Origin of the sequence: Cellvibrio japonicus Ueda107 (assembly GCF_000019225.1) — a bacterium.
GTDB lineage: Bacteria > Pseudomonadota > Gammaproteobacteria > Pseudomonadales > Cellvibrionaceae > Cellvibrio > Cellvibrio japonicus.
In genome coordinates, this window is record NC_010995.1 from 1466201 (window position 1) to 1927573 (window position 461373).

Here is a 461373-nt window from a genome sequence, read left to right on the forward strand (position 1 = left end):
GCCAATGGGCTGGAGCCTTATGGGTATTTAAAAACAATCTTCACTGAATTACCCAATGCGACAAGCCTCGAACAGATCGAGGCATTATTACCGTGGAATTACAAGGATGGGGTTAGTTAGGCGTTTACAGTTATTCGCCTGTGTGCGAACTTTTGATGTTTATGGAATAAAGGATAAGCTGAAGTCAAAAATATCAAAAGGGAAACCCCAAATAGCAGGGAATTCCCTATTGACTGATCCATCAATCAGCATATACATCAAAAACAATATTTAACTGACGTTTAGATAGTTCGTCCGCTAATTGATGGGAAAGAATGAAACCGCCTTGGCCATTATTTGAGCTTAACATGCAAAATATGTCGATTTCACATTGATTATAAAGAATGGAAAAAATAGCTTCTTTTTCTTTAAAGAAATTTATTATATCTATAATATGGATTTCAAATTTTTCACTTGGTGAAATTTTAGACTCAAATGACCAAAAAGATTTCTCTCTAGTCTTGTCACGAGAATATGAATCTCCCTTAGAAAATCCTTTGGTAGATTCACCAAGAAAACCGTTCAATTGAGATAAGTCGTAATATTCTGAAAAAACTCTCAATGTTGCTTTAACTTCTAACATTATTAGTAATCCTCATTAATATTACCAATGCTATCACCTAAACTACCCTCTGTGGTTTGAGGGAATACTTCACCACAATTATTGCAAACTTCTACATCCGGATTGTTAGGTAATTTTGCACCACCTTTCAATTCGTGAATTTTATCTTTTACTTCTCTAGGTTTTAGACCATGTTCACTGGCAATTTTTCCGGGCCTATTACTGGTGCTGCTTCCGCAAGATGGGCAATCACCTACCTCTGGTTTTGTTTGTCCTTTGTTTTCTTTACTGCCCTCAGTAGATTCATTGTTCACTGCAATTGCAGTTGCTGCTATTGCTGTTCCTACAACACCTGCCACCACTAACTCTGTTGCTGTGAATGTTGTTGTAGTTGCAGTTACAGTCGTGGTAACAGCAGCGCCAGTAGTAGTTGCAGCAGCGGCGGTTCCTCCTCCTGTAAATAAACCGATTAACCATGGAATAAAGGCAAACTTTCCCGTTGGGTCAATTTTGTTTATCGGATCATTTCCCACATAAGCATACAAATTCATCTGGTCTTCGTAAAAGACCGGATCAGTCTGCAAAAACCTTCCCAGCTTTGGAGAGTACATCCTTGCTTTGTAGTGATAGAGTCCCAGCTCTTTTAGCCATGTCTGGCCAGTATAACCAAAGCGGTCACTATTGGTAGACTTGGGAATGCCGTAGGCATCATAGCTCAGTGCAGTAAGGTGGGTGCCGTTTACGGTACTGTGCGCGATGATGCTGCCTTGATGATCTGCATGCAAGTAGCGCCAGTTGGCAGATCCAGTAGCGGCACTATTGTATTGAACCCAAGGTTCATCTACTTGGTCACCGTGAACATATCGGCGAATCATTGTGCCAGTACTGTTGTACTCTGCTGCCAAGGCATCGCCGTCGTAAAGGAATCGGGTGACAATTCCTGCAACGGTTGTTTCGTACAGGCGACCCAAGGGGTCATATTTTAATGTTGAAGCGGCAATTCCGGTACCACTGGTGCTGCGCAAACGATTTTCGTCATCATATTGATAGAGTATGCCGTTATCATTAGTGAGGTTTCCATTGCTGTCATAGCTCACCGCAAAACCATTCACGCTAGTATATTGATTTAGACCGTTAATGGTGTAGGCACCTGTGCGGTTTTCATTGCCGATGTATTGATAGAGCGTATTACTTTGGGTGAGTTGTGTGATCTGATTAGCCGGATTGTAGGTGAAGGTGTTGGTAAGGTCTTGACTAGTATTGGGGAAGTCCTGGGTTAGGCTTGATAAGCGTTGAATATTATCGAATTGATAGTCTGTTCGTGTTGCAACTGTACCTGCGCCAGGGTTGTGATTACGTAAGATTGCACTGCGATGTCCTGCCTTATTGTAGATAATATCCAACATAGGGGTTGTTGTTTCACGCAGGCGGCTTACACGGTTATGATTATCAAAATCGTATTGGAACCATACATTGTCAGGATGAGTAATACGTGTTCGATTGTTGTTGACGTCATAGGCATACCTTAGTGTACGAGTAATACCTCCCAGGATTGTATCGGTTTGAATAATGTTGCCAAAGCCATCTGTTTTATTGATGACACCTTCTCCTGCATCACTGCCAAAGCGTGAATGCAAGGTAATGCCACGCAAGTCATAGTTGTAATAAATATCTGCTGTTTGAGTATTATTGGCGTAATCCTTCACTATTAACCGATTGTTGTTGTCATACTGAAAGTTAATAATCGCGCCATTGCGTTTGCGCTCCATATTGATATTGTTGTTGGCATCGTAACCGTATTGGTTATAGTCGGTAGTACTGACGGTGCCGGAGCTGGTCTTTGATGGATAATAACGATGTGTCAGACGATCATAGGCGTCGTACCGTAATTCGGTTTTATTGCCATTGGCATCAGTTTGGGTTTTTAATAAGCGACTGTTGTAGGTATTGGTGACATAGACTGTAAGCGCCTAATCAACACCACTTTTGACATTCCATGGCAACAATGCCTCGATTTGCTCAAGGCTCGTAGCCTGCGGAAGTTCAGAAAAGACTTTTCGCAAATAGGTATAGGGCTCAAGTCCATTCGCTTTGGCCGTTTCAATCACGCTGTATAAATTCGCACTCGCTGCGGCCCCTTTGGGACTGGCAGAGAAGAGCCAGTTTTTACGCCCAATCACAAACGGACGAATGGCATTCTCCGCCGCATTGTTATCTATCGGGTAATCCCCCGACTCCACATAGCAAATCAATTTTGGCCATTGCTCATGCAGATAATGCAACGCTTTTCCAATTAACGATTGTGGTAGCGCATGGGCTATACTTTTATCTAACCAGGCTTTTATTTTTTGTAACATCGGCAGCGATTGTGTTTGCCTCAGCTGATATTTTTCTTCCGGCGTTTTGTCTTTTATCGATTTTTCTATTCCATAAAGCTGCTGGATAAACGCAATCGCCTGATCTGCTTTGCCGGTTTTTCCCGCCTTCTGGATTTTTTGTGCCTCGATAAATTTTCGCCGCGCATGCGCCCAACAGGCTAAATGGGTAATACTATTTTTTTCACAGGGTGCGTTATAAGCCGCGTAACCGTCGGTCATGAGAGCGCCATCAAAATCATGCAGCAATTCCGTGATCACCTTACCACTGCGTGTGGGGTCATAGTGGTAGAGCACCGCTGCACAAGCCGGTTGTGTACTGCGCAATACCCACATAAAGCTTTGCGTTTCAGCCGCACGCCCCGTTTCATTCAATACTTGCACTCGCGTTTCATCTGCATGAAGAATCGCTTGCTCCAACATTCTTTCATGGATCAGATTAATCAATGGTTGTACGATGGCGCCGCAGCGAACCATCCAGTTGGCAAGTGTCGTACGATCCATCTCCACGCCAATACGTTTGAAGATCTCCGTTTGGCGATACAGCGGTAAGGCATCCACATATTTTTGCGTGGCGATATGGGCCAGAAGGCCGGGTGAGGCGATGCTTTTTTCAATGGGTTGCGAAGGTTTCCTTGCAGTCACAAGATAGTTTTCGCAACACGGGCAAGCGTATTTCAAACGCTTGTGATGTAACACCCGAACACTGGCGGGAATAATGTCCAATTGTTCATGGGATTCAAAACCGATAGGTTTTAATTCAGCACCATCGTGCGGACAACATTTTTGACCCTCGGGCAGATCATGGATAATCTCGATGCGGGGTAACTCTTTGGGAATAGATGCACGTTTTTTCTTGCGCTTGTGTTCTGCCACCACCGTGGCATCGGCAAATGCATCGGCTTGCTCAGGGACTTCAGCTTCCGCTGTATCTTCCGCCTCGGTAAACACCAGCTCCGACTGGATCACGTCCTGCTTTTCACTGGAGCTGCCAAATTGTTTTTGCTGGAGCGAGAGGATATATTCTTCAAGAATACGAATACGTTTTTCTTTGTTTTGAAGGGATTTTTCCTGCGCTGAAATAATATCGTCTTTATCGGCAACTATTTTTTGCAGATCAATATTTTCTTGCAGAAGATCGGGTTTGTTTTCCATCCACACATCTTATAAAAAACCTGCGCAGGTTGATAGCACTAATTCGCCGAGAAGAAATATTTTTCTGTGTGTGGTTGAAGCTTTTCAATATCTAACCCGCGCAACAGCCAATCAAACTGTTCGTGAGTCAGTGATAACACAGCATCACCCCGGCGTGGCCATTTGAATTTATCTTTTTCCAGCCGCTTGTACCACAGGCAGAACCCGGTTTTATCCCAATACAGGATTTTGATTTTGTTGCGGCTGCGACTACCAAACACAAACACGGCGGGTGAAAATGCATCCAGACCCATGGATTCCTGCACCAGTACACTCAACCCGTTAATCGATTTACGAAAATCCACCGGCAGACGATGGACATAGACCGGTACATCTTCCCACTGGATCATGCCAGCTCCCTGAGCCAGTGGGCCAGCCATTGGGGGGGTGGCAATACACCGAATTCCAGCTTGCCAGCGTTACTGTGAATGACCAGGGCACTTGTCATCACCCCGGAAACACCAGGCTTCGTTTCCGGTTTCACGTTAACACGAACAAAGCCGGTTTCCATGTTACCAACCGCCCTCACCAATTGCTTGCGGCGCAGACTGAAGTATTTGGGGCACAGATTATGCTGTTTACAGAACTCTGCTGCTGATACACCGCTGGTATTGTGCTGTGTAAATAGTTCCTGCCATTGGTCACGCGTGCGTTTTTTCATAAAGCCTCCTATTGGTTGGGAGGCTGTACGCTAGTTGAAAAATGGAATTGTAGGTAGAGTGCTGTTGGTTAGGTGCTTACCATAGACTTGCGTTAAGGTAGTGCCTATTCCCCGCTCTTCTTGCGTAATTTGATCAAGGGTGTCGTAGGTATAACGGGTGATTCGATCCGGGCCTTCGCTTCCTAAGGCACTTTGGGTGCAGGCACTGGCAGGCAGTGATGAGTAAGCATTTTTATTCATCCTGACGGCTTTACAGAATACGAGCCCCTGAGAGTTGTAACTGATTTGTATAAGGGACTCTATAATGCCGTTGGCACCACGGATATATTCTTTGGTTTTTCGACCAAAATTATCGTATTCATAACCTTTAGTGACGGTAATAGTAAAAAAACTCCCCCAATCTGCTGGCCGGTAGTACTCATTTAACCAGACAGAGAGCTCGCCTGTTTCAACAGAGGCCAGTAAGCCATTAGTATGGTACGTGTTACGTATGGCCGCGAGCCTTAATGGTCCACTACCATCGGGATCTGATTTGATGATACCCGTGACACGCCCTTTCAGGTCATAGCGATATGCCGTGGTAAAGGATTGCTCAGCTTGTTGTGCAGCACTCCCTATACTGAATAGCATCAGGAGAAAAAATAGCGATTGTATCAATAGGTTGTTAATAGCAAATGTAGATTTCATGGCAACATCCTTTTGTTTATTGAGCGCACTGGGTGAGATTAGCTTTTGGCTCTATCTCACCAATCTTGTTGCCATATTGATCATATTGGTAGCAGGTACGCTTGGTGATTATTATATTATTTCCGTCTGCAGCAGTGACGGTTATACCTGTCAAAAATAAGTTGTCGCTGTTGTATTCGTATCGAGTTATGACCTCATCATTGGTACCTTCACAAACATTATTGATTGTGTTGGTTTTCGCGCAGGTACGCTCAGCTGTTTTGAGCCAAATAGGGGAACCATAAATTCGATTGCCATTTGAAGCATAATAGTAAGCTTGCTTTTGTGCATACTCATAACGAATTTTACGCACTATCCCATTTTTGTTGGCGGGGTAGGTAATGGTTTCTAGCTCACCAGATTGAGGATGGTAGGTAAACCAGGTTTTGTTACCTTTGGCATCGCTAGTCCAGGTAGGTTTGTTACAGTATTTACGGGTTGATTCTGGGCAGGTAGATGGGTATTCACCTGAGATCCAGGTTCCATTTTTGGTGACTTTAATTAAATTACCGCGCGTGTCGTACTCATAGATTTCCTTGTCCCCTGAATTTTTAGTATAGGTCTTCAGGAGGTTTCTCCAGGTCGGCTCATAATCCAATGTGCCATCAATCAATTCAGCAAAACTCACTGTTCCAGGCCTGTCGGTGCTGGGGATGACACGACGAACGTTGCCATTTCCTGTGTTTTGGGTTGTTGAATAATATCCTGTACCTATCCCATAGGCATTAACTTCATTGCCTAACATTGAATTGACAACTTTTCCTGTTATATGCACCCAGGACGTTTCTGAACCATTATTGCTGCCGGTAGATTCTGTTGCATTTTTATAAGTGTATTGATAGTAGGCACTAGTGCTTTGTGCTGGTTTAATTCCTATCAATCTAGGCGAAAACTCAGTGTTGGGTGTTTTCCACGAGACCAATCCTCCATGTTCATCATAAGCCAAGTCATAGCTGCGAAAATAAAATTTGGTTTCTCCTCCCATTGCATCAATTACCCTCAGTTCACTGTAACCCAGGAATATAGATCTGGGCATACCTCCTGGCCAATCAAACTCAGCCTTTGGCCAATGACTGGTACAGGTTTGTATCAAACAATTTTCTTTTGCAGTGTTGATGGCTTGAATGTATTTTGGGTTGTATTGTGCCCAGGCTTCTGGATTTACTGGTGGGATTTGTGTAGTGGGTAAATTGGGTTTGCTAGAGTCCATATACCTATCCGCTTCATCAAATTGATATATATATTTGAGTGCAAAGCCGGTATTACTCGTCACTTTTCCACTTACCCAGTCGATATCTATGGTATAGCCATTGGGATAGGTAACTTGTACTAATAGTCCTATTGATGAAGGATAGGTATGGGTACCACTGAGGAACTTGGATACTGTACCATCTGGTTTTGTCCAATAGATATAGCCATCTTGTTTGCGCTCCAGCGAATGGCGCGTGTCGCCCAATGCATGATATGTATAACCGGAAGAAATCTGCGAATCTGCCCGGACTTGCTGGCCATTTACCATAACCGTGAAGTTAGCAGTGTTTTGAAAATCATTTACTTGAATGACATCTAAAAATTCAGTGCCACTATTTTTAAGAATGGAAACCCTGCCTTTGCCATAATATTTATCTTGATAACCGTAATACCCTTTCATCGAAAAATTATTTGTATAGGATGAAATAGAGTGAGACAACCCGGTAGCATTACCAATAGACACTGTTTCCAGTTGATGTGTTACCTGGCCATTCATTAGGTTAACTCCAAATTCGTCAACCAACAGTACTACCGGCGGAGCCAAATCGGGTAAAGTCACAGCGGATGTATTGAAAGAGATTATTAATCCCATCAGAATAAAAGCACGGATGTTTCTTGGAATCCTGCACATAACGTTCATTCCTTAACTAAAAGTTCGCCTTGGGGCCACAAGAAGCACTAGAACTACATGCTTGTACACTCTTGGGCTGATTGCCCGTGGGATTATTGGAGGGGCAATTTACATAAGCGAGGGTAGTTGTGACAGATTGAGATCCTCCTGAAGTGTCGATAACCAAGTAGCTGGTAGCTCCGGAAACCGGACTCCAGGTGGCTTTCCAGGCACAATTGGCGATATGGGATTTTGCAAGGCCCGTGGGGGCAGGTAATGTTCCCGAGCCGGGTTCTGCTATCTCATCGGCAGCAATATTAGTAGAAACTAACAAGCGATTGCCTGCCTTGTCATAATCGTAGTCACGGTTGCCATTGACGGAGTCATGCACAAATGTGAGACGACCCAGGGCATCGTAGGTATAAGTGGTCGTTTTGGTTTGAGCTATCAGTGAAAGAGGGAAAAACAGCACAAGTGCAGAAATGCACAAAAAATTTATTTTCATAATCGTCCTTTGATATTGTTGGTGGGAGCTGCAAGCAAGGGAAGAGGTGAGCAAGAAAAGCCAGACCATCCCTGCTTGTTGTCATGATGAATCAAAGTCTAGCATTGACTCATCACAAAGAAAATACCGTGACCCTCAACAGGTTAACTGCTGCAAAAAGACTGTTTTCATATTTAAAAATAGCTTCGTCCTGTTTTTATCATTAATGAAGTCTTTAATGTACTTGGTGCTTACAGAAGTCGATTAGAAGGCAACTTGTATAGTTAACCCCTTTTTATAGGTGCGGTCTTTTTAGGTTATTTGTGTTAGATGCGAGGGCGAACGAACAAACGACTCCCTTGCGGGGGAGCAACATAGTGATGCTGATTGGGGAACTAAGCCCCCACCTTTAACCTGGATTCTAGACTGATCACTGTGCCATCAAAACAAAACCGTCCATTGTGAAAATGGCTTTCCAATTGTTTGGCAGTCATGGGTTTGGCATAGAGGAAGCCCTGCACCTGGTCGCAGCCTTTTGCGCGTAGCCATTCGGCCTGGCTTTCGGTTTCCACGCCTTCGGCAACGACGCGCAGTTGCATGTTATGGGCCAGGCCGATAATGGTTTTGGCGATGGCGGCATCATTGGCATCGTCGTGTATGTCGTGGATAAAACTGCGGTCAATTTTGAGTTTTTGGATGGGGAAGCGTTGCAGGTAGGCGAGCGATGAATAGCCTGTGCCAAAATCGTCAATAGCGAGAAAGGTGCCCATCTGGTTGAGCTGGTTTAATTGGTTGATGGTTTCACCCGCGTGTTCCATCGCGCAGCTTTCGGTAATTTCCAATTCCAGGTATTTGGCTTCCAGTCCTGTTTCCTGCAGGATGGCTTCGACTTTGCCGGGGAAGTTTTTCTGGCGGAATTGGCGCGGTGACAGGTTGACCGCAACTTTACCGACATTTTTTCCGGTATCCAGCCAGATTTTTTTTTGTTTACAGGCTTCGCGTAATACCCACTCACCGATAGGTACGATCAGGCCGGTTTCTTCGGCCAGTGGAATAAAATGGGCTGGAGAAACCAGTCCTCGCTCCGGGTGTTGCCAGCGTACCAGCGCCTCCACACCGGTCATATCGCCGGTTTTCAAATCGATTTGCGGTTGGTAGTAGAGTGCGAGTTGGTTTTGCTCAATCGCGCGGCGCAGGTCATTTTCCAGCAGCAAATAATTGACCGCCGTTGCATTCATACCTTTGGTGTAAAACTGGCAATTGTTTTTGCCGGCTTCTTTCGCCTTGTACATGGCGATATCGGCATTCTTGAGCAGCTCGTCGGTATCTGCGCCATCTTCGGGGAAAATGCTCACCCCAATGCTGACGGTGGCACTGATAGAGTGACCGCTGATGTCCAAAGGGCGTGAAAGTGTGGCGAGTAATTTATTGGCTACAAAAATAACATCATCAACGTCATGAATGCCTTCCAGTACCACCACAAATTCATCGCCCCCCAAACGGGCGACTGTGTCCATATCGCGTACACCTTCAGTGAGGCGCATGGCGATGGCTTTTAGCAAAATATCTCCCGCATCGTGGCCCAGGCTGTCATTAACGATTTTGAAGCGGTCTATGTCCAGCAGCATCAGGGCAACGCGCGAGTTGCTGCGGCGTGCGCGTGCCAGGCCGTGGTAGATGCGATCATAAAAGAGCGAGCGATTGGGCAGGGAGGTTAGCGCGTCGTGGAAGGCCATGTAGTTGAGGCGCGACTGCTGTTCACGCAGGGCGTTTTCGGCCAGTTTGCGCTCGGAAATATCTGTACCTATGGTACAAACCCCGAACACTTTTCCCTCTTTGCCGCGCAGTGGAAACTTCACCATCAGGTAGGTGTGCAGGCTTCCGTCTTTGTGCATTAAATCCAGCTCGACCTCATAGGTCTGCTGGTTGGTTTTGGTGGCGATATCAATATCCCACATGGATTGGGCAATATCGCGCGGGAATACATCAAACACGTTTTTGCCAACGAAGCCGGACTCATCAATGTCTGCCATGTGTTTGAAATGGTCGCTGGCAAGTACCACGTTGCCGTCCAGGTCTTTGACGGAAATCAGCGCTGGCGAGTAGTGCAGGATAGCATTCAGGTAGGTTTCGCTGGCCCAGAGTGCCTGCTCTGCCAGACGGTGGCGCTCGGACTGCTCCTCGTGGTGCCACATATCAATGATCTGGCGCACCAGGAGCGAACTGAAAATCCAGACAGTGTCCAGCTCCTGCACTGCCTGCTCAAGTTGGTACAGCTCCTGTTCGGACTCCATATAAAAGAGGGCGATGGTATGGTCTTTTTCCAGGATGGGGTGTAAATAGCACGCGCGAGCCCCTTTTTGGGTAAACAGGCTACCCAGATTGTCGATATCGGTTGCACTGAGCTTGCAAGCTTCGCCTGAATCAAATACCTCATGGATGCATTGATGGGGCAGGTAGTTGAGGCGGGACAGGGAGGTCGCCAGGCCATTGACCAGGGGTTCGTGGCGGCCGGAAGAGGCAATGGCTTCTACATAGAGATGGCTATCGCGTTCGACAATCAGGACGGCGCGGCTGACCGCCGGTTTGGCAATCACCAGTTTTACCAGTCGTTCAGCAATCTGTTTGTGGTTGAGATCGCTGAAAAGTTGTTGGAACTTCCGGATCAGTTCAACAGTGGATGGCTTGGTCTGTAGACTCTTGTTATTTGGCATAGTCGCTCAATTGGGATAATTGCCGGGCCATCAAGGCCGGGCAGTGATCACTGGATACGTCAATTAGTGATAACTGTCGCTGCTTTGCAGGTGCTGTTCACTGTGGTGGTGAGAGCGATCTGCTCGACACTCGGGCAACGAAACCCCGGGTCACTCTGCTACACCTGATATCCATGGTGAGGATTGTCCGGCTATCGGAATACCCGTATTGGTTAGGCATTGCCGATAGCATCGGAGCATCCGGGCTCAGCGCAAATATTGGCGCCATTAGAGCTTTTTCGCATGATAAACAAATACCATGATTCTGTCCGTAATAAAAATTTTATACGCCACAGCAGATGTCAGTTGGAAAATCTGTTTCCAAAATTCACACCCATCCTGCTATTTTGTTGAAATGATGAAAATAGCGCCAATACCGTATTTTTATAAGTTGTCCTAAAAATACGTTTTTTTATTCAGAGTTTTTTCAAGAGGATGCATTTGGCGCAAGCTGATCTAGAGTTATGGGTACATAAAAAGAGCAATGTTGGGAGCTATTCATGCGTCGCTTTGTCCCCTTTGTTGGAGAAAAGCAAATATCCCGTGCCGACGGCGACCAGGAGCGCGCCAAGCGAGCGGCTGGACGCGTGATTGATGAAGTTGTCAGCACCCAGGCTGGAGAAAGCACCTGGGATGATGTGGTGCCTGCGGATTGGCCGGCCCAGGCAAAACCTCGGGCTGCTACGGTATCGACCCCTTCAGCGGCATCTACATTGGCTTCAGGCCCCAAGGTACCTTTTGTCCGGGGGGGGATTCCTTCTGCCAGAGCTGCTTATCTGGCTGCGCACAAAAGTTCAGCGTCCCATGGCGGTAAAAAATCCTCACTTGAATGGGTATTGATCAATAATGGTCACGGCCTGCGCATTAATATCCATGGCAATATTGATCACGAACTGCGCCTGGAATGGCAGCGCCTACTGGCAGAGACCCTGTCTACCCGGGTTGATGAATATGAGTTCAACCTTAGCCATACCCCGGCGCTCAGCCTGATTGGTTTGGGAATGCTATTGTTGTTCAAGGAGCATAGGGGGGCGCAGCATGAGGTGATCCGTTTGTACAATTGCAGTCGGGATGTTGCTCAATTATTGAACTGGACAGGAATGGATAAATATTTTGTGATTCAAAGCCTGGCGCCGATGGACGTATAAGTCCTGCCTGCCTCCTTGTGTCAAAAGGGCAATTTAGCGATTATGGGCACTCTTCCATTGGCAGTTTCCCACCGCGTTTTTACAGATGAGTGCTCTTATGACACCCCGCAACTATCTTTATCTGCTGCAGAAATACGACGAATACCAACCCCAGATTGAACGCCTGCTGGAATCCATTATTACTTCCCTGCCGCCGCTAAAGTTGCACAATGCCAACGAGCTGATGCAAAAAAAAGTTGAGCAATTACACCAATCCTATCCTTTTGTGGAATTGCTCTATTGCATTGATGAGCACGGCAACCAGGTAACAGAATCGGCGGCGGCTCCCAATATCGCAGACTCCAAGCGCCGTGAGCCCGGGTTGGGATCGGATCGCAGTAACCGGGTTTATTACACCAGCGCACGTGACAACAATCGGGCACTGACAGTAACCCAGCCCTATCTTTCCAGCGCTACCCAACAATTGGCGATTTCTGCGGTGCAGCGTTTTAACAGTGATAAGGGGGATGTGCGTTACCTGGTGATTAATTTTAACCTGGAAAAATTAATCACCTTCCTCAATGGTGACGCGTTGCGTTTACGTGTACACCCGCTGTTTCAGGTGGTGTACGGCATCATTGGCTTAATGTTGGTATTGGTATCCGGGTTGCTGATTTTTTCGGCAGGGAAATCGCTGTTTGATGTGGTCTATGAACATACCAACACGGCTACCCAGGCATTCCATCTGGTGATTCTGGTGACCCTGGGGTTGGCTATTTTTGACCTGGGTAAAACCATCCTGGAGGAAGAAGTATTGCTGCACAAGGACATTCACCACACAGATTCCACCCGGCGCACTATCAGCCGTTTTATGTCGGCCATTGTTATTGCGGTTTCCATTGAATCATTGCTATTGATGTTTAAATCCCTGTTGGGCGATCCGACACACCTCAATTCCGCTGTATTGATGCTGTTTGCTGCTGTTGCCTTACTGGTGGGGCTGGGCATTTACTTGCGTCTCACGACCGACAGGGTTAAAGATAAACGCCAGGGTAGGGACATTGTGTGAGCAGTAAACAAAAATCCGCTTTTGTCTGTAATGAATGTGGTGCCGATTTTAAAAAATGGCAGGGACAGTGTACCGAGTGCGGTGCCTGGAATAGCCTGAGCGAGGTGCGCCTCGGCCCGACGCCGGGCAATCGCGCCGCCAAGTTTGAAGGCTATGCCGGTGGTGCCTCCGGTAATCCGGTGCAAACCCTTGCCCAGATTTCCCTACAGGATTTACCGCGTTTCAGCAGCGGTACCGGTGAGTTCGATCGTGTCCTGGGGGGAGGTTTTGTGCCTGGTTCTGTGGTGCTGATTGGCGGCAATCCCGGCGCGGGTAAATCGACATTACTGCTGCAAACCCTGTGTAATTTAGCGCGCACCATGTCCGCGCTCTATGTGACCGGTGAGGAATCCTTACAGCAGGTGGCCATGCGCGCGCAGCGCCTTGGCTTGCCGACGGATAAATTGCAAATGCTGAGTGAAACCAGTGTCGAAGCCATCTGTGCAACGGCACAACAGGTTCAGCCCAAGGTGATGGTGATTGATTCCATCCAGGTTATGCACATGGAGGATATTACTTCCGCACCCGGCTCCGTATCCCAGGTGCGGGAAAGTGCCGCTTATCTCACCCGTTTTGCCAAGCAAACAGGTACGGTATTGATCCTGGTCGGACATGTCACCAAAGACGGCTCCCTGGCCGGGCCCAAGGTACTGGAGCATATGATTGATTGCTCAATCCTGCTGGAGGGGGATAACGACTCGCGTTTTCGCACTTTGCGTGGCCATAAAAACCGTTTTGGGGCGGTAAATGAGCTGGGCGTATTTGCCATGACTGAGCAGGGCATGCGCGAAGTGAACAATCCCTCAGCGATTTTTTTACAGCGTGCAGAAGATGTGGCTCCCGGTTCTGTGGTGATGGTCATGTGGGAGGGGACCCGCCCACTGTTGATTGAAATCCAGGCCCTGGTCGATGATAGCCATATCGGCAACCCCCGAAGGGTAGCGGTGGGGATGGATCAAAATCGCTTGTCGATGTTGCTCGCTGTATTGCATCGCCACGGTGGCATTATGGTGGGAGACCAGGATGTCTTTGTGAATGTGGTCGGCGGTGTGCGTGTTATGGAAACCAGTGCGGATCTGGCGGTGTTGCTGGCGATTGTCTCCAGTTTTCGCGATCAATTATTGCCGCAGGATCTGATTGTATTTGGTGAGGTGGGGTTATCCGGGGAAATCCGTCCGGTTCCCAGCGGCCAGGAGCGTTTGCGCGAGGCAGCCAAGCACGGGTTTAAAAAAGCCATAGTGCCTTTTGCCAATGCGTCACGGGTGAAAGAGTTGGGAATTGAGGTTGTCGCCGTTAAAAATTTGCAACAGGCCCTGGAGTCGCTCTAATCCTGATCCCTGTCGAACGTAGGGAGATGGATGATTGTGCGATCCATGTGCTGCAACGCATTCCAGGCATCTTTGAATTCCTCGATACTGAAAAACAATTCGCCCAGGCTGCCATCGGCCTGGGCCAGTTGCAGACCGCGCTCCAGGCGGCGAGCTAATTCCTGATTATTTTTATGCACAAAAAAATAAATCGGTTGCTCATAACGCAAAAGTAAATGGTTTTCTACAACCAGGTTAAGTTCCGGGCGCTCGCGGATTTCGCGCTGGATCTCATTGTAGGTCCGCGCCATAAAATCGAAGCGTTTGGCTGCCAGCATGCGAAAGAGCGATTCGTGGTTCCAGGCGGTGACGACACGAAAGCCATGGCGGCGAAATATGTCTGTATCACTCCAGTGTGTGCCACTGCCCAGTGTGAATTTGCGGAGACCTTCCAGGTCATGGATTGGCTTGAAGCGCGCCTGATCCTGTTTTCGTATTAACAGGAAGCGATACTCATTGATTCCGCGCAATAAATTGAATTTAACGGCTTCCAGGTGTTCTTCGCGCTCGCGCGTACTGCTGCTCCACATCACGTCCAGTTCATCGTGCATGATCATTGCGCGAACGCGTTCACGTCCAACCGATTGGTCGATAAAGTGAAATTGGAGCTTTTCATTGGCTGTAGCGGTTTTACTCAAGGCCAATTCAAGTGCCCGGATGTAATAATGCCTGGTGGATTCGGGTTCAACCTGTTGCGGATCTATCAAACGCAGATGGAGTGGTTTTTCACCGTAGCTGCCATGGCTGGCGCAGGTTAACAGGCCAAGTAACAGCCAATGGCCAAGAGCATGGAAATGTGGGCGCAGGGACAACATGGGATTGATGATTTTATCGGCTCTCTTGCGCGGATAGCTGGGTCAGCAATTCATCCAGCAGGTTTTTATCCGCCGGTGTATCCGGCTGGAATTCCAGGCCAAGGATATGGTCGCGTACATGGGCCAGGCGGCCGTGCAGGTGCAGGCTTTTTTTACCTGAGTGAGTAAACGCAGGAAAATCGTCCAGCATAACGTGTACACGCAGGGCGTCCCCCTTGCGCAACAAGTGTTCACTTAATAACCCAAGCTTGATGCCCGACGCCGATATATCTAACAGATGGGCTTCCCAGCCTTTGCTGGAATACTGCATTTGTGCATAGGCGCGCAATGGCAGGCGCGGATACTGCCGGCGATCTTCGGGACTTGGCTGATTGTCCTCATGTTCCAGGGTATTCATGAGCTGTGCCTCGTCTTAGTAGTCGCTCATTAATTCCGAAAGTTCTCTCTCGGCAGCGGTGGCGTCTCCCAGGTTGAGTTCAATCAGGCGGCGCAGGTGGCAGACACTGTCGATATCAATTGCGCTGCACACCAGCCCGGTCTGTTGGTTATGCTGGTGGGCCAGGGTCACCGACATGGCAATAGAGGTGTTATCGGCAAGGATAATTTTTACCAGTATGGGCTCTTGCTGGTTTACTGCTTCCGGTAGTTGCTGTTGCAGCAGCATGCCGTTGAGGGAAATATCCAGCAGGGTTGCCCGCCAGTGAAAATCACCTTGGGCCAATTCTACATGGGCATCGAAAAGCACACGACTGAAGCGTCGCCGCTCGTTGGTTGATGAGGTTGTCGCCATATTGTATTCGTTGTGAAAAGCAAAACATGCAATTGCGGGTTGATGTGATGAGTGTAGCTGCAGATAGGCGATTCGCCATTACTTGGGGGGTTCACTCTGCAAATACTTCGGTACTTACTCTACAAGTTTGCCCGGCCGGATGGCGCAAACCTATAATGCCGGTCGTATCAGTAGCCCTGTGGCAGGGCTGTTTTCGATCAAGTACGGCGCGCTAATGGGATAGCAGATATGACAGAGTTTCGAATTGGTATAGATCTCGGCGGCACTAAAACCGAGGTCATCCTGCTTAATGGCGATAGCCAGGAGTTGTTTCGCACCCGCATTCCCACAGTGCGCAATGATTATGCGGCTACCCTGCGCGATATTGCCGGATTGGTGCAACAGGCTGAAGCTGCTGCTGGCCAGGCACATTTGCCCGTGGGTATCGGTATTCCCGGTACTATTTCGCGTAAAACCGGTTGCGTCAAAAATGCCAACGCTACCTGGCTGAATGGCAAACCTTTCCAGCAGGATCTTTCCGGGCATTTGCAGCGCCCTGTCCAAATGACCAACGATGCCAATTGCCTGGCGGTTTCGGAAGCCGTTGATGGTGCCGGGCGTGGTTATGATCTGGTATTTGCCGGTATCCTCGGAACGGGTTGTGGTGCTGGCCTGGTTTATCGGGGGATACCGCTGGTTGGGCCGAACGGGGTTGCCGGTGAATGGGGGCATAATCCCTTACCCTGGACGGCGGCCCCGGAATTGGAGGTGCGCACCTGCTATTGCGGTAAACGCGGTTGCCAGGAGACATTCCTGTCGGGAACCGGGCTGTGCCTGTCGTACCGCCTGGCGAGTAATCGCGAGCTACAGGGCCATGAGATTGTAGCGCTGGCCCGCGCCCGGGATGCACTGGCGGCCCAGGTGCTGGATAGCTATATCGATCAACTGGCCCGAGGTTTGGCCGCGATCGTTAACGTGATTGATCCCGATGTGATCGTGTTGGGGGGCGGCGCGTCCAATATTGATGAAATTTATAACCGGATACCCGAGCGCCTGTCCCGCTATGTGTTTGGTGGTGAGTGTGATACACCGGTTAAACGGGCGCTGCATGGCGACTCTTCCGGTGTGCGGGGGGCCGCCTGGTTGAATCCCCTGCACAATCCCGGGTGACCGGCACAGGTGTCGCAGTGCCTAAATCCTGATTCGGTTTTTTGTTGCCTTATAGTGAGGAGCGCACATGAGAGCAGGTGTATTTCGTGTATTAGCCAACCTCTGGCCACCGCTGTTTTTTGCCGGTATCAAGATTAACGCTCTGCGCAGGGATTATCGCGAAGCGCGTGTGACGCTCTATCTGCGCTGGTACACGCGCAATTATGTGGGGGTGCAATATGGCGGTAGCCTCATGTCCATGACAGATCCCTGGTACATGTTAATGTTGATGAATAATCTCGGTAATGATTATTACGTGTGGGATAAGCATGCGGAGATTGATTACATCAGCCCCGGTAAAAGCCATGTCCAGGCACACTTTGTGTTGACCCAGGCCATGATCGATGATGTGAAAGCGAATACCGCCTCGGGGGAAAAATACCTGCCCACTTACACTGTCGAGATTCTCGATAGGGACAATACCCTGGTCGCGCGCGTTAAGCGCACCATCTATATCAAACTAAAACCGCGTGCACGGCGCGGATCTGATGAGTCACCTCCATGTTGAATGTTGCCCTTTGTTCTTATGGCATGTCGAGTAAGGTTTTCCATGCCCCATTAATCACTGCCGAACCGCGCCTGAAGTTACACAGTATTTTGCAACGGCAGCAACCAACGGCCCTGGCAGATTATCCGCAGGTAACTGTTGCGCAAAGCTTTGCGGAGATTATCGAAAATCCGGATATCCATCTGGTGGTGGTAAATACACCCAACGAGTTTCATTTTCCGATGGCAAAGGCGGCGCTGTTGGCAGGCAAGCATGTAGTGGTGGAAAAGCCGTTTACGCTCAGTCTGGCAGAAGGTGAAGCGCTGATTGCCCTGGCGGAGCAACAGCAGCGGATTCTCTCGGTATTCCAAAACAAGCGCCTTGAAAGCGACCATCTGGATGTACAGCAGGTCATTCAATCGGGCCAGCTGGGGCGTATCGTTGAAGTGGAATGGCATTACGATCGCTATCGCACCAGTATCACCCATAAAAAATGGAAGGAAGACAATTTACCCGGCTCGGGTACCTGGTTTGATTTGGGAATCCATATGGTCGATTCCATGCTGTGCCTGTTTGGCAAGCCCGAGGCTGTGTATGCCGAGATGCGCAGTTTGCGTCGGGCAGAAGGTTCTACCGATTATTTCACCAGTATTTTTCACTACCAGGATATGCGTGTCATGTTGCGCTCCAATACCTACGTTAGTGAAAAGGGAGCGACAGTGAGTGTCCATGGTGATAGGGGATCGTTCCTGAAGTTCGGGCAGGACGTTCAGGAGGCGCAGATGATGCGTGGTATTACCCCCGGTATGCCCGGTTGGGCCCAACCGGGTGAAGATAACTACGGCATCCTGCATTGCCATCACCAGGGGGAAAGCCAGCGCCACCGGTTGCCTGGGCAGCCCGGATGCTATGAGCATTATTATCAAAACATTGTCGATGCCATTGTTGGCACAGCGCCTTTGGCCTTTTTGCCACAGCAGTCTTTGCTGGGGGTTGAATTGTTACTTGCCGGAGAGGAAAGTGCGCGACAACATCGGTTGGTCTCACTCTAACAAATACGTGTGGAAGGATGGTTTTATGGTTGACGAGAACAGGAGCTATCTGGAGTCTGTGGTAGGGTTTGTGGGGGTGGTTGGCGGCTTGATCGCGATTTTTACCGGTGTGTATCAGTTATGGGAAAGTAATCAACAGGGGGTGCGCAATTTGCGCTGGGAGCAAGCCAAAATGGCCCGGGAAATGGTTAACAACATGCTTGCTGATGAAGGCTGGAAGGCCATGGAAATGATGGATTGGGATGATGACGGGCGCGAATATGAGATCAATGGTGAAAAGGTTCGAATCAATGCCGGAACTATCTATGCCGTACTGGAAAATCCGGTAAGTGATGCCAGGGCGAAATATATCGTGGACCGATTCGACCGCTCCTTGTTTTTAATCAGCCAATTGGAAATTGCTGTTCGCTCCAGCCTTGTCCAGATAGATGATGTGCGCTATCCGCTGAGCTGGTATGTAGGGCATCGTATGTGCGCTAAAAAGGCATTGTTTGAGGATTACATCAAAGAGAATGCCGCCCGGGAAACCTTGCAGTTTTTTGAGCGACTGGATGAGTGGAACCAGTGCCAGCGCTAAAAAATCCGCTGGCTTATCAGGCGTTGTAACAAAGACCAATCAATAAAAATACATCCTATAAAACAGGAAAAACGGCCAGCGGCCGTTTTTCCCATCCATTATTAGCGCTTGTAAGAGCACTTGTTAGGATTGCCACCTGGGTCAGAGCCAAAGGCTGCAACGGTACAGGCAATTGTGCCTGGTACAGAAACGCGCTTGGTTACCCACTTGCCTTTACGGCCGAACGCAACCCAGCCATCACCAGACTCAACAGAGCAGGTACCATTCAAGTCAGCACACTTGGAGAATCCGCTTGGATAATCACCGGTACCACTCAATACTGGGGCAGAACCTGCGGAGCTGCTGACAGCGGCAGAACTGCTTGATGAGCTGCTGGAAGAGGAAACAGCCACCGAGCTGGATGAACGGCTGGAAGATGACGAAGAGACCGGTGTAGAGGAGGTCGATCCACCACAGGCGGAAGACGTCAACTGGGCATTGTTTTTACCAACACCGGCGAATTGCTCCAGCTTATCCTTAACACATTGTGCGCTTACCGGTGAGTAGCTGTAAGGCAGGGAGATTGGGAAAGGCTGTGTTGTGGTCCAGTTGGTGGCATCAATGGTACCGCCGCTGCTCCAGGTGATGTTGTAGGTAGCAAAATCACCGGGATTGCGCACGTTGTTGTTACGCAGGTCCCAGAAACCACAATTGCTGCTGTCATAGCGGCAGGTGATCGGGTTCTTGGCATTTTGGAACCAGTTGCTTTCAATCAGTGCATAACCCGCCTGGCGCACGTTAATACCGGAATCGGTAATACCGTCGTACAGGTTGTTGTACACGTGAATCCAACCACCGCGTTGCAAGGGCAGGCGCGCATTCACATTGCGATAAACGTTGTGGTGGAAAGTGATCTTGCGGCCGCCAGCGATGTCACTGCTGCTGGAACCATCGAGGCCCACTTTCTTCACATCGTGGATGTAGTTGTAAGAGACAGTGATGTCCTGGGAGCTTTTCTTGATGTCGATTGCACTTTCAAATGTCAGGTCGCCATCGGGAGAACCTTTACATTCGTTGTTCACTGCAAACAGCTCGTTGTGGTCAATCCATACGTTCACACCGCTGTCGATACGGATCATATCAGCATCGTTATTAGCACCTGCCAGGGCACCAATCTTCATGTTACGCACAATCACATTGCTGGATTTATTGATAACGATACCGAAGTTGGCGGAAGAGCCGTTGGCGCCCTGGATGGTGACACCCTTGGTGAATTCCTTGATTTCTACATAGCGGTAAGCATCATTCCAGCGCGCCTTGGGACAGTTGCCTGACGAGTCAACGGTATGGTCGCGGATCACCTGGCTGATGAGGGCATCTTCGTTACCGGTGTAGGTAATGATAACGGGGTAAGCACCACCAGTGACTTTCTTGCCGTTATCATCCAGCTTGGCGTTGGCAATAATGGTGTTGATTTGCTCGTAGGTCGATGCGCTGAACGATCGAGCCCCTGTTACGTTACCGCCATCCGTCGTGGAGAAACCTGCGGTTGCGGCTGCAGATGCAGAGTTGCCAACAAGCAGGGCTGTGGCAAGGACTGCGGATTTGATAGCAAAAGGCAAACCTCTGAATACGTGAGTTTGAAACATAATTACAATCTCGTCTTAATTATTAAATTTAGGGACGGATTGACCGAGACCACGTTTGCACAATTTTATTGATGGAAAAGTGGGTAGGTAACGCCTTTTCCAATAGAAAGAATATTTTATTTTTATTCTCTGCCCGGTAGGCAGCTGTCTAAACCGAAGCGTAAAAACTCTTGAGTGAGGCACGACACAGATTACTTAACAGGTCGTGAAATCTATTCTGGCATTTATATGATTAAAAATCCAGATGACACACCTGTGTGAGTAATAGTTGTTTCCAATAGTTACAAACCTATATCCTTAAAATAAACAGCGACTCAAAAAGTGGGTGTTTCATCAAAATGTTACAGGTGTTACCAGGGGGTAAACGGATGGCAGGCAAAAAAGTTGTATTGATCACCGGTGGTGGACGGGGAATAGGAGCGGCGACAGCCAGGTTGTTTGCTCAGGAGGGGTATGCCGTTTGTATTAATTACAAAAGCCGATCTGAACCTGCGCACCAATTGAGGGATGAAATATGTGCCGGTGGTGGAGAGTGCCTGGCAGTGCAGGCAGATGTGTCCATAGAGGATGAGGTGGTGAATTTATTTGCGCGCATTGATGAGCATTTCGGGACTTTATCAGTATTGGTGAACAACGCCGCTATTCTCAAACAACAGTGCAGGCTGGAGTCTATGACAGCGGAGCGGATAAACAGCATTCTGGTCAATAACATCACCAGTTATTTTCTCTGCGCACGCGAAGCGGTCAAACGTATGTCAACCAAATATGGTGGTTCTGGTGGGGCTATTGTCAATGTGTCATCGGGTGCCGCACGGTCGGGATCGCCTAATGAGTATGTGGATTACGCCGCATCCAAAGGGGCAATAGATACCATGACCCGGGGGCTCGCCCTGGAAGTGGCCGGAGAGGGCATCCGGGTTAATGGTGTTCGCCCCGGTTTCATATACACCGATATGCATGCCGATGGTGGTGAGCCCGGGCGGGTCGATCGTTTGAAAAGCCGTATCCCCCTCGGGCGCGGTGGTTATCCCGAGGAAGTAGCGGAGGCCATTTTATGGCTGGCCTCGGATAAATCGGCATTTTCGACGGGCACTATCGTTGACCTGACGGGGGGACTCTAGGGTGGGTCAGGCGTGGCCAGGTATTAATCTGTTTAATACCCTCACCCTCAAAAATGCAATATTATTTCTTTTGTTGTTGATAATCATTATCATTTAAATTAGGATAACGCCTCAATCCATTGCTGATGGCTAATGCGGCTCTGTTTTTGAGGTGTTACTCCCTCCATGTGTCTTACCTCTTCTAAGTCCCCCATCGGGTTGCAACTCGAATGATGGCGAGTCGCCCGCTTCCCACAGCTTGGTTAATGATTAACGACTGCCCGTACAAATAGATCCGGTGAGGAATAGTAAATGGCAACCATAGGTTTGGTATTTGGAACAGATACAGGTAATACAGAAGAAGTGGGTGGAAAAATTGCAGAGGCCCTGCGCAATTACGGCTATATCGTAGAAATGGTCAATATTAGCGAAGCCTCACCAGAGGTGCTGTTGTCCTATCCGTTCCTGATTTTGGGCATTCCCACCTGGGACTTTGGTGGCATCCAGGAGGATTGGGAGGATTTTGAAAGTACGCTCCTGGCGCTGGATCTGAGTAATCGTGTAGTTGCACTTTATGGCTTGGGCGACCAGCGTGGTTACGGTGATTATTTTGTCGATGCGATGGGTTGGTTACATGAGCGTGTGGCGCAAGTCGGTGCCCAAATCATTGGGCGTTGGTCGACAGAGGGCTATAAATTTTCTGCCTCTCTGGCAGCGAATGATGACCTGAGTGAATTTTGTGGTTTGGCAATTGACGAAGACCAGCAATTTGAGTTGACCGATAGCCGGGTAAATACCTGGGTAGCGCAGATTGTGGATGAGTTTGAACAATTGGCGGTGGCTCTGTAAGCCGAAGTGCTGCCGATTCAATCTGCGGGATTTGGCGCAGGCCTAGGTAATCCAACCGGGATCATGTTTATGATTGATGCAGTAAGGGGACATTTATGAAGGGACGCACAGCGGGAAGAAATCACGTTGCTAAGGCGGATGCAATGCCAAGTGGCGTCAAGGCCGTCGAGGAGTGGTATCGGCAACAAAGCCTTGCCTGGCAGCAGATAATATCTCTGAATTGGCCCCGGGCGCTGGCTGAATATGAGCGCAGTTACACCTGCGCTGAATTCATGTTGCAGCAGGCGCCTTGCAAATGCTGTGCAGTAAAAGCCTATGTGCGCACCGTGGTGGAATATGCCCTGGTACTCCACAAGACTAACCAACAGCCTTTGCTCGCCCAGTTGCGGGTGATGTCCTTGCACAGCTTGCAGCCGATGTTGGGTATGGCGCATGCGGTGCAGTTGTTGAAGCCTTTGCGTGATATTCAGCGCGCTGCAACTGCACAGGTTGATCATTGGATAGGGCTGTTGCTGATGGCAGATGCGAAATCCGGATTAACGCATTAGCCAGACTATTACCCGGTGTCTCCGCATAGTTATTTTTTAGCAAAATTCCATCGTAAAGCGCTTGATAAATTGCATCTCTTGATAATAATAAACATCAAATGAAATTAATTCTCATTTAAAGGGGTGGGGTATGCGGTCACAGGAAATTACATCCATTGATGATATGGAACCTGAGTTAATGGTGTATTTGGCGCAACGTTTTGCGTCAGTGGAGTTTGCATCGAGAATCATCCAGGAAACGCGTCGACGCCTGCAGGAGGCAGACGTGATGGCGTTGGTAGGTGATCCCCAGGTGTATGTGTGTACCTTTGCCATGTCGGTAGGTCGGCAGTTACTGCACGATGAATATCGCAAAGCCTGCCATTAAGCAATGGAGGTCATGATGAACCGGGACTTTTGTGCGTTAAATGCGCGTGCTGTTGCGCCACTTTTTTGGCCCGATGTCGGTTTTTACGATCGTGCGGCCAGTCGCCTGGCCGCCTTGTTAAATGTTGACGGCGCCATACGCTTTAATCCGCTGATGGAGCGCTCCTATTTACGGGCCAATCGCTGGATAGATTTCCATTGCCTGGCATTCTTTGCGCATTATCCCAAGGCCATGGCGGTGGAATTGGGCGCAGGGCTGAGCACGCGTTTTCATCGGCTCAGTGAGCAGCATGAGTGGCCCCAGTTTTCCTGGGTAGATGTGGATGCTCCTGACATAGTGCAGTTGAAGATGGACGCCATGCCGTTAATTGATAATTACCAGTTAATCAGTAATACGGCATCGCCACAGGCTGTCGTCAATACCTGTGGCTGGCAGGGCACAACCCCCCTGTTGGTGAGTATTGATGGTATATCGCGCGAGCAAGACCATAAGGCCTGCCTGGCCCTGTTGCAGGAGTTACTCCGGTTGCGCCAACCCGGTGTGGAGATTGCGCTGTTATTGGCGGGCCAGATACACGAGCGCCGCAGCGGGTATAAGTCGTGGTGGCGTTTCTGGAAAAGGCAATCCGGAATGATTAACTGGCCACAGGTCATTGCCGGCCTGGGGGGCGAGATTAAACAGCTGGAAACTTTTCGTCCCGGTAAATACAGCTGCCAATCTGTGACCTGCATTTCTGCCAGCTTTAGTGAATGATGGTGTCGGGTTGGGCACTGGAAACCCAATCCCGGTGCCTGGCCTGAACTGTCTATCAACACCTGGCTCAAGCTTTTTATCCCACTGCCGACACAACTTTATTAAATAAGCCTTTCTGCTCTATCGCCAGTAGCCCTGTTTGCTGGTGATCCCCTATGGAGATGCGTTTATGCAAGTGACGGCCAATCCCCTATTGCCTGTATCTTCCCCCTTATCAACAGCGCCTGCCGCTGCCAATACCGGTCAGATCAGCGTATTGTCGGTTAACCCAATATGGGTAGAGGATCAGGTAAGCCTGGGGCAAAGGCAGGAGGCACCATCAACCTATGACAAGCCAGCGGTGGTTTATACCGGTTTGCGCGATACCAGTCCGCGTGGTTCCGCAGCAGCATCGGTTGGCAACAACCTGATCAGTTCGCTCAATAGTGTACGCAGCAAGAAAGCGCCCTTTATGGCGAGCAGTATTTTTAGCCAGATTGGTGCTTTGAGTGGCGAAACGCGCGAGTATCGCAACGAAGCGCGGCAATTCAGTGCTGCAGCCGATGCCGCTGTGGACAAACTCAGGCCCAATTTTTCGCTCTCTACTACGGCGTTGAAAGAATCCATCATGCTGGAGATCAGAACCCGCGATGGCGATTCAATCCTGATCGAGCTTAAACACAGCTCTGTCGGCAGCGATAGTGCACTGGCGTTTTCCATGTTGGTGGATGGCGAGCTGTCGCCGGAAGAGCAAAAAGCCCTGGGCCGTCTGGCGGACAAGCTGGGGCAGGTAGCCGATGAGTTTTTTCGTTCGGATACCGCAGAACTGCGTGGCCTGAAAGATATAGACACCAGCATTATCAGCTCTTTCAGCTTGAATTTGTCTCGCCCGCAGGGGGATACCCGTGTGACGCACACTTATGAATACACTGTGGATGAAAGCGCACAAACCCAAACCCTGACAGCGAAAGACATTAATGATTACTCGGTAGAGGTCACTGCCCATTTGCAGGGCTTGGCGACAGGCAAGCCAGCACACGCAGAAATCTTGCAGGCCTATGTCGACTTGATTAACCAATCCGCAGAGAATGCCGATACCAATAATAAATCCAAACGTTTTATGCGCGATGCGTTTAGCGCGGTGTTTTCATCGTTTATCGGATTGCCTGAGCCAACCGCAGAAACGCGTAAAAGGGATGCGATCCTGGCCGCATTTGATAGCGGTTTGCCGGATTTCAAAGCCAGTATTCGCTCTCCTGTTATCCATAATCCCAATTTTTATACCCAGGCTTCCTCATTGGTGTTAACACTGGAGCAGGAGACTCGCATTGAGCGCAGTAACCACCAATTATGGGTGGCGCAGGAGTCGCGCTACGAATTAATCAATAACCGTTTTGATGGTATGCCCGGGGTAACAGAAGGGCCGGATTTGGAGGGTGGTAATTACAGTTATATCACCCAACATGTCGTTGGCAGTATCAAGCGCTCCCTTGCCTTAACGGGTGACCGGGTGGATAGCCTGGTCCTGGAGCGCGAGCGCAAGGAAACCACAGAGACCCATGTGTTTAGCAATCATCGCCAGGTAAGTGTTGAACCCTACGAGCAGGAAACTCGTGCACTGCAGGATTATAATGTGCTTTTGCGCGCCCTGGATAATCCCCAGCCAATATGGGCATTGAATAAATTGGTGTCGCCAGAAAAAGAAATTTATTTTTTACAGTAGTTTCGCGTCTTCATTAGATAATTTTTTTCGTTCAATTCATCGTAATGGCTGATGTTATAAGCATGGGATGAAAAAGAAAGTTGGCACATTTTTAATAATGTCTATTCAGAAAGATCTTAAAACAGATATTTAAATATCTGTTTCTTGGGCAATAGAGCGTTTCGTTAATAACGCATTATTTTTATGGATTCTCTGTATAAACGAGAGTGTGCTGTTATTGTCGTGTAATAGGCATTTTTCCAAGTTAAATGCTATCGTTTTAAGGAGTGTTTTTTGGGAGTGTTGAGCGTTTCCTGCGTTTAAGGAGCTATAGGATGAAATACATGTCATACTTTCCCCGCATTATTTTTTCTCTTTTGGTATTTTCTGTCTCCATATCTATTCAGGCTGCAACTGTTAATGGTCACCTGGGGGTCACCGCGGTTGTCGGTGCGGGTTGCCAGGTTAACAACAGTAATGTGCAATCCGGCGTTGTGGATTTCGGCGCGTTGAATTTTGGCAGTATCAATACGCTTAACGCACAGCATATTGATGCAACAACCACAGGCTCGGGCAATGGCTCCATTGAGATGGAATGCTCTGATGGCACCAGTTTCACAATTAGCCTGGGTAATGGCTTGCACTACAACAATGGCAATCGCGCTATGGTGAATACCGGTTCACCGGGTGTCTTCCTGGCGTATGCGCTGTACCAGGATGCTGCGCGTACAATTCCCTGGAGCGACAGTGCTCCACTCACCGGGACTGCATCCGGTGCGCCGCAGGCATTTCATGTCTATGGGCGTATTCCGGGTGGGCAGTCGGGAATTTCTGCAGGTACTTATACGGATACTGTGCAGGTCGTTGTGAGCTGGTAGCTTTTCTGTGATCGGCTACAGCGATGAACATTGGCAAAGTTCTTTGCTGCTGGATGATCCCCGTGTGGGCGCAGACGGTATCGGCACAAAATGACTTGCAGGTAACTGCACCGGTAACCTTGGTGAGAGTCCAGATAGTCAATGGTTGTCAACTGAACAATCTCGGTTCGGGGGTTGTTGCGTTGGGCACGTTACACTTTGGCGATGTTTACGATCTGGATTCCCTGGTTGATGCTACTACCAGCCTTGGTTCCGGGAGTTTGCAAGTGCGCTGCACTCCCGGAACCAGTGCCAAGGTGACATTGGGCAGTGGCCTGTATGGCTCCAGTGTCAATGATCGCAAAATGCGCCTTGTCGATGGCACCGCAACACTTTCCTACCAGCTTTATACGTCTTCAACGCGGCAAACCATATGGGATGATGTCATGGGAGTCTCCCTGTTGTTTACCGACGACAATGTAAAATCCTTATCAATTTATGGGCGAATTCCTGCGCAGGTGACGCCGGCTGCCGGCCATTACTATGACCAGGTAGTGGTGACACTGACTTATTAACTGATAGTGCTGGTGTTGGATCAGGGACATTTATGGAAAATTTCAAGTGGTTGGTTTTGTGTTGTGTTTTGTTTGCTATGCCGGTACAGGCAACAAGCTTGGGGGTATGGCCTATTAATCCACGGATTGATCCACCGGAATCATCAACCAGTATATGGGTAAGAAATAATAGCCAGGATATGTCCGTGGTTTTACAGGTTCGTGTCCTGGCGTGGTCACAGGATGAAGATACCGATATTTACGCTATACAAAACCAGCTGGTTGTAAGTCCTGCCATGGCAAGGGTAGCTCCCGGTGCACAGCAGTTATTCCGTATCGTCAATCGCCGTGGTGCGGTAAAAGTAGAACAGCATGAATTGAGTTATCGCGTATTGATTGACGAGATTCCCCAGCCGGATAGCATCAATCAATCTACCTTGAATTTCCAGATGCGCTACTCACTGCCGTTATTTATCGGCTTTGCTGATATGGACCATAACAATATGACGGCTGATAAACAGCAGGTATTGGAAGCCGGTTTGCGCTATGAGTTGATTGATGGGAAAGCTCCGCGTCTGAGGATCCATAACCACAGCCGGCTTCATGCACGTATCAGCCATCTCAAGGTGGTGCGTCCAGGACAAAAAGATGCTGTGTTATTCAGCGGGTTGGTGGGGTATGTACTGCCGGATGCAAGCCAATCCTGGGACATTGATAAGGAGCGATGGCAGTTGTTGCAGGCAGCAGGTGCCTATCTGGTTTTTCAGCAGGAGCGACGGGAGTTGAAAATTGCCGTTAAGTAGCTGGTGTAAGCTATGCTGGCTTTCACCGCTGTTACTTGTGGTCTGCCAGGTAGTGGATGCAGCGGAAACCCTTTACTTGGAAGTTGTGGTTAATGGAAAAAATACGCACCGGATTATAGAGGTAATTCGCGATGATATGAGTTGGAATATTGCATCCAATGATTTGGCCGATTTGGGGATAAAACTACCCAAGAATACCGGCGTGCTATTTCGCCTGAGTGATTTTGCGCAGATAGGGATCGATTATGATGCGCAATTCCAGCGCCTTTTCCTGACATTTCCCAGTGAATTCCTGCCTTTGCAACAACTTCGTAATGAGCGACCGATAAAGCGATCAACCCAATTACAACGCGATGCGGGAGCCTTTGTTAACTACAACCTGTTAGCCTCTTCCGGTAGTGGCCGTAATCGCTATCTGAATGTGTGGCATGAAGGTTATTTATTTAACGAGGATGTACATTTGGTTTCTATGGGAATGTATCAACAAGCATTAGGCCAGGCACAGGACTCTGGTTATACCCGCTTTGAAACCTATGCCCAATGGGATAATGAGGATGCTCTTTGGCGTTTGGCAATCGGCGATGTCATTAATGCCGCGCCGGCGTGGGGCAGGAGTATACGTATGGGGGGGATTCGATTCGCGCGCGATTTTGCCCTTGATCCAAGCCTGATTACTTTTCCCTTACCGGAGTTTTATGGTGAGTCAGCGGTGCCATCCCAAGTGGATTTATTGCTTAATGGTAAAAGCTACCGGCGTGAACAGGTAGACCCCGGTCCTTTTTTGGTAAGTGCGATTCCCTATTTTTCCGGCGCAGGAACGGCGGACATTATTACGACGGATGCCCAGGGGCGCCAATTGAGCCAACGTGTCGATTTTTATGTGACTAACCAACTATTGGCCAAGCGACAATTGGATTACGACCTTACTTTCGGGTTTCGCCGTAACAATTTTGGACTTGATTCCTACGATTATGACAATCGCCCTGTATTTAGCGGCAGCCTGCGTTATGGTTTACATGATTACGTCACTCCGCAATTGCATCTGCAATCGGGTGAGGGATTATTGCTGGTCGGTGTGGGTGCTAATTTGCTTATGGGAAATATAGGGGTATTGGAATTGGCTCACAGTGTGAGTGACCATCATGATATTCGCGGTAAGCAAACGCTAGTGGGGTACAGTTACGCGCAGCGCTGGTTAGGTGTTTCCATGCGCTATACCCATCGTCACCAGGGGTATCGGGATTTGGGGGTACTGGATCAGGGTGTCCTGAACGATCAACAGTGGCAGGTGGGGTTATCTTTTTATGAGCCATCGCTGGGAGCGTTGGGGATTAATTATTTTCATATCCGGGACCCGCATATGGATGCACGCAGTTTTATGAGCCTGACCTGGAATCGCTATTTTGATCGCGGGTTTACAGCCTATTTCAGTTATACCAACCAGCTATATGGCCAGCGTGAGAAGGTGTTCAGCTTTTCATTGAGTTTTCCCTTCGGGAATTACAGTCAGGCAAGTGTTTCCGGTTACCGCAATCCCACGCGCGAATGGAGTAACCAGGTACAGGCGATGCGCAATGTGCCTTATGAAGGCGGTATGGGATGGCGTGTGGGAATAGATGATGGAAACCGGAATAATGCGTATGGTTCATGGGATTATCGTGCTGCCTATTACGATACATCTATGGGTTTTTATCGATTAATGGGCGAGGTCCAGTACCAGGCAGAGTTGGCTGGTGCCATAGTATTGATGAATCGCGACATCTATTGGGGGCGTGCAATAACAGATGCTTTTGCGTTGGTAGAAGCCGGACAACCTGGCGTACCGGTATTGGTTGGCAATAAAAAAGTGGGTGTTACTAATGAAGATGGAAAATTATTGGTGGCCGATTTGTACAGCTATCATGAAAACCGTCTCTCAATAGATCCTATGGACTTGCCGGTTAATGCCGCTTTGTCATCCGTTGAGCAAATAGTGATGCCGCGTCGCAAGAGCGGTGTGAATTTACAATTTTCGGTGCGTTACACCCGTCCGGTGTTGTTAGTCGTACAGGATGAACGCCTTCAACTATTGCCTGTAGGAACTGTATTAAGGGTGAAGGACACCCAGGATACTTATCAGGTTGGATGGAATGGCGAGGTCTATATTGAAAACCTGGTGGCCCCGGTTGAATTGGTATTTACGGAAAATAATTGCAGCCTGCAGGTGGTACCTCCTGTCGAGGATATTCCATTTCCAAGGCTAGGCCCTTTAACCTGTTTATCATCGGCAGAAGGGCATTCATTACCTTAACCGGGGGCATTTGATGAACTTCCTGCACGGGAAATGCTTGTGTGTACTCTCGATGGGAACAGGATTCCTGTGGGGATTTCCCGCTATGGCGAATTGCAGTGTGACCGCGGCGACCAGCCCCAGCCCAATTGCGTATGGCATTTATGCATCCAAAGCGGTAGTGCCAGGCGATTTGTCACCCAACGCTGCCGGTGTTGATGCCACGTTTAATGTAAGTTGCTCGGTTGTACTCAATTTATCCCTGTTGGGAACCAGCAGTTGGTTGCGCTATACCGCCATGCAACCCATGGTATTAACCAAGGGGAGCGAAACCATTCCTTACGTGATCGCCAGCAATGCGACATTTAACCCCGTTATTTCGTCGGTGGGCCAAGCCATTGGCGGCCCTACCGGTTTTCAATTGTTGAGTTTAATTGTCCTGGCCAGTGGGCAGATTCAGGTTCCTCTGCATATTAAAACCCTTCCTATGCTGTATTGGCCTGGTGCGGGAACCTATACCAGTAATCAGGTGCTATCAGTGGATGGCACCATTTGTACCGGGTTGGGAATTGGCGGTATTTGCCTGGGTACTTCGCCGGTTAACGGTTCGGTAACCGCTTCTATGAATTTGGTGGTGAGTAAAATGTGTGAATTTGCTACGACCAGTTCACTGGTTGATTTTGGCAGTGTCAGCTTTTTGGAACAGGCATCAACCATGCAGTTGCAAGTGTCGTTGCGCTGTAATGCGCAGGAAGATTATTTGCTGTATGCAGACAATGGCAACCATTATCTCAATGGCGATCGCTATATGGTTTCAGCGGGTGGTGAGCGTATCCGCTACCAGGTAGTAAACCCCGGTAATAACAGTCAGGTGCTGGAACAAGCATCCCCCCTGTCCAGAATTGCTACCGGCTATACCGAAAACTTACAGATTCCAGTGGTTATCCCCTCGGGCCAGGCTACTCCCCATGCAGGAATCTATACGGATAATGTGCGGATGGTGATTGAGTATTGAACGGGTGGCACCTGGCCACCCGGAGGTAATAATTACCGTTGTGCCTTCACATATTTCATGATGTTGACAAACGTGTCCGTCCAATAAATATCTTTGTTCTCTGCCAGGTATTTGAGAAGTTGCTCATGGGCTTCACGGGACACACTCAGATGGTCACCACCAACCCCATGGAAGGTGAAGTTAGCCATGGTGCCTTTAGCGGCCGCCTCTTTGACAACGGCAATGAGTTGTTCTCCTGTTACATTTGTAGGGAAATCGACGCTGACAGCATAGGGGTCGAGTGTTTCCATGTCCGGTGTGACGCCGCCACTTTTCGCCTTGATAGCGACAAACTCACTTTTTAATCCGTCGATATAGTTACTGCCGCCTGCGTTGAGATCAATACAGGGGGGAGTATAGGTGCGCTCGGTTTTACCATCGATGGCATGTAGAAAGCTATTGGCCACTTTTACCTGGTCTTGCATCTGGACCACACTCACTTTATCCAGGTCTCTGTCGACGGAAACCCACTCACGGCCGGGGCTGCTTTTGGCGCATTGGTGAAAAATACTGTGATTGCCCAGCTCATGCCCTTGCTTGGCCGCTGTGCGCCAATCTTCCAATCGCGTCTGCAACGATGGACTGGCCACACTTAAATAAAAGGTTCCCTTAAGGCCGTATTTATTAAGGTCGGGAATTGCATGGTCGAGTTGGCTATCCAGGGCATCATCATAGGCCAGGTTAACCGCTGCCTTGGCGCCCTTGGGCCAGGTGAAAGGTGTATCGGCGGCAAGTGCATGGGTACCCAGTGACATAAGACCGAAGCCGAATAGCAGATTGCAAAGGGGTTTTATCATCGTCGTTATCTCTTCATTTCTTGGGGTGATTAGCGGTTATTAACAGTGTGTTGCGTTTGCCTGGCAATATCTTGTCGTCTGGATAGCTGGCAGCGAAAGATAATTTATGTGACCGGAAACAGGATAGCGCCACTGTGCCTTTTTACAAATCTTGAGGCATAGCTGCCGGTGGGCGTGCAGTGGACTACACTAGCAATTGTCTATGGTTCGATGAGCAAGGCGGTAGTTATGTCCTTAAAAGAACTCCTTTCCCAATGGGAATCCTTCGCCCAGGGGCGATTGACCCGCGATACCTACGAAATCCACCTTTCCCTGGATGATGCCGCCAAGCTGAATGCCCTGGCGGAAATGTACCCCAAACGTACCCCCGAGCAGTTGTTAAATGAGCTGGTATCTGCGGCCCTTGGCCAATTGGAAGCCAGTTTTCCCTATGTACAGGGCAACCGGATCATTGCGACCGATGAGCTGGGTGACCCTATTTATGAAGATGTGGGCCCGACCCCCAGGTTCCTGGCACTGACTAACAAGTACCTGGAATGGCACCGTCGCCAGGGATAGTGCAGCCGGGCTTGTCCTCCTTCCTCCAGTGATATACTCCCTCGCCGATCCGGGCGCTGGTGCCCGGATCCTTGGTTTAGCCTGTCTATTTTTTCTATCGATCTAGTCGATCAAAGGACATTATGGAAATCTTTATCCTGTTGGGCCTTATTTTGCTCAATGGCTTGTTTGCCATGTCAGAAATCGCAATTGTGACTGCCAAAAAGTCCCGTCTTATGGCCATGGCTGCCAAAGGGCGCCATTCAGCCCAGGCGGCGCTCACATTGGCGGAAGACCCCACCCAGTTCCTCTCGACAGTGCAAATAGGCATTACTTCAATTGGCATCATGAGCGGTATTTTCGGGGAGTCTATCCTCGCCGAACCCTTTGCCATCTGGTTGCAGGGGTTGGGAATGCCGGCGCATTTCAGCGATAACTTTGCGACGGCCCTGGTGGTTGTGGTGGTAACGTATCTGTCGATTGTGATTGGTGAGTTGGTTCCCAAGCGCATCGGCCAGATTATCGCTGAGCCTATTGCCTGCTTTATGGCAAAACCCATGCAATTCCTGGCATTGGCAACCAAGCCTTTTGTCAGTTTGCTCTCGGGGTCCACGCGCACGTTGATGCGCTTGCTCGGGTTTAACCAATACCAAAACCAACAGGTAACTGAGGAAGATATTCACGCGATTTTGCAGGAGGGCTCCAACACCGGCATTATCGAGGCCCAGGAACATACCATGGTTAAAAATGTACTGCGCCTGGAAGATCGCAGTATTGCATCGCTGATGGTGCCCCGCGCCGACATTGTGTATTTGGATACGGAATTATCCCTGGAAGACAATTACCAGCGTGTTATCGGTTCTCCCCATTCCCGCTTTCCCGTTTGCCAAAAGAATACTGACAATTTACTGGGCGTGATTAATGCCAAGGAATTACTGTCAGCGGCTATTCGCGGTCAGGCGATTGATCTTGCCGCGATTGCCAAGCCTTGCCATGTGGTGCCCGAATCGTTAACCGGTATGGAGTTGCTGGAATTTTTTCGCAGCTCGCAAACCCAAATGGTATTTGTGGTTGACGAATATGGCGTTATACAAGGATTGGCGACGTTGCAGGATTTGCTTGAGTCACTCACGGGTGAGTTTATAACGGGGGATGGCGAAGATGCTTATGTTATTCGCCGCGATGATGGCTCCCTGCTACTGGACGGAATGCTGTCAATTGTCGATTTGAAAGACTGCCTCGGCTTGGATGAATTGCCAGAAGAGGGGAGTTATCAAACACTGAATGGCTTGATGATGTTATTGATTGGCCGTATGCCGGTCACCGGTGATAAGGTGGAATTGCAACGGTGGCAATTGGAAATTGTGGATATGGATGGCCGCCGTATTGATAAGGTATTGGCGTATTTGCTGGATTAAAAAACATCATGATGCAAACAACAAAGGCAGCCGGGGCTGCCTTTGTTGTTTCTTCACTCAGGGTACGTGGTTACAAGGGTGGCGGTGCTATACACAGGGAGTGAACCCTGAGGTTCGATAGCGCACCCAATACCGCGGCTTTTTCAATCTCAACCTCATCGAACTCGGTGGTGGTGTTCATAATCACTAACTGTTTGGTGGCATCACCGGTGAGGTTCAACAACTGCAGGCTTAGCAAACCAAGGCTGGCACTGCTTTGTTGTTGCACACCATTCAGGTAGGTTGTGATCTCCAGAGAGTTCAGCAGGCTCAGGTCAAGCAAGCCGACGGGCAGTGACACCAGGAAACCGACACGCTTGTTACCGGTATAGCTGGTCGCTGTATTTTCTACACTGGTCCAGACCGATGCAGCCACGGCTACCGGTGTAGAGATGGTGGCGTAATCGGTCAGTGATGTGGTGATCAGGTTATTTCGATTTGTGACACCGCATCCGATACAGAGTACGCCGCGCAAGCCTGAGTCGGTAGTCAGGTCGTTGCCAACAATCGGCTCGAACAGTTTGCCGGATTCGCAGGCTACGTTCTCGACAGTGTCGCACGCATCGCCAATACCATCACCGTCAATATCCGATTGCGACGGGTTGCTCGTGGTGGGGCAATTGTCGAGTGCATTCAGGATACCGTCGCCATCCATGTCATTATCACAGGCATCACCGATACCGTCCCCGTCAATATCCGCTTGCGATGGGTTAGCGATTGTCGGGCAATTATCCAGTGCGTTGGCAATACCATCCCCATCGCTGTCGTTATCGCAGGCATCGCCCACACCGTCGCCATCTGTGTCCAGTTGATTGGCGTTGGCAATGAGTGGGCAATTGTCCACGGCGTTGAGTACGCCATCATTGTCGATATCCGGGTCGCACGCATCGCCAATACCATCCCCATCCGTGTCTGTTTGCAACGGGTTAGCAATCAGCGGGCAGTTGTCCAGGGTATTGGCAATGCCATCGCCGTCGGAGTCGGTTAGCGGATCGCAAACATCACCCAAGCCATCACCGTCGGTGTCCAGCTGATCCGGGTTGGGATTGAGTGGACAGTTGTCAACGCCGTTTGCAATGCCATCACCATCGATGTCGTTGTCACAGGCATTGCCGATGCCATCGCCATCGCTGTCCAGTTGATCCGGGTTTGCAACGAGTGGGCAATTGTCAAAGGCGTCATCAATACCGTCACCATCCGTGTCGGTATTGGCATCGCAGGCGTCACCAATACCATCCGCATCTGCATCCGCTTGTGTCGGGTTGGCAACCAGCGGGCAGTTGTCCAGGCTATCGATAATGCCGTCGCCATCGCGATCATTGTCACAGACGTCGCCTATGCCATCACCATCCAGATCAGCCTGGTCGGCATTGGGCGTCATTGGGCAGTTATCGATAGCATTGGCGATACCATCACCATCCATGTCGGTATCACAGGCGTCACCGAAGGCATCACCATCCAGGTTGGATTGGCTGGCGTTGGCAACCAGTGGGCAATTATCGACCCCGTTGAGTACGCCGTCGCCATCGCTATCGGCATCGCAGGCATCACCAATACCATCGCCATCCAGGTCGGCCTGATCCGGGTTGGCAACAAACGGGCAGTTATCCGTGGCGTTGTCGATACCGTCACCATCGCTGTCGGTATTGGTGTCGCAAGCGTCGCCAATGCCATCGCCGTCAGTATCTGTTTGCAGCGGATTGGGTACGCTCGGGCAGTTGTCGATGGCGTTGATGATGCCATCGCCGTCGCGATCGTTATCACAGGCATCGCCGATACCGTCATTGTCCTGGTCGTGCTGATCCAGGTTGGCAACCAATGGGCAATTATCCAGGGCGTTGGCAATGCTATCGCCATCGATGTCATTGTCGCAGTCATCGCCAATACCATCGCCGTCCAGATCTGCCTGGCCGGGATTGCTCACCGACGGGCAGTTGTCCAATGGGTTAAGGATGCCATCGCCATCGCGGTCATTATCACAGGCGTCACCAATACCATCGCCATCCAGATCGGCCTGGTCACTGTTGGCAATCAGGGGACAGTTGTCGAGGTTATCCGGAACGCCATCATTGTCATTGTCGTTGTCACAGGCATTGCCAATACCGTCACCATCACTGTCGGCCTGGTCCGGGTTGGCTACTAATGGGCAGTTGTCGAAGCCATCGTCAATGCCATCACCATCGGAGTCGGTATTGGTGTCGCACGCATCGCCAATGCCATCCGCATCCGCATCGGCCTGATCGATGTTGGATACCAATGGGCAGTTATCCAGGGCATTCAGGATGGTGTCGCCGTCAATATCCGGATCGCAGGCATCGCCAATGCCATTGCCGTCCAAATCGGCCTGGTTGCTGTTGGATACCAGCGGACAGTTATCCAGGCTATTAATGACGTTATCGCCATCGATGTCGTTATCGCAGGCATCGCCGATACCGTCGCCATCCTGGTCAGCCTGGCTGGGGTTGCCAATCGCCGGGCAGTTGTCGAGTGCGTTCAGGATACCGTCACCATCCAGATCGTTATCGCACACATCACCCATGCCATCACTGTCCGTATCCAGTTGGTCTGCGTTGGCAATCAACGGACAGTTATCGTTGAGGTTGAGTACACCATCGCCGTCGCGGTCGGTGTCGCAGGCATCGCCGATACCGTCACCATCCTGGTCGGCCTGGCTGGGGTTGGATATGGTGGGGCAATTATCAAGTGCATCGTCAATACCGTCACCATCGGTGTCCGTATTGGCATCACAGGCATCGCCAATACCATCGCCATCCGTATCCAGTTGCGTTGGGTTGGCAACCAATGGGCAGTTATCCACATTGTTATTAATACCATCGCCGTCGCGGTCGGTATCGCACACATCGCCGATGCCGTCACCATCCTGGTCGGCCTGGTCACTATTGGCGACTAATGGGCAATTATCCAGGGCATTGAGCACACCATCGCCATCGCGGTCATCATCGCAAGCATCACCAATTCCATCGTTGTCCTGGTCCGCTTGATCGACATTGGCAACCAGTGGACAGTTATCTGCACTGTTGTTAACACCATCGTCGTCAGTGTCGTTATCACAGGCATCACCAATACCGTCATTATCCAGATCCAGTTGGTCAGGGTTACTCACAGCAGGACAGTTGTCGCTGGTGTTATTTACACCATCTCCATCCAGATCATTATCACAGGCGTCACCGATACCGTCGCCATCCTGGTCGGCCTGGTCTGCATTAGCGATGGTTGGGCAATTATCGGCAGCGTCATCAATACCATCGCCATCCTGATCAGCGGCTACTGAAGAGGAAGACGATGAACTGGTGTCTGCACTGCTTGATGACGACAGGTCTGTAGAACTGCTACTTGCAGAAGAGTCCGATGTTGATGATGCACTGGAGTCTGTACTGCTCGAAGACGAGATATCCGGTACGCTGCTGACGGAAGAGTCCGATGATGAGCTGGAGTCCGCACTACTTGAGGATGACAACTCTACAGAACTGCTGCTGGCAGAGGAGTCAGATATTGATGAGGATGAGTCAGCATCTGAACTGCTTGAGCTTCCAGTAGCGTCAGAAGTTGAAGAGGATGAATCTTCACTGCTTGAAGACGTTACTACTCCTGTACTGCTTGAACTTCCAGTAGCATCAGAGGTTGAAGAAGATGAGTCTGTACCTGCACTGCTTGAGCTTCCTGTAGTGTCAGAGGTTGAAGAGGACGACCCTGTATCTGCACTGCTTGATGAGGTCACTCCCCCCGCGCTGCTTGAGCTTCCAATGGCGTCCGATGTTGATGACGAAGAACTTCCATCCGCACTGCTGGATGAAGTAGGAATCACAACAACGATAGATGACGTTGAGCTACTGGAACTATCAACAACACTGCTGGTGGATGACATCGAGGATGACGATGAGGATGAGCTGTTATTGGAATCGCAAGCGTCGCCAATACCATCGCCATCGGTATCCAACTGATCCGGATTGGAAATCAGTGGGCAATTATCGGTGCTGTTGTCAACACCATCACCATCCGTATCCGTGTCACACAGGTCTCCGATACCATCATTATCCATATCGGCCTGGTTGGCATTGGGTGTTGATGGGCAATTATCGAGGGCATTGATCACACCATCGCCGTCGCGATCATCATCACAGGCATCACCGATGCCGTCGCCATCGCTATCGGCTTGGTCAGAATTGGCGATGGCCGGGCAATTGTCGATACCGTCGTCAACACCATCGCCATCTGTGTCTGTGTCGTTATCACAGGCATCGCCGATACCATCATTATCAGAATCCAATTGATCGGCGTTGGCAATTAACGGGCAGTTGTCGTTGGCATTATTAACACCATCACTGTCTTTATCCGAGTCGCAGGCGTCACCGATGCCATCGCCATCCGTATCAAGCTGATCAGTATTGGCAATCAATGGACAGTTATCGCTGGTGTTATTGACGCCGTCGCCATCAATGTCAGCGTCACAGGCATCGCCTATGCCGTCGCCATCGGTATCCAATTGGTTGCTGTTGGATAGCAGCGGACAGTTATCTGCTGCATTGGTAATGCTGTCGCCATCCCTGTCGTTATCGCAGACATCACCAATACCGTCATTATCCTGGTCAGCCTGGTCCGGGTTGCTGATTTGCGGACAATTATCAACGGCGTCATCAATGCCGTCGTTATCCGTGTCTGTACTTGTATCGCAGGCATCGCCGATACCGTCATTATCGGTATCCGCTTGATCCGGGTTAGCAATCAGTGGGCAATTATCCGTGGTGTTATCGACATCATCACCATCGCGATCTGTGTCGCAGGCATCACCTATGCCATCACCGTCCTGGTCAGCCTGGTTGGCATTGGCGACGCTGGGGCAATTATCAGTAAAGTCCGGTATACCGTCACCATCCTGGTCCGGTAATTCACCGGGATCTATCGGTGGTGTTGATGAAGAGGATGCAGATATAACGGAGGACGAGGAAGACGTGGTTGCGGATGAGCTACTGGAGCTATCTGCCGCACTGGTTGCTGTACTGGAGTTGGTTGCACTCACTACCGATGAAGAGCTTATGCCGTCGTTAGGGTTTTTGGGAAAACCCTTATTATCACCACCACCGCAGGCGGTTAAACCTGCAAGGGATACGATTAATAATAGTGCCAAATTTTTCATGGTGTCACCTTAATGGGCAGGGTTATATCAATGTCCGTGTATCTGCTGGCTATTGCTGATAATGAATTCCACTCGCCGGTTTTGGGCTCTGCCTTCTTCGGTGGAATTGTCGGCAACAGGTTGATCTTCCCCCATGCCAAAGACTTTGATTCGGCTCAGCGATACACCTTTGCTGTTAAGGTATTTGGCAACTACATTGGCCCGTGTTTGCGAGAGGCGTTGGTTGTATTCTTCAGAGCCTTTTGAATCTGTGTGCCCAATAACATTGACGTAAAGAGAAGGGTCTTCAAGCAACACATCAATGACAGGTTGAATGGCTGCCGTATTGCGAATTTCGCTTTTATTAAATTCAAACAGGGCGCCACCCAGGTTTTCATCGATCACAATACGCTGTTCTGTCACCGGCTTTTCAACAGGGGGCGGCGGTGCTTCGACAGGTTGATAAACAATGACCGGCTCGGGTTTGGCGGGCTTGTGTTTGCGCAGTGGGAAATTCCAGATGAGCGCCAGCCCCAACTTATTGGGGCTGGCCTTGCCCATGAGGTTATTGCCAATTCTGTCGATATATTGATATTCGATACGTCCCTTCCAGTGCTCGGAGATAATTAATTCGAGGCCTGCTCCCAATAGGGGACTGACACCGGTATCGCTAAAGGAAACATTCTGGCCTTTGGCCTTCGCATCCCAATAAGCGGCGCCAACTTTTCCGTACAGCGATAAATTTTGGTAAATGGGATAGGCGTATTTTACGGATATGTCTATCTGGCTGAGATCGCCATCCAGGTGAGCATTCGAATAGGTTGCTGTTGTGTCACCTATGTCATTAAAAGAGGTTTCAATTGCCCAGCGCGGGTTAATGTCGTAGCCGATAAACAGTCCGTATCCTGTATCGGATTTGTCGCATTTCAGGTGGTTACTGCTACAAGAGCCCTCATTGTAAGAATAACCGGCCCTGATCCCTACATAGATACTGGTTTCCACTTCCTCCCTGGAGTTTGCGGCAGCGTAATAACTGGTGATTGTGCTGATAGCGCACAATAAAACGGTAAATAAGCGCTTCATAATAAGCCTCTTGGGGGTGAGCAGTGCCCTGGCAATTGAATGCCATTTATAATTCGGGAAATAAAATACCTACCGGGCTATTGCCGGTTTTTCCACGGTTGGGTTGGCCGTGTTTTTTACGGGTTAACTGGTCGAATTAAGAAGGGAAAGGGTGAGTTTTTTGGACGATAAAAAAGACGGGTAAATGAGAGGTGTTTTATTCATGGCTTGCTCCATTACAATCCAGATTGCATTAACGCTACATCAGTTACTCTGATGTCCTTCCAACTTTCTATAACGGTACTGCCTGAGTAAAAGGCTAGTTAATAATCAATTTGCCGCAAGCGCTTTTATATAATGAGTTTGGATAAGAAAAATAATAAAGACAAGGGAATGATTGGTTGAGTGGTTTTTTTGATGAGTTGTGTGTCAATGGTGTCATTTCTTTTTTTTTATAAAGAAACATCCCTGTTTTATCGTGGTAAAAAAATTATTTTTACGGATTTTTTTAGTGGTATTAGGCGTCCTTATGGCGCATGGGTTTATATAAAACAATAAACAAGCCCGATAATAATAAAAGCATAAGGTGAATGCTGCCCCCACCACCTCCGCCTCCATTGCTGGTACCTGTTGTGTTATCCGGTTTGGTATTAACGATAATGCTACTGCTACTGCTACTGCTACTGCTACTGCTACTGCTACTGCTATGGGTCGGTGTAGGCATATCTACCGGAGTGGTGTTTGATGTGCTGCTGGAAACCGAAAGGCTGGATGACACACTGGACTCGGAACTGCTGGACAGCGAGCTGGATGAGTCTGTGTCATGGATATAATAATTAGCGATCTGTGGCGCTGTGATATTGAGTGTGTAGGCAGAGTCGGCACCATTAACGAGGTCGTCGCGCGAAACGCCGCAGGGTAGGCCCTTGCAGAGCAAGTCGGGGTTGGAGAATTTGTACACTTTTCCGGTCCAGTAATCGACGTTGAAAGTGCTTTGATACGCCATGATGGTAGCAAAAACATTTTGTTCGCCATGCCCCAGGGCATAACTGAATGTGCCGCCTTCTCCATCCTGCTTACGTGAGTGGCGCAACCCCATGTTATGGCCCAGCTCGTGTGCGGTAGAAAAATCACCGCAGGTATTAATAGGAATATGCGAGTACATATAATCCTTATTGTTAACCGGGGAGAAATCACCCTCTGAACCCATGCCTCCGACCCAGGCCTGGCCACAGCTGCCATGGCTGTTTTTGAAGGGACGATAGAAGATCACCATATCGGCTTTGAGCGATTGGCGCACAGCTTCTATGTTTTTAAATGCGTCGACACGGGCGAAGGTAATATCCTGCAATGCAGTTTGGCCATCATTGTCATCGGTGTAATCCACCATCAATGTTCCGGCCAGCCGGATTTCAAGGTCGACCTCGCTGTCGCTATAGATTTGGTTGGTGAATTGGAACAGCTGGTTGATTTTGGATTCGGTCGCATCTCCATAAATATCTCCGACACCCTGGGTATACACCACCAGCACATCAATGATGTTTGATGCCGCTGATGAAACCGGGCTGAAGAAAAATAACAGCGTGCTGAGCAACAGATTGAGTGTGTTCAACAAAGTACGCATAGATGGTTTCTCTCATAAATTTTCCATCCCTGTCGTGTTAATGCAGCAGTGCTGCGGTTCAGGTCGATGCCGGGTACTGCTGGCGATTTTTTCGGGCAACAAAAATCCCCCGCCGGGATCTGTGTCTCGGAAAAAAATGGGCGGGAGTGATTACCGGAGAATCAAGCGATGGCAGTGCGTCCGGCATTTGCAGGGCACAGCGATACACTCAGGAGTCCTTAGGATTCCCGGGGCTTTCAAAGGGATGAAATCAGCAGCAAGAGCCTTTTGTGTGAGTGCCTTGTTTCAGGCATCCTTTTCTGGAGAGCAATTCAGTAACGCCAGGTATGTCGTCGGATGTATCACTGCAACATAACAGGATAAATCTGGCTTCATCTCTCATGGTGTTCCCTAAAGCTAAAATCATTCTAGATGATTAATGTGCCATCGGCAATGAGTAAAAATACTCTTAAGTTATTGTAAAGGTTGGTTTTTCTCTTATTCCATTTTTTATTTTTTGGCGTGCGTTTCGTTTGCGAAGTGTTATTTTTTATAGCGTATTGTTCATTACATAAAAGTATTAATAATTATTTTGTAATAAAAATGGTTATATTGTCTTTCGGTAATAGCGTCCAAACAGCGATTGCGCTTATTCCCGAAGATAATTGCGTAGCGCTAAGCCATGTCATTTATATGTGTATGGATACTGCGCAGGCGATGATGGAGATTGCCCGGATATGCTTCAGCGGGTCCTTACCAATAGTGGCCCAAGCAGTGTCAGTGCAAGCGCCAGGCGCGGTGCATATACCAATAACAAAGCCAGGATAAACACGCTGGCACTGAGCAACCCACAAAACCATACCAGGCCGTTACCAGGCCCCTTTAAATAAATACACAGGATTGCGCTGGTGCAAAGCAGTAGCCAACCAACAAGGCGCAACCATTGTTGCTGGCGTTTGCTGGAGGGCTGCTGTGGCCAGAGTTGCTGCCAATGGCGCGGCATAGCGACACAGAGCAGGGTAAACGCGCAATAGGTGAGAAACAGGGTGATCAGCATCAATGGGCAGCCTCGGTAATATTGGCTTTTATAGAGGGAGCGGCCGGTAGTGGCTGTGGTGTTTTTTCTTTAAAACGCAACGCCGCGGCGGCAAAGGCCAGGGCCGTTAGCAGGAAAGCGCCATCAAACGCAGCAAACAACCAGTCTCCCTGGGCCAGACTGTATGCCAGGTGTTTATCGGTAGTGAGTGCATTGACGAGTGGCAACAGCGCCCAGGCAGCCGCCGTAAACCACAGCAGCTCGCGCCAGCAGCGCTTAATTCGCACGAAAAAATCACTGCGCTGTAACTTGCCCCGCACCAGTGGGTAGAGCAGGGCACATCCCAGGGTGATAAACATGGTGTGTACTTCCCAGGTACTGCGCGTTGCCATCTCCACAGGCAGCAGGCGATTGGCCCAGAAGTAGGCGGCGATTGCCAGTGGCAAACCCACAATCATGCCGGGATTCAAGCATTCCACCAGGCGGTGGCCCAGTTCTGGTGTCGCAAGGCGCAACTGTTGCGGGCGACGCTTGCTGGTCCAGAGTACCAGCCCTGTGGCAATCATGGCTGTTCCCAGCAAGCCGGAGAAAAAATACAGCCAGCGCAGGCCAATGGAGGCAAACAGCCCTTCATGCAGGCCGAGCAGGGCATCGCGTACAACCAGGGGAGCTGACGCCGGGTCGCTTGCGTCGCTGCTCAGCAATTCACCGGTCACACCGGAGAACACCAAGTCTTCGCCCGAGCGGGAAATCGACGTGTTTTGCCGCGCGATAATGACGCGTGCATTGGCATCGCCGGGGTTGCGTATATCGATATAGCGGACTTCCTGTTCCCCTCCCCAGCGCTCAGCGGCTATGGCCAGCATATCGGTGAGGGGTTTCAGCGGGGCCGCCTGGCTGGCGGGCTCTGCAACCAGGGCGCGGTTGGGAAAGGCCTCACTGAAAAAAGTATTGCGGGCGTTATTGTCGGTGCCATAGCTGCTGGCAATGATCAACGGCATATAGGTCACGACAAAAAATACCAGGCCACTGTAGGTAATCATCAGGTGGAAAGGCAGGGCGACCACACTGAGCAGGTTGTGCATATCCAGCCAGGAGCGCGGGCCTTTTTGCGGGCGGAAAGTGAAAAAATCCTTAAAGATTTTCTTGTGGATAATCACACCGGTCACTATGGCGACCAGCATAAACATACTGCAAATCCCCACAATCCAGTAGGCCACACCGGTTGGCAGATAATGCAATGCATAGTGCATGCGATATAGCGTTTGGCCACCGCCGGTCGAGCGGGTTTGCAGCTCTTCACCGGTACTGGAGTCCAGCAATTGGTTGCCAGTGACACCGCGTTTGCCTTCCTCCCCTGGCAGTTCCCAGAAGATGCGCAGGTTAGGCGCATCGCGGTTGGTGGCAGGGTTGATAAACCAGCGTTTGGCGCCGGGTGCCTGTTCTTCCAGGTGCGCTTGGGCAAGGTTCAGGCTTTGGCTGACAGAAGCGGTATCGCGGGGAAGTTCGGGTTTCATCCAGCGGTCAATTTCGGTATCGAAGTAACCCAGGGTTCCGGTGAGGAAAACAAAGAAGAGAATCCAGCCGACAACCAGGCCGCCCCAGGTATGAACCCATGCCATGGATTGGCGAAATCCGCTTTTCATGGTTTTACTCCGCTGATTGACAGTATCCAGACCACTAAGCCCAATGCCAGGGTGGGGATTATCAGCCCCAGACAGGCTTTGCGTGTGGAGCGCACCGAAAATACCCAGAGGATGGCACCCAGGTAGATTGCAAAACTGAGCAGCAGGCTGGTAACCACGACTTCAGCCCTGGGTATAGGCAGGATCTGCGTCAATAGAATGCCGGCCAGGTTGGCAAAGGCATAGCCAACCAGAATGGCGACCAGGAGGCGCAGGGTAACTTGCCAGCGGTAGCGGGCATCGGGAGACAGGGTTTTTATCGCTTGCAGGGCTTTCATGGCTTGATAGTGCAGAAAGTGTTATGGATAAGTGGGGAGCCATTTTATATGAAATTCAATATCAAATGATATTGAATTTTATTTGTATTTTGGGGCGTAATGGCGCTGTCCATATCGCCGCGACATACCAGGATGATTGCACAAGGCCCACTGTATCGTGGGCCGGTGCCTGAGGATTAAAAACGTGTGCGCAAGGTGAGTTTTATATTGCGTGGCTCACCCCAGAAAATACCGTTATAAAAACCGACATTGGTGTAATACTTTTCATCAAACAGGTTATCAACGTTCAAGTTGGCACTGAGGTAATCGTTAAATTGGTAAGTGGCAAAAATATCGGCAAGGTAGTAGGCGTCTTGTGTAATAACACCATCGCCTATCGAATTGACAGGGGCGCCACCCCATTTGTTGGATATATCGCTTTGCCAACGGACCTTGCCCCCCAGTGTTACTTTTTCTGCACCTTGCCAGAGGCTGGCAGGGAGTGTGTAACTGCTGTGCAGCTTGAGCTGGTGTTGGGGGATATTGGTTAATTCGCTGGAAATCGCGGAGCTAATGCTGTTGACATAGGTGTAGCCAAGCGAGATGTTCCAGGTGTCGTTTACCAGGCCGATAGCCTCTATTTCAAAGCCTTCGATCTTGAGTCCCTGGCCGCTGGCCACATAGGCGGTAAGCACTTTGAAATCCTGTGGGTCGGCGCCGTTATTGATCGCGTCTTTCACCGCATTGTTGTATTCCACATCGAGCACGGCCAGATCATCTTTTTCCGACCAGAAAGCAGCGGCTGTTGTTAATAGCTTGCCGTTATTCCAATCGCTCTTGATTCCCAGCTCATAACTGATGCCGCTTTCCGGATCCAGGTAGTTATCCTGTCTGTCCTTGCGACTCGATGGCTGGAACATATCCGTGTAACTGGCGTAGGCAGTAAAGCGCTCGTTGATGTCGTAGAGTAACCCAACGTAGGGTGTCACTTCATCCAGGCTGCGCGGATCAGCGGTTTGGGTTTTGGGCGTTGTTGCTGTCCAGCTTTGCGAGTCGTAATCATAGGCGCTCAAGCGTGCACCGATAATAAGTTGCAAGGGGTCTGCCAGGCTAAAACGTGCGGTGGTGTATGCACCATAGATATCAGTGGTGTTGTCGCTGCCACTGCCGTTTTTGGCGTAGGTTGGTTTTGGCAGATTGCCTTTCCAATGGCGGTAATCAGCAATTTGTGCAGAGTATTGCAGGTTGGTATCAACATTGTCGCTGGTATTTTCCGAGGTAAAGCCGCTGTAGCCGACAATCAATTCGTGTGTGCGTCCGAACAGCTCAAAAGGGCCAGTGGCATAGAGGTCGAGGTTAAATTTCTCATTGGTACTGTAGGGCCAAATGCCAGTCCAGATGGACATACCGGTACCGGTTTCCGGATCGGGAAAGCCGCTGCCGCCGTAGGCTGCCATCCAGTCGGATTTGGACGTGGATTGTGAGACCACGGCTTTGGCCAGCCATTCGTTCGCAAAGGTGTGCTGTACCTCGGCGAACAGGCTCAGGTCATTATTTTTAATACTGCTCCAGTCGGTCGTTAAACTGAAACTGCGCGGTAAATTGGCCAGGCTGCCATCTTTGTTCCAATAGGGCACTGCACCCCAGGTGGAGCCTGTAGGTGCATTTTTCTGGTATTGAACCCCGACACTGACCAAGGTGTTTGGTGTGAAGTCTGCCTCCATCATTGCCATGGCGGCGGTGGAGTCCTCGTGATAAAAATCCATGTAGGAATCTTCTTCGGTTCGCGCTGCCATGACACGGCCACGAACGTGGCCACTCTCACTCATGGGGGCAGAAATATCAGCTTCCAGGCGTCGGTGATCCCAACTGCCCGCCGTTATGGCAAACGTTGAACGGAATTCCTGGGTGGGACGTTTACGCACCATATTGATGGTGGCTGACGGGTTGCCAGTGGAACCCATTAAGCCGGTGGCGCCTTTAATCGTTTCAATGCGGTCAAAAAAGAAGTTGTCGAAGCGAGGGCTGTTATCGCCGACCGGCAGGCCGTCAATCTGGCGGCTGGTAATGGCAAAGCCGCGCGCATAGTAACTGGAGCGCTCGCTGTCGAGTTTGGTGGTGTACACGCCGGGTGTAGCGGCGAGGATGTCATCAAGGCTGATTAATCCCTGTTGTTCCATTTGCTGGCGGGTAACCACGCTAACGGATTGGGGTGTTTCTTTCAGGCTCAGGTTCAACTTGGAGGCACTGCGTGATTTCTTGGCGGCGTAGGAGTTGGTGTTTTCGGTAGCATCATCTTCGGTATCGGCGGTTACTTTTACCGTTTTGAGGGTTACCGCTTTTGTGGCGGCGGTGGTGGAATCGGCGGCAAGTGCCGGATTGACAGTGAATGATCCACCGCTGATAGCGAGTAGAACAGCTAGGTATAGATTGTTGCGTGCGCCCATTTGAAAACCCCAATTAGGTGATAATGATTCGTATTTGTGTTTTGGCGCGCACTCTAACAAGAATCATCGGCTCGGGAAAGGGGGTGGTGGTATTTTGGGTGACAACTCGCGGTTGGGTTGGATAAGCCCAGGTGCCTGCGGTTCCTGGGGGAATGGATCAGGTAAGGCGGAAAGAAAAAAGGGAGCACTAAGCTCCCCTGTTATTATCGCGAACGATTTATTTAACTACCCGGCTCGGTGACGAAGCCCAGCTTCAATATCCCCGCACGTTGTACAGCGGCCATGGTTGTAACAACGTGTTCATAGCTTACCGCTTTATCGCCGCGAATATGGACTTCCGGTTGTGGCTGCAGGGCAGCGGCGGCACCCAGGCGAGCTTCCAATTCTTCCAGGCTTACCGGCGTATCGTTCCAGAAAACCGTGCCGTCGGCACTCACCGCAATATTGATGGTTTCCGGTTTGATTTCATTAGGGGTGTTATCCGCCCGGGGCAAATCCACTTTTACCGAATGGGTTAACACCGGCACGGTAATGATGAAAATAATCAGTAGCACCAACATGACATCCACCAGGGGAGTCATGTTGATTTCACTCATGACTTCACTGTCGTCGTCGAGTCCTCCACCAAAGGCCATGGCTTAACCCTCTTTGCGTGATGACAGCTTGGAGATGCTGCCTTTGGCGGCCTGCATGGGGCTGCCGGTAATGAAGTAGGCATGCAACTGATGGGCAAAACGGTGCAGTTTGTTCAGGACACCTTTGTTGGCACGGGTCAGGGCGTTGTAACCCAATACCGCAGGAATAGCGACTGCCAAACCGAAGGCGGTCATGATCAGGGCTTCACCGACAGGGCCTGCTACCTTATCGATACTCGCCTGGCCGCTTACGCCGATACCCACCAGGGCGTGGTAAATCCCCCACACAGTACCAAACAGGCCAATAAAGGGTGAGGTTGAACCTACAGAGGCGAGGATGGCCAGGCCGCGCTGCAGGCGTTCGGCGCTCTCATCAATGGAGCCGCGCAGGCAGGCAGTGAGCCAGTCTGCCAGGGGCAGGTGTCCATGCAGGTCGGTTTTGTGGTTGGTGTGGTGATCCAGGGCGGCCTGTCCTTCTTCAGCTAGATGGCGAAAGGGAGAATGGCGGTCTTCACCCAGGGTGCGCAGGCCTTCGGCAAAACTCTGGGCATGCCAGAAATCGTTAAGGCCCTGGGATGATTTGCGCAAACGCCACAGGCCCCAGGCGCGCACTACAATCACCCACCAGCTGGCGATGGACATGATCAGTAGCATAATAGCGACGCCCTTGATTAACAGGTCACCCTGAGCCCAGAGAGACGCTAAACCGTAAGGTGATTCCATAAAAACCTCTAAGTATCAATAACAATAAAAAATGAACTAGTGCAGGCTGAATTCGACAGGCTGCTCATACCAGAAATCGATCGATTTACCCCCCTGGGTTGCGGGGTGGTAGCGCCATTTGGCAACTGCCTTCATGGCTGTTTCATCCAGGCGCTTGTAGCCGCTGGAATTTTTCAGCCTTACTTCTCCCACACTGCCATCGGCCTTGATCAATATTTCCAGTACCACAATTCCCTCTTCGCGCAGGCGGCGGGAAAGGCTGGGATACACCGGTGCCGGATTGCTCAGCTGCCCTGCATCCGCGCGCGGTGGTAAAACAGGTGCCGGTGCTGGCGGGGCCGGTTTGGCCTCTGCCGGTGCTGTTGGCGGCGGCGGTGGTTCTGGCTCAGGTGCTTTCACTGCCCGCTCCGAGGGAGGAGCCTTGGGTAATGGCTTGGGTTTCGGCACCGGCTTGGGTTCTGGCTTTGGCTCCGGTGGTGGGGGTGGTGGCGGTTCCGGCGGAGGGGGAACCTCTTCAGGTTCTGCCATCACCAAAACCCCCTGAATCGTTGGCTGGACAATTTCCACCTTGGGAGGCGTCGTCGTTGTCAGCAATACGCCTGCCAGGGCGAGGACGTGTGCACTGAGAACCAGCAAAAAAGAGATTAGGGACGCATACTTGGATGGCATTGATAACCGCTACAGACAAAAGCTAAATGACAGAAGGGCGCTAATGATAATATTTCTCATTGCTAAAAGCAATTAGCATCATTAATACTTTTTAACATTCTGTATAAGCAGTATTGGAAGGGCGCAGTCCTTATTGCATAGTTTTGCAAAGCCGCTGGTTCATGCTGGCGGCAAAAGTGCCGATAGTCTTTAATGATTACATTCAGCCTCCGGCCATAATTTTATAATCACCGCGTCCGGGTTGAGCAACGAGCGACGATAACAACAAAAACTCACCATACAACCAGGGTTAATTACCATGAGATATTGCTTATCCCTCTTGTTGGCGGCGTCGTTGCTCGTTGCCTGTTCGTCCGCTACACCTCCCGCAACACTGCCGGCGGGCCAGGAACCGGAGTCCTACCGTTCGCTGGTTATTGACGATGAACTAAACCAATGGTGGCACAAGGCCATTTTTTACGAGATCTGGCCGCGCTCTTTTTACGATGCCGATGGTGATGGTAGTGGCGATTTCAAAGGCATGACGGCCAAGCTGGATTACCTGAAAGACCTGGGCGTAAATGGCATCTGGTTGACGCCTATTTTTGAAGCACCTTCCTATCACGGTTACGACTTCCAGGATTTCTACGCGGTGGAATCCGATTACGGCACTATGGCGGATTTTGAAGAGTTTGTGCGGGAATCCCACGCGCGCGGTATCAAGGTTATCCTCGACCTGGTGCTAAACCATATTTCCGATAAACACGAATGGTTTATTAAATCGGCCAATAAAGTGCCCGGTTATGAAGATTATTTTATCTGGCGCGATGACCTGCCCGAGGGGTGGGGGCCTCCCTGGTCGTCAGAGTCGCGTCCCGAAGCCGTCTGGCACTGGAGTGAAGCGCGCAAAGCCTATTATTACGGTGCATTTGGCAGTACCCAGCCCGATGTCAATCTCACCAAACAGGCGGTCGTTGATGAATTAAATAACCTGGCTGGCTTTTGGCTCGAAAAAGGGGTTGACGGTTTCCGGCTTGATGCTGTGCGTTATGCCGTCGAGGAGGGCGCTTATCCCGGCCAGGCGGATACCCAAAGTACGATGGATTACTGGACGTTGTTTACGCAGCATGTGAAATCCATCAAGCCCGATGCCATGCTGGTCGCAGAGGCCTGGACCGACCTGAAAACCGTCGGTCGTTACCGCAATGATGGAAAAGGCTTGGACTCTGCGTTTGATTTTGATTTTGGCAATGTGGTTATCGATATCCTCAATCCGAAAATAAAACGCACCGCCGATTTTGGTACGGTCAGTAATACCCGTATGTTGCAAAGCCGTGAAAATCTCTGGACTAATTTGCAGCAGCGCAAAGCGGCCGGACCTATGACCTATTTCTCTCCGTTCCTGACCAACCATGACCAGAATCGCATTATGCACAGTTTGGAAAATAATAGGGTAAAGGCAAAAATCGCCGCCAGTTTATTAATGACCAGTCCGGGAACCTTGTATTTGTATTACGGTGAGGAAATCGGCTTGTCGCAATACAAGACCGGTGATGACCAATATCGCCGCGCTATCATGCAGTGGAGTGAAGATGCCAGTGCGGGGTTTAACACCACCGGCCAATTCTGGCTCGACCAGAGCCAGTGGTTTCCCTGGGTAAGCGATCACAAAGGCTGGTGGGCGGGTTATTGGAAAACCTTACAGGGCAAGGGGCTGTCTGTTGAGGCCCAGGCCGCGGATACAGAATCGCTGTACAGCCATTACAAGCGTTTGATTCATTTACGTAAGCAGATACCTGCCTTGCAGTTGCCCGAGGAAATCCGCTATTACCCGGTGGATAATAAAGATATCTGGCTGGTGGAAAATCTGCACAATGGCAAGAGTACCTGGGTATTGGTTAACCTCAATGCATCGCGCACAGCCAAGTTCCAGGTGCCGGTTCAGCTCCAGGGGCAGCACCAGGATCAATTGACTGGTGATACGATTGTGCTGGAAAAGAAATCCGTGTTGAAGCCGGGACAAACCCTCATCTTTTAAGTTGCTATCCATAAAACAGGGGGATTATATATTCCCCCTGTTTTATGCCCGCCATAACCTGGCCTGGTTGGTTTAATCCCCCAAACGTTGCCAGCCTTTTTCGGTATGGCATAACAGATATTGTCCTTCCAGCGATACGCCACCGGTATCGAACAAACTCAGGGCGATCTTATAGCAAGGTAGTCTGTTGTGCTGGAGTGATTCGATCAGTACCAGAGTGCCATTGATATTGGTTTTGGGATTAAACCAGGTGATAGGAACTCCGATATTTTTTTCTCCCAATGCCTGTTGGACATGGTCTTCGATCAATTTAATGTCACTATAGTGCAGGTTTTGCAAACGGGATTGGGTGACTTGCCATTTTCCCTCTGCATTTTTACAGATATTGAAGCCATAGGTCTCAGCAGATCGCTGTGGTTTGCTGAAATTAAACAGGGTTCGGCGGCATTCGTTACCCGCTTCGCGGTAACGTAGCTTGGGCAAAATCTTAACGGTCACACCTGAGTCCGGAGCTTGCCAGCGCGTTACTTTTTTATCAGGTGTCTGCTCCAGGATAGTTACCGCGCGCTGGTTTAATTGCTGGAAATCGGCACTGGACAACTCACTGACCAGACTGTTCTTCATAAAGCCAAAGTTGCTGGCATGGACTGGCAGGCCGATCAGGCTGGAGCAGCCCAGTAGCAGGATGGGTAGGGAGCGGTGAAACAGGTACATCATAACCTCCATGATCAGTAGCTATTGTCAGAGTATAGCCTGCTTTACCTGGAGAATTTATGCCACTAAAAAGGCCGCTGTTGGTAGCAGCGGCCTGGCTTTGAGCAATAGGGGGCTGCCGATTAATGGCCGTGGTTCCCGCCGGTCGGTTCCGGGATTCCTATCCAGGTGATTTTGTTAAGAGTCTCAGACAGTTGAATCGTGTCGCTGATTTCACCCTGGTCGAGATCGATTTGCTTGATCTGGTTGGCGATTGGATCACTGACGTAAACGATATGACCCGGGGTTAGCGCCAACTCAAACGTGCTGCCCGCCGGCAGTGCAGCGAGGTTACTGGTAATTGCCTGGATACGTTTCGCGATGGACCAGTCTTCGGTATTTAACAGCGTTATCCAGCCCTGGCTGTCGAGGATTACGAAAAACTCACCGCTATCGGCATAGCCATAACCCAGGGCGCTGGGAGCTGTTTCAAGGCTGGTGTCCTGCCAGGCGATGGCGGTGATTCCCTCGGCAGTGACACGGAAAAATTCGCCGCTGGCAATGCCGACAAATTCACTGGCACTGTGATAACCGAGCAGGGTGCCAATGCGTTTACTGCCAGTAAAAGCGGCAGGGTTGGCAATTTTGCTGGCGGTAAAGGTGTCATCATCCTGGGTAATCAGCAATACACCGTCGGTACAACCAAAAGCGACCTGGTTTTCCCGTTGTGCGCTGCCGTGTAATCCGGGGCAGGTTTCGCTGAATACTTCTTCTTCATCAAAATGACCATGGTGTGCGTGATAGAGTCCCACGCGATCTGGCAGTGTGGTTGCCGATAGCGGATCGCGTATTGTTGAGAGTAAATAATCGCCGCGCGCTTGTGCTGCACCATGCATATGGGTGGTGTATTCGAGCCAGGTGCCACTGCCATTGCCGGCAATATCCGCTTCGCTAAATACTACGACGGCAGCAGGTGTGCCGGTGCTGGCGTTGCCATCAAAAAAGATAGCGGTCTGGTCTTCGCTATGGGTGACATGTGTGGGGCGACTGGCATCGGTATGGAAACTCATCCACTGCGGTGCCTGGATAATATCGTGCATATGATCGCCGTGGTTCTCCTGGTAGGCCCCGCCATCAATCACGTTGACTTTGTCGGCCGTGCGTTGAACCACAAAACCATAGCGATAGCCTGGGCTGGCATAAAGTGCGCTGGCGGGTTCGCTCAGTGTAAATGCTTCCAGCAGGGCTTTTTCATTGATGTCGATGATATGGACCTTGGCATCGTTTTTTAGCGATACCAGCAGTCTTCCCCTGTGCGGGGTTTCATCGTCATGGTCGTGGTCGTGATCGTCATCAATCGGAATGGGATCGCGCTCTACGATGGTGGTATCACTGCCACCGCAACCACTTAACAGTGCCGCAAGCAGCAGGAAACTTAAACTGGCGAGGGATGATCGCTTTATCATAAATATTACCTTTGTCGTAAACCCTGGTGTTGATAATCAAGTCAGCTGTTAAAAATTACCGGTGATACCTACCGCAAATGCGCGGGCGGGCAGCGGTGCCTTATCCTTGAGGAAGGAGGCGTGGACGCGTGCGTATTCATCGGTGAGGTTGTTGCCCTTCAGGTAAATTTTCAGCCCATCGCTAAAGGCATAACTCACCTGTGCATCGAGCAGCGTGTAGCCATCGGTACGGGTTTCGAGCGGGCCAATCCGGTCTTGCTCGAAATAATACTGGCTGCTGATTTCAGCGTGCCAGTTACCCAGGCTGTATTCCGCACGTGCGCCTATACGAAAGGGGGGAATGCGCGGCAAATCACCGCCCTCGTCGAGGCGCGCACGTATGTAATCGCTGGTGAGGGAGAGTTTGAGTGGCGCTGTTGCCTGCCAGATAAATTCGGTTTCAAAACCATAGAGGTCCGCATCCTGGGCCTGGTACACAAACACCGGTAATTCTTCACTGTGTTCGTGGCCATGGTCGGTTTCATCGCCGTGGTTATGGCTGCTCGCGTAGGTTGCACCTGTCTCTGCCAGGTAGTAATAGTTGTCAATGCTGTTGTAAAACGCATTGATGATAAAACCGAAATCCCCTTCGAATTTGCGCAGGGAAATATCCAGGTTGTTGGAGGTTTCCAACTCCAGGTCCGCGCGTGCCAGGTCAAAATAATAATCTCCCGACTCATCTTCGAGCACACGCAGGAGTGCGCCGACTTCGTACATGCCTGAGCCCAGGTGTGGGCCAAACGACAGCAGCTCGGCTGCCGAAGGTGTGCGCTCGGCATGGCTGTAGGAAATGCCCAAGTTGTAACCGGGTGTGAAATCCCAGACGACACCGGCGGAGGCACTAAAAGGCGTGGACTTGTGATCAACGGAAAAGACCGAAAGATATTCTTCGCCGTGTTCTCCCTCGGCATGATCGTGCCGGTTCAAGTCGGCAGTAAAATTATCCGCTTCAATTTTTACCTGCTCGATGCGTGCGCCCAATTGCACCAACAGACTGCCGAAGTGACGTTCTTCCATCAATGCCAGTGCCAGGGTGTTGGTGCTGCTGGGAGGGGTAAAGGCTTCTTCACCCAATGCCGAAAAATCGCTGTGCTTTGCATGGAAACTGATAGCGCCGCGCCATTCGGCAAGGGGGTGGTGGAATAATTCCCAGCGCGCCTCGCGGGTCTCATTGGTAAAGGTCGTGACCGGTGTCCCCGCTTCAATTTCGCTGTGTTCGTAATTGGTAAAACCGAGGCGCAGGTTCATTGCACTAAAGAGGGGATCATCAAGGTTTAGCTCGCTGATCAATTGCACGCGATCCTGTTTAAGGTCTGCATAAACGGCAATTTCTTCTGCATCCGCTTCATCGCTGTGGTGGCTATGGCCGGGAATTCCGTATTGGCGTTCCAGGCGGCCGTAGGCGAGGCCGACATAGCCATCGTCGAACATCAGGCTGGCTCCCAGGTTTAGCCCCTTGGCTTCGGTGAAGGAGTTTTCCAGGCGCTTTCCATGGATTTCCTCCTCACCATCCGCATGGGTTTCGGCCGGGCCGGGAATCTTGTAGTCATCGGCATCGCGCCAGAAACCATCCAGGTGCAAACCCAGGTTGCCGATACCGGTATTGCCGCTGGCAGAGACCAGCTTGTCATCGGCAACCGAGTTGTGTTCAACCCTCCACTCACCATAGGTATCGGTTCCCTGGGGAACGCGGTCGTCGACGATATTCACCACGCCACCAATGGCGCCGCTGCCGTAAAACAGGGTGGCCGGGCCGCGCAGGATTTCAATCTGGCGCGCCGTGGAAGCCTCTGTAGCAACAGCGTGGTCGGGACCAACGCGCGAGGCATCGCCGGCATCCAGGCCATTCTGGGCAACCAGTACGCGCGGGCCTTCCAGGCCGCGAATAATCGGGCTGCTGGCCACCGGGCCGTAATAGCTGGAGTGAACACCCACCTCGTGTTTGAGGGTCTCCCCCAGTGTCGATGCCTGGCGGTCGCGCAACTTGTCGCCGGTGAGGACATTCACAGGTTGTGCCGATTCCATATTAGAAGCGTGCCAGGGCAGGCCAATCACATTCACCACTTCCAGGGCGGTGCTGGCCAGCACCAGCTCTACCGGGCCATCACCGCGGTGAACATGGAGGGTGCGGTGGGTGAATTGTGGCGCTTTTACATGCAGCTCCACATGTTCGTCCGTTAGTTGCGGCAGGTTGAATTCGCCGCGTTCATTGGTTGTTGTGCGCAGTTTGCTGCCAACAACATCGACCTGGGCACCGGCAATCGGGAGCCCTTGTTCATCGCGTACAACGCCTTGCACCTGTGCCAGGGCTGCGTGGCTGGCGGCCAGAATGGCCAAACACAAGAGTGAAGGTTTCACGTTTTTACCTCCGGGGGAGCTTGCTATAAGGAATGGATGAGGAAGCCTTGGCACCTGAGTCAAGTACATTTTTGCAATGTTATACTATAACAATTTAATGCTACAACCTTTTTATACCGGTATCGCAATGAGGCGACTGGATAGTGCTGTGGGAACAGTGAAGAGGGATGGGGCCTTTGGGGGCGACCGGGTTAAACCTGGCGGGGAATAAGCATAGTCGCCAAACCTGTCAAACCGCAGTAAAGGATGACTTCAATGACTCCGCGCCTGAAGTAAAAAAGCAGCAGGGCCGCAAACAGGGTAATCAGGCCGGATACCCGATCGATATTGCCTTCAAACCCTTGCGGCCAGAGCAGGTGGTAACCAAAAAATAACGCCAGGTTGAGGATAACCCCGACCACCGCCGCGGTAATGGCTGTGAGTGGTGCAACCAGATTCAGTTGGCCATGGGTGGATTCCACCAGGGGGCCACCCGCGAGGATAAATAAAAACGAGGGTAAAAACGTAAACCAGGTGACCAGGCAAGCGGCGATTGCACCGGCGATAAACAGCTGGTCGGGTCCAAAAATCGCCTGGGTATAGGCACCGATAAAGCCTACAAACGCCACTACCATAATCAACGGGCCGGGTGTGGTTTCTCCCAGTGCCAGGCCATCCATCATTTGGGTTGGCGTCACCCAGTGGTAGTGGCCTATAGCGCCCTGGTACACATAGGGCAGGACGGCGTAAGCCCCGCCAAAGGTGAATAAGGCCGCCTTGGTAAAAAACCAGCCCATCTGGGTCAGGGTATGGCCCCAGCCTAGCAGTGCGCTTAGTAACCCCATGGGAATAAGCCATAGCAATACCCCAACCAGCAGGATGACTCCCAGGTTTTGCCAGCGGAATCGGGCATGGAGGGGCGTGGGGGTATGGTCATCAATAAAAGCCGCTGTAGCGGCTGTGCTGTGGCGGGTTCTATGGGGAGAGCCGGGATAAAAGCTGGCCGGTGAAAGCCGCCCCCCAATATAGCCCGCCAGTGCTGCACCCAACACAATTGCCGGAAATGGAACCTGTATGGCAAAGATCGCGATAAATGCCCCGGCAGCGATGGACCAGAGCCAGGCATTGTTCAGGGTGCGGGAGCCTATGCGATAAGCGGCATGAACCACTATGGCAGTGACAGCGGGTTTGATGCCATAGAAAACCCCGGCAACGATGGGCAAATCGCCGTAAGCCATATAAACCCAGGACAGCACAATCAGGATAAGCAGTGACGGTAATACAAAGAGTGCACCCGCAACAATGCCGCCCCAGGTGCGGTGCATCAGCCAGCCAATATAGGTTGCCAATTGCTGGGCTTCAGGACCGGGTAACAGCATGCAGTAATTGAGGGCATGTAAAAAACGTCGCTCTGAAATCCAGCGCCTTTTATCAACCAACTCCTGGTGCAGGATTGCAATCTGCCCGGCTGGGCCACCGAAACTGATAAAACCGAGTTTTAACCAAAAGCCCAGGGCATCGCGCAGTGTGGGAGCAGTAGGGAGAGGCTTTTCATCATGGGACATGGTTGTTATCCGGCAGCGTAATGCAGTGTTGCAGGCTAGCAGAATTTGCCGCGAGATTTAATGACCGGGCTGGGATAAAAAAAGCCCGCACGATAGTATCGGGCGGGCAAGGGGTTTGACTTGCGAGAAACAGGTGGATCAATAACGCCAGCGCAGTGTCGCACTGATATTCCGTGGCTCAGCGTAGTAGGCTTGGCCGTATTCAAAGCTGGTCAGGTAGGTTTCGTCGGTGATATTGCCAAGATTCAAGGCTACGGACAGGTTCTTGTTAATGTCATAACTGGCAAACGCATCCAGCAGCGTCAATGCATCCTGTTTGACAGCGGAGTTGTTGCGCAGGTAAGTATCCGAGCGATACTCCACGAAACTGCCGAGTGTTAAACCAGGTAACCACAGGGGGTTGTAATTGACTGTCAGCTTGACCGATTGTTTGGGTGTGAAAGTACGTGCAACTTCTCCGTCATTATCATCAATGGTGAGATTGGTATAACCCAGCACCACATTCAGTTGTTCATTGACTTGGCCAGCAATTTCAAATTCAAATCCGCGTGACACATAATCATCACCGATGTAGTAGTCACCTATTGGGCCGAGGCTGGCGTTATTATTAAAGCCGGCATGGGTAGCGAGATTTTCCTGTGCTGTTTCAAATACTGCAAAAGTAGTATTGAGCTTGCCTTCAAGAAATTCGCCTTTAATTCCCAACTCCTTATTAACACCTGTTGCCGGGTCGAGGCGTTCGCCGGAGAGTTTGGCCTCGCTTTGCGGGGTAAAGGTTTCGGTGTAGCTGGTGTAGAGCGTCAGCTGTTGACTCAAGTCGTAGGTGAGTCCGGCATAGGGCACGACCACATCATCGTCTTTGCTCAGGTTGGTACCATAGCTTGTGCTGTTACTTTCGTAGCTGGCGGCACGGGCACCAGTTAGCAACTTGAGCCTGGAGGTGAGACTAAATTGTCCTGCCAGGTAGATACCGGTTTGTGTATCGTTGGTAATTTCACCTGGATCTTCATTGGTAAAGCTGGGGTGGGGAGTATCTCCTGTCCACTCGGCCATATTGTTAATAACCGGGAAGCCATTACCCGTTGTGTAGTCATAGAAGGCTCGCTCGTGTAAATCACTATCAGCCCGATTAAAGCCCGCGACGAATTTATGCGTTAAATCGCCCGTGCTGAATTCACCACTTGTCGTTATATCGAAGAGCTTGAGGTCAGTTTCGCGATTAAATTTGCCGGCCCAGCCTCCCAGCCCTGACATATCTTCCAGCAGTGTGCCATAGACATACAGCAGCTCCTGGGCGCCGCGGGTTTTAGTGCGGTTGTAGGTCGCTTTGGTTTCCCAGCTGTTGCTCCAGGTGTGGTTCAGCTCGACAAAGCTGCGGGTATCTTTAACATCCCAATACGCCCAATCGGCCGAAGAACTCATGGAGCGTCGGAAATGGGTGGGACGGGTCTCGCCATTATTGGCTTCATAACTGAGTGTCAAACCACCCCACATAGGACTATCGGCTTCACTTTTCTGGCGGCTAATACCGGCCGTCAGCAGCGTGTCGGTGCCCAGGTCTGCCTCGATAACACCGTAGGTACTGGATAAGTCCTTGTGGTAATCCTGCAGGTAAGAATCCCGGCTTTGCTCGCTGGCGACAACCCGGGCGCGCACGGCGGAACCCAGGGCACCGGACACATCCGCAACCCCACGGGTATCATCCCAGCGGGCGTGGGTGATACTGGCGCTGGCCTGGGTATCAGCAGTGGGGCGCTTGCGCACCAGGTTGACGGTTGCGGCCGGACTACCCAGGCCACTCATCAGGCCGCTGGCGCCGCGCACAATTTCCACGCGGTCATACACGGCCATATCAATGTCTCCCTCCAGCAGATCCCAATGTAATGGAATACCCACACCATCGACCTGGAAGTTGTTGATATCAAAACCACGAGCTTCGAAGTAGGTACGATCGGTTTCCGAGCGCTTCACATTGACGCCCGTGGCCGTATCCAGTGCGTCGTTAATAGTGAACAGGTTGAGGTCTTCCATTTGGGCACTGGTAATCACCGATACAGATTGTGGTGTTTCGCGGATGCTTAAATCCATTTTGGTGGCAGTACTCATATTGCCAGTAGTATAGGCACCGGTTTGTTCAGTGGTACTGCCCAGGGCAGAGGCTTCTACCTTAACAGCCTTGAGCTTGCCCGATTCTGTTTCGGTGGTTTGGGCGCAGCTGATACCGGCGGTAAGGCTGGCGATCAGGCCAGCGAGGAGATGGGATTGAAAACGCATGGGGAAGGCACCTGTGGCTCATAAAGTCACAAATGTTAATTATTATCATTTTTGTATGCAATCTTAATTCATATGATTTTATGTGATATTTGCGTTTATATTTCATCCATAATAATGCTATGGGCCACCTGCCAAATCACCGGAGGCGTTGTGGGTTTTGCCCGGGATGGATTGGATCTGTTGATTGGCAATTTACCGAACGGGTACTTTGCTATTTGCCAGTATCCACTTAATCAATTGTTGATAATTGCCATTAAAGTGATGATCCCCTGACAGGTAAAACAGTTGTTGGTTGTCGGGTTTCTGCGGCAGGTTTGCCTTGATGGTTTCGCACAGGCTGTCCTGGGTTTCGCTGTAGAAACAGTTAACGGGCCATTGTGTCCAGTCTTTCATTTCCGGGTAGAGCTTATAGGGCAGTTCCCCCGCCGTACTGAACCAGCCACTGACGTGAAAGACAAAATCCACCGTGTTCGCCGGATTTAACAGGTTAACACTGCGGATCTTATGTTTTGTGTTGGCATCCAGTCGATTGACCATAAAGGGCATCACATCGGCACCCATGGAAAAACCAATCAGCAACAATTCGCTTTTGGCCCAGGCTTGGGTGTAATAATCAATCGCTGCCTGCAAATCCTTCAGGGGATGGGTGTTGAACAACCGCCAGGGGGTAGATGGCAATGGGTAGGTGTGGAGGATAAGTTCACTGCATCGCTCTTTCCATTCAAGGGCGCTATTGTTGTGGCAGGGCGGTATCGGTAAGGTGATGTCATCCTGCCATCCCAGGCTATAGGCGCCGCGAAAAATACCCTTGGGAATTTGGGTTAGCATGGCGAATAAATAACTTCCGGCAGTACCAAAGCCGGTAATAAATGCCTGGGTGAAATGGGTAAACTGGTGATGCTGTTGAATATCCTGGGCATATACTGACAGCGGTGTTGCTGCATCAAAACATGTGGCACCGCGCGCCTTGATGTTAGAGAGATAATTGTCGATATTTAAAACAGCACTTAAATTGCCGTGCTGACTCAATTCAGCGGCTAGGCGTTCGGCCTGGCCATCTGCACATACATTGTCCTCACAGAGTGTAGAGCATGCGTTGCCCTGGAGATGTCGTGTCGGCTATGCCTGGCATTTGGGGTTATACTTTTTCGTGACTATGGTGCAGGCCTGTTTGTGGCCGTAAATCAAGGAGTGTTGTTATGCGTTTGATTTTAATAATAATTTTATTATTGGTGAGCGGTGCAGTATGGAGCAGTGCGGGCAAGAATGCCGACCTGGATAAACCGGCTCCGACGGCGGTTAACCTGGCTACCAATATTTCATCGGCATTTAGTTCCGACCAGCCTACGGGAGATACCCAGCAGCTGCTTCCCCACCTCCGCTGTATTTTTCACAAGATAAACCGCGATTTTACCGTGCAGGTCATGCCCTGGCGCCGTGCCTACCAGGATGTAAAAAGCAATCGTATCGATGGTTTCTTTACCGCTATCCCTATGCGCCAGATCGACCCTTATGCAGTGCTGTCAGCTCCTTTGGTTTTGGAAAACTGGTATTGGTTTTGGCGCAGCGACATGATTGCCCCTGAATCCTGGCGCGAGGGCTATAGGTTAGGCTCCATCCTGGGGAGCCAGCAGGAAACCTGGCTGGAGGAATCGGGCTACACCGTGGATAGCACAGCCAATAATCTGCCGCAGCTGGTCAAGCAACTGCGCAGCAAGCGCATTGATGTGTTGCTGGCGGATCGCGATCACTTCTATCAGGCGATAAAAGAATTAAATGCTGATGCGGGGCAGTTCTCCTCACGCTTTTTTCGCTACGTGCCCTTGGGCGTTTATTTCAATGAGCAATTCCTCAACAGTAATCCCCAATTCCTGGTAGCGTTTAACCGTACCATTAATGATTGTGCCAGCCAGGGGTTCTCGGTATCCGATTATGAAAAACAGCAAATCCGCGAACTCTTGCAACGCAAGATCGAGCGCTGGAAACGCTTGCCTGCATTGGAGGCACTGCTCATAGCGCGCAATTCACTGTCGCGTCGTTTAAGCAGGGAAGAGATTGAAGCGCTCGATAAACACTGGATCACCGCATTCAAGAACAGTGATTTTTCCTATGCCATACGCATGACTGACCAGGAGCTGTCTGCGCAGTTGCGTGAAATCAAAAAGCAATCCATGGATGTGATTACTGAAATCATTGTGACGGATGCACGCGGCTTAAATGTGGCGATCAGTGATATGACATCGGATTATTGGTAAGCGCCTAACTAACCCCATCTATCGAGTTAATTGTTTTTTTACTAAGGTACTTTTCCTAAATTCACCAGGAGGCCTTATGAAAAAACGTAACGAAGAACAATGGCGAGCACTGTTTGCGCAGCACGACGCCAGCGGTGTATCAGCAGCCGTTTTTTGTAAGCAGAACGAGCTGTGCCCCAAATACTTCAGCTTGCGCCGCAAACAATTGGCAAAGATGGCCAGTAAAGAGGAAGCCGGTTTTGTTCGTGTAAAAGTAAAGCCCAAAATACCGCACGAAGCTTCTGGTGTGAAGGCTGCATCACTGACCATTCGCCATCATGTAGGCCAGCTTGAATTTGGCACACTACCGCCACCTCAGTGGCTGGCCCAATTGCTCAGGGCGTTGGCATGATCCAGTGGGATGATGTGCCGGTATACGTACACCGGCAACCGGTGGATTTTCGCAAATCCATTAATGGGTTGAGTGTCTTGGTGCAGGAGTCCATGGCACTGGAGGTATTTTCCCGATCCGTGTTTGTGTTTGGCAATCGCACCCGCAATAAAATAAAAATCCTCTACTGGGATAAAACCGGGTTTTGTCTGTGGTACAAGCGGCTGGAAAAAGACAAATTCAAATGGCCACGCCGGGGCGATGACGTGTTATCCCTCACCAATGAACAGTTCGATTGGTTATTACGTGGATTGGATATCGAAAAGCTACAACCGCATACTGAAAAATATTTCTTTTCTGTCAGTTAATGCTATCAACCTGTGCATGGGTTTTATAAAATATACCCATGAAAAATATTTCTGACCTTGTGCAAGAAAATATCGAACTGCAAAAAATAGTTGCGAATAAAGACGACATTATTTCATTGCATGAGAGATCCCTTCAAGAAAAAGAACAATCCCTTCACGCCAAAGAAAAGCGCATTCGCCTCCTTGAGGAATACATCCTCTCGCTTCAGCAAAAACAATTTGGCAGTTCCAGTGAAAAGCAGGAAGTGCTTCAAGCGGAGCTGGTCTTTACCGAAGCGGAGGATACCGCGGAAGCCGAAGCCCCTGAACAAGTGGATGCCTTTGCCGATGACACGGTTGTTGTAGCGGAGCATAAACGCAAGAAGAAACGTGCATCCATTCCCAAAGAGCTACATCGTATCGAGATTACCCACGATCTGCCTGAGGATCAAAAATGCTGTCCGCACGATGGATCGTTATTAAAACCCATCGGTTTTGAATCCCACGAACAATTAGACATTATCCCCGCCAGTGTTCGGGTGTTACATCACAAACGATTGAAATACGCCTGCCCCTGTTGCGAAAACTATCTTGTGACCGCAAAGAAACCCGCACAACCGATTGAAAAAAGTATCGCCTCACCCGGGCTGTTGGCCCATATTGCCACGCAAAAATATGTAGATGCCATGCCGCTGTATCGCCAGACGGACATTTTCAAACGTATTGGTGTGGAGATGGATCGCACTACACTCGCCAACTGGATGATCCGTTGTGGAAACCTGGTGCAGCCATTAATTAACTTGCTGCACGAAAGAATGTTGGAACAAACGATTCTTCATGCGGATGAAACGCGTGTGCAGGTGTTGAATGAAACCGGTCGTGCGGCTGAAACACAGAGTTTTATGTGGGTATTGCGCAGTACGCAACCCACGTGTGCAGCAGTGCTTTATCGCTACGAACCGACACGCAGTGGAAAAGTAATCACGGAATTGCTACGTGATTTTAATGGCGCACTCATGACCGATGGCTATGCAGCTTACAACGCACCTTGTGAAAAAAAGGGTATTACCCATTTAGCCTGTTGGGCACATGCGCGTCGCAAGTTTATCGAGGCACAAAAAATCCAGGCGAAGGGAAAAACCGGTAAAGCAGATCAAGCGATTGCGTTTATCCAGCAGCTCTATGGAATAGAAAAGGCGATTAAGGACAAAACGCCGGAAGAAAAATATCAACTGAGACAAACACAATCGCTGCCGGTGTTACAAAAAATAAAAGTCTGGTTGGATAAAGGCTTGGCACATTCACCGCCACAATCGTTGATTGGAAAGGCATTGCATTATTTGCATGAACAATGGCCGAAGCTGGTTCGCTATGTGGAATCGGGGGATTATCCGATTGATAACAATGCAGCGGAGAATGCAATCCGCCCGTTTGTGATTGGGCGAAAAAACTGGCTATTCTCCACAAGTCCCAAAGGGGCCACGGCGAGTGCAAATTTATACAGTGTGATTGAAACCGCCAAGGCCAATGGGCTGGAGCCTTATGGGTATTTAAAAACAATCTTCACTGAATTACCCAATGCGACAAGCCTCGAACAGATCGAGGCATTATTACCGTGGAATTACAAGGATGGGGTTAGTTAGGCGTTTACGATTATTGGCAGGGTGATGAGGAAAAATTTACCGAAGCATTTAACAAGCCTGCGGATACCCTTTATTTTGGCGATATTAATTACGATGAATCTACCAAACGCTTCCAGTTACACCTGAGTGTGCCATTGTATGCCGAAGCAAAACCGGAGCCATTGGGGGTGATGATTTTTGGTGTCGATGTGGAAAAGGTGCTGTCACAGACGCACTGAATGATACGCCTGTGACAGCCCTGGGGGGTATTACCCTTTCAGCGGCTTGTACTTCATCCGCTGGGGTTGCGCGTTTTGGCCTTTGCGCTTGATCAGGTCATCGTGGTACTCGGTGTAATTACCCTCGAAGAAGACGATATCGGAATCGCCTTCGTAAGCGAGTATGTGGGTAGCAATACGGTCGAGGAACCAGCGGTCGTGCGAGATCACCAGGGCACAGCCGGGGAAGGCGAGGATGGCATCTTCCAGGGCGCGCAGGGTTTCGATATCGAGGTCGTTTGAGGGTTCGTCGAGCAATAACACGTTAGCGCCTTGCTTTAAGGTATTGGCCAGGTGCAAGCGGCCGCGCTCACCACCTGACAGTTCACCCACGCGTTTTTGCTGGTCGGAGCCTTTGAAGTTAAAGCGGCCGATGTAAGAGCGCGACGACACTTCGTAATTGCCGATTTTCAAAATGTCGGCACCGTCGGACACGGCTTCCCACACGGTTTTGTTGTTGTCCAGGTTATCGCGGCTTTGATCCACAAAGGCCACATTGACCGTTTCACCCACCACCACTTCACCGGAATCGGGTTTTTCGCGACCGGCGATCATACGGAAGAGGGTGGATTTACCGGCGCCGTTACCACCGATAATCCCTACCACAGCCCCCTTGGGCACGGTAAAACTCAGGTTGTCGATCAGCAGGCGATCGCCGTAGCCCTTGGACACATTGTGGAATTCGATCACCTTATCACCCAGGCGCTCGCCGGGCGGAATGTAGATCTCGTTGGTCTCGTTGCGCGCCTGGAATTCTTGCGATTGCAGTTCATCGAAGCGGGCCAAACGCGCCTTGCTCTTGGCCTGGCGACCTTTGGGATTTTGCCTCACCCACTCAAGCTCCTGCTTCAGGGCTTTTTGGTGCGCGGCTTCTGCGCGCTGCTCCTGGGCCAGGCGGGCTTCTTTTTGCTCCAGCCAACTGGAGTAGTTGCCCTCGTAGGGAATGCCGTGGCCGCGGTCCAGTTCCAAAATCCAGCCGGCGGCATTATCGAGGAAGTAGCGGTCGTGGGTGATGGCAACCACGGTGCCAGTGAATTTTTGCAGGAACTGCTCCAGCCAGAACACAGACTCGGCATCCAGGTGGTTGGTCGGCTCGTCGAGCAACAGCATATCGGGGCGCGACAGCAGCAGGCGGCAGAGCGCAACACGGCGCTTTTCACCGCCGGACAGCTTGGTCACATCGGCATCCCAGGGCGGCAGGCGCAGTGCATCGGCGGCCACCTCCAGGGTATGGTCCAGGTTGTGGGCATCCCAGGCCTGGATGATGTCTTCACATTTGGCTTGTTTTTTGGCCAGCTCGTCAAAGTCCGCATCGGGTTCGGCGTAGGCCGCGTAAATGCGATCCAGTTCGGCCAGGGCATCCACGGCTTCACGAACACCATCTTCCACATTACCGCGTACATCCTTGCCAGGGTCCAGTTGCGGCTCCTGGGGCAGGTAACCGACCTTAATACCGGGCATGGGGCGGGCTTCGCCATTAAAGTCGGTATCGACGCCGGCCATGATCTTGAGCAGGGTGGATTTACCGGAGCCGTTCAGGCCCAGGACACCGATCTTGGCGCCGGGGAAAAAGGACAGGGAAATATCTTTCAGGATTTCACGCTTGGGCGGGACTATCTTGCCCAACCGGTGCATGGTGTAAACGTATTGAGCCATGGGCTGACCTCGTAATGCAGATGGATGGTCCGGAGCTGGCCATCCTGGAAAACCGGGGATAGGTTCTGGGCGCGTACTATAAAGAAAGCGTTTCACAAGGGAAAGCGACAAGCGTCGGTATTGAGTGCGATATGCAGTTTTATCTTTTTGAAATAAAAGGGATTTTTGACACTTCGGGCCCCGTGGCCGACAGCTGCCTGAGACCACCTGGAGTGGCGCCTTATTCTTTACGCTGTTTTACTGTAAAAAGTCATAATGACAATAAGTTTCTGGTATCCTAGTATATGTGATGCTGTGGCTGGTGGAGTTTCGGGAGGCCTGGATTGCCCGGACCAGCAGCTACACTGGTGTTTCTATCAATGATAAGAATCTGATAACTATGAGCATAACAACCGAAAAACTAAGTGTGACGGAAAAGGTGGGCTACAGCCTTGGCGACCTGGCTGCTAACCTGATCTTCCAAACCCTGGTCACCTTCATCGCTTTCTTCTACACCGATGTGTACGGTATTCCCGCGGCGCAGGCGGCGGCTATTACCTTTGTCGGCGGTATCGTTGGCGCACTGTTTACCCCGGTGATGGGCATTATTGCCGACCGCACTTCAACCCGTTGGGGCAAGTTCCGGCCCTGGGTGTTATGGACGGCTATCCCCTTTGGCGGCTTGGCCCTGCTGGCCTTCAGCACACCCAACTTCGGTGAGGGGGGCAAGGTCATTTATGCCTATGCCACCTACATTTGCCTGCTGCTCATCTATTCCGCCAACAACCTGCCTTACTCCGCATTGAGCGGTGTATTAACCGGCAGCATGGCAGAGCGCAACAGTTTGTCCTCCTACCGTTTTGTGGCGGTGATGGTGGCACAGTTCATTATCCAGGTATTGCTCTTGCCGCTGGTGTTAATCCTGGGCGATGGCGACAAGGCGGTAGGTTTTGAAAAAGCCATGCTGTTTTTCTCGATTACCGGCGCCATCTTTTTCATTATTACCTTCCTGACTACCCGTGAGCGGGTGAAGCCGGTGATCGAAGCGACCAACTCGATTGCACAGGACCTGGGCGACCTTTTCCGCAATATGCCCTGGATTGTCATGCTGGTTGTCACTGTGCTGATTTTTATCACCCTGCCCTTAAAGGGCGGCATGTACATTTATTACTTCCAGAACTATTTGAGTGAAAGCCATCTTGCCAGTTTCTTGCAGGACATTGGCTTTAACGGCTTTATTGCCGGCTTGAACGCTGTATTGACCGGTATAGGTTTAACCGAATTCACCTGGCCCAAAGATGCGCCCACCTCAGCTTTCAGCCTGTTTAACGGGTGCGGCATTATTATGATGATCGTGGGGATTGGGTTCTCCAAACGCCTGGCCGATAAGTTTGGCAAGCGCAACGTGTTTGCCATTGCACTGTTTATCTCCACCGTATTTATTGCGATCTTCTATTTCTTCTCTCCGGAAAGCATCGGCATTATTTTCCTGTCGCAATTGCTGCACGGTTTTTTCTATGGCATCACCATCCCCCTGCTGTGGGCGATGATTGCGGATGTGGCTGATTATTCCGAGTGGAAAAACAATCGCCGCGCAACGGCAATCGTGTTCTCTGCCATGATCCTGGGACTAAAAGGTGGCCTGACAATCGGCAGCTCCCTGGTGGCCGGCATTCTGGCGATGTATTCCTACCAGGCAGGCTTGCCGCAGCAGGCACCGGACACCATTGCCGGTATCCAGTTGGCGGTGAGTCTCTATGCTTCCTTGCCTTTCTTCCTGGCAGTTGCCTGCATGGCGTTCTACGCCATCAACAAAAAAATGGAATTAACCATTGAGGCGGATCTTACCGCTCGTCGCCAATCGGCAGCGACGAATACCGCTTCACCTGAAAATACGTAACACAGAAAAATATTGTTTGATTGAGAGAAACGGTCATGTCTACAGAAAATGAAGTTGTTGATTACAAAGCGCTGGCGGCCAGGGCGATTTCCCAACCCCTGGTAACCCATATCTATACGGCTGACCCCTCAGCACATGTATTCAATGGCAAGGTTTACATTTATCCATCACACGATATCGATGCCGGTATCCCGTTCAATGACAACGGTGACCACTTCGGGATGGAGGACTACCATGTGTTGCGTATGGATTCCCCTGAAGGCAAGGCAGAAGACTGTGGTGTGGCACTGCATGTGAAGGATGTGCCCTGGGCAGAGCGTCAAATGTGGGCGCCGGACGCAATCACCAAAGATGGCAAGTACTACCTCTATTTCCCCGCTCGCGCCCGTGATGGACTGTTTAAAATCGGGGTTGCGATAGGTGATCAACCTGAAGGGCCTTTTGTTGCAGAGCCTGAGCCTATCGCAGGAAGCTATTCCATTGATCCTGCGGTCTTTGGCGATGATGACGGTGAGTTTTACCTGTACTTCGGCGGTATTTGGGGCGGGCAATTACAAAAATACCGCGATAACACTTACAGCGAAATCCATGAGGAGCCCACGGCCGACCAACCCGCACTGGGCGCCCGTGTAGCGCGCCTGAGTGCTGATATGAAATCCTTTGTGGAAGCTTCGCGCGAAGTGGTAATTCTGGATGAGCAGGGCCAGCCGCTATTGGCGGGCGATAACAGTCGCCGTTATTTTGAAGGTCCCTGGATGCACAAATACCAGGGCAAGTACTACCTGTCCTACTCAACCGGTGATACTCACTTCTTGTGTTATGCCACCAGTGATAATCCCTATGGGCCTTTCACCTATCAAGGGCAGATTTTGACACCGGTTGTGGGCTGGACAACACACCATTCGATCTGTGAATTCGAAGGCAAGTGGTATTTGTTTTACCACGACTCTGTCTTGTCGGAAGGGGTGACACATTTGCGTTCGGTGAAGGTGACAGAATTGCACTATGAGGCGGATGGGAAAATTAAAACGATTCATCCCTATCGTGATTAGTGTGGGGGTCGTGTTAAAAAAACAGCCGTCAGTATGCACTGACGGCTGTTTTTTTATGGGAGATTACAGCTCGCGTCCACCGCGAATTGGCCTGTCTTCACGCATGGGGCGATTATTGCTGCCGCCACTGCGATCAAATTGACGCGGAGTTGGGCTCTCGCGTTGATACGTGCGCTCAACGCGCTGTTGCTGGCTGCGATCAATACGCTCCGGTGTGCGTTCGATTCGAGGCTGCTCACGTTCAACGCGCTCTTGTGTGCGTTCTATGCGCTGTGGTTGTTGTATGTCGCGCCTGTAGCCGGATGAATTATCGCGCGGCGTAGGAGTGATATTCCCTGTGCGGTAGGTTGTTGTCTCCCGGTTGGATTCGCGTTGCAAGCGCTGTTCCGCGGGTGCTCGCTCGCTCGCGCTGTTGTTGCGATTGACCTGGCGCTGGGGGTTGTTATCCCGCCATTGTTGCGCGCTGTTATTCATGCGTTCGCGCAATTGTTCAACGCGGTTCACATTCGGCGCATGCCGCTGGGTTTCTGTGGCCTGGCCATTCTGTACCCGGCCACCGCCGCTTACACGGTCGCCTCCGGGTTGGGTGGGGGAGCTACCTGCGCGCAAGCTATCCGTTGGGCGTGTCAACGGGCGATTCAGGTTGTCATGCGGGCGCTGTCCGGTAGTGGGTTGTGCATACTGGGTGCGATACACCCGGCTGGCCTGGTAGGGCTCACGCGCGCTGTGGAAGCGTTCACGCGTATGGTTATCGTAGTAGGCTACGCCGCGTCTGTGTACCGGATTGTGGTGCCAATGGCGCGAGTTGCGGTAATGGACAATTGAACGGTTGTTGTAAAACCGGTGTGAGTGATAGTGCCGGTCAATCACAACCACACGACGATCACGCCAGTGGCAGCCGCTGAAAAAGAAGCTGGAGCCGATATAAACGCGCGGTCCCCAATAGAAACCGGACACATACACATAATTGCTGGGATAGTGCCAATAAACCGGGGGATAATCCGGCCACCACCAACTGCCATAGACCACACGTGTGTCGTACACCGGCACATAGACCACGCGCTCAACTGTCGGCTCCAGGGTGATAACACGCTCTTCACGTACCACTTTCACGTGCTCCATCTTGTCCAGGTTGCCGGACGCATAGGCTTTGTTGCGCAGCCCCTGGATGCTGTCCATGATTCGCGCTTCATCGGCCAGGAAGGCATCGCCCAGCTGCTGGGTCCAGTCGAGGTCCTCGCTCATGCGTTTCAACACATCGGGAAAGGCCACCAGGGCTTTGACACTTGGGTCCCAGTCCTGCTGTTCCACCGCATTAACGACGGCATCGCCACTGAGCTGTTTGTTGTTGCGCACCCAGCGGTCTGCCTGAATCACTTCCAGTGGATAGGTGGATGCAATAAGGATGTGTGAAAGGAGTGTATCCGGATAGAGGGCGATAGGTGCCAATAACGAATCCAACTGCGCCTGGCTGAAGGAGGCCTGCTCCTGGCTATAGGCAGGGCTTGTGTTTGATTGCGCCTGGACACAACCGCTAAACAGCGGCAGTAGCAGCGAAAACACCAGGGTGAGTTTGAGGCTGGGGTTCATAGGTCACGCTCACGGAAGAAAAAGGCACTAAGCCGTATGACAACACTTATAGGCGTATTGCTCTTAACTTGGGCTGAATAGTTATTGATCGGTTGCTGGTAACGCCAGGGCTGGCTTGACTAATCATCCAACCCCTTGATAATGGCGCCTCATTAACGCGATGCAGGATTCGAGACAGGCGCATGATCGAGGTGAATTTCCAACTAAAAGGCAGTGCCGTTACCGTAGTGGTACTGGCCATCACCCGCTACCAACCCGAGAGCCTGGGTGTCCAGTTGCAGGAGAAAATCGACCAGGCTCCACAATTCTTCGAAAACTCCCCGGTATTGATCAATCTGGATCGCCTTGAAAATCCTGAAGACCTTCCCTCCATCCAGGAACTTCTCCACATTTGCCGCCAACTTGAACTCCAGCCACTGGGCTTTAGCGGTGTTCCTGAGGTATTGTTGCCCTCTGTCCAGGCCACGGGCCTGGCTATCCTGCCAACACCCAATGAGCGTGCGCTCAAGCTCCCTCAAAAAGCGCCTGATGTGCAGGTTGAAACAGTGGTAGAGCGGGTGGTGGAAACCGTGGTGGAAGAGCGCCTGGTCCAGCGCCAGAGCCGTGTCATTACTCGCCCGGTGCGCTCAGGCCAGCAAATTTATGCCGAAGGTGCGGACTTGATTGTGCTGGCGCAAGTCAGCGAAGGGGCAGAGGTTTTGGCCGATGGCCATATACATGTTTATGGCACTTTGCGCGGCCGCGCCCTGGCCGGTGTGAAAGGTGATGAAAGTGCGCGAATTTTTTGCCAGCAACTGGAGGCCGAACTGGTCTCTATTGCCGGTAACTTTGTGTTGCAGGATTCCCTGCCCAAAGCCTTATTAAAAAAACCAGCCCAGGTTTCCCTCAGTGGTGACAAGGTCACTGTTGAGGCGCTGGTCAACCACTAATACTGACTTATATTTTTTTAAGGAGCCTCCCTTGGCCAGAATCATCGTTGTTACTTCCGGAAAAGGTGGTGTAGGCAAAACTACCACCAGTGCAGCTATCAGTACCGGTTTGGCCCTGCGCGGCCACAAAACGGTGGTGATTGATTTTGATGTTGGCTTGCGTAACCTCGACCTGATTATGGGATGCGAGCGCCGTGTGGTGTACGACTTTGTGAATGTGATCAAAGGCGAGTCCACCCTGAACCAGGCATTGATTAAAGATAAGCGGGTAGAGGGACTCTATATCCTCCCGGCATCACAAACGCGCGATAAGGATGCGCTGAGTAGGGAGGGTGTTGAAAAAGTCATTAATGAATTGGCAAAAGACTTTGAATACATCGTCTGTGATTCACCGGCGGGTATTGAGCAGGGCGCATTGATGGCACTGTACTTTGCCGATGAAGCTATTGTGGTTACCAACCCGGAAGTGTCTTCGGTGCGCGACTCGGATCGTATCCTGGGAATATTGCAAAGCAAATCCCGCCGTGCAGAACAGAGCCAGGAGCCAATCAGGGAGCACTTACTGCTGACTCGCTATAACCCTTCGCGTGTGGAAGCGGGCGAGATGTTAAGTGTCAATGATGTGGAGGAAATCCTCGCTATCAAACTGCTGGGTGTTATTCCTGAGTCCGAAGCGGTGCTAAAGGCATCCAATGCGGGAGTGCCGGTTATCCTTGATGAGGCAACCCCGGCCGGCCAAGCCTATAATGATGCAGTAGATCGCCTGCTTGGTAAGGATGTCGCCCATCGTTTCCTGGAAGCTGAAAAGAAAAGTTTCCTCAAGCGTCTGCTGGGAGGTAAATAGTGAGCATCTTTGATTATTTTCGCGCAAAGCGTGCGCCGACATCGGCCTCGCTGGCGAAAGAGCGCCTGCAAATCATTGTTGCACATGAGCGCAACAAACGCAGTTTGCAGCAACCGGATTACCTGCCGCAAATGCGCGAGGAAATTATCGCGGTGATTCGCAAATATATTCCGATTGATTCCAGCCAGGTCAGTGTGAATGTCGACAACAGTGAAAACTGTTCCGTACTGGAATTGAATATTACCCTGCCGGACTAAGTGCTATGGCTGCATACCGATTTGCAGCACTCAGGTTAAAAAGGATGCTCTGCCTAGGCGGGGCATCCTTTTTTTGTTGGCTGTTGTTAAGTTCACTCTTGTCAGGTTGTGGTTACCTGATCCAACCCAGGGTAACGACAGGCATGGTTAACCTGGAGAAAGGGAGTTACCAGTTAGATGTCAGCCATACCAGCGTACTGTTTAAAGTGGGCCACATGAACTTATCGACTTTTGTGGGGCGCTTTAACCAGAGCGATGCACAGCTTGAGTTCGACCCGGAACATATAGCAGCCGCCAAATTGAAAGCCTGGGTTGATATCAACAGCATCGATGTTAATAACGCGGAATTGGAAGCGCAGTTGCGTGATTCCAGTTGGTTTGATGCCACTCGTTATCCCCAGGCCTTGTTTACCACTACCCGTGTGCAAGTGATCGATGCTAACTCAGCCGATTTCACCGGCGAGCTTACCTTGCGTGGTATTACCCAACCGGTAGTGCTGCATGTCACCTTTAATGGTGGAGGTTACAGTCTGTTAAGTGGTGGTTATGTATTGGGATTTAATGCCAGGGCACGCATTCAGCGCTCCCGTTTTGGGATGAACTATCTGGTGCCTGCTGTAGGCGATTGGGTAGATATAGAAATTTATGCCGAGTTTAAACAGCAATAACTGCATGGAGTCTTCATGATGGTGAACAGCTTTTTGGTGGGTGGTAATGGTTCGCAGCAGGTTGCCCTTAACCTGCGTATGGGCAATCGCCACGGTTTGATTGCCGGCGCTACAGGTACCGGTAAAACGGTTAGCTTACAGGTGTTGGCCGAGGGGTTTGCCAAGGCGGGTGTACCGGTGTTTATGGCGGATATTAAAGGTGATCTTTCCGGCCTTGCCAAAGCGGGTAAGCCGCACCCCAAGGTGGATGAGCGCATTGCCACTATTGGCATCAGCGATTACCAGCAGCGGCCCTTGCCCTGTGTTTTTTGGGATTTGTTTGGTCAACAGGGACACCCGGTGCGCACGACGATTTCTGATTTTGGCCCGCTGTTGCTCGCCAATTATTTCGAGTTGAATGAAACCCAGATGGCTGTGCTTTATGCGGCTTTTAAAATTGCCGATGACCAGGGCTTGTTAATGCTGGACCTGAAGGATTTGCAAGCCATGCTCAACTGGATGAAGGGTGAGCGCAAGCAATTGGAAAATGACTATGGCGGTATCAGTGAGGCGAGTATTGCCGCAATCCAACGCCGCCTGATGTTATTGGAACAGCAAGGGGCTGATCAGTTTTTTGGTGAGCCTGCACTGGACTTGCAGCATTTGATGCAGGTGTCGCTGGATGGCACCGGCGTTATCAATATCCTCGATGCCACAACACTGGTTAACCAACCGCGGCTCTACGCCATTTTCCTGTTGTGGCTGATCGCCGAATTATTTGAAAACCTGCCTGAGCAGGGTGATGCTGATAAACCCAGGATGGTGTTCTTTTTTGACGAGGCCCATTTGCTGTTTAACGATGCACCCAAATTGCTGCTCGATAAAATCGAACAGGTGGTGCGCCTGATTCGCTCCAAGGGAGTGGGTATTTATTTTATATCGCAAAGCCCGGCAGATATTCCCGATGCGGTATTGGGGCAGTTGGGCAATCGTGTGCAACACGCGCTGCGCGCCTTTACCCCCAAAGACCAAAAAGCGGTGAAAGTTGCCGCGCAAACCTTTCGTGCAAATCCGGCATTTTCTACCGAGGCGGCAATTACCGAATTGGGTATTGGCGAAGCACTGGTGTCGGTGCTGGATGATAAAGGTACACCCACCCCGGTGGAGCGGGTGTTGATTGCGCCACCCGGCTCGCGCATAGGCCCGCTAACCGCCGAGGAGCGCAGCGACGTGATTGCCCGCTCGCCTTACAAGAGTATTTACGCCCAGGGTATTGACCGCGAATCAGCTTACGAGGTGCTTAAGCAGCGCTTGACCTTGCAGGAGCAACAGGCCGTTGCCCAGGCACAGCAGGTCGAACAGGAAAAACGCCAGGCGCAATGGGGCAAGGAGCAGGAGCGTATTTTGCGCGAGCAACAGAAACAGCAGGAGCGCATTGCCCGCGAACAGGAGCGCGCCGCGGCCAAGCGCGCATCTACCGTGGATGCTTTTGCCAAAAGTGCTGCGCGTGCGGTGGGTTCCAGTTTGGGGCGACAAATCGTGCGTGGGCTTTTGGGATCGCTATTGGGTGGCAAGCGTTAGCCTTGGAAGAAAATAAAACCCCCGCATTATCGCCGGGGGTTTTTATGGGAGCTAACAGGCCTGGGTGCCTAGCGCTTGGGTTTTCCCGCCGGTTTATGTGGGTTGGATTTGCCTGGTGCCTTTTCCGGCGTTTTCCCTCGGGTTTTATGGCCCGCTAATTCCGCATTGTATTTTTTTGCACTTTCAAATTTATCGCCAAAGGCTTTGTTAACGACTTTTGCACCAGCCGCTTTTTGTGGCGCTGTGCGTGCCGCGGGTTTATTGCCCCAGCTGTTGCCACCGCGAGAATTACCGCGGGCCGGTGTTGGATCCGTCGCCGGAATCAGGGCTGAGGCGCTGTCGCCAATCAAATGGCTTTTGCGCATGTCTTTTAATGCCTGGCGAATCATCGGCCAGCCGGCCGGATCGTGGTAGCGCAGCAGGGCTTTTTGCAGGCGGCGTTGGTCCAGGCCGCGGGGAATAGGCAGTTTGGTACTTTTATAACTGAGTTTTTTCAGCGGGTTGCGCTCGGAAAAATACATGGCGGTGGCGAGTGACATGGGCGACGGGTAGAAGGTTTGCACCTGGTCTACCTGGAAATTATTTTTCTTTAGCCAGAGCGCCATGTTCACCATGTCTTCATCGCGGGTGCCCGGGTGGGCGGCAATAAAATAGGGAATGAGATACTGCTTTTTACCCGCCTCTTTGGAAAATTTATCGAACATTTTTTTGAAGTCGTAGTAGCTGGTCATCTTCGGCTTCATCATCTGTGCCAGTACATTGTCTTCGGTGTGCTCGGGGGCAATTTTTAAATAACCGCCCACGTGGTGGGTAACCAGCTCCTTCACATATTCCGGGTCTTGCACCGCCAGGTCGTACCTGAGGCCCGAGGCGATGGAAATAGTGTGCACGCCTTTCAGGGCGCGCGCCTTGCGGTAGAGTTCGGTGGTGTGCTTGTGACTGGTGGTCAGGTTTTTACAAATCGTCGGGTGCACACAGGACAGGCGGCGGCATTTGCTGAGTGTGGGCATGTCCTTGCAGGTCAGGCGATACATGTTAGCGGTGGGGCCACCCAGGTCAGAAATATGGCCGGTAAAGCCGGGCACCTTATCGCGGATATGTTCAATTTCGCGCAGGATGGAATCCTGTGAGCGGCTCTGGATAATGCGCCCTTCGTGTTCGGTGATGGAGCAGAAAGTACAGCCGCCAAAACAGCCGCGCATGATATTCACCGAGGTTTTAATCATGTCGTAAGCGGGAATCTTGGCATCGCCATAACTGGGGTGGGGCACCCGCTGGTAGGGCAGGTCGAACACACTGTCCAGCTCGTCGGTTTCCAGCGGAATGGGTGGTGGGTTGATCCACACTTCGCGGTTGCCGTGGCGCTGGACCAGCGGACGCGCGTTATAGGGATTGGCCTCCTGGTGCAATACGCGCGAGGCGTGGGCGTAGAGGATGGCGTCGTTGCGCACTTTTTCAAAGGCGGGCAGGCGAATATACACCTGGTCGTCGTCGGCCAGGTCGCTGCGGTTTTGCAGCGGCATGGGAATAATGCGAATGCCCTGTTCTGCATAAGGGTCTGATGCCTTGGCAGATTCTGCGCCCTGTGCGGGGCAGCCTTGGGTTTGCAACTCATTGTTGGGGTCGATCGCGGCCATCTGCGCCGCCATTTTTTCCGGCTCCAGCTGGCGCAGACCCACTTGTGAGTTGCTGGGGTCATCGGCGATATCGACAGTGGCCTTGGTGTTGTGTTGGTAGTCGTAGGGGTTGGGCAGCTTGTCGATATTGCCTGGCCAGTCGATACGGGTGGAGTCGATTTCAGTCCAGCCGCTGGGCGGTGCCTTGCGAATAATCGCCGTGCCGCGAATATCGGTTAATTCTGCCATCTCTTTTCCGGCTGCCAGGGCGTGGGCCACTTCGGCCAGGGCGCGCTCGGCGTTGCCATACAGCAGTATGTCGGCGGTGGAATCGATCAATACCGAGCGGCGCACCTCGCTGCTCCAGTAGTCGTATTGGGCGATGCGGCGCAGGCTGGCTTCTATGCCGCCGATCACAATCGGCACGTCTTTGTAGGCTTCCTTACAGCGCTGGCTATACACGGTTACGGCGCGGTCGGGGCGTTTGCCGCCCAGGCCTCCGGGAGTATAGGCGTCGTCGGAGCGCATGCGCAGGTCGGCGGTGTAACGGTTGATCATGGAATCCATATTGCCCGCACTTACCCCGAAAAACAGGTTGGGTTTGCCGAGGGCTTTAAAGGGTTCGGCGCTGCGCCAGTCGGGCTGGGCGATAATCCCTACGCGAAACCCCTGGGATTCCAGGTAGCGGCCAATCACGGCCATGCCAAAACTGGGATGGTCTACATAGGCGTCGCCACACACGATGATAATGTCGCAACTGTCCCAGCCAAGTTTGTCCATCTCCGCCCGGCTCATGGGCAGGAAGGGCGCTGGCCCGAAGCATTCAGCCCAGTAGCGTGGGTACTCGAACAGGTGTGGAGCGGTATTTTTGCTGGCGAACTGAGGATGGCTATTCATAAACAGGTTTGGCTGAAAAAAGGTGGGCTATTGTCCCAGAAAAACACCAGGGCGCACAGTGCAAAAAATAAACAGGCAGCTTTTGCTCTGGCGAGGGGTTTAGGCGGGTATTTGTGTGATCTGTGGGTGGGTCTGTTCCAGGCTTGTGCGAATTCTGGCCACGTACTGGCGGTATTTCACCGGAAAAAACGCCTGGATGCTGAAATTGTCGCCATCAAAAATAAGCAGGTGGCGGTGGTAGCGCAGCTGTTGTACCCGGCTTAGTTCAATAACTTGCAGGCGCTGGCTGGCGCGGAAGGAAAAGCGAACATGGCTGGGGGTGAGTTCCAGCACCAGGGCCTCTTCCGACCAGCGTTTGGCAAAGGCCCAACCGGCCCAGATGCCCAATAGCAGCAGTGCCGTTATCAGGGCGCGGGTCAATTCGGAGTTCTGGGTAGAGAAAAATACCAGCCAGATGGCATAGCTGCCGAGCCAAAATACACGAAACCAGTGAAAGCCCTTGTGCTTAACGGTATCCAGGCGTGGCTCTGTAACGCGGAAGATCTCGTCACCACTCATTGGTGGCCCGCTCGCAGCAAGTCTTCGTAACCCCCTTCGTTAGTCGCCTGGGTAAAGCCCAGGGCCTGCAGGGTTTCCTGGGCAATACCGGAGCGGCGGCCAGTGCGGCAATAAAGGCGGATACGGGCGTTTTTATCGCTGGTCACTTCGGAAATGCGCGCTGCGATTTCCTCGTAAGGGATCAGGATAGCCCCGTGCAGGTGGCCTGCGTTGTATTCGTCCGGAGTGCGGACATCGATCCAGATTTCATTTGCCATAACCAGGGTACTCACCATCAGTAACAACATGCCGATAAGGCGGGAAAAGGCGCGCAGCATAACAACCTCACACAGTGATTGGCCAGTGATCAGCTTAAATGAAAACGCCCGCAGCAGTGCGGGCGTTTGAGGGAGGAACAGCGAACGATTTACGCATTGGCCAGGAGGCGATCGTACTTGCGGCTGAGCATATCGTAGAACTGTTCACGCACCTGGATGATGGCAGATTTAAGCGCAGTGATTTGCTCCGGCGTAATATCCTGGCGGCCGACGTACACCTGTTTGCGATAGACCGCAATCTTGGCGCCGTACAAGCGCAGGCTGCGCTCCAGGTTTTTCTCGCCCAGCATCAGTAGCTTTGCCTCGGCTTCCGCCAATTTTTTGAACTCGGCAACCAGCTCGTTATTGACCAGATCCAATTCCTGGCGCCGGGCCTGGGGCCAGCGCTCGCCAAACTGGATGGACTCCACGACCAGTGACGAATATTTGGCGAAAATATGGGTCACTGTCCCTACCTGTGACGATACTTCCTCCAGGATTTGCAAACGGCGGTTATCACGTTGGCTGCTTTGCTGTATCTGGGCGCTGCGACGCAGGATCAGCCAGGCGCTTAAACCCGCAATTATTGCACCCAAACCCATTTTGAGGGGGGTATCGGTCAGTTGGATCAGGGTATCTAAGTCCATGGGAACCTCGCTGTCAGAAAAACGTCATGGGTTGCTTATGACAGGGATTGAGCAAGAAGCAGGCCAGTATCTACGACTTTTCTCCCGGTTCCAGGTTGGGCAAGAGTGCTGTAAAAATCCCCAGCAGTGGCAAATAGCGGAGGCACTGCGCCGCTTGGGTCGGGGTGAGAGCATTGCATGTATCTTCGATGCCCTTGGCTATGCCAATCCCAGTGCTTTTTCAGCCATGTTCAAACGTAGTGCCCAACCAATACCTGAATCACCGCCACATCGACCAATAGGGACTAATGTGGGTATTGGCGATATTGCTTGAGTGGGGCCAACAGGCCTTCCAAGCCATTCAGGCGGATTTCGTACATAAGCGCGAGCAATTGCCCCAGCTTGCCCTTGGGGAAACCCTCGCGCGCCATCCACACCAAATAGTGTTCAGGGATATCGGCAACCACGTGGCCGGCATACTTGCCATAGGGCATGACGGTAGTGACCAGCTCTTTTAGCAGGGAGGGATCAAAGGGAAAATCTTCCACACTCAACCACCTGCCAGCTTGACGGTAAAACCGCGCTTTTCCAGCTCGGCCTTGACCTTGTCACGCTGGTCGCCCTGGATTTCGATGACGCCATCCTTTACCGCCCCACCCACGCCGCAGGTAACCTTCAAGGCCTTGGCCAGTTCTTTCAGCTTGGCGTCTTCCAGCAGCACACCGCTGATCGTGGTAACGCCCTTGCCATTGCGCCCGGCCGTTTCACGGCGAATACGCACTACACCATCCCCCTGGGGGATGGCCGGCGTCGGCTTATCTTCTTTGATACGGCCGGTCTCGGTGGAATAGACCAATCGGGAGTTTTTGTTATCGCCCATAGATACCTCACTCAATTAAGCGCCTAATTCTAACCCTGCAGGCTGCTAGAATGCGCGCCAGCTTTTCAGATAGAGAGAATCCTATGCAGATCAATGGCCAATGGTCCCCCAGGTGGCAGCCTTTAGTAGATGCCTTTGCTGCTAACTTCAGCCAGGGTGAAGAAGGGGCCGGGGTGGCGCTTTACCATCGCGGTGAGTTGGTAGTGAATCTCTGGGCGGGGGTGCGTAGCAATAAACTTGCGGGAATTGAGCGGGAACCCTGGTGCGAGGACACCCTGGTCAATGTGTTTTCCAGCGGCAAAGGTCTGGTAGCGCTGTGTGTGTTGCAGTTAGTGGCGGAGGGAAAACTGGTGCTGGAGCAACCGGTTGTTGAACTCTGGCCGGAATTTGCCCAAGCGGGCAAAGGCGATATCACCCTGCGCCAGCTGTTGTGCCATCGCAGTGGCTTGTCGGCGTTCCACGCCCATATCGCCAACGGGCAGATTTTTGATTGGGATGCTATTAGCAGCGCGGTTGCAGCCGAGTCGCCCTGGTGGCAGCCGGATGAAGGCCAGGGATATTCTCCCTTTATGTATGGCTGGATGCTGGGGGAGTTGGTTAAACGTGCCAGTGGTTATGCCAGCTTTAACCACTACCTCCAGGCCAGGGTAGCCCAGCCCCTGGGCGTGAATTGCCATGTGGGGGTGCCTGATGAACTGCTGGCGACGATTGCCGATACCGGGCCGCTCAAACGTCCGACGGGCTTGCCGGTACAGTCCAACGGCGCCGACAGTATTGCCCTGGGCAAGATTATGAAGGCCGATCCGCGTGGGGTGACCAATCGCGCTTTTTCCAATCCTATTACCCTGATGACAGCGACCAATACCCGGGAGTGGCGCCAGGCGCAAATTCCCGCTGCGAATGCCCATACGACAGCGGCGGCCCTGGCGCGTATCTACGGGGCTTTGGCCAATGCTGGAGAAGGGTTGCTGGACAGTGCACACTTGCCGTTATGCTGGCAGCAACAGACGTTTGAGCAGGATCGGGTACTGGGGCTGCCGCTGCGTTTCGGCTGTGGTTTTATGTTGTCCCAGGCAGCGCGTGCCGATTGCCGTTACGGGCGCGGTGCCCGCGGTTTTGGCCATCCCGGGGCAGGGGGTAGCCTGGGTTTTGCCGACCCGGATTACCAACTGGGATTTGGCTATGTCACGGCGCGTATGGGGCAGGGTTTATTAATTGATGAACGGGCAGTGCGCATGGTGGATGCTGCCTACCAGGTATTGGAGGCACAATAATGTCTGATCTCGAAGCGATGGTGATTGACCTGCAAACCCGGGTTACCTTTCAGGAAGATGCACTCAACCAGCTGAATGATGTGGTAACGCGCCAGGATGCGGAAATGTTGCTGTTGCGTGAACAACTGCGGATGTTGGCCGAGCGTTTGGCTGATTTTATGCGGCAGCCTTCTGCCGGGGCTGGGAGTCCGATGGATGAGCGGCCACCACACTATTGATGCCGGTAATTTGATCGTCCAATCGTAAGGTCGGCTAACTCGTATACAGGAAAATGACACAAAAATGCTCAAAATGGCGTATTGGTTCACGTTTTTCCAAATAAGATGAATTATCTGACACTGCCGGTTTGCGCGGAGGGATTCTTGGCTACACTTTGAGTTCGACTAGCTTTTGTGAGTAATTCGACCCTATGCGTCCATCGAATTCACCAGGGAGTCCGGCCGAACCGTCTGGCGTATTCGCAATTTTAGGCACCTCTGAAATCGCGGCCTGGAACATGGATGTCACAGCGGAAGAGATCCACTTTTCATCCGATTTTTGCCGGTTGTTTCCGGATTGGGTGGATAGCACTGTCTCATTAGCCCAGTTGCTGCAGCACTTGCCTGCAGCGGATCGCTATTTTTTTCTCACCGCGTTCAATAGCGATTCCCAGGATCAGGACTGCATGCAATTGCGTTCCTGCGAGTTGCGTTTGCACTCGGCGCAGGGCGATAAGCGCCTGCGTTTTGTCGGCCGTTTGCAACCGGGCAATATTCGCCGTTATCAGGGTGTTGTGTTTAGTGCGACACATTGGTTGGCAGAGCCGGGCGTTGATTATTCCACCCAATTACTGTCCGCACTGATGGCAGACAGCCCCATACCCTCGCTGATTACCGATGCCCATGGCGTTATCGTTTACCTCAACAGCGCCTGCGAACAAATACTGATGTTATCTCCCCGGCAGATTAAAGCAGCGCTGGGGCGTTATTCACTGCTGCGCGACAAGCAGTTGCAGCAAACCCCGGAATTCCAGCAGCAATTGGCGGAGGTTTATGGCCAGGGCAATGCCACTGCCTTTGAACTGCATTATCCCCTCTCCGGAATTCACCGCTACCGCTTGGATAACGAGCATACATTGTATCTGGATGCCAGTTTCCTACCCATTAAAAACAAACAGGGCAAATTGGAGCGTGTGCTGGTCCAACTGCAGGATTTATCCCGTGAGCTCTATGCGCGCGCCGCCCTGCAGGAAAGCGAAACAAGTTACAAAGCTTTTATCACCAATAGCTCAGAGGCTATTTGGTGTTATGACATGCAACCCAGGGTAGATACCGGCCTGCCCATCGCCGAACAGGTGGAGCAAATTGCCGCCAGTGCACATCTGGTAGAAGCCAATCGGGTATTGCTGAATATGCTGGGTGTAGAAACCCTGGATGATGTATTGGGCCAGCCGCTGAGCGAAAGTGGCTCCACCAATTATTTATTTGATCTGGATACCTTTATTGCCAATGGTTACCAGATGGTGGATCACGACATTACGCGCCAGGATGAGCGCGGTAAAAAATTTTATTTCCAGATTTCCTGTACCGGCATTATTGAAGACGGTTACCTGCGGCGCATATGGGGCACCACCAAGGATGTAACAACCCGCAAGCGCTATGAGGATAAGTTACGCCACCAATCCCTGCACGACTCCCTGACCGGATTGCCCAACCGCGAAAAGCTGTACCAGGATATGGCAAGCTGTTTTGAGCAGCGTACAGCGGAGCAAATCAGTGCATTGATGTTGATAGACCTGGATCGCTTTAAAGAGATCAACGATACTCTGGGGCATAATGTTGGCGATCGCCTGTTACAAATGATCGGGCCTCGCCTGGCCGCCGAAATGGCCGAGGTGCCAGGCACGGTGGCGCGCCTTGGGGGCGATGAGTTTGCGGTATTTTTACCGCGTATTCGCAGCACGCACCAGGCGGTTGTCTTTGGGCATCGCATCCTGGATGCCCTGGCGCAGGAATATGATCTGGAAGTCTTTTGTACGCAGATGTCGGCCAGTATCGGTATTGCGATAGCACCCTACCAGGCACAGGATCACCATGCCTTGATGCGCTATGCCGATATTGCGATGTACTACGCGAAAAGCCAGATGTTGGGACTATCCATTTACAGTCCGGATTACGATCCCCATTCTCCCAAGCGCCTGGCGATGATGAGTGAATTGGGACGCGCGATTCGCGAGAACCAGCTGTGTCTTTATTATCAACCCAAGGTGGTTCTCGATGAGTGCCGCTGCTATGGATTTGAAGCGCTGATTCGCTGGATTCATCCGGAGTTGGGATTCGTTCCGCCAGATGATTTTATTCCCATTGCCGAATTTACCAGCCTGATTCACCCGCTCACCGCCTGGGTGCTGGAAAACAGTATTGAACAATGTCGCCATTGGCAGCTTCAAGGGTTGAACCTGAGTGTGGCGGTCAATCTCTCCGCGCGCAACCTGATGGATGAAAATATTCCCAAGTTGGTAGAGCGTTTATTAAATAAATACCAGTTGCCTGCTGCGCGCCTGGAATTGGAAATTACGGAAAGCTCCATTATGTCTGACCCCAATCGCGCGCTGCGGATATTGCAGCATTTGCATGAATTGGGTGTGCATCTATCCATTGATGACTTCGGGACGGGTTACTCTTCGTTGGCTTACCTCAAACGGCTGCCTGTACAAACGCTTAAGATCGATAATTCCTTTGTGCGCAACATGCTTGGTGATCTGCAGGATGAATTAATTGTCAATTCCACGATTCATCTGGCCCATAACCTGGGCTTAACGGTTGTCGCGGAGGGTGTGGAAAACGAAGAGTTAATGAAGCGTCTGCACGACATGGGCTGCGATGAGGTACAGGGGTATTTTATCGGCCGGCCGATGACAGTGAACAATGCAGATCAATGGCTGGTAGAGTCTGGCTGGATCAAGCAACTGGAAGGGCCTTGACCCTTCCAGGTTTTTATTTTAGCGCTTGGGCTAGAACCCGCGATTTAACATTTGTTGTTGTGTGTATTTGAGGCGCTCTTCCAGCATGGCTGTCTGGTAGCTGTTGCCCTGGGTAAGTTTCAGGGCATTGCGTAACTGGATCATGGCCCGGTCGTAAACACCATTCAAAATAAAATATTCTGCGCGAGCCTGGTGTACACCGAGGATATTCCCCGCCAGGCCATTTACCTCTGCCAGCAGATACCACACATAGTCATCATTGCTGCGCTTGCGTGATAAGCGATCCAGGATTTCAGCCGACTCCTTATAACTGCCGGCTTTCATCAGGGCTTCGGCGTAGCGCACGTTTAATGGGTAACTGCCGGGGTGTTTTTTCAATTGATCTTCGAGAATACTCAATCCCGCCTTGTAGCGCTCAGCGGTAATCTCAATATCGGCACGCATGATCTGGTAGGTGACTCGTGTCGGGTCTTTCTCCAGTAATGGCGCCAGGGCCTCGCGGGCTGCATCAAATTGGCTGGACCTGCTAAGAGCCAGTGCCCAGCCATAGCGGCTGGCATCGGGAGAGTCACTCTCGCGATCCAATTCGCTTTTAAACATCCGGGCGGCTATTTGGGGTGTTTCCTCCTGGTTTGCGCGGATGCGCGCACGGACCAATTGGTATTCGAGGTTATCAGGGTAGGCTTTGCGCGGGTATTTCATCGCGCGATTGCGCGCATCGGCAACCCGGCGTTCGGATACCGGGTGGGTTAACAGGTATTCTGGCGGGCGGCGGTTAAGCCGGTTGGCGCGCATCATCTCTTCAAACATTTCCGATGCCGCATAGGGGTCCAGGCCAGCCTCGATCATGGTTTGCATACCAATGCGATCGGCTTCCTGCTCGTTTTGACGGCTAAAGCTCAAGCGCGCCTGCTGGGCTGCGGCCTGGGTGCCCATAATGGCGGCAATACCGGCATCACCCTCGCTGTTGGCGGCCAGCACCAGGCCCGCCAGCATACCGGCGAGCATAGGCACCATCAGGTTTTTTTCACTTTCCAGGCGGCGAGCATAATGGCGCTGGCTCAGGTGGCCCAATTCGTGCGCAAGTACCGCCGCGAGTTGGTTTTCTGTCTTGGCGTAGGTCAGCAGGCCGGTATGCACACCAATAATGCCACCGGGTACCGCAAACGCATTAAGCGTTCGGTTTTCGGCGACAACCAGTTCAATCTGCTTGCGCTGCAATTGGCTATAAGGCAGCAAACGGTCAAAAAGCTGCTCCAGGTAATCGATCACCAGGGGGTCGGAAGAGGTGGGAACCTGGCTGCGATAGGCGCGTAGCCATTGCTTGCCCAGCTCGCGCTCCTGTTGCGGTGAGATAGTGACGGAGCTGGTATCTCCCAGGGTAGGTAAATCCACATCGGCGCTGGCGCTGGTACCAATTGCAAACAGGCCAATGGCCAGGCTGATGGCCGGGGTATAGGCCCGCAAGACAGGTTTCAGGTGTGGGAAAACAAAGCTCAACACAATGGCAACAGGCTCCTGGTGGTCAGCGCCGATCTACTCTGGCTACTCGCGGGGCTCAACCCTGGTGGCTGTGGTCACAGCGCATGACGCGGAAAAAAATAGGCGCTCACTCTAGCCTTTTTGGCGTTTAAAGACTAGGTTAGCAACCTGCTGAGACCGGCAATGCCGGTAGTGGTTCGCCTTTCGGGGCAAAAATGCGAGAGATGTCAGTTGTGTCCGATGATTCCTTTGCCACATGCATGGCTCACCCTGTCCAGCAGCAACTGGATGCACAAGGGCTCAATTGCCCATTGCCATTGCTGAAAGCCAAACAGGCGCTGCGTGTGCTTGCCGAGGGCGATGTACTGCGGGTACTGGCGACGGATGCAGGCTCCTGGCGCGATTTTCGCGCCTATGCGGACTTGAGTGGCCAAGTGCTGCTCGGAGCTGCTGAGCAGGGGGGCATCTATTGCTATTTGATACAAAAGAAACTGCGTTAGCCCAAACCCCATAGCGGTGGGTACCAGGCTGTTGTACAAAGTGCTGCGCCAGGCACTGTGGCAATAACGGCGCGGCGAGTGTAAAGCGAGTAAGTTATGGTTAACCTGTGTTCAATACACGGCACATTATCCACGCGCACCAAGTCGCTGTTGCTGCCCGGTGTCAGCAGATACCTTGGCCTGCTGATGCGTTGCTGGATATACCTTACCGGTATTTTCGGGTCCTGTATGGGGCTTTATTCTGTGGCAGTTGCTGAAACACAGATACAGGAGGAGGCTGCTGAACTCCCTACCTATATTCGCCATAGCATCGTCAAAAGCGCGCAGGATAAGCGCCAATATTCCTACCTGGTCCTGCCCAACCAACTGAATGTACTGTTGATCTCCGATCCGGAAGCTGAAAAGGCCGCGGCGGCCCTCAGTGTTGCAACAGGTGCCTACCAAAATCCTCCCGAGCGCGAAGGTTTGGCCCATTTCCTTGAGCACATGCTGTTCCTGGGCACTGAAAAATATCCCGAAGCCGGTGCCTACCAGGCATTCATCACCCAGCAAGGGGGAACCTTCAATGCCTATACCGCGCTGGAAAATACCACCTACTTTTTTGATATAGACCCGGCCCAACTGGAGCCGGCACTGGATCGTTTTGCGCAGTTTTTTATTGCGCCACTCTTTACCCGGGAATATGTCGAGCGCGAGCGCCAGGCTGTACATGCCGAATTTATGGCGCGCATCAAGGATGACGGACGACGTGAGTGGGAAGTTCTGCGCGAGCTATTTAACCCGGCCCATCCCGGTGCAAAATTTACTGTGGGCAACCTGACTACCCTGGAGGATCGTGAAGGTAAATCCCTTCGTGACGAATTGATTGAATTTTACCAGCGCCATTATTCCGCTGACCTGATGAACCTGGTGGTAGTTGGGCGAGAGGGATTGCCTCAATTGGAAGCCTGGGTCATTAGCCTTTTTAATCAGGTTCCCCTGCATGAACATGCGTTAGCCAGGGACTATCCACCGCTGATTGAACCTGAGCGCCTGCCCATGTCGGTTGATATCAAGCCGGAACGCGATCAGCGCCGTTTGAGTTTTAATTTTCCCATCGGGCTCTCTCCGGAGTTCGCCACGAAAAAGCCCTATGACTATATTGCCCAGCAACTGGCCCATGAAGGGAAGGGCAGCTTGCTGTCATTCCTGAAACGGCTGGGTTGGGCTGAGGCAGTGAGTGCGGGTTTGATGCTCAAAAGCCGCGAGGACGCACTGTTCCAGATTGATATTGAATTGACTCCGCAGGGCGTCAGGGCGCGCGACCAACTGGTGTCCCTGGTGTTCTATGCCATCGAACAATTGCGCAGCCGCGGGATTAATAGTTGGCGCTATCAGGAAATGCAGGAGATTGCCCAGGCAAAATTTATTTACCAGGAAAAATTATCACCGCTGGAAACAGCGCGTCGCTTGTCGGAAGCCATGTTTGATTACACACCGACGCAGTTGCTCTACAACGATCTTCTGTACAGTGCCTTTGATGAGCGCTTAATCAAGGAGTCCCTGCAGCCACTGAATCCTGCTAATCTCATGCTGGTCCTGGTTGCACCGGATATAGAGGCCTATCGCGTCAGTAAACGCTACAGCGCCCCCTATACCCTGCGCTATACCTTGCCGCAGATCCTCGACCTCAAAATCGCGGTAAAACAGGAATTGTCACTGCCCGAGCGCAATCTCTTTATTCCTCGCAGCCTGGCCGTTAAATCCAACTCCATGCTGGAGCAGACCAATGCAGAGCGCGATAGTATCCCCCAACTGATTTTCCGCGATCGCGATGCGCGTCTCTGGTACGCCCAGGATCACCAGTTCGAACAGCCCAAGGCGGTCATTCAATTAGCCCTCAAATCTCCATTGGTAGCCGGTAGCATTGAGGGCGCAGTGCAAGCGGAACTCTATGCTGCTTTACTGCGCGATCAATTGAATGAATATACCTATCCGGCAAAACTCGCGGGTATCGATTACCGTTTTGAGGCCAATCCACGCGGTTTTGAATTGCAAATTTCCGGTTTCTCGTCGCGTCAAAACCTGTTGCTGAACAAAATTATTGAGTCCTGTGCCTCCGCTAGTTTCAAACCTGAACGCTTTGAAAACATAAAGCAGAAATTGCTGCGCGATTGGCGCAACCGCGATAAGAATCTGCCCTATCAGGTCATGATGCAGGAGATTCCCGCACTCCAGTTGGAACCCTATTGGACCAATCGCGCCATGACCGCAGCGCTGGAAACCATCGACTTTCCACGATTTAGCCGTTTTGCAGAGCACATGCTGCTGGATGCCAAAATGGATATGCTGATTTTCGGCAATTATTTCCGGCAGGAAGCACTTAAATTGGCAGTATTGGTTGATCACAACCTGCTGAACCGCCAGACAGGACGCGAAATGCCGCCTGCAAAAGTATTCAGCCTTGCGGCACAAAATGATAAGCCCTGGCTGTACCGTTATTCGATTGACCATTCCGATGCTGTGGTGCAATTGCTCATGACAGCGGATTCACCGGATATCACAACCAATGCGCATATGCGTCTGTTACAGCAAATCATCAAGCCGGCTTTTTATACCCGGCTGCGCACCGAAAAACAGTTGGGTTATGTCGTTGCTGCGATCTCCATGCCGTTGCGCCAACTGGATACCAGCTTGTTAATCGTACAGTCCCCCGTCGCTTCCGAGACACAGTTGGTTAGTGAAATAGAAGGCTTCTTGCAGCAGCAGGAAGCATCAATTGCAGATGATCTACGGGTAAACCAGCAATCACTCGCGACAAAATTACGCGAGCCGGCGCGCTCATTGACTGACCAGGCCCAGCGTTATTGGCAGTCAATTGTGGTAGGGGACCTGGATTTCTCCCGCACCAAGCGTCTGGCCGATGCGGTTGAGGCAATTACCCCGGAGTCGCTGCTGGAGTACTACAACACCCATTTCCTGGATGCCCGCCAGCGACTCTGGCTGGTGGCCCATCCCCTGGCGGATGAGGCTGGCTATCACCTGTTGGAGGATATAGCCGCCTATAAGGTTCGGCAGGATGCACATCTGCTGCCTTGAGTGAGTTTGCACCTGTCTTGCCTTGTTTTGGTGCAAAGTCGTTGAAAATTATCGTGTTTTTTACTGTCAAGCCTTGGTGAAACACAAAAGTTCAGGTAATAATGCGACCCCCATTGTCATTCCGGTTTTTTGTGAGCTGTAACACGTCTCTACAAACTGCCGGGGCGTTGTTTTGCACTCTTTGAGTGCTCCCTCCGGAGTGTTACCGAAACGGTCAGGGCTGGTAAAAAATTCCCACCTATGCAAGAATTCGTGGATTTTTTTGCCTGCCCAAAACGGAACTTTTGGCCATAACCCCATGAATTTATTGCGATTTTTAGCGCAACACTGAACTGGGGAACTGGCGGATCGCCGGTTACAAATTCCAGTTAATGACTACTGCTAGGTTGATATGTGCTCCGTGCACATGGTTGAGGAGATTTGAATGCAACACGATATCGATGCCATTGAAACAAAAGAGTGGCTGGATGCCCTTCGGTCAGTTGTACGTCACGCGGGTAAAGACCGCGCTGCAGAATTATTGAAAGCCCTGTCCGAGTCCGCCGTTAATAATGGCATTGAACAGCCTTCCTCAATCCAGACTCCCTATCGCAATACCATTCCTGTCGAAAAAGAAATCCAATTCCCCGGCGATGCCAAACTGGAGCGTAAAATCCGCTCAATTATTCGTTGGAATGCCATGGCAATGGTGATGAAAGCCAACGATAACGATGACGGCCTCGGTGGTCATATAGCCTCCTTCGCTTCATCCGCCACCCTCTATGACGTAGGTTTTAACCACTTTTTCCGCGGTAATGACGGCGATGTTCCCGGTGACCTGATTTACTTCCAGGGCCATGTATCACCTGGTATGTATGCCCGCTCTTATATCGAAGGTCGTTTCGACGACGAAACCCTCGACAATTTCCGCCGTGAAGTAGACGGCAAAGGCTTGTCCTCCTACCCACATCCCTGGTTGATGCCGGACTACTGGCAGTTCCCGACCGTATCCATGGGGCTGGGGCCGATCAAATCCATTTACCAGGCGCGCTTCAACCGCTACCTGGAAGCCCGCGGTTTGGTACCGGTTTCCGATCGTAAAGTCTGGGCGTTCCTGGGCGATGGCGAATGTGATGAACCAGAGAGCCTGGGTGCTATTTCCCTGGCATCGCGCGAGAAGCTGGACAACCTGATCTTCGTTATCAACTGTAACCTGCAGCGCCTGGACGGTCCGGTGCGCGGCAATGGCAAGATCGTGCAAGAGCTGGAAGGCGTATTCCGTGGCGCTGGCTGGAACGTGATCAAAGTGCTCTGGGGACGCGGTTGGGATGCATTACTTGCCAAAGATAAAACCGGTCTGTTGCAAAAGCGTATGGACGAAGTGGTCGATGGCGAAATGCAAAATTACAAAGCCAACGGCGGTGCCTATACCCGTGAGCATTTCTTCGGCAAATACCCGGAGCTGCTGGAGCTGGTGAAAGACCTGAGCGATGACGACATTATGGCGCTGGCACGTGGCGGTCACGATTCGCACAAGGTATACAACGCCTATCACCAGGCAGTGAATACCAAAGGCAGACCTACAGTGATTCTCGCCCAAACCGTAAAAGGTTACGGTATGGGCTCTTCGGGCGAAGCGATCAATAAAACTCACTCGGTCAAAAGCCTGGTGATTGAAGATCTCAAAAGGTTCCGCGACCGTTTTGAATTGCCAATCAGCGATGAAGACCTGCCCAACCTGCCTTACTATCGCCCGGCAGAAGACAGCCCGGAAATGCAATACATGAAGGGACGCCGCAAAGAACTGCGCGGCTTCCTGCCTTCGCGCAGCTCGGCGTTCGATCCTTTGCTGGTACCTGCACTGGATGCCTTTGCAGCCCAGCTGAAAAGTACTGGCGAGCGCGAAATCTCCACCACCATGAGTTTTGTGCGCATACTTTCCTCGCTGGTAAAAGATAAAAATATCGGCAAGCAAATCGTGCCGATTGTTCCCGATGAAGCGCGTACCTTCGGTATGGAAGGTATGTTCAAAACCGTGGGCATTTACTCCTCTGAAGGCCAAAAATACGTTCCGCACGATGCCGGCCAAATGATGTCCTACCACGAGTCTGCCACCGGCCAGATCCTGGAAGAGGGGATCAACGAGGCAGGCTCCATGGCTTCCTGGATTGCAGCGGCGACAGCCTATAGCAATTACCGAAAGCCGATGATTCCGTTCTACATCTATTACTCCATGTTTGGTTTCCAGCGCATTGGCGACCTGGCCTGGGCAGCAGGTGATTCGCAAGCGCGCGGTTTCCTGTTGGGCGCGACGGCCGGCCGCACCACCCTGAATGGCGAAGGTTTACAGCACCAGGATGGCCATAGCCACGTGTTTGCCAACACCATCCCCAATTGCCGCTCCTATGATCCGACCTATGCTTACGAGCTGGCGGTTATTATCCAGGACGGTATCAAGCGCATGTATCACGACAATGAAAACGTGTTTTATTACGTTTCATTGATGAACGAAAACTACCAGCATCCGGATCTGCCCGAAGGTGCTGAAGAAGGTATTATCAAAGGCATCTACCAGCTGGAAAAAGGTACGGGTAAAGCGAAGAACCGCGTACAACTGATGGGAGCTGGCACCATCCTGCGCGAAGTGCGTTTTGCCGCAGAGATCCTGCGCAATGAATTCGATGTAGAGGCAGATGTGTGGAGCGTCACCAGTGTGAATGAACTGACGCGCGATGGTCAGCGCGCTACCCGCTGGAACCTGCTCAACCCCACCGCAACCCCGCGCAAGCCCTATGTCACCCAGGCGCTGGAAGGCAGCGATGGTCCATTCGTGATTGCTACCGACAACCTGAAAACTTATTCAGAGCAACTGCGCGCTTATATTCCCGGTCATTACACCGTCCTGGGAACCGAGGGCTTTGGTCGCAGTGATACCCGCAGCAAACTGCGTCACTTCTTTGAGGTTAACCGCTACTTCGTTGTGATTGCAGCGCTCAAATCCCTGGCAGACCAAGGCAAGATCAAAGCCGACGTGGTTGCCAAGGCCATCAAGAAATTTGGTATAGATCCGGAAAAAGCGGATCCCCTGAGTGTGTAAAAACCATCGCCCTCCCACAAAGAGGGCGATGCTGTTTCTATTCGTATTCAATAACCCTTGATCGAACCGTTTAGTGAGGAATGACAGTGGCAATTCAATCAATCAAAGTGCCCGATATTGGCGGTGCAGAAGGCGTTGAAGTAATCGAAATCTCCGTCAAGGTGGGCGATGTAGTCGCCGAGGGTGATTCGATTGTCGTGCTTGAGACCGACAAAGCTTCAATGGAAATTCCTGCCGATGTCGCGGGCAAGGTTGTCGCTATTAAAATAAATGTGGGGGATAAAGTATCCCAGGGTGATCTGCTGATTGATGTAGAAGCTGAAGGGGCTGGCGCTGCTGCCGAACCGGCACCTGTCGCTGCACCTGCTCCGGCGGCACCCGCCCCCGCTGCTGCCAGCGCTGAAGTGGCGGTAGTTGTACCCGACATCGGTGGCGCGGAAGGTGTTGATGTTATTGAGGTTAACGTCAATGTCGGCGATGAAGTTTCCGCAGGTGATACCCTGATCGTGTTGGAAACCGACAAAGCCTCTATGGAAGTTCCTGCCGAAGTCGCCGGTAAAGTTGTCAGCCTGGCAATCAAGGTAGGCGATAAAGTATCCCAGGGCAGTGCTATCGGCGTGATTGCTACGACCGGCGCGGCACCCAAGGCAGACGCTGCCAAAGCGGAAGCGCCGAAAGCAGAGGCGCCCAAGCCAGCTGCTGCTCCAGCACCCGTTGCCGCCAAGGTAGAAGAAATTGTACAAACCGGTGATGTATATGCAGGCCCCGCCGTGCGCAAACTGGCTCGCCAACTGGGCGTGGATCTGGGCAAGGTCAGCGGTACGGGCCCCCGCGGTCGCTTGCTGAAAGATGATGTACGCACTTACGTTAAGCCTATCGTACAGGCTGCACAATCGGGTGCTGCAGTTGGTGGTGCAGGTATTCCTCGTGTGCCGGCGGTGGACTTCGCCAAGTTTGGTGAAATTGAAACGGTGAAAATGTCCAAGGTGAAGAAAATCACTGCCGACAATATGACCCGTAACTGGCTCAATATCCCCCATGTTACCCAATGGGATGATGCGGATATCACCGACCTTGAAGCCTTCCGCAATAGCCTCAAGGCCGAAGCCGAAAAACGCGGTAGCAAACTGACCCCCCTGCCATTCCTGTTGAAAGCCGCTGCCGCTGCGCTGGTTGCCGAGCCAAGTTTTAATGTGTCTTTACATCACGATGGCGAAAGTATTGTGCATAAGAAGTATGTGCACATTGGTATTGCCGTAGACACGCCCAATGGTTTGATGGTGCCTGTCATTCGCAACGTTGATAAGAAAGGCCTGTGGGAACTGACTGACGACATCAACGCTATCGTGAAAAAAGCGCGCGATGGCAAACTGCTGCCGGCCGATATGCAAGGTGGCTGCTTCACTATTTCCAGCCTGGGGGCTGCCGGTGGTAATGGTTTCACGCCTATCGTGAACGCACCGGAAGTGGCTATCCTCGGTGTGTCGCGCGCGCAAATGAAACCCGTCTGGAATGGCAAGGAGTTTGTGCCGCGCAATATGTTGCCGCTGTCACTCTCCTACGATCACCGCGCCATTAATGGCGCTGATGCGGGCCGTTTCTTCACTTACCTGACCGCGGTAGTCGCTGATGTAAGACGCTTGCTGTTGTAATAGCCTGCGGTTATGAAATGACAAAAAGGCCAGCCTTGCGCTGGCCTTTTTGTTTTTTACCAGCCATAGCGGTAGTGGCCGGTGATGGTATAGCTGAACAGTATGTCTTCCAGCTGCGGGCCGGCACCTATGTTGTGAACGATGAGGGGACGCTCGCCGTCAGCGGAGCGCTTATGCGTGATGACACCTATGTGGGGCTGGTTACCTGGCAACATCCAGGTAACCAGATCGCCTGCCTGGTAGGTACTTGCATTGCGTGAAATGGGCAGGGATTTGCCCTGGCGAGTAAAAAACACCTGCAGGTTAGGCACTCGACGGTGATCGATATTGGTGTCCGGTCGTGATTGCCCCCACAGGCGCTTGGCTGGATAAGCGCTGAAGTGTGCTTTTATATCCTCGTGCACCAATTGCTGCAAATCGATTTCCTGCGCGCGATACGCGCGGATCACCACATCGGTACACACGCCGATGTGCGCAGGCACATCGCCCATCGGATAGGGGATTTTGATATAGGCACCGTTATAGCTGACCCTGGTGGCTGTTTGCGACAAGGCCGCATCCACCAGTTTTTCTGCCGCTGTTTGGGCGAACAACTTGCCTGCAAACAACATACTAAACACTAATAGTGTGAACGGTATTTTTTGCATCTACTCGTCAGCTCCTGTTGATGTGTCAGGACGCATGGGTGTTGGGTCGCGTCTGCCAATACAGTAATCGGTTAAAGGGCTTGCAAGTGATTTGCAACAGGATCACGAGGGCCAGCCCTAACAGGATTCCACCCGCATTAGCCAGGATATCCATCAGGCTGAAGGTGCGCGGTGGATGAAAGTGCTGGGCAATTTCAATGGCAATGGAGTAGACCAATAAAAACAGGATACGTTGCCAGATAGGCCAGTAGGGGCGTGCAAAACTGATCGAGACGGCTGCCACGCTATAACCGGCAAAGTGCATTAACAAATCGTTAAAGACAGGGACAGACTGTTCCGGGTGGGGTGTTAGCCCTAAATAGGTATAAACAAACAGCAAAGCATAAAACTGGCTGACGCAGAGCAACCGCCACATGGGATTTCCTCGGGTTATCAAGTTTCAACGCCTGCCAGCATAACAGGCTGGAAATGATTCGATGGGGCTTAATCGACCAGGTGGATTTTGCTTTCAGCGGTATACAGATCCTGTGGTGTGTTGATATTAAAAAAGGGATCGTATTCTCCGATGGCAAACTCCACCGTACTATGGCGCTGTTGTGCAACCCAATCCTGCAGGCGGGGTATTTCGCCGGAGGCCAGTTGCTGCTCGATCGGACTCAGCAGGGAGGCATGCCATAGTGCAAAGGTTGGATGAAGCCGGTTTTGGCTGCTGGCCAGGCTGAGCTGTACTTTGTGGCTTATAGCGCTTTCCAGCAAACGGGCAACCAGGTCTTCCGGAAAGAAAGGGGTATCCGACGCAAAACTGATCAGCCATTCGGCATCCGGGTTATCGCGTTTCAGCCAGTGGAGTCCCGCGTGTATACCGCCCAGGGGGCCGGGATTATTGGGAAATTCATCGGCAATGACCGGTAAACGGGTGCGGGCGAAACGCAAGCTGCTGCCATTGGCATTGAGCAGGAGTTCATCAACCTGGGGCCGCGCACGCTCAATTGTGCGCTGTAACAGGGTTTTACCCGCGAGGGGCAGTAAACATTTATCGCCACCGCCCATGCGGCGCGCCAGACCCCCGGCCAGAATCAGGCCAGCGACGGGTAGGGAGTGAATCATGATAAGCGTAATCCCGCATTTAAAAAGGACAAGGCCGGCCTGTGCTGGCGTGTGAATCATTTTTGATGGTTTATTTTAGTGTAGTTCCCATCAAATACGCAGGCGAATTCTTTATACATCCAGCGTTTTAAATTTTCAGAGAATAAAAGCTATTGTTCAATTTTTTATAATTGATTTTATATATTAAGTGAGAGGGCGGTGATGAAGCTCCATACCTGGCTGGCGCTTTTTTATGCAGGTAAAGTCCATCCTTGTGCGAGAAAATTGCTTTTCACTCCATCGTCAGTAGTATGCGTTGCTCACCCGTATTTACCGGAGTTGCCCCATGGAATTACAACTTGAAGATTTTCGTCGCGAATATACCCAGGGCGGCCTGGAGCGCGATGATCTGGATGCTGATCCGCTGGTGCAGTTTGGCCGCTGGATGGAGCAGACAATCAAATCCGGTATTCCCGATCCCAATGCCATGACCGTGGCGACCGTGGATGAAACCGGCCAGCCATCCCAGCGGATTGTGCTGCTCAAGCATGTGGATGAAAAAGGGTTTGTGTTTTACACCAACCTTAACAGCCGCAAGGCCAAAGAGCTGAAGCACAACCCCAGGATCAGCCTGCATTTTCCCTGGTATTTGCTTGAGCGCCAGGTCAAGGTCTGCGGTGTGGCCGAGCAGCTCTCTACGGCAGAGGTTGTGAAATATTTTGTCTCGCGTCCGCGTGAAAGCCAATTAGGGGCCTGGGCCTCACAGCAGAGTCGGCCAATTCCGTCGCGCGCCTTGTTGATGCAGCAATTTGAGGCGATGAAAAACAAATTTGCCAAAGGTGAGATTCCGCTACCGGATTTCTGGGGTGGGTTTCGGGTAAAGCCCCATCAAATGGAATTCTGGCAGGGCGGCGCCCACCGGCTGCACGACCGTTTTCAGTACAACCGACAAACCGATGGCCGTTGGACGATTGACCGGCTGGAGCCCTAGAGATTCCTTATGAAATATATCGATTACGCGCCTGGCGGCCCGGAGTTCCTGCGTATTGCTGAGGGGCAGGTGCCCGATGTGGGGGCAGGTGAGGTATTGGTTCACGTTGCTGCTGCCGGGGTCAACCGCCCGGATATCCTGCAGCGCCAGGGACTTTATCCCGCTCCTGCCGCTGCGTCCCCTGTCCTGGGACTCGAAGTAGCGGGAGACGTTATTGCCCTGGGGCAGGGGGTAAAACGCTGGCGCCTGGGCGATAGGGTATGCGCGCTGGTTAATGGTGGAGGCTATGCCACCCATGTGGCAGTACCGGAGGCACAATGCCTGCCTGTGCCACAGGGATTGGATTGGGTTCAAGCCGCTGCGTTGCCGGAAACCCTGTTCACGGTTTGGCATAACCTTATTCAGCGCGCGCACCTGCAAGCTGGCGAGCGCTTGTTGGTTCATGGCGGTGCCAGTGGTATAGGTACTATGGCCATACAACTGGCCAAAGCCTTGGGCGCAGACGTTTTCGCAACAGCTGGCTCCGTAGAGAAATGTGCAGCCTGCGCACAATTAGGCGCGCAGGCGATTAACTACCGGATTCAGGATTTTGTGGGCGAAGTAAAAGCCCTGACGGCGGGGCAGGGGGTGGATGTCATTCTCGATATGGTGGGTGGAGACTATGTCCAGCGTAATTTCTCTGCTGCAGCCAAAGATGGACGCATCGTCAATATCGCCTTTTTGCAAGGCAGTCGCGTCACGCTGGATTTAATGCCATTCATGCTTAAGCGTTTGACATTCACCGGTTCAACCCTGCGCGCCCAATCGGCGGCGGCCAAGGCGCAAATAGCGCGTGAATTGGAAGCACAGGTATGGCCATTACTGGCTGCCGGAAAAATACGTCCGATGATTGATTCGGTTTATCCGTTGGCGCGGGTTGCTGACGCCCATCGGCGTATGGAAGCAAACCAACACATTGGCAAACTAGTTTTGGATATGAATCTATGAGCGAACCACAACAGCGTCCACTTGAGGGCATTCGCGTTATTGAGGTAGGACAACTGCTCGCTGGCCCCTTTGCCGGATGTATGCTCGCGTATTTCGGGGCCGAAGTGATCAAGATTGAACCACCGGAAGGTGATCCTATCCGCGGTTGGCGAGTGCTGGACAATGGCACCTCGCTCTGGTGGCGCAGCCTCGGGCGCAACAAAAAAAGTGTGGTGCTGGATTTGAAAAAACCGGCAGGCCAGCAGTTGGCGCGGCGGCTTATCGATAGTGCCGACGTGGTTATCGAAAATTTTCGCCCGGGGGTGATGGAGTCCTGGGGCTTGGGGCCTGATGAAGTCAAACAATCCAATCCCAAACTGGTTTATGCCCGAATTTCCGGTTATGGCCAGACAGGCCCCTATGCCAGCAAGCCAGGCTTTGCCTCTGTCTGTGAGGGGATGAGCGGTTTTCGCTATGTGAACGGTTTTCCGGATCAGGCACCGGTGCGTCCCAACCTGAGTATTGGCGATACCATTGCCGGTATCCATACGGCCCTGGGTATTGCCCTGGCATTATTGCAGCGCGAGCGGGGTGGTAAGGGCCAGGTGGTCGATGTTGCCCTCTATGAGGCCATGTTCAATCTGATGGAGGCGGTTGTACCGGAGTTTGATGGTGCGGGCGTTATTCGCCAGCCGTCGGGGACAACGGTGACCGGCATAGTGCCGACAAATACCTATCGCTGCAAAAACGGCAAGTATGTGGTGATTGGTGGCAATGGCGATTCCATCTTCCAGCGCTTGATGGAGGTTGCCGGTTATCCTGAATTAGCGCGTGATGCACGTTTGGCCAACAATGCCGGGCGGGTCCAGCACGAAGCGGAGATTGATAATGCGCTGGCCGCCTGGTGTATGAGCAAGGACTCTGATGAAATCCTGCAATTGCTGGAGCAGGCACGTGTGCCGGGAGGGCCTATCTACAATGTGGCCGATATGTTTGCCGACCCGCATTTCCAGGCGCGCGGCATGTTTGAGCAGGTGGAAATTGACGGTAAACCACTCAGAATTCCTGCCCTGGTGCCGCGCTTGGCGGATACGCCCGGACGAACCGATTGGCCTGGTGAAGCGATTGGCGGTCATACGCAACAGGTATTGAGCGAGCTGTTGTCACTTTCGCCAGAGGATATCCAGCGTTTAACTGCGGAAGGGGTCATTGCATGAGTATGAAAACCGGGCTTTATCGCCACTACAAAGGCAAGGATTATTTCGTGTTCCAGATTGCCCATCACAGCGAGACCCATGAGCCACTGGTCGTTTATCGCTGCCTCTATGGCGATTATTCCTGGTGGGTGAGGCCTATGGATATGTTTACCGAATCCGTGGAACTGGCTGGCGAAAGTATTGCCCGCTTCCGTTTTGTGCGTGAGCTGGATGAACAGGAGATCCGCCAGTATGCGGCACCGGCAGTGGGAGATGGTGCCCTTGAGTGATAGGCAGGATGACAGTTATTGGATGCGGCGCGCTATCGCCCTCGCCAGCCAGGGTGAGGCCCTGGGGGAGGTACCTGTGGGCGCTGTTATTGTCCGGGAGGGCATTGCGATCGGTGAGGGGTTTAATCAACCCATTACCAGTCGGGATCCAAGTGCCCATGCAGAAATTGTAGCCTTGCGTCAGGCGGCGGCTCACCTGCAAAACTATCGCCTGCCGGGGGCGACCCTCTATGTCACCCTGGAGCCCTGTACCATGTGTGTAGGAGCCCTGGTTCACGCCCGGATTACGAGGTTGGTCTATGGAACTGCCGAGCCCAAGGCCGGGGCGGTCACCAGCCGGGCTCGATTGCTGGATGCAGATTATGTAAATCACCGGGTGAGTTATGAGGGCGGGCTAATGGCTGCCGAGTGCCAGCATCAGCTCAGTCATTTTTTCCAGCAGCGTCGACTGCAGCACAAACAAGCCAGGGGAGCAGGTACAACCAACCAAGGGATTATTGCTGTTGAGCAATCATTTGATGAAAAACAGTTGGAGGATGACGGGTTGCCGGGGATAGGGGAATTTGGAAAAAACACTCCCCTGAAATGAGCAGGGGCCGCAATGCGGCCCCTTATCGGATTCTGTCCTTAGGTCGAAGTAGTCAATTAGTGACGAGCTCCTTTCGATGGTCCTTGACCGCCATTCCTCCTGCGCTAGAGCAATCCCTTGATGTCTCCTGACACCGCCTCCTCCAGGTGGGGCGCCTCCCTTGACCTTGCCTGGCCAACACACATCATTGTCTACCTCCCTGATGTAGCCATTATGCGTCTGTGCCCCGGTGGCGGATAGTCGCTAAAGGCGGTAATGCTTGTAGGAAATTGACTACAACCTAGACCATTTACATCTATGAGGCTGGTTATTTAATAACCTTGTAACAGGGAATATAGGTCCGCCCCGGTAATTTCATGCGATTTTGCTGGGCAAAGGATTCAAGCAGTTCATCCACCGGGTGCATGATTTCAGGGTCTCCGTGCAACTCAAAGTGACCATGTTTTTCGATAGCACATATGCCATCTTCTTTCACATTGCCCGCCACTATGCCGGAAAAGGCGCGGCGCAGGTTTGCCGCCAATTGGTTAACGGGCTGGTTCTTGTGTAATTCCAGGTTGCGCATGTTGTCATGGGTTGGAATAAAGGGTTGTTGCAGGTCGTGGCTGATCCTGAGTTGCCAGTTGAAGTAATAGGCATCATCACTGTATTTGCGGAACTCACGGACTTTTTGAATGCCGGCTTTCATTTCCCGGGCAACTGCAGCGGGATCGTTGATGATGATCTTGTAATGCGATTGGGCTTCAGGTCCCAGGGTATCGGCAATAAATTTGTCCACGCGGGTAAAGTATTCCGCAGAATTTTCTGGACCGGTGAATACCAGTGGGAAGGGAATTTGTTGATTGTCGGGGTGTAACAGGATGCCCAGGATATACAGAATCTCTTCGGTCGTGCCTGCACCGCCAGGAAAAACAATAATCCCATGCCCCAGGCGAACAAAAGCCTCAAGGCGCTTTTCAATATCCGGCATGATAGCCAACTGGTTAACAATCGGGTTGGGGGCTTCAGCTGCAATAATGCCCGGCTCGGTGATACCAATGTAACGGCCATTGTTAATGCGCTGTTTGGCGTGGCCGATGGTGGCGCCTTTCATCGGGCCTTTCATGGCACCGGGACCGCAGCCGGTACAGATGTCTAATCCGCGCAGCCCCAATGCATAACCCACTTCTTTGGTGTAGTCATACTCGTTGCGGCTAATGGAGTGTCCGCCCCAGCATACGACCAGGTTGGGGTCCAGTCCCGGTTGCAACATGCCGGCATTGCGCAGCATATGAAACACGGCATCGGTAATGCCTTCGGATGCTTCCAGGTTGAATTTTGGATTGCCGTTAATTTCGTCGTGGGTGTAAATAACATCGCGCAATACGGTGAATAAATGTTCACTGATACCGCGAATCATTTTGTTATCGACAAACGCTTCTGCGGGAGCGCCTTTTACCGACAATTTTATACCGCGCTCTTCCTGCACAATGCTGATATCAAAATCCTTATAACGCTCCAGCAATTCCTTTCCATCATCCAGGTCGTTGCCGGTGTTGAGCACTGCCAGCGAGCAGTTGCGAAAGAGTTTGTATAAGCCGCTTTGGCTGGAGTCGAGTAACTTGGCGACCTCAACTTTGGAGAGGATATTTAATTGTCCGATGGGAGAGATTACTGCATCGATGGTTTGGTAACCATCGCTTGATTCGTTGATAACACGATAGGGTAGATCACTCATTGGGGGTCCTTAGCATATGAAATGCACATGGGTCGTTCTTATTGCAAGTGTAGAGCGAATTCAGCGCTTTGTATGTGTATTTGAATCACTCTTTTTTGATAGGAAATGGTTAAAAAACAAGCAGGAAATTGTGGTGTCTCATTCAGTAAGGCACGCAGGGTCAAAGACATATTCTCCGGAAAGCCATTGGATAATTTCCTGCGCATAGGGTGCGCTCTGCGATTGTTCGGTGAAGGGGCGATATATCTCAATCAATGCCAGTTTTTGGGCGTCGCTCATGTGTGAAAGCCCCTGATCCTGAAACAGTCCGAGATGTTGGTGAAGTTGTACTGCCATGGTGTTGCCTGGCAGCTCTTGCGCCAGCCTGTCAAATGTTTGCTGTGGCTGGTATTGGGCACCCTGTTCATAGGCAGCTATCAAACTTGCTATCGCCAGTTGTGATAACCAGGGTTGGTTCATGGGATTAATGGCATGTCCGTTGAGCTGGTTATGCAATTGGTGGTGGCTATAGGGAAATGCACGTAAATGCAGGTGGCTGGATTTAATAGCACCATCATTAACGGGATAGTTATCCCATAAAAACGGTTTGCGTTGGAATAGCTCACGCACCCTGTGCAAATGCGTTAACGCATATTCTGGTGAACACACTTTTTCTCCGGTCCAGAAAATATCAATTGCCTTATCCAATCCCTTGCCCAGGGCTTGCCAGTAGCCCTCAGGCATGGTGCCAAACACTTTTTCCAGCACCGGGTCAACACTGTAATAACTGGGGCAAAAAATAAGGCGATGTGCCAGTGATTCACTGGCGGCAAGGTGAACCAGATCCAGCTGTAATTGTGCGAGTTGCGGCAGGTCGCCGCGCATATCATCGAATAAGATGCAAAGGATGTCGGGTTGCAGAGATCTTATTTGTCGCACACGCTGGCGTAAACTACGGTGTTGGTTTTCCCGGGATTCGCGGTAAATATCCAGGGGGGACAAACCTATACCAAAGTGCAAGCCCAGTGTGTGGCACTGATGGCGTAACTTTTGTAGTTCACTTTGGGTTTCTGCAGGCCAGTCCAGTTGCCAATGGCGGCGTAGGTGTGCATCACTTTTGGGGGCGTAGATGTAAAAATCGTAGCCGTACCTGGCCAGAAATTGCAGGTGATCGCTGCGCTCCTGCCAGCTCCAGCTCTTACCGAAAAAACCTTCAATGGTGCCCAGTGGCTGGGCGGGATTTTTATACATGGGGAATGGATATCAGGTTGCAAAAATGTGCGCACATCATAATCGAAAAAAACATTTTGCACTTTGCCGGGGCACGGGGTTTTCCCCTGTGTTTGCGCTGCTTGTCGTTAATTGACACTCCATACCCATCTGCCTATCATAGCGGCCTTTTTGCAACCCTGTACTTGCGTAATTTATCGGTTGTTTGTGTCAAATTGCCGTGAAAAATACCTCCTTTGTACAGGTTTTACTCCTGCTTTCCTATCCGCAAGTTTGCGTTAAATCGAGAGTCTCTAGGATGGCTTGGTTGCACGCTGTTTTTGTTTAGGATGGTTGTATTGCTAGTAATTGCGTTACTAGATGAAAAGCCGGAGAAACCCATGATTGCAATCTAACCCCTATACAGGCAGCACCCAGGCATTATGTTCACGTTTTATGGCCCTGATACCCTCGTAATGGAGTAGTAAATGACCAATCCTATAACCCGCCCAATCGATTTACCCTCCTGGAAAGCCTTGCAAACCCATGCGGCACACATGAAAGGCCAGCATCTCAAGGATTTGTTTAGCAGCGATCAGGATCGTTTCAGCAAGTTTTCCATCCAGCACCCCAATCTTCTCCTCGACTACTCCAAAAACCTGATTACCGAAGAAACCAGGGCCGCACTCCTGGCGTTGGCGCGTGAGTCAGAGGTTGAATCCTGGCGCAGCAAGATGTTTGCCGGTGAGCATATCAATGCCACTGAGGATCGTGCAGTCATGCATGTTGCCCTGCGCGATAACTCCGGCAAACCTATCCTGATTGATGGTGTCGATGCTCGCCCCGCGATCCAGGCTGAGCTGGAGCGCATGCGCAAGCTCTCTGAGCAGGTGCGCTCCGGTCATTGGAAAGGTTATACCGGCAAAGCGATTACCGACGTGGTGAGTATCGGTATCGGCGGCTCCAACCTTGGTCCGCTGATGGTGACTGAGGCGCTCAATGCCTATAGCGATAAGCGTCTCACTATGCACTATGTCTCTAATATTGATGGTGTACAGATTGCGGAAGTCCTTGCCGGGTTGAGTCCGGAAACTACCCTGTTTGTGATCTCATCCAAGACCTTCACCACCCTGGAAACCATGACCAATGCCAAAACCGCAGAGGCCTGGTTTATGGCAGCTGCAGGGGATAGAGCCGCAATTGCCAAGCACTTTGTGGCCGTTTCAACAAACCGCAAGCTGGTTACCGCCTTTGGCATCGCCGAAGAGAACATCTTTGATATGTGGGATTGGGTTGGCGGTCGTTTTTCACTCTGGTCCGCTATAGGCCTGCCCATTGTGTTGTCGTTGGGATACGAAGCCTTTGTTGAACTGCTGCAAGGGGCTTACGAAATGGATCAGCACTTCCAGAGCGCTCCCCTGGAAGAGAATGCACCGGTACTGCTGGCGTTGGTCGGTATCTGGAATCGCAATTTTCTGGGTTATCCCGCCCATGCCCTTTTGCCCTATGACCAGTGCCTGCACCGTTTCCCTGCCTATATGCAGCAGGCGGAAATGGAGAGTAACGGCAAGTCGGTTAACTGGGCTGGCGAAGCAATCAGTTATGGCAGTGTGCCGTTAGTGTGGGGGGAAGTGGGTATTAATGGCCAGCATGCCTTCTATCAAATGTTGCACCAGGGCACTGACATTATCCCCGCCGATTTTATCGGTTCTGTTGAGCCCAATATTGTGGTTGAAGGCCACCATGATGCCCTGATGGCCAACTTTTTTGCCCAAACCCAGGCATTGATGCTGGGCTGTGATGCAGACCAGGTGCGCCGCGATTTGACGGCCAAGGGCGTTCCCGCCGCACGTATTGAGGAAATCGTTGAACACAAGGTTCATCGCGGTAACCGTCCCACCAATACGCTGCTATTGCCGAAAGTCACCGCGAAAGCCCTCGGGTCATTAATTGCGCTCTATGAGCACAAAATCTTTGTTCAAGGTATTATTTGGCGCATTCACTCCTTCGATCAGTGGGGGGTAGAGTTGGGTAAGGTGCTGGCGGCTGGTATTCAGCCGGAATTGAACCTGACCAAGGCTACCAACCCTGGCCATGATGCTTCGACGCGTAATCTCATCGACTATTACAAGCGCGCTAAAGCGAATCAGTAATGCCGCTACGGCGAGCCTGGCAGATGGTGCTGCTTTTGCATGCTGGATTGCCAGGGGCCGTGTGGGCAGGGATGCCGTGACACCTGACCGGGTGTTGCAAGGAGGCATAAAAGAACTCACACAACAGCAAAGTGCCCGGCAACGTATCGGGTGCCATGTGTGCGCCTGCAGGGTGTTATCTCCAGGGCGCAAAACCCCTTGGGCCGGAACCTTCGCGCCTGAGTTTACCTACGAGCAATGGTGTTCCGATGACTGATGTGCTAGCTACAGATCCAAGATTGGTCGAAATTACCGAGCGAATCATCGCTCGCAGCAAAGATACCCGCGCTGCCTACCTGGCGCGTATCAACCGATTCCGCAGCAAGGGTCCGGCACGCCACCACTTGGGCTGCGCTAATTTGGCTCACGGTTTTGCCGCTTGTAATACCGCTGATAAAGAGGCCCTGGCTGAAGGCCAGGCGCCTAACCTGGGGGTTGTATCGGCCTATAACGAGATGCTCTCTGCACACGTCCCCTATGGCGAATACCTGGAGCCGATTAAGGCGGCCGCCAAAGAAATGGGTATGACTGCACAAATGGCGGGCGGTGTGCCGGCTATGTGCGATGGCGTTACCCAGGGCTATCCGGGTATGGAAATGTCGCTGTTCAGTCGCGATGTGATCGCCATGAGCACGGCGATTGCGCTGTCCCACGATATGTTTGATGGCGCCATGTGCCTGGGGGTGTGCGACAAGATTGTGCCGGGCCTGATGATCGGTGCCTTGTCCTTTGGCCAATTGCCCATCGTATTTATTCCTGCCGGCCCTATGACTCCGGGCTTGTCCAATGCTGAAAAAGCCAAGGCGCGCCAGCTGTTTGCGGAGGGTAAGGTCGGTCGCAAAGAGCTGCTGGCAGCGGAGAGTGCCTCTTACCATAGCGCCGGAACCTGTACTTTCTACGGTACTGCCAATACCAACCAGATGCTCATGGAAATCATGGGGATGCATTTGCCTGGCAGTACGTTTATCAATCCCTATACCCCGTTGCGCGATGCCCTGACCCGTGCCCATGTTCACCAGTTGGCGCGGATTACACGCGATCAATCCGTGACCCTGGCGGAGATAGTCACAGAAAAGTCTGTTATTAACGGTATTGTGGGTTTGATGGCGACCGGTGGCTCTACCAACCATGCCATGCACGTGGTGGCTATAGCCCGCGCCGCGGGTGTGCAAATTAATTGGCAAGACTTGTCTGACATTTCCGATATAATCCCCCTCATGTGCCGTATTTACCCAAATGGCCTTGCGGACGTAAACCGCTTCCAGGCTGTGGGTGGTATGGGATTCCTGATTCGTGAGCTGCGCCATGCGGGACTGCTGCACGATGATGTGAAAACCATCATGGGGGAGGGCGGTTTGTCGCACTACACCCAGGAGCCCTTCCTGGAGGATGGCGAGCTGGTATGGCGCGAAGCGCCTATTGAGAGCCTGGATGATTCCGTATTGCGTCCAATGGGTAGGCCGTTTGCCCCTGAAGGTGGCCTGCGCCTGCTCAAGGGGAATATAGGGCGCTCAGTGATCAAGATTTCAGCTGTTAAGCCTGAGCATCGCAAAGTTGTGGCACCGGCAGTGGTGTTCCACAACCAGGCTGAACTCCAGGACGCTTTCAAGCGCGGTGAATTGGAAAAAGATTTTATTGCCGTGGTGCGTTTCCAGGGACCCAAGGCCTGCGGTATGCCGGAGCTGCACAAATTGACTCCACCCTTGGGTGTGTTGCAAGACCGCGGCTTCAAGGTGGCCCTGGTAACCGATGGTCGTATGTCCGGCGCCTCTGGTAAAATCCCTGCCGCCATACATATGACACCGGAAGCGCTGGATAATGGTGTGATTGGCCTGATTCGCGACGGTGACCTGATTGAGCTGGATGCAGAGAGCGGCAGTTTGCAACTGCTGGTCAGCGATGAAGTGCTGGCGAGCCGCACACCGGCCCAGTGCGACCTGAACGAGGTTCACTATGGCATGGGGCGCGAATTGTTTGCCCCCCTGCGCGCCACTGTGGGCCTGGCCGAAGAAGGAGCTACTGTTTTTAACTGGTGACCAGTTAACTGACCCCGAACCCTGTTCGGGGTCTTCGTTTTTATTACCTGGCCTGCTGTTGCGGCGGCAGGCTACACGATCTAGAACCACTGACAGGATTAGCTCACATGCTTGAGGCATTTGATTTTGTTATTTTTGGCGGGGCCGGTGATTTGGCACTGCGCAAACTCATCCCGGGCCTGTACCGTGCGCACCGTGAAGGCGCGCTACCGAACGGGGCACGTATTATCCCCACCTGCCGCAATACGCAAATGGTGACGGAATATAAAAACAAAGTACGTGATGCTGCCAAAGAGCATTTGAATGCCGATGAATTTGTGGATGCGGATTGGGACAGTTTCGCCAATCGACTCCACCCTGTTTTTGTAGATATTGCCACTCGCGATGAACATTGGGACGCGCTTGCCCAATTGATGAACACAGGTGGTAACAGCCAGCGTGTGTTTTACCTATCGACGCCACCGTCTGTATTCAGCGTATGTTGTAAGCATTTGCACGAATCCGGTCTCATTACCGAGAGCGCTCGTGTTGTGGTAGAAAAACCGCTGGGCTATGACGGTAAAACGGCAGAGGAAATTAACAGCCAGATCGCCGAGTATTTCCGTGAGGAAGCCATCTACCGCATCGACCATTACCTGGGCAAAGAAACTGTGCAAAACCTGTTGGCCCTGCGTTTTGCCAACGGTATGTTCGAACACCTGTGGGACGCCAGGTCTATTGACCATGTGCAGATTACGATTTCAGAAACCGTAGGCCTTGAAGGCCGTGCCGGTTTCTATGATGGCGCTGGTGCATTGCGTGACATGGTGCAAAACCACATTTTGCAACTGCTCTGCCTGGTGGCGATGGAGTCACCCAATCGCATGACTGCCGAGCGTATCCGCGCAGAAAAACTCAAGGTGCTGGAAAGCCTGCGTCCGCTGACGGGCAACACTGTCAAATACAACACCGTGCGCGGCCAGTACGTCGCCGGTGATATGAACGATAAGCAGGTTCCCGGTTACCTGGATGAATTGGGTAAGCCAAGCGATACCGAGACCTTTGTGGCAATTCGCGCGTACATTGACAATTCACGCTGGGCTAACGTGCCTTTCTACTTGCGTACCGGCAAGCGTATGAAGCAGCGTTTTGCCGAGATCGTGATCCAGTACAAAGATGTCGCCCACCGCGTTTATCCGGAGTCTGCCGGTGCTGCTACCCCCAACCGCCTGGTGATTCGCCTACAACCGGAAGAAAGTATCAAGATCATCATGATTTCCAAGGATCTTGAAAAGCACGAGACACGCCTGCGCCCGGTGGCACTCAATTTGAACTTTGCGGATACCTATAAAGATTTCTACTCGGACGCCTACAAGCGCCTGATGCTGGATGCCGCTGCTGGTGATGCCAGCCTGTTTATCCACCGCGCTGAGGTGGATGCCGCCTGGGCCTGGATTGATCCGATTATCGAAGCCTGGCAGCGCCCGGAAAACAAACCCCACGGCTATATGGCGGGAAGCTGGGGGCCGCAGGCCTCGGCGCAAATGCTGGCCAGTGATCGCCGCCGCTGGTTCTCGATTGATGAAGTGTTATCGGGAGCCGATCAGGAATGGTAATCGAGCGTTTGTTTGACAGTCGTGCCGAGATGATTGCCGCACTCCAGGTGGAGTGTGAGGCAGCGTTGCGCAATGCTATCGAAGAGCGCGGCGAAGCCACTTTTATGGTGTCCGGTGGCAGTACACCCGAGCCGCTCTACAAGGCGCTGAGCGAGGTGGGGTTGGATTGGGAATTGGTGTATGTCGCCCTGGTGGACGAGCGCTGGGTAGCCTTTGATCACCCGCGCAGCAACGAGGCTTTTGTTGTTCGCTCCCTGGTGCAAAACAAGGCGGCCAGTACCAACCTGATCGGTATGAAAAATACGGCAGCGACACCGGAGGAGGGCCTGGCTGATTGCGAGGTTGCTTATCAGCAGCTGTCACAGCCTTACGCTATTACTATCCTGGGCATGGGGTCCGACGGTCATACCGCTTCCTGGTTCCCCAATGCACAGGGATTGGACAAGGCGCTGACCACCGACCAGCTCTGTGCCGCTGTCACAGCACAGCAAAGTGCAGTCACTGGCGAGGAAGTCGAGCGCATGACGCTCTCCCTCAACGGGGTATTGCAATCAAAGACGCTGGTTTTATTGCTGACCGGCGAAGAAAAACTCCAGGTCTTCCGCGCTGCCCAGGCGGGAACCCAGGTACATGACATGCCCATTCGCGCGCTGTTGCAACAGCAGCAGGTTCCATTGACGCTCTATTGGGCTCCCTGATTTTTGTGTGACGCAACGAGGAAAACCACAGTGGCTTTAACCATCGATCAAATTCTCAAAGTAGCGCCGGTTGTACCTGTTATGGTCGTCGAGCGCATCGAAGATGCCGTACCCCTGGCGACCGCACTTTACAACGGTGGCCTGAAAGTGTTGGAGATCACGCTGCGTACGCCCTGCGCACTGGATGCTATCAGCGCCATGGTAGAGGCCCTGCCGGATGATGCGGTGATTGGTGCGGGAACTATTATCACCCCGAAAGATCTTGATGCTGCCGTGAAGGCCGGATCTACCTTTATGGTAAGCCCGGGTACCACGCCAGCGCTGATCGAAGCCGCCAAGGCCTGCCCGGTGCCATTGCTGGCTGGTGTGGCGACTCCCACTGAAGCCATGCACCTGTTGGTAGAAGGTTTCACCCACCAGAAATTCTTCCCGGCAGAAGCCGCCGGTGGTGTTCCCATGTTGAAGTCCATCGCGGGTCCACTGCCGCAGATTACCTTTTGCCCCACCGGTGGTATTGACCTGGCCAAGGCTCCCAGTTACCTGGCGCTGCCTAACGTGGCTTGTGTGGGGGGAACCTGGATGGCACCTAAAGAATTGATGAAAGCCGGACGCTGGGAAGAGATTGAACGCCTGGCCCGTGAAGCAGCCAGCCTGCCTCGCTAAGGCAGGATAGAGATCCGGCAAGAGAACCCGTTTTGAATTATCGGCCCGCGCGAGCGGGCAAACTTTTTTAACCTAGGAGAAAGCAATGACTATTCGTGTGGCAATTAATGGTTATGGTCGTATCGGTCGCAATGTGTTGCGCGCGCTTTATGAGTCCGGCAAGCGCAGCCAAATCCAGATCGTGGGTATTAACGATTTGGGCGATGCCAAACTCAATGCCCACCTGACCAAGTACGATTCTGTACACGGCACTTTCAACGGCACTGTTGCGGTGGAAGGTGATCACCTGATCGTTAACGGTGATGCTATTCGCATTACCTCCGAGCGCGACCCGGCTAAATTGCCCTGGGGTGAGCTGAATGTAGATGTTGTCTACGAATGTACCGGTATTTTCACCAGCAAAGAGAAAGCCTCTGCCCACCTGGCGGCCGGTGCAAAAAAAGTGATTATTTCTGCTCCGGGTACCGAGGTTGATGCCACGGTGGTATTCGGTGTAAACCACAATGTGCTGAAAGCCACGGATAGCGTGATCTCCAACGCTTCCTGTACCACCAACTGCCTGGCGCCTGTCGCCAAGGTGCTGAATGACAAGTTCGGCATTGTGCAGGGCTCCATGACCACCATTCACGCGTATACCAACGACCAGGTACTGTCTGATGTGTTCCACAAGGATATCTACCGCGCTCGCTCTGCCACCCAATCCATGATTCCGACAACGACCGGTGCGGCCAAAGCGGTTGGCCTGGTTCTGCCTGAGCTGAAAGGCAAGTTGGACGGTATCTCTGTCCGCGTACCTACCATCAACGTTTCTTTGGTTGACTTGAACGTACTGGTAGAAAAAGACGTAAGTGTCGAAGCCATCAATGCGGCTATGAAAGAAGCTGCCGAAAAGGAAATGCCAGGTGTTTTGGCGTATGTCACCGAGCCGTTGGTCTCTGTGGACTTTAACCACAATCCGCACTCATCCAACTATGACTCCTTGCAAACCAAGGTCTACGGCAAATGGGTCAAGGTGTTGAGCTGGTACGACAACGAGTGGGGTTTCTCCAACCGTATGTTGGATAACACCCTTGCACTGATGTCAGCCAAATAATAAGAAGAGAATTGATTATGTTAAGACGCACCAAGATCGTCAGTACCTTGGGCCCGGCCTCGGAATCTCCCGAGGTTCTGGAAAAGTTGATTCTGGCGGGCGTTAACGTCGTCCGCTTGAACTTCTCCCATGGTTCACCGGAAGACCACAAATACCGTGCCGAGACCGTCCGTGCCCTGGCCGCCAAACACAACCGCTATGTGGCGGTATTGGGTGACCTGCAAGGTCCAAAAATCCGTGTCGCTCGTTTTAAAGATGGCAAGATCCATCTGAAAGTGGGTGACAAGTTTGTGTTGGATGCCTCGCTGGAACGCGATGCCGGTACCCAGGAGCAAGTGGGTATCGACTACAAAGAGCTGCCTAACGATTGCAAACCCGGCGATATTTTGTTGCTGGATGACGGCCGTGTGGTGCTTAAGGTTGATCGTGTTGAGGGTACGCGCATTTACACCACCACCAAGGTGGGTGGCCCCTTGTCCAATAACAAGGGTATCAACCGCCAGGGCGGTGGTTTAACGGCACCCGCCTTGACGGAAAAAGACCTGGCAGATATCAAAACTGCTGCGGAAATTGATGTGGATTACCTCGCGGTTTCCTTCCCGCGCAGTGCAGAGGACATGAACTATGCCCGTCGCCTGATGGAAGAGGCGGGTGGTCGCGCCGGCCTGGTTTCCAAGGTGGAACGTGCCGAAGCCGTTGCCGATGACGAAACCCTGGACGACATTATCCGCGCCAGCGATGCCGTGATGGTGGCGCGTGGTGACCTGGGGGTTGAAATTGGGGATGCAGCCCTGATCGGTGTACAAAAACGCATCATTGCGCGCTCACGTGCACTGAACAAGGTGGTAATCACCGCAACCCAGATGATGGAATCCATGATCAACAGCCCGCTGCCAACCCGTGCAGAGGTGTTTGACGTGGCTAACGCGGTACTGGACGGTACCGATGCGGTGATGTTGTCTGCCGAGACGGCTGCCGGTAGTTATCCGGTAGAAACGGTTGAAGCCATGGTGCGTATTATTCTCGGTGCCGAAAAGCACCCCACCGCCAGTGCTGATACCTACCGCATGGATCAGGCGTTCAACGGTATCGATGAGTCCATTGCGCTGGCGGCTATGTTCACTGCCAACCACCTGTCGGGTGTGAAAGCCATCATTGCCTTCACCGAGTCGGGCAGTACCCCGCGCCTGATGTCCCGTGTTGGATCGCAACTCCCGATCTTTGCTTTCTCACGCCATGTGAACACCCAGCGTAAGGTTGCCCTGTATCGCGGTGTGCACCCGGTAGCCTTTGATACGGAAGCTGTGCCCAGTGCGCAGGATTTCGTCCGCGCTATCGACCTGTTGAAGAGCAAAAACATTCTTACCGATGGTGATATGGTGATTGTGTCCTGCGGTGATACCAATCTGTTAGGTGGCACCAATAGCCTGAAAATCCTGCGGGTGGGTGACAAACTCGCCTGATAGGTGTCGCAGTCTTATCGGTCTAAAAAACGGCAGCATGACTGCCGTTTTTTTTGCCTGGGATTTGATTCTGGGTTGCCTGTGGAAAATGCTGGCAATGCAGGTAATGTTCCCGGGGTTGCCTGGGTATGATGCGGGTTTGGTCAAATAAGTGGAGTCGAGCGTGAATAAGCGATTACTGGTAGCTGGATTATGTAGCCTGGGGTTGTGTGTCAGTTCCCTTGTCCAGGCATTGGAACTGTTGCGGGCCGACTGGCAGCAGGGCGGCGTAATTATCGGGCAGGTTCCCGAGGGTACACAGGTGGAATATGCCGGCAAACGATTGCAATTATCGGAGGATAGGCAGTTCGTGATCGGTTTGGGACGCGATGCACCTGCCGAGGCCAGGATCATCACCGTTGATGCCCGGGGACAGCGCCAGCAGCATCTATTTAAGGTGCAACAGCGCCAATACAACATCCAGAAAGTGACCGGTGTCCCGCAGAAAACCGTAACGCCTGACCCGGAGCAGGTTGAACGTGCCAGGCGCGAAGCGCAAATGGCAACGGAGGCACGCAAGGTCGATTTACCCCTGACATTTTTTGCCCAACCATTTGTCTGGCCATTGCAGGGGCGTATCACGGGTGTCTATGGCAGTCAGCGTTTTTATAACGGTGTCCCCAACAACCCCCACTATGGTGTGGATATCGCCCGCCCGGTAGGCACTTTGGTGACAGCGCCTGCGGGGGGACTGGTCACCCTGGCACATCCGGACATGTTTTTTTCGGGGGGAACCCTGATTATCGACCACGGCCATGGATTGTCCTCAACCTTTATCCACCTGAGTGAAATCCTGGTTAAAAAGGGGGACTCCATTACCCAGGGACAGGTAATTGCCAAGGTGGGTATGACCGGGCGTGCGACAGGGCCCCACCTGGATTGGCGGATGAACTGGTTTGAGGAGCGAGTGGATCCACAATTGCTGGTTGGCCCTATGCCAAAAGATTCAGTAACGGAGTCGTCCCGGTAAGGCGACATCAAGGGAGAGGATTTTACCCATGGTGCGAGTCATTCAATTCCTGCTGGCCTTTGCCCTTGGTGCGGCCAGCTTGCTGTACCTCCAATCCCAAGGGTGGCAGACCCTGCGTTATCGCTTTTCTCCCGTGACAGAGTTCGCCGATGGTGCCAGCTATCAGGGACAGCATAATAAGCAAGGTCAATTGGACGGCTGGGGGCGAATGACCTGGCGCAACGGCGACAGTTATGAAGGTGAGTTCCGCCAGGGGTTGTTCCATGGCCAGGGAACGCTGATTTCCGCACAAATCGCGATTTACCAGGGGCAGTTTGTCGATGGTTATGAGGAGGGCAGGGGGCGGCTGGACTATAGCGATGGCAGTCATTATGAAGGCGAGTTCAAGGCGGGGCTTTTTGACGGGCAGGGGCGTTTTACCCTGGTCGATGGCGGTGTTTATGACGGCACTTTTGTCGCTGGCAAAATGCAGGGACAAGGACGCTGGCGCTATAGCGATCAGTCCATGTACACCGGCGAGGTCAAGGATGGTATCCGGCATGGGCAAGGTGAACTGCTGCAACCTGATGGCGCCAAATATACCGGGGAGTTCAGCGATGGGAGAATGCAGGGAAATGGCATCTTTACCGATGCTAAAGGTGCGAGCTACAGTGGTGAATTTCAGCAGGACATGTTTACCGGTAAGGGGATTTATACCGACCCTGATGGCTACACCTATATCGGCGAATTTGAAAATTGGCAATTGCATGGAGCAGGGATGCAGACGGACAAAGAGGGTAATCAATGGCAGGGACAATTCAAGCGTGGCCTGCTGGATGGAAAAGGCAGTTTTATCGCCAAAAATGGCGAGGAATATAACGGGGATTTCAAACTGGGGCACTACCACGGCAAAGGTAAGCTGGTTCAACCTGACGGTGATATTTACGAAGGGGCGTTTGAATATGGGCGCAAGCATGGCACAGGCGAACTCACCTACAAGCAACCGCTGGATGGACTCACCCGGATAAAAGGGCGCTGGCACTACAACAAACTGGTGAATGGCGGCAAATCCGTCAAAATCTACAGCGGTGAGGAAATCACACATTTTGCCATGGAGCAACAATCAACGGTCCTGAAGCAAGCACTTGAGTCCATACGTGTATCTGATCCGCACAAGATTGAGTTTTACAGCCTGGTGATCGCCGGCGATGGGACTGAAGAAGTATTTCGCCGTGAAACCCGCTTTATTGAAAATTTATTCACCCGGCAGTATGGGGTAGCGGACACCGGTATTTACTTGGTCAACAGCCAGCGCTCACTGGATAAACCCCTGGCGAGCCTGTCGAGCATCAGCGCCGCCATCCAGCGCATTGCTGAGCGCATGGATAAGGAAAAAGACATTTTCTTCCTCTATATCACCAGTCACGGTTCCAAAAAGCGCACCATTTCCCTCAAACATAATGGCATCACCCTGGCTGATATTCCCGCTGCCTGGCTGGGCAAACAACTGAAAAACTCAGGGATACAACACCGGGTTGTACTCTTGTCGGCCTGTTATTCAGGCGGTTTTATTGATGATTTGCGCGACGAATATACGCTGGTTATGACAGCAGCCTCGGCGGAAAAAACATCATTTGGTTGTTCTGATGACAGCCAATTTACCTATTTCGGTCGAGCCTATTTCCAGGACGCACTGCAGCCCGGCGTCGATTTTGAGGCGGCCTTTGAACGTGCAAAGGCGCTGGTCAGTGAATGGGAGAGCGAGCAGAAGCTAACGCCTTCCGAACCCCAAATCCATCGCAGTGAGGCGGTGCTCAAACAATTGCGCCGTTGGCAGGATGAACGATCTGCCAATGATTTAAATCCCTAATTAGTGCCATAGCAGTGTGGCTCTAGAGACAGCGCCATAATTCGCAGTGTAAGATACCGCCCCCGGTTAGCCTGAGTGAGCGTCAAGTTTATGATTGATAAAAAATTACTCAGTATTCTGGTATGCCCGGTCAGTAAAGGGGAGCTGGAATATCATCCAGAACAGCAGGAATTGGTGTGCTGGCAAAGTGGCCTGGCTTATCCAATCCGCGATGGAATTCCTGTCATGCTGGAACAGGAGGCGCGTAAACTCACGGCAGAGGAACTGGATGCCCATCATCGCTGAGCAGTGCACCGGGCAAAAATAACGTTCTCCAATACCAGAGCTGCATTTAAGAGTTGCACAAAATTTAAACCATTAGTGGAAACCCTATGAAGAGCGCTGAAATTCGCGACGCCTTTTTAAAGTACTTTGAGAGCAAAGGTCATACAGTAGTAGCCAGTAGCTCGCTGGTTCCCGGCAACGATCCCACCCTGTTATTTACCAATGCCGGGATGAACCAGTTCAAGGATGTTTTCCTCGGCGGCGAAACTCGCTCCTATACCCGTGCAGCCAGCTCACAGCGCTGTGTCCGCGCTGGCGGTAAGCACAATGATCTTGAAAATGTGGGTTATACCGCGCGTCACCACACCTTCTTTGAAATGTTGGGTAACTTCAGCTTTGGCGATTATTTCAAGCGCGATGCTATTGCCTATGCCTGGGAATTCCTGACCTCGAAAGCATGGCTGAATATTCCCGCTGAAAAACTCTGGGTCACTGTCTACGCGTCGGATGATGAAGCCTACGCTATTTGGCACAACGAGGTTGGCGTCCCTGCCGAGCGCATCATCCGTATCGGTGACAACAAAGGTGCTCCCTACGCCTCTGATAATTTCTGGGCGATGGGTGATACCGGCCCTTGTGGTCCCTGTACCGAAATCTTCTACGACCACGGCCCGGACATCTGGGGTGGCCCACCTGGTTCGCCCGAAGAAGACGGTGATCGTTATATTGAAATCTGGAACAACGTCTTCATGCAGTTCAACCGCACTGCAGATGGTGTACTGCATCCCTTGCCCGCCCCTTCAGTGGATACCGGGATGGGGCTGGAACGTATTTCTGCAGTGATGCAGCACGTCCATTCCAACTACGAAATTGATCTGTTCCAGCATTTGCTCAGCGCTGCCGTTGAAGCGACGGGTACCAGCGACCTGGAGAGCAAATCCCTGCGCGTGATTGCCGACCATATCCGCTCCTGCTCATTCCTGGTCAGCGATGGTGTGCTTCCTTCTAACGAAGGTCGCGGTTATGTGTTGCGCCGTATTATCCGTCGCGCTATTCGCCACGGTAATAAATTGGGGCAGAAGCAGCCTTTCTTCCACAAGCTGGTAAAAGCCCTGGCGGAAGTGATGGGTGATGCCTATCCGGAATTGCATAAGAACCGCGCCCATATCGAGCGGGTATTGCTGCAGGAAGAAGAGCAATTTGAGAAAACCCTGGATAAGGGAATTGCCGTACTTGAAGATGCCCTGGCCAAATTGTCCGGTACAGAAATTCCCGGCAAGTTGGTATTTACCCTCTATGACACCTATGGCTTTCCAGTTGACCTGACCAACGATATTGCCCGTGAGCGCGGCCTCACGATTGATCAGGACGGTTACGATGCCGCTATGGCTGAGCAGCGCGCCCGTGCCCGTGCTGCGGGTACCTTTAAAGTGGACTACAGTGCTGTTGGATTGGATCTGCCCGCCACCGAGTTCCTGGGCTACCGCCAGTTGGCCGAGCAGGGTAAGGTGGTTGCGCTGATCAAAGACAGCAAAAAAGTGGATCGCCTGGTAGAAGGTGATGATGGTGTAGTTGTTTTGGATCGCACCCCTTTCTACGCTGAGTCTGGTGGCCAGGCAGGTGATTGTGGTTATCTGGAGCAGGGCGGCAATCGCCTGGAAGTGCGCGATTGCCAGAAGCAGGCGAATGCCCATTTGCATCTTGTGCATGTACTTCAGGGGGCTATTTCGGTCGGTGATGTGTTTGGCGCTAAAGTGGATGCCAATGTGCGTCAGGCAACAGCCCTCAACCACTCGGCCACCCATTTAATGCATGCTGCGCTGCGCAAGGTATTGGGTGAACATGTGACCCAGAAGGGTTCATTGGTAGACTCCGAGCGTTTGCGTTTTGACTTTTCCCATTTTGAAGCAGTAACTCCCGAGCAGTTGAAAACTATCGAAACCCTGGTTAATGACCAGGTTCGCGCCAATTCAGCAGTTGCCACTGAACTCTGTGATATGGATACCGCCAAGGCCAAGGGTGCCATGGCGTTGTTCGGCGAAAAATATGGCGACACCGTGCGGGTGTTAACCATGGGCGATGGCTTCTCTGTAGAGCTGTGTGGCGGTACCCACGTAGCCCGTACGGGGGATATAGGCGTGTTTCGCATTACATCGGAGTCCGGAGTGGCTGCCGGAATCCGTCGTATAGAGGCAATTACCGGCACCAAGGCCCTGGCGCTTTTTGACCAGGTGGAGTCCCTGGTCGATGCAGCGGCTCGTAGCATTAAGGCTAATCGCGATAACCTGTTGGAAAAACTGGATGCGTTGGTTGCCCAAAACCGCAAGCTGGAAAAAGACCTGGCCGGTTTAAAAACCCGGTTGGCAACAGCCGGCAGTGGCGATGTGTTGAGCCAGGCCCAGGATGTGAATGGTATAAAAGTGCTTGCCCTCAATCTTGAGGGCGCTGATGCCAGGTCATTGCGCGATACGGTTGACCAGTTCAAGAATAAGCTGGGCAGCGCAGTCGTGCTGCTCGCAGCGGTTGAAAATGACAAGGTATCTTTGGTTGCAGGCGTCACTCAGGATATTACGGCCAAGGTTAAGGCGGGTGATCTGATGGCTCATGTGGCTGGCCAGATTGGCGGTAAGGGCGGTGGTCGCCCTGATATGGCCCAGGGGGGCGGGACCGATGTGGCCAGATTGGCTGATGCCTTGGCATCGGTTTTGCCTTGGGTCAATGCTCAGCTTGGCTAAATGCTGAGCGAAATGGTGTAAGAAGTGTGACAAATACGCTTTTTATCACCCATTTGGGTTAACTTTTATCGCAATCTGGTGTTTAATTGGCCCCTTTTTGTGATCTGGTTATTAGTTATTAGCGTCTTATTAGAAGATAAAGGATAGGCTGTAATGAGCTTATTGGTTCAAAAATACGGTGGTACTTCTGTTGGTACTATCGAGCGTATCGACGCCGTAGCAGAGAAGGTTGCCGGCTTTCGTGCGCAGGGGCACGATATGGTCGTGGTTGTTTCCGCAATGAGTGGAGAAACCAACCGACTGATTGCGTTAGCCCAACAAATTCAGGAAACTCCCGATCCTCGTGAATTGGATGTTCTGATTTCCACGGGTGAACAGGTCACCATTGCGCTCCTGTGTATGGCGCTTAAAAAGCGTGGTTTGGATGCCCGTTCCTATACTGGTAGCCAGGTGCGCATCCTGACTGACAGCGCTTTTACCAAAGCCCGTATCCAATCTATTGATGAGCAAAATATGCGCGCCGACCTTGAGGCCGGTCGCGTGGTTGTTGTCGCCGGTTTTCAGGGTGTGGATGAAAAAGGCAATATCACTACCCTGGGACGCGGTGGTTCGGACACCACAGGCGTTGCTCTGGCAGCAGCCCTCAAGGCGGATGAATGCCAAATCTACACAGATGTGGATGGTGTATACACTACCGACCCCCGTGTGTGTGAGCGCGCCCGTCGACTGGAAAAAATTACCTTTGAAGAAATGCTGGAAATGGCCAGCCAGGGTTCCAAGGTGCTGCAAATTCGCTCTGTGGAATTTGCCGGCAAATATAAGGTGCCACTGCGAGTTCTCCACAGTTTCAAAGAAGGCCCCGGAACCCTGATTACCCTCGATGAGGAAGATTCAACTATGGAACAACCTATTGTTTCTGGTATTGCATTTAACCGTGATGAAGCAAAAGTAACTGTTGCGGGTGTCCCTGACACTCCCGGTGTGGCAGCAAAAATACTGGCTCCGATTGGCGAAGCCAACATTGAAGTCGATGTGATTGTACAAAACGTGTCCGCAGATGGCACAACCGACCTGACCTTCACTGTTCATAAAAATGATATGAGCAAAGCGGTTGTGGTGTTGCAAGCGGTTGCGAAGGAGATAGGTGCACGCGAAGTTCGTAGCGATGACAAGGTTGCCAAGGTGTCTATTGTCGGTGTTGGCATGCGCTCCCATGCGGGTGTCGCCTCACTCATGTTCAATGCCCTGGCTGAGGATCGAATCAATATTCAAATGATCACCACATCTGAAATCAAGATTTCAGTGATCATTGATGAGCGTTACTTGGAGCTGGCTGTGCGTAGTCTGCACACCGCTTTTGGTTTGGATGCCGAACCGTCAGAAGACCGGGTGAGGGGCTAGGTCATATCCATTCTGCGGTTTAGTTATGGTGTAGTGGTACCCCTGGCTATCCTGGTGATAGTCAGAAATTTATCAGGGTGTTCTTCCCTTTCGTCAAAAGTAGACAATACTTAAACCCAGGCATGTGCTGCCGGGAACGCGAAAGGTTTTATCGGGGTCAATGGTGGCAAGGGGTGTCTCCCGTTGACTCTTACAGGATGAGTGAAGGAGATTAAAGATGTTAATTTTGACTCGCCGCATTGGCGAAACTCTGATGGTAGGTGACGAAGTTACTGTTACTGTATTGGGTGTTAAAGGCAACCAGGTACGTATCGGCGTCAACGCACCAAAAGACATTGCTGTACACCGTGAAGAGATATATCAGCGTATACAGCGTGAAAAGCAAAATCAGGAAGAGCAGGATAATTAATCACTTATTGCTGATTAACGATCCAGACTCTCTAAGGTTTGCGCGACGCGGCGGTATGATTTTGTCATCCGCCGCGTTGTTGTTTTTGCGGTGATTATCCTGTGATTGTGTCGATATAGGCCGGGTGATTTTTCCTGGTTTTTTTAGCTTTTAAGACTTTGATTTTTAGCGGATTATGGTATTATGCCGCACCTACTGAAACGGAGCCTGCTCTGCTCAGTATTGTGGAGAAGTGGCCGAGTGGCCGAAGGCACTCCCCTGCTAAGGGAGCATACCTCAAAAGGGTATCGGGGGTTCGACTCCCCCCTTCTCCGCCATTGATTATCGAAAAGCCCAATCGAAAGATTGGGCTTTTTTGTTTGGCCTGCGTTTCTGTAGTGTTCTGGTATTGCGTTGAGGGAATAAAAAATTTCCGGGAGAAATTTTCAACGCTGCATCAGCGATGGCCCGAAGAGGGGCGGTCATGGATGGCGCGCCATAAAAAAAGGCGGAATAAATCCCGCCTTTGTCAGTGTTGCTGTTGGTTCAGAGCGCAGAAATTTTTTGGATTTGCTCTTTTAGTTTTTCGAGCGCTATTTTATTTCCGGTAACAATTGCCCGCTCTTTCTCAACCACATCGGCAGGCGCTTTATCAACGAAGGCAGGATTGTTGAGCTTTACTTCCATCCTGGCAATATTTTGCTCCAGTTTTGTGCTCTCCTTATTTAAGCGAGCCAGCTCTGCATCCTTATCGATAAGTCCTGCCATGGGAACCAGTATTTCCATCTGCCCTACCAACGTCGTTGCCGAGAGCGGCTCTTTATCTTCAGTACCAAGCCAGTTGATGCTTTCCAGTGAGGCCATTTTTTTCAGGAACTGTTGATAGCTGTTGAGGCGCGCCTGGTCTTCTGTACTGCCGTTCTTAAAGAGGACGGTTAATTCTTTTGCGGGAGAAATATTCATTTCCCCACGAATATTACGCAGGCCCAGAATAATTTCCTGCAGCCAGGCAACATCGTTCAACGCGGTTTTATCGACTTTACTTTCATTGGGCTGGGGGTAGCGAGTGAGCATAATGGTTTCACCCGTGGCACCTGCCAATGGTTTGATTTTCTGCCAGATTTCTTCCGTAATAAAAGGCATTAATGGATGTGCAAGGCGCAGGATGGTTTCCAACACGCGGATTAATGTGCGGCGAGTGCCTTTGCGCAAAGCGGTGTTTTCTTCGGATTTATCCCAGAGTACGGGTTTGGATAATTCCAGATACCAATCGCAATACTCATTCCAGACAAACTCATAAATGGCCTGTGCTGCCAGGTCGAGTCGATAGGTATCCAGGGCTTCAATGACCGCTTTTTCGGCAAGTTGTAATTTGCTGACAATCCAGCGGTCTGCTACGGATAATTGATAATCCGTGGTGCCATCCTGTGCGCAATCCTGATCCTCGCACTGCATGAGTACATAGCGGGTTGCGTTCCAGATTTTATTACAGAAATTGCGATAGCCCTCTACCCGGCCCATATCAAATTTAATGTCGCGCCCTGTCGATGCGAGCGAACAGAAGGTAAAGCGCAGGGCATCGGTGCCGTAAGCCTGGATACCTTCAGGAAACTCCTTGCGTGTCTGCTTTTCGATTTTGGCGGCGTCTTTGGGATTCATTAATCCTGTGGTGCGTTTTTGCACCAGGGTTTCCAAATCAATACCGTCTACGATATCCAGGGGGTCGAGCACATTACCCTTGGACTTGGACATCTTCTGGCCCTGGCTATCGCGCACCAGGCCGTGCACGTACACGGTTTTAAACGGAATCTGCGCTGTGCCGTCCTCATGTTTCACCAGGTGCATGGTGAGCATGATCATACGTGCAACCCAGAAGAAAATAATATCGAAGCCGGTAACCAGTACATCGGTCGGATGGAATCTTTTCAGGAATTCGGTTTGCTCTGGCCAACCCAGGGTTGAAAATGTCCACAGCCCGGAGCTGAACCAGGTATCGAGCACATCCTCATCCTGATGTAGAGAGACATCGGTACCCACATTGTATTTTTGACGAACTTCCGCTTCGTTACGCCCTACATAAACCTTGCCGCTGGCATCGTACCAGGCGGGAATGCGATGGCCCCACCAGAGCTGGCGGCTGATACACCAGTCCTGAATATCGCGCATCCAGGCGAAATACATATTTTCGTATTGCTTGGGGACAAATTGGATTCGACCGTCTTCAACAGCTGCAATGGCGGGCTCTGCCAAAGGCTTGGTACTGACATACCATTGGTCGGTTAACCAGGGCTCGATTACCACACCGGAGCGATCGCCGCGCGGTACCTTTAAGGCGTGATCATCGATTTTCTCTAACAATCCAGCGGCTTCAAAGGCGGCAACAATCTGCTTGCGCGCCTCGTAGCGATCCAATCCTGCATAGTTATCAGGTAGGGAGCTATCCAGCTCGGTATTGATGCTGCCATCCAGGTTAAAAATTTGTGCGCTGGCCAACACCGCAGCGTTTTTATCGAGCACATTGATTAACGGCAAATGATGACGCTTGCCGACTTCATAGTCATTAAAGTCATGTGCGGGGGTAATTTTCACGCAGCCGGTACCGAACTCACGATCCACATAATCATCAGCCACTACTGGAATCAGGCGATTAACCAGGGGCAGGAGTACATACTTGCCGATCAGGGATTGGTAGCGCTCATCGTCGGGGTGCACCGCTACGGCGGCATCACCGAGCATGGTTTCGGGTCGGGTAGTGGCTACCACCAGATAGCTCTTGCCTTCTGCCGTGGTAGCGCCATCAGCGAGCGGGTAGCGCAGGTGCCAGAGATGGCCTTTTTCATCGTGGTTTTCCACCTCAAGATCCGAGATGGCCGTGTGCAGTTTGGGGTCCCAGTTCACCAGGCGCTTGCCGCGATAGATCAAGCCATCTTCATAGAGGCGTACAAAGGCTTCCTGCACGGCCGTGGATAAGCCGTCATCCATAGTGAAGCGCTCGCGGCTCCAATCGACCGAGGAGCCCAGCCGGCGAATCTGGCGGGTGATGGTACCGCCGGATTGCTCTTTCCATTCCCAGACTTTATTGAGGAAATTTTCGCGCCCCAAATCATGGCGGCTAATATTCTGGGCCGCCAATTGACGCTCGACCACCATTTGAGTCGCAATACCGGCATGATCGGTACCTGGTTGCCAAAGGGTCGATTTACCCTTCATGCGTTGGTAGCGGATCAAGGCATCCATGACAGCATTGTTAAAACCATGGCCCATATGCAGGCTGCCAGTGACATTGGGGGGCGGGATCATGATGCAATAGGATTCGCCGGCGTCGTTCATGACCGGCTTGAAATAGCCTTTTTCTTCCCAGGTTTGGTACCACTGACGTTCGATAGCATGGGGTTGGTAGGTTTTATCCATAGCGCTAGGGGACTCTCTTGGTCTGCGGCCAGTTTTAAGGCCTGAAATGACGAAAAAACAGGGGTGGCATTATAGCCCTTTTTGCTGTAGAGGGGCGCGTAATTGAGGCAGTGAATTCCTGGCTTATGGTGTAACATGGCGGCTATTTTGCGAGAACTTATTGGGAAGCCATATGCCGTTCGATATTGATATCCAGCCGGTCGATGCTGTGATTACCTGGGTCGATGGGGCAGATCCAGTGCATGCTGCCAAACTGGATACCTATTTGGAATCTATTGGGCGTAAACGCACAGGGGGGGCGAGTAAGGCACGCTTTCATAATGCTGGAGAGATTGATTATTGCATCACATCTATTCTTAAGTTTGCTCCCTGGATAAGAACTATCTTTATTGTGACTGATAGCCAGCGTCCTCAGTTGATGAGCAAGGTTCAGGGCACTCCTTTCGAAGATAAAATTAAAATTGTAGATCACAAGATTATTTTTGCGGGGTTTGACGATGCCCTGCCAACATTTAACAGCAGCTCTATCTTGAGCATGTTGTGGCGTATACCGGGCCTTTCTGAACATTTTCTTTTTTTTAATGATGATTTCTTTTTAATCCGACCTGTCCAGCCTCTGGATTTTTTCCGGGATGATAAAGTTGTACTTCGCGGTAAATGGTGCCTGCTTCCTGAGCGGACGCTGCCTCATATCCTTTTGGGTAGGGTATTAAAGGTATTCAAGAAAGAAAAATCTTTCAGTTTTTGGGCAGGTCAACAAATCACTGCGCGAAGATTGGGATTGACTCATCGATATTTTCGCCTACCCCATGTACCACATGCATGGCGGTTATCGACGCAGCAAAAATACTTTGAGCTGCATCCTGATGTACTTAGGGACAATATAAAACATCGGTTGCGCACTTATGACCAACTTATAGGTGAATCATTAGCGGCTCATCTTGAGCTGCGTGATGGCCATGCACTGGTGGATAATCAATTATTCAATATTCAGTTAAAGCCGGCGCAGCAATTTTTTTGGCGAATCAAATTAAAATTATGGTGGGCCGATAAAAATTCAAATGCGGCTTTTGTTTGTGTACAAAGTATTGAAGCCGCCCATCCTGCCAAGCAAAAACTGATTTTTGCCTGGCTCACAAAACGTATTGGCAGTCTTGAAAATTTGCTGGACGAATCATCGAAAGGGTGAAAATCACCCTCCCGATGATTGCTCGAATACAAAATAATGCGGCGAGGGGGATAGGTAATCTATCGACTGAGGCTTTCCGTATACATTGACAGCTTTGGTTGATGTCAGTTCTTGTGGCAGGGGACTTGTGTCTTTTACAGTCCACCCCATCACAATCCGGTGATTTCCAGTCGCGAACTCCAATAAATAGGTGTTGTCATCTGTATGCCATTTTTTTCGGAAAGTGGCTTGCCCCACCAGTTTTAAGAAATGTGCCAAGGCATGAAATGCCGGGCGCGGTACAAAATGATTGAGATCATCAACAAGCCCATAGCCGTGGGCAGACAGACGCCACCAGAACACCTGGTCGACATGGCCTGAGCAGAGTGTAATGGCGAGATAGCGCAACATATAATTCGCATAATCCTCATCGGTTTCACCCGGTTGTTCCCTGCGCCATTTAGGCGTCTCATAAGGACAGCCGATAGGTGACCATATACCTGTATGCTTCACTGGCCAATTAACTTCGGAAACAATAACTTTATCGGCGCAGCGATCCGACCATTGTCCAACAGCCTTTAGTAAAGCACTTTTTTCCAGGGTGGAATATTGACCTTGCTTGTTTTCCGGAGCACCGCGTCTATCGACATAGAGCAGGTGTGAAAGCGCTGCCAAAGGTTGTTCCTTTGGCTGAGTATTCAGGGCGGCGATAACCGGCAGGTATTCAAAATCGATGCAGGCCGGGCCGGCAAGGCGAATTTGTGGAAAACGTTTTTGCAATTCCAGTGCGGGAGCCATGAGTTGCGCATATTCATCACTGCTCCATACGCCCCATTTTAAACGGTTAGTTGCGTGGGTAATTTCAATATAGACAACCTGGTCACCCAGGTTTTCGATAACCAATGTCAGCAATGCTTTCCAGGATTCAGGCTCCAGCAAGGCGCGCCTGTCTTGCAAAATGGCCAGCATCACCTCAACGCCCTTGGTTCGTAACTGCTTAACCAGGTCAATACTGCGCTGCCAATCTTGCGGAGTTTCATGGTGGCAGAAACGAATGAGGACTGGAGGGTTACCAAGCTGCTCCAGTAACTCCAGTTCTGTTGCGATGTAATCCGGATGGGGATGCAGGGCGACACCAATACGACCTTGCATGGCAACCGGTTGTTGGTAGCTTTTTGTCAGCAGGCGCTGATAGCGAAGGTAAATACCTGGTCCGGCAACGAATCCCTGCCAGAGCATCGACAGCATGTAGCGCCAGTTGCGATAGGTATGTTTTTCCTGGCGTCCTGGAACAATCATTGGCTGCGCAGATTTTTCGTCCCACAGCCAGATGTCGGGTATCGCAGGGTAAATCGGTTTTGTCTGGGGTAAGCGTTTGCTTTTCCAATGGCGAATTGGATGGCGCCATTTACCACTGCGTCTGTGTCCCCAAAATCGCTGACGTGCCTTTTGTTCCAATTGATCGAATTTGTGTGGGAAATCTTCGTGATGGTTATAAATCGTCTTGAAAATTTTTAAATAAGCGCCGGGCAGGGCAATGCGTGCTAAATCAAAGGCGCGCTGCCGATAGGACAAGGGCGTATCCTGGTAGCGTGCGCGATTTAAGTCGATAAATTGTGGTTGCAGCCATTCGCCTGTGGTGCTACGTGGTAATAAAATATTTTGATTACCCATGTCGCCATGCATAAAGCCTGCATCGTGCATCTTGCGAATAGCCGGTGCCACCAGGTGGAGTAATTCCATCAGAGGCGCGTTGTCGCGCTGGTTGTAGTAAATATCGGAAAGGGCATCGCGCAGGGAGATGCCAGGCTCAAACAGGCAGAGGTAATAGCTCTCCAGTAAGCGGCCATTTCCCCATCGATCTAACCAGGCAATAGGTGCAGGTGTTCCTATTCCTTTTTCCTGTAGAACACAGGCAGCTTTGTACGAACGTTGGGCTTTAGAGCCATGGTGTTGGTCGTACCAGTCCTTGAATCGGTTTTGGCGCTTAAAAACCTTGATGGTAACATCCAGAGGGTTTCCCTGAAGTGCAATCGGCAGGCGAATGACATAATCACTGCCTGATGACAGGCGGTTGGCGATTGGCTGTTGGATGATGTGCTTGAGGGTTTGTAATTGCTGGATCAAATCGTCTGCGCCTGTAAAATCCGGCGCCAGCTCGCCCTGGTAAGGGCCGATATTGATCAAGGTGTTATTGTTCATAAGCGCTTGTTACAGAAAACGGATCAGGAGTGATCATGAGTTTTATTGGCGATAATTGGCGCTGCGGCTGCATACCGGTTGTATAGGTTTTCCAATTGTGCACAACAATTATCAAGGCGGAATGTGCGTTGGATTAGAGCGCGCTGGCTGTCGATAATCCCTGTATGTTTATCGGTGTGCGTGAGAAGCTCGGTCAGTATGGCTGCTAATTTATCCTGGTCTTTTTCCGGGAAGGTAAAGCAGGTTTCCTGGTCGATCAGGTTGTCGCCAACCCCTCCACTGGATGAGGTGACAACAAAAATCCCGCTGGCTTGTGCCTCCAGAATAGAAATAGGTAAACCCTCTGCATCCCCTGAAACAGCGGTGATACTGGGGAGGCAGAACACCTTGGCGGCATCTATTTGTGCCTTGACTTGCTGATTGGATAAGGCGCCGGTAAAGGTCACGCCTTCAAGTTTGAGTTCGGCAATACGCTGCTTGAGACGCTCTTCCATTGGGCCCTTGCCAACGATAATCAGCTCCGCATCATGTACCTGCTGTTTGACTTGCTGAAACGCTTCCAACAAATAATTAGCGCCTTTTTTCTCTACCAGCCGGCCTACGTAAAGTATGCGATTGGATCGCTGGAGAAGCGGTGTGGTGCCGGGCGTAAAGGCATCGGCATCTACACCGATGTAGCTAATCGTAATTTTTTCCGGTGCGATTCCAAAGTTGATGGCACGTTGACGTATGGCTTTGGACACGGCGAGAAAGTGTACTTGCGGGTCCTGCGCCATCGCCAGCAGTTGTGCGGGGTAGGTGCGCTTGCGCGATCCGCGTTTTCCCGCCTCCCACCATGCGCGATGAATGCTGATATCAAATCCGTGCAGTGTTACCAGCATAGGCAGGCCCATAGCTTTGGCATAGGGCCATATATCGACAGCGGATGTTCCAAAGTGAACGTGCAATAACCGGGGCGCGAGTTGTTGTAATTGCTTGACCCCCAGGGGGTCTGCCTGGTTACGCCAGCGACGGAAAAGATACAACCATTTACGTGCGAAGAACGTGTTTTCCGGAATGAGCAGTTGCGAGGGCAGCATGGAAAAATCCAGGCTGCGGCGCTGGTATTTGTGCCCCACCAAGGTCGGCTTCCAACGTTTTAGACCAACAGCCTGTTGCTTGATAAAGGTCTCTGAATAGGAGAGCAGGCCATCCTGGTAAATAATCAGGTTATCGGTCATGTAGCGTGTTCCATCGTGTCAGGGGGTTATGGCGTTGTAATGGATTGTTTCACTATCCCGTTTGTCGCCCAGTAGCGTCCGGTGCGTTTTACCTCATTGCGGATGGCGTAATTTTTCTTCCAGGTTTCGGGGTTGTCGTAAGCCCTGGGGTGATCCAGGTGGAGGCAGTTGACGCTGTAGCGCACCTGTTTTCCTTTGAGGCCATAATTCTGCAGGCGCTCGCCCAATTCGCGATCCAGGCCGCCGTATTGCATATCCTCATTAAAGCCGTTGCAGGCTTTAATGTCGGCGGTCCAGGTTGAGGAGTTCATCCCATTCCAGGTAGCCTTGGTTGGTGTGACAGCGTTGAGTACGGCTTTGATCAATTTGTTTTTGATCAGCTTCCACAATTTATGGCTGGCGGGTTGGCCTGCCTGTTTAAGCCACCGGGTATCAAAAATAACCCCACTGGCAATATCGGCTTCGCTAATCGCTTCAGAAACAGGCGTAGTGAGCTTGATGTAACCACCAGATAAAAATTGTCTGGGACGCGCCAGGTTGCGGTGGATCTCTACAAAGTCCGGTTCGGGAATACAATCGCCATCGGTGAAAATCAGGTAATCACATTCTGTTTGTGCAATGGCTTTGTTGAGAATCTGGCACTTTTGGAAACCCTTATCTTCATGCCATATATGTTGCAGGCGCAGTATGCCGCGCGCCTGGAAAAATTCGATAACCTCTCGCGTCGGTTGACCGGAACCATCGTCAGCAACTATCACGGTAAAGTGATGGTCGCGTTGTGCTTCGTAGCCAAAAAGCACTTTCCTAAGCCATTTGGGCTGGTTGTAGGTGGTAATGACGACACCAATATGCTGTGGTTTCATGGGGTATCCGCTTGTAAATATGCGTTTATTTGGCCTTAAGGAAGCGCGACATTTGCTCAATGTTATCAGCCAAAATGCCAGGTGGTAACTCCAGGTCATCCATAGGGGCGTAATTTTGGTCAACCGGGTCAATATCTCCCAGGGGGTTGATCAAGTAAAGGTGGTTTTCATAGAGGATGGCTCGATCCGTCCAGCTTTCCATTAACAGGCCGCGCGGTTCCGTTGGTAAATCAAATAATGAATAGCCGTTGGAGTAGCTATTGATGGGGGTTGTACAGCCAAAGCCCTCGGCCAGCAGGGTAGGTACCAGGTCTTCATGGGTGCTAAAGGTGTCCGTTTGCATGGGCGCGCGACCTGGCCAGAGCAGCAGCATGGGCACCTTGGTTTGCCATAGGCTGAAGTTGCTATTGTGACCCCAGAAGTTTTGACCTGTTTCATTAAACTCCTGGCCGTGATCACTGGTAATAACCACAATGGTTTTATCCAGCAGTTTTCGGGTGCTGAGTTCATCCATTAAGCCTTTGATTTGATTGTCGACAAAGTGCGCTGTTGTTTTATAAAGATTGAAGAAAGGGGTTGGGTCGGTATCTTTGTTAAGGCTCAGGTAGTTGACCTGTTCCAGCATGGGTTCAAAGCGATGGGGATAGTGTTTGGGCAATGAAAAGCCATGGGGGGCATCGTAAAACAGGAAGCCAAAAAACGGTTTTCCATCTGGAAGGTTACGCAGATCTGCTTTCAGGCGCTCGCTAATATTTTGATCGCTTTCGGCACTGGTTTTTCCTTTGCCCTGCTGTAATTGATCGCGGACACGAACGAAAATAGTACGATCAAATTCAGGGAAAGTGAGGGTGCTGCTGCCGTAAATAAAATGCTGATAGTGATTATCCAGCGTTATATCAAAAAGAACACTGCCTCGCTCGGCTGCCAACACGGGTTTCCAGTAGCTGGCCGATAACCCGTAGAGCAATGTAAACAAGCCATAACGTGTGGCATTGCTGCTGCTGTAGTGATTTTCAAAAGAAATGCCCTGCGATTTTAACGCATAAGTGTTGGGCATGATTTCAGGCGTTAATTGGTCGGCCCGTAAAGAGTCCACCACCAGAACCAGCAGGTTGTATGGCTCCTGCGAATGGCACACCAGCGGTTCTTTGGGATAATTCAAGCTGCCTTTGGCTGAGGAAAAATCTTTGTTTGCTGTTGTGGAGACAACGTCAAAGCCCATTTTTGCCAATGATGAGCGCATGGTGGTTGTGGGCATCCAGGGTATCAGGCGGTTTTGCGCCGTTATGGATTGCCAGCCAAATGCATCAGCGCAGCCATTCAATAGATGCAGGCCAATATAGGCGGACAAGAATAGCCCCCAGTAATGGCGGCTGCGCCATTGGCAGCGATAACTGAGTTTGCGGCTGATGACCAATAACAACCACTCAGCTGCAATAACGGTGGCAAGTACACCGATAATCGAAAGCCACATGCTCACGGAGAAGGCAAGGTTTTCAAACAGGGCGCCTCCCAGCAGGAGGTTGATCACCATGCCATTCAAATGAAAATGGTACAGGCTGAATACCTTGATATTGGTGATGATAATTAATTGGGCCAAGGTAAAAAGGATGATAGCCGAAGGTGCCAGGTGCGGCCGTATTTTTGGCCAGTATCCCAGGACAAGCAGTGGCAGGCTTAGCAACAAACTCAATACGGAAAAGTGCAGGAAAAAGCCACTGAGCAGGTAAGCTTTTCCGATAAGGCTTTCTGGCCAGTTGGTGCTTATGGCATTGATGAGGGTAATAACCAGGGCATTGAGTATGACAAAGCTGCCCAACCATTGGTTTTGATGCGGTTTTGTCGTGGTATCTGACAGGTAATCAGGTGTTAATTGTTTGTTTTGCGAAACAATTAGGGGCATAGCAAATTTCCTTAAAACATCTTAAGAATGCGCACGCATTTTTTCCTGGAGGCTGGCCCAGGCTTGTGCGGCTTTAATCTGGCTCATGCAGGCCGGAGTGTCTGTCGATTTTTCCGGCAGCCATTGGCATTGGCGTTTGTGGCAGGGCATGCAGTCCAGGGGGGGCGATAGTTGCAGGTTTAGTGTGTGCGGTCCAATCAGGCCTACCTTGGTTGGTGACGTCGGGCCATACAGTGCAATTGTAGGGGTTTCCAGTGCTCCGGCCAGATGGGAAAAGCCGGTATCCAGGCCAATAACACCCGTAGCTTCTACCAGTTTTTCGGCGATGGCGGTAATACTCATGCGTTCACCGGGGCGCGTTGCCAGGGGGCATTGTTCGATAATTTTCCGGGCAATTTCCTGTTCGCTTGGGCTGCCCCAGATAATTTCAACGGCATAACCTTGTGCTATGGCGATTTGCGCCAGCGCTTGCCACTCGCTGGTTGACCAGAGTTTTGTCACCCAGCTAGTGCCGATGATAAACACCAACTTGCGTGAATTTTTAACGACATGGGTAAACTGCTGCTTGATTCCGAAATTTAATAAAGGCGTTGGCTGATAGCCAAAAGCTTTACCAAATAGCTGGCGAGTCCGCTCTACGGCATGCTGCCGGGTATCGACCGCATAGCTGTTGGTGTAGAACCAGTGCGCAATGGTTTCGCGCGCAGAGTGTTTATCGTAACCGTGAATCACAGGACTGTTGGCACAACGACTGATAAGCCCACTTTTTAGCAGGCCCTGTGCATCGATCACGCAATCGTAATGTTCCAATTGCAGGTTTTTTTTCCAGGCTTTAAAGGCTTGCCAGCTTGCATAGCCTTTATGTTTCATCCAGCGTCGCAACTGGATGGGAATCACGCGTGTCACTGCCGGGTGCCAGGCAGCGATTTCGCTAAAACCTTCCTCAACGACCCAATCAATTTCAACATGAGGGTGTTGTTGCTTGAGGTCGGAGAGTGCAGGGAATGTGTGAAAAATATCACCCATGGAGGACATTTTAACGAGCAGTATGCGCATGGGTGATATCTTCAACAGAAATGAATAAAGACGCGGCCTATTGATAATCCTTGTAGGATTTCTCTTCAACCAGCTCTGAGCCGAAGGCCAGGTTGATGTCTTTTTTCACAGCGGCACGTTTGTCGTTGGTGAAATAAACCGCGCGTGCCAGGTCGATAAATTTCTGGCTGAAATCCTTGGTGCGCTCGCAGTCGCGAATATCGTCCTCAATCACCCAAAGTTCCTGGTTGATGGCTTTGAGTGATGCTTTAAGTGGCTCCAGCTTGGCTTTGCCTGCTGCATCCAGCAGCTTGTCAACCCTGGCATTCAGGATATTCAGTTCGTGGGTGACGTTTTTTAATTTGGCCTCATCGCCGATGTGTACGGCTTTGATTTCAAGAATAGTAATTTTGTCGATTAATTCACCAAGGGAAATCGGGGCTTCGATCAGCATGTGACTGGCTCTCAGGGTTTAACAAAAGGCGCCATCTTAACAAATTTGGCTCTTTGTGGCACAGCGCACTGGTAATACGCCCGGCACATCGCCCATATGGACTGATCCCCCTATCTGCGTGGTTATGGGGGATGTCTGGCCGGGAGTCATGGGCAATGTTTGTCCTTTAAGGGGTGGAGTCGGTATCGCCACAGGCGCGGTTGGCGGGTACGGCTATATCCATGAGTTTGGGGTTGGGCAGTTTCAGGTTGTTCATCAGCTCCAGGTAGGCATGGATGTCTTTCACTTGCAGGCGTGGATTGTGGGCTTGTTCCTCGCCGATTGTACTGCGCATCCAGCCCTTGTAATCGTGGCCCGGGTAAACCCAGGTGCCAGCAGGCAGGGTGAGTAGCTTGTTGAACAAGCTGTGATACTGGTCGGTGGCACTGCCATTCTGGAAATCGGTGCGACCGGTACCGCGAATCAGCAGGGTGTCACCAGTAAACGCGTAGCTTTCTCCGGCATCGTCTAGCAGGTATGTATAGGAATCGTCTGTGTGACCGGGCGTATAAAGGGCTTTGAGTGCCAAAGTACCTATTGCTATGACATCACCATCGCCCAGGGCGTGAGAGACGCAAACCGAGTGTGCCTGCTCACCCAACAGGGTGGTACAGCCGGTGGCTTCGCGCAGGGCGCCTGCACCGGTAATATGGTCAGCGTGGGTGTGGGTGTCCAGTGCGTAAACCAGTGTGAGATTTAATTCCTGCAGCAGTTGCAGGTATTTGGGTACTTCGGATTTCACCGTATCAATCAGCGCTGCTTGACGGGTTTTATCGCAGGCGATCAGATAAGTATAGGTGGACGATTCCTGTTCGAACAATTGACGGAATATCATAAAAAATTCCTCATCTTAATAAAGAGCCTGGCACTTTGCTTGAACCAGCTTGCTGGACTGCATAGGTGTAGTGCAGCAAGCGTTAGCGAAAAATCATCATCACCGAGACAACCAACAACCCTGCCGCAAATATTTTTTGCAACAGGGCATTGGCTATTTTGTGGCTGATACCCTGGCCGATAATCATTCCCAACACACCGCCCAGTGTCACTGGTAACAGCCAATTCCAGTGTTTGGTTTCGCTTAGCAGTAGATGGCTGATAAAACCGGAGCTGCTAATCAGCGCAATAATCAATAGTGATGTGCTCACCGCCTGGGCCATGCTCACCGCGCTGAGCGCCAGTAATAAGGGCACAACTAAAAAGCCGCCGCCAACACCGAATAACCCCGATAACAATCCGACCAGCAGGCCGCCAATTAATAGTCCGTTTACGCAGCGTGGACGCAATTCAAATTGACCGGAGGGATTCAAATTGCACAGATGGTCGGGGCAGGGGATATCGATAAAATGACCGGCGCGAACGACCTGTGCTGCCTGTGGATTTTTTTGTGCACTCATCCACATGCGCACGGCAATTAACAGTGCCAGCAGACTAAAACTGCCCATCAACCACCGTTCGTTGAGTTGCAATCCCAGCCACTGGCCGAGTGGTGCCGTGACAACACCGCTCAATGCCAGGATTAACCCCGGTTTCCACAACACCGGAGGGCTGGTGCGTGAGAAACGGTTGCGCAGGCTGGCGTAGAGTGTACTTGCGGCTACAGCACCCAGTGAGATTCCCGTGGCATCAGCCATGGGCATGTCGGACAGCAACAGTAACAGCGGCACGGCAAACACTGATCCGCCCGCGCCAGTCAGGCCAAGTGTCAGCCCGATTAACAAACCAATGGCAATCAACATGCTACTTGCCTGCGACGCTTAGCGGTTCCAGGGTGCTTTGGCGATCAGCATGCCCATGGCACAAATATCGCTTATGCCTGCAAACACCAGACCTGCCCCCACAAAGGCTGAAAGTACGTAAAAGCCAGGGTTAAACCAGGTGCCAAGGATCATACCGATAAGTATCAGCACACCGGCGGCGATACGCACCTGGCGCTCCAGGGAAATGGTTTTTTTGCTGGTAACCCGTAATGGGATATTCGATTGCTTCACGGCGTTGATGCCACCTTCAATAATGACCAGCTCGGCATTTATCTGGCCTTTTAATTGATCGGCTGCCATTTCGGCGCGTTTGCCACCCTGGCACAACAGATACACTCGACTACCGTTTTTACCGCTTTTTTCGATGTCATGGCGCAGGCGCTCCGGCGTTAATTCGTGCAGCGGAATGTGCAGGCAATCGGCCAGGCTGGCCGCGTTCACTTCGGCAGTGGTGCGAACATCCAGAATGCAGATATCGGCAGTTTTGTTGGCCATCAGGTCAATGGGGTGTATACGTTTGTGGCTCATGGAGTAACCTCGCTAGACACTAATCTTGTGGGCAATAGATAGATTGCAGCACAGCAATAACACGGATGGCTTCATCGCCTTGCAGGCGGTAATACACCGTCTGTGCCTCTTTGCGTGTGCTGACCAAACCCGCTTCGCGCAGGCTGGCCAAATGCTGGGAGAGGGCAGATTGGCTGAGCGGGACCGCGGTATTCAATTCACCGACCGACATTTCCCCCCCCATCAGGGTGCAAAGAATCATCAGTCTATTTTCATTGGCCAATACCTTGAGGAGCGCAGTGGCTGCCTGGGCATGTTGCTGCAGGTCCGATAAAGCAAGGGATTTTGGCTTGTGGTTGGGCATGTTTTTGGCCTCTGAATAGTCCTTATTTATTGTATTAGCTATTTTTAAATTAGCAACTTCTAAATTAGTGTGTTCGAATATTTTTTTAATGGCTGGGTATATAGGGTGATGGAGGTTTACTGCCCGCAGCCTTGCCTCTGGCAACTATGCGCGGTCGACTTAACGAAAAGGCCATTCAGGCTGACAGTCATCAACGTTGCTAATGATTGGCGTTATCTAAGGAGCCTCCATATGTGGTATTTCACCTGGATTCTCGGCGTATTGCTGGCCTGTGCGTTTGGTATTATCAATGCCATGTGGCTTGAAAACGCCGTGACTGACCAGGGACATGGTCGGCAAGAGTAGTGACGTGTATTGACATAAAACCTTCATCATCGTGTCATCCCCCTGACACCTGCATATCCTAGCCTGAACGGCGATTGCGATATGTCGGGGGATGATATGGCTGCAACTTATACTCACATCAGCCGTTGGGGCCATCAACTGGATAGCCGCTGGCGACGCTATCGCTGTGTACTGAATTTCCTTCACTATCGTCGCTATCGCGAATGGCTGGCCCAGCCCAAAAGCGCCATTCCTGCTGACAAGCCGCTAGTTGTTTTTGATTTTGCGGATACTCGTATCGACGGGCCCCAGGGGCGTCGCTTTTACCATCTTTTTATCTATTTTGTGCGTGCCGGTTATCACCCGATACTGCGTGAAAATTATCTGGCCCTGCACAATATGGCAGTGCGCTTCAAGGGCTATTGCCAACAGGAAGATTTCTCTGTGGTGGCGCGCCTGGAGGATATAGACCGGCCCTATATCCGTGTGACTGACTGGCCCACACCGAAACCGCGCCAACTTTGCCAGCAAACTATCCGGGTGGACTACACGCCCGGCTATTCGATGGGCGAGTCGGTATTTCCCATGCCATTTCCTATGTTCCCGGCCATTTATAAACACCGACAGGATTTGCAACTGGATGCCTATCGTAAACAGCCCCGCGCCTGGGGAATATTTTTCGGTGGTGATGGTCACGGGCAAAAATACAACAAAGCCAGCATGGCAGAGGTCTACGGCAAAATCAGTCGTGCACAGGTGCTGGCAATGTTGGAACAGCACACAAAAGCAGGGCAGTGTTGGATACCGGAGAACCAGCAGGTGCTGGATTCAGCGCTACAGACCTATTTTGATGGATTGGTGCTGGTCAACACCCGCCGCTGTAAAATTGCACCGGAGCGCTGGTTATCGGCAGTAGCGCGCGCGCGTTTTTTTGTAGCATGCCCCGGTGTGCGCTATCCCATGTCGCATAACCTTATCGAAGCCCTGGCGGTGGGGAGCGTACCGATTTTGCAATATGCCGAGTTGTTATTTCCGGCACTTGAACATGGCAAGAATTGCCTGGTATACCGCGATGAGGCAGAGCTGTTATTGCGGATTGAACAGGCCCAATCCATGCCCGAGGCAGAATATCAAGCCATGGCCAGGGCTGCTGTGGATTACTATGAAGCGTACCTTGCCCCCGGCGCTGTTATCGGGCAGCTGCTCGCACAGGATTCCCAATCTGTCACACTGCGTATCATGCCGTCCCTTAAGGCCGGAGGTGGTTACCTTTAGCGTTAATCCGGGCATCTAAAACCTGCTGACATAAGTTGTCAGCAGGTAGGATTAGGCTGGAGGCCAGGTTAACAACCCCGGAGAAGGACAGATGAGTAACCCATCCCCCAGTATTATTTCCCACATGTCTATTGGCACCAATGACTTCGACAAGGCGCGCGCGTTTTACGATGCGGTCATGCCCAGCCTCAATGCCAGCGTTATTTTGGAACATCCCGGTGCCGTTGCTTATGGACGCCAGTTTCCCGAGTTTTGGGTACAGGTTCCTCACGATGGCAAATCCGCCAGTGTCGGTAATGGCTTCCACATGGGGTTCATCGCTGATAACAAAGAACAGGTTCACGCCTTTTACGATGCCGCTATAGCTGCCGGTGCCGTTTGCGACGGCCCACCCGGACCGCGACCGCAATATGGCGAGCCTTATTACGGCTGTTTTGTGCGCGATCCGGAAGGACACAAAATAGAGGCGGCTTTTTGGGATGACACCTTGGGCCAGGAATAATCGGTAGTGTTGAGCATGCGTTGGTATCACCAACCAAGGAACATCTATGGCAAATCAATCAGGTGTCGACTCTGTACGTGTTTATCGGCTGGATAAATTTATTGTCCCGCACACCGCACGTGAAGAATTTCTGGCACGGGTTAAATCGATTCATTCACTGCTCAAAACCCAGCCGGGTTTTATTCAGGATTTTTTATTAGAGCAGCCCATTGATGAGCGGCATTTCTCTCTTGCCACCTTGGTGGAATGGCAGGACCAACGGTCAATTGCTGCCGCGCGTGCTGAAGTAAAAGCCGAATACGACAAGACGGGGTTTAACCCGCAACAGGCGATGGAGCGGCTGGGTATAACAATGGAGCTGGGTAATTACACCAGTGTCCGTTAAGACGGTGAGCTCCTGGCCGCGCCGCCTCGTTATTTACGCGCGGCTCGGCGTATAATGCGCGCCTTTTTCCATTGATCGATTCGCACCAAAGGCCGTTTTATGTCCGAAATCCGCACCCGTATCGCTCCATCGCCCACGGGCGACCCCCATGTAGGTACCGCCTATATTGCGCTGTTCAACCTGTGTTTTGCCCGTCAACATGGCGGCAAATTCCTGTTGCGTATTGAGGACACCGACCAAACCCGCAGTACGCCCGAATCCGAGCAGGCGATTCTGGACAGCCTGCGCTGGTTGGGGTTGGAGTGGGACGAAGGCCCGGATGTGGGAGGCCCCCACGGCCCCTATCGCCAAAGCGAACGCATGGATATCTACGGCAAATACGCCCTGGAACTGGTGGAAAAAGGCCATGCGTTTTACTGTTTTGCCACTGCCGAAGAGCTGGATGAGATGCGTCGCGAACAACAGGCGCGCGGCGAAACGCCCAGGTATGACGGTCGCGGCTTAACACTCACCTCCGCCGAAGTCCAGTCCAGGCTGGATGCGGGCGAGCCCTATGTGATCCGCATGAAAATCCCGGAAGAGGGCGTGTGCGAAATCGACGATATGCTGCGCGGCAAGATTGAAATCGAATGGTCGCAAGTGGATATGCAAGTGCTGCTGAAGGCCGACGGTATGCCCACTTATCATTTGGCCAACGTGGTGGACGACCACCTGATGCAAATCACCCATGTGATTCGCGGTGAGGAGTGGATCAACTCCGCCCCCAAGCACTTGAAACTCTACGAATACTTCGGCTGGCGGGCACCGGTACTCTGCCATTTGCCACTGCTGCGCAATCCGGATAAATCCAAACTCAGCAAGCGCAAAAACCCCACCAGCATCCTGTATTACAAGCGCATGGGTTATTTACCCGAGGCCATGCTCAACTACCTGGGGCGCATGGGCTGGTCAATGCCCGATGAGCGCGAGAAGTTCACCCTGGTGGAAATGCAGGAGCACTTCGACCTGCTGCGCGTCTCCCTGGGCGGGCCGATTTTCGATGTGGAAAAACTCAGCTGGCTCAACAGCCTGTGGATTCGCGAAAATTTCACTATCGAGCAGTTGGCGCAACGCCTGCACGATTGGGCGCTCAATAAAGACATGTTGTTGCAGGCCTTGCCCCACGCCCAATCGCGCATGACCACCCTGAGCGATTTCGCGCCGCTTGCCGGCTTCCTCGTCAGCGGCATGATGCCTGTCACTGAAGCCAGTTTCGCCAGCAACAAACTGCCGGTAGAGCAGCAAAAAGAGTTCCTGCAATTTGCCCTCTGGCGCCTGGAGGCCCTGCGCACCTGGGAGCGCGACACACTGTTTGCAGAGCTGAAAACCCTGGCAGAGCAAATGGGGCTCAAGATCAAAGATGCCATAGCCCCTGTGTTTGTCGCCATCGCCGGCTCTACCGCCTCCTTCCCGGTCGTGGATTCCATGCAGATCATCGGCCCGGACATGAGCCGCGCCCGTATCCGCCACGCCATTAATGCCCTGGGGGGCTTCGGCAAAAACAAACAAAAGGACCTGGAAAAAGTCTTCGCCAAACTCAGCGAGCAGGGCGAGGAACCAGCGGTTAATCATTAACTGCTTGATTTATCGACAAAAAATCCGGGGTGTTCGGCAAATTTTTTGCTTGACACCCCGCCCACACCTGCATAGAATGCGCGCCACTCAACGACGTCACGTCGACGAACTTGGGGCTATAGCTCAGCTGGGAGAGCGCTTGCATGGCATGCAAGAGGTCTGCGGTTCGATCCCGCATAGCTCCACCAAATTAAAAGCCCGCGTATTGAAAGATACGCGGGCTTTTTGTTTTCTGGTTTTGCCAGGGGAAACTATTTAACTAGGGAGGGTTATTTAAAAGGGAACGAGAAAAAACCTCTGACTACAATAAAAATTTTCCCGCTACTGCCACTACAAAAAACACCCAGGAAATAACCAATAACATCCACGGCAGGCGTGATGAATATCGAATGCTTGAAATTTCCACCAACTCGTCTGCTTTGGGTTGGGTTAATTCATTCTCCAGCTTTTTCACCTTTTTTACCCGTTTATCCAAATCCCGCGCTTTTTCACTTTGCTGCCGTAAAAATAATTCCATGCCGCGTTGTATCCCATTAGCAATAGCTTTGGTTTCGGCCGGGGTTTGGCCTTCTATTTTGATACTGCGAGCGATTTTTAAGGCGTCAGCACGGAGGTCGCGAGCTTCTTTTTTCTGCTTACTTTTGGGTGCAGGCGTTACTGGTTTGGTCATGTGCCGGTTCTCGTGAAGCGGTGTTGGAGTGGGACGCCATTTTAACTGCCACGTTGGTTGGCTGCCAATCCAGAATTATCGCTGCACGATATTGGCGAATATGGTGAATACAAATCAGGAAATCAGCGTATTGATGGTTTCCGCCAGATGATTCACACCTCGTTCCACTTCAGCAATACCCGAGGTTACTACCGACATGACTTCCAGGCTGCTGGTAGAGGAATTTTTGATTTGCTCCATTTGTGAGCCAATCTTGCGGATAAGGTCAGAGTTTTGGGTGACAATTTCGGTGATGTTGACGGTTGCCTGGCCGGTACGTGCTGCAAGGGAGCGGACTTCATCGGCAACCACGGCGAAGCCTCTGCCAGACTCACCAGCACGGGCAGCCTCAATAGCAGCATTAAGTGCGAGCAGGTTGGTTTGCTCTGAGATGGAGCGAATGGTAGTGACCATATGGGTGATATTAATGCCCTGATTGTTGAGTTGCTGGCTCAGGATACTGGCCTCCTTGACTTGTTCCGAAATGGCTTCCGAGCTGTGCATGGCTTCATCCATGGCCTTTTTGGCGGCCGAGGTGATTTGCGCCGCTTGTTCGGATGTGGCGGCAGCAACGTCGCGGGCAGCCTGGGCTATTTCGATGCGTGAGGTGATATCTGACGCAAACTTAATGACTTTAATGACCTTTCCATTGCCATCAAAAATCGGGTTGTAGGTAGCCTCCAGCCACACCTGCTTTCCATATTTATCCCTGCGTTCGAAGCGGCCAGAGGAGAATTCCCCGCGTGCGAGTTTTTTCCAGAAATCGGGATTATCCTTATAGAACGCATCGGGACAGAACATTTTATGATGTTGTCCCTTGATATCATCCAATCGGTATTTCATGACCTGCAAAAAATTCTCATTGGTGTTGAGTACGATACCTTCCGGCGAGAATTCGATGACAGCTAATGAGCGATTGAGAGCATTGATAATCGCTGTAGTATCATCCAGGGATTGTTTGGCTAAGGTGATGTCCTTGGCGATTTTAAGGATTTTGATGACGCTGCCCAGTGGATCTTTAATGGGAAAGTAAGAGGCCTCCAGCCATATGGCTTTTCCATGAAACCCTCTTCTGAGGAACAATCCCTCTTTGTGTACTCCTGCTGCAAGATCGTGCCAGAAGTTTTTATATTCTGTGGACTGTGTGGTTTCTGGATAGCACAGCGTCCGATGGTGGTTGTTGATCAATTGGTTGCGTTGGCCGCCAACAATATCCAGAAATACATCGTTAACGTCGGTGATTACCCCATCCGGTGTGAATTCAATACAAGCGACGTAGCGCTTGATGGATTCAAGTTCCCATAGCTGGGTATTCATAGGCAGGTGTTCTATCTGAATGCGTTGGGCTGTTTTGTGAGAGTTAAATCCAAACATACTTCATACTCCATGTGAAGTTTGGTGTATCGGATGGTGACCTGGTGCTGCGTTTGAGATTCAGCGTGTGTGAAATTATTGGTAGCTAATCAGCAAGTCTAGTTGGATTAGGGAAAATGCGCTGAAAAAATCTGATAATCCATAAATATATCGCGCCTTGTTGCGATAATGTCAATGCTTCGTGTTTATCAGTTGATTATTACGCCATCCTCTTTGTGCGGTGTAAAAATATGGATTTTTATTTTTGTCCATGTGTTCCTCCAGCAGAGGTTTTTCATGGTGAATTGGTATTCTTTTTCAGTTATTAATTTCTGGAAATTATTGCGTAATATCCTGTAATAACCCCTTATTGTTCCTTTACTACACTTTTGTGGTCAGAGTTAGCGACACATCTGTGCTGATGTTTTTGCATCGGTTCGGTTATTTTCCGTGTTAGAGGATAATGGTGAACATTATGAACAATAAATTCAAAGGAAAAGCAGGCTTACTCCTGGGTATGGCCTTGATGTGTGCCTATGGACTTGGGGTGAGCAATAGCTATGCAGCCAATGAAAAATATGCCAAAACAGATAAATTACAGACCCCGGCATTTAATTGTACCGCTGATTCGACCTGGTTTACGAATCCCAGTATGCCCACGGAAGTGAAGCAGAGTGGGGCGGATGGAACATCCAACTTTTGCGATTTTTATCAATTCTCCTGGCAGGCATTTGCCTATTTGATGGCGTCATCGAAAGATGCGGCAGGTGTTCGAAATTATGAAGATACCACCCAGTTTTTTGAGTTGGAGATTCAGGCGAATGGCTCTCCTGCCAACTCCTGTGACGATAAACATGGTGAAAAGACATTTTTTGTCCGTACCATGAAACCGGAGGATGGTGGTACGGCTTTTTTGATTCCCGAGCGGATTGGCCAAGCGGGTGGTGGGGCAACGATTTACGATCAAAATGGCAATGTCGTGTATTACGATGTGCGCTTCAGCAAAAATATGTGCGATATCAACAGTATAAAAACACAGCAAAACTTTCCGGGGGGGACAACAGAATTAAAAGCTGCCTGGAAGGTGTTGGGGCCAAAGGATGACAAGTCTCGCTATATCACGATTGATACCCAAATCGGCTCGGATAACAAGGCGGTTACGTTGGGGATGATTGGTTTCCATATCGCCATTGCAACCCCGGATCACCCGGAGTTCGTGTGGGCGACTTTTGAACACAATGTAAATGTGCCAGATTGCGTCAATCCTTCATCGACCACAGGTTGGTCATTCACCAGTGAGACCTGTACAACGGATCTGAAAAATAAGGATCCCCTGGGGATAGTGCAATGCCGTTTCAATAATCCTTTTGCGCAGTCATCGCTCACCGGAACACCGACGGAGATTTGTCGTGAGTATCCTTATGGCTCAGCGCCAGGGGATCTGAAATACGAAGAAAACCTGGGCGATATCACTACATTGAATGCGAATGTGCAGCCCTATCTAACCAACGAATTTGCGGTATTGCGCAATTACTTTAACCTGGGGGCGCTGTGGCTGAGTGATCCTACCCAGAGTTCCATTATGGGCAACCAGCGCGGTTCCCTGCGCCTGGCAAATTCGGTGATGGAAACAGATTATCAGGATGTGGTTATTAGCAATAATCCAAGTGCCTTTGTATCCAACTGCTTTGGTTGTCATAACTACACAGGTACCTCAACACCCGCGTCGGGCAAGAACACTACGTCTGGCAGTTTGAGCCATATCTTCGATGATATCGTGGCGGGTTCGAAGCAATGTGTGGATGTGCAAGCGTCGGCGCTGATCAATAGCCAATCCCAAGCGAAACAGCAGTGCCCGTCCGTGTGTACTAATTCATCATCATTCTTTAGCTGGAATGGCCAATGGACGAATCAGGATGCGAAAACAGGCCAGCAGCTGCCAATGACGGTTTGTGGCTGTTGTGGTACATAGGGAGGGGTGACCTGATAATCAGGTAAAGATAATAAAATCAAAGAGTTGCTTTGCGTGACGATAAAAGGCCTGCCAGGTGTGCAGGCCTTTTTGCGTTTGCGATCGGGGTTTTGTGTCGCTTGTCATAGGTTATCAGCGTTTCCTCTGGTATTTTTTGCGTCGTCAGAATCATCTGCTATACCCAAAGAAGAGGCCATTAACCAACTTTTTATAAGTGAGGCTAACGTGGAGCTCCAGACCCTGCTTGATCACGCCCAAAAGTTACCCAGTATTCCCGAGGTGGTGCGTGAGTTGATTGAAAAGTTTGACGATGATCAGGTAAATACGGAGGAGATTGTCGAGCGGATCTCGGCAGACCAGGTACTAACCGCCAAGCTGCTGCGCGTTGCCAATTCCCCTTTTTATGGTGGTAATCGCAACCTGTTTTCGGTGCGTGATGCAGTGTTTTTCCTGGGGTTTAATGCCGTGCGAACACTGGTGTTGGCTGCCGGGGTGACAGGTGCTTTTCGTCCGCCAGCATCCTTTGATTTACGTGGCTTTTGGAAACTCAGCTTTTCTGTTGCGGCGGCTTGCAAGACCCTGGCGGTTTACTCCCGTGATAACGTCGATACAGCTTTCACCTGTGGCCTGATCCATAACATAGGTGAGTTGCTGGTACAGATTATCCTGCCAGGTAAGGGGGCGTTGCTTGCCAAACAGGCCCGACATGCACCGTTGGAATTTGGGCGCGAGTGCGAGGTGCTGGGGTTTACCTATGCTGAATTGGGAGCTGCCCTGGCGCGTCGCTGGAATTTTCCTGAAGCCATGGCCCAGGCAATTGAACAACAGAATGATCCTTTAGCGGCACGCTCATTCTCGCGAGTGGCGGGATTGATCCACCTGGCGCTGTATCGTGTCGCCTATGCCGGTGAGAGCCAGTTGCCGCCGGTATTTCCCATCGCATTGGCGCTGCGCCTGGATATTGATCTGGAGCATATCCTGGAGCCGGTCAGTGCTGTTGAGCAGCAGGTGGATGAACTTGCCCACCTGCTGGACTAGGGAATGCTTATGCCGCAGCGGCCACATCCATAGCCTGGATAAAGCAGGCCTCTATATCGGCTGGCGTCGTTTTACGTTTCACGGCCTCAAAAAAGACGTTCGCTTCAGGGTATTGGCGGCTGAGATACATCAGCCACTGTTTCACACGATTGCCGCAATTGCGGGTTTCATAAAGCGGTGTCGTCAGCCGGTAATAATCAAACAGGATTTGGCAGACCTCGCCCCAAGTTAACGGACGGTATTCCTCCCCCGCCAAATAGGCTTTGATCTGCCGTGCCAGATCAGGGCAGGAGAGCAGGCCCCGGCCGAGCATCACATCCGCGCACTGGGATTGCTCGCGGCAGCGCAGGTAATCCTCCACAGACCAGATTTCACCGTTGGCGATAACCGGGATTTTCAAGGCAGCCTTGATATCGGCGATGTAATGCCAATAGGCAGGCGGCTTGTAGCCATCCGCTTTGGAGCGCGCATGGACTGTGAGCTCATCGGCGCCAGCGGCTTCGACTGCCTGGGCGTTTTCCATGTAGGACGTGCGATCCTCAAAGCCCAGGCGGATTTTGGCGGATACGGGAATAGCGCGCGGGACAGCGTCGCGTACGGCTTTGATAATGCTGTACACCCTGTCCGGGGTGCGTAACAGGCAGGCGCCACCTTCGTGGGAGTTGACGGTTTTGGCCGGACAACCGAAATTCAGGTCTATGGCTTTGGCGCCATAGCGCACCAGCTCCTGCGCATTAAGGGCCATGGGCTCAGGTTTGCTGCCGAGCAACTGTACCTTGACCGGGGTTCCATTGGGGGTTTGGCAATGGTTTTCCAGCTCCTGGGCATATTTGTAGAACACCTTATAGGGCAGCTTTTGGTCGGTGACGCGGATAAACTCGGTCACACAGCCATCCAGCCCGCCAAGGCGGGTCAGTATGTCGCGTACATGGTGTTCAACAACGCCCTCCATTGGGGCCAGCATGATTCTCATGGAGATTTACCCTTGGGTAGATAGCCTGGGGCGCGCATTTTACGCGCGCTGGCCGTGTATTTCACAGGCCTGATTGCACAGGTGTGTTGCTTATGGCCGCGTATCTGCGTAGATTGCGCCTCCCTTTTTGCTATCTCTGTTCCCAATCTCTGCCCAGCCGAGGATGCCTTATGTCTGCCTTTGACGATCTGATTGCCGATACCCAATTGCGTAAGGCCATTGCTGAGCAGGGGTATGAGCAGCCTACCGAGGTACAACAGGCTGCTATCCCGCGCGCGCTGGAGGGTAAAAACCTCCTGGTCAGTTCAAAGACGGGCAGTGGGAAAACAGCGGCATTTTTGTTGCCTTGCCTGCAGCAGATACTGGCCCAGTCAGCGGTTAATCCACGCAGCACACGCTTGTTAATCCTCACTCCAACCCGTGAACTGGCCCGGCAGATTGTCAAAAATGCCCAGAGCTTGCTGCGTTTTACCTCCATCAAGGTGGGCAGTATCTGTGGGGGGGAAGAACTCCGGTATCAAAAGGCACTGCTGCGCAAGAACCCGGAAATTGTGGTGGCAACACCCGGTCGTCTTGCCGAGCATGTCGCGCACAAGTCCACGGATTTTTCCGGCCTTGAGTTTTTGGTACTCGACGAGGCAGATCGCATGCTCGATATGGGCTTAAGCGAGGATGTACTCAAAATTGTTGAGAGCTGTGATGCTGCCCGCCAGACATTGCTCTTCTCTGCCACCCTGGAGCAAAAAGGGCTGCGTCACCTGATTAAACAGGTCATCACGGGTGAAGCGGAAGAAATTTATATTGAGGACAGCTCCAACCAGATTGAGCAACAGATGGTGCTGGCCGATGACGACAAACACAAGGAGAGGCTGGCGGTCGCCTTGTTAAACCGGGCGGAATACCAAAAAGCGATTGTCTTTGTGAACACCAAGGTGCGTGCGTCGCAACTGGATAATATTCTGCGTTACAACCAGTTGCGTTCTACCGCACTGCATGGCGACATTACCCAGGATGATCGCAAGCGTGTGCTGGAAGCGTTCCGCCAAGGCAAAACCCGCGTTCTGGTGGCTACTGACGTGGCGGCCCGCGGCCTCGATATTGATGGTGTGGATCTGGTGATTAACCTGGAAATGGCCCATTCCGGGGATGAGTATCTGCACCGTGTCGGACGCACAGGCCGTGCTGACCAGCCAGGCAGGGCAGTGAGTTTTGTCTCGGCTTCCGAGTGGAACCTGACGAAAAGTATTGAGCGCTATTTGAAAGTTTCCCTGCAGACAATCCAGATCCCGGGGCTTGAGGCCAGTTATAAAGGGCCAGACAAGCTCAAGAAATCTGGCAAGGCCTATGGTGCGAAAAAGAAAGCAGCGGATGGGAAACAGGATAAAAAGAAAGGTACAACTGCAGGCGGGGCAAAAAAGATAACAGAAAAAGTGAAAGTGCGCGAGCGCGAGCGCAAAAATATTGGCAAGCGCCGCAAGCCAAGTGGGATTGGTGTTGATACTGCTGTTATAGATGGCTTTGCGCCACCACCGAAGAAAGTTCTGCCTCGCCTCACACCTGAGGCAGACGAATAAATCCAGTCTATTTTTGCTTGCGTTTCAGCTCTGTCCATGCGGATGGAGCTGCGTGCAATTATTTCCAATTAGCGATTGACCCTGTCATAAAATAAGCCTAGTATCAGATCAAGGGCGATGAATAGAGTGCCCGACTAAAAGTTTTTTTAGTCTGTTGTCGACAGCAGTTTTGCTGACACGATGACCGCTCTGGTTGTCACTCTGCAAGCCGTGTTTTATGTCATCAACCAACGGATTTTCCTGTTGCCCGCGTGAGGAGGAAACTAAACAGGCAGCAACAGAGTCCAAGTGATGTAATGCTAAACCTTGTGTGTTAAAGGTGTATCGCAACAGTGAGTGGCAACACTCTATTGTTAATGTCAACCTGCAGGGGATTACCATTTATGGCGAAAAAATCGCATGCCAGACGTAACAACCATCACATGTTCAACGACGATAACTACGGCTCCTCGCGACAAAGATCGTCTCGAAAGAATCAACGAAGTGATGACAACATCGTCGAAATAAAATCCCGCTCACACCAAGTCGAAACCGCTTACTCTCCTCCTCGCTCTCCCCAACCGCTCCACGCTAAAAACAAATCGCAACAGCAATACATTGACGCCATTAAAAATCACATGCTGACGTTTGGTATTGGCCCAGCCGGTACCGGCAAAAGTTATTGTGCGGGTGCACTGGCTGCCGAAGCGCTTGAGTCCGGTCGTATTGAGCGGATTATCCTGACTCGCCCTGCGGTTGAGTCGGGTGAAAACCTGGGTTTTTTGCCGGGAGACCTTGATGAAAAATTCTCGGTCTATATCGATGCCTTCCGCGATATCCTCAATGAGCGCCTGGGTGCAGGCACTGTTGACTATTGCTTGCGACATGGCCGCATTGTGGCTGCCCCCTTGGCCTTTATGCGTGGCAAGACCTTTAATAGCAAAACCTTTGTCATCCTCGATGAGGCGCAAAATACCAGTCCGGCACAGATGAAAATGTTCCTGACCCGTATCGGCGAGGACTGTAAGGTTGTGATTAACGGTGATATCAAACAGAGCGACATTCGCGGCCCCAATGGCCTGGCTGATGCAGTAGAGCGCCTGGGCGGTTTACCGAATGTTTATGTCCATGAGTTTGAGCGCGATGATATTGTCCGCAGTGGTTTAGTGCGCGATATTATCGACCGCTATGAACTGGAGGAATAAATCCTCCATGGTGTTAACCAGGGGCGCGAAAAAGCGCCCCTTTTTATTGGATGATTGTGATTGGGTTATTAGCTATTGTTATTTGGCCAGGTAATAGCTTGTTTTCAATCGCTACTCTGGGCATGCTACGCCGGCTTTTTTCTGTGTGACATGTCTTATGGTTTATCCCTCATTTGTATCGCCCAGTATTTTCCGCTGCCCAATTTGTAGCTTGCCTTTAACAGAAGCCACTACCCAGGCTGTTTGTGCTAACCAGCACCAGTTTGATCGCGCCCGCGAGGGGTATTTAAACCTATTGCCGGTGCAGCATAAGCATTCCAAAGAGCCGGGTGATGCCAAGGTACAGCTGCAGGCACGCAGGCATTTTTTGCAGGCTGGTTATTTCGATGGGATGTTATCCCACCTGTTTTCCCGGATACATGAACTGTTATCGGATTCAGATGGTGGTCGCTTACTGGATATAGGTTGTGGCGAAGGGCATTTTTCCCTGGCTATGGCAAAGGAGTTTCCTGCCTGTGCCATCTATGGTGTGGATATCGCCAAAAGTGGGGTGCGTATGGCCGCCCGTGCTGCCCAGGTCGCTGGTCAGGCGATTCGCTATGCTGTCGCCTCCAGTTATGCCTTGCCCTTTGAAGATGCCAGTATTGACCTGGTTACCCGCATTTATGCTCCCAGCAAAGATGAAGAATTGCGCCGGGTGCTCAACGCTAATGGCTGCCTGATTGTGGTGGTTCCTGGCGTTAATCACCTTATAGGGTTACGCCGTCGGGTATATGCCGATATCCGCGACCACAAGCCACCGCCCACACCATCCGGCTTTGAGTATCTGGGGCATAGTGATTATCAGGCAGGGTTAACGGTACCCGCCGGGTCAGATACTGCTGCGTTATTGGCGATGACACCGTTTTCCTGGCGCATGGGGTCGATATTGCGGCAGCAATTGGAACGGGATGGCCTGGAGGACAGGCTCCATTTTGAACTGTATAGCTATAGGGTATGCAGTTAACGATATTACGAAAGTGCTTATTCTTTTTTGCTAAAAATCAAATAGCCAAAAGTTATATATGTACTGTAATGCAAAGTTATTGAGACATAAATAACCTCAGGTTATGATGCTATAACAGTTTTTGGTTGAAAATTGTGCCATGGAGCGGTGTGAAAGGTATAGAAAACCATTTTTCTATACCTTTACATTTAAAAAGAAGTCGCTCTTTCGTGCGATGTCCATTACTAACCAATCCTCAGGAATTTCCGATGCTTCCTCAAGCACCCGCTTTTCTTACGTCCTTTATGTCATGGGGTACCAGCATTAAAACCCTGTCTTTCATGAGTGCGACATTCCTGGCGGTGGCGCTTCCGGTTCAGGCGCAAACTGCGCGGGATGCGGCGCTCCAGGCGATTGAGTCAAATCCTGATGTACAAGCCAGCTGGCACGAGTTCGCCTCATCGATCCAGGATGTAAAAGTGGCTAGATCGGGTTATCTGCCATCCGTGGACCTGGGTGCAAGTGCCGGTCGGGCCAATCGCGATTACGATGGCCGGGGTTCCTATAACACTACACAGGGTGAAATCTCGCTGACACAAATGCTGTTTGATGGTTTTCGCACCGCTGGTGAGGTGAAATATTTCGATAATGCTCGCTTGGTGCGTTATTACGAGTTGTTGAATACTGTTGAAGTCACTGCGCTTGAGGCGGTGCGTGCCTATGAGGATGTGGTGCGCACCCGTGAGCTGGTGGCCCTGGCCCGTGCCAATTACAGTAAACACCGTGAGGTCTATACCCAAATCGAAGAGCGCACCCATTCAGGGGTAGGGCGTCGTGTTGACCTTGAGCAGGTTAATGGCCGCTTGGCGTTAGCAGAGTCCAATCTGTTAACCGAGGCCGCTAATCTCCATGATGTAACCGCGCGCTATCTGCGTGTTGTGGGTGGATTACCGGGTGAAGCACTTGAGCCCTCTTCCCTGGCTGACACAAATTTACCGCCTGATATCCGTGCGGCCCTGCAATTGGCCTATGCGGGCAATCCCGGTTTCCATGCGGCGATTAAAAATATCAGTGCGGCCCAGGCGAAGGTGACATCCGAGCGCTCTGGCTATTATCCGCAGGCATCGCTGCGTGCACGCCAGGTGACTAACCGTAACCTGAGTGGTTTTGACGAGCGCGTTGATCCCGATCGCTTTGGTGATGAGAGCGCTGTGGAGTTAGCGCTTACCTATAACCTGTATGCCGGTGGTGCCAATCGCGCTGCTGTGCGCCGCTCGCTGGAGCAGGTGAATCTTGCGAAAGACCAGCGCGACCAGGCTTGCCAGGACTTGCGCCAGACAACACAAATTGCTTACAACGACGCCCGTCGCTTGCGTGAACAATTGCTTTCCCTGGAGCAACATAAATTGTCCAGTGACAAAGTCCGCGCAGCCTATTATGAGCAATTCAATATTGGCCAGCGCACCCTGCTGGATTTGTTGGATGCTGAAAATGAATACTTCCAGGCCAGTCGCGCGCTGATTATCGCCCAGGGCGGGCTGGAAATAGCACATGCCCGCTCGCTGGCAGCTATGGGTAAATTGTTAGTGGCCCTGGGCATTTCCCGCGATGGTGTTGGTGTACTCAAGGATCTCAAGGTCAATGATTCTATTAATATCAGTGATTCTGTTTGCCCCGACCAGGCTCCTACCGCTTTGGGGCGCGATGAGTTGATTACCGATGTGAACAACCTGAGTGGCGATGCCCTGTTTGATGTTGGCAGTTCCGTATTGAAGCCGGGCGCCACCCAAAAGTTGGATGCGCTGATTGCACAAATTAAAAATACACCCAAAGTAGTTGGTATTCGTGTGGAGGGACATACGGATAACACTGGCACAGATGCGCTCAATATTCCGCTGTCCAAAGCGCGCGCTCAGCGGGTGCGCGATTATGCAGTGCTCAACGGCCTTGAAAATATTCCTGTTTCTGTCGATGGCTTTGGAGCCAGTCGCCCGGTTGCCGATAACAATACCGAGGCTGGACGTGCTGCCAATCGCCGGGTGGAAATCAGCATAACCCGTCAACCATAACGATAAGACCGCCTCAAGGTTATTTTCGACTGGTGGGGCGGTTTTTCTTGGCTATGCTCTGTGCATCTTTGCGCGATTTTATGGCTGGCCCGACCCATGGAGCCCTTGCATGACGGTGATGAATCCACAGCATACAGGCACAACCACGCCAGGTGGTGATTTACTGGCCTGCCTGCTGTTAGTGGCCCAGGCACATCAGATTAGCGCGACGGCTGAATCGCTGACAGCGGGGTTGCCGCTGGAACACCAGCAGTTGACCCCGAGCCTGTTCCATCGCGCTGCTCGCCGCGCAGGTTTGAGTAGCAAAGTTTTACAGCGCGACTTGCAGCATCTTAATCCCGCACTTTTTCCCGCTATTTTATTGCTCAATAACAACCAGGCTTGCCTTTTGCTGTCGCTGGATAATATCCGGGCAACGGCCAGGGTTGTCTTCCCCGACCTGGCCGATGCCCCTGTTGATATGGCATTGGCCGATTTAACGGAGCGCTATGCTGGCAGTGTGATTTACGCGCGACCACAGGAACGTTTTGATACGCGTGCCACTGACATTGCCAAACCTCACCAGGGGCATTGGTTTTGGGGCGTGATTAGCGCACACAAATACCTGTATCGCGATGTATTGCTAACGGCCCTGATGATTAATTTCTTCGCCTTGGTTGCGCCCTTATTTGTCATGAATGTCTATGACCGGGTAGTGCCCAACCAGGCGACGGATACGCTCTGGGTGTTGTCACTTGGAGTATTGATCGCTATTTCTGCCGACTTTGTGTTGCGCATGATGCGCACCTGGTTTGTTGACTTGGCTGCGAGCCGGGTGGATGTAACCCTTTCCGCCAGCATTATGGAACGGGTGCTGGGGATGAAGTTAAGTGAGCGCCCTGCATCGGTGGGTTCTTTTGCAGCAGGGCTTACATCGTTTGAATCGATTCGCAGTTTTATTGGTTCTGCAACGATTTTGTCGTTGGTAGATTTACCCTTCGTTTTACTGTTCCTGTTGGTGGTATTGCTGATTGCCTGGCCCCTGGCTATCCCGATTTTGGTGGGGATTATCCTGATGGTGATTTATACCGCAGCGGTGCAACACAAAATGCATCTGCTCAGTGAAAACGCTATGCAAGCCGGTGCCCAGCGCAACGCGACATTAGTGGAAAGCCTGACTGGCCTGGAAACACTAAAGACGCTCGGAGCTGAAGGGCGCATGCAGGCAATTTGGGAAAAGTCCACGCTGCTGGTATCGCGCGTTGGTGTAAAAATGCGTTTGCTGTCCGGCTCGGTAGCCAGTGGAACCCTGTGGTTGCAACAAGCCGTGTCGGTCGTGATTATCATCGTTGGTGTCTATCAAATCATTGATGGCAACTTGACCCAGGGCGGATTAATTGCGGCCTATATGTTGTCTGGTCGCGTACTGGGTCCCATTGCCCAGACTGCCGGGTTATTGATGCAATACCATTCGGCGTCCACTGCATTGGAGTCGCTGAACCAGGTAATGGCAAAACCGGTTGAGCGCCCCGCCGATGCCCAGTGGATCAGCCGTCCGCGCTTGCAGGGTGCGATTGAGTTCAACAACGTTAATTTCAAATACCCGCAGGATGATCGCGATATATTGCGCGGTGTTTCGTTTCGCCTTGAACCGGGTGAGCGAGTGGCAATCCTCGGTCGCAATGGCTCGGGCAAATCGACGCTGGAAAAGTTGATTGCCGGCCTTTATGAACCCAGTAGCGGTCGGTTGTTGATTGACCATATCGACAGCCGCCAGTTGGACCCCGCCGAATTGCGCCGCAATATCGGTTATGTCTCCCAGGATGTGAACCTGTTTTTTGGCACCTTGCGCGACAATATTTTAATGGGCTCTCCCCAGGCGGAAGATACCGCCCTCTGGGAGGCCATCCGCCTGAGTGGATTAACCGAATTTGTTAACAACCATCCCATGGGATTGGCTATGCCTGTGGGTGAGCATGGCCAATTGCTGTCTGGCGGCCAACGTCAAAGCGTCACTGTTGCCCGCGCCTTGCTGAAAGACCCCAATATTTTGTTGTTGGATGAGCCTACCGGTGCTATGGATCATAGCAGTGAAGAAGAATTCAAGCGCAACATGGCCCAGTATGCCCAGGGTAAAACCATGGTTGTGATTACCCATCGCACATCCCTGCTGGAACTCGTTAATCGGATCATCGTAATTGATGCGGGTAAGATCGTTGCGGATGGCCCCAAGGAACAGGTGGTGGAAGCCTTGCGTCAAGGGCGCATCGGGAGGGCCAACTGATGGCGTCAGGCAAGTCTGCAAAATCCGGGGGTGATAGCCTCGATAAACGCTTGTTTTATCGTGTGGGGCGCTGGCTGGATAAATTGGGCATCCCGGCGAGCCGTTTGATTGACCGGGCCTACGAACGCTGGCTGGACCCTATCCATGAGCAGCCGCACGATTGGGTAACCGATGCCGATTGGGCGCGCTTGCAGCAGGAGCCTATAAAGGCGCGATTATTGTTGCGGGTAATGGCGTTGATCCTGTTGTTGCTGTTGGTCTGGGCTGCAGTTGCCGAAATCGACGAGGTGGCCCGCGGTGAGGGCAAGGTGATTCCCTCCTCACAATTGCAGGTCATCCAATCCTTTGACGGCGGTGTGGTAGAGGCTGTATTGGTGCATGAAGGGCAGGTGGTTGAGAAGGGCGATTTATTGCTGCGCATAGACTCCACACGCTTTGTCTCCAGTTATCGTGAAAATCGTGCGGAATTTCTTGCACTCAAGGCGCGTGCTGCGCGTTTACAAGCCTTGACGCTAGGCACTGAATTTACCTTGCCGGAAGAGGTAATACGTGAGTCGGCCGACATTGCAACACACGAACAACGCCTCTACGAGACCAACCTGCGCGAATTGGATGAGCAGTTGGCAATTTCCCGCAGCCAGCTGGAGCAGCGCCAGCAGGAGCTCAACGAAGTGCGAGCCAAATTGACCCAGGCAATACGCTCACTGGAATTGACCAGCCAGGAATTGAAGGTAACTCGCCCACTGTTGGCGAGCGGTGCGATTTCCGAAGTGGAAATTCTGCGCCTTGAAGGTGAAGTGGCGCGCGCCAGAGGCGATAAGGAGCAAAGTGCTGCCCAGGAGTCCCGTTTGATTCTGGCTGTGCAGGAAGCAGAAGTAAAACTGCGCGAAACGGAATTGAATACCCGCAATAAATGGCGCGCAGAGCTATCCGATGTATTAAGCAAGGCAGCAACCCTGGGTGAAAGTGGTACAGGTTTGGCGGATCGTATCAAATACGCCGAAATCCGCGCGCCGGTGCGCGGCACGATTCAGCGTATCTACACCAATACCCTTGGCGGTGTGGTGCAGCCTGGCCGCGAAGTGATTGAGATGGTGCCGCTGGATGATCAGTTACTCGTGGAGGCTAAGGTATCTCCACGCGATATTGCTTTCCTGCACCCTGGCCAGGAGGCCATTGTTAAATTCACTGCTTACGATTTTGTGGTCTATGGTGGACTTAAAGGTAAGGTTGAGCTGATTAGTCCCGATGCCATTACCGATGAAAAGGAACGCACCTTTTACATTGTGCGTGTGCGCACTGAGCGTGCCGGTTTTGATCCAGCCCTGCCTATCATGCCCGGCATGATGACCCAGGTAGACATACTGACGGGCAAGAAAACGGTCTTGTCCTATCTGCTGAAACCGGTGCTGCGCGCCAAACAGAATGCTTTAAGCGAACGTTGATGCAACAGATATTTATCGCCCCCGCTTATCTGACCTCTCCCCGCTGGTATCAGGCGTTTCCCGAGGCAGTACACCTGGAACAAGTACCTCCGCAGCTTCCTGCTGACGCATTGGTATGGGTGTTTGTGAATGAGGAAAACAATTCCCTGGTGGCACGTCTGAGTGCACAGGGTTGTAAGGTAATTGGGCTGACAGCCGCGGAACAGGTGGAACAGGCGCGCCGGGTGATGGAAGCCGGTGCCTCTGGCTATTTGCATTATCTGGCGGTTCCTGAGTTGCTGGTACAGGTTGCCAGTGTGGTGGAGGCCGGTGGCCTCTGGTTGGGCGCAGACTTGATGCGCCAGTTGATCCGTGCCACAGCGCGCCAGCTATCGGCATCTCCGCTGGTTGATCTGTCCAGCCTGACCTGTCGGGAACGCTTGGTGGCGGAGGCTGTCGCCGCTGGCAAGACCAACAAAGAAGTTGCGCGGGAACTTGAGATTACCGAGCGCACCGTCAAGGCCCATATGGGCGCCATCTTTGAGAAGTTACAGGTGCGTGATCGCCTGCAGCTGGTTTTATTGCTCTCTGGTAAAAAACCTAATTGAGGTGTGTGTCATGTTGTATTTGTGATTCTGTTTTTCTTTTAAGTCGGAAAAAACATAATAAAAAACACCAATATTGTCCTTTAGTCCAATGGCGCTATTTTCAGCCTGACCTAGAATTGCCTGTAATCGGAAAAACCGGCGCGTAAAATCGCATGGTTTTTTATCTCTCATTCACCATTTTCCAATATCCAATGCCATTAGGTGGAGTTCCCCATGAGCAATGCCGTAGCCAGTGTCGCCTTTATCCAGGGTCAAGCTTGGGCCAAAAGCCCCGATGGCAGCCTGCGTCCCTTGAACCTGGGTAGTGTTATCCACGAGGGGGAGGTCATAGTGACTGCCCAGGGCGCCAGGGTGGAACTGCAATTTGGCCAGGGTGAACCTATAGCAATCAATGGTGGCCAGGAAGTTGCCGTGAGCCGAGATATGGCCCTGGAGTCAGCTACAACGGCTGACGAAGCTCAATTGGATGGTGCCACCATCGAACAGGCATTAACTGTGCTGGAGCAGGGCGGCGATCTGCTGGACGAGTTGGAGGAGACTGCCGCGGGTGAATCATCCGGCGGCAGCGGCAATGAAGGCGGCAATGGCTTTGTGCGCCTGAGTCGTGTGGTTGAATCTACCGACAGCCAGTCATTTGATTATGATTCTGCAACCACAACCGCCGCCACAACCACCAACTTGTCCGGCGAAGCGGCATACAGCAATCAGGCACCGGATGTGGCCCCGCAGTCCTTTACGACGGATGAGGACCAGGCGCTGACCGGGCAGATTATTGCTAGTGACCTGGAGGGCGATAGCCTTGGATATGCAGCGATTAATGGCCCTGCCAATGGCACCCTTACACTGGATCCGGTAAGTGGCCAGTTCATCTATACGCCTAATCCCGACTTTAATGGTTCGGACAGTTTTACTGTTGTAGTGACAGACAACCATGGTAATACCAGCACGGCTGTTATCACCTTGAATGTAACCCCGGTAAATGATGCACCTACCACCAGTGATATCAGTCTCACTACGGATGAAGATACATCTGTCAGCGGACAGGTAAATGCTAGTGATGTTGAAGGCGATACCCTGGGCTACAGCGTGACCACCAACCCCACGAACGGCACGGTAGTCCTGAACGCCACCACCGGCACTTTCACCTATACCCCCAATGCCGATTACCACGGCAGTGACTCTTTTGTAGTCACGATTAGCGACGGCAATGGTGGCACTACCACCAGTACGGTCAATATTGGTGTAACGCCAGTGAATGATGCCCCAGTGTCTTCTGACCAGAATCTTACGACTGCCGAAGATACACCGATTAATGGCACGATCACCGCGACTGATGTAGATGGCGATGTATTGTCTTATATCGTATCGACGTTACCAGCCAATGGTACGGTCACACTGAATCCAGCGACGGGTGAATTTACGTATACACCCAATGCCGATTACCACGGCAGTGATTCGTTTGTGGTGACCATCAGCGATGGCAATGGCGGTACCACCACCAGCACGGTGATCATCGGGGTCACCCCGGTCAATGATGCCCCGGTGTCGTCCGACCAGAACCTGACCACCGACGAAGATACCCCGGTCAATGGGGCAATCGTGGCCGGTGATGCCGATGGCGATACCCTGGGCTACAGCGTGACCACCAACCCCACGAACGGCACGGTAGTCCTGAATGCCACTACTGGCACCTTCACCTATACGCCCAATGCTGACTACCACGGCAGTGACTCTTTTGTAGTCACGATTAGCGATAGCAACGGCGGCACTACCACCAGTACGATCAATATTGGTGTGACGCCAGTCAATGATGCCCCAGTGTCTTCTGACCAGAACCTGACCACCGACGAAGATACCCCGGTCAATGGCACGATTGTGGCCAGTGATGCCGATGGCGATACCCTGGGCTACAGCGTGACCACCAACCCCACGAACGGCACGGTAGTCCTGAACGCCACCACCGGCACTTTCACCTATACCCCCAATGCCGATTACCACGGCAGTGACTCTTTTGTAGTCACGATTAGCGACGGCAATGGCGGTACCACCACCAGCACCGTGACGATTGGCGTAAATCCGGTCAACGATGCCCCGGTGTCAGCCGACCAGAACCTGACCACCGATGAAGACACCCCGGTCAATGGGGCGATTGTGGCCAGTGATGCCGATGGTGATACGTTGGGCTACAGTGTGACCACCGGCCCCACCAACGGCACGGTAGTCCTGAATGCCACCACCGGCACTTTCACCTATACGCCCAATGCCGACTACCATGGCAGTGACTCTTTTGTGGTCACGATTAGCGACGGCAACGGCGGTACCACCACCAGCACTATTACGATTGGTGTTACACCGGTCAATGATGCGCCTGTATCAGCCGATCAAAATCTCACAACACCAGAAGACACGCCCGTGGACGGTACTATCATTGCGACTGATATAGACGGCGATGTGTTGTCTTATTCGGTATCGACTTTACCGGTTAATGGAACGGTCACACTGAATCCAGCGACGGGTGAATTTACGTATACACCCAATGCCAACTACAACGGCAGTGATTCCTTTGTCGTAACCATCGATGATGGTAATGGTGGTACAACTGCTAGCACTATTACGATTGGTGTGACGCCAGTCAACGATGCCCCGGTGTCGTCCGACCAGAACCTGACCACCGATGAAGACACTCCGGTCAATGGGGCGATTGTGGCCAGTGATGCCGATGGCGATACCCTGGGCTACAGTGTGACCACCGGCCCCACCAACGGCACGGTAGTCCTGAATGCCACCACCGGCACTTTCACCTATACGCCCAATGCCGACTACCATGGCAGTGACTCTTTTGTGGTCACGATTAGCGACGGCAACGGCGGTACCACCACCAGCACTATTACGATTGGTGTTACACCGGTCAATGATGCGCCTGTATCAGCCGATCAAAATCTCACAACACCAGAAGACACGCCCGTGGACGGTACTATCATTGCGACTGATATAGACGGCGATGTGTTGTCTTATTCGGTATCGACTTTACCGGTTAATGGAACGGTCACACTGAATCCAGCGACGGGTGAATTTACGTATACACCCAATGCCAACTACAACGGCAGTGATTCCTTTGTCGTAACCATCGATGATGGTAATGGTGGTACAACTGCTAGCACTATTACGATTGGTGTGACGCCAGTCAACGATGCCCCGGTGTCGTCCGACCAGAACTTGACCACCGACGAAGACACCCCGGTCAATGGGGCGATTGTGGCCAGCGATGCCGATGGCGATACGTTGGGCTACAGCGTGACCACCAACCCCACGAACGGCACGGTAGTCCTGAATGCCACTACTGGCACCTTCACCTATACGCCCAATGCTGACTACCACGGCAGTGACTCTTTTGTGGTCACGATTAGCGACGGCAACGGCGATACCACCACCAGCACCGTGACGATTGGTGTAAATCCGGTCAACGATGCCCCGGTGTCAGCCGACCAGAACCTGACCACCGACGAAGATACCCCGGTCAATGGGGCGATTGTGGCCAGTGATGCCGATGGTGATACGCTGGGCTACAGCGTGACTACTGGCCCGACTAACGGCACGGTAGTCCTGAACGCCACCACCGGCACTTTCACCTATACGCCCAATGCCAACTACAACGGTAGTGATTCGTTTGTAGTCACGATTAGCGATGGCAATGGCGGCACCACCACCAGCACCGTGACGATTGGCGTAAATCCGGTCAACGATGCCCCGGTGTCAGCCGACCAGAACCTGACCACCGATGAAGACACCCCGGTCAATGGGGCGATTGTGGCCAGTGATGCCGATGGTGATACGTTGGGCTACAGTGTGACCACCGGCCCCACCAACGGCACGGTAGTCCTGAATGCCACCACCGGCACTTTCACCTATACCCCCAATGCCGACTACCATGGCAGTGACTCTTTTGTGGTCACGATTAGCGACGGCAACGGCGGTACCACCACCAGCACTATTACGATTGGTGTTACACCGGTCAATGATGCGCCGGTATCAGCCGATCAAAATCTCACAACACCAGAAGACACGCCCGTGGACGGTACTATCATTGCGACTGATATAGACGGCGATGTGTTGTCTTATTCGGTATCGACTTTACCGGTTAATGGAACGGTCACACTGAATCCAGCGACGGGTGAATTTACGTATACACCCAATGCCAACTACAACGGCAGTGATTCCTTTGTCGTAACCATCGATGATGGTAATGGTGGTACAACTGCTAGCACTATTACGATTGGTGTGACGCCAGTCAACGATGCCCCGGTGTCGTCCGACCAGAACCTGACCACCGATGAAGACACTCCGGTCAATGGGGCGATTGTGGCCAGTGATGCCGATGGCGATACGTTGGGCTACAGCGTGACCACCAACCCCACGAACGGCACGGTAGTTCTGAATGCCACTACTGGCACTTTCACCTATACCCCCAATGCCAACTATCACGGCAGTGATTCGTTTGTCGTGACTATCAGTGATGGCAACGGCGGCACCACCACCAGCACCGTGACGATTGGCATAACCCCGGTCAACGATGCGCCGGTGTCGTCCGACCAGAACCTGACCACCGACGAAGATACCCCGGTCAATGGGGCGATCGTGGCCAGTGATGCCGATGGCGATACCTTGGGCTACAGCGTGACCACCGGCCCCACCAACGGCACGGTAGTCCTGAATGCCACTACTGGCACCTTCACCTATACCCCCAATGCCGATTACCACGGCAATGATTCGTTTGTCGTGACTATCAGTGATGGCAACGGCGGCACTACCACCAGCACGGTGACCATCGGGGTCACCCCCGTGAATGATGTGCCCGTTGCGGCCGATGATTATTTTGTTATTGATGAAGATACTCCCCTGGTGGTTAGCCCAAGCCAGTTGCTGGCCAATGACAGCGATGTTGATGGCGATACCCTGACCGTTGTCACCATCCAAAGTGCTACCAATGGCACGTTGAGTGTTGTAGGGGGCAATATCGTCTTTACGCCGACACCTGATTATTCTGGCCCGGCATCATTCCGCTACACCATCAGTGATGGAAAAGGTGGATTTAACACAGCGACGGTTTATATCACGGTAAATCCGGTGGATGATCCCACTGTGATGAATCCCGAGGTGGTTAGTGTTCCTGAAGATAGCTTTATTTCGGGTAACGTCCTTAGTAACGATAGTGATCCTGATGATGTGCTCAGTATTCAGAGCTATGAGATCAATGGTGTCACCTATTCAACGGGATCTGCGACAAGTATTCCTGGTGTTGGTACCTTCCTGTTGCTAAGCAATGGCGATTATGAATTTACCCCTAATCCCAATTACAACGGCCCGGTGCCGGTAATTACCTACACCACCAATACCAATGCAAGCAGTACACTGACTATTACCGTAACGCCGGTCAATGATTTGCCCAATGCTGAAGATGATTACTTCACGATTAATCAGGGGGCGCCTCTGGTTATTGCACCTTCCGCGTTGTTGGCAAACGATACGGATATTGACGGCGATACCCTGGCAGTCTCAACTATTTTCAGCATTACCAATGGCTCAATCAGTATTGTTGGCGGCAATATTGTGTTTACGCCAACCCCGGGTTACACCGGGCCAGCCTCATTCCGTTACAGCATCTCTGATGGTAAGGGTGGCTCTGATACAGCCTATGTCCACATTACGGTTAATGCAGCGCCGCAGACCAATGATCTGAGCGTGACCCAGGACCAGGACACCCTGGTGACACTTGCCCTGTCTGGCTCTGATTCTGATGGTAGCGTGGTGGGTTATGTGATCAATAGCTTGCCAGCGAATGGAACCTTGTATGCAGATTCAGCCATGACCCAAACCGTTTCTATTGGGGATTTGGTCAGTGGCCCTGTGTATTTCATGCCATCGGCAGGTTGGACGGGTTCAACGTCATTCACCTATTCGGCACGTGACAACAACAATTTTGATGATGCAACTCCGGCAACTGTCAGCATTGCCGTAAATCCAATAAATAATGTTCCTGTTGCTGTCGACGATCATCCGCAAACAGCGTATAGCGTGGACATCGGCAATACCTCTGCCGATAAATGGAAAAATCTGGCCAGCAAAGGCGTCACACTCAGTTTCCTCAAGGTTGATGGTACTCCGGGTACCATGTTTGAGCGTACTTCGGATAATGCAATCGGTGTAAACGATAAAGCGCGTATTGGCACACCTCATGTCAATGAGGCGGCTCAGCAAATTGAATATAACCAGGTCACAGGCCAATCCGAAGCCATTGTGATGAATTTCAATGGTGTGCTTAACCATGCCACCGTTGGTGTGAGTAACCTGTTCCCCGGTGAAAACGGCGGTGAGGTAGGTGCCTGGGAGGTTTATTACCAGGGCAGTTTGGTTGCTGCCAGTACCTTCCGTTTCTCCAGCAGCGATAAGGGCACGGTAACCATTGATACCGGCAATCTGGTGTTCGACAGTGTGAAATTTACAGCGCTGAATACCAACAATGGTACCGGTGATGGCGGCGACTATTTTATTACCAGCTTCCAGGGTACGGGGCCTGCTGTGAGTGGTGCCTACACCCTCAATGAAGGTGGCAGTAAAACGATTTCGGCCGCGAATGGTTTGCTGGCCAATGATACTGATGCCGATGGCCATAGCCTTACCGTAACCCATATCAACGGGGTAGCCGTGACAGACGGCCAGGTCATTACCTTGTCCAGCGGTGCCAGCCTGACCATCCATGCCAACGGTAGTTTCAGTTATGCCGCCAACAGTGCTTATGACTATTTAAAGGCGGGCGAGGTTGCGACAAACAGCTTTACCTATACCGTTTCTGACGGCCATGGCGGCACCAGCACGGCAACCGCTACCATGACCATTATCGGTATGGGTGCAGGTTTCTCAACAGTGGGCACTGCGGGTAATGACACGATTATCGGTAGCAGCCTTGCAGATTTGATCATTGGTGGTGCCGGTAATGACACACTTACCGGTGCCCTGGGAGCAGATACCTTCAAGTGGAACCTGGCCGATAAAGGCAGCAGTGGATCACCGGCGATCGATACCGTTACCGACTTTAGCCTGGCACAGGGGGATCGCCTGGATTTGGCTGATTTGCTGCAAGGCGAAAACAGTGGCAACCTGACCAACTATTTGCACTTCACCTACAATTCAAGTGCGAACTCAACCACGGTACATATCAGTAGCAATGGTGGTTATAGCAGTGGTTATTCGGCTGGTGCTACCGATCAGCAAATTGTGTTGAATGGTATAAACCTGGTGAATAGCAGTTCGGATGCAGACATCATTAACCAGCTTAAAACCGCTGGCCATCTGATTACTGACTGATGTACCAATTACCCCCTGATGCGAATCGGGGGGATATCGTATCGAGGTGATATGTATATCAAGCGCAATCATCAGGGGATGATTGAGGCCGTTAGCCTGGTGAACACTCCCGGATTTGATGAGCAGTTGGATCTCCAGGCGCCCGAATTACAGGCCTTCCTGAATCAATATCGTTTGGCATCCTTGCAAAGCCTGGAGCAGTCTGACCAGGCAATGGTACGTGTGCTGGAAGACCTGATTCATCTGCTGATCGAAAAAGGTGTGATCCGCTTTACCGATTTACCGGACGCCGCACAGCGCAAGCTGATGACGCGGCGCGAGTTGCGCGGCCAGCAGCAGGGTATTGACCTGCTGGATAATGACGACAGCTTAATCCTTTAACGCTGGCCCTAGCGAACGCCGGGGCCAGTGATTGCATCCAATCCCAGTTTTTCCAACTGCTGCTGTTCCTCAACCTGATTCACACCTTCGGCAATCATCACTATTCCCAATGAATGGCCAATACGGCACAGGCTCTGCAAGAAAGGTTGATTGGCTGGTGTCTTGTGAATATCGCGCACCAGGGCCGCATCAATTTTCAAATGGCTAAGCCCAAGGTCCTGTAACTGCTGGAATTGGGTAAATTCCAGGCCCGCATGCTCCAGCCCTGGCAGACAGCCCAATGCTTTTAATTGCGTGCAAAATGCTTTGAGTTCATCCATATGGCGCAGGGCACAGACCTCCGGAAAATCCAGCCAGAGTAATTTCGCCAGCGGTTTAGAAGCGTGAATTAGCTGTAACGCCTGCTCGCGGAAGCGCGCATTGCATAGGGATTCAGCGGAAATATTAATGGCCAGTGGAACAGATGGCGTCTGTTGTAATTGTTGTAGGCCGGCCTGTAGTGCCGCCAAATCAATAGCGGGCAATAATCCCAGGCGGCTGGCCCAGGCGATAAAAAATCCAGCGGGTTTTAATTCACCGTCCAATTGCAAGCGCAGCGGTGCATCCATATGCAGCAATTGTCCATCCTGGCGCTGTACGGGATATTGCCCCAATGTAAACCTGCGATTGTGCAGTGCGTTTTGAATCAGCTCGCGCCATCGGTCAAGGCTGGGTGGTGATTGTTCCCCGGTATCGCTGAGCACCATGGCGCGATTACCTTTCAGCTCTGCTTTGGCCAGGGCACCGTCCAATTGCTGCAACAGGTGGCCGCGTTTTTGTCCGTGCTGGTATTGGCATATAGCCAGGGGCAGGGCCAATTGTTCCTGGCCCAGGGCAATTAATTCAAAGTTAAGTTTTTGGGCAAGTTCCGTGGCAATGGCGTCACTGGCCAGCTCGCTGGGAAGTAGCAGGGCAAAGTCGCTTCCGTTTAACCTGCCCAGTGCAGACTCGGGGAATTCCGTTGCAAACTGGGTCAATACAGCGGCAATTTGGCACAAGAGTTCATCTGTTTGCTGGCGCCCCAGGTGAGTATTGAGTTCATTGAGTTCCCTCACCCTGGCCAGGGCAATAACGCCTTGCCCCAAACCATCATCGGTTTGCAAGCGTGTATCCAGGACGTTTAAAAAGTGCTCGCGGTTATAAATGCCTGTCAGTGGGTCCAGTTGCGATTCACGGCGCAGGATATTCAGCTGCTGGGCTTCCTTTTCCAGCATGATTTTAACGCTGGCAGAAAGGGTATTCATGGCGCGTACCAAGCGCTGGAACTCGCGTGTCCGGGGTTCATTGGAAACAATAAAGCGCCGCTCACCGATGGCCTCAGCCTGGTTAATCACCAAATCCAGGGGACGTGAAATGTATTTGAGCACAAAGCTGCCCAGTAATCCGCCGAGCAGGGTCGCAATTAAAAACCAGTCGAGCAGGTTTTTGGCATTCTTCCACAGTGCTTCTATGGCATAGCCGGAGTGGCTGCTGACGATCAGGGTGCCGTATTGTTGCCAGCCATCCTGCACCTGCGCAATGCCGGGAGCGACCTGGAGTTTAACTTGGCGGCTAAACCAGGTGGGAACATCGGGGGTGGTATTGGCTTCAAAACTGCGTGCCACTATAGGCTTTTGTTGCGGATCATTAAAAATAATGTACTCGTAATGGCCTGCATCGAATTGTGCAGTAATCAGCAGTTCTATAGTGACGGGATCTTTTTCTATCTGCGACAGCGACAATGCCAGGGTATTGGCGTTATCGATATTTTTCAGGCGCAACTGATCTTCCAGGTAATGCTTGGCTGACAGGAAGCTGATGGCAAAACTGCCTCCCAGTGCCAGCAGCAACAGCAGGATAATGCCAATCCATAATTGTTTTATCAGTGACATAACTAATCGCCTTTTGCAGAAATCTGATTAATGTCAGGGGCGGATGATGGTGCAGGGGAGGGAAGGTTAAAACCCTCAGCCTGTATACGGGTCAACAGGTCGCGCCAACGCGATAGGCGCGCCGTCGGGTCGGTTTGCGTTTGACGATTGCCTACCCACAGGCCCTGACTATTAAAACTGAATACCGGTTGAAGGTCGGGGCGGCGATTGGCCGGTTCAATCGTTGCAAGCAGGTTGTCGAGAATCAGTGGCGTTGCATCGGCGCTCGGGTAATAGCCAAGCACCATATGTGCCTGGAAGAGGCGGCTGTGGGAACCGCCGACTTGCGCCTTGACATAAATCAGGCGCAGCTGTTCTACAGGCACTCCCAGTGAGAGCAGGGACAGGTATTTGGCGATAGTGTAGTCCTCGCAGTCACCCGCCCGCACCCCCATAAGTTCAAGGGGCGTTGCCCAGTAATCGCTGGTTTTCCACAAGGGCATATCGTCGCTGTAGCGAATATGTCGATTGAAAAATTGATTGATCGCGGTGAGCTGTTGCTCGATAGGGAGCTGGCGTACCTCGTCGAGTTGGCGCTGCCATGCCTTGAGCAAGGCAAGTCCATCTTCACCGTAGCGCGCCTGCATTTGCACCTGCATGCGATGCATATCCAGGGGAATGCTGGCGGCTAATGCAAGGCTCAATCCCAGGCACAATAGCAGCAACAGGTGTCGCAGGTATCGGCGAAACCCGGTTGGACGGCCTGGCCTGTATAACGTCCCAATCATCATGGATAAACCGAATGTCCACGTGCTATTGAAACGGTTGCATGGCCGGCGACAGCAAGCCGCGTAAAGGTCATAAAAAGCTCAAGTGAAAACGCTGGGAACAGGTGCAGGAGTATAACGCCAGCCACTAATGACCAGACAGGTTTTTGTAGTGTTTTTTCTTTTCGAAATACATTCGCTCATCGGCAAGGCTGAGCAGGTTGCGCAAAGAATCCTGGTCGGTACTGGCATAGCCCAGGCTGAAACTGATCGGTAATAGCTGGTCGTTGATATTCATCGTCAATTGGGCACTGACATCGCGCATACGGATGGCAAATTTCTCACAGGTATCCGCAGAGGCATTCTCCAGGATAATGTAAAACTCATCGCCCCCCACACGTGCCAGGGTATCGTTAGCGCGTACAACCTGCTGGATCGCGTTAGCGACGATTTTAAGCATTTCATCGCCATACTGGTGCCCATAGTGATCGTTGATAAATTTCAGGCCATTCACATCGATCACAAAAACGCCGAAATGGGTCGCCGGGTTATTATTGTTAAAACGATTGAGCATTTCGCTGAATTTGGAAGTGAAGTAATGGCGGTTGGGCAGGCGAGTCACTGAGTCTATATGTGCCAGGCGATGCAGTTTGGTATTGAGGGTATGTTGTTTGATCGCTGAAACCAGCATGGTACTTAATACCATCAAGGCTTCGCTTGAGTGCTCGCTGTGTTCACTGCGTTCAGTAATTAAAAAGCCCTGGTAACTGGGGGTAGATGAACCTATCGGAAAGAAATGCAATTGCGGTGTGTTCTTGGCCAGGCGCAACAGGGAGGCATAGTCATTGAGTTGTGCATGTTGGGCACGAAGGAATGCGCGAGATTTTTCCTGCAGTTGATCCAATTGTTCATAACCGGAAAAAAACTCACTGCGCAACAGGTAAATCCCCAATTGCTGGTTGCAGATACTGTCTGCCAGCGCCAGGGTCATCGGCCCCAACTCATCCAGTGAGGCAATCTGCTGGACCTCAATGGAATACTGCACCAGCCGCTGTAATGACTCGCGTTGGTCATCCAGCAGTGCAATATTTTTCTTTAGCGCCTCTGTGCGCTCTGCCACCTTATCTTCCAGGGTTGCATTGGCATCGTGCAATTGCTGGAATTGTTGGCGAATGGTGGTTTCCATATCGCTGAGTAATTGAAAAGCTTCCGAAAACTCGTGGTATTGAACCGAGTGGGTATCCACGGCGTCTCCGGGCGCTTCCTGGAAATTGCGCTTGCTCATCCGGTTGGTGACCTGACTGAGCAGTTCCAGTGGGTGCGCCAGCTTGTCGGCCAGTTTTTTAACCACAATTAGCATCAGTATCATAAACAGCAAGGCTGCTGCTGCCTGGGCGCGGTAGCCCATGAGTACCTGTTTCATTACCCCCTTGGGCGATCGTCCCACTTCCAGTGCCAGGCGTTTTTGTTCATCCAATCCAATGATTAAGGGTGCCTGGTGGGTATTGATTTCGATATCCTGAGTATTGGTTCGCTCTTCAAAGAGTAATTGTTCCTGGTTCAGTAAGCGCAATAATTCCGGCTTATTGGTTTCGTTGTAATCGAGGCCGCGCATTAATTTGGTGATACCGACATTCACCAGCAGCAATCCGTTGACCTGGAACGGTTGGGAGAGTGAGTCGCTGGCCGATAAGATTGGGCGGATAAAAACCAGTTGCGGTTCAGTATTGTCCTGCGGAGTGACGATAAACAGGCGCGGGCGCGGATCGCTGATAGAGCTGGGTGAGGAAACGACTGCCTGCATAAAGGATTCGTAGATGGATAGATCATCGGTGAGTGCCCAGGTGGGCAAGACCTCAATCGGAAATAACTCCTTGTCGATCAGCATAACGCTATTGCTAGCCGGGTTATGTCCCAGGAATTCCTCGATCTTTTTAACTGATATGGGCGTCAGTATGGGCATGGACAGTGAGCGGATCACCGACCCATCGCTGGCGATGCGATCCAGGTCGCCCATCAGTTGTCGCAGGTTTTGGGTGAGCACAAAAGACGCGCGTTCTGTTTCATAGGCAAGTTCACGCGCATTACTTGCTAGTCGCTGCTCGTAATCATTGCGCAGTTGGTAAGCACACAGCATAAGGATAGGGACAGACACAGCCGTCCACACCAGGGCCAGCACCGTGTGACGAAAGCTGCGCAGGCTAAGTTTTGCAAGTAATGACACACCAGTACCTGATAATGATTAATTAAGGTGGGGTACCCGTTTGTGCGGCTGACTCCCTTTGTGACATACGCTGTGCGTTGCGAATATGTCGCTCAGCTAACTGTTGCATATAGCGTGCGGCGGCAGCACCATCAAGTGCGCCTTCGCGGTGGCGCAGATAACCTTTACCTATGGCGTCCCAGATAAACGTCATTTCCTTGTCGGCGGGCAGGGGTTTTGTATCTGCCATTAATTCGATGGTTTTTTTCAGGTATCCCTGGGCGTGTTGGCGGGCGTATTCAAACGCTGAGTTTTCCACTGGAATGGCACCACTCAATGCCCAGAGGCGTTTTTGTACATCCGGGCTTTGTAGATAATTAGCCAGCTTAATCAGCAGGTCGCGCTTCGGGCCTGTTAAGCCATGATTGGGAAAGGCAATCACGTGGGTGGAGAAGGTCGGTTGCATTTTTTTGCCTTCGGCCATGGGAATTGCACTGACACCCAGGTTATCACCCAGGGCATCGTGGAATTCTTTTCCAACCCAGTCGCCGTTGATGGTGTAGGCAACTTTACCGGTTTTAAATAAATCAACCGCACATTGGTAACTGCAATTGGGGTAGGGCAGGTCGCGAGCGCGAAGGCTTTTATAAAAGTCCAGGGCGGCGGCCATCGCGGGTGTATTGAGTTCCACTTTGCCATTGTTCAGCGGCCATCCGCCGTAGGCACCTAAAAAGGGTAAGAACCAGTAAGACTCATCAAAACTCCAGGCAATGGTGTCTATGCCTTTTTTAGCCAGCTCGGCTTTTTGGGCAAACATGGTATTCCAGTCGGCAGCAGGCTCCGTCACCAGGTTTTTGTTGTAAAACAGCATCAGGTGATTGCCCTGTATCAGCGGGGCGCCGTAAATTTTTCCATCGCAATAACTGCTGCCCCAGATCCGCTCCGGAATCTGAGCCGTAAAATCTTTTGGATTGATTTCGCTGTATTTGATAAACGCATAGAGCCCGACATGGTCGGCGGGCATGATGATGACGTCGGGTGTGTTGTTGGTTTCCACCATGCCCATCAGGCTGGACTTGAGATCATTTTGCTCTTTGAATTCCAGTGATACCGCAGTTTTTTCGGCTTTACCGAATTCATTGAGTACCCTGGCAAAGTGATCCTTGGCATAGGTGTAAATGATCGTGAGTTCATCGCTGGCATGGGTTGTTGCCGAACTGCAACCCAGGCATACGCCAAGCATTAAAAAGCCAAGCAGTCTTTTAGGGAAAGACATGGGTAATCTTGCCAAGTATTTCATAGGATTCGGATGTAATTAGGATGGTTAGAAATTCGATATCCATAAGGCGGTATTTCCTAGTCTAGAAGCAATAGTGGTATTTGACGAATAATCCATGAATGAAAAAGCAAAAAAATGTGCCACAGGTAAGAGCGCGAAAAATGTGTAGACCCGATTGCTAAATAGTCAAGTCGCCAAAAACAACATCAATAAATCTTTACATACGTATTCATGGTTGACCATGTTGATTTGCATGCATGAATACGTATGTAGAGTTTTGCCTTAGTCTTTGCTTATTTCATCCAATAGCGATCCCTCGGATTTTAATAATCTTTAATAAGCTCAACTAAGGTAAGGCTATGAAACTCAAAACTCATCTTCTGGTTTTCTTGCTGGCAACGTCAGCAAGTGCTCAAGCGGAATGGTTTCTCAGGGGGACCCACAATAGTTGGGCAGCAACCCAAATGAATTCCGGCGGTACCAATACCATGGTGTTGAATAATGTGGTCTTCAGTGCAGCGGGCAGCATCAAATTTGATCGCTGGGGCGACTGGTCAGAAAACTACGGTGTTGGTGGACTTGGGGGCAGCAATATTTCCGTCGGTGCCGGCACCTGGGATATCCGCTTTTTTACCGATACCAAAAACTGGTCTATTTCCGCCGTGGCGAACTACCACCTGCGCGGCACCTTTAATAGCTGGGCTGAAGGTACCTTGATGACCCGTGTTGGCACTTCCAGTGTCTACGAGAGTTGCCAGAATTTTACCGGTGGCGATGGCGGCGGTGGCCCGCGCTTCAAGATCGACCCTAACGGCGGTTGGGGCGATGCGATTCCTGCCAGCGATTATGTGGTGAGTGTTGGCTGGACAAAAATCACCTTCGATAGCAGCAATAACAGTATCAGCGTGCAGGAAAACCTGGCGGCAAATTGCGGTGTGTCCAGCAGTTCATCCAGCAGTGTTTCCTCCTCGTCTTCGGTCAGCAGCAGCTCCAGTTCCAGCTCTTCTAGTTCCAGCAGCTCCAGCAGTTCAGAGTTTGCGGATTTCCGGGCACGCACTATCTATTTCGTTTTTGTGGATCGTTTTGCCAACGGCAACACCAGCAACGACAACGGCTTTAATGCGGCGGCCACCTCGACCGTGAAATCAGCCGGTAACCAAAGTGAATGGAAAAAATATTGGGGTGGTGATATTGAAGGTTTGATTTCCAAACTGGATTACCTCCAGGCGTTGGGTGTGAGTGCCATCTGGGTAACGCCCTTGGCAGACAATATTAACGCGGGCACCGAAGGTGGATACCACGGTTACTGGGCGCGCGATTTCTATGAAGTTGACGAGCACCTGGGTGATTGGGCGCTGGTTGATGAACTGGTTGCGCAGATGGAAGCCAGGGGCATGAAACTGGTATTGGATATTGCCCCCAACCATTCCAACCAGGATGACCAATATGAGTTCGGAGCCCTGTATAAGGAAGGCGCCTTCATTACCGATTTCGCCAGTGGTAAAAACACCTGGTATAACGGCAATGGCGCTATCGCCGATTGTGGAGACACCAATCCTGCCACTACCTGCCCGGGTGAGTGGGATGATCCCTGGTCTTTCCGCAATAAGAGCCTGTATAACCTGAGTGATTTTAAACACGGCACCAGCTCTAACAGTATTGCGGACCAATACCTGATTGATGCGGCCCTGAAATGGATGGATCACGGTGTCTATGCCTTCCGTATTGATGCGATCAAGCATATAGAGCCCAGCTTTATTAATCGTTTCAGCGCGGCGGTCAGGGCTAAAAATCCGGATACCTATATCTTTGGCGAGTGGTACAACGCCGGTGCGGGTGACTCACTGTCCATGCAGTTCCTCAACGAGCGTCGCGGTTCCGAGTTGCTGGATTTCAGGCTGAGAAATACGATTGAAGATGCAATTGCCGGCAATATCACCATGACCGATTTGAGTGCCCATGTGCAGTCGCGTCCGACCGCCATGAATGGTTACGACAGTTGGCAGGCGATTTTCCTGGATAACCACGATGCAACCCGTACCAGTGTTTATCTGCAAACGACCGGTAATACCAATCATGGTACCGGTAAGGGTATGTCCAAATCTTTTGCAGATGCTCGCCAAAATATGGGTATGGCACTGGTCATGACCTTGCCCGGTATTCCAACTATCTATTATGGCTCCGAGCAGAACTCCACCTGGTTTACAGCGAACAATGATGGTGAAGTTGGTCACGATCCCTACAACCGCGAGATGATGCCATCCTTTAGCCAGACTACACCTGCGTTTACCATGATCAAGGCTCTGGCAGATCTGCGTAAAGTGAGTCCGGCAATCCAGCGCGGTAGTTACGCTGAGCGTTGGGTCAATGCTGATGTGCTGGTATTCCAGCGTCAGCAGGGTGCTGATTGTGCTGTGGTTGCCATGAACCGTGGTTCAGCGACTAGCATTACTGTGCCTAACCTGTGTTTGGCAAACGGTGCTTACACCAGCAAGGTGGGCAGTGATGTGGTCAACATTACCTCCGGCTCCGGTGTATTCAACCTTTCGCAAAATGAAATTGTTGTACTTCACTAATAATACTGACTGGATTTAATTTGCAGTCATGAGTGATCAAAAAACCAGGGTGTCTTTAATCGGCCCCTGGTTTTTTATGTTCTATCTTTAGCATGAAATACAGTCTGTTTGGCTAGTAGGGGTATTTTCACGATGTTTTCAGCAGGTTCTTTGTATCGTTCCCTGGGTTTATTCGGCGCATTGTTTGCCCAGTCTGCAGGCGTCGCTGCAGCACCTGTGAGTATTATTTTTGTGATTGGCGATGGCATGGGCCCGAGTTACACCACCGCCTATCGCTATTTTGCGGACGATCCTGCGACAGCGGATATAGAGACCAGTGTATTTGATGAGTTATTGGTGGGTATGGCACGTACCTATCCGGGCGACTCAACATTGGTAACTGATTCGGCCGCTGCGGCAACTGCATTGTCCACCGGAGTTAAAACCCGTAACGGTGCTATAGGTGTCGATGAGCATCACAAGCCGGTGCAGACACTGTTGGAGGCGGCCAAGGCCCGCGGTTACCAAACGGCGATGGTGGCAACCAGCCCGATTACCCATGCAACCCCGGGAAGTTTTGCCGCCCATGTCGGGCACCGCAGTGAAAACAACGAAATCGCAGACCAGTATTTCGACCAGCGCATAGACGGCCGTTTTAAATTGGATCTATTACTGGGGGGCGGGCGACAATATTTTGAACGCAAGGATCGCAACCTGGTTAAGGAATTCCGCAAGCATGGTTATGCCTTTGCCGGCGATTGGCAGCAGCGCCATAAACTCAAACGCTTACCGGCCTTGGGTTTATTTGCGCCTGAAGGTATGCCCTCTGCATTGGATAGCGAGCAGCCACTGCGCTTGCAGCAAATGACCGAGCAGGCATTGGACCTGTTGGGTAAAAAACCCTTTTTTTTATTGGTAGAGGCGAGCCAGATTGATTGGTGCGGCCATGCCAATGATATTGCCTGTGCTATGGCCGAAATGCGCGATATGGATGGTGCCCTGCGTGTCCTGAAAGCCTATGTGGACAAACATCCTGACACCTTAATGGTGGTGACCGCTGACCATGGTACAGGAGGGCTTTCTATCGGCGCCAATGGAGTTTATGACTGGGATGTGGCCAGTATCCGTGGCATTAAAGCCACGGCCAATCGAATTGCCGACCAACTGTTGGCAGCCGATGAAAACTGGCAGGAAATCTGGTTGCAATTGACGGGAATGAACTTGTCCGAGGCAGAGCAACGCTCTTTGCAGCGCTGGATTCCCCACTCGCGGCTCAGCGGGGAAGACGCACCTCAACAGCATAACCCTGCCGCTGTTAAAGGCGCTCTGGTGGCGCAGGTATTGACGCTTATCAACAAGCGTACACACACAGGCTGGACCACCAGCGGCCACACCGGAGAGGATGTACAGGTTTTTGCCTATGGCAAAGGCCATGAGCATTTTGCCGGTAATTTAAATAACACCGACATTGCTAAACACCTGTTCAGGGTATTTGCTAAATAAGCCAATTACGACGGTGTGGGATAAATACGCACCGCCACGGATTTAAATGCCGGTGTCTTGCTGCGTGGGTCGTGAGTACGACTGATTAATACATTGGCCTCCGGGTAATAGGCCAGCAGGTTACCCGGAGGCACATCAAAGGCAAATACGCGCACTGCTTCCATTTTTCCCTGCGCGGACTCCACATCGACCAAACTGTCACCGCCCATACCCAGCCTGTCCATATCCGCGCGATTCATTAACACGGACCAACGTGTGTCAGTGCCGCGATAGGAATCTGTCTCTTCGTAGATAATCGAATTGAATTGTCCTTCACTGCGAATACTGGCCAGTAAAAACGGAAACTCGGTTGAGGTTTTGTCTTCCGGCAGGGGGGTGACGCGAAATTGTGCCTTGTGCGATGGCGTGTGGAATAAGGGTTGATCCAACAGACGATTGGCCACGGTGAATTCCTGTTTGCTGCTGCCAATCTCTTTTAATGCTTCCATGCCGGGAACCGTCGCCGCGATAGCCGCGCGAATAGAGTCGTGTCGCTTGAGTGCCTGGAAGTCCAGCGGTGCATCCGGCAGCAGGCGTTTACCCAACTCACACAAAATTTCCACTTCAGGTTTTACATTGCCCAGGCGGGTGATACCGCCATCGCTCAGGCGCACATAATTGAACATGGATTCCTGGGTAGTGCTTTGCCATTCTTCATCGCGTGCGGTTACCGGTAATATCAGGGCCTCGCTGGTTTCCATGCCACTCACATGGCCATGGTTGAGTGTGGTGGTGAGATAGATTTTGCAGCCAATGCGATCCAGTGCTTCACGTGCCCAGGTTGTGTCGGGGGTGGCAGACAGTAAATTACCGCCCATGATCAGCGCGGTATCGATTTTCCCCGCATGGGCCGCTTCGAGGCAGGCGAGGGTATCCATACCTTCACTACGCGGTAGTTGGATATGGAAATGTTGCTCCAGTGCATGCAACACATCCTCGGCCAGAATGGGCTTAACGCCGACAGTTCCTATTCCCTGAACATTGCTGTGGCCGCGCAAGGGCAGTAGCCCGGCAGCAGGTTTGCCGATCATGCCGCGCAGCAGGGCCAGGTTGGCAATCGCCTCCACATTTTCCACACCGTGAAGGTGGTGGGTAATGCCCATGCCCCAGGCAAAAATAGCTTTATCTGCGCGGCTGTAGGCATCCGCCAGGGCGCGGATACGGCCTTCATCAAGGTCACAGGTATGGCAGAGGTAGTCCCAGGAATGTGCGTGTATATCTGCTGCAAAGGCATCAAAGCCCTGGGTGTGCTGTGCAATAAACCCTGTGTCTATATGGGCGCTTTCCAACAGCGCTTTGGCGATAGCTTTTAACAGGGCGAGGTCGCTGCCAATGTTGGGTTGTACATACTCAGAGGCAATCCAGGTGCCGCCACTGAGCATGGATTTGGCACTTTTGGGCACGGCAAAGCGCACCAGCCCCGGCTCCCTGGCCGGATTGATCACAATCACCTGGCCACCGCGTTCACGGCAATTTTTTAACTGGTGCACAAAGCGTGGATGGTTAGAGGCCGGATTGGCGCCGATCACAAAAATGCAATCGCATTCGCCCACATCCTCCAGCGATACCGTTGCAGTGCCACTGCCGATCACGTTGTATAAACCAACACCGGTAGCCTGGTGGCAATAGTAGGAGCAGTTATTGATGTTGTTGGTGCCGTACAGGCGCGCGAGTAATTGCAGGACAAACCCGGCTTCATTGGAGGAGCGGCCGGAAGAATAGAAAAAACTGCGCCCTGCCGATGTCCGGGCGAAGGCGCGCGTCATTTTATCCAGGGCAAATTCCCAACTGACGGGCGCGTATTTATTGCTATCCGCGCTTTTAAACAGCGGATTATTTAAGCGCCCGAGGTGTTCCAGTTCATAGGCACTTAACTGCTGGAAATCTTCCAGGGTATGGGCAAACAAGTCGGTGGGAATCGGCGGTTGTATGTCGGTGGATTGGGCCTGGATACTCTTGTTGCACACCGAGGGAAACTCATCCTTTTCATTGGTCATACCGCCATGTTGGCCGCCCATCCCCAAGCCGCAGGCCTTGCAGGTATTCTTGCTGTTGAGCGCTTTGGCAGAGTTAAGCAAGCCAATACGGGCGACAGTTTTGAGGGTATAGAGAACCTTCTTGGGGCCGCCGCCGACAATAGTGACTGGCTCGGCGGGAATAGGGGGCGTACTCATGGCGACATCATCCGGACAGGGGCTGTCCGGGCAGGGCCCGGCAGCAGGTGCATGCCATCAGGTTAGGCGTGGTATCGGTGGTTTGCAATACGTTAAATGGCGGCCTGCGGTTGTCAGCCCCGTTAATCTGTGATTCCATGAAACGCACGCGTGCCGCCGTTTGGCACTACCTCCCCCTTATAAAAACTGCAGGGAACCCACCCGGTGTCTGTACCCCATATCCTTATCCTTGAAGATGAGCCCTCGATTGCCGAAAGCCTGGTCTTTGTCCTGGAGTCCGAGAGTTTTACCACCCATTGGGAAACCCTGGCGTCCAGGGCCTTGGCGTACCTGCAGGCATCCCCCCAACGACAGCCTGTGGACTTGGTGGTGATGGATGTCGGCCTGCCGGACATGACCGGGTTTGAAGCCTGCAAACAGTTGCGTAGGTTTTCCGAGGTGCCGGTGATATTCCTGACCGCACGCGGCAGTGAGTTGGATAGGGTCGTGGGCCTGGAAATCGGCGCCGACGATTATGTGGTCAAGCCGTTCAGCCCGCGCGAATTAGCGGCCAGGGTCAAGGCGATCCTCAAACGCACCCGCCAGGTGGGGGCGACGCTGGCAAGTGCAGCAGCGGATGTGCAGGACGCTAGTGAATTTGTAATCGATACGGAACGCAAGACCATTCACTACCATCAACAGTTGCTGGGCCTGACACGCCTGGAGTTTTCCCTGCTACAGGCCATGGTGATGCAGCCGGGGCGTGTCTTCAGCCGCGAACAATTGCTCGATGCCCTGGGTATCAGTACCGATGCGGGTTATGACCGCAGTATTGACGGCCATATCAAGACCCTGCGCGCCAAATTGCGCGCGCTAAAGCCCGGTGCAGAACCGATCAAGACCCTGCGCGGCTTCGGTTATGCCTATCAACCGGATAACCTGCAATGACACTGAGTGCGCGCATTTTTATTGTTTATATCCTGTTTGTTGCAGCGTGCAGTTATTTTGTGTTGCGCACGGTGATGGAAGAAATTCGTCCCGGTGTGCGCCAATCCACCGAAGAAACCCTGGTGGATACGGCTAATTTACTGGCTGAATTTTTGCGCGAACCATTACTGCACCATCAATTGCAATCCGACGCTATTCAAAAAGTGCTTACCGCCTATGGCCAGCGCCAGCCCAATGCCCGTATCTGGGGCGTTAGCAAACAGGATGTCAGTCACCGTATCTATGTCACCGATAGCCGGGGCATTGTCTTATTGGATTCAAAACACCTGGCCGTTGGCCAGGATTATTCGCGCTGGAACGATGTGTATTTAACCCTGCAGGGAAAATACGGTGCGCGCTCCTCGCAGGAAATCGATGGTGATGAAAGCTCCAGCGTGATGTATGTAGCGGCGCCGATTCAGCATGAGGGCGAGATTATCGGTGTGGTGTCCGTCTCTAAACCCAATCGTACCCTGCAGCCTTATATTGATCGTACCCAGCGCCGTTTGGGATTGTTGGGCGCGGGCTTGATTGTACTGGGGCTGGTATCCGGTGCGCTGTTTTCCTGGTGGTTGAGCCGCGAGCTGCGCCGCTTGCGCGAATACGCCTTAGCTGTCAGCCAGGGGCAGCGGGCGCTATTGCCGATCAGTTTGATCAACAGCAGTGAACTGGGGCAATTAGCCCGGGCGTTGGAATCCATGCGTACCCAGCTGGAGGGCAAAGCCTATGTGGAACACTATGTGCAAACCTTGACCCACGAGCTGAAAAGCCCGCTCGCCGGTATTCGCGCTGCCGCGGAATTATTGCAGTCCCCCATGGGTGATGCGCGTCGACAACAATTTATTCATACCATCGACCGTGAAAGCCTGCGTTTGCAGCGCTTGATCGAGCGCCTGCTCAACCTGGCGATGGTAGAGCAACAGCAGGCTTTGCACGACCCCAAACCGCTCGCTGTTAAAGCCCTGATTGAGGAATTACTGGCATCGCGGGCAGCCTCTATTGCGCTGCAACAGATACAGGTCGATCTGTTGGGTGATGAGGATACTGTCATTGTCGGCGAGCAGTTTTTGGTGCATCAGGCTTTGCTCAACCTGCTCGATAATGCGCTCGACTTTACTCCGCCTGGCGCTTGTATCCGTTGGCAGTTGAGTCAGCAGCAGGGCGCTCAGGTTATCGCTATCAGCAATGAGGGCGAACCCATTCCCGAGTTTGCCCTGGCCCGTGTGACGGAACGTTTTTTCTCCCTGCCCAGACCCTCCAGTGGCAAAAAAAGCACCGGGCTGGGCTTGAGTTTTGTCCAGGAGGTCATGAAGCTGCATGGCGGGCAGCTCCTGGTCGAGAATTTGCCAGACGGTGTGCGCGTCTCGCTCAAATTCCCCACATAAATTCCACCATTTCCCCATGAAACGCCCACACAAGCGCGTGAAAATGCTCCCTGAATATCACCAGGGAGCCTGCTATGAAACATCCACTGCTTTATAAAACCCTCGCTATTGCACTATTGATGTTATTGCTGTTGATTCCGCTGGGGATGATCCGCAGCTCTATTGATGAGCGACAGCACTACAGCGAAACCGTTGCGCAGGAAATCGCGCGCAGCTCCAGCGATGCCCAGACCCTGACAGGGCCGGTTCTGGTGGTGCCCTACACCAAAACGGAAAAATACTGGGCACTGAACGAACAAAATGAATCGGTATGGCGAAAACGCGAGGTCAGTGGTGAACTGTATTTTTTACCGGAGCTGTTGCAAGTTAATAGTGAGATGAGTACCGAGCTGCGCCAGCGCGGTATTTATAAGGTCAACCTCTACCATGCCGATACCCAGATTGAAGGGCAGTTTCGTATACCGGCTGACTGGGGATTGGGTAATGCCCTGGCGGATTACCAACTGCAACCGGCTTATCTGGCGATGGGTATCAGCGATATCCGCGGCATTAAAAATTCACTCAAACTGCACTGGGATGAGGTCGAGCAAGAGGTTGATCCGGGTAGCCAGGTAAAAATCCTGGGTGAAGGCGTCCACAGCAAACTGCCGGCCATTACCCTGGATAAAACCATCGCGTTCCGGTTGGATATCCTGTTACAGGGCACCGGCAAATTCAGCCTCGTACCGGTGGGCAAAGAGACGCGCCTCAACCTGGTTTCCGCGTGGCCACACCCCAGTTTTATCGGTGATTTCTTGCCAGCTGATCGCCACATCCACGCCCAGGGGTTTAGTGCCCAGTGGCAGACCAGTTATTTCTCAACCAATATGGCGGAGCATTTTTCGCGCTGCACACAACACAAGGATTGCCAGGGCTTTGAACGCACCCGTTTTGGTGTGAGCCTGATCGACCCGGTTAACCACTATGTCAAAAGCGATCGCGCCATTAAATATGCGCTGCTTTTTATCGTGCTGACGTTTGCCGGGTTCTTTTTATTTGAGGTGATGAAACGCTTGCAGGTACACCCGGTGCAATATGCCCTGGTGGGCCTGGCACTGGCGTTTTTCTATCTGTTATTGCTGTCCCTGTCCGAGCATCTGGATTTTGGCTGGGCCTATCTGCTGTCGGCGGCGGCCTGTGTTGGCCTGATCGGTTTCTATGTGTGTTTTGTATTGCACAGTATTTGGCGCGGATTGGGTTTTACATCCGGCCTGGCCACCTTGTATGCCCTGTTGTACGGTTTATTGAGTGCCGAGGATTACGCCTTGTTAATGGGCTCGCTCCTGTTATTCGGTTTGCTGGCCGGGTTTATGGCACTGACTCGCCGGGTGAATTGGTATGCCGTGGGTATGGGTAATAACAAAGCTCAGGGAGGTGAGTGAGATGCTCACCCTGCTAATGTCCGCACTGATTTTGGTTGCGCCTGTGCTATTGGCCTGTGTGGTGTTGGTATACGCCTGGCAGCGGGGATTCTGGGGGCGGTTATGTTTGCTGGTATGCTTTACCGGGTTTGCTGTCCAGGCGCATTCGCTCATGTATCCCGCCCAGGATTTAACACATAAATACGCGCAGATATTGTCCCGTTGATAGCAAAAAGCCGGCGTTGATGCCGGCTTTTTTTAGGAAGTGGGAGGTGATGTGATGTCTTTCACTGTGACGCAGCGATCGCATCAATCTGTGCCAGCTCTTCCGTCGAAAAATGCAGGTTATTTAATGCGGCGACAGAGTCGTCAATCTGGCTTGCGCGACTGGCACCAATCAGGCAACTGGTAACCGCCGGGTTGTGCAAGGTCCAGGCAATCGCCATTTGCGCCAGGGATTGGCCGCGCTGTTCGGCGATACGGTTGAGTGCATTCACCTTTTCAATTTTTTCGGGGGTAATGTCCTTGTTGTTCAGGTAAATCAGCTCCGGGCGTGCCGCGCGCGAATCGGCCGGAATACCCTGGAGGTATTTGTTGGTCAGTACGCCCTGTGCCAGGGGTGAAAACACAATGGAGCCAACCCCCTCATCGAGCAACACATCGGTTAAACCCTTTTCAATCCAGCGATCAAACAGGTTATAGCGCGGTTGGTGGATTAACAGCGGTGTACCCAAATCGCGCAGGATGCGCACCGCCTCGCGGGTTTGTGCCGGTTGGTAGCTGGAAATGCCCACGTAGAGCGCGCGACCGGAGCGCACGATGTAATCCAGTGCCTGCATGGATTCTTCGATTGGTGTTTCCGCATCCATACAGTGGTGATAAAAAATATCGAAGTAATCCAGCCCGGTACGTTTCAGGCTTTGGTCGCAACTGCTCACCAGGTATTTGCGTGAGCCGCCCTTGCCGTAAGGGCCGGGCCACATGTCGTAACCGGCTTTGCTGGAGATAATCAACTCATCGCGATAGTGCGCAAAATCCTGTGCGTAAATTGCCCCAAACGTTTGTTCAGCCGAGCCGTAATGGGGTCCGTAATTGTTGGCCAGGTCAAAATGGGTAATGCCCAGGTCAAACGCGCGGCGCAACATATGGCGTGCATTACTTTGCGAGTCGACCGCACCAAAATTTTGCCAGAGCCCGAGCGAGAGTTTGGGTAATTTCAAGCCGCTGCGACCACAGCGCTGGTATTGCATGGTTTTGTAGCGCTCGGGGTTGGCAGCGTAGAGGGGATTGGGTTCGTGCGTAATCATAGGAATATCCGGGGGTTAGTAAATCGCAAGCATTTTAGTAGAAAGGCATCACCATTGAGTAGAAAGATGCCTCTGTGCCTTGTTAAGAAGCGTTGGGCATTTATGCCTGTTGAATATGATTAATCAGTAAGATAATCCAAATCGCCAATACACAGAGGTTGCTTGCCAAAAAGGCACGCATGCGGGTAATGACGTTGTTGTGGGTCAAGTGGATCCAACTGTGCCAGGCACGGATGAGTACAAACAACCAACCGAGGATGACCAGGGCCAGGCTTTCCTGGTTTTTAGCAACGGCAATGCAGCCGGCGGCATAAAAAAGCACGGGGATTTCAAACAGGTTGGTGTAGTTGCGCGAGGCCTGGATGATAGCGTCCGGAACATTATCACTCTGGTTAAGCCGGAATTGGCTCAACCTGACCTGACCGGATTTCACTGCCCTGATACGCAAAAATAACAGGCGGCCAGCAACGGCCAGGGTGAGTAAAATCATGCCAAACATAGGGTAGAGCATAGTAATATCCTTCTATTAACTATTTGATTTTAAATAAAAAATGGTGTTTTGGCGGCAGTGGCACTGTTTTCTCGCCATGACCGCACTATAATGGCCGCCTTTTGGTTGTCCCGCTACCGGCCTGCGCTATTCCCGGTGGTGTTATTCGCTAACTCACGCTAACGAGATTCGCTTGCCAGAACCATCGCCTCTTAATAAGGGAACACAGGGCCGGCGAAACTCCCGACTACAAGGTAGCCTCATGATTATCAAACCCAAAGTACGCGGTTTTATTTGCACCAATGCGCATCCGGTAGGCTGTGCGGCCAATGTACAGGAACAAATTGCTTACACCCAGCAAAAAGGATCTATCGCCAATGGCCCCAAAAAGGTACTGGTCTTGGGCTGCTCCACTGGCTACGGTTTAGCATCGCGTATTACGGCTGCCTTTGGTTCTGGCGCTGCCACTCTGGGGGTTTGCTTTGAAAAAGAGCCCAGTGAAACCAAAACCGGTACTGCAGGTTACTACAACACGGCCGCCTTTCACGACGCGGCTGCTGCTGCCGGTTTGTATGCCCGCACCCTGAACGGCGATGCCTTCTCCGATGAGTGCAAGGCACAAGTGATTGATGCCCTCAAGCAAGACCTGGGCAAGGTTGACCTGGTGGTCTACAGCCTGGCTGCGCCGCGTCGCACCGATCCCAAGACCGGTGAAGTTTATTCTTCGGTGCTCAAGCCTATCGGCAAGTCCTACACCGCCAAAAACCTCAATACCGATACCCTGAAAATTGCCGATGTCACGGTTGAACCTGCCTCTGCGGAAGAGATCGCCAACACGGTTAAAGTCATGGGCGGCGAAGATTGGGAATTGTGGATCGAAGCGCTCAAGCAAGCCGATTTACTGGCAGACGGTTTTAAAACCGTAGCCTACACCTACCTTGGCGACAAACTGACCTGGCCAATCTATGGCCATGCCACCATCGGCAAGGCGAAAGAAGACCTGGATCGCGCCGCCAAAGCCCTGAGCGCCACATACCAGGGCGATGCGCGTGTGGCTGTACTCAAGGCCGTTGTCACCCAGGCGAGCTCGGCAATTCCGGTGATGCCGCTCTATCTGTCGATCCTGTTTAAAGTGATGAAAGAGCAGGGCAGCCACGAGGGTTGTATCGAGCAAATCCAGCGCCTGTTCACGGAATGTATTTACTCAGGTAATCCTCGCCTGGATAGCGATGGCCGCTTCCGCGTGGATGAACTGGAATTGGAGCGCAAGGTTCAGGAAGTGGTGGAAAGTATCTGGCCACAAGTAACCGAAGAAAACCTGTTCGAGATTACCGATCACAAAGGTTACCGCGATGAATTCCTCAAGCTGTTTGGCTTTGGAGTCGCCTCCGTGGATTACGATGCGGATGTCTCCCCACAAGTTAAGCCCTTTTAACCCGATACCGACAGGCAATACAAAAAGCCCCCCGTGGGCTTTTTGTTTTTGAGGCGCGATAGCCATGACTATCCTCAAGCATGTGCGCGGTGTGCTGCTGACCGCCATTTTCTCCACCACCATTATTCTGGTTACCGCTCCTATTGTGGTGTTGGCACTGCTCAAGTTGCTCACCCCGGTTCCAGCCTGGCGCCAGGCATTTAATCCCTGGCTGGATGGCATTGCCGATTGCTGGATTCGTGTGAATAACTGGCAGCAAGCAAAACTGCTACCCGCTCATCTGGTGATTGAGGGCGATGTGCACTTGCGCCGCGATGAATGGTACATGTTGGTTGCCAACCACCAGTCCTGGGTGGACATCCTGGTGTTGGTGCGGGTGTTTGGTATCGATATTCCCGGTGTGAAGTTTTTTTTCAAACAGAGTTTGCTGTGGATTCCTATCTTGGGGCTTGCCCTCTGGGGATTGGATTTCCCCCATATGCGTCGTTACTCGCGCGAACAGATAGCGCGCGACCCTTCGTTAAAAGACAAAGACCGCGCCCGTGCGCGCAAGGCCTGTGAGCGTTTCCGCCATCACCCGGTCACCATTATCAATTTCATGGAAGGGACGCGCTTTACCCCGGCTAAACATGCTGCGCAACAATCCCCCTATCGCCATTTGCTGATGCCCAGAGCGGGTGGTATTGCTTCGACCTTATCCGCCATGAATGGCCAACTGCACCAGTTGCTGGATGTCACCATTGCCTATCCATCGGGTATTCCTACTTATTGGGAGTATGTGTGTGGCGATGTGAAAGAAATTCGTGTGCATCGCCGGCAATTGCCCATCGGCGATGAATTGCTGGGCAATTACGATAAGGATGAAACCTATCGTGTAAACTTCCAGCAATGGGTCAATAGGCTCTGGCAAACAAAAGATGACCGCCTGGATAAGATGTTGCAGCAAGGTGTATCCACTTCCCTGAAATAACAGGTATTCTAATTATCTTCACCGCCTGGCCCTGGCCAGGGCGGTGAGTGGGGTACCGGCCAGTCCGGTGGACAACCCGGAGCACCCGTTGTATCACGTAGGAGGGCAGCATGTTTTACACGCTCAACGATCTTTTTGCCAAATTAGGTCTTCCCAACTCTTCCGCTGCGATTGATGCCTTTATCGAAAAGCATCGCCCGCTCCCCCAGGCCGAGCCATTAGCCAGCGCGCCCTTCTGGACTGCCGAACAGGCCGCCTTTTTACAGCAGGCCCGCCAATCCAGCTCCGACTGGGCCGAAGTCGTGGATGAGCTCAACTGCTTGTTGCGCGACTAACAGCCTCCTATCCGTCAACGGCCAGCCATAGCCCTATGGCTGGCCGTTTTCTTTAGAATTCAACAACATAGCTATTTACCGATTTGCCTTTGCCACGGTTAGGCGCTATGGTTTGCCCTCGGGACAGCGATACTGCTGCCCATTACTTACCCAGGCCGTGTCCAGGTAAACCCGATTTCCCGTGGAATTGGACTGATTTTCCGCCGGCCCTTCAAAGGAATCCGTTATGCCTACTACCAAACACCTGCTGTTATCCCTCTCCATGCTAACCGCTGCGGCTATTGCCCCCTGCCTCCAGGCAGACGAAGGCGCGCCAGGCCCCGGCTGGAAAGTAGAGGTGGACCTTGGTCTTATCAATACCTCCGGCAATACCGAAACCACCAGTCTGCAAGGCAAGATCGACGCCCGCCAAACCCTGGAAAAGTGGGAGAACCAATACATCCTCAGCACCCTGTTTAAAGAAGACCAGGTCACCAAGGATGATGGCAGCAAGTCCAAGGAAAAAACCGCAGAGAAGCATTTTGGCTCGCTCAAATCTGCCTATTTACTCGGGGTGGAAAAATCCTACCTGTTCGGTTATGTCTCCTATACCGATGACAAATTCGGTGCCTATCGCACCTACACCACCGTGGCCATGGGTTATGGTGATTGGCTCTATTCCACACCCAAACTGCAATGGTTTGTAGAAGCCGGTCCGGGTTATTTCGAAGGTAAAAAGCCGGACGCCGATAATCCGGATTCCTACATCATCGAGTCGGGTGCCATCCTGCGTGCGGCGACCGAACTGTTGTGGAAATTCAGTTCCAATGCGGAATTCAAGCAACTGCTCAGTGTGGAATCCGGTTCGGACAACACGCGAACCATCAGCGAATCCTCCGTAGCCGCCAGCCTGACCAACGCTATGAAAATGAAGGTAGGCGTTAATATCGCCAATGACACTGATGTGGCGCCCGGCAAGAAAAAAACCGATACCACCACCTTTGTTAACCTGGTCTACAGCTTCTAGGGATTAAGGTCTCCAACCCGGGCGGGCAGCGTATAATGTCCGCCTTTTAATATCGCCTTTTTTTGACCTGATCTATGAGTTCACCCCAATTCACCCGCGCATTACTGGCTCCCCGTCACTGGCCCTCCTGGATTGGGGCAGGCATCTGGTTTTTGATGGCGCAATTACCTTTTCGGGTTCAATGGTGGCTGGCCAAACTGCTGTGCCCTCTGTTGTATCTTAATAAAAAACGTATCCACATGGCGCGCACCAACTTGCGCCTGTGCTTCCCCGACAAAACCGAGGCGGAGCGCGAACAGCTGTTAAAGGAAAACCTGTTTTCCACTGCCATGGCCGTCTTCGAAACCGGCATCGCCTGGTTCTGGCCCAAGTGGCGCCTGCGCCGGTTATTCACCATCACCGGTGTTGAACACGTGGAGCAAGCCAAACAGGAAGGGCAGGGCGCATTACTGTTGAGCCTGCACTTCACCACCCTGGATATCGGCAGCGCCATGCTCGGCCAATACGTCAATTACGATGGCATGTACAGCCCGCACTCCAACCCGGTGTACGATTATTTGCAGAAGGTGCGCCGCGAAGCCTACTGCAAAGGCGGCACCGCCATCAGCCGCGACAACCTGCGCGCCATTGTCAACCAACTGCGCAAAGCGCGCATGATCTGGTACGCCCCCGACCGCGACCTCGGCCCCAAGGCATCCATCTTCGTCCCCTTCTTTGGCGTCCCCACCGCCACAGTAACCGCCACCGCACAATTCGCGCGCATGGGCCGCGCCAAAATTATTCCCTTCACCCAATACCGCCGCGCCGACGGCAGCGGCTACGATGTGGTGATTCATCCCGCGTTTGACAACTACCCCACCGGCGACGACTACGCCGACGCCCGCCGCGTCAATGAATTTATGGAAACCGAAATCCTCAAACACCCGGAACAATATTTCTGGGCGCAGCCGCGTTTCAAAACGCGGCCGGAGGGAGAGGAGAAGGTTTATTGATGCTTGTGCGGTTTTGAAAGGGGACTCCAAACATCTATATATCTGCCGAAACAGTCCGCAGTAATGCGGGCTGTTTTTTTATGAGCCTGAGACCGCTGCTTTATATCAAGGCTGCCGGTAAATAGTGGTTACTGTTTGTTATAAAACATAATGTAATACTTCGTCATAAGTGATTGATAAAAAAGGGATTTGTACAATGATGTGCCCCGGTACTGTTAAATTGGCTGTCTGTATATGTAAACCATGGGTGTATCTATAATGAGTGAATTAGCAAGGAAACTTTTCGCCTTTTATCCGCTGTTAGTTGAGGATAAAGTGCTATAAGCCTGTAATAGCGGGTAATTTGACGGTATGGTATAAATCTCAATCAAAAACTTAGACGGAAACTTTCCGGGATGTTATACGGAAACTTTCCGTCTAATAACAATGTTAGCTTGGAGTGTTAATGAAGAAGATATCCACGCAGAAAATCTTGATAATTTTTCTCCTGATTTCTATAGTCCTTGTTGGTGCATTAGAGTTTATTTTTGCTGAATCAAAAGAGTTATTTACTGGCGGTGCAAAACTTTCAGATCTCACAACTAACTTGTGTTTGGCGTACATATCTGGATACTTCTTTTATCTTGTTACCGTGGTGGTTCCAAAAAAAATTGAAAGAGAACATGTTGAAGAGCACATAGCACATTTAACTAATAGGCTTTTAAGTGACATACTTTTTATAATGCAGCACGCAACAAATTCAAATATATCGCAAAAATCATTGAAGACAGAGTGTCTAACTGCAGAATCCTTTAGGGCTGCAGCAAAAAATGTATTCATGGACAATGATGTAATTCCTTTAAGCGGAAGTAAACACGGGCGCCCATTGAAAGTTGGCGAAGCCGTTTCTCATACTATCCAAGAATTACAAAATACAATAAACGAGCTATTTAAGTATTCTCCTTTTCTTGAAACAGAGCTTATATCTCTAATGAGCGCTGCTTCAAGAAATGTTTTAAATGAAAGCTGGGTAAATTCTCTAAATATGGTTCCCTTGCATGTTGACAATATGGTGTTGGCTGCAGAACGAAGAGATGTGTCCGGATATGCAGATTGTCTCTATGAGTATCACAATTTGTATAGGAATATCGCTAATATTCTTACTAAAGAATACAAAGGCACAGTAGTGGCAAAAAAATATATTGAAAATATTGAGGCTCTTAAAAATAGCTAACAAAGCAATCAACCGGATGGTTTTCAAGTTGCATTTTTGCAATTCCGCTTCGCTCCATTTTATGGCAAAAGTGCAACTTAAAAACCACCGTTTATCGCGGCGTTAGCTAAAAAGGAGAAATAAATGGCGAATTTACTTTACGTCGATAATTCAAATGTATGGATAGAAGGTATGCATGTTGCGGCCTTTGCAAGTGGAATGGTTCCTGATGTATGGACTGCGGTTAAAGGCAACGTCTGTGACCATAGCTGGAAATTAGACTTTGGTAAATTATTCCAGTTTGCCGGCGGAGAGAAAGCGGAGGTTAGAAAAGCTGCCTTGTTTGGCTCTCGCCCGCCAAAAAATGACTCGCTTTGGGTTGCAGCACAAAAAAATGGCTTTGAAGTTACAACCTATGATCGCAATGTTGCAAATGCGGAAAAGAAAATTGACACCGACATTGTGGCAACAATGATCGAAGATTCATATGAAATATTACAGCCTGGAGACGAAGTTACGTTGGTTTCTGGTGACTCTGACTATGTGCCAGCAATTGAAAAATTGAAAAAGCGTGGAATTGCTGTCCATGTAGTGTTCTGGAAGCATGCTGCTCGTGAACTTAAAGAAGCAGCAAGTACCTTTACAGAATTAGACCCGTATCTTGACCATTTAAAAAGGTAAAGCTAACAAAGTGCTGCAACTCGCGCACTTCGTGCGCTGGACAGTTTGTAATTCGCGGCTTTGTGGTTTTGCTGCGCAAAAGTAATCCACAAAGCCACGAATTACAAACTGCCGTTGAGCACGGCGTTGAAGTTGTAGAAAAACTCCTAAAAATAGTGATTTTTTGATAAAATTCGGTATCGTTTCAAGGAGTAGCGCCATGCCAAACTTCAAAAAATACAGCTATAGCCAAAGCGCAATGGTGGTTATTAATTTTGAAGAGCAATTACAGCCAGGCACTTTCGAATTTACCCTTCATAAATTAATCGACAACCATATCGACCTGTCGGCTTTCTACGAAAAGTACAGCAACGATGGCGGTGGGCGTACAGCTTACGACCCTGCCATTTTGCTCAAAATCATCTTGTTTGCGTACTCCAAGGGCATTACCTCCAGCCGCGACATTCAGTGGCAATGCGAGCACAATATTATTTTCAAAGCCCTCTCCTGCGATTCCGTCCCCCACTTCACCAGCATTGCCAGCTTTGTCAGTAGCTATCCGGATGCGATTGAATCGGTTTTTACACAAGTAATACTGGTGTGCGACCAACATGGCTTACTGGGACATGAACTCTTTGCCATTGATGGTTGCAAGATATCTTCTAATGCCGCCAAGGAGCACTCCGGAACCTTGGATGAGCTGGCTCAAAAGCGAGAAAAGATCAGCCGCAAAATCCGCACCTGCTTGAAAGAACACAAAAAACTGGATGGCCGAAAACCCAACGAGCGAGACCGCAAGCAGCAACTCGCTAAAGCAACCGACACCCTGAAAAAAGAATTCGAGCGGATAGATAAGTTCCTAAAGACAGCAACCCCACGGATGGGGCAAGGTAAAAAACCAAAGGAAGTGAAGAGCAATATTACCGACAACGAATCAGCCAAAATGACTACCAGCAAAGGTACCATCCAGGGTTACAACGGCGTAGCCGCCGTTGATAAGAAGCATCAGGTTATCGTTGACGCCCAGGCTTTTGGTGAAAGTCAGGAACACCACACATTAAAGCCGGTTCTGCATAGCATACAGACGCGTTACCAAAAGATGGGGATCTGCGACGACATCCTAAAATCCAATGTGATCATTACAGCGGATACGGGGTTTTCCAATGGTGCTAACGATGAGTACCTTAAAGAAGAAGGTATCAATGCATATATTCCGGATAACCAATTTCGCTCAAGAGACAAGATGTTTGACCATCAAAAAGAGAAACATGGTAAGCGCCATCAAGATAATGTGAAGGGAGTAAAAGGCGTTATTCCGGCCTCGGAATTTATTTTTGACCTGCAACGAAAAAGCTGTAAGTGTCCGGCAGGGAAGGACATGTGGCTGAAACATGAATACCGTCAAGGGCCTGGTCGAATGCAATTGTATTTTGAGGGTAAGCTAACGGATTGTCGTCACTGTCCCCTCAAGCATGAATGCATGCGTAATCCTTCGTCAGCCGATAGCCGCGAAGGTCATGGGCGTCAGGTATCCAAAACGTTTTCGATTCATGCCAATGCGACAGACTGGATGAAGCGTCGGATTGATAGCAAACAAGGAAAAGCTATTTACGGTCATCGCATGTCGACTGTGGAGCCGGTTTTCGCCAATATTTGCGCGAATAAACAGCTGAATCGATTTTCGTTACGAGGAAAACGCAAGGTGCAAGGTCAATGGCAGTTATATTGTTTGGTACATAACATCGAAAAGTTAATGAATTACGTGAATGTGGGTTAATCCACAGAGTTATTCACATCGAATTCATTCGACTGCGGATAATGGGTGATTATGTTAAGGGGTTGTGGTTAAATACTGGCCAGGTAATAATTTCAATTTTAGCTGCTGGATAACGATCTCTAAAAATCGTTTTTCTACAAGCTCGTTATACCCATATAAATTCTGACCATGTATAAAAAAATAAAGAACATAGTAATCGAAAAAGCTGTCTCTGAGTTTTCAGGGTACGCTCTGCATGACCAGTTTTATAAAGCTGGAATGGCATCATTTTGGTTATATATGGCTATTGCAACTGTTACTCTAATTTCGCTTGGTCAGGAACATGTAGATATAGTTGTTAAGGTTTTTGTATTTATAATAATGTGCACATGCACCATTGGAGCAGCATTAGAATTTTGGGCCCCTATTAAATCCCTTTTCGATAAAACATGGTTTAAATGGGGGCTAGGTGCTATCTCTATATTGGTATATAAATATTCAGAATCACAGTCTGATGATTTTATAAATCAATTTACAGGAATAGATCCATCTCTATTGCCATTTTCATCGTCAGTGCTATCAGTTGTTTATCTGCCGTACTCTTGGCTTGTTACGGTATCGTTCGTCCTTTCTTTTTATGTGATATTTCATTGGTTCTTTATTCCTTTTGAAAAACCATCAAGTGAACGAACTCTTGATGGTTTTAAGTATGCCATGAGGTTTATGGGGTTGATGGTAATATTCATAGTTGCTAACAATTCTGTAAGATTCTTTGAGGACCCAAACTCCTTTGCATCTATGCTGGCAAAAGAAATCGTTTTAAAAACAGAATATTTCCCTAGGTCACATTGCATAAACGTGTCGGACAATCAGCTTTCTGCAGATATAGGTAGAGGCTATATATCGGTCTTTGATCAAAATAGTGGTGTTTTTTATACAGTTCAATGTGACCTAGGTATAACAAATCAATCAACTACGCGCCTGTCGGCGCCGGATGCGCAAAAAACGCGCGCTGATCTTGTACCACTTTAGTGGATACCTTTAAGCACACAGTTTTTCATACTCCACTGGCGATTGGTAGCCCAGCGAAGAATGTAACCGCTCACGATTGTAGAACTCAATGTATTCTACAATGCGCGCCACCGCCTCAATCTCATGCTCGAACTGCTCTGGGTGAATCAGCTCCGCCTTCATCGTGTGGAAGAAAGATTCCACTCTGGCGTTATCCAGGGGGTTGCCCTTTCTACTCATGCTGCGCACCATGTCGGCCTGCTCAACCAGATCACGGTATTCGTGAGCAGCATATTCAATGCCCTGATCAGAATGAAAGATACAGCCCGACCGGGGTGCATGCCGAGACAATGCCATTCTAAGCGCGCTCTTGGTCAACTCAGCATTCCGCTTTCGACTGAATGACCACCCTACAATGCGACGGCTGTACAGGTCCATGACAACCGCATGGTAGAGCCAACCCGAGTGCGTCTTGATATACGTAAAATCGCCCGCCCATTGGGCCCTGGTAGCGGTTGCTTTGCCTGCTTCGCTCAGCTGATTGCCTGTTGATGAATAGAGCTCATGCTGACCAGGACGCCATGCGTACAAGCCGGTTGTAGAGGCCTTGATACCCAACTCCCGCATCAACCGATTAATGCGTCGCACACTGCATGCCAAGCCTTGTTGCCTCAAGTATCTGTGCATTCTGGGTGCACCGTAGGCTTTTCTATGCCCTTGATGGGCTTCTCGAAGGGAGGCCTTTAACACCTGATCCTGTTGATGCCTGGCACTTTCCTGTCGGCACTTCCACGCATAATATCCACTGCTGGACACGCCATACATTGCGCACAGCTTTTGAACACTCCTGCCATCACGGTTCTTCTCACTGGGTCATCTTTGATTTGTTGCCCAAAATCCGTGCGTTATTGGAGCTTTGCGGCGTTCAGAATTTGTATATGGATAATCCTGAGGATAGCGAATGTTAGTGGTGAGAGAATAGAGTATTATTCTTAAAGTAGGCACTTTTATTGCTGCCGGCCTTAACAATTATCCGATGAATTGAATGGTTGCTGAAATTTAATGCCTAATTGGTTATGTATTTTTATATTAGTTTTTTAATAATGCTAATGATCATATTGAATGAATCTTCGGGTGTTTGTTGTTTGGCTGTTTCAGAAAATATTTGGCATCTTTCCTTGTGCTTTGTTACCTGTGAAAAAAAATCAATTATTTTATTTTCTACATCTATGGACGGGGTATTTTGATCAAGCATAATGCCCAATCCCATGTGTTCAATGGTTTGCGCGGTATGGCGTTGCTCGATTTGGGTTGGCGCTATAATTAAGGGCTTGCCGTAATAAAGTGCCGTATTAACGACCCCTTTACCGCCATGGCAAATAATAATATCGGCTTGTTGCGTGGTGGTGGTTATATCGTATGGCTGCTTGCTAATAATAATGGGAAGCCCTTTATATTTATGAGTATCTTCATCTTTACATCCCGAATAAAAGCAGAGTGTTTTGATGCCGATTGATGTTAATGCATTCAGTATATTTTGTGATTGCTCTTTCCCGTGTTTTAAGTAGGCAAACGCCTTAACTGACATGCCGGGAGGCCATTGTGGACTTGCGAAGCTATCAATGCCTGGGAGTGTGGGGGTATAGGTAACGTCCTGCCTATAAGGTTTATAGATATCCATTTCCTGATAGCTGCTTAATATTGTGCTGTTAACCTGATAAATATCGCTGAGCTTTTCTATCGTCCTGGATTGTATCGAAGTTAATACAGTATTAATTGTGGAAACCACATGGTTATTAATTTGTTCGGCTTTGTGAGCGTTGAACGGAAGGCCTGGACAAATATTGACTATATCTGATCCTGGCGCCGGGGTGATGAACGGGTTGCTGATAATGACAGAGGGGCATTCCCATGTCCTGGCTGCAATCAGTGCTGAGGGGGCGTGGTCAAATACAATAAGATCAGGTGATACTAATTTAAGTAGGGTGATCCATCCGTCAACCAAGCCTTTTAGATGCGATGCTTTGTCATAGCCCTTATAAAATAGGATTTCTGCATGTGTTTCTGACCTCGGGAGTCGCTGAGGTGTTTTTAGCCAGATCGGTGCTTGAATGAAGTGCACGTTAAGCGGCCAAATAATATCCCTGATTTTACTCAGATCCTTTACGGCAAAGTACACATTAAAATGTGTGCTTAGATACGTAATAATGGGATGAGCTTGGCCAATGTGCCCATAATCATCTCCCAGTTCCCAGCAGAATAAAATGGTTTTCATAGAGAGACTCTATTAAAAAGAGGGTAGTTCTTTAATCAATTCCATGATTTTTTCATAGAGTGAATCGTCCAGTTTTGTATTCTCATATGTGCTGTCTCTGAATGTTAAACTCATATTGGCTGCGTATATGGGTGATTCCAGTTTTTTTAAGTACGAGTTAATAAGATCCTGATCCTTATTGTAAAAGGAATACAATAAAAATGGGCTAAATAATGAGACCCCTTTTAGTTGCGGTAATAAATGGGATATCCCCGTTAGGAATTTTGTTCCTATCTCCGTATGTGCCATAGGGGCTTTTTTGTGTTTTATTATTTTTATGCAGGCATCACGGTAATATTTTAGAAAAAAATTTTCTTTATTGAACACAAGGATAGCATTATTAACTCTTTTGGAAAAAGATGGCTGCCTGTTCTCTGCGTCTACCCATAGTTCTGCTGTTAACCAAAAATTGCTGGTGTTGGGGATGATAAAGCGGGACGGATGTGGAATATATAGGTCTGCATCCATCCATATTACTTTGTCCCAACCGCTATTGAGGTACTGATCTGCAAATTCCAGCCTTGCCAAATCAGACATGATATGGCGCTGACGCTCAACGCTGTCCGCAAACCATGTGGGTACAACCTGGAAAAAACTGTCGTCAATAAATTGATACTCATAACCTTGGGTTGCTGCCCAGTTTTGTACAGAGGTCATGCAGGTGGTTAGCCAGGAGGGAATATTGTGGGTTCGGAAGGATTGATACACCAACGTTTTGGTCATGTATGCCTCGGTAATTATTAGGGCTGCGTTTATCTTAGCATGGTGTTGACAGGTGTCCTGGCGTGTTTGTTTTTTAACCTTTTTGTTGGGGCCTGGTCCGGAATCCATTGGTTAGATATTGGGCAATAGCTAAGGTGATGGGTTTTAATTTATTGATTTTTATATGTTTTTTTGCTTTGCGGAGCGGTGGTTAGGTAAAGGGCATGGCTATGCTTACCTCTTGTGAGATTCCGTTGGATAGTGATACAGTCCGGCACCTGTTCGGTGTAGCTGATAGCACTAATGACGCGCTTGTGAGCGGTTTGCCTGCTTATCGAATATGCGTAGAAATCCTATTGAGGTAACGCTTGGTTTAACGATTTGGGTCACAATAACGACGAGGTATCCTCCGTGGCAAAACAATTAATGATTTATGACAATATTCAGCCATTATCTTCAGAGACTCATCGTCAATGGTCGGTAGCGGTAGAGGATTACAGCTTTGTATCGCACATGATTTCTGCTCCTGTCCTGGCGACAGAGATTCCTTTTGCGGCGGGTGAGTTTCCTGTCGTTTTCTCTGCTACCCAGCGTGAAGGAGAATATATTCCCTTGGCGTTGATGGGTTTGAAAGAAAATGAAAACCTCTTTTTGAATGAAAAAGGACAATTCAAATCGCGTTATATTCCTGCATTTATTCGCCGTTATCCCTTTATCCTGGGGGGGGATAAGGGAAATGACTCTATGGCACTGTGCATTGACGTGGATAGTAAAGCGGTTATTAAGGACGGCAGCAAAGGTCGTCGTTTGTTTGATGACAAGGGTGAACAAACGGAACATTTGAAAGAGGTAGTGGAGTTTCTTAAGGATTACCACTTCCGCGCTGAAATGACCAAGGCCTTCTGCACTCGCTTACACGAATTGGGTTTACTGGAGCCGATGCAAGCCAATATCAAATTGAAAGGTGCAGAAGAGACCAATTTGAACCTGACGGGTTTTTATGTGGTGAAGCGCGAAAAATTGAAGGCTATCAGTGATGCGGATGCCCTTGACCTGTTTAAGCGCGATGGTCTGGAGTTGATATATAGCCACTTGCAATCTCTTTCCAGTTTTAATGATTTAATTCGATTAATGTCGGATAAGATCAAGCCTGCCTGATTGCATTGCCAGCCATAAAAAAGCCCGCATATGCGGGCTTTTTTATGGAGTCGAGTTCTCATTATCAGGGTAAGCCCCTGTCCGGTATAGAAGATGTGATGTGAGGGCTAGCGACTGTTTCGCTGGCGAGCAACCAGTTGCTTGATTTTGCGCTCTGCGCTGGAGAAGGCGTCACGAACGGCAACATGGATGGATTCGTCATCCTGGGTAATGGCGAGTGGATGCCCTTTAAAGTCCAGCTCAATCGACGCGCGATATTGTTTACCTTTGTGTTTGTGGTGGTGGGGGGTGTCAAGCACTACACGGCTGTGGACAATCTGGTCGGTAAAGCGGGAAAGTTTTTCGAGTTTCTTGAGGATGATTTCGTTAAGAGCGGCGGAAGAGTCTAAATCGCGGTATACAACGTCGACAGCAGGTTTCATCATAAACTCCTTAACGTTTATATATGAGGGGGATAAGGCTACCCGGGTCATATTTCGGGTTTTTGTCGACCCTCACTACTTATATTGATAGCTATTGTCCAAATATCAAGTTTTCTGAAGAATTTCTTAATAACGTTTTATTCTCGATCGATGAGTTTCAGCTATTTAAGGGGAATAGGTTGTAGTGGTCAACAAAAACCGGACAAAAAGTTAAGCACACTTTTCAAATTCAATCGGGCTTTTGTAGCCCAGAGTTGAATGTGGTCTTCGCGAGTTATACCAGGTCACAATATAAGCTCGCACATCCCGAATCGCATCTTCTCGATAGCGATATAAATTATCCCTGATCCACTCCCGTTTCAGGCTGCTAAAGAAGCGCTCCACAACAGCATTGTCCCAACAATTTCCCTTGCGGCTCATGGAACACACAATACCGTGTTGCTTCAATGAAGCCTGATACTTCAGGCTCGCATATTGCGAACCACGATCCGAGTGGTGGATGAGTCCCGCCGATGGCTTGCGCATATTCACCGCCATCATCAATGCACGGATCACCAGCGATTTCGTTTGCCGTTTATCCATGCACCAGCCAACAACCCGCCGCGAATACAGGTCAATCACCACCGCCAGGTACAGCCATCCTTCCACTGTCCAAATATAAGTAATGTCAGCCGCCCAGGCTTGATTCGGTGTAACCGGATTGAACTGCCGATCAAGTATATTCTCCGCTACCGGCAATTTATGGTTGCTGTTGGTGGTAATGCGAAACTTACGCTTCTGTTTAACTACCAGCCCCCGCTTTTTCATCAGTCGTCGTACCCGATACCGCCCCGCCGCAAAACCTTGGGCCTGTAATCGCCGCGCCATGCGTCTGCTGCCCATGCTGCTGTTGGATTCAACAAACAATGCGCGCATGCAGGTTTCAAGCCTCTGCTGTTCCGGATCAGGCTTATCCTGTTGCTGTCCCAGCCACTCGTAATAACGACTGCGACTGACACTTAGCATGCGACACAAGTGTTTTACCCGGCAGCGCGAAGCATGCTCTCGAATAAACGCAAATCTCACCGCATATGCTTCGCGAAGTAGCTGCTGGCTTTTTTTAAAATATCATTGTCCAGTTGTAGCTCGCGCACTTGTTTTTCAAGTTCACGGATACGTTTTTGCTCGGGGGTCATCCCGGCTTTTCCCTGATAATCACTAAAAGGCTGAGCTTCATGCTCTTTTAGCCAGCGGCGTAGCATATTGTGATTGATATCCAGATGGGCCGCTGCCTCACCTATACTGAAGCCTTGATCCCGAACCAGGGCGATAGCTTCAAGTTTGTATTCAGGCGTATATTTCTTTCGTGTTTGCTTGGTCATAGGACACCTTGATGTTTTACGGTATTATCCGCTTAACTTGGTGTCCGGTCTAATTAGACCACTTCAGGTATTAAGGATGGTGATTAACTCCATAATACGTCTGTGAACTGCTTCTATAGTAATGGGGTATTTTCTGTAATTTATGTGGGGGGCAAGTATGAGCTATCCACCCGTCGGGAAAAATAACCGAGTCTTAGTGACCGGGGGCTCAGGCTTTATCGGTGCTGCCCTGTGCAAGTTGTTATTGCTCAGGGGGTATCAGGTTTGGGTATTGTCGCGGCATCCGGAGAGGGTTCGACCACGCCTGGATGCTGCTGTCCGGTTGGCATCCAGTCTTGAGGATCTGGGGGCTGTCGATTTTGGCGCAATTATCAATCTGGCTGGTAAGCCCATGGCCGAGTCTCGCTGGAGTACGGCAGTGAAGCAGGCTTTGCGCGATAGTCGAATTGACCTGACCTATGCATTATTGGCCTGGTGCCAGGAGCGGCAGCAGTTTCCCCCGGTACTGATTAATGGCAGTGCTATTGGGATTTATGGCAATGGCGCTGACCGTATCCTGACCGAAAGTTCGCCAACAGGTGATGATTTTGCGGCACGTTTGTGTGCAGACTGGGAGGAGGCTGCCGCTGGCTTTGCAGCCCATGGGGTGCGTGTCTGCATGTTGCGCACTGGCGTCGTATTGGACAGGGAGGGCGGCGCCCTGGCCCGAATGTTGCCGGCTTTCCGTTGGGGGTTGGGTGGCAGGCTGGGGACTGGTGAGCACTTTATGTCCTGGATTCATCGCCAGGATTTGTTACAGATAATTATTCGTTTGCTGGAGGATGAAAGCCTATCCGGGGCGTTTAATGCAACAGCTCCGGAGGCTTGCCGCAATAGGGATTTTACTCGCCAGTTGGCGGAGTGTTTGCATCGTCCTGCGATTTTCCCTATGCCGGCACCCATTTTGCGTTTGTTATTTGGTGAGTTTGCAGATGGGCTTTTATTGGCTAGTCAGCGAGTGCACCCTGAACGCCTTTTGCAAATTGGATTTACGTTTTCCTATCCTGGGTTGAAGGATGCCTTTTCGGCCATTTTGAAAAAAGTATAAATTATTGTGCGGGTACCTCTTGAAATCTGTAGTGCCCAGCCTTACATCATTTTAGCGCGATTGCTCTATAGAGGATCGCGCTAGACATGGCCTGATCAACAACTGATAGGCTCCACTTATATATTGCTCTGATGTGAGGATATACCTATGCGTAATTTTGATTTTTCTCCCCTGTATCGCTCTGCTATTGGTTTTGATCGTATGGCCAATATCCTGGATAGCTTGTCGCGTGCAGAGCAGAACCAACCCAGTTATCCCCCTTACAACATTGAGTTGACCGGCGAGGATAAATATCGCATTACCATGGCGGTTGCCGGTTTTGCCCAAAGTGAATTGAATATCGAAGTCAATCACAACCATTTGATTGTGTCTGCCAATAAGCAGCCTGAGCAACAAGAGCGTACCTATTTACACCAGGGTATTGCTGCGCGCGGTTTTGAGCGTCGTTTCCAACTGGCGGATCATGTGCAGGTACTTTCTGCCCAGTATGAAAATGGTTTGTTGCACGTTGACCTGCAGAAGATTATCCCTGAGTCATTGAAGCCGCGTACTGTACCTATTTCTGTATCGGCTTCTTCCGATCGTCTGGTCGCTGAACAGGCAAAGAATGATCCGGAAGCTGCCTGATTGCTGTAGCCAATTAAAACAAAACCCCGCCAGTGCGGGGTTTTGTTTTTTTAATCAGTCCGAAATAATTTTCTACGCACGGTTTTTCGATATTCATTGGGTGAAGTAGCCAGGTGTTTTTTGAAGAGTTGGGTGAAATAACCCGCGTCCTGGTATCCGATTTTATCAGCAATCTCCCCCAGGGAGAGGTTGCTGGTTTTCAGCAGGTCGCGAGCGGTATTGATGCGGATTTCCTGTAGGAATGTTAATGGCGTTTTACCCAGTGCATTTTTAAAGCGGCGATTCAATGTGCGCAAACTCATACCAAAACGCTCGGCTACCTGCGGCATGTGAATATCGCGATGGTAATTATCCTGTAGCCAAATTTGGATCTGGGTGATTTCTTCATCCGGATGGGGGTTATCAGTTTTGTCAAAATAACCGCTATTTTCATAGGATTGACGTATCTCGTGGGAGAAGTGCCTTTCTACATGGCTGGCGATGGTTTTGCCAAAGAAACGCTGGATAAAGTGAACCGTCAGGTCTGCCAATGAGTTAACACTGGCTGCACAATAAAGGTTGCCTGCCTGGGTTATAAAATGCTGCCGCTTTAGGTGTACCCGTGGGTAATCCTTGTGGAATTGGTCAAAGTAATGCCAGTGGGTTGTCGCGGCCTTGTCATCCAATAAACCCGCTTCTGCCAGGAAGCAGCACCCTGTCCCTACGGCACTGATGATGGCCCCGTTGTGGTATTGCGCCCTTAGCCAATCCAGGGTGGCCCGGTGTTGCTTAACAATGGGGCGGGGATTGCGCCACAGGCCCGGGATGTAAATAAGGTCCCAGGATTTGTCATCGTCAATACTAAAGTCCGGCTGCCAGCTAATGCCGGTTCTGGTGGTTACCTGATCGCGTGTTTGTGCCAGGGTACTGATGTTCAAGTGATGCTGTACCTCCGGTGGCAGCATGGTGTTTACCGCACTGTCGGCTGCCAGCAGCATTTCCATGGGGAGTGCACTACTGGTAGCCAGCATGCGCTCACACAGGAAAAAGCCAATATCGATGGTCTGTTTGTTAGGCATTAGATGGTTACTCCATTTTGGCCAATTTACCACGAAAAATGGCTAAATCAAAAAAGACAGTCAGGGGTTATGGGCCTACACTCTCGCCGTTTTGTTGGGTTGTCATACTGGATTGGGAGTGTGTTATGTCCGGTTCATCGCGAGTGCGTTTGCCAATTATTGTCGGGTTTGGTGGATTTAGTGCCGCTGGGCGCAGTTCAGGCCATCACGCCTATCGCCGCATGGTGATTGAGAGCCTGCCTGTTGCGGAGCGGCAGGAAACGCTGGCGGGGCTGGCGGTGATGATGGGGTTGCTCTGTTACGCGGGAGGGGAATACCGCGATTCCCATGGTAAAGCCTATGATTTGCCTGCTATTGAGGCCACCTTCTCTGGGCAGATCCTCGATGGCACCCTGATTCGTCGTATTGAATCAACCTTCTTTGATGTGGATGCTGCCCATTGGCAAAAGTCAGCAATCCTGGGTGGGGGAGAGCCTACCCGCTTTGAGTTGCGTCGCCGCGATTTACCGGAGCCCTTGCCGGCAGGATGGCAACTTGTTGAGTTGGATGCTGATCGTGTGCAGGTGACGGTTGAAGGGAGTGTTGAGGTTAAATTCGATAGTTATCGCGAGCTGCCTGTTAAGTCTGCGGGACAGCTGCCACGCGGTTTTAATCCCGGTGCACTTTATAATTCCCACTTTCATCCCCGCGCTTTGCAGTTAGCGGTAATCGGCGCATCAGATGCCGTTCAATCGATTGGGGTTGAGTGGCAGACCGTTATCGATGCTGTCAAACCGGATGAGATTGGTGTCTACGCCAGTAATGTTATGAGCCAAATGGATGAGAATGGCTTTGGTGGGTTGTTGCAGGCGCGCCTGCGCGGCAATCGTGTCAGCACCAAGCAATGTCCACTTGGACTCAACACCATGCCGGCGGACTTTGTGAATGCCTATATCCTGGGCAGTGTTGGCCATACGGGCGCCATCACCGGGGCTTGCGCTTCGTTCCTGTATAACCTCAAGGCGGCTGCCGAAGATATCCGTTCCGGTAAATGTCGCGTGGCTGTTGTGGGCACAGCAGAGGCGCCCATATTGCCTGAAATTATTGATGGCTATGCCACCATGGGCGCCCTGGCTGCGGAAGATAAGCTGAAGAAACTGGATGGATCGGATGAAACTGATCCGCGCCGAACCAGCCGTCCCTTTGGCGAGAATGCCGGTTTTACCATGGCCGAGGCGAGTACCTATGTGGTGTTAATGGATGATGCCCTGGTGCTTGAGTTAGGCGCTGATATCCATGGTGCTGTCGGTGACGTGTTTATTAATGCGGATGGTTTTAAAAAATCCATCTCTGCACCAGGGCCGGGTAATTACATCACTATGGCCAAGGCGGTGGCTTCTGCGCGGGCAATACTGGGTGATGAATCTGTGCAGCAACATTCATTCATTCAGGCGCATGGCTCCAGTACGCCGCAAAACCGGGTAACAGAGTCACAAATTTTTGATCAGGTGGCGCAGGCGTTCGGCATCAGTGATTGGCCTGTGGTGGCGGTAAAGGCTTATGTCGGCCATTCGTTGTCGTCTGCCAGTGGTGAGCAGTTAATCAATAGTCTCGGTATCTTCAAATATGGAGTGCTGCCTGGAATCAAGACGATTGACAGGGTGGCTGATGATGTTTTTGCAGATCGTTTGCAGATATCAACCCGCGATGTGCCGCGCAACCCCAGGTCCCTGGATCTGGCATTCCTGAATTCGAAGGGCTTCGGCGGTAACAATGCCACGGCAAGTATTATTGCGCCCCATCGTGTGGAAGGCATGTTGAAGAAGCGCTATGGCGAGCAGGATTTTGTCCGTTATACCCATAAGCGAGAGGCCGTGCGCAGCTGTGCAGCAGGCTATGATCTGGCCGCTACCCAGGGGCAATTTGACACCATCTATCACTTTGGGGAAGGATTGATCGATGAAAGCAAGATTCGTATCGACCAGGAAAGGCTGAGCCTGCCGGGGTTTGCCAAGCCGATAGCACTGGGCTTTTCCAACCCCTATGCCGATATGTTTGATTAATTAGTGTGGTCTGATCCTGGGGGGTATTGGTTGTATTTAGTCTATACAAAGCGAAATCTTTCCCTTAAAATGCCGCGCCTTTCGCACCCTCGCTGTGCGTTGAACTTATTTTAACCAGAGCGGGCCAGTTTTCGTGAACTGTCCTCCCATACTAAAACACAGGAAGAAGACCTCAATGGTAACTATTCGTCTGTCACGTGGCGGCTCTAAAAAGCGTCCTTTCTATCATCTTACTGTAACCAACAGCCGCAGTGCCCGTAACGGCCGCTTCATTGAGCGTATTGGCTTCTTCAATCCGGTTGCTCGCGGCCAGGAAGAGCGCCTGCGTATTGACGGTGACCGTCTGCAGCATTGGGTTGGCCAAGGCGCCCAATTGAGCGAGCGCGTTGAGCAGTTGGTTAAAGAAAGCCAGAAGAAAGCTGCTTAAGTAGCTGATGCCCGATGTCTGCTAAATCATCCAATTTGGTCAGTGTTGGGCGTATTACGGCAGTTTACGGCATTAAAGGGTGGGTTAAAGTCCACTCTTACACTGAGCCTCAGGACAATCTCTTTGAATATCATCCGTGGTGGGTTAAAACCCGGCATGGGGTGAAGCAGGTCGAGATTGATGAGGCCAGACCACACGGTGATGCCTATGTGGCACATATAAAGGGTGTGGATGATCGCGATCTCGCTATGGCCTATACGGCAGCTGATATCGCGGTTGAAAGAGATTTACTGCCCGAGCTGGAAGACGGTGAATATTACTGGAACCAGCTTGAGGGGCTCTCTGTGTTTACCGTGTTTGGTGGTGAGCAGCGTTTGGGCGTTGTCACCAAGTTACTGGAAACAGGAGCCAATGATGTTCTGGTCGTGCAGGGGGATGCGCAGAGCATTGATCAGCGCGAGCGCCTGATACCCTATGTGCCCGGGCAGTTTGTGCTATCGGTAGATCTGGATTCAAAACGGATTCTGGTCGATTGGGATCCTGAGTTTTGATGGCGGAGTCACCGCAAGCAGCGATCAAAATCGCCGTTGTGTCGATTTTTCCCGATATGTTTAAGGCGATTGCGGATTTTGGCATCACCAGTCGTGCTATCAAGCAATCGATGGTTGAGCTTAAAGTCTGGACGCCGCGGGATTTTGCCCATGATCGCCACTCAACGGTGGATGACCGTCCCTACGGGGGTGGCCCCGGTATGGTGATGATGGTTCAGCCGGTTCGCGATGCGATTCTCGCAGCGAAAGCCTGGGCAGGCAGTGATGCTAAAGTGGTTTACCTCTCCCCCCAGGGGCGACCATTGGATCAGCAGGGGGTATCAACGCTCTACGCCTACGGTAATCTGGTGTTATTGGCAGGTCGTTACGAGGGTATTGATGAGCGCCTGCTGGATACGGTGATTGATGAGGAATGGTCGATTGGCGACTATGTGCTCAGTGGCGGTGAGTTGCCGGCGATGGTGTTGATTGATGCCATTACCCGCCTGGTTCCCGGTGCACTGGGGCATGCGCAATCGGCAGAGCAGGACTCGTTTACGGATGGCCTTTTGGATTGTCCGCATTACACGAGGCCGGAAGAATTTGAAGGCTTGAGGGTGCCTGACGTACTTGTGTCGGGAAACCATGAGCACATTCGCCGCTGGCGTCTAAAGCAGGCATTAGGGCGAACCTGGCTAAAACGGCCAGATTTACTGCAAGTAGTAAACCTAACCGAGGAACAGCGGGCGCTGTTGACGGAATTTCGTCGGGACCTTGATAACGACAAACTCTAGCTGTGAAGCTATAGACTCCCAGGAGTAATATCATGAGCAATCCAATTATCCAGGCTCTGGAAAAAGAGCAACTGAAAAGCAACCTGCCCGAATTCTCACCCGGTGATACCGTTGTTGTGAGCGTAAAAGTAAAAGAAGGTGACCGCGAGCGTCTCCAGGCTTACGAAGGTGTGGTTATCGCTATTCGTAACCGCGGTTTGAACTCATCGTTCACTGTACGCAAAATTTCCCACGGTGTTGGTGTTGAGCGTACCTTCCAAACCCACAGTCCGCTGATTGACAATGTTGTGCTGAAGCGCCGTGGCGATGTGCGTCAAGCCAAGCTTTACTACCTGCGTGACCTGGCTGGTAAAGCAGCTCGTATCAAGGAAAAACTGGTTTAATTCCGTTTTCCAAATCTGCTTCCCAAAAGGCCGGTGCACATTGCTCCGGCCTTTTGTTTTTGCAATGGAGAATTTATGCGTGCGGCTGATGAACGTCAGATAACCCTTTTTCTCGATCAGTTGTGGATGGAAAAGGGGTTGAGTGAAAACACCCAGGAATCCTATCGGCGCGATCTGGAACAGTTTGCCGGTTGGCTGGCAGCGGGGCAGGGGCCTGATTTACTGGCGGTAACTGCGACGGAGGTCCAGGCATATCTTGCCTGGCGACATCAGCAACATCTTTCCAGCCGTTCAACGGCTCGTTTTCTTTCCTGCCTGCGTGGATTTTATCGCCTGCAAATCCGCGAAGGGCACCTCCATGATAATCCGCTGGCACTGGTTGAAAACCCCAAATTAAGTCGTTCCCTGCCGAAATCTTTAAGCGAATCGGATGTCGAAAACCTGCTTTCTGCTCCTGATGTTGATGATCCTGTGGGGTTGCGCGACAAAACCATGCTTGAGGTTCTTTATGCCTGTGGCCTAAGGGTAAGTGAGCTGGTTGGGTTGACCATGTCGCAGGTAAATTTGCGCCAGAATGTCGTACGTGTCATGGGGAAAGGCAGTAAGGAGCGGCTGGTACCTATGGGGGAGGAGGCAGCAGCCTGGTTGCAGCGATATTTGCGTGAAGCGCGACCTGTGTTGCTGAATAACTTTCCGGATGAGGTAGTATTCCCCAGTTCGCGCGGCCAGCCCATGACTCGCCAGACATTTTGGTACAGGATCAAGCACTGGGCGCAAGTGGCAGGGATTAATAAGCCTTTATCTCCCCATACACTGCGCCATGCGTTTGCTACTCATTTGTTAAACCATGGAGCGGATTTACGTGTGGTACAGTTGTTACTTGGGCATAGTGATTTGTCGACAACCCAGATATATACCCACGTGGCGCGTTTGCGTATGAAACATCAGCATGCCGAGCACCACCCGCGCGGCTGAGCTTCGATTTTGACCAACACTTAGAGATAGATACGATGATAAACATTCTAAAAAATACCGGCTTTCTAACTGGCTGCGCGCTGGTCTCACTGGTGTCATTTTTGGCGGTTCCGGCAGCCGTTGCCCAGGAAGAGAGCAGCTCAGGTACTCTGCTCAAGCGCAAGGGGCCCGAAGAGGTTATCCTGGAAAACCTGCATAAGGCGCGCCCCGAAATCAAGTTTGGCAAGCCTCGTCCCTCTCCTATTAAAGGTCTGTATCAGGTTCAGGTTCCCGGTGGTCCCATCCTGTATGTCACTCCCGAGGGCGATAAACTGATTGCCGGTGAACTGCTGGCAATTGAAGAGGGTGGCCTGGTACGTGTTGAAGATCCTTACCTGATTGCGGAGCGCAAGAAGATGGTTTCTTCAATCGATCCAAAATCCACGATCAATTTCAAACCGAAAGGTAAAGCCAAGGCGGTTGTTTACGTCTTTACCGACGTGGACTGTGGTTACTGCCGTCGCCTGCATAGCCAAATGCACACCTACAATGAGAATGGGCAGCAGTTGCCTGGCTATAACGACCTGGGTATAGAAGTTCGCTATTTGGCTTATCCCCGTGCCGGTATCCCCAGCCCATCAGCGGACAAGTTGATTTCAGCCTGGTGTGCCAAAGATAAGCAAGACGCCCTGACCAAGCTTAAAGCGATGGAAGCCGTTCCCAATGCAACCTGTGATAACCCGGTAGCCACGCATTTCCAATTGGGCGGTGAGGCAGGGGTGAGCGGTACTCCGGCACTTTTCTTCCCCGATGGCAAGTTGATTCCCGGTTATTTGCCTCCCGCAGAGCTGGCGAAACAGCTCGGGATCTAAGCTAATCCATTGGTATTCCTGATAGGGCTGACGGTTTTTCCACCTGCTGTCCGGCCGTCAGGAAACCCCAATTGACACTGGTGGCCGCCATGAGTATGGTGGCCATCTTTTTTTGTAGTTGACGCAATTTGCAGCCTGGCGAGGAGTCGATGTTGAAACCGGTAAGAGTAGGTATCTGCGGTCTTGGCACCGTGGGTAGTGGCACAGTAAATATCCTGAAGCGTAACAAGAGCCTGATTGATGCCCGTGCCGGTAGCGATATTCAGATTATCCAGATTGGTGCACGTCGTGATAATCCTCATTGCGATACCTCAGGTTACGCGATTACCCGCGATATTTTTGAAGTCGCCAATAATCCGGATGTGGATGTGCTGGTTGAACTGATTGGCGGAACGACTGTTGCCAAAGAGTTGGTATTGACCGCGATTAATAATGGTAAGCACGTTATTACGGCTAACAAGGCGTTGATTGCCCACTATGGCAATGAAATTTTTGCTGCTGCCAAGGCCAAGGGCGTTACTGTTGCCTTCGAGGCTGCTGTGGCTGGTGGTATCCCCATTATCAAGGCAATCCGTGAAGGATTGGCCGCTAACCGTATTGAGTGGCTGGCCGGCATCATCAACGGCACGGGGAATTTCATCCTGACGGAAATGCGTGATAAGGGCCGCGCCTTTGAGGATGTATTGAAGGAAGCCCAAGCCCTGGGCTATGCCGAAGCAGATCCAACCTTTGATGTGGAGGGTATAGATGCTGCGCACAAATTGGTGATCCTGGCGTCCCTGGCTTTTGGCATCCCGCTGGAAATTAACAAGGTCTTTACCGAGGGGATTACCAAAATTGCCTCGGCAGATGTGGCCTATGCCGAAGAACTGGGATACCGCATTAAAAACCTCGGAATTGCACGTCGTGCTGCCAAGGGCATAGAGCTGCGTGTGCATCCAACCCTGATTCCCGCCAAGCGTTTGATTGCCAATGTCGATGGCGTGATGAACGCTGTATTGGTCAAGGGTGATGCAGTGGGGCCAACCCTTTACTATGGTGCCGGTGCCGGTGCCGAGCCCACAGGTTCTTCGGTTGTGAGTGATATTGTCGATGTGGCGCGCACGTTGACTGCCGATCCCGAGCACCGTGTTCCCTGCCTTGGTTTTGGTGCGGATTTTGTGATTGAGCAACCGATCCTCCCGATTGATGAGGTGGAAACCGCGTATTACCTGCGTATGTCGGCGGTTGATAAGCCCGGTGTGCTTTCCAAGGTCGCTACTATATTGAGCGACTATGGCATCAGTATTGAAGCCATGATCCAAAAAGAAGCCAAAGAAGGCGAATCCGATGTACCTTTGATTTTGTTGACCAATCGCGTGCAGGAAAAGCGTTTGCGCGATGCGATTAGCCGTATTGAGTCTCTGGATTCTATCAATGCGCCGGTTGTGCGCATTCGTGTTGAAGCCCTGAAATAAGTTTTTGCAAAGGTTGATAACGTGAAATACATCAGCACACGTGGCCTGGCGCCCGCACTGAGTTTTGAAGATGTTGTTCTGACAGGACTGGCTCCCGATGGTGGCCTTTATGTACCGGAAACCCTGCCGCAGTTCTCCAAAGAAGAAATTGCCTCCTGGGCTGGTTTGTCCTACCAGGAATTGGCTTTTAAGGTGATGCAGCCTTTTGTGGCCGGTGCCGTCAGCGATGCGGAGTTCAAAAAGATCATTGCGGATGCCTATGCCAGTTTCCGCCACGACGCGATTGCACCCCTGGTGCAAACCGGTCACAACGAGTGGATTCTGGAACTGTTCCAGGGGCCAACCCTGGCGTTCAAGGATTTTGCCCTGCAGTTCCTCGGCCATTTGCTGGATCACCTGTTGAAAAAGCGCAACCAGAAAGTGGTGGTTATGGGCGCCACCTCCGGTGATACGGGGTCCGCCGCCATTGAAGGTTGCCGCCGCTGCGACAATATCGATATTTTTATCCTGCACCCGCACAATCGGGTATCCAATGTACAGCGTCGCCAGATGACTACAGTTCTGGCACCCAATGTATTTAATATCGCGTTGGAAGGTAACTTCGACGATTGCCAGAACATGGTGAAAGCCAGTTTTGGTGACCAGTCCTTCTTGCCCGAAGGGCGCCAGCTGGTGGCGGTAAACTCCATCAACTGGGCGCGTATTATGGCGCAGATCGTTTACTACTTTTACGCCGGCCTGGCGTTGGGGGCGCCCCATCGTCCGGTGGCTTTCTCGGTTCCCACAGGTAATTTTGGCGATATTTTTGCCGGTTACCTGGCCAAAAAAATGGGCTTACCTATAGATCAATTGGTGATTGCGACCAACAGCAATGACATATTGCACCGCTGTATCAGCAGTAACGACCACAGCAAGCATCAGTTGCAGCATACCCTGTCGCCCAGTATGGACATTATGGTATCGAGTAACTTTGAGCGTATGCTGTTCGATCTCTACAATCGTGATGGTGCTGCCATTCGTCAATTGATGGATGACTTCAAATCCGGCGCTATGGTGTTACATGAGTCGGCATTGGTGAAAGCGCGCGAACTCTTTACCAGCTATGGTGTGAGTGATGACGTGACGGTCGATGTCATCCGCGAGGTGTTTGATCGCACCGAGTACTTACTCGATCCGCACACTGCCATCGGTGTTGAGGCCGCGCGTCAAACCCGTCGCCGCCAGGATATTCCCATGGTCTGCCTGGCAACGGCACATCCGGCCAAGTTCCCGGAGGCTGTGCGCAAGGCGGGACAGGGGGAGGATCCTGCATTGCCACATCATATGAGTGATCTGTTTGAGCGTGAAGAGCGTTACAGCGTATTGGCGCAAGAGCTGGCTAAGGTGCAACAATTTATCGCCAGCCACGTGCGCCCATAGGTGCCAGCCTGAATCACAAAACGCTGTAAGGTGAAGCCTTGCAGCGTTTTTTTATTTTAGTCCCCCTGATGTTGTGGAGCACATGATGAATATCGTCGACATCAACCTTGAGAATGCAAAAAGCTATTTGATTGATGAATCCTTCCAGCGCCCGGTAGTAGTGGATTTTTGGGCGGATTGGTGTGGTCCCTGTAAATCATTAATGCCGATTTTGGAAAAATTGGCGAATGAGTATGCAGGTGCCTTTTTGTTGGCCAAGGTGAATGCGGACGATCAGCATATGATTGCCGCACAATTTGGTGTGCGCAGCCTGCCGACCGTTATGGTGATGAAAGATGGTCAACCGGTTGATGGTTTTGCCGGTGCTTTACCCGAGGTGAAGGTACGCGAACTGCTGGCGAAATATTTACCCCAGCCATGGGAGGCACCGCTAAATGATGCCAAGGCTTTGATGGAGTCTGGTCAGTATGCCGAGGCATTACCTTTATTGCGCGAGGCCTATGATGCCTCGCAACAGCAAGCGGCTATTGCCCTGTTAATGGCGCAATGCCATCTGGAGCTCAATCGTATCGATAATGCGGAAACGGTACTGGAAACCATCAAAATGGCGGACCAGGATGGGTTTTACCATCAGCTCAAGGCGCAGATCGAGCTGAAAAAACAGGCGGCCAAGACGCCTGAGCTGGCCGCCCTGGAAGCGGCCCACACCCAAGCACCTGAGGATTTATCCATCCGCTACCAGTTGGCCGTGCAGCTACACCAGGAGTCTTACCATCGTCCGGCCCTGGAGCATCTGCTCGAAATTTTGCGTAAGGATCGCAATTATGCGGAGGGCGAGGCCCGTAAAACATTTACCGCCATCATTGCCTCCCTGGGCAAAGGTGACCCCCTGGCCATCGAATTCCAGCGCCGTTTATTTACGTTGCTTTACTAGGTTTTACCTGCGGTTAAATGGTCGGGTCTTTTAAAAGGGGTTACACTGCCAACATGGTTTTTCCAACAGTTGTCAGTTTGTTTTCCAATCTCCACCCTGCGATAGTATTGCAGCCAGAGGACCCGTCTCGCGCATGATTAAGTACTTACCATTGTTAGCCTTTGTGGTTAGTGCCCAGTTGTTGCTCGGCTGTAAGGAGACTGACAATAGCTATCAGGTGCCGGATTATGTGGAACAACAGGGGCAGTCCCTGGTGATCCAGCGTGACCAGGTGCGTATGGAGATATTACCTTCTGTTGCCGGGCGCGTAGTATCTCTCAAGGTGGGTAACCACGAATTGGTCATTCCCCATATTCCCGACCGACCAAAGGATTCCGGTACTGTGCTTTGGTCGAGTCCCCAGGCGGAATGGAATTGGCCGCCTATCGATGTGTTGGACAGTCTTCCCTACAAGGTCGAAACACAGAATAACCAGTTGGTGTTGACCAGTGAGGTCGATCCGAAAACCGGTTATCAATTCAGTAAAACCTATTTGCCCGCGGGTAAAAATGCCATCGCGGTCACTTATCGCATATACAACCGTGGCAAGGTGGAAAAACGGGTTGGTGCGTTAGAGGTAACGCGGGTTCCTCCGGCGGGTGATGTGTTATTTCCGCTGGGAGATACGGCACCGGTTAGCGGGATTTTTTATCCTTTGCCGGTCAGTCTGGAACAGGGGTTGTGTTGGTTCCAGTACGATGGCAAAAAGATCCGCGATGATCATCATAAGATTATGCTGGATGGCAAAGAGGGCTGGGTGGCCTATCGCAATAAGGGCTATTTGCTGATCAAAGAGTTTGAAGACCTGCCGCCCAATGTGATTGCCGAGGGCGAGCGCGAGATAGAAGTGTTTGCGCACGTTGAGCACACCTTTATCGAAATCAAGCAGCAGAGCGCGGTTGAGACATTGGCTCCGGGTGAGTTCCTGACCTGGACAGTGGTGTGGCACGCACTTAAGCTGCCGCCCGAATTGCACGGTGAAATCGCACCGGAACAACTGGCCGATGTTGTGCGTTTGGAATTAATGCGGCCTAAATAACCGCGTGCTTTGTAGCTCGTTTGCAGTGCGGGTAAGTATTTCGAAAACGCGGTGAATACGTCCATGTAGCTCCCTCGCGTCCTCCCTTACGCGAGGGTTTCGAAATACTTACCCGCACTGCAAACTGGGTTGTGCTTGCTGGAGGCGCAGATCAACGCCGATTCTTTTTCGTCTTCAATTTGCGAATCCTGTCCTGCTCTTCTTTTTCCTTTGCCCTGCGCTCGTCTTCGATACGGGCAGCTTCTACTTCCCTAGTGGTCATTTCCGGGGTTTCCCAACTGATAGGACCGAGTGTGCCTGCACGCAACTCGGTAATTAGGAGCGCGGCAACTTTCTGGATTTCGACACCGCCGCCCTTGCGTGTACAACCGCGCTGGCGGCCAATCGCATCGAGGATTTCCAAATCGGTTTCGGGTAATTCCTTAAGTTGATAGCGCTGTTTGAGTGCGTCCGGGTATGCCCATTTCAGGTAATCGGCGGCATAGAGTGCAATATCGGCATAATCAAATACCGTGTCTTTGATGGCGCCGGTAATGGCCAGGCGGTAGCCACAGGATGGCGGTGACAACTTGGGCCAGAGGAAGCCGGGGGTATCGGTCAGCAATATACCGTTTTCCAGTTTGATTTTTTGCTGGGCCTTGGTGACGCCGGCTTCGTTGCCGGTTTTGGCAATGACTCTCCCGGCCAGGGTGTTAATGATGGTGGATTTGCCGACATTGGGGATCCCCATAATCATAGCGCGGGCAGGCCGCACTTCGCGCTGGCGCTCGCTGACCAGGCTGGTAACCAGCTGCAACAGGTTGCGGATTTGCTCCGGCCTCTGCTGGCTAACGGGAAGTGCCTTGACTCCGCGCTCTTGCTCCAGGTGCTCAACCCACCGCTGGGTCGTGGCCGGGTCGGCAAGGTCGGCTTTGTTGAGTAACTTGATGAGTGGCTTTTCCCCGCGCAAGGCCGGGACCAGGGGATTTTCGCTGGAGAAGGGAAGGCGCGCATCTATCACTTCAATAATGACATCCACGTGGGGCATGACTTCCGCAATGTCCTTGCGTGCCTTGTGCATGTGGCCGGGAAACCAGTTGATTGTATTCATGGGCGCTTACAGGGTATCGAGAGGTTCGTTAGCATCGAAGTGATGCAGCAGCAGGCAGTCTCCTGTCGCTTCGTTTTCGCAAATGGCAACGGAGATCGGGCTGATGATGGACCGGTATTCACTGTCCCGATAAAGCGTGTTTTGCAGCGCTGGCCAGAGTTGTTGCGGGAATTCGGTAAAGAAATTAAAGCTGACAAAAAGCTTGCCTTTTTCTTCGTAGGTATCGACTTCGGGGGAGCGGATAGGGCGCACCCGCTGTAAAAAGGCATCGCGATTAAACTCGCGCGCAAATGTGGGCTGGATCTGGATGCTGATGCAGTACATGGGCAGTGTCCATGGAAAAAAGTGTGCTGATTATACCTGTATCAAATCCGGGATGTTGGCGAGTTTACTTCTGGCTGAAACCGGTTTCATATATCCTATAGCGGCTTATTGGTCGCCGAGAATTTATTGTGACATCACCTTTGTTCCGCCCTGTGGCATTGGGTATTTATCTGTTGTTTTTTGCGGTTGGGGTAGTGGGAGCCCTGGTGCTGCCCACTTTTAGCCTGTTTTTAGCGAAGGAGATTGGTGTGCGCCCCCTGTTGGTGGGATTGCCTTTTGCGGGTATTGCGCTCACCAGTATTGCCTATAACCATTGGATTGGGCTCTGGTCCGATAAGCTCCGGGACCGCCGCCCCCTGGTGGCAGCCTTTTGTGTGCTGGGTTTCCTGGCCTGCCTGGTGTTTGCGTTTTCCCGCCATTACGGGGTAGTGGCAGTGACGGCGGTATTGGTTTTTAGCCTGGCGATGGTGTCCTTCTCCCAAATGCTGGCCTATAGCCTGGACTATGCCGAGGGGCATATACCGCCGGAGCGTATCCCCCTGTTTAATGCCATTGTGCGCGCCCAGATTGCCTTTGCCTGGGTTGCCGGGCCGCCCGCGGGTTTTTTGCTGGCATCTTATCTGGGGTTCCACTGGAGCTACGCGATTGCCGCCGTGCTCTATTTGCTGGTGGCGCTGGCGAGCATCAAGTTGCTGCCGCTTTTACCGCGACGCCAGGTGGATCATGCATCGGGTGGCGTGTCGCTCCAACCGCTTGCACCGGCGGTAAAACAGTCCCTGGCGATCTGTGCCCTGGCATTTTCGTTACTCTGGGGTGTGAACAATGCCTATTTGATCAGCCTGCCGATTCACCTGAAAGACAACCTGGCGATAGATACCCAATGGATGGGCTGGGTAATGGGTACTACAGCGGCACTGGAGGTGCCCTTTATGTTGCTGGCGGGTTATTACGCAGCGCGGGTGCCGCTGATGGCGTTGATTCGCTGTGCGGGTATTGCCGCACTCCTGTTGTATCTGGGGGTTTATGTGGCGACTGAGCTTTGGCAGTTGTTTGCACTGCAAATTTTCAACGCGGTTTTTATCGGTGTCCTGGCTGGTTTGGGGGTGTCGGTTATTCAGGAGTTGATGCCGGGACGCTCAGGCAGTGCCTCGGCGCTCTATACCAATACGACCCACGTGGGCAATTTGTTCAGCAGCCTGATGGTGGGGGTTGTGGCGGATTATTGGGGCTACCAGCAGGTATTTGCGGTCAATATCCTGTTGGTTGTTATGGCGATTTGGGCGTTTGGTTATGTGCGCTCCGGGCGCGAGCTGGCTTCTAGTCTTCATCCTCGTTGAGCAGTTTTTCGAGCTCATCCACACTCATGGCGTAGAGCCGCTGGCGCAGTTCTTTTTCGATCAGCGGCATCAATTGGGTAATGACCTGATTGACCAGGTGTTGGCGCGGCTGGTTGATCTTGTGCTGGATATCTTTGGTGGAATTAACAATTTTGCGCGCAGTTTCGTACTCAAACAGGGGCGGGGGATTGTTGCCATGCAGGCGTTCGCGAATATGTTGGGGCAGGAACGGATTTTCGCCCGTGGCCTTGGCCAGGGGGCGGTGCGCGCCCAGGTTGTTACTCAGGGCCGTGCCTGAGCTGCCAAAGGTTCCGAACCCGCTTTTAGGGTAAGCAGGGGTGTTGGATGTCGTCGGAGCAGCAGCTGCAGGTTCATTGGGATGCGTTGCCCGCTCGTCAGCTACGGTTTCGTCAAACACAGGTTCGTCAAATAAGGAACCCTGTCCGGGTAATACCGATGGGCTGCTGCTGTTCAGCGACATATCCAGCGTGCTGGAGGTGCGTGGCGCCAGCTCCTCTTGCAGGATGGGGATGTCATCCTCTTCCCGTAATAATCCCTTAATGGACTCCAGCTCCTGCAATAGTTCAGCTTTGGTTTTATGCGTATTGGCCATGTCCACACACCGAAGCGGACGGGCTGCCATGGCAGCGCCGGTTGTTGTTAGAGTTTGCGGGTTTCTATGGGGTAGCCACGCCCTTTGTAAAAACTGAAACGCTCACGGCTGGTTTTGAGCGCTTTCTCCTCCTGGATCACTATTTCACTCAGGCGGGCAAAACGGTCGAAGTAGGGCGGTATGCCACTGCTCAAGTTAAGCAATAAACCCTGATGATTGCCAGACTCCTGGTTATAAGTAATCTGCACCGGGGCTGGTTGCTGGATATCCAATAGCTGATGGGGGATAAAACTCTCCGGTTTAAAGGTCCAGAGCAATTCATCGAATTCCCTGGCTTGCTCCGGATTATCCACCGCGACCAGGATATCCATCCCCATCCGCTGGACTTTTTCAATCAAACGACAGGCAAACAACCAGCGGGCTTCGCTGGTTGTTTCGGGTAACACGTAAAAATCGACTTGGGTCATAGCGGTGTAGGCACGGGCGCGGCTTAGCGCAGGCTATTTAACAGATATTGCACCAACAAGCCAACCGGCCGGCCGGTCGCACCCTTGGCCGCACCGGAACGCCAGGCCGTACCGGCGATATCCAGGTGGGCCCACGCCATTTTGCGGGTGAAGCGTGCCAGGAAGCAGGCGGCAGTGATACTGCCGGCCTCACGGCCACCCACATTGGCGATATCGGCAAAGTTGCTGTCCAATTGCTTCTGGTAATCCTCCCACAACGGCATTTGCCAGGCGCGGTCATGCGCCTGTTCACCGGCACTTACCAGGGTCTTGGCCAACTCGTCGCTGTTGCTGAACAGGCCGGTCGCATGGTTGCCGAGGGCAATCACACAGGCGCCGGTGAGGGTGGCGATGTCCACAACCGCCTTGGGCTTGAAACGTTCGGTGTAAGTCAGGGCATCGCAGAGCACCAGCCGACCTTCTGCATCGGTGTTGAGGATCTCGATGGTCTGGCCGGACATGGAGGTCACTATATCGCCGGGCTTGGTCGCCTTGCCGCCGGGCATATTTTCGCTGGCGGCGATGACGCCCACCACATTGATGGGCAGTTGCAGGTCGACCAGGGTTTGGAAAGTGCCCAGCACGCTGGCAGCTCCGCACATATCGAATTTCATTTCATCCATGCCGGCGCCGGGTTTGAGGCTGATACCGCCGGTGTCAAAGGTGATGCCTTTGCCAACCAGGGCGATAGGAGCGTCTTTTCTGCTGCCGCCCTTGTATTCCAGCACAATCAGCTTGGCGGGCTGGTCGCTGCCGGCAGAGACGGACAACAGCGAGCCCATGCCCAATGCTTTCATCTCTTTTTCATCGAGGATATTCACACTTAGCCTGGCCTGTTTGCCTGCCAGTTGTTTGGCGCGCTCGGCCAGGTAGCTGGGGGTGCAGATATTGCCGGGCAGGTCGCCCAGGTAGCGCGCGAGGTTAACGCCTTTGGCGATGGCTGCACCCAGATCCAAACCTGACTGGGCCTTGCTGGCTAGTGTTTTGTTAGCGGCGAAGGTGACTTTGCGCAAGGCCAGGCTGAACTCGGCGGGCTTACTCTTTAAATGGTCACTGCGGTGATCCAGCGGGCTCAGGGCTTCGGCCAACTGGCGTGCCTGCCAATCGATGGCTTGGCCACTGACGGGAGTATCACCCAGTAAAACGGCAATGTCCTGGCAGGGGGTTGGCTTAAGGGCTTCACTGATTTTTTGTACGGCTTTGCGATAATCCCCGGGGCTGGTTCCCGCTTCGCTGTGGCTGCCTAATCCCAACACCAACAGGCGTTCGGCAGCAATACCTTGCGGGGCGATTAACAACAGGCTTTGGCCTGCCTTGCCCTGAAAACCTTCGCGCTTGAGCAGAGTCTCCAACTGGCCTGCATCCGCGTCATTGATCGCTTTTGCCGAAGGCGACAACACCAGTCCATCACTGACGCCGACCACCAGGCATTGGGTGGTGTACTTGACTGGATCTACCGGTTTGGCGCTGTATACAATCGGGCTGGCTGGCGCGGTACGGGTGACCTTGCGGGTATTGGTTTTGGCAGTGGTTGCGTTGCGGGTGCTTTTGCGAACGGCTGGGCTGGTGCTCATGGTGTGTCCTTATGCGGGGATTAACACAGTTGGGATTGGCAGATGTCCTGAATAGGTTGTCGCACAGGAGGTGACAACTCAGTCAAGACAAATTCAGCGTTGTGCGTGATAATGCCACACTTTGCGCGGGCCATGGCCCGCCCTGGTATTAAAAATACGCACACGCAAAAGGTTGGTGAAAAATTGCTCATGGTTGCAGTACCTTTTGTGTTGGTTTTTCCACCACGGGATAAAAACTCTTGATTATCTTCCGTTACTTGTCGCGCGATTTACTGTTAACCAGCCTGGCGGTCAGTGCAGTGCTCTTCACGATTTTCCTCACCGGTAAATTCAGCGATTACCTTGACGACGCTGCCCAGGGCAAACTGGCCGTGGATGTGCTCTTTACGATCATTGCCTACCGTATGACGGGCTTGCTGGAATTGATTTTGCCGCTGGGTTTTTACCTCGCCATCCTGCTCGCGTATGGCCGTATGTATATGGATAGCGAAATGGTGGTGCTATCCGCCTGCGGTATCAGTCCGGGGCAGCTAGTGGGAATGACATTGGTACCCTCCGCCCTGATTGCGGCGATTGTGGCACTGTTCAGTTTTTGGCTAAGCCCGCTGGGGGCGCAATTGACAGAGCAGACACTGGCGGAACAGCGCAACCGCAGTGAGTTCGAGAGTATGCAGCCGGGCCGCTTCCAATCGCTGGGGCAGGGCAAGATCATGGCGTATGTGGAATCCCTCAGCGACGACAACCGCCTGTTGCAACATGTCTTTGTGGCACACCAGGAAGGGCCGGACTCAAGTGCAATTGTGGTTGCTGAAACGGGTACCCAGATGTACAGGCCCGACTATGGCCAGCGCTACCTGGTGCTGAACCAGGGCTATCGCTACCAGGGTAAGCCGGGTACTAATGAATTTACCATCACCCGCTTTGAAGACTGGGGGCGCTATTTGCCACCTACGACCAGTGTGGCTGAAATTGAATTGAAGAGTGATGCCAAAACAACGGCACAGTTATTTCGCGCCGAGGACAATGAAAGTATCGCCACCTTGCAGTGGCGTATTTCCATGCCGATCATGGTGCTGATTGCCACACTATTGGCCGTCCCCCTGAGCAAAACCAACCCGCGCCAGGGGCGCTATCTGAAGATGCTGCCCGCCATCCTGGTGTACGTGTTTTATCTGACCTTCCTGATCAATGCCCGCTCCGCCATTACCAAGGGCAACCTCAACCCGGCCCTGGGCATGTGGGTTGTGCATCTTCCCTTCCTGGTGATTGCGCTGTTGATGATCAACTGGCATAGGCTTACCCATTCCGGTGCCAAGCGTGCGAGGGCAAACCATGCGTAAAATCACCGGCTATATTTCGCGCACTGTATTCAGTGCCATTGCGCTGACCCTGCTGGTATTTATCTCGCTGGATTTTATTTTCAGTTTTATCGACCAGTTGGGAAAAATCCGCGGTGGCTATACCTCGCGTGAAGCATTTATCTATATGTCCCTGACGGTGCCGCGCCGTTTGTACGAGTTGATTCCCTATTCCTGCCTGATTGGCAGCCTGGTGGGGCTCGGGCTGCTGGCCAATAGCAGTGAACTGACAGTCATCCGCGCCGCGGGGGTATCGGTGAAACGAATCGCCTGGATGGCGTTGCGCCCTGCATTTGTGTTTATTGTTGCCGCGGTCATCCTGGGGGAATATGTAGCGCCTTACACCGAGCAGATGGCTGACAACCGTCGCTTGCTGGTGCGCGATAATTGGGTGCGCACCACAACCAATATGTGGAATCGCGAAGGCAATGAATACATGCATGTGCAGGCAGTATTGCCCAGTGGTGTTATCTACGGCTTAACCCGCTACCAGTTTGATGAGCAGCGTCGCCTGGTGGCGGCCAGCTATACCAAGCAGGCGATCTACCAGGAAGAGGGTTATTGGCAGGAAGAAGATGTCGCGGTGACGCGTATCGGCGAACAGGGGGTCAGTAATGACCTGCTGCCAAGCCGCCGTTGGGAGACTCCGCTAAAACCCAATTTGCTCAATATCCTGGTGATGGATCCGGAGGATATGTCCATAAGTAACCTGAATTATTACAGCAACTACTTGAAGGAGCAGAATCTTCGTCCGGGTAATTACGCCTTGGCATTCTGGCAGAAAACCCTGCAGCCCCTGGCAACCATGAGCCTGGTGTTAATTGCTATTTCATTTATTTTCGGCCCTTTGCGCAGTGTGACTATGGGGCAGAGAATCTTCACCGGTATTGTGTTTGGGGTTGGTTTCCAGCTGCTGCAAAAACTGATGGGCCCGGCCAGTATGGTCTTTGGTTTTGCGCCGGTATTTGCGGTGTTAATCCCTATCGTGATTTGTATTCTGGTCGGGGTTTTCCTGCTTAGCCGGGCACGTTGATTCAGGATTCCTGTTCTTTCCCTGTTAATTCTTTTCTTTCGCCATCAAATAGGTGCGGGTACCGCTGATCCTGTCATGCAGGGTCTGGCGGTCTGCATCGCCATACATCCACCAGTAGCCAAACCCGAGCAGCAGTAGCGAGAAGGGGGCGCACAGGCAGCGCACCAGGCATTGTTTAACGCTGGGTGAATCGCCGTTGGCACTGAAAATTTTCATACGCCAGGTTTTCATGCCCAATGTTTGTCCGGCGCGCTGCCAAAAATAACAAAAAAAGCCCAGCATGCTGGTAATCCAACCGATAAATACCAGGGGGGCCGCATAACCCCACTGCATGCGCGTTCCCTCTGCGGGTACGCCTTGGATAAGCAGGTTAATACCCACGGCAATAAAGCCATACAGGATGGTTACTGCCATTAACAGCAGGCTGTCATAAACCATAGCGGCAAGGCGGCGCAACAGGCTGGGGGTAGCATATTCGACAGGTTTTTCGGGGGTACTCATGGCATGTGCAGGTTTTTAGAGGTGATAGTGGATCAACCAGTGGTGGTTGTGGTTGCGCGGCTGGCCCAGGCTAATGACGCCACTGCCTTGTAAGGGCAGTTCCTCGCGCCGCAAGTAAATAGGTTCCTGCTGGTCGCTGCATACGTAGGTGCCGTTGGTTGAATGATCTACCAGTACATATTTGCCGCGGCGAAAATCAATATGGCAATGTTCGCGCGAGGCCAGGTCATTTTCGACGACCAGTTGCGATTTATGCGGATCGCGGCCTATGTGATAGGGCATTTGTTCGGGCAGCAACAGGATGTCGCGTTCCCCCTGGCGCAGCTGTAACTGGAAGGTCTCAACATACTGGGTGACTTCGTGGAGGTGAACAACCTGGGTTGCGCGATGACGAAGGCTTTTGGATTCCCACTGCAGGCGATAGATCAGGGTCTTTTCCTGGTCGCCCTTTAGCTGCACACGATCAAACATCTGGCAGTCCTGTTGCAGCTGTGGTGCTAATTCGTCCACGACCGACTGGATAAGAACGATTTGGTTGGCGCGCGCAATCCGCGTGACAAAAGCCGCGTCGTTAACGGTATCGCCAAACACATCTTGCGCTGTTAACAGCACCTCACCAAAGGCAATCCCGATACGGATGCCCAGGTCTTTTAATTGCGGTTCCTTGGCACAGCGCTGCTGGATGGCTACGGCGGTTTCACAGGCCTGGTTGCAATCTGCAAAGCGCGCCATGACTTCATCGCCGATGGTTTTAACAACCAGGCCATCCTGCACAATCGTGAGTGCCGTCATAAACTGCAAGGCCTCCTCAATGATAGCCTTTGCCTGGCTATTGCCCACGTGCTTATAGAGCGCCGAACTGCCGGATACATCAGCAAACATTATTGCTTGGCGTGGGCTTGAGTCAGTCATGCGCGAAGGGGAGTGGCTACCGGGATTGGATAAGGAATAGGCGCATCATAAGCATTTTGCCGGTGGGGCGCAAAACGCAGATATTTGGTGCTGTCGGACAAAACAAAAAAGGCCTGCGTATGTGCAAGCCTTTTTGTTTGAATCTGTGGTTGGTGCCAGTGGTCGGACTCGAACCGACACGCTTTTAAGGGCGCCGGATTTTGAATCCGGTGCGTCTACCAATTCCGCCACACTGGCAATGTAGGCGCGCATTGTAATGATTCCTTGCCGCATGTCAAACACTTAATGCATCGCGTTATTTTGCTTGGAATCAAAATTGGTATACCCTTGCCGGCCTTTTGATCACTTGCTGTCACCAGGACCTTGCCAAACCTCATGCGCCGCCAGGATTTTTACTACGAATTACCCGATCACCTGATTGCCCGCGTCCCCGCATCTGAACGGCGCGGCAGCCGTTTACTGCAGTTGGATGGCGCCACGGGTGCCAGGGTGCATGGCCAGTTTCCCGATTTGCTCGACCTGGTGAATCCCGGGGATTTAATGGTGTTCAATAATACCCGGGTAATTCCAGCGCGACTCTTTGGCCAAAAAGCGACAGGTGGTGCAGTGGAGATTTTGGTGGAGCGCGTGCTCAGCGATAAGCGTGTACTCGCCCATACCCGCGCGAGCAAGGCGCCCAAAGTGGACAGCCAGGTGATATTGCAGGATGGTACTAGCGTTATTTTGCGCGCGCGCCAGGATGCGCTGTTTGAATGGGAGTTTTTAACGGACCAGTCCGCGCTGGAGGTAATGGAACAAATTGGCCATATGCCGCTGCCTCCTTATATTGATCGTGCTGATGCAGTGGAAGATCGCGAGCGCTACCAGACTGTCTACGGTGAAAAGCAGGGCGCTGTGGCCGCGCCTACAGCAGGCCTGCACTTTGATGAACTGATGTTACAGCAGTTGCGGGATAAGGGGGTCCAGATCGCCTTTGTGACCCTGCATGTGGGGGCGGGTACGTTCCAGAATATGCGTGTGGACAATATTCGCGAGCATAAAATGCACGGCGAAATCATGGAGGTCAGCCCGGAGGTTTGTGAGTTGGTGCGCGCTACCAAAGCTGCCGGAAAGCGGGTGGTCGCGGTAGGGACCACCAGTGTACGCAGCCTGGAATCAGCCGCCCATGGATACCTGGATCCGGTGCACAAAGGCAGTATTCAGCCTTATCGTGGTGAAACCTCTATTTTTATTTACCCGGGGTATACCTTCCAGGTGGTGGATGCCCTGGTTACCAATTTCCACCTGCCAGAATCGACTCTCATTATGCTGGTCTCTGCGTTTGCCGGGTATTCCCATACCATGGCGGCCTATGCCGATGCGGTGGCCAGGCAATATCGCTTTTTCAGTTATGGGGATGCCATGTTCATCACCCGCAATCCGGCGCCCGATCAGCCGGGCCAGGTCGACCCTGTTTAACGAATCCAGAATTATTGCTTGATGTGAGTGAGAGCCCTATCCATGTCCCGTACGTCTTTTATGCAGTTTGAACTCGATAAACAGGTGGGCAAGGCGCGCCGTGGCCGGCTTAAATTTCCGCGTGGTGTCGTGGAGACGCCGGCTTTTATGCCGGTGGGCACCTACGGCACAGTCAAGGGCATGACGCCACGTGACATCAAGGATATAGGCGCCCAGATTATCCTGGGGAACACCTTCCACCTGATGCTGCGCCCGGGCACCCAAGTGGTAAAGGCGCACGGTGATTTGCACGATTTTATGCAATGGGATGGCCCCATACTGACAGACTCCGGCGGCTTCCAGGTCTTTAGCCTGGGCAAGCTGCGCAAAATCACCGAAGCAGGGGTTACCTTTAAATCGCCGATTAATGGCAGTAGCGTGTTTCTCGATCCGGAAACCTCCATGCAGGTGCAGCGCGACCTGGGGTCGGACATAGTGATGATTTTTGATGAGTGCACGCCATATCCCGCTACGGCGGATCAAGCGCGCCAGTCCATGGAATTATCCTTGCGCTGGGCTGCCCGCTCCAAAACGGCCCATGGCGAAAGTCCATCGGCCCTGTTTGGCATTGTGCAGGGCGGTATGTATGAACATCTGCGCAGTGAGTCGCTTAAGGGGCTGGTTGATATAGGCTTCGATGGCTATGCGATTGGCGGTTTATCCGTCGGTGAGCCCAAGGAAGATATGTTGCGCATCCTTGACCACATCACCCCCGAAATGCCCACGGACAAACCGCGTTATCTCATGGGGGTGGGTAAACCGATTGACCTGGTAGAAGGCGTGCGTCGCGGGGTTGACATGTTTGACTGTGTACTGCCCAGCCGCAACGCGCGCAACGCCCACCTGTTTACGCGCGAAGGGGTTATCAAGCTGCGCAATGCTAAATACCGGGAGGATACCGGGCCATTGGATAGCGAATGCCAGTGCTATACCTGCCGTCATTTTTCACGCAGTTATTTGCATCACCTGGATAAGTGTAATGAAATGCTGGGCGCCCAGCTCAATACCATCCATAACCTGCATTATTACCAGGATTTGATGGCAGAAATGCGTGAAGCCTTGGGCAGTGACACCTTTGATGGGTTTTTATCGCGTTTTTACGGCCGCCAGGGCTTGGAAGTGCCACCCCTGGCCCAATAATCCGGGGCTTATGGTTCTAAATTAACCCTAAGCCATGCACCATTAGTGACCCATATCGTTGTGGTCGACTGATTAAAGGGTATAATCCGGCGCCCTTGACCATACGCAGGCAGAGGCATCGCCTGTGCGCAAGCTGAAAACAGGGTGGGTCCCCGGCTCACCCGGATAATTACGGGAAATCCCTATGTTGAATCGCTACCCGCTTTGGAAGTACCTGGTGCTTCTGTTCCTGCTGTTAATCGGCACCGTTTATGCCATTCCCAACCTCTATATTCCCGATCCTGCGGTGCAGGTTTCCGGAGACTCCAGTGCCAAGGTGATTGACCAGCCGGTACTAGAAGCGATGGAGGCAGCCCTGAAAAAGGCTGACATCGAATATTTCGGTGCCGAAGCTGATGGTAAAACCGCGCTGGTTCGTTTACTCAACAATGATCAGCAGATGGTTGCCCGTACTGTGATTCAGCGCGCGTTGGGTGATGGTTATGTGGTAGCACTCAACAAGGCGTCCACAACACCCGGTTGGTTGCAAGCGCTGGGCGCAGAACCTATGAAACTGGGTCTGGACCTGGCAGGCGGCGTGCACTTTTTGCTTGAGGTTGACACGGCTTCGGCTGTTGCCAAGCGTCAGGAAATCAGCGCCGATGAAATGAAAGATAAACTGCGCAAGGAAAAAATCCGTTACGCCTCTGTGGATACGGATCGCGACAATCGTATTGTCGGCCGTTTCCGCAGCGCTGATACCCGAGACCAGGCGATCAATAGCCTGAGGCGCGATCACCCCAACCAATTGTTTACCCGTGTTGATAATGGTGAAAGCAACTTCTCTTTTGTGGCCAGCTTGTCGGAAACGGCGGTCAGGACCATAGAGTCAGAAGCGGTCAGCCAAAACCTGATTACCCTGCGTAACCGCGTTAATGAATTGGGGGTTTCCGAACCTATCGTTCAAAGCCAGGGACGCAGCCGTATCATTGTTCAATTGCCTGGCATTCAGGACCCGGCGGAAGCAAAACGTGTGATTGGTAAAACGGCCAACCTGGAGTTTCGCCTGGGGGCATCGCCAGATACACCCATCACCAACCGCGAAGAATTTCCCTATAAAGATGAAATCATGCAAATGCAGCGTGGTAATGCGGTGCTTGAAAGGCAAATTATCGTCACCGGTGACCATGTAGCCAATGCCCAGAGTTCGTTTGATCCTGAAAGTAACCAACCACAAGTCAATATTACCCTCGATGGCTTGGGGGGCGAAAAAATGCACCGTATCACCCGCAATAATGTGGGGCGTCAAATGGGCATTTTATTTATCGAATACAAAAACCGTACAGAAATTACGCGCAATGCCCAGGGTGAAGAAGTCCATCGCAATATCCAGTATGTAGAAAAGAAAGTCATCAGTTTGGCAACTATTCAAAGTGCGTTGGGGGTGCAGTTCCGTATTACCGGTTTGGACAAACCGGGTGAGGCTTCCGAGCTGGCCTTGTTGCTGCGTGCCGGTGCACTGGCTGCACCTATGCACTTTGTGGAAGAGCGCACCATTGGTCCATCACTGGGGGCACAAAATATTAGGAACGGTGTTGATGCCACTATCTGGGGCATGATCCTTGTTGTCATTTTTATGTTGATTGCTTATCGCGTCTTTGGAGTGTTCGCCAACCTGGCGTTAACGATGAACGTCCTGCTGATGATTGCCGTGATGTCCATGTTTGGTGCCACACTCACCTTGCCCGGTATTGCCGGTATCGTATTAAGTATCGGTATGGCGGTGGATGCCAACGTACTGATCCACTCGCGTATTCGTGAGGAACTGAAGGGCGGTGCATCTCCCCAACAGGCCATTTATGCGGGTTATGAACGCGCCTGGATCACCATTCTCGATGCCAACCTGACAACACTGATCGTGGGTATTATTTTGTTTGCGATAGGTACCGGTCCGGTCAAGGGTTTTGCGGTTACATTGATGATTGGTATCGCAACCTCCATGTATACCTCAGTGACCTGTAGTCGTGCACTTGCGAACCTGGTCTATGGTTCTCGCAAAAACCTTAAGAAAATTTCGATTTAAAGAGGCGACGTCATGATTCAGCCATCAAGAGTCATTAATTTCATGGGGGTGAGGCATTACACCTCCGCCATATCTATCGTATTTGTGTTGATTTCTTTTGCCGCCCTCGCCGTTAATGGTCTGAAGCTTGGTTTGGACTTTACTGGCGGAACCCAGCTTGAGGTGTTGTTTGATCGCCCTGCGGATCTCGATAAAATCCGCGATGTGCTTGAAGCTGAAGAATTGAAGAGCCCTGTTGCTGTTCTGTTTGGTTCAGACCGCGAAGTGATGATCCGCACCCAGGATCAAATGAAGGAAAAAGCCCTGCAAAAACTCAGGTTATCCTTCGCTGCCAAGGGTAATGGTGCTGTACTCGAAGGAGTGGAGCGCCCGGAGCGGGAATATGAATCCTTTGCCGATGTGCTGGTTGTTAGTAATGCCAGTCTTGACTCGGTTCGTCAGGCAAAGCCTTTGGGTGACAGTGGAGACTATGGCCGTGTTGAGTACAGCCAACGCGATGGCAAGGTGTTGGTAATCGTAGAAAAGTCGATTGAGAGCGCTTATCTGAATCAACTGATTGGCGATATGGAGTCGGCGACCGGTGCGGATATCCAATTGCGCAGCAGTGAATTTGTGGGGCCGCAAATTGGTGGCGAGCTGCGCGATCAGGGGGGCCTCGGTCTGTTGGCGGCATTTGCATTGGTGTTTTTGTATGTGGCTGTTCAGTTCCAGTGGAAGTTTTCTGTGGGTGCCATTATTGGATTGATCCACAACGTCATTATTACCGTGGGTTGCTTTGCGCTGTTCCAATGGGATTTCGATTTGAACGTCCTTGCTGCCGTGTTGGCACTGATCGGCTATTCGATTAACGATACTATCGTTGTGTTTGACCGTATTCGGGAAAACTTCCGCATACTGCGCAAAACCTCTTCGCACGAGGTCATTAATATTTCTATTACCCAGACATTGGGACGTACCATCATGACCTCTGCCTCTGTTTACCTGGTACTCTTTTCCCTGTATTTCATTGCGGGTGAAGTGTTACAAGGTTTTGCGTTGGCATTGATTATCGGTATTGTTGCCGGTACCTACTCATCAGTCTATATAGCCTCTAATATTGCGGCCGCCCTGGGCGTTACCAAAGAGGATCTGATGCCTCGTCCCAAAGAGGAAACGGAGGCTGATGCAACGCCTTGATGGGGTTGCCTGCCGTTGCCACAAACAGCGCCTTAGGGCGCTGTTTGTGTTTATGGCGCCAATAATCTGCTTGAGGCGCCAATCTGTCTGGTTATTCCCGGCAATCTGGTTTATTGTCCTGTTGGTTATTAATCAATCGGTCTGGCACTAACCTATACATAATACTCCTATGATTGAACATTCCAGTTTTAATCCTTTGCTGACAGAAAGTAATGATATTGAATTGCTGAAACTGACCCTTGGTCGTTTCAAACGCATATTCAATGGCAGTGGTTATGGCTTTTGGGAATGGGACCTTACTACCCAGCGTATGGATTGGTCTGGAGGTTTTTGGGAGCGATTGGGTTATAGCGACGAGGATACCAAGCAGATCAACAGCGCCCAGGCGGTAATGGAGCGTATTCATCCGGAAGACCAGGATTCGATTATGGATTCCATCCGTAATCATTTACGTACGCGCCAACCTTTGGATGCTTGTTACCGTATTCAAACCAAGGCGGGTGATTATGTATGGACGCAAATTCGTGCCGACACCCTTTATGGTGAAAATAATCAGCCCGCGGTGATGTCCGGTGTTAATTTCGACATTACAGAGCTTAAGCGAGTAGAGGCAGCACTGCGTGAAAGTGAGGCGCGCCAGGTGCGGATTATCCAGGCATCCAGCGATGGTATCTGGGAGTGGTATTCCGATCGTGGTGGGTTCCATTTTTCGCATCGCTGTTGGGAGCTGTTGGGTTACGATGATCTGGATGATGTCTTAACCGAAGGTGAGGATCGCCTGAAAATCTGGCGGCGTCATATTTTTCCCCAGGATCTTGTCAAGTTTGATGATGCGTTGGCACAGCACCTCGCCGGTCGTGATTTCTTTGATGTGGAATACCGTGTGGTGTGTCGCAGCGGGGAAATTCGCTGGGTTCGCGGACGCGGTAAAGCCGTCTTCAATGAGAGCGGCAAGCCGGTCATGATGTCTGGCAGCAATATGGATATCACCGAGGTAAAGCGCGCGGAAGAGCGGGTATTGCTTGCCAAGGAGCAGGCAGAAAAAGCTAACCAGGCCAAGTCTGCATTTTTATCCAGTATGAGCCACGAATTGCGCACCCCGCTCAATGCTATTCTCGGTTATACCCAGCTATTTGAATATGATGGTAATTTGAGCCGGGAGCAGGTGACCAACATACGCGAGATTCGCAAGGCGGGTGAACATCTGTTGCAACTCATCAATGATGTGTTGGATCTGGCAAAAATCGAATCGGGAAAAATGATGGTTTCCCTGGAGCCCGTATTGGTCTCCAGGGTTATTAAGGAGTGTTTTACTTTTGTACAGCCTCAGGCTGATGCTCTCGGCATTCGACTCTATGCAACACTGGCAGACCAGGAGAAAACCTATGTTGTTGCTGATCTCGTACGCTTTAAACAAGCGCTGCTCAATTTGCTCAGCAATGCGATTAAATACAATATCGTAGGGGGTGAAGTGGAGGTGCGTCTGGATGTGCAGCCCATGGACCAGCTGCGTATTACTGTGCGTGACACCGGACGTGGTATTCCCGCCGATCGCCAGCACGAAGTGTTTCAACCGTTCAATCGTCTAAGTGCAGAAAATTCCAATATTGAGGGCTCCGGTGTCGGTTTGGTAATTACCAAGCAGTTGGTGGAAATGATGCACGGCAACCTGGATTTCAGCAGTGCGGAAGCCATAGGAACCAGTTTCTGGATTGACTTGCCAACGGCGGGAGAGTGGAATCTTGCCAATACGGAAAATGTTCAATCCCACATGGATTACACACCCGCCGCCTTGCAGATAAATCGCCAGTGCAAGATTTTATACGTAGAAGATAACCCTACCAATATCCGTTTGTTGCAACAGATCTTTGCACGCTATCCACAGTTAAGCCTGGACATTGCCGAGGAGGCCTTTCTCGGCATCTACAAAGCGCGCAGCTTGCTACCCGATGCCATTATCCTGGATATCAACCTGCCCGGTATGGATGGCTACGAAGTATTGAATGTCCTCAGGCGAGATGACCTAACCAAAGAAATCCCCATCATTGGCCTGTCAGCCAATGCCATGCCCTATGATATTGAGCGGGGAAAAAGTGCGGGCTTTTTTGATTACCTGACCAAGCCAGTGCAAATTAATCAATTGATTGGGGTGCTTAATCAGGTATTGGTTGAGTAAAAAATGTTGTTTTACACGCAATATTATTTAATAAAGGCCTTATTTGTGATTTTGTCGCTTAAGTTATTTTCTAACACAGGCTCTGTGCGAACTGGTAGACAGATCTTCTAGTGTTTTTCCCTTATAAATATTATTTGTCCTGCTGGGCGGTATTCGCTGGTTGTTTTCAGCATATTAATAATAAAACCGCCTCCTCCTCGATGACGCCGTTTTCAACCAGAGGGATCGGCCTTTGAGCGAGCCATTATCAATATAAAAATGTGGTGACGAGGGAGACAGTGAGTTTGGTTTTGAGCGGGCTTGACGGAGTCTTTGCCCTGTTCAGAAGCGGCGACCGCTATGTTGTTGCGGTCATTTCACGTCTGTTGTAAAGCCAAGTTTATTCTTTAGCAACTTGTGCCTTGGCAGTCACCATAATAATTGAGGATTGAATAATGGGACATGTTACATCTCCCTCTAAACGCTATCCTGCCTCTTTTAAGCGGGCAGGTAGTATTCTCGGCGTGAGTATTGCGCTTGCTGCATTTTCCAATGTGGCAGCAGCGGGTTGTGAGTATGTGGTTACCAATAGCTGGGGGTCAGGATTTACCGCAGCAATTCGTATTACTAACTCAACATCTTCTGTAATCAATGGTTGGAACGTTAGCTGGCAATATAACAGCAACCGTGTTACCAACTTATGGAATGCCAACCTTTCCGGTAGCAATCCCTATTCGGCATCCAACCTGAGTTGGAATGGCACTATTCAACCTGGGCAAACGGTAGAGTTTGGTTTCCAGGGGGTTACCAATAGCGGCACTGTCGAGAGTCCAACAGTGAATGGTGCTGCATGTACTGGCGGAACCAGTTCTTCGGTGAGTTCATCCAGTGTTGTGAGTTCAAGCTCGTCATCGCGTAGCAGTGTGTCTTCAAGCTCTGTTGTGTCCTCAAGCTCCAGCGTAGTGAGCTCATCGTCTTCCTCTGTGGTCAGCGGCGGCCAGTGTAATTGGTATGGAACCCTGTATCCGTTGTGTGTGAGCACAACCTCTGGTTGGGGTTATGAAAACAACAGAAGCTGTATCTCTCCATCAACCTGTTCGGCCCAGCCGGCGCCTTATGGGATTGTCGGGGGCTCGAGCTCGCCCAGTTCAATTTCCAGTTCAAGCGTCCGCTCCAGCAGCTCGTCTTCTGTAGTACCGCCTAGCAGTAGCTCATCTTCCAGTGTTCCATCAAGCAGCTCTTCCAGTGTTAGCTCCAGCTCGGTTGTCTCTTCCAGTTCATCTTCTGTGAGTGTGCCCGGAACCGGTGTGTTCCGTGTTAATACTCAGGGTAACCTGACGAAAGACGGTCAACTGCTGCCTGCGCGTTGCGGCAACTGGTTTGGTTTGGAGGGGCGTCATGAGCCATCAAATGATGCCGATAACCCCAGCGGTGCGCCAATGGAGTTGTATGCGGGTAACATGTGGTGGGTGAATAACAGCCAAGGTTCCGGTCGCACCATTCAGCAGACTATGACTGAGTTGAAGCAGCAGGGTATTACTATGTTGCGTCTGCCCATTGCACCGCAAACCCTGGATGCAAATGACCCGCAAGGTCGCAGTCCAAACCTCAAAAACCATCAATCCATTCGTCAATCCAACGCGCGTCAGGCATTGGAGGATTTCATCAAACTGGCTGATCAAAATGACATCCAGATCTTTATTGATATCCACTCCTGCTCTAATTACGTTGGTTGGCGTGCCGGTCGTTTGGATGCCCGTCCGCCCTATGTGGATGCGAATCGCGTTGGTTACGACTTCACTCGTGAAGAGTATTCCTGTTCCGCTACCAATAACCCCAGTTCTGTTACCAGGATCCATGCTTACGATAAGCAGAAGTGGTTGGCAAACCTGCGTGAAATCGCCGGACTGTCCGCCAAGCTGGGGGTAAGTAACCTGATTGGTATTGATGTCTTCAATGAGCCTTATGATTACACTTGGGCAGAATGGAAGGGTATGGTTGAAGAGGCCTATCAGGCGATCAATGAAGTTAACCCCAATATGCTTATTATCGTTGAAGGTATTTCCGCCAATGCTAATACGCAAGATGGAACACCTGATACATCCGTACCTGTGCCACACGGTAGCACCGACTTGAATCCAAACTGGGGTGAAAACCTCTACGAAGCGGGTGCTAACCCACCTAACATTCCCAAGGATCGCCTGTTGTTCTCTCCACACACTTATGGTCCGTCCGTGTTTGTTCAAAGACAATTCATGGATCCGGCGCAGACAGAGTGTGCAGGGCTGGAAGGTGATGAAGCAGCTCAGGCCAGGTGCCGTATAGTGATTAATCCGACCGTGCTTGAGCAAGGTTGGGAAGAGCACTTTGGCTATCTGCGTGAATTGGGTTACGGTATTTTGATTGGTGAATTTGGCGGTAATATGGATTGGCCTGGTGCCAAGTCCAGCCAGGCTGACCGTAATGCCTGGAGCCATATCACCACCAACGTTGACCAGCAATGGCAACAGGCGGCGGCAAGCTATTTCAAGAGGAAAGGGATTAATGCTTGCTACTGGTCGATGAACCCTGAATCAGCAGATACCATGGGTTGGTATTTAACTCCCTGGGATCCAGTGACTGCCAACGATATGTGGGGTCAGTGGACAGGTTTCGATCCTCGTAAAACCCAGCTGTTGCACAATATGTGGGGTTTGTAATTTACCCGCGATTGTGACTTAGCATAAAAAAACCGGGGCTTTTCAGGCCCCGGTTTTTTTATGGTTTTGGGTAGCGATATTTATTTCAGATGGCCAAGGTTTTTTTGCACGATTTGCAGGATAGGTTTAAACACCTTGGGTGAACCACAGACGACATGGCCAGTATCCAAAAAGTCCACGCCGCCGTTAAAGTCGCTCACTAATCCGCCGGCTTCTTTGACCAGCAAAATACCCGCTGCAATATCCCACTCGTTCAGGTTCATTTCCCAGAACGCATCAAAACGGCCGGCAGCCACATAGGCAAGGTCGAGTGCGGCTGAACCGCAACGTCGAATGCCGGCAGTTTGCCCGGCAATTTCCTGTACACAGGCGAGGTAAGGGCCTATGTGTTCGAGCGCATAACCGCTAAAGGGGATACCCGTGCCGATAAGTGTGCCTTCCAGGTTGCGGCGGGAGCCGACGCGAATACGGCGACCGTTGAGCGTTGCACCGCGGCCGCGACTGGCGGTAAATTCTTCGCGCTTGATAGGGTCGATAACAACGGCGTGTTCAAGTTGGCCTTTGTATTTGCAGGCAATGGAAATGGAGAAGTGAGGAACCCCGTGGACAAAGTTGGTGGTGCCATCCAGTGGGTCAATGATCCATTCGTAGTCGGGGTTTTTACCCTGCTGGGTACCGCCTTCTTCGCCGCGAATGGTATGGTCGGGGTAGGCTTTGCGCAGGTGATAGATAATTTCTTTTTCTGATGCCTTATCCACTTCGGTAACAAAGTCGTTGCGACTTTTGGTTTCGATGGTGATCAGGTCAACGCGTTCAAAGGCGCGCTCAATCAGCTCGGCTGCTTTGCGTCCGGCACGCAAGGCGATATTCAACATGGGTTCCATAATTCACCGTTTCAGGGATCTGGCCTGCCAGTGGCAGGGCTGCAGCAAAAAGAAGCCAGGACTGGCGCAGTACCAGTGCAGGGGATGTATTGTGAAAGAGCAGGGGCCGCAGGTCGCCTGGGGAATATCCCCGTTACAGCGCCTCACGCCAAGGTCGCGCAGTATAGCGATTGAGCTGTCTGGAGGCTAGCGGCATCTGGCGCTATACTGCGCGCCCTTTTTCCGTCCGGACCCAGGCTGCCCCATGTCTAACGCTGCAAATGCCCCTTTTGCCAATATCCGTATTGTGCTGGTTAACACATCCCACCCCGGCAATATCGGCGGTGCAGCACGTGCCATGAAAAATATGGGGCTGGATCGCCTGTATCTGGTGGCCCCCAAGGAGTACCCCTCGGATAAAGCCGTATGGCGTGCCGCGGGTGCTACAGATGTGCTGGATAACGCGGTGGTGGTGGAAACCCTGGATGAGGCCATTGCGGGCTGTTCGCTGGTGGTCGGCACCAGTGCCCGAGAGCGCCGTATTCCCTGGCCATTGCTCGATCCGCGCCAATGCGGTGAAAGTATCTGGGCCGAAGCCGGTGAGCATGAGGTGGCAGTAGTCTTTGGTCGTGAGGACCGCGGCCTCACCAACGAAGAACTGCACAAATGTACTTACCATGTCCATATACCGGCCAATGCCGAATACAGTTCCCTCAACCTGGCGACGGCTGTGCAGGTGATTTGCTATGAGATACGCATGGCTTACCTGCAGGCAGTGGAGGGTAAAAGCTTGCCCAATCACCATTGGGATATGCCGCCAGCAGATGCGGGGGCCTTGGAGAATTACTACCAGCACCTTGAGCAGGCGCTGGTTGATCTCGGTTTTCTCGATCCGGATAACCCTAAGCAAACCATGACTCGCCTGCGCCGCCTGTATAACCGCGTGCGTCTGGATCAAATGGAACTGAATATCCTGCGCGGCGTGCTGACGGCGATGCAGAATTATGTTTACTACACAGGAAAGGTCGTGTCACAGCAGGGGCTGGCGGCGGATATTGAGTCCCTGCGCAGTGCAGCCAAGGCTCTGGATGTAGCGCCGACAGAGGTGGATATTCCCAGGGAATAGCCTTTGTCTGGCTGGTCGATGAGCTAAATCAATGGGTTGGATGGTTTTACGCGTTGGAAAACAGGTAATAGTTGAGTAAAATACTCGGGTTTGCGTAGCTGGCTTACATTGAGCGGGATTAGCTACTTGTTTACTGGTGTTAGCGTTTTATTTCCCCCTGGGCGGCTCTGATCAACCGCTCTTCCTGTGGATACGCATATGAGACTCACGACCAAAGGCCGCTATGCGGTGACAGCCATGCTTGACCTCGCCCTTCACAGTGACAGTGGTCCTGTGAGCCTGGCCGATATTTCTGCCCGTCAGGGTATATCCCTTTCCTATCTGGAACAGTTGTTCGCCCGCTTGCGCCAGTTCAATCTGGTAAAAAGCGTGCGCGGCCCCGGTGGTGGTTACCAATTAGCGTCCAGCACCTGTGACATTTCTGTTGCCCAGGTGGTAGATGCGGTCAGTGAATCCCTGGATGCCACCCGTTGCGAAGGCAAGGGCAATTGCCAGGAAGGGGAAGTGTGCCTGACCCACCATTTATGGCAGGACCTGAGCGCACAAATCCACCAGTTCCTCAACAGTATTAGCCTTGCTGACCTGGTAGCACGCAGTGATATTCAGGCTGTACGTATGCGCCAGGATCATCGACTCGTCGGCGCTATACACGATCAGCAGCATATTGCTGTCAGTGAAATTCTGTAGGACAACACGTTATACCGGCCATGCGTAAACCCGTCTATCTCGACTATGCCGCCACCACGCCTGTGGCGCCCGAAGTAGCCCAGGCTATGGCCCAGTGCCTGACACTGGAAGGTACTTTTGCCAATCCTGCGTCGCGCTCCCATGTCTATGGCTGGCAAGCGGAAGAGAAGGTAGAGGAAGCGCGCAGTCAGGTGGCGGCGCTCGTGAATGCTGATCCGCGCGAGATTGTCTGGACCAGTGGCGCTACCGAGGCGAATAACCTGGCCTTAAAAGGCGCTGCTGAAGCCTATCGCCGCAATCACTTGCACGGTGGCCACCTGGTTGTATCTGCTATCGAACACAAGGCTGTGCTTGACCCGGCTGCCTGGCTGGAGGGCCAAGGGTTTAGTGTGACCCGTTTGCAACCGGACAGCCGCGGCATTATCTCGCCCGGGCAGCTCGCCAGCGCGTTGCGCGAGGACACATTTTTAGTCAGCTTGATGCTGGTTAATAACGAGCTGGGCAGTATTAATGACGTGGCCGCGTTTGCCGGTTTGTGTAAGGCGCGGGGTATTTTGTTACATGCGGATGCTGCCCAGGCAGTGGGCAAAATCCCGCTGGATGTTAAAGCCCTGGGGGTAGATTTGCTCTCACTGTCGGCGCACAAGTTTTATGGCCCCAAGGGCGTGGGTGCGCTTTATGTGCGCCGCGCACCGGAGGTCGGTATCGCCGCGCAGATCCACGGTGGTGGCCACGAGCGTGGGATGCGTTCCGGTACCCTGGCTACTCACCAGTGTATTGGTATGGGGGAAGCTGCGGCACTGGTTCAGCGACGTCTTGCTGAAGACCGCACCCACATTGCCGAATTAAAACAGCGTTTGTGGCAGGGACTGTCGACCATGGCCGGTGTTAAGCGCAACGGTGCCGATGACAGCCTGAGTGTGGGGGGGATTGTGAATGTCACCTTCAGTGGCTACGACGGTGAAACACTGTTAATTGCCTTGCGTGAGCTGGCGTTGTCGAGTGGTTCTGCCTGTAACTCGGCCAGCATGTCGCCCAGCTATGTGCTCAAGGCTATAGGTTTAGATGATGCTGATGCCCAGGCTTCGCTGCGCTTCAGTATTGGCCGCTATACCAGTGGCGAAGAAATTGAATTTGCGATTGAACATATTCGCAGTGTATTAGCCAGGTTGCCTAACGTGTAAGGCGCCTAAAGGGCTGAGGTAATTGAAATGTCTGAAGAAGTCGAACGCCTGATTAAAAAAGAGTACGCCGCGGGTTTTACTACCCAAATCGACTCTGAAACTTTGTCGCCTGGTCTTAATGAAGAGGTGATTCGTTTTATTTCGGCCAAGAAAAATGAGCCGCAATGGTTGCTCGATTGGCGCCTCAAAGCCTTCAACGCCTGGCGTGAGATGGAGGAACCCGAGTGGGCCCATGTGAAATACGATGATATCGATTTCCAGGCACTGTCTTACTATTCCGCACCGAAAAGCATGGCGAACCGTCCCAAAAGTTTGGATGAGGTAGATCCCAAGCTGTTGGAAACTTACGAAAAGCTGGGAATCCCCTTGCACGAGCAGGCTGCTCTGGCGGGTGTGGCCATGGATGTGGTGTTTGATTCGGTATCGGTGGTGACCACGTTTCGTGAAAAACTGGCGGAAGCCGGTGTCATTTTCTGCTCTATCAGCGAGGCGGTGGAAAAATACCCCGAGCTGGTAAAACAGTACCTGGGTTCAGTTGTGCCACAAAAAGACAACTACTATGCCGCGCTCAACTCGGCGGTATTTTCCGATGGCTCCTTTGTGTACATTCCCAAAGGCGTGCGCTGCCCCATGGAGCTCTCTACCTATTTCCGTATTAACGAGCAAAACACCGGTCAGTTCGAGCGCACCCTGATTGTGGCGGATGAAGGTTCCTATGTGAGTTACCTGGAGGGTTGCACCGCACCCCAGCGCGATGAAAACCAGTTGCATGCCGCCGTGGTGGAGCTGGTGGCACTTGATAATGCTGAAATTAAATATTCCACAGTGCAGAACTGGTATCCCGGTGATGAGCAAGGCAAGGGCGGTATTTACAATTTTGTGACCAAACGTGGTGTTTGTTTTACCCATGCCAAAATTTCCTGGACCCAGGTGGAAACCGGTTCCTCGGTCACCTGGAAATACCCCAGTTGTATTTTGCGCGGTGATAACAGTGTGGGTGAGTTTTACTCGGTGGCGCTGACCAATAATTACCAGCAGGCCGATACCGGTACCAAGATGATCCATATCGGTAAAAACACACGTTCTACCATTATTTCCAAGGGGATCTCTGCCGGTCGCTCCTCTAATGCCTATCGCGGTTTAGTGCGTATGAACCCGGGCGCAGAGGGGGCGCGTAATTACACCCAGTGCGATTCGCTGTTAATTGGCGACAAATGCGGTGCCCATACCTTTCCCTATATCGAGAGCAAAAATCCTACGGCGGTTATTGAGCACGAAGCCACCACATCCAAGGTGAGTGAAGATCAATTGTTCTTGTGCCAGCAGCGCGGTCTGGATGCAGAAAAAGCCGTCTCGATGATTGTAAACGGGTTCTGCCGCGAAGTATTTAAAGAGCTGCCGATGGAATTTGCAGTTGAGGCCGGCAAGTTGCTGGAAGTGAGCCTTGAGGGCTCGGTGGGTTAAGGACGGATATCGTCCTTGAACAACAATACAGAATGACCTTGTTAGCTTTTTTTGGATTTGAATTTTATGTTGCGTATTACTGATCTGCACGCGAGAGTGGAAGAGAAAGACATATTGAAAGGCTTGAACCTTACCGTTAATCCCGGCGAGGTGCACGCTATCATGGGCCCCAATGGTGCCGGTAAAAGTACCCTGGGCAATGTGCTCTCTGGTCGTGAAGGTTATGAAGTGACTGGTGGCAGTGTGGAATTTAAGGGCAGGGATTTGTTTGCGCTGGACATTGAAGAGCGCGCCCGTGAAGGATTGTTCCTCGCATTCCAATACCCGGTGGAAATTCCCGGCGTGAGTAATATGGAATTTTTAAAAGCAGCGGTGGATGCCAAGCGCAAGCATCGCGGTGAGCCGGAATTATCGGCGGTAGAATTTATGAAACTGGCGCGCGACGCCAGTAAAAAAGTCAGCCTTGACCAGGCGTTCCTCAAGCGAGGGGTGAATGAGGGCTTCTCCGGTGGTGAGAAAAAACGCAATGAAATCCTGCAGATGATGTTGCTGGAGCCAGGTCTGTGCATTCTCGACGAAACGGATTCCGGTCTGGATATTGATGCACTGCAAGTGGTTGCCAATGGTGTTAATGCCATGCGCTCACCGGAGCGCAGTTTTATTGTGGTGACCCACTACCAGCGCCTGCTTGATTACATTGTGCCGGATTATGTCCACGTGCTGGCTAACGGCAAAATCGTGAAGACCGGCGGTAAGGAACTGGCACTGGAACTGGAAGAAAAAGGCTACTCCTGGCTTGAACAAGTGGCGGTGTAATTAATGAGTGATTTTCAGCAACAAGCACTGAGACTGGCTGCCCGGCAACAGGTTTTACCCTGGCTGCAGGAGCTGCGGGTACAGGCCGCCGATGCCTGGTTGGCGCAGCCCTGGCCAACGCGTAAAACCGAGCACTGGAAATACACACCGCTGCAAAGCCTGCAAAAAGATACTCCCCAATCCTGGGGGCAGGGTGAAACCCTGGAGGCTGCCAGCCTGGACCTGATCCCACTGGATGCGACGCGCCTGGTATTTGTGAATGGTGTGTTTAATAGCGAACTCTCCTCTTCACTCCCTGCTGGGGTTGTGCGTTTTAGTCAAGCCAACAGCGAACAGCAAGCACTGGTCCGGCAGTATCTGGGACGTGTGGTCGAGGGGGAGCGTCACCTCTTCGCCACCTTGAATAATGCCTGGGTGAACGAAGGTGTGCTGGTGCATGTACCGCGCAATATACAATGGGAAAAACCTGTGTATCTGGTGCACGTCAGCAGTGCGCAGGATGCACCGACATCGGCTAACTCACGGGTGTTGGTTGTGCTGGAGTCTGGCGCGAGTGCAACCCTGGTAGAACAATATATCTCTACTGATGAAATACAAAATAGTTTTGTCAATGCGCTGAGTGAATTGGTGCTGGGCGATAATGCCAGCCTGCATCATTATCGCCTGAACCTGGAGCAGGAAAACGCCCTGCACATCGGTGCGGTGCATGCCAACCTGCAGCGCAGTGCGCGCTTGCGTGCGTTTACCCTGGCACTTGGCAGTCGCTTGCAGCGTATTGATTACCAACTCAATCATCGCGCTCCGGGCGCTGAGCTGGATTTGCAGGGTTTGTATTTGCCGCGTCACCAACAGTTGGTGGATTACCACACGACTATCAACCATTGGGTACCCAACTGTACCTCGAATGAAATCTTTCGGGGTATTGTGGGAGATTCAGCCCAGGCTGTGTTCAATGGTCGCATCTACATCCATCAGGATGCACAAAAAACCCTGGCGGAGCTGAGTAACAAAAACCTGCTCACGTCTAACAAGGCTGAGGTCAATACCAAGCCGGAACTGGAAATTTATGCAGACGATGTGAAGTGTGCCCATGGCGCTACTGTGTCGCAGCTAAATGCCCAGGCACGCTATTACTTGCAGAGCCGCGGGGTGTCGCGGCAGGAAGCCGAGGTTATGTTGAGCTTCGGGTTTGTCAATGAATTATTGGAGCAGATCGCAGAGCCAATGATCCATGATTATTTGCTGCCGCGCCTGGCCGCACGTTTCGGTCGCGATCAATCCCTGTTAGCAATGGCGAATGCATCATGACAGCACAATTGGAGGTTGGTACTCGTCCTGTGTGTGGTGTGGAGCTTTTCGATGTGGAAAAGGTTCGCGCCGATTTTCCCATCCTGCACCAGCAGGTTAATGGTCAGCCACTGGTTTATCTGGACAATGCTGCGACTACGCAAAAGCCCAATGCGGTTATTGATGCAATCAGCAACTATTACCGTGAAGATAATTCCAATGTACACCGCGGCGCCCATGCCCTGGCTGATCGCGCGACGGTGAAGTTTGAAGCGGCGCGCGAAAAAGTTGCACAGTTTATTAATGCAGCCTCACCGCAACAGGTGATCTGGACACGTGGCACTACCGAGAGCATTAACCTGGTCGCTGCCAGTTGGGGGCGTCTGAGTTTGCAGCCTGGCGATCGCATTTTGGTTTCTGCCATGGAGCATCACTCCAATATCGTGCCCTGGCAACTGGTTGCCCAGGCAACCGGGGCTGTAGTGGAGCCTATACCTGTTGATGGCAACGGCAATATCAACATGATTGCCTTTGACACCATGCTTAATGCGCGCGTGAAAATGGTGGCTGTAGGACATGTATCCAATGCCATGGGGACTATCAACCCGGTGGAGAGGATTATTGCCTTGGCCCATGCCGTCGGTGCCCGGGTGTTGGTTGATGGCGCCCAGGCGGTGAGTCATTGGCCGGTCAACATGCAGGCGCTTAATTGCGATTTCTATGTGTTTTCGGCCCATAAATTATTTGGCCCAACGGGTTTGGGTGTGCTCTACGGCAAGCGCGATTTGCTGGAGGCCATGCCACCCTACCAGGGCGGTGGTGAGATGATTGAAAGTGTAAGCTTCAGCGGCACTACCTATAACCAATTGCCCTATAAGTTTGAGGCGGGGACACCGGATATTGCCGGTGCTATTGGTATGGGGGCAGCTATCGATTATCTCAACAGTATTGATCGCAAAGCAGCGGCAGCCCATGAACAGGCTCTGCTGGCCTATGCCGAGGAAAAAGCGCGTGCAACTCCGGGTATTCAGTTGGTGGGAACTGCAACGCACAAGGCCTCGGTGATGAGTTTTCTGATTGAGGGTGCACATCCGGCCGATGTCGGTGTCTTACTGGATAAGCAGGGGGTTGCGGTGCGCACGGGTAATCACTGTGCCCAGCCGATCATGGATCAATTCGGGATTCCCGGAACAGTCCGCGCCAGTTTTAGTTTCTACAACACCTTTGCTGAGGTGGATCGCCTGTTTGCGGCGATTGAAAAAGCAAAAACTTTTTTGCTCTAGCGCTGAGGTGGAATATGAGTATTCAATCCTTTGATCCCCAACAACAAAGCCTGCAGCAGGCGGTGCTGGTAACGCCGGCAGCGGCGGCGCACTTTAAGCGTCAATTGGAAAAAAGCCAGGGGGCGAGTGCTGTCCGCCTGAGCGTGAAGCAAAGTGGCTGCACAGGTTGGAAATATGTGGTCGATCTGGTTAAGCAGGCGAAGGAAGATGATTTGCACCTGCCGCTGGAAACCGGGGTAGAACTGCTGGTCGCCCAGGACGCCTTGCCCGTGGTGTCGGGTACGGAAATCGATTTTGTGATTGAAGGCGTAAACCAGCAGCTCAAATTCAATAACCCGCGAGTCAAAGACTACTGTGGCTGCGGTGAAAGTTTTAGCGTCAATTAATGCGCTAATACTGTCCCAACCGATACCCGGAGAATTGAACCCAGCATGTCAATCAGTGTGACAGAAAGACGCATGGTAGTGGCCCAGGCAGACTGCCCGGCCAGGCGTGTACCTGACGGCACTCCCGTCACCATTCCTGAAGGCAGTTTTGTCACTATCACCCAGGCCTTGGGTGGTAATTACACCGTGACCCATCAAGGGCAGATGCTGCGTGTTGATGGCACCGATGCCCATCTATTGGGCCTGGAAGCTGAGGTCATTGAATTTCCTCCTGCTGTGGACTCCCTTATTAAAGAAGAACAAGTGTGGCAGGCATTGGGTACTGTCTTCGATCCGGAAATTCCCGTCGATCTGGTGAACCTGGGGTTGATTTACGGTGTGGATATAGACCAGGTCAACAGCCGGGTTTCGATCAGGATGACACTGACTGCGCCTGCCTGCGGCATGGGGCCGGTATTGGTTGGCGATGTGGAATACCGTGTGCGCAAGGTTCCCAATGTTAAGCGCGTAGACGTGGAGCTGGTATTCGATCCACCCTGGCAGCGTCACATGATGAGCGAGGAGGCGCAGCTGCAAACGGGAATGTTTTATTGATAGGGTTAACTGGCCCTAATGAGTTGTCGCTGCAAAGCTGACAGCCTAAAAAAGTGAGTTGCCTAAAAACAGTTGTCTCAAGGTGGGGCGCATCACCGCCAGGAGTGTAGCGCGCGCAAGGGCAGGGTGTAGCACCGAGCGCCCGAGCAACCCGCCGAAAAACGCAAAGATCACCTCAATAGCCCCATCCAGGTTTTTTTCAATATCGACGCCCTGTTGTTGGCGCAGGTTAGTGAGTAACTGCCGCATACGTGCGCGGGCCACCTGATCTGACTCTTGCAGCAGCTGCGCAATTTTGGGGTTACGTGCTGCTTCCGCGAGCATTTCCAGTTGCAGCGCACTGTGCTCGGGAGTGTATTTACGCTCCACGCCTTCATCCGCCGCTTCAACCAGGGATTCCAGCAGGTTGCCACCCTGGGCTTCGATACGGTTGAACAGGTCGAACATTTCTTCGCGATCGCGCGCTATCAGCGCTTCAATAATGCTCTCTTTACTATCGAAATAGTTGTAGATATGGCCCGGACTCATACCGGCGGCTTTGGAGATATCAGCCATGCTGGCGCCGTGGTAACCGCGCAGCATAAAACAACTGGCTGCCGCATTGAGTATCTGGGTGCGGCGCGCTTCGGCCAGTTGGGGATCATTGTGTTTTTTCAGTTTGGTGACTTGTTGCATCTGGGGTGCCTGAGGATATGGAGAACGGCCCTGTGTGATGATTTAGGTGTCGCACATTCTAGGGGGTTGGCCGCTGTATCACCACTGGGTGAAGACAGCGGCCTTACCTGGATTAATGGGTGTCGTGCTCGTCTGTTGCCTCAATGTCTTTCTTCACCGGAAACAGGCGGCGAATCAATACAAAGAAGAGTGGAACGAACAGGATTGCCAGGCCAGCGGATGTCAGCATGCCGCCCACAACACCTATACCCAGGGCATTTTGTGCACCTGAGCCGGCACCGGTTGCCAGTGCCAGGGGCAGTACGCCGCACACAAATGCCATCGAGGTCATGATGATCGGACGCAGCCTGAGACGTACTGCTTCTATAGAGGCGGCAACCAGATCCATACCTTGCTCCATTCGCCCTTTGGCAAATTCCACGATCAAAATGGCGTTTTTAGAGGCCAATCCCATGGTCGTTAACAGGCCAACCTGGAAGTAAATGTCATTGGGCAGTTTTACCAGGGTTGCAGCGATAACTGCTCCCAAAACCCCCAGGGGAACTACCAGCATAACGGCAGCAGGTACGAACCAGCTCTCGTACAAGGCTGCCAGGCAGAGGAACACGACCAGCAGCGAGAGTGCATAGAGCAGGGGGGCCTGGTCACCGGTCATCCGCTCCTGGTAGGACATACCGGTCCACTCAAAACCAATACCGGGCGGTAATTTGGCAATAAGCTCTTCCATCGCGAGCATGGCATCACCGGTGCTGTAACCGGGTGCTGCCGCGCCCTGGATTTCCATAGAGGCAAGGCCGTTATAACGCTCCAGGCGCGGGGAGCCATAACCCCAATGGGAGCTGGCAAAGGCGGAGAAAGGCACCATGTCGCCCTGGCTATTGCGCACATACCACTGGTTTAAATCTTCCGGGTTCATCCTTGAGCTGGCATCGCCTTGCACAAAGACACGTTTGACACGGCCCTTATCGATAAAGTCATTGACATAACTGCCGCCCCAGGCCGTTGCCAGGGTGCTATTGATGTCGGCTTGCGACACACCCAGGGCACCGGCTTTGGCCAGGTCAATATCCAGCTGCAGCTCGGGTTTATCCTCCTGGCCGTTGGGACGGACACTACTCAGGACGGGATTTTGCGCAGCCATACCCAACAACTGGTTGCGGGCTGCCAGCAATTGGTCGTGGCCCAACCCGGCGCGGTCTTGCAGGTGCAGGTTAAAACCGTTAGCAGTGCCCAGCTCAATCACAGCGGGTGGGGCAAAGGCAAACACCATGGCATCGCGGATCTTGCTGAAACTGCCCATGGCCTTGCCGACCACGGCATTCAGTGCCAAATGAGACTCGGTGCGTTCATCCCAGGGGCGCAGGTTGACGAAGCCGATGGCTGCGTTCTGCCCGCGGCCGGCAAAGCTGAAGCCTGTCACAGTAAAGATCGACTTGACTGCGTCGCCCTGTTCTTCCAGGAAGTGCTTTTCCACTTGCTCTACGACCTGCAGGGTGCGTTCGGTGGTGGCACCGGCCGGCAGTAAAATCTGGTTGAATAGAATGCCCTGGTCTTCATCGGGCAAAAAGGCGGTGGGCAGTCGACTGAACAGGAAGCCCAGGCCCAGCAGGATCAATCCGTAGATCACCAAATAGCGTTTGCTTTGGCCAATCATGCGTCCCACAAAACTGCGTGTACCCTTATTAACCCGCTCGAAATTGCGGTTAAAACCGGCAAAAAAGCGGCCAATCAGGCTCTTGGGGGCATCGTGGTTGTGATCACCGGCCTTGAGCAGGGTGGCGCAGAGGGCGGGAGTTAGCGACAGTGCAACCAATACCGATAGCGCCATGGCCGAGACCAGGGTGATGGAGAATTGGCGATAGATCACACCGGTAGAGCCGCCGAAGAAGGCCATGGGCACAAATACGGCAGACAACACCAGCGCAATACCGATCAGCGCACCGGTAATTTCGCGCATGGATTTGCGGGTGGCTTCTTTGGGGGAGAGTTTCTCCTCGGTCATTACCCGCTCGACGTTTTCCACTACCACAATCGCATCGTCCACCAGCAGGCCGATCGCCAATACCATGGCAAACATGGTGAGTGTGTTGATGGAGTAGCCGAAGGCAGCCAAGACCCCGAAGGTTCCCAGCAGTACGACGGGTACCGCAATCGTGGGGATCAGTGTGGCGCGAAAATTTTGCAGGAAGAGATACATCACCAGGAATACCAGGACTACCGCTTCGATGAGGGTTTCCACCACTTTCTGGATGGAGATTTTCACGAAGGGGGTGGTGTCATAAGGCACTACAGCCTGTAAGCCTTCGGGGAAAAAGGGCTGGAGTTCAGCGATCTTGGCTTTTACACCTTCAGCAGTATCCAGGGCGTTGGCGCCTGCTGCCAGCTTGACACCCAGGCCAGCGGCGGGCTTGCCATTAAAGCGGGCAACGACATCGTAGGTATCGCCACCCAATTCGATTTTGGCGACATCGCCCAGGCGAACATTGGAGCCGTCAGGGTTGGTGCGCAGGATGATATGGCGGAACTGCTCGACCGTTTGCAGGCGGCTTTGCGCCGTGACGGTCGCGTTTAATTGCTGGCCTTCAATGGCGGGCATCCCGCCCAATTGTCCCGCCGATACCTGGGCATTCTGGGCGGTAATGGCATTGCTGATATCGGCTGGCGTCAATTTGTAATTCTGCAGGCGTGCGGGGTCGAGCCAGATGCGCATGGCATACTGGGTGCCGAAGAGTTGCACTTCACCCACACCATCCACCCGGGAAATGATGTCTTGCACGTTGGCAGCAACATAGTCGCCAATATCGATATTGCTCATACTGCCATCAGCAGAAACAAATCCCAGCACCATCAGGAAGTTACGTGCAGATTTGGCGACAGTCACCCCCTGGCGCTGCACCTCTTGGGGCAACAGGGGTGTGGCCAATGCCAGCTTGTTTTGCACCTGGACCTGGGCGATATCCGGGTTGGTATCGGCAGTAAAGGTCAACATCAGGGTGACTGTACCGCTGGATTCACTGGTGGATGACATATACATCAGGCCATCCAGGCCTTTCATCTTCTGCTCGATAACCTGGGTCACAGAATCTTCCAGGGTGCGTGCAGAGGCGCCGGGGTAGGTAGCTGAAATACTGATTGCCGGTGGTGCGATCGATGGATACTGTGCAATGGGCAGGGCGCTAATGGAAAGAACCCCCGCCAGCATGATAACCAGGGCAATCACCCAGGCAAAAATCGGGCGATCAATAAAAAAACGGGCCATGGCTTATTGGCCTCCCTGGACTGCTTCGCTATTAAAGGCAACCGCCTTGACCTGGGCGCCGGGGCGGACTTTTTGTAAGCCTTCCACAATCAGCTTGTCGCCGGCCTGCAAGCCTTCCTCTACTAACCAGTCGCTACCCAGGGTGCGTTCAGCTTTCAGGATTCGCGCTTCAACCACCCCTTCTGCATTGACAACCAGTGCGGTAGCTTCGCCTTTGGCATTGCGGCTGATGCCGCGCTGGGGCGCGAGTATGGCATTGCTGCGTACACCCTCTACCACCTGGGCGCGCACATACATACCGGGCAGGAGCAGTTGTTCCGGGTTGGGGAAGAGCGCGCGCAGGGTTACCGACCCCGTGCTTGGATCAACCGTCACCTCGGAGAATTGCAATGTACCTGTATGGGTATATTGGCTGCCGTCTTCCAGGGTCAGGGTAACGCGCGTTTGCAGGGCTTGATCCTGGATAACCTGGCCATTGGCCAATGCCTGTTTCAATTTAAGCAGTTCAGCGCTGGACTGAGTGAGGTCAACATAGATGGGGTCTAGCTGTGAAATAGTCGCCAGGGCAGTGGTTTGGTTGGCCGTCACCAGGGCACCGGCAGTGATACTGGATTTGCTGATTTGCCCGGAAATGGGCGCAGCTACCCGGGTATAGTCCAGATTAATGCGGGCTGTCTGCAATTGGGCTTTGGCTGCCAGGACATCGGCTTCTGCCTGTTTGAAACTGGCCTGGGCTTCATCGTAGTCCTGTTGGCTAACCATTTTGCTTTTCAGCAGTTCAGCGTAGCGTGTTGCCTTGGCTTTACTGCTCGCCAGGTTGGCCTCCGCCCTGGCAAGGCTCGCGCGTGCGCTGGCAAGTGTGGCCTCAAAGGTTGCCGGGTCAATTTGGTAGAGGGCTTGACCGGCTTTAACGTTGGCGCCTTCGGTAAATTCCCGCTTTAGCACTATGCCGCTGACCTGGGGGCGGATCTCGGCCGTCTGGTAGGCGCTGGTACGGCCAGGTAACTCGCGGATAAGACTGGTGTCCTGCGCTGCCAGGCTCACTATCCCGACTTCCGGTAGGCTGGCAGCAGGTGCAGTACCTGCCTGGTCCTGACTGCAAGCGGCCAGCGTCAAGGCGCCAGCGAGAACCATACAACTAAATAGCAGGTTGGGGGACTGTGTCCGCATATAAGAATCTCCTGATAGACTGAATGTTCATTCTATTTTTATTGGGGGCTCACCCACAATTGACGCTTGTCATGGCGGGGCTCTGCTTTCTGCAAATTTGCGTTAAGCCAAACCGGAGAAGAACCTGGAAGCGGGTGGCCAGCAGCGAGCCGACACAATACAATGCCGCCCGCTCGATCCATTTCCGGGGCAATGCCCCTAAACATCAGGAAGTCTGGTCATGACCCAATTCGGCATAGAAGTAAGCGCTGAGGATATTGTCGATACCCTCAGTTTTTTCGATAGCTGGGAGGATCGCTACAAGTACCTGATTGATTTGGGCAAAGAGCTGCCGGCCATGGCTCCGGCGCTGTGTACCGAGGACTCCCTGGTGCGCGGGTGCCAGAGCAAAGTATGGTTGGTGGAGGAGATCCGCACCGGCCGGCTCTATTTCCAGGCCGATAGTGATGCCTATATCGTCAAAGGGTTATTGTGTGTGGTATTGGCTGCCTATAACGGCCGCACACCGGAAGAAATACTGGCCTTCGATATCGATACCTATTTTGCCCGTCTGGACCTGCTCCAGCATTTAAGCTCCACCCGTGGCAATGGCCTTAAATCCATGGTCAAGCGAATCCAGGAAAAGGCGGCCCTGGCCCATTCAGCTGGTCATTAATTCCCCGTATTTTTACTTAAGAATCAAGCCTTAACTGGCATCATGCAAAATGCGCATAATGCGCAGCTTGCATATAAAAATGGCGCAAACCCGCGTATAATCCGCGGGTTTTGTATTTGGGGGACCCGAAAACCCCGTGAGCGTGGGTCAAAACCGGGTCCTGCAGTCGTCAATCAAGCGAGACATGCGTGAATTAACCGGTACGGAGCTGCCATGGCTGTTGAACAAACCTTTTCCATCATCAAACCCGATGCGGTCAAAAACAATCACATCGGCGCGATTGTTGCCCGCTTTGAGAAAGCAGGTCTTAAAGTGATTGCGCAGCGCATGCTGCAATTGACCCCTGCCCAGGCCGAAGGCTTTTATGCCGAGCACAAGGGCCGCTCCTTCTATGATGAACTGGTTGCATTCATGACCTCCGGCCCAGTCGTGGTCCAGGTGCTTTACGGTGAAAACGCCATAGCACTCAATCGCGAATTAATGGGGGCTACCGACCCAACCAAGGCTGCACCCGGCACCATTCGTGCGGACTTCTCCATGAGCATGCCTGCCAATGCAGTCCATGGCTCGGATTCACCGATCTCTGCCGCTCGTGAAATCGCTTATTTTTTCCCAACCCATGAAGTGGTTGTGCGCTAGGCCCGACCAGGTTAATCCAACCAGCAGGTAGTTTTTTAATGATTGAGTCGTTAACCCCAACAACCGAAAGCCTGGACCGGGTGGCTGGCCAGCCCGGGCAAGCGAGCCCGGCGGCTGCAGAAGGCTCCGGCAAGGTTAACCTGCTGGGGATGCCAGAGGCCAAGCTCATTGCATTTTTTGAGTCGATTGGTGAAAAGAAATTTCGTGCAATCCAGGTCATGAAGTGGATTCACCAGTTGGGGGCCGACAACTTTGATGATATGAGTAATGTCAGCAAGGCCCTGCGCGCCAAACTCAAGGACTGTGCTGAAATCTATGCCCCGGAAGTGGTTCGCCAACTGGATTCTGCCGATGGTACCCGCAAATTCCTGATTCGTGTGGCGGGTGGCAATGTGGTGGAAACGGTATTTATCCCCGATGGCGATCGCGGCACCCTGTGTGTTTCCTCCCAGGTGGGTTGCTCGCTGGACTGTAGCTTTTGTGCGACGGGCAAACAGGGTTTTAACCGCGACCTGACGGCGGCAGAAATCATTGGCCAGGTATGGATCGCTGCCAAATCCTTTGGCCAGCTACAGGCGAATGGCCCCCGCACCGTGACCAATGTCGTGATGATGGGCATGGGTGAGCCACTGCTCAATTTTGATAATGTTGTCGATGCCATGAACCTGATGATGCACGATAACGCCTATGGCATTTCCAAGCGTCGCGTTACCCTGAGTACATCCGGTGTGGTGCCGCAACTGGATCGTCTCAGCCAATATACCGATGCCTGCCTGGCCATTTCCCTGCATGCTCCTAACGATGAGCTGCGCAATGAACTGGTGCCGATAAATCGCAAATATCCCATTGCGATGTTATTGGATTCGGCTAGGCGTTATATCCAGTCCATGCCTGATACCCATCGTAAAATCACCATCGAATACACCCTGATTGATCAGGTCAATGATCGTCCGCAGCATGCGCAGCAGCTGGCTGAACTTTTGCGCGACGTACCGGTCAAGATCAACCTGATTCCTTTCAACCCTTTCAACCTGTCCAATTACAAACGTGTCAGCAACAATGCACTGCGCAAATTCCAGGACATTTTGATGCAGGAAGGGTATATCACTACCGTGCGAACGACCCGGGGTGATGACATAGATGCCGCCTGTGGGCAATTGGCTGGCAGTGTCAATGATATTACCCGTCGCAGCGAGCGTTATCGTGCACGTTTTGATGAACAGGCAGTACGCATCATTGGGCAATAACAGATACCAAGGCCTATGGAGTAAACAATGACATTCATCAAGCTTTCTACAACAGTTGCAAAATATGTGTTGGCACTCTTGATGGTGTCTTCTTTACTGGCCTGTGTGTCCGAGACAGTCAGTACGACCAAACGCCAGGTGGACAAGCAAAAAGCCCTTGAGCTGCACGTCAAACTGGCCCAGGGCTATGTCAGTAAAGGCAATCGTGAATCAGCCCGCCTGCATTTGGGGAAAGCGTTTGATATCAACAAGCGCTCACCTGAGGCCACACTGGTTCTGGCGCAGTTATATGAATTGGAAGGGGAGCCGGCCCTGGCCGAGGAAACCTTCAAAAAAGCCATTCGATTGAAAAAGGATTTTACCGAAGCACACAACAGCTATGGTATCTCCCTGTTTAATGCCAAACGCTATGAAGAAGCACTGTCCCAATTTGAACGGGCAGCAGCAGACCTCGGCTATGACGGACGTGCCGAGGCCTTGGTTAACGTAGGTCGCACAGCGGTGCAATTGGGCAAAAAGCAGCGCGCACACGCTGCCTTTGAACATGCAACCGTGCTTAACCGCGATTTACCTCCCGCCTTTATTGAATTGGCAGATTTAAATTTCCAGGAGCAGAACTATGCTGAGGCCAAACAGAATCTGGATAGATTCATGGCTCTCACATCGGCGACTCCGCGCGCGTTATTGATAGGAATACGTTTGGAGCGCATCTTTGGTAACAAGGATAAAGAGGCCAGTTACCTCTTAATGTTGAAAAACAAATTCCCTTACTCCCGCGAATATCTGGAGTACAAGGATACCTTGGCCCACTGAAAGAATTGGCCACTGTGTAAGTGCGCAGTGGCCAGTGATGAAGACTGGATAACCCATGACAGCTGAGAACCAGAGCGAGGCAAATGTCTCTAAAAGCTCCCATGAGCTATCTCCCGGTACCATTCTGGCCGCCGCGCGTGAACGTGCGGGACTGACGCAACAGCAGGCGGCTGACGAACTCTATATGACCTTGGGTAAGGTGCGGGCACTGGAGGCCGATGACTACCAGCGCTTGCATTCGGATACGTTTATTCGCGGCTATCTGCGCGCCTATGCCAACCTGCTCAAAATAGATGTGGATCAGGTTATACAGGCTTATGATCGCCAGGCCCAACGCCTGGGATTGGTTGAGCAATATGTGCCGCGCAGTGTTGATAACAGCAACAAAAAGATTTGGCAGTTTGTCGGGCTCATCCTTGCTGCCCTGGTTGTTTTGTGGCTCATTTCGGTATGGTTTTTTGATAACAGAAAAGCGCCAGAGTATCCGCTTCCAGCGGCATTGGATATTGCTGAGGATATAGCCGTTTCATCCGGCCAGGTCAGTTCATTAGCCCAGATCCCCCTATCGGTTCAACCGGCTGCTGTAGACGTTGCATCCACGTCAAGTTTGTCAGGGATGGTGCCTGTTTCTGCTGGGGTTGCCAGCAGTGCCGCGTTGAGTGTTGCTTCCGCTACCAGTGTGTCTGAGTCAGTCAGTGTGTCCTCTGTGGCAGCGTTATCCCGGCGTACAGTAGTACAGGATCCCAATGCGCAGAATCTGGATGAGCTTTACATGGAATTTTCAGATGAGTGCTGGCTTGAAGTCAGTGATTCCCGTGGTGATGTCCTGGCTACCGAATTGGAGCGTCCGGGAAATCGTTTGTTGGTTAAAGGGCGTGCTCCATTTGATGTCAAACTGGGCAATGCCAAAGCGGTGACTATGACATTGAATGGACAATCGGTGACGATCATCCCATCGCCTCATACTAATGTGCTGACCATGAAAGTGGGTGCACAATAAAGTTGCAGGATTGGCACAAGATTGATTGAAATACTAACAACAGGCTAGTGCCCTGTTTCTGGGAAATCTTTATGCATTGCGAGTCTCCGATAGTGCGTCGCAAATCCCGCCAGATTATGGTGGGCAATGTGCCGGTTGGTGGTGGTGCACCTATTTCGGTACAAAGTATGACCAATACCGAAACGACGGATGTTGCGGCAACCGTTGAACAAATTCGCCGTATTCAGACGGCTGGCGCAGATATTGTGCGTGTATCTGTACCTACCATGGAAGCAGCGGAGGCATTTGGGTTAATTCGTAAACAGGTCAATATTCCCCTGGTGGCGGATATTCATTTTGACTACCGTATTGCCCTGCGGGTTGCTGACCTCGGGGTTGATTGTCTGCGTATCAATCCTGGCAATATCGGCCGTGAAAAACGTATTAAAGCGGTCGTCGATAAAGCGCGTGACCTGAATATTCCGATTCGTATTGGTGTAAATGCTGGTTCATTGGAAAAAGACCTGCAAAAAAAATACGGGGAGCCCACGCCCGATGCGTTGGTTGAGTCTGCCTTGCGCCATGTGGAGATTCTGGACGGGTTGAACTTCTACAACTTCAAGGTCAGTGTGAAGGCCTCGGATATTTTTATGGCGGTTGCTGCCTACCGCAAGCTGGCTGCCCTGATAGAGCAACCTTTGCATTTGGGGATCACCGAGGCTGGTGGCTTGCGTGCCGGCACGGTCAAATCGGCAATTGGCCTTGGCGCATTATTGATGGATGGTATTGGTGATACTATTCGCGTCTCTCTTGCCGCTGATCCGGTAGAAGAGATCAAGGTCGGTTGGGATATGTTGCGCAGCCTGAAGATTCGCAGCAAAGGCGTGAACTTTATTGCCTGCCCCAGTTGTTCGCGTCAGAACTTTGATGTGATCAAAACGATGAATGATCTTGAGCTGCGTGTTGAAGATATTACCGTACCCCTGGATGTTGCAGTAATCGGCTGTGTGGTGAATGGTCCGGGAGAAGCTAAAGAAGCTGACCTCGGCCTGGCAGGAGGTACTCCCAGTAATTTGATTTATATCGACGGTGAGCCAAGCCAGAAACTGACCAATGAAAACCTGGTCGATAATCTGGAGCGTCTCATCCGCGCCAAAGCAGCACAAAAGCAAGCGCAGCTGGAAGCCGATGCCAAAAATATTATCGCCCGGGCCTAGTATTTATTCGTAAGGATTTAGATTGAAAAAGATTCAAGCAATTCGCGGCATGAACGACCTTCTGCCAGCTGACTCACCGCTTTGGCAATATGTTGAAGCGGTGGTGACGGATATTCTGGCACGTTATGGTTACCAGGAAATCCGTTTTCCGATTGTCGAAGCAACAGAGTTATTCAAGCGTTCTATCGGTGAAGTTACCGATATCGTTGAGAAAGAAATGTATACTTTCGAGGATCGCAATGGCGACAGCCTGACCCTGCGCCCGGAAGGGACTGCCTGTTGTGTGCGCGCCTGTGAGGAAAACGGCCTGCTTTATAATCAAACACAGCGCCTGTGGTACATGGGGCCTATGTTTCGCCACGAGCGCCCGCAAAAGGGGCGCTATCGCCAGTTCCACCAGATCGGTGTAGAGACCTTTGGTATCCAGGGCCCGGATATTGATGCGGAAGTCCTGTTGTTGAGTGCACGTATCCTGCGTGAATTGGGTGTGGGTGATGCAGTGCAACTGCAAATTAATTCACTGGGTAGTGCAGAGGCTCGCTCAGCCTATAAGGACGCGCTGGTTTCCTACCTGAACCAGGTAGCTGAACAATTGGATGAGGATAGCAAGCGTCGTTTAGGCACTAACCCCTTGCGTATTCTCGATTCCAAAGACACTTCAACCCAGGCATTACTCAATAATGCGCCTGTGTTGCTGGACTATCTGGATGAAGAATCCCACGCCCATTTTGAGGGGTTGAAGCAACTGTTGGATGCTGCAGGTATTGCTTATCAGGTCAATCCGCGGCTCGTGCGCGGTCTGGATTATTATGGTAAAACGGCGTTCGAGTGGGTGACAGACAAACTGGGTGCCCAGAGTACGGTTTGTGCCGGTGGCCGCTATGATGGGCTGGTGGAGCAACTTGGGGGCAAAGCCACACCTGCTGTCGGTTTCGGTATCGGGCTGGAGCGATTGGTGTTGCTGGTACAAGCGCTGACGGTGGTACCTGAAGGGCTGGATCAGCAGGCAGATGTTTATCTGGTTGCTGTTGGTAATGTACAACAGCAGGCATTCCAATTGGCCGAGCGTATCCGCGACGAATTGCCTTTTGTGCGTTTGTTAGCGCATTGTGGCGGTGGCAATTTCAAAAACCAGCTGAAAAAAGCAGACAAGAGCGGTGCCGATATAGCCCTAATCCTCGGTGAGGATGAAGTGCGTGACGGTAAGGTCGTTGTGAAATTCCTGCGCGATGATGTTGCCCAACAAACATTGTCACAGGAAGACGCCGTAACACTGCTGGCCGGTCTTGAGTAAAACAATAACCTTATCATCATTATTAAACATGGCGCAGAGCGCCGCGATCTAACTAGGAGTCAATTGTGAGCATACACCTGTCAGAAGAAGAACAATTAGAAAACCTCAAACGCTGGTGGAAAGAAAACGGCAAGCTGATTATTGGTGCCGCTGTGATTGCTATTGCCGGCTATTTTGGTGTGACCAGTTGGCAGGATCATCAGCGCCAGAAAGCGGAGCAGGCCTCTGCAAGTTATGAACAATTGATCAAGCTGTTCAACACTGAACCCGGTAAAACCCTGAGTGAAGCGGATCGCGCTACAGTTGTGCATTTGGCCAATGAATTAAAGGCGGGCAGCAGCAGTATGTATGCGTACACCGCCGCATTTTTCCTCGCCAAACTCGCTGTGGAAGATAACAAATTGGATGCAGCTGTGAGTGAACTTAAATGGGTTTTATCTGCCAAACCGGATACCGCAACTGCCGAGATTGCCCGCTTGCGTTTGGCGCGCGTGCTAATTGCGCAGCAATCCTACGATGAGGCCTTAACGCAATTGGCGAGTGAGCCAGCTGCTGCATTTGCTACCGAATACAATGAATTGCGTGGTGATGCGTTGAAATCGCAGGGCAATCTCGATGCGGCACGTACCGCCTATGAAAAAGCACTGGCGGCCACTGACCCACAACAACAAGAGCGTTATATGTTGCTGCAAATGAAAGTGAATGATTTGAAAGTGCCTGAAGCTGCCGCTCCGGCCACTGGCTCTGCCGGGGAGAATGCTCAATGAGGCCATTCCTGGCGATGACCGGCCGCTGGTTGTTGGTAGTAGCGGCGGTAAGCCTGTTCAGTGGTTGTTCCTGGTTTAGTAAAAAAACCGGCAATGAACCTATGGAACTGGTGGATTTTAAGAGCAGTGTCAAACTGGATAAAGTCTGGAGCCGCGGTATTGGCGATGGCCAAAGCGAAGGCTTTACCAGCCTGGTTCCAGCACTTGATGGCGATAAAATCTATGCCGTGGACTATAAGGGCCTGGTCGTAGCCATGAATGCCGAGACGGGTAAAAAACTCTGGTCTCGCCGTATTAACCAACAGCACACAGGGCTGTGGGGGTGGATTAAAAGCTACTTTGTTGCTGAAGACCCCAACTACCAAATTCTGGGTGGCATTGGTGCAGAAAAAGGCTTGTTGCTGGTTGCCACTTATGCCGGGGAGGTCATGGCGCTAAACCCTGAATCGGGTGACGAGTTATGGCGTGTGCAGTTGTCGGGTGAAATTCTGTCCTCACCCCGCACCAATGGCACTGTTGTTGCCGCGCAAACTATCAATGGGAAATTGTTTGGGTTGGATGCCAAAACGGGCAAGCAATTATGGTTCTATGAAAACCCGCCACCCATCCTGACCCTGCGTGGTACGCCTTCACCTATTGTGCTGGATACTGCTATTTATGCAGGGTTTTCGAATGGTCGCTTAATGGCTTTTAATCCGGATAATGGCCTGATTCTCTGGGATCAGCGTATTGCCCTGCCTAAAGGCCGTTCTGAACTGGAACGTATGGTTGATATCCATGCAAGCCCACTGATTGACAGTGGCATCTTGTACGCTGGCAGTTATCAAGGGCGAGTTGTGGCTATGTCCCGGGGTACGGGTAGTCCCATTTGGGCAAAGGATGCATCAACCAGTGAAAGCCTGGCCCTGGCGAATGGCAAATTGTTCATGGCGGATAGTGATGGCAAGGTCATTGCGTTCAATGCCAGCAATGGCGAGGTTCTCTGGACCAATGAGCAGATGTTGCGCCGTCGCCTGAATGGTCCGCAAACATTTGATCAATATGTGGCCGTGGCTGACTTCAAAGGCTATCTGCATATCCTGGATCAGGAAAAGGGTGAATTTGCCGAACGTCTGCGTGTTGACCGCAAAGGGGCACGGGCGCCCATGCTGACAGATGGTTCAACACTCTATGTCTATACCAATCGCGGGAAATTGATTGCTTATCGCGTCAAAGCTGCAAAATAGGATTGTCATTGAATGCTTTCCCAAGCCGCCCGGAGAAACTCCGGGCGGCTTATTTCTTTCATCGTGTGCGCCAATTCACTACAATTCGGCTTTGTGCATTTATATCCCCTCACTGACACTTTTTTATGATCCCAGTTATTGCCCTTGTCGGCCGCCCTAATGTGGGTAAATCCACGCTCTTCAATCGCCTGACCAATTCGCGTGATGCCTTGGTTGCGGACTACCCTGGCCTGACCCGCGATCGTAAATACGGTGAGGCGCGCTTGGAAAACCGCCGCTTTATTGTGATTGATACCGGTGGTATCAGCGGTGAGGAGGAGGGCATTGACAGCGCTATGGCAGGACAATCGCTATTGGCGATACAGGAGGCAGATATTGTCCTCTTTATTGTCGATAGCAGGGTAGGGCTTAACCCGGCTGATGAGTTGATTGCCAGGCATCTGAGGGTTCACAACAAGAAGACCTATGTGGTCGCCAATAAAATCGATGGTATGGATCCGGACATTGCCCTTGCCCCGTTTTATGAGTTGGGTATGGGAGAGGTTCATCCCACAACGGCAACACATGGTCGCGGTGTGCGTTCGCTGATGGAAGACGTGTTAGCTGAATATCCCGAAATCCCTGAAGAGGAGCAACAGGGTGAAGCAACGGGGATAAAAATCGCTATTGTCGGACGCCCCAATGTGGGTAAATCGACCTTGGTTAACCGGCTTCTGGGGGAGGATAGGGTTGTCGTCTATGACCAGCCGGGCACAACCCGTGACAGTATTTATATCAACTACACCCGTTTCGATAAGCCTTATACCCTGATTGATACGGCAGGTGTGCGTCGTCGCAAAAATATTGACCTCGCGGTGGAAAAGTTTTCCATTGTGAAAACCATGCAAGCAATAGCGGACGCCAATGTGGTCATTCTGGTCATGGATGCCAGTGAAGGGATCGTTGAACAGGACCTGCATTTGATGGGGACCGCTATTGAAGCGGGCAGGGCCCTGGTCATTGCCCTGAATAAATGGGATGGCCTGGACGAATCACACAAATACTATGTGAAGAACGAATTGGAGCGCCGCTTGCGCTTTGTGGATTTTGCCAATATTCATTTTATTTCTGCCCTGCATGGTACCGGGGTGGGCAATCTCTATAAATCCATTGAGCAGGCGTATCAGTCAGCCACCGACAGGTTCTCTACGAATTACTTGACCCGTATCCTCCAGGATGCTGTGCGCGAGCATCAGCCTCCCATGATCAATGGGCGTCGTATCAAGCTGCGCTATGCACACCCCGGAGGGCACAATCCGCCGGTGATTATCGTTCACGGTAACCAGACTGATGATGTGCCTGGCCATTATGTTAAATACCTGGAAAAGACCTATCGTCGGGTGCTTGATCTCCACGGCACCCCTATTCGTATTGAGTTCCGCACGACGGATAACCCCTACGAAGCGCGCAAAAAAAGCATGACTCGCCAGCAATTTATCCAAAAGCGTCGGAAGGAAGAACGCGATCGCAACAATCCCCGGCGGTGATTGTGTAAAACAGTGTTTGTCCGGGATGTAAAGCTTGCACCTGGGCAGATGAAGGAGTAGTGTTACGCGCCTGATTGCCTAGCCCTACTAATGCATATGGCCGAACAGATGACGAATCTAGCGGACAGAAAGCTGTTAATCATTGATGACGATGCACTGGTTCGCCAGAGTATCGTTACCTATCTGCGTGACAGCGGCTTTCTGGTAAGTGACACGGGCGATGCCCAAGCCGCCCTGGCACTCCTGCAAGATGCTGATCATTTGCCCCACCTGGTCATCACCGACCTGCGTATGGCCGGTGTAGACGGCCTCCAACTCCTGCAAGAACTCCATGACCTCTATCCCAAATTGCCCGTGATTGTCATATCCGGTGCTGGTGTTATGAGTGACGTTGTGGCTGCTTTGCGACTCTGTGCCAGGGACTATCTGATTAAACCCATCGTGGATTTGGAAGTTCTGGTTCATTCTGTCAATCGCGTGCTGGACCAATGTGAGCTGGAAAGCGAAAACCTGCGCTACCGCGAGCAATTGGAGGCAGCAAACCGTGAACTCAAAGAGAATTTGCGCGCGTTGGAGCGCGATCATATTGCCGGTCGCCGGGTCCAGCGTCGGATGATGCCTTCAGGGATCTCCACCGAAGAGGGCTATGTCGCGGCCCATACTATTGCACCCTCTTTATTCCTCAGCGGCGATTTTGTCGATTACGCCCATATCAAGCGCCGCTACCTGGCTTTTTACCTGGCGGATGTATCCGGGCATGGTGCCTCCTCGGCGTTTGTGACCATCTGGTTGAAATACCTGGTCAGCCGTATGGTGCGGGATGATGGGCTGTTTGGTGACGAAAATTCATTCGAGCAAGGTGCCAACACCATGTTGCAGCAAATTAATCGTGAGCTGCATGAAACCCGCTTGAGTCATCACCTGACGTTTTTTGTTGGGGTGATAGATACATTTACCGGCCAGATGCGCTATGTCGTTGCCGGACATTTACCCATGCCTATTCTGATAACGGATACGGGTGCCCAGTATTTACAGGGTATGGGAAAGCCTGTTGGTATCTTTAAAGATGTAATCTGGTCAACCTATCAGTGCCAATTACCGGAGCGTTTTAGCCTGGTGTGTTTTTCCGATGGGGTCTTGGAGATCTTGTCACCTGAAAGCCTGGAAGAGAAAGAAGCCCAATTGTTATCCATGGTTGCCAGTTCCAGTGGCACTCTGGATTCTGTCTGCAATACTTTAGCGATCAGGGAGATCCGCGATAATCCCGATGATATTGCGGTCTTGGCAATTACCCGAGGTTTGAGTGAATGAAGCCTGGTCAAATTCTGGTAGCTGATCACCAGGGCGTATATGTGATAAAAATGCTGGGTGATGTACGCCTGACTTTTTGTGTGTCCTTCGATCAGTTTATCGATAGCATGTTTAATGACAGTCAGTTTGCTTCCGTGCTGTTTGATTTATCGGAAGCAGAAGCTATTGACAGTACAACCCTGGGCCTAATGGCCAAGATTTCTATCCTTGGGCAAGAGCGACATGGCATAACGCCGATGGTGCTGGCGACTAACCCCGGTATTCAGCGCATACTGCGCACCATGGGATTTGCCGATATTTTTACCATTGTTGACAAACTGGACGCTCCCTTGTTGGCCGAGCGCGCGCTGGTATGTGATAACTGCGATGAGCAACAGGTCAAGGCGCGCGTGCTGGAAGCACACCAGATATTAATGGGAATGAACGCACAGAATGCCGAGGCTTTCCGCAACCTGGTTGATATGTTGCAAAATTCCTGAGTAGACCCCGCTTCTTTTTATCCTTTCCCGATTTTGTGCATCTCAGCGGTGCTGTTCTCGCGCCAGGGTTTTAGCGCGAATAAATTCTGTGTGTGGCACATAAATTAAATCTGCAACTTTGCGGATGGTGTGCTCTTCGTATTTATCCAGATTGCCATCGCTTAAAGCCAACTCCCACATAGCCTTAACCAGGGCAAACTTCTCAGCTGAAGAGCAATATGTATTAACCAGCTGTGTAAACTGATGGAGGGATGCCGCATCGGCAGATTCCTGCTCGGCTGCTTCGATAAGCTCATCAAGTGTTTGGCTGGGTAGGAGGAATTTCTGCTGTAAACTTTGACGCAGTTGCTGGTGCTCTTCAGGGCTGAAATGATGATCAGCCATGGCCACTTCTACCAGCAATGCGGCACAGGCAAGTTGTTTTTGGTGCTGGTCCAAGCCAAGACCGGCGTCACCTGTTTGCAGGTGACGCTCGATAAAACGCGCAAGCTTACTGAGCACGGGATTTCAGCAGGTTCTCGAGATTGATTTGGTCTTTCACGAAACCGCGAATACCTTCGGCCAGCTTTTCGGTAGCCATGGCATCCTGGTTCAGACCAAAACGGAAGCTTGCTTCTGTATCAATCAGCTTGGCAATTGCTTCACCGCGATTATCAGGGGAGAGCACGCGCTTGAGTTCGCCTTTGTCCTGATCCAGCTCCTGCAACAATTGCGGGCTGATTGTCAGGCGATCACATCCTGCCAGGGCTTCGATTTCACCAATATTGCGGAAGCTGGCACCCATCACAACCGTGTTGTAACCGTGTTGTTTGTAATAGTTGTAGATGCGACGAACAGACACGACCCCTGGGTCTTCTTCTGCGGCGTACTCTTTTTTGTTCGTATTGGCTTTGTACCAGTCAAGGATACGACCCACGAATGGCGATATCAGGAATACGCCGGCGTCGGCACAAGCGGCAGCCTGGTTAAAGCCGAACAGCAGGGTCAGGTTACAGTTAATGCCTTCTTTCTCAAGGATCTCTGCCGCGCGAATACCTTCCCACGTGGAAGCCAGTTTGATCAATACGCGCGATTTATCAACACCGCCTTTTTCGTAGAGGCTGATCAGGTGACGCGCTTTGGCAATAGAGGCATTGGTATCAAACGAGAGGCGTGCATCCACTTCGGTTGAAATACGGCCGGGAACCAGCTTGAGGATTTCCAGGCCAATACCAACCGCCAGGTTGTCGCTCGCTGCGCTCAATTGTTCCGCACTGTTGGTGATGGATTTTGCTCCATTGATTGAGGTATCCAGCAATGCCTGGTACTGGGGCATTTGGGCGGCTTTATAGACCAGGGATGGGTTGGTGGTGGCGTCCAGCGGTTTGTACAAACGAATCGCTTCGATGTCGCCGGTATCGGCGACCACATCGGTAAATTGCTTGAGTTGTTCGAGTTTGCTAGTCACTGCAGTAATCCTATCTAAACAATTAAGTGGTTGATGTTACATCAAGTTTTGCCGTCAGATATATTATAGTCTTTATGACTCTTAGCTGGAAGCAACCTTTTTGGATAAGCCCGCTTCGCAACAGACCGAGTAGGTATCTATAGATCAGTGTGCGATCTATAGCGTGCGTTATTCGCACACCGATTGTGCTAATGGTACCTCATTTAGGGCCGCAAGCGCGCGTTCTATCACCTCAATGCCAGCACCGGGTTTATGTGCGTGTTCACTAATGACGCGTCGAAACTGGCGGGCACCTGGCTGCCCCTGGTAAAGGCCAAGAATATGTCGGGTAAGGTGATTCAAGCGGGCGCCCTTGGCCAATTGTTCTTCACAATAGGCAATAAATGCCTGCGTTACCTGGTCGCGACTGATAACGGGACGGCTCTCGCCATAAAGGGTTTGATCAACTTGCGCCAGCAGGTACGGGTTGCTGTAGGCCTCTCTTCCTACCATGACGCCATCCACATGTTCAAGTAGCGCCTGGCTTTGCTCCAGGGTGGTAATACCGCCATTGATAATGATATTGAGATGCGGGAAATCCTGTTTGAGCTGATAGACCTTGTCATATTGCAGCGGGGGGATTTCGCGGTTTTCCTTGGGGCTCAGCCCTTTGAGCCAGGCTTTGCGGGCGTGAACGATAAAGGTATTGCAACCGGTGGCTGCTATGGTGCGCACAAAGGTTTCGAGGCCCTCGTAATCATCCATATCGTCGATGCCAATCCGGTGTTTAACGGTGACGGGAATAGATACCGCCTGTTGCATCGCCGCTATGCACTCCGCGACCAACTGCGGTTCTGCCATCAGGCAGGCACCAATCATGCCGTTTTGCACGCGGTCGCTGGGGCAGCCGCAGTTGAGATTAACTTCATCGTATCCCCAGCCTTCGGCAATGCGGGCACATTCTGCCAGCGCTCTGGGGTCGCTGCCGCCCAATTGCAATGCCAGGGGATGTTCGCAGGCGTTGTAATCGAGAAAGCGTTTGCGATCACCATAGAGCAGGGCACCGGTAGTTACCATCTCACTGTAGAGTACCGCCCGCTGTGTCAGTATCCGCCAGAAGGTTCGGCAGTCCGAGGTCGACCACTCCATCATGGGGGCCAGGGTAAAGCGCCTATCCAGGCGAGGTGAGGGAACTGTGTCAGTCGTGGTGGGCATGCCGGTGCAGGTATTTCAGGAAAATCAGAAAAAATAACCCGGAAAAAATCCAGGTTCATCAAAGCTGGCTTATGATAGCCCCATTCGGCACCTGATGCATGTGCAATCTGGTTGCCATCCTGATTTATGGAGTTGTTATGTCCGATTCTCTCACTCATATCGATGCCAGCGGGCAGGCGAGTATGGTGGATGTATCCACCAAGGCGGTCACTGTACGCGAGGCCTGGGCCCAGGCGTGTGTACGTATGCAGCCTGATACTCTGTTACAGGTTAAATACAATCAACTGCAAAAGGGGGATGTCCTCGCCGTTGCCCGTATTGCAGGGATTCAGGCCGCCAAAAAATGTGCAGACCTGATCCCGCTCTGCCACCCATTGGCTTTAAGTAAGGTCTCGGTGGATTTTGAGCTGGATGAAACCAATAGCACCGTGCTCATTACCAGCTATTGCAAACTCAGCGGACAAACCGGTGTGGAGATGGAAGCACTGACGGCGGCGAGTGTTGCGGCGCTTACCATTTACGATATGTGCAAAGCCGTGGATATGGGAATGGTCATTGAACAGGTGTGTTTGCTGGAAAAGTCCGGAGGGCGTCGCGGCCACTACCGCCGTGGAGACACCGTATCATGATTCGCGTTTTGTTTTTTGCGCAGTTGCGTGAGCAGTTGGGAGTGCATGAACTGGTTCTGGATATTGAGTGCCCCATAACGCTTGAAGCCTTGCGTGAACACTTGGTCAATCAACATGAGACGTGGCGCTCCTGGCTATTCCGGCCCAATGTGTTGGTGGCGATCAATCAGGAATATGCAAGGCTATCCGCTATGGTTGATTCCGGTGATGAAGTTGCTTTTTTCCCTCCGGTAACGGGAGGTTAATCATGGGATTCAGTATTGCTGTACAAGAGGCTGATTTCGATGTGGGGACGGAGTATCAGGCATTAATTGTTGGAGATACCCGGGCCGGTGCCCATGTATTGTTTGTTGGTCGTGTCCGCGATATGAATATGGAATGCCCGGTGCAAGGATTATTTCTGGAGCATTATCCGGGAATGACAGAACAGGTATTGCAGTCGCTGGTTGATGATGCCCGCAAGCGCTGGGAACTATTGGGTGTGCGCCTTATCCACCGTGTTGGGTACTTGCGTCCCGGTGATCAAATTGTATTGGTGGCAACGAGTAGTGCACATCGTGCCCATGCATTTGAAGCAGCCGAGTTTTTAATGGATCTGTTGAAAACAAAAGCACCTTTCTGGAAAAAAGAACACTCATCTGGCGGGGCTGTGTGGCTTGAATCGCGCGCGCAGGATAACGAAGCTGGCAAACGATGGCTATGACAGCCGATTGAAAAGAAGGGGCGCATAAGCGCCCCTTCTGTCTGATCAGAGATGACCGGGTTCTGATGTTGGCACTTTGTGCAGGTTGGCGTATTTCACGCCAAAGTAAAGGATATACACATAGCAAACGGCAGGTAGTAAGAATGACAACTGCAAACCTATGGTATCGGCCAGCGCACCCTGTAATAACGGAATCAAGGCCCCACCGACAATTGCCATACACAATACCCCGGAGCCCTGTCCGGTATATTTGCCCAGGTTGTGCAACGCCAGACTGAAAATCGTCGGGAACATAATAGAGTTGAACAAGCCAACGGCAATAATTGCCCACATAGCCAGCTTACCTTCGGTGAAGGTGGCAGTCAGGACCAGGAGGATGGCGCAGGTGCAGTTAAAGGCCAGGGTCAATCCGGGGCTGACATAGCGCATTACGGCAAAGCCAATAAAGCGTCCGATCATTGCACCGCCCCAGTAATAACTGACTAAATGGGCTGCTTCTGCCTCCTGTAAGCCTGCAATATGTTTCTCGCCGAAAAAATTGATCAGCAGGCTGCCTATGGCGACTTCTGCACCTACGTAGAGGAAAATACCAATTGCCCCCAGGACTAGATGGGTATGTGACAGGGCGGATTCCTTGTTAGAGGCGATATCACCGGTCAAGTCAGGCGTATCATCGTGTTTGATTTTGGGAAGCTTGCAGAAGGCAAAAAAGATAGCCAGTGCAAAGAGGGCGCCAGCCAGGGCCAGGTAAGGGCCTTGCACACTGGAGGCTTCCTTGGTTTTGTATTCAGCAACTTCAGTGGGCGAGAGCAGTGCTAATTGGTCTGCTGTGAGTACCGCACCGCCCAGAATCAATATGCCTCCCAACCAGGGGGCTATGGTGGTTCCCAGGGAATTAAATGCCTGGGTCAGGTTCAAACGGCTGGACGCTGTCTTGGCCGGGCCTAGCACAGTCACGTAAGGATTGGCCGCTACTTGTAAAATCGTAATGCCTGAGGCCAATACAAACAGTGCAAACAGGAAAAGCGCGTAACCACTGGTAGAGGCTGGATAGAAAAGTGCACAGCCTGCGGAAGCAATAACCAACCCGGCAACTGCACTGTTTTGGTAGCCGATTTTTTTAACCAGATATCCGGCGGGTAATGACACGATAAAATAAGCACCGAAAAAGCAAAACTGCACCAGCATTGCCTGGGTATAGCTGAGTGTATAAACGCTTTTCAGGTGAGGGATCAAAACGTCATTCAGTGAGGTTAACAAGCCCCACATAAAAAACAGGATGGTGATAATTACCAGGGGGACGGTATTGTTTGCCTGTCCACTTGCCGAATAGGTCGCTGAAGAGCCTGGAACGCTGGCCATGGAATGTACCTCGTTGTTATAAGAGTGTTTGTCGTTGTGGTCTTTGGTCTGACGCCTTCCTGGATATGGCTGTGACCTGCGTGTGCTTGCCGATTAATGCACGAGGTTGTCTTGGGCCTGGAATGGCGTCGAGCGCGCGGTACTATAATCCAAGCAGATAGGCCTGTCACAGAGTTTATCCAGGTTTTACAATGGTGGCGGACAACTGAACTATTTGATTTGCCTTATGGTATTTATAGAATTAAGTTGTGTCGTTACAAAAAACCAGTAAACACCTGTTCAACCTTGAACACCTGAGAAGCACTGAGAATCCTATGGCAAAAGCAACCATTGATGATGTCGCCGCCCTGGCAGGTGTATCGATCAAAACTGTATCGCGCGTCGTTAATAATGAGCCTAATGTTCGCCCGGTGACACGTGAGAAAGTGGAGGCCGCGATTGCCGCTCTGGATTACCGCCCCAATTTATCCACGCGCAGCCTGGCCGGTAACCGCTCTTACCTGTTAGGCCTGATCTATGGCCAACCGGGGGCGCATTATGTGCTGGATATCCAGGAAGGTGTTTTGGAGGTTTGTCGGCCCCAGGGTTACGAGCTGATTGTCCACCCCGCCAATCATCGCGATCCCGACCTGCTGAAAGAGGTAAGTGAATTGATTCTCGAAAAGCGCGTGGATGGCGTCATGCTGACGCCGCCGCTGTCGGACAATATGGATGTTATCGCTGCCCTGAAAAAAATGAATATCCCCTTTGTCAGGGTGGCACCCACAGAAGATAAAGCCGCCTCTCCCTATGTGGAAACCAATGATGAAGAAGCCTCTTATGACATGACCTGTCAGCTGATTGCCATGGGGCATTCACGGATTGGCTTTATTTGCGGCCATCCGGACCACCGTGCGGTAGCCCTGCGCTTTGATGGATATAAGGCAGCTTTGGTGGAAAACAAATTGCCGCTGAATGATGCGTTGGTGGAAATAGGGGACAATAACTTTGAGTCTGGTGAACGCTGTGGCTCCAAGCTGCTGCAATCCCGTCCCAGGCCAACCGCAATTTTTGCAGCAACGGATGATATGGCGGCGGGTGTGATGATGGCTGCACATCAGTTGGGTATTGAAATTCCCGGTCAGTTGTCTGTCGCTGGTTTTGACGATACTCCGGTCGCGCATCAAATTTGGCCATCCCTGACAACCATTCGCCAGCCAATTCGGCAAATGGCAAGAAAGGCAACGGATTTACTCTTGAAACAATTGAGAGGTAAGGATATCCAGTTGCCTGCCAGCCTGCTCAGTTCCAGTATTATTGTGCGGGATTCGACGGGGCCTTTAACCAAGCCTAACGTAAAAACCGACAAAAAGTAACAGCCATAAAAAATGCACCTTGTGGTGCATTTTTTATGTTTACCATTTTAAAAAGATTCAGTTTTTCAGGGCGGGAGTATTGTGGATTAACCAGGCTGCAGAGCCAACCAGCGCAGCTTTGTCATTCACAATCAGGCGAATGGAAATATCACTGACATAGGTTGCCATAGGACCCTTGTTTTTATAGCGCTCAAAAAAATGAGTGTCATGCAGTATGCTGGCCAGTTTTGGGGTAATGCCTCCGCCGATAACGACACCGCCCTTGGCGCCCCAGGATAAGGCTTTGTCTCCTGCAACCTCGCCCAGGACATCGCAGAAGGTACATACAGCTTCACGGCACAGCGGGTCTTCATTGTTCAGTCCTTTGGTGCTGACATCAGCGGGTGTGTAGGTCTCGGCCTCAATGCCCGCGTTGTATGCCAATGCCCGATAGAGGTTAACCAATCCACCGCCGGACAGGATATTTTCTATGGAAACATGGTTTTGTTCTTTCAGCAGGTAGGACTTGATTCGCATTTCTTTACTGTTTGTCGGGGCGAAACTGGCATGTCCGCCTTCGGTGGGAACGATTCTCCAGTTGTCACCGGAGGGAATCAGTCCGGCCATACCAAAGCCTGTGCCTGGGCCCATAACCACAATGGGGGCATCCGGGTTGGATTTGGCGGCATAAAGGGTGATGAGTTCTGCATCCTGGAGGAAGGGAACGGCATAGGCGAGGGATGCAAAATCATTAATGACATGCAGTGTTTCCATGCCCAGAGTATCGCGCAAGCTATTGATCGAAAACTTCCAATTCAAATTCGTCATGGACGCTTGGCCGTTTTCAATGGGGCCTGCAATGGCCAGGCAGCCGTGGGCTGGTATGGCTATCCCCAGTTCTGCACAACAGGCTTTGATCATAGTGGCCATATCAGAATAATTGGCGCACTTGAGGGTAATTTGTCGTTGAGCTGTATAGTTAATCTTGCCACCCGCTTTTAGCTGGGCTGGATCAAACTCAACAAGACCGAAACGGGCATTGGTACCGCCGATATCTGCAACCAATAACAGGTTCATGAGACTCCTCGTCTTCTTCTAGCAAAGAAGGTTGTGTTGGTAGTGAACTTATAAGAGTGATTTTCGCGGGCGGAGGATAACATACTTGGTACTATAGCCTCAGCTAATTGAGCTTATTGTGAACTATCAATTGACAGCGCTGTCAATTGATAGTAGCGTGCGCCAACTTATTAGAGTGCAAGATCTGCGCCTGCGTGTTGCGTGTTGCGTGAGGCCTGTTGCTGATGGATAGGAAAATCCTGCCCGCCGGGGTAGAAGCATCTTGCCGCTGTTTATGACCTGTTCGAATCCTCCCTTTGGGGATTTACTACTTGATACCACTGCGGAGGTTTTATCGTGCTGTGGCCAAAAGTCACCAGTAAGGTGAAGAAAGATCCCATTCTTGAGGCAAAAATTGATCAGCTGATGGCTCGGATGAGCCTGGAAGAAAAAATCGGTCAGATGATGCAGCCGGAGATACGCCATCTCACTCCGGAAGATGTTAAACAATACCACGTGGGCTCAGTGCTCAATGGTGGTGGTTCTGTTCCCAATAGTAATCGTTACTCCAAAGCGGCAGATTGGCTGGCAATGGCTGATGCTTTTTATGCAGCTTCAATGGATGAGAGCGACGGTAAGGTTGCAATTCCTATTATGTGGGGGACAGATGCAGTCCATGGTGTGGGGAATATTGTTGGTGCCACCTTGTTTCCGCACAACATTGGCCTTGGCGCTACACAAAATCCTGAACTCATCAAAGAAATCGGCAAAGTTACGGCGACGGAAATTGCGGTCACTGGATTGGACTGGGATTTTTCCCCTACGGTAGCTGTTGCCCGTGATGATCGCTGGGGGCGCACTTATGAATCCTATTCGGAAGATCCCGCTATCGTGCGCCTTTATGCCGCTGAAATGGTGGCTGGTTTGCAGGGTGATGCTGACACAGCTTCTTTCCTGTCTATTACTCAGGTAGTTGCTACTGCAAAACATTTTCTTGGTGATGGTGGGACACTCAATGGCATAGATCGCGGCGATTGTTCTGCCAGCGAGAGTGAGTTGCTTGAGATCCATGCTGCCGGTTACTACAGCGCTATAGAGGCTGGTGTACAGACGGTAATGGCTTCCTTTAATAGCTGGCATGGCCAGCATATGCACGGCCACCGTTATTTGTTGACTGATGTGCTGAAAGAGCAAATGGGCTTTGATGGTTTTATTGTTGGCGATTGGAATGGCCATGGCTTTGTCGAGGGGGCCAGCGTGCTCAATTGTCCCCAGGCAATCAATGCGGGATTGGACATGTTCATGGTGCCAGATCCGGAGTGGAAAACGCTTTATCAAAATACCCTGGATCAGGTGCGTGACGGCATTATTCCACTTGCCAGGGTAGATGATGCAGTACGGCGTATATTGCGGGTCAAATTACGGGCTGATTTATGGGGTAAGGGCCTTCCGTCCAGTCGACCATTGGCGGGTCGTGATGAATTATTGGGAGCTGCTGCGCATCGTGCTATCGCCCGCCAGGCCGTGCGTGAATCCCTGGTGATGCTCAAAAACAAAAATAATCTTTTACCGCTCTCGCCAAAGAGTCGTGTGCTGGTTGCAGGGGATGGTGCTGACAATATCAGCAAGCAAACCGGTGGCTGGTCGGTGAACTGGCAAGGGACAGGGAACACTATGGAGGATTTCCCCGGGGCCACTACCCTGTGGATGGGCATCAAGGCTGCCGTCACGGCGGCAGGTGGCGATGCTGAGCTGAGTCCTGATGGTACTTATTCATCTCGCCCTGATGTTGCCCTTGTTATATTTGGGGAAGACCCTTATGCCGAGATGCAGGGGGATATCCAGCATCAATTATTGAAGTCTGGCGACACGGCAGACCTTGATCTATTGCGTCGTCTCAAGGCTGATGGCATTCCTGTTGTCGCCTTGTTTATTACCGGGCGCCCTATGTGGGTTAATCGCGAGTTAAATGCGGCAGATGCTTTTGTTGTCATTTGGCAGCCGGGCACCGAAGGTGCCGGCGTTGCAGATGTTCTGTTTGCCCGTGCAGAAGGTGGCGTTAATTATCCCATGGGTGGGCGCTTAACCTTCTCTTGGCCCAAGCGCCCCGATCAGGGGCCACTGAATGTGCATGACACAAACTATGACCCCCTCTTTCCCTATGGCTATGGCTTGCGCTATGGCGATAAGGATATTTTGGGCGATACCCTCAGTGAAGAGGGGATCAGCATGCCTCAGTCCACCCGGGTACTTGAGTTGTTTAATCGTCGCCCCATGGGAAATTATGTGATTGCCCTTGAGGGTAATCGCAATGACCGCCAATTGATGAATGGCAATCTTGCCAAAGCATCGACCTTAACCGTGACGGTGGTGGACAGGGATGTGCAGGAAGATGCCAGGCGTGCCGTATGGAATGGGGAAGGTGAGGGGCTGGTTGCACTGTCAACACCGAATCGCCAGGTGTTGAGTGATTACTATGAATCTGATGCTGCCCTGTTTTTTGATATTAAGGTTGACCAGGCTCCTGAACAGCAGGCATTTGTGCGTATTGGTTGCGGTCCCTCCTGTCACTCAGATGTCGATGTGACAGAATTGCTGCGCAGCCTTGAAGGGAAGGGGTGGGCCAGCATTCGCGTGGATCTTGCCTGTTATCCGGAAGTGGAAACCAACTTTGGTTTACGGCGGTTGCCGCATGAGCTGTTTGCACTAATTCTTGAGCCCTTTTCCCTGGTTGCAAATGGTAAGATGGATATCAGTTTTTCCAGGGTTTATATCGAAAAAAATCGAGCTCAACATGGAACATTTGGTGTTGTTGGTTAATTGGTATCTATCCCGCTTCCTCTGTAAAAGCCGCCATTTCCAGGCGGCTTTTTTCTTTGTGTTTTTTCTGTTTGCCTTGCAATAGTGCGAGCCAAAAAATAAAGGTGCACTTTCCGGTTCAAAATTGGTGCGACAGGTCGGTTTGAATTGTTTAAAAATGGCGCTATAGAAAACGTGCAATCACCAATTGTGTGCGCATAAAAAATAGCATTTTTTGATGCGGATTTTCTGTGTGAATTTATATCTCCTTGAAATGTAATAGAATATTTTCAGAAACAGCCTTCTTATCGTTGGCTGGCATAAGCCTTGCTCCTGTGCATACTAGTCATGCGCCATTGCACAAAAAAGTATCAGTAAAATTTTTTGTGTAACAAAAGAATACTTTTCTTTCTAATACAAAGAAAAAGGCCGTGATGATTAAACCATACACATGCATATCATCTGGAGTTGGCTTTATGAATAAACAGAGAATTCATTTTTGTGCGGCTGCTATGAGTACAATTTACTTTGCTGTCCCACAGGTTTCGGCGCAAACATTTACCGAGTCCTTGCAACAGGGCAGTAGTGTCAAGGTGAATCTGCGCACTCGCTTTGAAGATGTCAGTGAGGATGGGTTGCAGGATTCTGATGCGCTGACTGCTCGTACCCGTCTGTCCTATCAATCGGGAACCTGGAATGGTTTTGGTTTTTCTGCTGAGTTTGATGATGTGACGGAGCTGGATGGCAAAGTGGATTATCGTGCATATCCTGGTGATCCCCAAAACCCGGGAACTGCAGTGATTGGTGATCCGGAAGGAACGGAGGTTAATCAGGCATTTATTGCTTACACTAATGCGTCTAACCAGGTGAGATACGGTCGCCAGCGGATAATCCTCGATAATTCACGCTTTATTGGTAATGTGGGCTGGCGGCAGAACGAGCAAACCTATGATGGCTTTTCTGTGGTGAATAAAAGTATCGTCGATACCAGTATTACCTATGCCTATATCTGGAATGTAAATCGGGTCTTTGGAGATAACAATCCCATTCAGCCCGATCATCACATGGACAGTCATATTGTTAATATTGGTTACAGCGGCTTTAGTGCAGGAAAATTAACAGGTTATGCCTATTTGCTTGATAACGATACAGCGCCTGCTCTATCCGGTGATACGGTCGGCATACGTTGGCAGGGGATCTTGAATAAAACGTTTAGCTACAACCTGGAGTATGCACGACAAACCAATGCGGGCGTTGCCGAAAGCTTTGATGCCGATTATATGTTAGGCGAGGCTGTTTTTACGCTGTCCGGTTTTAACATCACCCTGGGCTATGAATTGTTAGGTTCCGATGATGGCAGCTATGGTTTTGCAACGCCCTTGGCAACACTGCATGCTTTTCAGGGATGGGCCGATAAGTTTTTGGCAACGCCGGCTGTAGGCCTGGAAGATAAATATATTAATGTTGGCACCACAGTGGCAGGGATACAATTCCTGCTCAGCTATCACAAATTTGATGCTGATATTGGCAGCCAGGATTTGGGTGATGAAATAGATCTAAGTGCGTCGCGCAAATTTGGATCTGTTGTATTAACCGCAAAGTATGCGGATTATGCTATGGGTGATGTAGCGGCTTTCCGCGATACCACCAAATTTTGGTTGATGCTGGATTGGAATTTCTAAAAAGGCGTATTGCAGAAAAAGCTTCCCATTAAAAAAGGCCGCAATTGCGGCCTTTTTTAATGGGAAGCCCCTGCCATTATTTGGTTGGATAATCGCGTTTTGGGCTGCCGGTGTATTGTTGGCGTGGGCGACCAATTTTGTAGGGGCCGCTAACCATTTCGTTCCAGTGGGAGTACCAGCCTACTGTGCGGCCAAGTGCAAAGATAACTGTAAACATTTCTGTTGGGATGCCAACCGCTTTCATAATGATGCCGGAATAGAAGTCCACATTCGGGTAGAGTTTCTTGCTGATGAAATACTCATCTTCCAGGGCAATTTGCTCCAGGCGCTTGGCAATGGCCAGCAACGGCTCATTTTCCAGCCCCAGCTCTGCCAGAACTTCATCACAGGTTTGCTTCATGACTTTAGCGCGTGGGTCGAAGTTCTTGTATACACGGTGGCCAAAACCCATCAGGCGGAAGCCGGATGTCTTGTCTTTAGCACGGGCTACACAGGATTCGATATTTTCAACGCTGCCGATTTCTTCCAGCATATTCAGTACGGCTTCGTTTGCACCACCATGGGCAGGGCCCCACAGGGTGGAGATACCCGCGGCTATGGCTGCAAAGGGGTTGGTACCGGAAGAGCCGGATAGGCGTACTGTCGACGTGGATGCATTTTGCTCATGGTCAGCATGGAGGATAAAAATGCGGTCCATGGCTTTGGCAATAGTTTGGCTTACGTTGGGGGCCTGGCCTGCCTTGCCGAACGTCATATTCAGGAAGTTGGCGGCGTAATCCAGGTTGTCATCGGGAGCGATGAACTCTTCGCCCTTGCTGTGTTTGTACACCATGGCGGAGAGGGTGGGAATCTGTCCAATCAGGCGATAAGCCGTGATTTTGCGGCTTTCGGCATTGGTGATATCGATTTCGTCGTTATAGATAGCAGCAAGCGCGGCTACTGCACTGCACAGAATCGCCATGGGATGGGATTCGCGCTTGAAGGTTTTGACCAGGTTGGCAACTGAGGCATCGACAGTCGAGTGTTTTTTGACTTCGGCAGTGAATTCTTCTTTCTGGGCCGGGGTTGGCAGTTCGCCATTCAGGAGGAGGTAGCAGGTTTCGAGGTAATCAGAGGAGACAGCCAGTTGCTCTATGGGATAACCGCGGTGGAGCAGGACACCTTCATCGCCATCAATAAATGTAATCTTGGATTCGCAGGAGGCGGTGGACATAAAGCCCGGGTCGAAGGTGAAAAAGCCGTGCTTGGTAATGCTGGTAACGTCGATAACGTCAGGGCCGATCGTGCTGGCGTAGATAGGAAGTTCAATCGTCTTATCAATGCCATCAATCGACAGATGTGCTTTCTTGTCAGTCATTACTGACTCCTATGCTTACAGATGGGACAAAATAAAGCCTGAGAGGACATGTTTCGCCCTGCTCAACGGATGTAGTACTCGTTTGTAGCTGTCTGTGGTCGCTACTTATTTATGGGCTAGCCGGTACCGACCCTGCCGTTTGCGAGCCGCATTATAGATGAGTTGTTTATGAAGGCGAAAGTTTTTGGCTGGCCTAAATGGCATTTTGTCGGTTCTTTTTGGGTGGGATTTACCTGTCTTGACGGAAATGGTGCGGGTGGGCGGCAGCGCCATGCAGCGCGGCGCACAGTTTTGGTGTGATGGTTAATTTTGATGCCTTTTAGTGGGGCATTTTTGGGTCTTTTCTTTCTGTAAAATCAGTGAGTTGCGTAAAAATTGCGTTAATCGTCTGTTGGCGCCTAAACCCTCTGGTAGTATGCCTTTTCGAAGCCATTTTGGTGCGGGTTTTTGTTTGTGTTTCCATGGCTCACTCTCTATAATGCTGCGCGACTTGCAGGAGTGTGCCTCATTTATTGCGCATTGCATGCGTTTATCTGGGTCATAAAGGCTTAACACCATGTCTGCCATGGGCTAAGGGTGAACTCAACCGTGAAAAAAAACAGACCTGTCAACCTCGATATATCAACCATAAAACTCCCCATAACAGCGTACGTTTCCATTCTTCATCGCATTTCCGGAATTTTTCTTTTTGCTGGCGTTGCCTTCCTGCTGTGGATGCTGGACATAAGTCTGCGCTCTGCGGAAGGCTTTGAGCAGGTGAAAGCCATAGGTGCTTCGCCTCTGTGTCAGTTTATCCTCTGGGCGGTCTTGGCCGGATTGGCGTATCACCTGGTAGCCGGTATTCGCCATTTAATTATGGATCTGGGCGTGGGTGAAACCCTTAAAGGCGGTCAACTGGGCGCCAAGCTGGTGGTCGTTATCGCTACCGTTCTGATAATCCTTGCGGGAGTTTGGGTATGGTAACTTCAGTCACAAGTTTTGGCCGTAGCGGTCTTTATGACTGGTTAATCCAGCGTGTTGGCGGCGTTATCATGGCCGCATATACCATCTTTATTGTTGCTTATCTGGTCTTGAATCCCGAACTCACCTATGAGCAGTGGCAGTCACTTTATAGCCAGTTGTGGATGCGCGTCTTCAGCCTTGCTGTTCTTCTTTCCTTTATATCCCATGCCTGGATTGGCCTCTGGGCAGTACTGACGGATTATTTAACGGTTCGCCTGTTAGGCTCCAAAGCCACCTTCCTGCGTATATTTGCGCAGATCGTCCTGGGGGCTGTAGCAGTCACCTATCTGGTCTGGGGTGTTCAAGTAATTTGGGGTATTAACTAATGGCTAGCATTCGCACTATTTCATTCGACGGTATTGTGGTAGGCGGTGGTGGCGCTGGTATGCGTGCTGCGCTCCAACTGGCCCAGTCTGGCTACAAGACAGCGGTAATTACCAAAGTATTCCCGACCCGTTCGCACACCGTATCTGCCCAGGGGGGCATTACCTGTGCAATCGCCAGTGCCGACCCTAACGACGATTGGCGTTGGCACATGTATGACACGGTAAAGGGCTCTGATTATATCGGTGACCAGGATGCTATTGAGTACATGTGTTCCGTAGGCCCTGAGGCTGTATTTGAACTGGAGCATATGGGACTGCCATTTTCCCGTACCGAGAATGGCCGTATTTACCAGCGCCCTTTTGGTGGGCAATCCAAAAACTTCGGTGAGGGCGGTCAGGCTGCCCGTACCTGTGCTGCGGCTGACCGCACCGGCCACGCCCTGTTGCACACCCTGTACCAGAACAACGTGAAGAACAAAACGGTATTCCTCAACGAGTGGTTTGCTGTTGACCTGGTGAAAAACCAGGATGGCGCGGTGGTGGGTGTTATTGCCATCAATATCGAAGATGGTGAAACCGTTTATGTAAAAGCCAAGGCGACGGTCCTGGCTACTGGTGGTGCCGGTCGTATCTACGCATCTACCACTAATGCGCATATCAATACCGGTGATGGTATTGGCATGGTGCTGCGCGCTGGCTTCCCGGTACAGGATATCGAGATGTGGCAATTCCACCCCACCGGTATTGCCGGTGCCGGTGTACTGGTTACCGAAGGTTGTCGCGGTGAAGGCGGCTACCTGATCAATGCTGAAGGTGAGCGTTTTATGGAGCGCTATGCGCCCAATGCTAAAGACCTTGCCGGCCGCGACGTTGTGGCCCGCTCCATGATCCAGGAAATTATTGCCGGGCGCGGTGTTGGTCCCAACAAAGACCACGTACTGCTCAAACTGGATCACCTGGGTGAAGAAGTGCTGGAGAGCAAGCTGCCCGGCATTTGCGAACTGTCGCGTACCTTTGCCCACGTTGATCCTGTGTATGCACCTATCCCCGTGGTGCCCACCTGTCACTATATGATGGGCGGTGTTCCCACCAATATTCACGGCCAGGCGTTGACGCAAGACGCCAATGGCAATGATGTGGTAATCGATGGCCTGTTTGCCTGTGGTGAAGTGGCTTGTGTATCTGTACACGGTGCCAACCGCCTGGGCGGAAACTCGCTGCTCGATCTGGTGGTGTTCGGTCGCGCAGCTGGTTTGTACATTGAGAAAGCCCTGCGTGAAGGTATCGAAAATCGCGAGGCCACCCAGGTTGATATCGAAAAAGCCATGGCGCGCTTGAATAAGATCAACACCTCTGACGGTGGTGAGGATGCGTCGGTACTGCGTAAAGAGCTGCAAACCATTATGCAGAACTACTTCGGTGTATTCCGTAAGGGTGAGTTCATGCAGAAGGGTATTGAGCAATTGGCCGAGCTGCGCAAGCGCATAGAGAATGTCAGCATTACCGATAAGAGTAATGCGTTCAACACGGCGCGTATCGAGGCGCTGGAACTGCAAAACCTGCTTGAGGTGGCTGAAGCAACCGCCATCGCTGCAGAAGTGCGTAAAGAGTCACGCGGCGCCCATGCACGTGAAGACTACGAAGATCGTGACGATGTGAATTGGCTCTGCCACTCCATTTATTTCCCCGGTGAAAAGCGCGTTGGCAAGCGTGAGGTGAACTTCAAGCCACACACTATGGATGCTTTCCAGCCCAAGAAACGTACCTATTAATCGGGAGCCGAATCATGTTGAAAGTACAAGTTTATCGCTACAACCCTGAAACTGATAACGCACCCTATATGAAAACCTATGAGGTAGATACCCAGGGTAAAGACTTGATGGTGCTTGATGTATTGGAGTTGCTCAAGGCGCAGGACCAATCGCTGGCCTATCGCCGCTCGTGCCGCGAGGGCGTATGTGGCTCAGATGGTATGAATATCAATGGCAAGAATGGCCTTGCCTGTATCAAACCCTTGTCTGAGTGTGTAAAAAGCAACACCTTGATCTTGCGTCCTCTGCCTGGGTTACCGGTGATTCGCGACCTGGTTGTTGATATGACCCAGTTCTACGAACAATACAAAAAGATTGAGCCTTACCTGCAAAACGATACCCCGGCGCCTGCTATTGAGCGCCTCCAGTCCCCGGAGGATCGCGAAAAGCTCGATGGTTTGTACGAGTGTATACTGTGCGCCTGCTGTTCAACCAGTTGTCCTTCCTTCTGGTGGAACCCCGATAAATTTATCGGACCCGCTGGTTTATTGCAGGCTTATCGTTTCCTGGCCGATAGCCGTGACCAGGCTACGCAGAAGCGTTTGGCTAATTTGGATGATCCTTTCAGTGTATTCCGCTGTCATGGAATCCAGAATTGTGTGGCGGTTTGTCCCAAAGGGCTCAACCCGACAAGGGCCATCGGCCATATCCGCAACATGTTGTTACAGAGCGCTACCTAAGGTGGCGCTTTTCTGTATTTGAAACTACAAAAAAGATGCCTCGGGTGTGCTCTGGCACCCAGGAGGCACAAGCCTGTTGGTCGCATCGGTCGCGGCAATTTAAAGCAGCGCTTTTAATCACAAGTTGAAAGCGTTTGGTAGCTAACCGCTAGTAGATAGCAGGGGATGACTGAATCCCCAATGATTAAGGTGGGTGGAATGCAAGACAGCATAATGGAGCGTTTTTGGAGCACGTCTCATATTTCTGGTGGGAACGCTGCATACGTCGAAGAGCTCTACGACACGTATTTACACAATCCTAATGCCGTTCCTGAAGAGTGGCGTAATTATTTCGATCAGTTACCCCGTGTTAATGGTGTACTGACCCAGGATACTCCCCATTCTGTGATTCGCGCCCAGTTCGAGCAGTTGGGTAAATCGCGTGTACGCACTGTGACTGTTGCCGGTGGAAGTGTTTCTGCCGAGCATGAACAAAAGCAGATCAAAGTTCTGCAGTTGATCAGCTCCTATCGTTTCCGCGGTCATCAAAAAGCGCAGCTGGATCCACTGGGTCTGATGCAGCGCGACCCGGTACCCGACCTTGATTTAAGTTTCCATGGCCTGACTAATGCAGATCTCGATACTGTATTCAGTACCGGGAGCCTGTTTATTGGCAAAGAAGAAGCCACCCTGCGTGAAATTGTTGAAGCGCTTGAGAAAACCTATTGCGGCCACATAGGCGCGGAGATCATGCATATCACGCCACTGGCTGAAAAGCAGTGGTTGCAACAGCGTTTTGAAAGTGTTCGCTCCAATCCGGAGTTTACCAAAGAGCAGCGCCTGGCGTTGCTTGAGCGCCTGACAGCAGCGGAAGGCCTTGAGCGTCATCTGGACAGTAAATACCCCGGCACCAAGCGTTTTGGCCTGGAAGGTGGCGAGAGCTTTATTCCCCTGGTTGACGCCCTGGTAAAACGTGCGGGTACCTATGGTGCCAAAGAGATTGTGTTGGGCATGGCCCACCGCGGCCGTTTGAATGCTCTGGTGAACGTGTTTGGTAAAAGCCCTGCGGAGTTGTTTGCAGAGTTTGACGGTAAGCGCTCTCTCAATACGTCCGGTGATGTTAAGTATCACTCAGGGTTCTCATCCAACGTGATGACGCCCGGTGGTGAGCTGCACATGGCCATGGCTTTTAACCCGTCTCACCTGGAGATCGTATCGCCTGTTGTCGAAGGTTCTGTGCGCGCTCGCCAGGATCGTCGCAACGATAATAGTGGCGCTAAAGTGGTGCCTATTGTGGTTCATGGCGATGCGGCTTTTGCCGGCCAGGGTGTTGTGATGGAAACTTTCCAAATGTCACAAACCCGTGCTTATGGCACAGGCGGTACCCTGCATATCGTTATCAACAACCAGGTTGGTTTCACCACCAACAAGCGTGAAGACTCCCGCTCTACCGAATACTGTACCGACGTGGCCAAGATGATCGAAACACCGATTTTCCACGTCAATGGCGATGATCCGGAAGCCGTGTTGTTTATTGCGCAATTGGCAATGGATTATCGCTATGAATTCAAAAAAGACGTGGTAATCGATCTGGTTTGCTATCGCCGTCGCGGTCATAACGAAACCGATGAGCCTTCAGCGACCCAGCCGTTGATGTATCAGATTATCCGCAGTCTCAAAACTACCCGTACTCTCTACGCGGAAAAGTTGGTGGCAGAAAACCTGTTGTCGCAGGCGGCGGCGGATGAGTTGACAACCAATTACCGGGCGGCCCTGGATCGCGGTGAAAATGTTGCCAGTGGTTTGGTGAGTGAACCGGATCGCACACTGTTTGTCGATTGGTCTCCCTACATTGGCCACGATTGGCAAACACCGGCGAATACCGGCTATGAGCTGCAGTCCCTCCAGGCCGCGGCCAACAAAATGTGTGAAATCCCGGATGGGGTTGTACTGCAAAAGCAAGTAGAAAAAATCTACGAAGACCGCCGCAAAATGGCTGCCGGTGCTCTGCCACTCAACTGGGGTATGGCCGAAACATTAGCCTATGCTACTTTGATAGAGCAGGGTTATCCCGTGCGTATGACGGGGCAGGACGTGGGCCGTGGAACCTTCTCCCATCGCCATGCCGTGATACATAGCCAGAAAGACGGCAATGCCTATGTGCCTTTGCAAAACATGAAGGCAGACCAGCCGGTCTTCGATCTCTATGATTCCTATCTGTCAGAAGAAGCTGTATTGGCGTTTGAATATGGTTACTCAACCACATCCCCCAAGGGATTGGTGATTTGGGAAGCCCAGTTTGGTGACTTTGCCAACGGTGCCCAGGTCGTTATCGACCAATTTATTACCAGTGGTGAGCACAAGTGGGGCCGCCTTAGTGGCCTGACCATGTTATTACCGCATGGTTATGAAGGGCAGGGGCCTGAGCACTCATCGGCGCGCCTGGAGCGTTTCATGCAGTTGTGTGCAGAGCACAATATCCAGGTCTGTGTTCCCTCAACGCCAGCCCAGGTGTTCCATATGCTGCGTCGCCAGGCCGTTCGCCCAATGCGCCGCCCGCTGGTAGTGATGAGTCCGAAATCCCTGCTGCGTCATAAATTGGCAACATCAACCCTGGAAGAATTGGCCAATGGCAGCTTCCAGAACGTGATCACCGATGCCAGTGTTGATCCCTCCAAGGTTAAGCGCGTTATCCTGTGTAGTGGTAAGGTGTATTACACCCTGCTGGAAGAGCGTACAGCGCGTAACCTGGATAATGTTGCCCTGATTCGCCTTGAGCAGTTGTATCCTTTCCCCGAGAAAGAATTGACTGCCGCCCTGACTCCTTTCAAAGGCATTAACGATATTTTCTGGTGCCAGGAAGAGCCAATGAACCAGGGTGCCTGGTATAGCAGCCAGCACCATATGCGTCACGTCGTCCAGCAGCTTTATGGTCGTGAGTTGTATCTGGATTATGTAGGTCGCGATGCTTCAGCAGCACCGGCGTGTGGTTACATGTCTGTGCATATTGAAGAAGAGAAACGTTTTGTTGATAAGGCACTCAGTGTTTGAGTGCCACACCCTATTAAACCGAGCAAATAAATCACAGCGCCACAGAGAGATGGAATAGCATGAGTATCGAAATCAAAGCCCCTACGTTCCCTGAATCCGTTGCTGACGGCACAGTTGCAACCTGGCACAAAAAACCGGGTGAAGCTGTCAAGCGCGATGAATTGATTGTGGATATTGAAACCGACAAGGTGGTTTTGGAAGTAGTGGCTCCGGCCGATGGTAGTATTGCTGAAATTGTTAAAGGCGAAGGCGAAACCGTACTGAGCAACGAAGTGATTGCCAGGTTTGCGGAAGGTGCCGTAGCTGCTGCTCCCGCCGCTGCGGCGACCCCTGCAGCAGAAGCCAAGCCAGCTGCAGCACCGGCTGAAAAATTGGTTAACCCCGCCGCGCGCAAACTGGCCGAAGAAAACAATGTAAACACTGCTGCTGTGTCCGGTACCGGCAAAGACGGTCGTGTGTTGAAAGAAGATGTAGCCAACCACCTCAAGTCAGCTCCGGCGGCAACACCCGCAGTAGCAGCGCCGGCACCGGCACCGATTGAAGCTGCTGGTGAGCGTGTTGAAAAACGCGTACCTATGACTCGTTTGCGTAAACGCATTGCCGAGCGGTTGCTCGAAGCCAGCAGTACTACCGCTATGCTCACTACCTTCAACGAAGTGAACATGAAGCCGGTTATGGATCTGCGTGCCAAATACAAAGACCAGTTTGAAAAAGTACACAACGGTACTCGCCTGGGCTTTATGAGTTTCTTCGTGAAAGCGGCCGCTGAGGCCCTGCGTCGTTTCCCGGTTGTCAATGCCTCTATCGATAACAACGATATTGTTTATCACGGTTATCAGGATATTGGTGTTGCCGTATCAACCGATAAAGGCCTGGTGGTACCTGTACTGCGCAATACAGAGAACATGAGCCTGGCGGGTATTGAAAATGCGATTCGCGATTTCGGCCTGCGCGCCCGCGATGGCAAGTTGGGTATCGAGGAAATGTCTGGTGGCACCTTCACTATTACCAACGGCGGTGTATTTGGATCACTCTTGTCTACGCCGATCCTGAACCTGCCCCAGTCTGCCATCCTGGGTATGCACAAAATCCAGGAGCGCCCCATGGCAGTTAATGGCAAGGTAGAGATCCTGCCCATGATGTACCTGGCGCTGTCCTATGATCACCGCCTGCTGGATGGTAAAGACGCTGTGCAGTTCCTGGTGACTATCAAGGACTTGCTGGAAGATCCGGCGCGTCTGCTGCTCGAAATCTAAAACGGCTTTTGAAACGCTCTTGGCAACCTGAGAGCGTTTTTTCATGTAAATGGTGGCTGCTCACAAGGTAGTCATCGCAAATCAATAAATTGGGAACATGGTTATGTCTGAAAAATTTGATGTGGTCGTTATAGGTTCTGGCCCCGCGGGTTATGTGGCGGCAATTCGCGCTGCACAGTTGGGCCTGAAAACAGCCTGTATCGAAAAGTGGCGCAATGAGGAAGGTAAGGGTGTTAACGGCGGAACCTGCCTTAATGTTGGCTGTATCCCTTCCAAGGCCCTGCTCGATAGCTCCTATAAATACCACGAAGCCAAAGACGATTTTGCCGTTCACGGTATTACCGCATCAGGTGTAGAAATTAATGTTCCCGCGATGGTTGCGCGTAAAAACCAAATCATCAAAAACCTCACCGGTGGTATTGCCGGCCTGTTCAAAGCGAATGGCGTGACCAGTGTATTCGGTACCGGTAAGTTACTGGCCGGTAAAAAAGTGGAAGTGACTGACCACGAAGGTAAGGTCAGTGTGCTGGAGGCCAACCATGTCATCCTCGCCTCTGGCTCCAGCCCGATCAATATTCCGGTAGCACCTGTCGATAATGATGTCATCGTCAACTCTACCGGTGCCCTGGAGTTCCAGTCTGTACCTGCCCGTCTGGGCGTGATTGGTGGCGGTGTTATCGGCCTGGAGTTGGGCTCTGTATGGAATCGCCTGGGCTCCAAGGTAGTGGTGCTGGAAGCACTGGATACTTTCCTGGGAATCATGGACCAGCAAATTGCTAAAGAGGCCAATAAAATCCTCACCAAGCAAGGCCTGGATATTCGCACCAGTTCGCGTGTGACTGGCTCTGAGGTGAAGGGCAAAGAAGTCACGGTGACCTACACCGATAAAGACGGCAATGAGCAGAAAGAAACTTTCGATAAGTTAATCGTGTGTGTGGGCCGTCGCCCCTACACCGAGAACCTGCTGGCAGCTGATTCCGGTGTCAACCTGGATGAGCGCGGTTTTATTTTCGTTAACGAATATTGCGAGACCAATGCACCAGGCGTCTGGGCGATTGGTGACGTAGTGCGTGGCCCCATGTTGGCTCACAAAGGCTCTGAAGAAGGGGTGATGGTAGCGGAGCGCATCGCTGGCCAGAAGTCGCAAATGAACTACGACATTATCCCCAGTGTTATCTATACCCATCCGGAAGTCGCCGCTGTGGGTAAAACGGAAGAGCAGCTCAAGGCATCCGGAGAACCCTACAACGTGGGAACATTCCCCTTTGCCGCGTCTGGTCGCGCTATGGCGGCGAATGAAAGCCAGGGTTTGGTCAAGATTATTGCCCATGCTGAGACAGATCGTATCCTCGGGTGCCACATTGTTGGCCCAAGCGCAGCGGATCTGGTTCAGCAGGTAGCGATTGCAATGGAATTCGGTTCGAGTGCAGAAGATCTGGGCATGATGGTGTTTGGTCACCCAACCCTCTCTGAAGCAATCCACGAAGCAGCCTTGGCAGTGCATGGCCATGCCATCCACATTGCCAACAAGAAGAAGCGTTAAGAAGAGAACCTTAGAGTTTTCCCCTGGCGGCAGCTGGCTCACGAGGTCAGCTTGCCATCGATAACCCGGTTGGCGTGATCAAAGAGACATGTTCAACCATCGTCAAATGGAACTACACCATGAATTTGCACGAGTATCAGGGTAAGCAACTGTTTGCCCAATATGGCTTGCCTGTTTCCAAGGGCATTGCCGCTGCAACTGTTGAAGAAGCCGTTGCAGCTGCGGATCAGATTGGCGGCGATATGTTCGTCGTTAAAGCACAGGTTCACGCGGGTGGCCGTGGTAAAGCGGGTGGCGTAAAGCTGGTTAAGAGCAAAGATGAAATCAAAGCCTTCGCCGAAAAATGGCTGGGCCAGCGTTTGGTGACTTACCAGACAGACGAAAAAGGCCAGCCTGTTAGCCGCATTCTGGTGGAAACCTGTACTGATATCGCCAAAGAGCTGTATTTGGGTGCAGTTGTGGATCGCTCTTCACGTCGTATCGTGTTTATGGCATCTACCGAAGGTGGTGTGGAAATCGAAAAAGTTGCCCACGAAACCCCGGAAAAAATCCTTAAAGCCACTATCGATCCATTGGTCGGTGCACAGCCATACCAGGGCCGTGAGCTGGCATTCAAACTGGGTCTGGAAGGCAAGCAGATCAACCAGTTTGTGAACATTTTCGTCAACCTGGCCAAGCTGTTCAAAGAGAAAGACCTGGCGCTGGTGGAAGTAAACCCGCTGGTTATTACCCCCGAAGGCAACCTGCACTGCCTGGATGCCAAACTGGTTGTGGACAGCAACTCTATCTATCGTCACCCCGAACTCAAGGCCATGCAGGATCCTTCCCAGGAAGACCCGCGCGAAGCACACGCGGCCTCCTGGGAGCTGAACTATGTCGCCCTGGATGGCAATATCGGCTGTATGGTGAACGGTGCCGGTCTGGCAATGGGTACCATGGACATCGTTAAACTGCACGGCGGCCAGCCAGCCAACTTCCTCGACGTAGGTGGTGGTGCGACCAAAGAGCGTGTGGTTGAAGCGTTCAAAATCATCCTGTCTGACGATGCGGTAAAAGCCGTATTCATCAATATCTTTGGCGGTATTGTGCGCTGCGACATGATCGCTGAAGGCGTGATTGGTGCCGTGAAAGAAGTTGGTGTGAAAGTACCTGTGGTTGTTCGTTTGCAAGGCAACAATGCCGAGCTGGGCGCCAAAGTGCTGTCAGAAAGCGGCCTGAACATCATTGCTGACACCGACCTGACTGGCGCTGCCCAGAAAGTGGTTGCTGCAGCGGCTAACGCATAAGGGGTGAATGATGAGCGTTTTAATTAACAAAGACACCAAAGTGATCTGCCAGGGCTTCACCGGCTCTCAAGGCACGTTCCACTCTGAACAAGCTATCGCTTACGGCACCAAAATGGTTGGCGGTGTAACCCCCGGTAAAGGTGGTCAAACTCACCTGGGCCTGCCGGTGTTCAACACCGTGAAAGAAGCGGTAGATGCGACGGGTGCAGAGGCTTCGGTCATTTATGTTCCCGCGCCTTTCTGTAAAGACTCTATCCTGGAAGCCGCCAACGCCGGTATCAAACTGATTGTTTGCATTACCGAAGGTATCCCTACCATGGATATGCTCGATGCCAAAGTGAAGTGTGATGAGTTAGGCGTGCGCCTGATTGGCCCCAACTGCCCAGGTGTTATCACCCCGGGCGAGTGCAAGATCGGCATCATGCCCGGCCACATCCACAAGCCAGGTAAGGTAGGTATCGTATCCCGCTCCGGTACCCTGACTTATGAAGCAGTGAAGCAAACGACCGATTACGGTTTCGGCCAATCCACCTGCGTGGGTATTGGTGGCGACCCAATCCCCGGTTCCAACTTCATCGATATCCTCAAGCTGTTCCAGGCTGATCCACAAACCGAAGCCATTGTTATGATCGGTGAAATTGGTGGTTCTGCCGAAGAAGAGGCGGCGGCTTTCATCAAAGCTAACGTGACCAAGCCTGTTGTATCTTACATCGCGGGTGTAACGGCGCCTGCCGGTAAGCGTATGGGCCACGCCGGTGCGATTATTTCCGGTGGTAAGGGGACTGCTGCCGAGAAGTTTGCAGCACTGGAAGACGCCGGTGTAAAAACGGTGAAGAGCTTGGCCGACATTGGTAAAGCCCTGAAAGAAATCACTGGCTGGTAATTCCAGACGTCAGGTTTCTGTTAAAAAAGGCGATCTCCGGATCGCCTTTTTTATTGGCATGCCGATCACACCGAAATGCCGGTTGGTTTTTGAGCGTTTCCATCTGTTTGATCAATAATATTTTCAGGTTGTCATCATCTATTCACAGGGATTTATTCCAGGTTTGTTAGGATGTATGGCTAATAAACGCAGTAAATTACTGCGCTATTGGTTAAAATTCACCCCAATCTGTGCGCAAATACTTTATTTTTCATCAAAAATGTGGACAATTGCGCGCCATTTTTTCAGTTTTTCGCCCTGCACTGGGTTGCATGACAACACCAGAGTCAGATTCTTTTCACTTCGCATTAAGCGAACTCCATGAAGGGTTGGGTTATTGGTGAACAGCTCTGAAAAATTATCCCCCTGGTCATCGCGCAATGCTGCTGAACTCTATGGAATTGATGAGTGGAGCAGTGGTTATTTTGGTATTTCCGCCGAGGGCGAGGTTATTGTGCGTGCGCCTACGGCAGAAGGCGAAACCCAGGTTTCGCTGATGGAAATTGTCGATGGCTTGCAGCAGCGCGGCTTGCAAATGCCGGTGCTGTTGCGCCTGGAAAACCTTGTTGATAAACGTATCAGTACCTTAAATGACTCTTTTGCACTGGCCATTGAAGCCAGTGGTTACCAGGGCCAGTATCGCGGTGCATTTCCGATCAAGGTGAATCAGCAGAGCCATGTGATTGCCGAAATAGCGCGCTTTGGCGAACGCTACAACCATGGCCTTGAGGCCGGTAGCAAGGCAGAGTTAATGATTGCTCTCGCCACCTTGAAAAATCGCGAGAGCTTGATTATCTGTAATGGATATAAAGATCCGGAGTTTATTACCCTCGGTTTGCAGGCGCGCAAATTGGGGTTCAAATGCTTTTTTGTAGTAGAAACCCTGGCTGAATTGCCGCACATTATTGAGCGCAGCCAGGCGTTGGGTATTGAACCATTGATTGGTGTGCGTTTAAAACTCTCTACCAAAGTGGAGGGGCACTGGAGCGAAGACAGTGGCGATCGCAGCCTTTTCGGTCTCAACACCAATGAATTGATTACCGTTGTCGATGAATTGCGCAAGGCCAATTTATTGCACTGTTTCCAGTTGCTGCATTTTCATCTTGGTTCGCAAATTCCCAATATCCGCAGTATTCGTGCCGGCGTCCTTGAAGCCTGCCGCTATTATATCGAGTTGGTGGCAGAGGGCGCCCCGCTGGGTTATATCGACCTCGGTGGTGGCTTGGCGATCGATTATGACGGCACCAGTAGCACCAGTGGTCACAGCCGCAACTATTCTGTACAGGAATATTGTATCGACGTTGTTGAGGCTATTCAGGAATGTCTCGACGAGCATCAGATTGTCCATCCAACGATTGTGACCGAGTCGGGCAGGGCAACGGTTGCGCACACGGCAGTGCTGTTGTTCAACATCCTTGATGTAACGCATTTTGAGCCGACAGAGCCTTTGGGGGAGCTACCTCAGGATTGCCATGAAATGATCCAGAATCTCTGGCATTCCTTGTCGGTGATTAAGCCAGCTAACTTGCAAGAGTCCTATAACGACCTTTTATACTACCGCGATAAGATTCGCGATCTTTTCCACTCGGGCGATATTAGCCTGCGCCATCGCGCGCTGGGTGAAAATATCTATTGGGCCGGAATGCAGAAAGTGGCATCACTGGTGCCGCAATTGAAACGTGTTCCTGCCGAGCTGGAAAGTTTGCAAGAGCAGATTGCGGATATTTATTACGGTAATTTCAGTGTGTTCCAATCCCTGCCGGACTCCTGGGCAATCCAGCAGGTATTTCCGGTAATGCCGATTCACCGCTTAAACGAAGAGCCGAATCGCCAGGCGATAATTGCTGACCTTACCTGTGATTGCGATGGCAAATTGCAAAAATTTGCTGGCCCGGTAGGTGAATCAAAAACCTTGTCGTTGCATCCCATTCGTGCAGGTGAAGAATATTACCTCGGTGTGTTTTTGGTGGGAGCCTACCAGGAAACATTGGGAGATCTGCATAATTTATTTGGCGATACCAATGTTGCCAGTGTGCGTATTAACACCGATGGCAGCATTGATTTTGTCCACGAGATTCACGGCGATAGTATTGCAGACGTATTGAGTTATGTAGAGTACGAGCCCAACGCGCTCTATCAGCAATTTCGTCAAACGGCTGAACAGGCCGTGCGCGATGGCATTATCAGTGTAGCGGATCGCCAGCAAATGCTGGCGGCCTATTCCGAAGGGCTGCGCGGTTATACCTATTTCGAAAAATAGCGGTTTGCTTTAACTGTCAGGAGCGAATGACTATGGCAAAAGTGTTAATCATTGGTGCCGGTGGCGTCAGTAATGTCGTGGTACACAAATGTGCCCAACTACCGGAAGTGTTCTCGGAAATCGTATTGGCAAGCCGTACAGAATCCAAATGCAAGGCGATTGCTGAAAGCCTGAGCCGCCCGATTAAAACCGCACAGGTTGATGCGGATAATGTGCCCGAGCTGGTTGCCTTGATTAAGGCGGAGCAGCCGGATCTGGTGATCAATGTGGCGCTGCCTTACCAGGATTTGCATATCATGGATGCCTGCCTGGAAGCCGGTGTGGACTATCTGGATACGGCTAACTATGAGCCATTGGATACCGCCAAGTTTGAATACTCCTGGCAGTGGGCCTATCAGGATAAATTTAAAAATGCCGGTATTACCGCATTGCTGGGTTCCGGTTTCGATCCGGGTGTTACCAATGTGTACACCGCCTATTTAAAAAAGCATCATTTCGATGAGATTCATTACCTGGATATTATCGATTGCAATGCCGGCGACCACGGTAAACCCTTTGCAACTAACTTCAATCCTGAAATTAACATTCGTGAAGTAACCGCTAATGGCCGCTATTGGGAAAACGGCGAATGGGTAGAGACCGCACCCCTTTCGGTTAATCGTGTGTTTGATTTCCCGGCAGACATTGGCCCGAAAAAAATTTACATGATGTATCACGAAGAACTGGAATCCATCGTGAAGCATTTCCCGGATATTAAGCGCGCGCGCTTCTGGATGACGTTCTCCGATAATTACCTCAAACATCTGGAAGTACTCGGCAATGTCGGCATGACGTCTATTGAGCCGGTGATGTTTGAAGGCCGCGAGATTGTACCCCTGCAATTCCTGAAGGCCTTATTGCCTGATCCGGCAAGCCTTGGTCCTTTGACCAAGGGTAAAACCTGTATCGGCTGTCTGGCGCAGGGCGTAAAAGACGGCAAACCCAAGACCATGTTTGTCTACAACGTCTGTGATCACCAGGAATGTTACCGTGAAGTGAAGTCCCAGGCGATTTCCTACACCACCGGTGTACCTGCCATGATCGGTGCCAAAATGATGTTGGAAGGCAAATGGAAAAAGCCGGGCGTATGGAATATGGAACAATATGACCCTGATCCGTTTATGGATGACCTCAATAAATACGGCTTGCCCTGGGAGTTGGTTGAGATTGATGCAAGTGTCATGGAAGGGTAGGGCTGAAAACCTCATGCAAAAACGCGAATACTTCAATCATTTTAATGCTGCCCGAGTGCCGTCTCCCTGCTTTGTTATCGATAAAGCGGCGGTGGAGGATAATTTAAAAATCCTTAACCGTGTACAGCGTGAGAGTGGCGTTAAGGTATTGGGTGCGTTAAAAGCATTTTCCTGCTGGAGCCTGGCGCCACTGTTTCGCCAATACCTTTCCGGTACTTGTGCCAGCGGCTTACACGAAGCTCGCCTGGGGCGTGAAGAATTTGGTGGCGAAGTGCACTGTTATTCCGCCGCCTACAAGGAAAGCGATCTAGAGCAGATTTTGGAAATTGCCGATCACGTGCTATTTAATTCCGTGACCCAATGGCAACAATTTAAAAACTTGTCGTTAGCAGCGCAAAAAAGACGCCCCCAATTAGCATTTGGCTTGCGCATTAATCCGGAACATTCGGAAGGTGACGTGCCCTTATACGATCCCTGTGCGCCCTGTTCGCGCATGGGGATTCCGATTGCTTCCCTGGATGCTGCCATTGTGGCTGATCCGGATTTTTTGCAGGGTATTTCCGGTTTTCATTTCCATACCCTCTGCCAGCAGGACCTTCCTCCTTTAGAGCGCACACTCAATGCTGTGATCCGGCGCTTTGGCAAATACTTTAAGCATATTCACTGGATTAATTTTGGCGGCGGTCACCACATTTCGCGCGAGGATTATCAGGTCGACGATTTGATTGCCATGCTGAAAAACTTCCAGGCCAATTATGACCTGCAGGTATATCTGGAACCCGGTGAAGCGGTAGCCATTCGCAGCGGAGTCCTTGTTGCTGAAGTAGTGGATATTACCTGGAATACTGTGGCCCAGGCCATTCTCGATACCTCTGCAACCTGCCATATGCCTGATGTATTGGAAATGCCCTATCGGGCCGATATCCTCGGCGCAGCCATGCCCAATGAACTTGCTCATACCTACCGCCTCGGCGGCATGACTTGCCTGGCCGGCGACATCATTGGTGACTATTCGTTTGCCCAACCCTTGCAGGTTGGACAGCGGTTAGTCTTCGATGATATGGCCCATTACACCATGGTAAAAACAACAACCTTTAATGGTATTAACTTGCCCTCTATTGCTGTTTGGGATTCGCGTACCGATGAGCTGGAGGTCATCCGCCAGTTTGGCTACGAGGATTTTAAAACGCGCCTTTCCTGATGGAGCTGATCGCTGCCGCAGGGGTATGTCAAATCCTGCGCAGCGATAAACTGGCCTCCATTAAATCAATTTCACGTACCAGTTTCCGATGTGCTTCATCATCCAGGCTTCCGGACAAACGCAACCTGTACAATTCATCTCGCTCGGCGCGCAAGGCTTCAATGTGTAATTGATATTCCAGCAGGGCGACTTGGCGATATTTTTCCCTGGTGTTTTCATCGGGATCACCGTGTTGGAGGCGGCGGCGATAGATGTCGAGCAAATGACTGACGGCTGCTGCGCGTATTGCCTGCTGGTTATGATCATCACCACTAACGGCCGATAAGGTTTCGAGGCGGCGAATGGCCGCGTTGGTGATTTCCAGGCGTGCGCTTTCTATATGGCTGGTTTGATGTTCGCAGGTGTCGGGTGGCAAATGGCGGGTTAACATGGGTAAGGCAATCGAAGCAATGAGTAGCGAGAGCATGATGACACCCATAGCAATGGAGATTGCCAGATCCCTGGCAGGAAATGCGCTGCCGTCCAGCAATAACAAAGGCAAGGTGAGTATACCGGCGAGGGTAATCGCGCCGCGCACGCCTGCGGCTGCCATAATAAGCAGGTAAAGGTTTTCCAATTCTGCCGTTGGTGAGAAGTTGGAAGAAAAGTGTGTGGTGCGCACAGAGATCCACACCCATAGATAGCGGAGGACTCCCAAGCCCAAGGTAATGACCAGGATATACAGGGGAAGGTACCCGGTATGGGTTATGCCGTTGCGCTGAACAATATCGGGCAGGGAAGCCAGCATTCCCGGTAATTGTTCGCCCAGCAAAATAAAAATAATGCCATTGAGGGCAGTTTGTACCGTATCCCATACCGACGTGCGCTGCATGCGCGTTGTTGCCAGGACCGGGCCGGATAACTCATGGTAGTGCATGGCAATACCGGCCACTACCGCCGCCAAAATACCGGAAAGGCCAAAATGTTCCGCCGTGAGATAAGCTGCGAAGGGAATTAACAAACTGATCAAAATCTGAATCGCCGGTTCCTCACCGGTACGCTGTATCAGGCGGCGATTGAGCAAGCCGATAATCCAGACTATCGCCATCCCGGTGCAGATTCCACCGCCGGCAACAATAAAAAATTCAAGTACTGCATCGCCTGCTGCAAAGCTACCCGTCATCATCGCGGTGACAGCGAAACTAAAACACACCAGTCCACTGGCATCGTTTAACAGGGATTCTCCTTCAAGGATATGCATTAATCGTGTGTGGATAGGGGAGTTGGCGGCAATAGCACTGACGGCGACCGGGTCAGTTGGTGAGAGAATGGCCGCCAGAGCAAAGGCAACAGCCAGGGGGATGGCAGGGATCAGCCAGTGAATAAAATACCCCAGGCCGATAACAGTAAACACAACCAGGCCAGTGGCCAGGGAAATAATGGTTTTCCAATCGCGAAAAAAAGCGCCCTTGGGAATGCGCCAGCCATCCAAAAATAACAAGGGTGGAATAAACAACAATAAGAACAGGTGTGAATCAAACCTGACTTGAAAACCCAGCCAGGAGAGCCCGGCACCCAGCGCAATTTGCAACAGAGGCAAGGGAATTTTTAGCGGCAGCAGACGTACCATAAAGGTACTCATGACCACGGCAAACAACAGCACAAGCACAATAGTGACGGTATGCATAATCGCCTATCAGGTAATTACTATGACTATTTATATAGTATAGGTTTTTTATAACGTTAAACTGCCTTTGTAAAAGATAAACCATAAAAATAATATATTTTTTGATGCCGATTGCATCACAAAATTTTCTTCTTGTTTAAAGCATGAAATTGCATACGTATGCAGTTCGTGGACTTTGGCGACAGTTGAAATTACAGTCAAATTCATAACCCACAGGAAATGATTGTCACCGGATGCAATCATTCACGGATACGATCACTGACTGTTATGGAAACCAAACTTTTTCGCTCCCAGGCTGTTGAGCATCACAAAAACCGCTTACATGGCGACGCTATTGTAACGCCTCGCATTTCACATTCCCTCATTGTCCTTTTTCTGCTCGTTTGGGTAGCGGTTGTATTTCTGTGGCTGATTTCCAATTCTTACGCTCGTAAAGAAACTGTTGTCGGTTGGCTTGAGCCATCAGCAGGCGTTATTCGTGTATACCCGGAGGACACAGGTACTATCAAAAAGGTACTTGTTTCAGAAGGAGATTTTGTTGAAAAAAACCAGCCGCTGCTGATTATAAATGGAGACAGGATTCTAACCGATGGCGGCAATATGGAGGAAAATTTGCTGAATGAGTATGACGTTCAAAAAAGCCTGGTTAATGAGCAGTTGGCAAGGAGCAACACAATCTATAAAAGTCAGGCAAAAATCATAAATGAAAAGATTCACGCGGCAGAAAGTGAATTGCTCATGTTAAAAGAGCAAATGACAATGTTGTCTCGAAAGCATGCATTGATCTCTAATCAGGTTGAGCGCATGAGTGTTCTGAAAAAAGACGGACATATTTCAGGATATGATTATGAAAGTGTGTTATCACAGGAGTTGGCCGTTCGTATTGATATTCATAATCTTACGATAAGCAAAATATCCAAGGAAAACCTTATAGAGCAAATGCAAAGTGAAAGTAATTTTTTACTCTACGAAAATCAAAACAGGATAGATCAATTAAAAGAGAAATTAAGTGATATAACCCAGAAAATTGCGCAATTAAACGGCAGGAAATCTTACGTTATAAAGTCCCCAAGGGCAGGGGTTATTAATAATTTGCAGGCCATAGAAGGGCAAAAGGCGGTGTCCGGTTCAGCTATTCCTTTGCTGACGCTGATCCCTGAAGAGGCCAAACTAATTGCACATTTATTAGTACCTGTACGTGCCATTGGCTTTGTTGAACCGGGCCAGAATTTGGAAATAGCCTACGATGCCTTCCCCTATCAGCGATTTGGTCTTTATCGTGGCGTAATAGACAGTGTTTCCTCCACGTTGATGCTTCCCAACGAAGTGTTGAACGTTCCTTACGGGCTGTCTGAACCTGTTTATAAAGTAACAGCTCATATCCAAAAGCAGGACATTAGCGCATACGGTAAGTCCTTATCGTTGAAATCCGGCATGACCCTGAACGCAAAAATATCGACCGGTGAGCGCTCTCTTATACATTGGTTGTTTGATCCAATATACAGTTTAAAAGGAAAAATGTAGTGGATTCTGTTGCTAATCAAACACAGTCTTATTCGGATAGGCTTGTAAAGTTCAGCTCGTCAAGCAAGTTGCCTGTAATCCTGCAGACCGAGACTGCCGAGTGTGGCCTTGCATGCCTGGGAATGATAGCCGGATATTACGGATTGGTAACCGATATCGTTTCTTTAAGGAAAAAATTTTCAATATCCAGTAAGGGAACTGGGTTAAAAACGCTTATGCAGTTGGCATCGCTAATGAACCTGTCATCAAGGGCGTTGCGTATAGACGAGGATGAATTAAACAAAATACAACTGCCCTGTATTGCCCATTGGAATATGGATCATTTCATTGTTATTAAATCTATAGGTAGGAAAAGTGTTGTTATTGTCGATCCCAACTCAGGGGAACTTGAGGTAAGCAAAAAGGATTTCCTGAAAAAGTTTACTGGGGTTGTGTTGGAACTGACGCCAACATCGGAATTTAAGAAAAAAGAGGAAAAAATAAAATTAAGCCTGGGTGCATTTTGGAGCAATATTGTCGGGCTAAAACGCGGCTTAACCAATATATTGATTTTGTCATTAATCTTGCAACTGTTTGCATTAGTAGCCCCCTTCCAAATGCAGTTGGTTGTCGACGATGTACTATTAAATAGGGATGTAAGCCTGCTTGCTGTAATAACACTGGGTTTTCTGTTCTTATTGTTAATTCAAATATCGACAAAAATAATAAGAAAGTTTTTGATGTTTGAGCTCTCCACAAGGTTGACCATGCAAATGTCATCTAACCTGTTCAGGCATTTGATCCGGTTGCCTGTCGATTATTTCAACAGGCGGCATATGGGTGACATAATCTCCAGGTTCGGCTCTGTGGGTAATGTCCGCGATGTAATTACCAATGGGTTAATTGCCGCCATTATAGATGGCCTGATGGCAATTCTGGCACTGATTTTAATGTTTTATTACAGTGTATTGCTGGGTTTTATTGTGGTGGCCGTAGTTATTTTATATGCCTTGATAAGGTATTTTTTCTACTCCCCCTTCAAGCGGATCAATGAAGAAAGTATCGTTGTTGCTGCAAAGGAAAGTTCACACTTTATTGAATCGGTAAGGGCTATTCAAACCATCAAAATATTCCAGAAGGAAACTGATCGTGAAAGCCAGTGGAAAAATAAAATGGCCGATGTTATCAATAAGGACATTAAAATATTTAAATGGACTATTGGTTACGATACCGCCAATGATATTTTGTTTGGAATAGAAAATTTAATAGTTATTTATTTGGCGGCAACACTGGTGCTGGATAATAAAATATCGCTGGGAATGCTATATGCCTTTATGAGCTACAAAGGGCACTTTATTGCCTCAACCATAGGCCTGGTTGATCAATATATCAATTATAAAATGCTGGATATTCATCTGAGCCGGCTGGCTGATATTGTTTATTCAGAACCTGAAAATATTAATTCACACCTGACTAAAGAACTTGTGGGTTCAGTGAGCGTAGTGGATGAAAATAATGTACATGTAAACTCCAATAATATTATCGATGGAAAAATAGAGGTCAAAAACCTGTCGTTTAAATACAGTGAACACGAACCCTATATTTTCCAAAATGTAAACTTCTGTATTCAACCGGGTGAAACGGTAGCCATAACCGGAGTCAGTGGTTGTGGCAAGACGACGCTAATAAAGTGCCTGATGGGCCTTATACAACCTACAGAAGGCGAAATTTATATCGATGACAAACCAATACGGGAATTATCCTCCTATAGGAGTCAGATAGCCGGTGTTATGCAGGATGACGCCTTACTGGCGGGTGATATATCCGACAACATCACTTGTTTTTCCTCCACCATAGACATGGATAACGTTATCAAATATGCCGCCATGGCATCAGTCCATAACGACATAACCAGAATGCCGATGCAATATAAAACCCTGGTTGGTGACATGGGGTCGAGCCTCAGCGGGGGGCAAAAGCAAAGAATCATATTGGCAAGGGCCCTGTATCGCGAACCGAAAATATTATTTTTGGACGAAGCCACCAGCCATCTGGATTCCGATAACGAGCATCACGTCAATCAAAATATAAAACGCCTGAGTATTACCCGGGTCTTTGTAGCCCACCGGGCAGAAACCATTTCCTTTGCCGATAGGGTGATAAACCTTGGTTAACGATAACCATGGGTTAAATCCTGGTGGAGCCGGATTTATCTCTTTAATAAAGGAGATAAATATCATGGAAGATGATGTGTCTATATAAGAGATTCATCGCCTGGATCATTATTGGTCTGTTCGTATGGAAGCGTTTTGTCTGCTTATCCTGTTGGATAGGTTTTATTTATGTAAATTAATGGAGTTATATTATGCGTGAATTAAGTCTTGCTGAAATTGAAGAAGTGCAGGGTGGTTGGGAAGTTACTGGAAAAATTAAAATTGACGCACCTAAAGTCACCATTACCAATACAAATAGCAGTTCAGGTACAACCTCAGCAACTATCGGCGGAGGAACTTATAGTGGCTCGGTAACTATTCGTGGTGGTACTTCTGGCTCATCTTCAAGTGGTTCGTCCTCCAGTGCGCCTTCAAGAACAGAGCCTTTTGATGATACTAAGAAATAGGATCTGGTTAAATTGAGTTATTGATTTAACTATCACAGGGATGTGGCTATTGCTGATTAATTTTTTTTGGGGATATATATGAAGTATAGTATATTTTTAATATTAATTTTTTGTTTACAAGTGTCTTCTATGGAAGTAAAAAAAGATATTTATTCCGTTGGGTATGAACTTTTCACTGTGCAGGGTTATCTGTATGAAAGAAAACTTAACTTGGTTTTTGATTCTGGTACAAATTATACTATTTTAAATAAAGGTTTGATTGATGAAGTAAAGTCATCCAATAAAAAAATTAAAAAAAGATTTAGCAAGTTTTTAGATCAAGATATTTTATATGCCAATAAAGTAGATTTTTATCTGGATAAAAATTATACGCACCCATCAAGAATAGTTTTTTTTGATGGGTTAACGAATATTCCTTTTGAAATAGATGGAATATTGGGATTTGAGTATTTGTATAACATTGGTTTCAAGGTGAATTTTCAAGACAGGATTTTAACGCTGAATCCCGAAGAGATTTATGGAAATAAAATTAAAATAAAAGTAGAAGATTATGATCCTCATATAGAAGTTATTATTAATAATTGCAAGTTTTCAATGGCGATAGACACTGGAGCTAGCAACAGTTCACTAAAAGAGGATGATTGGAATAGGTTAATGAAATGCGGTTCCACAGAACTCTATAAAGAAGATATTTATGCAAATAATTTATTGCAACATATGCATGAAAAAACAATTGATAAAGGCGTTTTTGAAATTAAAGTAGGTAACTCAATATCCAATATTGTACTGTATCAATCTTACGGGCCGCTCTCCAATTCTAATATTTTAGGTAATGACTTTTTAAAGGATTATGAAATTATAATTCCTAAGAAATCAAAATATATTTACCTCAATAAAATAGAAAAACCAGAATAATGTTTTTATCAAATAGTGTTTTTACTATATAGAAAAAGGAAAGCTTCATGAGGAATTATTTATTAACTATGGCATTGTTATTTTGCACTTGTACGAATGCTATGGAGGTAAAAAAATATATTCACCCAGTGCCTGTGTGGTCTGATCTTTTCACTGTGCAGGGCTATTTTTATAAAAAAGAATACAGGTTATTGGTTGATACGGGAAGTAGTTATTCGGTTTTTGGAAAAGATTTAATTGATGAAATAAGGTCATTAGATTCTAATTTAAAAATTAAGAGTATGTTTAGTGAGTTTTTAAGGCAAGATATTTTATATGCTGATAATGTTAAATTTTATTTAGATAAAAATTATGTTTATCCTTCAAGAATTTTTTTTTCTGATTTAATAAAAAACATTCCTTTTGAGATGGATGGAATATTGGGGTTTGAGTATTTGTATAATGTTGGTTTCAAAGTAAATTTTCAGGATAAAATTTTAATGCTAAATCCTAAAGAGTTTTATGGGAATAAAATTAAACTCAGGGTGAAAGATTATTACCCGCAGATAGAGGTTACTATTAATAAATGCAAATTTTCAATGGCTATAGATACCGGATCTACTAAAAGCTCACTAAAAGAAGAGGATTGGAATAGTTTAATGAGCTGTGGCTCGACCGAATTATACAAGGAAGAAATTTATGCAAGTAATGCACTGGAATCCATACATGAAAAAACAGTTGAAAAAGGTGTTTTTGAAATAAAAATTGGAAACTCGATATCTAATATTACATTGTCTAAATCTCATGGGCCACACTCCAATATTAATCTTTTGGGTAATGATTTATTAAAGGATTATGAAATGACAATACCTAAAAAATCAAAATATATTTACCTCAATAAAATAGAAAAACCAGAATAATGTTTTTATCAAATGGTATTTTCACTATATAGAAAAAGGAAAGCTTTATGAGGAATTATTTATTAACTATGGCATTGTTATTTTGCACTTGTACGAATGCTATGGAGGTAAAAAAAGATATTCACTCAGTGCCTGTATGGAATGATATTTTTACTGTGCAGGGCTATTTTTATGAAAAAGAATTTAAGTTGGTGATTGATACGGGAACCAGTTATTCAGTTGTAGGAAAAGATTTAATTGACGAAATAAAATCTTTATATCCTAACTTAAAAATTAAAAAGAAGTATAGTAAGTTTTTAAAGCAGGATATTTTATATTCTGACAAGGTTAAGTTCTATTTAGATGAAAATTATATATACCCTTCAAGACTTGGTTTTTCTGATTTAATAAAAAATCTCCCTTTTGAGACAGATGGAATATTGGGGTTTGAGTATTTGTATAATATCGGCTTCAAAATTAATTTTCAGGATGGTGCTTTAACACTCAACCCTAAAGAACTTTATGGAAATAAAGTTAGGCTGAAAGTGAAAGATTATAATCCTACAATAGAGGTTATTATTAATGGCTGTAAATTCTTAATGAAAATAGATACTGGTGCTAATTCAAGCTCATTAAAAGAGAAGGATTGGAATAGGTTAATGCAGTGCGGTTCCGCAGAGATCTATAAAGAAGAGATTTATACCAGTAATGCATTTCAATCTATGCATGAAGCAATCATTGAGAAAGGTGTTTTTGAAATGAAAATTGGTGATTCAATATCCAATATTACATTATATAAAGCACACGGAGCACTTTCTAATTCTAGCCTTTTGGGGAATGATATTTTAAAAGACTATGAAATGACTATTCCTAAAAAATCAAAATATGTGTATCTCTATAAAATGGAAAAATCAGAATAACCTTATGGAAAAATTATTTAATATTGATCGTGAAATTTTGGGTGCTAATTACGTTGATTTTAACTGTTCAAAAGTCACGTCTGCACAGGTTTTATGGATAAATAAAAACTCAATAACTGATAAGTTCGATAAAGAGTTCGATGAAAAACTGTTCTTGGATCAGTTTGGTTACGCCGTGGTTGGCAATAGATATTATGATGAGATTGTGTTTGACATATCCAATAAAAAATATCTTCAGGCAGAGCGATATGGCGGGCTCGGTGTTGGTATTAATGCTGGTGGTGCCAGATGTGGTAATTTAAACGGCGTGCAAATAAAGGGTGTTGGAAAGAATATACTGGCAGGTGAATCTAATGACGAATGGTATAGTTATGGTGGCCTGAACCTGGTTGATGCAATATACGAGGCAATATATTCCACTCTTTTAAATAGAATAATGCCGCTTGGTACTGTGGCAATCCACGGAGTTATCCTGCTGGGTGAAAAAACTGCTATGTTGCCAGGGTTGGACCATCTGCCTATAGATCAGCGGAGGGGATATGGCGCTTTATTGGTTCGCGATATTTGTATAAGACCTGCACACTTTCTTAAAGCTTCTTCATCACGTATATCTATACCGAATGATATAATTTCCGAAGAAGCCAGGGTAAGGCGTGTCAACCGGAATTTTTATAAAACATTTACATCAGTAAGTGGTTATATAAAATCAATGGGGCAGTTGTTGTTCAATTATGCCAATCAATTTGCATTTTCTCGGATGGCAAGGCTCTCCCACGGCAGTATTTCTCCATCCAATATCAGTATTGATGGCCGATGGCTTGATTTAACAAATACCACTTTTTTAGGTGGCGGTCATAATATTGGTGGAAAATCATCATTCTATTCCGAACCTGATGAGGTAATAGATTTTTTTTGTGAAATGGTTTATACATTTTCAAAATATAATAAATTGAAGTTAAATGTTAATATATTAACCAACTACTTTTTCGAGCAGTTTGACTCCTTCCTTCGTGCCCATACTTGTTACGTATTGGGAATAAGTTATAAAAATGTGAAATCTGGATCCGATAACCCGGATTTGATTAATTTAAGCCGGAATCTTGCAAAGATCATTAATTCCGCAAAGAAAATTTCTCCGGGAAGGCCGGTTTCAATCCAATCAAATGACCCTTTGCTGAGTTTCCTTAGGGGTATATTTTCTTATGCCTTTGCTGATATTAAAGATGAAGCATTAGATGTAAATCATGAAGTGCTGTTTATCGATGATAAGCGGTCATTTTTATCTTTGATCAGGTCTACATATAATAATTTACAGCTTAAAAATATTAGTTTAGAGGCTTATTTAACCTTCAGCTTTTTGTTGTCGATTAAAAGGTTTTACGTTACTGAATTTTTCTTTATGGGGAGATTGGAAAGTTATATCTATAATGAGGTGTTATCTGCTAATAAAGATGGCTTTTATGATTTGATTAGTATTCCATTGAATGTGGCTGATTGGTCTTTTGATAAAGATGAGGCCGATATGTTAATCAAGCTTGATGAGAAAATGATATCTTCAGGTTTTATTATCTTTAAAGACAGTGGTTGGACACTGTGTTTTGATCCTGTGAGAAATGTCTATTTAATAGATGACACTGATTCTAATACACTCCTTTATGAGTGCCCCTCTTTCTGTCGAATGATGTCATACATTAAAAATAATAATTTGAATTGCACTGTGCTTGGATACGATTTTAGCCATTACTTGCACTATGTAGAAAATGCTTTGCGAGTTGATGGAGCTGGGTAATTAATATGGATAATAAAATATTAAATAAAGCATTAATGTTGCATGTATCTTCCAATCGTGAAATATCCCCAGAGGTTGCTGCTTTGCTTGTAACAGCCAATAACAATAAGACATTAGCATTGTTATACAATTCAGCAGGTGTCGAAATTGGTTACATTATCTATGCAAATATTAATGCGTACTCTGCTTATGCTTTTTTAAAGCACAATGTTTACCCACAATATTTTCATGAATGGCATGAGGGTAGGTTTACCCTGATATATCGTGTCATGTTAATTGCTTCCTCCCGTGCAGAGGTTTTTTATGCTCTTGGGAATTTTATTAGATCCAAAAAAATACTTTTGTACAAAAGGAGAGATAGGGGGACTTTATGGAAGAAAAGAAATGTCCTTTTCAGGAAAAAGGTTCTATTTAATTCGGGATAATAATTGCGCTGATTATAAATTGTACTGGAATGGGATGTTAGGATTGATATATGAATTATGAGTGGTTGCCTTCAATATCTGTTTTTTGTTCCAATATTTCAGCAGATATTGATGAGGTTATTGATGTTGCTGTTCTTGAGATAACACTAAATGTAATAAAAAATGATGAAATAAAAGATGTTGTATTATTTTTTATTGAAGGTGGCGATGAAATACGAATTTCCTTGAAAAGAGAAAATACAGGATCTTTTGATAAGTGGATATGTCGCTGTAAATTGCATAGGAGCATAAAGGCATACCGTACTTTTTCCTATAGATTTAAAATTGTATTGGATAAAGACAGCTTTTTCTTTGATGCCATGGGAGCGCATAAATATTCTGTAAGTAATAATAAAAATTTTATATACAGTTTTAATGGATATCCAGGCTGGGTGGAGTCGGCCGTTATATATCATATCTTTATTGATAGGTTTAAGTCTGTTATTTCAAGGGATTCAGTTTCTTTGTCTTGGGGGGATGTTCCCTCTGGAGATGTTTATGAAATGTATGGCGGTGATTTGTATGGGGTTGTTGAGAAGCTAAATTATCTTCAGGATTTAGGCGTCAATACTCTATGTTTTACGCCTATTTTTTCTTCATCGACAAATCATCGATACGATGTAGAAGATTATCTTTCTATCGACCATCGCCTGGGCGGTAATGAGGCATTTATCTTGTTATTGCAAGAATGTAAAAGAAGGGATTTTAAAATTATTCTCGATGGTGTTTTTAATCATATGAGTGCGAGATCTCCCTGGTTTGATATCAACGGGGACTATGCAAGTGCTGGGGCAGGTAGGTTTTTAGAATCTAAGTATAGGGAGTATTTCAGGTTTAATAAGGATTCAATGGAGTATGATTCATTTTGGGGGGATATTTATTTGCCCAGGTTAAATTATGAATCGGATAAATTAAGAGGAGTTATATATAAAAATGATACTTCTGTCGTCAAGTATTGGTTAAATTCACCTTATTCAATTGATGGGTGGAGATTGGATGCCTGTTGTATGTTGGGTAAGTATCCTAATGTGGATGTGAGTGATGCTGTTTTACGTGAGTTATACGATGAAGCAAAAAAAGTAAATAAAGATTGCTATCTTTTTGGTGAAAACCCCTTTGATCCTGCTGAAATAAAACCATTCTGTCATTTGGATGGTATGACAAATTATTCAGGTTTTTATACTCCATTAGTACATTGGCTTGATAATGATATTAATTTTGATGTTCTGGATTTTGACAGCACCTTGCGGGAATTTAGGGCATTAATGGGATATCAATTTGTGTTGTCATCTAAAAATTTTATTGGTAACCATGATAAGAAAAGATTGTTTGGTTTATTAAACAGGGATGTTGTCAAATACAAGAATGCATTGGTTTTTCTTTTTACCTATCCTGGTATTCCGACAGTTTATTATGGTGATGAAATTGGACTTTCTCATTCTGCAAGTGGTGAGGATGGTAGATTATGTATGAAGTGGGATAATTTGACAGATTTTAATAGGGATGTTTTTTTGTACACCAAGAAATTGATTTTTTTATATAAAAATTCAATATCCTTGCAAAAAGGTGAATTTAAAACCCTATATGCGAGCGAAGAGGTATTTGTATTTGAGCGATTTTACGAGGGACAAATTTCTATTATTATTTTGAATAACAGTGGAAAGGTATGTAAAAATATCCAGGTTCAGTCATTTTCTATACTATTTTTTGAATCAGTCTGCTTTTCCAGTGTTTTAGATGATTCAATTAATGTTGATGTATCTAATGGAGCATATATAAACGTGTCTAATATTAACAGCTGTTTCCCGGTTATTTTGCAGTCTAACTGAATGCTGTATTAATATTAATTTCGGTGGATTTTATATGAATGAGAGTTCATATGTTTTTTTAATGGTTGTTTTGATTTGGTCTTTTGGAATTGCCTTGAATTTTCTAAATAAAAAATTCAAGGTAATTAAAGATTATTATTTTTTGCTGATATTAAATTCGCTAATTTTTATAATGGCCCCTGTTTATTTATCAACAATGGGTTAGGTGTTATGTAAATAACGGCCTGGCATCATCAGGTATATGCTCACAATAATAATTCGGAGCAGTTTTGGATTCACCTTGAACAGGTAGTGAGAGTGCAAACCAGGCGCCAATCATGACCAGTCCTGCTATCCAGATAATTTTTCCAGCCAGGATAAATACCAGGAGCGATGCGATATTGGTGGCGAAATTTAGGGGCTAAGCTCCCGTCAACAAAAAGAAGAAATATTGTTCCCTATGGTTAAAACTCACCTAAAAAACCTCCGGATTGATGCGACCAGAGTTGTGCGTAGACACCGCCGAGGGCGAGCAATTCGCTATGGGTTCCCTGTTCGATAATCTGGCCTTTGTCCAGGACGATCAGGCGATCCAGTGCCGCAATTGTGGAGAGACGATGTGCGATGGCAATAACGGTTTTGCCTTGCATCAGGGTTGTCAAGTTAGCTTGAATAGCGGCTTCTACCTCTGAGTCGAGGGCGGAGGTTGCCTCATCAAGGATCAGGATAGGTGCGTTTTTGATAAGCACCCGGGCGATGGCAATGCGCTGGCGTTGGCCACCGGAGAGCTTCACGCCACGCTCGCCTACATGGGCGTCATAGCCTGTGCGTCCCTGGTTATCGATCAGGCCCATAATGAAGTCGTGAGCCTCTGCTTGCCGGGCTGCATGGATCATTTCTGCTTCAGTGGCATTGGGTTTGCCGTAGAGCAGGTTGTCGCGAATGGATCTGTGCAACAGGGACGTATCTTGTGTCACCATCCCGATATTAGCGCGCAGGCTTTCCTGTTTGATGGCAGCAATGTTTTGTCCATCGATCAGGATGCGGCCGGACTCAATATCATAAAAACGCAACAGCAGGTTGACGAGTGTTGATTTACCTGCACCCGATCGACCAACCAGCCCGATTTTTTCTCCAGGCTTAATCAGTAGGTTGAAGTCGTGCAGCAGTTTTCCATCGCCCTTACCGTAATTGAAATTAACAGACTGGAAATCAATCTGGCTATGGCTGATCTGTAAGGGTTGGGCATGGGGTTGGTCCTGTACTTCGCGCGGAATCGACAGTGTATTCAGACCGTCGCGTGCAGTTCCTATATTTTCAAACAGTGCAGAAACCTCCCACATAATCCATTGCGCCATGCCATTGAGGCGCAATACCAGCCCCACAGCGGCAGCGATGGCACCTGTGGTAATCAGGGCATTGGACCAGAGCCAGATGGAGGTTGCGGCAACTGCAAAAATCATCAATGCATTAATAAACCATACGCCGGTTCCCAGCAGGGTTGCCAGGCGCATTTGCGGATATACCGTGCCGAGAAAGTGCTCCATGCCTGTGCGTGCATAATCAGCTTCGCGATTGGAATGTGAAAAGAGCTTGACCGTAGAGATATTGGTATAGGTATCAACCAGGCGTCCGGTCATATCGGAGCGTGCATCCGCCTGCCGTGCGGATACCTTTGCCAGGCGTGGCAGGAAGTAATACAACAAACCCGAGTAAGCGGCGAACCAAACCAGTAAGGGTATGGCGAGGCGAAAATCCAGTGATGCGGCGAGCACCAGGATACCGCTGAAGTACACCAGTACATACAAAAGTACATCCAGTAATTTCATAATGGTTTCGCGCACGGCCAGGGCGGTCTGCATCACCTTGGTAGCGATGCGTCCGGCAAATTCATTTTGGTAAAACTGGTAACTTTGGCCGAGTAAGTAGCGATGTGCCTGCCAGCGGATGCGCATGGGGAAATTGCCCAGCAGGGTTTGGTGCATGATCAATGAGTGAATGAGCACGGCACAGGGCAGGGCAATCAGAATAATAAACGCCATCAGCAACAACTGGTCGCCGGATTGGCTCCAGAAGGTGTCCGGGGTTTGCGTATTGAGCAAGTCCACCAAATTGCCCAGGTAGCCAAAGAGCGATACTTCGAGAATGGCAATTATCCCGGTAAATACGGCCATGGCTATTAAGTAAAACTCGGTACCACGGGTATAGTGACGACAAAAGGCGTACAGTGTTTTGGGTGGTTCCTGGGGATCTTGCGCGGGAAAGGGTTTGATCAGGCTTTCAAAAAAACGAAACATAAATATCCCTTGGTGATGAGGTGCCGGTAAAACAGGGAGGGAATGGGGGCTGTTTAAAAAGTGGGCAGCAGTTTATCAGTTTTCGTGCATTAGCACGTGTAACCAAATGTTAAGCCAATGCTACACTGGGCCTTTATACACGATTTGGCTGACATTTGTTGTCAGTAGTGATTTGTTCCGGTTTAACGTGAGGTCTATCGATGCGAAATACCCTGGAAGTCTTTGGTGCGGGATGTTTGGGTGCCCTGGTGATGTGTGTGGTGATGTGGTTGTGTACCCGCTATGGTGTGACCCAATCATTGGGTGTGGCGATCAGTGGTTCTGTCTCGCCCCACTGGATGTATCCTCGGATTGTCTGGGGTGGTTTGTGGGGGTTGTTGTTTCTGTTACCGATACTGTCCAGCAGCCTGCTGGCGCGCTCGTTTGTGATTGCACTTTTTCCGACCCTGGTGTGGCTGTTCGTTATTTATCCGTTCTATCTGGGTAAAGGTGTTGCCGGTTTATCCCTGGGATTGTTAACACCTTTTGTGGTGTTTTTCTTTTTCTGGGTATGGTCGCTGACAACGGCTATTGTGTTGCGTTTGTCGCGTTAGGTAATGGATTTATGGGCAGTGCACTAAAGATTTTTGTATTGGGATTACTCTTGATGGGGGCAGGGCTGTCAAACGCACAATTACTGCCCAATAATCACACGCTGAATGCACAGTCTGTACAGCGTTGGATGGAGAGTAACCGCGACATGGTGCCGGTTATGCAGGTACTGGATCAGATGCATGCCAGTGCGGAAGCGATGGCTGCGTTTGATGCTTTATCGGCTGCCTTGCAGGATGAGCAGATAGACGCTTTTTTACGCACACAGCAACTGCTTGATAACGCCCAGGCGATGGTGCAACGGCATGGTTGGAAATCGGTAGGCGAGTACCAGCGCCTGGGAACCCGACTTGGTAATGCGATTGCGGCCTATTTCCTTGCCCAGGATATACAAGGGCTGACGGAAGAGCAGTTACAGGTTTTGCGGGATAACACGGACCCTGCGCTCCTGGCCGTCCCCGAGGCTGACATTGCCTTTGTCAAGGCGAATGAAAAAGCCCTGCAACAGTATATCCAGGCTTATGCCGCTGGTCGTTAATAAACACAAAGCCGCTGAGAGCGGCTTTTTCTATTCTTTCACCTTGTGGTACCTGTTAACGGGCACTGTTCAGGGTTAAATACACCATGGTTTGATTAAGCAGCTGATAGGCTACCTCACCGAAGGTGATTGGGCCTGTCAGGTCTCGTGTATTTTTGCCTTCCAGTTCTGAATAAAGGAAATTAAGGATACAGTTGCAGGTAAAGGCGATGTCCTCGCTTACAGAGGAGGGCAACGCCTGGTTAAAGCTCTCAATATAATTGGGTACCGGTTTGGCGAAGCGGTAACCCACATCGGCAAAAACAGGCGCATATAAATCAACGCGGTGATGCAGCGCATCAACTTGCTGGATACTGACATTGATCATTACGCCGGAATAATTGGCTACCAGCGGTAACCGGGTGTCGATATTTTCCTGCTTGATGTAATCCGCCAAATTTCCCGGGGTCCCATTGATCGTACATTCTTCTGCCTTGAAGCCGGTATTGGGAAATTTGATTTCCGGGCCGTCGCCCTGGGTAAACAGGTTGACGATGTTGATAGTCGCTAACTGGTATTCCGGCATGGGGATGTGCATGGCAACGGCTTGTTGGTCAAACAACATACCGTTGGCCGGACCAAAGCCCACTTTGGCATTGCGGCTGCCCAGGTCGTCCAGGTGTACACCGGAAATCCAGCCCACAATGGGAGAAAAATACATATTGGGATATTCGGGAGCTTTTTGGGCGTAAGAAAGATGCACTTGGGACATGGCCGGCAATATCACAATAGTAAAACCATGCTCCGGTGCTTCCTGGGCGATCCGTGAAATGGAATTGGCATCGTAAAGTGTAATGCGCGGTGCGCGGTTGGGCGCAATGCCATGGATGGTATTCACAAAAATACTGTTGCGATCCACCTTGCCGCCTGCCCTGGTCATAAAGTAGGGGATGGTGCCTGCAATCCAGTTGCCAGAAGGTAAACCGCTTAGTACCGTTTCATCGGCAGCGATAACCAGGTACTCACCCTGTTGGATTTTTGTAATAAGTTCATCGCGACTGATAAGGGCGCTGCTGATTCGGATATCGGCGTCTTGTGCCATGCAAGATCTCCTTTGTATTGCTGCCGCATTATTGCGGCCAGGTATTCGTTAAATAAGGTTTATTGGGAAGCCGTCGTAAGATGGAATTTCCGTTGTTAGGTTCCGGTGTCTCAACCCGCATAGGAGTTGTGCAGCACCATACGCAACTCTTGTTGCATAAAGCGTTGGTTGTGCTGGATAAACTCGCGTATTTTCCGCGCTGCGTTTAGTTCTACTACCGGATCCGGATTCATGAGCAGCTGGGAGCGCAGATTGGATAGCAACAGCTTGTAAGCCATATAAGAACTCGGGATAAAGGAATCATCCTTGAGGATACGTTTCCAGATATCGTGTTGTTCATTCGGCAGGGTAAATTGTGCCTCTTCCGGCGCATTCATCAATTTGTTGATTAACACCAGTTCCGGTTTAAGTGCGCGGGCATTTTTTTTGAAAAATTCACGCAGGGAATTGAGTGTCAATAAGCGCGATTGGTTATCGGCTGCCTGCTGGAATGCGTGGCGCAGGCGCACCAGGAACAGGTTGAGCGACATGTTGCTGGATTTCAGGTCGATCTTGCCGGTGAGCAACTTCAGCCAGATGCTGTTTTTCAATGCGGGTAGTACCAATTTGGTAGCGGCATTACGGCGCTCTTCTGCCAATTGCTTTTTGGGTGAAAAACCACAAATTTGGGTACACTCACCATCCATGGCGTTGATATGGGCAATAAAGAACTTGCGCAATTCCGTAACCGCTTCGGGTAGTTTTTGCATGCCATCGCGCTCGTGGATGGTGAGCTTTAGCTTGGACAAGAGGAGTTTGAGCGAGAAGAGTTGGGTTTTCAGGTGGAATTTATCGGTAATGATTCGCTCCCAGATACTATCCACTTCCGTAGGGAGGCAACTGGCCAGGCGGTATTGCTCGGGGGTGTCTTCAATGTCGGTAATAATATTTTGGATCAGGGCCAGTTCCAGCTGATAGAGGCTGGCGATGGTGTTTGCGCTTAAACCACGCATATAGGCCATGGCAACCTGTTGTCGCAGTTGGTGGGTATATGGGCGGTTGTTATCACCCATAAAGTGCGGTTTTAGCAGACTGTCGCGGCTTATCCCTTTGGTAGGGGTGTTCTTATCCACCACATGGGAACTGATATAACAGATGTAATTACCGAAGCTGCCGTATATCCAGCGTTTAGGCGCCTCAATCTCTTGCCATTGCTGGTCAATATCATTGCTTTTGGAGAGAAAGCTAAAGCGGGGTTTTTCACTGGCGTAGTTTAGTTCCAGTTGAATAATGTTGTTTTTTTCGTCGATGGCAACATCCTGTACAGACCATGGCGCATTAATTCCTGTAATCGCCTCAAAATAATCTTTGGGTTGTTTAACCACGAGTCGCTCCTTTGGCTATCAACAATTGGATTGGCTACAACAGATCAAAGTACCTTCTAGTGCTCTATTGGCTCGCTTCGGCAGGGCATACAACAGCGCTGTAAGCCCCTGACGTTTGTTAAGCGCTTTGAATTATGGCTGTTTGTTCAATCGCTTCACAATCTTTTTCAATAAGAGTTAATTTTTTTAGGGACTTTTTGTTTTTAATGTCGCTTAAATTTATAAATGATAAAAGTTATGCGCCTAACATAAAGCAGATAATTCTGTTTTATGTCGCGATAATTATCTTTTTTCGTAGATGGGATAAATAAATCAATAAAAAAGTAGCTTGGTGTGACAATCGATTTGAATTTTTAGAAATTTTTTTCTAAGTAATTAAAGGAATTATTTATTTCTAAAACCAAATAACCATGATGAATTTTTATGAGAAATGGTTCTCGTTTTTGTATTTCGCCGATGTTATTGGTTGTTGGGCTGTGAAATCTTAAATTGACATTGATGGTGAGAAAGCCATGGGACAGGCTGAAGTAATTGCCACCGGTTAGCCAGATCCCTGTGGTTAACTACCGATTAATGAGAGAGTTTAAGGATTAAATTATGCAGTTCATTAAAGATTGGTTAGGTGTAGGTTCACGATCCGTATCCCTTACTGGTTCAGATAAGGCGTCTACGGAACAGCCGCGTATACGGGTTGGGATTTTAGGTACAGGGAAGATTGGTGCTGACTTGTTAGTCAAGGTTCGCCGCTCCCCATGGTTCAGTTGTGTATTGTTTGCCGGTCGTAATCTGGATTCGGATGGTATGCGTTATGCCGCTTCCCTGGGCGTCCCGGTGTCCGATAAAGGGATTAATGCCTTTTATGATCCGTGCTACACCTGTGACCTGGTATTTGATGCCACCTCCGCTGCCTGCCATTTGGAGCATGCACAGGTGTTTGAGAAGCTGGGGATCTTCGCCATCGATATGACGCCTTCGCAGATTGGTGAGTTGTGCGTTCCCGCCCTGGGAATGGTTGACCATCGCCGACATCACAATATCAGTATGATTTCTTGCGGAGGGCAGGCATCCACACCTATTGCGCAGGTGTTATACCAGCAGATTTCCCAGGTTCGTAAAATTGCGGTGAAGTCTATTGTATCTGCCAATTCCATCGGCCCCGGAACCCTGGCTAATATCAACGAGTATTACTGCAATACCCGCGCAGGTTTGCGCCAGTACACGGGCGATATCGCGTTGGATGTGGATTTAATCGCGGATGCGGTAAACCTGCGCACCCCTATGTTGACCAGTATTACGGCCTCAGCCGAGCATGTGGATCTGGGGCGATTGCGTGAGCCTCTGGCTGTGATGGTTGAACGGGTTCAGCGTTATGTTCCTGGTTATCGACTAATAGATGAGCCTACCCTTACCGACGATGGCGTGCGCGTGGATTTGTGCGTAGAGGGGTTGGGCGATTATCTTCCCGCCTATGCGGGTAATCTGGATATTATTAATTGTGCTGCATTGGCAGTGGCCGAAGACTATGCCCGCTATGCCATCCGCTCCCGCCAATATAGGCCTTATTTACCGGAGGCAGCGGCAACATCCCTGGCTGTACACCTTAGTCGTTGATTGATTTCAAACTGTGAATAAACCCCGCATAGCGGGGTTTATTCTGCGCTTTTTTCCAGGAGCCGGGCCACCTGGGCCTGTAATTCAGCGAGTTGGTTTTCCAATAGGGTAACGCGTTCTTCCAGTTGGGTGCGTCCATCATCATTGCGCTCACTGCGATTGTGTGTTTGCGCTGCCAGGGCTTCCAGGTCGGGGGCGCCAGAAAGCAAGTGCATATATCGGTCTTCCCGTTGCCCTGCAAGGCGGGGGATGTGCATAAACGCCGGATGGGTTTTGACGCAGAGATGCTGTAGTTTCTCTTCAATGGCCTGAGTACTGCCAAAATCAAACATACGCTGGGTTCGTGTGAGCAGTTCACTCAGTGTTTGTGGGCCGCGCAACATCATTACGCACAGCAGGGCTTGGGCTGCCTTATCGAGGCTAACCACGCGAGTCAGGCGCTGGTCATAACGCGCTGCGCGAGCGCCCCAGTCAACTTCAACCAGTTTCCGCTCTTGTAGTTCATTGATGCAGCGCTGTACTTCGCCTGATTCATAATGGCTAACCGGTTCGCGGCTGGTTTTTTGGTTGCAGGCCAATAACAAGCTATTAAGTGTCAGTGGATAGGCATCAGGTGTTGTGAGCTGTTTTTCCATCAGGGCGCCGAGCACACGGGCTTCTATTGGTGTGAGCAGTGGATCAAGTGGAAATTCCATAAATCAGTTTCCAGAATAGTTATTGGTGTTATACAGAAAGTATCCGGTAGCTGGCTGATACAAACTGATAGTCATGATGGGCCATACCGGTAGAGCATATCAGGTAACTATTATTTCTGAATCATTTAATTCGGGTAGGGGAGGTGGGGCAGGGCACCTTATTGCTCTAAGGCGTATGGTTTTTGCGCGATATAAATAGTTTGTGTGCAGATGTGCCAATAAATATGCAATCTATTGTTGTTTTTGTGAGGTCTTGTAGTAAAGAGTGCTTATGATAAAAAGCGTTCTTTTGCTACTCTTAAACGTCTACTGTTATCCAGCGCTTGCACGGAATCTACCATGTTACCTTCCCGATCATTCTATGTCCCGCCTTTCATTCCCCCGATTTTGCTCCAACGCCTGTTCTGGGGGTTATGTATCGGATTATTGCTGCAGGGGTGTGGCCAGTTTCAAATGAGTGATCTCGACCGTCGTTATGGTCGCTCGCTCGCCCATGAGGCAAATGTTGATACAGATGGGAAGTTAACTTACTACCATCAGGTGCGGCCTTTGCTGGAGCAACGCTGCGTCGTTTGTCACGGTTGTTATGACGCCCCCTGTCAATTAAAGCTGGAGTCCTACGAAAGTTTTTTGCGCGGTGCCAGTGCAGAAAAGGTCTATAACGGTTCACGGTTGTTGGGCGCCACATTAACGCGTATGTTTGAAGATGCACAGACCACCGCCCAGTGGCGCGAAAAGGGATTTTACCCAGTGATTAACGAGCGGAAACAATCGGCTGAGAATAATCTCCAATTGGGTGTGATGGCCCAATTGCTGCAACTCAAGCAGGCTCATCCATTACCGGCCCAGCCACTACTGGGGGATGCGTTTGATTTGTCCCTGAATCGTAATCAATATTGCCCGCGCGATGATCAGATTGCGGATTACCAGCAGAAAAAGCCCTTGTGGGGCATGCCCTATGGGTTGCCGGCCCTGGCGGCGCAGGAGCACCAATTGATCATGGATTGGCTGGCTGCCGGTGCTCCAGCCGGTAAAGCCCCCCAGATTCCGGCACAGGTTCAGGCGCTGATTCAACAGTGGGAAGATTTTTTTAATGGCGATGACCTGAAGTCGCGCCTTGTCAGTCGATATTTGTATGAGCACTTGTTTCTGGCGCAGTTATATTTTGAAAATGCGCCGGATATCTATTTTCGCCTGGTGCGCTCCAGTACACCGCCTGGCCAACCCATCCAGCGCATTAGCCGTGCCCGTCCCTTTGATGATCCCGGTGTAGAGCATGTCTATTACCGACTCTGGCGTGATCCGAGTTCGGTAGTTGCTAAAACACATATGCCGTATTTACTCAATGCTTCGCGGATGGCGCAGTGGCACCAATGGTTTATTGCTCCCCAATACGAGGTGAAAGCCTTACCCAGCTATGAACCTGGGCAAGCTTCCAATCCTTTTACGTCCTTTGCCGCTATTCCAATCGAGGCGCGCTACCGGTTTTTGTTGAGCGAAGCCCAGTTCACCATTATGAATTTCATCAAGGGGCCTGTCTGCCGAGGCCAGGTTGCGCTGAATGTTATCCAGGATCATTTCTGGGTGTTTTTCCTCGATCCTAAAACCCAGAGCACGCAGTTTCAGGAACAGTTCCTCGAGAAAAATGTGAGTTCCTTGCAATTGCCGGCAGAGGAGGGTAATACCTTCAGGCCATTGACCAATTGGCTCAAGTATTCTTCTATGCAGGAAGAGTATTTACGTCAAAAGGCTACTTACATGGCTGAGGTTACCAAGACGAGCATACCGGTCACACTCGATGTTATCTGGGATGGCGATGGCAGTAATCCCAACGCTGCACTAACGATATTTCGGCACAGTGATAGTGCCAGTGTCCATAAAGGATTGTTGGGTGGCCCACCAAAAACAGCCTGGATAATTGGTTATCCCTTGCTGGAGCGTATCCATTATTTATTGGTGGCCGGATTTGATGTGTATGGCAACGTGTCCCATCAGCTGCTTACGCGCCTTTATATGGATTTCTTGCGCATGGAAGGGGAAATGACCTTTATCAGTATGTTGCCTACCGAGGTCAGACGCGATGAAATTTATTCCTGGTATATAGAACCGACCGGAGAGCAGCGCAAATTGCTTGATATTTATTTGCAGCAGGATATGCACGTTGCCATTGATTATCAAACGGGAGAGCACAAGCGCGAGTTGTATGGTTTATTGCAACAGCGTTTACAGAAGGTGCTGCCCTCCACCTCATTCTTTGACAACAAATTGAAAAGTTCAACAGTCGCCTCATTGATCCGTATGCAGCATTTGCGCAGTTCGAGTGTTCAGTGGTTGCCGGAAATAACCTTGCTGGAAATTCCAACATTAGGTGTTTACAGCCTGTTGCACAACCGCAATTTCAGTAATTTATCCTCGCTTTTTGGGGAGGAGCAGCGGCATCGTCCGCACCTGGATAGTGTCAGCTTTCTGGCCGGGGTTGCAGGGAGCTATCCAAATAGTTTCCTGCGGGTAGAAGAAACTGACCTCCCCGGGTTCGTTAGCCAATTGGAAGCAATAAGTTCAGAAGAAGATTATCGCCGCTTGCTCGATAAGTATGGTGTACGTCGCACCTCTGCAGACTTCTGGCGTTTTAGTGACCGTTTGCATGAGCGCTATCGACAACAGCAGCCCGAGGAATATGGCTTACTGGATTACAACCGTTTGGAAAATCGTTGAGCCATGAGTCAATCGTAAAGCTGTTTCTTTTTCCAGCCATCGGTTTCTTCCGCAAATCTGTCCCACTCTTTGCTGGTTGCGGGCTCACTGGTTGTGGAGATGGGGGCCGGGGTCGGCTGATGTTCTGTGGGCGTTTCCGGAGTTGCTGTCTTGGCTGTCTGGCTTTGTGCTTTTTCCTGCAATTTGGCAATCACAGAGTCCAGTTGCGCAATTTGCTTGTCAAAGCCATGGCTGCCATTTTCGTTTACCAGTAGTTTGCGAGCCAAACCATAGTGATGAATCGCCAGGCGAAGCTTGCCGATCTGTTGTGCCTGGCGAGCATTAAACAGGTGATTATCAACACCCATTTGCAACACCAGCCTTTTGATTTGGTCGGTATAGGCTTCAGTCTGGATTTTATTGATGAGTTTCAATTGGGATTGTTGCTGCACGAACTTGTAGAGTTCCTGCAGCAGGTGGCGCGCTTCACGGACTTGTTCCGGATTATCCAGGCGCACCTTGGCTTGGTTTTCGCTATTTTGCTGGGCGCTTAACTGGGAAGTATAAAAGGCGAGCTGTTCGGCGTGGCCGGGCTCCTTGGATTCCAGGCGGGTTAACTGCTCGCAGATATCAATGAGCGAACGGTAGAGCAGGTTGGTTAAATCCTGGGTCAGGAAGCCTTTGGGGAAACCATCGACCAGGTCGCGAAAACTGTTGCGACGCGCCTTTAGGGCGGTTAGCAGTCGTTGACGGCGAATTCGGCGCTTCTGGATGGAATGTGAGAGAAACAGATAACCTGCCAGCATAAGCAGCAATATCAGGGCTATGGCAAGGTAATGGACGGTCATGGCATGAAAACTGGCTGGTTTGGCGTAGGAATGTTTGAAGTATAGCACTGAAAAAATGGCATCCTAATAAACCGGTTTGCTGACTATGGAAGCCATTTGTATAAACGTCAGGCAGTGCTAAGTGCTTGTTTCTGCTCCTATAAAAAATAAATTAAAAATGTTGACACTAGGAGGTTCGATCCCTAGAATGCGCCCCACTTCTGACGCCGATGCCGACTTGAAAAGGTTTGATAGGCAGCAGATGGTCCGGGGTCCCCTTCGTCTAGTGGCCTAGGACACCGCCCTTTCACGGCGGTAACAGGGGTTCGAGTCCCCTAGGGGACGCCATTTAGCGGGAATAGCTCAGTTGGTAGAGCATAACCTTGCCAAGGTTAGGGTCGCGAGTTCGAGTCTCGTTTCCCGCTCCAGTTTTACTCAAACCGGTTTCGGTACCGATGTGAAAACTGGCATTACAATTCGTTAAGCAGCTTTAGTGAAGTCCGTTTTATCGTTGCCATAGTGCAGCTTCAAAATGTCCCCTTCGTCTAGTGGCCTAGGACACCGCCCTTTCACGGCGGTAACAGGGGTTCGAGTCCCCTAGGGGACGCCACATTTAGCGGGAATAGCTCAGTTGGTAGAGCATAACCTTGCCAAGGTTAGGGTCGCGAGTTCGAGTCTCGTTTCCCGCTCCAGATTGTGATCTACAGAGTTCCACTGAAGTCTGTAAGTCATTGAAAATAGGGGCTTTTGCCCCTTTTTTCATTTCAGCAAAAGTGACACGTAATCCAACTGGTGTTTGAGTGTACCTTCAAGGCGCTCTTCGATGCCTGGGTTGAGCATCGCCGTAAGGAATTCAAGGAAGGCCGGCAAAAACGCATGTTCTTGGGCGTCTCAAATTGGCAGGCAAATGGCGATTCCTTCTTGCTCGATCGTTCTTGGCAGAAGGTTTTGGGAGAGTGGTTCCCAGCCAGCATCGCGAGCGTGTCGTGCCATGTTGGTGCGGGTGGCTTCCGTTGCTTCGGAATACCTCACTCCATCCAATTGTTCGGCATCCATCAGCCATGGGTGAAAGGTATGCCGCCGGATACACTGCTTCCTGATGTGTGCTGCAATCCTGAACCCACCTTGATCGATATCGCCCCAGTGATAGACGGGAATCGATTCTGGCAGCGAGTCCAGAATGCTTGCGTAAGCGCGGCACCAACTGGGAGATGGCATACCTCCCGTGAAGAGAATCAGACCAGAGGCAGCATTCGTATCTTGGCTGGCCAGATGGAAAGTGGTCAGGTTCTCGATACTCAGAACCCACGCCGGTGTTCCCGCATATCCGGTGATGTGTCGGTTGGAGACGCCAATGAAGGGCCATGCGATTGGGCAGCGTTGCGATGGATGCAATTCCAGTGTGCCCGTACCGGCCACCAGAAAGGGCTGGGGTTCCTTGAGCAGGCCCAATGCACCGAACACTTCTTCCTGTTGCCTTGCCGACGAGGAGAGACGCTCGGCGGTAAGCAAATCAATGTGACGTGCAAGTGCTTCAATTCGCTTTGTATTCTGAAACAATTGACGGCTGAGAACGCGAACGATCTGGTCGTCGTCATCGGCTTGCTTCAGGGCTTCCAGTGCCCTCAGCGCGTCAGCGAAATCGCGGGCGCTATCGGTGCCGAGTCCACGCGGTGATTTCAGTTGAGCCCAAGCCTCAAGCAATTCGGCAACACGCGGATATCCGGCCAGCCAAGGATGCAGGATGGTTTGTGCTGCCTGTACCGATTCGGATAGGGTGGCAGTGCCAAGAAAGCAGGCCAGCTTGTTCATGTCCAGCAGACGAACTTTCTCCAAAGGGTGGTCTTCACCGCCTTGTTTGGCCCATTGCAACCCTACGGCACCAGCACGTTCGGCGGCAGTGAAGCAAAGGTGGCAATGCTGGCGTTCCTCATAGCTTTGTCGCCAATACGCGGAGCCAGGGTTGAAAGCTGTCTGGATGGCTCGATCCGAGCCTCGGAGCAAGGCCCGTTCGCCTCGTTTCAGCAGATCGGCCAGCACGTCGTCACTCAGAGGCATGTTCGGTTTCCGCGATCTTGCTTATGGCCTGTTCCAGCAACTCTGGATGCAGCAGGTAATTGTCGCTTTGCAGTAGCTCGCGTGCTTCGTCCAGGACCACATTCTTGGTCAGCTGGATGGTGCGCGAGCCGTAGCGGGCCATGTCGTAGTAGATGTTCAGGAATGAAGACATCTTGGCTTGATCCGTTTCCGGGCCGGCCATGACCAGTTGCAGGCCAAGCGCGTTGAGGTAGTCGGCGGTGGCGCGGACGTTCTGTGCATCCATCTTCTCGAACGCTTCGTCCAGCAGCATGATGCCGCCACCCGCGTTGCTGCCACGGCTCTTGCCATAGGCAGCGGCCAGCGCGGCACCGAAGATGACATACAGCGGTGTGCGATGCTCGCCGCCGGAGCCCGGCCCCAGGCGCTTGCTCAACAATCCGATGGACTTGTTCTGGGTAAATATTTCCACGTCGTAGCTGAAGAAGCGCCGGTGATCGTTGAGCGGGCTGGTTTCCTGCAACAGTTCGGAGCTGGCATCGCCTTCGACAAGAGCCTTGAACTCTTCCGGTACCTTACCCGAACCGCCGAAGATGTCCTCTTCGGCAGCACCATGCTCGCGTACACGTTTGAGAAAATCGTACAGCGCACGATGTTGTTCGACGGGCGTGTATTTGAAGCGGTAACGCTCGCCATTGCTGAATTCTGGTGCGTGCTTCAATACCTCGTTCAATCCGCTGATTTGTTCTTCGATGGCCTCGAAGCCTTCCAGCAGGGTTTGCGCCACGTCAGTGCGGAACACCTTGACCGCCGCGTCATAGGCTTCTTGTGATTTGGCTTCCTGCTCTGCCAGTTCCAAATCTTCCAGACGCTGCTTGTCGTTGAGGATGAACTTGTAGGCGCGCTCCCATTGGTTGTTGGTGATGTCGGTGTTCTGCAACTGGAAGTCGCGCAGGTAGAAGGTAAATTTGCTCCATGCATCGCTATCGTGGGTATTTGCCGCCTTGTCTGCATTGCTGATGGCGGTTTGCAATGTCCTCATCAGTTCATTCCAGTTTTCACCGTGGCGTTCGTCGTAACGAACACGATGACGATCTACTTCGTTGGCGTTGTACAGCGGATGCTGGCGGGTCTTGGCTTCGTCTAGCGCTGCCAGTTTTTGCTGCTCAACAAACTCGTCGATACGGCGCTGCGTGTTGTCCACTTCGTTAGCTAGGCGTGACTTGAGTTCAATCAGCTGTTTCTCTTTGTCACTTGCATCGGTCAGCTGTTTGCAGGCCGCCTCGAAGTTAACATTCAGGCTGACAAGTCGATCCGATTGGGTGGAAAGCAGAGCATTCTGCAGGTCGAGCAGTTCGCGGTTGCCTGCCGCCGCTGCCGTGAACAGTTCTTCCAGCCGTGGGTAAGTGGTTTCGGTGTCGGCAAACAAGGCCAGACGCTGCTCGACCGGGGAGATGAGATCAACCTGCGCCTTGGCGCGTTTCAGCGCGCCTTGTGCTTCATCAAGGGCTTTTTGGGCGGCATGGCGTTGTGTATCGCTATCGCTGCGGCCAATCAATAGTTCGTCGGGGGCGGACAGGCGGATGCGTTCCACGCCGCCGCCGGAACTGACCATGCCGTCGCGGGAAATCGCTTTGGTTCCGGCTTGCAGTTGTTCTGCACTGTCGGCCAAGGACAATTGGCCCAGTTCACCTTGCAGATAACGCACGGCGGCCTGATTTTCGCCCTCAACCAATTGCGCGGCGAATGTGCCGCTGCTCTTGGCGATCCATGGCCTTCCGCGTGACGGCAGAGCGAGCTTGACCTTGAAAACGCTGCGGGCTTCCTTGTGTTCCTTGTAGATGCGGATAGCATCCAATTCCCGGTTTTCGGGTACGAGCAGGGCATCGGCATGAGTGCTCAGATAGGTTTCCAATGCGGGTTGCCATTGTGGGTCGCCAATTTTCACCAAGTCGCAGATGGGAGTGGCATGAATGTCTGCGTCAGCCAACAAGCGTTGCAATGCGATTACGGCGGGTCGCAGTTGCGCCTGCCCGCGTTGGCTACGCTCCCGTGCGGTGCGTGCATCGCGCAGCTCATCTTCTGCTTTTTTGGCGCCATGTTCGGCGGCGGACAAAGCCTTGTTGACCAGGCTGCGTACACGGGCCATCCCCTGCATAGCTGATTGAATAGCCGCCGGCTCGGGAACGTGAAGGGCTTCAGCCTGCTGTTGCAGCTCGTGTAATTGTTGGATGGTGTTTTCGAAGTCGTCTTGATAGCGGGCCATCTCGGGCAGTTTTCCGGCAGAAATGGCGGTTTCCTGCGCTAGTCTCAACAGGTTGTTCAGTTCCTGGCGCGTGTTGGCGTGCTGGGTTTCCTTGTCCTTCAGGCTCTTGGATTCGCTGGCTTGCTTCAGGTATTCCGGGTCCGCATTGCGGAGTTCGAAAGTGTGGTCGCGGGCTTTTTGTGCCTGGGCCTTTTCAGTCTCGGCTCTACCCAAGTCCAGCAAAGTGGTTTCAAGTTGCTGCTTCAGTTCCTCAGCTTTATCCTGTTGTTCGTCCAATGCTTCGGCGATGCGTTCGGCTTCATAGAGCGCACGCAGCGCATCCAGATTGGCGTGGGTGGTGCGCTCGCGCTTGACCTGTTCGTATTTGTCGGCCACGGTGCCAGCACGTTCGATACGCTCGACCAAGCGACAGATCATTTCGCGCACGTCGCGGAATTGTTCCAGCCGTATGCGGAACGCTTTCACATTGGTCAGTCGCTGTTCAATCAAGTGCTGGCGCAAGGTTTCGTTGAGGTCGTCCACGTCCTTGTTGAGCTTGAGTGAGCGGGCGAAGGCCGAGCGGATGGCGCGGGTATTGGGGCGTTCGCCGGGTGAGGCCAGATGACCGACGAAGAGCTGTCGGAGGAAGTCCTCGCGGTTCTGGGTGAATACGGGTGTGGTACCCTGCATCGTACATAGATCCTTGGCGATGTGCTGGAACTTGCGCCAAGGCAGAATTGTTTCCCGCTCAGCATCGGGGTCGATGTGGTTGCAGGTGCTCAAGGCCACGCCCGGCAAGATGTAAAGACTGTTGAAGGTGTGATTCGGGTCTTCAACACTGGCGGCAAGGGATACACCTGCCGTGACAGGAATGTTCGTTTCAGGATCGCGAAAAACCAGATTGATATAGGTATTGGCCGAAGTGCGGCAGCGTTCAGTATCGCTCTGGCCATACACGCCCAGGCAGTATTCACGCAGGCTGCGGGCACGCTTCTTGCCCTCGCCGGAAGCGTTGAAGTGGGTTTTGTTGCTGTCAGCGGCCAGTAGCACGGTCTGGAAGGCATCCAGCAGCGCGGTTTTTCCGGTACCGTTGGGGCCGAGGAAGGCGGTATTTTTGCCAAGTTCCAGATCCTCCCGTTCGTACAGGAAGTATTGAACCATCCCCAGGGCTTCAAGCTGTTTCATCGGTGTCTTCCTCTCCCGGTGTATTGGCATAGGCGGCCAGTTGCAGCAGAGCCATTTCGCCCAGAACATCGACAATGCCAGGTCGAATCGCGACCTGGAGACGCTGCTCGTCATGGGTGTCTTCCAAGCGGACGATGCCGTAGCGCTTCATTGCCTGCAACTGTTCTTCAAGTACGGCCTTTGTCGGTAGCTCGCGGTTGAGCAAATCCTTGTAGGCGCGTTCGAGTTCGATCATGTCCACAAAGGCTTCGCCTGCTAGGATCTCGGTGGCGTGCATCTTGTCGTCATACAGGCGGCGCAGCACCAGTGCCAGGCGGGTGTCTGATAATCGCATCTTGTCGGCAACATACTGACTTGGTGTGGCTACCACGTAGCCCATGTGTGGGTTGTGGGTGATGGTCATGCCGAGCTGGGCGAGCAGGTTGTCGTAGTCCTTGCGGTGCTTGACGATCAATTCGTAAGCGATGCGGCTTCGTCGGTCACTGGCATACAGCACCTGCTCCATGACCAGTTGGTAGCCAGCCTTCTGGTAGTCGATTTCGGCGTAAATCTGGCTTTGAGCAGCCAGGCGTTCCCAGTGGCTCATCAGGCGTACTCGCGTTGGATATGGAATCGGGGGTGTTCGAGGTAGGCGTTGCGGGTCGTACCTTCTGGTAGAAAGTCAATGCGTACGCCCTTGAGCATTTGCAGTTGTGGATCGGAACGGCGCTGCGACGGAGGGCAGGCGCCATGCGCCGCGATCAGCAACAAGCGTTGGTAGCAACACAGATCGTTGATCGAGTCGATGGTCAGTTCATCGGAAGTGACGGCCGTGCGGTTCTCCAAGTGGCGCACGACATAATTGGCCAGCTTCACTCTATTCACCAAGCGGTTGTCGGCCATGCGCTTGCGCAATTGCTCCATGGCCAGTTCCTGCAAGGTGGGTGGACGTTTTTCCACGGTCGTAGCCATGGTCGGTTTGGCTACTGTGCGCGGCTTGGCCAGCAATTCCGGGCCAGCGTGCCGGAATCCAGAAGCAGGGAGTAGCGCCACATGGCCTTCGTCCAGTCTATCAGTGGCTTGCATAGCGGCTGCGAGTAGCTTGTCCAGTTGCTTGGGCGCGCGCATCTTGTATTCGATAAAGGAAATAGCGCGCTGGTTGGCGTCGCGGATTTCCTCGTCCAACCGTTGCAACTGCTCATCCACATCTTTCAGACGCATCAGCAGGCGAGTATCGCGCTCATACAGAAACTCGGCACGGATTCGGTCACCACCGGTTTTCTTTTCCTGATACCAGGCGATCAGTGCTTCGCGCTGCGCCTCATCGTGCTGGAACTGCAAGGTCATGGCCAGGATCTGCGAGCGGTGTTGCAAAGGATGATCCTTGGTACGCAACTCGCTGTAGTCGGCGATAAAGACCTTCTCAACGTATTCCTCGAAGAAACCCCGGACGAACTCGCGCGCCGAGGTGCGCTTCATCAGTTCATCCATCAAATCTTGGACGCGGCAGCCGGTGTTGGCGATGTGGGCCATGCATTGCTTGGCCTGCTTGGCGGCTTCTGCGTATTGGTCGCCGCTGGCCTCGCCACTGGCTACGGCACGCAGATTGAAATAAATAGAGCGCACCTTGCTGCCAAGAAATTCCGGTTCGTGACGGGCAAACTCACATAGCACGGTATAGAACTGGGCGATGACCGGGCGCACCGTAACCATTTCAGCTAGGCCTCGGCGGCGCTGGCTAAGCCAGCCGGACTCGGTCAGGTAGCGGACGATTTCATGTGCGCGAATATCGATTGGTGTTTCCAGCTCTTCTTCCCAAGGATCGCTGGCAGCTAACAGAGTTTCGATCTTGCGTACGACAACTGACTTGAGTGTTTCTTCACCAGGGGAGCGGCCACCATCGCCCCACATCTCGTCGATCAGGCGGCACAGCACAATCCAGTAGCGACGAGCGTTACTGGCGGCCAGCGGGCGGAACAGCTCCGGTGGTAGCCGCTCGAACAACGGTGGAATGTCGTCTGGTTCCAGAGGATTGGATGAACTCATTACCCTTGGTGATTTCCTGATATCGTATCCTGAATAATTAAGTATCACGGAGTAAGACAAACCGCAATGCTCCTCTAATCCTGCCATCCGATCGATCATCAGCACGGTTTTTCAACGAGTTGTCGAACTTTGTTGTGGGTGGCGTCGTGAGGCCCCCCCTACCGCTTACGCGGCTTCCCCAACAACTCGGACCGCCCAATCATTTTACGCCCACTCTCCGTTCTCTCGGGCTCCGAAAATCCCACTTGGGCAATCGCCTCATGCAGTCCTCTGAAAACAACCAAACCCTTCGGGCTTCGCAACGAGGTCATGCCATCATTCCAGGCATACACCATATGTTTGGCAAGGGTATGCCAACGTGGCTCATTCCTGGCTGCTTCGATCACTTCTTGCCCAACTTCCACTGCAGACTCGCATAAACGCTCTACCATCTCTGCATATTGCTTCGGCGTAATGCCTAACCTGGCCTTGAAGAATCGTTCCAAGGTTTTTCCTACCGCCCAGGTTTGCCGCCCATCCACAGACAACCCGGGTGGATTGGCTGCATAACGTGGATACGCCTGTGTGGTGACGATGTCATAAGCCGGTGTATAAGCCACATTTTTCAAGCCGGTGTAATACAGAGCGATGTTCTTTGCATGGCAATCGGCATTGCGAACGACATAATTGGTCAGCAAATGCCAGCCGAACTGCTCCAGTTGTGTCCGAATGGCCGTAGCAGGCACATATACTCGGGTGGCATTCAGCACACGCTCGGTTGTCGTTGCATATTTTTCGTGTGGTGGCAGCCCCAGCAAGCCGCAGGCATCCTCGACTCCATGCGTGACGATACCCTGCACATCCACATCGAATCGGTCCACGACCAGGATACACCCATCCTCTGACATCCGTGTCCTGGCTACTGGTACGATATTCAGGCGCTCTAGTACCCGCATGGTATGGAACTCGTTGAACCCGAGATAAGGCGTACTGTCATCCGAGCCTTTGATGATATAGCGGCTAGTACGCAATGTGGGTTTGCCCACAACATGTGCAGACGCGTCCGCATTCTCTTCTGGCGCAATGAACTTGGGTACCATACCGGAGATGGATACACGGGCATACCGGCGTACCAGGCTGGCGAAATGCGCCGTGGTGTTCTTGGCTTTGAGCAAGGACTCGATCTGCAGAGGCTCCATGTCACCCCCAGGTACCCCGCCTTCAGGCGTGACAGTGACACGTCCAATCCCCATCCCGCCCACCACCGCCAGCAGTGAAAGATCTGTGCCATCGAGCAGCGGCCCGAATTCTTCGCGAATGATGCTCAGCAGATAGCCTTCGGGTAGGTTCTGGCGAAAGAAAGGATGCAGGTCGCGTGGCCAGCGCCAGGGCTCCTCACGCACCGGCATCGTCAGGCTGACGAAATCAGTGGGAGCGGTATCTGGCAGATAGCTCAGGACATACTCGTCGCGCTCCCGATAGAGTTTGGCGACTGTTCGTCCGCACACGTGCACATCGAGTTTCATGGACCGTCCCCCCGCCGTTGCTCGGCCAGAATATCCTCGACGGTCCGCACGTACCCTTGTTTGACAGGCTTGAGGTCGTAGCCTGCGGTTTCCAGCAATCGTAGCAATACGGAAACGCTCATATCGCCTTTGGCAAGTGTCTCCATTCTGGCAACGGTCGTGCGGGAGACTCCGGCACGTTGGGCCAGGGCTTCCTGGCTCAGGCCAGCTTCTCTACGCACACTACGTAACAAGTCTGCAACATCAGCTAATGTTGTCACTGTGTCTCCTGGGCATCAAAAATTGGCATTAACAACCAAAATGTATCTCATGGGATGCATCAATACAAGGACTGTTTCTGAAAGGACTTATTTCAACATGAGAGAGCATACAAAAGAGATTTTTGCGGCTTATAGGCATCTAACTGATCAACTCTAGCTGATTTTGATGCTCAGGAGATACAGTGCACACAGCCAACAGCAGTCATTTGGATTAGGGTCAAAATCGAGGCTAAACTCTTCGAATAGAAAACAATAATCTGTTCAATATCAGCACGATACAGGCTCGATGCAAGTCTCGTTTCCCGCTCCAGATTGTGATCTACAGATTTTTACACAATTCTGTAAGTCGTTGAAAAAAGGGGCTTTTGCCCCTTTTTTCATTTCAGTCCTTCCAATGTATTTTCAGTAAAGACATATTTTCCCCGTGTTAGGTGATTGCGGGCTTGTTTACTGGCGCCACCAGCGGCTGCCTTCCTGCGGCATATTCATATCCACGCGCTCACCCATCATCGGGGTGCTGACCTGCATACCATGTTCAGTGGCAAAACGCAGCACTTGATCGAAGGGATCGTCCCAGGTGTGCAACGCCAGGTCGAAGGTGCCGTTGTGGATCGGCAGCAGCCAGCGGCCGCGCAAATCCCGGTGTGCCTGCACGGTTTCCTGCGGCAGCAGGTGAACATAGGGCCACTGTTTGTCGTAGGCGCCGGTTTCTATCAGCGTCAGATCAAAGGGGCCGAAGCGCTCACCAATCTTGGCAAAGCCGTCGAAGTAGCCGGTATCGCCGCTGAAGAACAGGCGAAAGTCGTCGTCCCCGTTCTTATCCTGAATCACCCACGACGCCCACAGGGTGCGGTTGCCGTCGGTGAAGCTGCGCCCGGAAAAGTGTTGGGCAGGTGTGACTGTCAGGTGAAGGCCGTCCACTTCTGTGCCTTGCCACCAGTCGAACTGCTGGATTTTGCTGCGCGCCACGCCCCAATCGGCCAGGCGGTCGCCCACGCCCAGTGGCGTCAGGAATACACCTACTTTGCTATCCAATGCCTTGATGGTGGCTTGATCGAGGTGGTCGAAATGGTCGTGGGAGAGAATCACCGCGCGAATCGGCGGCAGCTCATCAATACTGATCGGCGGGGCATGAAAACGTTTCGGCCCAAAAAACTGCATCGGTGAGGCGCGTTCGGAAAATACCGAGTCGGTTAACCACCATTGGCCGCGCAGTTTCATCAGTACGGTGGAATGGCCCAGGCGGTAAAGGCTGCGGTCGGGCGCAGCGTCCAGTTCGGTGCGGGTCAAGTGCCGGATGGGGGCAGGCGATGTGGGTATAGTCCCTGCGGGCTTGTTGAAGAATACCTCCCACCACACGCGCAGCGTGGATTCCGGCAGATCACCCGGCCCCGGCGCGCGAAGGTTATGGAAACGTCCTTCGCGTGATTGCGGTGATGCGGAGTAATCGTTGATAGGGTTGCGAAACATAGCCGTGACGCTCCAGGCGATAAAAGTAATAAGTGTGATGAAAAGCAGCCAGCGCATGGTTCGACCCGTTGAGTAATCGCGACAATTCATAACGAAAAAATCCAGGATTGTTCCGTCTCTCAGTGCAAGACCGGGCAGCCCGGCCAAGCTGCCCGGTGTGCGCTCAGGGTGTTAAGCGTCCAGGTGTTTCCTGTAGAAGGGCACCAGTTTTTCCAGCGCCTTGCCGGTGGCTTCAGGCTGGTCGTACAAGTCGTAGTGGGTAGCACCTTCGACGATGAACAGGTCTTTCTCGCTCCTCACGCGCGCGTAGAGTTCCTGCCCATCCTTCAACGAACCGAACGCACCGGGTACGGAGCCTGCGATGATCTGGATCGGCTGGGTCAGCAAGTCTTCCACCAGATGAAAGGCATCGAAGGCAATGATGCTGCCGACACTGGTAAAGCGCAGCTTGTTGGGCGCGCAGGCGTTCTGACCGCGCGGCGTGCGGTAGTATTCCACCGCCTGAAAAACATCGACATTGTCTTTTGTAATACCCACTGCGTCGCGCTCCTCCGGTGAGTTGGGAATCCAGTTGTTGATCAGCGGTTCCGCGCCACGTGCCTCGGCGGTGCGCTGTTTGCCGATGGCTTCCAGCACCGCTATCGGATCGCCTTCACGGTTCAGACGGCCGATATTGGCACCGACTACCGAACCCACGGCCTTAATGCGCTTTTCGGTCATAGCGGCATTCACTGCATAACCACCGCCCGCACAGACGCCCAGCACACCAATCTTTTCTTCATCGATGTAGGGCAGCGTTACCAGATAGTCCACGGCGCAGCGCACGTCTTCAACACGGGTGGCCGGGTCTTCGATGTAGCGCGGTTCACCGCCGCTTTCGCCCTGGAACGAGGCATCAAAGGCGATGGTCACGAAACCCTGGTCGGCCAGTTTGGCGGCGTACAGGCCCGCCGTCTGGCCTTTGCAACTACTGCCGGGGTGCACACAGACGATGGCCGCGTACTTTTTGTTGGTATCGAAGTTGTCGGGCAGATACAGCTCGGCGGCTACATCCCAGGTACAGTTCTTGAAGGTGACGGATTGAATCTGGTTCATAGGATTCTCCTGCTGATGTGTTGACTTCTACAGTCCAGGCATCGGTATGACGCCTCGATGCAAGCAGTTTACGCATTGGCAAACTCATTGATAATCCGCTAAAGTCTGAATGCATTTATTAGCTGGACTAATCAATGAATGGTCATCAACTCAAGGATCTGTCGGCATTTCTGATGGTGGCGGAAGAAGCCAGCTTTACCCGCGCCGCGGCCAAGCTTGGTGTCTCGCAGTCGGCCCTGAGCCAGACCATTCGCGGTTTGGAAGAAAGATTAGGCTTGCGCCTGTTTGCGCGCACCACGCGCAGCGTCTCACTGACCCCGGCGGGCGAACGGCTGCTGGAATTGATCGGCCCGGCCATGGGGCAGATTGATATGGGTCTGGAAGAGATCACCGAACTGCGCGACAAGCCCGCCGGGACAATCCGTATCAATGCCGATGAATACGCCGTACACAGTGTGTTGCAGCCGGCCGTTACCCGCTTCCTGCCCGAGTATCCCGATATCCATATCGAACTGGCTATTGATTACGGGCTGACCGATATCGTCAGTGGCCGGTACGACGCCGGTGTGCGCCGTGGTGGGTTGGTGGCAAAGGATATGATCGCTGTACAGATCAGCCCCCCGCACCCGATGGCGGTGGTTGGTTCGCCGGCTTATTTTGCCCGACGGTCAACACCCAAAACCCTGCACGACCTGACAGAACATACCTGTATCAACCTGCGCTTGCCGACACACGGTGAGCATTTCCCCTGGGTGTTTGAGAAGGCGGGCAAGGAGCAGCGTGTGAAAGTGGAAGGGTCGCTGGTCACTAACAGCATCGCCTCCATCCGCGACGCTGCGTTGGGCGGGCTTGGCTTGGCCTATCTGCCGCAGGCTTATGTCCGCGACCACCTGGCCGCAGGGCAGGTGATTGAAGTGCTGGCAAGTTGGCGCAAAACCTTTGAGCCATACCACCTTTATTACCCGAACCGTCGCCATCCATCGCCGGCCTTTTCATTGTTTGTTGAGGCGTTGCGTTATAACGGAAAGCCAGGTTTCTGCGTAATACCTGATTGAAATAGTGCCAGGGTAATCATGATGGTTGTTCCTGGTGTGCTAATAGACCTGCAGGCACCTCCTCACCAAATTGCCGCGCTCCATGAGATCCATCAACTCATCGTTGAACATGATCTCCCGGAGGCGGAATTGGAGGTGTTAAGGCTTTTTGGTATTACCGTTACGCGCGCTGACCAAACACGCCTTTCACCACTTGCCAGGCAACAGCCAGTGCGCCAACGATAAACACCACATCACCGAAGGTGCGAATCCAGCGCAGGGTTTCCAGTAAGTCCTGCTGCATAAATTCTTCACTGCGTGCATACCATAATCCTTCAGCGACACTGGCGTGCAATTGGATAAGGCCAATAGGTAAAAGGCTGGTGGCAATCATCAATACCAGTCCGGCATTGAGCCACCAGAAGCCGGTTTTCATCAGTCGCTCATCAAATACCAGCGTGGGGCGAATATAGCGCAACACCAACAAGGTAAAGCCTAGGGCGAGGAAACCATATACACCAAATAAGGCAGCGTGGGCGTGTACCGGCGTGGTATTTAAGCCTTGCACGTAATACAGCGAAATGGGTGGATTGATCATAAAGCCGAAGACACCGGCGCCGAGCATATTCCAGAACGCCACAGCGACAAAAAAAAGCAGCGGCCATTTGATGTTGTTCATCCAGGCTGCGCGTTGTTTGAGTCGCCAGTTTTCCCAGGCTTCATAGCCCAATACCACCAGCGGCACCACTTCCAAGGCACTGAAGGTCGCACCGACTGCCATAACCGGTGTGGTGGTACCAGAGAAATACAAGTGGTGGAAGGTGCCGGGAATCCCGCCCAACATAAACAGTGATGCCGAGGCCAGGCTGGCTGCGGTCGCATGGGTACGCGATACCAGGCCCATGTTGTAAAAAATAAATGCCAGGGCCGTGGTAGCAAAGACTTCGAAGAAACCTTCCACCCACAAATGAACAACCCACCAGCGCCAGTATTCCATTACCGATAACACTGTACGTTCACCGTAGAAGAATCCTGCGCCGTAAAACAAACCGATAGCGACCACCGATGCGGTGAGCAGGGCGAGCAGGTTTTTATCGCCGGGTTGACGCAAGGCCGATGCAATACCGCGCAGCATCAATACCAGCCAAAGCACAATGCCGGTGAATTTGCCGATCTGCCACACGCGGCCTAAATCGACATATTCGTAACCCTGGTGACCCAGCCAGAAATTCCACTCGGCGGGCATGATGTGGGCGATAGCCAGGTAATTACCTATAAACGATCCGACGACTACAGCGACCAATGCCCAGAACAGGATATCGACTCCCAGTTTCTGGAAGCGCGGATCTTTGCCGCCGTTGATAATCGGCGCTAAAAATAAACCCGCTGCCAGGAAGCCGGTGGCAATCCAGAACAGGGCCGATTGGATATGCCAGGTACGGGTCAGTGAATAGGGAAAATATTGCGATACATCAATTCCGTAAAACTGCTGCCCCTCAATGGTGTAGTGCGCGGTAAAACCACCGAGCAGTACCTGGAAGCTAAAGAGTGCCACCACTAAAAACAGGTATTTGCCCAGAGCTTTTTGTGAGGGTGTCAGGGCAAAGCTGGTGATAGGATCAGTCGCTGGTACCGGGGGTACGTCCTCTTCCTTGCGCAGGAATGCCCAGGCCCAGATCAATCCGCCCACACCGGCAATCAGGAGCACAATACTGATAATTGACCAGAGGATATTTTCTGCCGAAGGGCGGTTATCAATCAGCGGTTCGTGCGGCCAGTTGTTGGTGTAGGTCACGTCGGCACCTGGGCGCTCAGTCGCGGCTGCCCAGGCGGTCCAGAAGAAAAATTCAGCCAGGCGCGCGCGCCGTTCGGGCGAGGGCAGGGTGTTCTCCTTCATTGCATAGCTTTCGCGGGTGCCCTGCAATTCAGGTGCATCGCTGAACAGGCGGCTGTAGTAATCCGCCGTGTGTGCAATTGCCTGGGCGCGGCGCTCGCTCACCAGCAATTGTTGGGTGTCAGGGTTATAGGTGTTGGTGCGATACGCCTGTTTCAACGCAAATTGCAGTTGATGTTGTTGCGCCGCTGATAGCTCTGCATAAGGCTGTTGGTATTCATCCCGGGCAGCCAGTTCCAGCCATTGCTGTAATTCGCGATGAAGCCAGTCGGCGGTCCAGTCCGGTGCCTGGTAAGCACCGTGTCCCCAAATAGAGCCCAATTGCATGCCACCTACCGATTGCCAGGCAGTCTGGCCATCGAGGATGGAATCGTTGGTCATCAGGCGTTTGCCCGTATCGGTAATTACCTCGGCAGGAATCGGCGGAGCCTGGCGATAAACCTCTCGGCCGAAATAGCCGAGCAGGGAAAAGGTGACGATCAGGATGGCTATCAATAGCCACCAGAGTTTGCGGTACTCGGACATAACAACGGCTCCCGGTTGGTGGTTGGCATCTATCTTTTTAAAGAAGTATTCTATGTGCATCTTTAAAAGATGCAAAATAAATGAATCTTTAATCTGATCTGGATCAAAGGTGATGCGATGACCGTCGGGAAGCCCTTATCAATTCGGCGCTGGGGTTATATAAGCATGGCAGGTGTGGCCCTGGCGCTTGGTGTATTGGGCTTATTTTTGCCACTGTTGCCCACCACACCGTTTTTAGTAGTGGCGGCTTGGGCGGCATCCAAAGGGTCGCGGCGCCTGCACTTCTGGTTATGGCGCCACCCCAGGTTGGGCCCGTTGCTATGGGCCTGGCATAGGCAGGGGGCGATCCCCCGGCAGGCCAAATGGATAGCCCTTGTCGTGTTGGGAATCAGTTGGGCCTGGCTTGTTCCTGCTTCGCCTTGGCGTGTGGCCGTTGCTGGCAAGTGCTTGCCTGTTCTCGGGATTATTGTTGTTCCTGTTTACCCGGCCTGAACCCAATGATCCGGGATTACCTCAAAAACGCGCTGTACGCGCCAAGGAGACTGCCGTGGAGAAAAACCTGTGACTACCACCTTGCTTGCTTATCCTTTCCGCCTGTTTTTCCTGCTGGTCGGGCTCTATGGCGTTGCCATTGTGTTGGCCTGGACGGGATTTTTATTTGGCGGATTAGCCTTACCGGTAGGTTGGTCGCCCTTGCACTGGCACAGCCATGAAATGCTGTTCGGGTTTACCTCGGCGGCAGTTGCCGGGTTTATCCTTACTGCGGTGTGCAATTGGACAGGAGCACCGCCGTTGCAAGGTGGCAAACTACTGCTGCTGGGATTGGTGTGGTCGCTTGGCCGTGTGGCCATGTGGTCAGCGGGGTATTTACCCCTCTGGTTGGTTGCGCTGCTGGATATGCTGTTTTTACCGGCATTGGGTGTGATATTGCTGCGCATACTATTGGCCTATGGCAACAAGCGCAACCTGCTGTTGGGCGGAATGATCCTCGCTTTATCGGCAGCCAATCTCTTAATGCACATCGGATTTATCACCGGCAAGCAGGGGTGGCTGGTACAAGGCGAAACCCTGGCCATGAACCTCATCACCCTGATTATGCTGGTGATAGGTGGACGTATTATCCCCATGTTCAGTGCTAACTGGTGGCGTAACCAGGGGATCAATGTGCAGCCAAGGGTAATCCCTGCTTTGGATAAAGCCTGTTTATTGATAACTGCCTTGCTGATTCCAGCTGCTTTTGCAGGCTTGCCCTGGCTGACAGGTGGTATTGCGCTGGCTGCCGCCGTGTTGAATGCCTGGCGCTGGTTAGGGTGGCGGGGGTGGCGAACCTGGTCTGAACCCTTGCTGTGGGTACTGCATATAGGTTATGGCTGGCTGGTTATCGCACTGTTATTGAAAGGTTTGGCTGCCTTTGCCTTAGTCGGTGCATCGGCTTGGCAGCACGCATTAGGTGCAGGCGCTATGGGGACATTGATCTTGGGCGTGATGACCCGCGTCGCCCTGGGGCATACCGGACGCCCTTTGCAGTTGCCGCCCCTGGCCTGGCTAATTTATGTCGGCATCTGTGTTGCAGCTGTGTGTCGGATGGCGGCAGCATTAGGGTGGACTGACTATCGCCTGGGTGTCATGTTCGCCGCTGCGGGATGGTGTTTTGCTTTTAGCTTGTTTACCGTGATTTACTGGCCCATCCTCAGCCGTCCGCGCCTGGATGGCCGCCCCGGTTGAACCGTGTTATTTGTTATCGAGAGAATTCATGCGCATTACCCGCTATACCGATTATTCACTGCGTGTGCTGATTTATGTCGCGCTGAAAGGTGAGGCGATTTCCACCATCCGTGAAATCGCCGACAGCTATGGCATTTCCAAAAACCACTTAATGAAAGTGGTGCAGGAGTTGAATAACAAAGGTTACTTGCAAGCAGTGCGCGGAAAGCATGGCGGGTTGCGTTTGAATGGTCGGCCGGAAGATATCAACATTGGTCGGTTAGTGCGTCATACCGAGGAAGATTTTGCCCTGGTGGAATGTTTTAGCGGTGGCGAATGCAGCCTTACGCCCGCCTGTCGGCTCAAGGGCGTATTGGTTAAAGCGCTGGAGGCATTTTTCCAGGTATTGGATGGTTATACCTTGGCTGACTTATTACCTTTGTCATCCCGGCGTGAGTTGGTTCGTTTGCTGAGTATCGCTGTATAAACCTTGCTTAAACATTTGTGCTCAGTGGGGTTAGGTTATTGAAGAATCGCTGCTCCAGGGAATTAAAAATTCTGCAATTTTTTCTTCAATATTGCTATCAATCGTTTTTAATCTGAGTAAAGGAATGTTACTTTTTTTCAGAATGTTGTTTTTCAATTCATCTCGCTCAGCTTGCTCTTCTGTGCTATGGGAGCGTCCATCAACCTCTATTACTCCTATTGGTGTTTTTCCCACTTTGAAATAGAGTACGAAATCACAACAAGCGCGATTTTTCATAAAGTTCAGTTCTCTTGGTGTAAATGTATTATTAGTTAATGATACTAATTGGATAAGAGCAACCTGGGTATGGAATGTAATCGCTTGATAAGCTTGCAGGGATAAAATGTCACGTAGCAATCGTGCTGCAATCTGCTCGGACATAAATTTAGAGTCGTTTGGGTTTAATCTGGCCTTGAGTTTTTCCAGTGACTGGTCATATTCCTCGTACAGTAAGTCGAAGGCTGAAATAACCGGGCTGTGGTAAATCTGCGAATCATCCGCATAATATTCGATGTAACGTATCAGGGCGGCAATATGCCCGTTCTTTTTGGTAAAGACATTGTCTCCTGTTACCAGCGTGAAGTTATGTTTGGCACGCGAAACTGCCACATTGATTAAATAAGGGTCATCGACAAACCCTATGTTTTTCTGGCTGCTGTTTTTTTTATCCAAAACGGTGGAGAAAATAATTTCGTCGCATTCCCTTCCCTGAAATTTATGCACTGTAGATTTAACGAAATCGCCCGGTAGATGTGTTTGTGAGAGACTGATTTGGGCGTTGTAGGGGGCAATAAATCCTCGGCTATTTTGGGCATCCCATTCGAGTGCACCTAATGACTCCAGTTCTCTCAGGTTTGAGAAGTTACGGGTATGGTTTCCCTTGGCAGTTACAATCAGTGATAACGCATTTTCGCCGGTATCTTGGGTCATGGGGATAAGTTGATTATTGTAGAACTGTTTGTTGCAGAATTGGATGATTTTGGGATGGCATCGGTAATGTTCTTTCAATAATGTTGTTGGGAGTCTATTGTTAAAAATACCTATACATGAATCCAGTAAGCTGTATTTGGCACAGTTGTAGAATTCAGTGGGTGGTGTAATGTCAATATTTACTGGAACGTGGGGAAGTTGTTTCCTGTCGCCGACGATAATCAGATTCCTGGTGCAACCCAGCCCTAATATTCCGGGAATAATATCTTGCTGTGATGCTTCATCAATGATTACATAGTCAAGAATGGCATTGTTAGCGATGGAGTTGATAATGGAATGCGTACTGCTGCCAATAATTGGATAACGGTTTACAAATGAGTCGAATTTCTTATTGTAATTGCTTTCACTAAACTCTTCCTGATGTGGAATATGCTGATAAAGATGATTTTTTAAGTAAGCCATTGACGAGTTTGTTAGATTGTTGAGTAGTGTCTTAAATTGGTTGTCTTCCAATTCCTTTTGATGTACTGCCAGTGAAGCTTTTTTGTGTTGTAGTGATTTTTCATAATAATGAAGTTGCAATGTGTAAATCAGGGATTTACGCTTCTCCCAATCATCGAAGGGTTTTATGCGAAAAATCCTAAAGTTCATTAACAGTTTTATCCTGTCCTTGATCGTTATACGTTTCATGGCAAGATGTGAAATGTAAGCCATTAGATCCGTAGTTTTTTGTGGTGATAGTTTGTATTTTTCAATTGGAAGGGGAGCGATTGTCAGGTTTTCACGTTGCCATTGCAGTAAATGTTGATGCTCTATGGCTAATTCGTCTATTTCACCCTGTAATTGGGCTGCCTGATTTTGAGCGTAAAGATGCAATTTCAGTTTTTGTCGGATGGCTTCTATGGCGTGAATATCGGGTGCTGATGCAGGTTCTTCCGATGGCACATTGAGTGGGGCGGCAAAAAAAGTCTTTCGGTTATCGGTACTGCCTAATCTGGCAACCAGGTAATCCAGTTCGGCTTTTTGCAGCTTCTCATAAACGTTTTCCACTGCTGCATTGTTATTGGACAAAATGGCGACGGTTTTTTTCTGCAATAAGATATTGGCCAGTATGTTTAATATTGTTTGGGTTTTCCCGGTTCCTGGAGGTCCCTCAATCAGACTGATTTGTGAAGAGAATGCTTGCTCTACCGCATTGAGTTGGCTTTCATTAATACCAAAGGGGTAGATATAGTACTTTGCCTGTTTGCGGGATTGATTTTGTCCCGTACAGTAGGCATGAAATGCAGTATCCTGATGTGGAACTATTTTTTCCATCTGACGTAACACATTCTCGGCGATGCGTTTGTCACTCCCTGTTGCATGATCAATTCGTGCTTGTGCTACAGCGCTGAAGTAACTGAATATTGCTTCGGTTTTAAGTGAGGTTTTGGGACTGAACTTTATGTCATCAGCTTTCATTACATAGGGTTTGTTATTCCCGGGGTAATAAACGACAGCGTATTTTCTGCCATACATTATCACTTTGTCGACATAACTAAACAGTAGGCTGCCCGGTTTTCCAAGGAGCTTCCCCCGCACCTCCTCTGTAGGTGTGATTGTGCAGGCTGCTAGTGGGCGTGTATAGGTTTTGCCGGAACGGAAGTGGCAGGTCAGTAATAATTCGCCTTGCGTATCACTATATCTCAGGGTCCAGTTGGTGATTTTTGGTGTTTTATTATCGCCATCAACGTAGATAGAAATCATGGTTTTCTTATTAACACATAAAATATTTTTACAGCCGTTTATCTGCAAACTGTTCCCTGCCTGGGAATATGAATGCCAAAGACTTCAGCAAATTCCATGGCTGAAATCGGGCGGCCAAAGAGATAACCTTGTCCTTCTTCGCATCCAAAGTCGCGCAGGAGTTTGCGTTGTATATCTTTCTCGATACCCTCGGCAATAGTTTCCAGTCCGAAACTGCGACTTATATCCAGGATAGCGCGTACGACAGAGGTATCCCGTTCAGATTCATGCAGGTTTTGTACAAAGGAGCGGTCTATCTTGATGCGGCTGAGTGGATATTGTTTGAGTAGGCTGAGCGATGCATAGCCAGTCCCAAAGTCATCAAATGCAATGCCGACCCCCAGCGCTCTCAGTCCCTGCAGGGCATCCAGGACGACATCATCGTAATCAAGCACAATATTTTCGGTAATCTCCAGTTCGATAGCTTGCGGCGGCAGACCATGCCGCGCCAGTGCGGCGGCAACATCATCGACAATATTGTTGACGCGAAATTGTGCCCCGAACAGGTTGATGCCCATACGGAAATCCCCAGCACCGTATCGACGCCAGAGGGCTGCCTGGGCGCAGGCTTCATCTAATACCCAAGAGCCTACGACAGCGGCAAGTGGGCCACCTTCCAGGGCGGGTAGAAATGCGGCAGGGGATAGCAAACCACGTTCCGGATGCTGCCAGCGAATGAGTGCTTCCGCACCTGCTAGCGAGCCATCTGCCAAATTAATTTGTGGCTGGTAGAAGAGAACAAATTCACCTGCGCTGACGGCACGGTGTAATTCAATGTTGTAAAGTCGCCGCGCAACCGCGTCCATTCGCAGTGCGGTCACAAACACAAATACCTGCCCACGACCCAGCTTTTTGGCCTTGAACAGGGCGAGGTCCGCATCGCCAATAAGTCCCAGGGCTTCCTGTGCATGGAGCGGAGCGACGGCCACCCCGCAACTGGCGGCTATACGTACTTCGTGCCCATCGATCACTATTGGATCTGCCAACCGGGCAATCAGGGCATGGGCCAGTTCTGCGGCCTGTTCGGGATGGTCGACGTCTGGAAGCAGGACCGCAAATTCATCGCCTCCAATGCGGGCAACAGTGTCAGCTGGCCCCATCGCTTGCTGAAGGCGGTTGGCAACTTCGCACAGGATGCTGTCTCCCACGCTGTGACCCAAGGTGTCGTTGATGTCTTTGAAACCGTCCAGATCAATCATCAATACAGCTGCCGGGGCAGGGCGCAGGAGCACTTCTTCGGTACGGCGATACAAGTTGGCACGGTTGGCCAGCCCGGTGAGGATGTCGGTATTGGCCAGCTGGTGTAGCTCCTCTTCCTTGCGGCGCCGTTCAGTGAGGTCTTGTACATGGGCGTTGAATATCAGGCGTCCATGCTCCCTCCAGCAAAATAGGGAAAGTCCCAGCAGGAACTCCGAGCTATCCTTGCGTTTTCCCTTTAGGCCTTTGGGCATGGCAAGTCCATCCATGGTGCCTGCCGCCGCCGCACGTGCTATCAGGTCTGCTACCAGGGGACGATCATATTCAGATACCAGGGTTTGAACAGGCCTGCCCGTACCTTCGGAGAGTTCATAGCCGTAGAGTGAGGCGGCGGCATCATTCCAGGCAACAATGCCACCCTGTTCATCAAACCAGATAACGGCTGTCGGTGAGTTGCGGGCAAACTCTTCAAATGGGCGCCTGGCCTGTTCCGTAGAGATCTCCAGGCGGCGCAATTCCAGCCTGTCGGATGCCATTTGCGCCAGTTCGCTGAGGCGGCTGCAATCTGCAGGTGAAAAATTGTGGTGCGGTTTGCTGTCGATAATACACAGCGCTCCGAGGGCGTGCCCCTCGGGGGATAGCAGGGGAACACCGGCATAGAAACGCAAATTGGTGGGGCCTGTGACAAGGGGGTTATCGTGAAAGCGTTCATCCAGGGTGGTATCGGGGATGACCATTACATCATGTTGGTTGATAGCATGTGCGCAAAAGGAGACATCTCGCCTCATATCCACATTCTTTCCGTCAAAGCCGGCACTGGCTGCAAAGAAGACGTGGTCGCTGCTGATCATGTTGATGGCGGCTACCGGCATGCCAAACATCTGTATGGCGATCTGGACTACCGGATCCAGGCTGGGGAGCGGGCGGTCATTGCCAAGTCCATAGCTGGATAAGGCTTTGAGCCTTTCCTGTTCCGTAGTCGGTATTGTGGGGCACTTCATGTGCGCGATCCTCTGGACGTCAGTCTTGCCTGGCAACTAGCCTGGTACTCTCCAAAGGCGCTGCCTGTAGTAGATGGAATCTGTAAAAAACTAGCACATCTTTGGAGTTAATGCAGTTTGCCCACAATTCCAGGCGACAGGAAATTCTTTACTTTCCCGTTTGTCCCCGGCCCTTTATCATCCTCACCCCCTGGTGTTTATGCCACTCAATCAGGATTATCCTATGTCCACTGCACTTGCCGTCGAGCAACTCTGCAAAGTTTATGGTTCAGGACTGGAAGCTCTCAAGGGTATCAGTCTGGATGTCATGCCTGGCGATTTTTTCGCCATCCTGGGCCCCAATGGCGCGGGAAAGTCTACATTGATCGGGATTATCAGTTCCCTGGTGCGCAAGACCTCTGGTCGTGTACGAATTTTTGATACGGATATCGATGACAATTTCTCGCGTGCCAAACAACTGCTGGGTGTCGTACCCCAGGAGTTTAATTTCAGCGTTTTTGAAAAAGTTGAAGATATTGTGCTGCAACAGGCCGGTTATTACGGTTTACCTCGCGCCCAGGCGCAGGAGCGTACCCGCTTACTCTTGCAGCAGTTATCCCTGTGGGATAAGCGAGATACACCGGCGCGTATGCTATCCGGTGGTATGAAACGACGCTTGATGATTGCCCGAGCCTTGGTACATAACCCTCAATTGCTGATTCTGGACGAACCCACTGCCGGCGTTGATATAGAACTGCGCCGCTCCATGTGGGATTTTTTGCGCGAGATCAACCAGCAGGGGACAACCATTATTCTGACAACGCACTACCTGGAAGAAGCAGAAAGCCTCTGTCGCAATGTAGCCATTATTGACCACGGCACCATTGTGCAGAACACCAGCGTCAAGAGCTTACTCCAGCAACTGAACAAAGAAGTGTTTATTTTTGATGTAAAGGGCCAGCTACCCCATTTGCCGGTGTTACACGGCTATAACCTGGTGCAACTGGACGATCACTCCTTTGAAGTTGAGGTTGTTAAAGGACAATCGTTAAATGCGGTATTTGCCCAACTGACAGAACAACAGATTGATATCGTCAGTATGCGCAATAAAGCCAACCGATTGGAGGAGTTATTCGTCGCTATGGTGAATGCAAACAAACACGTGGCAAACCCTGTGGAGGCAAGATCATGAGTCCGCATGAACAGTGGGTTGCATTTGTTACGATTGTGCGTAAGGAGATCAAGCGGTTTACCCGTATATGGATACAGACACTGCTTCCGCCAGCTATCACCATGGTGTTGTACTTTATTATTTTTGGAAAGATGGTGGGCAGTCGTATCGGGGAGATGGGCGGTGTCAGCTACATTGATTTCGTTGCTCCCGGTTTGATTATGATGGCGGTGTTAACCAATGCCTATGCGAATGTGTCCTCTTCTTTTTTCAGTGCCAAGTTCCAGCGTAGTGTAGAGGAAATCCTGGTTTCACCAACGCCTAATGTGATTATCTTGTTGGGGTATGTCATCGGCGGTGTTGCACGTGGGTTGGCGGTGGGGGTTATTGTGACCCTGGTGGCCATGGCATTTACCGACTTGAAAATTACCCATGGGTTCGTCACTTTTTTTATCCTGTTGATGACCGCTATCCTGTTTTCCCTGGCTGGATTTATTAATGCCGTTTACGCTAACAGTTTTGACGATATTTCGATTATTCCGACATTTGTATTAACGCCCTTAACCTATCTTGGCGGCGTTTTTTACTCTATCAGCTTATTGCCGCCTGTGTGGCAAACCCTGTCAGCGTTTAATCCCATATTGCATATGGTCGATGCTTTCCGGTATGGCATGTTGGGTATTGCGGATACCGGATTGGTGTTTGCTTTTGTAGAACTGGGGGTGTTGGTGGTGGTACTGACACTGGTTGCACTCTATTTACTAAAATCCGGCAAGCGTTTGCGTGCCTGATGTCTGGGATTTTTGCGGATTTACAGGTGATCCTATGAGCCATAACCCCCTCGGTCGGCAGACAGACTATGTTTCCAGCTATGCGCCGGAGTTATTGTTTCCCATCGCCCGTTCGGACTCCCGCCAGTTACTGAGTCTGGGGAGCAGTTTGCCGTTCAGGGGGGTAGATTTGTGGACGGGCTATGAACTCTCCTGGCTTGATTCCCGGGGTAAGCCACAGGTGGCTGTTGCGGAATTTGTATTGCCCTGTGATAGCGAATTTATGGTGGAATCAAAATCCTTTAAGCTTTATTTAAATTCCTTTAACCAGACACACATTGCCGATACTACCCAGCTGCGCGCCATGCTGGCACGGGATCTTTCTGCGGTGATTGGAAAACCGGTAGAGGTGCACCTCTATACCGTTGGGGACCACCTTTCTGCCCTGGGGAAAATTCACGCCTGTGATGGTGTGTGCCTGGATGGTTTACCTGTTGCAATCGATACCTATCATCCCCAGCCGGATTACCTGGGATGTCAGGTCAGTGCAGGAGTAGTGGATGAGTCTGTCTATTCCCATCTGTTGAAAACCAACTGCCCGGTGACAGGACAGCCTGATTGGGCCAGTGTGCAGATCCGTTATCGCGGCAAGGCAATCAGCCATGAAGGTTTGTTACGCTATATAGTGTCTTTTCGCGAGCACCAGGATTTTCACGAGCACTGTGTCGAGCGGATATTTATGGATATCTGGCAGCGTTGTGCACCTGAATCACTGACAGTTTATGCGCGTTATACCCGCCGTGGTGGCTTGGATATTAATCCTTTGCGTACCAGCGAGCATCGATGGTCTCTGGAGAGCAAGCGCTTATTGCGCCAGTAGGTTTTATCTAAACGATAACCTTGTCCTTCAGGCGCGCTGCGGCTTTTTCAAGTGATTCGATAACACGTTGCTTGTCGTAGTTGCGCACCTTATCCATATCCAGGTACATGGAAAAGCCTTCAGCACGGTCTTCGAAGTAAGATTGGTTTTTGCCCATCTCTTTGCGCAAGTCTGCGACCTGGTACACCTTGATCGGCATAGCAAACCCCTTTACCTGGATTTCTCCCTTATCGCGGCACATCACCGTATCTTTTACCAGGGACCAGGTTTCATGGGAGATCAGGATCTCGTCGGGTTCAGCCGCGGACTCCAGTCGGCTTGCCAGGTTTACCTGGGTGCCCAGTACGGTGTAATCCAGGTGATTGGATGTACCAAAGGTACCTACGGTGCAGTAGCCGGTATTGATACCCATTCGTACTTGCAGTGGTTTTTTAATGCCCTGGTTAAACCATTCCTGTTGCAGGGATTTGATCTTCTTTTTCATGGCTATGGCCATGGCAACACAGCGGGTTGCATCGTCTTTAACACCTTTACTGGCACTATCGCCAAATAGCACCATGATTCCATCGCCCATAAACTTATCGATGGTGCCACCATAGTGCGCGACAATTTTCGACATCTCGGTAAGGTAATGGTTGAGCAGCTCTGTGAGTGCCTCTGCTTCGATTTCTTCGGCAAGCTGGCTAAAGTCCTTGATATCGGAGAAAAACACACTAATCCGTTTGCGCTCGGCTTGCAGGTGTTTATCGTCGCCCCGGTTGATAGCCTGCCATACCGTTGGCGGTAGATAGCGCGATAATTTATAGGCGCGGATCTTGTGCCACTTCTGTTCGTTTTCCAGTTGTTGCAGGCTCATGGCCTGTTTGTGAAAACGCTGGTGCATATAAATTGCATACACCAGAAAGTAGGTAGCGACCCCGATCAGGCTGGCGGCACTGATCTCAATATTGCTGGAAAGCACTAGCTGTGGGCTATGGATAAACAGGCTAATAATAATCCCGATGGCGAAGGCGGTGTTGTCCTCCATCAGTTTGCGAAAACCGCCGTTAATCAACGCATTGAACTGGATCATTGTCAGGAACATGATGCTGGGCAGTATGCTGAAATTGGTCAGGCTTAATACCAATCCGATCAGCCCGGCGTCTACATAGGTCAGCCAGCGCCCAATGCGGGAGATCTGTTCCGGTAATAATTTGCGGGTAAAGTGGAATGTGGCGTAGGCATAGATCAGTAAAAGGCTGATCATAAACATATGCAACAAGTTGGGGTTGGCCCAATCGGCCCTGGCGGCCAGGGTTCCCGCTGCAGCAAAGCAGATAAGCGCCCGAAAATAATACTGCTGGGTGGGGTTCTCAGTTTGTAATTGTTTTGTATCAGTCTGGCTATTCATGGGCTAAAGACCTTGTAATTACCCGCCCGGCACAATCCGGCCAACACGCTGGCCTTGAGTACCGCAAACGCCAAATTAAACGGGTTTTTACCGCAAAAGTCCATGATGCGGCTGAAAATGCTAATTTATTGATCAATTAGCTTATTTTAGTTTTAACGCGAGATATTTCTCTTCCAAATCGGCATATTGTTTTTGTAGGGACAAAAAGTTGGCCTGGAGTTGATCCAGTGCATTGTTATTATCGGTTGGATGCTCATCACTGTGTTTATTTATTGTCTCGATATTGCTGCGCAGGCTGCGGTTTTCCGCTTCGAGTTCATCAATATCGTGGAGCAGGTGTTTGCTTTCCAGGGTAAAGCGTTGCAGGGTTTCCTTAATCTGCTGGTTTTCTTCGCTGATTTGATGGTCGGCTTGTAGTTGATGTTCCAGCTTGGTAATTTTTTCGTTGGCATGAGTCAACTCATCCTCCAACAGCCGGATGCAAGTATCTGACTCCTGCACAAAGCGGATTTGCCGTTGCAGTTGTTGTTCAAGCTCATGGACGATGACGACCTTTTCATGATCGGAGTTAGCTTCTTCCAGTTTGCGTTGCAGGTTGTTGATAAGTCGGTATTGGTCTGCTGCGACATTGCGCAGCTTGAAGATTTCTTCTGCTGCCCTGGGGTCCTGGCGTATTACCGTGATAGTCCTGGTATCCTCCAGGCTCTGCCCGGTACGGCTAAAATGGTGATCCATTCCCTGATAGCTATTGTGGTAGCTGTTTAGCAGCGATTCGAACCGCTCCCTATCGTCAAGGGCAATACCCAATTTATTGCCCAGGGCAAAAAGTTCGTTGTAGTAGTTACTGGCATTTACCTTCGCACTATTCCATTGTTCTTCTAACTCAAAAAATAGCGTTTTAAATTTTTCGAGATTTTCTATGCGCTTTTTGCAGGTTTCCAGCTCTGCCAGAGTCTGGGGATCCGTGGCATCCGGTGGGGAAAGCAGGGGTTCAAGTGCCTGCTCAAAAAGTGCCCAGTAACGATCGCTGCCGGCAGTTTCTGTTGTACCTAACTCCTCCGCGCGCAGGAAGGCGTAGCGCAAAGCCACAATCCGCTGGTTGGTTGGGACATCGCTGGGCTGTATACCGCTAATATCGCTACCGGGTGCAAGGTGATTAAAGTGGGTCCGGGTTAGCTCCAGCTCCTGGTTGATGAACTGTTTATAACTGATGGGATGGGGTTTGATGTCGAAGGGCTGCCTATCGCTGATGACATCCAAAAGTTTCTGTTGTTGGCGGCGCAGGAGCGTCTTCTGTTTTCGGGCATGCCAGAACAGGAGTAGGGTTGCCCCTATCAGTAATAGGTAAACCTCAGCGGCAACAGCCAGTATTAATGGAGGTATTTGCATGGGGTCAGCTCTGCGGCGAGCCTCTTGGGTTAGATATTCACCAGATCACAGGTGGAATATGCCCGCACGCAATCGGTTGTTGGGCAAGTGTGCTTCCATTTGTATAATCGCTTGCTCTTATATAGTCAAAAATCACCCTGGCTGCCAGTTAGTTGGGAATTACATTTTGCAGAGGATGTACTTCGATGGATGCAATCAAAGCGCTTCATGAACGGGTATCAGTCGCGAAACTGGCTGAGCCAGGCCCCAGTATGGATCAATGCCGTAGCTTGATTCGAGCTGCATTGCGCGCGGCAGATCATGGCAATCTCCAGCCCTGGCGTTTCTTGCTTGTCCAGGGGGAGGGGCGGAGGCAGTTGGGTGAGCTGTTTGTGAGCGCTGCCCGTGCCAAAGGTGAGCCGCTTGGTGATGCTGCGATAGAGCGTTTTAAGTCTATGCCGCTGCGGGCGCCCATGGTGATGGTTGTTATCGCGCGCACTCAGGAACATCCCAAGGTGCCAATAGTTGAGCAGCAGTATTCTGCCGCCGCTGCCGCCCAGAATGTGGTTAATGCTGCTTATGCACTCGGTTTGGGAGCGATTTGGCGTACAGGTGATCTTGCGTATGATCCCGGTGTTGCTGCAGGGTTGGGATTGGCAGAAGGGGAAAGCATTATTGGCTTTATTTACATCGGAACGCCTATTAATTCACCAGAGCCGGCTCGTGAGAGTAATCCGGATATATTTTTTCAGTTCTGGCCATAACATTAAGATTGCGTTTGCTTTTTTGCTTGTGTACATTAGCGCGCCTTTGCAGCGGCTAGTGTCTGCAGCAAGAAAATGGTGAGCTGTCCGAGTGGCCGAGCCGAAGGCAACGCCCGAAGGGGCGGTACCGAGCACGCCGCGTGTGTGTGAATCCGGGATAGATTCGAATAACGCGATTTTTATGGTGAGATGTCCGAGTGGCCGAAGGAGCACGCCTGGAAAGTGTGTATACCGCAAGGTATCGAGGGTTCGACTCCCTCTCTCACCGCCAAATTTGCCTTGGATGCGCAGTAATCATCCCTTGTGGATGTTATTAAGGCAGCTTGATCGGTTTTTGTAAGCTTTTGATTTTAAAAGTATTAATTTCAAAAAATCGCAAGAAAAATTGAAATAAATACTTGACGAGTTAAACCCCGGTCAATAGAATGCGCGCCTCAACAACGCACTCGTAGCTCAGCTGGATAGAGTACTCGGCTACGAACCGAGCGGTCGGAGGTTCGAATCCTCCCGAGTGCGCCATATACAAAAGCCCATCCTTGTGATGGGCTTTTTCATTTCTGGTTAGCGAGTTTTCTTGCTACAGGCCGAGTGCAAGCAATGCTAGTGCAAGACACGCCGGGACGGTTTGTATCAGTAGTATTTTGCGTGCCGCTGTCAATCCGCCGTAAATGCCTGCGATGGCGATACAGAGTAGAAAGAAAATCTGGGTACCTTCGTTACCCAGCCATAAACCCCACACAAGCCCTGCGGCTAAAAAACCGTTGTATAACCCTTGGTTCGCTGCAAGTACTTTTGTCAGTGCCGCCTTTTGCGGTGTGTTTCCGAAGGCGCGTAACCCGGCGGGCCTTTCCCACAAAAACATTTCCAGTATCAGGATATACAGGTGGAGTAGTGCAATAAGCGCAACAAGAATACTGGCAAGCGACATGACTTTCTCCTGATTCCACAAGGCAATTTTACAGGGCGCAAATCCCGGCCTGAAAATATTCAAAACCGTTTGATATTGAGCCCTGCGAGCATTTCCAGTATGCCGATGCGAAGATGGGTATCGAATATATCGATCGTAAACATAAATTCATCAATACCAATTTCGGCGGCGAGATAATTCAGGGTTGTTTCAACCTGGCTTGGTGTACCTATGGATGCTAGCGCTAAAAATTCTTTCACGCCAAATTCTTCCTGGGCAGACCATAAACCCTCCATGGAGTCGACAGGTGGTTTCAGATACATAGGCTCACCGCGAAACAGCGCCAGGATTCGCTGGTAGACGGTTGTTGCCAGTTTGTCAGCAGTGGCTTTGGTATCGGCCACTATCACCGGCATCCCCAGCATAAAATAGGGCTTATCCAGGCAGGGGGATGGCGTGAAGTTGTTGCGATAAATCTGTGCAGCCTCGCGCATGTGCTTGGGCGCAAAATGGCCGGCGAATGCGTAAGGCAAGCCTTTGGCGGCGGCCAGATGGGCGCTGTACAGACTTGATCCCAACATCCAGATCGGGACCTGGGTGCCGCTGCCGGGAATTGCCTTAAGCCTTTGCATGGGGGTATCAGGCGCAAGCAGCTGCTCAAGGATGCGGACTTCGCTGGCAAAGTCGTCTGCTGCGTTTAGGTCCCGGCGCAAGGCGCGTGCGGTTACTATATCCGTGCCCGGGGCGCGACCCAGGCCCAGGTCAATACGGTCGGGATAAAGCGATGCCAGGGTGCCGAATTGCTCCGCGATGACCAGCGGTGGGTGGTTAGGCAGCATAATCCCGCCGGAGCCAACCCTTAGTCGCTCTGTATTGGCAGCGATATAACCGATCAGAACACTGGTGGCACTGCTCGCAATACCTTCCATATTGTGGTGTTCTGCAAGCCAAAAGCGCGTAAAACCCAGTTGGTCAGCCGCCTGGGCATAGTGGCGTGAATGGTTCAACGTGGAATGAATCGATTCGCCTTCACGGACCGAGGCCAGTTCGAGCAGGGAAAGGGGAATTTCGGAGCGCATAGCCATTACCTCGTTGCCAGCTGTTACCCGATATAAAATTGTAAAAGCTGAAGCGGGGCAGGGTGAAGTAAAAAGGCGTGATCCCCTTTGGTCGGTGACAAGTGTCAGTCTGTGGAAAATAGGCTACAAACGCAGTAGCCGGCGTGTTGTTTTGCGTATTTTTGCCTTCAAACAGCCCGTATTCGCGGCTACACTGTGGCCCTGTCTTTGATTAAATCATATGGGTTGGACACATTTTTAACTGCCTCTTCATTATTAATGAGGTAGTCCAGGCCAGTTTTTGGCAATGCATGTGCTTTAACGACATGCGCTTTAACAAACAGGAAGGCTCGCTTGGGGCGATGCCTGCATAACGCTGCAAACAAGGGTGTAATCTCAATGACAACGCAAACTCCTCATTATTGGCAATTTTTCCGTGCGGGTGGCTTTGACCAGGTACAGTTGAATACACCAGCTGACCTGGCTGATCTGGCCAACCTCGATCAAAAACTCTGGGCTGCGCTGGCATGTCCTACAGATACACTCGAGGCTGACTCACGCATGTTGGCCTATATCGATGTCAATAAAGATGGCCGTATTCGTGCCCGTGAGCTGCTCGCGGTGATTGAATGGACCCTGGCTCGCCTCGATAATCCGGATGTACTATTCGAAGATGGCCCCTTGCCACTAACGGCATTAAGTAAAGATGAGATAGGCCAGAATTTACTGGCTACAGCACAGCGTTTGCTGAAAGTGATTGAGCGTGAAAATGATACGCACCTGAGCAGTGCTGACACCGATGACTTATCCGTACTCTTTCCACCCACAGAACCCAATGGCGATGGCTTGATTCCCGCGTCCTTGACTGATGATGAATCCCTAAAAGCCGCTATTAATGACATTATCACTGTGACTGGCGGTGCCGTGGATCGCAGTGGTGAGCCGGCAGTATCGGAAGAGGCCATTACCGCGTTCTTCGCGCAGGTGGCAGAGGTCAGTGCCTGGCATCAGCAATCCAATGATGCCAGTCTGTTTCCCTTCGGCGATAACACGGCCGATGCCATAGCCGCCATTTCTGCATTAAAGGAAAAAGTGGAAGATTATTTCACCCGTGTGGACTTGGCTGAATTCGATCCGCGTGCACAGCACATCGTCAATGGAGAAGAGTCAGAGCTTGTGCGTTTGTCCGCGTTGAGCCTGGCCAATACGGATGAACTAAAAAGTTTGCCTTTGGCCGGTATTCACCATGGTGACAAGCTGCCGTTAACCCAGGGGATTAACCCGGCTTATGCTGAGGCCGTCGCCAGTTTACATCGCCTGGTAGTCGCACCCCTGTTGGGTGAAAACGTCACTGCAATTTCACGTAGCGAATGGCGTAGTGTAGCGGCAAAAGCCGATAGCTTTTTTACCTGGCAGGCAGAACGTCCACCAGTGGCTTTTCTCGACCATCTGCCGGCAGAGCGCGCACAGGAGTTGATAGACAGCCGGACAGAGGCCGCATTATTGGAATTGGTGCAAAAAGATTTGGCAGTAGCGGATTCTGCCGATGGATTGGTTGAGCTGGATAAATTGCTGCGTTTTAAAGCGGGCCTGGTAACCCTGTTGCGCAACTTTGTCTCTTTTTACGATTTTTATTCGCGCCAGAAAAAAGCCATTTTCCAGGCCGGTTCACTCTTTATTGACGGTAAAAGTTGCGATCTGGTAGTAGAAGTTAAAAGCGTTGATGCACACGCGGCTGTTGCCAGCAAAAGCAATAGCTATTTGGTGTACTGCAATTGTACCCGCCGTGGCGAACCCGTGAATGGCAAAGAAGCTTTGAGTGTTGTAGCCGCCATTACCGCCGGTGAAGAAGGCGATATTATGGTGGGCCGCAATGGCCTGTTTTACGATCGCGACGGCAATGACTGGGATGCAACGGTTGTTAAGGTTGTACAAAATGCTATCAGTGTGCGAGAGGCTTTCTGGAGCCCATATCGTCGGATCTCCACCTTTATTTCCGATCAAGTCCAAAAACTTGCAGCCAGTCGTGATTCTGACATGGTTAATTCCACTACCAATAAAATCGGTGAAGCTGCTGCAGCTCCGGACGCAAAAGCAGCTGTTGCGGAGAAGTCATTCGATATCGCCAAGTTTGCCGGTATTTTTGCCGCTATAGGGCTGGCAGTTGGTGCGTTAGGGACTGCGTTAGCCGCCGTGTTTACTGGCTTAATGTCTCTGGTCTGGTGGAAATTCCCGTTGGTTATCCTCGGGATAATACTCGCTATTTCCGGCCCTTCCATGCTGCTGGCCTGGTTCAAGTTGCGTCGCCGCAGCCTCGGCCCGATCCTTGATGGCAATGGTTGGGCAGTAAATACCCAGGCCAAAATCAGTATCCCCTTTGGTGCAGAACTCACCGAACTCGCCAGCTTGCCAAAAGGCTCGCGCCGTTCACTGCGTGACCCCTATGAACAAAGCAGGCCTGTATGGCCTTATGTATTGTTGGTCATTGTTATTGTTGGATATGGGGTTTACCACTTTGACCTGCTTGCTCGATTCTTTCCGGCGGGCTAGTAGCACGGTATTGATGAGTATTAAAAAAGCGGACGTTAAACATATGTCCGCTTTTTTATTTAATATCTTATTTTAATGCCTTAAATCCCTGTGCTGGACGGGTTTCCTCGTAGTTGCTGTGGTACATATCCATATATAGCGTATGGTTTACAACCCCTTTGTTGGTATCACAGATAACGACATAGGCATCCATGATAGAACCATAAGGGCCAATTCCTGCGCTGCCTTCACGCGAAAAGGCGGAAACGGCTTCTCCGTTATCACAAATCAGCCGCGACAAATATCGGCGCTGCCCGGAAGGGCCGGATGCTCTTACCGGGTTTTCGGCAGAGCCCAAGGGATATTTTTCAATTTCCTGTGGATCTGGTGTGATACTTTGCCCAAACAAGGCCGTTAAGGTTGCAGCTAGATCCTGGTCTTCGGTTTCAGTCGTATTTTTCGATTGTGACTTTTCCGGAGTTTTGCTGGGGACAGCGGCACAGCCAACTAGTGTAAGAAAAACAGTGAGAAAAATAATTTTTTTCATGGTTTCTGCCAGCGCCTCGCAATAGATGTCTTTAGGTTATATAGAGATTATTGTTTGTGTATAGGTTGGGTACGACAGGTTATGCGGCATCTTGTCGGCTGTAGTCGGTCGCGAAGTTAGTTCCTGCTTTGGTATATTCCTCGCGTACGCGATTTCTACAGCGCTCTATGCTGGCGGCTTTATTGATCAATATGTCATCTACCATAAACGGTTCCAGTCTCACGTATTTCATTGAGTTGCTCTGCTCGAAGTTCATCCGGGGCGAGTTTTTCATTTAATACAAACACATCAAACAAGTCCGCCTGAGTGTCTTTCGTCCAGAGGCGCTTGCCTGTGATGATGACTTGGTATTGCATCACGGTGGAGGCGGCACGCAGGTCAAGCAAGTCTACCTCGTAACCCAATTTATCAGCCAGTTGGTTGGCTGTTTCAAATAGCTGTAGTGGGGTGGCATAGCCTGCCACCAGTACAGCCAGATCCAGGTCACTCTGGACATTGGCCGTACCCTGTACACGGCTGCCGAAGGCATAAATACCCAGGGCATTAGGAAAGGTGTGTTGCAGTTCAGTGCAAACCAACGCTTCGGCTTCGGGTGTTAGTGAATAGCTGTTCATAAACGCTCCAAAAAAACTCCCAACACCATGCCTCCATTATCATCAAGTGTGATATATGAAAATTCACTACTAATTTTTATTCGTGATATGCTGTTTGCCATAATGTGTCCTTTAATCAAAAATAAAAAACCGCTATTCAGCCCCACCAGAAAACATCTGACAAAGCTCAATAGCGGTTCAGGTTTATTCACTCCGGAATATATAATCCGTTTGTAATGGTAGGTTGGGCATTGCTGCCCAACCTACGCGGGAATTAAATAATTTTTAATCCCAGGAAAGCGCTCCACCTGTTTGATACTCGATTACGCGTGTTTCAAAGAAATTCTTCTCCTTACGCAAGTCCATAATCTCGCTCATCCAGGGGAAAGGGTTCTGCGCGCCGGGGAATTGTTCTTTCAGGCCGAGCTGGGCGCAGCGGCGGTTGGCGATGAAGTGGAGGTATTCTTCCATCATGGCGGCGTTCATGCCGAGGACGCCGCGGGGCATGGAGTCGCGTGCGTATTGGATTTCCAGCTCGGTGCCTTCGAGGATCATTTGCAGTACTTCTTGCTGGAATTCTGCGGTCCACAGGTGCGGGTTTTCCAGTTTGATCTGGTTGATGACGTCGATACCAAAGTTGAGGTGCATGGATTCGTCGCGCAGGATGTATTGGAACTGCTCGGCGACACCAGTCATTTTGTTGCGGCGGCCCATGGAGAGGATTTGGGTAAAGCCGCAGTAGAAGAAAATCCCTTCGGTGACGACATAGAAGGCCACCAGGTTGCGCAGCAGTTCCTGGTCGGTTTCCGGGGTGCCGGTGGTGAAGGTCGGGTTGCCTAATGAATGGGTGTGGTGCAGGCTCCAGGCGGCTTTGTTGGCCACGCTGGGCAGTTCGCGGTACATGTTGAAGACTTCGCCTTCGTCCATGCCGAGCGATTCAATACAGTATTGGTAGGCGTGGGTGTGGATGGCTTCTTCAAACGATTGACGCAGGATGTACTGGCGGCACTCGGGGTTGGTGATCAGGCGGTAAATGGCCAGTACCAGGTTGTTGGCTACCAGGGAGTCAGCGGTGGAGAAGTAGCCGAGGCTGCGCATGACGATGCGGCGTTCGTCTTCGGTGAGGCCGTCTTTGCTTTTCCACAGGGCGATGTCGGCGGTCATGTTGACTTCTTGCGGCATCCAGTGGTTAGCACAGCCATCGAGGTATTTCTGCCAGGCCCAGTCGTATTTGAACGGCACCAGTTGGTTGAGGTCGGCGCGGCAGTTGATCATGCGCTTGTCATCGACCTGGATACGGGCGGCGCCCATTTCCAGTTCTTCGAGGCCGGGTGCCGGGTCGAGTTTGGCGAGGCTGGCGCGCGCCTGGGCGAGGGCGGGGCTGATGCCGGGTTCCTGGGCGGCTTGGGCAAAGCTGGTGTTGGCAACAGGGGCTTCTGCCTGGGCATTGGCTTGCTGTGTTTGCACCGGTTGTGCCTGCTGTGGTTCAGGCTTGTTCAGGTTAGTGTTGATGGCGTCCTGACGCGCGGCTTGTTTTACCACTTCTTCAGCTTCGAAATCGTCCCAACTTAACATAGTCACCCTCTTAATCTCTCTGGTGTTGTTGATGGCTGTTGTACTGCCACCCACTATTTCATATGGCACTCGGTGTAGTGATGATGTGCATCAATTACCCGGAATGTTTAGCAGCGCATTAACTGCGCTGCTGTTACCTGTTGTACCTGAATTATTGGCACGCTTCGCAATCGGGATTATCGATGGAGCAGGCTTTGGGTACCGGTGCCGCTTCGGCGAAGCTGGCTTCTTCAATGTCTGCCACAACCGGTTTTGCGGCTGCCGGTGCTGCACTTAATCCACTGTTTCCTGTAGCCGATACCGCATTCAGGGCACCGGTGTTGATGGTGGATTTTTCAGTCGTGGTGGCAGCCAGGGCGCGCAGGTAGTAGGTCGTTTTCAAACCGCTGTACCAGGCCATGCGGTAGGTGATGTCCAGCTTCTTACCATTGGCACCGGCAATGTAGAGGTTGAGGCTCTGGGCCTGGTCGATCCACTTTTGACGGCGACTGGCTGATTCCACAATCCACTTGGGTTCCACTTCAAAGGCGGTGGCATAAATCGCTTTCATATCTTCCGGAATGCGATCAATTTTTTGCACTGAGCCTTCGTAGTATTTGAGGTCGTTGACCATCACGCTGTCCCACAGGCCGCGATCTTTCAGGTCGTGGACCAGGTAGGGGTTAACCACAGTGAACTCACCGGAGAGGTTGGATTTCACATAGAGGTTTTGGTAGGTCGGTTCAATCGACTGGGTGACACCGGTGATGTTGGAAATGGTTGCCGTAGGCGCAATCGCCATCACGTTGGAGTTGCGCATCCCCTTGGTTTTTACCTCGGTGCGCAGGCTGTCCCAGTCGAAGGTTTTACTGCGATCTACCTTGATGTAATTCTCGCCGCGGTTTTGCGCCAGTATGTCGATAGAGTCGATTGGCAGAACCCCTTTGCTCCAGAGTGAGCCTTCAAACGTGGAGTACTTGCCGCGCTCTTGTGCCAGTTGGCAGGACGCTTTGATGGCGTAGTAGCTGACTGCTTCCATGGAAGTATCGGCGAAGTCCACGGCGGCCTGTGAACTGTAGGCGATACGCTGTTCATAGAGTGCATCCTGGAAGCCCATGATGCCCAGGCCAATGGGGCGGTGGCGCAGGTTGGATTGCTTGGAGGTATCTACCGCGTAGTAGTTGATGTCGATTACGTTATCGAGCATGCGAATCGCGGTGGAAACGGTTTTTTCCAGCTTGGCGAGATCCAGCTTGCCATTCACGATGTGCTGCGCCAGGTTCACGGAACCCAGGTTACATACGGCAATCTCGTCACCGGCTTTGGTATTGAGCGTAATTTCGGTACACAGGTTGGATGAGTGAACCACGCCGGCATGTTGCTGCGGGCTGCGTAGGTTGCAGGGGTCTTTGAACGTGATCCAGGGGTGACCGGTTTCAAACAGCATGCCCAGCATCTTGCGCCACAGGTCCAGGGCGCGCACGGTTTTAAACAGGCGAACCTTGCCCTGCGCGGCCAGTTGCTCGTAGTGCTCGTAGCGCTCTTCAAAGGCCTTGCCGTAGAGGTCGTGCAGGTCGGGCACATCGTTGGGGGAGAAGAGTGTCCACTCTTGGTCTTCGAACACACGCTTCATAAACAGGTCGGGGACCCAGTTGGCGGTGTTCATGTCATGGGTGCGGCGGCGGTCATCACCGGTGTTTTTACGCAGCTCGAGGAATTCCTCGACATCCATATGCCAGGTTTCCAGGTAGGCACACACGGCACCTTTGCGTTTGCCGCCCTGGTTAACAGCGACAGCAGTGTCGTTGGCGACTTTCAGGAAGGGCACCACGCCCTGGGATTTACCGTTGGTGCCTTTGATATAAGCGCCCAAACCGCGCACAGGGGTCCAGTCGTTGCCCAGGCCGCCGGCAAACTTGCTGAGCATGGCATTGTCCTGGATGGCGCCATAGATGCCGTGCAGGTCGTCGGGCACGGTAGTCAGGTAGCAAGAGGACAACTGCGGACGCAGGGTGCCGGAGTTAAACAGGGTCGGGGTAGAGCTCATGTAATCGAAAGAAGAGAGCAGGCGATAGAATTCGATCGCGCGCTCTTCGCGCTTGTCTTCCTGCAGGGCCAGGCCCATAGCGACGCGCATAAAGAAGATTTGCGGCAGTTCGATACGGGTGCTGTCGCTGTGGATGAAGTAGCGGTCGTACAGGGTTTGCAAACCGAGGTAAGTGAATTGCAGGTCGCGATCGGCGATCAGTGCCTTGCCCAGTTTGTCCAGGTCAAAGTTGAGCAGCTCGGGGGAGATCAGCTCCAGCTCCACGCCTTTTTGGATGTACACCGGCAGGGCGCGGGCGTAGTAAAGCTCCATATCGGATTGGGTTGCAGAAGGGGCAACGCCCAGGAAACCCAGGGCTTCGGCGCGCAGTTTGTCGAGCAGCAGGCGAGCGGTGGCATAGGTGTAGTTGGGTTCTTTTTCCACCAGGGTACGCGCGGTAATGACCAGCGAGGTATTGACGTCTTTTTCGGCCACGCCGTCATAGAGGTTGCGCATGGCTTCGTCGAGAATGGCTTTTTCCTCTACACCGGCCAGGCCCGCACAGGCCTCGCTCACAATGGTGCGCATACGGGCGATATCCAGCGGGGCGCGGGTGCCGTCGGCCTGGGTAACGCTCATGGCGGGGTAGTCGGGATCGGCTTCGGTTTTGTTCACTTCTTTCTGGGCGCGACGCAGGCGGGCGTGCTCTTCGCGGTAGAGCACGTAATCGCGGGCTACTTTTTGCTCGCCGGCGCGCATCAGGATAAGTTCGACCTGATCCTGGATTTCTTCGATATGGATGGTGCCGCCGGAGGGCATACGGCGCTTGAAGGTGGCCGTGATCTGCTTGGTCAGGTTGTCGACAGTCTCGCGCACACGGGTAGACGCAGCGGCAGTGCCGCCTTCAACGGCCAGGAAGGCTTTGGTCATGGCGATAGCAATTTTGCTCGCATCGAAAGGTACCACTGTGCCATTGCGCTTGATCACCCGCAGCTGTCCCGGGGCTGTGGCGCTGAGGCCATTGTTGTTGCTGAGGTCGGCGTGGCTGCTGGTGCTGGTGGTCTGTTCAATGTCAGTGTGCATAGACGTCTCCCGCGTGAGGTCTTTTCCGTGGTGATGTTGATTGGTTTGGTCGTGCGTTTCGCATACCCGGTTGCTGGCCGGAGCCCCCTGGCCTTCTCCCGCAGGGCATGACTTATGCCGGTGGCGGAATAGGGCACTCTTACTTGATTATCAGGTTCTGGTATTGGTTATCAGGCTCTGGAAACAACAAAACCACTCTACCAGGGCAGTTGCCGATGGCACATCGGGCCATCAGGCAACCACTAGATATAGTGGTGGCTATCCCATACTGCTGATCTGCCAATAACACTCGCAATAACACTTGAATCAAGCGATGCCTTGGTTGCCTGGCCTCGAACTAACAGGGCCGGCGATCAATTGGGGCAAAATCTGGCGCCAGGGGCGGCCGCAAATCGGGCCGTGGATAAGGTTGTGTGCCTCGGGCAAAGGCCGGACTAAAAAACCTATATCTAGGGGTTTGGCGCGAATGGGCTACAAGATAATGCGGTAGGCTTATTTATGCAAGCTTGAAAACCTGTGGAAAAACTGTTGGTAGCCTCGGTAAAAACTGGGGGGAAGTCCGCAAACACAGGTATTGCGCGGCTAATTACCTATGTTGCAGTTGTCGCTTCGATTTAGATTTTTTTCTTATAGGCGTGATTCGGGTTTATGACTACATCTTGTGTTGTGAACTGGCGCAAATTTTGGCCGGATGCCGGGGGACTGGATTGTCGCGTTGTCGTGCACCACAGATTTTTGTACAGGATGGACAGGATATATAAGGAGGAACGAAAAAGGGGCCTTGCAGCCCCAGCAGATATGTCGCTTGGCGTCCTTGCCTGAGTTGTGAATAGGGTTCTATCAGGCGCCAATCACACCGCCGTCATTCTTGGTGATGATGACTGTGGCTGAACGCGGGCGGGCGCTACCACCTTCTGGCCAGTTGCTGGTGAAGTTTGTGGGGGTAGAGCGGTCGCCCGGGTGTTGGATGTTGATGAACAGGGTTTTCAGGTCGGGGGTGGCGGTAATACCTGTGATTTCACAGTCCGTCGGACCTACCAGGAAACGCTTTGTTTCCTTGGTTACCGGGTCGGCGGCCAGCATCTGGTTATTGCCGAAAGGGCCTGCGGATTGCTGGGAACCACTCATGTCGGTCTGTATCCAGAGTACACCGCGCTGGTCGATCCACAGTCCGTCGGGGCTGGCGAAGTGGTTTTCGGCGGTCAGGGCCACAGCGGCAGTGCCTTCGCCGGTGGTAGTGCCTACATCACCGCCAAGCAGGAAGATATCCCAGTTGAAGCTGGTGCCATTGGCATTTTCACGCCAACGGATAATGTGGCCGGTGGCGTTGTTAGCGCGGGGGTTAGCCGCATCGGTTTGGGTACGGCCGGTATTGTTGGTGAGCGTGAAATACACCTCGCCGGTGTCTGGGTGTACCGCGCCCCACTCAGGGCGGTCCATCGGGGTTGCGCCCATCACATCGGCGGCCAGGCGGGTGTTAACCAACACATCGGCCTGGTTGGCAAAGCTCACACCGGCTGTTGCCGCCTTGGCAATAAAGTTGGCATTGGTGATGTCCAGCGGCAGCCATTCGCCGGTGCCATCGCTATTGAACTTGGCGACATAGAGGGTTCCGCTATTCAGCAGCCAGCCGCCGGCAGTGGCTTTGTAGTAGGGCTCGGCTGAGACGAATTTGTAGATGTATTCATTGGTGGAGTCATCACCGGAGTAACAGACAACCGGTTGGCCTTCTACCGCGGGGGCAAAGATCACGCCCTCGTGGCCAAAGCGGCCCAGGGCTGTGCGTTTTTGCGGGCGACCTTCGGGATCGAAGGGATCGATTTCGACCATCCAGCCGAAGGTGTTGGGCTCGTTGCGGTAATCTTCCAGGGCACTGTCGCCTTTGGTTGAGGCATCGAAACGCACATATTCATCAGAGCCGGACTCTGCCAGCTCCCAATAGTAGCGGCCATTGCTGCTGGGCACGCCATAGGCACTGTGTTCACGCGGTTGGGCGGCATCCTTGTTGACGAAGTAACCGGCCCAGTTTTCCTCGGCCGTCAGGTAGGTATTCCAGGGCGTGCTCCCCATACCACAGTTGTTCAAGGTACCGCGGGTACTGGTACCGTTGGGGCTGTATTTGGTGGCCAACAAGCTGGAACCGGCTGCCGGGCCGCGAATGTCCATCGGGGTGGCACCGGTGATACGGCGGTTGAAGGGGCTGCTACTGACGACTTCCCACTGGCTGCCGTTTTGGCGGATATGAATTACGCTCACACCGTGTGCAGCAATTTCCTTGCGCACTTCATCTGTGGGGCGGGTTGCGCCCAGGGTAACGCCATTGGTGTGAATCAAATTGGGATCGAAGTATTCATGGTTCATGACCAGAAGACCTTCATTGGAGTTGTTGCCAGTGGTTTTGGCATCGATGGGGTAAAAGTGGATGCCATCGTGGTGGGTGCCTACTTGTTGTTCCTGGTCGGCACCGCTGTTACTTGCATCATCTTTGTAGGCGGGCAGGTTGCCAGTCAGTGGCGTCCCCCAGGGAACAAAGGCTGTTGCGCTATAGCCTGCCGGTACGGTGATGGTATCCGTGCGGGTAGTGGCGATAGCCGCAAAGCCCAGCAGCGGCGCTACCGACGAAGAACTGGAACTGCTGCTGGATGATGATGGTGTACTGGAGCTGGATGAAGAGCTGGAGGAGCTGCTTTTCTTGTCATCATCACCACCACAACTCACCAGGCTGGCCCCCATAAAGGCGGCAACGGCAGTGCTCAGGCTACCTTTCAGGAATTGGCGGCGTTGGGTCATGACTTCAGCAAAGCTGATGCCCTTGGGGCGGTTGTTAAGGGGTTCAATACCGGAGTTATCGATTTCGTAAACAGTCTGGTCGGTCATCGGTTGCTTCCTGATTTTTTGGTGTTAATAAAATGGGTGCAATCGATTAAAGCCAGGCAATGTGTCAGCTTTGCGACAAATCCATGACGTTTTTTTAAAACCTGGGGTGGGCCAGGCATGGGCGTTGCGGGTTTTATGGTGAGAAAAGCGCTGCCAGGATGTTTAAATCTGCTAGTCTTGGCGCATATGAATAATGACGAACGTTGAGTGTTATGGAATCCAGTGTGCAAGCGGCTAAGCCCGATTATTCCGTGTATCGCCGGGTGATCGGCGATTTATTGAGCGGCAATGAACAATTGCCCAGTTTGCCGATTATTACCTTTGAAATTCGCAAGGCCATGGAGCAATCCAATCTGTCCATGGTGGAGTTAAGTAAACTGCTCACCAGAGATCCTGCCCTGTCCGCTGTATTGTTGAAATATGCTTCCAGCCCTTTAATTGGCAGCCAGAACCCGCCCCAGACCCTGTTGGATGTGATACGCCTGTTGGGGATGAACCAGGTGGAGCGCATTACCATGGTTCACTCCATCAAAAGCCTGTTCTCCATGCACTCGGCCAAGCACAAACGCTTATTCCTGGAGGCCTGGCGTCGCCTCGCACTCAAGGCAAGCCTGAGTACCTATATCGCCAAGCATTTGAAGCAAGTGGTGCCGGATCATGTATTAATGGCGGCGTTGATGAGCGAAGTAGGGACTCTGGCAGTGTTGTCAGCCTTTAAAAAAAGTGATGAAACGCCCGATATTCCCACTTACATTGCACTGTGTCGCGAGTACGCCAAATCCCTGGGGGTGATCACCCTGAAAAAATGGCAGGTGGATGAGCAGTATCTCAAGGTGGTGCAGGAAGTCGGCAAATGGCAGGGTGAGAGTCCGGGGCCGATAAACCTCAGCGATATTATTAATTTGGGGTTGTACCACGCGCTGAAATTAACCCACACCAAAACCGATTTGCCGCCGCTAAAAGACATCACGGCCTATCAAAAGCTGGATGAGCCGCACAATAAAATTATTGCCGGTGGTCTGGATGTGGTGATGACCAATATCCAGGAAATTCGTGTAGTGGCTAAAAGTTTATTCTGACCCGTCATAGCGCTGTTTGCTGTTGCGCAGACAGCTCCCGGTTTTTTCCCCATTGTCATTGCTTGTCGTTTCTTGGCTGTTCTCTCCGCTTAAAACAATTTTTATCTTCGCCTGCGCCTGTCATCGAAATGTAGCTTTGCGCGTCTAGGATGGTATTTCCGATTAAATCCCAAAGAGGATAACAACCATGCTAGTAATACCACTCCCTGGAGTGGCGGGCGGTTTTTGCCTGTCTGCCAGTCCACCGCCTTCGCTGTTAATAACTTCGCCTGTTCCCTTCATTTCTGGTGCTGACACTTTGTCCGGTGCACATCAGGTCTGTCCTGCTCAGTCTATTGCCCTTGATTAAAGGAACTCTCATGAAAACTGCGAAATCATTATTATCGCTGGCGATTGCCTGCGTTGTGACTGCTCATACCGGCCTTGCTCTTGCCCAGGCCTCTGCCTCCAACAATGCGCCGGCAACTGCCCGCGCTACCAGCCAACTGGGCAGCGTGACCGGTCGGGTCATTAACCAGGCAACCGGTAGCTTATTGCAAGCGGCAACTGTCCGCGTACTGGAATTGAACCGCGAAGTGACCACTGGCCGCGATGGCAGCTTCGTGTTAACCAATATACCTGCGGGTAATTACACCCTGGAAGTCAACTACGGTGGTCTGGATTCGCAGCGCTTGCCGATGACGATCACAGCTGGCCGCAGCCTGCGCCAGGATATTCGTTTGACCAGTGCGCGCTATGGCGTGGAAGAAATGCTGGTAACCGGTCGTGCCGAAGGTTTTGCCTCGACCATCAATCTGCAGCGCAATGCTGATAGCCTGCGCACCGTAGTATCTGCCGATGCCCTGGGCCAAATCCGTGAAGGCAATATCGGTGATGCGCTGGTGCGCTTACCGGGCCTTTCCGTGGAAACCCGTGCAGGTGTGCAGCGCACCGCTACCATTCGCGGTCTGGCGCCACAGTACAATACGGTCACTGTTGATGGTCTGCGTATGACTAACGTAGACGGCAATCGCGATATTGCACTCGATAGTTTCCCGGCCAATTTATTAGCGCGGGTAGAAGTGATTAAAGCCCCAACACCGGATATGTCTGCCGATGCCATTGGCGGTACTGTTGATCTGGTCACCCGCTCTGCCTACGACCGCGACGGTCGCACTTTCGACGTGCAACTGGGTACGACCCTCAATGACATTCGCGATAGCTGGAACAAACAGGCGGGTATTACCCTGGGGGATACCTTTGGTGAAAACCGGCAATTCGGCTTGCTCGGTTCGGTATTTTATTTCCGCGATGAGCGCGGTTACGATGTGGTAGATACGGCTTACACCGTCAGCAGCGCCGATAGTTTTTTTATCAATCGCTCGCTCTATTACGATCGCGATGAAATGAAAGATAAGGTCGGTGCGGGCCTGATGTTTGACTATCGTCCCAGCGACGACACCAGTGCCTATATCAAAGCCATTTACCACTACGATTTCCGCGAACTGTGGCGGCGCGGAACTGATTACCGCCCCAACCCGGCAACCCAATTTGACGTTACACCGGATGCGGGCTCTTCCACCGGTGGACGCGTGGATTCCATTGTGTTTTATCGCGAGCCGAAAAACGTTTTCCAAATGTATACCGCCGGTATCGAGCATCGCACGGGCGACTGGGTATTGGATGGCCGCCTGGGTTACTCCAAAGCGAAAAAGGATTATCCAACCACCTTGCAGGTGGTTAATTCCTTTAATGGCGTAAACCTGACTTATGATCGCAGTGACCGCGATTTCCCGGTATTTACGGTGGATAACGCTGTTGACTTGAGTAACCCATCCAGTGTGGCCTTTCGCCAGTTCGATACCAATCAGGTTCCGCGTGTGGAAGATGAGTTGAGTGTCGATGTGAATGCGCTGCGCGAATTCAATACCGGTCGTTTCCCCTGGAGTATCAAAACCGGTTTCCGCGCAACGATTAAAGATGCATCGCAAGCGCAACCGGACACAGTGCGCTACAGCGGTTTAACCGGCGTGAGTGCGGCTAGCCTGCTGGAGTATTACAGTAATAGTGATTTTATGAGCGAGTCCAATGGCCGCGCGCAATTGTTACCTTTCTTTCCCGATTGGCGCAAATACCTGGAGTTGCAGCAAACCAATCCTTCTGCATTTACGCAAAACGCTGCCGCACAGTTATTCAGTGCAGAAACCCTGGCCAATGCCGATTTCACCATTGGTGAGGATATTTTGGCAACCTATATCATGGGGACTGTGGATATCGACAAGCTCACCCTGTTGGGTGGCGTGCGGGTAGAAACGACCAGCATTGATAGCCAGGCGAATGAAGTGGCGGTGGATAATGGTCAAATTACCGATATTACCCGTGTCAGCGATAGCAACGAGTACACCAATGTGTTGCCCAGCCTGCATTTGCGCTATGCCGCCATGGATGATCAATTAATTGTGCGCAGCTCAATCAGCAAAGCGATTTCACGCCCGCCACCGGGTGATTTGATTCCCTCCAAACAGGAAAACGCGCAATTAAACCAGCGCATTATCGGTAATCCGGCATTGGAGCCCGCAGAGTCGATCAATTACGACCTGACAGCAGAATATTTCCTGCCGCCGCTGGGGGTGATTTCTGCCGGTGCCTTCTACAAGGATATTGATAATTTTGTGTTCAGCTCCAGTCGCATTGCATCCGATGGCGTGGATGAGCGTACCCGTATTAATGGTGATGGTGGCAAGGTGCGCGGCTTGGAATTTGTATGGTCACAGGATTTGACCTTCCTGCCGGGATTGTTGAGCGGCTTGGGTGTGGAGGCTAACTATACCTGGCTGGATTCCGAGGGGGTTTATCCAGGGCGCGATGATGACTTACCCCTGGTGAATTCACCGGATTACATCATCAACGGAATCCTGTCATACGCACAGGGGCCGTTCAGTATGCGCATTTCCATGAATAAGATGCCGGATCGTTTGGAGTCGGTGGGTGGTCGCGAGGCTTTGGATAAATATAATGCAGCCAGTACGGTATGGGATCTTGCGTTTAAATACCGTGTACTGGATCAGCACAATATTTTCTTCAACGTGAAAAACCTGACCAACGAACCCACGGTTCAGTTCCAGGGCTCGCGCGATAATCCCACCAGTGTGGTGTATTACGGGACCCAATATACCCTGGGTGTGGATTTAAGCTTTTAATAATTTTTCTTTGTGACAGTAACTCCGCCGGATATTTCGGCGGAGTTTTTTGCTTTTTAGGTTTATATACATGAAGAATATCATTAATCGGCTTTGCGCTTTGGTACTATTCAGTTCTTTGTCCATTGTCAGTTTTTGCGTGGCTATGGGGGCTTTCCCCTCGGCTGCTTATGCGAATGGCCTGCCTGAACGAATCATACTGTTGCCAACCGCAACGCCAGCCCATAGCCAAACGGTTACCTGGCGAACCCGAAATGCGGTGCCGACCTTGGCAGAAATTACTGAATCCACCGCGTCACCCGCGCTGGTACAACGCGCAAAACAAATTTCAGGTATAAGCAAATCGCACGCAATCCTTACCGGGCAAACTATCGAAAAAACTGCCGGAAAAACATTCCATCACCGCGTCACTTTTACCCACTTAAAACCTGCAACCCGCTATGCCTATCGCGTCAAAGGTGAGCAGGGGTGGAGCGAGTGGCATTCCTTCCGCACCGCCGCCGAAACTTTTACGCCTTATCGCATGATTTACCTGGGCGATACCCAAAACCATATCCAGTCGCTGGGTTCTCGTACTATACGTGCGGCGTTTGCAGCAGCACCGGATGCGCGCCTGATGCTGCATGCCGGGGATTTAACCGATCGCGCCGGCCCGGAAGATCAACTCTGGGGTGAGTGGTTTGCGGCGGGTAATTGGTTGTTCAGCAATATTGTGCAATTGCCGGTGGTGGGCAATCACGAATATCGTGAAAGCCCCGGTACTTTGCCACAACTAAAAGTGGTGTGGCCTGCGCATTTTATGTTGCCTGGCAATGGCCCTGAATCCTTGCGCGATACAGTGTATTGGCTCGACTATCAAGGTGTGCGTTTTATTGCGTTGGATTCCATGATCGCACTGCACAGCGAGGCGGCGGCAAAACAACAAGCGCAATGGCTGGAACCCTTGCTGGCTAACAATCCCAACCGCTGGACAATTGTGAGTTATCACCATCCACTGTTGTCCGGCACCCGCGCGCAATTCACACCAGCCATCGCAACACATTGGCAACCCTTGTTCGAACGCTATGCGGTAGATTTAGTGTTGCAAGGCGATGACCATATTTATGGTCGCTGGCAACCGGGGCAGGGCGTGCCGGTGTATACCATCTCGGTAGCCGGTGCCAAACAAAACCGCGTGCACGACAAAGCGCGTGAACTGATGCAGCGGGTAGGGGAGGATACTCAATGGTATCAAGTGATTGAATTCAGCAACGAACGATTGCAATACCGCGCCTGGACGGTAGAAGGTGAACTTTACGATGCGGTCGATGTAATCAAACAACCGGGCAAACCGGCTCGCGTGGAAAGCGATCTTGCCGATGCAATACCGGAGCGCTATTGCGGCAAACCGGAACCCGCCTCATTATTCCCCCAGGCTATTTACAAACCCCGTTGCCGGGAGGTGACGGAACTGCAATAAGCTGTAATAGTTGCGCAATACAGGTTTGTCATTGGGGCGCATCGGATTCAAAATCCGGCGTCCTTAATGACAAGTGTGCTGCAAAGTGCTACAGATTTATTTGTCTTGTGAATGTGTTTTATAGGAATGTTTTATTGTGTTTTCTGATTCTCCATCCGCCCGCCCGTTAAACGTCTACGCTGCAGGTCCCGGTAGTTTGATGAAAAACCTGGTTGCCGACTTCCAGGCCGGCACCGGCATTCGCGTCAACCTGTTTCAGGCCACCACCGGTAAAGTGCTGGCACGACTGGAAGCCGAAGCCGACAGCCCGCAGGCCGATGTATTTATCTCAGCCTCCTGGGACTTGGCGCAGGAGCTGGATCAACGCGGTTGGCTACAGCCCTACCACAGCGACTATGCCGCCCAGGTGCCGGATCACCTGAAAACCCCCAGCTACATTGCCCAAGCGGTATCCGCATTGGGTATCGTCTGGAACCGCGACAGTGACACCCCCGAACCTGCCGACTGGCAAGACCTGGCCGATCTCGCCTTCGCCCGGCAAATCACCATGCCCGACCCGGCACTCTCCGGCGCCTCAGTCGATTTACTGCTGGGGTTGGAGCAGGCATTGGGTGAGGGCGCCTGGGATTTATTGGCGCGTATGAAACACAACGGACTGGAAATCTGCGGCGCCAATGACCAGGCGTTGGCACCTGTATTGCGCGGCGATAAATCCGCCGTATTCGGCAGTGTGGATTATGTTGCCTATGCGGCCATGGAAAAGGGCGCGCGCATCAAAGTCATTTTCCCGCGCAGCGGCACCGTCATGGTTCCGCGCCCCATGATGATCCTCAAAAACGCCCGCCAACCGGAACTCGCCCGCCAGTTTATCGACTACCTTCTCTCCGACGACGGTCAGGCCGGGGCTGCCGCTGCCTGGTTGATGCCAGCACGCACCGACATCATCACCCGCCGCCCAACGGTGAGCGATATTCCCGTGTTGCCGCAGGGGAATGTGTCGGCGACGAATCGGGCAAGAAGCTTGGCGCGGTTTGGTGAGATTTTTTAACAATGGGGAAAGTTTTTGGCAAGCGCCTGCTTATCTGAAGCAAGTGTAGTGTTAAGCAATGGGGACCCGTTTCTGGTCCCCGGTGACTATGGCTTGCACGGCAGGTGGATAGCTCGTGCAAGCCAGCAATGAGCGTTAATAAACCTCTGGTACAAATATTTCTTTCGGCACCGGCCGGCGTACGTAATCCTCATGATGCTCACGCGGCGGCAGCTCAATGGTCGGACGCTTGATTTCTGTGTAAGGCATTTGCGACAGTAAATGGTGAATACAATTCAGGCGCGCTTTTTTCTTGTCTATCGCTTCTACGACCCACCAGGGTGCTTCGTCGATATGCGTGCGCTCCAGCATCACCTCCTTGGCCTTGGTGTACTGCTCCCAGCGGCGGCGCGATTCCAGATCCATGGGGCTCAATTTCCACTGCTTGAGCGGATCGTGAATGCGGTCCATAAAGCGCAGATACTGTTCATCATCGGAGATGGAAAACCAGTATTTAATGACCTGAATGCCCGAACGCACCAGCATGCGCTCAAAATCCGGCACGGTGCGGAAAAATTCTTCGTACTCATAATCGTTGCAAAACCCCATCACCCGCTCAACGCCGGCGCGGTTGTACCAGCTGCGGTCAAACAGCACAATCTCCCCCGCCGCCGGCAGGTGCGATACATAACGCTGAAAATACCACTGGGTGCGCTCGCGTTCATTGGGCGCGGGCAGGGCAGCCACACGGCAAATACGCGGATTGAGCCGCTGGGTAATGCGCTTGATAACACCACCTTTACCGGCGGCGTCGCGCCCTTCAAACAAAATCACCACTTTGTGGCCAGTGTGGGCAACCCAATCCTGCAACTTCACCAACTCTATTTGCAGGCGAAACAACTCCCGAAAATACTGACGGCGCGCCTCTTTGCGCCGCAACACCTCATCGGGCGATTCCCTGGCATTGTCCATGCCAGGTATCTGGTCATAAATATGATCTTCAAATTCCAGCTCAAACTCTTCGTCATAGCTGTCAAGCAGGTCATCGCTGATACGTTGCATGACGTTGGCGTCGGCAAGGTTCATAGGGGGTCTCAATATAAGAGAGTTATGATTGCCCTTATGCTAGAAGGGGTCTGTGACAGTTTTATGATGGTAGGCATATGCACTGCCCAATGTGACAGACAGGCCAGCGCAGCTGCCTTCTGGCTGATGTCAGCCTGTGTTGACATCAGTACAGGCGACATCAAGTTATTACTGCAAGAGAGTAGTCGAAGGCCAACCGGGTGCGGAGTTTGGCCTTGTGTCGTGGATTCCGCCAATAATATTGATCCCATATCTCAGCCCACATATGCTTCCACATATATTTGAGTTGAAAGGGGCTGTCATGGGACAAGTAACGATCTACCTTGAAGACGAGCTTGAGGCGAAAATGGAGGCCGACGCCAAAGCCCGAAAAATCTCCAAAAGCAAATGGATCGCCACCGTCATTCGTGAAAAACTGACCAATGAATGGCCACACGAAGTGCGCGAAACTGCCGGTAGTTGGGGAGATTTTCCCTCGCTTGAGGAAATACGGGGTGAAACGCACAGCGATAGCCTGCGGGAAAGCCTGTAATGTGGGTACTGGACACAAATACCCTGATCTACTTTTTTAAGGGCATGGGACGCGTACCCGACACATTGCTAAGCCATTCACCCGGTGATATCGCGATTCCCGCTATCGTGCTCTACGAACTGGACGTTGGTATCGCCAAATCCACCGCGCCACGTAAGCGTCGCCAGCAACTAAAAGCACTCACCGATGCAACCCAAATATTACCCTTTGGTTTGGCAGAGGCAGAGGCTGCCGCCCATATCCGGGCGAGCCTGGAAAAACATGGTCAGCCGATGGGACCTTACGACGTGCTTATTGCCGCTACCGCGTTGGCACAAAAAGCCACGCTGGTGACTCGCAACACGCGTGAATTTGAGCGGATTAAACATCTGAGCCTTGAAGATTGGTTTTAGCCAGACATAGAAGGTTCTGAACTATAAATTCGTTTATGTCAGAAACCTGTTAATTTTTTGACATAATGCTTGGTGTTATTACCTGACTTGACATAAGATATAGCTTATGTCAAAACCAAAGAAGTTTCTGATATATGAACCTTGTGGATTTCAACGCTGGTCATTACGAGCAGCGTTATGAGTACAAAGCCTTCCTGCCGGAACCCATCTGCCATGAATGGATCATCGCTGATCCTGAATTGATGGATTTGCTGGGGCGTGCTGATCGCGCTCTGGGTGAGCTGAATGCTTTCAGTCAGTTGATTCCCGATATCGACTTCTTCATTCGTATGTATGTGGCCAAGGAAGCCACCCAGTCCAGCCGTATCGAAGGCACCCAGACCAATATCGAAGACGCGTTCAAGAATGCCGATGACCTGAAGCCGGAGGAACGGGACGACTGGTCGGAGGTGCAAAACTATATCCGAGCTATCAACTTCGCGATTGCTGCTCTGGAAACATTGCCCTTATCAACGCGCTTGCTGCGGCAAACCCATGCTGAACTGATGCAGGGGGTACGTGGTGAACACAAACAGCCGGGAGCGTTTCGCAGCAGCCAGAACTGGATCGGCGTCAGCCTGAAGAACGCTGCTTTTGTACCGCCGCACCACGAGCATGTGCCGGAGCTGATGGGTGACTTGGAAAAGTTTCTGCACGCAGAACATTTTTTTGTGCATCCATTGGTGCGTATTGCCATTGCCCACTACCAGTTTGAAACTATTCACCCGTTTCTGGATGGCAATGGCCGTTTGGGGCGGTTGATGATTTCCCTGTACCTGGCGTCCGAAGGGCTGTTGCACAAACCGGCGCTGTATTTGTCAGATTATTTCGAACGCAACAAGACAGCCTACGTCGATCACCTGATGGCTGTACGCCACGGCAACCACCTGCGCGCGTGGCTGGTTTTCTTCCTGTTCGGTGTGGAAGAAACCGCCCGCGCCTCGGCCTCTGTATTTCGCGCCATCATTGAGCTGAAACAGCGTATTGAGCGCGATGTGTTGCCGCGCTTCAGCACCCGCCGCCAGGACAACGCTCACGACTTGATGCGCCACCTGTATGCGCAGCCGGTGATCGATGTGAAATGGGCGACGAATATTATCAGTGTATCGACCAATACGGCAGCAGCACTGATTGCCGAAATGGTTTCCTCGGGGGTGTTGATTGAAGTCACCGGGCAGCGCCGTAACCGGCTGTTTGCCTTTGATGAATACCTGAGATTGTTCAGATCATCGTGAGCTCTTGGCACTGGCTAATGGCTTTGGATTACTTGAAGCGTTGCAATTACTGGGTAGTGATAGCAGTATGCACATCGCTTGGGTAGCGTCCTGACACGCCTGCGCAGCCTTGTCGTAGAGAGCAGTAAAGGCGTTATGAAAATTTACCTGAAATAGGGTGTGGTAAACTGCAGCCACCCCAACTACTTGGAATTGAGGCACCGCTTGTGATTACTAAAGAAGAGCTGACGGCATTAATGGCTGATCTGGAAAGTGATCGTATAGAGCGCACGGAATCCGTCAATAATACCGATAAGTTCTCGCAAGCCGTCTGTGCGTTTGCAAATGACTTACCTAACCATAAACGACCAGGCTATCTGGTGATTGGTGTAGACAAACTTGGAAAGCCCTGTGGTATTAACGTTACAGAGCAGCTTTTGGAAAACCTCGGTGCCTTGCGTTCCAACGGCAATATTCAACCACTTCCGGTAATTCATGTTGCCAAAATAACGCTGGAAGGAGGTGATGTTGCTGTAGTTGAGGTACAACCTTCAGACTTGCCGCCCCTGCGTTATAAAGGGCAGGTTTGGGTGCGTGTAGGGCCGCGCAAAGCAACGGCAAGTGAGCAGGAAGAGCGAATACTGACCGAAAAGCGTATTTCCAAGGCGCGCAGCTACGATGCCAGCCCAGTAGGGGAAGCCTCACTGACAGATTTGTCTCTCACCCAGTTTCAAGCGTACCGCCAGGAGGTCATTGATCCGGAAGTCATTGCCGCCAATCACCGGTCCGTTGAGGATCAACTGGCGTCCTTGCGTTTTTTTGATAATCAACATCATGTACCAACGGTTGCCGGGATGCTTTTATTTGGCAAAAACCCAAGGTTTTACCTGCCAGGGGCCTACATTCAGTTTCTTCGGCTTCCCGGCAATACACTGACAGACCGGCCTGATGATGAAGCCGAAATTTCAGGTGATTTGTTAAGTGTTCTACGGGAATTGGATATTCGTGTTGCAGCAAACATTCAAAAAAGACCCGAATCCACATCCATACTGCGTGAAAAAAATACCGCAGATTACCCCGATGTTGCCATCCGGGAAATTCTGCTCAATGCCATTATGCACAGAGATTACCAGTCCAATACTCCGGTAAAGCTTTATTGGTTTTCAGATCATATTGAAATTCATAGCCCGGGTGGACTTTATGGTGAGGTGACACCTGCAACCCTGGAAAAGCGCAGTAGCTACCGCAACCCGGTATTGGCAGAGGCAATGAAAGCCTTGGGATATGTGAACCGTTATGGCTACGGTATTCAAAGGGCAAAATCAGCCATGGAAAAAAATGGCAACCCGCCCATTCAGTTTGAAGTGGACGAGCGAATATTTTTAGCTACCTTGCCTGTGAGAAACGTATGAAAACAATTGCGTTCTTTAATAACAAAGGCGGTGTTGGGAAAACATCACTGGTTTACCATCTGGCCTGGATGTATGCCGATAGAGGCATTCGAACCTTGGCTATTGACCTTGATCCGCAAGCCAACCTCAGTGCCATGTTCCTTGATGAAGAACGATTGGCTGATCTGTGGGACGACTCAGAGCGCTCGACGATATACGACAGCCTGTTGCCCCTGATGAATCGTACCGGCGATATTGCACCTCCCCATGTGGAACAGATCGCAGAGAAACTGGGTCTGGTCTGCGGCAATCTTGCGTTGTCGCGATTTGAAGATTTACTGTCAGAAAACTGGCCTAAATGCCTGGATGGGCAACAGGCTGCTTTTCGGGTTATCACCGCCTTTCACCGCATCATTGAAGCCGCTGCCCAAGCCATGACAGCGGAACTGGTTTTAATTGATGTAGGCCCCAATCTGGGAGCAATCAATCGTTCCGCACTGATTGCTTCCGAGCAGGTTGTACTACCGCTAGCGCCAGATCTTTTTTCGATTCAGGGTTTAAAAAACCTTGGCCCTACATTGCAAGATTGGCGTAAGGGGTGGCGCAAACGCCTGGACGAATTGCCCTCCAATGCCGGTATTTCTGCACCGTCCGGGAATATGACACCAATTGGTTATGTTGTTATGCAGCACGGCATTCGCGATAGTCGGCCGGTAAAAGCTTATTCCCGCTGGATGGAAAAAATTCCGGGTGTGTATCGACAGGCTTTACTGAATGAACAGGAACAGCCTGTTTCTGTCACGGAAGACCCCTATACTCTGGCGCTGTTAAAGCACTACCGCAGTTTGATGCCGCTAGCTATGGAAGCTAACAAGCCCATGTTTTTTTTAAAACCGGTAGATGGAGCCATTGGTGCTCATGTCGAAGCAGTTCGAGCTTGTTACAATGATTTTCATACATTGGCTCGCAAAATTGCAGGGTATGCGGGTATCGCTGTTTCATAAGGAAAAGCGTGAGCCTCCACCATAAATATAAAACCATTTTCTTCATGTTTTTTATGGTGGGAAACAATATAAGAAATATTAAAAAATATTTTTAAAATCAAATAGTTAGGAGTATAATTTTGACCAGCGACCAGCGACCAGCGACCAGCGACCAGCGACCAGCGACCAGCGACCAGCGACCAGCGACCAGCGACCAGCGACCAGCGACCAGCGACCAGCGACCAGCGACCAGCGACCAGCGACCAGCGACCAGCGACCAGCGACCAGCGACCAGCGACCAGCGCTAGACTATTGCGCTGAAAAAGATCCAGCGTATCCAGACGATATTCCCAGCGTTCCTTCTGCCTCTCCCAATTTCCAAACAGAACTTGCTGCCCAACTTGCAGAACTGATTCCCGAGGCCGTGGCCGACGGCAAACTGGATATTGAAAAACTCCGCGAATTATTAGCCGATGATGCAGCTCCGGAATCCGAACGTGCTAGTGAGCGCTTCGGCTTGTTCTGGCCGGGCAAGAAGCGCGCCTTGCGTGCTGCGCAAGCGCCCACCACCGCCACCCTGAAACCGGATGTTGCCAACTCGAAAGACTGGGATACCACCCAGAATGTCTTTATTGAAGGTGACAATCTGGAAGTGCTGAAAATCCTGCAACGGCACTACCACAATAAAATCAAACTGATTTATATCGACCCGCCCTACAACACGGGCAAGGATTTTGTTTACCCGGATAACTACAAAGAAGGGCTGGATACTTATTTGGAGTGGACTCGACAGGTAAACGAAGACGGCAAAAAAGTCTCGACCAACAGCGAAACGGAAGGGCGTTATCACTCCAATTGGCTGAATATGATGTATCCGCGTTTGAAGTTGGCGCGGAATCTGTTGACTGATGATGGGGTGATTTTTATTTCGATTGATGACAATGAAGTTGATAATTTGAAGAAACTTTGTAACGAAGTGTTTGGCGAGAAAAATTTCATTGGCTGTGCCGGTCGTATAACAAAGAAAAGTAATAATAAGGGTGATTTTTGGGCGCCTAATTTTGATTATCTCCTCACATACACCAGAAATATTGATTTTGCCGAACCCTTTTTTGGTGGTGCTAATGTGAAGGCTTACGATCAAGTTGAGGAAAGTGAAGCTCGTAAGGGTGAGAAATACCAACTTGTCCGTTTATATATGTCCACTATTGAGAACAGAAACCCTGAGCAGCGTTTTGGATTGAGTGTCCAGATGGTCAAAAAGTAATTCCACCGGGTAAAACTTTCCCACCGGAAAGACCAGAGCTTGGCGATGGTATTTGGCGATGGACGCGCACGAAATTTGAACAAGAGCGAGAAAAGATAGTTATTAAAGCTGTTCGTTCGTCCAATCTTGTTACCGAAGATGGTACACCTGCCCGGTGGAATGTTTTCACTAAGACTTACCTTCAAGATGTGATAGAAGCTTCATCAGCTAAACCTAATAACTTTATTGAAGGGCACATCAATCAAGTTGGTTCACATGAATTAGGTGAGTTGAATATTCCTTTTGATTACTCCAAGCCTTCGACACTCATTAAGTATCTGATGGAAGTTTCAAAGGTTCGTAATAACGATATTATTCTCGACTTCTTCGCCGGTTCCGCCACTACCGCCCACGCCGTAATGCAACTCAACGCTGAAGATAACGGCAACCGCCGTTTTATCATGGTGCAATTACCTGAGCCCACACCTGAAGATTCCGAAGCACGCAAAGCCGGGTTCAATACCATTGCCGATATTTCCCGCAAACGTATCGAGTTGGCCGGTGCAAAAATCAAGGCCGATAGTCCATTGATTACGCAAGCGTTGGATACAGGTTTTCGCGCATACAAACTGGCCGATACCCTCTTCGCCAAATGGCGTGTTAGCAGTGATATAGAGCCGGACAAGCTGGAACAGCATCTGCTCGATTTACGTACATCTACCCAGAATCAGGCTGACGACAATGCCACACAAGATGATCTGCTGATTGAAATACTGTTGAAAATGGGGCTTTCACTGACGGTCGCTATCACAACAGAAAACATCGCCGGATTGCCCGTAAATCGTGTCGATTCCGGTGAAAGCGATAAGCTGCTGGCCTATCTCGATGAGCACACCAAACCAACCCTGAAACAATTACGTGCATTGGTGGATGCCGCGCCCACACGTCTAATTGTGTTGGAAGATGCCTTCCACGGGGATGACGAGTTGAAAACCAACCTGGCTCAATACGCCAAGTCCAAAGGCATTGAATTGAGGACGGCATGATGAGCAGCAATTCTAACAACACGAGCTTCCGATTTGATTCGCACCAGCAATACCAACTGGATGCCATCAGCGCCGTTATCGATTTATTCGATGGCCAGCCCACCAATGCGGATAAGCTCGCCATTGCCTTGCGCGGCATTGTGGCCAGCAGGGAAGGTGAATTGGAACTGGATACCGCGCAAGAGGTAGGTGCCATCGGCAATAACTTGGTGCTGGATGAAAGTGCCATTCTTGCCAACCTGCAAGCCGTGCAAGATCGCAACGGCCTGGAAGTCAGCAACGCATTAACCACCGAAAACGGAATAGCCAAATTCGATTTTGATATCGAGATGGAAACCGGCACCGGTAAGACCTACGTGTATTTGCGCACGATTTTCGAGTTGGCGGAGAAATATGGTTTTACCAAGTTCATCATCCTAGTGCCCAGCGTTGCCATTCGTGAAGGTGTGAATACCAGCATCCGCCTGATGCGCTCGCATTTCCGCGATTTGTATCCAGCGCAACCTTTCGATTCCGGTGTATATAGCGGTGAACGCGCCGAGGAAGTGCAAGCCTTTGCCACGGCGACCAATGTGCAGATTATGGTGATGACCATCGATGCGATTCGCGGCGATAAAAACACCCGTATCATTCACCAGCAGCGCGATAAGTTAAATGGCCTGCGCCCGATTGATTACCTGAAAGCCACACGCCCGGTGGTGATTATGGATGAGCCGCAGAACATGGAGTCACTACTGGCGCAATCAGCAATAGGTGAATTAGAGCCGGTATTCACACTGCGTTATTCCGCTACGCATAAGCAGTTGCGTAACTTGGTCTATCGGCTTGACCCGGTGGATGCACACGACTTGGGGTTGGTGAAACAGATCGTGGTTGCTGAAGTGGCGCAGCAGGGCGCGGATGCTGCACCTTATGTCAAGCTGCTGGAAGTAAAACACGCAAAAACCTGGTCGGCGAAGCTTGAGCTTGCCTGTCGCAAGGCCGATGGTTCGCTGGAGCGTAAAGCCAAAACGGTAAAACAATATCAGGAGTTATTCGAGGTTACAGGTAATCCCGCCTATGACGGCCGGCGAATTGAAGAAATACGCATCGCCGATGGTACTGAGCCGGGCAGTATCGAGCTTACAAATTACGGTGTATTGCAAGAAGGCGAAGCTATCGGTGATGCAACAGGCGCGATCTACAAGGAGATGATTCGCGAAACTGTGCGCGAGCATCTGCGCAAAGAGGCGATGTTGCGCACTAACCCTAAAACCAGCGGCATCAAAGTATTGAGCCTGTTTTTCGTGGATAAGGTGGCGAGTTTCCTCGGCGATGGTACGAACAATGACGATGCCAACGGCGATTTTGTGAAATGGTTTGATGAAGTGTTTGCTGAGGAGCGCAACAAAAATACGCAATACCGGGAGCTATTACCACAGGAACCGCGCGAGCTGCGCAAGGCTTATTTTTCGCAACTGAAAAAGAAAGGCGGCAAGGTCGAATTCAAGGATTCCAACGGTTCCACCAAGGCCGACGATGACGCCTACGAACTTATCATGCAGGATAAACAGCGGCTGCTGGATTCCAGCGAACCGGTGCGTTTTATCTTTAGTCATTCAGCGTTGCGCGAAGGCTGGGACAACCCGAATGTATTCCAGATTTGTACGCTGCGCGAGATGGGCAAAGAAACTGAACGGCGGCAAACCTTGGGGCGCGGCCTGCGCCTGCCGGTAGCGAAAACAGAACAAGGTTATGTGCGCATTGCCGATCGCGGTATCGCCACACTGACGGTGATTGCCAATGAGTCTTACACCGCGTTTGCACAAAACCTGCAAACGGAATACCAGAACGCCGGCGTAGGGATTGGCCTGGTTCGGCGCAATGAATTTGCCAGGTTGACGAAACTGGATGCCGAAGGCAGGGCGACAGACGATCTGCTCGGCTTTAAGGATTCGCTGGCAATATTCCAGCATCTGGAGCGTGCAGGCTTTATCAAGGACGGCAGGGCGACTTCCTTATTCCAGCCGAAACTCGAAGGTTTTTCACTGCATCTGCCGGAATCATTTAAGCCTTATGAGGCGCAAATTATTGGGTTGATTGACCGGTCTGGCATTGGGCAATACGTCAAGCCAACATCCAAACGGCAGGTACGCAAACTCAATAAGGCGCTCTATGCTACGCCGGAATTTGAACACTTCTGGAATGCCATCAGCCAGAAAACAACTTACCACGTTCAGGTTGAGCGGGAAAAACTTATCGCTAATGTGGTTGCGGCTATCAAGGCAGCGCCAAGGATTCTGCCGCTGCGTATAGAAATCAAACAAGCCAAAGTCACCGTGATGCGCGGTGGTACGCAAGGCAGTGAAACCCGTACACCACGCATTGCTGAATTAAAAGGCAGTTACGATTTACCGGATATTATCGGAGAGTTGCAGCAGGCCACATCGCTGACACGTAAAACGTTGGTAGATATTCTTGTTGGCAGCGGCAGGTTGGGCGAGTTTATCGGCAACCCGAACGACTTTATGGTTATGGCACGACGTTGCGTACAGGCTGAGTTGGCAAAATTGCTGATAGAGGGAATCCAGTACGAAAAAATTGATGGCTCCATTTATGAACTGCGCGAATTGCAAGCCGATGGACTGGAAGAAAAGGAACGCTTTCTCGACCAGATGTACAAGGTGCAGAACCAGCAGAAAACCGACTTCGACTACGTGGTGTATGACTCAGGAGTAGAAAGCGACTTTGCCAGATTGCTGGACAGCCGGGAGGATATAAAACTGTTTATGAAACTGCCCGCCCGGTTTAAGGTGCCCACGCCCGTAGGTGATTACAACCCGGACTGGGCCATCATCAAACAGGTGGATGGCGAGGATCGTATTTACATGATTCGGGAAACCAAGAGTTCACTAGACGACAACCAACTGCGGCCATCGGAACTGGCCAAGATTAAAGCCGCCGAAAAACATTTTAAAGCCATTGGTGTTGATGATTATCATCGGGCAGCGCCGGAGGCGTGGAATCTTTGAGGGTCGAATGGGTGTCGTTTGGTTTCGTGCTTGATATTATGTGGTAGCTCGGAAACAAGTAATTCCAGGCAGGTTCGCACCGCTCGTGGTCGGCTGTTCTGGGAATGTTGGAGATTTCAAGATTGGAAAAACGTTTGATGTCTTTGATATGGTTTTTTTAAGTTTCATTGTCAACCTTTGATATTCTGCAAAAACTCAACCAGTTCATGGATTTTTGTGCTGGGGTTGTCAGTATGCTGCTGAATTGCAGCAGCCAGTGCGCGCTGCGCATTGTTCTTTGCAAACTCTAGCTGGCCTGATAGCTCTGCAAATATATTTTTGGAGCCTTTTTGATATCCAGGAAAGTAATTTTTCAATTGAGACAGTACCTGATTCGCGGCGCTGTTACCTGGCAGTGGTTGGTAGGGCGCGGTTGTATACCGGTAATGCAGCAGCAACCAGTATTCAAAGCAAGGAACAGAGGTGATGGAGAAGTAGGTGTTTTTTGGAGTGGCCTTTTCTATACGATCGCACGCATCCTGGTAACTGCTGTGGGTGTCTTTATCAAAAACACAATAAACCCTGTCAAAAGGGTCTCCTGCCAGTTTTTCCTGGTCGTAGCGTTGTTGTGCATACTCAAAAACACTGATGGGACTTGAACCACTTTCCCCGGTGATTTCAATATTGGTACTGCTTAGCTGGTAATGATTTTTCAGACCTTCAAAATAATGTGGTTCCGTTTTGCTGCCCTCACAAACAATCAACACTTTGGCATAGGGTGCGCGGGTTGCTTTGCGCCTTTGCAGTGACTGGGCCAATCTGGCTTTGCGTCTGTGAAACAGGTTATCCGTACCCATTGAATCGGCACCTCAGTTGTTTTGGTTGACGGGATAGCTGAGTGAACCGACAAGGGGCAGGGCACCATAGCGGCCAGATAAGTAGGCAAGCTCTAGGTTTTCCCTCCCCTTTCTGGGGCTGAAATCCGTCAGGGAATACAGGTTGCTGGCCTGAGATTTATCTTTTTCGCAAAACCAGATTTGATCGCGTCGAAAAACGTCCTGGTTGAGAATTGAGGTCTCATGGGTGGTGAAAATTAGTTGTGCGTTATGGGGATTGGTTGTTTCGTTGTGGAATAACTGAACCAGAAACTGCACCAGCTTGGGGTGCAGGTTGTCGTGTAGTTCGTCAATAAACAGGATATAACCATTTTTCAACACATCCAACCAAGGCCCGGCAAAGCCAAAAAAGCGCTGAGTACCATCGGATTCATCCTCCAGATCAAAAGGGATCAATGCGCCATCATTTGTTTGATGCAGGGTTTTGACTTCGAGAACTTTCTCGCCTTTCATTGCTTTCGTGATCTGATCTTTGATGAGCTCGGGCATGTCTGACGGCAGCTCGTTTGGATCAAAAGGCTTGGTTTCGACATGAATATCGGCAATGCCCAGGTCAGCCGCCTTGAGAAAATCCAGGATGCGGCTCTTATCGTCGCTGGTACAACGCAATGCACTGAACTCTACACCCCAACCACCGACCTGGCCGGTTTTCAGGGTGTTTTTGAACCAGTCATAGAGGGGTTGTAGTTGCTGGCTATTGAGTTGCACAGCCGTAGACAAAAATAACGCGTTATCCCGTGTAGACTTTTGCCACAGTTGTTTAGTGCCCGTCAGGTGACTGCCAAATTCCCAGTCGTACTCGTTCCTTGTCTCATTCCATGCTCGACTGAACCAACGTTGAGGCCGCTTATTAGGGTAGGCAATCAGCCATTCTTCATAGACTTGTTGTTGGGTCGCTGTAAAACCGTATTGGTAGCGAACGCCCGCTGCAATAAACAGAATTTCGAGTTCGCTAGGCCGGTGTTGCAGGCCGTTATCCAGCCGGAAGGCATTGACAGGCAAGGCATCTCCATGCTGTTTATTGGCAGAGTGCAACACAATGTCTTTCATGGTGCGCACAGCGAGCAACAGATTGGTTTTCCCGCCCGCATTTGGCCCATAGATGGCCGTTGATTTGAGCAAATCCAATGCGTGGTCTGCCTCAACCCTGAAGGTGTTGGTATCACTGAGTTCTTGCCCGTTGGCTTTAGTCAGGCTCAGCGTTTGTCGCTCTTTGAATGATCGGAAATTGGCGACGCTAAATTCGATCAGCATTATATGGCTCCCCAATAGGTGGCATCTGGGCAGGAATGTAGCACAAAAAAGCCATGTATGCATTTTAAGGAGATTTTTTGGTAAAAAATGGCAAAATATTCCTATAAATTTTATTTTGTTTGCTTTTGAGGCCGGGTTTGCCCGACTGCTGCTCATTCCATTATGGGTAAGTCGGCAATAATACGAGAGGACGCTTTTCAAGGATTAATCGTTTGACAGGGCTGCCACGCTTACGCATGATCGTCGACATTACCCGGCAATTTGCTTGCCTTCATTCTATTTATAAAATCCCTGAACACCATGGATGCGTCTGCCCTCGATAAATCCCACCGCTATATTGCCTTTCGTCACCAGAACCCGGCCTGGCAGTTGCTGGCATCCCGCCGTGCGCCGCTGGTGTTGGGGTGTTTGCAAAGCCTGTTTGATATCGCCAGTGACGGTATTGCCGTTGAGGATGCCCTGCAAACCCTGGCGCAGATGCTGGTGACTTATGCCAGTCAGGAGGAGTACGGCATAGAACCGGACAATACCCAGTTGCAAGCCGGGCGGGAGCTGCGGGAGTGGATCAAGCGGGGGCTGGTGATAGAGCGGGAGAACCGGCTGTACGCTACCGATGCGCTGCAAACCGCCATCGGTTTTGTGGAGTCGCTGGACAGCCGGATTATGACCTCGACCGCTTCGCGCCTGTCGGTGGTGCAGCGGGAAATCGAAAACCTGGAGGTGGCCCTCAATCCCAACCCCGCCAGCCGCATGGCCAGCCTGCGCCGCCGTATTCAGGCGTTGGAGCGTGAGTTGGCCGAGGCTGAGGCGGGCAAGGTGCCGGTATTGGACGAGGCGCAGGCCGTTGAAGGCATTCGTGAGGTGTTCAATCTGGCCACGGGTCTGCGGGCGGATTTTCGCCGGGTGGAGGATTCCTGGCGCGAGGCGGATCGGGAGCTGCGCCAGTCGATTATCAGCGAGCAGTACCATCGCGGCGAAATTGTTGACCGTTTACTGCAAGGCCACGAGAACTTGTTGAATACGCCGGAAGGGCGTGTGTTCGAGGGTTTCCAGCAGCAGTTGCAGCAACGCGTCGAGCTGGATCATATGAAGGAACGGCTGCGCACAATTCTGCGTCATCCTGCCGCCAACGAGGCCTTGAACCGCAACCAGCGGCGGGATTTGCAATGGCTGGTGATGCGTCTGGTCAAGGAATCCCAGGCGGTGTTTCAGGCCAGAGCGCGCAGTGAGCGGGATGTGAAAGGTTTTTTGAAAACCGGGCTGGCGGCCGAGCATCACCGGGTAGGCAACCTGCTGTCCGAGATTATGAACGTCGCCCTCAGCCTGGATTGGCAGCGGCAATCGGTACGGCGCATGCCCACACCTCTACCGCCCGTCGGAATAGCGTTATCCGGTTTGCCGTTGATCGAGCGCCTGCGTTTTAAATCCCTGGATGAGGATGCGGCGGGTGAGCTTGATCTGAATACGGTGAATGCCGACCTTGACCAGATTGATGACGACTTCTGGGCTGCCTTTGATGGCCTGGATCGGCAGGCGCTGATCCAGGATACCCTCGCAACCTTGGCCAAGGCAGGTAAACCCATGACCATTGCGGAGCTGGCCAGTGCTCTGCCGCCAGTGCAGGATCTGGAAACCCTGGCGCTGTGGCTGGGCATGGCGCGAGAGGCTGGCATAGCCGTGGAAGACGGCGAGCCGGAAGTCTTTGAGCTGCTGGATGAGCAGGCACAGCGCTGGCGTTTTCGCGTACCCCGCACCGGGTTGAGCCACGAGGCCCTGTGCGCCATTGAGTGGGAGTTGTGACCATGGCAGGTATTTTTGACCACATAACAGGCCAACCGGGTGCGCCGAATGCCGCCGAAGATGCGCCGATAACCGATGTCGGAGATCATGCCCCGCCAACGGAAACCTCGCCGCTGAGCGACGTCTCGCGCACCCACAAACGCCTGCGTGACGCCGCGCAGGAACTGCTCAAATACGGCCTGCTGGAAGAAGCGCAAAAACCCAATCTGTATCGCATTGTCACGACCCATGTCGAAGAGGTATCCACCATCCTAGAGCCACTGGACCTGGCGCTGGGGCTGGACGAGGTGCGCGGCCTGGTGTACCTGCGTGTACGTCAGGATGAGGCAGCGGAGCAGGATGACGACTGGGCACACCCCCTGGTGCGACGCCAGCGGCTGAACCTGGAACAGTCGTTACTGGTGGCGATTCTGCGCCAGCACTTTATCGCCTATGAGCAGGAGTCAGGCACCGGCGCCGGTGAAGCGCTGATTGCGGTGGATGAGCTGATTCCCCAATTGCAGGTGTACCTGGGCGATCTGGGCAGTGACGCGCGGGAGCGCACCCGGGTCATTCAGTTGCTGGATCAACTCAAAGGCCACGGGCTGGTGTCAAGCCTGGACGCCCACGAGCGGGTGACCATCCGGCCGATTATTGCGCACCTGGCCAACCCGGAAAGCCTGCAAGCCTTGTTGGCCTGGCTGCGCGAGCAAGCGGCACCATCGTCTGACGCCGCTGATGGTAAGGCGGCTGGCGAAGAAGACAATGAGGATAATGCCGAATGAATCAGGCAACGCTTTGGGTGGACAACGACACCTACATCCTACGCCAGATGGACGTGTTCAACTGGGGCGGTTTTGATGGCCTCCATCAGGCGGCCATCGACCCGGCAGGCACGGCCATTATCGGCCCCACCGGCAGCGGCAAAACCACCCTGGTGGACGCACTGATGACCCTGCTCTGTGCCAACCCGCGCTACAACCTGGCCTCCACCGGCGGCCATGAAAGCGACCGCGATCTGGTGTCCTATGTGCGCGGCGTGTCCGGCCCCGGTGACGGCGGGCCGGATCAATCCCATATCGCCCGGCCCGGTAAAACGGTCACGGCCATTGCCGCCACCTTCCACAATGGCGAAAAGCAGGTGCGTTTGGGCTGCCTGTTATGGTTTGAAGGCACCAGTTCGGTCGCGTCGGATCTGAAAAAACTCTGGCTGTTCAGCAGCTCGCCCGAACAGACACTGGAACACTGGTTGACTGTGCATCACGAGGGCGGCATGCGCGCCCTGCGTGCTATGGAAAAAACCGACACAGGCATCTGGACTTTCCCCAGTAAAAAATCCTACCTGGCGCGCCTGCGGGATTATTTTGATGTGGGTGAAAACGCGTTTACCCTGCTTAATCGGGCGGCAGGTTTAAAACAGCTCAACAGCATTGATGAGATTTTCCGTGAACTGGTGCTGGATGACCATGCGGCCTTTGATCGGGCGGCTGAAGTGGTCAAGGGTTTTGATGACCTGAAAGACATTCACGAAGAGCTGGAAATTGCCCGCCGCCAGCAACGCAGCCTGATACCGGTAGCCGAAACCTGGGAGGCTTATCAAAAGAGTGAGCGGCAACTGGCCGAACAGGAAACCCTGAAAAAAATCCTGCCCGTCTGGTTTGCCGAACAGGCCCATGGCTTGTGGCGACAGGAAGCCGAGCGCTTGCAGGCCGAGCAGCAAAGCGCACAGCAGGCCGAAGCGGCACTGGCCGATGAACGCCAGCGGCAGAAAAAAACGGTGGACGGTTTACGTCAGGCTTATCTTCAGGTGGGTGGTGCCAGTGTCGAAGATATGCAAGAGCGTATCGCCGAATGGCGCAATACCCGCGCCCGGCGGGAAAGCCATGCTGCCCAGTACCGGCAGTTAGTCAATACCTTGAAGCTCCCTGATACCCTCAGCGCTCAGGCATTAAAGGCGAATCAACAGGAAGCGCAAAGCCGCAGCGAACAGTTGAAAAGCGACCTGGCCAGTGCCCAGGAAAACGCCTATGCAAAAGGTGTGGCAGAAAAAGCTGTGAAAGATGCCTTAGCTCAGTGGCAGCAGGAATATCAGGAAGCGAAAAACAGCCCCAACTCCAATCTGGAACCCAAATTCCAGCAGTTTCGCACTGCGCTGGCGCACCAACTCGGGTTAACCGAAGATGCCTTGCCCTTCGTGGCCGAACTGGTACAAGTCAAAGAACACGAACGCGCCTGGCGCGGCGCAATTGAACGGGCCATCGGCAGTGACCGACTGCGCATTTTAGTGCCGCCTGAGCAAATAGAAGATGCCCTGCGTTGGGTCAACCAGCGCCATAACCATCTGCATGTGCGCTTACTGGAAGTCAAACAGCCGGAGAAGCAACCGCGCTTTTTTGAAGACGGCTACACCCGCAAACTGGACTACAAAGACCATCCTTATCGCGAAGCGGTCAAAGACCTGCTCGCCGGTCAGGACCGCCACTGCGTCAACAGTCCGGAGCAACTGCGTACCACGCCGCATGCCATGACGGTTGAAGGCACCATGTCGGGCAAAACACGCTTTTTTGACAAGCAGGATCAAAAACGCATTGACGAAGACTGGCTCACCGGCTTTGACAACCGCGATCGCCTGGCGGTATTACAAGAGCGCATAGCGGCCGCCCGCACAGAACTGCGTGACGCCTCCGCCCAAGTTGAAGCTGCCCGCGCCCGAGAGTCCGAGCTGAGTGCACAACAGCGGCTCTTGCAGGCATTGCTGGCGCTGAATTTTGACGACATCAATGTTCCCGAGGCCGACCAGAAATTGCAGGATCTGGAAGCGCGCCTGGTACAACTGAATGCTCCGGATTCCGATATAGCTGCCGCGAAAAAAAACATGCAGTTGGCGGAAGAGCAGTTGGAGGTTCTGGATCAGCAGTACCGTGAGGCAGGCGTCGCCGTGTCCACTATTGAACGCGATTTCAAGCAGGCCAGCACCCAACAACAAAAAGCCTGGCAGCGCGCGCAAGTTGGTTTGACCGATGCTGATCGAATCCTGGCAACAGCTCACTTTCCGGCCATCAGCGCACCGCAACTGGGTGATTTGTACGATCTGGAAAAACAACAGCAGGACAGCCTGCAACAAAGCATTGACACGCTCAAAGAAAAACTCAGGAAGCTGGAATCCGAGCTGGTCAAAAAAATGTCCGACGCCAAAAAAGAAGACCGGGGTGCTCTGTCGGAAGTCGGGCGGGAACTGGAAGACGTGCCCCAATACTTGGCGCGCTTACAGGTACTGACCGAAGAAGCACTGCCGGAAAAACTCCGGCAGTTTCTTGAGTACCTGAATAAATCCTCCGATGAAAGCGTCACCCAACTGCTCAGCTATGTGGATAACGAAGTGGCGATCATCGAAGAGCGTATCGAGGATCTGAACAACACCCTGCGGCGAGTGGATTTTCAACCTGGCCGTTACCTGCGTCTGGTATCCGGCCGAGTGGTGCATGAAAGCCTGCGCAGTCTGCAAAAAGCCCAACGGCACCTGGCCTCGGCCCGCTTCAATGACGATGCCGGTGAGAGCCATTACAAGGCATTGCAATATCTGGTAGCGCTGCTCAGAGACGCTTGCGAGCGCAACCGTACCCAGGGTGCCAAAGCCCTGCTGGACCCGCGCTTCCGGCTGGAGTTCAAGGTGTCGGTGATCGACCGGGAATCCGGCAGTGTGATTGAAACACGCTCCGGTTCCCAGGGCGGCAGCGGCGGTGAAAAGGAAATCATCGCCTCCTATGTGCTGACCGCTTCATTAAGTTACGCCCTCTGCCCCGATGGCAGCAGTCGTCCATTGTTTGGCACCATTGTGCTGGACGAGGCATTTTCCCGCAGCTCCCATGCCGTGGCCGGGCGCATTATTGCCGCACTGCGGGAATTTGGTTTGCACGCGCTGTTTATTACCCCCAACAAGGAAATGCGTTTATTGCGCAGCCACACCCGTTCGGCCATCGTGGTGCACCGGCGGGGTCTGTCCTCCACCTTAACATCCCTGAGCTGGGAAGCCCTTGACGAATTCCATCAGCAACGCAGCAAAAACCAACATGAAGTCGCCCGCTGACCTCAGTCAACGCCTGGCGCGGCAATGGCATAACAATGTTCTGCGGGAAGCGCGATTACTGTCACCGTCTGCCTGGCCGTTGGTATTGTCTATTGGTAGACCAACGGCCAGCGTATTTGCCGAAGCGACCGGTTTGGTACACCAGCATGTGCAAGCCTGGCAGCACGTCAGTGTGGGTGAGGTGCAATGGGAAAGCGTTAGCTATCGCGCTGGCGCAGACGCTGTGCGTATTCCCGTGCGCTGGTGCCTGCGATCCCCTTCGGAATGGATCGCGGCCGCTGCCGACGCCCTTGTTACAGAAGAGTATGCTCAACTTGAACAATTGATTGAGCAGGTGGATAAAACCTTTCACCGCCAGCTGGTTCGGCAGCGGGCGCTGTGGCTGAAAAAAAGCCCCGAAGCCGTTATCCAAACTGCCCGGCTGGCTTCACGACTATCACCGGGTTGTGCCGAAGGAAAACCTTTACGGTTGTTATCCGGTCACGGTGTCGACACCAAATGGATTGAACGCAACGGTGGCTTGCTAACCGCATTTTTGGACGAGCGCTATAAAGGCGCGGCCAGTGAGCAGGGTTTAATTACCTTTCTGGATGCCCTGGATGAAGGCGATCACTGGGTATTGGTAGCACCTTTGTCCGAAGGCTTGCTGCCCTTCAAGCGCCAGAAGGTCACCACCGCCGAGCTGGAAAAAACAGCCCTGCCTGGCTCACGCTTGCTGGTGGTGGAAAACGAACAATGCCTGCACTTGCTGCCGAACTTGCCCGAGACAATCGCCATCCTCGGCGCCGGCCTGGACCTGCAATGGCTGTCCGCAAAACACCTGCAACAAAAAACCATCGGCTACTGGGGCGATATGGATACCTGGGGCCTGCTGATGCTGGCCCGCGCGCGAGCTTATTGTCCACAGGTGATCCCCCTGCTGATGAATCAAGGGTTATTTGATCGGTATGCAGAGGGAAGAACAGTGCAAGAGCCGGTCACCGCCCAACCGATGTCCCCCGATGGTTTGACTGCTGAGGAAGCCGATTTTTATCAATACCTGGTGCGCCAGCCGTGCGGGCGGTTCGAGCAGGAATTTTTGCCTGGCGAGGTGGTGGAAAAAGCGGTTGTGGGGTGGGCTAACCAGTAAAACCAGCAGGAATATATCTGTCAGACACCGATAATTTCTACATTTTGTGAATCTAGGTGCTCATAAAACTTAAGAAGGAAGGGGCAATGTCTGATATTACACAATCCTTGTTGCCCAAACTCCATCTTGCCAAGGACAGAGAGCAATACTGTCATGCATTTGAGCTGGACAGTCATCTGCTTGAGTCTCTATCTCGACGGCACATCCTCCTTCTTGATACTAGCGTCTGGATTCGATTGTCTGACCAACGGGATGAAATAGCCTCCCGTGTTGTAGATAAGCTGCTGAGACTCAAAGATGCTGAGAAGGTATTTTGTCCGTTAGCTCCATCTACAATTTGGGAGTTGCGCAAGCAGTCTGATGTATCTTTATTTCGAACGGCTGAGCTCATGGAAAATCTCAGTGAAAACGTGACGTTTCGTTCGTTGGAGCAACTATTCGATCTGGAAGTAGATTCTTTTTTACATTATTTGCTCACTGGAAAATTCAAGCCGCTTTCTCTTGCTCAAAAATTTGGTCCCGTGATGAGTTATTTGGCACCCGGTTATAGATTGGATGGTAGCACCTCTGAGCTACCACATATCAACTCGCTCATACATTCGTCTATCAGGTCAATCAGACTGTCGACATTCGTAAGAATGCTTGGTGATAAATCCAGTCCATCATTTCCTGATAGATATGATATGGCATCCGTTTCCAAGCGACGCAGAGATCACGCTGGAAATTCAATTGACTTGGCTCGTCGTTTTGAGACAGAGATTATTGCAAAGAATATTGTCATCCCACTTTTCAATAAAAAACGTTTAGCGATGAATGTTAAGGATCAGCTTCGTATTGTTTCAAAACTTGATACTCTGCCTAAGAGCAGAAGGTATGGAAGTGCCATCGAACATATTTTACGATTCACGCCTGCCATTTCAGCTTCTGTTGAAGTTTTCACTATCAGTGGGTTGGATGTCACGCGTAAGAATTCACAGAACGATTTCTTTGATCGTGATTTACTGATTTATGCCATTTCATACTCAGGAACGTTTGCTGCTATTGACAAATGGATAGCAAGTCTCGTGTCTTTATCCAAAAAAGGCTCTTACCCGGCTTTTTATGTATTTGCTAATAGCCTTGAAGCACTGGATCGTCAACTAGATCTTATCCATTAATCACAACGATGAAGAAGGAGATTGATAAGGTATCTATCCAACCCCCGGCAACCTTCTCCGACCCACCCCCGTCAACCCCACCAACAACACCGTAGTGGTCAAAATCGCCACCAGACTCATCGCCATCCCCACCCCCGGTGACCCCTGCTCAAATTGCCCGAACACAAAGGTGGAGACCGTCTGAGCCCCCGCCGGGGTCACCATCAGCGAGGCCACCAGTTCGCGGGAGGCGATGGCGAAGACCATCAGCATGGCCACCAGCAGGCTGGGGGCGATCAGGGGCAGGACGATGCGGATAAAGCTTTGGGTAAAACCAGCGCCGCAGACGCGGGCGGCGGCTTCGAGGTTGTCGCCCAGTTGGCGCAGGCTGGCGCCGGTGTAGCGCACCGGGTAGGGGAGCAGCAGGCAGCTGTAGGCGAGCAGCAGCATCAGGCTGGTGTTGTAGACGTTGACCGGCCAGAAGGGCTGGTTCCAGGCGAGGATCAGGCCCACGGCGATGACGATGGCGGGCAGGGTGTTGGGCAGCAGAGAGAGGAAGTCGAGCCAGCTTTTGCCTTTGATGCTAGAGCGCACCACCAGGTAGGCGATCAGCGCGCCCAGGATGCCGGTGAGCAGTGCCGTGCCGGTGGCGAGGCTGAGGCTGGTGGCGAGCGCGGCCAGGGCGCCGTCCTGGTTGGCGAAGAGGGCGGTGAAGTGGCGGGTGGAGAGGTTGCTCCACTGCAAGCCGCCGGAGAGGGTGTCGGTGCTGGCGGTGGCCAGCACGGCCAGCAGGGGCACGCCCACGGCCAGGAACACCATCAGCGCGAAGAGTGCCAGCACCGGCCAGCGCCAGGGGCCGAGGTCGGCTTTTTCGAAGGGCGCGGGTTTGCCGGTGAGGCTGACGTAGCTGCGGCGGTTGAGCAGCCAGTGTTGCAGCCAGAAGGCGAGCAGCGCCAGCAGCACCAGGACCAGGCTGAGCACGGCGGCGCCGGGCATATCCAGCGGCCAGTCGGAGAAGCGGCGGTGGATGCCGGTGACCAGCACTTCGAAGCCGATGGCGGGGCCGAGGGTGGCGGGGGTGCCGAATTCCTCGATGCTCAGGGCAAAGGCCAGCAGCAGACCCGCCGCCAGGCCCGGCAGGGACAGCGGCAGGGTGATGCGCCAGAAGGCGGTCCAGGGCGTGGCGCCGCACACCTGGGCCACGGCGGCATAGCGCCCGCCCACCGCGCTCAGGGTGCGCGATACGGCGAAGTAGATCACCGGGAAGATATTGAAGGCCATCACCAGCACTATGCCGCTGAAAGAGAACACCAGCCCGTCGCCGGCGACGCCCAGCAACTGCTGGCTGAAGCCGTTGGTTTGCAGGGTCATCACCCAGGCCAGGGCGGCGATGTAGGGCGGAATCATAAAGGGCACCAGCAAGAGCACATCCCACCAGGCGGCGCCGGGCAGGCGGGTGAGGGCGCGCAGCACGCCGAGGGGCACGGCGATCAGTGCCGAGACGATCACCACCGCGATGCCTAGCCTCACGCTGTTGCCGGTCAACGCCAGCAGTTCCGGGTCGGCCAGGTTGTGCAGCAGCGGGCTGAAGGCATTGGCCAGGCTGCCGCGGGTGAGTTCGGGGAAGATCACCTGCAAAAGCACGAACAGCAGGGGCAGGCCCACCAGCACCAGCAGGCTGGCGAGGGCGATACCCATGGGCACTTGGGCGGTGAGGGTGTGCCAGCGAAACCGGCTGGTATTGTGGGTCGTCGAGAGGGTGTTCATGTTGCGCCGCCTGTTAAGGAATCTCTGAAAAACAGCCTGTGTTGCCAGCGCGGTGGCACAACAGGCTGTGCTCATGTGTTGTGTATAAACGTCGGTTTTTCCACCGCGCTGGCTGCCGTGCCAGGGTTTTTCAATGGTTGCTTAACGGGTGACTTTGCGGAACTGGCTGAGGATATCGCCCCGGCGCGCTTCCATGGCTTCGCTGTCGAAACTGATCAGTGTCAGCTCTTGCAGGCCGGGGCGGCGGTCGGGCACATCGCGGCGGGCGGGGATCAGGTACTGGTTGGCCACGGCGGTCTGGCCTTCCACCGAGAGCAGGTAGTCGAGAAAGGCTTTGGCCTGTTCCGGCTGGCGGCTGTAGTTGAGGATCATCATGGGGCGTGGGGCGATGACCGTGCCGCTGGCGGGGAAGATGATCTCGATGGCTTCGCCCCGGGCCTGCTGGCCGTAGGCGATATAGTCCACCGCGCCGATGGCGGCGGCCTTGGCGCCTTGCAGCACCGGGTTAAGAGCGCGGGCATTGGGGCCGGAGACCACCATGCCGTTGCGGCGCAGCTCGGTCAGCAGCGCCCAGGTGGCCTGTTCGCCTTTGCTGGTGAGCATCCCGCCCAGCCATTCGAAGGCCGCGCCGCTTTGGGCCGGGTCGGGCATCAGGACTTGGCGGCGGTATTCCGGTTGGGTCAGGTCGGCCCAGTCGCCGGGTCTGGGTGTGTTGCTGTTTTTGTTCCACACCAGCGCCAGGGCGGCGATGCCCTGGGCGATGTAGTGAGTGTCTTTCAGGGCATCCGGCACCTGGTCGGCGCCCTTGGGGCTGTATTCCAGCAGGTCGCCGGCGCGCTTGAGGGCGAGGGCGGAGTCCCAGGAGGCGGAGATGACCACATCGGCGACCGGGTTGCTGCGCTCGGCTTCCAGGCGCGCCATGATTTGCCCGGTGGTGCCTTGGAAGACCTGCACTTTGGTGCCGGTGATTTTTTCAAAGTCGCGGGCGAGTTGCTGGATTAAATCGTTGGGACCGGCGGAGTAAACCGTCAGAGTTTGTGCGGTGCTGACATGGCTGAGCAGTAAAACGATGATAAAAAGTAAGTTACGCATGTGTTGTCCTCTTCGGGATTTGGTCATTAACGTGTGGTGGTAAAGGCGCTTCGTAGGTCGTTTTGTATCAGGACTTTTAGTTTCGAAAACGCGGTAAATACTTCCCTGTAGCTCCCGCGCGTCATCCCTGACGCGAGGGTTTCAAAACTAAAAGTCCTGATACAAAACTAGCATTGTGCGAGTGTTAAATTTGTACATAATTTTTTGCTATCAGTCAGATTGGATCAATGTGAGTTTGGTGTGCGGGACTGTGTTTCGAAACCCTGCAAGCCATGGATGGCTTGCGGGAGCTACAAGGATGTATGTATGCGTTTTCGAAACACAGTCCCGCACACCAAACGGACTACGAAGCTCCCTCCATCAGGCCAACTCCTCTTCAACCAAAATCTTTCCCGCCCCAACCTTATTTGCCAATACCAATGGCACAACCTGACCACTGCTATCCCACGCATGCAGGGAGCGATTGACGATGGTCAGTCGCACATGGGTATTGGCTGGGGGGCAGTTCTGTAAATGCAATTTGATCATGGTATCGCTGTTCGCCAGATCGAGCTGTATTTGCGCCAGGTAATAATCGCCCTGGTAAATACGGCTGCGTACCCTGCCGTATAACGGGCCATCGGTTTGCAGTGAGAGTGCATTGTGTGGCAGTAGAATCTGTACATGACGGTGAGTTGCAACAGGTGTTGTCAGCGCAAAAGCGTGGCTGCCGATCTGCAAGCCTGTACCGCTAAGCTGCGCGGATAGCAAACTCCCCGCATCCAAAAACTCCGCAATCGCCGGTGTGGCAGGGTGATGGAACAATGCTTCCGGCGAGGCCAGTTGTGCGATGCGTCCTTGATGCATGACGGCCACTTTATCGGCCAGCGCAAAGGCTTCGTGTTGATCATGGGTCACAAAAATTGCGGTCAGGCCGAGATCATCAATCAGCGTGCGAATTTCAATCGCCAGTTGCGCGCGCAGGTTTTTATCGAGGTTGGACAGTGGCTCGTCCATCAGCAACAGCGCCGGTTGCGCGACTATGGCGCGGGCCAGGGCGATACGTTGCTGCTGGCCGCCGGACAAGGTGCCGGGGCTGCGGTCGGCCAGGTGCGCAAGGCCCACCAGTTCCAGCGCCCAACGGATACGGTACTGCTGTTCGGCGCGGGGCAATTTTTTCATTTGCAAAGGAAAAGCGAGGTTTTCGGCCAGGGTCATGTGGGGCCAGAGGGCGTAGTCCTGAAACACCATGCCCAGGCCGCGCTGTTCCGGCGGCAGGTTAATCTTGCCGCTGGCGACGGTATGGCCGCGAATCACAATCTCACCGCTATCCGCTGCAAGCAGGCCGGCAATACAGCGCAGCAGGGTGGTCTTGCCGCAGCCGGAAGGGCCGAGCAGGGCTAATACCTGGCCGGGTTCCAGGGTCAGGTCGAGGTTATCGAGGGCGATATGGTTGCCAAAGGCTTTGCTGAGGTTGCTAATCCTCAGCGGCAATATCGGGGTATCAGTCGAAGGCATTTATGTTTTAGCCGAAAATCGGGGCTGGACGGAGTGTCCCGCATCAGCCCCGCATGATAATGACATTATGGTGATGTTTTGATGACACTTACGGGACACGCTTGCCGGGCGTTGCACCCGGCAAGGTGGCCATGCTTAGTAGCGTTCCATGATGGTTTCGGTTTTGAGCGCAGAATCCGTCAGCAGCCAGCCTTTGTTATCCAGCAAGGCGAACAAGTCCGCGCGTTTTTTGGCAGCGGTCAGGGCATTGGCGGTTTTAAAGGAGGCTTCGACCAGGTATTCATAACCGGTGCCGGCAGTGTTGAGGATGTGCCAGATTTCAATATTCAATTCCAGTCCATCGAAGTCGCCGGTGTAGCGCTCGAAGTAGACATTGCCGTAGAGGCGGGCATCATCAATCTGATCCAGCCCCCAGTTAGGTGCTGACCAATTTACCAGCAATGGGATGGCATTGTTGGTGGCGATGGTTTGGGTATCTGCCAGGTTGGGCAGGTTGAGGCCGCTGAAGCTCAGGGTCAGGTCGTTGTTGCGCTGGAAGCTGAGGGTGCGGTTGTTGTAACCCCAGTCGACTTCCACCTCGTTGCCGTGGCAGGCATCAATGCCTTGGTTGTAGGCGGTTTGCAGAGTGCTGCTCAGGGTACCTGCTCCTACCGAATAGCGTTTTTTGTATTGCAGGCGATAGGTGCTCTGGTCTTCACGTTTGCGGGTGCGGATGCTCCAGCCGGTGTCGAACAGGTCCAGGTTGTCGGTATCCAGGAAGTGCACCATGAATTTCCGCACGGACGAGCCGGTATCAAATTCGTTGCGCACGTTGCTGATCAGTTTCTGGCTGCCGTTCAGTACCACTGTCGGGTTGAGGAAGGCTTTGACTTCGTACATGCCCACTTCCGCTGGAGCCGCGCAAGAGAGGGTGGCGTCCAGGTTGAGGGAATCCACATACAGGGTGCGTTGGAAGCCATCGGGGCCGGTGTTGGCATTATTGCTGCGGTCGCGGGCGCGCACGCTGATTTTGGCGGATTGGATACTGCTCAGAGATGCTGCTGTGCGCACCTGGCTGGTGACCAGGTGACGCCATTCGCCGGGCAGGTTGTTCAGGGCAAAGTCTTCGCGCACTTGCAGGCCGTTGTTGATACCGCTGCCGCAGTTGCTGCTGGTGTAGAAATCCACGTTCAAACGGATGCCCAGTTGGTCATGGGGGCTGTGGCTCATTGCGGTGACCGACGGGCGCAGGTCACTGGTGCCGGTTACGGGCACGCACTGGTCCAGGCTGCTGCTGCCGAAGTTGCCGGTCAGGTGGTGGAAATAGAAGGCATTGCTGCCGCTCCTGGCAAAGGGTAAGGCACCGGCACCGGCGCGCAGGCTGGTGTCACCATCGCGATCCAGGCGCCAGCCGCTGGAACCCACCAGGTAAGCCGAATGGTTAACGTCGATATGGTCGAAGTTGCCGTTGCGGATCAGGTTGGTACTGCTGCCGGTTTGGGTAACCCGGATATCGTCTACCCAGATATAACGCGAGGCGGAAGCCGAGTCATCGCGGCCGCGCAGGGAGAAACGCATGGCCTGGGTACCGGCGGGGATATCGCCGGCGCTTTGGGTCAGTGCGCCGGTAGTGCCATGGGTAGCAGCGGTGATGGTTTTCCATTGGTTGGCGGCAATACCGCTGACTGAGCCCAGGCGGACATCGCGGTCGGCATTATGCAACGGGCCGGTAGTCAGGCGATGGGTGGTGACATCGCTTTGCAGGTCTTTTTCACAGGTGGCCATATCAGCGTAGAAATGCGGGTTGAGGCGCAGGCGCAAGTCGTTGGAGACCGGGCTGACATTGGTGCGCACCTGGAAGCTGATGCTCAGGTCTTTACCCGCATCGAGTGGAATGCACTGGTCGAGTTTGTTATCGCCAAAGTTGGCGCTCAGGGTGTGGAAGCGGAATGCACTCTGGTCAGTCGCCGCGGGCACACCGTTGGTTTCGATGATGCCGCCGTTGCTGCCGAGCAACATCCAGGCGGGCATAAATCCTTTGCCGGCGGAGGTGCTGTAGTGTTGGTTGCCACTGGATCGGCTGTCCAGGCTGGCGAAATCGCTGTTGCTTAACGCAAAGCTTTGGGATGCCAGCAAACCGGTTGCCAAGAGGGTGAAGGAAAATCGATTAAGCATGTTCAATGCTCCTGTTGATCATGTCGCAGGGACATCCCGGTGAAACACGCCAGGCACAATGCAATGGGTATTGTCGGGATGCATGGGGATACAGCGGGCACAGGTGCCCACCGCCTGACCAAGCCAATGGTGAAATGCGGAGTGAACAGAAAAGACAGCGAGTACGGACAGCCGCAGGCCTACCGCCAAACAGGTAAGAAAGCACAGATTGTTATCCTCTTTGGGACTTGATCAGAACCTTGATCCTGACCCAACCTGGCTACAGTGGGATGACGCCTGTGTGAATTGTTGATGACATTACTTGAATAAGGTGAGCCGGAAAATTAATGCCAGCACACCTGGTTGCGGCCATTTTGCTTGGCGTTGTAGAGCAGGGCGTCGGCGCGGTCAATGGCGCTGACAAGATCCTGGTTGGGCACTATATCCACCAGGCCGAAACTGGCAGTAATACAGATAGGGATGGCGCTATAGGTAGTATTTTCAATTTCTTCACGGATGCGCTCGGCAATTTTGCGTGCATCGTTGATATCGATACTGCGCAGGAAAATAACAAACTCCTCGCCACCGAACCTGGCTACCAAATCGCCTTTGCGCACATTTTTGATAATCGCCTTGCTGACGGCTTGTAAGACCTTGTCGCCTGCGAGATGTCCCCAGTTGTCATTGACGTTTTTGAAATGGTCTATATCGCAGGTCAATAAAAAATAGCGGCTGGTTGCATCGCTGCCCATAAAATCTTTGGCGGCTTCAAAAAAGCCGCGGCGATTTAATAAATGGGTGAGCGAGTCGCGGTAACGCTCGTCATTCATCTTGTGCATGATGTCGCGCACGGTAATGGCAATAACCAGCAGTGCGAGCCACAGGCTTAACAAGAGGCTGGCTGAGAGCATCAATAGCCAATAGTTGGATTGGGTTAACTCACCAAGATCGGCAGGCGAAACGCCGATGGCGATAACCGCAGGCCTGGCGAGTGTATAAACAATAATCACCAGGTAGGAAATAGAGAGGGTTTTATCCAGCACGTCCTTGGTAGCCACACTGGTCAGGAACAGCCTGGCTACCAGGAGCTGGATAAGGCCCAGGCCCGAGTTGGCGATAATAATGCGCAACCAGAGGTTATCGACCACCTGCGAATAGTAAAACAGCAGGGATAGGGTGATAGCACTGATGAGCAGTGCCATTTTAGGGTGGGCAGTGCCTCCTTTGCGTAGCGCCAGGCCATGGGCAACGGCCCAAATACTGAACAGATAAATGCTGGCAGCAACGACAGACCAGTGTGCTAATTGCTGGTTATTCATCAGGCTTTGTGCAGCCAGGGCTAGGGCGGACAATATATAGCCGGCGGCGATCCAGGATAGGAATACCTGGTCGCGCAACATCAGACGGCCTATTACAAACGCTATGCCCAGCAACAGCAGGCAGGCGGGAATAATCAATACAAAGTAGTGGAAGTCTTGCTGTATCACGGAGAATCAATATTGGGAAGGTAAGGTAAAAATCGCTAACCAAGTGTTGTGTAGGCTTTACCGGGTGTCAACGACAGCTTGATGAATTCTCTCTTGGGGATTAGGGCGGCTGGTGAATAGCGCGTGCCAGTTCAATAATGGATAACGGGGCGCAGCCTTCGGCCTTGTTGCTCAGGGTGACATAAACGTTTTGGCCCGCCCCGGCTGTACCGGCGATGACCCGTACCAGGGCTGCACGGGTTTCCAGATCCGGGTCAACCAGTTTATCGTAAGGGGAATACAGGTCTCGCGCATCCTCGTAACCATAGGCACCGTGGATAGGGTTCAAATTCCAGCGGCAGACTAAGGGCCCCGGCCAGAGCGCGCGCAGGATGGGCAGCTGTTCGGCAATGGGTGGCATCTTGGCGTGCAGCCCCATGCAATAGGTGGCTCCGGTAGCGCGCAGTGCGGCGACGAACTGCGGGGTTAGCCAGTGCGGATCGCGCACTTCCACGGCGATTACTCCGTCAGGTGCTATGGGTTTCAGGTCGGGAAGCGCCGCGAGCAATTGGTGCAGTTGATCGATCAGCCTGGGCATCTGTGCCAGCCAGTGGCCGGGCAGGGGGCTGATCTGGAACACCAGGGCACCGAGTTTGTGTCCCAGTCCTTCCAGGGCGGGTTCGACAAACATCTGCACGGCTTCCGCCGCATTGAGGAAGTGTGCATTAGGGCGCATACCCCGGCCGGATTCGTCGCGCACCAGGGCGTCGGTAATCAGGCTGGGTGCCTTTACCACAAAGCGAAAATCCTGCCCCACCTGGGAGGCGTATTCTGCAAACTGGGCGACATTCAGTGGGCGATAAAAGCTGCGGTCGATACTTACTGTACGGAGCAGAGGATGTTTGGCATAGGCAGTAAGTCCATAGCGCGACAGGACACTATCGGAATAGTCGCCATCCCACACCAACTTATCCCAGCCGGGATAATTCCAGGATGAAGTGCCCAGGCGCAGGTGAGTGGGTAGAGATTGTGCCAGCTCGATTAACGTCGGCGCCTGGTGCGCTGGTTCTACCGTTTGCGCGGATTTTTTTAGCGGCTTGGCAGATGTTGGAAGTGATGCTGCGGGCGAGTCGCCAAATAATGAGTTTTGCATAGATTAGGCAGTGGATCAGGTGTTGGGGCGCTGGATATGTACCCGCGCAATTTCTTCAATGTAAGCAACAAAGTCCGGATCTTCGCCAACCAGCAAACGCGGCAGGCGCGAGCGGAAATAAGGTTTGTTGCACCACTCCTGGATATAGTCTTCCCAGGAGTGCCAGCGGCGCGCCTGGGTACTGCTCATATCCCTGGTGTAAAGCAACAGGTAGGCGCGCTCGAACAGGGAAATCAGCATGGAGAAAATAATCAGCAATCGCTCCTGTTGTTCGTCGGTCAGGTCGGGCGGCTCTTCGTTGGAAAAAAGGCGCAGGTCAGGATGGTCGAGCGCAACTTTTAAAAAATCCTGGTAGTTATCAGACAGCAGCTGATAAACCTCTTCATCTTCGTTTTCGCGCTCTTTGTGCTGTTCAAACAAAAACACAAAAATCGCCAGGGGAAAGCCGATTACGGTAACGGCGTAACTCAACAATTCCCAGGTTTCGGCAGACATGGGTATTACCTCACTTGGTTTGTTGCAAGCTTAGCAGAGCTGTTCCATGGCAGCGATAGCATCCCGGGTATCCTGCCGGTAATATGCACGCCTTTGCTAATCTCGCGGGGTGGTTATTGCCATGCTGAGCGAACTGCTCGCTATTATTGCGCCCATTATGATTTCGGTGGCTGTCGGCTTTATCTGGGGCAAAAGTGGCCAGGATTTTCCGGCGGATTTTATTTCGCGCCTGGTGATGAACATAGGTACGCCCTGCTTGATTATCGGTGCCATGGCCAGGGTGGAATTACAGCCGGATGTGATTGGCCAGGTGGCGCTGGCTACTGCCCTGGTGATGACGGCCATGGGCATCCTGGGCTGGGGTCTGGTACGCGCACTGAAACTGGATATTGCTACCTATTTGCCGCCCCTAGTATTCCCCAACAACGGCAATATGGGATTACCCCTGTGTTTGTTTGCCTATGGGCAAACGGGCCTCGCGCTGGCCCTGGGTTCTTTTATGGTGATGATGATTGCTACCTTCACTGTTGGTTTATTGGTGGTTGCAACAGATGAAGGCAGTTTATGGAAGCGCATGGCAAGTATTGCCCGCCAGCCAGTGATTTACGCCATGGCGATTGCGGTGGTGTTATTGGTGACAGGGACGGCGTTACCGCGCTGGATCGGCAACACCCTGGACCTGCTCGGCAATATTGCTATTCCCCTGATGACGATTGCCCTGGGGGTGTCTTTGGCAACGCTCAGGATTCATTCATTACCGCGCAGTGTGTTTTTTAGCCTGGTGCGCATGTTGGGCGGATTATTATTGGGATGGCTTGCCTGCGAGTTGCTGGAAGTGACCGGTGTTGCGCGCAGTGTTGTGCTGTTGCAATCGGCCATGCCTATTGCGGTCTTTAATTATTTACTCGCACTGCGCTATAACCATAATCCGCAGGAAGTGGCGGCTATGGTATTGGTATCCACCTTGCTCGCCTTTATGGGGTTGCCATTTTTATTGCTGGTTATTTTGTAAGCAGGGCTGGCGTTTATCTGGTGGTTGGCGGATGGGTGACAGTGGCGACTAAATAATGCTGCTGGTGCAGGTAGTGGATAATCTGTTCGACGGCCTGTTGCGGTGCCAGTTGATTGGTTTTTATATGCAGCTCTGGCGCCAGTGGTGCTTCGTAGCGTGAATCTATTCCAGTGAAGTCGCGAATCTCTCCGGCCCTGGCGCGGCGATACAGACCCTTGGGGTCCCGCGCTTCACAAACGGCCAGGGGCGCATCGATAAAAATTTCTACAAACTTTCCGGGTGCAAAGCGTTTGCGCACTTGTTCGCGCATCTGTTGGAACGGGGAAATAGCCGCTACCAGGGTAATCAATCCCGCATCAACCATCAGCGCGGCAACCTCGCCGATGCGGCGGATATTCTCCTCGCGCGCTTCTGCACTGAATCCCAGGTCGCGGCATAATCCCTGGCGCAACTGGTCACCATCCAGCAGGTAGTTGGCACAGCGATGTGCATGGAGTGCCTGTTGTACTGCCAATGCTGTGGTGGATTTTCCCGCACCGCTCAGGCCGGTAAACCAGAGGACGCAGGCTTGCGCGGGAAGCGATGTGGAAGTCGGTGTTGTCATTAAATCTTATGTCCGGAATAAATTGACCATAGCGATCTACTATAGCGGTTTTATCTGTCCGGTGCTGTGTCGAATAAGAAGTCATCTCAAAAATCAGCCAGCGAGACCCAGGCAAGGCGAAAAAGTAGCGGGGAGCGGAGTTTACATCGGGTCAATGGGTAGCGGCGCTGGCTTTTCAGCGCGGCATCAGGCCGTTGGATGATTTTTGAGGCGGCTTCTACTGTTAGTTGGAGTAATGGTCGTTGCGGGTAACTTGGACCATACTTGATAGCTCTACGACATGCCGGCTATATAAGGACCATCCTGTGAGTGTTGCCAATTCCGTCATTGCTTTTTCCCGCCTTGCATTCCCGCTGGATGCGGCGGCGTTAACCGCCGATGTGCAATTCCTGTTGGGCGATAACACGACATCCTGGGTCGACCATGTGAATCGCCGCGATTACTTGGGCGGTTGGGATGTATTGCCATTGCGCTGCTTGCGTGAACATCTGGATGCACATCCTATCTTGCAAGGGTTTTCTATAGAACAGGGCAATGATTGGGTTGATTTACCGGTGTTATCCGATTGCCCTGCGTTAGCATCGGTATTGGCGCAATTGCATTGCCCGATACGGTCGGCGCGCCTGATGCGCTTGAAAGCCGGTGCAGAAATTAAGCCCCATCGCGATGCCGGTTTGGGAATGGAATACGGGGAAGCCCGTCTGCATGTGCCTGTGCAATACAGTGGGGCGGTTGATTTCCTGGTGGGGAACACGCGCATCCCTATGGCAGAGGCTGAGCTTTGGTATATCAACACCGATCTGATTCACGAGGTTTACAATCGCGCTAAGAGCGATCGTATCAACCTGGTTATTGATTGCACTGTGAATGAGTGGTTGCGCGAAAAAATTGAAACAGGAAACTGTACCTGGCAACAACAGCCAATGAGATCCTATGTCGGAGGCCAGGGCTTGTGAATACGCTTTTTCCTGCCTATCGGACATTGGTGACATCTCCGGAGATGTTGCGCGCTTGCCAGTCATTAACAACCTTCGCAGAGGTATTGCGTTATTTGAAGGATTGGTTTCAGGCAAGTGCGCTGAGTGATGATCATTTTTTAGCGCAGTTAAACCAGTGCAACCGGCAGCTACTGGATATTCCATACGAACAACTGCGCGGCTGTTGGCTACCCTATCGCTACGAAAAAAGCCGGGGTTGTTTACACTGGTGCCTGCCTCAGGGGCCAGCGGTAGAACCTTTCCAGGATGACACTATCGGTCGTTATCGCCAATCTATCCTCAATGTTATATTGCAGCCTAAAACATCTTTGGAAGCTGTACTGGTACAGCCTGTTGATGTGGATCTGTGGCAGCCCTGCGGCTTTATTTTTCACTTGTCCCGCTGCGGTTCAACCCTTTTGTCCGGCTGTGCAGTGCAGTTGGATAGTGTACAAATCCTCTCGGAATCTCCCTTGCTGACAGAAGTTTTGCTCGATGATTCGCTGGACGCTGCGCAGCAGCAACGGCTGTTGCCGCGTTTGGTGGACTTGCAGGCAGCGCCTTTTCCCGATCGGCCACAATTAGTGATTAAATGGAACGCCTGGGATATGTTGCGCTGGGCGTTAATTCGCCAAACCTTTCCGCAGGTACCCTGTGTATTGTTGGTGCGCAATCCTGTTGAGGTATTGGCATCTCACCAGAAAATGGCAGGGCGCCATATGTCGGGTGATCCGGCGATGCGTGTGTTTGATAAGGTATTTGATACCTGTGGTATGGGGATATTGGCATTTCGTATTGCGGTGTTGCAGCGATTGATGACGGCTATGTATGAGGTATTACAACAAGGGCCGTCAACTGATATTCAACTGGTCGATTACACCCAACTTAATATTCATACGATTATCCAACTCCTGCAGTCCTGGGGTGAGGACATTGACGCCGCAACCTGCGCGCGAATCCAACAGCGTTTGCAACTTAACGCAAAATTTCCAGCACAGGCATTTGTGGCAGATGTGCAGCAAAAACACAGTGTTTTTGATGAGCAGCAAACCGCACAGATTAACCGGCATTTAATGCCTGTTTACCAGGCATTGCACCAGAATGAATCGCTTGATCCTGGAGAATCTGTAGGGGAAAGATTTGACGTTTTTCTATAGCCTTCCGGAACCTGGCGGTACCGGGCTGTTGGTGCTGGGGTTGTTGATGATGGCGAAGTTAGGCTGGTTCAGGTCGATGTGGCCTGCAGGTCGACAACAGGCTGGGTGAATTATCGATTGGGGGGCAATAAATCGGGCATGGCCAGCAAGGCTGATTGATATTTGGCCAGTTCCGGGGGATCCAGGGGGATTTATAAGCTATTCACTTGAAAATGAAGTGATTTTTGTGCTTCATTGCAGCCCATATACGCCCTGTGCGTCGATCCCCCGGATTCACTGAAAGAGAACTTGCTATGTCCGCTGTTAAGGAAATTGTCCTTACCTTTAGTTGCCAGGATTCCAAAGGCCTTGTGGCTGCCGTTGCTACCCTGTTTGCTACCCTGGGTTTTAATATCCGGGAGTCCTCGCAATTTGAGGATGTAGAGCGCAATCGCTTTTTTATGCGCACCGTCTTTGAATGCCCCGATGGCTACAATCTTGGCCAGATCCGCTCGCTGTTCAAGCCCTTGGGTGAGCAGTACAAAATGGATTGGAATATTTTCGATAGCCAGAGCAAGCCGCGTGTATTGATTGCGGTGTCCCAGTGGGGGCACTGCCTGAATGCGTTGTTGAATAGCTGGAAAAACGGTTCGCTGCCGATTGATATTGTGGGTGTGGCTTCCAATCACAATGTGATGCGCGATCTGACCGAGTGGTATGAATTGCCGTTCCATTACTTACCCATTACTGCTGATACCAAACCGCAGCAAGAAGCCCAGGTGTGGCAATTACTGCAAGATGTGCAAGCGGATTTCCTGGTGCTGGCGCGTTATATGCAAATTCTTTCCGATGATCTCTGCCATAAACTCAATGGTCGCGCGATTAATATCCATCATTCCTTTTTACCGGGATTCAAAGGGGCCAAGCCTTATCACCAGGCCTATGATCGCGGGGTAAAACTGATCGGTGCCACAGCACACTTTGTAACGGCAGACCTGGATGAGGGGCCGATTATCGAGCAGGCGGTTGAACGGGTTTCCCACGTTAATTCACCGGAGGAGATGGCCGAAATCGGTCGTGATATTGAAGCGGTGGTGCTCAACCGCGCCGTGCGCTGGCACGCTGAGCACCGGGTGCTGTTGAACGGTAATAAGACGGTGGTGTTTTCGCGCTAATCCACAAGCCGTTATTCTGCCTGGCTGGTGGCTCGTGTTGAGCAACCGGCCAATAGCAACAAGCCCGCCGCAACCAATCCAAAAGACACCTGCAAACTGCTCAATTCAGCAACAAAGCCAATCAACGCCGGACCTGCGAGCAGGCCGGCATACCCCATACTGACCACAGCGGAAATTGCCAGGCCCATGGGCATACTGGTTTGCTTGCCGGCCGCCGTGAATAACACCGGCACAATGTTAGAGGCTCCCAGGCCGACCAGGGTAAAGCCCAGGTAGGCAAGCCAGGTGTAGGGCAGGAGTATCACCAGGAGGAATCCGCTGGCAGCGCAGAGGCCGCCCCACAGCAAAATGCGTTTGCCGCCCAGGGCCTGCACAATCTTGTCCCCGGTCAGGCGCGCAATGGTCATGGCCACCGAGAAACAAGCGAAGCCCAAACCGGCGTGCACCGGGTCTACCTGGCGCACATTGGTGAGGAAAACGGCGCTCCAATCCAGCACGGAGCCTTCCGCCAGGAACACAATAAAACAGAGCGCTCCCAACAGCAGGACCTTACCGCGCGGGCGAACAAAAAAGGGCTCGGGTTCACCCAGGGTGACATTGCCGTAGGGCAGGAGCTTGGGGGCTGCGTATACCAGCATCAACAGTAATACCGCAGCCACAATCAGCAATGCCTGTAATGGCGACAGCTGGAGCCAGAGTAAGCCACTGATCACCAGGGCGCCAAAAATTCCACCCAGGCTGTAAAAACCATGGAAGCCGGACATCATGCTGCGGCCGCTGGCTTTTTCCACAATCACCGCCTGGATATTCATAGCGACATCCGTGGCGCCCAGGGCGATACCGAATACCAGGAGTGTTAATGCCATGGTGAGTACGCTGGAGGAAATGGCGAGGAAAACCAGGCTGCCGCACATGAGTAACAGGGTGGCGGTAATCACTTTTTGACAGCCAAAGCGATTTACGAATGGGCCGGTGACCGGCATGGCCAGCAGGGAGCCGCCACCCAGGCACAGCAAGAGTCCGCCGAGGGTTGCTTCATTCGCATTCAGGCGCGCCTGGGCAAAAGGAACCAGCGGCGCCCAGGCTGACATCGCCAGGCCGGTAATTAAAAATGCTAGCCGGGTCGATAGTTGTTCAGCAAACCCGGGCAGGGGTTGTGATGGGGTAAGGGGCAGGTTGATTTCAGGAGCAGACATAAAAACACTGATTCCGCCGCAGGCGGATACCTCGGAAAGCAGGGAAGAGTAAGGGGAAAATAATGCGGGTAGACATTACCTACAGGTATTACATAACAGACACCACATGGTGGCGCGCACTATATCAACCACCTGTGATCCGGGCCAGTGAGGATTTGTAAATGCATTTGTTTTGGCTCAAGCCGGACATGCGCGCTAAGGTATAACCTGCAAGCCTGTAATTAATAGGCATTGGATTGCTCCGGTGCCCGATAGGGAATATGGAAGCAATCTATGACCTTGATGCAATTAATGGCCGCCTTAATGCCGATCCTGTCAGTGTTGGTATTTTTGGTTGTCATGCGTTTGCCGGCTACGCGCGCCATGCCGCTCAGTGTATTGGTGACAGCCTTGGGGGCTGCCCTGGTTTGGCAAGTTCCCTTGATGCAACTTGCGGCTTCAGTCGCGGAGGGCTGGCTCATTGCACTGACCATTTTGATCATCGTGTTTGGTGCCATACTGCTGCTCAATACCCTGAAAGCAACCGGGGCACTGGAAGTAATCTGCCAGGGTTTTTCCCGCATCTCACCCGATCATCGAGTCCAGGTGTTGATTATTGCCTGGCTGTTTGGCGCCTTTCTGGAGGGGGCCAGTGGCTTTGGCGCCCCTGCCGCCATTGCAGCGCCGCTCCTGGTTGCATTGGGATTTTCGCCACTGGCCGCCGTGGTAATGGCGCTGATCGGCGACAGCGCGCCGGTGTCCTTTGGCGCAGTAGGAACCCCGGTCCTGGTGGGACTGGGGCAGGGTATTCCCGGAATCAGTGCCGAAACATTGCAACAGATTGCCGTGATCGCCATCAGTATTGATGTGGTCACGGCGAGTCTTTTACCGTTGGCCATGTTGGCATTACTCTCCCGTTTTTTCGGTGCCGGACGCAATTGGCGCGATGGTTTGGCACTGTGGCGTTTCGCCCTGTTCAGTGGTTTTGCGTTTACACTTCCCGCTTATCTGGTGGCCCGTTTCCTCGGCCCGGAGTTTCCCAGCATCCTGGGTGCTTTAATAGGGTTGGCTGTGGTGGTTACCGCAGCAAAACGTCGCTGGCTATTGCCTTTAACGGTATGGCGCTTACCCGGTGCCCCGCCTGTACCTGATGCCAAGCTTGTCAAAGACATTACCCGTGACAATCCGTCGATGGGCTTATTGAAAGCCTGGTTACCTTATTTATTCGTGGCGGGCTTGCTGGTGGTGACGCGCGTGGATGCGTTGCCGTTTAAACAGGCGTTGCAATCCGTTGCACTGGATTTTTCACAATTACTGGGCACCGGTATTTCGATCCGAATTACACCGCTGTATTTACCGGGAACCCTGTTTGTGGTGGTGGCGGTAATAGTTGCCCTGGTTTCCCGTTTATCCATGGTAGAAACCCGACGCGCCTGGCATGAATCGCTCAGTCGTCTTGTGCCGGCAGCGATTGCATTGGGTGCTTCGGTCCCGATGGTGCGCATCTTTTTAAATTCTGAGGTAAACACCGCTGGACTTGACGCTATGCCCGCGGCGTTGGGTGATATGGCTGCCACCATTTTTGCACAGCAATGGCCTCTGGTTGCTCCCTTTATCGGCATGCTGGGCAGCTTTATTGCGGGATCGTCCACCTTTTCCAACATGATGTTTGCCAGCTTGCAACAGGACGCTGCCTTGGTCAGCCAATTACCGGTTGATGTTATCCTGGCCTTGCAATTGTTGGGCTCGAATGCCGGCAATATGATTTGCGTGATGAATATTGTCGCGGCGGCCTCCGTCGTAAAACTGGTTGGCAAAGAAGCCGAGGTGATTCGATTAACGCTGATTCCGGCGCTTGGATATTGTGTGTTGGTAGGTATTATTGGCCTGGTGGTGTGTCAGTTTTAAACGCTATCTTTATAAAAGCAAGCCATGAGTGATGGTGTTAAGAGCCTGAACGATAGCGTTAAAAAATGGTTTAGGTTTGCCAATGAATCATCATGGCTTCTGCCGGTATTTGTGCTGCGGCATGGGCCGGAATAATGCGCGCGGTAAAATCATGTAGCGGCCTGTTATCCGGTTTGGCAATGGTGTACCTGTAGGCATGGGTACCACTGGTTAACGGATGTTGTAATTGCAGGTTTAGTATTTGTGCTGGCAGGGTGTTTCCATTCGCGTCTGTGACGGGATCGGCTACCAGTTGTACTTTGATGTCCTGGGGCTGGAGTCCGCCAAGATGTACACTCAGTTGCAATTCATCCCCGTGGATTTGCACTTCCCCCACATGCACCTCATGCCAATGTTGTGTCAGGCGCTGGTGCCATTGGCGCAGTTCGCGCGCCAGCGCGCCGCTGTTGGATTGGCGGGCGTGATGACCCTGCGCAGCGGGGAGGTAATAGTGCTCCAGGTATTCGCGCAGCATGCGGTTACTGCTAAAACGGGGCGTCAGCTCACTCATACTCGAACGCATACGCGCCAGCCATTGGGGCGGTAAATCCTCGTGGTCGCGCTGGTAAAAACAGGGAATGATTTCCTCTTCCAGGCGGCGGTACAGCTCCTGTGCATCCGCCTCATCGGCTTCGGGACCATGTTCCTGTCCATCGCCCAATGACCATCCCAATGCCGGTTGATAGGCTTCTGCCCACCAGCCGTCCAGGCTGGAGAGATTTAATCCACCATTGACCAGGATTTTCATGCCGCTGGTACCGCTGGCTTCCCAGGGGCGGCGGGGATTGTTGATCCAGACATCCACGCCCTGTACCAGGTACTGCGCCAGCTCTATGTCGTAATCCTCAATAAATACCAGGTGCTTGCGAACAGATTCGCGCTGGAGGAATTGATGCCAGTGCTGGAGTTTGGTTTTGCCGGTGTTATCGGCCGGGTGTGCCTTACCCGCCACCAGTAATTGCACCGGGTGACGCGGATTGCACAGTAAGCGCTCCAGGCGATCGGGGTCTTGTAAGAGCAGGTCAGGGCGTTTGTATTCGGCAAAACGGCGAGCAAAACCCAGGGTGAGGATATTCGGATCCAGCGGCATATCCACCTGGATATCACACTGGCTCGATGATGTGGATTCGCGCCGCCATTGGTAAACCAGTCGCTCGCGCACATAATCCACCAGGCGGGTGCGGCCTTCACTGGCCAGGTGCCAGAGTTGCTGGTCGCTGGTTTGTTCGAGCGATTGGCGGCAAATTGCATCGGGATCATCGCGCCAGCGGTTTTTGCCGCAGGCATCGGTCCAGAGTTGGTCGGCTCCCGGTGAGTCCCAGGTGGGGATATGCACGCCATTGGTGACATGCCCTACCGGCACTTCACGCTCCGGCCAGCGCGGAAACAACGGCTGGAATATGCGCCGGCTAACTTCCCCGTGCAATGCACTTACACCATTACTCCAGGCACAGGTGCGCATGGCGAGCCAGGCCATGTTGAAGGGCTCGCTCTCATCTTTGGGATTGGCGCGCCCCAGCGCGATAATGTCTTCGATGGTGACGTCCATTGCAAGGCCGGTATCATCGGCATAACGGCGCATTAATTCGACAGGGTAACGATCGAAGCCGGCGGCAACCGGTGTATGGGTGGTAAATAAATTGCTGGCGCGTGTTGCCCATAATCCCTCCCAGAAATCGCAATGGTTTTTCTTGCAGTAATTGCGAATACGCTCAAGGGTTGCAAACGCGGCATGGCCTTCGTTGAGATGACACACATCTATATCCAGCCCCAGTTTTTCGAGTAAGCGCCAGCCGCAAATACCCAATGCAATTTCCTGTACCAGGCGCAATTCGCTGCCGCCACCGTAGAGCTTGCTGGTAATACCCCGGTCACTGGGTTGGTTGCGCGGATCGTTGCTGTCGAGCAGGTAAAGTGTGACGCGGCCGACCTGTGCTAACCAGACGCGAAAGCGCACTTCGCGGCATAGGAATGACGTTTTGATGGTCATCCAACTGCCATCGGATGCGCGCAGGGGTTGCAATGGCAAGCTGCCGGGGTCGTTATAGAGATAGGTCTCCTGCTGCCAGCCCTGGTGATCCAAACCCTGGTGGAAATAGCCCTCCTGGTAGAGCAAACCGACGGCCACCAAAGGCAGGCCCAAATCACTGGCTGTTTTTAAATAGTCTCCGGCCAACATCCCCAAACCACCCGCGTAGAGGGACAGGGCATCGCAAATACCAAATTCCATACTGAAATAGGCAACGCAGCGCAAAGGCGCATCAGCATACTGGCGCTGATACCAGGCGGGATTTTCCAGGTAATCCTCACGGGCTTTTGTCAGCTTTTTGAGCAGTGCCAGAAATTCTCCATCATCACTTAATTGGGTGAAGCGTGTATCACTGGTTAGCTGCAATACCAATACAGGATTATGGGTGTAGTCCCACACATCGGCATTGATACAGCGCCAGAGTTCGTCGCTGGCGTGGTTCCAGCTCCAATGCAGGTCCAGTGCCAGGCTATGCAGTACGTGTAAGGAGTCGGGCAGTGCACGGTCGAATTGCGGCATGGTCTTGCTCCTGTGGTGCGTGGGAAAATGCGTTGCTCACCTGAAATAACGTGAGGCAAATTATTCCACCAATACCATTTGCTGGAATTCGCCCTGTTCAAAATGGGTAATGTTGGCAATGGTGATGCGCGCGATGGCATCCAGGGCTTCGCGGGTAAAAAATGCCTGGTGGCCGGTAATCACCACATTGGGAAAGGTGAGCAGGCGTGCGAATACATCATCCTGTAATAATTGGTTGGAGTAATCCTCAAAAAACAAATCGCCTTCCTCTTCGTAGACGTCCAGTCCGAGGTAACCAATTTTTTTGCTTTTTAAGCCTTCGATGACGGCGCGTGTGTCAATCAATCCTCCGCGACCGGTATTGATCAGCATCACCCCGGTTTTCATCTGTGCAATGGCATCGCTATTGACCATATGGTAGGTATGAGAATTGAGCGGGCAGTGCAGTGAAATAATATCGGCTTCGCGCCAAAGTTGTTCAAGGCTGACGAAGGGAACACCACTGGCCAGCAGTTCCGGGTTGGGCTGTGGGTCGTAAGCCATAATCCTGCAGCCGATGCCACGCATAATACTGGCAAATACCTGGCCGATTTTACCGGTGCCGATCACGCCGACGGTTTTGTTGACCAGGTCAAATCCCAGCAGGCCATTCAGCGAATAATCATTTTCGCGTACGCGATGGTGAGCCCGGTGCAAATTGCGGTTTAACATCAATACCAACCCCAGGGCGTGTTCGGCGACTGCATGGGGAGAGTATTCCGCGACGCGCGCCACTTTTATCCCGAGTTGTTTAGCGGCAGCAAGATCTACCTGGTTAAAACCGGCGCAGCGCAGGGCAATTAATTGGATGCCGAATGCTGCCAATTGTGCCAGCGTGTCCGCATCCAGGCGATCATTCACAAAGCAGCAGACAGCCTCGCTGTTTTGTGCCAACAGGGCTGTCTGGGCGTTGAGTTGGGTTTCGTGGAATACCAGTGTATGGGTTGCTTGCTGGTTGGCCCGGGTTAGAAATTCGCGGTCGTAGGCCTTGGTGCTGAATACGGCAACTTTCATACTTCTCCCTCACAAATGGTTGATGGCTCTTGGGAGTCTAGGTTATCCATTCGCTGACAGCTTGATGTGGATTAAATTTTTGGTGGTTATTCGCGCTTTTCCTATTGATCGGGTAAAGCCTTGCCTATCTCTTGTGCCAGGGCTGCCAATAAGTCCCCATAGGCTTTTGCCATGGCGGCAGCTTGTCTTTCGCAGGGAATCCGGCGAATAAAGTGCTGGCGATTGAGTGTGGCGCGCGCCTGGTTATCGAAAATTTCCCAGGTGACATGGATGCTGGCACCTTCATTGTCCAGGTTTAAACTGTGTACTTGCAGGCGCACACTCAAGGGGGGGCGGCTATCGCTGCGCCAGGGAAAGGGCAGTACCATGCGTGAAGGATTTTGTTGGGTCAGGTTTAATGCCAGTACGCGGATAATGCCTTTATCCAATGGCTCTGCCCAAAAATCGTTGGCGGCAATCTGGAGTGATTGGTCCGGGCGAACACTCACCATATGCTTGCGTTTGAGATAATCGGCGATTTCCAGTGGGCCGATCCCGATCACCTGTTCGATAGCCTGCTGATCAGGTGTACTTACCGCAGGTGCACTTAACAGATAGTAGTTTTGGCGGGGGGAGTGCTGGCAGGCCATGAATAAACTGCACAGCAGGATAAGGCCCAAGGGTATAGAGATGTTACGCATATTATTGGACATCCTTCGCTGAGTTCTTGCCACGCCAAATGGCTTCGGGTTGTTGTTCCAATGTGTCGCTCAGATTGCGAAATGCACGCGCTGAGTCACTGACATCCTGCAGGGTAGTATTCAGTTGGTTAACCAGGGGAGCGTCTTCCGAGAGCGTGTGCTCCAGGGTCTGTGCCACGCGGGTAAATTGATCCAGGCTTTGCTGCAGGCTGAGCAAATTCTGGTTCAGGTTCTGTGCCAATATCGGCGTTTGTTCGTTGAGTGTGCGTAGTAACCGGTTTAATTCGCGTGTAGTAATGTCCAGTTGCTTATTGAGTTGTGCCATTTCCCGATCGAGGTTATTGGCGGTCTTATCCATGGATTTGGCGGCTTTATCAAAGCTGAGCAATGTATCTTGTATCACCCCGCTACGGGCAATACTGTTGAGTTGCTGGGCCACCTGGTCCAGGTTATCGACCAGGCTCTTAATATTGATTTCCTGCAGGTTTTTGGAGATTTCCTCAAAGTCAGTGGCCACAGTAGGTAATTCAAAAAGGTCGTTCTGTAATTTATAGAGGCGCACCGGCGTGTTGGGAAAGAAGTCGAGCTCTACATACAGCAAGCCGGTGAGGAAACTCTGGTAATTCAGCTGTGCCCGCAGGCCCTGTTTAATCGCCTCGTGGAAAAAATCCTCCGACACATCCGCTCCCTTACTGGTGATACGTTTCATGATCAGGTCAGCGGTGACAGCTGTCACCAGTGGTTGGTTGTCGTTTTGGATATTGAGCTGGATATCGACAATATCCCCCAGCACTACGCCTTTGAGTTTAACCGGGGCACCGACCTGCAAGCCCTGCACAGACCCATCAAAGTACATGACGACCCGCTCTTTTTGCGAGAAGAGCTTGCCACCGGAAAAAAACAATAAAGCAATAAAAACCAGGATAAACGCACCGGTGACAAAGCTGCCAATATGCAAGGATTTGGTTTTACTCATAGGGCGTCCTGTCAGGTGTTGAGGTTGGCTGTGCCGGCACGGCTTAAAAACTGGCGCACCTTATCGTTCCGGCTGTGCTCTACCAATCGTTTGGGGTCACCGGTATCGAGCATGGTTTTTGCCTGGGCGTCGAGGAAAACACAATTGGTTCCTATCGACAGAATACTCGGCAACTCATGGGAGACGATAATGACAGTAGAATCCAGTGCACTGCAAATCTGCAGGATCAATTGATCCAGGCGCAGGGAACTGATGGGGTCCAATCCCGCCGAGGGCTCATCAAAAAATAACAGTTTCGGGTCCAGTGCCAGGGCGCGAGCCAGTCCTGCGCGTTTGTGCATGCCGCCGCTGATTTCGGCGGGGTAAAAATCTTCAAAGCCAGCCAGTCCAACCAGGGCCAATTTGTAGGCTACTGCATCGGCAATTTCTTTTTCACACAAGTGTGTATAGAGCTGTAAGGGCAGGGCGACATTTTCAGCGAGTGTCATACTCGAAAAGAGGGCGCCGGATTGGTAAGTGATACCCCATTTTTTGAGCAGGGAGAGTTGTACGCTTTCATCCGCCTGGTAAAAATTGGTTCCCTCATAAAGTACTTCACCCTTGCTCGGTGCGAGTAAACCGATCATATGCTTAAGCAGGGTTGTCTTACCGCAGCCGCTGCCGCCGATAATGAAAAAGATATCGTTTTTACGCACTTCGAAGTTGAGGCTGTGTTGCACAACGCGATTGCCATAACCAATACTGAGGTCGCGCACCTGGATAAATGGCGTGCCCATGGTTAAATCCCCAACTTATCGTACAGGATGTTAAAGGCCGCATCGGCTACGACCAGGTACACAATCGCACGCACCACCGCGTTGGTTGCCGCCATGCCCACGGCATCGGAATTGCGGCCGCAATGAATACCCGCCTGGCAGCCGGCGATGGCGATCAGTACGCCGAAAAAAACGCTCTTAACCAATCCGGTGGAAATATCTACCCAGCCAACGGCTCCCTGGGTTTGCAAAATGTATTGGATAAAGTTCACATCCATGCTGGTAGCGACAAGTGCACCGCCAACCATGCCGATGACGTTGGCGTAAATACATAACAGGGGCATCACCAACACCAGCGCCAGCAGGCGCGGCAATACCAGGAACTCGATGCTGGAGATGCCCATGGTTTTGAGTGCATCGATTTCCTCATTGACCTGCATAGTGCCCAGTTGCGCCGCATAGGCAGCTCCTGTGCGCCCGGCCATGATCACGGCCGTCATCAGGGCACCCATTTCGCGCACCATCCCCAGGGCGACCAGGTCGGCAACATACACCTGTGCGCCCAATTGTCGCAGTTGTACCGAGCCCAGGTAGGCCAGGATCATTCCCACCAGCAGGGCAATCAACGTGACAATGGCCAGGGCGCGGGGGCCGGCCTGTTCGATAAAAAACGCAATATCACTGCGACGGGTCTTGGCCTGGCCGCGTACCCATTGCGACAGGGCAAGGCTGGTATCGCCAATAAAAATCAGGGTGGTGCGAGTGCCTTGCCAGGCGTCCTGCAACGACTGGTGCCAGGGGTGTCGGTCGTTTGACTGGCTGGGTTGGTGGGGTGGAATGGCGGTCGCCAGGCGCAGGAGTTGTTGCAGTCCTTCCGGTACAGCCCGGATATCCAGGGTGATCTGGTGGGTGTCACACCAGCGCGCCAGCTGTAACAGGGCAATAGCCAGGCTGGAATCCCAGGTACCTAGCTGGTCGGTATTTAATTGGAGGGTTTGTGTGGTGCCGCTGGCTGCCATCAGGCTGGCACAGAGTGTTGCGCCATCCGGTGCTGAGCCTAGCTGCCAATTGCCATACAGGCACAGTATCCAGGGCGTTTGCTGGCTGTCTAGCTGGAAACCGGCGTTTGGGTGATGCTCGTGATAATCCATAGATCCCACTGTGGTTGAGCCTGCTTTTTGACGAGTTTTAGCGCGATCATAGCCCCTGGTGCAAGCTGCTGCCACACCCTTAAAACCTGTTATGCTGCGCGGCTTTTACCAATCCCCCGGTTCCAAGAGACAACCATGGCCAGACTTTTGTTCAAACTAGCGCAGGTACCTGAGGACGAGGCGCAAGAGATCAGGGCGCTGCTGGAGGACAACAGCATCGCCTTCTATGAGACGGACGCCGGCTTTTGGCGGGTTGGCCTGGATGCTATCTGGCTGCCAACCGGCGAACAGGAGGAACAGGCGCGGGCATTGATTCGCGACTATCAGGAGCAGCGCCGTATCCGCCAGCAAGCTGTTTATGCCGAGCTGGCAGAGCAGGGGGATATCCCCGGTTTTTGGCAGCGCGCCAGGGCCCATCCCATCCGTTTTACCGGGTTATTGATTGCTATTGTGTTTATCCTGGGGCTGACGCTACTGCCCTTTGTGATGCTGGCGATTACAGCCTGAATTTCAGGGGTTCCGGCAGACTTATCGTGATGGGCCGTTTTAACAAGGGGCACTCAAAACCCAGTTGCCAGGCTAGCAGTTGCAGCGGTTGTTGGTTGGCCTGGCCGTAGAGCTTGTCGCCCATAATGGGATGGCCGATGGCTGCCAGGTGGCGGCGAATCTGGTGTTTACGCCCGGTTTCAATGCGCACATCCACAAGGCTGCGATTGTTGGGTTGATCGATGACAGCGGTATTCACCCAGGTCAATGCATCCTTGCCATCCAGTGGTTGCTCAAGGCGCAGGCCAGTTGCCTGGAGTTCCCCGCTGACCCACGCCTGGTAATGTTTGCGCAGGGATCTCCCCTGGAACAATTGCGACAGGGCGGCGGCTGCCTGGGCGTCGTGGGCGATTAATATCAGCCCCGCGGCATCGGCATCGAGCCGATGCACCAGAAAGCACTCGCGCTGGCGCACCACTTCCACCCAGCGCAGCAGGCTGCAATGGTCGCCCCACTGCGAGCCCTGGGCTAATAGGCCATGGGGTTTATACCAAACGGAATAGCGCCCGACATCTTCCAGCCGCTGTGGCGCTTCTGGTTTGAGTGCAAGCACTTTCTCATCGTAGAAGAGTTGCAGGCGGGTGCCGGCAGGCAAGTCCTTGGTCGCTCGCCGGAGTCGCAGTTGCTTGCCTTTGCTGGTCCACCAGCAGGCGCCTTTATTCATGGCATCCTTGAGTTTTTGCCTGGATAAGCCTGTGTGGTGCGCCAGCGCGTCAATCGCTGTTTGCGGTCGGTCGAGAATGACATCAAAAGTCGTTGGCATTTGTGTAAGATGCGCCCATTGTGACTGATAGAGAGAGCCAAGCGTGGCTGAAAAAGCAACCATCTACAAAGCCAATATCCAGTTGGCCGATATGGATCGCCAGGTATATGGCGATTATTCCCTCACCATCGCCCTGCACCCGTCGGAAACCCATGAGCGGATGCTGGTGCGCATTCTAGCCTTTTGTTATTGCGCTGCGGAGAATTTAGTGTTTACCCGGGGTTTATCGAGCGTCGATGAACCGGATTTGTGGCGCAAACACGACGATGGCCGGATTCTTGAGTGGATTGAAGTAGGGCAGCCATCAGTTGAACGATTGAAAAAAGCGTCGAGCCAGGCAGAAAGTGTGAAGGTATTTGCCTATGGGCGCGGGCTGGATATCTGGTGGAAAAACAATATCTCGGCTATTGCATCACTGCCCAAAGTCCAGGTGCAATGTTTCGGTACCGGGGAACTGCAGGCTGCCTGTGCAGGTGTCGAAAAAACGATGAATCTTTCGGTATCTATTACCGAAAACATGGTGTATTTATCGACAGCTGAAGGTAATACATACACACTTGGTTTGCGTGAAATGCGCGACTTATAAGTTTTATTTTTCTTGTGGATTGTCCATGCAAAAAACTATTCAGCGCCGAGCGATTCATTCCACTTCCGGTGTTCTTGCGCAATTACATCCCTTATTACAGCGTATTTATTCCGCGCGCGGCATTCAACAGGAAGCGGAGCTCCAATACCAATTAACCCATATGCTCAAACCCAACTTTAAAGGTCTGGATGAGACTGTGGGCTTGTTGGTTGATGCTGTTGTGGCGCAGGCGCGGGTGTTAGTTGTGGGGGATTTTGACGCAGACGGCGCCACCAGCAGTGCACTCGCCGTACTGGCGTTACGTGCCATGGGTTTGAAACAGGTAGATTTTCTGGTGCCCAACCGTTTTGAATACGGCTATGGACTGACCCCTGAGATTGTCGCCGTGGCGGCAGCCCAGCAGCCGGATGTGATCCTCACCGTCGATAACGGTATTTCCAGTATCGAAGGGGTAGAGGCGGCGCGCGATCTGGGTATTGCGGTGATTATCACCGACCACCACTTGCCGGGCGCACACTTGCCCGATGCCGATGCCATTGTGAACCCCAATCAGCCGGGATGTCCTTTCCCCAGTAAAAACCTTGCCGGTGTCGGGGTGATTTTCTATGTCATGAATGCCCTGCGCGGTGCCTTGCGCGATATGGGATGGTTCGCGGAAAGCGGTATTGCTGAACCTAATATGGCGAGCTTTCTCGATCTGGTGGCCTTGGGGACCGTGGCCGATGTGGTGCCGCTGGATCACAACAACCGTATTTTGGTTTCCCAGGGATTGGCGCGTATGCGTGCCGGTGCTGCGCGTCCGGGAATCATGGCATTGCTGGAGGTCGCCGGGCGACAGCCGCAGCGGTTGGTGGCCAGCGATCTTGGTTTTGCGGTAGGCCCACGTTTAAATGCCGCCGGCCGCATGGATGACATGTCGCTGGGCATTCAATGCTTGCTGTGTGATAGCCTGCCGCTGGCGCGCGAAATGGCCGCCCAGTTGGATGAATTGAATCGCGATCGCAAGGCGATAGAAACCGGCATGCAGCAGGAAGCCATGGGCATGTTGCAAAAAGTGTTAAATGCCGATGAAAACGCCTTGCCCTGGGGCTTGTGCTTATTCGATGAAACCTGGCACCAGGGAGTGATTGGTATCCTCGCGTCGCGGATCAAGGATCGCTATCACCGCCCGACCATTGTCTTTGCCGATGCGGGCGATGGTTTAATTAAAGGCTCCGCACGCTCAATCCCCGGTTTGCATATTCGCGATGCGCTGGATGCTGTTGCTGCGCGCCGACCGGATTTATTGCAAAAATTTGGCGGTCATGCCATGGCCGCAGGTATGAGCCTGCAGCGTGAACACTTCGAAGCCTTTGCCAAGGCATTTGATGAAGAGGTACATCGCCAGTTGCGCGCTGAAGATTTGCAAGCTGTTGTTGTGACCGATGGCGAATTATCGGCGTCGGATTTCTCCTTGCCATTGGCTGCACAGTTGCGCAATGCCGGCCCCTGGGGACAACATTTTCCCGAGCCGGTTTTTGACGGTGAGTTTTATGTGTTGCAACAAAAGCTGGTAGGCGATAAACACCTGAAAATGACACTGGCATTAGACTCGCGAGGGCAGCAACTGGTCGATGCGATTGCCTTTAATATTGACCCAGGGCTGTGGCCCAACCAACAGGTTCAGCGAGTACGACTGGCGTACAAGCTGGATATCAATGAGTTTCGCGGCAATACCAATTTGCAACTGATGGTGGATTATCTGGAAGCCATCATTAACGGATGAAATGTATCGTTAATGTGATCAGTGTGTTTTTAGCACGTCCAGTAATACCGGTTTCACATTGTCCACAATCAGGGGTTGTGCTTCTTCGGTGGGATGTATGCCATCCCGCTGCATCAATTCTGCACGAGTGGGGATTCCCTCCAGCAAAAACGGAATCAGTGCTACCTGGTGTTGCCCCGCTAATTCGGAATACAGTTGCTGGAATTGGCGCGCGTAACGCGCGCCATAATTGGGTGGGATTTGCATGCCGGCGAGAATCACGCTTGCGCCTGCTGTTTTACTCTGGGTAATCATGTATTGCAGGTTGTCGCGCAATATTTTTAATGGCTGCCCGCGCAAACCGTCGTTGCCACCCAATTCCAGAATCACCACTTGCGGCTGGTGCTCATCGAGCAGCGCCTTGAGCCGTGTGCGGCCACCGCTACTGGTTTCACCACTGACACTGGCGTTAATGATCTGCCAGTGTTGCTTCAGCATTTTCTGTTCCTGGTCCAGTGTGTGCTGCAACAGTTTCACCCAACCTTTGTCGATATCAATTCCATAGGCGGCACTCAGGCTGTCACCAACCACTAAAATACGCGGGTTAGTGTTCTCTGCTGAGGCTGGATTGATGACAAATGTCAGAAGTAAAAACAGGTAAAGTTTCAATGTGCGCATAGTGGTGGCTCAGTCTCATCCCCTAGAATCCAGGTTTAATTTTCACAGTGTCGCAGGTTAACCAAATATGTCTGCTCTTGCTATGGTTCAAGCCCAAGCGGTGACGAAACAGGTCAATACCCTTGAAGGTGAATTAACAATTCTGCATCCGATTGATTTACGTATTGACGATGGTGAATCCCTGGCGATCACCGGCGCCTCGGGCTCCGGAAAATCGACATTGCTAGGGATTCTTGCCGGCTTGGATATTCCTTCCAGCGGTAAAGTTCATTTGGGCGGCGAGTGCCTGACCGACATGGATGAGGAGGGACGTGCGCAGGTGCGCGCGCGCCATGTCGGTTTTATCTTCCAGTCTTTCCAATTGTTGCCCGGATTAACCGCATTGGAGAATGTGATGTTGCCGCTGGAGTTGCGCGGCGATAAAAATGCACGCGCCCTGGCCAGTGAGTTTCTTGAGCGCGTTGGCCTGAGTGCACGCCTCAGCCATTATCCGCAACAGCTATCCGGCGGTGAACAGCAGCGGGTTGCCATTGCCCGCGCTTTTGCCAGCCAGCCGCGCATCCTGTTTGCGGATGAACCCACCGGAAATCTGGATAGTGCTACCGGTGCGCGTATTATCGATTTGCTGTTTGACCTTAACCGGGCCCAGGGGACAACCCTGATCCTGATCACCCACGAAGAGCGCCTGGCGGCGCGCTGCCAGCGCCGCGTTGAATTGGCAGCCGGGGCATTGGTATCAGGACGGGAGTAATTCATGCTGGCATTGCAGTTATTGCGTCGCAACTGGCGCAGCGGTGAACTGAAGTTACTGGGGTTATCCCTGATCCTGGCGGTAGCGGTATTGAGTGGCATCGCTATTTTTACCGACCGTATGGAAACCACCCTGGTGGTGCAGAGTAACAGTGTGCTGGGGGCGGATTATGTGGTACGAGGTTCCCAGCCGCACAATCCGGATTGGGAAGCAGAGGCGCGTGAACAGGGCGTGTCCTATACCCAGTCGGTGCTTTTTTCATCGATGGTCTTTGCCGGTGACGAGATGCACCTGGCTTCGGTTAAGGCTGTCGATAAGGCTTACCCCCTGCGGGGGCAATTCGAAATCAGCCAGGTTCCCTTTGCAGTCGACGCCAGTGACATTCAGATCGCCAAATCTATACCTGCTCCGGGTGAGGCCTGGGTGGATTCGCGTTTGTTGCCCCTGTTACATATCCAACTGGGCGACAAGGTTGCTGTGGGTGAATATGAGTTAAGGGTTACCCAGGTGCTGATTCGCGAACCGGACAACGCAAGTCCCTTCAGCATGATGGGCGCTCGCCTGGTCATGAATATGGCCGACCTGCCCCAAACCCAGGTGATACAGCCAGGCAGCCGGGTGGATTACCAATGGTTGATTGCCAGCGATAGTGCGCTTGAGTTGGAACGCTTTGTCTCCTGGCTCAAACCGCAGCTGAACAAGCACCAGCGTTTGCAGGATATAGACTCAGCCCAGGGACGCCTGGGGCGCACCCTGAAAACCGGCAAGCAGTTTTTGTTGCTGGCCGCCGTGATCGCGGTGTTGCTTGCCGGTGTGGCCATTGCCATAGCGGCGCGCCAGTTTGCCGAGCGCCACACCGACCAGGTCGCCTTGATGAAAAGCCTGGGTGCCAGTCGTACCCGGGTGCGCAGCCTTTATTTTGGCCAATTGTTATTACTGGCCGTTATTGCATCGCTGATCGGTTTGGTATTGGGAGAATTATTGCAGCGAACCGTTGCTGCCAGTTTGCAACAGACCTATCAGTTGCGCCTGGCAGCAGCGAGTTTCTATCCCTATGGACTGAGCTTTTTCAGCGGTTTGATTTGCCTGGTGTGCTTTGCACTGCCGGCGCTCTGGTTTTTACCGGGTGTGCCCCCGCTCAAAATCCTGCGGCGTGAATTGGCTGTTAACTTACCGCAACTGTGGTTACAGGGATTGATTGCACTGCTGGCGGTGATCCTCCTGGTGGTGTTATTCAGTCGCGATATGCAATTAGCGCTCAGTATTACCGGCGCTTTACTGGGCGTTGTTGCCACGGCATTGCTGGCAGCCTGGGGTCTGCTCAGCGTCAGTCGCCGCTGGGGATTAGGCTTGGGAGGATTCTGGCGTTTGGCCTTTGCCAATCTGTTGCGCCGTCGCGGACAGAGCTTGGTGCTGATCCTGGTGTTTGCCGTAGCGATTATGCTGCTCTTTACGCTCACCATCTTACGCACCTCGCTGATCGCCGAATGGCGCGTACAGGTGCCGGATGATGCGCCCAACCACTTCCTGGTGAATATTCCACCGGAGGAGTTACCGGCCATACAGTCACTGTTGGCTGACAGGTCTGTTCGGCCTGAGCCTATTTATCCCATGGTGCGTGGACGCCTGACGCATATCAATGGCGAGGAAACTACCGAGGAGCAACGGCAGATATCCAATACCCTCAGGCGCGAGCTCAACCTCACCTGGGCAGATAAACTGGCAGATGACAACAAAGTCCTCCAGGGACATTGGTGGGATCAATGGCAGCGCGGGCAGGGTGATTTGCCCGGCGTCTCGGTAGAGGTTAAAACGGCGGAAGAGATCGGCCTGAAACTGGGTGATCACCTGCGCTTTTCGCTGGGAGGCCTGGAACTGGATGCCCAGATAGCAAGCCTGCGCAGCCTGGATTGGAATTCCATGCGCCCCAATTTCTTTTTTATCTTTGAGCCGGGTGCGCTGGAAGGATACTCACCGACTTATATCACCAGCATTTATCTTCCCGCACAGCAGAAGCCCGTCATTAATGAATTGTTGCGCGCCCATCCGACCGTATTGGTGATTGAACTGGACCGCATTATTAGCCAGATACGCACTATTATTGATCAGGTCAGTGATGGTGTATTGCTAGTGCTTTGGCTAACCTTGATCGGCGGTTGCCTGGTACTGCTGGCGGCGGTAATGAGCAGTATTGAAAGTCGCAAACAGGAAGCAGGATTATTGCGCGCCCTGGGTAGCCCGCGCCGGCTGGTGTTGGGCAGCCTTGTTGCAGAGTTTGCAATTCTTGGCACCATTGCGGGTGCTATTGCAATCCTCGGTAGTGAAATCCTGCTGCTCAGCTTGCAGAAATTTGTGCTGGAAACGCCTATCCAGCCCCATTACATCTATTGGTTGCTGTCCCCCCTGGTGGGTGGTGTATTTGTCAGTCTGCTGGGGTATCTCTGTTGCCGCCCTGTAGTCACTACACCGCCGGCCGTGGTACTGCGCGAGGCAACCTGACCCCGGAGTTGTATGACCTCTGCACCGAAAAGCCGCGTACTCGACAAAGGCTTGTGGGGTATGAGCCGCCCGATGTTTATCGACCAGGCGGTGATCTACACCATTCCCCTGGCTGATATGTTCTTTTTGAGCCGTGTTTCCGATGATGCCGCAGCGGCTGTCGGCGCTGTGACCCCGCTGGTATTTGTGGCCAACCAATTTCTAACGGTGAGTGCTTTTTCCGGCGCTGCCATTGCCAGCCAGCGAATCGGGGCCAATGATTATGCCCGCGGTAATGCGACTATTGCCGCCTACACCCTGTTTGCCATCTTGCTTGCACTGATCGCTGCACTGGTCGTTAATAATGGCGGCCCCTGGGTGGCTTCTGCCATGTCGTTGACGCCGGATATAGAGGCCCATGCGCGGACATACCTGTCGATTATTGGGTGGATGGTAGCCCTGTGGGGCTTGCGGGTGGTTTACCAGACGGTACTCAATATCTACGGTGAGCCTAAATGGAATACCTATAGCAATATCCTGATCTTCATCGTCAATATCCTCGGCAACTGTATTGCTGTTTATGGCTTTATGGGAATTCCACCCTCCGGTGTTGCCGGTGTCGCGATTGCCGGTGTAGTGGCCGCCGGGTCCGGCCTGCTGTTTTTGATGATGATGGTTCATTGGAAGCTGCATATTCGTATTCCAATGACAGCGGGGATCAAAAATTTTGGTGTGCTGATTACCCCTGTGCTGATGATAGCCGCGCCTTCCATTCTTGAACCCATGTCGTTCCAGGCCTACATGATCGTGTTGAACTGGGTCGCGGCCGAAGTCAGCGACCTTGCACTCAAAGTGAAAATCTATGCCTATAACACCTTCCTGTTTTGCCTGATGATATCTATTGCCATGAGTATGGCGACCGAAGCCATCATCGCCCAACGGGTAGGGCGGGGAGAGTTTGAGCTGGTTGACAGGCAACTGCGACAGACACTGCGTTATACCCTGATCGGTACCAGTATCCTGGCCTTCCTGTGGTTTGTATTTAATAAGCCGGTATTGAGCCTGTTTACTGCTAACCCGGAGGTTATTGCGATTGGCTTTTGGGCTTTTTTCTGGAGCTTTCTGGCTGAACCCTGTCGCACGACCAATATTGTTGTGGGAGCTGCCCTGCGCTGTACAGGGGATGCGGCGTTTACCTCCTTATCCAGCATTGGCATTATTTGGCTCTTTTCGGTGCCCCTGGCTTATATCCTGGCCCTACCCATGGGATTGGGCCTCTACGGGATATTGATCGCTGCTGTGGCCGATGAACTGGTACGTGCCATCGTCAAACTGTGGCGCTGGCGCCAGGGGAAGTGGAAATCAACCGGTGTCATAGCTCGGGAGCGCAAGGTGGCTTGAAGGCACTCCAGGTCAGGCTGGTTGAGTGAATGTAAATCAATGATTCTTTTCACAAATCAACGGGCGATGGCTATTTCTGATTGACGGATGGCGGGTCTTTCAGATATGGTTTTAGCGCATTTTGTCCTGGCTACTAAAACAATCATACCTTGCGCTTGTAGAGAGAGATACAGGCGACATGGGCATCGGCGCACTACTCACGGTCTAGCAATTGTGGATTCCTTAACGGGCGTGCTTTACGTATAGAGGCGTATATAAGCAGAGGGATTGGTTGGTCGATTATTTGATGATGTGTTTTATCGTGGCATCCTCCTGATCTACCTCTAGATATCAGGCTTCCCTGAAGTTTGGTATTTCCACAAAACTCATTGCCCCATACTTGACAGCGATGGCACATCGGGATGGCTGGTTCTCCCGGGTGCTAACAAATAATAACGATTTGGCAGGTGCAGCAATGACGTTATCAAGAGATGTGATTGAATCTGAAGTTACTCCTATTGCAAAGACAACATCATTACCTGGATTGGATGTGATCAGGAATAATAAATATTATCCATTAGCAGTGCAGTTTTGCCGTTATGTTGCAGTAGGTGGTATTGCTTTTATCATGGATTTCCTTGCCTTTAATGGCATTCTGGCGTTACAACTCCACTATATGTTGGCAACTGTGATTGGTTTTATGGTGGGCGTTGCCGTTAACTATTGCCTGTGTGTCTTTTGGGTATGGAGCGGTACTCAGGCCAGGACCGCCAAGGATATTTTAATTTTTACCCTGATTGGCATAGGCGGTTTGTTATTAACAGCATTATTGATGTGGTTGTCGGTGGATATTTTTTCATTTGACGCGCGCCTGTCCAAGATAGTGGTGGCCATTATTGTGCTGTTCTGGAACTTTGGCCTACGCAAGGTTTTTGTTTTCTTTAAATAAAATTCAATAAGATTGAGCGCCATACGATGAAAAAAACTGCAGTAATTATTGGGGCGGGCCCGGCAGGGTTGACTGCTGCCTTTGAAATGTTATCAAAAAACAGCGATGTTCATCCGATAGTGCTGGAGGCTACCGACCGTATAGGGGGGATTTCCTGCACGATTAATCATAAGGGTAATCGTATTGATATTGGTGGCCATCGTTTTTTTTCGAAAAGTGATGTCGTTATGGATTGGTGGGCCCAGCGTATGCCGCTCCAGTCTTCACCCTCCAGTGATGATATTGTTCTCAAGCGTGAAAAAGCCTGGGCGAAAACCGGGCCTGATCCGGAGAAAGAAGATAGGGTGATGCTGATTCGCCAGCGTATTTCCCGCATTTTCTATCTGCGAAAATTTTTCGACTATCCTATCTCCCTTAAACTGGGTACTGTTTTAAACCTTGGTATATTCCGCACGATTTATGCCGGGTTTGGTTATGTTTTTTCCCAGATAAAAAAGCGTCCATCAGAGGATTCCCTGGAAGACTTCCTGGTTAATCGTTTCGGCGTGCCTCTCTATCGTATGTTCTTCGAGGACTACACGGAGAAGGTGTGGGGGGTTCACCCAAAGAAAATTTCTGCTGCTTGGGGTGCGCAACGTATTAAAGGGTTGTCGCTATCGAAGGCAGTCTTTTCCGCGTTGAAGAAGGTATTCGGTCCTAAATCGGATACTGCAGATCTGCGCCAAAAAGGGACTGAAACATCTCTTATTGAGCAATTCTTTTACCCCAAATTAGGCCCCGGTCAATTATGGGAATGTGTGGCTGATGATGTTCGCCAAATGGGTGGCGAAATTCATATGCAACATAAAGTAACGGAAATTCATCTGGATGGCGATCGTATTGTTGGCGTTAGTGCGGAGTCTAATGGACAGATAGTTCGCTTCGATTGCGATTACTGTTTGTCCACTATGCCAATCAAGGATTTGATTGCCAGTATGACCGGTGCTGGGATCTCGTCGGATATCCACAGAATTGCCCGGGATCTTCCCTATCGTGATTTTATGACCGTAGGGGTTTTGGCGAAAAAGCTTAAAATTAATAATGAGACAGATATTCCTACTGTTGGCAATATTGTTCCCGATACCTGGATTTATATTCAGGAGCGCGATGTAAAACTCTGCCGCCTCCAGATTTTTAACAACTGGTCTCCCTACATGGTTGAAAATCAGGATAACGTATGGGTTGGCTTGGAGTATATGTGCTCGGATCAGGATGATATCTGGAAGATGTCAGACGAGGAGTTCATCAAGTTAGCTGTTGATGAGCTGATAAAAATCGATATTGTTGATGCTGAAGATATTATTGACACCTGCCGCATTCGCATTGAAAAGGCCTATCCTGCGTATTTTGGTACCTACAATGAGTTTGACCAGGTAAAAGAGTATCTGGATAGCCTATCCAACCTGTATTGCATCGGGCGCAATGGCCAGCATAGGTACAATAACCAGGATCACTCAATGCTAACCGCGATGGAGGCTGTGAATTGTATTCTGGACCCCTCCAAATCTCGTACTGAGCTGTGGTCAATCAATACCGAACAGGAATATCACGAAACGAAGCAAAGCAATGCCTAACTATTCCAATAGCCGCCTTTTAATGGCGGCTCTTTTTTCGCTGTTTATTGTTACAGCACTTTTTCATCTCGTATATCCGCCACCTCTGGATGCTACTACCATTCGAAATGGAGTGACGGTGCATCCGGCTGAGCTGCCTTGGTCTTTTAAAGAAGCGGGGCAGGGGAATGTGCTTATTGCACGTCTGTCTGTCACTGCTATGACCCCTCGAACCTGGCACATCATTCCCGATGATCATTTGCGCTCAATCAGTATCAACAACACACCGGTTGATATTTCATCGTTTGGTGGTGCTGTAAGGGATTATGTCAGAGGTTTCCATATTGATTTATCGCCTTATTTTACCAATGGGCAAGAAACGGTAATGACGTTTGTGCTGGATAATGGCGGTGGTGACGGCGGGTTGGATGTTAAACCTGTTATTTCTCTGTGGTTTTGGTTTGCAGTGACATTTGCGTTTTTGCCTTTTGTTATCGCCTTGTCAAAAGCATTCAGGTTGTTACCTGAGCAATTCATCTTACTCGTCCTGGCGTTCATTCCTATCGCCTTTTATTGGGCAGATACCCCATGGATGAATCGTGCTTATGATGTACAGGGTGGTTCTGGTCACTACGAATACATCAAGTACATTGCCACTAAACTAGCCTTGCCTTCCCCTATGGAAGGGTGGACTTATTATCATCCTCCGGTTTATTACGTACTGGGCGCCTTTTTCTGGAAGTGGGCAGACTGGTTACAGTTGCCTGCGCCGGAGTTTGTCCGGATCTATGGTTTATTTCTGTGGTTTATCTTCCTGGCTGCCTCAGCAGGAGCAATGCGCAAGGTATTGGGAACGCGCTATTCTGCCATTTATGTGGCATCGGCAGCGCTTTTTCTATGGCCCGGTTCAATTATGCACTCGGTCACCATTGGTAATGACATAGCACTTTATACCTGCGCCGGTCTGGTGATGTGGTTTATGGCTTGTTGGAGGGAAAACCCACGGCAGTCCTATTTGGTATGGATGGGAATATTTTGTGGACTGGCTCTCTTGTGTAAAAGCAATGGTCTACCCCTTATTGCTGCCTGCGGCCTCATTATTGCCATGCGAATGTTGCCTCAATCCGGTGTTGGTTTTATCAAGGGGTTTAAGGAAACTATTATTTTTTCATTGTTAGCTGGTACCGGTTTGGTTGCCAGTTTTGCAGTACGTATTTATTTTTATCTAAAAGGTGAAACATCTCATTGGTTAATCAGCAATGCGGGTGGTTTGCACTCCGGGTTAAAGGTCCCGGCCGATCTTAAAGCATTTATTCCACTGGATATTCCCACATTTATAACCTCACCCTGGATGAGTGCCTGGGAAGATGCCACGGGACGTTATAACTTTTGGAATTACGTGTTGCGCTCTTCATTGACTGGAGAGTTTCGCTTTGATGGGCAGTTTCAGACGGTAATGGCCTATATCCTGGGGGGGATTTTATTAATTATTTTTATACTATTTGTTATAAAGATGGTAATCGGTATTAGGGTGCCTGTTCGACAGCTCAAGCAGGGGGTAGGCCAGGGAGAAATAGATACGTTACCCTGGTTGTTATTCGGTTTGTTTTGGGTGTTGAGTCTGGTTGCGCTAAGGATTCAGTTGCCTTATTCGTGCAGTAATGATTTCCGCTATGTGCTGCCAGTATTAGTGCCCTTTGTGATTGCCCTTGCACTCATGGGCAGGTGGAGTCGGCAATTGCTGGTTTTGTTCTGTATAGCGTCCTTGCTATTTTTTGGATTTTTGTAAATCAATTATCTTTACGGGCAATGTCGCTAATATGAAATTTGGGGCGGCGTTTTACCTCTTCATAAATCTTGGAGAGGTATTCCCCAATAATGCCCAGGCAAAGTAACTGGACGCTACCAATAAACAGGAGCGGTAACAGCACAGATGCCCATCCAGGGGTTGCATTGTCGGTGAAGAAGCGAATCACCAATACCCAGGCTATCAGGGTAAAAGAAGCAAAACCCGAGAGCAGTCCCAACAGGGTAATCATACGTAGGGGGGCGGTAGAGAATGCAGTAATTCCTTTCCAGGCAAAGGACAGCATTTTTTTGAGCGGATATTTGCTTTCTCCTGCTTCCCTGGCTTGGCGCTCATATTCAACTACCGAGGATGGAAAGCCTACCTCTCGCACAACACCGCGCAGGAACAGGTTGGATTCCCCGTATTCTTTCAGTGCTTCCAGGGCGCGTCGCGACATCAAGCGAAAATCGGCGTGGTTAAATACCAGGTCCACGCCCATTTTCTTCATCAAATGATAGTAGCCTTCAGCAGTAAATCGCTTGAAAAAAGTATCTGTATCCCGCGCTGACCTTACACCGTAAACCACGTCGTGTCCTTTCAGGTATTCATCTACCATGGCTTCGATATTTTGCGGGTCATCTTGCAGGTCCGCATCGATGCTGACAGTAATGTCTTCTGTCGTAACACAGAGTCCGGCGTAGAGTGCATTCTGGTGGCCTTTGTTGCGCGATAATTTGACGCCGACAATAGCAGTATTGCTGTTTGCTGCGTCTGACAGAATGTCCCAGGTCTTATCTTTGCTGCCATCGTCAACCAGGTAAATTTTAGAGTCCGGACTGATTTTACCCCTGGCGATCATTTGCTCCCGTAACGTGAGCATTGTGGCAAGGGTCTTGGGCAACATTTCTTCTTCGTTGTAGCAGGGGATAACAACGGCAAGTGAGGGAATGTGGTCTGTCATTGGAGGGTATTCCTGTAAATCCAAAATTTTTGGATGGCAAAATTAAGAATAACGGTAAGCCCTGTCGCCAGGACTTGTGCTACCAGATAGTGTTCAATCCAGGGAAGAGGGATGTAGTGATCAAACAGGAAGAGAAAGCCGGCGAATAAAAGGGTGTTGGCAGAAAGACCTATAGCTACTGCTACTGCAAAGCGTGGAAACGCCTCCCAATGACTGCGAGTGCTTTTAAAGGTGTAATGGTAATTGGCCCAATAATTAAATATTGACGAGAGTAGATAACCCGCTGCCGAAGCCGATACTTCGGAAAGTACCCCAGCCTCAATAAAAAGGATAAGCAATATGAATTGGAACAGGCTGGATAAGCCGCCAATTCCTACAAATAAGGCAAAGCGTTTCATTTGTTATTGTGTGAGTCGTCGTTGCGGTGTCAGCTATGGAAAAATGCCGGCAGGTTAACACATTTTGATGTTAAATGAGGGGGACGCCTGGAAAAGAAGCATGGGGGAAAAGGGTGACATTTGTATTACGTTGCCTGTCGGTGGGATAGGGCATTACGCCCAGCGCAAAGCAGCCCCGGCTCTTTCAATATAGATGTATTCAATCCTATGGGTCAGTGGGTGGCATGAGTGACGAAAGTGGTGATGGTCAATGGTTGACCCCATGTACTCCCAACAGGCTCCTTCGTTAATACATAAGGGGTCGCCGCCATTCAGGCGATAACTGCTGAGTTCATCCCACATCTTTTGCCATTCGGGGTGATTGATGTCCAGATATTCCATCGCCTAAGCCCATGATATTTGAATAACAATTGTTCAGTTAGTGTGAATTATTAATTAATAATTTCAAGAAAAATTAATAACTATATGATTGATAAGCACTTTATTAATTAATAATGTGATTTGTTTCACTCATTATAGGGTCGATTCAGAGAAGTTTGGCGTTAAAAAATACATTTTTTGTGAAAAATAGTAACAATAATCTATGGTGAGTTACCTGTTTAGGTGGTTTTCCTATGTTAATACTGGTCATTGTTGAAATAAAAATTACAGTTAGTGTAATGTTTGTTGAAAAAAAATAGTGGGATTGGTTTGTATCTGTGAGGACGAAGGCTATGAATATCAGTCAGGCTGCCGATGCCAGTGGGTTACCTGTGAAAACCCTGCGCCATTATGAAAACATTGGGTTGGTTGTGCCCGGGCGCCAGCAGGGCAATGAATATCGCTATTATTCCCCGGATGATGTGGTGTCCCTGCGCTTTTTACAGAGGGCGCGGGCATCAGGGTTTGGCTTGGATAAATGTCGTGAGTTGCTGGATGCCTACAAGGCTATGGTTGGTGGCGACAAGCAGGTATTGCGGGCGTGCCTGGATGAGCTCAGGGAGTGTCTCCGGCATCTGGATGATCAGCAGCGGGCATTGGTGATGTTGCGCCAGGATCTGCATGGCATGTTGGCCTTGGCTGGACAAGAGGAGCTATCTGAGGGGTTAGCTCATTCTGTGCAGGGACAGCCGATGCCATTTCTGTTACTCGACCAATAGAACAGGGGAGATAAGGTTTGCCATGTTGGTAGGTTTCCTTGGGGAAAACCGTTAGAATGCGCGCCTTCCGGCCTTACGCTGGCCTGGATTCCTTGCCTTGAACACATCTCAACGGGAGCGACTATGAGCATCAAATCCGATAAGTGGATGCGCCGTATGGTAGAGCAGTATGGCATGATCGAGCCTTACGAACCTGGCCAGGTTCGCTATGATGCTGCGGGTCATAAAATTGTGTCTTATGGCACCTCCAGTTATGGTTACGATGTGCGTTGCGCCGATGAATTTAAAATTTTCACCAACGTGCACTCTACGGTGGTTGATCCCAAGAACTTTGATGAAAAAAGTTTTGTGGATATAAAAAGCGATGTGTGCATTATTCCCCCTAATTCATTCGCCCTTGCCCGTACAGTAGAGTATTTCCGTATTCCCCGCAGTATTTTGACGGTTTGCCTGGGCAAATCCACCTATGCCCGTTGCGGTATTATCGTGAATGTCACGCCATTGGAGCCCGAGTGGGAAGGGCATGTAACCCTCGAATTTTCCAATACCACCCCACTTCCTGCAAAAATTTATGCCAATGAAGGTGTGGCGCAAATGCTGTTCTTTGAATCCGATGAAATCTGTGAAACTTCATATCGGGACCGTGGCGGTAAATACCAGGGGCAGCGCGGTGTGACCCTGCCGCGTACCTGATCTACATGGGCGATGTGCTGCCATTTCGCAAACCGTCCCCCTTTGAAAAGCATAAGGGTAAGACGTTGTGCCGCAGTGGTTTTCATAAGTGGGAAGTGGTTAAGGATAAGCAATTCGATGTGAAGCAGGGAAAGTTGGTAACCCTATATCGCTGTTCCCGTTGCGGCGAACAAAAAGTTGAGGCAAGGTAGTGTGCTTCACAACTAAAAAAGGCTCCAGATGGAGCCTTTTTTAGTATGCGTTCTATTTCTATTGGGCCTTAGTGGTGGTGATGTCCACCGGCACCGTGTGCGTGGCCGTGGCTTAGTTCTTCTTCGGTGGCGGCACGTACTTCGGTAATTTCTACATCAAAGTTCAGGTCTATGCCGGCCAATGGGTGGTTGCCATCAATGGTAACCTGATCGCCATCTACCTTGGTGACGGTAACAACTTGAAGGCCATGCTCGGTCTCTGCGTGAAACTCCATGCCCACTTCGATTTGGTCGATGCCGCTGAACATGCTGGAGGGCAGCTCCTGCACCAAATCATCATTGCGCAAACCATAAGCATCCGCTGCGTTAACGGCTACTGTGAGCTTGTCACCAACAGCTTTACCGGAAAGTGCCGCTTCAAGGCCGGGAATAATATTGCTGGCACCGTGCAAATAAGACAGTGGCTCCTGGCCCTGTGATGAATCGAGGACCTTGCCGGTGTTATCGGTCAGGGTATAGTGAAAACTGGCTACGCAATCATCGGAGATATTCATAGATAACCTTCTTTGTAGGTGAGTATAAGCATCCCGAAAGATGCGCGTTGTTGACGTTAAAACTTCTCAATCGGCTTGCCGTTCAGGCTGGCCTTGGTGATGTTGATGGTATAGGAATCACCTTTTTCAATCTGTTCAAGGCGCACCAGCAGATTGTTCCAATCCGTTGCCAGCCAGGCATGGGTTACCCGGTCGTCATCTTCCCGGCTACGTTTGATTTTGATGGTTTTAACCTTGCCCAGTGGGGTGTCCAGGGTTTCTTCTGCTATTTTTTCAAAAATAAATTCCTTTAGGTGTCCGCCGTCGGCAATTTTGTAAGTGACGCGTTTGGCATCGCTGCGCAGGAAGTCCTGTTGCAGTTGTAGTTGGTAGCTCAACTTATCCTGTACGCGCTCAACGACATTCATTTGCCAGTTGGATTTTTGTACATAATTGGAAACCGTTTTTTTGTTCCAATCAAAGCGCAGGTCCGCATCGCGGTTCTTGCCGAGTCCACGGCGCTTGTAAACATAGTGTTGCGGAATAACCAGCTTTTTGTGGTTATCCCATTGCAGATGGCTGGTTTCGGTAATGCTGCCAAGCATGGAATCAAACTTGAATAGCAGGTCGTATCCTGAGTCGCTGTTTTTACTCAGGCGATTGGTGACGGTGATATTGAAGCCATAGAGTTTGGTTTTGTATTCATTATCAAATAGCATCGGCTGTGCTGCCGGTTGCGGCTTGGTTGCTAATGCCAGCTGGCTTAATACGAGCAGTGATAGGCCTAACCATAAACGAAAGTGCGACATAAAAACTCCTTAACTATGGGCTTGGCGGGGGTACCGATCAGGGTTCCTGGCTTTCGATTTGAAAGCCGGATGCCGGTAAAAGTTCGCCATTCAGCCATGCTTTGCCCTGCTCCATGGATAATTTGCCTTCCGCAAACCATTTCACCGCAAGTGGGTATATCACATGTTCCTGGCGCTGCACGCGTTTGGCGAGTAAACCGGCATCGTCAGTCGGGAGTATGGGAACACTTGCCTGAACACAGGCTGGCCCACCATCCAGTTCAGCGGTGACAAAGTGAACGGTAACGCCGTGGCGGGTTTCACCAGCATCAATAGCGCGCTGGTGGGTATGAAGCCCTTGGAACTTGGGTAGTAGGGATGGGTGGATGTTCAGCATGCGCCCCAGGTAATGCTCGGTAAACCCCGCTGTCAGTATGCGCATAAAACCGGCAAGGACTACCAGGCCGGGGGTATAGGCATCAATGGCGGCCATAAGCGCCCGGTCGAAGGCTTCCCGGCTGGCGTAGGTTTTGTGGTCCAGTACCAGGGTGGGAATACCAGCTTTGGCTGCTCTGGCCAAGCCTTGAACATCCGGGCAATTGCTGATAACAGCGGCTATTTCGATAGGGAGCTCGCCCTTGTTTTTGGCGTCGATCAGTGCTTGCAGGTTACTGCCGCTGCCGGAGATCAGTACTACAACACGCAAAGGCTTGGCAGCTTTGTTGGTTCCACTCATGAATTAAAAACCTTGCAGCTCTACCTGGTGCTCTTCCCCGCCGGCTTTGGCAATGTAGCCAATTTCAAAGGCGTTTTCGCCCAGGGATTGCAACAGTGCCAGCGCCTGGGCTTTGGCGGTGGCAGGAACAGCGATCACCATGCCTACACCGCAGTTGAAGGTGCGGTACATTTCGCGCATTTGAACGTTACCGGCCTTTTGCAACCATTGGAAGACAGGGGGGAGTGTCCAGCTTTGGGTGTTGATTACCGCTTTACAGTTCTCGGGAATAACGCGCGGGATATTTTCAGTCAGGCCGCCACCGGTAATATGGGCCAAGGCGTTAACCTGGCTTTCTTTGATCAGTTTGAGAACCGTTTTGACATAGATGCGCGTGGGTTCCATCAGGGCGTCAGCCAATGGACGACCGCCGCAATCCTGATTCAGGTCTGCTTTGCTGACGTCAATGATTTTGCGGATCAACGAGTATCCATTGGAGTGAGGGCCGCTGGAGGGAATGGCAATCAGGGCATCGCCTTCCTGTACTTTGCTGCCATCGATGATCTCGGATTTTTCAACCACACCAACACAGAAGCCGGCCAGGTCGTAGTCTTCCCCCTCGTACATGCCGGGCATTTCAGCAGTTTCGCCGCCTACCAGTGCGCAGCCTGCCTGTGCGCAGCCATCGCCAATACCGGTAATCACCGAGGCGGCTACATCTACATTCAATTTACCGGTGGCGTAGTAGTCGAGGAAGAAGAGCGGCTCGGCACCAGTGACTACCAGGTCGTTAACGCACATGGCCACCAGGTCGACACCGATGGTGTCGTGCTTTTGTAAATTCATGGCCAGGCGTAGCTTGGTGCCTACACCGTCAGTGCCGGAAACCAATACCGGTTGGCGGTAACCGGCAGGTATTTCACACAGGGCTGCAAAGCCTCCCAAGCCAGCCATCACCTCTGGGCGACGGGTGCGTTTGGCGACACTTTTGATGCGCTCAACCAGCGCATCTCCTGCATCAATATCAACGCCGGCATCTTTGTAGCTCAGTGAGGGAGTGGGGGTTTGTTCGCTCATGGGGTCAGGCTCGCAGCTTAGAAAAACGGTGGGAGAGTCAAAAAAGGCGGCCATTCTAGCAGCTTCTGTAGTTGCGTGCAGAACCAGAGTTCAGGCCTTGATGGGGTTTGCGTGACCGCTTTGCGAAACCCTTCTGCCGCCCCGGCTTTCAAGCCTGTTACAATGCGCGCCTTTGTGCCTCTTGCCGCAGTATTTGTCCCGGCATGCGGCGAGGCTTGGGTTGATTCTGGATCTGCTATTTATGAGCTTGGTATCGCTATTTTTACGGCTTTTTACCCGCTTTTTATGTCTTTTTAGTGTCTTTATGCTGTGGTCTAACCCCAGCCTTGCAGGCAAGACACTGGATATCTACAAGGCTAGTACCCTGGTGAAAAACCAATCGGAGGCAGAGCGCAATCGTGCGGCGCGGGCCACGTTGGGCGAGGTCATTGTGCGGGTATCCGGGCAAACCAGTGCCCTTGGGCATCCACTGGTGCAGTCAGCGATTCCCAATGCGCAGCATTATTTGTTTGGTTTTAGCTACCACTCAACCGATGCGCGTATCCAGGAGGGGGAAAAAAGCCTCAAGGCGATAGCCTTGCAGCTCAATTATTCTCCCGAAGGTATTGAAAAATTGCTGCGTGATGCGCAGTTGCCCTTGTGGCCGGCACAGCGCCCACAGGTGTTGGTCTGGCCTGTCGTAAAGGATGCGGCGGGTACCCGCTTTGAGTTGGCTCCCGAAGTCCTGGCTGCACTCAAGGCCCGCGCGGATTATCGCGGTTTACCATTAGTTTTTCCGCATAATGATATAGAGGATCAACTGGTACTCTCTGCCGATGATGCCTGGGCTTTTAAATACACGGCCCTCCAATTGGCTTCCCTGCGTTATAAGGCAGACGCTGTGCTTGTGCTGCGCTATACCCCAACTTCTATCGGGGGAGTTCCCCCGACAAATTTTGATGCTGTTTTAGAGCGTGAGCCTTCTGGTGCAAACCCTCCGAAAGCCAGTGTTGAACAAGAGTCGCTGTTTTTGACGGCGGAGGAGCCCGCGGCTACAGCGGATATCCCGGCACCCCAGGGCCCATGGGTGGGCGATTGGCAATTGCTGCAGGGCGATGATCACAGCGCCTACAGGGGTGAATTTACCCTGTTGCCAGACCTGTTTAACCGCGTGGCGGACGATATGGCAGATGCCTTTGCCAACCAGTACGCCATCATGCCTAGCGATCATGGACCGCGAGAGCTGGTTTTGCGCATTGAAGGGGTTAATCACTTCGGTGCTTTCAAAGAGGCACAAGCCTATTTGGCTGGCCTGGCTATGGTCAAACAAATGGAAGTTCTACGCGTTACTGCTGAGGGATTACTGGTCGGCTTGGAAATTGAGGGGGACACCCGCTTACTGGTCAGTACCCTGGCACTGGCAAAGCGTATGCGCCCTCAGGATCCAGCCAGCCTGATTGCGTGGTTAAACGGGCAGGCGGCAACGGAATCCTCCACACCGGTCAGTGCAGAGGATGAGGCTGAATTGGCGGCACAACTGGATGCCTTGATGGGCGGTGAGGCTGGCCTGGCAGACACGTCACACTCCCCGGCAGTGACTGGCCCGGAGCCTGGTTCGTTTGAAAACCCGATTCATTACCTCTGGTTAAAATAGGTGCGGTGATGGTGACCTATGCACCCCGGCAGCTGTCCCTCGGGGTCAGCCTTAACGATGATGCCACCTTTGACAATTTTTATGCACCTGCTTCGCAGCACCATAATGCCCTGGTTGTTGATGGCTTGCGTCGCCAGGTAGAAGGCAAGGCCGAGGCTTTTGTGTATCTGTGGGGCGCACCGGGTGCCGGTCTGACACATCTGTTGCAGGCCAGCTGCCACTACGCACAAACCCTGGGACAATCTATCCAGTATTTGCCATTGCGCGATATGGCGGGTTATGCCCCGGCAGAGTTGTTTGTAGGGTTGGAAGCACTGGATCTGGTCTGCCTCGATTGCCTGACATCAATTGCCGGGCGTGGCGACTGGGAGCTGGCCATTTTCAACCTGTATAACGCGCTGCGCGATGGCGGTAAAAAGTTGTTGGTGGCAGCGGAGCAGAGCCCGCGGGAATTACCGTTGCAACTGGAAGACTTGCGCTCCCGCTTGCAATGGGGAGTCACCTACCAGGTCCATAGCCTGAGTGATGAGGACAAGCAGCAGGCGTTGCAAAAGCGCGCGCGCGCGCGCGGCCTGGAGCTGAATGACGAAGTGGCGCAATTTATTATCCAGCGCCTGCCGCGCGATACCAATGAACTCTTCTGCCAGTTGCAGCGCCTGGATCAGGCTTCCCTGGCCGAGCAGCGCAAGCTGACGATTCCCTTTGTAAAGAAAGTATTATCCCTTTGATCCCTGGTGGGCACTGACGCAGAATCCGGGAGCGTCTCGCCCACTTTTGAAAGATAGATTTGAAGGATTGATTAACGTGGCGCGCAAAAACCGGGTCTGTTCGGCAACCTGGTCAGACGTTCAACAGCAATCATACTGATAACAAAACGGGTCCGATAAGCCACTTGTTACATCATCTACTGCCTTGCCAGGCAATGGACGCTGCGCTATCGGCACCTCTCCGGAGCCCTCTATGCCTGTCGCAAAAACTGTCGCCTGCTGGCGTACCTGTCTATTTGTAAAAGCCTATTCGCTATTGAGCAAACCCTGTTCGATCTTCTCCCTGGCGTTGTTGCCCTTGTTGGTTGCAGGTTGTGGCAGCGGTGGTGGAACCGCAAAACCGGTTACTGGCTCTTCGTCTACCAGCTCGGTAGTCTCAAGTCCTGCATCCAGTGCGGCTAGCAGTTCTGTCGTTAACCTGGGCCTGATCAAGCTGAACCAGGTGGGATTTCTTCCGGCAGCATCCAAACTGGCCGTGGTTCCTGAGGTGGCAGCAACGGCGTTCCAATTATTGGATAGCGATACGCACAGGGTTGTGTATAGCGGGGAGTTAACTTCGGCAGCCAATTGGGTACCTGCGCAAGAGCGGGTAAAACTGGCTGATTTTTCCGGTATTACCGAGCCGGGCATATATCAGTTACGCGTGGAGGGGGTGGAAGATTCCCATTCCTTCCCGATAGGGACTGAGGTCTACAGGGATTTGGCGGCAGCCAGTATCAAAGCGTTCTATTACAACCGTGCCGGCACCGCCCTGTTAAGTCAGCATGCGGGTATATATGCGCGCCAGGCTGGACACCCGGATACCCAGGTGTATGTACATGGCTCGGCGGCCAGCCAGGCGCGGCCTGAGGGTACGGTGATTTCCAGCCCCAAGGGCTGGTATGACGCGGGTGACTACAACAAATATATCGTCAACTCTGGCATATCTACTTACACCTTGCTGGCGGCTTACGAGCATTTTCCGCTGTTATTCAATGAGCAGAACTTGAATATTCCCGAGAGCAACGACGATATGCCCGATCTGCTGGATGAGATCCTGTGGAATCTTGAGTGGATGCTCACCATGCAGGATCCGCATGATGGTGGTGTCTACCATAAGCTCACCAATAAGAACTTTGACGGTACGGTGATGCCCCATCAGGCTACCAGCCAGCGTTATGTCGTCCAGAAAACCACGGCGGCGGCACTGGATTTTGCGGCAGTCATGGCGACGGCAAGCCGTGTGTTTGCTGCCTATGAAGCACAACGCCCCGGCCTGGCTGCACAGATGCGTGAAGCCGCTGAATCTGCCTGGGCCTGGGCACAAACCAATCCGGCGGTCTTTTATGTTCAGCCTGCAGATATCCGCACCGGGGAATATGGCGATCGCAGCCTGGCGGATGAGTTTGCCTGGGCGGCAGCGGAGCTCTATATCACTACCGGGGACGATAGCTATTACACGGCGATGAATGCAGCCGGGACGGAAAATACCGTATCTTCCTGGGGGGATGTGCGTGGTTTGGCCTGGATATCACTGGCGCATCACCGCGATAACCTGACCGACCTTGCCGATCAGGATTTGATCGCAAGCAGAGTGACTGGCCTGGCGAATAGCCTGCACAATACATGGCAGGCTTCTGCCTACCGGGTAAGCATGCAGACCAATCACTTTGTATGGGGCAGCAATTCTGTTGCGCTTAATCAGGGAATTGTGCTGGTTCAGGCCTATCGCCTGAGCGGTGAGCGGCGCTATCTGGATGCGGCCCAGTCCATGCTCGATTACGTGCTTGGGCGCAACGCTACCAATATTGCCCAGGTAACCGGATTTGGCACCCGCTCAACCTTGCACCCACACCATCGCCCTTCGGAGGCTGATGGCATTGAGGCTCCGATTCCCGGTTTTGTCGCAGGCGGGCCTAACCCGGGGCAACAGGATAGGAGTGACTGCCCGGTATCTTATCCCTCCGCCGTGACAGCCAGGTCCTACCTGGATCATTACTGCAGCTATGCCAGTAACGAAATTGCCATTAACTGGAATGCACCCCTGGTATACCTGGTTGCGGCTGTCCAGGCGCTGACGCCAGTCAATCCATAATTGGCCATACGGCAGGGTATGGGGTCGAACCGGGCTCCATACCCGCCGCTCTACGGATTTTTACCCGCTGCCTTTGCTTCGCGCTTTAAAAGTTCCCGCTTGCGTTCCACACCCCAGCGATAGCCTGACAGACCACCGTCGCTGCGCACGACACGATGGCAGGGGATGGCTAATCCCAGTGGGTTGGCTGCACAGGCACCGGCAACCGCACGCACGGCATCCGGGGAGCCCAGGTGCCCGGCAATGGCTTTATAGCTGCGGGTTTCGCCCGCCGGAATTTCACGTAAGGCTTGCCATACCTTTTGCTGGAACAGGGTTCCGCGAATATCCAGGGGTAAATCCAGTGTGCGCGATGGTTGTTCTATATAGGCAATGATGGCTGCCAGTTCTTTCGCTAATTGGCGGCTGGCGTGCAAGCTGGCGTGAGGGAAGCGCCGCTGCACATCCTCGACCAGGGTATCTTCCTGGTCGCCCAGCAAAATGGCGCAAACGCCTTTCTCGGTTCGGGCGACCAGCACCAGCCCTAAAGAAGAATGGTCCAGGGCAAACTCAATATTCATAGGCAGCTTTCCCCTATATGGGTTGTGGTGTTGATTGGCTCCCTGTTGGCTGGCTTTGGCATAGGCTTTGGGGGTCAATCCAGTGACTTGTCTGAATAAACGATGCAGGTGATAACGGCTGAGACCGGCGTAATTCGCCATCTCCTGCAGGCTGGGCTCCCCATCTGCATTCTCGATAAAGCGGCACAGGGCTGTGATGCGTTCCTGTATCAGGCTATCCGGGGTATCCCGCTGCGGGTGGCAGCGCTTGCACGGACGAAACCCGGCGGCTTGTGCCGCGTCAGGTGAAGGAAAAAAGCGCACATTATCGGGATTGGGGCGCCGCGATGGACAGCCAGGGCGACAATAGATACCCGTGGTAATCACGGCGTAGAAAAATTGTCCTTCTGCTGAGGCGTCATTCAACAGGTGCCATCGTGGGTCTGGTGAATCAGTGGGCTGTGGCGTCATGGCGGTCAGTGCAAGTAAGTCCAGGTACTTAAGGTCAGGTACTACTCTAGCGATTATCCAGCGCCAAGGCAGTACCGTTCTTGCTATGACATTCAATATGCTGGTTCAGTCGCGCTTTGCCTGCGCTCCGGGAATCAGCTCCTGCAGCCGTGGGAATGCCAGTGCCAGCAGGGCGATGGACGCAAGCAGTGCCAGGGGGCCGCTGCCAATCGCCATAAACGGGGTCCAGTCTTTGACCGGATGTATTTGGCCGGTGAAGGTTTGCTCCGTAAAGGAATCGCTATGGCTGAGTATCTTGCCTTTGTTGTCAATAATGGCGCTGGGGCCATTGTTGGTGCTGTAAATCAGATAGCGGCCAGTTTCCAGCGCGCGCATTTGTGCCATTTGCATAAACTGCTTGGACTGGATTGAATCGAGGAACCATCCGAGGTTGTTAACACTGAGCAAAACCTGGGTTTCACGCGCGCCTTCGGCGATCAAATCCGGGTAGACAATTTCGTAACAAATAGCGGGGGTAATACGAATTCCATGGGCGATCAAACCGTGCTGCTCGCGCGGGCCAATATTGATAAACGATGTCGGCAAATCGAAAAATTCAATAAGTCCGCGCACATAGTCTTCCAGGGGGACATATTCGCCAAAGGGAACCAGGCGGCGTTTATGGTAAAAGCCGAGTCCTTCGCCGAGTCCGGCGATCGAGTTGTAATAATGGTTGCGCTCGCGGTCGGCAAATATCACGCCGGTGAACAGGGCTGCATTGGACTGTGCGGCACGGGTATTCATCTCTTCGAGGAAGGGCAGTGCAGTTTGGTAGGTGAGTGCCGTTGGAATGGCCGCTTCGGGCCAGATGACCCAGTTGTTGGTCCACAGGTTTTCACTCATGTCGCGCAGTTGGTTGAGGCTCGCATTAACCGCAGCGTAATCCCAATTCAGTTTGGTACTTTGATCCACGTTGGGTTGCACCATGCCTACACTGATAAATTGTTCATCCGGCTCTGCCCAGGTGATAGTTTTTAAGGCGGCTCCTGCGATCCAAAAGGCAATGCAGGCACCGCTGGCAATAATCAGGGCGCGGGATTTTTGGTATTGCCACAACCATTGTGCGATCAGGCCACTGGTAAACACACTGATAACACTCAAGCCCATTACGCCGGCAACGGGTGCCCAACCGCTGAGCCAGGTATCCAGGTGTGCATAGCCGATAAAGAGCCAGGGAAATCCGGTCAGGAGCCAGGTGCGCATCCATTCACCCAGCAGCCAACAGGCGGGCAGGGCGATTATCAATGCGAGCGAATGATGGTTAAACCAGCGCCCAAACAGGTAGAACGGAAGGGTAAAAATAGCGGCCATAAAGGCAGCAAATAACAACACCAACAGCGCAGACAATAGGGGTGAGGCGCCGCCGAAGTAATGGATGCTGACATAAATCCAGTGAATACCTGCCGCGTAAAGGCCAATGCCAAACACAAAGCTGCGCCAGATGACCTGGTTCAGGGGCTGGTCTTTCAGCAGGAGCGCAAACAGGGTAAGAGCAATAACGGCAATGGGCCATAGGCCGAAAGGCGCAAAACCAAGGGTGATAAGGCTGCCGCTGAGTAGCGCCAGCAGCAGGGCTTGCCACCGGGGCAGGGCGAGCAGTTGTGTTTTCATTTATCGTTTCCTATAAAAAATCCCGCCAGGGTGGGCGGGATTTTTTGTCGATAGCCAGGCGCAACCTTAATCTTCATCGCCAACTATCGTCAACCGCAACAAATGGATTTGGCGGTTGTCGGCATAGAGTACGCGGAAACGCATGGGGCCAATTTGGGCCACTTCATTGCGCTTGGGCAAATGCCCGAATTCCTGCATCAAAATACCGCCGATAGTGTCGAAATCCTCATCGCTAAAATGGGTTTTGAAATACTCGTTAAAGTCTTCAATAGGCGCCAGGGCCTTTACAATGTAATCGGTGTCGCTCACCTGGCGGATAAAGTCCGTGACCTCCTCGTCTTCATCGGTCTCGTCTTCAATTTCGCCCACGATCTCTTCAAGGATATCTTCAATGGTTAGCAGACCGGAGATACCGCCATACTCATCCAGTACCAAGGCCATGTGGTAGCGGTTTTCGCGGAATTCGCGCAGCAGTACGTTTACACGCTTGCCCTCGGGCACAATGTTTGCCGGGCGCAGGATAGATTCGATATTAAAGTTTTCTGTGCCTTTGAGGGCGAGGGGAAGCAAGTCCTTGGCGAGTAAAATGCCGCGTACATCATCGAGGTTTTCGCCGATTACCGGATAGCGGGAGTGGCCGGATTCGATCACTTGTTGCAGGACTTCTTCCGGGGTGCAATCCAGGCGAATGGCGGTGATCTGTGAACGCGGCACCATGATTTCGCGCGCGTGGAGTGAGGAGACATCCATCGCGCCCTCAATAATACTCACCGCTTCCGGGTCAAGCAGGTGGTTATCGGCCGCATCCTTAATAATTTCCAGCAATTCATCGCGGGATTTGGGTTCGGTGCTGAAGGCATGGAGTAATTTATCGAGCCAGGATCGCTCGTGTTTTTCGGCTTTTTCAGAGGTGAAACTACTCGGGTGATCGTCCGACATGGTGGTGTTCCTGAAGGGGTTATTCTATATGGCCAGCACTGCTGCTGGCCTGGCGCCTGGGCGCCGGGTTTGTGGGAATGGCTTCGGGATAGGAGGCCTCATCGTATGGGTCTGCATATCCCAGCCTTGCCAGGAGTTGGGTTTCCAGGGCTTCCATGGTTTCGGCCTCATCATTGTCAATATGGTCATAGCCGAGTAAGTGCAAACTGCCGTGGATCAACATATGTGCCCAATGGGCATCCAGTGGCTTGTGTTGCTCATCAGCTTCGTGTTCGACAACCGGGGCACATACCACCAGATCACCGAGCAGGGGAATCTCCACTTCGGGAGGAATATCTGCCGGAAACGACAGCACATTGGTGGCATAGTCGCGCTCGCGGTATTCACGGTTCAGGTCGCGGCCTTCATCGGTATCCACGATATACACACTGACTTCGGCTTCATCCAGCTGCTGGCTATCAAGAGCGGTGCTTATCCACTGCCGGATATGCTCCTCGCTGGGTAACTGCTGGCTGGCGCTGTTGATTTCAATATCTATTTGATACTTGCTCATGGCGCCCTGGCTTAAAAGCCATTGTGTTTGGGGTTGTTTTCCTCGTAGGCATCATAGGCCTCCACAATGCGCTGCACTATGGGGTGGCGCACCACATCTTTCGAGGTAAAGTGGGTAAAGCTGATGCCATGCACATTGTCGAGCACTTCAATGGCGTGACGCAGGCCAGAGGCCATGCCGCGCGGCAAGTCGATCTGGGTTGGGTCACCGGTGATGACTGCCGTGGTGCCGAAACCGATACGGGTGAGGAACATTTTCATCTGTTCACGGGTTGTATTTTGGCTTTCATCGAGGATCACAAAGGAGTTGTTCAAGGTGCGTCCGCGCATAAAGGCGAGGGGCGCGATTTCGATAACGCCGCGTTCAATCAGCTTGCCGACTGCCTCAAAACCCAGCATCTCATACAGGGCGTCGTAGAGCGGGCGCAGGTAGGGATCGACCTTTTGGGTCAGGTCGCCGGGCAGGAAACCCAGTTTTTCGCCGGCTTCTACTGCCGGGCGAACCAGCAGGATGCGTTCGATTTCGTTTTTCAGCAGGGACTCTACCGCACAGGCGACAGCCAGGTAGGTTTTTCCGGTACCGGCAGGGCCAATACCAAAATTGATGTCGTTGCGCTGTACCGCGCGTACATAACGCTGCTGGTTGAGGCCGCGCGGTTTAATCGTGGCTTTCTTGGTGCGGATCAGCGTCGTGGTACTGTCATCGTCCTGGACTTTGGCTTCAGCGGTCAGGCCATTATTCAAGTGTTGGCTGGCTTCAGCCTTATCGAGTTGTTCCATAAGCTCCTCAATGCCTGAGCTTTGCAGCGCCAGGTGGACTTCATCGGGGGTGAGTTCGGTATCGGCAGTAGCGCGATAGAGGCTGCTGATCAGGGCTTCTGCGGCACGGGTTGGGGTAGCTGCGCCCACCAGCTCGAAATGATTGCCGCGGTGGCGGATTTCGATGTGGAGGCGTTCTTCAATTTGGCGCAGATGCTGGCCGAGCAGGCCGTTCAGGTTTGCCAGGCGGCGGCTATCGCTAGGTTCCAGGGTTAGCTGCCGGGTGACGCTTGCTGGTGAATCGGGCGCAACCTGTGTGTCCAGGCCGCCACTAACGTGACTATTCAAAACGGGGGGGAATCTCTTTCAGCTGACGTTAAGGTTTAGCCTACCCCATTCATTGCGAAGGTAAAAGCCTCATTTGCTGTTTTATGGTTTTTCGGCAGGGGCTACCCCCGGGGAAGACCGGTTAATAGGTAGCTGATTGGGGAAATTATTGTTCCGGAGGGGGGCGTTTTGGCTGCCAGCGGCGCAGCCATTGGTCATGTTCAAAAAAGAGTACCATCACCAGAGAAATAGCCAATGGAATCAACAGATAGAACAACCGGAATACCAGCAGGGCTGCTATAACATCTGCCGGGTTCACATCCGGGAGTGCTATCAGGAAAACCACCTCTAATACCCCTAACCCGCCGGGAGCGTGGGATACCAGGGCAGCCGAGAAGGAGGCCAGAAAAATGCCCAGCACCAACAGGAAGCCGGGATTACTGGCTTCCGGCAGTGCGAAGTAAATGATGGCTGCGGCGCCGATCAGCTCCAGTGGGCCGATAATCAGTTGGCGCAGCACGATAGGCATGCGGGGATATTGCAGCTTGACCTTGCGAAAGCGCAGGGATTTCAGTTTCAGGCTGCTGCCAATGACGTAGAGCGCCACCAGGCCAAGCATCAGCAGTCCGCAGAGAATCGGTACCCACAGGGGTAAATCCTCAAAGAAACGATTGACCAGGGCTGGCTCAATCAATAGCACAACCCCGCCAAGCAAAATAGAGCCGAGCGCAAAGGTAAAAGAGCAAAAAGCTACCAATACACCGACTTCGGTAGCGCTTAAGCCTTTTGAGCTGTAGGCGCGATAGCGCACAACGGCACCGGAGAAGACGGATGCGCCAATGTTGTGGCCAATGGCGTAGGCAGTAAAGGAGGCGGCGGTGATAAATCCCCAGGAGATACGTTTGCGCAAGTGGATTAATGCCAATCGGTCGTAGCCTGCCAGTGCCGCATAGGCGACAAGGGTCGCGAGGGCTGCCAGTGCCCAGCCGCTAAGGGGTATGGCATAGAGGCTGTCGAGGATATCGTCCAGCGAGATGTCCCGCAGCTGGTGGTATAGCAGCCAGGCGGAAAATACAACAGCGGCCAAACCTACGATTGGCCATAAATAATCCTTGTTCAGTTTCATCATGCGATCTGTTTCTTCGTCATGCGGTTAACAGAAAAGGTTCGGCAATGAGTCAGTGCCAATCCTGATCCAGTTCCGAGGCAATGAGCGAACCGCGCAACGAATTGGGCAGGGCTTCCTCGATTAATACATCAGCAAACTTGCCGATCAACGCCGGATTATCACAGCGGAAGTTTACCACGCGATTATTCTCGGTACGGCCAGATAGCTGGCCAGGGTCTTTCTTGGAGTAGCCACTTACCAAAATGCGCTCGGTGTTACCCACCATGCGACGGCTGATCGCCATGGCTTGCTGGGTAATACGGTCTTGCAGAATCGCCAGGCGCTGTTTTTTCACTTCTTCCGGTGTGTCATCGGGCAGGTCAGCTGCCGGAGTCCCGGGGCGCGGACTGTAGATGAAGCTAAAGGAGGTATCGAATTCCATATCGTGGATCAGTTTCATGGTTGCCTCAAAGTCTGCATCGGTTTCACCGGGGAAGCCGATAATAAAATCTGAGGAAAAACTGATATTGGGACGATTCTTTTTGATCCGGCGCAACTTGGATTTGTATTCCAGCACGGTATGTCCGCGTTTCATGGCCATCAAAATACGGTCGGAACCACTTTGTACGGGCAAGTGCAGATGGCTTACCAATTCGGGGACCTGGTTATAGACCTCGATCAGGGCATCGGTAAACTCTACCGGGTGTGAGGTAGTGAAGCGAATACGGTCGATACCATCCACGGCGGCGATATAGGTAATCAATTCCGCCAGGTCGACAATCGTGCCATCGGCGGCAGCGCCGCGATAAGCGTTAACGTTCTGGCCCAGCAGGTTGACTTCGCGCACACCCTGTTTGGCAAGGTGTATCACCTCCGCCATCACATCGGCCACCGGCCGACTGACTTCTTCACCGCGGGTATAGGGCACCACACAAAAGGTACAGTACTTGGAGCAGCCTTCCATGATGGAGACAAAGGCGCTGACGCCATCGGCATCGGGTTGGGGTAATTTGTCGAACTTTTCAATTTCCGGGAAGCTAATGTCGACAACCACCACGCCGTTGCTTTTTTTGGTTTCCATCATCTCCGGCAGGCGGTGCAGGGTTTGGGGGCCAAAAATCAGGTCTACATAGGGCGCCCGCTCGGCAATGGCTGCGCCCTCCTGGCTGGCGACACAGCCGCCCACACCAATGATCAATTCGGGGTTTTGCTTTTTCAGATTTTTCCAGCGGCCCAATTCGTGAAAGAGTTTTTCCTGGGCTTTTTCGCGGATAGAGCAGGTATTGATCAGGATAACATCGGCTTCTTCAGGGTTCTCAGTTGCCACCATGTTATGCGATTCGCCCAGAAGGTCGCGCATACGATTGGAATCGTATTCGTTCATCTGGCAACCGTGGGTTTTGATGTACAGCTTTTTGGTTGGTGTTTGGGTGGCGGACATGAAAACAACCTAAAGGGCGGAGGCGCGTAAAAATTATGCAAAAATCGGCGCGCATTATAGGTCAAGCAAGGGGCTAAGCCTATAGATTGGATTGAAAAAGCCGGTTCCGGGCAAGGATTTACCGCTCCTGGCAAGCTTTTGACGCCCGTGAGACGGAGCAGGTATCCGGCCTGTCGACCACGGCCTGATTTTGGGTAGCAAACAGGGTAACACCGTTAAAAGGCATGGGGATAACTCCATGCCTTTTATGTCGGTATGGGCTTAACGGCTGCGTGGCTTTTTAGCGGAGTGTTGCGTGGACCGGCTGGCTTTCGCGCCGCTTTTGGCAGCCGCTTTGGTGCTGGTCTTGGCTTTTGGCCTGGCCGGGCGGCCATTGGCCTTGGGGGCTTTTTTGGCCGGTGCTGCCTTGGCCTGGGCTTTGGTGTCTGTGGCCTTGGCGAATCGACTTTTGGGTTTAGTGCTGTCCACCGCGGATTCAGTCACCTCAAAGCCTTTGATTTTGACGCGCTTGATTTTGGTGCCTATGGCCTTTTCAATCAGGGCAACCTTGGGCTCATCACTGGCAGATACCAATGATATGGCTATGCCTTTGCTGCCGGCGCGGCCGGTGCGGCCTACACGGTGTACGTAGTCCTCGATAAAGAACGGCAAATCCAGGTTAACGACATAATCCAGCCCCTGGATATCAAGCCCGCGTGCGGCCACTTCGGTTGCGACCAGCACTTGTAATTTCCCCTCCTTGAATTCCTTGAGCGCGCGGCGGCGTGCGCCCTGGGTTTTCTCTGAGTGGATCACTGCACCTTCGACATTATCTTCCTTAAGGGCATTAATCAGTTTGTCAGCTTCTTCCCGTGTGCTGGAAAACACCATGACCTGAAACCAGTTATGGGTACGCAGCAGCTCCATGAAAAGCTCGTATTTGCGTGCCTGGTCTACCGGGTAAAGCAGGTGCTCCACGGTATCGGCAACCGCATTGCGCTTGGAAACGGCAACGCTGAGTGGGCGCGCCAGTATTTCTTTCGCCAAGGTGGTGACGGATTGGGTCAGGGTGGCGGAGAAAAACAGGATTTGCGGTTTTTTGCCCATGCCGTTGAGTAACTTGCTGATCTCGCCAACAAATCCCATATCCAGCATGCGGTCGGCTTCATCCAGTACCAGGAACTCAACCTGTTGCAGGTTGATATTACCCAGTTCCACATGTTCCAGCAGGCGGCCGGGTGTCGCCACGAGCACATCCAGGCCCGCTTGTAATTTGTTGGCCTGGCTGCTGTGTTTTACCCCGCCATAGACAGCAGCAATCGTGAGCGAGGTGAAATGGGCATATTGCTGGAGGTTGTCGGCAACCTGTTCTACCAGTTCGCGGGTAGGAGCCAGGACCAGCGCTCGCGTGTGGCCCGGTTGGGTGGCGCGGGGTTTTTCCAGCAGTTGCTGTAAGAGGGGAAAGCCAAACGCAGCGGTTTTGCCGGTGCCGGTTTGCGCCGTTACCAGCAGGTCCCGGCCGCGGCGGGCGGGCGGAATGGCCTGCTCCTGTACCGGCGTCAGCTGTTGAAAGCCGCAGCGTTTTACGGCGCGTAACAGTTCGGGCGCAAGGCCCAGGGCTGCAAAGTTCATGGACGTGAATACCGATCCGGTGAAAAAGGGCGCGCAGTATAGCGGTTTAACCCGGTGCCGTGTTACTGCGTTGCTCGCTGCCAAGGAGGGAGTATCTCTGTAAACAGGGCATTGGCTTGATTAGGTAATAGCACAATGGATTGGCTTGTCTGTATAAAAATTGCCCAGGCGGGGCGAGAATAGGAAAAACTTGTGGTATCCTGCGCGCCCTTTGCCGGGCTGGTCCGGCGGCATGTATTTCACTGTTTCAAGCGTAATTTTACTGTTTAGAGAGTCTTATGGCGGCCAAACCTGTATACAAAGTGATCTTTCTCAACCAGGGTCAGGTGTACGAAGTTTTTTGTTCTGCGATTTACCAGAGCGAGATGTACGGTTTTATCGAAATTGAGGAGTTTGTCTTTGGTGAGCGCAGCCAATTGCTGGTAGATCCGGCCGAAGAAAAACTCAAAAACGAGTTTGCCGGTGTCAAGCGTTCCTATATCCCCATGCATTCGATTGTGCGCATTGATGAAGTGGAGAAAGAAGGGCCTGCCAAAATCAGCGAGATCAAAGGCGGCAGCGACAAAATAGCCCAGTTTCCCTACGGCACGTTTATTCCCAACCCCCAATCCGGGGATTAATCCCTGCGATTCCTGCCTCTCTTGCCGCTGTAGTGATCCGAATGGAAAATGCCGATTGAGTCGGAAAAGAGAGGCCATAGCTTCGCTACACTTGGCTTATTGATTCCTATGAGCCTGTTCCATGATGCCTGATTCATCTTCCCCTTTGTACCTCGCCATAGACCAGGGCGGCCAAAGTAGCCGGGTGGCAGTGTTTACTGCCAGCGGTGAATTGTTACTGAGCGAATCTGCGCCCTGTACAACTCGCCATTACCAGCCGGAGGCGTCCCGCTATACCCATATTGAGCAGGATCCTGTGGAAATCCTGGCGGGTGTTCGTCAGTGCCTGGCGCGGGTTGGCGAACGCCTGGGTACAGGGGTAGGGCAGATTCGTGCCGCCGGTTTTGCCGGGCAGGGCTCTTCGCTGCTGTGCTGGGACCGCCAAACCGGTGAAGCCCTGTCACCGGTATTAAGCTGGCAGGATATTCGCGGTGAGCCCTATCTGGCGGCAACCGGCTTAACCCATACCCAGGTGCAGCAACGGACGGGATTGCGCCTCTCACCCCACTATGGCGCCAGTAAAATGCGCTGGTGCCTGGAGCATTTACCCGCCGTCACTGCGGCCAAGGCCGCGGGGCGTTTGCGCATTGGCCCGATTTTTAGCTACCTGTTGTGGCATCTGTCAGAGGGGGCCGATGCTGTTGATCCCGGCCATGCCCAGCGCACCCTGCTGTGGAATTTGCAGCAGCGGGACTGGGATGAATTCCTGTCAGATCGTTTCGGATTGGATAAATCCTGCCTGCCTCCATGCTATTCCCATAACAGTCGCTTTGGTGGGTTGACGCTTGCAGGACAGGTTATTCCCATCACAGCAGCAACTCGCGACCAGGGCGCTTCCCTGTTTGCAGGGGGATTACCTGACCGGCATACCTGCTATATCAATATGGGAACCGGTGCTTTTATCCAACGCCTGAGTGCGAGCCTGCTGGTGCCGGATGGTTTGCTGGTGAGTCCGCTATGGTTGCCGGAAGCGCGTGCCCGCCAGGAGGCCATAGAGCTATCTTCGCCAACCTGCTATGCGACAGAGGTGCCTGGCAGCCTTGGGTCTGCGCCCTTGTATGCCTGGGAGGCAACGGTCAATGGTGCCGCCTCGGCCATTGCTTTTGTGCAGGAGCAAGCTGGAATGGAGATTACCCCCGTGCTTATCCAGCAACTGCTCGAACGCGATCCGGCGGCAAATTGCTACCTGCTCAATGCTGTGGGTGGCTTGAGCGCTCCCTATTGGCGGACTGACCTGCACTCACAATGGGGCAATACTGCCAATGGCGAGGAAAAAGTGCTCGCCTGGCTGGAGTCTGTCATTTTCCAGATTGTGGTTAATGTGCGTTTGATGAATACCTCGGGGGAACTGCACGAGATTGTTATCAGCGGCGGATTAAGCCGCGCCGATGGTATGTGCCAGCGTATTGCCAACCTGGTGGGTGTCAGGGTCAGGCGTGCGGAAAATGCGGATGCAACCGCGCAGGGGATGGCATTCCTGGCGGCGGCCATGCCGCCTGCCTGGCGACCGGCGCTGCGCGAAGAGGTGTTTACACCAATGGATGATCCCGGATTAGGCGCACGTTTCCGGACATGGCAGGATGCGATGGCGTTATGGTTGGCCTGACTCCCGGCAGAATAGTGGTTTTCTGCCAATACCCATGATGCCCGGGAAGGAGAGGGTGATAGCCTAGAGCTCCATCACCACGCGGAAACCGAGATGCTCACTAAACACACTGGGCGGGTAGTAGTCGCGGATGGCACTGCCCAGTTGCTGGATATTGTGCTTGGCTGAGCCGCCACGCACCACACGGGCCTGGCAGTTTTTTACCTCGTAAGCCTGGCCGTTTTTAGGCGCAAGGCTGTAGTTATCTGTATAGCAATCCTGAACCCACTCACTCACATTGCCGGCGGTATCGAATACACCGAAACCATTGGCCGGGTAGCTGCCAACCGGCGCTGTCTTGCTGCCAAACAACCCTGAAAACTTGCTGTTGCAGCCACGGCGGCAATTGGCGCGGCCGGCACCGTCGCGCTCGTCATCGCCCCACCAGTAGCGGGTCTGGCTGTTGGCGCGGGCAACATATTCCCATTCGGCCTCGGTCGGCAGGCGGTAGCGCTTGCCAGTGGTTTGGCTAAGCCAGGTGGTATAGGCGAGGGCGTCTTCGTAGGAGATATTGATGGCAGGGCGATTGCCGCGTCCCCACTTGTTATCGCCGGGCAGGGCGCGATTGGTTGCCTGGGCAAAGATATCGTAATCGTCAAAGGTAATTTCGTATTTGCTGATGGCAAAGGCGCGCAGGCTGATACGGCGTACCGGCATGGCAATAGTGTCGTTTTTATCGCCCATGTAAAAGCTGCCGGCGGGGATGCTGATCATTTCCGGTCCCTGGCTGCGAATGGCAGCGGTCAGGGTACTGGTTAATTCGGTGCCGGGTTTGATACTGGGTTTGAGGGTGATATTGGCTGTCAGGCTTTGGTCGTTAAGGTCGATCCAGTTGCGGTAGGTGTCATAACCGGGGTGGCTGACCTCGAGGTCGTAGCGACCCGCGGGCAGGAGCATGCCGGGTTGGTAGCGCTCCGGGATATTCATGATCCTGACCCGGGCATTGGCGGGAACCGGCAAGACCTCCAGCGCATAGGTAATGATTTTTTCTTCCTGGGCCTGATCTTCCAACGCCGGGGCTGTCTCGCTCGATACGGCTGCTGCATCAACTTGAGTTTCCGGCAGGGCATTTTCGACCGCGATGGATGAGGTTTCGCTAGCATCAGCAAGGCTTTCGCCAGTGGGTGGGATCACTGCTTCAACGGTGGTCGTCTCGGAAGCCACAGTGGTTGCCCCATTGGCAGACGAGACTGCTGTACGGGCCATGGATTCTATTGGGGCCGTTTCATCGTTTGAGGCGTTAAAGCCCCAGTAGACGCTGGCACCGGCAAGCGCGACTATACCTGCCGCCAACAGTAGTCCTGGCCCCAGGCGTGCAGTGCGCTCCAGACTGGCGTGTACACGGGTTTCCTGCTCATCGCGGGCCTGGCGGCTGTTCTCAAGTGCTTCCTGCTGTTCATTAAAAAAGATCTCAGTGACCTTGGTGGGTTGGCGTAAATAAAAGCCACGCCCCGGTTGCCAGCGCAGGCTGCATAAACGGTTCCAGCGCCAGCGCAAGGCATTGAGGGTGGCATTGAGCAGGGCGCTGGCCAGGGTAATCACACTCATGTCCACCGGATGGGTTGGCGCACTGAGGCTGACCTGGCCTGCGGACTTTTCCAATTCTTCAATGGCCGCAACCAGGTCGCGACCGCGCTGGAAACGCTGCTCCGGGTCTTTGGCGAGCAGTTTGTCGATCAGCTTCTGGTAGGCCAGGTATTGCAGAGGCAATTTGGGAATGGGGGCGCTTATATGCTTCAACGCGATGGTCACCGCTTCGTCTCCCTGGTAGGGAACACTGCCGGTTAGCATTTCGAAGAGGACGACACCAAGGCTGTACAAGTCCGAGCGGCCATCCACCGGCTTACCTTTGGTCTGCTCGGGGCTCATATAGTGGGGCGTGCCGACAACCGTCCCCACCTGGGTCATGCGCGAGCTGAGCGCCATGCTGCGCGCTACGCCAAAGTCGGATAACACGGCAGAGTTGTCGGCGCGGAAGAGGATGTTTTCCGGTTTGATGTCGCGATGGATGTAACCTTTCTCGTGGGCATGATCCAGGGCGCTGGCAATTTCACGGGTAATGCGCAGGGCATCCTCGCCGCTGATGCCCGTGGTCATCTTGTCGTGGACAGTGCCATTGGGCAGGTAGTCCATGGCGATGTAGTTGAGGTCTTCGTGGCGGCCAATATCGTAAATCGACACGATATTAGGATGGGATAACTGCCCGACGATATTGGCTTCACGCTGGAAGCGTTCGCTAAAGGCCGGATCGCTATTGAACTGGGGGTTCATCACCTTGAGTGCGACCACACGCCCCACACTGATCTGGATCGTGAGGTACACCGTGGACATCCCGCCCTGGTTGATCTTCCGAATGACTCTATATCCGGGTATTTGTAATGCCATCGTGTCAGGGGTTCTCGTACTTCATCCTTCTTCGCTCCGGCTCAAGGTGCCAATACGTAATAGAGCAAGCCCAGCAAAGCTGCCAGTGCGCTGCCAAAAATCCAGGCATCCAGGTGTCTCCTGCCGGTCAGGTAGGGCACCCAGGGCCAGAGGTGGTCAAGCCATGGTTTGCTATGCAGGGGGGATTCGATAATTTGCAAGGTAATGTTGTCGCGCCCGCCACTGGTCAGTGCTGCATGCAGTAACTGGTCGACAGCGGCATTGGGGGTGCCCGCTGTGCTCAGGATTTGTGCGATGGTCTTATCGCTCACTTCATCGGTCAGGCCATCGCTGCACAGGAGTATCCACTGGTTTTTTTGCCACTGGCCTTCAATGACATCCACTTTGACCTGGGGCAGTTCCTGCATCCCCAGGCATTGGGTGATGATGTTTTTTTCGGGGTGGTTGTCTGCCTCTTCGGGGCGAATAATGCCTTTTTCCACCAGCAACTGGACGTAGGAATGATCGGTGCTGATCTGCTCCAGATGCCCAGTTTCCTGGCCGGGGGTCCACAGGTAGGCGCGGCTGTCGCCGACCCAGGCAACCTGGTATTTGTTGTTGTTGGCCTTGAGGGCAACCAGGGTTGATCCCATGCCGGAAACACCAATACCCTGGGAGGCCGACTCCAGGATAGCGCGATGCGCTGCCTGTACCGCCTGGTCGATAGGGATGTCCGGGTTGTCGTGCAGGCGATGGGACAGGGTATCGCGCACGATAGCACTGGCGACTTCCCCCGCTTCATGGCCACCCATGCCATCTGCCACCAACCAGAGTCCGGACTCCGGTTGGCTTAGGAAGCAGTCCTCATTATTGTCACGCACCAACCCTGGGTGAGAGGCGGCGCTGTACTCTAAAGCAGGTGTGGCCATAGGTAAGCATCAATGCCAGATCGTTATAACGGCCAATACTAGTTGAACTTGTCGCTGAACTCCATGCGGTTATTATCAGTGCGCTCCTGTGCTTGATGTCCTGGCCGGCCTGTCTCCGGTAGCAAGGTCACATCAACCCGGTTGCCGATGGCAGACCGGGTGATGGAACAGGTATCAGAGAGTTTTGATCTCCAGTCCGAGTCCCTGTACCAGTTCCCGGTTGCCGGCGTGGGTCACTACCGCCAGGCTCGCCTTTTCAGGTTGCAGATAGGTGGCTGCTACACGTTTGAGATCAGCGAGGGTTACAGCAACGATACGGTTGCGGAATTGCTCGCGCAGTTCACGGGTACGGCCAAACAGCTCAGCCTGGTAAGTGGATTTGGCTTCGCCCGCCGGTGAGCCGGGTTTATCGATACTGCCGATAACGCCCAGGATGGCTTCTTCCAGGGATTGGGGCTGTAATTCACTGGTAGCAAGCCATTCCAACGCTGCGTCGAAATCGTTTAGCGTTTCCTCCAGGCGTGGATCGCGGTAGGAGTAAAAGCGGAACGAGGCGCTGTTGGAATCCTGGCTGGCGCCACCGCCATAGGCACCGCCCTGTTCGCGGATAGCGCGGTGTAAAAAACCGTTGCGCAAAAAGCCGCCCAACACCGTGAGGGGAGCAGCATCCGGGTGGTCGAGTGGTACAGTGGGATAGGCCTTGGCGCAGAAGTTGACCTGGGTATTGGTAATCCAGGCCTCGCGTACCCGGGCGCTGACCGGCGCCAGGCTGAAGGCGGCAAAGCCCGGCGTGACCGGCTCTCCCGGCCAGCGGGCAGCCAACTGGTCGCGGTAGCTGTCCAATTGCTCCTGCTCACCCACAATCAGGAATTGCCGTGGTGCGGTGAGTACCAATTGATGAATGGCAGCCAGCTGTTGGGCAAAGTTGGCCAGTTCGGCATCGTCTGCCAGGCGGTTATCCAGGGCTTTGACGGCGGCTATGCCCGCTAAACCACCCAATTCATGCGCTACCTTGGCGGCAGGGCTCATACCGGCGCAGGCAGCCGTCATCGCCAGGCTGTGGCCGTGGCCGGTAACGCTCTGCTCGCGGCGCGCGCGGTTTTGTGCAATCAACTCGCGGATGCGCTCCAACTCGTCAAAACGCACCTGTTGCAGGCTGGCCTGCATTAAATCATTCATGGCGCCATTGTTGCGGGCGAGTGCCTTGGCTGACAGGGTGATATAGGCATCCACCCGCTGCACATCGTTACCGGCGCCGCGAATGCTGCTGAAGGCGCTGATACTGCCCACCACCTCAGCCTGCCAGCGCTGGGTAGCCAGGTAGTCTTTATCGCCCACACCCAGCTCGGTCAGGCAGATGCAGTAGTAGGGCAGGAGTTGCAGTTGCTGCTGGCTGAGCGCAGGCATCTTGGCGGTGATTTGCTGATACACCAGGCCATTGGTACCGGCGCTGTAGCGGCGCAGCGGGTAGCCGTTAAGTTGCTCCTGGCTGCCGGGGGTATAGTGCAGGTGGGGTGGAATATCTTCTATGCCTACCTTGGGCAGTATGGATTCGTCATCCACCTGTAATTGGCGCGCTTGCAGGGCTTGGGTGCGTTCGATAATGGCCTGCTGTTGCTCCTCGCTCAGCGATGATTTTAACGCTGCCAGGCGCGCCGCTTCGGCGGCCTGGGCGCGGGCGCTCATGTGGGGGTCGGGGCGCAGGGTTAAACGCACGCGGTGAGGGTTATCCAGCAGCCAGGTGCGCAGGGCTTTCTGGATAAACTGTGGATCGGCAATTTTTCTTCGCAGCTCACTCAGGGCGCGATCCAGGTCTAACTGGGCTACCGGGTCGCCGCGATGGGTGGCAGCGGTCAGGGCGTGGAGAATCAACTGCAAGCCATAGGGGTAGCCATCGCCGCCCACTTCGCGCTGGGACAGTTCCAACTGGTGCAGCGAGGCCTCGATCTGCTCTTGTGCCACCCCGTCCTGTGCCACTTTTTCCAGGGTTTCCACAATCAGCGCTTCCACCTTGGCCACATCCTCCAGGCGCGTACCTTCCAGGCCGCACACAAAAGCCATTTCGCGCGAGGAGTCATCCAGTCCGCACAGGGGCGAGGGCGCCTGGCCCAGGTCACTGGTTTCCAGTGCCTGTTGCAGCGGTGAGGCGCTGTTGTCGAGCAGGATGTTGGAGAGCAACTGGGCTTCCAGGGCCTCGTCCAGGTTGGTGGTTTTGCCCAGCAGCCAGGCCAGTACCACATGGGTTTTGTTGCCCAGGTCTTCGCTGTCTTCGAGTGGATAGGCTTCTTCCACCGCAATAGGTGCGTAATAGCGTTTCTCGTCGGGCACGCTAATGACTTCATCCAGCGACTCGAAATGGCGCAAGGCCTGGTCTTCAAACCTGGCTTGCAGTTCCGCTGCCGGAATATCGCCGTAGGTCATGAAGATGGCATTACTGGGGTGGTAGTGGGTGCGGTAGAACTCTTTTAATTGGGCGTAGGTTAAGTCGGGGATATGCTCCGGCTCGCCGCCCGAGTTGTAGTGGTAGGTGGTGCTGGGGTAGAGGTATTTACACAGGGTGTGCCACAGCTGCGAACCCACCGAACTCATGGCGCCCTTCATTTCGTTGAAGACTACGCCTTTGTACACCAGGTCTGATTGCGGGTTTTCCGCTTCGGCAAACTCGACTCGATGCCCCTCCTGGGCAAAGTCCAATTCGTCCAGGCGCGAGAAAAACACTGCGTCCAAATACACATCCAGCAGATTGTAAAAATCGTTGCGGTTTTGGCTGGCGAAGGGATACGCGGTCCAGTCAGAGCTGGTGAAGGCATTCATAAAGGTGTTAAGCGAGCGGCGCACCATCATAAAAAACGGGTCGCGCACCGGGTATTTTTGGCTGCCGCACAATGCCGTGTGCTCAAGGATATGGGCTACACCGGTAGAGTCGTGGGGAACGGTGCGCAGCGCTACCAGGAAAACATTTTCGTTGTTGTCGGCAGCGAGGTGAATATGCTGTGCGCCAGTGGCCTTGTGCCGGTATTCCTCGACCCTGAGCTTGAGGGAATCCAGAGTGTGTGTGCGGATAAATTCAAACGCGGGATGGGTTACAGCTTGGGTCATAGGGCCTCGATTTGCGTTATGGGGGCGAGTAGGCAGGGTTATAACTCGCCAATTGATCAACAAAACAGCGAAAGGCAGCGATGAGCTGTTGATAGTGGCTGCCAGGTTCCAATTGTTCGAGAGCGTAACAACTTGCCTCCAGGGTTGAAAGCTGATTTTCGCTATCTGCCTTGCGAATTTTGTAAATCCCTGGGGGCGGATTGTGCAGGCTGAATCTGGGTAAGGCTTGCAACACCGGATTCAGGTACAGCATTTTGCGACTCTTGCGCCAGGTGGCGTCCAGCAGGACCAGGCGCAGTTGTTCTGCGGGTATGGTTGTTAAATCCGGCAGCGGCGATGGGCTTTGTAAGCCAAGGGATTTTTCATCGGGTGTTGGGGGATAGAGCAGGAGTGGTTGTTTACCGGCAGCAAAAAGTTGTGCGTGTAAATACGTTTGGTCAAAAACCTCACCAGTGATTTTTTGGTTGTTTTTTAGGCTTGCTAACAATAGCCCGGCGGTGTTTTTGGCATTGTTGGCTTCTTCCGGGTGTTGCACAATGCACAGCTCAACACGATTATTCAGTTCGACAGCCAATGCGCAGATACAGGTGCGCATTGGCCGTAAACACTGGACGCAGAAAGGGCGTTTCCCGGTCACAATTGCTCCAGTTGTATACGGGTGATGAAGGGGATTTCCAAGGCATGGTCGGCCATGAATTGCTGTGTCCGGGAAAATTGTTGCAGCAGCAGTTGCACCTTGGCGCGTCGTGTCAGTTGCTTTAACTGCGCTTCGCGTTTGCTGGCACTGGAGCGATCTGCTGCTGCCTCCAACAGGCATAGCGCCATGGGCGCACGACCGCGAAAATATTTAGCGCCGGTTTTCCCTGACCTATGTTCATGCCAGCGTCGCGCCATATTGGTGGTAATGCCGCTATAGAGCTGCGAGTCTGTGGCGAGGATCATGTAGACAAACCAGGGCATAGCAAACCCATTCGAGTGAAAGTTGGCAGCATAGCAAATACAGCTTGATGTGGCTTGGTAGTTAATGGTGTTGAGTGTGAGCCGGCAGCCGGCGGAGAGATCATCGTAACTTCATGTAGGAAAACAGAGTGGCCAAGCAACCCGATAACCAGGATCGCAATTTTGATGACCTGGCCAAGCGTTTCAGGAAAAATATCTATGGCGGATTAAAAGGTGATGTTCGCCTCGCCGTACTGGAGCGCGATTGTCTGGCATGTTTGCCAATAGCACCGTTTCAACAGCCAGGGAATCGCTGGCGTATTCTGGATGCCGGGGGTGGGCAGGGGCAATTTTCCCTGCAATTGGCCGCGGCAGGCCATGAGGTTGTGCTGTGTGATATCTCGGCTGAGATGCTCAAACTTGCCGAAGCACACATAACCCATTGCCAATTGCAGGATAGGGTCACCCTGGTTCATGCCGCCATTCAGGATTTGCCCAGGGTTATTGACGATCACCGTTTTGACTTTGTGATCTGTCATGCGGTGATGGAGTGGATGCAAGACCCGCAGAGCCTGCTACCTTGCCTGCTCAATTACCTTAAACCTGAGGGGTATCTATCCCTGACGTTCTACAACTTGCACTCGCTGATTTATAAAAACCTGTTGCGCACCAATTTCAAGAAAATACGCAGTCGGGATTATGCCGGGCAAAAAGGTAGCCTGACACCTATTAATCCATTAATGCCAGAGCAAGTGCTGCAATGGGTTGGCGAATTACCGCTGCAACTGCTCAGCCACAGCGGTATCCGTGTATTTCACGATTATATTTTCGATGAGGAAAAACGCGAGCGCGACCCGGCAGGTTTAGTAGAAATGGAATTGTTATTTTCACAGCAGGAACCTTATCGCTCTCTGGGGCGCTATCAGCATCTGCTGTTACAGCATAAACACCTGGAAACCTCTGAAAAATTACCTGCGTTGCCATCGCGGCGTTAAACACAGGCTCACAATACTTATTTATTCTGTATCAACCCCGCTTTTGAGCTTCGCTGCCCTTACGAGTGCCGGCTTTTGCCTTGCGCTGGCTGACTCGCCAACATTTTTCGGCAGTTCCCTAGGGCTGTTGGTATTTTTGAATTTCCGCGATTAACAGATCGCGAGCCTGGTTGATTTTGGCGGCCAGATAATCATTGCCGCCGCGATCCGGGTGCAGTTTCTGAATCAGGCGTCGATGGGCGTCGTTGACCATCTCTTCGTTGATCTCCCCCTTACGGATATCACCTTTTAACCCGAGGACTTCCAGCGCTTCATCAATTGCCAGTTTACTGGCGGGCTTGGGTGATTCCGCTTTTTGTTGCCTGTGTTTCATCCACAGGGGCAGGGCCTGCATCACTAAGCCAAAGGCACTGCGCGCGAAAGGTAAGAGTGCGCCCAAGGCAGCGCCGACCCAATGCATACGCCCGGTAATCACCAGCAATACCAGTACCCCAAGGAAAACACCTGTGCCCACGCGCCACAGCATTTTGCGTTTTTGGTCGGGTGGCAATTGTTTATAGCGGGCATAGCCGATAACCCCCAGGGTGATCACTACGGCCAAGATAAGTATTTTCAGCATAAAAGCTCCTGTCGTTACGGGGCACTATTATAAGCATGCTCCGTGAATAAACTGTTTCTGAATCGCCAAATGGGGGACTTTGCTTTAGGCTATCACGCATTCGGTGGAGGCCGGGCTCCTGATCATTTCCGTGGTAAAGCTTTATGTCAATGCGTTTGATGGCGATTTTCCTGTCACTGGTTGTGGTGGCATGTGGGGGCTCCGGTGGCGCCTCATCTGGTTCATCCTCACAGGCTTCTTCAACCGGCTCCCAGTCCAGTAGCTCCGTGTCAGGGCCACTAACACTGGAAGGGCGTGTGACGTTCGACCATGTTCCCTTCACCAAACCACTGCCGACCGGCCTGGATTATGCGGCTACCGAGATTCGACCGGGCAGGGGATTAGTTGTGGAGTTATTGAATAGCAATAACCAGGTGATTGCATCGACATTAACGGATATGGAGGGATATTACCTATTTCAGGTTCCAGCTCGCCAAAGCCTGCGTGTGCGTGTCAAAGCGCAATTACAATCCTCCGGTAATCCCTCCTGGGATATCTCCGTGCGTGATAACACCAGCAGTAATGCGCTGTATGTATTGGATGGCGGCCTGGCCAGTACAGGGACAACGGATTCCACCCGCAACCTTCATGCTGCATCAGGCTGGACGGACAGTGCCTACGGCAATACCCGTGCCGCTGCCCCTTTTGCCATTCTTGATGCTGTGTATACCGGTGTACAACGCTTTATCGAGGTGGGGTTTGATGGGGATTTTGCTCCGTTAAACCTTTATTGGAGTGTTAAAAATCTGCCGGTTGAGGGGGATCTAACCCTGGGAGAAATAGGTACCAGTTTTTATGGTGGTCCGGATAAAACCGGTGTGTCGAGCATTTATATCCTCGGCGACGAAAATAATGATACCGATGAGTACGATACCCATGTCATCTTGCATGAGTGGGGGCATTATATAGAGGCAACCCTGTCGCGCACAGACACCCTGGGAGGCGACCATCCTGAGGCGTCCGGTTTGGACATGCGTGTCGCCATGTCAGAAGGGTTTGCGACCGGGTTAGCCGCTATCTTGCTTGATAATCCCCGCTATGCCGATAGCTCAGGGGTAAGGCAGGGACAAAGTTATAATGTTGATGTGAGTCGCACGAATAATTCGCCTAAAGGCTGGTTTGCCGAAGCGTCAGTCTATTCGATTCTTTACAACTACTATGTGAGTGGCTCTTCCAAAATTGCGCGTGATTTTAGTGATATTGTTGCAGCGATTACCGCTCCGGAACTGATCGATAACGATGCGTTTATTTCTATCTATGTATTCACTAACCAGCTAAAAAAACAGGCACCGGCGCATAGCCCTTTACTCTCCCAATTACTGACGGGACAAAGCATTTTTGGAACGGGCGATTATGGTGATGGGGAAGTCAACGCCGGTGGTAATCTGAATAACGTGCCAGTTTATAAGCTGTTGTTAACAGATGGGTCCAGTGTGGAATTGTGCAGTACTAACGGGTATGGCACATACAATCGCCTGGGTAATGCCCAATATGCCCGATTTACTATTCATAACACGGGCAACTATCGTTTTAGCGCACAAAAATCTGCGCAAACAATGGGGGTGACTGACCCCGATTTTTATATTTATCACCAGGGAGTGTTACTCGCTGTGGCTGAGTCTGCTGTGCCTAACCGTGAAAGCCTGGCGGTTTCCCTCTCGCCGGGTAACTACGTGATGGAACTTGTTGAGGCTGAAAATCTCTATGGTAACCAGGGCTTTGGCACGGCCTGTTTTAATCTTTCCCTGTTGCCTGACTAAGGAGGCACAATGCAAGGCCATCAACCGGGTTTCCAGCGAATATTTACGCTCTGTAACCTATGTATGCCAATGGTGTTGGCGGGGCTGATTACGGCTTGTGGTGCTCCCGCATCCTCAGAAAATGCAACGGCAGTATCTGCGACTACACCCACATCGATGGCGCCAGCGAAACCCTCCCCAGCGCATCCGGCGAAAACGGTACCCAAAACCAAGCCAGGCGCTATTGCCAGCCTGAAGGATGCAAGCCCGATCAGGTTAGAGCAGGGAATTGCCACTCCTGCGGAATTAGAGTTGCTAACCACAAAGTCCAAAGGCCATATGCGGGTTTTCCTGGAGGAAGAAGAGCCACTCCATCTTGTCGGTGAACAAAATGAGTGGAGTTTTGTGCTGGCACCGGGTGAGCAGTACCGGATTCCTGTAGGGCTCATGGCGGTGGAAGAGGGGCGTTTTTACCTGCGGTTACAGGTCGTCATTGAAAGCGATGAAGGCTTGCAGCGCCGTCAATTAATGCGTGTCGTCCAGGTGGGGGAACCCGCGAAAAGCCGTCAAAAACCTGTGTCGGATGCTGGTGACGGGGTCATTTCCCTGCCTGCCCAGGAAACTACCATCACTGAGTGAGGCCTATCTCTCCGGCGGCTTTTGACCAAAGCAAAGCCGCCGCATACTGCGCAAGACGGTTTATAATGGCGGCCCTTTATGGCCATCCTCTGCTTTGCTCATTGTGAGGGCTTGTGCTTGTCGTCCGTCTATTGCCCTGGGCCACCCCTGGTTTTTTATGAGGTAATCCATGTCTGACCCATATTCTTCTGTACCGTCCGCACAGCGTCTTCCTGCCGAGTGGGAACCCCAGGACGCCATATTGCTCACCTGGCCACACCAGGGGACCGACTGGAACTGGATTCTTGAAGAGGCCACCGAGCTGTATGAGGCGTTGGCCACTGTGATTGCCGATTATGCCGATGTTGTGATTGCTGTTCCCCAACCCCTTGTCGAAGACGTGCGTGAACGCCTGGCAGCCATGGACGCTCCTCTGGACTATATCCATATCTATCCCTGCGACAGCAATGATACCTGGGCGCGTGACCATGGGCCTATTACCGTCCAGACGACCAAGGGTTTCACATTGCTGGACTTCACCTTTAATGGTTGGGGCAACAAGTTCCCCCATGATCTGGATAACCAGATAACCCGCTGCCTGTATGAACAACAGGCATTTCCCTTGTCAGACCTGGTGCATCAGGATTGGGTTTTAGAGGGTGGTTCTATCGAGAGTGACGGCAGGGGGACACTGCTTACAACGGCTTCTTGCCTGCTCAACCAGAATCGCAATCCACAGTTGTCCAAAGCGGATATCGAAGCGCGCCTTAAAACGGCCTTTGGTGTACGCAAAATAAATTGGCTGCACCACGGCTACCTGGCCGGCGATGACACCGATAGCCATATAGATACGCTGGCACGCCTGTGTCCCGACAATGTCATTGTGTATACCGCCTGTGATGATGAACAGGATGAGCATTACGCTGAGTTGAAACAGATGGAGGCTGAATTGCGCGGGTTTAGCGACGCCGATGGCCAACCCTATCGCTTGTTGCCGCTTCCCTGGCCGGGGCCGGTAATGAATGAGGAGGGTGAGCGTTTACCTGCCACCTATGCCAACTTCCTGATTGTCAATGAAGCCGTGTTGGTACCTATTTATGAATTGCCAACGGATGAGGATGCACTGGAAGTCATCACCCAGGCCTTTCCCGGCTACGACATTCTTGGTATCCCCTGTTCTGTATTAATTGAACAGGGAGGCAGTTTGCACTGCATTACCATGCAATTGCCCGAGGGAAGTGTCGTGGAGAATATTCTGGAGTCTGTGTATGTCAGCGAATAGCTCAGGTGTCGTAAAGGTAGGCGTTATTCAGCAGGCCAATACGGCAGATACTGACGCGAATCTGGCAAAGTCGATTGCCCAAATTCGTGTGGCAGCGGCCCGTGGCGCAGCCTTGGTGGTATTGCAGGAACTGCATCGCGGCCTCTACTTCTGCCAGCAAGAAGATGTTGATCAGTTTGATCTGGCAGAGCCCATTCCGGGGCCCAGTACCCAGGTCTTGGGACAGTTGGCAAAAGAACTGAATATAGTGATAGTGGCATCGCTGTTTGAAAAGCGCGCTACTGGCCTGCATCACAATACGGCCGTTGTACTGGAGCGCGATGGCAGCATTGCCGGTAAGTATCGCAAGATGCATATCCCGGATGATCCGGGGTTCTACGAGAAGTTTTATTTCACTCCCGGAGATCTCGGTTTTCAACCCATAGAAACCTCCGTGGGCAAACTGGGCATCCTGGTGTGCTGGGATCAATGGTTTCCCGAGGCGGCTCGTTTGATGGCGATGGCGGGTGCTGAACTGCTGATTTATCCCACCGCTATTGGCTGGAACCCACAGGATGAGCAGGCTGAAAAAGACCGCCAGCGCGATGCCTGGACAACTGTTCAGCGGGCTCACGCCATCGCCAACGGGGTCCCGGTGGTTAGCGTTAACCGCGTCGGCCATGAGGCAGACCCGGCGGGAGGGGCAGGGTTGGATTTCTGGGGGAGTAGTTTTGTGGCAGGCCCCCAGGGGGAGTTTCTTTATCGCGCCAGTATTGACCAGGAAGAGACGCAGGTAGTCGATATTGACCTGGGTCGCAGTGAAGATGTACGCCGCATATGGCCCTATCTGCGTGATCGTCGTATAGACCACTATGGTGATCTGTTGAAGATTTATCGCGATTAGCCGTTCAATCCCGCAAAGCGGTGTCGATTAAGTGAATGATGGCGCATTTTTCACCAGCCATTGTCAGCTATGATGCCGCCCGTTAGACTGGCATTACCTTATAACGATATGTCAACGAGTGCTACCTCCTTATGCTCTCTGACGCTCCAGGCTATGGGCTAATTTTCGATCAGTGCGCTAATGGCGATCCCTGCCGCAATACACAGCTATTGGGTGAGTTGCAGCAGCAGGTGCGCGATCTACAGGCGCAGGTTCGCACCGATGCGCTAACCGGCCTTTATAACTACCGTTTCTTCTCCGATACCTTACTGCTGGAAATGGAGCGTACTCGCCGCAGCTTCCAGCCGTTGTCACTGGTGTTACTCGACCTGGATTATTTCAAGGCTTTCAACGACCGCTGGGGACACGATGCAGGTAATCAGGCTTTGGTCCATTTGGCAGGAGTTGTGAATCAGGGATTGCGCAAACTGGATTTTGCCTGTCGTTATGGCGGTGAAGAATTTGCCCTTATTCTCCCCAATACCGATCTGCGTCACGCCGTTTCTGTTGCCGAACGTGTGCGTGAGCTCCTTGTATCATCACCATTGATAATGCCGACGGGGGAAACGTGTGCGTTGACAGCGAGCTTTGGTGTTGATGAATTTGCTGGACAGTTGAACGAATCACCGGAGGAATTTACCCGGCGAGTTGATTATTGGTTATATCAAGCAAAACTGACGGGGCGCAATCGAGTCGCTTGTCCTGTAATAACAGAACCTAATAAGGAAAAAACAAAAGTGACTCAAGAAGAGAAAGAAACGCTGTTTGATCTGTTTCGTGATACAGAAAATAACAGTGATCTTTCTAAATAATCGTCACGTACCAACGGCTTGTTATATTAATGACATTTTTATTCTATTTTGATAAGGAGTTGTAAATGAGTTTTCCAACTATTGGCAAGGCGGCTCCCGCATTCAGTTTGAAGAACCAATTTGGCGAGACAGTTAGCCTCAGTCAATTTAAAGGTAAAAAACAGGTTGTTTTATACTTTTATCCGAAGGCCTCTACCCCTGGATGTACAACTCAGGCCTGTGGTATCCGCGATACACACACAGAGTTTGATGCATTGGATACTGTAGTGCTTGGTGTGAGCCCTGATAATCCGGCCAAGCTAAAGAAGTTTGATGAAAAATATCAATTAAATTTTTCTTTGCTTGCCGATGAAGATCATTCAATAGCGGAAGCCTACGGTGTGTGGGGGCTGAAAAAATTTATGGGTAGAGAATTTATGGGAATTCTCCGCACAACCTTCGTCATTGATAAACAAGGCAAGGTCAGACAGGTTATTGATAAAGTAAATACCAAGACACATGATCAGGATTTGTTGGATATTTTGCGGGCTGGCATGTAAACCAACGTTTTTAGAATAACCTAAACTAAAAAAAATATCTTTTGATGGAAACTTGTAACGTTTTCACTTTGCTAGTGTGTAAGTTCGTCTATAATCTGTCACAAGCTGAGCGTGGCTGTATTGACGAAAGGACAGCGTCCCCGGTTTTAGGCGGTCATCTTTATGACCATTTTATCCTTGTTAACTAAACATGCCCTTTTGGCAAAGGAGACGCCTCTATGATCCAATTGCAACGCATTTATCGCAATAGAGATAACGAATCTGAAAACTCTTTTGAGGGATCTGAAATCAGGTCTTACGAAGAGTACCTGGCGATGGCAGAAATCCCTCGTTATGAGGGGGTGTCAGCCAGAGTGATCGATGCTCTGAAGCAGCGTGTGGGTCGAGATGATCTATCTATTGATAAAATCGCAGAGGATATCAAGTTATCCAAGCGGACCCTGCAACGTCGGTTACAACAGCAGCAAGCTAACTTTGCGCAGCTGCGGGATATCCTGCGCTTTCACTATGCCATCAAGTATCTGATTGATGAACATATGAGCGTGGATACTGTATCCAAGGCTCTGGACTTTTCGGATAGAACCAGTTTTACCAACGCCTTCAAGCGCTGGACAGGTTTGTCTCCCAGTGTCTTCCGCAAGTTGTTCCGCGATTACGCTTAGAGTCAACTCTCGGCTATACCTTTAGACAAAGGAGCGCTAATTGCCTAGCTGTTGTAAAACAGGTAGAGTTAGCGCTCTTTATATGTAGAGGTTAGCTTTATGAGTTTCTTTATTTCATCCGCTATGGCTCAGACTCAAGCCGCCCCTCCTCAGGGTAGCCCTCTGGTTACGCTTCTGTTGTTTGGCGGAATGTTTCTGTTCATGTACTTGTTGATTATTCGCCCCCAGCGCAAACGTCAGAAAGAGCACCAAAATCTGGTCGCATCGCTTGCAAAGGGTGATGAAGTGCTTATGACCAGTGGTTTACTGGGAAAAATCGTCAAAGTTGATGAAAACTATGTGGTTCTTGAAACAGGTTCAAATATTGAGCTTAAGTTTCAAAAAGTGGCTGTTCATGCAGTTTTGCCGAAAGGTACGATTAAATCAGTTGATGCGGCATAACCCGTATCCATACTGGAAAATAGGGGGCTTAGGCCCCCTATTTTTTTATTTGTGGCTGGTGGTGGAGACAGTTAAAGACAATTAGTGGGGCGTGGTAGCCCTGCAATTTTACTGGCAATCTTGGCCGGACTGGGGGGGAAAAGCTGAAGTAGGTACAAGCTGCGTCCTTTTTCTTCTCCCAGGGTCTTGGCGGTGTGTTTCACCAGGGCCCGCATAGCTGGGGATAGTTCATAGGTGCGGTAAAAATCTCGCAGCAAATTAAGAATTTCCCAGTGTGCCTGAGTGAGTACAAGCTGCTCTTGTTCTGCCAGGGCTTCAGCCACTTGTGGTGTCCAGTCTGCCAAATTGAGTAAATAGCCATCGTCATCGGTAGGTATTTCGAGGTTGTTGACTACAAATGACATCTCAGTACCAGCTTTGAACACAGCGATAATCAAGGCTTAATTGGACAAATCCATCATAGTTCGTGACTTGAATAGCTTCGTGAATCCGGTCATGGAGCCCTCGCGCCTTCAGGTCGTTATCCAGGGCGTAGACTTTGACTCCTTTGTTCATAAGAGTTTGCAGGTCTTCCGCGCAAGGGGAATGTCTTATTGCCCCGAAAACACCATCTTCCAGCAATAAAATCCCATCCTGATCAGCACATACACTCAAGCAGGATGCCAGTGTTTGGTGGGCAAAAGGTGACTTATTGACAGTATGTAGTGTGCTCATATCAGAAACTCAAGAGTTGATCTTGCTCCTGTATCAGACGAGAAACATCCTGATTATTAAGCAATTGGAGGTTGTCCAGAATCAGATCATTTGTTGTTATTTTTCGTATCTCTAAAGACTCGTAGTGTACATAAATCTTTTCGATGCCGTATAGGGGCAGAGCGGAGAGGTTGGCGGCATGGTTTTTTTGGTGTATGTCCTCCGGGGATTGGGCTTTCAATAACTGAAATATGCCGTCGTCCATAAATAGCAAGCTGATGTCCTGATCGTAGGTTGCAGCAACCAAGGCAACGTCCAGAGCCTCTCTTGCTCGTGATGTGCCATAGGGGGCGTGGCGGCTGATGAGTAGTATTCTCTTACTGGGCATGGGTAGGCCTCAATTGCCAAACACGATCAATCTGTCCGAAAGGGCTATGGCTTCAACTAGCTGGCCGAGACCACTAAGGGAGAAGCCTTCGGCTAGATTGTGGTTATGTTTGCGATAACGTTTTGCTTCCTCTTCATTGAGCACGCCTCGGCGCAGTGCTGCGGCGATACATACTACTAGGTCAGTACCGTGGTTTTGCGCCAGGGTTTGCCACTGCGTTACCAGGTTGGGCTCACCCTGGGGGGGGGTGATAACGGAATCTGCATTGTGAACTCCATCCATATAAAAGAAGACTCGATAGAGTTCATGGCCTTGTGCCAGAACCGATTGAGCAAATTGCCAGGCGCTAAAACTGGTTTGATTAGTCTGCGGTGGGGCATAGACGGCAATTGAAAAGCGGGCCATGGAACTTCCTGATAGAAATAAATAAGGCTCCCGGAGGAGCCTTATTATAAGCTGTTTAACGAGCTATTTATTCATTGCTGGTAACACCTAAAAGGTTTAGCAGGCTGGTGAATATGTTGACAATAGACAGGTACAGGCTGGTTGTTGCCAAAATATAGTTGGTCTCGCCACCGTGAATAATCTCGCTGGTTTGATAGAGGATGATGGCTGACATCAACAGTATTACACCAGCAGAAAATGCCAGGGATAAGCCGGAAAATTGATATCCCAGCAAGCTGGCAATAATCAGGAATGCCATGATAACCAGCATGGCAATTATCCCCACGGCGATAAAGCCTCCCATGAAACTGAAATTTTTACGGGATGTCAGGGTGTAAGCGGAGAGGGTCAGGAATACCAGTGCTGTTCCCCCCAATGCCTGAGAGATAATTGCACTGCCGTTGGTAAAGGACAGGTAGTGATTAATTACTGGGCCCAGTCCCGCACCAATAAGGCCGGTGAAGGCGAATACAACTCCCAGCCCTGCGGAGGAGTTTGCAGTTTTGGGTAGGACAAACCATATCAATGCCATAGCAGCGAGGCTCATGATTAAGCCAAAACCGCGGCCTATGCCGAGGGCCATAGAAAGGCCTGCCATTAAAGCGCTGAATGCCAAGGTTAAGCCCAGCAGCATATAGGTATTGCGTAGTACTTTATTGACTTCAACCGGGCTAGAGGATTGAGCCGTTTGAATATGGGCAGGTTCGTACATAAAGGACTCCTTTGGCTGCGTAAAATTACCGTTAATGAAATTGAGGTGATAATACAAAGCTATGGAGTTAATTCCAAGCGTTTGTGTTGGCTAAATCAAGGGTGCCAAGTTATTTGATAGGGGCTTTCTTAAAAAGTTCGAGAGGGCGAGCGTCTTGGATAGGTGTGTAGATAAGAAAAAAGGCGCTGGTGTTAACCAGCGCCTTTTGACATATGGCGGAAGGGCAGGGATTTGAACCCTGGGTAGGCTTTCACCTACGCCGGTTTTCAAGACCGGTGCATTAAACCACTCTGCCACCCTTCCGGAGTGTGGGCGAATTATACAGAGGTTTTTGTTATGAGCAAGAGATTGAAATAAATTTTTGTTGCTAATGAGTGGATTATTAATGCGTTGATTTTCACGCGTATAAAAAAACCGCACTGTTTAGTGCGGTTTTCTTTAACGACATTGATACCCGATGAACAAGGGATCTTATGATGCTTGCTCTTCTGATTTTCGCTGTGCCAATCGCGGATCATTTAGTGGGCGGTTTAATGGCCGCGGATTGTGTTCAACGTTTGGGGGCAGGCTGGTGTCCAGAGCTTGCAGATGTTTTTGCTCGGGCGTCTCAGTCACAATAGTTATTTGCCCTATGGGTTTAGGTGAAAGCCGCGGATCATTAATAGCTCGTCCAGCGGTTGTCACGGGTTCAGGTTCGCTGGATGGCACAGCAGCGAGAATCAGGTCACTGTCACTGTGATCAGCTTGTGTATCTGCAACAACTGGTTCAGTAGCGCTAATGATTGATTCAGTGACAAAAGTATTTTCTGCCTCTGTTATCGCTTGCTCATCTTCTTTGTGAGCAGTTTCTTTGGCCGGTACTTCGGGCTCAGCAACATAGGCTTCGGTTTCGATCTGCTGTGTGGCACCGAAGTTATCGTAGGCCTCTACTTTCGCAGGGGATTCTGTTGCAGTTACGTGAGTTGTTTCTACTGCCCACTGACTGGTTGCCGCTTGTTGCTGCTCGTGTTCTGCGATAGCTGCAGAAATTTGACGGGCTAACTCGGCGGCTTCACTCAGTGGCTTGGGTGACTCAGCCGCTATAACCGCCG

385 protein-coding genes, 10 tRNA genes and 4 pseudogenes (2 of these 399 only partly in view) are annotated in these 461373 nt (G+C 51.5%); 233 read left to right on the forward strand and 166 right to left on the reverse strand.

Going from position 1 to position 461373, the window contains the following annotated elements:
• Positions 1 to 120: pseudogene (locus tag CJA_RS06160) on the forward strand (transposase domain-containing protein) (its annotated part extends 66 nt beyond the left edge of the window); the annotation flags it as partial.
• Between the two features lie 121 nt (positions 121 to 241).
• Here the strand turns inward: CJA_RS06160 and CJA_RS06165 are convergent.
• From CJA_RS06165 to CJA_RS06205, 9 genes are all read right to left on the reverse strand, one after another.
• Entirely contained in the window at positions 242 to 622 is a 381-nt protein-coding gene (locus CJA_RS06165; RefSeq protein ID WP_041551192.1) for a DUF4279 domain-containing protein, read from the reverse strand.
• A gap of 2 nt (positions 623 to 624) precedes the next feature.
• Positions 625 to 2370, reverse strand: coding sequence for an RHS repeat-associated core domain-containing protein (locus tag CJA_RS19720; protein WP_012486899.1), 1746 nt, complete (start codon positions 2368 to 2370; stop codon positions 625 to 627).
• A 201-nt stretch (positions 2371 to 2571) separates the two neighbouring features.
• The gene (gene tnpC, locus CJA_RS06175; RefSeq protein WP_049765381.1) at positions 2572 to 4131 is read right to left on the reverse strand and encodes an IS66 family transposase; all 1560 of its coding nucleotides are present in this window, start codon (positions 4129 to 4131) and stop codon (positions 2572 to 2574) included.
• A gap of 38 nt (positions 4132 to 4169) precedes the next feature.
• Positions 4170 to 4520 carry an IS66 family insertion sequence element accessory protein TnpB gene (gene tnpB / locus CJA_RS06180; protein ID WP_012486019.1) on the reverse strand — a complete coding sequence of 117 codons (351 nt, stop codon included), beginning with the start codon at positions 4518 to 4520 and terminating at the stop codon, positions 4170 to 4172.
• Entirely contained in the window at positions 4517 to 4831 is a 315-nt protein-coding gene (gene tnpA, locus CJA_RS06185; protein ID WP_012486020.1) for an IS66 family insertion sequence element accessory protein TnpA, read from the reverse strand. Before tnpA (CJA_RS06185) ends, tnpB (CJA_RS06180) begins: the two co-directional genes overlap by 4 nt.
• Before the next feature lie 30 nt (positions 4832 to 4861).
• The gene (locus CJA_RS06190; protein WP_012486900.1) at positions 4862 to 5518 is read right to left on the reverse strand and encodes a hypothetical protein; all 657 of its coding nucleotides are present in this window, start codon (positions 5516 to 5518) and stop codon (positions 4862 to 4864) included.
• Positions 5519 to 5534: 16 nt separating this feature from the next.
• The gene (locus tag CJA_RS06195) at positions 5535 to 7439 is read right to left on the reverse strand and encodes a hypothetical protein (protein ID WP_148208812.1); all 1905 of its coding nucleotides are present in this window, start codon (positions 7437 to 7439) and stop codon (positions 5535 to 5537) included.
• Positions 7440 to 7455: 16 nt separating this feature from the next.
• On the reverse strand, positions 7456 to 7923 hold the full coding sequence (locus CJA_RS06200; protein WP_041551196.1) for an RHS repeat domain-containing protein: 468 nt from the start codon (positions 7921 to 7923) through the stop codon (positions 7456 to 7458).
• A 374-nt stretch (positions 7924 to 8297) separates the two neighbouring features.
• Entirely contained in the window at positions 8298 to 10616 is a 2319-nt protein-coding gene (locus tag CJA_RS06205; protein ID WP_012486902.1) for a putative bifunctional diguanylate cyclase/phosphodiesterase, read from the reverse strand.
• Positions 10617 to 11155: 539 nt separating this feature from the next.
• On the opposite strand from CJA_RS06205, the gene CJA_RS06210 reads away from it, so the two are divergent.
• From CJA_RS06210 to radA, 3 genes are all read left to right on the forward strand, one after another.
• Positions 11156 to 11803, forward strand: coding sequence for an STAS domain-containing protein (locus CJA_RS06210; RefSeq protein WP_012486903.1), 648 nt, complete (start codon positions 11156 to 11158; stop codon positions 11801 to 11803).
• Positions 11804 to 11900: 97 nt separating this feature from the next.
• Positions 11901 to 12851, forward strand: coding sequence for a PDC sensor domain-containing protein (locus CJA_RS06215; RefSeq protein ID WP_012486904.1), 951 nt, complete (start codon positions 11901 to 11903; stop codon positions 12849 to 12851).
• Positions 12848 to 14218: a DNA repair protein RadA gene (gene radA / locus CJA_RS06220; protein WP_012486905.1), complete on the forward strand. Its 1371-nt coding sequence runs from the start codon at positions 12848 to 12850 to the stop codon at positions 14216 to 14218. The genes CJA_RS06215 and radA overlap by 4 nt, the downstream gene beginning before the upstream one ends.
• Here radA and CJA_RS18605 read toward each other — a convergent pair.
• The 3 genes from CJA_RS18605 to CJA_RS06235 are packed head-to-tail and all read right to left on the reverse strand — an operon-like array spanning position 14215 to position 15862.
• Positions 14215 to 15072: a substrate-binding periplasmic protein gene (locus CJA_RS18605; protein ID WP_012486906.1), complete on the reverse strand. Its 858-nt coding sequence runs from the start codon at positions 15070 to 15072 to the stop codon at positions 14215 to 14217. The genes radA and CJA_RS18605 overlap by 4 nt on opposite strands.
• Before the next feature lie 13 nt (positions 15073 to 15085).
• The gene (locus CJA_RS06230) at positions 15086 to 15469 is read right to left on the reverse strand and encodes a PilZ domain-containing protein (RefSeq protein WP_012486907.1); all 384 of its coding nucleotides are present in this window, start codon (positions 15467 to 15469) and stop codon (positions 15086 to 15088) included.
• A gap of 15 nt (positions 15470 to 15484) precedes the next feature.
• Positions 15485 to 15862 carry a PilZ domain-containing protein gene (locus tag CJA_RS06235; RefSeq protein WP_012486908.1) on the reverse strand — a complete coding sequence of 126 codons (378 nt, stop codon included), beginning with the start codon at positions 15860 to 15862 and terminating at the stop codon, positions 15485 to 15487.
• Between the two features lie 228 nt (positions 15863 to 16090).
• On the opposite strand from CJA_RS06235, the gene CJA_RS06240 reads away from it, so the two are divergent.
• The 4 genes from CJA_RS06240 to CJA_RS06255 all read left to right on the forward strand — a co-directional run bounded on the left by CJA_RS06240 (position 16091) and on the right by CJA_RS06255 (position 19166).
• The gene (locus tag CJA_RS06240; protein ID WP_012486909.1) at positions 16091 to 17011 is read left to right on the forward strand and encodes an ROK family protein; all 921 of its coding nucleotides are present in this window, start codon (positions 16091 to 16093) and stop codon (positions 17009 to 17011) included.
• 67 nt (positions 17012 to 17078) lie between these two features.
• Entirely contained in the window at positions 17079 to 17558 is a 480-nt protein-coding gene (locus CJA_RS06245; RefSeq protein ID WP_012486910.1) for a DUF4442 domain-containing protein, read from the forward strand.
• Positions 17552 to 18589: a Gfo/Idh/MocA family oxidoreductase gene (locus tag CJA_RS06250; protein ID WP_012486911.1), complete on the forward strand. Its 1038-nt coding sequence runs from the start codon at positions 17552 to 17554 to the stop codon at positions 18587 to 18589. Before CJA_RS06245 ends, CJA_RS06250 begins: the two co-directional genes overlap by 7 nt.
• 25 nt (positions 18590 to 18614) lie before the next feature.
• Complete coding sequence (locus CJA_RS06255) at positions 18615 to 19166, forward strand: hypothetical protein (RefSeq protein ID WP_041551199.1); 552 nt, start codon at positions 18615 to 18617, stop codon at positions 19164 to 19166.
• A gap of 101 nt (positions 19167 to 19267) precedes the next feature.
• Here CJA_RS06255 and CJA_RS06260 read toward each other — a convergent pair whose 3' ends face one another.
• On the reverse strand, positions 19268 to 20794 hold the full coding sequence (locus CJA_RS06260) for a pectate lyase family protein (protein WP_012486914.1): 1527 nt from the start codon (positions 20792 to 20794) through the stop codon (positions 19268 to 19270).
• Positions 20795 to 21162: 368 nt separating this feature from the next.
• Here CJA_RS06260 and CJA_RS06265 point away from each other — a divergent pair, with 368 nt between their 5' ends.
• The 11 genes from CJA_RS06265 (at position 21163) to CJA_RS06315 (ending at position 31590) form a co-directional block, all read left to right on the forward strand.
• Positions 21163 to 21915, forward strand: a complete 753-nt coding sequence (locus CJA_RS06265; RefSeq protein ID WP_012486915.1) for an SDR family oxidoreductase — start codon at positions 21163 to 21165, stop codon at positions 21913 to 21915.
• 291 nt (positions 21916 to 22206) lie between these two features.
• Complete coding sequence (locus CJA_RS06270; RefSeq protein ID WP_012486916.1) at positions 22207 to 22743, forward strand: flavodoxin; 537 nt, start codon at positions 22207 to 22209, stop codon at positions 22741 to 22743.
• Positions 22744 to 22838: 95 nt separating this feature from the next.
• The gene (locus CJA_RS06275) at positions 22839 to 23291 is read left to right on the forward strand and encodes a hypothetical protein (protein ID WP_012486917.1); all 453 of its coding nucleotides are present in this window, start codon (positions 22839 to 22841) and stop codon (positions 23289 to 23291) included.
• 130 nt (positions 23292 to 23421) lie between these two features.
• Positions 23422 to 23658 (forward strand): hypothetical protein, encoded by a 237-nt coding sequence (locus tag CJA_RS06280; protein WP_012486918.1) that lies wholly within the window; start codon positions 23422 to 23424, stop codon positions 23656 to 23658.
• Between the two features lie 12 nt (positions 23659 to 23670).
• A complete protein-coding gene (locus CJA_RS06285) occupies positions 23671 to 24411 on the forward strand; it encodes a class I SAM-dependent methyltransferase (protein WP_158304055.1) in 741 nt (246 codons plus the stop codon).
• 139 nt (positions 24412 to 24550) lie between these two features.
• The gene (locus CJA_RS06290; protein ID WP_238526834.1) at positions 24551 to 26113 is read left to right on the forward strand and encodes a hypothetical protein; all 1563 of its coding nucleotides are present in this window, start codon (positions 24551 to 24553) and stop codon (positions 26111 to 26113) included.
• Between the two features lie 323 nt (positions 26114 to 26436).
• A complete protein-coding gene (locus CJA_RS06295; RefSeq protein ID WP_158304056.1) occupies positions 26437 to 26970 on the forward strand; it encodes a Csu type fimbrial protein in 534 nt (177 codons plus the stop codon).
• 23 nt (positions 26971 to 26993) lie between these two features.
• Complete coding sequence (locus CJA_RS18610) at positions 26994 to 27524, forward strand: Csu type fimbrial protein (RefSeq protein WP_012486922.1); 531 nt, start codon at positions 26994 to 26996, stop codon at positions 27522 to 27524.
• A 32-nt stretch (positions 27525 to 27556) separates the two neighbouring features.
• A complete protein-coding gene (locus tag CJA_RS06305) occupies positions 27557 to 28306 on the forward strand; it encodes a fimbrial biogenesis chaperone (protein WP_012486923.1) in 750 nt (249 codons plus the stop codon).
• Between the two features lie 136 nt (positions 28307 to 28442).
• On the forward strand, positions 28443 to 30596 hold the full coding sequence (locus CJA_RS06310; protein ID WP_148208815.1) for a fimbria/pilus outer membrane usher protein: 2154 nt from the start codon (positions 28443 to 28445) through the stop codon (positions 30594 to 30596).
• Between the two features lie 85 nt (positions 30597 to 30681).
• Positions 30682 to 31590 carry a Csu type fimbrial protein gene (locus CJA_RS06315; protein WP_041551205.1) on the forward strand — a complete coding sequence of 303 codons (909 nt, stop codon included), beginning with the start codon at positions 30682 to 30684 and terminating at the stop codon, positions 31588 to 31590.
• A gap of 32 nt (positions 31591 to 31622) precedes the next feature.
• Here CJA_RS06315 and CJA_RS06320 read toward each other — a convergent pair whose 3' ends face one another.
• A complete protein-coding gene (locus CJA_RS06320) occupies positions 31623 to 32426 on the reverse strand; it encodes a polysaccharide deacetylase family protein (protein WP_012486926.1) in 804 nt (267 codons plus the stop codon).
• Between the two features lie 228 nt (positions 32427 to 32654).
• On the opposite strand from CJA_RS06320, the gene CJA_RS06325 reads away from it, so the two are divergent.
• Together CJA_RS06325 and CJA_RS06330 are read left to right on the forward strand one after the other, a co-directional pair.
• On the forward strand, positions 32655 to 32984 hold the full coding sequence (locus CJA_RS06325) for a hypothetical protein (protein ID WP_012486927.1): 330 nt from the start codon (positions 32655 to 32657) through the stop codon (positions 32982 to 32984).
• A 122-nt stretch (positions 32985 to 33106) separates the two neighbouring features.
• Positions 33107 to 34381: a hemolysin family protein gene (locus tag CJA_RS06330; protein ID WP_012486928.1), complete on the forward strand. Its 1275-nt coding sequence runs from the start codon at positions 33107 to 33109 to the stop codon at positions 34379 to 34381.
• A gap of 70 nt (positions 34382 to 34451) precedes the next feature.
• Here CJA_RS06330 and CJA_RS19990 read toward each other — a convergent pair whose 3' ends face one another.
• The 10 genes from CJA_RS19990 to CJA_RS06390 form a co-directional block, all read right to left on the reverse strand.
• Positions 34452 to 39575, reverse strand: coding sequence for a thrombospondin type 3 repeat-containing protein (locus CJA_RS19990; RefSeq protein WP_012486929.1), 5124 nt, complete (start codon positions 39573 to 39575; stop codon positions 34452 to 34454).
• Positions 39576 to 39602: 27 nt separating this feature from the next.
• Positions 39603 to 40637, reverse strand: coding sequence for an OmpA family protein (locus CJA_RS06350; RefSeq protein ID WP_012486930.1), 1035 nt, complete (start codon positions 40635 to 40637; stop codon positions 39603 to 39605).
• Positions 40638 to 41133: 496 nt separating this feature from the next.
• Positions 41134 to 42240: a zinc-dependent metalloprotease gene (locus CJA_RS06355; RefSeq protein WP_012486931.1), complete on the reverse strand. Its 1107-nt coding sequence runs from the start codon at positions 42238 to 42240 to the stop codon at positions 41134 to 41136.
• 721 nt (positions 42241 to 42961) lie between these two features.
• The gene (locus CJA_RS06360; RefSeq protein WP_041551206.1) at positions 42962 to 43276 is read right to left on the reverse strand and encodes a DUF3325 domain-containing protein; all 315 of its coding nucleotides are present in this window, start codon (positions 43274 to 43276) and stop codon (positions 42962 to 42964) included.
• Complete coding sequence (locus CJA_RS06365; RefSeq protein ID WP_012486933.1) at positions 43276 to 44901, reverse strand: PepSY-associated TM helix domain-containing protein; 1626 nt, start codon at positions 44899 to 44901, stop codon at positions 43276 to 43278. The genes CJA_RS06360 and CJA_RS06365 overlap by 1 nt, the downstream gene beginning before the upstream one ends.
• Positions 44898 to 45218, reverse strand: coding sequence for a DUF3649 domain-containing protein (locus tag CJA_RS06370; protein ID WP_012486934.1), 321 nt, complete (start codon positions 45216 to 45218; stop codon positions 44898 to 44900). Before CJA_RS06370 ends, CJA_RS06365 begins: the two co-directional genes overlap by 4 nt.
• 176 nt (positions 45219 to 45394) lie before the next feature.
• Complete coding sequence (locus tag CJA_RS06375; protein ID WP_012486935.1) at positions 45395 to 47644, reverse strand: TonB-dependent siderophore receptor; 2250 nt, start codon at positions 47642 to 47644, stop codon at positions 45395 to 45397.
• A gap of 221 nt (positions 47645 to 47865) precedes the next feature.
• Positions 47866 to 48279 carry an ExbD/TolR family protein gene (locus tag CJA_RS06380; protein WP_012486936.1) on the reverse strand — a complete coding sequence of 138 codons (414 nt, stop codon included), beginning with the start codon at positions 48277 to 48279 and terminating at the stop codon, positions 47866 to 47868.
• A 3-nt stretch (positions 48280 to 48282) separates the two neighbouring features.
• On the reverse strand, positions 48283 to 49002 hold the full coding sequence (locus tag CJA_RS06385) for a MotA/TolQ/ExbB proton channel family protein (protein WP_012486937.1): 720 nt from the start codon (positions 49000 to 49002) through the stop codon (positions 48283 to 48285).
• 36 nt (positions 49003 to 49038) lie between these two features.
• A complete protein-coding gene (locus CJA_RS06390; protein WP_012486938.1) occupies positions 49039 to 49671 on the reverse strand; it encodes an energy transducer TonB in 633 nt (210 codons plus the stop codon).
• A gap of 298 nt (positions 49672 to 49969) precedes the next feature.
• On the opposite strand from CJA_RS06390, the gene CJA_RS06395 reads away from it, so the two are divergent.
• Entirely contained in the window at positions 49970 to 51688 is a 1719-nt protein-coding gene (locus tag CJA_RS06395) for an alpha-amylase family glycosyl hydrolase (RefSeq protein WP_012486939.1), read from the forward strand.
• Between the two features lie 72 nt (positions 51689 to 51760).
• Here CJA_RS06395 and CJA_RS06400 read toward each other — a convergent pair whose 3' ends face one another.
• The 6 genes from CJA_RS06400 to CJA_RS06425 form a co-directional block, all read right to left on the reverse strand.
• Positions 51761 to 52405: a hypothetical protein gene (locus tag CJA_RS06400; RefSeq protein ID WP_148208816.1), complete on the reverse strand. Its 645-nt coding sequence runs from the start codon at positions 52403 to 52405 to the stop codon at positions 51761 to 51763.
• Between the two features lie 119 nt (positions 52406 to 52524).
• Positions 52525 to 53847 (reverse strand): hypothetical protein, encoded by a 1323-nt coding sequence (locus CJA_RS06405; protein WP_041551208.1) that lies wholly within the window; start codon positions 53845 to 53847, stop codon positions 52525 to 52527.
• A gap of 48 nt (positions 53848 to 53895) precedes the next feature.
• On the reverse strand, positions 53896 to 56244 hold the full coding sequence (locus tag CJA_RS06410; RefSeq protein ID WP_012486943.1) for a TonB-dependent receptor: 2349 nt from the start codon (positions 56242 to 56244) through the stop codon (positions 53896 to 53898).
• A gap of 191 nt (positions 56245 to 56435) precedes the next feature.
• Positions 56436 to 57788, reverse strand: a complete 1353-nt coding sequence (chrA, locus tag CJA_RS06415; RefSeq protein ID WP_012486944.1) for a chromate efflux transporter — start codon at positions 57786 to 57788, stop codon at positions 56436 to 56438.
• A gap of 138 nt (positions 57789 to 57926) precedes the next feature.
• The gene (locus CJA_RS06420; protein WP_012486945.1) at positions 57927 to 60062 is read right to left on the reverse strand and encodes a TonB-dependent siderophore receptor; all 2136 of its coding nucleotides are present in this window, start codon (positions 60060 to 60062) and stop codon (positions 57927 to 57929) included.
• A gap of 192 nt (positions 60063 to 60254) precedes the next feature.
• Positions 60255 to 61091 carry an AcvB/VirJ family lysyl-phosphatidylglycerol hydrolase gene (locus CJA_RS06425; protein WP_012486946.1) on the reverse strand — a complete coding sequence of 279 codons (837 nt, stop codon included), beginning with the start codon at positions 61089 to 61091 and terminating at the stop codon, positions 60255 to 60257.
• Between the two features lie 170 nt (positions 61092 to 61261).
• Between CJA_RS06425 and CJA_RS06430 the strand changes: the two genes are divergently transcribed.
• The 4 genes from CJA_RS06430 to tnpC (CJA_RS06445) all read left to right on the forward strand — a co-directional run bounded on the left by CJA_RS06430 (position 61262) and on the right by tnpC (CJA_RS06445) (position 64677).
• Entirely contained in the window at positions 61262 to 62317 is a 1056-nt protein-coding gene (locus tag CJA_RS06430) for a substrate-binding periplasmic protein (protein ID WP_012486947.1), read from the forward strand.
• 76 nt (positions 62318 to 62393) lie between these two features.
• Complete coding sequence (tnpA, locus tag CJA_RS18620; protein ID WP_012485813.1) at positions 62394 to 62708, forward strand: IS66 family insertion sequence element accessory protein TnpA; 315 nt, start codon at positions 62394 to 62396, stop codon at positions 62706 to 62708.
• Complete coding sequence (gene tnpB, locus CJA_RS06440) at positions 62705 to 63055, forward strand: IS66 family insertion sequence element accessory protein TnpB (protein WP_012486948.1); 351 nt, start codon at positions 62705 to 62707, stop codon at positions 63053 to 63055. The genes tnpA (CJA_RS18620) and tnpB (CJA_RS06440) overlap by 4 nt, the downstream gene beginning before the upstream one ends.
• 38 nt (positions 63056 to 63093) lie before the next feature.
• Positions 63094 to 64677, forward strand: a complete 1584-nt coding sequence (gene tnpC / locus CJA_RS06445; RefSeq protein ID WP_012486949.1) for an IS66 family transposase — start codon at positions 63094 to 63096, stop codon at positions 64675 to 64677.
• Positions 64678 to 64925: 248 nt separating this feature from the next.
• On the opposite strand, the gene ettA is transcribed toward tnpC (CJA_RS06445), so the two are convergent.
• A complete protein-coding gene (ettA, locus tag CJA_RS06450; protein WP_041551211.1) occupies positions 64926 to 66590 on the reverse strand; it encodes an energy-dependent translational throttle protein EttA in 1665 nt (554 codons plus the stop codon).
• 379 nt (positions 66591 to 66969) lie between these two features.
• On the opposite strand from ettA, the gene CJA_RS06455 reads away from it, so the two are divergent.
• Both CJA_RS06455 and CJA_RS06460 read left to right on the forward strand, forming a co-directional pair.
• The gene (locus CJA_RS06455; RefSeq protein ID WP_041552063.1) at positions 66970 to 68469 is read left to right on the forward strand and encodes an MFS transporter; all 1500 of its coding nucleotides are present in this window, start codon (positions 66970 to 66972) and stop codon (positions 68467 to 68469) included.
• A 35-nt stretch (positions 68470 to 68504) separates the two neighbouring features.
• On the forward strand, positions 68505 to 69521 hold the full coding sequence (locus CJA_RS06460; RefSeq protein WP_012486952.1) for a glycoside hydrolase family 43 protein: 1017 nt from the start codon (positions 68505 to 68507) through the stop codon (positions 69519 to 69521).
• A gap of 63 nt (positions 69522 to 69584) precedes the next feature.
• Here the strand turns inward: CJA_RS06460 and CJA_RS06465 are convergent, their stop codons facing one another.
• Entirely contained in the window at positions 69585 to 71111 is a 1527-nt protein-coding gene (locus CJA_RS06465; RefSeq protein ID WP_012486953.1) for a DUF3300 domain-containing protein, read from the reverse strand.
• 182 nt (positions 71112 to 71293) lie between these two features.
• On the opposite strand from CJA_RS06465, the gene minC reads away from it, so the two are divergent.
• From minC to CJA_RS06490, 5 genes are read left to right on the forward strand one after another with little or no spacing between them, the layout of a single operon-like run.
• Positions 71294 to 72040 carry a septum site-determining protein MinC gene (minC, locus tag CJA_RS06470; RefSeq protein WP_012486954.1) on the forward strand — a complete coding sequence of 249 codons (747 nt, stop codon included), beginning with the start codon at positions 71294 to 71296 and terminating at the stop codon, positions 72038 to 72040.
• A gap of 31 nt (positions 72041 to 72071) precedes the next feature.
• Positions 72072 to 72884 (forward strand): septum site-determining protein MinD, encoded by an 813-nt coding sequence (gene minD, locus CJA_RS06475; protein ID WP_012486955.1) that lies wholly within the window; start codon positions 72072 to 72074, stop codon positions 72882 to 72884.
• Positions 72884 to 73141, forward strand: coding sequence for a cell division topological specificity factor MinE (minE, locus tag CJA_RS06480; RefSeq protein WP_012486956.1), 258 nt, complete (start codon positions 72884 to 72886; stop codon positions 73139 to 73141). Before minD ends, minE begins: the two co-directional genes overlap by 1 nt.
• Before the next feature lie 44 nt (positions 73142 to 73185).
• Positions 73186 to 73809, forward strand: a complete 624-nt coding sequence (locus CJA_RS06485; RefSeq protein WP_041551213.1) for a YceI family protein — start codon at positions 73186 to 73188, stop codon at positions 73807 to 73809.
• 15 nt (positions 73810 to 73824) lie between these two features.
• Entirely contained in the window at positions 73825 to 75369 is a 1545-nt protein-coding gene (locus tag CJA_RS06490; protein WP_238526835.1) for a helicase HerA-like domain-containing protein, read from the forward strand.
• 68 nt (positions 75370 to 75437) lie between these two features.
• Here the strand turns inward: CJA_RS06490 and CJA_RS06495 are convergent, their stop codons facing one another.
• The 4 genes from CJA_RS06495 to CJA_RS06510 form a co-directional block, all read right to left on the reverse strand.
• A complete protein-coding gene (locus CJA_RS06495) occupies positions 75438 to 77882 on the reverse strand; it encodes a YgiQ family radical SAM protein (protein WP_012486959.1) in 2445 nt (814 codons plus the stop codon).
• Positions 77883 to 77981: 99 nt separating this feature from the next.
• Positions 77982 to 78440 carry a hypothetical protein gene (locus tag CJA_RS06500; RefSeq protein WP_012486960.1) on the reverse strand — a complete coding sequence of 153 codons (459 nt, stop codon included), beginning with the start codon at positions 78438 to 78440 and terminating at the stop codon, positions 77982 to 77984.
• Positions 78437 to 78757, reverse strand: coding sequence for a rhodanese-like domain-containing protein (locus tag CJA_RS06505; protein WP_012486961.1), 321 nt, complete (start codon positions 78755 to 78757; stop codon positions 78437 to 78439). Before CJA_RS06505 ends, CJA_RS06500 begins: the two co-directional genes overlap by 4 nt.
• 89 nt (positions 78758 to 78846) lie before the next feature.
• Complete coding sequence (locus CJA_RS06510; RefSeq protein ID WP_012486962.1) at positions 78847 to 79383, reverse strand: hypothetical protein; 537 nt, start codon at positions 79381 to 79383, stop codon at positions 78847 to 78849.
• Between CJA_RS06510 and CJA_RS19320 the strand changes: the two genes are divergently transcribed.
• Positions 79382 to 79696: a helix-turn-helix transcriptional regulator gene (locus tag CJA_RS19320; protein ID WP_148208817.1), complete on the forward strand. Its 315-nt coding sequence runs from the start codon at positions 79382 to 79384 to the stop codon at positions 79694 to 79696. The two genes, CJA_RS06510 and CJA_RS19320, sit on opposite strands and share 2 nt — an antisense overlap.
• Here CJA_RS19320 and CJA_RS06515 read toward each other — a convergent pair.
• Complete coding sequence (locus CJA_RS06515) at positions 79668 to 79910, reverse strand: DUF3820 family protein (protein ID WP_012486963.1); 243 nt, start codon at positions 79908 to 79910, stop codon at positions 79668 to 79670. The two genes, CJA_RS19320 and CJA_RS06515, sit on opposite strands and share 29 nt — an antisense overlap.
• Before the next feature lie 2 nt (positions 79911 to 79912).
• Entirely contained in the window at positions 79913 to 80242 is a 330-nt protein-coding gene (yciH, locus tag CJA_RS06520; protein WP_012486964.1) for a stress response translation initiation inhibitor YciH, read from the reverse strand.
• Between the two features lie 50 nt (positions 80243 to 80292).
• Here yciH and CJA_RS06525 point away from each other — a divergent pair, with 50 nt between their 5' ends.
• The 3 genes from CJA_RS06525 (at position 80293) to CJA_RS06535 (ending at position 84478) form a co-directional block, all read left to right on the forward strand.
• Positions 80293 to 81516, forward strand: a complete 1224-nt coding sequence (locus tag CJA_RS06525) for a serine hydrolase domain-containing protein (protein ID WP_148208818.1) — start codon at positions 80293 to 80295, stop codon at positions 81514 to 81516.
• Entirely contained in the window at positions 81516 to 81734 is a 219-nt protein-coding gene (locus CJA_RS06530; protein WP_012486966.1) for a SlyX family protein, read from the forward strand. The genes CJA_RS06525 and CJA_RS06530 overlap by 1 nt, the downstream gene beginning before the upstream one ends.
• 278 nt (positions 81735 to 82012) lie before the next feature.
• Positions 82013 to 84478, forward strand: a complete 2466-nt coding sequence (locus CJA_RS06535; protein WP_238526836.1) for a sensor domain-containing protein — start codon at positions 82013 to 82015, stop codon at positions 84476 to 84478.
• 30 nt (positions 84479 to 84508) lie between these two features.
• Here the strand turns inward: CJA_RS06535 and CJA_RS06540 are convergent, their stop codons facing one another.
• On the reverse strand, positions 84509 to 85981 hold the full coding sequence (locus CJA_RS06540) for a M48 family metalloprotease (RefSeq protein WP_012486968.1): 1473 nt from the start codon (positions 85979 to 85981) through the stop codon (positions 84509 to 84511).
• 203 nt (positions 85982 to 86184) lie between these two features.
• Between CJA_RS06540 and CJA_RS06545 the strand changes: the two genes are divergently transcribed.
• The 4 genes from CJA_RS06545 to aceF all read left to right on the forward strand — a co-directional run bounded on the left by CJA_RS06545 (position 86185) and on the right by aceF (position 94266).
• Positions 86185 to 86460 (forward strand): sulfurtransferase TusA family protein, encoded by a 276-nt coding sequence (locus CJA_RS06545; RefSeq protein WP_425321170.1) that lies wholly within the window; start codon positions 86185 to 86187, stop codon positions 86458 to 86460.
• A gap of 96 nt (positions 86461 to 86556) precedes the next feature.
• On the forward strand, positions 86557 to 89538 hold the full coding sequence (locus tag CJA_RS06550; RefSeq protein WP_012486970.1) for an insulinase family protein: 2982 nt from the start codon (positions 86557 to 86559) through the stop codon (positions 89536 to 89538).
• 424 nt (positions 89539 to 89962) lie between these two features.
• Complete coding sequence (aceE, locus tag CJA_RS06555) at positions 89963 to 92614, forward strand: pyruvate dehydrogenase (acetyl-transferring), homodimeric type (protein ID WP_012486972.1); 2652 nt, start codon at positions 89963 to 89965, stop codon at positions 92612 to 92614.
• 80 nt (positions 92615 to 92694) lie between these two features.
• Positions 92695 to 94266, forward strand: coding sequence for a dihydrolipoyllysine-residue acetyltransferase (gene aceF / locus CJA_RS06560; protein ID WP_238526837.1), 1572 nt, complete (start codon positions 92695 to 92697; stop codon positions 94264 to 94266).
• Between the two features lie 56 nt (positions 94267 to 94322).
• On the opposite strand, the gene CJA_RS06565 is transcribed toward aceF, so the two are convergent.
• From CJA_RS06565 to mobA, 3 genes are all read right to left on the reverse strand, one after another.
• A complete protein-coding gene (locus CJA_RS06565; RefSeq protein WP_012486974.1) occupies positions 94323 to 94913 on the reverse strand; it encodes a DUF1287 domain-containing protein in 591 nt (196 codons plus the stop codon).
• 25 nt (positions 94914 to 94938) lie between these two features.
• Positions 94939 to 95328, reverse strand: a complete 390-nt coding sequence (locus CJA_RS06570; RefSeq protein WP_012486975.1) for a VanZ family protein — start codon at positions 95326 to 95328, stop codon at positions 94939 to 94941.
• A 68-nt stretch (positions 95329 to 95396) separates the two neighbouring features.
• On the reverse strand, positions 95397 to 96020 hold the full coding sequence (mobA, locus tag CJA_RS06575) for a molybdenum cofactor guanylyltransferase MobA (protein ID WP_041551215.1): 624 nt from the start codon (positions 96018 to 96020) through the stop codon (positions 95397 to 95399).
• 325 nt (positions 96021 to 96345) lie between these two features.
• On the opposite strand from mobA, the gene pdxH reads away from it, so the two are divergent.
• From pdxH to tadA, 5 genes are read left to right on the forward strand one after another with little or no spacing between them, the layout of a single operon-like run.
• On the forward strand, positions 96346 to 96990 hold the full coding sequence (gene pdxH / locus CJA_RS06580; RefSeq protein ID WP_012486977.1) for a pyridoxamine 5'-phosphate oxidase: 645 nt from the start codon (positions 96346 to 96348) through the stop codon (positions 96988 to 96990).
• Between the two features lie 9 nt (positions 96991 to 96999).
• Positions 97000 to 97977 carry an NAD(P)H-quinone oxidoreductase gene (locus CJA_RS06585; protein WP_012486978.1) on the forward strand — a complete coding sequence of 326 codons (978 nt, stop codon included), beginning with the start codon at positions 97000 to 97002 and terminating at the stop codon, positions 97975 to 97977.
• The gene (locus tag CJA_RS06590; RefSeq protein WP_012486979.1) at positions 97974 to 99173 is read left to right on the forward strand and encodes a CaiB/BaiF CoA transferase family protein; all 1200 of its coding nucleotides are present in this window, start codon (positions 97974 to 97976) and stop codon (positions 99171 to 99173) included. The genes CJA_RS06585 and CJA_RS06590 overlap by 4 nt, the downstream gene beginning before the upstream one ends.
• Entirely contained in the window at positions 99170 to 99442 is a 273-nt protein-coding gene (locus CJA_RS06595; protein WP_012486980.1) for a DUF1653 domain-containing protein, read from the forward strand. The genes CJA_RS06590 and CJA_RS06595 overlap by 4 nt, the downstream gene beginning before the upstream one ends.
• Complete coding sequence (gene tadA / locus CJA_RS06600) at positions 99426 to 100031, forward strand: tRNA adenosine(34) deaminase TadA (RefSeq protein WP_012486981.1); 606 nt, start codon at positions 99426 to 99428, stop codon at positions 100029 to 100031. The genes CJA_RS06595 and tadA overlap by 17 nt, the downstream gene beginning before the upstream one ends.
• Before the next feature lie 307 nt (positions 100032 to 100338).
• Here tadA and ppnN read toward each other — a convergent pair whose 3' ends face one another.
• Positions 100339 to 101748, reverse strand: a complete 1410-nt coding sequence (ppnN, locus tag CJA_RS06605; RefSeq protein ID WP_012486982.1) for a nucleotide 5'-monophosphate nucleosidase PpnN — start codon at positions 101746 to 101748, stop codon at positions 100339 to 100341.
• Positions 101749 to 101886: 138 nt separating this feature from the next.
• Positions 101887 to 102978, reverse strand: a complete 1092-nt coding sequence (locus CJA_RS06610; protein ID WP_012486983.1) for a beta-N-acetylglucosaminidase domain-containing protein — start codon at positions 102976 to 102978, stop codon at positions 101887 to 101889.
• Between the two features lie 446 nt (positions 102979 to 103424).
• On the opposite strand from CJA_RS06610, the gene pgi reads away from it, so the two are divergent.
• The 14 genes from pgi (at position 103425) to CJA_RS06680 (ending at position 120660) form a co-directional block, all read left to right on the forward strand.
• The gene (pgi, locus tag CJA_RS06615; protein WP_012486984.1) at positions 103425 to 105089 is read left to right on the forward strand and encodes a glucose-6-phosphate isomerase; all 1665 of its coding nucleotides are present in this window, start codon (positions 103425 to 103427) and stop codon (positions 105087 to 105089) included.
• 248 nt (positions 105090 to 105337) lie between these two features.
• Complete coding sequence (gene edd, locus CJA_RS06620; RefSeq protein WP_041551217.1) at positions 105338 to 107164, forward strand: phosphogluconate dehydratase; 1827 nt, start codon at positions 105338 to 105340, stop codon at positions 107162 to 107164.
• Positions 107165 to 107271: 107 nt separating this feature from the next.
• Entirely contained in the window at positions 107272 to 108759 is a 1488-nt protein-coding gene (gene zwf, locus CJA_RS06625; protein WP_012486986.1) for a glucose-6-phosphate dehydrogenase, read from the forward strand.
• Entirely contained in the window at positions 108753 to 109457 is a 705-nt protein-coding gene (pgl, locus tag CJA_RS06630) for a 6-phosphogluconolactonase (RefSeq protein ID WP_012486987.1), read from the forward strand. Before zwf ends, pgl begins: the two co-directional genes overlap by 7 nt.
• 30 nt (positions 109458 to 109487) lie before the next feature.
• Entirely contained in the window at positions 109488 to 110120 is a 633-nt protein-coding gene (gene eda, locus CJA_RS06635; RefSeq protein WP_012486988.1) for a bifunctional 4-hydroxy-2-oxoglutarate aldolase/2-dehydro-3-deoxy-phosphogluconate aldolase, read from the forward strand.
• Positions 110121 to 110205: 85 nt separating this feature from the next.
• Positions 110206 to 111213 carry a type I glyceraldehyde-3-phosphate dehydrogenase gene (gene gap, locus CJA_RS06640; protein WP_012486989.1) on the forward strand — a complete coding sequence of 336 codons (1008 nt, stop codon included), beginning with the start codon at positions 110206 to 110208 and terminating at the stop codon, positions 111211 to 111213.
• Positions 111214 to 111230: 17 nt separating this feature from the next.
• On the forward strand, positions 111231 to 112676 hold the full coding sequence (pyk, locus tag CJA_RS06645; RefSeq protein WP_012486990.1) for a pyruvate kinase: 1446 nt from the start codon (positions 111231 to 111233) through the stop codon (positions 112674 to 112676).
• 163 nt (positions 112677 to 112839) lie between these two features.
• Positions 112840 to 113685: a M23 family metallopeptidase gene (locus CJA_RS06650; protein WP_012486992.1), complete on the forward strand. Its 846-nt coding sequence runs from the start codon at positions 112840 to 112842 to the stop codon at positions 113683 to 113685.
• 28 nt (positions 113686 to 113713) lie between these two features.
• Positions 113714 to 115534: a C13 family peptidase gene (locus tag CJA_RS06655; RefSeq protein ID WP_012486993.1), complete on the forward strand. Its 1821-nt coding sequence runs from the start codon at positions 113714 to 113716 to the stop codon at positions 115532 to 115534.
• A 90-nt stretch (positions 115535 to 115624) separates the two neighbouring features.
• Positions 115625 to 115819: a Trm112 family protein gene (locus CJA_RS06660; protein ID WP_041552071.1), complete on the forward strand. Its 195-nt coding sequence runs from the start codon at positions 115625 to 115627 to the stop codon at positions 115817 to 115819.
• Positions 115820 to 115905: 86 nt separating this feature from the next.
• Positions 115906 to 118533, forward strand: a complete 2628-nt coding sequence (gene alaS / locus CJA_RS06665) for an alanine--tRNA ligase (RefSeq protein WP_012486995.1) — start codon at positions 115906 to 115908, stop codon at positions 118531 to 118533.
• A 153-nt stretch (positions 118534 to 118686) separates the two neighbouring features.
• Positions 118687 to 119934 (forward strand): aspartate kinase, encoded by a 1248-nt coding sequence (locus CJA_RS06670; RefSeq protein WP_012486996.1) that lies wholly within the window; start codon positions 118687 to 118689, stop codon positions 119932 to 119934.
• A 217-nt stretch (positions 119935 to 120151) separates the two neighbouring features.
• Positions 120152 to 120343: a carbon storage regulator CsrA gene (csrA, locus tag CJA_RS06675; protein ID WP_012486997.1), complete on the forward strand. Its 192-nt coding sequence runs from the start codon at positions 120152 to 120154 to the stop codon at positions 120341 to 120343.
• Positions 120344 to 120569: 226 nt separating this feature from the next.
• A tRNA-Ser gene (locus tag CJA_RS06680) sits at positions 120570 to 120660 on the forward strand.
• 208 nt (positions 120661 to 120868) lie between these two features.
• Here the strand turns inward: CJA_RS06680 and CJA_RS06685 are convergent.
• Positions 120869 to 123733 carry a valine--tRNA ligase gene (locus CJA_RS06685; RefSeq protein WP_012486998.1) on the reverse strand — a complete coding sequence of 955 codons (2865 nt, stop codon included), beginning with the start codon at positions 123731 to 123733 and terminating at the stop codon, positions 120869 to 120871.
• 172 nt (positions 123734 to 123905) lie between these two features.
• Here CJA_RS06685 and CJA_RS06690 point away from each other — a divergent pair, with 172 nt between their 5' ends.
• Positions 123906 to 124922: a Stealth CR1 domain-containing protein gene (locus tag CJA_RS06690; protein WP_012486999.1), complete on the forward strand. Its 1017-nt coding sequence runs from the start codon at positions 123906 to 123908 to the stop codon at positions 124920 to 124922.
• 3 nt (positions 124923 to 124925) lie between these two features.
• On the opposite strand, the gene CJA_RS06695 is transcribed toward CJA_RS06690, so the two are convergent.
• The 10 genes from CJA_RS06695 to CJA_RS06740 all read right to left on the reverse strand — a co-directional run bounded on the left by CJA_RS06695 (position 124926) and on the right by CJA_RS06740 (position 135245).
• Positions 124926 to 127103 carry a lipopolysaccharide kinase InaA family protein gene (locus CJA_RS06695; RefSeq protein WP_041551219.1) on the reverse strand — a complete coding sequence of 726 codons (2178 nt, stop codon included), beginning with the start codon at positions 127101 to 127103 and terminating at the stop codon, positions 124926 to 124928.
• Positions 127104 to 127126: 23 nt separating this feature from the next.
• On the reverse strand, positions 127127 to 128323 hold the full coding sequence (locus CJA_RS06700; RefSeq protein WP_012487001.1) for a glycosyltransferase: 1197 nt from the start codon (positions 128321 to 128323) through the stop codon (positions 127127 to 127129).
• A 26-nt stretch (positions 128324 to 128349) separates the two neighbouring features.
• The gene (locus CJA_RS06705) at positions 128350 to 129186 is read right to left on the reverse strand and encodes a glycosyltransferase family 2 protein (protein WP_041551221.1); all 837 of its coding nucleotides are present in this window, start codon (positions 129184 to 129186) and stop codon (positions 128350 to 128352) included.
• 25 nt (positions 129187 to 129211) lie between these two features.
• Positions 129212 to 131089 (reverse strand): sulfatase-like hydrolase/transferase, encoded by a 1878-nt coding sequence (locus tag CJA_RS06710; protein WP_012487003.1) that lies wholly within the window; start codon positions 131087 to 131089, stop codon positions 129212 to 129214.
• 21 nt (positions 131090 to 131110) lie between these two features.
• A complete protein-coding gene (gene waaC, locus CJA_RS06715; protein WP_041551223.1) occupies positions 131111 to 132145 on the reverse strand; it encodes a lipopolysaccharide heptosyltransferase I in 1035 nt (344 codons plus the stop codon).
• Between the two features lie 37 nt (positions 132146 to 132182).
• Entirely contained in the window at positions 132183 to 132578 is a 396-nt protein-coding gene (locus tag CJA_RS06720) for a DUF6165 family protein (protein ID WP_012487005.1), read from the reverse strand.
• Between the two features lie 166 nt (positions 132579 to 132744).
• Entirely contained in the window at positions 132745 to 133452 is a 708-nt protein-coding gene (locus CJA_RS06725) for an MBL fold metallo-hydrolase (RefSeq protein ID WP_012487006.1), read from the reverse strand.
• Between the two features lie 82 nt (positions 133453 to 133534).
• Positions 133535 to 134353 (reverse strand): sulfite exporter TauE/SafE family protein, encoded by an 819-nt coding sequence (locus CJA_RS06730; RefSeq protein WP_012487007.1) that lies wholly within the window; start codon positions 134351 to 134353, stop codon positions 133535 to 133537.
• An 18-nt stretch (positions 134354 to 134371) separates the two neighbouring features.
• On the reverse strand, positions 134372 to 134902 hold the full coding sequence (locus tag CJA_RS06735) for a rhodanese-like domain-containing protein (protein WP_012487008.1): 531 nt from the start codon (positions 134900 to 134902) through the stop codon (positions 134372 to 134374).
• A 19-nt stretch (positions 134903 to 134921) separates the two neighbouring features.
• The gene (locus tag CJA_RS06740; RefSeq protein WP_049765415.1) at positions 134922 to 135245 is read right to left on the reverse strand and encodes an ArsR/SmtB family transcription factor; all 324 of its coding nucleotides are present in this window, start codon (positions 135243 to 135245) and stop codon (positions 134922 to 134924) included.
• A 231-nt stretch (positions 135246 to 135476) separates the two neighbouring features.
• On the opposite strand from CJA_RS06740, the gene cydX reads away from it, so the two are divergent.
• The 6 genes from cydX (at position 135477) to CJA_RS06765 (ending at position 139533) form a co-directional block, all read left to right on the forward strand.
• Positions 135477 to 135590: a cytochrome bd-I oxidase subunit CydX gene (gene cydX / locus CJA_RS19010; protein WP_012487010.1), complete on the forward strand. Its 114-nt coding sequence runs from the start codon at positions 135477 to 135479 to the stop codon at positions 135588 to 135590.
• A 96-nt stretch (positions 135591 to 135686) separates the two neighbouring features.
• Positions 135687 to 136844 (forward strand): glycosyltransferase, encoded by a 1158-nt coding sequence (locus CJA_RS06745; RefSeq protein WP_012487011.1) that lies wholly within the window; start codon positions 135687 to 135689, stop codon positions 136842 to 136844.
• A gap of 91 nt (positions 136845 to 136935) precedes the next feature.
• Positions 136936 to 137346: a VOC family protein gene (locus tag CJA_RS06750; protein ID WP_012487012.1), complete on the forward strand. Its 411-nt coding sequence runs from the start codon at positions 136936 to 136938 to the stop codon at positions 137344 to 137346.
• 46 nt (positions 137347 to 137392) lie between these two features.
• Positions 137393 to 137731, forward strand: a complete 339-nt coding sequence (locus tag CJA_RS06755; RefSeq protein ID WP_012487013.1) for an antibiotic biosynthesis monooxygenase family protein — start codon at positions 137393 to 137395, stop codon at positions 137729 to 137731.
• 99 nt (positions 137732 to 137830) lie between these two features.
• Entirely contained in the window at positions 137831 to 139345 is a 1515-nt protein-coding gene (gene gltX, locus CJA_RS06760) for a glutamate--tRNA ligase (RefSeq protein WP_012487014.1), read from the forward strand.
• A 112-nt stretch (positions 139346 to 139457) separates the two neighbouring features.
• A tRNA-Ala gene (locus CJA_RS06765) sits at positions 139458 to 139533 on the forward strand.
• A gap of 113 nt (positions 139534 to 139646) precedes the next feature.
• Here the strand turns inward: CJA_RS06765 and CJA_RS06770 are convergent.
• The 3 genes and pseudogenes from CJA_RS06770 to CJA_RS20000 all read right to left on the reverse strand — a co-directional run.
• Positions 139647 to 140015 carry a DUF2956 domain-containing protein gene (locus tag CJA_RS06770; RefSeq protein WP_012487015.1) on the reverse strand — a complete coding sequence of 123 codons (369 nt, stop codon included), beginning with the start codon at positions 140013 to 140015 and terminating at the stop codon, positions 139647 to 139649.
• 114 nt (positions 140016 to 140129) lie between these two features.
• Positions 140130 to 140570 (reverse strand): methyl-accepting chemotaxis protein, encoded by a 441-nt coding sequence (locus CJA_RS19995; RefSeq protein WP_392397697.1) that lies wholly within the window; start codon positions 140568 to 140570, stop codon positions 140130 to 140132.
• Positions 140571 to 140648: 78 nt separating this feature from the next.
• A pseudogene (locus CJA_RS20000) lies at positions 140649 to 141428 on the reverse strand (PAS domain-containing protein); the annotation flags it as partial.
• Between the two features lie 454 nt (positions 141429 to 141882).
• Here CJA_RS20000 and CJA_RS06780 point away from each other — a divergent pair.
• Positions 141883 to 143379, forward strand: coding sequence for a mannan-binding lectin (locus CJA_RS06780; protein WP_012487018.1), 1497 nt, complete (start codon positions 141883 to 141885; stop codon positions 143377 to 143379).
• 225 nt (positions 143380 to 143604) lie between these two features.
• The gene (locus CJA_RS06785) at positions 143605 to 144417 is read left to right on the forward strand and encodes an HDOD domain-containing protein (RefSeq protein ID WP_049765417.1); all 813 of its coding nucleotides are present in this window, start codon (positions 143605 to 143607) and stop codon (positions 144415 to 144417) included.
• Positions 144418 to 144424: 7 nt separating this feature from the next.
• On the opposite strand, the gene CJA_RS06790 is transcribed toward CJA_RS06785, so the two are convergent.
• Positions 144425 to 145390 (reverse strand): tRNA dihydrouridine synthase, encoded by a 966-nt coding sequence (locus CJA_RS06790; protein ID WP_012487020.1) that lies wholly within the window; start codon positions 145388 to 145390, stop codon positions 144425 to 144427.
• A 170-nt stretch (positions 145391 to 145560) separates the two neighbouring features.
• Between CJA_RS06790 and CJA_RS06795 the strand changes: the two genes are divergently transcribed.
• The 9 genes from CJA_RS06795 (at position 145561) to CJA_RS06835 (ending at position 163240) form a co-directional block, all read left to right on the forward strand.
• Positions 145561 to 146964, forward strand: coding sequence for a DEAD/DEAH box helicase (locus tag CJA_RS06795; RefSeq protein ID WP_041551227.1), 1404 nt, complete (start codon positions 145561 to 145563; stop codon positions 146962 to 146964).
• A 383-nt stretch (positions 146965 to 147347) separates the two neighbouring features.
• Complete coding sequence (locus CJA_RS06800; protein ID WP_012487023.1) at positions 147348 to 148148, forward strand: PhoH family protein; 801 nt, start codon at positions 147348 to 147350, stop codon at positions 148146 to 148148.
• Between the two features lie 157 nt (positions 148149 to 148305).
• Positions 148306 to 149154 (forward strand): putative RNA methyltransferase, encoded by an 849-nt coding sequence (locus tag CJA_RS06805; protein WP_041551229.1) that lies wholly within the window; start codon positions 148306 to 148308, stop codon positions 149152 to 149154.
• A 248-nt stretch (positions 149155 to 149402) separates the two neighbouring features.
• Positions 149403 to 151202 carry a TolC family outer membrane protein gene (locus CJA_RS06810; RefSeq protein ID WP_012487026.1) on the forward strand — a complete coding sequence of 600 codons (1800 nt, stop codon included), beginning with the start codon at positions 149403 to 149405 and terminating at the stop codon, positions 151200 to 151202.
• A gap of 109 nt (positions 151203 to 151311) precedes the next feature.
• Positions 151312 to 153465, forward strand: coding sequence for a type I secretion system permease/ATPase (locus CJA_RS06815; protein WP_012487027.1), 2154 nt, complete (start codon positions 151312 to 151314; stop codon positions 153463 to 153465).
• Entirely contained in the window at positions 153465 to 154910 is a 1446-nt protein-coding gene (locus CJA_RS06820) for an HlyD family type I secretion periplasmic adaptor subunit (RefSeq protein WP_012487028.1), read from the forward strand. Before CJA_RS06815 ends, CJA_RS06820 begins: the two co-directional genes overlap by 1 nt.
• A complete protein-coding gene (locus tag CJA_RS06825) occupies positions 154910 to 155497 on the forward strand; it encodes a response regulator transcription factor (protein ID WP_041551231.1) in 588 nt (195 codons plus the stop codon). The genes CJA_RS06820 and CJA_RS06825 overlap by 1 nt, the downstream gene beginning before the upstream one ends.
• 213 nt (positions 155498 to 155710) lie before the next feature.
• Positions 155711 to 162859, forward strand: coding sequence for a retention module-containing protein (locus tag CJA_RS18625; protein WP_012487030.1), 7149 nt, complete (start codon positions 155711 to 155713; stop codon positions 162857 to 162859).
• A gap of 51 nt (positions 162860 to 162910) precedes the next feature.
• Positions 162911 to 163240 (forward strand): hypothetical protein, encoded by a 330-nt coding sequence (locus CJA_RS06835; protein WP_041551233.1) that lies wholly within the window; start codon positions 162911 to 162913, stop codon positions 163238 to 163240.
• Between the two features lie 8 nt (positions 163241 to 163248).
• Here the strand turns inward: CJA_RS06835 and CJA_RS06840 are convergent, their stop codons facing one another.
• The 4 genes from CJA_RS06840 to CJA_RS06855 form a co-directional block, all read right to left on the reverse strand.
• Positions 163249 to 165150 (reverse strand): bifunctional diguanylate cyclase/phosphodiesterase, encoded by a 1902-nt coding sequence (locus tag CJA_RS06840; RefSeq protein ID WP_012487032.1) that lies wholly within the window; start codon positions 165148 to 165150, stop codon positions 163249 to 163251.
• Positions 165151 to 165152: 2 nt separating this feature from the next.
• Positions 165153 to 165833 carry a transglutaminase-like cysteine peptidase gene (locus CJA_RS06845; protein WP_238526838.1) on the reverse strand — a complete coding sequence of 227 codons (681 nt, stop codon included), beginning with the start codon at positions 165831 to 165833 and terminating at the stop codon, positions 165153 to 165155.
• A 211-nt stretch (positions 165834 to 166044) separates the two neighbouring features.
• Complete coding sequence (locus CJA_RS06850; protein ID WP_012487034.1) at positions 166045 to 168120, reverse strand: GGDEF domain-containing protein; 2076 nt, start codon at positions 168118 to 168120, stop codon at positions 166045 to 166047.
• 22 nt (positions 168121 to 168142) lie between these two features.
• Positions 168143 to 169375 (reverse strand): sugar ABC transporter substrate-binding protein, encoded by a 1233-nt coding sequence (locus CJA_RS06855; protein WP_238526839.1) that lies wholly within the window; start codon positions 169373 to 169375, stop codon positions 168143 to 168145.
• Between the two features lie 362 nt (positions 169376 to 169737).
• Here CJA_RS06855 and CJA_RS06860 point away from each other — a divergent pair, with 362 nt between their 5' ends.
• Together CJA_RS06860 and CJA_RS06865 are read left to right on the forward strand one after the other, a co-directional pair.
• Complete coding sequence (locus CJA_RS06860; protein ID WP_012487036.1) at positions 169738 to 171954, forward strand: alpha-amylase family glycosyl hydrolase; 2217 nt, start codon at positions 169738 to 169740, stop codon at positions 171952 to 171954.
• Positions 171955 to 172104: 150 nt separating this feature from the next.
• Positions 172105 to 173436, forward strand: coding sequence for an alkaline phosphatase (locus tag CJA_RS06865; RefSeq protein ID WP_238526840.1), 1332 nt, complete (start codon positions 172105 to 172107; stop codon positions 173434 to 173436).
• 5 nt (positions 173437 to 173441) lie between these two features.
• Here the strand turns inward: CJA_RS06865 and CJA_RS06870 are convergent, their stop codons facing one another.
• A complete protein-coding gene (locus CJA_RS06870) occupies positions 173442 to 175649 on the reverse strand; it encodes an FdhF/YdeP family oxidoreductase (protein ID WP_041551235.1) in 2208 nt (735 codons plus the stop codon).
• Between the two features lie 204 nt (positions 175650 to 175853).
• On the opposite strand from CJA_RS06870, the gene creB reads away from it, so the two are divergent.
• From creB to CJA_RS06890, 4 genes are all read left to right on the forward strand, one after another.
• Positions 175854 to 176576, forward strand: coding sequence for a two-component system response regulator CreB (creB, locus tag CJA_RS06875; RefSeq protein ID WP_012487040.1), 723 nt, complete (start codon positions 175854 to 175856; stop codon positions 176574 to 176576).
• Positions 176573 to 178000 carry a two-component system sensor histidine kinase CreC gene (creC, locus tag CJA_RS06880; protein ID WP_012487041.1) on the forward strand — a complete coding sequence of 476 codons (1428 nt, stop codon included), beginning with the start codon at positions 176573 to 176575 and terminating at the stop codon, positions 177998 to 178000. The genes creB and creC overlap by 4 nt, the downstream gene beginning before the upstream one ends.
• 74 nt (positions 178001 to 178074) lie before the next feature.
• Positions 178075 to 179421, forward strand: a complete 1347-nt coding sequence (gene creD / locus CJA_RS06885; RefSeq protein ID WP_012487042.1) for a cell envelope integrity protein CreD — start codon at positions 178075 to 178077, stop codon at positions 179419 to 179421.
• A gap of 1 nt (position 179422) precedes the next feature.
• Positions 179423 to 179626: a hypothetical protein gene (locus CJA_RS06890; protein WP_041551239.1), complete on the forward strand. Its 204-nt coding sequence runs from the start codon at positions 179423 to 179425 to the stop codon at positions 179624 to 179626.
• Between the two features lie 61 nt (positions 179627 to 179687).
• Here the strand turns inward: CJA_RS06890 and mgrA are convergent, their stop codons facing one another.
• Positions 179688 to 180707, reverse strand: coding sequence for an L-glyceraldehyde 3-phosphate reductase (gene mgrA, locus CJA_RS06895; protein WP_012487043.1), 1020 nt, complete (start codon positions 180705 to 180707; stop codon positions 179688 to 179690).
• 100 nt (positions 180708 to 180807) lie between these two features.
• The gene (locus CJA_RS06900) at positions 180808 to 181218 is read right to left on the reverse strand and encodes an MAPEG family protein (RefSeq protein ID WP_012487044.1); all 411 of its coding nucleotides are present in this window, start codon (positions 181216 to 181218) and stop codon (positions 180808 to 180810) included.
• 241 nt (positions 181219 to 181459) lie between these two features.
• Here CJA_RS06900 and fabV point away from each other — a divergent pair, with 241 nt between their 5' ends.
• The 9 genes from fabV to CJA_RS06945 all read left to right on the forward strand — a co-directional run bounded on the left by fabV (position 181460) and on the right by CJA_RS06945 (position 190575).
• Complete coding sequence (gene fabV / locus CJA_RS06905) at positions 181460 to 182632, forward strand: enoyl-ACP reductase FabV (protein ID WP_041551241.1); 1173 nt, start codon at positions 181460 to 181462, stop codon at positions 182630 to 182632.
• A gap of 64 nt (positions 182633 to 182696) precedes the next feature.
• Positions 182697 to 183602, forward strand: coding sequence for an acyltransferase (locus CJA_RS06910; protein ID WP_012487046.1), 906 nt, complete (start codon positions 182697 to 182699; stop codon positions 183600 to 183602).
• A 110-nt stretch (positions 183603 to 183712) separates the two neighbouring features.
• Positions 183713 to 183937 (forward strand): DUF2789 domain-containing protein, encoded by a 225-nt coding sequence (locus CJA_RS06915; RefSeq protein ID WP_012487047.1) that lies wholly within the window; start codon positions 183713 to 183715, stop codon positions 183935 to 183937.
• Between the two features lie 226 nt (positions 183938 to 184163).
• Positions 184164 to 184943, forward strand: coding sequence for a DUF481 domain-containing protein (locus tag CJA_RS06920; RefSeq protein WP_012487048.1), 780 nt, complete (start codon positions 184164 to 184166; stop codon positions 184941 to 184943).
• Between the two features lie 74 nt (positions 184944 to 185017).
• Entirely contained in the window at positions 185018 to 185935 is a 918-nt protein-coding gene (locus CJA_RS06925; RefSeq protein ID WP_012487049.1) for a lipid A biosynthesis lauroyl acyltransferase, read from the forward strand.
• Between the two features lie 445 nt (positions 185936 to 186380).
• Positions 186381 to 187148: a hypothetical protein gene (locus CJA_RS06930; protein ID WP_041551243.1), complete on the forward strand. Its 768-nt coding sequence runs from the start codon at positions 186381 to 186383 to the stop codon at positions 187146 to 187148.
• Between the two features lie 123 nt (positions 187149 to 187271).
• Entirely contained in the window at positions 187272 to 187808 is a 537-nt protein-coding gene (locus CJA_RS06935; RefSeq protein WP_012487051.1) for an NYN domain-containing protein, read from the forward strand.
• Positions 187809 to 188007: 199 nt separating this feature from the next.
• On the forward strand, positions 188008 to 189564 hold the full coding sequence (locus CJA_RS06940; RefSeq protein ID WP_012487053.1) for an IS1182 family transposase: 1557 nt from the start codon (positions 188008 to 188010) through the stop codon (positions 189562 to 189564).
• A gap of 168 nt (positions 189565 to 189732) precedes the next feature.
• Positions 189733 to 190575 (forward strand): hypothetical protein, encoded by an 843-nt coding sequence (locus CJA_RS06945; protein WP_012487054.1) that lies wholly within the window; start codon positions 189733 to 189735, stop codon positions 190573 to 190575.
• A 9-nt stretch (positions 190576 to 190584) separates the two neighbouring features.
• Here the strand turns inward: CJA_RS06945 and CJA_RS06950 are convergent.
• From CJA_RS06950 to CJA_RS18630, 3 genes and pseudogenes are all read right to left on the reverse strand, one after another.
• Positions 190585 to 191406 (reverse strand): annotated as a pseudogene (locus CJA_RS06950) (IS3 family transposase); the annotation flags it as partial.
• A gap of 232 nt (positions 191407 to 191638) precedes the next feature.
• Positions 191639 to 192829 (reverse strand): glycosyltransferase, encoded by a 1191-nt coding sequence (locus CJA_RS06955; RefSeq protein ID WP_012487056.1) that lies wholly within the window; start codon positions 192827 to 192829, stop codon positions 191639 to 191641.
• Between the two features lie 12 nt (positions 192830 to 192841).
• Complete coding sequence (locus CJA_RS18630; RefSeq protein WP_049765418.1) at positions 192842 to 193591, reverse strand: hypothetical protein; 750 nt, start codon at positions 193589 to 193591, stop codon at positions 192842 to 192844.
• A gap of 390 nt (positions 193592 to 193981) precedes the next feature.
• On the opposite strand from CJA_RS18630, the gene CJA_RS06965 reads away from it, so the two are divergent.
• Positions 193982 to 194728: a SapC family protein gene (locus tag CJA_RS06965; protein ID WP_012487058.1), complete on the forward strand. Its 747-nt coding sequence runs from the start codon at positions 193982 to 193984 to the stop codon at positions 194726 to 194728.
• A 107-nt stretch (positions 194729 to 194835) separates the two neighbouring features.
• Here CJA_RS06965 and CJA_RS06970 read toward each other — a convergent pair whose 3' ends face one another.
• The 3 genes from CJA_RS06970 to CJA_RS06980 form a co-directional block, all read right to left on the reverse strand.
• Positions 194836 to 195153, reverse strand: a complete 318-nt coding sequence (locus tag CJA_RS06970) for an HPF/RaiA family ribosome-associated protein (protein ID WP_238526841.1) — start codon at positions 195151 to 195153, stop codon at positions 194836 to 194838.
• A gap of 207 nt (positions 195154 to 195360) precedes the next feature.
• Positions 195361 to 196215: an IS3 family transposase gene (locus CJA_RS06975; RefSeq protein WP_012486017.1), complete on the reverse strand. Its 855-nt coding sequence runs from the start codon at positions 196213 to 196215 to the stop codon at positions 195361 to 195363.
• Positions 196212 to 196511, reverse strand: a complete 300-nt coding sequence (locus CJA_RS06980) for a transposase (protein ID WP_012486016.1) — start codon at positions 196509 to 196511, stop codon at positions 196212 to 196214. Before CJA_RS06980 ends, CJA_RS06975 begins: the two co-directional genes overlap by 4 nt.
• A gap of 157 nt (positions 196512 to 196668) precedes the next feature.
• On the opposite strand from CJA_RS06980, the gene CJA_RS06985 reads away from it, so the two are divergent.
• Entirely contained in the window at positions 196669 to 197598 is a 930-nt protein-coding gene (locus CJA_RS06985) for a TIGR01777 family oxidoreductase (protein ID WP_012487061.1), read from the forward strand.
• A gap of 147 nt (positions 197599 to 197745) precedes the next feature.
• Positions 197746 to 198225, forward strand: coding sequence for an Hsp20 family protein (locus CJA_RS06990; RefSeq protein ID WP_012487062.1), 480 nt, complete (start codon positions 197746 to 197748; stop codon positions 198223 to 198225).
• Between the two features lie 50 nt (positions 198226 to 198275).
• On the opposite strand, the gene CJA_RS06995 is transcribed toward CJA_RS06990, so the two are convergent.
• On the reverse strand, positions 198276 to 199283 hold the full coding sequence (locus tag CJA_RS06995) for a GlxA family transcriptional regulator (RefSeq protein WP_012487063.1): 1008 nt from the start codon (positions 199281 to 199283) through the stop codon (positions 198276 to 198278).
• Positions 199284 to 199408: 125 nt separating this feature from the next.
• On the opposite strand from CJA_RS06995, the gene CJA_RS07000 reads away from it, so the two are divergent.
• The 11 genes from CJA_RS07000 to CJA_RS07050 all read left to right on the forward strand — a co-directional run bounded on the left by CJA_RS07000 (position 199409) and on the right by CJA_RS07050 (position 210173).
• Entirely contained in the window at positions 199409 to 201325 is a 1917-nt protein-coding gene (locus CJA_RS07000; protein WP_012487064.1) for a beta-ketoacyl synthase, read from the forward strand.
• A gap of 175 nt (positions 201326 to 201500) precedes the next feature.
• Positions 201501 to 201752, forward strand: coding sequence for a 30S ribosomal protein S16 (gene rpsP / locus CJA_RS07005; RefSeq protein ID WP_041551246.1), 252 nt, complete (start codon positions 201501 to 201503; stop codon positions 201750 to 201752).
• Between the two features lie 14 nt (positions 201753 to 201766).
• Positions 201767 to 202303: a ribosome maturation factor RimM gene (gene rimM, locus CJA_RS07010; protein ID WP_012487066.1), complete on the forward strand. Its 537-nt coding sequence runs from the start codon at positions 201767 to 201769 to the stop codon at positions 202301 to 202303.
• Positions 202303 to 203076: a tRNA (guanosine(37)-N1)-methyltransferase TrmD gene (gene trmD / locus CJA_RS07015; RefSeq protein WP_222862903.1), complete on the forward strand. Its 774-nt coding sequence runs from the start codon at positions 202303 to 202305 to the stop codon at positions 203074 to 203076. Before rimM ends, trmD begins: the two co-directional genes overlap by 1 nt.
• 32 nt (positions 203077 to 203108) lie before the next feature.
• Entirely contained in the window at positions 203109 to 203459 is a 351-nt protein-coding gene (rplS, locus tag CJA_RS07020; protein WP_012487068.1) for a 50S ribosomal protein L19, read from the forward strand.
• 75 nt (positions 203460 to 203534) lie between these two features.
• Positions 203535 to 204434, forward strand: coding sequence for a site-specific tyrosine recombinase XerD (gene xerD / locus CJA_RS07025; protein ID WP_012487069.1), 900 nt, complete (start codon positions 203535 to 203537; stop codon positions 204432 to 204434).
• 35 nt (positions 204435 to 204469) lie between these two features.
• Entirely contained in the window at positions 204470 to 205285 is an 816-nt protein-coding gene (locus tag CJA_RS07030) for a DsbC family protein (protein WP_012487070.1), read from the forward strand.
• A gap of 149 nt (positions 205286 to 205434) precedes the next feature.
• Positions 205435 to 206742 (forward strand): homoserine dehydrogenase, encoded by a 1308-nt coding sequence (locus tag CJA_RS07035; RefSeq protein WP_012487071.1) that lies wholly within the window; start codon positions 205435 to 205437, stop codon positions 206740 to 206742.
• A gap of 21 nt (positions 206743 to 206763) precedes the next feature.
• Positions 206764 to 208161 (forward strand): threonine synthase, encoded by a 1398-nt coding sequence (thrC, locus tag CJA_RS07040; protein ID WP_012487072.1) that lies wholly within the window; start codon positions 206764 to 206766, stop codon positions 208159 to 208161.
• Positions 208162 to 208246: 85 nt separating this feature from the next.
• Positions 208247 to 209095 carry a thioredoxin gene (gene trxA / locus CJA_RS07045; protein WP_012487073.1) on the forward strand — a complete coding sequence of 283 codons (849 nt, stop codon included), beginning with the start codon at positions 208247 to 208249 and terminating at the stop codon, positions 209093 to 209095.
• Between the two features lie 133 nt (positions 209096 to 209228).
• The gene (locus tag CJA_RS07050; protein WP_049765419.1) at positions 209229 to 210173 is read left to right on the forward strand and encodes a DUF4380 domain-containing protein; all 945 of its coding nucleotides are present in this window, start codon (positions 209229 to 209231) and stop codon (positions 210171 to 210173) included.
• A 151-nt stretch (positions 210174 to 210324) separates the two neighbouring features.
• Here the strand turns inward: CJA_RS07050 and ylqF are convergent, their stop codons facing one another.
• Together ylqF and CJA_RS07060 are read right to left on the reverse strand one after the other, a co-directional pair.
• Positions 210325 to 211263, reverse strand: coding sequence for a ribosome biogenesis GTPase YlqF (gene ylqF, locus CJA_RS07055; protein ID WP_012487075.1), 939 nt, complete (start codon positions 211261 to 211263; stop codon positions 210325 to 210327).
• 6 nt (positions 211264 to 211269) lie between these two features.
• Positions 211270 to 211587 carry a hypothetical protein gene (locus CJA_RS07060; protein ID WP_012487076.1) on the reverse strand — a complete coding sequence of 106 codons (318 nt, stop codon included), beginning with the start codon at positions 211585 to 211587 and terminating at the stop codon, positions 211270 to 211272.
• Between the two features lie 128 nt (positions 211588 to 211715).
• On the opposite strand from CJA_RS07060, the gene CJA_RS07065 reads away from it, so the two are divergent.
• A complete protein-coding gene (locus tag CJA_RS07065) occupies positions 211716 to 212924 on the forward strand; it encodes a sugar efflux transporter (protein WP_012487077.1) in 1209 nt (402 codons plus the stop codon).
• Here CJA_RS07065 and CJA_RS07070 read toward each other — a convergent pair.
• Genes CJA_RS07070 through CJA_RS07080 form a run of 3 tightly spaced genes read right to left on the reverse strand, consistent with a single transcriptional unit; the run spans position 212905 to position 215617 of the window.
• Positions 212905 to 213537 carry a hypothetical protein gene (locus CJA_RS07070; RefSeq protein WP_041551249.1) on the reverse strand — a complete coding sequence of 211 codons (633 nt, stop codon included), beginning with the start codon at positions 213535 to 213537 and terminating at the stop codon, positions 212905 to 212907. The two genes, CJA_RS07065 and CJA_RS07070, sit on opposite strands and share 20 nt — an antisense overlap.
• Positions 213538 to 213584: 47 nt before the next feature.
• The gene (locus CJA_RS07075) at positions 213585 to 214004 is read right to left on the reverse strand and encodes a DNA polymerase III subunit chi (RefSeq protein WP_012487079.1); all 420 of its coding nucleotides are present in this window, start codon (positions 214002 to 214004) and stop codon (positions 213585 to 213587) included.
• A 23-nt stretch (positions 214005 to 214027) separates the two neighbouring features.
• A complete protein-coding gene (locus CJA_RS07080; protein ID WP_012487080.1) occupies positions 214028 to 215617 on the reverse strand; it encodes a leucyl aminopeptidase in 1590 nt (529 codons plus the stop codon).
• 239 nt (positions 215618 to 215856) lie between these two features.
• Between CJA_RS07080 and lptF the strand changes: the two genes are divergently transcribed.
• Positions 215857 to 216957 carry an LPS export ABC transporter permease LptF gene (gene lptF / locus CJA_RS07085; protein ID WP_012487081.1) on the forward strand — a complete coding sequence of 367 codons (1101 nt, stop codon included), beginning with the start codon at positions 215857 to 215859 and terminating at the stop codon, positions 216955 to 216957.
• Entirely contained in the window at positions 216950 to 218008 is a 1059-nt protein-coding gene (gene lptG, locus CJA_RS07090; protein ID WP_012487082.1) for an LPS export ABC transporter permease LptG, read from the forward strand. The genes lptF and lptG overlap by 8 nt, the downstream gene beginning before the upstream one ends.
• 24 nt (positions 218009 to 218032) lie before the next feature.
• Here lptG and CJA_RS07095 read toward each other — a convergent pair whose 3' ends face one another.
• The 3 genes from CJA_RS07095 to CJA_RS07105 form a co-directional block, all read right to left on the reverse strand.
• On the reverse strand, positions 218033 to 218509 hold the full coding sequence (locus CJA_RS07095) for an RDD family protein (RefSeq protein WP_012487083.1): 477 nt from the start codon (positions 218507 to 218509) through the stop codon (positions 218033 to 218035).
• Between the two features lie 15 nt (positions 218510 to 218524).
• On the reverse strand, positions 218525 to 219391 hold the full coding sequence (locus CJA_RS07100; protein WP_238526842.1) for an adenylate/guanylate cyclase domain-containing protein: 867 nt from the start codon (positions 219389 to 219391) through the stop codon (positions 218525 to 218527).
• Between the two features lie 180 nt (positions 219392 to 219571).
• Positions 219572 to 219658: transfer RNA gene (locus CJA_RS07105), tRNA-Leu, on the reverse strand.
• A 138-nt stretch (positions 219659 to 219796) separates the two neighbouring features.
• Between CJA_RS07105 and queA the strand changes: the two genes are divergently transcribed.
• From queA to CJA_RS19015, 6 genes are all read left to right on the forward strand, one after another.
• Positions 219797 to 220879 carry a tRNA preQ1(34) S-adenosylmethionine ribosyltransferase-isomerase QueA gene (gene queA, locus CJA_RS07110; RefSeq protein ID WP_041551251.1) on the forward strand — a complete coding sequence of 361 codons (1083 nt, stop codon included), beginning with the start codon at positions 219797 to 219799 and terminating at the stop codon, positions 220877 to 220879.
• Positions 220880 to 220939: 60 nt separating this feature from the next.
• Positions 220940 to 222058, forward strand: a complete 1119-nt coding sequence (tgt, locus tag CJA_RS07115; protein ID WP_148208985.1) for a tRNA guanosine(34) transglycosylase Tgt — start codon at positions 220940 to 220942, stop codon at positions 222056 to 222058.
• Between the two features lie 184 nt (positions 222059 to 222242).
• Entirely contained in the window at positions 222243 to 224120 is a 1878-nt protein-coding gene (gene secD / locus CJA_RS07120) for a protein translocase subunit SecD (protein ID WP_012487088.1), read from the forward strand.
• A gap of 12 nt (positions 224121 to 224132) precedes the next feature.
• Positions 224133 to 225296, forward strand: a complete 1164-nt coding sequence (gene secF / locus CJA_RS07125) for a protein translocase subunit SecF (RefSeq protein ID WP_012487089.1) — start codon at positions 224133 to 224135, stop codon at positions 225294 to 225296.
• A gap of 169 nt (positions 225297 to 225465) precedes the next feature.
• Positions 225466 to 227472: a hybrid sensor histidine kinase/response regulator gene (locus tag CJA_RS07130; protein WP_012487091.1), complete on the forward strand. Its 2007-nt coding sequence runs from the start codon at positions 225466 to 225468 to the stop codon at positions 227470 to 227472.
• A gap of 434 nt (positions 227473 to 227906) precedes the next feature.
• The gene (locus CJA_RS19015; protein WP_012487092.1) at positions 227907 to 230150 is read left to right on the forward strand and encodes a cellulase family glycosylhydrolase; all 2244 of its coding nucleotides are present in this window, start codon (positions 227907 to 227909) and stop codon (positions 230148 to 230150) included.
• 80 nt (positions 230151 to 230230) lie between these two features.
• Here CJA_RS19015 and CJA_RS07140 read toward each other — a convergent pair whose 3' ends face one another.
• Positions 230231 to 231034, reverse strand: coding sequence for an inositol monophosphatase family protein (locus CJA_RS07140; RefSeq protein ID WP_012487093.1), 804 nt, complete (start codon positions 231032 to 231034; stop codon positions 230231 to 230233).
• A 244-nt stretch (positions 231035 to 231278) separates the two neighbouring features.
• On the opposite strand from CJA_RS07140, the gene trmJ reads away from it, so the two are divergent.
• The 9 genes from trmJ (at position 231279) to sufT (ending at position 239840) form a co-directional block, all read left to right on the forward strand.
• Complete coding sequence (gene trmJ / locus CJA_RS07145; protein WP_012487094.1) at positions 231279 to 232139, forward strand: tRNA (cytosine(32)/uridine(32)-2'-O)-methyltransferase TrmJ; 861 nt, start codon at positions 231279 to 231281, stop codon at positions 232137 to 232139.
• A 198-nt stretch (positions 232140 to 232337) separates the two neighbouring features.
• Positions 232338 to 232826: a Fe-S cluster assembly transcriptional regulator IscR gene (gene iscR, locus CJA_RS07150; protein ID WP_012487095.1), complete on the forward strand. Its 489-nt coding sequence runs from the start codon at positions 232338 to 232340 to the stop codon at positions 232824 to 232826.
• A gap of 20 nt (positions 232827 to 232846) precedes the next feature.
• Entirely contained in the window at positions 232847 to 234010 is a 1164-nt protein-coding gene (locus CJA_RS07155; RefSeq protein WP_012487096.1) for an aminotransferase class V-fold PLP-dependent enzyme, read from the forward strand.
• Between the two features lie 27 nt (positions 234011 to 234037).
• Positions 234038 to 235474, forward strand: coding sequence for a Fe-S cluster assembly protein SufB (sufB, locus tag CJA_RS07160; protein ID WP_012487097.1), 1437 nt, complete (start codon positions 234038 to 234040; stop codon positions 235472 to 235474).
• A gap of 66 nt (positions 235475 to 235540) precedes the next feature.
• Positions 235541 to 236290 (forward strand): Fe-S cluster assembly ATPase SufC, encoded by a 750-nt coding sequence (sufC, locus tag CJA_RS07165; RefSeq protein ID WP_041551254.1) that lies wholly within the window; start codon positions 235541 to 235543, stop codon positions 236288 to 236290.
• Positions 236291 to 236293: 3 nt separating this feature from the next.
• Positions 236294 to 237598 (forward strand): Fe-S cluster assembly protein SufD, encoded by a 1305-nt coding sequence (gene sufD / locus CJA_RS07170; protein WP_012487099.1) that lies wholly within the window; start codon positions 236294 to 236296, stop codon positions 237596 to 237598.
• Complete coding sequence (locus tag CJA_RS07175; RefSeq protein WP_012487100.1) at positions 237595 to 238860, forward strand: cysteine desulfurase; 1266 nt, start codon at positions 237595 to 237597, stop codon at positions 238858 to 238860. The genes sufD and CJA_RS07175 overlap by 4 nt, the downstream gene beginning before the upstream one ends.
• 14 nt (positions 238861 to 238874) lie before the next feature.
• Positions 238875 to 239246 carry a HesB/IscA family protein gene (locus CJA_RS07180; RefSeq protein ID WP_012487101.1) on the forward strand — a complete coding sequence of 124 codons (372 nt, stop codon included), beginning with the start codon at positions 238875 to 238877 and terminating at the stop codon, positions 239244 to 239246.
• Positions 239247 to 239318: 72 nt separating this feature from the next.
• Positions 239319 to 239840, forward strand: coding sequence for a putative Fe-S cluster assembly protein SufT (gene sufT / locus CJA_RS07185; RefSeq protein WP_012487102.1), 522 nt, complete (start codon positions 239319 to 239321; stop codon positions 239838 to 239840).
• A gap of 45 nt (positions 239841 to 239885) precedes the next feature.
• Here sufT and CJA_RS07190 read toward each other — a convergent pair whose 3' ends face one another.
• The 3 genes from CJA_RS07190 to CJA_RS07200 all read right to left on the reverse strand — a co-directional run bounded on the left by CJA_RS07190 (position 239886) and on the right by CJA_RS07200 (position 244944).
• Positions 239886 to 240515: a TetR/AcrR family transcriptional regulator gene (locus tag CJA_RS07190; protein ID WP_012487103.1), complete on the reverse strand. Its 630-nt coding sequence runs from the start codon at positions 240513 to 240515 to the stop codon at positions 239886 to 239888.
• A 112-nt stretch (positions 240516 to 240627) separates the two neighbouring features.
• Positions 240628 to 243774: an efflux RND transporter permease subunit gene (locus CJA_RS07195; RefSeq protein ID WP_012487104.1), complete on the reverse strand. Its 3147-nt coding sequence runs from the start codon at positions 243772 to 243774 to the stop codon at positions 240628 to 240630.
• A gap of 3 nt (positions 243775 to 243777) precedes the next feature.
• Positions 243778 to 244944, reverse strand: a complete 1167-nt coding sequence (locus CJA_RS07200; protein WP_012487105.1) for an efflux RND transporter periplasmic adaptor subunit — start codon at positions 244942 to 244944, stop codon at positions 243778 to 243780.
• Positions 244945 to 245164: 220 nt separating this feature from the next.
• On the opposite strand from CJA_RS07200, the gene CJA_RS07205 reads away from it, so the two are divergent.
• From CJA_RS07205 to CJA_RS07260, 12 genes are all read left to right on the forward strand, one after another.
• Entirely contained in the window at positions 245165 to 245599 is a 435-nt protein-coding gene (locus CJA_RS07205; protein ID WP_012487106.1) for a SufE family protein, read from the forward strand.
• A gap of 213 nt (positions 245600 to 245812) precedes the next feature.
• Positions 245813 to 246238, forward strand: a complete 426-nt coding sequence (gene ndk, locus CJA_RS07210; RefSeq protein ID WP_012487107.1) for a nucleoside-diphosphate kinase — start codon at positions 245813 to 245815, stop codon at positions 246236 to 246238.
• A gap of 38 nt (positions 246239 to 246276) precedes the next feature.
• Positions 246277 to 247485, forward strand: a complete 1209-nt coding sequence (rlmN, locus tag CJA_RS07215; protein WP_012487108.1) for a dual-specificity RNA methyltransferase RlmN — start codon at positions 246277 to 246279, stop codon at positions 247483 to 247485.
• A gap of 27 nt (positions 247486 to 247512) precedes the next feature.
• Positions 247513 to 248298 carry a type IV pilus biogenesis/stability protein PilW gene (gene pilW, locus CJA_RS07220; RefSeq protein ID WP_012487109.1) on the forward strand — a complete coding sequence of 262 codons (786 nt, stop codon included), beginning with the start codon at positions 247513 to 247515 and terminating at the stop codon, positions 248296 to 248298.
• A 55-nt stretch (positions 248299 to 248353) separates the two neighbouring features.
• Entirely contained in the window at positions 248354 to 249298 is a 945-nt protein-coding gene (locus tag CJA_RS07225) for a RodZ domain-containing protein (RefSeq protein ID WP_012487110.1), read from the forward strand.
• A gap of 71 nt (positions 249299 to 249369) precedes the next feature.
• Positions 249370 to 250494, forward strand: a complete 1125-nt coding sequence (gene ispG / locus CJA_RS07230; RefSeq protein ID WP_012487111.1) for a flavodoxin-dependent (E)-4-hydroxy-3-methylbut-2-enyl-diphosphate synthase — start codon at positions 249370 to 249372, stop codon at positions 250492 to 250494.
• A gap of 22 nt (positions 250495 to 250516) precedes the next feature.
• Positions 250517 to 251788 carry a histidine--tRNA ligase gene (hisS, locus tag CJA_RS07235; protein WP_012487112.1) on the forward strand — a complete coding sequence of 424 codons (1272 nt, stop codon included), beginning with the start codon at positions 250517 to 250519 and terminating at the stop codon, positions 251786 to 251788.
• Positions 251789 to 251853: 65 nt separating this feature from the next.
• The gene (locus tag CJA_RS07240) at positions 251854 to 252555 is read left to right on the forward strand and encodes a YfgM family protein (protein ID WP_012487113.1); all 702 of its coding nucleotides are present in this window, start codon (positions 251854 to 251856) and stop codon (positions 252553 to 252555) included.
• Entirely contained in the window at positions 252552 to 253781 is a 1230-nt protein-coding gene (gene bamB, locus CJA_RS07245) for an outer membrane protein assembly factor BamB (RefSeq protein WP_012487114.1), read from the forward strand. The genes CJA_RS07240 and bamB overlap by 4 nt, the downstream gene beginning before the upstream one ends.
• A 125-nt stretch (positions 253782 to 253906) precedes the next feature.
• Positions 253907 to 255307, forward strand: coding sequence for a ribosome biogenesis GTPase Der (gene der / locus CJA_RS07250; protein WP_012487115.1), 1401 nt, complete (start codon positions 253907 to 253909; stop codon positions 255305 to 255307).
• Positions 255308 to 255415: 108 nt separating this feature from the next.
• Positions 255416 to 256618: a fused response regulator/phosphatase gene (locus tag CJA_RS07255; protein WP_041552092.1), complete on the forward strand. Its 1203-nt coding sequence runs from the start codon at positions 255416 to 255418 to the stop codon at positions 256616 to 256618.
• On the forward strand, positions 256615 to 257097 hold the full coding sequence (locus tag CJA_RS07260) for an STAS domain-containing protein (RefSeq protein ID WP_012487117.1): 483 nt from the start codon (positions 256615 to 256617) through the stop codon (positions 257095 to 257097). Before CJA_RS07255 ends, CJA_RS07260 begins: the two co-directional genes overlap by 4 nt.
• Positions 257098 to 257139: 42 nt before the next feature.
• Here the strand turns inward: CJA_RS07260 and CJA_RS07265 are convergent, their stop codons facing one another.
• From CJA_RS07265 to dusA, 3 genes are all read right to left on the reverse strand, one after another.
• The gene (locus tag CJA_RS07265; protein WP_012487118.1) at positions 257140 to 257598 is read right to left on the reverse strand and encodes a tellurite resistance TerB family protein; all 459 of its coding nucleotides are present in this window, start codon (positions 257596 to 257598) and stop codon (positions 257140 to 257142) included.
• On the reverse strand, positions 257588 to 258544 hold the full coding sequence (gene tal / locus CJA_RS07270) for a transaldolase (RefSeq protein ID WP_012487119.1): 957 nt from the start codon (positions 258542 to 258544) through the stop codon (positions 257588 to 257590). Before tal ends, CJA_RS07265 begins: the two co-directional genes overlap by 11 nt.
• Before the next feature lie 168 nt (positions 258545 to 258712).
• Positions 258713 to 259738: a tRNA dihydrouridine(20/20a) synthase DusA gene (dusA, locus tag CJA_RS07275; protein WP_012487120.1), complete on the reverse strand. Its 1026-nt coding sequence runs from the start codon at positions 259736 to 259738 to the stop codon at positions 258713 to 258715.
• A 137-nt stretch (positions 259739 to 259875) separates the two neighbouring features.
• Here dusA and moaC point away from each other — a divergent pair, with 137 nt between their 5' ends.
• Genes moaC through moaE form a run of 3 tightly spaced genes read left to right on the forward strand, consistent with a single transcriptional unit; the run spans position 259876 to position 261070 of the window.
• On the forward strand, positions 259876 to 260367 hold the full coding sequence (gene moaC / locus CJA_RS07280; RefSeq protein WP_012487121.1) for a cyclic pyranopterin monophosphate synthase MoaC: 492 nt from the start codon (positions 259876 to 259878) through the stop codon (positions 260365 to 260367).
• Entirely contained in the window at positions 260364 to 260612 is a 249-nt protein-coding gene (moaD, locus tag CJA_RS07285; RefSeq protein ID WP_012487122.1) for a molybdopterin converting factor subunit 1, read from the forward strand. Before moaC ends, moaD begins: the two co-directional genes overlap by 4 nt.
• Positions 260613 to 260614: 2 nt before the next feature.
• Positions 260615 to 261070 (forward strand): molybdopterin synthase catalytic subunit MoaE, encoded by a 456-nt coding sequence (moaE, locus tag CJA_RS07290; protein WP_012487123.1) that lies wholly within the window; start codon positions 260615 to 260617, stop codon positions 261068 to 261070.
• A gap of 45 nt (positions 261071 to 261115) precedes the next feature.
• On the opposite strand, the gene fucP is transcribed toward moaE, so the two are convergent.
• Positions 261116 to 262432 carry an L-fucose:H+ symporter permease gene (gene fucP / locus CJA_RS07295; protein ID WP_012487124.1) on the reverse strand — a complete coding sequence of 439 codons (1317 nt, stop codon included), beginning with the start codon at positions 262430 to 262432 and terminating at the stop codon, positions 261116 to 261118.
• Between the two features lie 248 nt (positions 262433 to 262680).
• Between fucP and CJA_RS07300 the strand changes: the two genes are divergently transcribed.
• Positions 262681 to 263787: a LacI family DNA-binding transcriptional regulator gene (locus CJA_RS07300; RefSeq protein ID WP_012487125.1), complete on the forward strand. Its 1107-nt coding sequence runs from the start codon at positions 262681 to 262683 to the stop codon at positions 263785 to 263787.
• Between the two features lie 57 nt (positions 263788 to 263844).
• Here the strand turns inward: CJA_RS07300 and glk are convergent, their stop codons facing one another.
• Positions 263845 to 264843 carry a glucokinase gene (glk, locus tag CJA_RS07305; RefSeq protein WP_012487126.1) on the reverse strand — a complete coding sequence of 333 codons (999 nt, stop codon included), beginning with the start codon at positions 264841 to 264843 and terminating at the stop codon, positions 263845 to 263847.
• 336 nt (positions 264844 to 265179) lie between these two features.
• On the opposite strand from glk, the gene cel3B reads away from it, so the two are divergent.
• Both cel3B and CJA_RS07315 read left to right on the forward strand, forming a co-directional pair.
• A complete protein-coding gene (cel3B, locus tag CJA_RS07310; RefSeq protein ID WP_012487127.1) occupies positions 265180 to 267642 on the forward strand; it encodes a beta-glucosidase Cel3B in 2463 nt (820 codons plus the stop codon).
• A gap of 455 nt (positions 267643 to 268097) precedes the next feature.
• Positions 268098 to 269303 (forward strand): alginate export family protein, encoded by a 1206-nt coding sequence (locus CJA_RS07315; RefSeq protein ID WP_012487128.1) that lies wholly within the window; start codon positions 268098 to 268100, stop codon positions 269301 to 269303.
• A 76-nt stretch (positions 269304 to 269379) separates the two neighbouring features.
• Here CJA_RS07315 and CJA_RS07320 read toward each other — a convergent pair whose 3' ends face one another.
• Entirely contained in the window at positions 269380 to 270660 is a 1281-nt protein-coding gene (locus CJA_RS07320; RefSeq protein WP_012487129.1) for a citrate synthase, read from the reverse strand.
• A gap of 588 nt (positions 270661 to 271248) precedes the next feature.
• On the opposite strand from CJA_RS07320, the gene sdhC reads away from it, so the two are divergent.
• From sdhC to nspC, 12 genes are all read left to right on the forward strand, one after another.
• Complete coding sequence (gene sdhC, locus CJA_RS07325) at positions 271249 to 271623, forward strand: succinate dehydrogenase, cytochrome b556 subunit (protein ID WP_041551262.1); 375 nt, start codon at positions 271249 to 271251, stop codon at positions 271621 to 271623.
• Positions 271617 to 271988 carry a succinate dehydrogenase, hydrophobic membrane anchor protein gene (sdhD, locus tag CJA_RS07330; protein ID WP_012487132.1) on the forward strand — a complete coding sequence of 124 codons (372 nt, stop codon included), beginning with the start codon at positions 271617 to 271619 and terminating at the stop codon, positions 271986 to 271988. Before sdhC ends, sdhD begins: the two co-directional genes overlap by 7 nt.
• Positions 271988 to 273760 (forward strand): succinate dehydrogenase flavoprotein subunit, encoded by a 1773-nt coding sequence (gene sdhA, locus CJA_RS07335; RefSeq protein WP_012487133.1) that lies wholly within the window; start codon positions 271988 to 271990, stop codon positions 273758 to 273760. Before sdhD ends, sdhA begins: the two co-directional genes overlap by 1 nt.
• Positions 273761 to 273774: 14 nt before the next feature.
• On the forward strand, positions 273775 to 274479 hold the full coding sequence (locus CJA_RS07340) for a succinate dehydrogenase iron-sulfur subunit (protein WP_012487134.1): 705 nt from the start codon (positions 273775 to 273777) through the stop codon (positions 274477 to 274479).
• 198 nt (positions 274480 to 274677) lie between these two features.
• Positions 274678 to 277509 (forward strand): 2-oxoglutarate dehydrogenase E1 component, encoded by a 2832-nt coding sequence (locus CJA_RS07345; protein WP_012487135.1) that lies wholly within the window; start codon positions 274678 to 274680, stop codon positions 277507 to 277509.
• Positions 277510 to 277568: 59 nt separating this feature from the next.
• Positions 277569 to 278765, forward strand: a complete 1197-nt coding sequence (odhB, locus tag CJA_RS07350; protein WP_012487136.1) for a 2-oxoglutarate dehydrogenase complex dihydrolipoyllysine-residue succinyltransferase — start codon at positions 277569 to 277571, stop codon at positions 278763 to 278765.
• Between the two features lie 103 nt (positions 278766 to 278868).
• On the forward strand, positions 278869 to 280308 hold the full coding sequence (lpdA, locus tag CJA_RS07355) for a dihydrolipoyl dehydrogenase (protein ID WP_012487137.1): 1440 nt from the start codon (positions 278869 to 278871) through the stop codon (positions 280306 to 280308).
• Positions 280309 to 280427: 119 nt separating this feature from the next.
• Positions 280428 to 281594 (forward strand): ADP-forming succinate--CoA ligase subunit beta, encoded by a 1167-nt coding sequence (sucC, locus tag CJA_RS07360; RefSeq protein WP_041551265.1) that lies wholly within the window; start codon positions 280428 to 280430, stop codon positions 281592 to 281594.
• 10 nt (positions 281595 to 281604) lie between these two features.
• Complete coding sequence (gene sucD / locus CJA_RS07365) at positions 281605 to 282477, forward strand: succinate--CoA ligase subunit alpha (protein ID WP_012487139.1); 873 nt, start codon at positions 281605 to 281607, stop codon at positions 282475 to 282477.
• A gap of 376 nt (positions 282478 to 282853) precedes the next feature.
• Positions 282854 to 284776, forward strand: a complete 1923-nt coding sequence (gene speA / locus CJA_RS07370; protein ID WP_012487141.1) for a biosynthetic arginine decarboxylase — start codon at positions 282854 to 282856, stop codon at positions 284774 to 284776.
• A 32-nt stretch (positions 284777 to 284808) separates the two neighbouring features.
• Positions 284809 to 286008, forward strand: coding sequence for a saccharopine dehydrogenase family protein (locus CJA_RS07375; RefSeq protein WP_012487142.1), 1200 nt, complete (start codon positions 284809 to 284811; stop codon positions 286006 to 286008).
• A gap of 13 nt (positions 286009 to 286021) precedes the next feature.
• Positions 286022 to 287209 carry a carboxynorspermidine decarboxylase gene (gene nspC, locus CJA_RS07380; protein WP_041551267.1) on the forward strand — a complete coding sequence of 396 codons (1188 nt, stop codon included), beginning with the start codon at positions 286022 to 286024 and terminating at the stop codon, positions 287207 to 287209.
• A 28-nt stretch (positions 287210 to 287237) separates the two neighbouring features.
• On the opposite strand, the gene CJA_RS07385 is transcribed toward nspC, so the two are convergent.
• A complete protein-coding gene (locus CJA_RS07385; RefSeq protein ID WP_012487144.1) occupies positions 287238 to 288875 on the reverse strand; it encodes a Na+/H+ antiporter in 1638 nt (545 codons plus the stop codon).
• A 267-nt stretch (positions 288876 to 289142) separates the two neighbouring features.
• On the opposite strand from CJA_RS07385, the gene CJA_RS07395 reads away from it, so the two are divergent.
• The 9 genes from CJA_RS07395 (at position 289143) to CJA_RS19020 (ending at position 299793) form a co-directional block, all read left to right on the forward strand.
• Positions 289143 to 290399, forward strand: coding sequence for an HlyD family secretion protein (locus CJA_RS07395; protein WP_158304057.1), 1257 nt, complete (start codon positions 289143 to 289145; stop codon positions 290397 to 290399).
• A complete protein-coding gene (locus CJA_RS07400; RefSeq protein WP_012487146.1) occupies positions 290399 to 292552 on the forward strand; it encodes a peptidase domain-containing ABC transporter in 2154 nt (717 codons plus the stop codon). Before CJA_RS07395 ends, CJA_RS07400 begins: the two co-directional genes overlap by 1 nt.
• Positions 292553 to 292743: 191 nt before the next feature.
• The gene (locus tag CJA_RS19325; protein WP_012487147.1) at positions 292744 to 292998 is read left to right on the forward strand and encodes a hypothetical protein; all 255 of its coding nucleotides are present in this window, start codon (positions 292744 to 292746) and stop codon (positions 292996 to 292998) included.
• Positions 292999 to 293127: 129 nt separating this feature from the next.
• On the forward strand, positions 293128 to 293913 hold the full coding sequence (locus CJA_RS07405; protein WP_041551271.1) for a pepsin/retropepsin-like aspartic protease family protein: 786 nt from the start codon (positions 293128 to 293130) through the stop codon (positions 293911 to 293913).
• 68 nt (positions 293914 to 293981) lie between these two features.
• Positions 293982 to 294812 carry a pepsin/retropepsin-like aspartic protease family protein gene (locus CJA_RS07410; RefSeq protein WP_238526843.1) on the forward strand — a complete coding sequence of 277 codons (831 nt, stop codon included), beginning with the start codon at positions 293982 to 293984 and terminating at the stop codon, positions 294810 to 294812.
• Positions 294813 to 294880: 68 nt separating this feature from the next.
• The gene (locus CJA_RS07415) at positions 294881 to 295711 is read left to right on the forward strand and encodes a retroviral-like aspartic protease family protein (protein WP_238526844.1); all 831 of its coding nucleotides are present in this window, start codon (positions 294881 to 294883) and stop codon (positions 295709 to 295711) included.
• A 4-nt stretch (positions 295712 to 295715) separates the two neighbouring features.
• The gene (locus CJA_RS18635) at positions 295716 to 297500 is read left to right on the forward strand and encodes a hypothetical protein (protein ID WP_049765420.1); all 1785 of its coding nucleotides are present in this window, start codon (positions 295716 to 295718) and stop codon (positions 297498 to 297500) included.
• Positions 297501 to 297505: 5 nt separating this feature from the next.
• The gene (locus CJA_RS07425) at positions 297506 to 297925 is read left to right on the forward strand and encodes a hypothetical protein (protein WP_041551273.1); all 420 of its coding nucleotides are present in this window, start codon (positions 297506 to 297508) and stop codon (positions 297923 to 297925) included.
• 50 nt (positions 297926 to 297975) lie between these two features.
• Complete coding sequence (locus CJA_RS19020; protein WP_012487152.1) at positions 297976 to 299793, forward strand: glycoside hydrolase family 13 protein; 1818 nt, start codon at positions 297976 to 297978, stop codon at positions 299791 to 299793.
• Positions 299794 to 300236: 443 nt separating this feature from the next.
• Here the strand turns inward: CJA_RS19020 and CJA_RS07435 are convergent, their stop codons facing one another.
• Positions 300237 to 302069, reverse strand: coding sequence for an ABC transporter ATP-binding protein (locus CJA_RS07435; protein WP_012487153.1), 1833 nt, complete (start codon positions 302067 to 302069; stop codon positions 300237 to 300239).
• A 200-nt stretch (positions 302070 to 302269) separates the two neighbouring features.
• Between CJA_RS07435 and CJA_RS07440 the strand changes: the two genes are divergently transcribed.
• Complete coding sequence (locus CJA_RS07440; protein ID WP_012487154.1) at positions 302270 to 302662, forward strand: hypothetical protein; 393 nt, start codon at positions 302270 to 302272, stop codon at positions 302660 to 302662.
• Between the two features lie 11 nt (positions 302663 to 302673).
• A complete protein-coding gene (locus tag CJA_RS07445; RefSeq protein WP_012487155.1) occupies positions 302674 to 303198 on the forward strand; it encodes a hypothetical protein in 525 nt (174 codons plus the stop codon).
• A gap of 55 nt (positions 303199 to 303253) precedes the next feature.
• Here the strand turns inward: CJA_RS07445 and CJA_RS07450 are convergent, their stop codons facing one another.
• Entirely contained in the window at positions 303254 to 304279 is a 1026-nt protein-coding gene (locus CJA_RS07450; RefSeq protein ID WP_012487156.1) for a DUF6976 family protein, read from the reverse strand.
• 110 nt (positions 304280 to 304389) lie between these two features.
• Complete coding sequence (locus tag CJA_RS07455; RefSeq protein ID WP_012487157.1) at positions 304390 to 305643, reverse strand: hypothetical protein; 1254 nt, start codon at positions 305641 to 305643, stop codon at positions 304390 to 304392.
• 597 nt (positions 305644 to 306240) lie between these two features.
• Between CJA_RS07455 and CJA_RS07460 the strand changes: the two genes are divergently transcribed.
• Positions 306241 to 307254 carry an acetylating acetaldehyde dehydrogenase gene (locus CJA_RS07460; RefSeq protein ID WP_012487158.1) on the forward strand — a complete coding sequence of 338 codons (1014 nt, stop codon included), beginning with the start codon at positions 306241 to 306243 and terminating at the stop codon, positions 307252 to 307254.
• Between the two features lie 38 nt (positions 307255 to 307292).
• Here the strand turns inward: CJA_RS07460 and CJA_RS07465 are convergent, their stop codons facing one another.
• Positions 307293 to 307949, reverse strand: a complete 657-nt coding sequence (locus tag CJA_RS07465) for a YceH family protein (RefSeq protein ID WP_012487159.1) — start codon at positions 307947 to 307949, stop codon at positions 307293 to 307295.
• A gap of 453 nt (positions 307950 to 308402) precedes the next feature.
• On the opposite strand from CJA_RS07465, the gene CJA_RS07470 reads away from it, so the two are divergent.
• Positions 308403 to 310664 (forward strand): fatty acid cis/trans isomerase, encoded by a 2262-nt coding sequence (locus tag CJA_RS07470; RefSeq protein ID WP_012487160.1) that lies wholly within the window; start codon positions 308403 to 308405, stop codon positions 310662 to 310664.
• Between the two features lie 8 nt (positions 310665 to 310672).
• Here CJA_RS07470 and CJA_RS07475 read toward each other — a convergent pair whose 3' ends face one another.
• A complete protein-coding gene (locus CJA_RS07475) occupies positions 310673 to 311491 on the reverse strand; it encodes a hypothetical protein (protein WP_049765516.1) in 819 nt (272 codons plus the stop codon).
• Between the two features lie 251 nt (positions 311492 to 311742).
• On the opposite strand from CJA_RS07475, the gene CJA_RS07480 reads away from it, so the two are divergent.
• The 4 genes from CJA_RS07480 to CJA_RS07495 all read left to right on the forward strand — a co-directional run bounded on the left by CJA_RS07480 (position 311743) and on the right by CJA_RS07495 (position 312162).
• A tRNA-Glu gene (locus CJA_RS07480) sits at positions 311743 to 311818 on the forward strand.
• A 4-nt stretch (positions 311819 to 311822) separates the two neighbouring features.
• Positions 311823 to 311898, forward strand: a tRNA-Gly gene (locus CJA_RS07485).
• 106 nt (positions 311899 to 312004) lie between these two features.
• Positions 312005 to 312080, forward strand: a tRNA-Glu gene (locus tag CJA_RS07490).
• 6 nt (positions 312081 to 312086) lie between these two features.
• A tRNA-Gly gene (locus tag CJA_RS07495) sits at positions 312087 to 312162 on the forward strand.
• A 199-nt stretch (positions 312163 to 312361) separates the two neighbouring features.
• On the opposite strand, the gene CJA_RS07500 is transcribed toward CJA_RS07495, so the two are convergent.
• The 8 genes from CJA_RS07500 to CJA_RS07535 all read right to left on the reverse strand — a co-directional run bounded on the left by CJA_RS07500 (position 312362) and on the right by CJA_RS07535 (position 323292).
• Positions 312362 to 313528, reverse strand: coding sequence for a Wadjet anti-phage system protein JetD domain-containing protein (locus CJA_RS07500; RefSeq protein ID WP_041551277.1), 1167 nt, complete (start codon positions 313526 to 313528; stop codon positions 312362 to 312364).
• Positions 313515 to 316937, reverse strand: a complete 3423-nt coding sequence (locus tag CJA_RS07505) for an SbcC/MukB-like Walker B domain-containing protein (RefSeq protein ID WP_041551279.1) — start codon at positions 316935 to 316937, stop codon at positions 313515 to 313517. The genes CJA_RS07500 and CJA_RS07505 overlap by 14 nt, the downstream gene beginning before the upstream one ends.
• Positions 316924 to 317523, reverse strand: coding sequence for a DUF4194 domain-containing protein (locus CJA_RS07510; protein ID WP_012487165.1), 600 nt, complete (start codon positions 317521 to 317523; stop codon positions 316924 to 316926). Before CJA_RS07510 ends, CJA_RS07505 begins: the two co-directional genes overlap by 14 nt.
• Positions 317523 to 318962, reverse strand: a complete 1440-nt coding sequence (locus CJA_RS07515; protein WP_187422477.1) for a Wadjet anti-phage system protein JetA family protein — start codon at positions 318960 to 318962, stop codon at positions 317523 to 317525. Before CJA_RS07515 ends, CJA_RS07510 begins: the two co-directional genes overlap by 1 nt.
• 158 nt (positions 318963 to 319120) lie before the next feature.
• The gene (locus CJA_RS07520) at positions 319121 to 320455 is read right to left on the reverse strand and encodes a type II toxin-antitoxin system HipA family toxin (protein WP_222862904.1); all 1335 of its coding nucleotides are present in this window, start codon (positions 320453 to 320455) and stop codon (positions 319121 to 319123) included.
• Positions 320456 to 320463: 8 nt separating this feature from the next.
• A complete protein-coding gene (locus tag CJA_RS07525) occupies positions 320464 to 320727 on the reverse strand; it encodes a helix-turn-helix transcriptional regulator (protein ID WP_012487168.1) in 264 nt (87 codons plus the stop codon).
• 447 nt (positions 320728 to 321174) lie between these two features.
• Positions 321175 to 322254 carry an MBL fold metallo-hydrolase gene (locus CJA_RS07530; protein WP_085953156.1) on the reverse strand — a complete coding sequence of 360 codons (1080 nt, stop codon included), beginning with the start codon at positions 322252 to 322254 and terminating at the stop codon, positions 321175 to 321177.
• A 114-nt stretch (positions 322255 to 322368) separates the two neighbouring features.
• Positions 322369 to 323292: an alpha/beta hydrolase gene (locus CJA_RS07535; RefSeq protein WP_012487170.1), complete on the reverse strand. Its 924-nt coding sequence runs from the start codon at positions 323290 to 323292 to the stop codon at positions 322369 to 322371.
• A 134-nt stretch (positions 323293 to 323426) separates the two neighbouring features.
• On the opposite strand from CJA_RS07535, the gene CJA_RS07540 reads away from it, so the two are divergent.
• A complete protein-coding gene (locus CJA_RS07540) occupies positions 323427 to 324347 on the forward strand; it encodes a LysR family transcriptional regulator (RefSeq protein WP_012487171.1) in 921 nt (306 codons plus the stop codon).
• Between the two features lie 160 nt (positions 324348 to 324507).
• Here the strand turns inward: CJA_RS07540 and CJA_RS07545 are convergent, their stop codons facing one another.
• On the reverse strand, positions 324508 to 326745 hold the full coding sequence (locus tag CJA_RS07545; protein ID WP_012487172.1) for a nitric-oxide reductase large subunit: 2238 nt from the start codon (positions 326743 to 326745) through the stop codon (positions 324508 to 324510).
• Positions 326746 to 326910: 165 nt separating this feature from the next.
• Here CJA_RS07545 and CJA_RS20005 point away from each other — a divergent pair.
• The 4 genes and pseudogenes from CJA_RS20005 to CJA_RS07560 form a co-directional block, all read left to right on the forward strand.
• Positions 326911 to 327123, forward strand: a pseudogene (locus CJA_RS20005) (YbaN family protein); the annotation flags it as partial.
• A 25-nt stretch (positions 327124 to 327148) separates the two neighbouring features.
• Positions 327149 to 327310 (forward strand): hypothetical protein, encoded by a 162-nt coding sequence (locus tag CJA_RS19730; protein ID WP_238526845.1) that lies wholly within the window; start codon positions 327149 to 327151, stop codon positions 327308 to 327310.
• The gene (locus CJA_RS07555) at positions 327307 to 328470 is read left to right on the forward strand and encodes an NnrS family protein (protein WP_012487174.1); all 1164 of its coding nucleotides are present in this window, start codon (positions 327307 to 327309) and stop codon (positions 328468 to 328470) included. The genes CJA_RS19730 and CJA_RS07555 overlap by 4 nt, the downstream gene beginning before the upstream one ends.
• A 28-nt stretch (positions 328471 to 328498) precedes the next feature.
• Entirely contained in the window at positions 328499 to 328936 is a 438-nt protein-coding gene (locus CJA_RS07560) for an RrF2 family transcriptional regulator (RefSeq protein ID WP_041551281.1), read from the forward strand.
• A gap of 30 nt (positions 328937 to 328966) precedes the next feature.
• Here CJA_RS07560 and CJA_RS07565 read toward each other — a convergent pair whose 3' ends face one another.
• Together CJA_RS07565 and CJA_RS07570 are read right to left on the reverse strand one after the other, a co-directional pair.
• Positions 328967 to 331651, reverse strand: a complete 2685-nt coding sequence (locus tag CJA_RS07565; protein WP_041552100.1) for an AAA domain-containing protein — start codon at positions 331649 to 331651, stop codon at positions 328967 to 328969.
• 38 nt (positions 331652 to 331689) lie between these two features.
• Positions 331690 to 333888: a putative bifunctional diguanylate cyclase/phosphodiesterase gene (locus CJA_RS07570; protein ID WP_012487177.1), complete on the reverse strand. Its 2199-nt coding sequence runs from the start codon at positions 333886 to 333888 to the stop codon at positions 331690 to 331692.
• Between the two features lie 223 nt (positions 333889 to 334111).
• Between CJA_RS07570 and CJA_RS07575 the strand changes: the two genes are divergently transcribed.
• Genes CJA_RS07575 through queF form a run of 3 tightly spaced genes read left to right on the forward strand, consistent with a single transcriptional unit; the run spans position 334112 to position 336688 of the window.
• Positions 334112 to 335059, forward strand: a complete 948-nt coding sequence (locus CJA_RS07575) for an ABC transporter ATP-binding protein (protein ID WP_012487178.1) — start codon at positions 334112 to 334114, stop codon at positions 335057 to 335059.
• The gene (locus tag CJA_RS07580) at positions 335056 to 335829 is read left to right on the forward strand and encodes an ABC transporter permease (RefSeq protein ID WP_012487179.1); all 774 of its coding nucleotides are present in this window, start codon (positions 335056 to 335058) and stop codon (positions 335827 to 335829) included. Before CJA_RS07575 ends, CJA_RS07580 begins: the two co-directional genes overlap by 4 nt.
• Positions 335830 to 335863: 34 nt before the next feature.
• Positions 335864 to 336688: an NADPH-dependent 7-cyano-7-deazaguanine reductase QueF gene (gene queF, locus CJA_RS07585; protein ID WP_012487180.1), complete on the forward strand. Its 825-nt coding sequence runs from the start codon at positions 335864 to 335866 to the stop codon at positions 336686 to 336688.
• Between the two features lie 7 nt (positions 336689 to 336695).
• Here queF and CJA_RS07590 read toward each other — a convergent pair whose 3' ends face one another.
• Both CJA_RS07590 and CJA_RS07595 read right to left on the reverse strand, forming a co-directional pair.
• Positions 336696 to 338078, reverse strand: coding sequence for an adenylate/guanylate cyclase domain-containing protein (locus CJA_RS07590; protein WP_012487181.1), 1383 nt, complete (start codon positions 338076 to 338078; stop codon positions 336696 to 336698).
• Positions 338079 to 338219: 141 nt separating this feature from the next.
• Positions 338220 to 339467 carry a hypothetical protein gene (locus tag CJA_RS07595; protein WP_012487184.1) on the reverse strand — a complete coding sequence of 416 codons (1248 nt, stop codon included), beginning with the start codon at positions 339465 to 339467 and terminating at the stop codon, positions 338220 to 338222.
• Positions 339468 to 339652: 185 nt separating this feature from the next.
• Between CJA_RS07595 and CJA_RS07600 the strand changes: the two genes are divergently transcribed.
• The 3 genes from CJA_RS07600 to CJA_RS07610 all read left to right on the forward strand — a co-directional run bounded on the left by CJA_RS07600 (position 339653) and on the right by CJA_RS07610 (position 340729).
• Entirely contained in the window at positions 339653 to 340210 is a 558-nt protein-coding gene (locus CJA_RS07600; protein WP_012487185.1) for a nitroreductase family protein, read from the forward strand.
• A 183-nt stretch (positions 340211 to 340393) separates the two neighbouring features.
• Positions 340394 to 340481: transfer RNA gene (locus CJA_RS07605), tRNA-Ser, on the forward strand.
• Positions 340482 to 340652: 171 nt separating this feature from the next.
• A tRNA-Arg gene (locus tag CJA_RS07610) sits at positions 340653 to 340729 on the forward strand.
• 58 nt (positions 340730 to 340787) lie between these two features.
• Here the strand turns inward: CJA_RS07610 and CJA_RS07615 are convergent.
• A complete protein-coding gene (locus CJA_RS07615; protein WP_012487186.1) occupies positions 340788 to 341138 on the reverse strand; it encodes a DUF1304 domain-containing protein in 351 nt (116 codons plus the stop codon).
• A 59-nt stretch (positions 341139 to 341197) separates the two neighbouring features.
• On the reverse strand, positions 341198 to 342196 hold the full coding sequence (locus tag CJA_RS07620) for an LLM class flavin-dependent oxidoreductase (protein WP_012487187.1): 999 nt from the start codon (positions 342194 to 342196) through the stop codon (positions 341198 to 341200).
• 378 nt (positions 342197 to 342574) lie between these two features.
• On the opposite strand from CJA_RS07620, the gene CJA_RS07625 reads away from it, so the two are divergent.
• On the forward strand, positions 342575 to 344725 hold the full coding sequence (locus CJA_RS07625) for a hypothetical protein (RefSeq protein ID WP_012487189.1): 2151 nt from the start codon (positions 342575 to 342577) through the stop codon (positions 344723 to 344725).
• Between the two features lie 67 nt (positions 344726 to 344792).
• Here CJA_RS07625 and CJA_RS07630 read toward each other — a convergent pair whose 3' ends face one another.
• The 6 genes from CJA_RS07630 to CJA_RS07650 form a co-directional block, all read right to left on the reverse strand.
• The gene (locus tag CJA_RS07630) at positions 344793 to 345251 is read right to left on the reverse strand and encodes a hypothetical protein (RefSeq protein WP_012487190.1); all 459 of its coding nucleotides are present in this window, start codon (positions 345249 to 345251) and stop codon (positions 344793 to 344795) included.
• A gap of 79 nt (positions 345252 to 345330) precedes the next feature.
• Positions 345331 to 345456, reverse strand: coding sequence for a hypothetical protein (locus CJA_RS19850; RefSeq protein WP_262369367.1), 126 nt, complete (start codon positions 345454 to 345456; stop codon positions 345331 to 345333).
• Positions 345446 to 345865, reverse strand: coding sequence for a type VII toxin-antitoxin system MntA family adenylyltransferase antitoxin (gene mntA, locus CJA_RS07635; RefSeq protein WP_012487191.1), 420 nt, complete (start codon positions 345863 to 345865; stop codon positions 345446 to 345448). Before mntA ends, CJA_RS19850 begins: the two co-directional genes overlap by 11 nt.
• A gap of 264 nt (positions 345866 to 346129) precedes the next feature.
• Positions 346130 to 347419: a ribonucleotide-diphosphate reductase subunit beta gene (locus tag CJA_RS07640; protein ID WP_012487192.1), complete on the reverse strand. Its 1290-nt coding sequence runs from the start codon at positions 347417 to 347419 to the stop codon at positions 346130 to 346132.
• 151 nt (positions 347420 to 347570) lie between these two features.
• Positions 347571 to 350507 (reverse strand): ribonucleoside-diphosphate reductase subunit alpha, encoded by a 2937-nt coding sequence (locus tag CJA_RS07645; protein WP_012487193.1) that lies wholly within the window; start codon positions 350505 to 350507, stop codon positions 347571 to 347573.
• 840 nt (positions 350508 to 351347) lie between these two features.
• Complete coding sequence (locus CJA_RS07650; RefSeq protein WP_012487194.1) at positions 351348 to 353384, reverse strand: PhoX family protein; 2037 nt, start codon at positions 353382 to 353384, stop codon at positions 351348 to 351350.
• A gap of 212 nt (positions 353385 to 353596) precedes the next feature.
• On the opposite strand from CJA_RS07650, the gene CJA_RS07655 reads away from it, so the two are divergent.
• From CJA_RS07655 to CJA_RS07670, 4 genes are all read left to right on the forward strand, one after another.
• The gene (locus CJA_RS07655; protein ID WP_148208823.1) at positions 353597 to 354463 is read left to right on the forward strand and encodes an HDOD domain-containing protein; all 867 of its coding nucleotides are present in this window, start codon (positions 353597 to 353599) and stop codon (positions 354461 to 354463) included.
• 359 nt (positions 354464 to 354822) lie between these two features.
• Positions 354823 to 357642, forward strand: a complete 2820-nt coding sequence (locus CJA_RS07660) for a TonB-dependent receptor (protein WP_012487196.1) — start codon at positions 354823 to 354825, stop codon at positions 357640 to 357642.
• Positions 357643 to 357712: 70 nt separating this feature from the next.
• Positions 357713 to 359101 carry a purple acid phosphatase family protein gene (locus CJA_RS07665; protein WP_012487197.1) on the forward strand — a complete coding sequence of 463 codons (1389 nt, stop codon included), beginning with the start codon at positions 357713 to 357715 and terminating at the stop codon, positions 359099 to 359101.
• 136 nt (positions 359102 to 359237) lie between these two features.
• A complete protein-coding gene (locus CJA_RS07670) occupies positions 359238 to 360149 on the forward strand; it encodes an extracellular solute-binding protein (protein WP_012487198.1) in 912 nt (303 codons plus the stop codon).
• 135 nt (positions 360150 to 360284) lie between these two features.
• Here CJA_RS07670 and ppk2 read toward each other — a convergent pair whose 3' ends face one another.
• Positions 360285 to 361214, reverse strand: coding sequence for a polyphosphate kinase 2 (ppk2, locus tag CJA_RS07675; RefSeq protein ID WP_041551287.1), 930 nt, complete (start codon positions 361212 to 361214; stop codon positions 360285 to 360287).
• Positions 361215 to 361515: 301 nt separating this feature from the next.
• Between ppk2 and CJA_RS07680 the strand changes: the two genes are divergently transcribed.
• The 9 genes from CJA_RS07680 (at position 361516) to CJA_RS07715 (ending at position 371068) form a co-directional block, all read left to right on the forward strand.
• Positions 361516 to 361746 (forward strand): ribbon-helix-helix protein, CopG family, encoded by a 231-nt coding sequence (locus CJA_RS07680; protein WP_041551290.1) that lies wholly within the window; start codon positions 361516 to 361518, stop codon positions 361744 to 361746.
• Positions 361746 to 362138: a type II toxin-antitoxin system VapC family toxin gene (locus CJA_RS07685; protein WP_012487200.1), complete on the forward strand. Its 393-nt coding sequence runs from the start codon at positions 361746 to 361748 to the stop codon at positions 362136 to 362138. Before CJA_RS07680 ends, CJA_RS07685 begins: the two co-directional genes overlap by 1 nt.
• 134 nt (positions 362139 to 362272) lie before the next feature.
• Positions 362273 to 363412 (forward strand): Fic family protein, encoded by a 1140-nt coding sequence (locus tag CJA_RS07690; RefSeq protein WP_012487201.1) that lies wholly within the window; start codon positions 362273 to 362275, stop codon positions 363410 to 363412.
• Between the two features lie 206 nt (positions 363413 to 363618).
• Positions 363619 to 364803 carry an ATP-binding protein gene (locus CJA_RS07695; RefSeq protein WP_012487202.1) on the forward strand — a complete coding sequence of 395 codons (1185 nt, stop codon included), beginning with the start codon at positions 363619 to 363621 and terminating at the stop codon, positions 364801 to 364803.
• A complete protein-coding gene (locus CJA_RS07700) occupies positions 364800 to 365786 on the forward strand; it encodes a ParA family protein (protein ID WP_012487203.1) in 987 nt (328 codons plus the stop codon). The genes CJA_RS07695 and CJA_RS07700 overlap by 4 nt, the downstream gene beginning before the upstream one ends.
• Before the next feature lie 119 nt (positions 365787 to 365905).
• Positions 365906 to 366073, forward strand: a complete 168-nt coding sequence (locus CJA_RS19455) for a dermokine domain-containing protein (RefSeq protein ID WP_158304059.1) — start codon at positions 365906 to 365908, stop codon at positions 366071 to 366073.
• Positions 366074 to 366189: 116 nt separating this feature from the next.
• Complete coding sequence (locus tag CJA_RS07705) at positions 366190 to 367032, forward strand: site-specific DNA-methyltransferase (RefSeq protein ID WP_012487204.1); 843 nt, start codon at positions 366190 to 366192, stop codon at positions 367030 to 367032.
• 188 nt (positions 367033 to 367220) lie between these two features.
• A complete protein-coding gene (locus CJA_RS07710) occupies positions 367221 to 368057 on the forward strand; it encodes a DNA methyltransferase (protein ID WP_012487205.1) in 837 nt (278 codons plus the stop codon).
• Positions 368054 to 371068, forward strand: coding sequence for a restriction endonuclease (locus CJA_RS07715; RefSeq protein WP_202944184.1), 3015 nt, complete (start codon positions 368054 to 368056; stop codon positions 371066 to 371068). The genes CJA_RS07710 and CJA_RS07715 overlap by 4 nt, the downstream gene beginning before the upstream one ends.
• A gap of 170 nt (positions 371069 to 371238) precedes the next feature.
• Here CJA_RS07715 and CJA_RS07720 read toward each other — a convergent pair whose 3' ends face one another.
• Entirely contained in the window at positions 371239 to 371904 is a 666-nt protein-coding gene (locus CJA_RS07720; RefSeq protein WP_012487207.1) for an RloB family protein, read from the reverse strand.
• Positions 371905 to 371916: 12 nt separating this feature from the next.
• Positions 371917 to 373197 (reverse strand): AAA family ATPase, encoded by a 1281-nt coding sequence (locus CJA_RS07725; protein WP_012487208.1) that lies wholly within the window; start codon positions 373195 to 373197, stop codon positions 371917 to 371919.
• A gap of 300 nt (positions 373198 to 373497) precedes the next feature.
• Here CJA_RS07725 and CJA_RS07730 point away from each other — a divergent pair, with 300 nt between their 5' ends.
• The 5 genes from CJA_RS07730 (at position 373498) to CJA_RS07750 (ending at position 381349) form a co-directional block, all read left to right on the forward strand.
• Entirely contained in the window at positions 373498 to 374997 is a 1500-nt protein-coding gene (locus CJA_RS07730) for a DUF3375 domain-containing protein (protein ID WP_083766843.1), read from the forward strand.
• A gap of 2 nt (positions 374998 to 374999) precedes the next feature.
• Complete coding sequence (locus CJA_RS07735) at positions 375000 to 375761, forward strand: DUF4194 domain-containing protein (protein WP_012487210.1); 762 nt, start codon at positions 375000 to 375002, stop codon at positions 375759 to 375761.
• The gene (locus CJA_RS07740; RefSeq protein ID WP_012487211.1) at positions 375758 to 379063 is read left to right on the forward strand and encodes an ATP-binding protein; all 3306 of its coding nucleotides are present in this window, start codon (positions 375758 to 375760) and stop codon (positions 379061 to 379063) included. The genes CJA_RS07735 and CJA_RS07740 overlap by 4 nt, the downstream gene beginning before the upstream one ends.
• Positions 379047 to 380192 (forward strand): DUF3322 domain-containing protein, encoded by a 1146-nt coding sequence (locus CJA_RS07745; RefSeq protein ID WP_012487212.1) that lies wholly within the window; start codon positions 379047 to 379049, stop codon positions 380190 to 380192. Before CJA_RS07740 ends, CJA_RS07745 begins: the two co-directional genes overlap by 17 nt.
• Positions 380193 to 380278: 86 nt before the next feature.
• Positions 380279 to 381349 (forward strand): hypothetical protein, encoded by a 1071-nt coding sequence (locus CJA_RS07750; protein WP_012487213.1) that lies wholly within the window; start codon positions 380279 to 380281, stop codon positions 381347 to 381349.
• Between the two features lie 33 nt (positions 381350 to 381382).
• Here the strand turns inward: CJA_RS07750 and CJA_RS07755 are convergent, their stop codons facing one another.
• The 7 genes from CJA_RS07755 to CJA_RS07785 form a co-directional block, all read right to left on the reverse strand.
• Entirely contained in the window at positions 381383 to 383095 is a 1713-nt protein-coding gene (locus tag CJA_RS07755; RefSeq protein WP_162014310.1) for an ABC transporter permease, read from the reverse strand.
• A 141-nt stretch (positions 383096 to 383236) separates the two neighbouring features.
• A complete protein-coding gene (locus CJA_RS07760) occupies positions 383237 to 384187 on the reverse strand; it encodes an ABC transporter substrate-binding protein (RefSeq protein WP_041551292.1) in 951 nt (316 codons plus the stop codon).
• A gap of 360 nt (positions 384188 to 384547) precedes the next feature.
• Positions 384548 to 385684, reverse strand: a complete 1137-nt coding sequence (locus CJA_RS07765) for an ABC transporter ATP-binding protein (RefSeq protein ID WP_012487216.1) — start codon at positions 385682 to 385684, stop codon at positions 384548 to 384550.
• 135 nt (positions 385685 to 385819) lie between these two features.
• On the reverse strand, positions 385820 to 387838 hold the full coding sequence (locus CJA_RS18640) for a hypothetical protein (RefSeq protein ID WP_049765422.1): 2019 nt from the start codon (positions 387836 to 387838) through the stop codon (positions 385820 to 385822).
• 323 nt (positions 387839 to 388161) lie between these two features.
• Complete coding sequence (locus CJA_RS07775; protein WP_012487219.1) at positions 388162 to 389304, reverse strand: GGDEF domain-containing protein; 1143 nt, start codon at positions 389302 to 389304, stop codon at positions 388162 to 388164.
• Positions 389305 to 389404: 100 nt separating this feature from the next.
• Entirely contained in the window at positions 389405 to 390436 is a 1032-nt protein-coding gene (locus tag CJA_RS07780; protein ID WP_012487220.1) for a DUF72 domain-containing protein, read from the reverse strand.
• Positions 390437 to 390451: 15 nt separating this feature from the next.
• Positions 390452 to 390931 (reverse strand): hypothetical protein, encoded by a 480-nt coding sequence (locus tag CJA_RS07785; protein ID WP_012487221.1) that lies wholly within the window; start codon positions 390929 to 390931, stop codon positions 390452 to 390454.
• A gap of 121 nt (positions 390932 to 391052) precedes the next feature.
• Between CJA_RS07785 and CJA_RS07790 the strand changes: the two genes are divergently transcribed.
• Positions 391053 to 391943, forward strand: coding sequence for an AEC family transporter (locus CJA_RS07790; protein WP_012487222.1), 891 nt, complete (start codon positions 391053 to 391055; stop codon positions 391941 to 391943).
• A 13-nt stretch (positions 391944 to 391956) separates the two neighbouring features.
• On the opposite strand, the gene cysC is transcribed toward CJA_RS07790, so the two are convergent.
• Positions 391957 to 392547 (reverse strand): adenylyl-sulfate kinase, encoded by a 591-nt coding sequence (gene cysC / locus CJA_RS07795; protein ID WP_012487223.1) that lies wholly within the window; start codon positions 392545 to 392547, stop codon positions 391957 to 391959.
• Positions 392548 to 392852: 305 nt separating this feature from the next.
• On the opposite strand from cysC, the gene CJA_RS07800 reads away from it, so the two are divergent.
• The 3 genes from CJA_RS07800 to purU all read left to right on the forward strand — a co-directional run bounded on the left by CJA_RS07800 (position 392853) and on the right by purU (position 395835).
• On the forward strand, positions 392853 to 393503 hold the full coding sequence (locus tag CJA_RS07800; protein ID WP_012487224.1) for an aspartyl/asparaginyl beta-hydroxylase domain-containing protein: 651 nt from the start codon (positions 392853 to 392855) through the stop codon (positions 393501 to 393503).
• A complete protein-coding gene (locus CJA_RS07805; protein ID WP_148208824.1) occupies positions 393500 to 394681 on the forward strand; it encodes a sulfotransferase family protein in 1182 nt (393 codons plus the stop codon). Before CJA_RS07800 ends, CJA_RS07805 begins: the two co-directional genes overlap by 4 nt.
• A gap of 293 nt (positions 394682 to 394974) precedes the next feature.
• Complete coding sequence (purU, locus tag CJA_RS07810) at positions 394975 to 395835, forward strand: formyltetrahydrofolate deformylase (RefSeq protein WP_012487226.1); 861 nt, start codon at positions 394975 to 394977, stop codon at positions 395833 to 395835.
• Positions 395836 to 395846: 11 nt separating this feature from the next.
• Here purU and CJA_RS07815 read toward each other — a convergent pair whose 3' ends face one another.
• Positions 395847 to 397031, reverse strand: a complete 1185-nt coding sequence (locus tag CJA_RS07815; RefSeq protein WP_012487227.1) for an MFS transporter — start codon at positions 397029 to 397031, stop codon at positions 395847 to 395849.
• Between the two features lie 273 nt (positions 397032 to 397304).
• Here CJA_RS07815 and CJA_RS07820 point away from each other — a divergent pair, with 273 nt between their 5' ends.
• Positions 397305 to 398918 (forward strand): L-lactate permease, encoded by a 1614-nt coding sequence (locus CJA_RS07820; protein WP_012487228.1) that lies wholly within the window; start codon positions 397305 to 397307, stop codon positions 398916 to 398918.
• A 70-nt stretch (positions 398919 to 398988) separates the two neighbouring features.
• On the opposite strand, the gene glgP is transcribed toward CJA_RS07820, so the two are convergent.
• The 6 genes from glgP to CJA_RS07850 all read right to left on the reverse strand — a co-directional run bounded on the left by glgP (position 398989) and on the right by CJA_RS07850 (position 406120).
• Positions 398989 to 401505: an alpha-glucan family phosphorylase gene (glgP, locus tag CJA_RS07825; protein WP_012487229.1), complete on the reverse strand. Its 2517-nt coding sequence runs from the start codon at positions 401503 to 401505 to the stop codon at positions 398989 to 398991.
• A gap of 60 nt (positions 401506 to 401565) precedes the next feature.
• A complete protein-coding gene (locus CJA_RS07830; protein WP_012487230.1) occupies positions 401566 to 402558 on the reverse strand; it encodes a 2-hydroxyacid dehydrogenase in 993 nt (330 codons plus the stop codon).
• 101 nt (positions 402559 to 402659) lie between these two features.
• Complete coding sequence (locus CJA_RS07835; RefSeq protein ID WP_041551294.1) at positions 402660 to 403238, reverse strand: PqiC family protein; 579 nt, start codon at positions 403236 to 403238, stop codon at positions 402660 to 402662.
• Position 403239: 1 nt separating this feature from the next.
• Positions 403240 to 404214 (reverse strand): MlaD family protein, encoded by a 975-nt coding sequence (locus CJA_RS07840; RefSeq protein WP_012487232.1) that lies wholly within the window; start codon positions 404212 to 404214, stop codon positions 403240 to 403242.
• An 11-nt stretch (positions 404215 to 404225) separates the two neighbouring features.
• Entirely contained in the window at positions 404226 to 404990 is a 765-nt protein-coding gene (locus CJA_RS07845; RefSeq protein WP_012487233.1) for an ABC transporter ATP-binding protein, read from the reverse strand.
• Positions 404991 to 404992: 2 nt separating this feature from the next.
• Complete coding sequence (locus CJA_RS07850) at positions 404993 to 406120, reverse strand: MlaE family ABC transporter permease (RefSeq protein ID WP_012487234.1); 1128 nt, start codon at positions 406118 to 406120, stop codon at positions 404993 to 404995.
• 135 nt (positions 406121 to 406255) lie between these two features.
• Between CJA_RS07850 and CJA_RS07855 the strand changes: the two genes are divergently transcribed.
• Positions 406256 to 406627: a DUF6164 family protein gene (locus tag CJA_RS07855; RefSeq protein ID WP_041551296.1), complete on the forward strand. Its 372-nt coding sequence runs from the start codon at positions 406256 to 406258 to the stop codon at positions 406625 to 406627.
• On the opposite strand, the gene CJA_RS07860 is transcribed toward CJA_RS07855, so the two are convergent.
• Positions 406617 to 407429, reverse strand: a complete 813-nt coding sequence (locus CJA_RS07860; RefSeq protein WP_041551298.1) for an RluA family pseudouridine synthase — start codon at positions 407427 to 407429, stop codon at positions 406617 to 406619. The two genes, CJA_RS07855 and CJA_RS07860, sit on opposite strands and share 11 nt — an antisense overlap.
• 43 nt (positions 407430 to 407472) lie before the next feature.
• Here CJA_RS07860 and CJA_RS07865 point away from each other — a divergent pair, with 43 nt between their 5' ends.
• Together CJA_RS07865 and recJ are read left to right on the forward strand one after the other, a co-directional pair.
• A complete protein-coding gene (locus CJA_RS07865) occupies positions 407473 to 408015 on the forward strand; it encodes a YaeQ family protein (protein WP_012487237.1) in 543 nt (180 codons plus the stop codon).
• Positions 408016 to 408040: 25 nt separating this feature from the next.
• Positions 408041 to 409780 (forward strand): single-stranded-DNA-specific exonuclease RecJ, encoded by a 1740-nt coding sequence (gene recJ / locus CJA_RS07870; protein WP_041551301.1) that lies wholly within the window; start codon positions 408041 to 408043, stop codon positions 409778 to 409780.
• Positions 409781 to 409798: 18 nt separating this feature from the next.
• On the opposite strand, the gene CJA_RS07875 is transcribed toward recJ, so the two are convergent.
• Positions 409799 to 410437: an arylesterase gene (locus tag CJA_RS07875; protein WP_012487239.1), complete on the reverse strand. Its 639-nt coding sequence runs from the start codon at positions 410435 to 410437 to the stop codon at positions 409799 to 409801.
• 67 nt (positions 410438 to 410504) lie between these two features.
• Between CJA_RS07875 and CJA_RS07880 the strand changes: the two genes are divergently transcribed.
• The 6 genes from CJA_RS07880 (at position 410505) to CJA_RS07905 (ending at position 419376) form a co-directional block, all read left to right on the forward strand.
• Positions 410505 to 411188 carry an ABC transporter ATP-binding protein gene (locus CJA_RS07880; protein WP_012487240.1) on the forward strand — a complete coding sequence of 228 codons (684 nt, stop codon included), beginning with the start codon at positions 410505 to 410507 and terminating at the stop codon, positions 411186 to 411188.
• A 3-nt stretch (positions 411189 to 411191) separates the two neighbouring features.
• Positions 411192 to 413687: an ABC transporter permease gene (locus CJA_RS07885; protein ID WP_012487241.1), complete on the forward strand. Its 2496-nt coding sequence runs from the start codon at positions 411192 to 411194 to the stop codon at positions 413685 to 413687.
• A 12-nt stretch (positions 413688 to 413699) separates the two neighbouring features.
• Positions 413700 to 415067, forward strand: coding sequence for an MATE family efflux transporter (locus CJA_RS07890; protein WP_012487242.1), 1368 nt, complete (start codon positions 413700 to 413702; stop codon positions 415065 to 415067).
• 454 nt (positions 415068 to 415521) lie between these two features.
• A complete protein-coding gene (locus CJA_RS07895) occupies positions 415522 to 415995 on the forward strand; it encodes a GtrA family protein (protein WP_012487243.1) in 474 nt (157 codons plus the stop codon).
• Positions 415996 to 416021: 26 nt separating this feature from the next.
• A complete protein-coding gene (locus CJA_RS07900) occupies positions 416022 to 417608 on the forward strand; it encodes an NAD(P)/FAD-dependent oxidoreductase (protein ID WP_012487244.1) in 1587 nt (528 codons plus the stop codon).
• On the forward strand, positions 417601 to 419376 hold the full coding sequence (locus CJA_RS07905; protein ID WP_041551304.1) for a hypothetical protein: 1776 nt from the start codon (positions 417601 to 417603) through the stop codon (positions 419374 to 419376). The genes CJA_RS07900 and CJA_RS07905 overlap by 8 nt, the downstream gene beginning before the upstream one ends.
• A 1-nt stretch (position 419377) precedes the next feature.
• Here the strand turns inward: CJA_RS07905 and CJA_RS07910 are convergent, their stop codons facing one another.
• From CJA_RS07910 to CJA_RS19035, 3 genes are all read right to left on the reverse strand, one after another.
• Positions 419378 to 420337, reverse strand: coding sequence for a glycosyltransferase family 2 protein (locus CJA_RS07910; RefSeq protein WP_041551306.1), 960 nt, complete (start codon positions 420335 to 420337; stop codon positions 419378 to 419380).
• Positions 420334 to 420735, reverse strand: coding sequence for a GtrA family protein (locus CJA_RS07915; protein WP_041551308.1), 402 nt, complete (start codon positions 420733 to 420735; stop codon positions 420334 to 420336). The genes CJA_RS07910 and CJA_RS07915 overlap by 4 nt, the downstream gene beginning before the upstream one ends.
• A 153-nt stretch (positions 420736 to 420888) precedes the next feature.
• Positions 420889 to 421116, reverse strand: coding sequence for a hypothetical protein (locus CJA_RS19035; RefSeq protein WP_012487247.1), 228 nt, complete (start codon positions 421114 to 421116; stop codon positions 420889 to 420891).
• Positions 421117 to 421448: 332 nt separating this feature from the next.
• Here CJA_RS19035 and CJA_RS07920 point away from each other — a divergent pair, with 332 nt between their 5' ends.
• The 3 genes from CJA_RS07920 (at position 421449) to CJA_RS19735 (ending at position 422758) form a co-directional block, all read left to right on the forward strand.
• Entirely contained in the window at positions 421449 to 421874 is a 426-nt protein-coding gene (locus tag CJA_RS07920) for a MerR family transcriptional regulator (RefSeq protein WP_012487248.1), read from the forward strand.
• 123 nt (positions 421875 to 421997) lie between these two features.
• A complete protein-coding gene (gene dcd, locus CJA_RS07925; RefSeq protein WP_012487249.1) occupies positions 421998 to 422567 on the forward strand; it encodes a dCTP deaminase in 570 nt (189 codons plus the stop codon).
• 5 nt (positions 422568 to 422572) lie between these two features.
• A complete protein-coding gene (locus CJA_RS19735; protein ID WP_012487250.1) occupies positions 422573 to 422758 on the forward strand; it encodes a hypothetical protein in 186 nt (61 codons plus the stop codon).
• Between the two features lie 68 nt (positions 422759 to 422826).
• On the opposite strand, the gene CJA_RS07930 is transcribed toward CJA_RS19735, so the two are convergent.
• Genes CJA_RS07930 through purM form a run of 4 tightly spaced genes read right to left on the reverse strand, consistent with a single transcriptional unit; the run spans position 422827 to position 425871 of the window.
• Positions 422827 to 423312, reverse strand: coding sequence for an FKBP-type peptidyl-prolyl cis-trans isomerase (locus tag CJA_RS07930; RefSeq protein ID WP_012487251.1), 486 nt, complete (start codon positions 423310 to 423312; stop codon positions 422827 to 422829).
• A gap of 56 nt (positions 423313 to 423368) precedes the next feature.
• On the reverse strand, positions 423369 to 424100 hold the full coding sequence (locus CJA_RS07935; RefSeq protein WP_012487252.1) for a DUF3108 domain-containing protein: 732 nt from the start codon (positions 424098 to 424100) through the stop codon (positions 423369 to 423371).
• Positions 424101 to 424137: 37 nt separating this feature from the next.
• Positions 424138 to 424815, reverse strand: coding sequence for a phosphoribosylglycinamide formyltransferase (gene purN, locus CJA_RS07940; protein ID WP_012487253.1), 678 nt, complete (start codon positions 424813 to 424815; stop codon positions 424138 to 424140).
• A gap of 3 nt (positions 424816 to 424818) precedes the next feature.
• Entirely contained in the window at positions 424819 to 425871 is a 1053-nt protein-coding gene (gene purM, locus CJA_RS07945) for a phosphoribosylformylglycinamidine cyclo-ligase (protein WP_041552114.1), read from the reverse strand.
• A 241-nt stretch (positions 425872 to 426112) separates the two neighbouring features.
• On the opposite strand from purM, the gene CJA_RS18645 reads away from it, so the two are divergent.
• From CJA_RS18645 to CJA_RS07960, 3 genes are all read left to right on the forward strand, one after another.
• Positions 426113 to 427504, forward strand: a complete 1392-nt coding sequence (locus tag CJA_RS18645) for a DUF2066 domain-containing protein (RefSeq protein WP_083766846.1) — start codon at positions 426113 to 426115, stop codon at positions 427502 to 427504.
• Between the two features lie 8 nt (positions 427505 to 427512).
• Complete coding sequence (gene hda / locus CJA_RS07955; protein WP_012487256.1) at positions 427513 to 428232, forward strand: DnaA regulatory inactivator Hda; 720 nt, start codon at positions 427513 to 427515, stop codon at positions 428230 to 428232.
• A 232-nt stretch (positions 428233 to 428464) separates the two neighbouring features.
• Positions 428465 to 430345, forward strand: a complete 1881-nt coding sequence (locus CJA_RS07960) for a glycoside hydrolase family 9 protein (RefSeq protein WP_012487257.1) — start codon at positions 428465 to 428467, stop codon at positions 430343 to 430345.
• A gap of 50 nt (positions 430346 to 430395) precedes the next feature.
• Here the strand turns inward: CJA_RS07960 and CJA_RS07965 are convergent, their stop codons facing one another.
• From CJA_RS07965 to CJA_RS08000, 8 genes are all read right to left on the reverse strand, one after another.
• Entirely contained in the window at positions 430396 to 431310 is a 915-nt protein-coding gene (locus CJA_RS07965) for a bifunctional transcriptional activator/DNA repair enzyme AdaA (protein ID WP_202944185.1), read from the reverse strand.
• Positions 431311 to 431460: 150 nt separating this feature from the next.
• Positions 431461 to 433005 (reverse strand): apolipoprotein N-acyltransferase, encoded by a 1545-nt coding sequence (lnt, locus tag CJA_RS07970; RefSeq protein WP_012487259.1) that lies wholly within the window; start codon positions 433003 to 433005, stop codon positions 431461 to 431463.
• A gap of 66 nt (positions 433006 to 433071) precedes the next feature.
• Positions 433072 to 433944 (reverse strand): HlyC/CorC family transporter, encoded by an 873-nt coding sequence (locus tag CJA_RS07975; RefSeq protein WP_012487260.1) that lies wholly within the window; start codon positions 433942 to 433944, stop codon positions 433072 to 433074.
• A 19-nt stretch (positions 433945 to 433963) separates the two neighbouring features.
• Positions 433964 to 434497, reverse strand: coding sequence for an rRNA maturation RNase YbeY (gene ybeY, locus CJA_RS07980; protein ID WP_012487261.1), 534 nt, complete (start codon positions 434495 to 434497; stop codon positions 433964 to 433966).
• An 11-nt stretch (positions 434498 to 434508) separates the two neighbouring features.
• Positions 434509 to 435603 (reverse strand): PhoH family protein, encoded by a 1095-nt coding sequence (locus CJA_RS07985; protein ID WP_012487262.1) that lies wholly within the window; start codon positions 435601 to 435603, stop codon positions 434509 to 434511.
• Positions 435604 to 435748: 145 nt separating this feature from the next.
• Positions 435749 to 436711, reverse strand: coding sequence for a lysylphosphatidylglycerol synthase transmembrane domain-containing protein (locus CJA_RS07990; protein WP_012487263.1), 963 nt, complete (start codon positions 436709 to 436711; stop codon positions 435749 to 435751).
• 49 nt (positions 436712 to 436760) lie between these two features.
• Complete coding sequence (gene miaB, locus CJA_RS07995) at positions 436761 to 438131, reverse strand: tRNA (N6-isopentenyl adenosine(37)-C2)-methylthiotransferase MiaB (RefSeq protein WP_012487264.1); 1371 nt, start codon at positions 438129 to 438131, stop codon at positions 436761 to 436763.
• Between the two features lie 261 nt (positions 438132 to 438392).
• Positions 438393 to 439742: a DEAD/DEAH box helicase gene (locus CJA_RS08000; protein WP_041551313.1), complete on the reverse strand. Its 1350-nt coding sequence runs from the start codon at positions 439740 to 439742 to the stop codon at positions 438393 to 438395.
• Positions 439743 to 440020: 278 nt separating this feature from the next.
• Here CJA_RS08000 and CJA_RS08005 point away from each other — a divergent pair, with 278 nt between their 5' ends.
• Complete coding sequence (locus CJA_RS08005; protein ID WP_012487267.1) at positions 440021 to 440362, forward strand: DUF1820 family protein; 342 nt, start codon at positions 440021 to 440023, stop codon at positions 440360 to 440362.
• Positions 440363 to 440483: 121 nt separating this feature from the next.
• Positions 440484 to 442007, forward strand: coding sequence for an FGGY family carbohydrate kinase (locus CJA_RS08010; RefSeq protein ID WP_012487268.1), 1524 nt, complete (start codon positions 440484 to 440486; stop codon positions 442005 to 442007).
• Between the two features lie 63 nt (positions 442008 to 442070).
• Here the strand turns inward: CJA_RS08010 and CJA_RS08015 are convergent, their stop codons facing one another.
• The 5 genes from CJA_RS08015 to CJA_RS08035 all read right to left on the reverse strand — a co-directional run bounded on the left by CJA_RS08015 (position 442071) and on the right by CJA_RS08035 (position 449398).
• Entirely contained in the window at positions 442071 to 444431 is a 2361-nt protein-coding gene (locus tag CJA_RS08015) for a bifunctional serine/threonine-protein kinase/formylglycine-generating enzyme family protein (protein WP_012487269.1), read from the reverse strand.
• A 41-nt stretch (positions 444432 to 444472) separates the two neighbouring features.
• Positions 444473 to 445339: a PP2C family protein-serine/threonine phosphatase gene (locus CJA_RS08020; protein ID WP_012487270.1), complete on the reverse strand. Its 867-nt coding sequence runs from the start codon at positions 445337 to 445339 to the stop codon at positions 444473 to 444475.
• A 174-nt stretch (positions 445340 to 445513) separates the two neighbouring features.
• Positions 445514 to 448438: an insulinase family protein gene (locus tag CJA_RS08025; RefSeq protein ID WP_041551315.1), complete on the reverse strand. Its 2925-nt coding sequence runs from the start codon at positions 448436 to 448438 to the stop codon at positions 445514 to 445516.
• 16 nt (positions 448439 to 448454) lie between these two features.
• The gene (locus CJA_RS08030) at positions 448455 to 449075 is read right to left on the reverse strand and encodes a tRNA-uridine aminocarboxypropyltransferase (protein WP_012487273.1); all 621 of its coding nucleotides are present in this window, start codon (positions 449073 to 449075) and stop codon (positions 448455 to 448457) included.
• Positions 449072 to 449398, reverse strand: a complete 327-nt coding sequence (locus CJA_RS08035) for a GIY-YIG nuclease family protein (RefSeq protein WP_012487274.1) — start codon at positions 449396 to 449398, stop codon at positions 449072 to 449074. The genes CJA_RS08030 and CJA_RS08035 overlap by 4 nt, the downstream gene beginning before the upstream one ends.
• Positions 449399 to 449526: 128 nt before the next feature.
• Between CJA_RS08035 and CJA_RS08040 the strand changes: the two genes are divergently transcribed.
• Positions 449527 to 450372 carry a methyltransferase domain-containing protein gene (locus CJA_RS08040; RefSeq protein ID WP_012487275.1) on the forward strand — a complete coding sequence of 282 codons (846 nt, stop codon included), beginning with the start codon at positions 449527 to 449529 and terminating at the stop codon, positions 450370 to 450372.
• A 118-nt stretch (positions 450373 to 450490) separates the two neighbouring features.
• Here the strand turns inward: CJA_RS08040 and CJA_RS08045 are convergent, their stop codons facing one another.
• The gene (locus CJA_RS08045; RefSeq protein WP_012487276.1) at positions 450491 to 450991 is read right to left on the reverse strand and encodes a J domain-containing protein; all 501 of its coding nucleotides are present in this window, start codon (positions 450989 to 450991) and stop codon (positions 450491 to 450493) included.
• Between the two features lie 143 nt (positions 450992 to 451134).
• On the opposite strand from CJA_RS08045, the gene CJA_RS08050 reads away from it, so the two are divergent.
• The 8 genes from CJA_RS08050 to yajC all read left to right on the forward strand — a co-directional run bounded on the left by CJA_RS08050 (position 451135) and on the right by yajC (position 458045).
• Positions 451135 to 452790, forward strand: coding sequence for a putative lipoprotein (locus tag CJA_RS08050; RefSeq protein WP_012487277.1), 1656 nt, complete (start codon positions 451135 to 451137; stop codon positions 452788 to 452790).
• 63 nt (positions 452791 to 452853) lie between these two features.
• Positions 452854 to 453408 (forward strand): hypothetical protein, encoded by a 555-nt coding sequence (locus CJA_RS08055; protein WP_238526848.1) that lies wholly within the window; start codon positions 452854 to 452856, stop codon positions 453406 to 453408.
• A 169-nt stretch (positions 453409 to 453577) separates the two neighbouring features.
• Positions 453578 to 454669, forward strand: a complete 1092-nt coding sequence (locus CJA_RS08065; protein WP_012487279.1) for an agmatine deiminase family protein — start codon at positions 453578 to 453580, stop codon at positions 454667 to 454669.
• Entirely contained in the window at positions 454656 to 455552 is an 897-nt protein-coding gene (locus CJA_RS08070) for a carbon-nitrogen hydrolase (RefSeq protein ID WP_012487280.1), read from the forward strand. Before CJA_RS08065 ends, CJA_RS08070 begins: the two co-directional genes overlap by 14 nt.
• 209 nt (positions 455553 to 455761) lie before the next feature.
• Positions 455762 to 456403, forward strand: a complete 642-nt coding sequence (locus CJA_RS08075; RefSeq protein ID WP_049765426.1) for a GGDEF domain-containing protein — start codon at positions 455762 to 455764, stop codon at positions 456401 to 456403.
• A gap of 65 nt (positions 456404 to 456468) precedes the next feature.
• Positions 456469 to 456942, forward strand: a complete 474-nt coding sequence (gene bcp, locus CJA_RS08080; RefSeq protein WP_012487282.1) for a thioredoxin-dependent thiol peroxidase — start codon at positions 456469 to 456471, stop codon at positions 456940 to 456942.
• A 218-nt stretch (positions 456943 to 457160) separates the two neighbouring features.
• On the forward strand, positions 457161 to 457604 hold the full coding sequence (locus CJA_RS08085) for a helix-turn-helix domain-containing protein (protein ID WP_012487283.1): 444 nt from the start codon (positions 457161 to 457163) through the stop codon (positions 457602 to 457604).
• Between the two features lie 99 nt (positions 457605 to 457703).
• Positions 457704 to 458045, forward strand: coding sequence for a preprotein translocase subunit YajC (gene yajC, locus CJA_RS08090; protein WP_012487284.1), 342 nt, complete (start codon positions 457704 to 457706; stop codon positions 458043 to 458045).
• Between the two features lie 71 nt (positions 458046 to 458116).
• On the opposite strand, the gene CJA_RS08095 is transcribed toward yajC, so the two are convergent.
• The 7 genes from CJA_RS08095 to rne all read right to left on the reverse strand — a co-directional run.
• A complete protein-coding gene (locus CJA_RS08095) occupies positions 458117 to 458449 on the reverse strand; it encodes a TusE/DsrC/DsvC family sulfur relay protein (RefSeq protein ID WP_041551321.1) in 333 nt (110 codons plus the stop codon).
• Position 458450: 1 nt separating this feature from the next.
• The gene (gene tusB / locus CJA_RS08100; protein ID WP_012487286.1) at positions 458451 to 458759 is read right to left on the reverse strand and encodes a sulfurtransferase complex subunit TusB; all 309 of its coding nucleotides are present in this window, start codon (positions 458757 to 458759) and stop codon (positions 458451 to 458453) included.
• Between the two features lies 1 nt (position 458760).
• Positions 458761 to 459126 carry a sulfurtransferase complex subunit TusC gene (gene tusC, locus CJA_RS08105; RefSeq protein WP_012487287.1) on the reverse strand — a complete coding sequence of 122 codons (366 nt, stop codon included), beginning with the start codon at positions 459124 to 459126 and terminating at the stop codon, positions 458761 to 458763.
• A 9-nt stretch (positions 459127 to 459135) separates the two neighbouring features.
• Positions 459136 to 459531 (reverse strand): sulfurtransferase complex subunit TusD, encoded by a 396-nt coding sequence (tusD, locus tag CJA_RS08110; RefSeq protein WP_012487288.1) that lies wholly within the window; start codon positions 459529 to 459531, stop codon positions 459136 to 459138.
• A 67-nt stretch (positions 459532 to 459598) separates the two neighbouring features.
• A complete protein-coding gene (locus CJA_RS08115; RefSeq protein WP_012487289.1) occupies positions 459599 to 460282 on the reverse strand; it encodes a Bax inhibitor-1/YccA family protein in 684 nt (227 codons plus the stop codon).
• 213 nt (positions 460283 to 460495) lie between these two features.
• Positions 460496 to 460585, reverse strand: a tRNA-Ser gene (locus CJA_RS08120).
• Between the two features lie 168 nt (positions 460586 to 460753).
• Positions 460754 to 461373, reverse strand: the 3' end of a protein-coding gene (gene rne / locus CJA_RS08125; protein ID WP_012487290.1) for a ribonuclease E. Its footprint extends 2224 nt past the window's final position; only the last 620 of its 2844 coding nucleotides appear in the window; its start codon lies off the right edge, out of view; its stop codon occupies positions 460754 to 460756.

What these genes read in the sequence shown, in the direction of transcription:
- CJA_RS07205 (WP_012487106.1), top strand. Translation starts at nt 245,165, where the DNA reads ATGACCCAATTCGGCATAGAAGTAAGCGCTGAGGATATTGTCGATACC.
- ndk (WP_012487107.1), top strand. Translation starts at nt 245,813, where the DNA reads ATGGCTGTTGAACAAACCTTTTCCATCATCAAACCCGATGCGGTCAAA.
- CJA_RS07180 (WP_012487101.1), top strand. Translation starts at nt 238,875, where the DNA reads ATGAGTATTCAATCCTTTGATCCCCAACAACAAAGCCTGCAGCAGGCG.
- CJA_RS07465 (WP_012487159.1), bottom strand. Translation starts at nt 307,949, where the DNA reads ATGGAATTTCCACTTGATCCACTGCTCACACCAATAGAAGCCCGTGTG.
- CJA_RS07905 (WP_041551304.1), top strand. Translation starts at nt 417,601, where the DNA reads ATGCCTAACTATTCCAATAGCCGCCTTTTAATGGCGGCTCTTTTTTCG.
- CJA_RS06375 (WP_012486935.1), bottom strand. Translation starts at nt 47,644, where the DNA reads ATGGGCGCACGCAACAATCTATACCTAGCTGTTCTACTCGCTATCAGC.
- CJA_RS06815 (WP_012487027.1), top strand. Translation starts at nt 151,312, where the DNA reads ATGACGGTGATGAATCCACAGCATACAGGCACAACCACGCCAGGTGGT.
- sufD (WP_012487099.1), top strand. Translation starts at nt 236,294, where the DNA reads ATGAGTGATTTTCAGCAACAAGCACTGAGACTGGCTGCCCGGCAACAG.
- CJA_RS07570 (WP_012487177.1), bottom strand. Translation starts at nt 333,888, where the DNA reads ATGAAGTGCCCCACAATACCGACTACGGAACAGGAAAGGCTCAAAGCC.
- CJA_RS06545 (WP_425321170.1), top strand. Translation starts at nt 86,185, where the DNA reads ATGTCAGTTGTGTCCGATGATTCCTTTGCCACATGCATGGCTCACCCT.
- CJA_RS06730 (WP_012487007.1), bottom strand. Translation starts at nt 134,353, where the DNA reads ATGTTGATTGCCATTGGTTTGTTAATCGGGCTGACACTTGGCCTGACT.
- CJA_RS07475 (WP_049765516.1), bottom strand. Translation starts at nt 311,491, where the DNA reads ATGACCGTCCATTACCTTGCCATAGCCCTGATATTGCTGCTTATGCTG.
- tusB (WP_012487286.1), bottom strand. Translation starts at nt 458,759, where the DNA reads ATGAGCACACTACATACTGTCAATAAGTCACCTTTTGCCCACCAAACA.
- CJA_RS18635 (WP_049765420.1), top strand. Translation starts at nt 295,716, where the DNA reads ATGGAAAAATTATTTAATATTGATCGTGAAATTTTGGGTGCTAATTAC.
- CJA_RS08065 (WP_012487279.1), top strand. Translation starts at nt 453,578, where the DNA reads ATGTCTGACCCATATTCTTCTGTACCGTCCGCACAGCGTCTTCCTGCC.
- tnpC (WP_012486949.1), top strand. Translation starts at nt 63,094, where the DNA reads ATGAAAAATATTTCTGACCTTGTGCAAGAAAATATCGAACTGCAAAAA.
- CJA_RS07140 (WP_012487093.1), bottom strand. Translation starts at nt 231,034, where the DNA reads ATGGAACCCATGTTGAATATCGCCTTGCGTGCCGGACGCAAAGCAGCC.
- secD (WP_012487088.1), top strand. Translation starts at nt 222,243, where the DNA reads ATGTTGAATCGCTACCCGCTTTGGAAGTACCTGGTGCTTCTGTTCCTG.
- CJA_RS06920 (WP_012487048.1), top strand. Translation starts at nt 184,164, where the DNA reads ATGCCTACTACCAAACACCTGCTGTTATCCCTCTCCATGCTAACCGCT.
- CJA_RS06485 (WP_041551213.1), top strand. Translation starts at nt 73,186, where the DNA reads ATGCTCTGCCTAGGCGGGGCATCCTTTTTTTGTTGGCTGTTGTTAAGT.
- aceE (WP_012486972.1), top strand. Translation starts at nt 89,963, where the DNA reads ATGCAACACGATATCGATGCCATTGAAACAAAAGAGTGGCTGGATGCC.
- CJA_RS06465 (WP_012486953.1), bottom strand. Translation starts at nt 71,111, where the DNA reads ATGAACCCCAGCCTCAAACTCACCCTGGTGTTTTCGCTGCTACTGCCG.
- moaC (WP_012487121.1), top strand. Translation starts at nt 259,876, where the DNA reads ATGTCCGATTCTCTCACTCATATCGATGCCAGCGGGCAGGCGAGTATG.
- CJA_RS07895 (WP_012487243.1), top strand. Translation starts at nt 415,522, where the DNA reads ATGACGTTATCAAGAGATGTGATTGAATCTGAAGTTACTCCTATTGCA.
- rlmN (WP_012487108.1), top strand. Translation starts at nt 246,277, where the DNA reads ATGATTGAGTCGTTAACCCCAACAACCGAAAGCCTGGACCGGGTGGCT.
- tnpB (WP_012486948.1), top strand. Translation starts at nt 62,705, where the DNA reads ATGATCCAGTGGGATGATGTGCCGGTATACGTACACCGGCAACCGGTG.
- CJA_RS06745 (WP_012487011.1), top strand. Translation starts at nt 135,687, where the DNA reads ATGGCTGCAACTTATACTCACATCAGCCGTTGGGGCCATCAACTGGAT.
- ettA (WP_041551211.1), bottom strand. Translation starts at nt 66,590, where the DNA reads ATGGCTCAATACGTTTACACCATGCACCGGTTGGGCAAGATAGTCCCG.
- moaE (WP_012487123.1), top strand. Translation starts at nt 260,615, where the DNA reads ATGGGATTCAGTATTGCTGTACAAGAGGCTGATTTCGATGTGGGGACG.
- CJA_RS08085 (WP_012487283.1), top strand. Translation starts at nt 457,161, where the DNA reads ATGATCCAATTGCAACGCATTTATCGCAATAGAGATAACGAATCTGAA.
- CJA_RS06390 (WP_012486938.1), bottom strand. Translation starts at nt 49,671, where the DNA reads ATGCCATCCAAGTATGCGTCCCTAATCTCTTTTTTGCTGGTTCTCAGT.
- mntA (WP_012487191.1), bottom strand. Translation starts at nt 345,865, where the DNA reads ATGAACAGCTATTCACTAACACCCGAAGCCGAAGCGTTGGTTTGCACT.
- CJA_RS07560 (WP_041551281.1), top strand. Translation starts at nt 328,499, where the DNA reads ATGCGCATTACCCGCTATACCGATTATTCACTGCGTGTGCTGATTTAT.
- CJA_RS06430 (WP_012486947.1), top strand. Translation starts at nt 61,262, where the DNA reads ATGCGTTTGATTTTAATAATAATTTTATTATTGGTGAGCGGTGCAGTA.
- CJA_RS08015 (WP_012487269.1), bottom strand. Translation starts at nt 444,431, where the DNA reads ATGGCATTACAAATACCCGGATATAGAGTCATTCGGAAGATCAACCAG.
- pyk (WP_012486990.1), top strand. Translation starts at nt 111,231, where the DNA reads ATGTTAAGACGCACCAAGATCGTCAGTACCTTGGGCCCGGCCTCGGAA.
- CJA_RS07750 (WP_012487213.1), top strand. Translation starts at nt 380,279, where the DNA reads ATGTCTGATATTACACAATCCTTGTTGCCCAAACTCCATCTTGCCAAG.
- CJA_RS06935 (WP_012487051.1), top strand. Translation starts at nt 187,272, where the DNA reads ATGGCGAATTTACTTTACGTCGATAATTCAAATGTATGGATAGAAGGT.
- CJA_RS06705 (WP_041551221.1), bottom strand. Translation starts at nt 129,186, where the DNA reads ATGAAACCACAGCATATTGGTGTCGTCATTACCACCTACAACCAGCCC.
- CJA_RS06210 (WP_012486903.1), top strand. Translation starts at nt 11,156, where the DNA reads ATGCGTCGCTTTGTCCCCTTTGTTGGAGAAAAGCAAATATCCCGTGCC.
- CJA_RS07700 (WP_012487203.1), top strand. Translation starts at nt 364,800, where the DNA reads ATGAAAACAATTGCGTTCTTTAATAACAAAGGCGGTGTTGGGAAAACA.
- CJA_RS08115 (WP_012487289.1), bottom strand. Translation starts at nt 460,282, where the DNA reads ATGTACGAACCTGCCCATATTCAAACGGCTCAATCCTCTAGCCCGGTT.
- CJA_RS07600 (WP_012487185.1), top strand. Translation starts at nt 339,653, where the DNA reads ATGGATGCAATCAAAGCGCTTCATGAACGGGTATCAGTCGCGAAACTG.
- CJA_RS06495 (WP_012486959.1), bottom strand. Translation starts at nt 77,882, where the DNA reads ATGAATAGCCATCCTCAGTTCGCCAGCAAAAATACCGCTCCACACCTG.
- CJA_RS06930 (WP_041551243.1), top strand. Translation starts at nt 186,381, where the DNA reads ATGAAGAAGATATCCACGCAGAAAATCTTGATAATTTTTCTCCTGATT.
- CJA_RS07000 (WP_012487064.1), top strand. Translation starts at nt 199,409, where the DNA reads ATGTCCGGTTCATCGCGAGTGCGTTTGCCAATTATTGTCGGGTTTGGT.
- CJA_RS07425 (WP_041551273.1), top strand. Translation starts at nt 297,506, where the DNA reads ATGGATAATAAAATATTAAATAAAGCATTAATGTTGCATGTATCTTCC.
- CJA_RS08070 (WP_012487280.1), top strand. Translation starts at nt 454,656, where the DNA reads ATGTCAGCGAATAGCTCAGGTGTCGTAAAGGTAGGCGTTATTCAGCAG.
- CJA_RS06740 (WP_049765415.1), bottom strand. Translation starts at nt 135,245, where the DNA reads ATGCCCAACCACAAGCCAAAATCCCTTGCTTTATCGGACCTGCAGCAA.
- CJA_RS07440 (WP_012487154.1), top strand. Translation starts at nt 302,270, where the DNA reads ATGCGAAATACCCTGGAAGTCTTTGGTGCGGGATGTTTGGGTGCCCTG.
- CJA_RS07565 (WP_041552100.1), bottom strand. Translation starts at nt 331,651, where the DNA reads ATGATTTCTATCTACGTTGATGGCGATAATAAAACACCAAAAATCACC.
- CJA_RS19735 (WP_012487250.1), top strand. Translation starts at nt 422,573, where the DNA reads ATGGGCGATGTGCTGCCATTTCGCAAACCGTCCCCCTTTGAAAAGCAT.
- CJA_RS18605 (WP_012486906.1), bottom strand. Translation starts at nt 15,072, where the DNA reads ATGTTGTCCCTGCGCCCACATTTCCATGCTCTTGGCCATTGGCTGTTA.
- CJA_RS07060 (WP_012487076.1), bottom strand. Translation starts at nt 211,587, where the DNA reads ATGTACTGCATCAGCATCCAGATCCAGCCCACATTTGCGCGCGAGTTT.
- CJA_RS07960 (WP_012487257.1), top strand. Translation starts at nt 428,465, where the DNA reads ATGCCTGTCGCAAAAACTGTCGCCTGCTGGCGTACCTGTCTATTTGTA.
- CJA_RS06305 (WP_012486923.1), top strand. Translation starts at nt 27,557, where the DNA reads ATGGAAAATTTCAAGTGGTTGGTTTTGTGTTGTGTTTTGTTTGCTATG.
- CJA_RS07820 (WP_012487228.1), top strand. Translation starts at nt 397,305, where the DNA reads ATGACCTTGATGCAATTAATGGCCGCCTTAATGCCGATCCTGTCAGTG.
- CJA_RS08035 (WP_012487274.1), bottom strand. Translation starts at nt 449,398, where the DNA reads ATGCCCTGGTTTGTCTACATGATCCTCGCCACAGACTCGCAGCTCTAT.
- CJA_RS07575 (WP_012487178.1), top strand. Translation starts at nt 334,112, where the DNA reads ATGTCCACTGCACTTGCCGTCGAGCAACTCTGCAAAGTTTATGGTTCA.
- CJA_RS06995 (WP_012487063.1), bottom strand. Translation starts at nt 199,283, where the DNA reads ATGCCTAACAAACAGACCATCGATATTGGCTTTTTCCTGTGTGAGCGC.
- hda (WP_012487256.1), top strand. Translation starts at nt 427,513, where the DNA reads ATGGTGACCTATGCACCCCGGCAGCTGTCCCTCGGGGTCAGCCTTAAC.
- CJA_RS07375 (WP_012487142.1), top strand. Translation starts at nt 284,809, where the DNA reads ATGGCAAAAGTGTTAATCATTGGTGCCGGTGGCGTCAGTAATGTCGTG.
- CJA_RS06395 (WP_012486939.1), top strand. Translation starts at nt 49,970, where the DNA reads ATGAGATATTGCTTATCCCTCTTGTTGGCGGCGTCGTTGCTCGTTGCC.
- CJA_RS18640 (WP_049765422.1), bottom strand. Translation starts at nt 387,838, where the DNA reads ATGCTTAATCGATTTTCCTTCACCCTCTTGGCAACCGGTTTGCTGGCA.
- CJA_RS07410 (WP_238526843.1), top strand. Translation starts at nt 293,982, where the DNA reads ATGGCATTGTTATTTTGCACTTGTACGAATGCTATGGAGGTAAAAAAA.
- CJA_RS07780 (WP_012487220.1), bottom strand. Translation starts at nt 390,436, where the DNA reads ATGCAAAACTCATTATTTGGCGACTCGCCCGCAGCATCACTTCCAACA.
- CJA_RS06695 (WP_041551219.1), bottom strand. Translation starts at nt 127,103, where the DNA reads ATGAACAATAACACCTTGATCAATATCGGCCCTTACCAGGGCGAGCTG.
- CJA_RS08055 (WP_238526848.1), top strand. Translation starts at nt 452,854, where the DNA reads ATGCCAATGGTGTTGGCGGGGCTGATTACGGCTTGTGGTGCTCCCGCA.
- CJA_RS07260 (WP_012487117.1), top strand. Translation starts at nt 256,615, where the DNA reads ATGAAGCCTGGTCAAATTCTGGTAGCTGATCACCAGGGCGTATATGTG.
- CJA_RS07535 (WP_012487170.1), bottom strand. Translation starts at nt 323,292, where the DNA reads ATGAACCAGATTCAATCCGTCACCTTCAAGAACTGTACCTGGGATGTA.
- CJA_RS07175 (WP_012487100.1), top strand. Translation starts at nt 237,595, where the DNA reads ATGACAGCACAATTGGAGGTTGGTACTCGTCCTGTGTGTGGTGTGGAG.
- tadA (WP_012486981.1), top strand. Translation starts at nt 99,426, where the DNA reads ATGGTGCCCTTGAGTGATAGGCAGGATGACAGTTATTGGATGCGGCGC.
- CJA_RS06165 (WP_041551192.1), bottom strand. Translation starts at nt 622, where the DNA reads ATGTTAGAAGTTAAAGCAACATTGAGAGTTTTTTCAGAATATTACGAC.
- CJA_RS07845 (WP_012487233.1), bottom strand. Translation starts at nt 404,990, where the DNA reads ATGGGCACGCCATTTATCCAGGTGCGCGACCTCAGTATTGGTTATGGC.
- gltX (WP_012487014.1), top strand. Translation starts at nt 137,831, where the DNA reads ATGTCCGAAATCCGCACCCGTATCGCTCCATCGCCCACGGGCGACCCC.
- ppk2 (WP_041551287.1), bottom strand. Translation starts at nt 361,214, where the DNA reads ATGAACCTTGCCGACGCCAACGTCATGCAACGTATCAGCGATGACCTG.
- queF (WP_012487180.1), top strand. Translation starts at nt 335,864, where the DNA reads ATGAGCCATAACCCCCTCGGTCGGCAGACAGACTATGTTTCCAGCTAT.
- CJA_RS08025 (WP_041551315.1), bottom strand. Translation starts at nt 448,438, where the DNA reads ATGACCCAAGCTGTAACCCATCCCGCGTTTGAATTTATCCGCACACAC.
- CJA_RS07595 (WP_012487184.1), bottom strand. Translation starts at nt 339,467, where the DNA reads ATGCAAATACCTCCATTAATACTGGCTGTTGCCGCTGAGGTTTACCTA.
- CJA_RS08000 (WP_041551313.1), bottom strand. Translation starts at nt 439,742, where the DNA reads ATGAACTTTGCAGCCCTGGGCCTTGCGCCCGAACTGTTACGCGCCGTA.
- CJA_RS07530 (WP_085953156.1), bottom strand. Translation starts at nt 322,254, where the DNA reads ATGCGCTGGCTGCTTTTCATCACACTTATTACTTTTATCGCCTGGAGC.
- ppnN (WP_012486982.1), bottom strand. Translation starts at nt 101,748, where the DNA reads ATGAGTGATCTACCCTATCGTGTTATCAACGAATCAAGCGATGGTTAC.
- CJA_RS07915 (WP_041551308.1), bottom strand. Translation starts at nt 420,735, where the DNA reads ATGAAACGCTTTGCCTTATTTGTAGGAATTGGCGGCTTATCCAGCCTG.
- CJA_RS06190 (WP_012486900.1), bottom strand. Translation starts at nt 5,518, where the DNA reads ATGAAATCTACATTTGCTATTAACAACCTATTGATACAATCGCTATTT.
- CJA_RS07450 (WP_012487156.1), bottom strand. Translation starts at nt 304,279, where the DNA reads ATGGCACAAGACGCCGATATCCGAATCAGCAGCGCCCTTATCAGTCGC.
- miaB (WP_012487264.1), bottom strand. Translation starts at nt 438,131, where the DNA reads ATGTCCGCCACCCAAACACCAACCAAAAAGCTGTACATCAAAACCCAC.
- ylqF (WP_012487075.1), bottom strand. Translation starts at nt 211,263, where the DNA reads ATGAATACAATCAACTGGTTTCCCGGCCACATGCACAAGGCACGCAAG.
- CJA_RS07860 (WP_041551298.1), bottom strand. Translation starts at nt 407,429, where the DNA reads ATGCCAACGACTTTTGATGTCATTCTCGACCGACCGCAAACAGCGATT.
- CJA_RS07835 (WP_041551294.1), bottom strand. Translation starts at nt 403,238, where the DNA reads ATGCGTAACATCTCTATACCCTTGGGCCTTATCCTGCTGTGCAGTTTA.
- CJA_RS06725 (WP_012487006.1), bottom strand. Translation starts at nt 133,452, where the DNA reads ATGATATTCCGTCAATTGTTCGAACAGGAATCGTCCACCTATACTTAT.
- CJA_RS08020 (WP_012487270.1), bottom strand. Translation starts at nt 445,339, where the DNA reads ATGGCCACACCTGCTTTAGAGTACAGCGCCGCCTCTCACCCAGGGTTG.
- sdhA (WP_012487133.1), top strand. Translation starts at nt 271,988, where the DNA reads ATGGCTAGCATTCGCACTATTTCATTCGACGGTATTGTGGTAGGCGGT.
- CJA_RS06205 (WP_012486902.1), bottom strand. Translation starts at nt 10,616, where the DNA reads ATGCCAAATAACAAGAGTCTACAGACCAAGCCATCCACTGTTGAACTG.
- CJA_RS18610 (WP_012486922.1), top strand. Translation starts at nt 26,994, where the DNA reads ATGAACATTGGCAAAGTTCTTTGCTGCTGGATGATCCCCGTGTGGGCG.
- waaC (WP_041551223.1), bottom strand. Translation starts at nt 132,145, where the DNA reads ATGCGCATACTGCTCGTTAAAATGTCCTCCATGGGTGATATTTTTCAC.
- CJA_RS07755 (WP_162014310.1), bottom strand. Translation starts at nt 383,095, where the DNA reads ATGAACACCCTCTCGACGACCCACAATACCAGCCGGTTTCGCTGGCAC.
- CJA_RS06660 (WP_041552071.1), top strand. Translation starts at nt 115,625, where the DNA reads ATGATTGATAAAAAATTACTCAGTATTCTGGTATGCCCGGTCAGTAAA.
- CJA_RS06325 (WP_012486927.1), top strand. Translation starts at nt 32,655, where the DNA reads ATGTCCTTAAAAGAACTCCTTTCCCAATGGGAATCCTTCGCCCAGGGG.
- CJA_RS06260 (WP_012486914.1), bottom strand. Translation starts at nt 20,794, where the DNA reads ATGTTTCAAACTCACGTATTCAGAGGTTTGCCTTTTGCTATCAAATCC.
- CJA_RS07395 (WP_158304057.1), top strand. Translation starts at nt 289,143, where the DNA reads ATGGAAACCAAACTTTTTCGCTCCCAGGCTGTTGAGCATCACAAAAAC.
- cydX (WP_012487010.1), top strand. Translation starts at nt 135,477, where the DNA reads ATGTGGTATTTCACCTGGATTCTCGGCGTATTGCTGGCCTGTGCGTTT.
- queA (WP_041551251.1), top strand. Translation starts at nt 219,797, where the DNA reads ATGCGCCGCCAGGATTTTTACTACGAATTACCCGATCACCTGATTGCC.
- CJA_RS06460 (WP_012486952.1), top strand. Translation starts at nt 68,505, where the DNA reads ATGTCTACAGAAAATGAAGTTGTTGATTACAAAGCGCTGGCGGCCAGG.
- CJA_RS07875 (WP_012487239.1), bottom strand. Translation starts at nt 410,437, where the DNA reads ATGCGCACATTGAAACTTTACCTGTTTTTACTTCTGACATTTGTCATC.
- CJA_RS19320 (WP_148208817.1), top strand. Translation starts at nt 79,382, where the DNA reads ATGGGAACCTCGCTGTCAGAAAAACGTCATGGGTTGCTTATGACAGGG.
- CJA_RS06195 (WP_148208812.1), bottom strand. Translation starts at nt 7,439, where the DNA reads ATGTGCAGGATTCCAAGAAACATCCGTGCTTTTATTCTGATGGGATTA.
- CJA_RS06915 (WP_012487047.1), top strand. Translation starts at nt 183,713, where the DNA reads ATGTTTTACACGCTCAACGATCTTTTTGCCAAATTAGGTCTTCCCAAC.
- CJA_RS08005 (WP_012487267.1), top strand. Translation starts at nt 440,021, where the DNA reads ATGGCGGCCAAACCTGTATACAAAGTGATCTTTCTCAACCAGGGTCAG.
- CJA_RS07505 (WP_041551279.1), bottom strand. Translation starts at nt 316,937, where the DNA reads ATGAAACAGCTTGAAGCCCTGGGGATGGTTCAATACTTCCTGTACGAA.
- CJA_RS06525 (WP_148208818.1), top strand. Translation starts at nt 80,293, where the DNA reads ATGCGCGCCAGCTTTTCAGATAGAGAGAATCCTATGCAGATCAATGGC.
- CJA_RS06565 (WP_012486974.1), bottom strand. Translation starts at nt 94,913, where the DNA reads ATGCAAAAAATACCGTTCACACTATTAGTGTTTAGTATGTTGTTTGCA.
- CJA_RS07715 (WP_202944184.1), top strand. Translation starts at nt 368,054, where the DNA reads ATGATGAGCAGCAATTCTAACAACACGAGCTTCCGATTTGATTCGCAC.
- CJA_RS07840 (WP_012487232.1), bottom strand. Translation starts at nt 404,214, where the DNA reads ATGAGTAAAACCAAATCCTTGCATATTGGCAGCTTTGTCACCGGTGCG.
- CJA_RS07685 (WP_012487200.1), top strand. Translation starts at nt 361,746, where the DNA reads ATGTGGGTACTGGACACAAATACCCTGATCTACTTTTTTAAGGGCATG.
- CJA_RS06855 (WP_238526839.1), bottom strand. Translation starts at nt 169,375, where the DNA reads ATGTCTTTCCCTAAAAGACTGCTTGGCTTTTTAATGCTTGGCGTATGC.
- CJA_RS06235 (WP_012486908.1), bottom strand. Translation starts at nt 15,862, where the DNA reads ATGGCGACAACCTCATCAACCAACGAGCGGCGACGCTTCAGTCGTGTG.
- CJA_RS07650 (WP_012487194.1), bottom strand. Translation starts at nt 353,384, where the DNA reads ATGACCGACCAGACTGTTTACGAAATCGATAACTCCGGTATTGAACCC.
- CJA_RS06860 (WP_012487036.1), top strand. Translation starts at nt 169,738, where the DNA reads ATGAAACTCAAAACTCATCTTCTGGTTTTCTTGCTGGCAACGTCAGCA.
- pgi (WP_012486984.1), top strand. Translation starts at nt 103,425, where the DNA reads ATGACCAATCCTATAACCCGCCCAATCGATTTACCCTCCTGGAAAGCC.
- bamB (WP_012487114.1), top strand. Translation starts at nt 252,552, where the DNA reads ATGAGGCCATTCCTGGCGATGACCGGCCGCTGGTTGTTGGTAGTAGCG.
- CJA_RS08045 (WP_012487276.1), bottom strand. Translation starts at nt 450,991, where the DNA reads ATGCTGAAAATACTTATCTTGGCCGTAGTGATCACCCTGGGGGTTATC.
- CJA_RS18625 (WP_012487030.1), top strand. Translation starts at nt 155,711, where the DNA reads ATGAGCAATGCCGTAGCCAGTGTCGCCTTTATCCAGGGTCAAGCTTGG.
- CJA_RS07790 (WP_012487222.1), top strand. Translation starts at nt 391,053, where the DNA reads ATGCTGAGCGAACTGCTCGCTATTATTGCGCCCATTATGATTTCGGTG.
- CJA_RS06500 (WP_012486960.1), bottom strand. Translation starts at nt 78,440, where the DNA reads ATGAGTGGTGACGAGATCTTCCGCGTTACAGAGCCACGCCTGGATACC.
- sucD (WP_012487139.1), top strand. Translation starts at nt 281,605, where the DNA reads ATGAGCGTTTTAATTAACAAAGACACCAAAGTGATCTGCCAGGGCTTC.
- CJA_RS08095 (WP_041551321.1), bottom strand. Translation starts at nt 458,449, where the DNA reads ATGTCATTTGTAGTCAACAACCTCGAAATACCTACCGATGACGATGGC.
- tusC (WP_012487287.1), bottom strand. Translation starts at nt 459,126, where the DNA reads ATGCCCAGTAAGAGAATACTACTCATCAGCCGCCACGCCCCCTATGGC.
- CJA_RS07645 (WP_012487193.1), bottom strand. Translation starts at nt 350,507, where the DNA reads ATGCACACTGACATTGAACAGACCACCAGCACCAGCAGCCACGCCGAC.
- CJA_RS19720 (WP_012486899.1), bottom strand. Translation starts at nt 2,370, where the DNA reads ATGGAGCGCAAACGCAATGGCGCGATTATTAACTTTCAGTATGACAAC.
- CJA_RS06610 (WP_012486983.1), bottom strand. Translation starts at nt 102,978, where the DNA reads ATGTATAAAAATCCCGCCCAGCCACTGGGCACCATTGAAGGTTTTTTC.
- CJA_RS18630 (WP_049765418.1), bottom strand. Translation starts at nt 193,591, where the DNA reads ATGACCAAAACGTTGGTGTATCAATCCTTCCGAACCCACAATATTCCC.
- csrA (WP_012486997.1), top strand. Translation starts at nt 120,152, where the DNA reads ATGTTAATTTTGACTCGCCGCATTGGCGAAACTCTGATGGTAGGTGAC.
- CJA_RS07460 (WP_012487158.1), top strand. Translation starts at nt 306,241, where the DNA reads ATGCAGTTCATTAAAGATTGGTTAGGTGTAGGTTCACGATCCGTATCC.
- CJA_RS06750 (WP_012487012.1), top strand. Translation starts at nt 136,936, where the DNA reads ATGAGTAACCCATCCCCCAGTATTATTTCCCACATGTCTATTGGCACC.
- CJA_RS07050 (WP_049765419.1), top strand. Translation starts at nt 209,229, where the DNA reads ATGATTAAGTACTTACCATTGTTAGCCTTTGTGGTTAGTGCCCAGTTG.
- CJA_RS06955 (WP_012487056.1), bottom strand. Translation starts at nt 192,829, where the DNA reads ATGAAAACCATTTTATTCTGCTGGGAACTGGGAGATGATTATGGGCAC.
- CJA_RS07740 (WP_012487211.1), top strand. Translation starts at nt 375,758, where the DNA reads ATGAATCAGGCAACGCTTTGGGTGGACAACGACACCTACATCCTACGC.
- CJA_RS06735 (WP_012487008.1), bottom strand. Translation starts at nt 134,902, where the DNA reads ATGAGCCACAAACGTATACACCCCATTGACCTGATGGCCAACAAAACT.
- lnt (WP_012487259.1), bottom strand. Translation starts at nt 433,005, where the DNA reads ATGAAAACACAACTGCTCGCCCTGCCCCGGTGGCAAGCCCTGCTGCTG.
- CJA_RS19995 (WP_392397697.1), bottom strand. Translation starts at nt 140,570, where the DNA reads ATGGATGAAGCCATGCACAGCTCGGAAGCCATTTCGGAACAAGTCAAG.
- rplS (WP_012487068.1), top strand. Translation starts at nt 203,109, where the DNA reads ATGAGCAATCCAATTATCCAGGCTCTGGAAAAAGAGCAACTGAAAAGC.
- CJA_RS06280 (WP_012486918.1), top strand. Translation starts at nt 23,422, where the DNA reads ATGCGGTCACAGGAAATTACATCCATTGATGATATGGAACCTGAGTTA.
- CJA_RS06535 (WP_238526836.1), top strand. Translation starts at nt 82,013, where the DNA reads ATGGATGTCACAGCGGAAGAGATCCACTTTTCATCCGATTTTTGCCGG.
- CJA_RS06945 (WP_012487054.1), top strand. Translation starts at nt 189,733, where the DNA reads ATGTATAAAAAAATAAAGAACATAGTAATCGAAAAAGCTGTCTCTGAG.
- CJA_RS06980 (WP_012486016.1), bottom strand. Translation starts at nt 196,511, where the DNA reads ATGACCAAGCAAACACGAAAGAAATATACGCCTGAATACAAACTTGAA.
- CJA_RS06985 (WP_012487061.1), top strand. Translation starts at nt 196,669, where the DNA reads ATGAGCTATCCACCCGTCGGGAAAAATAACCGAGTCTTAGTGACCGGG.
- purM (WP_041552114.1), bottom strand. Translation starts at nt 425,871, where the DNA reads ATGAGCGAACAAACCCCCACTCCCTCACTGAGCTACAAAGATGCCGGC.
- creD (WP_012487042.1), top strand. Translation starts at nt 178,075, where the DNA reads ATGAAACATCCACTGCTTTATAAAACCCTCGCTATTGCACTATTGATG.
- CJA_RS06200 (WP_041551196.1), bottom strand. Translation starts at nt 7,923, where the DNA reads ATGAAAATAAATTTTTTGTGCATTTCTGCACTTGTGCTGTTTTTCCCT.
- CJA_RS19325 (WP_012487147.1), top strand. Translation starts at nt 292,744, where the DNA reads ATGCGTGAATTAAGTCTTGCTGAAATTGAAGAAGTGCAGGGTGGTTGG.
- gap (WP_012486989.1), top strand. Translation starts at nt 110,206, where the DNA reads ATGACTATTCGTGTGGCAATTAATGGTTATGGTCGTATCGGTCGCAAT.
- mgrA (WP_012487043.1), bottom strand. Translation starts at nt 180,707, where the DNA reads ATGATTACGCACGAACCCAATCCCCTCTACGCTGCCAACCCCGAGCGC.
- ispG (WP_012487111.1), top strand. Translation starts at nt 249,370, where the DNA reads ATGCATTGCGAGTCTCCGATAGTGCGTCGCAAATCCCGCCAGATTATG.
- CJA_RS18645 (WP_083766846.1), top strand. Translation starts at nt 426,113, where the DNA reads ATGAGCTTGGTATCGCTATTTTTACGGCTTTTTACCCGCTTTTTATGT.
- mobA (WP_041551215.1), bottom strand. Translation starts at nt 96,020, where the DNA reads ATGATTCACTCCCTACCCGTCGCTGGCCTGATTCTGGCCGGGGGTCTG.
- CJA_RS06795 (WP_041551227.1), top strand. Translation starts at nt 145,561, where the DNA reads ATGTCTGCCTTTGACGATCTGATTGCCGATACCCAATTGCGTAAGGCC.
- CJA_RS07155 (WP_012487096.1), top strand. Translation starts at nt 232,847, where the DNA reads ATGCGTAAACCCGTCTATCTCGACTATGCCGCCACCACGCCTGTGGCG.
- CJA_RS07760 (WP_041551292.1), bottom strand. Translation starts at nt 384,187, where the DNA reads ATGCGTAACTTACTTTTTATCATCGTTTTACTGCTCAGCCATGTCAGC.
- glk (WP_012487126.1), bottom strand. Translation starts at nt 264,843, where the DNA reads ATGAACCTGTTATTGGTTGCAGATATCGGCGGTACCAATGCCCGTTTC.
- CJA_RS07620 (WP_012487187.1), bottom strand. Translation starts at nt 342,196, where the DNA reads ATGCGCTCCGAAATTCCCCTTTCCCTGCTCGAACTGGCCTCGGTCCGT.
- CJA_RS07720 (WP_012487207.1), bottom strand. Translation starts at nt 371,904, where the DNA reads ATGGGTACGGATAACCTGTTTCACAGACGCAAAGCCAGATTGGCCCAG.
- CJA_RS06570 (WP_012486975.1), bottom strand. Translation starts at nt 95,328, where the DNA reads ATGTGGCGGTTGCTCTGCGTCAGCCAGTTTTATGCTTTGCTGTTTGTT.
- secF (WP_012487089.1), top strand. Translation starts at nt 224,133, where the DNA reads ATGATTCAGCCATCAAGAGTCATTAATTTCATGGGGGTGAGGCATTAC.
- CJA_RS07910 (WP_041551306.1), bottom strand. Translation starts at nt 420,337, where the DNA reads ATGACAGACCACATTCCCTCACTTGCCGTTGTTATCCCCTGCTACAAC.
- ybeY (WP_012487261.1), bottom strand. Translation starts at nt 434,497, where the DNA reads ATGAGCAAGTATCAAATAGATATTGAAATCAACAGCGCCAGCCAGCAG.
- CJA_RS06835 (WP_041551233.1), top strand. Translation starts at nt 162,911, where the DNA reads ATGTATATCAAGCGCAATCATCAGGGGATGATTGAGGCCGTTAGCCTG.
- CJA_RS07075 (WP_012487079.1), bottom strand. Translation starts at nt 214,004, where the DNA reads ATGACCCAAGTCGATTTTTACGTGTTACCCGAAACAACCAGCGAAGCC.
- chrA (WP_012486944.1), bottom strand. Translation starts at nt 57,788, where the DNA reads ATGTCCCATGATGAAAAGCCTCTCCCTACTGCTCCCACACTGCGCGAT.
- CJA_RS06820 (WP_012487028.1), top strand. Translation starts at nt 153,465, where the DNA reads ATGGCGTCAGGCAAGTCTGCAAAATCCGGGGGTGATAGCCTCGATAAA.
- CJA_RS07385 (WP_012487144.1), bottom strand. Translation starts at nt 288,875, where the DNA reads ATGCATACCGTCACTATTGTGCTTGTGCTGTTGTTTGCCGTGGTCATG.
- nspC (WP_041551267.1), top strand. Translation starts at nt 286,022, where the DNA reads ATGCAAAAACGCGAATACTTCAATCATTTTAATGCTGCCCGAGTGCCG.
- purU (WP_012487226.1), top strand. Translation starts at nt 394,975, where the DNA reads ATGTCCGCTGTTAAGGAAATTGTCCTTACCTTTAGTTGCCAGGATTCC.
- CJA_RS07885 (WP_012487241.1), top strand. Translation starts at nt 411,192, where the DNA reads ATGCTGGCATTGCAGTTATTGCGTCGCAACTGGCGCAGCGGTGAACTG.
- CJA_RS07930 (WP_012487251.1), bottom strand. Translation starts at nt 423,312, where the DNA reads ATGAATATCTCCGATGATTGCGTAGCCAGTTTTCACTATACCCTGACC.
- CJA_RS07680 (WP_041551290.1), top strand. Translation starts at nt 361,516, where the DNA reads ATGGGACAAGTAACGATCTACCTTGAAGACGAGCTTGAGGCGAAAATG.
- CJA_RS06240 (WP_012486909.1), top strand. Translation starts at nt 16,091, where the DNA reads ATGACAGAGTTTCGAATTGGTATAGATCTCGGCGGCACTAAAACCGAG.
- CJA_RS06270 (WP_012486916.1), top strand. Translation starts at nt 22,207, where the DNA reads ATGGCAACCATAGGTTTGGTATTTGGAACAGATACAGGTAATACAGAA.
- tnpC (WP_049765381.1), bottom strand. Translation starts at nt 4,131, where the DNA reads ATGGAAAACAAACCCGATCTTCTGCAAGAAAATATTGATCTGCAAAAA.
- CJA_RS06670 (WP_012486996.1), top strand. Translation starts at nt 118,687, where the DNA reads ATGAGCTTATTGGTTCAAAAATACGGTGGTACTTCTGTTGGTACTATC.
- CJA_RS06550 (WP_012486970.1), top strand. Translation starts at nt 86,557, where the DNA reads ATGGTTAACCTGTGTTCAATACACGGCACATTATCCACGCGCACCAAG.
- tnpA (WP_012486020.1), bottom strand. Translation starts at nt 4,831, where the DNA reads ATGAAAAAACGCACGCGTGACCAATGGCAGGAACTATTTACACAGCAC.
- yciH (WP_012486964.1), bottom strand. Translation starts at nt 80,242, where the DNA reads ATGGGCGATAACAAAAACTCCCGATTGGTCTATTCCACCGAGACCGGC.
- xerD (WP_012487069.1), top strand. Translation starts at nt 203,535, where the DNA reads ATGCGTGCGGCTGATGAACGTCAGATAACCCTTTTTCTCGATCAGTTG.
- tusD (WP_012487288.1), bottom strand. Translation starts at nt 459,531, where the DNA reads ATGGCCCGCTTTTCAATTGCCGTCTATGCCCCACCGCAGACTAATCAA.
- CJA_RS07590 (WP_012487181.1), bottom strand. Translation starts at nt 338,078, where the DNA reads ATGAATAGCCAGACTGATACAAAACAATTACAAACTGAGAACCCCACC.
- CJA_RS06655 (WP_012486993.1), top strand. Translation starts at nt 113,714, where the DNA reads ATGGTGCGAGTCATTCAATTCCTGCTGGCCTTTGCCCTTGGTGCGGCC.
- CJA_RS07580 (WP_012487179.1), top strand. Translation starts at nt 335,056, where the DNA reads ATGAGTCCGCATGAACAGTGGGTTGCATTTGTTACGATTGTGCGTAAG.
- CJA_RS07920 (WP_012487248.1), top strand. Translation starts at nt 421,449, where the DNA reads ATGAATATCAGTCAGGCTGCCGATGCCAGTGGGTTACCTGTGAAAACC.
- CJA_RS06690 (WP_012486999.1), top strand. Translation starts at nt 123,906, where the DNA reads ATGCCGTTCGATATTGATATCCAGCCGGTCGATGCTGTGATTACCTGG.
- CJA_RS06330 (WP_012486928.1), top strand. Translation starts at nt 33,107, where the DNA reads ATGGAAATCTTTATCCTGTTGGGCCTTATTTTGCTCAATGGCTTGTTT.
- CJA_RS07990 (WP_012487263.1), bottom strand. Translation starts at nt 436,711, where the DNA reads ATGATGAAACTGAACAAGGATTATTTATGGCCAATCGTAGGTTTGGCC.
- alaS (WP_012486995.1), top strand. Translation starts at nt 115,906, where the DNA reads ATGAAGAGCGCTGAAATTCGCGACGCCTTTTTAAAGTACTTTGAGAGC.
- CJA_RS07200 (WP_012487105.1), bottom strand. Translation starts at nt 244,944, where the DNA reads ATGCGGACACAGTCCCCCAACCTGCTATTTAGTTGTATGGTTCTCGCT.
- CJA_RS19015 (WP_012487092.1), top strand. Translation starts at nt 227,907, where the DNA reads ATGGGACATGTTACATCTCCCTCTAAACGCTATCCTGCCTCTTTTAAG.
- CJA_RS07975 (WP_012487260.1), bottom strand. Translation starts at nt 433,944, where the DNA reads ATGTCGGACGATCACCCGAGTAGTTTCACCTCTGAAAAAGCCGAAAAA.
- CJA_RS06455 (WP_041552063.1), top strand. Translation starts at nt 66,970, where the DNA reads ATGAGCATAACAACCGAAAAACTAAGTGTGACGGAAAAGGTGGGCTAC.
- CJA_RS06365 (WP_012486933.1), bottom strand. Translation starts at nt 44,901, where the DNA reads ATGAAAAGCGGATTTCGCCAATCCATGGCATGGGTTCATACCTGGGGC.
- CJA_RS07345 (WP_012487135.1), top strand. Translation starts at nt 274,678, where the DNA reads ATGCAAGACAGCATAATGGAGCGTTTTTGGAGCACGTCTCATATTTCT.
- CJA_RS06385 (WP_012486937.1), bottom strand. Translation starts at nt 49,002, where the DNA reads ATGGAATCACCTTACGGTTTAGCGTCTCTCTGGGCTCAGGGTGACCTG.
- CJA_RS19990 (WP_012486929.1), bottom strand. Translation starts at nt 39,575, where the DNA reads ATGAAAAATTTGGCACTATTATTAATCGTATCCCTTGCAGGTTTAACC.
- CJA_RS06285 (WP_158304055.1), top strand. Translation starts at nt 23,671, where the DNA reads ATGATGAACCGGGACTTTTGTGCGTTAAATGCGCGTGCTGTTGCGCCA.
- CJA_RS19035 (WP_012487247.1), bottom strand. Translation starts at nt 421,116, where the DNA reads ATGGAATATCTGGACATCAATCACCCCGAATGGCAAAAGATGTGGGAT.
- lpdA (WP_012487137.1), top strand. Translation starts at nt 278,869, where the DNA reads ATGTCTGAAAAATTTGATGTGGTCGTTATAGGTTCTGGCCCCGCGGGT.
- sucC (WP_041551265.1), top strand. Translation starts at nt 280,428, where the DNA reads ATGAATTTGCACGAGTATCAGGGTAAGCAACTGTTTGCCCAATATGGC.
- rpsP (WP_041551246.1), top strand. Translation starts at nt 201,501, where the DNA reads ATGGTAACTATTCGTCTGTCACGTGGCGGCTCTAAAAAGCGTCCTTTC.
- CJA_RS07640 (WP_012487192.1), bottom strand. Translation starts at nt 347,419, where the DNA reads ATGTTAAGTTGGGACGATTTCGAAGCTGAAGAAGTGGTAAAACAAGCC.
- CJA_RS07080 (WP_012487080.1), bottom strand. Translation starts at nt 215,617, where the DNA reads ATGAGCACCAGCCCAGCCGTTCGCAAAAGCACCCGCAACGCAACCACT.
- moaD (WP_012487122.1), top strand. Translation starts at nt 260,364, where the DNA reads ATGATTCGCGTTTTGTTTTTTGCGCAGTTGCGTGAGCAGTTGGGAGTG.
- CJA_RS07510 (WP_012487165.1), bottom strand. Translation starts at nt 317,523, where the DNA reads ATGAGCCACTGGGAACGCCTGGCTGCTCAAAGCCAGATTTACGCCGAA.
- CJA_RS07725 (WP_012487208.1), bottom strand. Translation starts at nt 373,197, where the DNA reads ATGCTGATCGAATTTAGCGTCGCCAATTTCCGATCATTCAAAGAGCGA.
- CJA_RS06780 (WP_012487018.1), top strand. Translation starts at nt 141,883, where the DNA reads ATGAACAATAAATTCAAAGGAAAAGCAGGCTTACTCCTGGGTATGGCC.
- CJA_RS06360 (WP_041551206.1), bottom strand. Translation starts at nt 43,276, where the DNA reads ATGCTGATCACCCTGTTTCTCACCTATTGCGCGTTTACCCTGCTCTGT.
- CJA_RS06910 (WP_012487046.1), top strand. Translation starts at nt 182,697, where the DNA reads ATGACTATCCTCAAGCATGTGCGCGGTGTGCTGCTGACCGCCATTTTC.
- tnpB (WP_012486019.1), bottom strand. Translation starts at nt 4,520, where the DNA reads ATGATCCAGTGGGAAGATGTACCGGTCTATGTCCATCGTCTGCCGGTG.
- CJA_RS07735 (WP_012487210.1), top strand. Translation starts at nt 375,000, where the DNA reads ATGGCAGGTATTTTTGACCACATAACAGGCCAACCGGGTGCGCCGAAT.
- CJA_RS06810 (WP_012487026.1), top strand. Translation starts at nt 149,403, where the DNA reads ATGCTTCCTCAAGCACCCGCTTTTCTTACGTCCTTTATGTCATGGGGT.
- aceF (WP_238526837.1), top strand. Translation starts at nt 92,695, where the DNA reads ATGACAGTGGCAATTCAATCAATCAAAGTGCCCGATATTGGCGGTGCA.
- CJA_RS07665 (WP_012487197.1), top strand. Translation starts at nt 357,713, where the DNA reads ATGAAGAATATCATTAATCGGCTTTGCGCTTTGGTACTATTCAGTTCT.
- CJA_RS06380 (WP_012486936.1), bottom strand. Translation starts at nt 48,279, where the DNA reads ATGGCCTTTGGTGGAGGACTCGACGACGACAGTGAAGTCATGAGTGAA.
- CJA_RS06405 (WP_041551208.1), bottom strand. Translation starts at nt 53,847, where the DNA reads ATGATAAAGCGATCATCCCTCGCCAGTTTAAGTTTCCTGCTGCTTGCG.
- CJA_RS06990 (WP_012487062.1), top strand. Translation starts at nt 197,746, where the DNA reads ATGCGTAATTTTGATTTTTCTCCCCTGTATCGCTCTGCTATTGGTTTT.
- CJA_RS07095 (WP_012487083.1), bottom strand. Translation starts at nt 218,509, where the DNA reads ATGAGTACCCCCGAAAAACCTGTCGAATATGCTACCCCCAGCCTGTTG.
- creC (WP_012487041.1), top strand. Translation starts at nt 176,573, where the DNA reads ATGACACTGAGTGCGCGCATTTTTATTGTTTATATCCTGTTTGTTGCA.
- CJA_RS07540 (WP_012487171.1), top strand. Translation starts at nt 323,427, where the DNA reads ATGAATGGTCATCAACTCAAGGATCTGTCGGCATTTCTGATGGTGGCG.
- glgP (WP_012487229.1), bottom strand. Translation starts at nt 401,505, where the DNA reads ATGCCGCAATTCGACCGTGCACTGCCCGACTCCTTACACGTACTGCAT.
- CJA_RS06315 (WP_041551205.1), top strand. Translation starts at nt 30,682, where the DNA reads ATGGCGAATTGCAGTGTGACCGCGGCGACCAGCCCCAGCCCAATTGCG.
- CJA_RS06870 (WP_041551235.1), bottom strand. Translation starts at nt 175,649, where the DNA reads ATGAGTACGCCCCCTATTCCCGCCGAGCCAGTCACTATTGTCGGCGGC.
- CJA_RS06310 (WP_148208815.1), top strand. Translation starts at nt 28,443, where the DNA reads ATGAGTTGGAATATTGCATCCAATGATTTGGCCGATTTGGGGATAAAA.
- CJA_RS06890 (WP_041551239.1), top strand. Translation starts at nt 179,423, where the DNA reads ATGCTCACCCTGCTAATGTCCGCACTGATTTTGGTTGCGCCTGTGCTA.
- CJA_RS06230 (WP_012486907.1), bottom strand. Translation starts at nt 15,469, where the DNA reads ATGAATACCCTGGAACATGAGGACAATCAGCCAAGTCCCGAAGATCGC.
- CJA_RS06925 (WP_012487049.1), top strand. Translation starts at nt 185,018, where the DNA reads ATGAGTTCACCCCAATTCACCCGCGCATTACTGGCTCCCCGTCACTGG.
- sufC (WP_041551254.1), top strand. Translation starts at nt 235,541, where the DNA reads ATGTTGCGTATTACTGATCTGCACGCGAGAGTGGAAGAGAAAGACATA.
- CJA_RS06490 (WP_238526835.1), top strand. Translation starts at nt 73,825, where the DNA reads ATGATGGTGAACAGCTTTTTGGTGGGTGGTAATGGTTCGCAGCAGGTT.
- CJA_RS06400 (WP_148208816.1), bottom strand. Translation starts at nt 52,405, where the DNA reads ATGATGTACCTGTTTCACCGCTCCCTACCCATCCTGCTACTGGGCTGC.
- CJA_RS07900 (WP_012487244.1), top strand. Translation starts at nt 416,022, where the DNA reads ATGAAAAAAACTGCAGTAATTATTGGGGCGGGCCCGGCAGGGTTGACT.
- CJA_RS06250 (WP_012486911.1), top strand. Translation starts at nt 17,552, where the DNA reads ATGTTGAATGTTGCCCTTTGTTCTTATGGCATGTCGAGTAAGGTTTTC.
- CJA_RS06720 (WP_012487005.1), bottom strand. Translation starts at nt 132,578, where the DNA reads ATGCTGATCGAAGCCCCGATTTCCCTTGGTGAATTAATCGACAAAATT.
- trmJ (WP_012487094.1), top strand. Translation starts at nt 231,279, where the DNA reads ATGTCTAACGCTGCAAATGCCCCTTTTGCCAATATCCGTATTGTGCTG.
- CJA_RS07630 (WP_012487190.1), bottom strand. Translation starts at nt 345,251, where the DNA reads ATGAAAAAAATTATTTTTCTCACTGTTTTTCTTACACTAGTTGGCTGT.
- fucP (WP_012487124.1), bottom strand. Translation starts at nt 262,432, where the DNA reads ATGGCCAGCGTTCCAGGCTCTTCAGCGACCTATTCGGCAAGTGGACAG.
- CJA_RS06595 (WP_012486980.1), top strand. Translation starts at nt 99,170, where the DNA reads ATGAGTATGAAAACCGGGCTTTATCGCCACTACAAAGGCAAGGATTAT.
- CJA_RS07405 (WP_041551271.1), top strand. Translation starts at nt 293,128, where the DNA reads ATGGAAGTAAAAAAAGATATTTATTCCGTTGGGTATGAACTTTTCACT.
- CJA_RS06350 (WP_012486930.1), bottom strand. Translation starts at nt 40,637, where the DNA reads ATGAAGCGCTTATTTACCGTTTTATTGTGCGCTATCAGCACAATCACC.
- recJ (WP_041551301.1), top strand. Translation starts at nt 408,041, where the DNA reads ATGCAAAAAACTATTCAGCGCCGAGCGATTCATTCCACTTCCGGTGTT.
- pilW (WP_012487109.1), top strand. Translation starts at nt 247,513, where the DNA reads ATGACATTCATCAAGCTTTCTACAACAGTTGCAAAATATGTGTTGGCA.
- fabV (WP_041551241.1), top strand. Translation starts at nt 181,460, where the DNA reads ATGATTATCAAACCCAAAGTACGCGGTTTTATTTGCACCAATGCGCAT.
- CJA_RS07445 (WP_012487155.1), top strand. Translation starts at nt 302,674, where the DNA reads ATGGGCAGTGCACTAAAGATTTTTGTATTGGGATTACTCTTGATGGGG.
- CJA_RS07890 (WP_012487242.1), top strand. Translation starts at nt 413,700, where the DNA reads ATGACCTCTGCACCGAAAAGCCGCGTACTCGACAAAGGCTTGTGGGGT.
- CJA_RS06370 (WP_012486934.1), bottom strand. Translation starts at nt 45,218, where the DNA reads ATGAAAGCCCTGCAAGCGATAAAAACCCTGTCTCCCGATGCCCGCTAC.
- edd (WP_041551217.1), top strand. Translation starts at nt 105,338, where the DNA reads ATGACTGATGTGCTAGCTACAGATCCAAGATTGGTCGAAATTACCGAG.
- CJA_RS07850 (WP_012487234.1), bottom strand. Translation starts at nt 406,120, where the DNA reads ATGGATTATCACGAGCATCACCCAAACGCCGGTTTCCAGCTAGACAGC.
- CJA_RS07070 (WP_041551249.1), bottom strand. Translation starts at nt 213,537, where the DNA reads ATGGCCAATACGCATAAAACCAAAGCTGAACTATTGCAGGAGCTGGAG.
- minC (WP_012486954.1), top strand. Translation starts at nt 71,294, where the DNA reads ATGATCGAGGTGAATTTCCAACTAAAAGGCAGTGCCGTTACCGTAGTG.
- CJA_RS07855 (WP_041551296.1), top strand. Translation starts at nt 406,256, where the DNA reads ATGGCCAGACTTTTGTTCAAACTAGCGCAGGTACCTGAGGACGAGGCG.
- CJA_RS06215 (WP_012486904.1), top strand. Translation starts at nt 11,901, where the DNA reads ATGACACCCCGCAACTATCTTTATCTGCTGCAGAAATACGACGAATAC.
- CJA_RS06825 (WP_041551231.1), top strand. Translation starts at nt 154,910, where the DNA reads ATGCAACAGATATTTATCGCCCCCGCTTATCTGACCTCTCCCCGCTGG.
- CJA_RS07340 (WP_012487134.1), top strand. Translation starts at nt 273,775, where the DNA reads ATGTTGAAAGTACAAGTTTATCGCTACAACCCTGAAACTGATAACGCA.
- CJA_RS06970 (WP_238526841.1), bottom strand. Translation starts at nt 195,153, where the DNA reads ATGATGAAACCTGCTGTCGACGTTGTATACCGCGATTTAGACTCTTCC.
- CJA_RS06710 (WP_012487003.1), bottom strand. Translation starts at nt 131,089, where the DNA reads ATGCCCCTAATTGTTTCGCAAAACAAACAATTAACACCTGATTACCTG.
- CJA_RS06700 (WP_012487001.1), bottom strand. Translation starts at nt 128,323, where the DNA reads ATGACCGATAACCTGATTATTTACCAGGATGGCCTGCTCTCCTATTCA.
- CJA_RS07830 (WP_012487230.1), bottom strand. Translation starts at nt 402,558, where the DNA reads ATGAAAGTTGCCGTATTCAGCACCAAGGCCTACGACCGCGAATTTCTA.
- CJA_RS06840 (WP_012487032.1), bottom strand. Translation starts at nt 165,150, where the DNA reads ATGTCACTGATAAAACAATTATGGATTGGCATTATCCTGCTGTTGCTG.
- CJA_RS06770 (WP_012487015.1), bottom strand. Translation starts at nt 140,015, where the DNA reads ATGACCAAACCAGTAACGCCTGCACCCAAAAGTAAGCAGAAAAAAGAA.
- CJA_RS07880 (WP_012487240.1), top strand. Translation starts at nt 410,505, where the DNA reads ATGTCTGCTCTTGCTATGGTTCAAGCCCAAGCGGTGACGAAACAGGTC.
- der (WP_012487115.1), top strand. Translation starts at nt 253,907, where the DNA reads ATGATCCCAGTTATTGCCCTTGTCGGCCGCCCTAATGTGGGTAAATCC.
- CJA_RS07470 (WP_012487160.1), top strand. Translation starts at nt 308,403, where the DNA reads ATGAGTGATCTCGACCGTCGTTATGGTCGCTCGCTCGCCCATGAGGCA.
- CJA_RS07745 (WP_012487212.1), top strand. Translation starts at nt 379,047, where the DNA reads ATGAAGTCGCCCGCTGACCTCAGTCAACGCCTGGCGCGGCAATGGCAT.
- CJA_RS07130 (WP_012487091.1), top strand. Translation starts at nt 225,466, where the DNA reads ATGATTGAACATTCCAGTTTTAATCCTTTGCTGACAGAAAGTAATGAT.
- CJA_RS06275 (WP_012486917.1), top strand. Translation starts at nt 22,839, where the DNA reads ATGAAGGGACGCACAGCGGGAAGAAATCACGTTGCTAAGGCGGATGCA.
- CJA_RS07515 (WP_187422477.1), bottom strand. Translation starts at nt 318,962, where the DNA reads ATGAGTTCATCCAATCCTCTGGAACCAGACGACATTCCACCGTTGTTC.
- CJA_RS19850 (WP_262369367.1), bottom strand. Translation starts at nt 345,456, where the DNA reads ATGGTAGATGACATATTGATCAATAAAGCCGCCAGCATAGAGCGCTGT.
- sdhD (WP_012487132.1), top strand. Translation starts at nt 271,617, where the DNA reads ATGGTAACTTCAGTCACAAGTTTTGGCCGTAGCGGTCTTTATGACTGG.
- CJA_RS07625 (WP_012487189.1), top strand. Translation starts at nt 342,575, where the DNA reads ATGACAACGCAAACTCCTCATTATTGGCAATTTTTCCGTGCGGGTGGC.
- CJA_RS06355 (WP_012486931.1), bottom strand. Translation starts at nt 42,240, where the DNA reads ATGCGTACTTTGTTGAACACACTCAATCTGTTGCTCAGCACGCTGTTA.
- CJA_RS06265 (WP_012486915.1), top strand. Translation starts at nt 21,163, where the DNA reads ATGGCAGGCAAAAAAGTTGTATTGATCACCGGTGGTGGACGGGGAATA.
- CJA_RS19020 (WP_012487152.1), top strand. Translation starts at nt 297,976, where the DNA reads ATGAATTATGAGTGGTTGCCTTCAATATCTGTTTTTTGTTCCAATATT.
- CJA_RS07690 (WP_012487201.1), top strand. Translation starts at nt 362,273, where the DNA reads ATGAACCTTGTGGATTTCAACGCTGGTCATTACGAGCAGCGTTATGAG.
- CJA_RS07785 (WP_012487221.1), bottom strand. Translation starts at nt 390,931, where the DNA reads ATGTCTGCCGAAACCTGGGAATTGTTGAGTTACGCCGTTACCGTAATC.
- CJA_RS07030 (WP_012487070.1), top strand. Translation starts at nt 204,470, where the DNA reads ATGATAAACATTCTAAAAAATACCGGCTTTCTAACTGGCTGCGCGCTG.
- CJA_RS06295 (WP_158304056.1), top strand. Translation starts at nt 26,437, where the DNA reads ATGTCATACTTTCCCCGCATTATTTTTTCTCTTTTGGTATTTTCTGTC.
- CJA_RS07660 (WP_012487196.1), top strand. Translation starts at nt 354,823, where the DNA reads ATGAAAACTGCGAAATCATTATTATCGCTGGCGATTGCCTGCGTTGTG.
- CJA_RS07320 (WP_012487129.1), bottom strand. Translation starts at nt 270,660, where the DNA reads ATGACTGACAAGAAAGCACATCTGTCGATTGATGGCATTGATAAGACG.
- CJA_RS07415 (WP_238526844.1), top strand. Translation starts at nt 294,881, where the DNA reads ATGGCATTGTTATTTTGCACTTGTACGAATGCTATGGAGGTAAAAAAA.
- iscR (WP_012487095.1), top strand. Translation starts at nt 232,338, where the DNA reads ATGAGACTCACGACCAAAGGCCGCTATGCGGTGACAGCCATGCTTGAC.
- CJA_RS07225 (WP_012487110.1), top strand. Translation starts at nt 248,354, where the DNA reads ATGACAGCTGAGAACCAGAGCGAGGCAAATGTCTCTAAAAGCTCCCAT.
- CJA_RS08010 (WP_012487268.1), top strand. Translation starts at nt 440,484, where the DNA reads ATGATGCCTGATTCATCTTCCCCTTTGTACCTCGCCATAGACCAGGGC.
- CJA_RS07195 (WP_012487104.1), bottom strand. Translation starts at nt 243,774, where the DNA reads ATGGCCCGTTTTTTTATTGATCGCCCGATTTTTGCCTGGGTGATTGCC.
- pgl (WP_012486987.1), top strand. Translation starts at nt 108,753, where the DNA reads ATGGTAATCGAGCGTTTGTTTGACAGTCGTGCCGAGATGATTGCCGCA.
- CJA_RS06320 (WP_012486926.1), bottom strand. Translation starts at nt 32,426, where the DNA reads ATGATAAAACCCCTTTGCAATCTGCTATTCGGCTTCGGTCTTATGTCA.
- CJA_RS06685 (WP_012486998.1), bottom strand. Translation starts at nt 123,733, where the DNA reads ATGGATAAAACCTACCAACCCCATGCTATCGAACGTCAGTGGTACCAA.
- CJA_RS06245 (WP_012486910.1), top strand. Translation starts at nt 17,079, where the DNA reads ATGAGAGCAGGTGTATTTCGTGTATTAGCCAACCTCTGGCCACCGCTG.
- CJA_RS07935 (WP_012487252.1), bottom strand. Translation starts at nt 424,100, where the DNA reads ATGTCGCACTTTCGTTTATGGTTAGGCCTATCACTGCTCGTATTAAGC.
- CJA_RS07815 (WP_012487227.1), bottom strand. Translation starts at nt 397,031, where the DNA reads ATGTCTGCTCCTGAAATCAACCTGCCCCTTACCCCATCACAACCCCTG.
- trxA (WP_012487073.1), top strand. Translation starts at nt 208,247, where the DNA reads ATGAATATCGTCGACATCAACCTTGAGAATGCAAAAAGCTATTTGATT.
- trmD (WP_222862903.1), top strand. Translation starts at nt 202,303, where the DNA reads ATGGCGGAGTCACCGCAAGCAGCGATCAAAATCGCCGTTGTGTCGATT.
- rimM (WP_012487066.1), top strand. Translation starts at nt 201,767, where the DNA reads ATGTCTGCTAAATCATCCAATTTGGTCAGTGTTGGGCGTATTACGGCA.
- CJA_RS07190 (WP_012487103.1), bottom strand. Translation starts at nt 240,515, where the DNA reads ATGCAACAAGTCACCAAACTGAAAAAACACAATGATCCCCAACTGGCC.
- odhB (WP_012487136.1), top strand. Translation starts at nt 277,569, where the DNA reads ATGAGTATCGAAATCAAAGCCCCTACGTTCCCTGAATCCGTTGCTGAC.
- CJA_RS06805 (WP_041551229.1), top strand. Translation starts at nt 148,306, where the DNA reads ATGGTTTATCCCTCATTTGTATCGCCCAGTATTTTCCGCTGCCCAATT.
- CJA_RS07730 (WP_083766843.1), top strand. Translation starts at nt 373,498, where the DNA reads ATGGATGCGTCTGCCCTCGATAAATCCCACCGCTATATTGCCTTTCGT.
- dcd (WP_012487249.1), top strand. Translation starts at nt 421,998, where the DNA reads ATGAGCATCAAATCCGATAAGTGGATGCGCCGTATGGTAGAGCAGTAT.
- CJA_RS06255 (WP_041551199.1), top strand. Translation starts at nt 18,615, where the DNA reads ATGGTTGACGAGAACAGGAGCTATCTGGAGTCTGTGGTAGGGTTTGTG.
- CJA_RS06585 (WP_012486978.1), top strand. Translation starts at nt 97,000, where the DNA reads ATGAAATATATCGATTACGCGCCTGGCGGCCCGGAGTTCCTGCGTATT.
- CJA_RS06510 (WP_012486962.1), bottom strand. Translation starts at nt 79,383, where the DNA reads ATGGACTTAGATACCCTGATCCAACTGACCGATACCCCCCTCAAAATG.
- CJA_RS07500 (WP_041551277.1), bottom strand. Translation starts at nt 313,528, where the DNA reads ATGCCTCTGAGTGACGACGTGCTGGCCGATCTGCTGAAACGAGGCGAA.
- tgt (WP_148208985.1), top strand. Translation starts at nt 220,940, where the DNA reads ATGCAGTTTGAACTCGATAAACAGGTGGGCAAGGCGCGCCGTGGCCGG.
- cysC (WP_012487223.1), bottom strand. Translation starts at nt 392,547, where the DNA reads ATGACAACACCGACTTCCACATCGCTTCCCGCGCAAGCCTGCGTCCTC.
- CJA_RS08050 (WP_012487277.1), top strand. Translation starts at nt 451,135, where the DNA reads ATGTCAATGCGTTTGATGGCGATTTTCCTGTCACTGGTTGTGGTGGCA.
- CJA_RS07655 (WP_148208823.1), top strand. Translation starts at nt 353,597, where the DNA reads ATGGAATCCAGTGTGCAAGCGGCTAAGCCCGATTATTCCGTGTATCGC.
- CJA_RS06940 (WP_012487053.1), top strand. Translation starts at nt 188,008, where the DNA reads ATGCCAAACTTCAAAAAATACAGCTATAGCCAAAGCGCAATGGTGGTT.
- pdxH (WP_012486977.1), top strand. Translation starts at nt 96,346, where the DNA reads ATGGAATTACAACTTGAAGATTTTCGTCGCGAATATACCCAGGGCGGC.
- CJA_RS07545 (WP_012487172.1), bottom strand. Translation starts at nt 326,745, where the DNA reads ATGTCCGAGTACCGCAAACTCTGGTGGCTATTGATAGCCATCCTGATC.
- CJA_RS07765 (WP_012487216.1), bottom strand. Translation starts at nt 385,684, where the DNA reads ATGCCTTCGACTGATACCCCGATATTGCCGCTGAGGATTAGCAACCTC.
- CJA_RS06900 (WP_012487044.1), bottom strand. Translation starts at nt 181,218, where the DNA reads ATGCTCTACCCTATGTTTGGCATGATTTTACTCACCCTGGCCGTTGCT.
- bcp (WP_012487282.1), top strand. Translation starts at nt 456,469, where the DNA reads ATGAGTTTTCCAACTATTGGCAAGGCGGCTCCCGCATTCAGTTTGAAG.
- CJA_RS06505 (WP_012486961.1), bottom strand. Translation starts at nt 78,757, where the DNA reads ATGCTGCGCGCCTTTTCCCGCCTTATCGGCATGTTGTTACTGATGGTG.
- zwf (WP_012486986.1), top strand. Translation starts at nt 107,272, where the DNA reads ATGCTTGAGGCATTTGATTTTGTTATTTTTGGCGGGGCCGGTGATTTG.
- CJA_RS06530 (WP_012486966.1), top strand. Translation starts at nt 81,516, where the DNA reads ATGTCTGATCTCGAAGCGATGGTGATTGACCTGCAAACCCGGGTTACC.
- CJA_RS07315 (WP_012487128.1), top strand. Translation starts at nt 268,098, where the DNA reads ATGAATAAACAGAGAATTCATTTTTGTGCGGCTGCTATGAGTACAATT.
- sufB (WP_012487097.1), top strand. Translation starts at nt 234,038, where the DNA reads ATGTCTGAAGAAGTCGAACGCCTGATTAAAAAAGAGTACGCCGCGGGT.
- CJA_RS06420 (WP_012486945.1), bottom strand. Translation starts at nt 60,062, where the DNA reads ATGCGTTTTCAATCCCATCTCCTCGCTGGCCTGATCGCCAGCCTTACC.
- CJA_RS06590 (WP_012486979.1), top strand. Translation starts at nt 97,974, where the DNA reads ATGAGCGAACCACAACAGCGTCCACTTGAGGGCATTCGCGTTATTGAG.
- CJA_RS06800 (WP_012487023.1), top strand. Translation starts at nt 147,348, where the DNA reads ATGGCGAAAAAATCGCATGCCAGACGTAACAACCATCACATGTTCAAC.
- purN (WP_012487253.1), bottom strand. Translation starts at nt 424,815, where the DNA reads ATGAGTGGAACCAACAAAGCTGCCAAGCCTTTGCGTGTTGTAGTACTG.
- lptG (WP_012487082.1), top strand. Translation starts at nt 216,950, where the DNA reads ATGCGTAAAATCACCGGCTATATTTCGCGCACTGTATTCAGTGCCATT.
- CJA_RS07035 (WP_012487071.1), top strand. Translation starts at nt 205,435, where the DNA reads ATGTTGAAACCGGTAAGAGTAGGTATCTGCGGTCTTGGCACCGTGGGT.
- sufT (WP_012487102.1), top strand. Translation starts at nt 239,319, where the DNA reads ATGGTAGTGGCCCAGGCAGACTGCCCGGCCAGGCGTGTACCTGACGGC.
- CJA_RS07100 (WP_238526842.1), bottom strand. Translation starts at nt 219,391, where the DNA reads ATGTTTGCTGATGTATCCGGCAGTTCGGCGCTCTATAAGCACGTGGGC.
- CJA_RS06755 (WP_012487013.1), top strand. Translation starts at nt 137,393, where the DNA reads ATGGCAAATCAATCAGGTGTCGACTCTGTACGTGTTTATCGGCTGGAT.
- dusA (WP_012487120.1), bottom strand. Translation starts at nt 259,738, where the DNA reads ATGCCCACCACGACTGACACAGTTCCCTCACCTCGCCTGGATAGGCGC.
- tnpA (WP_012485813.1), top strand. Translation starts at nt 62,394, where the DNA reads ATGAAAAAACGTAACGAAGAACAATGGCGAGCACTGTTTGCGCAGCAC.
- yajC (WP_012487284.1), top strand. Translation starts at nt 457,704, where the DNA reads ATGAGTTTCTTTATTTCATCCGCTATGGCTCAGACTCAAGCCGCCCCT.
- CJA_RS07255 (WP_041552092.1), top strand. Translation starts at nt 255,416, where the DNA reads ATGACGAATCTAGCGGACAGAAAGCTGTTAATCATTGATGACGATGCA.
- CJA_RS06790 (WP_012487020.1), bottom strand. Translation starts at nt 145,390, where the DNA reads ATGAGAATCATGCTGGCCCCAATGGAGGGCGTTGTTGAACACCATGTA.
- CJA_RS07615 (WP_012487186.1), bottom strand. Translation starts at nt 341,138, where the DNA reads ATGTCGCTTGCCAGTATTCTTGTTGCGCTTATTGCACTACTCCACCTG.
- CJA_RS07435 (WP_012487153.1), bottom strand. Translation starts at nt 302,069, where the DNA reads ATGTTTCGTTTTTTTGAAAGCCTGATCAAACCCTTTCCCGCGCAAGAT.